General features: G+C 69.9%; 450 protein-coding genes, 1 tRNA gene, 7 pseudogenes and 3 riboswitches (2 of these 461 cut by a window edge). Of the genes and pseudogenes, 223 read left to right on the plus strand and 235 right to left on the minus strand.

What is annotated here, in order from left to right; all coding sequences use genetic code 11:
• A protein-coding gene (locus tag J4H86_RS02000; RefSeq protein ID WP_236541486.1) for a ThuA domain-containing protein crosses the window boundary here: on the minus strand, positions 1-327 show its 5' portion. 333 nt of this gene lie to the left of the window's left edge; the window shows 327 of its 660 coding nt (coding positions 1-327); the start codon lies at positions 325-327; the stop codon falls past the left edge of the window.
• A gap of 35 nt (positions 328-362) precedes the next feature.
• Positions 363-1,082: a phytanoyl-CoA dioxygenase family protein gene (locus J4H86_RS02005; protein WP_236541487.1), complete on the minus strand. Its 720-nt coding sequence runs from the start codon at positions 1,080-1,082 to the stop codon at positions 363-365.
• Between the two features lie 124 nt (positions 1,083-1,206).
• Between J4H86_RS02005 and J4H86_RS02010 the strand changes: the two genes are divergently transcribed.
• Positions 1,207-1,824: a Uma2 family endonuclease gene (locus J4H86_RS02010; RefSeq protein WP_236541489.1), complete on the plus strand. Its 618-nt coding sequence runs from the start codon at positions 1,207-1,209 to the stop codon at positions 1,822-1,824.
• A gap of 14 nt (positions 1,825-1,838) precedes the next feature.
• On the opposite strand, the gene J4H86_RS02015 is transcribed toward J4H86_RS02010, so the two are convergent.
• Both J4H86_RS02015 and J4H86_RS02020 read right to left on the minus strand, forming a co-directional pair.
• Entirely contained in the window at positions 1,839-2,171 is a 333-nt protein-coding gene (locus J4H86_RS02015) for a hypothetical protein (protein WP_236541490.1), read from the minus strand.
• A gap of 184 nt (positions 2,172-2,355) precedes the next feature.
• A complete protein-coding gene (locus tag J4H86_RS02020) occupies positions 2,356-3,144 on the minus strand; it encodes an IclR family transcriptional regulator (protein WP_236541492.1) in 789 nt (262 codons plus the stop codon).
• Between the two features lie 162 nt (positions 3,145-3,306).
• On the opposite strand from J4H86_RS02020, the gene J4H86_RS02025 reads away from it, so the two are divergent.
• The 9 genes from J4H86_RS02025 to J4H86_RS02055 all read left to right on the plus strand — a co-directional run bounded on the left by J4H86_RS02025 (position 3,307) and on the right by J4H86_RS02055 (position 10,436).
• A complete protein-coding gene (locus J4H86_RS02025; protein ID WP_236541494.1) occupies positions 3,307-4,530 on the plus strand; it encodes a CaiB/BaiF CoA transferase family protein in 1,224 nt (407 codons plus the stop codon).
• Positions 4,523-5,299: an enoyl-CoA hydratase-related protein gene (locus J4H86_RS02030; protein WP_236541495.1), complete on the plus strand. Its 777-nt coding sequence runs from the start codon at positions 4,523-4,525 to the stop codon at positions 5,297-5,299. The genes J4H86_RS02025 and J4H86_RS02030 overlap by 8 nt, the downstream gene beginning before the upstream one ends.
• A gap of 200 nt (positions 5,300-5,499) precedes the next feature.
• A complete protein-coding gene (locus J4H86_RS02035; protein WP_236541496.1) occupies positions 5,500-6,483 on the plus strand; it encodes a Bug family tripartite tricarboxylate transporter substrate binding protein in 984 nt (327 codons plus the stop codon).
• The gene (locus J4H86_RS02040) at positions 6,480-7,040 is read left to right on the plus strand and encodes a tripartite tricarboxylate transporter TctB family protein (RefSeq protein WP_236541497.1); all 561 of its coding nucleotides are present in this window, start codon (positions 6,480-6,482) and stop codon (positions 7,038-7,040) included. Before J4H86_RS02035 ends, J4H86_RS02040 begins: the two co-directional genes overlap by 4 nt.
• Before the next feature lie 177 nt (positions 7,041-7,217).
• On the plus strand, positions 7,218-8,735 hold the full coding sequence (locus J4H86_RS02045) for a tripartite tricarboxylate transporter permease (protein WP_236541499.1): 1,518 nt from the start codon (positions 7,218-7,220) through the stop codon (positions 8,733-8,735).
• A gap of 33 nt (positions 8,736-8,768) precedes the next feature.
• Positions 8,769-9,119, plus strand: a complete 351-nt coding sequence (locus J4H86_RS27345) for an FAD-dependent oxidoreductase (RefSeq protein ID WP_330932475.1) — start codon at positions 8,769-8,771, stop codon at positions 9,117-9,119.
• Entirely contained in the window at positions 9,019-9,375 is a 357-nt protein-coding gene (locus tag J4H86_RS27350) for an FAD-dependent oxidoreductase (RefSeq protein ID WP_330932476.1), read from the plus strand. The genes J4H86_RS27345 and J4H86_RS27350 overlap by 101 nt, the downstream gene beginning before the upstream one ends.
• Positions 9,332-9,718 carry an FAD dependent oxidoreductase family protein gene (locus J4H86_RS27355; RefSeq protein WP_330932477.1) on the plus strand — a complete coding sequence of 129 codons (387 nt, stop codon included), beginning with the start codon at positions 9,332-9,334 and terminating at the stop codon, positions 9,716-9,718. The genes J4H86_RS27350 and J4H86_RS27355 overlap by 44 nt, the downstream gene beginning before the upstream one ends.
• A 13-nt stretch (positions 9,719-9,731) precedes the next feature.
• Entirely contained in the window at positions 9,732-10,436 is a 705-nt protein-coding gene (locus tag J4H86_RS02055; RefSeq protein WP_236541501.1) for an endonuclease V, read from the plus strand.
• A 116-nt stretch (positions 10,437-10,552) separates the two neighbouring features.
• Here J4H86_RS02055 and J4H86_RS02060 read toward each other — a convergent pair whose 3' ends face one another.
• Positions 10,553-10,837, minus strand: coding sequence for a hypothetical protein (locus J4H86_RS02060; RefSeq protein ID WP_236541503.1), 285 nt, complete (start codon positions 10,835-10,837; stop codon positions 10,553-10,555).
• Positions 10,838-10,962: 125 nt separating this feature from the next.
• A complete protein-coding gene (locus J4H86_RS02065; RefSeq protein WP_236541504.1) occupies positions 10,963-11,637 on the minus strand; it encodes a GntR family transcriptional regulator in 675 nt (224 codons plus the stop codon).
• A gap of 119 nt (positions 11,638-11,756) precedes the next feature.
• On the opposite strand from J4H86_RS02065, the gene J4H86_RS02070 reads away from it, so the two are divergent.
• On the plus strand, positions 11,757-13,502 hold the full coding sequence (locus J4H86_RS02070) for a dihydroxy-acid dehydratase (protein ID WP_236541506.1): 1,746 nt from the start codon (positions 11,757-11,759) through the stop codon (positions 13,500-13,502).
• A gap of 1,174 nt (positions 13,503-14,676) precedes the next feature.
• Here J4H86_RS02070 and larC read toward each other — a convergent pair.
• From larC to J4H86_RS02120, 10 genes are all read right to left on the minus strand, one after another.
• Positions 14,677-15,858 carry a nickel pincer cofactor biosynthesis protein LarC gene (gene larC, locus J4H86_RS02075; RefSeq protein WP_236541507.1) on the minus strand — a complete coding sequence of 394 codons (1,182 nt, stop codon included), beginning with the start codon at positions 15,856-15,858 and terminating at the stop codon, positions 14,677-14,679.
• Positions 15,855-16,571, minus strand: coding sequence for a nickel pincer cofactor biosynthesis protein LarB (gene larB, locus J4H86_RS02080; protein ID WP_236541509.1), 717 nt, complete (start codon positions 16,569-16,571; stop codon positions 15,855-15,857). Before larB ends, larC begins: the two co-directional genes overlap by 4 nt.
• Positions 16,568-17,398: an ATP-dependent sacrificial sulfur transferase LarE gene (gene larE, locus J4H86_RS02085; protein ID WP_236541510.1), complete on the minus strand. Its 831-nt coding sequence runs from the start codon at positions 17,396-17,398 to the stop codon at positions 16,568-16,570. The genes larB and larE overlap by 4 nt, the downstream gene beginning before the upstream one ends.
• Before the next feature lie 23 nt (positions 17,399-17,421).
• Positions 17,422-18,492, minus strand: a complete 1,071-nt coding sequence (locus J4H86_RS02090; RefSeq protein ID WP_236541512.1) for an Ldh family oxidoreductase — start codon at positions 18,490-18,492, stop codon at positions 17,422-17,424.
• On the minus strand, positions 18,485-19,162 hold the full coding sequence (locus J4H86_RS02095; protein WP_236541513.1) for an RraA family protein: 678 nt from the start codon (positions 19,160-19,162) through the stop codon (positions 18,485-18,487). The genes J4H86_RS02090 and J4H86_RS02095 overlap by 8 nt, the downstream gene beginning before the upstream one ends.
• Positions 19,162-20,448 carry a DUF362 domain-containing protein gene (locus J4H86_RS02100; protein WP_236541515.1) on the minus strand — a complete coding sequence of 429 codons (1,287 nt, stop codon included), beginning with the start codon at positions 20,446-20,448 and terminating at the stop codon, positions 19,162-19,164. The genes J4H86_RS02095 and J4H86_RS02100 overlap by 1 nt, the downstream gene beginning before the upstream one ends.
• Positions 20,445-21,986, minus strand: coding sequence for a tripartite tricarboxylate transporter permease (locus tag J4H86_RS02105; protein ID WP_236541517.1), 1,542 nt, complete (start codon positions 21,984-21,986; stop codon positions 20,445-20,447). The genes J4H86_RS02100 and J4H86_RS02105 overlap by 4 nt, the downstream gene beginning before the upstream one ends.
• Positions 21,987-21,995: 9 nt before the next feature.
• Positions 21,996-22,493, minus strand: coding sequence for a tripartite tricarboxylate transporter TctB family protein (locus J4H86_RS02110; protein WP_269134519.1), 498 nt, complete (start codon positions 22,491-22,493; stop codon positions 21,996-21,998).
• 73 nt (positions 22,494-22,566) lie between these two features.
• Positions 22,567-23,613 carry a tripartite tricarboxylate transporter substrate binding protein gene (locus J4H86_RS02115; RefSeq protein WP_236541520.1) on the minus strand — a complete coding sequence of 349 codons (1,047 nt, stop codon included), beginning with the start codon at positions 23,611-23,613 and terminating at the stop codon, positions 22,567-22,569.
• Between the two features lie 88 nt (positions 23,614-23,701).
• Positions 23,702-24,355 carry a GntR family transcriptional regulator gene (locus tag J4H86_RS02120; protein ID WP_236541522.1) on the minus strand — a complete coding sequence of 218 codons (654 nt, stop codon included), beginning with the start codon at positions 24,353-24,355 and terminating at the stop codon, positions 23,702-23,704.
• 488 nt (positions 24,356-24,843) lie between these two features.
• On the opposite strand from J4H86_RS02120, the gene J4H86_RS02125 reads away from it, so the two are divergent.
• From J4H86_RS02125 to J4H86_RS02135, 3 genes are all read left to right on the plus strand, one after another.
• Entirely contained in the window at positions 24,844-25,698 is an 855-nt protein-coding gene (locus J4H86_RS02125; protein WP_236541523.1) for a fumarylacetoacetate hydrolase family protein, read from the plus strand.
• 204 nt (positions 25,699-25,902) lie between these two features.
• Positions 25,903-26,763: a CPBP family intramembrane glutamic endopeptidase gene (locus J4H86_RS02130; RefSeq protein WP_236541525.1), complete on the plus strand. Its 861-nt coding sequence runs from the start codon at positions 25,903-25,905 to the stop codon at positions 26,761-26,763.
• A 50-nt stretch (positions 26,764-26,813) separates the two neighbouring features.
• Complete coding sequence (locus J4H86_RS02135; protein ID WP_330932478.1) at positions 26,814-27,410, plus strand: GNAT family N-acetyltransferase; 597 nt, start codon at positions 26,814-26,816, stop codon at positions 27,408-27,410.
• A gap of 14 nt (positions 27,411-27,424) precedes the next feature.
• Here the strand turns inward: J4H86_RS02135 and J4H86_RS02140 are convergent, their stop codons facing one another.
• Complete coding sequence (locus tag J4H86_RS02140; protein WP_236541526.1) at positions 27,425-28,123, minus strand: TetR/AcrR family transcriptional regulator; 699 nt, start codon at positions 28,121-28,123, stop codon at positions 27,425-27,427.
• Between the two features lie 72 nt (positions 28,124-28,195).
• Between J4H86_RS02140 and J4H86_RS02145 the strand changes: the two genes are divergently transcribed.
• Positions 28,196-29,692 (plus strand): MFS transporter, encoded by a 1,497-nt coding sequence (locus J4H86_RS02145; protein WP_236541528.1) that lies wholly within the window; start codon positions 28,196-28,198, stop codon positions 29,690-29,692.
• 196 nt (positions 29,693-29,888) lie between these two features.
• Positions 29,889-31,394 carry an alkaline phosphatase gene (locus J4H86_RS02150; protein ID WP_236541530.1) on the plus strand — a complete coding sequence of 502 codons (1,506 nt, stop codon included), beginning with the start codon at positions 29,889-29,891 and terminating at the stop codon, positions 31,392-31,394.
• A gap of 211 nt (positions 31,395-31,605) precedes the next feature.
• Here the strand turns inward: J4H86_RS02150 and J4H86_RS02155 are convergent.
• The 5 genes from J4H86_RS02155 to J4H86_RS02175 form a co-directional block, all read right to left on the minus strand.
• Positions 31,606-31,679: transfer RNA gene (locus J4H86_RS02155), tRNA-Met, on the minus strand.
• Between the two features lie 53 nt (positions 31,680-31,732).
• Positions 31,733-32,980 (minus strand): formamidase, encoded by a 1,248-nt coding sequence (fmdA, locus tag J4H86_RS02160; protein WP_236541531.1) that lies wholly within the window; start codon positions 32,978-32,980, stop codon positions 31,733-31,735.
• Between the two features lie 19 nt (positions 32,981-32,999).
• Positions 33,000-33,608, minus strand: coding sequence for an AmiS/UreI family transporter (locus J4H86_RS02165; RefSeq protein ID WP_236541533.1), 609 nt, complete (start codon positions 33,606-33,608; stop codon positions 33,000-33,002).
• Positions 33,609-33,617: 9 nt separating this feature from the next.
• Positions 33,618-33,893, minus strand: coding sequence for an FmdB family zinc ribbon protein (locus tag J4H86_RS02170; RefSeq protein ID WP_236541534.1), 276 nt, complete (start codon positions 33,891-33,893; stop codon positions 33,618-33,620).
• 77 nt (positions 33,894-33,970) lie between these two features.
• Complete coding sequence (locus J4H86_RS02175) at positions 33,971-35,056, minus strand: substrate-binding domain-containing protein (RefSeq protein WP_236541535.1); 1,086 nt, start codon at positions 35,054-35,056, stop codon at positions 33,971-33,973.
• 136 nt (positions 35,057-35,192) lie between these two features.
• Between J4H86_RS02175 and J4H86_RS02180 the strand changes: the two genes are divergently transcribed.
• Positions 35,193-35,666: a MarR family transcriptional regulator gene (locus tag J4H86_RS02180; RefSeq protein WP_236541536.1), complete on the plus strand. Its 474-nt coding sequence runs from the start codon at positions 35,193-35,195 to the stop codon at positions 35,664-35,666.
• Here J4H86_RS02180 and J4H86_RS02185 read toward each other — a convergent pair.
• A complete protein-coding gene (locus J4H86_RS02185; RefSeq protein ID WP_236541538.1) occupies positions 35,622-36,905 on the minus strand; it encodes a multidrug effflux MFS transporter in 1,284 nt (427 codons plus the stop codon). The two genes, J4H86_RS02180 and J4H86_RS02185, sit on opposite strands and share 45 nt — an antisense overlap.
• Positions 36,906-37,298: 393 nt before the next feature.
• On the opposite strand from J4H86_RS02185, the pseudogene J4H86_RS27560 reads away from it, so the two are divergent.
• Both J4H86_RS27560 and J4H86_RS02190 read left to right on the plus strand, forming a co-directional pair.
• Positions 37,299-37,454, plus strand: a pseudogene (locus J4H86_RS27560) (NADPH:quinone reductase); the annotation flags it as partial.
• Positions 37,455-37,519: 65 nt separating this feature from the next.
• The gene (locus J4H86_RS02190) at positions 37,520-38,155 is read left to right on the plus strand and encodes a zinc-binding dehydrogenase (protein WP_330932479.1); all 636 of its coding nucleotides are present in this window, start codon (positions 37,520-37,522) and stop codon (positions 38,153-38,155) included.
• An 8-nt stretch (positions 38,156-38,163) separates the two neighbouring features.
• Here the strand turns inward: J4H86_RS02190 and J4H86_RS02195 are convergent, their stop codons facing one another.
• From J4H86_RS02195 to J4H86_RS02210, 4 genes are all read right to left on the minus strand, one after another.
• Positions 38,164-38,769, minus strand: a complete 606-nt coding sequence (locus J4H86_RS02195) for a Uma2 family endonuclease (protein ID WP_236541540.1) — start codon at positions 38,767-38,769, stop codon at positions 38,164-38,166.
• 103 nt (positions 38,770-38,872) lie between these two features.
• The gene (gene tenA / locus J4H86_RS02200; protein ID WP_236541542.1) at positions 38,873-39,523 is read right to left on the minus strand and encodes a thiaminase II; all 651 of its coding nucleotides are present in this window, start codon (positions 39,521-39,523) and stop codon (positions 38,873-38,875) included.
• A riboswitch (TPP riboswitch) is annotated at positions 39,514-39,628 on the minus strand. Its footprint overlaps the gene before it by 10 nt.
• Positions 39,629-39,658: 30 nt before the next feature.
• A complete protein-coding gene (sigJ, locus tag J4H86_RS02205; protein ID WP_236541544.1) occupies positions 39,659-40,642 on the minus strand; it encodes an RNA polymerase sigma factor SigJ in 984 nt (327 codons plus the stop codon).
• A 62-nt stretch (positions 40,643-40,704) separates the two neighbouring features.
• On the minus strand, positions 40,705-41,625 hold the full coding sequence (locus tag J4H86_RS02210) for a TIGR03621 family F420-dependent LLM class oxidoreductase (protein WP_236541545.1): 921 nt from the start codon (positions 41,623-41,625) through the stop codon (positions 40,705-40,707).
• A gap of 108 nt (positions 41,626-41,733) precedes the next feature.
• On the opposite strand from J4H86_RS02210, the gene J4H86_RS02215 reads away from it, so the two are divergent.
• Together J4H86_RS02215 and J4H86_RS02220 are read left to right on the plus strand one after the other, a co-directional pair.
• Positions 41,734-42,471, plus strand: coding sequence for a 5-formyltetrahydrofolate cyclo-ligase (locus J4H86_RS02215; RefSeq protein WP_236541547.1), 738 nt, complete (start codon positions 41,734-41,736; stop codon positions 42,469-42,471).
• Positions 42,472-42,522: 51 nt separating this feature from the next.
• Entirely contained in the window at positions 42,523-43,278 is a 756-nt protein-coding gene (locus tag J4H86_RS02220; RefSeq protein WP_236541548.1) for a class I SAM-dependent methyltransferase, read from the plus strand.
• A gap of 67 nt (positions 43,279-43,345) precedes the next feature.
• On the opposite strand, the gene J4H86_RS02225 is transcribed toward J4H86_RS02220, so the two are convergent.
• Together J4H86_RS02225 and J4H86_RS02230 are read right to left on the minus strand one after the other, a co-directional pair.
• Positions 43,346-43,984, minus strand: coding sequence for a response regulator (locus J4H86_RS02225; RefSeq protein ID WP_269134520.1), 639 nt, complete (start codon positions 43,982-43,984; stop codon positions 43,346-43,348).
• The gene (locus J4H86_RS02230; RefSeq protein ID WP_236541550.1) at positions 43,981-45,198 is read right to left on the minus strand and encodes a sensor histidine kinase; all 1,218 of its coding nucleotides are present in this window, start codon (positions 45,196-45,198) and stop codon (positions 43,981-43,983) included. Before J4H86_RS02230 ends, J4H86_RS02225 begins: the two co-directional genes overlap by 4 nt.
• Positions 45,199-45,378: 180 nt before the next feature.
• Here J4H86_RS02230 and J4H86_RS02235 point away from each other — a divergent pair, with 180 nt between their 5' ends.
• From J4H86_RS02235 to J4H86_RS02245, 4 genes and pseudogenes are all read left to right on the plus strand, one after another.
• Positions 45,379-46,467 (plus strand): FtsX-like permease family protein, encoded by a 1,089-nt coding sequence (locus J4H86_RS02235; RefSeq protein WP_236541551.1) that lies wholly within the window; start codon positions 45,379-45,381, stop codon positions 46,465-46,467.
• On the plus strand, positions 46,464-47,156 hold the full coding sequence (locus J4H86_RS02240; protein WP_236541552.1) for an ABC transporter ATP-binding protein: 693 nt from the start codon (positions 46,464-46,466) through the stop codon (positions 47,154-47,156). Before J4H86_RS02235 ends, J4H86_RS02240 begins: the two co-directional genes overlap by 4 nt.
• A 130-nt stretch (positions 47,157-47,286) precedes the next feature.
• Positions 47,287-47,412: pseudogene (locus J4H86_RS27565) on the plus strand (SRPBCC domain-containing protein); the annotation flags it as partial.
• A 130-nt stretch (positions 47,413-47,542) separates the two neighbouring features.
• Positions 47,543-47,683, plus strand: a complete 141-nt coding sequence (locus tag J4H86_RS02245; RefSeq protein ID WP_236541554.1) for a hypothetical protein — start codon at positions 47,543-47,545, stop codon at positions 47,681-47,683.
• Between the two features lie 7 nt (positions 47,684-47,690).
• On the opposite strand, the gene J4H86_RS02250 is transcribed toward J4H86_RS02245, so the two are convergent.
• From J4H86_RS02250 to J4H86_RS02270, 5 genes are all read right to left on the minus strand, one after another.
• The gene (locus J4H86_RS02250) at positions 47,691-48,314 is read right to left on the minus strand and encodes an FMN-binding negative transcriptional regulator (RefSeq protein ID WP_236541555.1); all 624 of its coding nucleotides are present in this window, start codon (positions 48,312-48,314) and stop codon (positions 47,691-47,693) included.
• Between the two features lie 58 nt (positions 48,315-48,372).
• Entirely contained in the window at positions 48,373-49,311 is a 939-nt protein-coding gene (locus J4H86_RS02255; protein ID WP_236541557.1) for a ribonuclease Z, read from the minus strand.
• A 47-nt stretch (positions 49,312-49,358) separates the two neighbouring features.
• Complete coding sequence (locus J4H86_RS02260) at positions 49,359-50,063, minus strand: multicopper oxidase domain-containing protein (RefSeq protein WP_236541559.1); 705 nt, start codon at positions 50,061-50,063, stop codon at positions 49,359-49,361.
• 197 nt (positions 50,064-50,260) lie between these two features.
• Entirely contained in the window at positions 50,261-50,680 is a 420-nt protein-coding gene (locus J4H86_RS02265) for an ATP-binding protein (RefSeq protein WP_236541560.1), read from the minus strand.
• Entirely contained in the window at positions 50,677-50,889 is a 213-nt protein-coding gene (locus J4H86_RS02270) for a hypothetical protein (protein ID WP_236541561.1), read from the minus strand. The genes J4H86_RS02265 and J4H86_RS02270 overlap by 4 nt, the downstream gene beginning before the upstream one ends.
• 181 nt (positions 50,890-51,070) lie before the next feature.
• Here J4H86_RS02270 and J4H86_RS02275 point away from each other — a divergent pair, with 181 nt between their 5' ends.
• The 4 genes from J4H86_RS02275 (at position 51,071) to J4H86_RS02290 (ending at position 54,419) form a co-directional block, all read left to right on the plus strand.
• Positions 51,071-51,856 (plus strand): helix-turn-helix domain-containing protein, encoded by a 786-nt coding sequence (locus tag J4H86_RS02275; RefSeq protein WP_236541563.1) that lies wholly within the window; start codon positions 51,071-51,073, stop codon positions 51,854-51,856.
• A 1-nt stretch (position 51,857) separates the two neighbouring features.
• Positions 51,858-52,037 carry a DUF397 domain-containing protein gene (locus J4H86_RS02280; protein ID WP_236541564.1) on the plus strand — a complete coding sequence of 60 codons (180 nt, stop codon included), beginning with the start codon at positions 51,858-51,860 and terminating at the stop codon, positions 52,035-52,037.
• A 115-nt stretch (positions 52,038-52,152) separates the two neighbouring features.
• Entirely contained in the window at positions 52,153-52,761 is a 609-nt protein-coding gene (locus J4H86_RS02285) for a TetR/AcrR family transcriptional regulator (RefSeq protein ID WP_236541566.1), read from the plus strand.
• A 188-nt stretch (positions 52,762-52,949) separates the two neighbouring features.
• Positions 52,950-54,419, plus strand: a complete 1,470-nt coding sequence (locus tag J4H86_RS02290; RefSeq protein ID WP_236541568.1) for a sodium/glutamate symporter — start codon at positions 52,950-52,952, stop codon at positions 54,417-54,419.
• Here the strand turns inward: J4H86_RS02290 and J4H86_RS02295 are convergent.
• Both J4H86_RS02295 and J4H86_RS02300 read right to left on the minus strand, forming a co-directional pair.
• Positions 54,385-55,410, minus strand: a complete 1,026-nt coding sequence (locus J4H86_RS02295) for a hypothetical protein (RefSeq protein ID WP_236541569.1) — start codon at positions 55,408-55,410, stop codon at positions 54,385-54,387. The two genes, J4H86_RS02290 and J4H86_RS02295, sit on opposite strands and share 35 nt — an antisense overlap.
• 123 nt (positions 55,411-55,533) lie before the next feature.
• Complete coding sequence (locus J4H86_RS02300) at positions 55,534-56,358, minus strand: alpha/beta fold hydrolase (RefSeq protein WP_236541571.1); 825 nt, start codon at positions 56,356-56,358, stop codon at positions 55,534-55,536.
• Positions 56,359-56,444: 86 nt separating this feature from the next.
• Between J4H86_RS02300 and J4H86_RS02305 the strand changes: the two genes are divergently transcribed.
• Positions 56,445-56,981, plus strand: a complete 537-nt coding sequence (locus tag J4H86_RS02305; protein ID WP_236541572.1) for a CGNR zinc finger domain-containing protein — start codon at positions 56,445-56,447, stop codon at positions 56,979-56,981.
• Positions 56,982-56,991: 10 nt separating this feature from the next.
• Here J4H86_RS02305 and J4H86_RS02310 read toward each other — a convergent pair whose 3' ends face one another.
• Positions 56,992-57,387, minus strand: coding sequence for a hypothetical protein (locus tag J4H86_RS02310; RefSeq protein WP_236541574.1), 396 nt, complete (start codon positions 57,385-57,387; stop codon positions 56,992-56,994).
• A 357-nt stretch (positions 57,388-57,744) separates the two neighbouring features.
• Here J4H86_RS02310 and J4H86_RS02315 point away from each other — a divergent pair, with 357 nt between their 5' ends.
• Complete coding sequence (locus J4H86_RS02315; protein WP_236541575.1) at positions 57,745-58,125, plus strand: RNHCP domain-containing protein; 381 nt, start codon at positions 57,745-57,747, stop codon at positions 58,123-58,125.
• A 79-nt stretch (positions 58,126-58,204) separates the two neighbouring features.
• Here J4H86_RS02315 and J4H86_RS02320 read toward each other — a convergent pair whose 3' ends face one another.
• Entirely contained in the window at positions 58,205-58,621 is a 417-nt protein-coding gene (locus tag J4H86_RS02320; RefSeq protein ID WP_236541577.1) for a hypothetical protein, read from the minus strand.
• Positions 58,622-58,692: 71 nt separating this feature from the next.
• Positions 58,693-58,875: riboswitch (cobalamin riboswitch) on the plus strand.
• 64 nt (positions 58,876-58,939) lie between these two features.
• Here J4H86_RS02320 and J4H86_RS02325 point away from each other — a divergent pair.
• From J4H86_RS02325 to J4H86_RS02335, 3 genes are read left to right on the plus strand one after another with little or no spacing between them, the layout of a single operon-like run.
• Complete coding sequence (locus J4H86_RS02325; RefSeq protein WP_236541579.1) at positions 58,940-59,965, plus strand: ABC transporter substrate-binding protein; 1,026 nt, start codon at positions 58,940-58,942, stop codon at positions 59,963-59,965.
• Between the two features lie 45 nt (positions 59,966-60,010).
• Positions 60,011-61,081 carry a FecCD family ABC transporter permease gene (locus J4H86_RS02330; RefSeq protein ID WP_236541581.1) on the plus strand — a complete coding sequence of 357 codons (1,071 nt, stop codon included), beginning with the start codon at positions 60,011-60,013 and terminating at the stop codon, positions 61,079-61,081.
• Positions 61,081-61,878 carry an ABC transporter ATP-binding protein gene (locus J4H86_RS02335; RefSeq protein WP_236541583.1) on the plus strand — a complete coding sequence of 266 codons (798 nt, stop codon included), beginning with the start codon at positions 61,081-61,083 and terminating at the stop codon, positions 61,876-61,878. The genes J4H86_RS02330 and J4H86_RS02335 overlap by 1 nt, the downstream gene beginning before the upstream one ends.
• A 144-nt stretch (positions 61,879-62,022) precedes the next feature.
• Here the strand turns inward: J4H86_RS02335 and fabG are convergent, their stop codons facing one another.
• The 4 genes from fabG to J4H86_RS02355 form a co-directional block, all read right to left on the minus strand.
• Positions 62,023-62,775 carry a 3-oxoacyl-ACP reductase FabG gene (gene fabG, locus J4H86_RS02340; protein ID WP_236541584.1) on the minus strand — a complete coding sequence of 251 codons (753 nt, stop codon included), beginning with the start codon at positions 62,773-62,775 and terminating at the stop codon, positions 62,023-62,025.
• 195 nt (positions 62,776-62,970) lie between these two features.
• On the minus strand, positions 62,971-63,561 hold the full coding sequence (locus tag J4H86_RS02345) for a DUF1062 domain-containing protein (RefSeq protein ID WP_236541586.1): 591 nt from the start codon (positions 63,559-63,561) through the stop codon (positions 62,971-62,973).
• Positions 63,562-63,826: 265 nt separating this feature from the next.
• On the minus strand, positions 63,827-64,117 hold the full coding sequence (locus J4H86_RS02350) for a YdeI/OmpD-associated family protein (RefSeq protein WP_236541588.1): 291 nt from the start codon (positions 64,115-64,117) through the stop codon (positions 63,827-63,829).
• A gap of 48 nt (positions 64,118-64,165) precedes the next feature.
• Positions 64,166-65,353 carry an MFS transporter gene (locus J4H86_RS02355; RefSeq protein ID WP_236543874.1) on the minus strand — a complete coding sequence of 396 codons (1,188 nt, stop codon included), beginning with the start codon at positions 65,351-65,353 and terminating at the stop codon, positions 64,166-64,168.
• A 105-nt stretch (positions 65,354-65,458) separates the two neighbouring features.
• Here J4H86_RS02355 and J4H86_RS02360 point away from each other — a divergent pair, with 105 nt between their 5' ends.
• The gene (locus J4H86_RS02360; RefSeq protein ID WP_236541589.1) at positions 65,459-66,247 is read left to right on the plus strand and encodes an AraC family transcriptional regulator; all 789 of its coding nucleotides are present in this window, start codon (positions 65,459-65,461) and stop codon (positions 66,245-66,247) included.
• A gap of 61 nt (positions 66,248-66,308) precedes the next feature.
• On the opposite strand, the gene J4H86_RS02365 is transcribed toward J4H86_RS02360, so the two are convergent.
• Both J4H86_RS02365 and J4H86_RS02370 read right to left on the minus strand, forming a co-directional pair.
• Positions 66,309-67,682 (minus strand): hypothetical protein, encoded by a 1,374-nt coding sequence (locus J4H86_RS02365; protein ID WP_236541591.1) that lies wholly within the window; start codon positions 67,680-67,682, stop codon positions 66,309-66,311.
• A gap of 118 nt (positions 67,683-67,800) precedes the next feature.
• Positions 67,801-68,295, minus strand: coding sequence for a MarR family winged helix-turn-helix transcriptional regulator (locus J4H86_RS02370; protein WP_236541592.1), 495 nt, complete (start codon positions 68,293-68,295; stop codon positions 67,801-67,803).
• 112 nt (positions 68,296-68,407) lie between these two features.
• On the opposite strand from J4H86_RS02370, the gene J4H86_RS02375 reads away from it, so the two are divergent.
• Together J4H86_RS02375 and J4H86_RS02380 are read left to right on the plus strand one after the other, a co-directional pair.
• The gene (locus tag J4H86_RS02375; protein ID WP_236541594.1) at positions 68,408-69,589 is read left to right on the plus strand and encodes an FAD-dependent oxidoreductase; all 1,182 of its coding nucleotides are present in this window, start codon (positions 68,408-68,410) and stop codon (positions 69,587-69,589) included.
• Positions 69,590-69,607: 18 nt separating this feature from the next.
• Positions 69,608-70,105: a PPOX class F420-dependent oxidoreductase gene (locus J4H86_RS02380; RefSeq protein ID WP_236541596.1), complete on the plus strand. Its 498-nt coding sequence runs from the start codon at positions 69,608-69,610 to the stop codon at positions 70,103-70,105.
• Here J4H86_RS02380 and J4H86_RS02385 read toward each other — a convergent pair.
• Positions 70,102-70,668: a GNAT family N-acetyltransferase gene (locus tag J4H86_RS02385; RefSeq protein ID WP_236541597.1), complete on the minus strand. Its 567-nt coding sequence runs from the start codon at positions 70,666-70,668 to the stop codon at positions 70,102-70,104. The two genes, J4H86_RS02380 and J4H86_RS02385, sit on opposite strands and share 4 nt — an antisense overlap.
• Positions 70,669-70,818: 150 nt before the next feature.
• Here J4H86_RS02385 and J4H86_RS02390 point away from each other — a divergent pair, with 150 nt between their 5' ends.
• Positions 70,819-71,676 carry an aldo/keto reductase gene (locus tag J4H86_RS02390; protein WP_236541599.1) on the plus strand — a complete coding sequence of 286 codons (858 nt, stop codon included), beginning with the start codon at positions 70,819-70,821 and terminating at the stop codon, positions 71,674-71,676.
• Positions 71,677-71,735: 59 nt separating this feature from the next.
• Here J4H86_RS02390 and J4H86_RS02395 read toward each other — a convergent pair whose 3' ends face one another.
• Positions 71,736-72,185: a VOC family protein gene (locus J4H86_RS02395; RefSeq protein ID WP_236541600.1), complete on the minus strand. Its 450-nt coding sequence runs from the start codon at positions 72,183-72,185 to the stop codon at positions 71,736-71,738.
• 65 nt (positions 72,186-72,250) lie between these two features.
• Here J4H86_RS02395 and J4H86_RS02400 point away from each other — a divergent pair, with 65 nt between their 5' ends.
• From J4H86_RS02400 to J4H86_RS02410, 3 genes are read left to right on the plus strand one after another with little or no spacing between them, the layout of a single operon-like run.
• Complete coding sequence (locus J4H86_RS02400) at positions 72,251-72,853, plus strand: CGNR zinc finger domain-containing protein (RefSeq protein ID WP_236541602.1); 603 nt, start codon at positions 72,251-72,253, stop codon at positions 72,851-72,853.
• The gene (locus tag J4H86_RS02405; RefSeq protein ID WP_236543875.1) at positions 72,853-73,272 is read left to right on the plus strand and encodes an SRPBCC family protein; all 420 of its coding nucleotides are present in this window, start codon (positions 72,853-72,855) and stop codon (positions 73,270-73,272) included. Before J4H86_RS02400 ends, J4H86_RS02405 begins: the two co-directional genes overlap by 1 nt.
• Before the next feature lie 43 nt (positions 73,273-73,315).
• On the plus strand, positions 73,316-73,834 hold the full coding sequence (locus tag J4H86_RS02410) for a tetratricopeptide repeat protein (protein WP_236541603.1): 519 nt from the start codon (positions 73,316-73,318) through the stop codon (positions 73,832-73,834).
• Between the two features lie 6 nt (positions 73,835-73,840).
• Here J4H86_RS02410 and J4H86_RS02415 read toward each other — a convergent pair whose 3' ends face one another.
• Positions 73,841-74,476, minus strand: a complete 636-nt coding sequence (locus J4H86_RS02415) for a LysE family translocator (RefSeq protein ID WP_236541605.1) — start codon at positions 74,474-74,476, stop codon at positions 73,841-73,843.
• A 62-nt stretch (positions 74,477-74,538) separates the two neighbouring features.
• Here J4H86_RS02415 and J4H86_RS02420 point away from each other — a divergent pair, with 62 nt between their 5' ends.
• Complete coding sequence (locus J4H86_RS02420) at positions 74,539-74,961, plus strand: GNAT family N-acetyltransferase (RefSeq protein ID WP_236541606.1); 423 nt, start codon at positions 74,539-74,541, stop codon at positions 74,959-74,961.
• A 129-nt stretch (positions 74,962-75,090) separates the two neighbouring features.
• Here the strand turns inward: J4H86_RS02420 and J4H86_RS02425 are convergent, their stop codons facing one another.
• The 3 genes from J4H86_RS02425 to J4H86_RS02435 form a co-directional block, all read right to left on the minus strand.
• Positions 75,091-75,933: an endo alpha-1,4 polygalactosaminidase gene (locus tag J4H86_RS02425; protein WP_236541608.1), complete on the minus strand. Its 843-nt coding sequence runs from the start codon at positions 75,931-75,933 to the stop codon at positions 75,091-75,093.
• Positions 75,934-76,060: 127 nt separating this feature from the next.
• A complete protein-coding gene (locus J4H86_RS02430) occupies positions 76,061-77,191 on the minus strand; it encodes a styrene monooxygenase/indole monooxygenase family protein (protein WP_236541609.1) in 1,131 nt (376 codons plus the stop codon).
• A gap of 265 nt (positions 77,192-77,456) precedes the next feature.
• A complete protein-coding gene (locus tag J4H86_RS02435) occupies positions 77,457-77,900 on the minus strand; it encodes a GNAT family N-acetyltransferase (RefSeq protein ID WP_236541611.1) in 444 nt (147 codons plus the stop codon).
• 75 nt (positions 77,901-77,975) lie between these two features.
• On the opposite strand from J4H86_RS02435, the gene J4H86_RS02440 reads away from it, so the two are divergent.
• Positions 77,976-78,452 (plus strand): VOC family protein, encoded by a 477-nt coding sequence (locus tag J4H86_RS02440; RefSeq protein WP_236541612.1) that lies wholly within the window; start codon positions 77,976-77,978, stop codon positions 78,450-78,452.
• A gap of 23 nt (positions 78,453-78,475) precedes the next feature.
• On the opposite strand, the gene J4H86_RS02445 is transcribed toward J4H86_RS02440, so the two are convergent.
• From J4H86_RS02445 to J4H86_RS02455, 3 genes are all read right to left on the minus strand, one after another.
• Entirely contained in the window at positions 78,476-79,780 is a 1,305-nt protein-coding gene (locus J4H86_RS02445) for a purple acid phosphatase family protein (RefSeq protein WP_236541614.1), read from the minus strand.
• A 65-nt stretch (positions 79,781-79,845) separates the two neighbouring features.
• A complete protein-coding gene (locus J4H86_RS02450; protein ID WP_236541616.1) occupies positions 79,846-81,165 on the minus strand; it encodes a purple acid phosphatase family protein in 1,320 nt (439 codons plus the stop codon).
• A gap of 215 nt (positions 81,166-81,380) precedes the next feature.
• Entirely contained in the window at positions 81,381-82,580 is a 1,200-nt protein-coding gene (locus tag J4H86_RS02455; protein ID WP_236541618.1) for a helix-turn-helix domain-containing protein, read from the minus strand.
• Between the two features lie 234 nt (positions 82,581-82,814).
• Between J4H86_RS02455 and J4H86_RS02460 the strand changes: the two genes are divergently transcribed.
• The 3 genes from J4H86_RS02460 (at position 82,815) to J4H86_RS02470 (ending at position 85,304) form a co-directional block, all read left to right on the plus strand.
• Positions 82,815-83,927: an NAD(P)/FAD-dependent oxidoreductase gene (locus J4H86_RS02460; protein WP_236541619.1), complete on the plus strand. Its 1,113-nt coding sequence runs from the start codon at positions 82,815-82,817 to the stop codon at positions 83,925-83,927.
• Positions 83,928-83,999: 72 nt separating this feature from the next.
• A complete protein-coding gene (locus J4H86_RS02465) occupies positions 84,000-84,410 on the plus strand; it encodes a VOC family protein (protein WP_236541621.1) in 411 nt (136 codons plus the stop codon).
• Positions 84,411-84,509: 99 nt separating this feature from the next.
• Positions 84,510-85,304, plus strand: coding sequence for a VOC family protein (locus tag J4H86_RS02470; RefSeq protein ID WP_236541623.1), 795 nt, complete (start codon positions 84,510-84,512; stop codon positions 85,302-85,304).
• A 127-nt stretch (positions 85,305-85,431) separates the two neighbouring features.
• Here the strand turns inward: J4H86_RS02470 and J4H86_RS02475 are convergent, their stop codons facing one another.
• From J4H86_RS02475 to J4H86_RS02485, 3 genes are read right to left on the minus strand one after another with little or no spacing between them, the layout of a single operon-like run.
• The gene (locus tag J4H86_RS02475) at positions 85,432-85,689 is read right to left on the minus strand and encodes a hypothetical protein (RefSeq protein ID WP_236541625.1); all 258 of its coding nucleotides are present in this window, start codon (positions 85,687-85,689) and stop codon (positions 85,432-85,434) included.
• Positions 85,686-85,925, minus strand: coding sequence for a hypothetical protein (locus J4H86_RS02480; RefSeq protein ID WP_236541626.1), 240 nt, complete (start codon positions 85,923-85,925; stop codon positions 85,686-85,688). The genes J4H86_RS02475 and J4H86_RS02480 overlap by 4 nt, the downstream gene beginning before the upstream one ends.
• On the minus strand, positions 85,922-86,164 hold the full coding sequence (locus J4H86_RS02485; RefSeq protein WP_236541627.1) for a hypothetical protein: 243 nt from the start codon (positions 86,162-86,164) through the stop codon (positions 85,922-85,924). Before J4H86_RS02485 ends, J4H86_RS02480 begins: the two co-directional genes overlap by 4 nt.
• A gap of 218 nt (positions 86,165-86,382) precedes the next feature.
• On the opposite strand from J4H86_RS02485, the gene J4H86_RS02490 reads away from it, so the two are divergent.
• From J4H86_RS02490 to J4H86_RS02520, 7 genes are all read left to right on the plus strand, one after another.
• Positions 86,383-87,159 (plus strand): helix-turn-helix domain-containing protein, encoded by a 777-nt coding sequence (locus J4H86_RS02490; protein WP_236541629.1) that lies wholly within the window; start codon positions 86,383-86,385, stop codon positions 87,157-87,159.
• Positions 87,156-87,341, plus strand: coding sequence for a DUF397 domain-containing protein (locus tag J4H86_RS02495; protein ID WP_236541646.1), 186 nt, complete (start codon positions 87,156-87,158; stop codon positions 87,339-87,341). Before J4H86_RS02490 ends, J4H86_RS02495 begins: the two co-directional genes overlap by 4 nt.
• A gap of 156 nt (positions 87,342-87,497) precedes the next feature.
• A complete protein-coding gene (locus J4H86_RS02500; RefSeq protein ID WP_236541649.1) occupies positions 87,498-87,671 on the plus strand; it encodes a DUF397 domain-containing protein in 174 nt (57 codons plus the stop codon).
• Positions 87,672-88,000: 329 nt separating this feature from the next.
• Positions 88,001-88,180: a DUF397 domain-containing protein gene (locus J4H86_RS02505; protein WP_236541651.1), complete on the plus strand. Its 180-nt coding sequence runs from the start codon at positions 88,001-88,003 to the stop codon at positions 88,178-88,180.
• A gap of 56 nt (positions 88,181-88,236) precedes the next feature.
• Positions 88,237-88,404, plus strand: a complete 168-nt coding sequence (locus J4H86_RS02510) for a DUF397 domain-containing protein (protein WP_236541652.1) — start codon at positions 88,237-88,239, stop codon at positions 88,402-88,404.
• A gap of 111 nt (positions 88,405-88,515) precedes the next feature.
• Positions 88,516-89,106, plus strand: a complete 591-nt coding sequence (locus J4H86_RS02515) for a TetR/AcrR family transcriptional regulator (protein WP_236541654.1) — start codon at positions 88,516-88,518, stop codon at positions 89,104-89,106.
• A 42-nt stretch (positions 89,107-89,148) separates the two neighbouring features.
• Positions 89,149-90,339: an MFS transporter gene (locus tag J4H86_RS02520; protein ID WP_236541656.1), complete on the plus strand. Its 1,191-nt coding sequence runs from the start codon at positions 89,149-89,151 to the stop codon at positions 90,337-90,339.
• Positions 90,340-90,378: 39 nt separating this feature from the next.
• On the opposite strand, the gene J4H86_RS02525 is transcribed toward J4H86_RS02520, so the two are convergent.
• A complete protein-coding gene (locus J4H86_RS02525; protein ID WP_236541658.1) occupies positions 90,379-91,593 on the minus strand; it encodes a CapA family protein in 1,215 nt (404 codons plus the stop codon).
• A gap of 303 nt (positions 91,594-91,896) precedes the next feature.
• Here J4H86_RS02525 and J4H86_RS02530 point away from each other — a divergent pair, with 303 nt between their 5' ends.
• Positions 91,897-93,111 carry a PKD domain-containing protein gene (locus J4H86_RS02530; RefSeq protein ID WP_236541660.1) on the plus strand — a complete coding sequence of 405 codons (1,215 nt, stop codon included), beginning with the start codon at positions 91,897-91,899 and terminating at the stop codon, positions 93,109-93,111.
• A 17-nt stretch (positions 93,112-93,128) separates the two neighbouring features.
• A complete protein-coding gene (locus J4H86_RS02535; RefSeq protein ID WP_236541662.1) occupies positions 93,129-93,536 on the plus strand; it encodes a hypothetical protein in 408 nt (135 codons plus the stop codon).
• A 112-nt stretch (positions 93,537-93,648) separates the two neighbouring features.
• Here the strand turns inward: J4H86_RS02535 and J4H86_RS02540 are convergent, their stop codons facing one another.
• Positions 93,649-94,584, minus strand: a complete 936-nt coding sequence (locus tag J4H86_RS02540; protein WP_236541663.1) for a saccharopine dehydrogenase family protein — start codon at positions 94,582-94,584, stop codon at positions 93,649-93,651.
• 131 nt (positions 94,585-94,715) lie between these two features.
• Here J4H86_RS02540 and J4H86_RS02545 point away from each other — a divergent pair, with 131 nt between their 5' ends.
• The 6 genes from J4H86_RS02545 (at position 94,716) to J4H86_RS02570 (ending at position 99,495) form a co-directional block, all read left to right on the plus strand.
• Complete coding sequence (locus tag J4H86_RS02545; RefSeq protein ID WP_236541665.1) at positions 94,716-95,414, plus strand: TetR/AcrR family transcriptional regulator; 699 nt, start codon at positions 94,716-94,718, stop codon at positions 95,412-95,414.
• A 176-nt stretch (positions 95,415-95,590) separates the two neighbouring features.
• Positions 95,591-96,013: a hypothetical protein gene (locus J4H86_RS02550; protein ID WP_236541667.1), complete on the plus strand. Its 423-nt coding sequence runs from the start codon at positions 95,591-95,593 to the stop codon at positions 96,011-96,013.
• Between the two features lie 64 nt (positions 96,014-96,077).
• Entirely contained in the window at positions 96,078-96,866 is a 789-nt protein-coding gene (locus J4H86_RS02555) for a helix-turn-helix domain-containing protein (protein WP_236541669.1), read from the plus strand.
• An 80-nt stretch (positions 96,867-96,946) separates the two neighbouring features.
• Positions 96,947-97,783, plus strand: a complete 837-nt coding sequence (locus J4H86_RS02560; RefSeq protein WP_236541671.1) for a siderophore-interacting protein — start codon at positions 96,947-96,949, stop codon at positions 97,781-97,783.
• A 74-nt stretch (positions 97,784-97,857) separates the two neighbouring features.
• Positions 97,858-98,493, plus strand: a complete 636-nt coding sequence (locus J4H86_RS02565) for an SRPBCC family protein (protein ID WP_236541672.1) — start codon at positions 97,858-97,860, stop codon at positions 98,491-98,493.
• Between the two features lie 216 nt (positions 98,494-98,709).
• Positions 98,710-99,495, plus strand: a complete 786-nt coding sequence (locus J4H86_RS02570) for a putative protein N(5)-glutamine methyltransferase (protein WP_236541674.1) — start codon at positions 98,710-98,712, stop codon at positions 99,493-99,495.
• Positions 99,496-99,584: 89 nt separating this feature from the next.
• Here the strand turns inward: J4H86_RS02570 and J4H86_RS02575 are convergent, their stop codons facing one another.
• From J4H86_RS02575 to J4H86_RS02585, 3 genes are all read right to left on the minus strand, one after another.
• The gene (locus J4H86_RS02575) at positions 99,585-100,547 is read right to left on the minus strand and encodes a DUF2207 domain-containing protein (RefSeq protein ID WP_236541675.1); all 963 of its coding nucleotides are present in this window, start codon (positions 100,545-100,547) and stop codon (positions 99,585-99,587) included.
• A gap of 157 nt (positions 100,548-100,704) precedes the next feature.
• Positions 100,705-101,712: a DUF2207 domain-containing protein gene (locus J4H86_RS02580; RefSeq protein ID WP_236541677.1), complete on the minus strand. Its 1,008-nt coding sequence runs from the start codon at positions 101,710-101,712 to the stop codon at positions 100,705-100,707.
• Between the two features lie 148 nt (positions 101,713-101,860).
• On the minus strand, positions 101,861-102,283 hold the full coding sequence (locus tag J4H86_RS02585; RefSeq protein ID WP_236541679.1) for a DoxX family protein: 423 nt from the start codon (positions 102,281-102,283) through the stop codon (positions 101,861-101,863).
• Between the two features lie 209 nt (positions 102,284-102,492).
• Between J4H86_RS02585 and J4H86_RS02590 the strand changes: the two genes are divergently transcribed.
• Entirely contained in the window at positions 102,493-103,068 is a 576-nt protein-coding gene (locus J4H86_RS02590) for a class I SAM-dependent methyltransferase (RefSeq protein ID WP_236541681.1), read from the plus strand.
• A gap of 20 nt (positions 103,069-103,088) precedes the next feature.
• On the opposite strand, the gene J4H86_RS02595 is transcribed toward J4H86_RS02590, so the two are convergent.
• Positions 103,089-103,937 (minus strand): phosphotransferase enzyme family protein, encoded by an 849-nt coding sequence (locus J4H86_RS02595; protein ID WP_236541683.1) that lies wholly within the window; start codon positions 103,935-103,937, stop codon positions 103,089-103,091.
• A gap of 71 nt (positions 103,938-104,008) precedes the next feature.
• On the minus strand, positions 104,009-105,748 hold the full coding sequence (locus J4H86_RS02600; RefSeq protein ID WP_236541685.1) for a DEAD/DEAH box helicase: 1,740 nt from the start codon (positions 105,746-105,748) through the stop codon (positions 104,009-104,011).
• A gap of 1,065 nt (positions 105,749-106,813) precedes the next feature.
• Between J4H86_RS02600 and gdhA the strand changes: the two genes are divergently transcribed.
• Positions 106,814-108,145 (plus strand): NADP-specific glutamate dehydrogenase, encoded by a 1,332-nt coding sequence (gene gdhA, locus J4H86_RS02605; RefSeq protein ID WP_236541686.1) that lies wholly within the window; start codon positions 106,814-106,816, stop codon positions 108,143-108,145.
• A gap of 77 nt (positions 108,146-108,222) precedes the next feature.
• On the opposite strand, the gene J4H86_RS02610 is transcribed toward gdhA, so the two are convergent.
• Together J4H86_RS02610 and J4H86_RS02615 are read right to left on the minus strand one after the other, a co-directional pair.
• Positions 108,223-108,630 (minus strand): PPOX class F420-dependent oxidoreductase, encoded by a 408-nt coding sequence (locus tag J4H86_RS02610; protein ID WP_236541688.1) that lies wholly within the window; start codon positions 108,628-108,630, stop codon positions 108,223-108,225.
• Positions 108,631-108,671: 41 nt separating this feature from the next.
• Positions 108,672-108,833: a hypothetical protein gene (locus J4H86_RS02615; protein WP_236541690.1), complete on the minus strand. Its 162-nt coding sequence runs from the start codon at positions 108,831-108,833 to the stop codon at positions 108,672-108,674.
• A gap of 164 nt (positions 108,834-108,997) precedes the next feature.
• Between J4H86_RS02615 and J4H86_RS02620 the strand changes: the two genes are divergently transcribed.
• Positions 108,998-109,612 carry a TetR/AcrR family transcriptional regulator gene (locus J4H86_RS02620; protein ID WP_236541692.1) on the plus strand — a complete coding sequence of 205 codons (615 nt, stop codon included), beginning with the start codon at positions 108,998-109,000 and terminating at the stop codon, positions 109,610-109,612.
• Between the two features lie 19 nt (positions 109,613-109,631).
• Here J4H86_RS02620 and J4H86_RS02625 read toward each other — a convergent pair whose 3' ends face one another.
• Positions 109,632-110,174: a TetR/AcrR family transcriptional regulator gene (locus tag J4H86_RS02625; protein ID WP_236541693.1), complete on the minus strand. Its 543-nt coding sequence runs from the start codon at positions 110,172-110,174 to the stop codon at positions 109,632-109,634.
• Between the two features lie 90 nt (positions 110,175-110,264).
• Here J4H86_RS02625 and J4H86_RS02630 point away from each other — a divergent pair, with 90 nt between their 5' ends.
• Positions 110,265-111,488, plus strand: coding sequence for an FAD-dependent monooxygenase (locus tag J4H86_RS02630; protein ID WP_236541694.1), 1,224 nt, complete (start codon positions 110,265-110,267; stop codon positions 111,486-111,488).
• A gap of 170 nt (positions 111,489-111,658) precedes the next feature.
• On the opposite strand, the gene J4H86_RS02635 is transcribed toward J4H86_RS02630, so the two are convergent.
• The 4 genes from J4H86_RS02635 to J4H86_RS02650 all read right to left on the minus strand — a co-directional run bounded on the left by J4H86_RS02635 (position 111,659) and on the right by J4H86_RS02650 (position 114,968).
• Positions 111,659-112,033 (minus strand): VOC family protein, encoded by a 375-nt coding sequence (locus J4H86_RS02635; protein WP_236541696.1) that lies wholly within the window; start codon positions 112,031-112,033, stop codon positions 111,659-111,661.
• A 132-nt stretch (positions 112,034-112,165) separates the two neighbouring features.
• Entirely contained in the window at positions 112,166-113,371 is a 1,206-nt protein-coding gene (locus J4H86_RS02640; RefSeq protein WP_236541697.1) for a glycosyltransferase family 4 protein, read from the minus strand.
• Positions 113,355-114,305, minus strand: a complete 951-nt coding sequence (locus tag J4H86_RS02645; protein WP_236541699.1) for a DMT family transporter — start codon at positions 114,303-114,305, stop codon at positions 113,355-113,357. The genes J4H86_RS02640 and J4H86_RS02645 overlap by 17 nt, the downstream gene beginning before the upstream one ends.
• A gap of 171 nt (positions 114,306-114,476) precedes the next feature.
• On the minus strand, positions 114,477-114,968 hold the full coding sequence (locus tag J4H86_RS02650; RefSeq protein ID WP_236541701.1) for a VOC family protein: 492 nt from the start codon (positions 114,966-114,968) through the stop codon (positions 114,477-114,479).
• A 568-nt stretch (positions 114,969-115,536) separates the two neighbouring features.
• On the opposite strand from J4H86_RS02650, the gene J4H86_RS02655 reads away from it, so the two are divergent.
• Entirely contained in the window at positions 115,537-116,319 is a 783-nt protein-coding gene (locus J4H86_RS02655; protein ID WP_236541702.1) for an SDR family NAD(P)-dependent oxidoreductase, read from the plus strand.
• Between the two features lie 79 nt (positions 116,320-116,398).
• On the opposite strand, the gene J4H86_RS02660 is transcribed toward J4H86_RS02655, so the two are convergent.
• Both J4H86_RS02660 and J4H86_RS02665 read right to left on the minus strand, forming a co-directional pair.
• On the minus strand, positions 116,399-117,232 hold the full coding sequence (locus tag J4H86_RS02660) for an NAD(P)H-binding protein (protein ID WP_236541704.1): 834 nt from the start codon (positions 117,230-117,232) through the stop codon (positions 116,399-116,401).
• A 47-nt stretch (positions 117,233-117,279) separates the two neighbouring features.
• Positions 117,280-118,185 (minus strand): NAD(P)H-binding protein, encoded by a 906-nt coding sequence (locus J4H86_RS02665; protein ID WP_236541706.1) that lies wholly within the window; start codon positions 118,183-118,185, stop codon positions 117,280-117,282.
• Positions 118,186-118,566: 381 nt separating this feature from the next.
• On the opposite strand from J4H86_RS02665, the gene J4H86_RS02670 reads away from it, so the two are divergent.
• Positions 118,567-119,076 carry a GNAT family N-acetyltransferase gene (locus tag J4H86_RS02670; protein WP_236541708.1) on the plus strand — a complete coding sequence of 170 codons (510 nt, stop codon included), beginning with the start codon at positions 118,567-118,569 and terminating at the stop codon, positions 119,074-119,076.
• A 146-nt stretch (positions 119,077-119,222) separates the two neighbouring features.
• Positions 119,223-119,951 (plus strand): alpha/beta fold hydrolase, encoded by a 729-nt coding sequence (locus J4H86_RS02675; protein WP_236541710.1) that lies wholly within the window; start codon positions 119,223-119,225, stop codon positions 119,949-119,951.
• Between the two features lie 34 nt (positions 119,952-119,985).
• On the opposite strand, the gene J4H86_RS02680 is transcribed toward J4H86_RS02675, so the two are convergent.
• The 3 genes from J4H86_RS02680 to sigJ (J4H86_RS02690) form a co-directional block, all read right to left on the minus strand.
• Positions 119,986-121,125 (minus strand): undecaprenyl-diphosphate phosphatase, encoded by a 1,140-nt coding sequence (locus tag J4H86_RS02680; RefSeq protein WP_236541712.1) that lies wholly within the window; start codon positions 121,123-121,125, stop codon positions 119,986-119,988.
• 225 nt (positions 121,126-121,350) lie between these two features.
• Positions 121,351-121,956 carry a DinB family protein gene (locus J4H86_RS02685; protein WP_236541713.1) on the minus strand — a complete coding sequence of 202 codons (606 nt, stop codon included), beginning with the start codon at positions 121,954-121,956 and terminating at the stop codon, positions 121,351-121,353.
• An 82-nt stretch (positions 121,957-122,038) separates the two neighbouring features.
• Positions 122,039-122,920, minus strand: coding sequence for an RNA polymerase sigma factor SigJ (gene sigJ / locus J4H86_RS02690; protein WP_236541715.1), 882 nt, complete (start codon positions 122,918-122,920; stop codon positions 122,039-122,041).
• A gap of 115 nt (positions 122,921-123,035) precedes the next feature.
• On the opposite strand from sigJ (J4H86_RS02690), the gene J4H86_RS02695 reads away from it, so the two are divergent.
• Positions 123,036-123,806, plus strand: coding sequence for an SDR family oxidoreductase (locus J4H86_RS02695; RefSeq protein WP_236541716.1), 771 nt, complete (start codon positions 123,036-123,038; stop codon positions 123,804-123,806).
• A gap of 98 nt (positions 123,807-123,904) precedes the next feature.
• Here the strand turns inward: J4H86_RS02695 and J4H86_RS02700 are convergent.
• Together J4H86_RS02700 and J4H86_RS02705 are read right to left on the minus strand one after the other, a co-directional pair.
• Positions 123,905-124,525 (minus strand): annotated as a pseudogene (locus J4H86_RS02700) (class I SAM-dependent methyltransferase); the annotation flags it as partial.
• A 40-nt stretch (positions 124,526-124,565) separates the two neighbouring features.
• Positions 124,566-125,120 carry a MarR family winged helix-turn-helix transcriptional regulator gene (locus J4H86_RS02705; RefSeq protein ID WP_236541718.1) on the minus strand — a complete coding sequence of 185 codons (555 nt, stop codon included), beginning with the start codon at positions 125,118-125,120 and terminating at the stop codon, positions 124,566-124,568.
• A 339-nt stretch (positions 125,121-125,459) separates the two neighbouring features.
• Between J4H86_RS02705 and J4H86_RS02710 the strand changes: the two genes are divergently transcribed.
• Positions 125,460-126,107, plus strand: coding sequence for a YoaK family protein (locus tag J4H86_RS02710; protein WP_236541720.1), 648 nt, complete (start codon positions 125,460-125,462; stop codon positions 126,105-126,107).
• A gap of 120 nt (positions 126,108-126,227) precedes the next feature.
• On the opposite strand, the gene J4H86_RS02715 is transcribed toward J4H86_RS02710, so the two are convergent.
• On the minus strand, positions 126,228-126,587 hold the full coding sequence (locus tag J4H86_RS02715; protein ID WP_236541723.1) for a cupin domain-containing protein: 360 nt from the start codon (positions 126,585-126,587) through the stop codon (positions 126,228-126,230).
• Positions 126,588-126,773: 186 nt separating this feature from the next.
• On the opposite strand from J4H86_RS02715, the gene J4H86_RS02720 reads away from it, so the two are divergent.
• On the plus strand, positions 126,774-127,202 hold the full coding sequence (locus tag J4H86_RS02720) for a DNA-binding protein (protein WP_236541726.1): 429 nt from the start codon (positions 126,774-126,776) through the stop codon (positions 127,200-127,202).
• A gap of 31 nt (positions 127,203-127,233) precedes the next feature.
• Here J4H86_RS02720 and J4H86_RS02725 read toward each other — a convergent pair whose 3' ends face one another.
• From J4H86_RS02725 to J4H86_RS02765, 9 genes are all read right to left on the minus strand, one after another.
• On the minus strand, positions 127,234-127,941 hold the full coding sequence (locus J4H86_RS02725; protein WP_236541728.1) for an ABC transporter ATP-binding protein: 708 nt from the start codon (positions 127,939-127,941) through the stop codon (positions 127,234-127,236).
• The gene (locus J4H86_RS02730) at positions 127,938-128,927 is read right to left on the minus strand and encodes an ABC transporter substrate-binding protein (RefSeq protein WP_236541729.1); all 990 of its coding nucleotides are present in this window, start codon (positions 128,925-128,927) and stop codon (positions 127,938-127,940) included. Before J4H86_RS02730 ends, J4H86_RS02725 begins: the two co-directional genes overlap by 4 nt.
• Positions 128,924-130,039 carry an LLM class flavin-dependent oxidoreductase gene (locus J4H86_RS02735; RefSeq protein ID WP_236541732.1) on the minus strand — a complete coding sequence of 372 codons (1,116 nt, stop codon included), beginning with the start codon at positions 130,037-130,039 and terminating at the stop codon, positions 128,924-128,926. Before J4H86_RS02735 ends, J4H86_RS02730 begins: the two co-directional genes overlap by 4 nt.
• Before the next feature lie 35 nt (positions 130,040-130,074).
• Positions 130,075-130,959, minus strand: coding sequence for an ABC transporter substrate-binding protein (locus J4H86_RS02740; RefSeq protein WP_236541734.1), 885 nt, complete (start codon positions 130,957-130,959; stop codon positions 130,075-130,077).
• Positions 130,960-130,972: 13 nt separating this feature from the next.
• The gene (locus J4H86_RS02745) at positions 130,973-131,833 is read right to left on the minus strand and encodes an ABC transporter permease (protein ID WP_236541736.1); all 861 of its coding nucleotides are present in this window, start codon (positions 131,831-131,833) and stop codon (positions 130,973-130,975) included.
• Between the two features lie 89 nt (positions 131,834-131,922).
• Positions 131,923-132,324 (minus strand): Rrf2 family transcriptional regulator, encoded by a 402-nt coding sequence (locus J4H86_RS02750; protein ID WP_236541738.1) that lies wholly within the window; start codon positions 132,322-132,324, stop codon positions 131,923-131,925.
• Between the two features lie 28 nt (positions 132,325-132,352).
• A complete protein-coding gene (locus J4H86_RS02755; RefSeq protein ID WP_236541740.1) occupies positions 132,353-133,258 on the minus strand; it encodes an ABC transporter substrate-binding protein in 906 nt (301 codons plus the stop codon).
• A 171-nt stretch (positions 133,259-133,429) separates the two neighbouring features.
• Entirely contained in the window at positions 133,430-134,221 is a 792-nt protein-coding gene (locus J4H86_RS02760; protein WP_236541743.1) for an ACT domain-containing protein, read from the minus strand.
• Between the two features lie 95 nt (positions 134,222-134,316).
• Complete coding sequence (locus J4H86_RS02765; protein ID WP_236541744.1) at positions 134,317-134,724, minus strand: VOC family protein; 408 nt, start codon at positions 134,722-134,724, stop codon at positions 134,317-134,319.
• A 153-nt stretch (positions 134,725-134,877) separates the two neighbouring features.
• Here J4H86_RS02765 and J4H86_RS02770 point away from each other — a divergent pair, with 153 nt between their 5' ends.
• A complete protein-coding gene (locus tag J4H86_RS02770) occupies positions 134,878-135,858 on the plus strand; it encodes a lactate/malate family dehydrogenase (protein WP_236541745.1) in 981 nt (326 codons plus the stop codon).
• Here J4H86_RS02770 and J4H86_RS02775 read toward each other — a convergent pair.
• The 4 genes from J4H86_RS02775 to J4H86_RS02790 all read right to left on the minus strand — a co-directional run bounded on the left by J4H86_RS02775 (position 135,843) and on the right by J4H86_RS02790 (position 141,597).
• A complete protein-coding gene (locus J4H86_RS02775; protein WP_236541747.1) occupies positions 135,843-136,943 on the minus strand; it encodes an ADP-ribosylglycohydrolase family protein in 1,101 nt (366 codons plus the stop codon). The two genes, J4H86_RS02770 and J4H86_RS02775, sit on opposite strands and share 16 nt — an antisense overlap.
• Positions 136,944-137,022: 79 nt before the next feature.
• Positions 137,023-139,212: an RNA polymerase recycling motor ATPase HelR gene (gene helR / locus J4H86_RS02780; RefSeq protein ID WP_269134570.1), complete on the minus strand. Its 2,190-nt coding sequence runs from the start codon at positions 139,210-139,212 to the stop codon at positions 137,023-137,025.
• Between the two features lie 541 nt (positions 139,213-139,753).
• On the minus strand, positions 139,754-140,806 hold the full coding sequence (locus J4H86_RS02785; protein ID WP_236541751.1) for a serine hydrolase domain-containing protein: 1,053 nt from the start codon (positions 140,804-140,806) through the stop codon (positions 139,754-139,756).
• Complete coding sequence (locus J4H86_RS02790; protein ID WP_236541752.1) at positions 140,803-141,597, minus strand: IclR family transcriptional regulator; 795 nt, start codon at positions 141,595-141,597, stop codon at positions 140,803-140,805. Before J4H86_RS02790 ends, J4H86_RS02785 begins: the two co-directional genes overlap by 4 nt.
• Positions 141,598-141,696: 99 nt before the next feature.
• Here J4H86_RS02790 and J4H86_RS02795 point away from each other — a divergent pair, with 99 nt between their 5' ends.
• Genes J4H86_RS02795 through J4H86_RS02810 form a run of 4 tightly spaced genes read left to right on the plus strand, consistent with a single transcriptional unit; the run spans position 141,697 to position 146,772 of the window.
• The gene (locus tag J4H86_RS02795) at positions 141,697-143,256 is read left to right on the plus strand and encodes an ABC transporter substrate-binding protein (RefSeq protein WP_236541754.1); all 1,560 of its coding nucleotides are present in this window, start codon (positions 141,697-141,699) and stop codon (positions 143,254-143,256) included.
• Positions 143,253-144,197, plus strand: a complete 945-nt coding sequence (locus J4H86_RS02800; protein WP_236541755.1) for an ABC transporter permease — start codon at positions 143,253-143,255, stop codon at positions 144,195-144,197. The genes J4H86_RS02795 and J4H86_RS02800 overlap by 4 nt, the downstream gene beginning before the upstream one ends.
• Positions 144,194-145,093, plus strand: a complete 900-nt coding sequence (locus tag J4H86_RS02805; protein WP_269134521.1) for an ABC transporter permease — start codon at positions 144,194-144,196, stop codon at positions 145,091-145,093. The genes J4H86_RS02800 and J4H86_RS02805 overlap by 4 nt, the downstream gene beginning before the upstream one ends.
• The gene (locus tag J4H86_RS02810) at positions 145,090-146,772 is read left to right on the plus strand and encodes an ABC transporter ATP-binding protein (protein WP_236541759.1); all 1,683 of its coding nucleotides are present in this window, start codon (positions 145,090-145,092) and stop codon (positions 146,770-146,772) included. The genes J4H86_RS02805 and J4H86_RS02810 overlap by 4 nt, the downstream gene beginning before the upstream one ends.
• A gap of 5 nt (positions 146,773-146,777) precedes the next feature.
• Here the strand turns inward: J4H86_RS02810 and J4H86_RS02815 are convergent, their stop codons facing one another.
• Positions 146,778-147,689 (minus strand): ROK family protein, encoded by a 912-nt coding sequence (locus tag J4H86_RS02815; RefSeq protein ID WP_236541761.1) that lies wholly within the window; start codon positions 147,687-147,689, stop codon positions 146,778-146,780.
• A gap of 65 nt (positions 147,690-147,754) precedes the next feature.
• On the opposite strand from J4H86_RS02815, the gene J4H86_RS02820 reads away from it, so the two are divergent.
• A complete protein-coding gene (locus J4H86_RS02820; RefSeq protein WP_236541763.1) occupies positions 147,755-148,588 on the plus strand; it encodes a creatininase family protein in 834 nt (277 codons plus the stop codon).
• Entirely contained in the window at positions 148,585-149,712 is a 1,128-nt protein-coding gene (locus J4H86_RS02825; RefSeq protein ID WP_236541764.1) for a mandelate racemase/muconate lactonizing enzyme family protein, read from the plus strand. Before J4H86_RS02820 ends, J4H86_RS02825 begins: the two co-directional genes overlap by 4 nt.
• A 117-nt stretch (positions 149,713-149,829) precedes the next feature.
• Here the strand turns inward: J4H86_RS02825 and J4H86_RS02830 are convergent, their stop codons facing one another.
• Positions 149,830-150,483: a class I SAM-dependent methyltransferase gene (locus tag J4H86_RS02830; protein WP_236541765.1), complete on the minus strand. Its 654-nt coding sequence runs from the start codon at positions 150,481-150,483 to the stop codon at positions 149,830-149,832.
• Between the two features lie 172 nt (positions 150,484-150,655).
• Here J4H86_RS02830 and J4H86_RS02835 point away from each other — a divergent pair, with 172 nt between their 5' ends.
• The 3 genes from J4H86_RS02835 to J4H86_RS02845 are packed head-to-tail and all read left to right on the plus strand — an operon-like array spanning position 150,656 to position 153,326.
• Positions 150,656-151,279, plus strand: coding sequence for a TetR/AcrR family transcriptional regulator (locus tag J4H86_RS02835; protein WP_236541767.1), 624 nt, complete (start codon positions 150,656-150,658; stop codon positions 151,277-151,279).
• 13 nt (positions 151,280-151,292) lie between these two features.
• Complete coding sequence (locus tag J4H86_RS02840; protein WP_236541769.1) at positions 151,293-152,666, plus strand: cytochrome P450 family protein; 1,374 nt, start codon at positions 151,293-151,295, stop codon at positions 152,664-152,666.
• 30 nt (positions 152,667-152,696) lie between these two features.
• Positions 152,697-153,326 (plus strand): nuclear transport factor 2 family protein, encoded by a 630-nt coding sequence (locus tag J4H86_RS02845; protein ID WP_236541771.1) that lies wholly within the window; start codon positions 152,697-152,699, stop codon positions 153,324-153,326.
• Positions 153,327-153,425: 99 nt separating this feature from the next.
• Here the strand turns inward: J4H86_RS02845 and J4H86_RS02850 are convergent, their stop codons facing one another.
• A complete protein-coding gene (locus tag J4H86_RS02850) occupies positions 153,426-154,115 on the minus strand; it encodes an alpha/beta fold hydrolase (protein ID WP_269134522.1) in 690 nt (229 codons plus the stop codon).
• Between the two features lie 305 nt (positions 154,116-154,420).
• On the opposite strand from J4H86_RS02850, the gene rph reads away from it, so the two are divergent.
• The gene (gene rph, locus J4H86_RS02855) at positions 154,421-157,045 is read left to right on the plus strand and encodes a rifamycin-inactivating phosphotransferase (protein WP_236541774.1); all 2,625 of its coding nucleotides are present in this window, start codon (positions 154,421-154,423) and stop codon (positions 157,043-157,045) included.
• 109 nt (positions 157,046-157,154) lie between these two features.
• On the opposite strand, the gene J4H86_RS02860 is transcribed toward rph, so the two are convergent.
• Together J4H86_RS02860 and J4H86_RS02865 are read right to left on the minus strand one after the other, a co-directional pair.
• A complete protein-coding gene (locus tag J4H86_RS02860) occupies positions 157,155-157,769 on the minus strand; it encodes a dihydrofolate reductase family protein (protein WP_236541776.1) in 615 nt (204 codons plus the stop codon).
• A 124-nt stretch (positions 157,770-157,893) separates the two neighbouring features.
• On the minus strand, positions 157,894-158,877 hold the full coding sequence (locus J4H86_RS02865; protein ID WP_236541778.1) for an MBL fold metallo-hydrolase: 984 nt from the start codon (positions 158,875-158,877) through the stop codon (positions 157,894-157,896).
• Between the two features lie 197 nt (positions 158,878-159,074).
• Between J4H86_RS02865 and J4H86_RS02870 the strand changes: the two genes are divergently transcribed.
• Complete coding sequence (locus tag J4H86_RS02870) at positions 159,075-160,214, plus strand: alpha/beta hydrolase (RefSeq protein ID WP_236541781.1); 1,140 nt, start codon at positions 159,075-159,077, stop codon at positions 160,212-160,214.
• A 233-nt stretch (positions 160,215-160,447) separates the two neighbouring features.
• Here J4H86_RS02870 and J4H86_RS02875 read toward each other — a convergent pair whose 3' ends face one another.
• Together J4H86_RS02875 and abc-f are read right to left on the minus strand one after the other, a co-directional pair.
• On the minus strand, positions 160,448-161,329 hold the full coding sequence (locus J4H86_RS02875; protein WP_236541782.1) for a Vgb family protein: 882 nt from the start codon (positions 161,327-161,329) through the stop codon (positions 160,448-160,450).
• Between the two features lie 36 nt (positions 161,330-161,365).
• Positions 161,366-162,976 carry a ribosomal protection-like ABC-F family protein gene (gene abc-f, locus J4H86_RS02880; RefSeq protein ID WP_330932480.1) on the minus strand — a complete coding sequence of 537 codons (1,611 nt, stop codon included), beginning with the start codon at positions 162,974-162,976 and terminating at the stop codon, positions 161,366-161,368.
• 351 nt (positions 162,977-163,327) lie between these two features.
• Here abc-f and J4H86_RS02885 point away from each other — a divergent pair, with 351 nt between their 5' ends.
• From J4H86_RS02885 to J4H86_RS02895, 3 genes are all read left to right on the plus strand, one after another.
• A complete protein-coding gene (locus J4H86_RS02885) occupies positions 163,328-164,230 on the plus strand; it encodes an alpha/beta hydrolase (protein WP_236541786.1) in 903 nt (300 codons plus the stop codon).
• 83 nt (positions 164,231-164,313) lie between these two features.
• Complete coding sequence (locus J4H86_RS02890; protein ID WP_236541788.1) at positions 164,314-164,742, plus strand: MerR family transcriptional regulator; 429 nt, start codon at positions 164,314-164,316, stop codon at positions 164,740-164,742.
• A gap of 36 nt (positions 164,743-164,778) precedes the next feature.
• Positions 164,779-166,011, plus strand: coding sequence for an MFS transporter (locus J4H86_RS02895; protein ID WP_236541790.1), 1,233 nt, complete (start codon positions 164,779-164,781; stop codon positions 166,009-166,011).
• 39 nt (positions 166,012-166,050) lie between these two features.
• Here the strand turns inward: J4H86_RS02895 and J4H86_RS02900 are convergent, their stop codons facing one another.
• The 7 genes from J4H86_RS02900 to J4H86_RS02930 all read right to left on the minus strand — a co-directional run bounded on the left by J4H86_RS02900 (position 166,051) and on the right by J4H86_RS02930 (position 174,796).
• A complete protein-coding gene (locus tag J4H86_RS02900) occupies positions 166,051-166,701 on the minus strand; it encodes a GNAT family N-acetyltransferase (protein ID WP_236541792.1) in 651 nt (216 codons plus the stop codon).
• Positions 166,698-167,378, minus strand: a complete 681-nt coding sequence (locus J4H86_RS02905; protein ID WP_236541793.1) for a TetR/AcrR family transcriptional regulator — start codon at positions 167,376-167,378, stop codon at positions 166,698-166,700. The genes J4H86_RS02900 and J4H86_RS02905 overlap by 4 nt, the downstream gene beginning before the upstream one ends.
• A gap of 129 nt (positions 167,379-167,507) precedes the next feature.
• Positions 167,508-168,683: a hypothetical protein gene (locus J4H86_RS02910; RefSeq protein WP_236541795.1), complete on the minus strand. Its 1,176-nt coding sequence runs from the start codon at positions 168,681-168,683 to the stop codon at positions 167,508-167,510.
• Positions 168,680-170,671, minus strand: a complete 1,992-nt coding sequence (locus tag J4H86_RS02915; protein ID WP_236541797.1) for a hypothetical protein — start codon at positions 170,669-170,671, stop codon at positions 168,680-168,682. Before J4H86_RS02915 ends, J4H86_RS02910 begins: the two co-directional genes overlap by 4 nt.
• A complete protein-coding gene (locus J4H86_RS02920; RefSeq protein WP_236541799.1) occupies positions 170,668-171,666 on the minus strand; it encodes a hypothetical protein in 999 nt (332 codons plus the stop codon). Before J4H86_RS02920 ends, J4H86_RS02915 begins: the two co-directional genes overlap by 4 nt.
• A gap of 108 nt (positions 171,667-171,774) precedes the next feature.
• Positions 171,775-172,464 (minus strand): Crp/Fnr family transcriptional regulator, encoded by a 690-nt coding sequence (locus J4H86_RS02925; protein WP_236541801.1) that lies wholly within the window; start codon positions 172,462-172,464, stop codon positions 171,775-171,777.
• Positions 172,465-172,615: 151 nt separating this feature from the next.
• On the minus strand, positions 172,616-174,796 hold the full coding sequence (locus J4H86_RS02930) for an MMPL family transporter (RefSeq protein WP_236541803.1): 2,181 nt from the start codon (positions 174,794-174,796) through the stop codon (positions 172,616-172,618).
• A gap of 141 nt (positions 174,797-174,937) precedes the next feature.
• Between J4H86_RS02930 and J4H86_RS02935 the strand changes: the two genes are divergently transcribed.
• From J4H86_RS02935 to J4H86_RS02945, 3 genes are all read left to right on the plus strand, one after another.
• Entirely contained in the window at positions 174,938-175,579 is a 642-nt protein-coding gene (locus J4H86_RS02935) for a TetR/AcrR family transcriptional regulator (RefSeq protein WP_236541805.1), read from the plus strand.
• A 61-nt stretch (positions 175,580-175,640) separates the two neighbouring features.
• Positions 175,641-176,351, plus strand: a complete 711-nt coding sequence (locus J4H86_RS02940; RefSeq protein WP_236541807.1) for a class I SAM-dependent methyltransferase — start codon at positions 175,641-175,643, stop codon at positions 176,349-176,351.
• Between the two features lie 125 nt (positions 176,352-176,476).
• On the plus strand, positions 176,477-177,130 hold the full coding sequence (locus J4H86_RS02945; RefSeq protein ID WP_236541809.1) for a GNAT family N-acetyltransferase: 654 nt from the start codon (positions 176,477-176,479) through the stop codon (positions 177,128-177,130).
• Between the two features lie 39 nt (positions 177,131-177,169).
• On the opposite strand, the gene J4H86_RS02950 is transcribed toward J4H86_RS02945, so the two are convergent.
• Complete coding sequence (locus J4H86_RS02950) at positions 177,170-177,481, minus strand: hypothetical protein (RefSeq protein ID WP_236541811.1); 312 nt, start codon at positions 177,479-177,481, stop codon at positions 177,170-177,172.
• Between the two features lie 138 nt (positions 177,482-177,619).
• On the opposite strand from J4H86_RS02950, the gene J4H86_RS02955 reads away from it, so the two are divergent.
• From J4H86_RS02955 to J4H86_RS02965, 3 genes are all read left to right on the plus strand, one after another.
• Positions 177,620-178,495 carry a helix-turn-helix domain-containing protein gene (locus tag J4H86_RS02955; protein ID WP_236541812.1) on the plus strand — a complete coding sequence of 292 codons (876 nt, stop codon included), beginning with the start codon at positions 177,620-177,622 and terminating at the stop codon, positions 178,493-178,495.
• 8 nt (positions 178,496-178,503) lie between these two features.
• Positions 178,504-178,749 carry a DUF397 domain-containing protein gene (locus J4H86_RS02960; RefSeq protein ID WP_236541814.1) on the plus strand — a complete coding sequence of 82 codons (246 nt, stop codon included), beginning with the start codon at positions 178,504-178,506 and terminating at the stop codon, positions 178,747-178,749.
• Positions 178,750-178,858: 109 nt separating this feature from the next.
• Complete coding sequence (locus J4H86_RS02965; protein ID WP_236541815.1) at positions 178,859-179,170, plus strand: DUF397 domain-containing protein; 312 nt, start codon at positions 178,859-178,861, stop codon at positions 179,168-179,170.
• 21 nt (positions 179,171-179,191) lie between these two features.
• On the opposite strand, the gene J4H86_RS02970 is transcribed toward J4H86_RS02965, so the two are convergent.
• From J4H86_RS02970 to J4H86_RS02980, 3 genes are all read right to left on the minus strand, one after another.
• A complete protein-coding gene (locus J4H86_RS02970) occupies positions 179,192-180,031 on the minus strand; it encodes a mycofactocin-coupled SDR family oxidoreductase (RefSeq protein WP_236541817.1) in 840 nt (279 codons plus the stop codon).
• A 286-nt stretch (positions 180,032-180,317) separates the two neighbouring features.
• Positions 180,318-181,166, minus strand: a complete 849-nt coding sequence (locus J4H86_RS02975; protein WP_236541819.1) for an NmrA family NAD(P)-binding protein — start codon at positions 181,164-181,166, stop codon at positions 180,318-180,320.
• Positions 181,163-181,588, minus strand: a complete 426-nt coding sequence (locus tag J4H86_RS02980) for a nuclear transport factor 2 family protein (protein WP_236541820.1) — start codon at positions 181,586-181,588, stop codon at positions 181,163-181,165. Before J4H86_RS02980 ends, J4H86_RS02975 begins: the two co-directional genes overlap by 4 nt.
• A gap of 87 nt (positions 181,589-181,675) precedes the next feature.
• Here J4H86_RS02980 and J4H86_RS02985 point away from each other — a divergent pair, with 87 nt between their 5' ends.
• Positions 181,676-182,287 carry a TetR/AcrR family transcriptional regulator gene (locus J4H86_RS02985; protein WP_236541821.1) on the plus strand — a complete coding sequence of 204 codons (612 nt, stop codon included), beginning with the start codon at positions 181,676-181,678 and terminating at the stop codon, positions 182,285-182,287.
• A 301-nt stretch (positions 182,288-182,588) separates the two neighbouring features.
• Here J4H86_RS02985 and J4H86_RS02990 read toward each other — a convergent pair whose 3' ends face one another.
• Genes J4H86_RS02990 through J4H86_RS03005 form a run of 4 tightly spaced genes read right to left on the minus strand, consistent with a single transcriptional unit; the run spans position 182,589 to position 184,924 of the window.
• Positions 182,589-182,903, minus strand: coding sequence for a molecular chaperone GrpE (locus J4H86_RS02990; protein ID WP_236541823.1), 315 nt, complete (start codon positions 182,901-182,903; stop codon positions 182,589-182,591).
• A gap of 58 nt (positions 182,904-182,961) precedes the next feature.
• Entirely contained in the window at positions 182,962-183,516 is a 555-nt protein-coding gene (locus J4H86_RS02995) for a dihydrofolate reductase family protein (protein ID WP_236541825.1), read from the minus strand.
• A gap of 33 nt (positions 183,517-183,549) precedes the next feature.
• The gene (locus tag J4H86_RS03000; protein WP_236541826.1) at positions 183,550-183,966 is read right to left on the minus strand and encodes a VOC family protein; all 417 of its coding nucleotides are present in this window, start codon (positions 183,964-183,966) and stop codon (positions 183,550-183,552) included.
• A gap of 58 nt (positions 183,967-184,024) precedes the next feature.
• Entirely contained in the window at positions 184,025-184,924 is a 900-nt protein-coding gene (locus J4H86_RS03005) for a transposase (protein ID WP_236541828.1), read from the minus strand.
• Positions 184,925-185,098: 174 nt separating this feature from the next.
• Between J4H86_RS03005 and J4H86_RS03010 the strand changes: the two genes are divergently transcribed.
• The 5 genes from J4H86_RS03010 (at position 185,099) to J4H86_RS03030 (ending at position 195,312) form a co-directional block, all read left to right on the plus strand.
• Positions 185,099-186,091, plus strand: coding sequence for an IS481 family transposase (locus J4H86_RS03010; protein ID WP_236541830.1), 993 nt, complete (start codon positions 185,099-185,101; stop codon positions 186,089-186,091).
• Positions 186,092-186,425: 334 nt separating this feature from the next.
• Positions 186,426-191,903, plus strand: coding sequence for an ATP-binding protein (locus J4H86_RS03015; RefSeq protein WP_236541832.1), 5,478 nt, complete (start codon positions 186,426-186,428; stop codon positions 191,901-191,903).
• A 272-nt stretch (positions 191,904-192,175) separates the two neighbouring features.
• On the plus strand, positions 192,176-193,063 hold the full coding sequence (locus J4H86_RS03020) for a helix-turn-helix transcriptional regulator (protein ID WP_236541834.1): 888 nt from the start codon (positions 192,176-192,178) through the stop codon (positions 193,061-193,063).
• Positions 193,060-193,665 carry a short chain dehydrogenase gene (locus J4H86_RS03025; protein ID WP_236541836.1) on the plus strand — a complete coding sequence of 202 codons (606 nt, stop codon included), beginning with the start codon at positions 193,060-193,062 and terminating at the stop codon, positions 193,663-193,665. The genes J4H86_RS03020 and J4H86_RS03025 overlap by 4 nt, the downstream gene beginning before the upstream one ends.
• A gap of 417 nt (positions 193,666-194,082) precedes the next feature.
• Positions 194,083-195,312, plus strand: a complete 1,230-nt coding sequence (locus J4H86_RS03030; RefSeq protein ID WP_236541837.1) for an MFS transporter — start codon at positions 194,083-194,085, stop codon at positions 195,310-195,312.
• Between the two features lie 26 nt (positions 195,313-195,338).
• Here J4H86_RS03030 and J4H86_RS03035 read toward each other — a convergent pair whose 3' ends face one another.
• From J4H86_RS03035 to J4H86_RS03050, 4 genes are all read right to left on the minus strand, one after another.
• A complete protein-coding gene (locus J4H86_RS03035) occupies positions 195,339-196,097 on the minus strand; it encodes a MerR family transcriptional regulator (protein WP_236541839.1) in 759 nt (252 codons plus the stop codon).
• Positions 196,098-196,150: 53 nt separating this feature from the next.
• The gene (locus J4H86_RS03040; RefSeq protein ID WP_236541841.1) at positions 196,151-197,038 is read right to left on the minus strand and encodes a DUF2268 domain-containing protein; all 888 of its coding nucleotides are present in this window, start codon (positions 197,036-197,038) and stop codon (positions 196,151-196,153) included.
• Between the two features lie 58 nt (positions 197,039-197,096).
• Positions 197,097-197,486 (minus strand): DUF3817 domain-containing protein, encoded by a 390-nt coding sequence (locus tag J4H86_RS03045; protein WP_236541843.1) that lies wholly within the window; start codon positions 197,484-197,486, stop codon positions 197,097-197,099.
• 196 nt (positions 197,487-197,682) lie between these two features.
• Entirely contained in the window at positions 197,683-199,401 is a 1,719-nt protein-coding gene (locus J4H86_RS03050; protein WP_236541845.1) for a right-handed parallel beta-helix repeat-containing protein, read from the minus strand.
• 51 nt (positions 199,402-199,452) lie between these two features.
• On the opposite strand from J4H86_RS03050, the gene J4H86_RS03055 reads away from it, so the two are divergent.
• Positions 199,453-200,298 carry a TetR/AcrR family transcriptional regulator gene (locus J4H86_RS03055; protein ID WP_236541847.1) on the plus strand — a complete coding sequence of 282 codons (846 nt, stop codon included), beginning with the start codon at positions 199,453-199,455 and terminating at the stop codon, positions 200,296-200,298.
• Positions 200,299-200,346: 48 nt separating this feature from the next.
• Here the strand turns inward: J4H86_RS03055 and J4H86_RS03060 are convergent, their stop codons facing one another.
• From J4H86_RS03060 to J4H86_RS03070, 3 genes are read right to left on the minus strand one after another with little or no spacing between them, the layout of a single operon-like run.
• Positions 200,347-202,062 (minus strand): ABC transporter ATP-binding protein, encoded by a 1,716-nt coding sequence (locus J4H86_RS03060; RefSeq protein WP_236541849.1) that lies wholly within the window; start codon positions 202,060-202,062, stop codon positions 200,347-200,349.
• Positions 202,059-203,942: an ABC transporter ATP-binding protein gene (locus J4H86_RS03065; protein WP_236541851.1), complete on the minus strand. Its 1,884-nt coding sequence runs from the start codon at positions 203,940-203,942 to the stop codon at positions 202,059-202,061. The genes J4H86_RS03060 and J4H86_RS03065 overlap by 4 nt, the downstream gene beginning before the upstream one ends.
• Positions 203,926-204,822, minus strand: a complete 897-nt coding sequence (locus tag J4H86_RS03070) for an alpha/beta hydrolase (protein WP_236541852.1) — start codon at positions 204,820-204,822, stop codon at positions 203,926-203,928. Before J4H86_RS03070 ends, J4H86_RS03065 begins: the two co-directional genes overlap by 17 nt.
• A 96-nt stretch (positions 204,823-204,918) precedes the next feature.
• On the opposite strand from J4H86_RS03070, the gene J4H86_RS03075 reads away from it, so the two are divergent.
• Complete coding sequence (locus J4H86_RS03075) at positions 204,919-205,953, plus strand: PucR family transcriptional regulator (protein ID WP_236541854.1); 1,035 nt, start codon at positions 204,919-204,921, stop codon at positions 205,951-205,953.
• A gap of 86 nt (positions 205,954-206,039) precedes the next feature.
• A complete protein-coding gene (locus J4H86_RS03080) occupies positions 206,040-207,068 on the plus strand; it encodes an RNA ligase family protein (protein ID WP_236541855.1) in 1,029 nt (342 codons plus the stop codon).
• Positions 207,069-207,341: 273 nt separating this feature from the next.
• Here J4H86_RS03080 and J4H86_RS03085 read toward each other — a convergent pair whose 3' ends face one another.
• Positions 207,342-208,601 (minus strand): MFS transporter, encoded by a 1,260-nt coding sequence (locus tag J4H86_RS03085; protein WP_236541857.1) that lies wholly within the window; start codon positions 208,599-208,601, stop codon positions 207,342-207,344.
• Positions 208,602-208,681: 80 nt separating this feature from the next.
• Between J4H86_RS03085 and J4H86_RS03090 the strand changes: the two genes are divergently transcribed.
• Positions 208,682-209,041: an ArsR/SmtB family transcription factor gene (locus J4H86_RS03090; protein ID WP_236541859.1), complete on the plus strand. Its 360-nt coding sequence runs from the start codon at positions 208,682-208,684 to the stop codon at positions 209,039-209,041.
• A 169-nt stretch (positions 209,042-209,210) separates the two neighbouring features.
• On the opposite strand, the gene sigJ (J4H86_RS03095) is transcribed toward J4H86_RS03090, so the two are convergent.
• Positions 209,211-210,113, minus strand: coding sequence for an RNA polymerase sigma factor SigJ (sigJ, locus tag J4H86_RS03095; RefSeq protein ID WP_236541861.1), 903 nt, complete (start codon positions 210,111-210,113; stop codon positions 209,211-209,213).
• 183 nt (positions 210,114-210,296) lie between these two features.
• Here sigJ (J4H86_RS03095) and J4H86_RS03100 point away from each other — a divergent pair, with 183 nt between their 5' ends.
• Positions 210,297-211,064 carry an SDR family oxidoreductase gene (locus J4H86_RS03100; RefSeq protein WP_236541862.1) on the plus strand — a complete coding sequence of 256 codons (768 nt, stop codon included), beginning with the start codon at positions 210,297-210,299 and terminating at the stop codon, positions 211,062-211,064.
• Positions 211,061-211,510: a hypothetical protein gene (locus J4H86_RS03105; RefSeq protein ID WP_236541864.1), complete on the plus strand. Its 450-nt coding sequence runs from the start codon at positions 211,061-211,063 to the stop codon at positions 211,508-211,510. Before J4H86_RS03100 ends, J4H86_RS03105 begins: the two co-directional genes overlap by 4 nt.
• A gap of 56 nt (positions 211,511-211,566) precedes the next feature.
• Here J4H86_RS03105 and J4H86_RS03110 read toward each other — a convergent pair whose 3' ends face one another.
• On the minus strand, positions 211,567-212,802 hold the full coding sequence (locus tag J4H86_RS03110; protein ID WP_236541866.1) for an MFS transporter: 1,236 nt from the start codon (positions 212,800-212,802) through the stop codon (positions 211,567-211,569).
• Positions 212,803-212,847: 45 nt separating this feature from the next.
• On the opposite strand from J4H86_RS03110, the gene J4H86_RS03115 reads away from it, so the two are divergent.
• Complete coding sequence (locus J4H86_RS03115; protein WP_236541867.1) at positions 212,848-213,318, plus strand: TIGR03618 family F420-dependent PPOX class oxidoreductase; 471 nt, start codon at positions 212,848-212,850, stop codon at positions 213,316-213,318.
• Here J4H86_RS03115 and J4H86_RS03120 read toward each other — a convergent pair.
• Genes J4H86_RS03120 through J4H86_RS03130 form a run of 3 tightly spaced genes read right to left on the minus strand, consistent with a single transcriptional unit; the run spans position 213,308 to position 215,503 of the window.
• Positions 213,308-214,117, minus strand: coding sequence for an alpha/beta fold hydrolase (locus J4H86_RS03120; RefSeq protein WP_236541869.1), 810 nt, complete (start codon positions 214,115-214,117; stop codon positions 213,308-213,310). The genes J4H86_RS03115 and J4H86_RS03120 overlap by 11 nt on opposite strands.
• Positions 214,118-214,138: 21 nt before the next feature.
• The gene (locus tag J4H86_RS03125; RefSeq protein ID WP_236541871.1) at positions 214,139-214,771 is read right to left on the minus strand and encodes a mycothiol-dependent nitroreductase Rv2466c family protein; all 633 of its coding nucleotides are present in this window, start codon (positions 214,769-214,771) and stop codon (positions 214,139-214,141) included.
• Positions 214,772-214,780: 9 nt separating this feature from the next.
• A complete protein-coding gene (locus tag J4H86_RS03130) occupies positions 214,781-215,503 on the minus strand; it encodes a TetR/AcrR family transcriptional regulator (RefSeq protein ID WP_236541873.1) in 723 nt (240 codons plus the stop codon).
• Positions 215,504-215,597: 94 nt separating this feature from the next.
• Between J4H86_RS03130 and J4H86_RS03135 the strand changes: the two genes are divergently transcribed.
• Together J4H86_RS03135 and J4H86_RS03140 are read left to right on the plus strand one after the other, a co-directional pair.
• A complete protein-coding gene (locus tag J4H86_RS03135; RefSeq protein ID WP_236541874.1) occupies positions 215,598-216,389 on the plus strand; it encodes a siderophore-interacting protein in 792 nt (263 codons plus the stop codon).
• 208 nt (positions 216,390-216,597) lie between these two features.
• Entirely contained in the window at positions 216,598-217,827 is a 1,230-nt protein-coding gene (locus J4H86_RS03140) for an MFS transporter (protein WP_236541876.1), read from the plus strand.
• On the opposite strand, the gene J4H86_RS03145 is transcribed toward J4H86_RS03140, so the two are convergent.
• On the minus strand, positions 217,775-219,031 hold the full coding sequence (locus tag J4H86_RS03145) for an MFS transporter (RefSeq protein ID WP_236541878.1): 1,257 nt from the start codon (positions 219,029-219,031) through the stop codon (positions 217,775-217,777). The two genes, J4H86_RS03140 and J4H86_RS03145, sit on opposite strands and share 53 nt — an antisense overlap.
• A gap of 137 nt (positions 219,032-219,168) precedes the next feature.
• Here J4H86_RS03145 and J4H86_RS03150 point away from each other — a divergent pair, with 137 nt between their 5' ends.
• Positions 219,169-219,933, plus strand: coding sequence for a metallophosphoesterase family protein (locus tag J4H86_RS03150; RefSeq protein ID WP_236541880.1), 765 nt, complete (start codon positions 219,169-219,171; stop codon positions 219,931-219,933).
• On the opposite strand, the gene J4H86_RS03155 is transcribed toward J4H86_RS03150, so the two are convergent.
• Positions 219,930-220,193: a helix-turn-helix domain-containing protein gene (locus tag J4H86_RS03155; RefSeq protein ID WP_236541882.1), complete on the minus strand. Its 264-nt coding sequence runs from the start codon at positions 220,191-220,193 to the stop codon at positions 219,930-219,932. The two genes, J4H86_RS03150 and J4H86_RS03155, sit on opposite strands and share 4 nt — an antisense overlap.
• Positions 220,194-220,282: 89 nt before the next feature.
• On the opposite strand from J4H86_RS03155, the gene map reads away from it, so the two are divergent.
• Positions 220,283-221,047 carry a type I methionyl aminopeptidase gene (gene map / locus J4H86_RS03160; protein ID WP_236541884.1) on the plus strand — a complete coding sequence of 255 codons (765 nt, stop codon included), beginning with the start codon at positions 220,283-220,285 and terminating at the stop codon, positions 221,045-221,047.
• A 65-nt stretch (positions 221,048-221,112) separates the two neighbouring features.
• On the opposite strand, the gene J4H86_RS03165 is transcribed toward map, so the two are convergent.
• The gene (locus tag J4H86_RS03165) at positions 221,113-221,805 is read right to left on the minus strand and encodes a TetR/AcrR family transcriptional regulator (RefSeq protein ID WP_236541886.1); all 693 of its coding nucleotides are present in this window, start codon (positions 221,803-221,805) and stop codon (positions 221,113-221,115) included.
• 124 nt (positions 221,806-221,929) lie between these two features.
• Here J4H86_RS03165 and J4H86_RS03170 point away from each other — a divergent pair, with 124 nt between their 5' ends.
• Positions 221,930-222,763 carry an NmrA/HSCARG family protein gene (locus J4H86_RS03170; RefSeq protein ID WP_236541888.1) on the plus strand — a complete coding sequence of 278 codons (834 nt, stop codon included), beginning with the start codon at positions 221,930-221,932 and terminating at the stop codon, positions 222,761-222,763.
• 133 nt (positions 222,764-222,896) lie between these two features.
• Here J4H86_RS03170 and J4H86_RS03175 read toward each other — a convergent pair whose 3' ends face one another.
• The 6 genes from J4H86_RS03175 to J4H86_RS03200 all read right to left on the minus strand — a co-directional run bounded on the left by J4H86_RS03175 (position 222,897) and on the right by J4H86_RS03200 (position 228,895).
• Complete coding sequence (locus J4H86_RS03175) at positions 222,897-223,658, minus strand: aminoglycoside 3'-phosphotransferase (RefSeq protein WP_236541890.1); 762 nt, start codon at positions 223,656-223,658, stop codon at positions 222,897-222,899.
• 4 nt (positions 223,659-223,662) lie between these two features.
• Complete coding sequence (locus tag J4H86_RS03180) at positions 223,663-224,925, minus strand: FAD-dependent monooxygenase (RefSeq protein ID WP_236541892.1); 1,263 nt, start codon at positions 224,923-224,925, stop codon at positions 223,663-223,665.
• A 111-nt stretch (positions 224,926-225,036) separates the two neighbouring features.
• The gene (locus J4H86_RS03185) at positions 225,037-226,281 is read right to left on the minus strand and encodes an FAD-dependent monooxygenase (protein WP_236541894.1); all 1,245 of its coding nucleotides are present in this window, start codon (positions 226,279-226,281) and stop codon (positions 225,037-225,039) included.
• A gap of 409 nt (positions 226,282-226,690) precedes the next feature.
• Complete coding sequence (locus J4H86_RS03190; protein ID WP_330932481.1) at positions 226,691-227,650, minus strand: aldo/keto reductase; 960 nt, start codon at positions 227,648-227,650, stop codon at positions 226,691-226,693.
• A gap of 18 nt (positions 227,651-227,668) precedes the next feature.
• The gene (locus J4H86_RS03195; protein ID WP_236541895.1) at positions 227,669-228,196 is read right to left on the minus strand and encodes a Rossmann-fold NAD(P)-binding domain-containing protein; all 528 of its coding nucleotides are present in this window, start codon (positions 228,194-228,196) and stop codon (positions 227,669-227,671) included.
• 120 nt (positions 228,197-228,316) lie between these two features.
• Positions 228,317-228,895, minus strand: coding sequence for a Uma2 family endonuclease (locus tag J4H86_RS03200; protein WP_236543877.1), 579 nt, complete (start codon positions 228,893-228,895; stop codon positions 228,317-228,319).
• Positions 228,896-229,208: 313 nt separating this feature from the next.
• On the opposite strand from J4H86_RS03200, the gene J4H86_RS03205 reads away from it, so the two are divergent.
• Complete coding sequence (locus tag J4H86_RS03205; RefSeq protein WP_236541897.1) at positions 229,209-229,787, plus strand: restriction endonuclease; 579 nt, start codon at positions 229,209-229,211, stop codon at positions 229,785-229,787.
• A gap of 110 nt (positions 229,788-229,897) precedes the next feature.
• Positions 229,898-230,488 (plus strand): AAA family ATPase, encoded by a 591-nt coding sequence (locus tag J4H86_RS03210; protein WP_236541899.1) that lies wholly within the window; start codon positions 229,898-229,900, stop codon positions 230,486-230,488.
• Here the strand turns inward: J4H86_RS03210 and J4H86_RS03215 are convergent.
• A complete protein-coding gene (locus tag J4H86_RS03215; RefSeq protein WP_236541901.1) occupies positions 230,463-231,077 on the minus strand; it encodes a Uma2 family endonuclease in 615 nt (204 codons plus the stop codon). The genes J4H86_RS03210 and J4H86_RS03215 overlap by 26 nt on opposite strands.
• A 121-nt stretch (positions 231,078-231,198) precedes the next feature.
• Here J4H86_RS03215 and J4H86_RS03220 point away from each other — a divergent pair, with 121 nt between their 5' ends.
• Together J4H86_RS03220 and J4H86_RS03225 are read left to right on the plus strand one after the other, a co-directional pair.
• Entirely contained in the window at positions 231,199-231,567 is a 369-nt protein-coding gene (locus tag J4H86_RS03220; RefSeq protein ID WP_236541903.1) for a VOC family protein, read from the plus strand.
• A gap of 317 nt (positions 231,568-231,884) precedes the next feature.
• Positions 231,885-232,499, plus strand: a complete 615-nt coding sequence (locus J4H86_RS03225) for a GNAT family N-acetyltransferase (protein ID WP_236541905.1) — start codon at positions 231,885-231,887, stop codon at positions 232,497-232,499.
• Positions 232,500-232,547: 48 nt separating this feature from the next.
• On the opposite strand, the gene J4H86_RS03230 is transcribed toward J4H86_RS03225, so the two are convergent.
• Positions 232,548-232,976 carry a cupin domain-containing protein gene (locus J4H86_RS03230; RefSeq protein ID WP_236541907.1) on the minus strand — a complete coding sequence of 143 codons (429 nt, stop codon included), beginning with the start codon at positions 232,974-232,976 and terminating at the stop codon, positions 232,548-232,550.
• A gap of 33 nt (positions 232,977-233,009) precedes the next feature.
• Positions 233,010-233,783: a class I SAM-dependent methyltransferase gene (locus tag J4H86_RS03235; RefSeq protein ID WP_236541908.1), complete on the minus strand. Its 774-nt coding sequence runs from the start codon at positions 233,781-233,783 to the stop codon at positions 233,010-233,012.
• A gap of 102 nt (positions 233,784-233,885) precedes the next feature.
• Between J4H86_RS03235 and idi the strand changes: the two genes are divergently transcribed.
• Positions 233,886-234,410: an isopentenyl-diphosphate Delta-isomerase gene (gene idi, locus J4H86_RS03240; RefSeq protein WP_236541911.1), complete on the plus strand. Its 525-nt coding sequence runs from the start codon at positions 233,886-233,888 to the stop codon at positions 234,408-234,410.
• A 13-nt stretch (positions 234,411-234,423) separates the two neighbouring features.
• Here idi and J4H86_RS03245 read toward each other — a convergent pair whose 3' ends face one another.
• From J4H86_RS03245 to J4H86_RS03260, 4 genes are read right to left on the minus strand one after another with little or no spacing between them, the layout of a single operon-like run.
• A complete protein-coding gene (locus J4H86_RS03245) occupies positions 234,424-234,885 on the minus strand; it encodes a MaoC family dehydratase (RefSeq protein WP_236541912.1) in 462 nt (153 codons plus the stop codon).
• A complete protein-coding gene (locus J4H86_RS03250) occupies positions 234,882-235,814 on the minus strand; it encodes an amidohydrolase family protein (RefSeq protein ID WP_330932482.1) in 933 nt (310 codons plus the stop codon). The genes J4H86_RS03245 and J4H86_RS03250 overlap by 4 nt, the downstream gene beginning before the upstream one ends.
• Positions 235,811-236,725 carry an SDR family NAD(P)-dependent oxidoreductase gene (locus J4H86_RS03255; RefSeq protein WP_236541914.1) on the minus strand — a complete coding sequence of 305 codons (915 nt, stop codon included), beginning with the start codon at positions 236,723-236,725 and terminating at the stop codon, positions 235,811-235,813. The genes J4H86_RS03250 and J4H86_RS03255 overlap by 4 nt, the downstream gene beginning before the upstream one ends.
• Before the next feature lie 49 nt (positions 236,726-236,774).
• Positions 236,775-237,647, minus strand: a complete 873-nt coding sequence (locus J4H86_RS03260) for a PaaX family transcriptional regulator (protein WP_236541916.1) — start codon at positions 237,645-237,647, stop codon at positions 236,775-236,777.
• 213 nt (positions 237,648-237,860) lie between these two features.
• Between J4H86_RS03260 and J4H86_RS03265 the strand changes: the two genes are divergently transcribed.
• From J4H86_RS03265 to menE, 6 genes are read left to right on the plus strand one after another with little or no spacing between them, the layout of a single operon-like run.
• Positions 237,861-239,048 (plus strand): ABC transporter substrate-binding protein, encoded by a 1,188-nt coding sequence (locus J4H86_RS03265; RefSeq protein ID WP_236541918.1) that lies wholly within the window; start codon positions 237,861-237,863, stop codon positions 239,046-239,048.
• 3 nt (positions 239,049-239,051) lie between these two features.
• A complete protein-coding gene (locus J4H86_RS03270; RefSeq protein ID WP_236541920.1) occupies positions 239,052-239,819 on the plus strand; it encodes an ABC transporter ATP-binding protein in 768 nt (255 codons plus the stop codon).
• The gene (locus tag J4H86_RS03275; RefSeq protein ID WP_236541923.1) at positions 239,816-240,484 is read left to right on the plus strand and encodes an ABC transporter ATP-binding protein; all 669 of its coding nucleotides are present in this window, start codon (positions 239,816-239,818) and stop codon (positions 240,482-240,484) included. Before J4H86_RS03270 ends, J4H86_RS03275 begins: the two co-directional genes overlap by 4 nt.
• The gene (locus J4H86_RS03280; RefSeq protein ID WP_236541926.1) at positions 240,481-241,341 is read left to right on the plus strand and encodes a branched-chain amino acid ABC transporter permease; all 861 of its coding nucleotides are present in this window, start codon (positions 240,481-240,483) and stop codon (positions 241,339-241,341) included. Before J4H86_RS03275 ends, J4H86_RS03280 begins: the two co-directional genes overlap by 4 nt.
• A complete protein-coding gene (locus J4H86_RS03285) occupies positions 241,338-242,378 on the plus strand; it encodes a branched-chain amino acid ABC transporter permease (RefSeq protein ID WP_236541927.1) in 1,041 nt (346 codons plus the stop codon). Before J4H86_RS03280 ends, J4H86_RS03285 begins: the two co-directional genes overlap by 4 nt.
• The gene (gene menE, locus J4H86_RS03290; RefSeq protein WP_236541929.1) at positions 242,371-243,879 is read left to right on the plus strand and encodes an o-succinylbenzoate--CoA ligase; all 1,509 of its coding nucleotides are present in this window, start codon (positions 242,371-242,373) and stop codon (positions 243,877-243,879) included. The genes J4H86_RS03285 and menE overlap by 8 nt, the downstream gene beginning before the upstream one ends.
• A gap of 38 nt (positions 243,880-243,917) precedes the next feature.
• Here the strand turns inward: menE and J4H86_RS03295 are convergent, their stop codons facing one another.
• Positions 243,918-244,496 carry an HhH-GPD-type base excision DNA repair protein gene (locus J4H86_RS03295; RefSeq protein WP_236541932.1) on the minus strand — a complete coding sequence of 193 codons (579 nt, stop codon included), beginning with the start codon at positions 244,494-244,496 and terminating at the stop codon, positions 243,918-243,920.
• 145 nt (positions 244,497-244,641) lie between these two features.
• Between J4H86_RS03295 and J4H86_RS03300 the strand changes: the two genes are divergently transcribed.
• Entirely contained in the window at positions 244,642-245,514 is an 873-nt protein-coding gene (locus J4H86_RS03300; protein WP_236541934.1) for a helix-turn-helix domain-containing GNAT family N-acetyltransferase, read from the plus strand.
• A gap of 19 nt (positions 245,515-245,533) precedes the next feature.
• Here J4H86_RS03300 and J4H86_RS03305 read toward each other — a convergent pair whose 3' ends face one another.
• From J4H86_RS03305 to J4H86_RS03320, 4 genes are all read right to left on the minus strand, one after another.
• Entirely contained in the window at positions 245,534-245,815 is a 282-nt protein-coding gene (locus J4H86_RS03305) for a hypothetical protein (RefSeq protein ID WP_236541935.1), read from the minus strand.
• Positions 245,816-245,919: 104 nt separating this feature from the next.
• Complete coding sequence (locus J4H86_RS03310) at positions 245,920-246,114, minus strand: hypothetical protein (protein WP_236541937.1); 195 nt, start codon at positions 246,112-246,114, stop codon at positions 245,920-245,922.
• Between the two features lie 377 nt (positions 246,115-246,491).
• Positions 246,492-248,027: a sodium/proline symporter PutP gene (gene putP / locus J4H86_RS03315; protein ID WP_236541939.1), complete on the minus strand. Its 1,536-nt coding sequence runs from the start codon at positions 248,025-248,027 to the stop codon at positions 246,492-246,494.
• 93 nt (positions 248,028-248,120) lie between these two features.
• Positions 248,121-251,582 carry a bifunctional proline dehydrogenase/L-glutamate gamma-semialdehyde dehydrogenase gene (locus tag J4H86_RS03320; RefSeq protein WP_236541941.1) on the minus strand — a complete coding sequence of 1,154 codons (3,462 nt, stop codon included), beginning with the start codon at positions 251,580-251,582 and terminating at the stop codon, positions 248,121-248,123.
• 136 nt (positions 251,583-251,718) lie between these two features.
• Between J4H86_RS03320 and J4H86_RS03325 the strand changes: the two genes are divergently transcribed.
• On the plus strand, positions 251,719-252,621 hold the full coding sequence (locus J4H86_RS03325; protein WP_269134523.1) for a LysR family transcriptional regulator: 903 nt from the start codon (positions 251,719-251,721) through the stop codon (positions 252,619-252,621).
• 51 nt (positions 252,622-252,672) lie between these two features.
• On the opposite strand, the gene J4H86_RS03330 is transcribed toward J4H86_RS03325, so the two are convergent.
• Entirely contained in the window at positions 252,673-253,491 is an 819-nt protein-coding gene (locus J4H86_RS03330; protein WP_236541944.1) for an APH(3'') family aminoglycoside O-phosphotransferase, read from the minus strand.
• Positions 253,492-253,572: 81 nt separating this feature from the next.
• On the opposite strand from J4H86_RS03330, the gene J4H86_RS03335 reads away from it, so the two are divergent.
• Positions 253,573-254,049: an NUDIX domain-containing protein gene (locus J4H86_RS03335; protein WP_236541945.1), complete on the plus strand. Its 477-nt coding sequence runs from the start codon at positions 253,573-253,575 to the stop codon at positions 254,047-254,049.
• Here the strand turns inward: J4H86_RS03335 and J4H86_RS03340 are convergent.
• Positions 254,028-255,620, minus strand: a complete 1,593-nt coding sequence (locus tag J4H86_RS03340) for a PucR family transcriptional regulator (RefSeq protein WP_236541947.1) — start codon at positions 255,618-255,620, stop codon at positions 254,028-254,030. The genes J4H86_RS03335 and J4H86_RS03340 overlap by 22 nt on opposite strands.
• 153 nt (positions 255,621-255,773) lie before the next feature.
• Here J4H86_RS03340 and J4H86_RS03345 point away from each other — a divergent pair, with 153 nt between their 5' ends.
• The 5 genes from J4H86_RS03345 (at position 255,774) to J4H86_RS03365 (ending at position 261,530) form a co-directional block, all read left to right on the plus strand.
• Positions 255,774-256,640: an FAD binding domain-containing protein gene (locus J4H86_RS03345; RefSeq protein ID WP_236541949.1), complete on the plus strand. Its 867-nt coding sequence runs from the start codon at positions 255,774-255,776 to the stop codon at positions 256,638-256,640.
• On the plus strand, positions 256,631-257,158 hold the full coding sequence (locus J4H86_RS03350) for a (2Fe-2S)-binding protein (RefSeq protein WP_236541952.1): 528 nt from the start codon (positions 256,631-256,633) through the stop codon (positions 257,156-257,158). The genes J4H86_RS03345 and J4H86_RS03350 overlap by 10 nt, the downstream gene beginning before the upstream one ends.
• Positions 257,155-258,525 carry an 8-oxoguanine deaminase gene (locus tag J4H86_RS03355; protein ID WP_236541953.1) on the plus strand — a complete coding sequence of 457 codons (1,371 nt, stop codon included), beginning with the start codon at positions 257,155-257,157 and terminating at the stop codon, positions 258,523-258,525. The genes J4H86_RS03350 and J4H86_RS03355 overlap by 4 nt, the downstream gene beginning before the upstream one ends.
• On the plus strand, positions 258,522-260,900 hold the full coding sequence (pucD, locus tag J4H86_RS03360) for a xanthine dehydrogenase subunit D (RefSeq protein WP_236541955.1): 2,379 nt from the start codon (positions 258,522-258,524) through the stop codon (positions 260,898-260,900). Before J4H86_RS03355 ends, pucD begins: the two co-directional genes overlap by 4 nt.
• A 192-nt stretch (positions 260,901-261,092) precedes the next feature.
• A complete protein-coding gene (locus J4H86_RS03365) occupies positions 261,093-261,530 on the plus strand; it encodes a hypothetical protein (protein ID WP_236541957.1) in 438 nt (145 codons plus the stop codon).
• 34 nt (positions 261,531-261,564) lie between these two features.
• Here J4H86_RS03365 and J4H86_RS03370 read toward each other — a convergent pair whose 3' ends face one another.
• The 5 genes from J4H86_RS03370 to J4H86_RS03390 all read right to left on the minus strand — a co-directional run bounded on the left by J4H86_RS03370 (position 261,565) and on the right by J4H86_RS03390 (position 266,688).
• Entirely contained in the window at positions 261,565-262,518 is a 954-nt protein-coding gene (locus J4H86_RS03370; RefSeq protein ID WP_236541958.1) for a D-alanine--D-alanine ligase family protein, read from the minus strand.
• Positions 262,519-262,609: 91 nt separating this feature from the next.
• Positions 262,610-263,842 (minus strand): aminotransferase-like domain-containing protein, encoded by a 1,233-nt coding sequence (locus J4H86_RS03375; protein WP_236543879.1) that lies wholly within the window; start codon positions 263,840-263,842, stop codon positions 262,610-262,612.
• Positions 263,843-264,255: 413 nt separating this feature from the next.
• Positions 264,256-264,894, minus strand: a complete 639-nt coding sequence (gene def, locus J4H86_RS03380; RefSeq protein WP_236541960.1) for a peptide deformylase — start codon at positions 264,892-264,894, stop codon at positions 264,256-264,258.
• A gap of 326 nt (positions 264,895-265,220) precedes the next feature.
• Positions 265,221-265,655 (minus strand): SMI1/KNR4 family protein, encoded by a 435-nt coding sequence (locus tag J4H86_RS03385; RefSeq protein WP_236541962.1) that lies wholly within the window; start codon positions 265,653-265,655, stop codon positions 265,221-265,223.
• Between the two features lie 313 nt (positions 265,656-265,968).
• A complete protein-coding gene (locus J4H86_RS03390; RefSeq protein ID WP_236541964.1) occupies positions 265,969-266,688 on the minus strand; it encodes a dienelactone hydrolase family protein in 720 nt (239 codons plus the stop codon).
• Positions 266,689-267,185: 497 nt separating this feature from the next.
• Here J4H86_RS03390 and mgtE point away from each other — a divergent pair, with 497 nt between their 5' ends.
• The gene (gene mgtE, locus J4H86_RS03395; RefSeq protein WP_236541966.1) at positions 267,186-268,514 is read left to right on the plus strand and encodes a magnesium transporter; all 1,329 of its coding nucleotides are present in this window, start codon (positions 267,186-267,188) and stop codon (positions 268,512-268,514) included.
• Positions 268,515-268,740: 226 nt separating this feature from the next.
• Here mgtE and J4H86_RS03400 read toward each other — a convergent pair whose 3' ends face one another.
• On the minus strand, positions 268,741-270,234 hold the full coding sequence (locus J4H86_RS03400) for a M48 family metallopeptidase (protein WP_236541968.1): 1,494 nt from the start codon (positions 270,232-270,234) through the stop codon (positions 268,741-268,743).
• Positions 270,235-270,477: 243 nt separating this feature from the next.
• Between J4H86_RS03400 and J4H86_RS03405 the strand changes: the two genes are divergently transcribed.
• Complete coding sequence (locus J4H86_RS03405; protein WP_236541970.1) at positions 270,478-271,461, plus strand: hypothetical protein; 984 nt, start codon at positions 270,478-270,480, stop codon at positions 271,459-271,461.
• Between the two features lie 89 nt (positions 271,462-271,550).
• Here the strand turns inward: J4H86_RS03405 and J4H86_RS03410 are convergent, their stop codons facing one another.
• From J4H86_RS03410 to J4H86_RS03425, 3 genes are read right to left on the minus strand one after another with little or no spacing between them, the layout of a single operon-like run.
• Positions 271,551-272,408, minus strand: coding sequence for a sugar ABC transporter permease (locus J4H86_RS03410; protein WP_236541972.1), 858 nt, complete (start codon positions 272,406-272,408; stop codon positions 271,551-271,553).
• A complete protein-coding gene (locus J4H86_RS03415) occupies positions 272,402-273,400 on the minus strand; it encodes a carbohydrate ABC transporter permease (RefSeq protein WP_394356437.1) in 999 nt (332 codons plus the stop codon). Before J4H86_RS03415 ends, J4H86_RS03410 begins: the two co-directional genes overlap by 7 nt.
• Positions 273,397-274,644, minus strand: coding sequence for an extracellular solute-binding protein (locus tag J4H86_RS03425; RefSeq protein ID WP_269134524.1), 1,248 nt, complete (start codon positions 274,642-274,644; stop codon positions 273,397-273,399). The genes J4H86_RS03415 and J4H86_RS03425 overlap by 4 nt, the downstream gene beginning before the upstream one ends.
• A 262-nt stretch (positions 274,645-274,906) precedes the next feature.
• On the opposite strand from J4H86_RS03425, the gene J4H86_RS03430 reads away from it, so the two are divergent.
• Positions 274,907-275,701: a tyrosine-protein phosphatase gene (locus J4H86_RS03430; protein WP_236541976.1), complete on the plus strand. Its 795-nt coding sequence runs from the start codon at positions 274,907-274,909 to the stop codon at positions 275,699-275,701.
• A 20-nt stretch (positions 275,702-275,721) separates the two neighbouring features.
• Here the strand turns inward: J4H86_RS03430 and J4H86_RS03435 are convergent, their stop codons facing one another.
• From J4H86_RS03435 to J4H86_RS03445, 3 genes are all read right to left on the minus strand, one after another.
• A complete protein-coding gene (locus tag J4H86_RS03435; protein WP_236541977.1) occupies positions 275,722-275,922 on the minus strand; it encodes a hypothetical protein in 201 nt (66 codons plus the stop codon).
• A gap of 82 nt (positions 275,923-276,004) precedes the next feature.
• Positions 276,005-277,012, minus strand: coding sequence for a LacI family DNA-binding transcriptional regulator (locus tag J4H86_RS03440; protein WP_236541979.1), 1,008 nt, complete (start codon positions 277,010-277,012; stop codon positions 276,005-276,007).
• Between the two features lie 4 nt (positions 277,013-277,016).
• Positions 277,017-278,708: a glycoside hydrolase family 13 protein gene (locus tag J4H86_RS03445; protein ID WP_236541981.1), complete on the minus strand. Its 1,692-nt coding sequence runs from the start codon at positions 278,706-278,708 to the stop codon at positions 277,017-277,019.
• A gap of 100 nt (positions 278,709-278,808) precedes the next feature.
• Between J4H86_RS03445 and J4H86_RS27570 the strand changes: the two are divergent.
• Positions 278,809-279,066, plus strand: a pseudogene (locus J4H86_RS27570) (transketolase); the annotation flags it as partial.
• Between the two features lie 161 nt (positions 279,067-279,227).
• On the opposite strand, the gene lysX reads toward J4H86_RS27570, so the two are convergent.
• Positions 279,228-280,718, minus strand: a complete 1,491-nt coding sequence (lysX, locus tag J4H86_RS03455) for a bifunctional lysylphosphatidylglycerol synthetase/lysine--tRNA ligase LysX (RefSeq protein ID WP_236541984.1) — start codon at positions 280,716-280,718, stop codon at positions 279,228-279,230.
• Between the two features lie 431 nt (positions 280,719-281,149).
• Between lysX and erm the strand changes: the two genes are divergently transcribed.
• The 6 genes from erm (at position 281,150) to J4H86_RS03485 (ending at position 286,115) form a co-directional block, all read left to right on the plus strand.
• Complete coding sequence (gene erm / locus J4H86_RS03460) at positions 281,150-282,004, plus strand: 23S ribosomal RNA methyltransferase Erm (protein ID WP_236541985.1); 855 nt, start codon at positions 281,150-281,152, stop codon at positions 282,002-282,004.
• A gap of 85 nt (positions 282,005-282,089) precedes the next feature.
• On the plus strand, positions 282,090-282,812 hold the full coding sequence (locus J4H86_RS03465) for a tyrosine-protein phosphatase (protein ID WP_236541987.1): 723 nt from the start codon (positions 282,090-282,092) through the stop codon (positions 282,810-282,812).
• A 517-nt stretch (positions 282,813-283,329) separates the two neighbouring features.
• Positions 283,330-284,172 carry a formate dehydrogenase accessory sulfurtransferase FdhD gene (gene fdhD, locus J4H86_RS03470; RefSeq protein WP_236541989.1) on the plus strand — a complete coding sequence of 281 codons (843 nt, stop codon included), beginning with the start codon at positions 283,330-283,332 and terminating at the stop codon, positions 284,170-284,172.
• A 103-nt stretch (positions 284,173-284,275) separates the two neighbouring features.
• Positions 284,276-284,971 (plus strand): HAD family hydrolase, encoded by a 696-nt coding sequence (locus tag J4H86_RS03475; protein WP_236541990.1) that lies wholly within the window; start codon positions 284,276-284,278, stop codon positions 284,969-284,971.
• Positions 284,972-285,014: 43 nt separating this feature from the next.
• Positions 285,015-285,578 carry a carboxymuconolactone decarboxylase family protein gene (locus J4H86_RS03480; protein ID WP_236541992.1) on the plus strand — a complete coding sequence of 188 codons (564 nt, stop codon included), beginning with the start codon at positions 285,015-285,017 and terminating at the stop codon, positions 285,576-285,578.
• A 129-nt stretch (positions 285,579-285,707) separates the two neighbouring features.
• Entirely contained in the window at positions 285,708-286,115 is a 408-nt protein-coding gene (locus tag J4H86_RS03485; RefSeq protein WP_236541994.1) for a VOC family protein, read from the plus strand.
• 21 nt (positions 286,116-286,136) lie between these two features.
• Here the strand turns inward: J4H86_RS03485 and J4H86_RS03490 are convergent, their stop codons facing one another.
• Positions 286,137-287,075 (minus strand): phosphotransferase, encoded by a 939-nt coding sequence (locus J4H86_RS03490; protein WP_236541996.1) that lies wholly within the window; start codon positions 287,073-287,075, stop codon positions 286,137-286,139.
• Between the two features lie 472 nt (positions 287,076-287,547).
• Here J4H86_RS03490 and J4H86_RS03495 point away from each other — a divergent pair, with 472 nt between their 5' ends.
• The 4 genes from J4H86_RS03495 to J4H86_RS03510 all read left to right on the plus strand — a co-directional run bounded on the left by J4H86_RS03495 (position 287,548) and on the right by J4H86_RS03510 (position 290,732).
• Positions 287,548-288,015, plus strand: coding sequence for a Rossmann-fold NAD(P)-binding domain-containing protein (locus J4H86_RS03495; RefSeq protein WP_236541998.1), 468 nt, complete (start codon positions 287,548-287,550; stop codon positions 288,013-288,015).
• A 20-nt stretch (positions 288,016-288,035) separates the two neighbouring features.
• Positions 288,036-288,749: a Rossmann-fold NAD(P)-binding domain-containing protein gene (locus J4H86_RS03500; RefSeq protein ID WP_236542000.1), complete on the plus strand. Its 714-nt coding sequence runs from the start codon at positions 288,036-288,038 to the stop codon at positions 288,747-288,749.
• Positions 288,746-289,090: an NAD(P) transhydrogenase subunit alpha gene (locus J4H86_RS03505; RefSeq protein WP_236542002.1), complete on the plus strand. Its 345-nt coding sequence runs from the start codon at positions 288,746-288,748 to the stop codon at positions 289,088-289,090. The genes J4H86_RS03500 and J4H86_RS03505 overlap by 4 nt, the downstream gene beginning before the upstream one ends.
• A 232-nt stretch (positions 289,091-289,322) precedes the next feature.
• Positions 289,323-290,732 carry an NAD(P)(+) transhydrogenase (Re/Si-specific) subunit beta gene (locus J4H86_RS03510; RefSeq protein ID WP_236542004.1) on the plus strand — a complete coding sequence of 470 codons (1,410 nt, stop codon included), beginning with the start codon at positions 289,323-289,325 and terminating at the stop codon, positions 290,730-290,732.
• Here J4H86_RS03510 and J4H86_RS03515 read toward each other — a convergent pair.
• Positions 290,713-291,630: a LysR family transcriptional regulator gene (locus J4H86_RS03515; protein ID WP_236542006.1), complete on the minus strand. Its 918-nt coding sequence runs from the start codon at positions 291,628-291,630 to the stop codon at positions 290,713-290,715. The two genes, J4H86_RS03510 and J4H86_RS03515, sit on opposite strands and share 20 nt — an antisense overlap.
• Before the next feature lie 166 nt (positions 291,631-291,796).
• Between J4H86_RS03515 and J4H86_RS03520 the strand changes: the two genes are divergently transcribed.
• Positions 291,797-292,744 (plus strand): serine/threonine dehydratase, encoded by a 948-nt coding sequence (locus tag J4H86_RS03520; protein ID WP_236542007.1) that lies wholly within the window; start codon positions 291,797-291,799, stop codon positions 292,742-292,744.
• A gap of 336 nt (positions 292,745-293,080) precedes the next feature.
• Here J4H86_RS03520 and J4H86_RS03525 read toward each other — a convergent pair whose 3' ends face one another.
• The 3 genes from J4H86_RS03525 to J4H86_RS03535 form a co-directional block, all read right to left on the minus strand.
• Positions 293,081-293,806, minus strand: a complete 726-nt coding sequence (locus tag J4H86_RS03525) for an ABC transporter ATP-binding protein (RefSeq protein WP_236542009.1) — start codon at positions 293,804-293,806, stop codon at positions 293,081-293,083.
• On the minus strand, positions 293,779-294,735 hold the full coding sequence (locus J4H86_RS03530; RefSeq protein ID WP_236542012.1) for an ABC transporter permease: 957 nt from the start codon (positions 294,733-294,735) through the stop codon (positions 293,779-293,781). Before J4H86_RS03530 ends, J4H86_RS03525 begins: the two co-directional genes overlap by 28 nt.
• 195 nt (positions 294,736-294,930) lie before the next feature.
• The gene (locus J4H86_RS03535) at positions 294,931-295,929 is read right to left on the minus strand and encodes an ABC transporter substrate-binding protein (RefSeq protein WP_236542013.1); all 999 of its coding nucleotides are present in this window, start codon (positions 295,927-295,929) and stop codon (positions 294,931-294,933) included.
• A 175-nt stretch (positions 295,930-296,104) separates the two neighbouring features.
• Between J4H86_RS03535 and J4H86_RS03540 the strand changes: the two genes are divergently transcribed.
• On the plus strand, positions 296,105-296,878 hold the full coding sequence (locus J4H86_RS03540; RefSeq protein ID WP_236542015.1) for an IclR family transcriptional regulator: 774 nt from the start codon (positions 296,105-296,107) through the stop codon (positions 296,876-296,878).
• 18 nt (positions 296,879-296,896) lie between these two features.
• Here J4H86_RS03540 and J4H86_RS03545 read toward each other — a convergent pair whose 3' ends face one another.
• A complete protein-coding gene (locus J4H86_RS03545) occupies positions 296,897-297,985 on the minus strand; it encodes an LLM class flavin-dependent oxidoreductase (RefSeq protein WP_236542017.1) in 1,089 nt (362 codons plus the stop codon).
• Between the two features lie 90 nt (positions 297,986-298,075).
• On the opposite strand from J4H86_RS03545, the gene J4H86_RS03550 reads away from it, so the two are divergent.
• The gene (locus J4H86_RS03550; protein WP_236542019.1) at positions 298,076-298,555 is read left to right on the plus strand and encodes a cupin domain-containing protein; all 480 of its coding nucleotides are present in this window, start codon (positions 298,076-298,078) and stop codon (positions 298,553-298,555) included.
• Positions 298,552-299,502 carry a DsbA family protein gene (locus J4H86_RS03555; protein WP_236542022.1) on the plus strand — a complete coding sequence of 317 codons (951 nt, stop codon included), beginning with the start codon at positions 298,552-298,554 and terminating at the stop codon, positions 299,500-299,502. Before J4H86_RS03550 ends, J4H86_RS03555 begins: the two co-directional genes overlap by 4 nt.
• A gap of 262 nt (positions 299,503-299,764) precedes the next feature.
• Here J4H86_RS03555 and J4H86_RS03560 read toward each other — a convergent pair whose 3' ends face one another.
• The 4 genes from J4H86_RS03560 to J4H86_RS03575 are packed head-to-tail and all read right to left on the minus strand — an operon-like array spanning position 299,765 to position 304,622.
• A complete protein-coding gene (locus tag J4H86_RS03560) occupies positions 299,765-300,736 on the minus strand; it encodes an ABC transporter substrate-binding protein (protein WP_236542024.1) in 972 nt (323 codons plus the stop codon).
• Positions 300,737-302,488 (minus strand): ABC transporter ATP-binding protein, encoded by a 1,752-nt coding sequence (locus tag J4H86_RS03565; RefSeq protein ID WP_236542026.1) that lies wholly within the window; start codon positions 302,486-302,488, stop codon positions 300,737-300,739.
• Positions 302,485-302,817 carry a hypothetical protein gene (locus tag J4H86_RS03570; RefSeq protein WP_236542028.1) on the minus strand — a complete coding sequence of 111 codons (333 nt, stop codon included), beginning with the start codon at positions 302,815-302,817 and terminating at the stop codon, positions 302,485-302,487. The genes J4H86_RS03565 and J4H86_RS03570 overlap by 4 nt, the downstream gene beginning before the upstream one ends.
• Positions 302,814-304,622, minus strand: a complete 1,809-nt coding sequence (locus J4H86_RS03575) for an ABC transporter ATP-binding protein (protein WP_236542030.1) — start codon at positions 304,620-304,622, stop codon at positions 302,814-302,816. The genes J4H86_RS03570 and J4H86_RS03575 overlap by 4 nt, the downstream gene beginning before the upstream one ends.
• A gap of 157 nt (positions 304,623-304,779) precedes the next feature.
• Between J4H86_RS03575 and J4H86_RS03580 the strand changes: the two genes are divergently transcribed.
• On the plus strand, positions 304,780-305,349 hold the full coding sequence (locus J4H86_RS03580; protein ID WP_236542032.1) for a TetR/AcrR family transcriptional regulator: 570 nt from the start codon (positions 304,780-304,782) through the stop codon (positions 305,347-305,349).
• 75 nt (positions 305,350-305,424) lie between these two features.
• Here J4H86_RS03580 and J4H86_RS03585 read toward each other — a convergent pair whose 3' ends face one another.
• Together J4H86_RS03585 and J4H86_RS03590 are read right to left on the minus strand one after the other, a co-directional pair.
• Entirely contained in the window at positions 305,425-306,240 is an 816-nt protein-coding gene (locus J4H86_RS03585; protein WP_236542034.1) for a class I SAM-dependent methyltransferase, read from the minus strand.
• Between the two features lie 1,253 nt (positions 306,241-307,493).
• On the minus strand, positions 307,494-308,999 hold the full coding sequence (locus tag J4H86_RS03590) for an FAD-dependent oxidoreductase (RefSeq protein WP_236542036.1): 1,506 nt from the start codon (positions 308,997-308,999) through the stop codon (positions 307,494-307,496).
• Between the two features lie 103 nt (positions 309,000-309,102).
• Here J4H86_RS03590 and J4H86_RS03595 point away from each other — a divergent pair, with 103 nt between their 5' ends.
• Positions 309,103-309,717, plus strand: a complete 615-nt coding sequence (locus J4H86_RS03595) for a TetR/AcrR family transcriptional regulator (RefSeq protein ID WP_236542038.1) — start codon at positions 309,103-309,105, stop codon at positions 309,715-309,717.
• Positions 309,718-309,760: 43 nt separating this feature from the next.
• Here J4H86_RS03595 and J4H86_RS03600 read toward each other — a convergent pair whose 3' ends face one another.
• Complete coding sequence (locus J4H86_RS03600; protein ID WP_236542040.1) at positions 309,761-311,239, minus strand: aminopeptidase P family protein; 1,479 nt, start codon at positions 311,237-311,239, stop codon at positions 309,761-309,763.
• A 249-nt stretch (positions 311,240-311,488) separates the two neighbouring features.
• Between J4H86_RS03600 and J4H86_RS03605 the strand changes: the two genes are divergently transcribed.
• Together J4H86_RS03605 and J4H86_RS03610 are read left to right on the plus strand one after the other, a co-directional pair.
• On the plus strand, positions 311,489-312,586 hold the full coding sequence (locus J4H86_RS03605; RefSeq protein ID WP_236542042.1) for a pyridoxal-phosphate-dependent aminotransferase family protein: 1,098 nt from the start codon (positions 311,489-311,491) through the stop codon (positions 312,584-312,586).
• A gap of 132 nt (positions 312,587-312,718) precedes the next feature.
• A complete protein-coding gene (locus J4H86_RS03610; RefSeq protein ID WP_236542044.1) occupies positions 312,719-314,281 on the plus strand; it encodes an AMP-binding protein in 1,563 nt (520 codons plus the stop codon).
• A gap of 720 nt (positions 314,282-315,001) precedes the next feature.
• Here the strand turns inward: J4H86_RS03610 and J4H86_RS03615 are convergent.
• Positions 315,002-315,763 carry a hypothetical protein gene (locus J4H86_RS03615; RefSeq protein WP_236542046.1) on the minus strand — a complete coding sequence of 254 codons (762 nt, stop codon included), beginning with the start codon at positions 315,761-315,763 and terminating at the stop codon, positions 315,002-315,004.
• Positions 315,764-315,893: 130 nt separating this feature from the next.
• Between J4H86_RS03615 and J4H86_RS03620 the strand changes: the two genes are divergently transcribed.
• Genes J4H86_RS03620 through J4H86_RS03635 form a run of 4 tightly spaced genes read left to right on the plus strand, consistent with a single transcriptional unit; the run spans position 315,894 to position 319,648 of the window.
• Positions 315,894-316,946, plus strand: a complete 1,053-nt coding sequence (locus J4H86_RS03620) for an AAA family ATPase (protein WP_236542048.1) — start codon at positions 315,894-315,896, stop codon at positions 316,944-316,946.
• Positions 316,943-317,929 (plus strand): DUF58 domain-containing protein, encoded by a 987-nt coding sequence (locus J4H86_RS03625; RefSeq protein ID WP_236542050.1) that lies wholly within the window; start codon positions 316,943-316,945, stop codon positions 317,927-317,929. The genes J4H86_RS03620 and J4H86_RS03625 overlap by 4 nt, the downstream gene beginning before the upstream one ends.
• The gene (locus J4H86_RS03630) at positions 317,926-318,873 is read left to right on the plus strand and encodes a VWA domain-containing protein (RefSeq protein ID WP_236542052.1); all 948 of its coding nucleotides are present in this window, start codon (positions 317,926-317,928) and stop codon (positions 318,871-318,873) included. The genes J4H86_RS03625 and J4H86_RS03630 overlap by 4 nt, the downstream gene beginning before the upstream one ends.
• Before the next feature lie 7 nt (positions 318,874-318,880).
• Positions 318,881-319,648, plus strand: coding sequence for an NUDIX hydrolase (locus J4H86_RS03635; protein WP_236542054.1), 768 nt, complete (start codon positions 318,881-318,883; stop codon positions 319,646-319,648).
• Between the two features lie 18 nt (positions 319,649-319,666).
• Here the strand turns inward: J4H86_RS03635 and J4H86_RS03640 are convergent, their stop codons facing one another.
• The 4 genes from J4H86_RS03640 to J4H86_RS03655 all read right to left on the minus strand — a co-directional run bounded on the left by J4H86_RS03640 (position 319,667) and on the right by J4H86_RS03655 (position 321,705).
• The gene (locus tag J4H86_RS03640; RefSeq protein ID WP_236542056.1) at positions 319,667-319,822 is read right to left on the minus strand and encodes a hypothetical protein; all 156 of its coding nucleotides are present in this window, start codon (positions 319,820-319,822) and stop codon (positions 319,667-319,669) included.
• A gap of 620 nt (positions 319,823-320,442) precedes the next feature.
• Positions 320,443-320,859 (minus strand): VOC family protein, encoded by a 417-nt coding sequence (locus J4H86_RS03645; protein ID WP_236542058.1) that lies wholly within the window; start codon positions 320,857-320,859, stop codon positions 320,443-320,445.
• A gap of 9 nt (positions 320,860-320,868) precedes the next feature.
• Complete coding sequence (locus tag J4H86_RS03650; protein WP_236542060.1) at positions 320,869-321,306, minus strand: helix-turn-helix transcriptional regulator; 438 nt, start codon at positions 321,304-321,306, stop codon at positions 320,869-320,871.
• Between the two features lie 117 nt (positions 321,307-321,423).
• On the minus strand, positions 321,424-321,705 hold the full coding sequence (locus J4H86_RS03655; RefSeq protein ID WP_236542062.1) for a DUF1876 domain-containing protein: 282 nt from the start codon (positions 321,703-321,705) through the stop codon (positions 321,424-321,426).
• 116 nt (positions 321,706-321,821) lie between these two features.
• Here J4H86_RS03655 and J4H86_RS03660 point away from each other — a divergent pair, with 116 nt between their 5' ends.
• The 4 genes from J4H86_RS03660 to J4H86_RS03675 all read left to right on the plus strand — a co-directional run bounded on the left by J4H86_RS03660 (position 321,822) and on the right by J4H86_RS03675 (position 325,802).
• On the plus strand, positions 321,822-322,463 hold the full coding sequence (locus J4H86_RS03660) for a class I SAM-dependent methyltransferase (protein ID WP_236542063.1): 642 nt from the start codon (positions 321,822-321,824) through the stop codon (positions 322,461-322,463).
• 113 nt (positions 322,464-322,576) lie between these two features.
• Positions 322,577-323,119, plus strand: coding sequence for a TrmH family RNA methyltransferase (locus J4H86_RS03665; RefSeq protein WP_236542065.1), 543 nt, complete (start codon positions 322,577-322,579; stop codon positions 323,117-323,119).
• Between the two features lie 296 nt (positions 323,120-323,415).
• Positions 323,416-324,801 (plus strand): hemolysin family protein, encoded by a 1,386-nt coding sequence (locus J4H86_RS03670; protein ID WP_236542067.1) that lies wholly within the window; start codon positions 323,416-323,418, stop codon positions 324,799-324,801.
• Positions 324,798-325,802, plus strand: a complete 1,005-nt coding sequence (locus J4H86_RS03675) for a hemolysin family protein (RefSeq protein WP_236542069.1) — start codon at positions 324,798-324,800, stop codon at positions 325,800-325,802. The genes J4H86_RS03670 and J4H86_RS03675 overlap by 4 nt, the downstream gene beginning before the upstream one ends.
• A 34-nt stretch (positions 325,803-325,836) precedes the next feature.
• Here J4H86_RS03675 and J4H86_RS03680 read toward each other — a convergent pair whose 3' ends face one another.
• Complete coding sequence (locus J4H86_RS03680) at positions 325,837-327,642, minus strand: NPP1 family protein (protein WP_236542071.1); 1,806 nt, start codon at positions 327,640-327,642, stop codon at positions 325,837-325,839.
• Between the two features lie 296 nt (positions 327,643-327,938).
• Between J4H86_RS03680 and J4H86_RS03685 the strand changes: the two genes are divergently transcribed.
• From J4H86_RS03685 to J4H86_RS03695, 3 genes are all read left to right on the plus strand, one after another.
• The gene (locus tag J4H86_RS03685) at positions 327,939-328,499 is read left to right on the plus strand and encodes a GNAT family N-acetyltransferase (RefSeq protein ID WP_394356438.1); all 561 of its coding nucleotides are present in this window, start codon (positions 327,939-327,941) and stop codon (positions 328,497-328,499) included.
• Between the two features lie 85 nt (positions 328,500-328,584).
• Positions 328,585-329,772, plus strand: coding sequence for a coiled-coil domain-containing protein (locus tag J4H86_RS03690; RefSeq protein WP_236542074.1), 1,188 nt, complete (start codon positions 328,585-328,587; stop codon positions 329,770-329,772).
• Positions 329,773-329,848: 76 nt separating this feature from the next.
• Entirely contained in the window at positions 329,849-330,223 is a 375-nt protein-coding gene (locus J4H86_RS03695) for an MmcQ/YjbR family DNA-binding protein (RefSeq protein WP_236542076.1), read from the plus strand.
• Positions 330,224-330,242: 19 nt separating this feature from the next.
• Here J4H86_RS03695 and J4H86_RS03700 read toward each other — a convergent pair whose 3' ends face one another.
• The 5 genes from J4H86_RS03700 to J4H86_RS03720 all read right to left on the minus strand — a co-directional run bounded on the left by J4H86_RS03700 (position 330,243) and on the right by J4H86_RS03720 (position 335,130).
• Complete coding sequence (locus tag J4H86_RS03700) at positions 330,243-331,721, minus strand: DHA2 family efflux MFS transporter permease subunit (RefSeq protein WP_236542077.1); 1,479 nt, start codon at positions 331,719-331,721, stop codon at positions 330,243-330,245.
• Between the two features lie 269 nt (positions 331,722-331,990).
• Positions 331,991-332,695, minus strand: coding sequence for a helix-turn-helix transcriptional regulator (locus J4H86_RS03705; RefSeq protein WP_236542079.1), 705 nt, complete (start codon positions 332,693-332,695; stop codon positions 331,991-331,993).
• Between the two features lie 59 nt (positions 332,696-332,754).
• Positions 332,755-334,104, minus strand: a complete 1,350-nt coding sequence (locus tag J4H86_RS03710; protein WP_269134525.1) for an amidase — start codon at positions 334,102-334,104, stop codon at positions 332,755-332,757.
• A gap of 286 nt (positions 334,105-334,390) precedes the next feature.
• A complete protein-coding gene (locus J4H86_RS03715) occupies positions 334,391-334,714 on the minus strand; it encodes a hypothetical protein (RefSeq protein WP_236542083.1) in 324 nt (107 codons plus the stop codon).
• On the minus strand, positions 334,711-335,130 hold the full coding sequence (locus J4H86_RS03720) for an ATP-binding protein (RefSeq protein WP_236542085.1): 420 nt from the start codon (positions 335,128-335,130) through the stop codon (positions 334,711-334,713). The genes J4H86_RS03715 and J4H86_RS03720 overlap by 4 nt, the downstream gene beginning before the upstream one ends.
• Before the next feature lie 376 nt (positions 335,131-335,506).
• Here J4H86_RS03720 and J4H86_RS03725 point away from each other — a divergent pair, with 376 nt between their 5' ends.
• The 7 genes from J4H86_RS03725 (at position 335,507) to J4H86_RS03755 (ending at position 338,915) form a co-directional block, all read left to right on the plus strand.
• The gene (locus J4H86_RS03725; RefSeq protein ID WP_236542087.1) at positions 335,507-336,319 is read left to right on the plus strand and encodes a helix-turn-helix domain-containing protein; all 813 of its coding nucleotides are present in this window, start codon (positions 335,507-335,509) and stop codon (positions 336,317-336,319) included.
• Positions 336,316-336,504, plus strand: coding sequence for a DUF397 domain-containing protein (locus J4H86_RS03730; RefSeq protein WP_236542089.1), 189 nt, complete (start codon positions 336,316-336,318; stop codon positions 336,502-336,504). The genes J4H86_RS03725 and J4H86_RS03730 overlap by 4 nt, the downstream gene beginning before the upstream one ends.
• A 161-nt stretch (positions 336,505-336,665) precedes the next feature.
• Positions 336,666-336,854: a DUF397 domain-containing protein gene (locus J4H86_RS03735; protein WP_236542091.1), complete on the plus strand. Its 189-nt coding sequence runs from the start codon at positions 336,666-336,668 to the stop codon at positions 336,852-336,854.
• A 50-nt stretch (positions 336,855-336,904) separates the two neighbouring features.
• Entirely contained in the window at positions 336,905-337,087 is a 183-nt protein-coding gene (locus J4H86_RS03740) for a DUF397 domain-containing protein (RefSeq protein ID WP_236542093.1), read from the plus strand.
• Between the two features lie 75 nt (positions 337,088-337,162).
• Positions 337,163-337,351: a DUF397 domain-containing protein gene (locus tag J4H86_RS03745; protein WP_236542095.1), complete on the plus strand. Its 189-nt coding sequence runs from the start codon at positions 337,163-337,165 to the stop codon at positions 337,349-337,351.
• 581 nt (positions 337,352-337,932) lie between these two features.
• Positions 337,933-338,319, plus strand: a complete 387-nt coding sequence (locus J4H86_RS03750; RefSeq protein ID WP_236542097.1) for a hypothetical protein — start codon at positions 337,933-337,935, stop codon at positions 338,317-338,319.
• Between the two features lie 95 nt (positions 338,320-338,414).
• Positions 338,415-338,915, plus strand: a complete 501-nt coding sequence (locus J4H86_RS03755; protein ID WP_236542099.1) for a hypothetical protein — start codon at positions 338,415-338,417, stop codon at positions 338,913-338,915.
• Between the two features lie 537 nt (positions 338,916-339,452).
• Here J4H86_RS03755 and J4H86_RS03760 read toward each other — a convergent pair.
• A complete protein-coding gene (locus tag J4H86_RS03760) occupies positions 339,453-339,992 on the minus strand; it encodes a CGNR zinc finger domain-containing protein (protein ID WP_236542101.1) in 540 nt (179 codons plus the stop codon).
• Positions 339,993-340,110: 118 nt separating this feature from the next.
• Between J4H86_RS03760 and J4H86_RS03765 the strand changes: the two genes are divergently transcribed.
• Entirely contained in the window at positions 340,111-341,283 is a 1,173-nt protein-coding gene (locus tag J4H86_RS03765; RefSeq protein WP_236542103.1) for an epoxide hydrolase family protein, read from the plus strand.
• Positions 341,284-341,338: 55 nt separating this feature from the next.
• On the opposite strand, the gene J4H86_RS03770 is transcribed toward J4H86_RS03765, so the two are convergent.
• Complete coding sequence (locus tag J4H86_RS03770) at positions 341,339-342,301, minus strand: GntR family transcriptional regulator (RefSeq protein ID WP_236542105.1); 963 nt, start codon at positions 342,299-342,301, stop codon at positions 341,339-341,341.
• Between the two features lie 214 nt (positions 342,302-342,515).
• On the opposite strand from J4H86_RS03770, the gene J4H86_RS03775 reads away from it, so the two are divergent.
• From J4H86_RS03775 to J4H86_RS03800, 6 genes are all read left to right on the plus strand, one after another.
• Entirely contained in the window at positions 342,516-343,694 is a 1,179-nt protein-coding gene (locus J4H86_RS03775; RefSeq protein ID WP_394356439.1) for a DUF418 domain-containing protein, read from the plus strand.
• A 146-nt stretch (positions 343,695-343,840) separates the two neighbouring features.
• The gene (locus tag J4H86_RS03780; protein WP_236542108.1) at positions 343,841-344,197 is read left to right on the plus strand and encodes a hypothetical protein; all 357 of its coding nucleotides are present in this window, start codon (positions 343,841-343,843) and stop codon (positions 344,195-344,197) included.
• Between the two features lie 92 nt (positions 344,198-344,289).
• On the plus strand, positions 344,290-346,389 hold the full coding sequence (locus tag J4H86_RS03785; protein WP_394356440.1) for an FUSC family protein: 2,100 nt from the start codon (positions 344,290-344,292) through the stop codon (positions 346,387-346,389).
• Positions 346,390-346,476: 87 nt separating this feature from the next.
• Positions 346,477-347,145 carry a lysophospholipid acyltransferase family protein gene (locus tag J4H86_RS03790; RefSeq protein ID WP_236543880.1) on the plus strand — a complete coding sequence of 223 codons (669 nt, stop codon included), beginning with the start codon at positions 346,477-346,479 and terminating at the stop codon, positions 347,143-347,145.
• Between the two features lie 138 nt (positions 347,146-347,283).
• The gene (locus J4H86_RS03795) at positions 347,284-347,787 is read left to right on the plus strand and encodes a hypothetical protein (RefSeq protein ID WP_236542112.1); all 504 of its coding nucleotides are present in this window, start codon (positions 347,284-347,286) and stop codon (positions 347,785-347,787) included.
• 280 nt (positions 347,788-348,067) lie between these two features.
• The gene (locus tag J4H86_RS03800; RefSeq protein WP_236542115.1) at positions 348,068-349,819 is read left to right on the plus strand and encodes a penicillin-binding transpeptidase domain-containing protein; all 1,752 of its coding nucleotides are present in this window, start codon (positions 348,068-348,070) and stop codon (positions 349,817-349,819) included.
• A 597-nt stretch (positions 349,820-350,416) separates the two neighbouring features.
• On the opposite strand, the gene J4H86_RS03805 is transcribed toward J4H86_RS03800, so the two are convergent.
• A complete protein-coding gene (locus J4H86_RS03805) occupies positions 350,417-350,701 on the minus strand; it encodes a DUF3040 domain-containing protein (RefSeq protein ID WP_236542117.1) in 285 nt (94 codons plus the stop codon).
• Positions 350,702-350,760: 59 nt separating this feature from the next.
• The gene (locus J4H86_RS03810; RefSeq protein WP_236542118.1) at positions 350,761-352,338 is read right to left on the minus strand and encodes a glycoside hydrolase family 10 protein; all 1,578 of its coding nucleotides are present in this window, start codon (positions 352,336-352,338) and stop codon (positions 350,761-350,763) included.
• 260 nt (positions 352,339-352,598) lie between these two features.
• Between J4H86_RS03810 and J4H86_RS27200 the strand changes: the two genes are divergently transcribed.
• The 7 genes from J4H86_RS27200 (at position 352,599) to J4H86_RS03840 (ending at position 357,480) form a co-directional block, all read left to right on the plus strand.
• Positions 352,599-352,724 carry a hypothetical protein gene (locus J4H86_RS27200; RefSeq protein ID WP_269134526.1) on the plus strand — a complete coding sequence of 42 codons (126 nt, stop codon included), beginning with the start codon at positions 352,599-352,601 and terminating at the stop codon, positions 352,722-352,724.
• 11 nt (positions 352,725-352,735) lie between these two features.
• Positions 352,736-354,052, plus strand: a complete 1,317-nt coding sequence (locus J4H86_RS03815) for an isochorismate synthase (RefSeq protein WP_236542121.1) — start codon at positions 352,736-352,738, stop codon at positions 354,050-354,052.
• 77 nt (positions 354,053-354,129) lie between these two features.
• Positions 354,130-354,930: a class I SAM-dependent methyltransferase gene (locus J4H86_RS03820; RefSeq protein WP_236542123.1), complete on the plus strand. Its 801-nt coding sequence runs from the start codon at positions 354,130-354,132 to the stop codon at positions 354,928-354,930.
• A 253-nt stretch (positions 354,931-355,183) separates the two neighbouring features.
• Entirely contained in the window at positions 355,184-355,789 is a 606-nt protein-coding gene (locus J4H86_RS03825) for a hypothetical protein (RefSeq protein ID WP_236542125.1), read from the plus strand.
• A gap of 51 nt (positions 355,790-355,840) precedes the next feature.
• Entirely contained in the window at positions 355,841-356,170 is a 330-nt protein-coding gene (locus tag J4H86_RS03830) for a hypothetical protein (protein ID WP_236542127.1), read from the plus strand.
• Positions 356,161-356,931, plus strand: a complete 771-nt coding sequence (locus J4H86_RS03835; protein WP_236542129.1) for a hypothetical protein — start codon at positions 356,161-356,163, stop codon at positions 356,929-356,931. Before J4H86_RS03830 ends, J4H86_RS03835 begins: the two co-directional genes overlap by 10 nt.
• Positions 356,932-356,967: 36 nt before the next feature.
• Positions 356,968-357,480, plus strand: coding sequence for a hypothetical protein (locus tag J4H86_RS03840; protein WP_236542131.1), 513 nt, complete (start codon positions 356,968-356,970; stop codon positions 357,478-357,480).
• A 48-nt stretch (positions 357,481-357,528) separates the two neighbouring features.
• Here the strand turns inward: J4H86_RS03840 and J4H86_RS03845 are convergent, their stop codons facing one another.
• The 5 genes from J4H86_RS03845 to menB form a co-directional block, all read right to left on the minus strand.
• Complete coding sequence (locus J4H86_RS03845) at positions 357,529-358,056, minus strand: GNAT family N-acetyltransferase (RefSeq protein WP_236542133.1); 528 nt, start codon at positions 358,054-358,056, stop codon at positions 357,529-357,531.
• 35 nt (positions 358,057-358,091) lie between these two features.
• On the minus strand, positions 358,092-358,889 hold the full coding sequence (locus J4H86_RS03850) for a cupin domain-containing protein (protein ID WP_236542135.1): 798 nt from the start codon (positions 358,887-358,889) through the stop codon (positions 358,092-358,094).
• Between the two features lie 23 nt (positions 358,890-358,912).
• Positions 358,913-360,574 carry a 2-succinyl-5-enolpyruvyl-6-hydroxy-3-cyclohexene-1-carboxylic-acid synthase gene (menD, locus tag J4H86_RS03855; RefSeq protein ID WP_236543881.1) on the minus strand — a complete coding sequence of 554 codons (1,662 nt, stop codon included), beginning with the start codon at positions 360,572-360,574 and terminating at the stop codon, positions 358,913-358,915.
• Between the two features lie 690 nt (positions 360,575-361,264).
• Positions 361,265-362,233: an o-succinylbenzoate synthase gene (locus J4H86_RS03860; protein ID WP_236542136.1), complete on the minus strand. Its 969-nt coding sequence runs from the start codon at positions 362,231-362,233 to the stop codon at positions 361,265-361,267.
• Between the two features lie 3 nt (positions 362,234-362,236).
• The gene (menB, locus tag J4H86_RS03865) at positions 362,237-363,064 is read right to left on the minus strand and encodes a 1,4-dihydroxy-2-naphthoyl-CoA synthase (protein WP_236543882.1); all 828 of its coding nucleotides are present in this window, start codon (positions 363,062-363,064) and stop codon (positions 362,237-362,239) included.
• 88 nt (positions 363,065-363,152) lie between these two features.
• On the opposite strand from menB, the gene J4H86_RS03870 reads away from it, so the two are divergent.
• From J4H86_RS03870 to J4H86_RS03885, 4 genes are all read left to right on the plus strand, one after another.
• Entirely contained in the window at positions 363,153-364,382 is a 1,230-nt protein-coding gene (locus J4H86_RS03870) for an AMP-binding protein (RefSeq protein ID WP_236542137.1), read from the plus strand.
• Between the two features lie 175 nt (positions 364,383-364,557).
• On the plus strand, positions 364,558-365,853 hold the full coding sequence (locus J4H86_RS03875; RefSeq protein WP_236542138.1) for an RNA polymerase sigma factor: 1,296 nt from the start codon (positions 364,558-364,560) through the stop codon (positions 365,851-365,853).
• 142 nt (positions 365,854-365,995) lie between these two features.
• Entirely contained in the window at positions 365,996-366,379 is a 384-nt protein-coding gene (locus tag J4H86_RS03880; RefSeq protein ID WP_236542139.1) for a hypothetical protein, read from the plus strand.
• Between the two features lie 805 nt (positions 366,380-367,184).
• Complete coding sequence (locus J4H86_RS03885) at positions 367,185-367,538, plus strand: hypothetical protein (protein WP_236542140.1); 354 nt, start codon at positions 367,185-367,187, stop codon at positions 367,536-367,538.
• 9 nt (positions 367,539-367,547) lie between these two features.
• Here the strand turns inward: J4H86_RS03885 and J4H86_RS03890 are convergent, their stop codons facing one another.
• The 4 genes from J4H86_RS03890 to J4H86_RS03905 all read right to left on the minus strand — a co-directional run bounded on the left by J4H86_RS03890 (position 367,548) and on the right by J4H86_RS03905 (position 369,419).
• Complete coding sequence (locus J4H86_RS03890) at positions 367,548-368,006, minus strand: hypothetical protein (RefSeq protein WP_236542141.1); 459 nt, start codon at positions 368,004-368,006, stop codon at positions 367,548-367,550.
• Positions 368,007-368,070: 64 nt separating this feature from the next.
• Positions 368,071-368,361, minus strand: coding sequence for a hypothetical protein (locus J4H86_RS03895; RefSeq protein ID WP_236542142.1), 291 nt, complete (start codon positions 368,359-368,361; stop codon positions 368,071-368,073).
• Between the two features lie 309 nt (positions 368,362-368,670).
• Complete coding sequence (locus tag J4H86_RS03900) at positions 368,671-369,042, minus strand: GntR family transcriptional regulator (RefSeq protein WP_394356441.1); 372 nt, start codon at positions 369,040-369,042, stop codon at positions 368,671-368,673.
• 2 nt (positions 369,043-369,044) lie between these two features.
• On the minus strand, positions 369,045-369,419 hold the full coding sequence (locus tag J4H86_RS03905; RefSeq protein ID WP_236542143.1) for a hypothetical protein: 375 nt from the start codon (positions 369,417-369,419) through the stop codon (positions 369,045-369,047).
• Positions 369,420-369,622: 203 nt separating this feature from the next.
• Here J4H86_RS03905 and J4H86_RS03910 point away from each other — a divergent pair, with 203 nt between their 5' ends.
• Both J4H86_RS03910 and J4H86_RS03915 read left to right on the plus strand, forming a co-directional pair.
• Entirely contained in the window at positions 369,623-370,951 is a 1,329-nt protein-coding gene (locus tag J4H86_RS03910; RefSeq protein ID WP_236542144.1) for a protoporphyrinogen/coproporphyrinogen oxidase, read from the plus strand.
• Positions 370,952-371,586: 635 nt separating this feature from the next.
• On the plus strand, positions 371,587-372,261 hold the full coding sequence (locus tag J4H86_RS03915; protein WP_236542145.1) for a TetR/AcrR family transcriptional regulator: 675 nt from the start codon (positions 371,587-371,589) through the stop codon (positions 372,259-372,261).
• A gap of 5 nt (positions 372,262-372,266) precedes the next feature.
• Here J4H86_RS03915 and J4H86_RS03920 read toward each other — a convergent pair whose 3' ends face one another.
• Complete coding sequence (locus J4H86_RS03920) at positions 372,267-372,881, minus strand: alpha/beta hydrolase family protein (protein WP_236542146.1); 615 nt, start codon at positions 372,879-372,881, stop codon at positions 372,267-372,269.
• A gap of 232 nt (positions 372,882-373,113) precedes the next feature.
• Here J4H86_RS03920 and J4H86_RS03925 point away from each other — a divergent pair, with 232 nt between their 5' ends.
• Positions 373,114-373,299 carry a DUF5999 family protein gene (locus tag J4H86_RS03925; protein ID WP_236542147.1) on the plus strand — a complete coding sequence of 62 codons (186 nt, stop codon included), beginning with the start codon at positions 373,114-373,116 and terminating at the stop codon, positions 373,297-373,299.
• A 171-nt stretch (positions 373,300-373,470) separates the two neighbouring features.
• Here J4H86_RS03925 and J4H86_RS03930 read toward each other — a convergent pair whose 3' ends face one another.
• From J4H86_RS03930 to J4H86_RS03975, 10 genes are all read right to left on the minus strand, one after another.
• Entirely contained in the window at positions 373,471-374,685 is a 1,215-nt protein-coding gene (locus J4H86_RS03930; RefSeq protein ID WP_236542148.1) for a tetratricopeptide repeat protein, read from the minus strand.
• Between the two features lie 61 nt (positions 374,686-374,746).
• On the minus strand, positions 374,747-377,614 hold the full coding sequence (gcvP, locus tag J4H86_RS03935; RefSeq protein ID WP_269134527.1) for an aminomethyl-transferring glycine dehydrogenase: 2,868 nt from the start codon (positions 377,612-377,614) through the stop codon (positions 374,747-374,749).
• Between the two features lie 74 nt (positions 377,615-377,688).
• Positions 377,689-377,777, minus strand: a riboswitch (glycine riboswitch).
• A 235-nt stretch (positions 377,778-378,012) separates the two neighbouring features.
• Positions 378,013-378,612 (minus strand): MerR family transcriptional regulator, encoded by a 600-nt coding sequence (locus J4H86_RS03940; RefSeq protein WP_236542149.1) that lies wholly within the window; start codon positions 378,610-378,612, stop codon positions 378,013-378,015.
• Between the two features lie 143 nt (positions 378,613-378,755).
• Entirely contained in the window at positions 378,756-379,226 is a 471-nt protein-coding gene (locus J4H86_RS03945) for a bifunctional nuclease family protein (protein WP_236542150.1), read from the minus strand.
• 217 nt (positions 379,227-379,443) lie between these two features.
• Complete coding sequence (locus J4H86_RS03950; protein ID WP_236542151.1) at positions 379,444-379,992, minus strand: FHA domain-containing protein; 549 nt, start codon at positions 379,990-379,992, stop codon at positions 379,444-379,446.
• Positions 379,993-380,274: 282 nt separating this feature from the next.
• Positions 380,275-382,773 (minus strand): mannose-1-phosphate guanyltransferase, encoded by a 2,499-nt coding sequence (locus J4H86_RS03955; protein WP_236542152.1) that lies wholly within the window; start codon positions 382,771-382,773, stop codon positions 380,275-380,277.
• A 55-nt stretch (positions 382,774-382,828) separates the two neighbouring features.
• A complete protein-coding gene (locus tag J4H86_RS03960; RefSeq protein WP_236542153.1) occupies positions 382,829-383,455 on the minus strand; it encodes a CDP-alcohol phosphatidyltransferase family protein in 627 nt (208 codons plus the stop codon).
• Positions 383,456-383,688: 233 nt separating this feature from the next.
• Entirely contained in the window at positions 383,689-384,642 is a 954-nt protein-coding gene (locus tag J4H86_RS03965) for an ArsA family ATPase (RefSeq protein ID WP_394356442.1), read from the minus strand.
• Positions 384,633-384,875 carry a cory-CC-star protein gene (locus J4H86_RS03970; RefSeq protein WP_394356498.1) on the minus strand — a complete coding sequence of 81 codons (243 nt, stop codon included), beginning with the start codon at positions 384,873-384,875 and terminating at the stop codon, positions 384,633-384,635. Before J4H86_RS03970 ends, J4H86_RS03965 begins: the two co-directional genes overlap by 10 nt.
• 38 nt (positions 384,876-384,913) lie before the next feature.
• Positions 384,914-386,689, minus strand: a complete 1,776-nt coding sequence (locus J4H86_RS03975; protein ID WP_236542154.1) for a carbon starvation CstA family protein — start codon at positions 386,687-386,689, stop codon at positions 384,914-384,916.
• A 357-nt stretch (positions 386,690-387,046) separates the two neighbouring features.
• On the opposite strand from J4H86_RS03975, the gene J4H86_RS03980 reads away from it, so the two are divergent.
• Positions 387,047-387,619 (plus strand): hypothetical protein, encoded by a 573-nt coding sequence (locus J4H86_RS03980; RefSeq protein ID WP_330932484.1) that lies wholly within the window; start codon positions 387,047-387,049, stop codon positions 387,617-387,619.
• Positions 387,620-387,853: 234 nt separating this feature from the next.
• The gene (locus J4H86_RS03985) at positions 387,854-388,510 is read left to right on the plus strand and encodes a PadR family transcriptional regulator (RefSeq protein ID WP_236542156.1); all 657 of its coding nucleotides are present in this window, start codon (positions 387,854-387,856) and stop codon (positions 388,508-388,510) included.
• A 137-nt stretch (positions 388,511-388,647) separates the two neighbouring features.
• On the opposite strand, the gene thyX is transcribed toward J4H86_RS03985, so the two are convergent.
• Both thyX and J4H86_RS03995 read right to left on the minus strand, forming a co-directional pair.
• The gene (gene thyX, locus J4H86_RS03990; protein ID WP_236542157.1) at positions 388,648-389,445 is read right to left on the minus strand and encodes an FAD-dependent thymidylate synthase; all 798 of its coding nucleotides are present in this window, start codon (positions 389,443-389,445) and stop codon (positions 388,648-388,650) included.
• Between the two features lie 45 nt (positions 389,446-389,490).
• Positions 389,491-391,698: an anthranilate synthase component I gene (locus tag J4H86_RS03995; protein ID WP_236542158.1), complete on the minus strand. Its 2,208-nt coding sequence runs from the start codon at positions 391,696-391,698 to the stop codon at positions 389,491-389,493.
• Positions 391,699-392,008: 310 nt separating this feature from the next.
• Here J4H86_RS03995 and J4H86_RS04000 point away from each other — a divergent pair, with 310 nt between their 5' ends.
• A complete protein-coding gene (locus J4H86_RS04000) occupies positions 392,009-394,243 on the plus strand; it encodes a HelD family protein (protein WP_330932485.1) in 2,235 nt (744 codons plus the stop codon).
• Between the two features lie 111 nt (positions 394,244-394,354).
• Positions 394,355-394,615, plus strand: coding sequence for a type II toxin-antitoxin system VapB family antitoxin (locus J4H86_RS04005; protein ID WP_236542159.1), 261 nt, complete (start codon positions 394,355-394,357; stop codon positions 394,613-394,615).
• Positions 394,616-395,004: 389 nt separating this feature from the next.
• Here the strand turns inward: J4H86_RS04005 and J4H86_RS27205 are convergent, their stop codons facing one another.
• On the minus strand, positions 395,005-395,136 hold the full coding sequence (locus J4H86_RS27205) for a hypothetical protein (protein ID WP_269134528.1): 132 nt from the start codon (positions 395,134-395,136) through the stop codon (positions 395,005-395,007).
• 146 nt (positions 395,137-395,282) lie between these two features.
• Between J4H86_RS27205 and J4H86_RS04010 the strand changes: the two genes are divergently transcribed.
• Positions 395,283-396,491 carry an MFS transporter gene (locus J4H86_RS04010; protein WP_236542160.1) on the plus strand — a complete coding sequence of 403 codons (1,209 nt, stop codon included), beginning with the start codon at positions 395,283-395,285 and terminating at the stop codon, positions 396,489-396,491.
• Between the two features lie 13 nt (positions 396,492-396,504).
• On the opposite strand, the gene J4H86_RS04015 is transcribed toward J4H86_RS04010, so the two are convergent.
• Positions 396,505-397,545: a LacI family DNA-binding transcriptional regulator gene (locus J4H86_RS04015; protein WP_236542161.1), complete on the minus strand. Its 1,041-nt coding sequence runs from the start codon at positions 397,543-397,545 to the stop codon at positions 396,505-396,507.
• A gap of 86 nt (positions 397,546-397,631) precedes the next feature.
• On the opposite strand from J4H86_RS04015, the gene J4H86_RS04020 reads away from it, so the two are divergent.
• Both J4H86_RS04020 and J4H86_RS04025 read left to right on the plus strand, forming a co-directional pair.
• Entirely contained in the window at positions 397,632-398,588 is a 957-nt protein-coding gene (locus J4H86_RS04020; RefSeq protein ID WP_236542162.1) for a type 2 periplasmic-binding domain-containing protein, read from the plus strand.
• 110 nt (positions 398,589-398,698) lie between these two features.
• Positions 398,699-398,899: a hypothetical protein gene (locus J4H86_RS04025; protein ID WP_236542163.1), complete on the plus strand. Its 201-nt coding sequence runs from the start codon at positions 398,699-398,701 to the stop codon at positions 398,897-398,899.
• A gap of 83 nt (positions 398,900-398,982) precedes the next feature.
• Here the strand turns inward: J4H86_RS04025 and J4H86_RS04030 are convergent, their stop codons facing one another.
• From J4H86_RS04030 to J4H86_RS04040, 3 genes are read right to left on the minus strand one after another with little or no spacing between them, the layout of a single operon-like run.
• The gene (locus J4H86_RS04030) at positions 398,983-399,522 is read right to left on the minus strand and encodes a ribosomal protein L7/L12 (RefSeq protein ID WP_236542164.1); all 540 of its coding nucleotides are present in this window, start codon (positions 399,520-399,522) and stop codon (positions 398,983-398,985) included.
• A 55-nt stretch (positions 399,523-399,577) separates the two neighbouring features.
• Entirely contained in the window at positions 399,578-399,979 is a 402-nt protein-coding gene (locus J4H86_RS04035) for a PPOX class F420-dependent oxidoreductase (protein ID WP_236542165.1), read from the minus strand.
• 32 nt (positions 399,980-400,011) lie between these two features.
• Positions 400,012-400,806 carry a TetR/AcrR family transcriptional regulator gene (locus J4H86_RS04040; RefSeq protein WP_236542166.1) on the minus strand — a complete coding sequence of 265 codons (795 nt, stop codon included), beginning with the start codon at positions 400,804-400,806 and terminating at the stop codon, positions 400,012-400,014.
• Between the two features lie 104 nt (positions 400,807-400,910).
• Here J4H86_RS04040 and J4H86_RS04045 point away from each other — a divergent pair, with 104 nt between their 5' ends.
• Positions 400,911-402,179, plus strand: a complete 1,269-nt coding sequence (locus J4H86_RS04045; protein ID WP_236542167.1) for a DUF418 domain-containing protein — start codon at positions 400,911-400,913, stop codon at positions 402,177-402,179.
• Between the two features lie 34 nt (positions 402,180-402,213).
• Positions 402,214-402,891 (plus strand): DUF998 domain-containing protein, encoded by a 678-nt coding sequence (locus J4H86_RS04050; protein ID WP_236542168.1) that lies wholly within the window; start codon positions 402,214-402,216, stop codon positions 402,889-402,891.
• 238 nt (positions 402,892-403,129) lie between these two features.
• Here the strand turns inward: J4H86_RS04050 and J4H86_RS04055 are convergent, their stop codons facing one another.
• The 3 genes from J4H86_RS04055 to J4H86_RS04065 all read right to left on the minus strand — a co-directional run bounded on the left by J4H86_RS04055 (position 403,130) and on the right by J4H86_RS04065 (position 406,579).
• Positions 403,130-404,704, minus strand: a complete 1,575-nt coding sequence (locus J4H86_RS04055) for a succinic semialdehyde dehydrogenase (RefSeq protein WP_236542169.1) — start codon at positions 404,702-404,704, stop codon at positions 403,130-403,132.
• A gap of 170 nt (positions 404,705-404,874) precedes the next feature.
• Positions 404,875-405,588: an ABC transporter permease gene (locus J4H86_RS04060; RefSeq protein WP_236542170.1), complete on the minus strand. Its 714-nt coding sequence runs from the start codon at positions 405,586-405,588 to the stop codon at positions 404,875-404,877.
• A 10-nt stretch (positions 405,589-405,598) separates the two neighbouring features.
• Complete coding sequence (locus J4H86_RS04065) at positions 405,599-406,579, minus strand: ABC transporter ATP-binding protein (RefSeq protein ID WP_236542171.1); 981 nt, start codon at positions 406,577-406,579, stop codon at positions 405,599-405,601.
• A 91-nt stretch (positions 406,580-406,670) separates the two neighbouring features.
• Between J4H86_RS04065 and J4H86_RS04070 the strand changes: the two genes are divergently transcribed.
• Positions 406,671-407,357 (plus strand): TetR/AcrR family transcriptional regulator, encoded by a 687-nt coding sequence (locus J4H86_RS04070; RefSeq protein WP_236542172.1) that lies wholly within the window; start codon positions 406,671-406,673, stop codon positions 407,355-407,357.
• An 828-nt stretch (positions 407,358-408,185) separates the two neighbouring features.
• Here the strand turns inward: J4H86_RS04070 and J4H86_RS04075 are convergent.
• The gene (locus tag J4H86_RS04075) at positions 408,186-408,923 is read right to left on the minus strand and encodes a maleylpyruvate isomerase family mycothiol-dependent enzyme (RefSeq protein WP_236542173.1); all 738 of its coding nucleotides are present in this window, start codon (positions 408,921-408,923) and stop codon (positions 408,186-408,188) included.
• Between the two features lie 42 nt (positions 408,924-408,965).
• On the minus strand, positions 408,966-409,595 hold the full coding sequence (locus J4H86_RS04080) for a TetR family transcriptional regulator (protein WP_236542174.1): 630 nt from the start codon (positions 409,593-409,595) through the stop codon (positions 408,966-408,968).
• 381 nt (positions 409,596-409,976) lie between these two features.
• On the opposite strand from J4H86_RS04080, the pseudogene J4H86_RS04085 reads away from it, so the two are divergent.
• Positions 409,977-410,960 (plus strand): annotated as a pseudogene (locus J4H86_RS04085) (IS481 family transposase); the annotation flags it as partial.
• Between the two features lie 70 nt (positions 410,961-411,030).
• Positions 411,031-411,467, plus strand: a pseudogene (locus tag J4H86_RS27720) (IS982 family transposase); the annotation flags it as partial.
• Positions 411,468-411,494: 27 nt separating this feature from the next.
• On the opposite strand, the gene J4H86_RS04090 reads toward J4H86_RS27720, so the two are convergent.
• Together J4H86_RS04090 and J4H86_RS04095 are read right to left on the minus strand one after the other, a co-directional pair.
• Entirely contained in the window at positions 411,495-412,721 is a 1,227-nt protein-coding gene (locus J4H86_RS04090; RefSeq protein ID WP_236542175.1) for an acyl-CoA dehydrogenase family protein, read from the minus strand.
• Between the two features lie 123 nt (positions 412,722-412,844).
• Entirely contained in the window at positions 412,845-414,314 is a 1,470-nt protein-coding gene (locus tag J4H86_RS04095) for a helix-turn-helix domain-containing protein (protein ID WP_394356443.1), read from the minus strand.
• A gap of 155 nt (positions 414,315-414,469) precedes the next feature.
• Between J4H86_RS04095 and aceA the strand changes: the two genes are divergently transcribed.
• Complete coding sequence (gene aceA / locus J4H86_RS04100; RefSeq protein ID WP_236542176.1) at positions 414,470-415,765, plus strand: isocitrate lyase; 1,296 nt, start codon at positions 414,470-414,472, stop codon at positions 415,763-415,765.
• A gap of 214 nt (positions 415,766-415,979) precedes the next feature.
• Positions 415,980-416,828, plus strand: a complete 849-nt coding sequence (locus tag J4H86_RS04105) for a CPBP family intramembrane glutamic endopeptidase (protein ID WP_236542177.1) — start codon at positions 415,980-415,982, stop codon at positions 416,826-416,828.
• Here the strand turns inward: J4H86_RS04105 and J4H86_RS04110 are convergent, their stop codons facing one another.
• The gene (locus tag J4H86_RS04110) at positions 416,829-418,064 is read right to left on the minus strand and encodes a CynX/NimT family MFS transporter (protein WP_236543889.1); all 1,236 of its coding nucleotides are present in this window, start codon (positions 418,062-418,064) and stop codon (positions 416,829-416,831) included.
• A 148-nt stretch (positions 418,065-418,212) separates the two neighbouring features.
• Between J4H86_RS04110 and J4H86_RS04115 the strand changes: the two genes are divergently transcribed.
• On the plus strand, positions 418,213-418,890 hold the full coding sequence (locus tag J4H86_RS04115) for a FadR/GntR family transcriptional regulator (protein WP_236543890.1): 678 nt from the start codon (positions 418,213-418,215) through the stop codon (positions 418,888-418,890).
• Positions 418,891-418,898: 8 nt separating this feature from the next.
• Here J4H86_RS04115 and J4H86_RS04120 read toward each other — a convergent pair whose 3' ends face one another.
• The 5 genes from J4H86_RS04120 to J4H86_RS04140 all read right to left on the minus strand — a co-directional run bounded on the left by J4H86_RS04120 (position 418,899) and on the right by J4H86_RS04140 (position 423,505).
• A complete protein-coding gene (locus tag J4H86_RS04120) occupies positions 418,899-419,354 on the minus strand; it encodes a hypothetical protein (protein ID WP_236542178.1) in 456 nt (151 codons plus the stop codon).
• 1 nt (position 419,355) lies between these two features.
• Positions 419,356-419,703: a hypothetical protein gene (locus tag J4H86_RS04125; RefSeq protein WP_236542179.1), complete on the minus strand. Its 348-nt coding sequence runs from the start codon at positions 419,701-419,703 to the stop codon at positions 419,356-419,358.
• 1,176 nt (positions 419,704-420,879) lie between these two features.
• Entirely contained in the window at positions 420,880-421,542 is a 663-nt protein-coding gene (locus J4H86_RS04130) for an RraA family protein (protein WP_236542180.1), read from the minus strand.
• Between the two features lie 237 nt (positions 421,543-421,779).
• Positions 421,780-422,559, minus strand: a complete 780-nt coding sequence (folP, locus tag J4H86_RS04135; RefSeq protein ID WP_236542181.1) for a dihydropteroate synthase — start codon at positions 422,557-422,559, stop codon at positions 421,780-421,782.
• Positions 422,546-423,505 (minus strand): Lrp/AsnC family transcriptional regulator, encoded by a 960-nt coding sequence (locus J4H86_RS04140; RefSeq protein ID WP_236543891.1) that lies wholly within the window; start codon positions 423,503-423,505, stop codon positions 422,546-422,548. The genes folP and J4H86_RS04140 overlap by 14 nt, the downstream gene beginning before the upstream one ends.
• A 263-nt stretch (positions 423,506-423,768) precedes the next feature.
• Here J4H86_RS04140 and J4H86_RS04145 point away from each other — a divergent pair, with 263 nt between their 5' ends.
• The 6 genes from J4H86_RS04145 (at position 423,769) to pstS (ending at position 430,884) form a co-directional block, all read left to right on the plus strand.
• Positions 423,769-425,301 (plus strand): LCP family protein, encoded by a 1,533-nt coding sequence (locus J4H86_RS04145; RefSeq protein ID WP_236542182.1) that lies wholly within the window; start codon positions 423,769-423,771, stop codon positions 425,299-425,301.
• 146 nt (positions 425,302-425,447) lie between these two features.
• The gene (locus J4H86_RS04150) at positions 425,448-426,182 is read left to right on the plus strand and encodes a hypothetical protein (protein WP_236542183.1); all 735 of its coding nucleotides are present in this window, start codon (positions 425,448-425,450) and stop codon (positions 426,180-426,182) included.
• 103 nt (positions 426,183-426,285) lie between these two features.
• Positions 426,286-427,773, plus strand: a complete 1,488-nt coding sequence (locus tag J4H86_RS04155) for a TldD/PmbA family protein (RefSeq protein ID WP_236542184.1) — start codon at positions 426,286-426,288, stop codon at positions 427,771-427,773.
• 77 nt (positions 427,774-427,850) lie between these two features.
• Entirely contained in the window at positions 427,851-429,179 is a 1,329-nt protein-coding gene (locus tag J4H86_RS04160; RefSeq protein ID WP_394356499.1) for a metallopeptidase TldD-related protein, read from the plus strand.
• A 214-nt stretch (positions 429,180-429,393) separates the two neighbouring features.
• Positions 429,394-429,618: a hypothetical protein gene (locus tag J4H86_RS04165; protein ID WP_236542186.1), complete on the plus strand. Its 225-nt coding sequence runs from the start codon at positions 429,394-429,396 to the stop codon at positions 429,616-429,618.
• Between the two features lie 153 nt (positions 429,619-429,771).
• Complete coding sequence (gene pstS, locus J4H86_RS04170; RefSeq protein WP_236542187.1) at positions 429,772-430,884, plus strand: phosphate ABC transporter substrate-binding protein PstS; 1,113 nt, start codon at positions 429,772-429,774, stop codon at positions 430,882-430,884.
• 72 nt (positions 430,885-430,956) lie between these two features.
• Here pstS and J4H86_RS04175 read toward each other — a convergent pair whose 3' ends face one another.
• On the minus strand, positions 430,957-431,631 hold the full coding sequence (locus J4H86_RS04175; protein WP_236542188.1) for a hypothetical protein: 675 nt from the start codon (positions 431,629-431,631) through the stop codon (positions 430,957-430,959).
• A 253-nt stretch (positions 431,632-431,884) separates the two neighbouring features.
• On the opposite strand from J4H86_RS04175, the gene J4H86_RS04180 reads away from it, so the two are divergent.
• The 5 genes from J4H86_RS04180 to J4H86_RS04200 all read left to right on the plus strand — a co-directional run bounded on the left by J4H86_RS04180 (position 431,885) and on the right by J4H86_RS04200 (position 437,378).
• Positions 431,885-433,069: an RtcB family protein gene (locus J4H86_RS04180; protein WP_236542189.1), complete on the plus strand. Its 1,185-nt coding sequence runs from the start codon at positions 431,885-431,887 to the stop codon at positions 433,067-433,069.
• 162 nt (positions 433,070-433,231) lie between these two features.
• A complete protein-coding gene (locus J4H86_RS04185; RefSeq protein WP_236542190.1) occupies positions 433,232-433,831 on the plus strand; it encodes a hypothetical protein in 600 nt (199 codons plus the stop codon).
• A gap of 17 nt (positions 433,832-433,848) precedes the next feature.
• Positions 433,849-434,331 carry a hypothetical protein gene (locus J4H86_RS04190; RefSeq protein ID WP_236542191.1) on the plus strand — a complete coding sequence of 161 codons (483 nt, stop codon included), beginning with the start codon at positions 433,849-433,851 and terminating at the stop codon, positions 434,329-434,331.
• Positions 434,332-435,167: 836 nt separating this feature from the next.
• Positions 435,168-436,045 (plus strand): IS5 family transposase gene (locus J4H86_RS04195; protein ID WP_394356445.1). Its coding sequence is split into 2 segments (ribosomal slippage): positions 435,168-435,536 and positions 435,539-436,045, totalling 876 coding nucleotides; the frame shifts between segments, so codons are not numbered across the junction.
• A 445-nt stretch (positions 436,046-436,490) separates the two neighbouring features.
• Positions 436,491-437,378, plus strand: coding sequence for an alpha/beta fold hydrolase (locus J4H86_RS04200; RefSeq protein WP_236542192.1), 888 nt, complete (start codon positions 436,491-436,493; stop codon positions 437,376-437,378).
• Positions 437,379-437,416: 38 nt separating this feature from the next.
• On the opposite strand, the gene J4H86_RS04205 is transcribed toward J4H86_RS04200, so the two are convergent.
• Positions 437,417-437,947 (minus strand): GNAT family N-acetyltransferase, encoded by a 531-nt coding sequence (locus J4H86_RS04205; protein ID WP_236542193.1) that lies wholly within the window; start codon positions 437,945-437,947, stop codon positions 437,417-437,419.
• A 40-nt stretch (positions 437,948-437,987) separates the two neighbouring features.
• Between J4H86_RS04205 and mobA the strand changes: the two genes are divergently transcribed.
• Positions 437,988-438,545: a molybdenum cofactor guanylyltransferase gene (mobA, locus tag J4H86_RS04210; protein WP_236542194.1), complete on the plus strand. Its 558-nt coding sequence runs from the start codon at positions 437,988-437,990 to the stop codon at positions 438,543-438,545.
• A gap of 10 nt (positions 438,546-438,555) precedes the next feature.
• Here mobA and ybaK read toward each other — a convergent pair whose 3' ends face one another.
• Positions 438,556-439,065 carry a Cys-tRNA(Pro) deacylase gene (ybaK, locus tag J4H86_RS04215; protein WP_236542195.1) on the minus strand — a complete coding sequence of 170 codons (510 nt, stop codon included), beginning with the start codon at positions 439,063-439,065 and terminating at the stop codon, positions 438,556-438,558.
• A gap of 429 nt (positions 439,066-439,494) precedes the next feature.
• Here ybaK and J4H86_RS04220 point away from each other — a divergent pair, with 429 nt between their 5' ends.
• From J4H86_RS04220 to J4H86_RS04230, 3 genes are read left to right on the plus strand one after another with little or no spacing between them, the layout of a single operon-like run.
• Positions 439,495-440,295, plus strand: a complete 801-nt coding sequence (locus J4H86_RS04220) for an alpha/beta hydrolase (protein ID WP_236542196.1) — start codon at positions 439,495-439,497, stop codon at positions 440,293-440,295.
• Positions 440,295-441,275, plus strand: a complete 981-nt coding sequence (locus J4H86_RS04225) for an ATP-binding cassette domain-containing protein (protein WP_236543892.1) — start codon at positions 440,295-440,297, stop codon at positions 441,273-441,275. Before J4H86_RS04220 ends, J4H86_RS04225 begins: the two co-directional genes overlap by 1 nt.
• Positions 441,272-442,123, plus strand: a complete 852-nt coding sequence (locus J4H86_RS04230; protein ID WP_236542197.1) for an ABC transporter permease — start codon at positions 441,272-441,274, stop codon at positions 442,121-442,123. The genes J4H86_RS04225 and J4H86_RS04230 overlap by 4 nt, the downstream gene beginning before the upstream one ends.
• 97 nt (positions 442,124-442,220) lie before the next feature.
• Here the strand turns inward: J4H86_RS04230 and J4H86_RS04235 are convergent, their stop codons facing one another.
• A complete protein-coding gene (locus tag J4H86_RS04235; protein WP_236542198.1) occupies positions 442,221-442,781 on the minus strand; it encodes a Uma2 family endonuclease in 561 nt (186 codons plus the stop codon).
• A gap of 128 nt (positions 442,782-442,909) precedes the next feature.
• The gene (moaA, locus tag J4H86_RS04240; protein ID WP_236542199.1) at positions 442,910-443,899 is read right to left on the minus strand and encodes a GTP 3',8-cyclase MoaA; all 990 of its coding nucleotides are present in this window, start codon (positions 443,897-443,899) and stop codon (positions 442,910-442,912) included.
• 458 nt (positions 443,900-444,357) lie between these two features.
• Here moaA and J4H86_RS04245 point away from each other — a divergent pair, with 458 nt between their 5' ends.
• From J4H86_RS04245 to J4H86_RS04255, 3 genes and pseudogenes are all read left to right on the plus strand, one after another.
• On the plus strand, positions 444,358-446,154 hold the full coding sequence (locus J4H86_RS04245; protein WP_269134571.1) for a glycoside hydrolase family 15 protein: 1,797 nt from the start codon (positions 444,358-444,360) through the stop codon (positions 446,152-446,154).
• 411 nt (positions 446,155-446,565) lie between these two features.
• Positions 446,566-447,493: pseudogene (locus J4H86_RS04250) on the plus strand (FecCD family ABC transporter permease).
• Positions 447,494-447,523: 30 nt separating this feature from the next.
• Positions 447,524-448,017 carry the 5' portion of an ABC transporter substrate-binding protein gene (locus J4H86_RS04255; protein WP_236542200.1) on the plus strand. The gene runs 487 nt beyond the window's last position, so 494 of the gene's 981 nt are visible here — the first part of the coding sequence; it begins with the start codon at positions 447,524-447,526; the stop codon falls past the right edge of the window.

Genomic DNA, 448,017 nt, shown 5'->3' on the forward strand with positions numbered 1-448,017 from the left:
TCGGGCACCGATCAGGTGACCGAAGAACGGCCAGTCCTCCTCGGTGTCCGCGGCCGCGTGCACGCCGACGAACCCGCCGCCCGCGGTGACGAAGCGTTCCATCGCGGCCCGTTGGGGCGCGTTGAACACGGTTCCGGAGGTGTTGAGGAACACGACGGCGGCGTAGCGTTCCAGCTCGCGGGGCGTGAACGTGGTCGGGTCCTCCGTGGCGTCGACGGTGACGCCGTGCGTGGCGCCGAGTTCCCGAACGGCCGCGATCCCGTCGGGGATCGACGGATGCCGGAATCCGGTCGTGCGGGTGAGGACGAGCAGTCGCGGCGACGCCATCGTGAATCCTCCCGTTGTGGTGGCCGAGGAACCGGTCACCAGACGCTGCGGGCCATCACCGACGACCCTGCGGGGGTGAGCGGCTCATGGAGAAGGATCGGGGTCTGTGCCATGAAGCGCGGCTCGGCCCCGTGGTGCTCCTGCGCGGCGTGGGCGAGGAACGGATGGCACAGGTACATGTCGCCGGGGCGTCCGGTCGCGGTGACGACGGGGCGGTGGGTGGAGGCGGGTGCGAGGCGGCGTGACGCGGTCGCGGAGTCCAGCGGTTCCGCGTCGAGGACGCGCGCCGTGTCGCGGTGGGATCCCACGCGGATTCGGGTGGGCGCGTCGTCCTCCCCCACCGTGGACAGCAACACGAGGAGAAGCACCGTCCACGGGCGGCCGCTCGTCGCCGGTTGCCCGTCCGGGCCCAGGGTGTTCTGGTCGATGTGCCACCCTCGGTCGTCGTCGGCAGGGAACACCGGGAACCGCACGGGGATAGTGCCGACGTCCCGGCGTGGCTGCCAGGTGTCGACCCCGAGCAGTGTGTCCAGCGCGGCGCGTAGGGAACGGCTGGACATGATCGTCGCCCCGGGGCCGTCCTCCAGGTCGGTCGCCCACACCACCGGCCGGGTCCACCCCGCGGGGTCGTGTGGGGACAGCCCCATCGCGGACCACAGCCGAGAACGGAGGTCGTCGGCCACGTCCTCCGACGCGGCCGCGGGCAGATGGACGTACCCACGTTCGGCGAATTTATGGTGATCGACCGAGCGCATAGGGCGACGGTACTCCTCGTCCTGCGCTTGGACCAGCCAATTCTCCGGTGTCTGTTCCGTCCGCCACCCTGGCCCCGTGAATGGCGCTGGTCTCGCCACGGAGGCCGGATCGCGGAGGTAACACGTGTCAACCGTTGGGGCGGAGCCGAGGCACCATCCCGTCTCGTGGGAGGAGTTCCTCGACCTGGATTCCGATCTTCGGCGGGACCTGGAGATCGTCGAGGGTTATGTGTTCCCCCGTGGACGACGCGCGCGGGAACACCAGAAGGTCGCGAGGCGGCTGTCCGCGGCCTTGGAGGCCGCCGCGGTCGAACGCATGCGCGACAGCGGTCGTGCCGAGTGCTACGAGACCAACACCGAAGTGGACGTCCTCCTGTGGGAACACCCCGCGACCGCTCGGAAACCCGACGCGGTGCTGCACCGCTGTCTGCCCGACTTCGAACAGCTCGCGGCGGAGCATGTCGTGGTCGCTGTCGAGGTGCTGTCCACCTGGTCCCAACGACGGGACCGACTGCACAAGATGGCGGAGTACGCGGCGGCGGGAATCCCGCACTATTGGCTGGTGGAGGTCGACACACTGGGTGCGGTCAGTGTCGAGCGCTACGCGCTGTTCGGGGGCATCGCACCGTACCGGCACATCGACACGACCCACCGGGATATGGGTGGCCCCGCGATTCACGCGACCGACCCGTTCCCGATCGAGGCGCTGTGGCGAAGCCTGGAGGTCGCGCCGCCGGAGTGAGGCGCGGACCGGGCTCAGGGCAGGGAGCGGTGGATCTCCAGGAGGGAGTCGCGGGCGGCGTTCCCGGCCTCGGGGTCGTCGACGACGGCGCGCAGGCGCGTGACGATGTCGTCGGTGTCCAGGCCGCGGTGCATCCGCACGAGGTGCCCCAGGCCGATGGCCGCACATCGGCGGATGTCGCCGGATGGGTGGTCCAGCAGGTCAAGACAGATCGAGCGGACCCAGTGGGGGTCGGGGTCGTGGACCACGACCCCGACCAGTGCGGTGACGATCCGTCCCACGTCACCCGCTGACAGGGCGGCGTTGAGGCCGTCGCGGTCGACCCTGGGCGGTTGTTCGTAGCGCACCAGGGTCCCCCTCTCGTCGGTCTCAGACGCCGCTGGCGCCGCCACGAGTCTGAAGGCTCCCGGCGGCCTCGCGCATCCATCGAATGGTGACGTCCGCATCCACCTTTTGGCAGAGTCCCACGTCAACCAGGGTGGGGCCGGGCGGGCTGCGACGCCTCGAGGAAGGCCCGGGTCGGTGCGCGCCTCACGGCCGGCTGGCGCGCTCCACGCAGCGCCGCGCTCCCTCCTCGGTCGCCCCGAGCACCTCCGAGATCTGCCACGCGGCGGCCGAGACGTCGACCGCCAACGTGTCCATCCGGGAGCGCGGCATCCGCACCTCGGGGCCGCTGACGCTGAGGCATCCCACGACGCGGGACGCGTTGTCGAAGATCGGCACCGCCACGGTGTGGATACCGGGTGTGCGCTCCGCGAAGGACAGTGCCCGCCCGGTCTCCCGGATCTCCGCCAGTTGCCGCCGCAGGGCGTCGGGGTCGGTGATCGTGGCCGGGGTGGCGCGATCGATTGGGTCCCGCAGCACCTGTTCCCGCAGGTCGTAGCGAAGGTAGGCGAGGAGTGCCTTCCCCGGGGCGCCCTGGGGCAGCGGTAGGGGAATCCCGATCTCGGTATAGGTGCGTCGTAACGGCTGGTGGCTCTCCGCCTGGTCGACGACCGCGCGTTTCATCGACGGCAATAGTTCGTGCAGGCCCACCGTCTCGTCGACCTGGTCGCGCAGCCGGCGCATCGTCTCCATCGCGGCGTCACGGAGCGAGGTGGGAAACGCGCCGCTGCGGGCGAGCTGCACCAGGAGGGGCCCCAGGGCGTAGCGCCGCTCGGTGGTCTGGCGAACCAGGCCGTTGACCTGCATGGCTGCCAGGAGGCGATGCGTGGTGCTCGTGGACAGGCCGGTGGCGCGGGCGATGTCGCTGGTGCCGAGCTCGGGTGTGCGCGGACTGAAGCAGCGCAGAATCGTGACGGCTCGGTCGATGGACTGCACTCCCGAGCCGCGCTCTGGTCCCCCTTTCCGTGGATCCGGGGGGCCACCCCCGTCGTCTTCATGATCCAAAGTTCGCTCACCCCATTGACGAGTGTCCAGATCAGTACGTACATTCCTGCTATACGAGAAGCTGTCCCATCATACGGGAAGATTGTGGTGTCTATGAAACCACTCGATGGATTCCGTGTCCTGGACCTCACCCGGTTCCTCTCCGGTCCCTACTGCACGATGGTGCTGGCCGAGCTCGGCGCCGACGTCATCAAGGTTGAGCCCCCCTCCACCGGGGACGACTCCCGTCGGCTCGCCCCCAAGGTGAACGGCGAGAGCTACCCCTTCGCGATGCCGAACCGCAGTAAGCGAAGTGTCGCGCTCAACCTGAAGGACGACGCGGGCCTGGACGCCTTCCTGCGGATGGTCGACCAGGCCGACCTGGTGATCGAGAACTTCCGGCCCGGCGTCGTCGACCGGCTGGGGATCTCCTACGAGGACCTCCGCAAGCGCCGGCCGGACCTGCTGTACTGCTCGATCAGCGGCTTCGGACAGAGCGGTCCCTACCGCGACCGGCCCGGGTTCGACATCATGGCGCAGGGGGCGGGGGGATTCCTGCGGATGACCGGACATCCCGACGGGCGTCCCGCCAAGATCGGGATCGCGATCAACGACATCGCGGCCGGCGCCACGGCCCTGTACTCCATCCTCGCCGCGGAGATGGTGCGGCGCACCACCGGTCGAGGAGAGTACATCGACGTCTCCCTCCTCGAGGCGGGACTCGCCTGGACCGTCTGGGAGTCCGGCGCCTACTTCGGCTCCGGGGAGATCCCCGCCGCGACCGGGACGCGGCACCGTCGCAGCACCCCCTACCAGGCCTACGCCACCTCGGACGGGTTCGTCACCATCGGAGCGAACAACGACCGGCTCTGGACCCGCCTGGTGCGCGACGTGCTCGATCGCCCGGAGTGGTTGGACGACGAGCGCTTCCACTCCCTGCCGGCGCGGATGGAGCACATCGACGAACTCCAGGAGGAGATCGAGGCACTCACCACCACCCGCACCACGGCGGAGTGGATCGAGGCGTTGGACAAGGGCGGTATCCCCGGCGGACCCGTCCTGACCTACGACCAGGCCCTCAGCGACCCCCACGTCCAGGCGCGGGGCATGGTCGCCGAGCTCGACCACCCCATCATCGGCCCGATGCGCACCATCGCCCCACCCACCAAGTTCCGCAACCTCGACTTCTCCATCGGCGGCCCCGCGCCCTGGCTGGGCCAGCACACGCGGACCGTCCTGGCCGAGGCCGGGTTCACCGCCGAGGAGATCGACAGCTTGTGCGCGTCCGGCGCGGCACATGACGAACACCCGGACCTGCAGGGAGACCCCAATGTCTGAGGACATCCTCGTCGAGCGCGACGGCGCCGTCACCACGATCACACTCAACCGCCCCCAGAGCCGCAACGCCATCAACCTGGGCATGTACAAGGAGATCCCCAAGATCGCGGCGTCGGTGGACGCCGATCCCGCGGTCAAGGTCGTGGTGCTGCGCGGCGCCGGGACCAAGGCCTTCGCGGCCGGTGCCGACATCCACGAGTTCGAGGAGGTGCGCGGCGACGCGGAGAGCGCCCGCTCCTACAACGAGTACGTGGCGGCCGCGGAGCACGCGCTGGAGGGCATCGCCAAGCCCACCATCGCCATGGTGCACGGGTTCTGTATCGGTGGCGGCTGTGGCCTGGCACTCACCTGCGACTTCCGGTTCGGCGACACCAACGCCCGGTTCGGCATCACCCCGGCCAAGCTCGGACTCGTCTACAGCCTGGAGTCCACCAAACGCCTGGTCGACCTCGTCGGTCCGGCCCAGGCCAAGTGGATCCTGTTCTCCGGTCTCCACATCGACGCCGACCGTGCCCTGCGCGTCGGCCTCGTGGAGGCGGTGCACGACCCCGACACCCTGGAGTCGGCGACCACGGAGTTCGCGGCCACCCTCGTCTCCCGCGCCCAGTTCAGCGTCCGATCCACCAAGGAGATCATCCGGCGGATCACCGCGGGTCAGGCGGAGGAAGACGACCACACACGCCACCTGCGCAACTCCTCCTTCGACACCGCCGACTACGCCGAAGGCGTGCGCGCCTTCATGGAGAAACGAGCGCCGCGCTTCGCCTGACCGGCGCACGACCCCTCATCGGCGCGGGGGGATGACCAGACCAACCAGGGTGGTCGGATCCACGGTCACCCGCCCCGCACCGGCGCTCTCCACGCACCGCACGGTCTCCCGCCGCGCGGTCCCACCGCCCCTGTCCCCCACCCAGCTTGAACCGTCCCGGGGGTCCGCCCCGGGGCCAGTCCAGTGAGGAGAGTTCACCCATGTCGAGGTTCTCTTCAGTTTTCGCGGTGATGACCACGTTGGCCGTCGCCACCAGCGCGTGTGGAGCCGGAAGCTACGCCGAGGAGGAGGCGGACGACTACCCCAGTCAGGAGCTCGACTGGACGATCGCCTTCGGCCCTGGTGGCGGCAACGACATCATGGCGCGGGAGATCGTGAGCATCCTGGAGGCCGAGGAGCTGTACCCGGAGAACATCGTGGTGGAGAACCGGGAGGGGGGAAGCGGCGCGACCGGTTGGGGACACCTCCTCGGTCAGTCCGGAAACCCCTACGCGATCTCCACCACCTCCGGCTCCTTCCTCACCACTCCCTTGCAGGCCGACACCGGATGGACCTACGAGGACTTCACCGCCGTCGGCCTCTTCGCCACCGACGACACCTTGTTCGTCGTTCCCTCCGGCCACGACGCCCAGTCCTGGGAGGACTGGGTCGACTACGCCCAGGAGAACGCGCCCGTCGCCGTCGGGGGCATTGGAACGGTCAACGTCGACTTCATCATCCAGGCCGAACTCGCCGAACAGGCCGGATACGAGATCGACTACGTGCCGTTCAACGACGAAGGACAGATGCAGGCCGCACTGCTCTCGGGGACGCTCGACGCCATCGTGTCCAACCCCGGCTCGGTGATGGGTCAGGTCGAGGCCGAGGAGGTCACCCCGCTCCTGTTCACCGGCGAGGAACCACTGGAGGCGTTGCCCGACGTTCCCATCGGAGAGGAGGAAGGGTTGGAGAACCTGGTGTCCATGCCGCGCGGACTGATCCTCCCACCCGACGTTCCCGACTACGCGACGGAATGGTGGATCGGCGCGATGGAGAGCGTGGTCGAAACCCAGGAGTGGCAGGACTACATCGACGCCAACTTCCTCAGCGAGGACGTTCGGTGGGGTGAGGAATTCGCGGCCTACCTCGAGGAGAACGCCACCGAGTTCGAGGAGACCCTCCGGGAGCACGGTGCGATCGAATGAGTGAGCCAACCACCCCGCTACGATCGGCTCCCGCGGCCGAGACGGACGAACACGGGGCCGGAACCATGCCGGCGGTCCTCCGCCGGATCGACGGCACCTCGCTGTTCTACCTGGTGCTGACCGTCGTCCTCGCCGGCTACACCCTGCTCGCGTTCGACATGGAGTGGGACACGCAGGCCGGACGCATCGGCCCCGGATTCTTCCCCCGTATCATCGGCGTCGCCGGAGTCGCGCTGGCGGTGATCGGGCTGGTCAACGCGATACGTCAGGCACGGAGCAGGTCGTTGGACGCGGTCCCGGCGGAGCCCGAGGACCTCCGCTACCCCGGGATCATCGCCGTCATCGCCCTGGGGCTGGGTGCGTTCGTCACCGTGCTCATTCCCCTGGGGGCGCCCCTCACCGGGGCGGCGTTCCTGGTGCTGATGTATCTCATGATCGACCGGAAGCGAATCCTGCGGCGCGCCGTATTGAGTGTCGTGTTCCCGCTCGCGCTCTACATCGTCTTCGACGTTCTGCTCGGCGCGGCCCTCCCCGGGGGAATCACCGACTTCCTCTGATATTCGCGCCTTTCCCGCCCGACGTCCGTTTCCGATTCGGCCGCCAAATCGGACCCGCCCGCCGCTGACGACTCTCCACTAATTCGGCGCCATGTAGGGCTTGATACCGATTTCCCCCCATCACTCTCGGAGTCCATTATGGACCTGTTTGCGAATTTACTGAATGGCATATCCAATGTGCTGTCGCCCACAACGCTGATGTTCCTCGTCATGGGCGTTCTCGTGGGAATGCTCGTCGGGGTGATCCCCGGGCTCGGGCCGTCGGCGGGGTTGGCGATCCTGCTGCCGTTGACGTTCGGCCTCGACCCGATGCACGCGATCATCCTGCTGGCCGCGGTGTACTACGGCGCCTTCTACGGCAGCACCATCACCTCCGTCCTGATCAACACCCCGGGTGACGCGGCCAGTGTCCCGGCGGCGTTGGAGGGATATCCGATGGCGCGGCGGGGAAGGGCCGCGCCGGCGCTCATCATCGCGACGATCGCGTCGTTCGTCGCCGGAACCGTCGCGGCCATCCTGCTGACCCTGGCGGCACCCGCGGCGGCGGCCGTCACGTCCAGCTTCGGGCCGCCAGAGCTGTTCCTGCTGGTCATCCTCGGCCTGTTGACACTCATCGTGTTGGTGGGAAAGAACTGGGTGCGGGGCGCGCTGTCCGTCATCCTGGGCTTCGCGATCGGCACGGTCGGTATCGACATCGGGGGCGGCGCGCAGCGCTACACCTTCGGCTCGACGGAGCTCATCAACGGGATTCCGTTCATCCCCGTCGCCATCGGCCTGTTCGGACTCGGTGAGATCCTGTGGAGCCTCTACAACGGCGTCCACCGAAAGAAGCAGGAGCGAGTCGAGTTCAACCTGCGATCCAACTTCTGGCCCAACCGTAAGGAGTGGCGTGAGGCGCGTGGGCCCATTGGCCGGGGGTCCCCGATGGGCTTCCTGCTAGGCGTGGTTCCGGGCGCGGGGGCGACAGTCGCCTCGCTCATCTCCTACAGCGTGGAGAAGAGCCTGTCCAAGACGCCCGAGAAGTTCAACAAGGAGGGTGCGGTCGCGGGCATCGCCGGTCCGGAGTCGGCGAACAACGCCGCCGCCACCGGAGCCATGGTTCCACTGCTCACGATGGGAATCCCGGGTTCGGCCTCGACCGCGGTGCTACTGGGCGGGTTCTTGATGTGGGGGCTCCAGCCGGGGCCCTTGCTGATGGAGCAGAACCCGGACTTCGCGTGGGGTCTGATCGCGAGCATGTACCTGGGCAACGTGGTGCTGCTGGCGGTCAACATCTTCTGTATCCCGATGTTCGCCTCGGTCACCCGGATCTCGCTGCCGACCCTCGCGCCGCTGATCGTCGTTCTTTGTGCCTTCGGGGCGTTCACCGTCAACGGGAGCGTCATCGAGGTCGGCATCATGTTCGCCTGCGGTTTCGTCGGGTTCTTCATGCGGATGTACGGGCTCTCACCCGCGGCCCTGGTGATCGCGTTGGTGCTGGGGCCGCTCGCGGAGGAGACCTTGCGCCAGACGATGATCATCTCCGGTGGCAATTTCGACATCTTCCTGGTTCGCACGCCGTCGCTCATCCTGCTAGCGGTGGGGGTCGGCCTGTGTCTGCTTCCGGTCGCCACGCCCTGGGTCAAACGGGTCGCCGCCCGTGCGCTCGAGCGGAAGAATCGGGGGGAGGAGTCGACGCCGAGCGCCCAGTCGTGACCAGCCGATCCCCGCGAGTGGAGGAGCCCATCGATGCGCCAGCAGCGTTACGCCGTGGTCGGTGGCGGCATCCTCGGTACGGCAGTCGCCCGACGGCTCCTCGAGGAACGCCCCGCGATCCGGCTGAGTCTTCTCGAGAAGGAGGACGACGTCGGGACGCACCAGACGGGGCACAACAGTGGCGTGGTTCACGCCGGTCTGTACTACCAGCCCGGATCGTTGAAGGCGCGGTTGTGCCGACGGGGTGTGGGTCTGCTGCGGGCGTTCTGCCGGGTGCGAGGTGATGGGGATCCAGCGGCGGGACGGGGAGGTCGTCCTCGACGCCGCGGATGGCCTCACCGAGGCCTTCGACCGGGTGATCGTGTGTGGCGGGCTGCACAGTGACCGGCTGGCGCGGCTGGCCGGCGCCGCGGAGGATCCCGTCATCGTCCCGTTCCGCGGTGAGTTCTACGCGCTGCGTGAGCAGCGCCGGTCCCTGGTCAACGGCCTGGTCTATCCAGTCCCCGACCCCCGGTACCCGTTCCTGGGCATCCACCTCACGCCACGCGTCGACGGCGAGGTACTCGTCGGACCGAACGCGGTCCTGGCCGGGGCGCGTGAGGGGTACCGCCGGAGACCTCAACGGACGGGACCTGCGTGAGGTCCTCGCGTCCTCCGGATTCCGGGCGTTGGCACGCCAGCACTGGCGGACCGGCGCCGCCGAGATGTTGGGTTCGTTCAGCCGGCGGGTGTTCGTGTCCCGCGCGCGTCGCTACCTGCCGGGGTTGCGCGGCATGGACGTGGTCCCGGCTCCCAGCGGTGTGCGGGCCCAGGCCCTGAACGGCGACGGGACGTTGCTGGACGACTTCCGGATCGACCGCCGTGGCGCTGTGGTCGCGATCCGCAACGCGCCCTCCCCCGCCGCCACCTCGGCGTTGGCGATCGCCGAGCACATCGTCGACGGTGTCCTCAACAAGGAGCCGCCAGCGGAGGGATCTCGATAGGCTCGCGGCCACCATGAACCATCCGCATGCCACCGACCGGCCCGCCACGGAGGCGGAGGCCCTCGCCCAGCAACGGCGTCTGGCTCCCCTGGTGCGGGAGGAGGCGCTGTCCACGGCGGAAGTGACGCTCGTGGCCGGGGTCGACGTCACCTACGCCGACGCGGTCGACCGGCTCGTCGCCGCCGCCGTCGTGCTCCGACTCCCCGGACTGGACGTCGTGGAACGGTCCTGGGTCTCGGCGCGGCCGTGTTTTCCCTACGTCCCGGGACTCTTCGCGTTTCGCGAGGCCCCTCCCCTCCTCGACGTCCTCGCCACCCTGGAGACGGTTCCCGACGTGGTGGTGTGCGACGGCTACGGCAGGGCACACCCACGCCGGTTCGGCCTGGCCTCCCACCTCGGTGTGCTCCTTGACCGTCCGGTGGTGGGCGTCGCGAAGTCACCCTTCGTGGGAGAGGCCGTACCGCCCACGTCGGAGCGTGGTTCCTGGAGCGACCTGACCATCGACGGAGAGGTCGTCGGTCGGGCCCTGCGCACGCGGGACGGAGTCAAACCCGTCTACGTGTCGGTGGGGCACCGGGTCGACCTGCCCAGCGGCACCGACCTGGTGCTCCGGCTGTCGCCGCGCTACCGGGTCCCCGAGCCGATCCGGCACGCGGACCGACTGTCCCGGGCGGTGCTCCGCGACGGCCACCTTTCGACGGTGTACGGGTCGGGTTAGGGGGTTCCCGGGGCTTCGACCTTGTCTCGGGGCGGTGCTCGGCGGCTGCTGCGCGGCGGTGTACGGGTGAGGTTAGGGGGTTCCCGGAGCTCCGATGGCTTGGCCGGCGGTACCGGCTACCGGACGAAGCCCGCCACGCGGGGGTGCGGGGTGATCGGTATGTCCGTCCCGCCCGTGGAGTCGGCCAGCGCGTCGAGGATCCCCTGGTCTGGCTCGCCGTAGAGCTGGAAACTGTGGGCGAGCATCTGGTCGGCGGCGAAGAAGACGTCCACCATCAGTTGCGGGCCGTGCCCCCTGGTGAAGTCGACGGCCCGCGTGATGGCCGCGTTGAACTCCCCGACGTGCCCGTCGTGGACGCGCATGGTGTTGCGGAACAGGATGGTGCACGGTGGGTTGCTCATGGGGGCGACACTCGCACCTCCAGCACGCTTGAACGAGAATCGCCGTTCGGTGGACGTGGCCCGGGACGCCCGACGTCGACGGTGGCGCGGTCCACGCGCGGGAGCCGCTCCCGCCGGCGCACACCTCAGGCCGTGCGGACGCGGCGCAGATAGGCGTCGCGGGAGGGACGCAGGTGGTCGCGGCAGATGTCGGCGAGGAGATCGGTGTCGCCGGCGCGCAGAGCGTCCACCATGGTCCAGTGCTCCTCCTGGGCCCGGCGCAGGGACTCGGGGTCGGTGATGGTGATGGACCGGATCACGTGGGTCATGCGTGCGTAGCGGTCGATCGCCTCCACCAGTGCGTCGTTGTCGGCCAGAGAGAACAGGTGCCGGTGGAAGGCGAGGTTCGCCTGGAGGACACCCCGCGCGTCGCCACCGCCGACCGCGGCGTCGTGGCGGTGCTGGATCTCGACGAGTTCGGCGAGCCGCGCGCGCGGAACCGGCAGGGAGACGCGACGCGCGCAACTCACCTCCAGCACCTCCCGGAGGTCGTAGAGGTCGCGCACCTCCTTCTCGCCGTACGCGGCGACGTACGCGCCGGCGTGGGGTTTACGGCGCACGAGCCCCCGGTTGTGCAGCTCCTGGAGCGCCGCGCGTACCACGTGCCGTTTGACGTCGAACTGTTCCATCAGCTCGTCCTCCACCAGTCGCTCCCGGGGGAAGCGGCGGCCGAGCACGATGTCCTCCTCGAGGAGGTCGGCGAGTGGCGCTCCGCCGGAAACGGACGCGGTGGTGTGGGCCGGGGAGGTTGGTTCGGGCACAGCGGCTTGTCTCCGATCGCCGTCCGTTGACGTGGTGCGACACCCACGGTACTTGCGGCCCCGTGGGCCGTTGTGATTCCCTCGCGATGAAATCGATGAAATTATCAATAATGAGGTCGATGATGGGTGATCGGGCACGCCCGCTGGGTCTGCGGGGAAACCTCACCAACTACGGAGATTCCGAGTTCGCGCTGTTCCTGCGTACGGCCTTCATCAAGGGCGCGGGTTACACCGACGACGCGCTCGACCGCACCGTGGTGGGCATCGTCAACACCGGCAGCGGGTTCAACCCCTGCCACGGCACCATGCCGCAACTCGTGGACGCGGTGAAACGCGGCGTCATGCTGGCCGGAGGCCTTCCGGTGGAGTTCCCCACCATCTCACTGCACGAGAGCTTCGCCCAGCCCACCAGCATGTACCTGCGCAACCTGATGTCGATGGACACCGAGGAGATGATCCGGGCCCTCCCGGTCGACGCGGTGGTGCTCATCGGAGGTTGTGACAAGACGGTTCCCGCCCAGCTCATGGGTGCCGCGTCCGCGGGTGTTCCCGCGGTCCAGCTCGTCACCGGATCCATGCTCACCGGGTCGTACCGAGGGCGTCAGGTGGGTGCCTGCACCGACTGTCGGGCCTACTGGGGCCGGTACCGCGGTGGCGAGATCGACGACGCCGAGATCGCCGAGGTCAACCAGCAGCTCGTCAGCAGCATGGGAACGTGTTCGGTCGCCGGTACGGCGAGCACCATGGCCTGCGTCGCCGAGGCCCTGGGAGTCGCCCTCCCCGGCAGCGCGACCCCACCCGCTGTCACCGCCGACCGTACCCGGGTGGCCGAACGCACCGGACGCCGCGCGACGGAACTCGCCCGCGAGGGGTTGGCCATCGGCGACGTCCTCACCGAAGCGGCGTTCGAGAACGCCCTTACGGTGCTGCTCGCCCTCGGCGGTTCGACCAACGGGATCGTCCACCTGGCCGCGGTCGCCGGGCGGCTCGGCTACACCCTCGACCTGGACCGGTTCGACGCGATGAGCGAACGAACCCCCGTCCTGGTCGACCTCAAGCCCGCCGGCGACCACTACATGGAGGACCTCCACCGCGCGGGCGGCGTCCCCCGACTGCTCCACGAACTCCGGGACCTGCTCGACCTCGACGCCCTCACCGTTACCGGCCGCACGCTCGGGGAGGAACTCGACGACGCGCCACCCCCCTTTGACCAGGACGTCATCCGCCCTCGCGCCAATCCCGTCTATCCGGCCGGAAGCATCGCCGTGCTGCACGGCAACCTCGCGCCCAACGGCGCCATCATCAAACGGGCGGCGGCCTCCCAGGAGCTCCTGGAACACCGGGGGCGTGCCGTGGTGTTCCGCGACGCGGCCGACCTGGCCGCGCGGATCGACGACGACGCGCTGGACGTCTCCTCCGACGACGTTCTGGTCCTGCAACGGATCGGCCCGTTGGGCGGTCCCGGCATGCCCGAGGCGGGGTATCTCCCGATCCCGTCCCGACTCGCGCGACAGGGAGTCCGCGACATGGTGCGTGTCTCCGACGGACGCATGTCGGGAACCGCGTCGGGAACCATCGTGCTGCACGTCTCCCCCGAGGCCGCCGCGGGCGGCGCGCTCGCGCAGGTACGCACCGGCGACATGATCCGGCTCAGCGTCGCCGAACGGCGGATCGACGTGGAGGTCTCCACCGACGAACTCGAACGACGGGCCGCCGAGGCGGACACGGCGGACGCGGAGGCCGTGTCCCGACCGGGGCGGGGCTATGGACGACTCTTCGCCGAACAGGTCACCCAGGCCGAGGACGGTGTGGACTTCGCGTTCCTCCGCGCCGAGGACTACCGGGGGGTGATCCCCCGAGCCTGAGAGGCATCCAGAGCCGTCGTGGAAAGGCCACACCAAGGAGCCGATGAATAAGTGACCGGCCGGGAGTCCCGTGACGGACGACCCTTCCCCCGCCCCACCACCGGTCTATATGTAGGCGTCCACCGAGGACAGTCGGGGTGCCCCGAGGGCGACACGCCCGGTGTGATGTGGTGCGGCCAACGGGCAGCCCTGCGGTCGGTGCTGATCGTTTCTGGCCATGGCAGTGGGTCGGTCGTGGATCGACCCGCGCGGGTCGGAGCTCGGGCACGGCTGGGGTCGGCACGCGGGAACGAGCCCACGTCGTCGCGGTCTGCGCGGCGGTAACCGTTGGTGTGGGTGTCGGTCACCCGGCCATCCCTTGGGTCCGGTCCGGGTGTTTCGGAGGGACGGCCGATGACAGGAACCCGAAGCCGGGGCGCGGCGCACACATCCAGGTTCGACTGCCGGCAGTGTCGGAGGCACCATGTTGGCACGTGTGGGGGTGTGATGACTACCTATTCATGGGGGTTTGTGGTCGGTGATGTGCTGGGGCACCATCGCTGGGTGCATGGCCTTCCGCCACATGGGGCGGATCGGGATTTGGTGTTCGTGTCGGAGCGGTTGGTTTCGGCCGCTGTACGGTGCGCCGATGGGCCTGCGTTCGGTGAGGTGAAAGTGCGGATCGTTGTGGCGGGTTCGGACGCGCGCGGGTCGTGCGGTGGTCCCGGACATCGGAGCTCGGACATCTCACCGTGATCGGCGTTGGTCTACCGGGCTGTATGGCGCTCGAAGCGGCCCTGTGACATCGCCCTTTTGGAGGTGACAGGGGCAGCTCGCGCGGTCATCGCGTGGGTGTCGGTCACCCAGCCACCTCCCCGGACCGATCTGGGCGTTCCGCAAGGCTGGTCGGTGTCGGGTATCCGACGCCGGGGGGGGCACATGCGCATATCCCGCGTTCGCCTGTCGGCCAATGTCGGGAGCGCCGTGTGTGGGTGACAGAGCCAGCCGGCGTGGTCGTCGTGTGCGCGTCGGGCCCCCGGCCACCTCCAGGATCGGGCCGGGTGGGCCCGCCGGTGGAATCGCCGCACGGGCCATGGGCGGTCCGCGCATCGGGTCGGCACCAGGCCGCACCGTGGCGATCCCACCGACGCTCGGCACCCGCCTTCCGGTGCGTCCGCTCGCGCCGTGTGCCCGATCAGTCGGGTTCGGGTGGGGCGGTGCCGGGCCTTCCGGCCAGGTGTCGGCGGACCCGCGACGCCACGGTCAGCGGAGGGACACCGAGGGCGTCGGCGGCCGCGACCACGTCGTCGTGCTCGGGTTTCGCGTGCCAGGGGCCGTGCTTGACCCGCACGGGGTGGCCGCCGACGTCGACCGTCGTCACCCGGCGCGGCACGGCTCTGCGGAGCGTGGGCGAGCGCCGGATACCCAGACTGCCGGTGTGGCGCAGGACCAGCTCCTCCAGCATCGCCGCCTCCGTCTCCCGGCACAGGACGTGCACGACGTGCGCGGGCCGGTTCTTCTTCATGACCGCCGGGGTGATCCACGCGTCGGCGGCCCCGGCGTCCATCGCGGCCCCGACGAGGTGTCCCAGCACCTCCCCGGTGGCGTCGTCCACGTTGGTCTCCAGCACCACGAGTTCCTCAGCCGGGGGAATCCGGTCCGTGGCGGTCTCGAGGAGTGTCGCCTGCAGGACGTTGGGGCGGTCGGGGAGGTCCCGCGTGCCCGCGCCGTAGCCCGTCTCCCCCACGACCCCGGCCGGGAACGGCCCGTAGGTGGTGTCGATCGCGGTCAGCAGCGCCGCCCCCGTCGGGGTGACCGTCTCGGCCGGGACGTCGATTCCGACCACGCTCGCTCCGCGGAGCAGCGCCATCGTGGCGGGCGCGGGCGCCGGCAGCCAGCCGTGCTGGGTGGACACCCGGCCCTGCCCGAGACCCACCGGTGCCGAGACGACGCGCTCGACCCCCAACAGGTGCATCGCCGCGGCGGAACCGACGATGTCCACGATCGTGTCCAGTCCGCCGAGCTCGTGGAGATGGACGTGGTCGGGATCGGTCCCGTGGAGGCGGGCTTCCACCTCGGCGACGGCTCGCAGCGCGCGTTGGGCGGTCAGGGCGACGGAATCGACGTCGACCCGTGCCGCGTGGGCGATGAGCTCCGCGGCCGTGCGTGACGTGGCGGTGTCGTCCTCGACCTCGACGCGGGCGGCGGTGGCCATGATTCCGTGCTTGGCGACGCGGTCCTGGGTCAGCCGCCAGCCCCGGACGCCGGTGCTCGCGAGGATCCGCCGTACGTCGTCCAGTGGCGCCCCCAGGTCCAGCAGGGCTCCGAGCAGCATGTCGCCGGAGACGCCGGCGCTGGGATTGAGATGGAGGATCACCGGCGGGCCTCTCCGCTTCCGTGGCGGGCGGTGCTGGACTCCACGGTGGTCGCGAGTCGGTGGGCCGCCATCGCGGCACCGAAGCCGGAGTCGATGTTGACCACGGTCAGCCCCGCGGCGCAGGTGCTCATCATGGCCAGCAACGCGGTCACCCCCTCCAGGGCGGCACCGTAGCCGGAGGACACGGGCACGGCGATCACCGGGACGGCGACCAGGCCCGCGATGACGCTGGCCAGCCCGCCCTCCATTCCGGCCACCACGACCACGGCGTCGTATGTCGCGATCTCCGCGGCGCAGTCCAGTGTTCGGTGTATACCGGCCACACCGACGTCGTGGAACGTCGCCACCGTCAGGCCGACCGCGCGGGCGACGCCGGCGGCCTCGGCGGCGACCCGCGTGTCGGCCGTGCCCGCGCTGACCACCGCGAGACGGAACGACCGTGGCGAGGCGTCTCTCCAGCGCAACAGCCGGGCCTCTGGGTCGTGGGTGGCTCCAGGGAGTGCCCGGGCGACGGTGTCCGCGTCTGGGGTCGGGATCCTGGTGACCAGAACCGGGCCGCGGGACTGGCGTAGCAGTTCCGCCACGATGGCGATGATCTGGTCGGTTTCCTTGCCGGGCGCGTAGACACACTCGGCGACACCCTGGCGCTCCTCGCGGGCGGTGTCGACCCGGGCGAACCCGAGGTTGGTGTACCCCTCGCCGCCGCTCGTCACTGGGTTCCTCCGGTGGTGACCTCGACGAGTGGCAGGACGGCGTTCATCCGGCCGCTGGACAGTCCGCCCAGGTCGAGGGAACAGAAGGTGAACCCGCTGGCCCGGACCCGCGCGTCGAGTTCCCCGCGCAGGGTGGCGGCGCGTTCGACCTGGTGCGCGGGCACCTCGATCCGGGCGACGGTGCCCTGGGAGTGGGCTCGGACGCGTAGGTCGGAGAAGCCCAGGGCACGAACGGCCTCCTCCGCGGCCTCGATCCGGGCGAGAACGTCGGGGGTGACGGTCTCTCCGTAGGCGACACGGGAGGCGAGGCAGGGCGCGGCCGGTTTCGTCGCGGTGCGCAGCCCCAGCTCGTGGCTGACGTTCCGCACCGTGGCCTTGTCGAAGCCGGCGTCCACGAGGGGACTCAGCACACCACGCTCTCCGGCGGCGCGTTGCCCCGGACGGTGGTCCCCCAGATCGTCGAGATTGGTCCCCAACGCCACCGACGCGCCCGAGAGGCGGGCGATGGGTGCCAGGGCGTCGAACAGGGCACTCTTGCAGTGGTAGCAGCGGTCACCGGCGTTGGCCCGGTACTCGGGGCGGTTGGCCTCGTCCGTGCGGACCTCCACGTGCGCGATGGCGTGCTCGGTGGTGAAAGTACGCGCGTCACCTCGCTCCCGCGCAGCCAGGCTCGGCGACACGGCGGTCACGGCGAGTGCCCCGTCACCGAGCTCCCGTGCCGCCACGAAGGCGAGCAGGGCTGAGTCCACTCCGCCCGAGTAGGCGACGATGAGGCGCCTCTCCGCGGCGAGCCGGGCGCGGAGACGTTCCAGTGGTGTCGTCGGCATGGGTCCCTCCCCTTCGTGCGTGGTCAGACCAGGTATGCGAGGTCCGGGATGCTGACATCCAGCGCGTCCGCCGTCGCCGCGATCTCGGCGCGAACCTCCGGAGCCAGGTCGAGACCCGCCTCGAGGTTCTCCGCCGCGCGAACGGCCTCGGGTTCTCCCGGGAGGTAGACGCGGGAGTGGTCCGTGGCCGGCCGGAGAGCCGTCACCTCCTCGGCGACGCCCGCCATGCGGTCGGCGAACTCCCCCGGTGCGGTGAACAGGTCGGGGTTCATCGCGAGGAAGAAGTGGCCCACGTCCTGCTCGGTGTGGGGGTTGTCGTACAGCGGCGGGATGTGAGGGCCGTAGTTGGCCCCCGACAGCACACCCGAGAGGATGTCGACCAGCAGGGCCAGGCCCGAGCCTTTGGCGCCGCCGAGCGGGAGCATGGTCCCCTGGACACCCGCTGCGGGGTCCTGGGTAGGGGATCCGGAAGCGTCCAGGGCCCACCCGATGGGGATCGGTTCCCCCTTCTTGTCCGCGAGGATGATCTTGCCGCGGGCCACCGTGCTGGTCGCCATGTCGAACACGATGTTGGGCCGCTCACCGGCGACGGGAACGGCGTAGGACAGCGGGTTGGTGCCGAAGAACGGGGCGGCGGCGCCCCACGGCGCCATCGTGGGGGGCGCGCTGGTCGTGGCGAGAGCGATGAGGCCCCGGTCCGCCGCGGCACTGGTGTAGTAGGCGAGCATGCCGCAGTGGTTGGATCGGTGAACCGCGACGGCTCCCATCCCACTGGCCTTCGCCTTGTCGATGGCGGTTTCCATGGCGGCGCGGGCGACGACGATCCCGGGGCCGTTGCCCCCGTCGAGCCGAGCGCTCACGGGCGTCTCCGCCTCGGTGCGCATGGTGGGGCGGGGGTCGACGAGGCCGGAGCGGACGCGTTCGACGTAGACGGCCGTGCGGCTGACCCCGTGGGAGGACACCCCGCGGAGCTCGGCCTGGACGAGGTGGTCCGCCGTCGTCGCGGCTCCCTCTTCGGACAGCCCGGCGGCGGTGAAGATCCGTGTCACCACGTTGCGCAGGGGGTTGACGGCGACACGGGAGTTGTCAGACATGCTCACATCCGTTCTCGGTGAGTTTCTCGGTGATCCAGGCGCGGTCCCACCGGTCGCCGGTGATCGCCTCGGGCACGGTGTCCTCGTGTCGGCGCAGCGCGTCCGCGTCCCGCTCGACGCTTTCGGCGTCGCCCTGGGGGACCACGACGACTCCGTCCGCGTCGCCGAGGATCAGGTCGCCGGGGAGGACGGCCTCCCCACCGCAACCGATCGGTGTGTTGATCTCTCCGGGGCCGTCCTTGTAGGGGCCGTTGGGGTTGAGCCCACGGGCGAACACGGGCAGGCCGAGGGCGTTCAGGTCCTCGACGTCGCGCACGGCGCCGTCGACGACGATTCCGGCGATGCCCCGATGGGACGCGTAGCGTGCCATCAGTCCACCGATGATGGCGTGGGCGCTCCCGCCGCAGGCGTCGACGACGAGCACGTCCCCCGGCTCCGCGAGGTCCAGCGCGCGGTGCACCATCAGATTGTCCGAAGGGCGGGTGCGGACGGTGATCGCGATGCCGGCCAGGTAGCGGCCGCTGATGCGGTGGAGCCCGCGGAGCGTTCCGAACCGTGCCATCACGTCGACGACGTTGGGGGTGGGGGTCTGCGCGTCCCGGAAGCGACGGATCACGTCCGGGGGGACCGTGGACTTCGGCCGGGCGAGGACACGGTTGCCGACGCCCATCACGCCGCCACCGCTCCGGCCGCGTCGAAGCGGAGGCCGGGCGTGGACTCCAGGATCGTGATCTCCTCCCGGTCCCGGATCTCGGGCAGTAGGGCCGTGGAGATCCATAGCGTTTCCAGGTGCAGCGTGTTGTCGATCATCGCCATTCGGATCGTGTTCTCCTCACCGGGTTGGGGTTTGAGCATCCGGGCCATGGCGGCCACGAGGGCGGAGTCGGAGGGGAACGTCATGGGCACCGCCGCGCGTTGTGGTCCGCCGCTGGTCAGACAGTTCAGGTAGGTGCTCTCGCGGTCGAGTTTGGCGACGAGCCGTTCTGTGGTGAAGTCGGCGAGGCCGACCCCGGTGGCGTTGCCGTGCGAGCCGGCGTCCAGGTCGAGGACCCCGAGGGCGCGGATGGCGGGGACCGCCGGTTCGTCCATGCCCTCCAACCGGAGACGTCCGATGACGTTGGTGTCCATCCCGGATCCGCTGTATGCCTTGCCCATCGATCGGACGATGAGGGCGTCGAGACGGTCCACGGGCAGCCGCGGGAGGAGCCGCCGGGCGCGGTCCAGCAGGCGCTCCTCGTGGTGGCGCAGCTCGGCGGCCGGGATCGCCTCGATCACCGCCGGGTGCTCGTGGGCGTCCTGCACGATGGCGATGCCGCCGACCACCGGGAGGCGGTCCAGGACCGTTGTGGCGATGGAGTCGATCGCCTCGACCATGTGGTGCCACCCCAGCCGGTGCACCATGGACGCGCCGTGCGCCCTTCCCGCCCCGACGGTCAGCATCTTCAACAGCCCGCTCTCGTGCGGGCCGTGGAACGAGGTGTGGGGTTTGATCCGGTTGACCGGGATGATCATGTCCGCCTCGGCGGCTTCTCGGGCGAACCGGACCGGCAGGCCGGCACGGGGGCCGGTGGTCTCCCCGAGGTGCGCGACCTCGTCGGAGCAGCTAATGGGTGCTCCCGTGGCTTCCTCCGTGATGCCCAGGGAGGTGAGGATGTCGCGCTGTCCCTGTGCGGTGCCACCGCCGTGGCTGCCCATGGCGGAGAACAGGAAGGGCGATCCGCCGGCGTCACGGACCGCGCGCACCACTCCGCGGAGGAGCTGTGGGATGCCGTGTATGCCGCGGCTTCCCGCCGTGATCGCGACCCGCGCGCCGGCCAGCGCACCGTGTTCGTCGAGGAGACAGCGGGTCTGGCGAAACGTGGTCTCCTCGGGGTCCTCGAGTGCGAACGACGGCAGGGTGCGGCGAATCCTGTGCATCGGGACGTGGTGCAGAACGGAGCTGGTCCTGGTTGTCATGGGGTCACCTCTGGGCGTGGTCCCGATTCGGAGTCCTCCGTGGGGAGCCGACGGCGCATCCACCGCGCGAGTAGCGGCGCCGTCAGCGACAGGAGGATGAGGAGCATCAAGACGATGGTCAGTGGGCGGGAGAAGTAGTAGCCGAGCAGGTCGCCCTGGGCCATCACCGCCGACTGCCGGAGCCCCTTCTCGGCGATGCTGCCCAGGATGAGCCCGAGCACGATGGGCGCCGGAGGCATACCGACCTTGCGCAGGACGTATCCGATCACGCCGAACACCAGCATCACCCATACGTCGGCGATGCTGTTGTTCACCGCGTAGGTTCCGACGACGCACAGCGCGACGATGACGGGCACGAGGACACGGATCGGTGCCCGGGTGGCGAGCACGAAGTAGCGTGCGCCGGCCAGGGCGAACGCGCCGATCAGGATGTTGGCCAGCAGGAAGCCGAACATGATGGCGTAGGTGATGTCACCCTGTTCGGTGAACAGGGCCCCGCCGGGCTGCAGGCCGTGGATGAGGAGGCCGCCGAAGATGACGGCGGTCGCGGAGCTGCCGGGAATCCCCAGTGTCAGCATGGGGACCATCGACCCACCGGTGACGCCGCTGTTGCAGGTCTCGGCGCCCGCCACACCCTTGAGTGACCCCTTGCCGAACTCCTCTCGGTCCTTGCCGCGGGAGAAGCGTTTGGCCTCGTTGTAGCCGATCCAGCTCCCGATGTCGCCGCCGGCGCCCGGAAGCAGTCCGACGAACACGCCGATCCCGGAGGAGCGGCCGATCGTGCCACCCAGGCGGCGCAGTTCCCGCAGCGTCGGCATCGCTCGTCCCGTGACACTGCTCCGGGTCGGCGCGGTCGACGTCGATCTTCCCTCGGCGAGGATGAGGACCTGGGACAGCGAGAAGAGGCCGATCAACGCGGGTACGAGCGCGATGCCTGACTGCAGTGCGGTCGTGCCGAAGGTGAAGCGTGGATACCCGGTCAGGATATCGATCCCGACCGTGGCGACCAGCAGGCCGATCGCGCCGGCCGCGAATCCCTTGAGCAACGACCCGGCGGAGAGGCTCCCGATGATCAGCAGTCCGAAGATCGCGATCAGGAAGTACTCCGAGGCGGCGAAGGCGAGGGAGACCTGGGCGAGTGGCGGTGCGATCAGCAGTAGGGCGAAGGCGCTCACCAGGCCGCCGCTCATCGACGCGATCGCGGAGACGGCCAGCGCCTTGGCCCCCTTACCCCGCAAGGTGAGTTGGTAGCCGTCCAGAGCGGTGGCCGCGGCGGCGGGGGTGCCGGGGGTGTTGATCAGGATCGCCGAGATGGATCCGCCGTAGGTCGCGGCGGCGTAGATCGCGACGAGCATGGAGATGCCGGCGACCGGGTCCATCCCGAAGGTCACCGGGACCAGCAGTGCGATGCCCATCGTCCCACTGAGGCCGGGCAGCGCGCCGATGATGATGCCGCCGACGACACCGGCGGTGATCGCGAGCAGGACCTCCCACGTGAACAGGTTGTCCAGGGCGCCGTAGAGAATCTCGGTGTTCACGGTCACCCCCTAACCGAACAACAGCCCGGTGGGCAACGGGACGCTGAGCTGGGCCACGAACAGCAGGTAGACCAGCCCGGACAGTACGACGGTGACGCCGGTGAAGACGCGCCAGTCGCGCACGCCGCCGAACCACAGGTGTGCGACGAGGTAGAGCGCGGTCGCGGGGAAGAAGCCGACGAGACTCAGCAGCCCGACGTAGGCCGTCACGATCACGATGGTCCACGCGGGACGGGACAGGGTCGCACGGCTCCACTCCGTAGAGGACTCCGGTGCCTCCGAGGAGTCCGCTCTGGCGCGCGCCGCGCGTAGCCCGCGCACGGCGATGGCGACGCCGAGCCCCAGCAACAGCGCGAGGACGGCCCACGGCCAGGCGGCGGCCTCCGCGGACAGGGGGATCGTGTACAGGAGGAACACGGTGGCGAGGGCGACGAGTGAGAGGCCGAGAACGGCGTCGGGAGATCGGAGGGACGATAAGCGCCTTTTCGGTCCTGACTGGAGGGACATGCGTCGACCTACCCCCTTGGGAGTGCGTGGCGGACGGGCCGGGCGTGCTGATGTCGGAGTATGGGCCGGTGGCTCATGGGGCGCCGCCCCAGATGTAGGTCTCGCCGAGGCGGCGGGCCGTGCGGTCGTCTCTGGTGACCATGTCGGCGTACTCGTCCGGCGGGAGGTAGTCGACTTCCAGACCCTGCGTGGCGAGCTGCTCGATGTGATCCGGATGTTCCACGGCCGCCCGGCACGCGTCCACCAACGTGGCCGTGACCTCCGGGTCCAGGCCGGCGGGGGCGGCGATGCCACGGGAAGACCAGGAGGCCACGTCGGTGAAGCCGGCCTCGGTGAGCGTGGGAACGTCTTCCAGGTACGGTGACCGTTCCGCGTCGTCCTTCATGACCGCGATCACCCGGATCTCCCCGGCGTCGTGTTGGGCCTTGACCTCGCCGACGTTGGCGAAGACGGCGTCGACGTTGCCGCCGAGGAGGTCGGAGATGCTGTCGGCGGCCCCCTCGTTGTGGAGAACCGTGAATCGTGTGTCGAATCTGTCGCTGAGTTGGAGCGAGGCGAAGTGGTCGTCGCTGCCCACGCCGGTGGACGTCACGATCAGTTCGTGTTCCATGGCGTGTTCCATGAAGCCGGTGATGTCGTCGAACCGGTCGTCGGAGGGACTGACCGCGATCGCGCCGTAGTCGGTGACCTGGTTCCCGATCAGGGTGAACGACTCCGGCCCGACGTCGGTGCGTCCCAGGCGCGGGTCCAGGTAGCCGGTCATGAAGTTGGGCGTGTTGATGAACCCGATCGTGTAGCCGTCGGGATCCGCGTTTACGAGATCGTTCCACCCCACCCACCCGCCTCCCCCGGGGAGGTTGATGATCTGGACTTCTCCGTCAAGCGCCTCCTCCAGGAAGGGCTGGAGGACGCGTGCGCCGACATCGGTTCCGCCCCCCGGCTCGTAGGCGACGATCATCTGGATGGGGCGGGTGGGGAACGCTCCGGTTCCCCCGCCCAGGCCACAGGCCGAGAGGGTCGGAGCGCCGGCCGCCGCCAGGCCGAGCGCGGAGAGCCGAAGAAACGCGCGACGCCCGATTGGTCGGTTACCGCCATGGGGAATTTCCGTTGTTTTTGGCATGAAAGAATACCGCCTCCCCGAGGCTCGACATTCTTCGAACGGGTGAGTGCTGAATGTATGGGGTTGTTGGCGCGCGGGGCCCGGGGGGTTACCTTCCTGGGGCGTCGGCTTCCTGTCGCTGCGCGAGGAACTTGCGCATGGTTTCCTCACCTGCTCTGAGGTGCGCGAGCAACGCTTCGCGGGCGACCGGAAGGTCGTGCGCCTCGATCGCGACGCAAATATCCTGGTGTTCGTTGACTACTTCTCGCATTCGACCTTCGTATCCCGGGGCGAGGAAGTGTCGAATTCGGTTGATATGTTTCTCGGTCTGTTCGTAGAAGCGGATGAGTCGCGAGTTGTCGCTCAGTGCGACAATGCGTTTGTGGAATGCGTGGTCCCGCGCGAGGTACTCCTCGTACGGTCCGGGTGGGCCGGGGGTGGGGGCACGGTCGAAGAAGGTGGACAGCTCCTCGACGACCTCTTCCTCCCACGTCTCGGCCAGACGATCCAGGCCGAGGGGCTCCACCAGGCGACGCACCTCGAACAGTTCGGCGACGTCCCCGAGGGCGAAGCCGGCCACCGCATAGCGTCCCCGCCGGCGGTCCACCAGACCCGCCGCCTCCAGGCTCTGCATCGCGTCACGGATGGGGGTCCTGCTGACGCCCAACGCCTCGGAGAGGTGTCGGTCAACGAGTGGGGTCCCTGGGGGAAGGTCCCCATGGATGATCGCGCTCTCGATGGCCTCGTACGCGGACTCACTCATCCGGAGGTTCCGCAGGGGTCCGTGGGCCCGCATGGGGGCTAGCGCATCCATGTGACGCACGGTACATTGCCTCCGAAAAGTCAACAAGGGTATTTGGTATACCAAATACCGGAAGATGTCCCTCGAGAAGACGAACCCGCCGCACCGGCAGGGTGACCCCGCCTCCACCGCCCACGGCCCCGTGGGTCGGTCAGCCCAGACGCCAGCCCACTCCCCCAGTCGTCCAGCGATGGCTTCACAGTCGTCCGCTGGCCCGGGTTTCCTCCAGGGAGGACGATGCGCATGGACGATCCGCCCTCCCCTCGCGCGACGGATCCGGGTGCTGGTCGGACGACTCCGCCCCCGACGAGCACGCTCACACCCCGTTCGACCTCAGGGCCGTGGCCGTGGACGACCGGGGCACGGTGGGAGCCGGGTGAGCCCGAGCCATGTTCCGTGAGAATCGCTCTTCGCGAGAAGAGAGAACGTACGAGAAAGGTACGCACCGCATGCGCCTTGCCACTATCCGCACCGAGTCCGGCGAGCGTCGGCCCGTCGTGGTCGACCCGAAACGCGGAACCGTCGCAGTGTCCGATCTCATCGACGCCGCCCCGAGCGACACCATGGCGTTGCTCGCCCCCGAGGCGTGGCGGGAACTGGAGGACCGGCTCGCCCGAGCGCCGGAGTCGGTGCCGGACCTCGGCCCCGACGCGCACTTCGTCGCGCCCTACACCCGTCCCCGCAAGCTGTGGGGCATCGGACTCAACTACGTGGACCACGCGGCCGACCTGTCCGAGGTGGTTCCCGACGAGCCCGCGTCGTTCGTCAAGGGGGACCACACCATCATCGGGCCCGGAGAGCCCATCCCACTACCCGCCCAGAGCCAGCGGGTCACCGCTGAGGGCGAACTGGGGTTGGTGATCGGTCGCTACTGCCGTGACGTCTCCGAGGACGACGCGTTGGACTACGTCGCCGGCGTCACCACGGTGTTGGACCAGACCGCCGAGGACATCCTGGAGCGTAACCCGCGTTTCCTCACGCGTTCCAAGAACTTCCCCGGGTTCTTCTCCTTCGGTCCGCACATCGTGCCGCTGTCGGAGGTGATCGCCGCGAACGGGTCGCTGTCCGAGGTCGAGGTGCAGACCGTCATCGACGGCGAGGTCCACCGCGCCAACACGGTGTCGCGGATGCGCTACTCGCCCGAGCACCTGATCAGCTTCCACAGTGCGGTGATGCCGCTCTACCCCGGGGACATCATCTCCACCGGAACCCCGGGTGCGGCACCGTTGGCGCCGGGCATGGTCGCGGAGTGCCGCGTCAGCGGAGTGGGCACGCTCCGCAATCCGGTGGTCGCCGCTCCCTGACGACGAGGTGGTACGGGGGCGGACTCTCCGATTCCCTCGTGGTTTTCTGTGGCGGCGCGAGAATCTGCCTCAGGGGGGTGGTGATCCGAAGCTGGGCGTTGTAAGTATCTCTCAGGATGTCGTGGGCACGTCCTGGGGAACTGTGGGCCGCATCGTTTCTGACCGGGCCGGTCGCGTGCGCACCCCGACACGGAGGGGATGTTCATGGGGCAGGACCGGTTCGGTGCCGGTGCGGCGGGAGGCGACGCCCACGCGCTGAGCCGACCCACACGACGGGTCGCCGTGTGGGTCGCCCTGCTCGCCGCGCTCACCGCGCTGGGGGTCGTCCTCAGCCACGCCGCCGGGGTGGGGCCGGACGAGGACTATCCACCAGCTGTGCTGCTGGTCGCGCTCGCGCCGGTGGTCGCGGCGGTCGTCGTCGCCGGGGCGTCGTCCCGGATGCGTGGCCTCGGATCCATCGTCCGCGGCGTCGGGCACTGGCGGATCGCGCCGTCGTGGTACCTGCTGGTCGTCGCGGGACCCGTCGTCCTCGTTCTCCTGACCAGTCTGATCTCCGGGGCGCTGGGTGGTCCGGTGCCCGACGAGTGGGTCCTGGCCCCCAGCGGGTTCCTCGCCGTGGGGCTCGCCGTCCCGTGGATCGTGGGGATGCTGGAGGAGATCGCCTGGCGCGGGTTCGCCCAGCCACTCCTCCAGGTGCGATTCGGCGCGCTGGGCGCGGCGGTGGTGATCGGGGCCGTGTGGGCCAGTTGGTACCAGTGGCCTCTGTTGGCTCCTGGCGGCGTCGACGGCGGGGCGCTCGCCCTCACGCTGCAGCTCTACGTTCGCCTGATCGCGACCGCGGTGATCTACGCGTGGCTGCTCAACACCACCGGCAGCCTCCTCCTGGTGATGGTCGCCCATCTCTCCCACCACGTCGCGCTCGACCTGCTGCCGGTCCCCGACGCGGTGGGCGCCGGATGGGGCGCGATCCTCGCCGCCCTCTACGCGGCGCTGGCGGCGGTCGTGGTGGGCATGACCAGCCCCCACACCCTGACGAGGGGCGGTTCACCGCCCCGACGCCCGTGAGGTGGCGTGGTCTTCGTTGCCCGTCCCCGGCCCTCCCTCACGCACCCGTCTTGCGTCGCGCCCACGCCCAGTGGTTGGCTCGGGGAATGGTGCCACCCGACGCCTTCCGTGATCAACCCACCCTGCACACGGCGCGGATCCGGCTGGAACCCCTCACGGCCGAGCACTTCGACGGGATCTGGGCGATGGTGCGGGAGCCCGAGGTGGCGCGCCTGACCGGTGCCCACCAGCCGTTCACCGAGGCCGGCATCCGGGGCTGGCTCACCACCCGCGCGGACCACCACGACCGAGCCGACTGGGCCGTCGTCCGCGTGAACGACGGCGTGGTGATCGGGGACGTCGCCTTCAACGGCTTCGACCCCGACAACGCCTCCACCGGATTCCGGATCGCCCTGGCCGGGCCGCATGTGTTCGGACACGGCTACGGGACCGAGGCGACCCGCCTCGCCGTCGACTACGCGCTGGACACCGTGGGTCTGCACCGCGTGGAGCTGGAGGTGTTCTCGTTCAACCCGCGGGCGCGGCGCGTGTACGAGAAGTGCGGCTTCGTGCGCGAAGGAGTCCGGCGCGATGCCCTGTACTGGGCGGGTGCGCGCTACGACGCCATCGTGATGGCCGTCCTGTCCACCGATCCCCGACCCCGGTGACGGCGCCACACGTCTCACGTTGACGCGGGGGCCAGCCCGTCGATCAGTGCGCGCAGGCCCCGGGCGAAGGTGGCGTCCCAGTCCGTCGCGGCCATCCTCCGGTGGGCCGCCAACGTGGGGTAACGGTCGCGTTGAGTCTGGACGTGTTCGTCGGCCGCCTTCCGAGCGTCTTTGGGCTGGGTCTGCCAGGACGCCTGCATCAGTGTGGAACCGATGACGTAGTTGGAGACGGCGTACGCGGCGTCGCTCACGCCGGTCACGGGAAGGCCGGCACGCGCGAGGACTGAGTACAGGAACTCCTCCCTCGCGAGCATGTTGGGTCCCAGCATCGGGCGGCCGAGGAGGCCCGCGGACCAGGGGTGACGAAGCAGCGCGGCGCGCCAGTCGGTCATGAATCCGCGGAGGTCCTCCGCCCAGTCCGGCCCAGGCTCGCCGGGGAGGTCGACCTCGGCGTAGACGGCGTCGAGGGCGAGGTCGAGCACGTCGTCCTTGGTGGCGACGTGGCCGTACAGAGTCGTCGACCCGGTGTCGAGGCGCTCGGCGAGACGACGCATCGTCAGCCGTTCCGCGCCCTCCTCGTCGAGCAGCGCCAGTGCCGTCTCCACGATGCGTTCCCTGGTGACCCGCTGTTTGCGTGGGCGCTCGGATCGGAGCCACACCTGCCCCGGGGACGGGGGTGGAGACGTGGCCGCGCGGTGGTCCTGTTCGGTCATGCCCGCCACTATAGTACGTTGATCGGCGACCCGATCATTGGTCGGGTTTCAGATCAATGGTCTGGAGGCTGTATGAATCATGACGCGGACCGGGGCGGGGCACGGACACCCCAACCGTCCCCGACCGACGGCTCCGACACCCCCACCGTCCCCCCGGACCCCCGGCGCTGGTGGGCCCTCGCGGTGATCGGGTTGGTGCAGCTCATGGTGGTTCTGGACGCGACCATCGTGAACATCGCGCTGCCCTCCGCGCAGGCCGACCTCGCGATCAGCGACGGCGACCGGCACTGGGTGATCACCGCGTACGTGTTGGCCCTGGGGAGTCTCCTGCTCCTCGGCGGACGCGTCGCCGACCAGATCGGTGTGCGGCGCGCCCTGCTGATCGGCCTGGTCGGGTTCGCCGCGGCGTCGATCCTCGGCGGTGCCGCCCCCACCGGGGGAATCCTCTTCGCCGCACGCGCGGGCCAGGGCGTCTCCGCGGCGCTCGTCGCTCCCGCGGCGCTCTCCCTCCTCAGCGTCCTGTTCACCGACCCTCGTGAGCGGGGGACGGCGTTCGGAATCTACGGTGCCCTCTCGGGTGGCGGAGCGGCGGTGGGTCTGCTCGCTGGAGGGCTGCTCACGGAGTACCTCGACTGGCGATGGTGCCTGTATGTGAACGTCCCGATCGCCGTGCTCGCCGCCGCGGGGGCGGTGGCCTTCGTCCGCGCCGGGACGCAGGGGCCGCGGGGGCGGGTGGACCTTCCCGGCGCGGTCCTCAGTTGTGTGGGGCTGGCGTCGATCGTGTTGGGGATCGCCCAGGCGGAGGAGCGGGGCTGGACCTCGTCCACCGTGATCGCGCTCATCGGGGTGGGGGTGATCGTGCTCCTGCTGCTCGTCGTCGTGGAGACCAGGACCGTGCGGCCGCTCGTGCCCCTTCGGGTGCTCACCCATCGAGCCCGGGGAGGGTCGTTCCTCGCCGTCGCGCTGTCCCAGGTCGCCCTGTTCGGGTTCTTCCTGTTCATGACCTACTACATGCAGGGCGTGCTGGGATACACGCCGATCCAGGCGGGGTTGGCCTTCCTGCCGTTGACGGCGGCCACGGCGGTGGGGGCGAGCGTCGTCGCGGCGCGACTGCTGCACCGGACCGGCCCGAGGGTGTTGGTCGTCTCGGGATTGCTGCTGACCGCCGGGGGGATGGGGGCGCTGACCCGGTTGAGTGCCGACGCGGACATGGTGTACCTGACGTTGCTGCTCCCCACACAGCTCGCGATCGGGCTCGGGATGGGGTTGGTGATGATGCCGGCGATGAGCACCGCCACCGCGTCGGTGGCTCCCGCGGACGCGGGCGTCGCCGCCGCCCTCGTCAACACCTCGCAGCATGTCGGTGGCGCTCTGGGTGCGGCGCTGCTCAACACCGTCGCCGCCAGCGCGACGGCCTCACTCGCCGTCGGGGGGCGCGGCACAGGGGTCGAGGCCGTGGTGCACGGCTACACCACGGGGATCGCGACGGCGGTGGCCGTTCTCCTGGCCACCGCCGTCGTCGCCTTCGTGCTGCTGCCTCGACGGCCCGGAGCGGCCCAGGGCCGGTGACCCCCGAACGCCCCCGCGGGTCGGTGACGGTCCCGTGCGGAGCCCGTGACGGGGTGTTTGGTTGTGTTTTTCCAGGATGTCCTCTGCCGGTCACGTCGTGCCCTCAGGGTGGCCGTGGCGCTGTGACAGACAACGAAACCCGCGTGTTCCCCCTCATCGCCAGTGAACACGCGGGCCTCTTCCCGCAAGGAGAACTGTGGTGCAGAACTTCCGGGGATGGTCCCGGCCGCCGGCCGGCGGGCTGGTGACGTCGGGGCTCATGCTGAGCATGCTCGCCGCGACAGCGGCCCCCGCCGCCGCCGACACCGAAGGTCCCGAGATCATGGGCTTCGGACCCGACAACGTCATCGTGCTGATCGGTGACGGCATGGGCTACAACCACGTCGACGCCGCCAGCCTCTACGAGAACGGCACGTCCTACAGCCAGGTCTCGGTGGGGGTGGACCCCGAGGACGACTCCGACGGCTCCACCATGCCCAGCCCTCCGTCGCGTGAGGGGTCACGGCCGTTCGCGGCTGGGGACGTCGAGCGTGAGCCCTCCGAGCCCAACAACGTCTACGAAGAGTTCCCCGTGCAGTTGGGCATGGCCACCTACAACGTCGATGGCGGCTACTCCTCGGATGACGCGTGGGGGGACTTCGACTGGGTCAAGGATGGTGCGACCGACTCCGCCGCGGCGGGTACGGCCCTGGCGACGGGGGTGCACACCAACAACGGCGCCATCGGCCTCGACCCGGAGGGCGACCCGGTGCGCAACCTCACCGAGCGTGCCCAGGAGACGGACCGGGCCAGTGGAGTCGTGACGAGCGTCCAGTTCAGCCACGCCACCCCCGCCTCGTTCGTGGCGCACAACGCGAGTCGGAACAACTACCACTCCATCGCGCGCGAAATGCTCACCGAGCACGAGATCGACGTCGTGATGGGGGCGGGGCACCCCTACTTCGACGACGACGGCGAAGCGGTGGAGGAACCGGCGTTCGACTACATCGACGAGCGGACGTATGAGTCGGTGACGTCCGGAGACTTGGGTTTCGAGACGGTCGAGGAGGCGGACGACTTCGCCGACCTCGCCCAGGCGCAGAACCCGCCCGAGCGGGTGTTCGGCCTGGCCCAGGCCGCCACGACGCTCCAGTACGACCGCAGCGGACCGGACCGTGACTCGGAAGGCAACCCCATCGACGGGGCCGAGCCGTACACGGCGCCGGACAACGAGAACGTGCCCAGCCTGTCGGACATGACGGCCGGGGCGCTCAACGTCCTCGACAACGCCTCCGACGAGGGAATGTTCCTCATGGTCGAGGGTGGGGCCATCGACTGGGCGGGCCACGGGAACGAGATGGGCCGCCTCATCGAGGAACAGATCGCCTTCAATGAGGCGGTGGACACCGTGGTCGACTGGGTCGAGCAGGAGAGCAGTTGGCAGGAGACCCTGGTCGTGGTCACGGCGGACCACGAGACGGGGTATCTCGCCGGCCCCGGAGCCGGAGACGCCTGGACCCCCATGACCGGCGAGTCCGGTTCACTGCCGGAGCACTCCTGGCACAGCGGGGACCACACCAACTCCCTCGTCCCGCTCTACGCCTCCGGCCCCGGAGCCTCACGCATCGAGCACTACTCCACCCACGACGACGCCGTGCGCGGCGCCTACCTGGAGCACACCGACGTCGCCAACGCGATCTTCGACTTCTGGGGCTACGAGTAGATTCCCAACAAACGTGTGGGCCTGGTCAGACCAGGCCCACACTCGTTTTCATCGCGGGGTCAGGACTCGAGCCCGTGACGACCCCACGCGGCCAGAATTGAACATCCACGACCGCCAGATGACGCCCGGTCTTGCCGTCAAACTGCTGTCACACGCACGAGGCCCGGTTCACGAACTTCCGTGAACCGGGCCTCGACCTGCACTTATCTCGTAGCGGGGGCAGGATTTGAACCTGCGACCTTTGGGTTATGAGCCCAACGAGCTACCGAACTGCTCCACCCCGCGTCGGTGTGTTGTCTTAACTCTAACGCACGTGCGGGGTGGTCGTGACATGGAAGCTAGGAGGTGACGCAGACCTGGCCGCGGTCCTTCTTCACGGGGTTGCCGTGGCCGGGGCGGATGTCGTCCTCGAAGATCTCGGTGGGCAGGTAAAGGGAGCAGCAGGCGTTCGGGATGTCCACAACACCGCTGACGCGGCCTTCTATGGGTGCGGTGCCGAGGATCAGGTAGGCCTGCTCGCCGGTGTAGCCCCACTTCTTGAGGTACTCGATGGCGTTGAGGCAGGCGTTGCGGTAGGCCTCGGTGGCGTCCATGTAGAGGTTGGTGTTGTCCCGGTGGTCGACGGAGATCCCGATGAAGGACAGGAACTCGGAGTAGCGGGGTTCCACGCGGCCGGGGAAGAAGACGGGGTTGCGGTGCACGCCGTAGGTGTCCATGCCGTTCTTGATGACCTCGACGCGCAGGTCGATGAAGCCGCCCATCTCGATCGCGCCGCAGAAGTTGATCTCGCCGTCGCCCTGGCTGAAGTGCAGGTCGCCCATTGACAGCAACGCGCCGGGGACGTGGACGGGATAGAAGACGCGGGCGCCGCGGGTGAGGTTCTTGATGTCGTGGTTGCCGCCGTTCTCGCGTGGCGGCACGGTGCGGGCGCCGTCGGCGGCGACGCGCTGGGCGGCGTCCCCCACGGCGCGCCCCGGGAGGGTTCCGTTCTCCAGGGGCGGCAGAGCCAGCGGTGGCACCCGTGTGGGGTTGGTGGCGATCAGGTCCCGCTCGCGGCCGTTCCAGGAGGCGAGCAGCTCGGCCGAGGGGGCCACGCCCATCAGGCCCGGGTGGGTGATGCCGGTGAACCGAACACCGGGCACGTGTCGGGAGGTCGTCTCCTGTCCGTGGAAGTCCCAGATCGCCTTGTAGGCCTCGGGATAGTAGTCGGTGAGGAAACCGCCGCCGTTGACCTTGGAGAAGATCCCGCTGTATCCCCAACCCTGGCCGCAGACGGGCCCCTCCTGTTGGGGGATGGGACCCAGGTCCAGGATGTCGACGACGAGCAGGTCACCGGGCTCGGCACCCTCCACAGCGATCGGTCCGCTGAGCATGTGGCACCGGTCGAGGTCCACGTCGCGGACGTCGTTGGCGGAGTCGTTGTTGCCGATCTGACCGTCGGTCCACTCCCGACACTCCACCCGGAACTCCTGTCCGGAGCGGGCGGTGGCGGCGGGCGGGATCTCCGGGTGCCACCGGTTGTGGCCCGCGACGCGTTGCTGGGCCATGGTGGTCGACGGGTCGTGACTGAACAGGACCTCGGGCATGGGTGTTCTCGCTTCCGCGTTAGGACGGTTCTCGGTTCATTTCTGGGTTTCGCACTGGGGAGAACCACAGTGCGCCGACGGCGGCCACTCCGAGCAGAAGCAGCACGAGGGCCGTCGCGGGCGTGTCCGGCCACAGGCCGACGACGAGGAGCGCGCCGGGGAAGGCCGCGGTGACGGTGCCGGTGACGATGGCGAACCAGCCCGTGAAGGGGGCGAGGCCGCTGTTGCCGCGCCCCAGGACGAGGAAGAAGAGGAACCACAGGACGGCCCAGTACAGCCAGATCACGGTGAAGGGCCAGTCGCCGGCCAGTACCGCGGACTGCAGCGACATGGCGATCGCGCTGAGCGCCACGAACAGCGAGAACCATCCCAGCCCGCGCGGGTCCCAGTCGGTGATCGCGTTGATCCCGACCCAGAGGTAGGTGAACCCGAAGAGGTACAGCGGGGCGGCCTCCAGAACCGACGCGGTGTCGCCGTTCTGGATGAGGAGGACCGTGGGGCCGACGACCTGGAGGGTTCCGACGAAGAGGTTGAGGGGGGCGGCGGCGCGGGGGCTGATGGTGCCCAGCAGCATCAGCCCGTTGACCACGAGAACGGCGCCGACGTAGAAGAGGCCGGTGGCGACCATGGCCGCCGCCTAGGGGCGAGGGAGCATCGCGTGGCGGGGGTCTGTTGGCGCGGCTGGGGCGCTCACGGTGGGTGCGGACCGGACGACGGCGGGGTTCTCCGCGCTCGCCTGCGCCCGTTCGATCGCGCCGTGGCTGGCGCGACGCGCCCCGCCCAGCATCGGGGCGGTGAACGCCCGCCGCGCGTCCTGGCCGCAGTGGCAGGACGCGCGCGGCGCGGCGTCACCCATCGCCGCGGCGTGTGTGGTTTCGTGCCCCTCGGGACACCGGTAGAGGTAATCGACCATGACCATCTCCTTTCAGTTGAAAATGAATCAAATGAAAGGAAAAGTCAAGCAGGTTCGGTGATCTTCTCCGGGGTGTGTCAGAGTCGGGTGATGATGTCGAAGGACGTGCCCTCGGCGTTGGCCAGGTAGACGGGCTGGCGTACGTGGGCGCGGGATATCTGCATGGTCCCGCGCGGGCCGTCGTAGCCGACCTGATCGCCCACCGCGGCCAGCCGTTCGGCCTGGATGGTGCCCGCGCGGCGCGCCAGTGCGCTGAGGGCCATGATCCCCTCGAAGCAGGACTCCGCCATGTTGTTGAGGGCGGGCGCGGTGGGGCCGTGCATCCGCGCGTAGGCGGAGGTGAGGTCCATGGCCGAGGCCGTCGCCAGGGACCGGAAGTAGGCGGCGGCCACGAACAACCCGCTGGTCGACTCCGGGCCGCTGCCGAGGAGCATGTTCTCCTCCATCAGCGGACTGAGGCGGCGGATGGAGTCGTGCAGCCCCCACGCGGCGAACTCGCGGTTGAAGTGCACGGCGTCCTGACCCACGAGGAGCATCAGGACCGTGTCGGGGCGGCTGCGGGAGATCCGTGTGAGCACCGACCGGAAGTCGTGGGTGCCCAGGGGGACGAAGCTCTCCCCCACCAGCCGAACCCCCAGCCGCTGGGCGTAGGAGCGAACGGCCCGCGCGGTTCCCCTCGGCCAGACGTAGTCGTCGCCGACGAGGAAGATCCGGCGCATACCGAGTTCCGCCCGCATCCACCGCAGCGCCGGCGCGATCTGGTCGGGAGGGGTCTCCCCGGAGCAGAAGACGCCGTTGGCGCTCTCCCCTCCCTCGTACAGGGAGGTGTAGACGTAGGGGACGTGCCCGGTCACGACCGGAACCAGGTGTTGGCGCACCTGGGAGATGTGCCAACCCGTGACGGCGTGGATCGCGCCCGACCGGACCAGGGAGCTCACCGTGGCGGCCACCTCGGACGGAGGGGCACCGCCGTCGATGACGACGGGACGGACCGCGCGACCCAGGACCCCACCGTCGGCGTTGACCTCCGCGACCGCGACCTCGGTCACCGCCTCACAGGAGGGGCCGAAGATCCCCGCGGGGCCGCGCAGTGGGATCACCACGCCGACGGGAAAGTCGGCGTCGGTGCGGGACGGTTCGTGCGTGGGGCAGCGACAGTCCACGTCCGCTTCCTTCCGTTCGCGACCACCAAGATGGCGACCCGCGTGTCCCGGGCGCGCGCCGGGATGCTAGGTTCTCGCCGGTTGGAATCTTCTCGGACGGAAATACTGTGATCAAGAGCGAGTGCAGAGGGGGACGATGAGCCAGCAGACCGTGACGTCCCCGGTCGATCCCCTCGTCCTGCGACACGTCGCCGCCGAGCTGGATCGGCGGGCGGAGCGCGTGGTGCGGGAGTTCGGCCTGACCGTCGACCAGTGGCGCATGCTGGAGATGCTGAGCACTCGGGACGCTCCGACGATGTCCGCCCTGGCGACGGTTCTCGGTCTCACCGGTGCGACGACCACGCGGATCGCGGACCGGCTCGCCACCCAGGCCCTCGCCTACCGTGACGCCGACGCCGGAGACCGCCGCAGGGTCGTGCTCCGACCCTCCCGCCGCGGCCTCGCCCTGTACGAGCGGCTCGCCGCCGAGGTGCACACCGCCCAGGACGACGTGCTGGCGCCGTTGGACGAGGCGGAGCGGCGCACCCTGACCCGTCTGTTGCGTCGGGTCGCCAGTGGCCCCACCTCAGGCGTGGGCGAGACGGCGGGCCCGGAGGAGGCCGTGTCCTAGGAGCCCGGTCGCGGCGACGATGGTCCCGAACATCACGACCGTCATGCTCCCCAGGGACGCCTCTCCGTGGGCGGTCATCCCGGCGAGCGCCGACAGCCCGCCGCCCAGGGCGAACTGGACCGACCCCAACAGCGCGGACGCGCTACCGGCGCGGGACTGCGGCTGACTCGACAGGGCGATGGTCGTCGCGTTCGGCGAGATGAAGCCCGTACTGAACATCATGGCGAGCAGCGCCACGGAGACACTCAGCAGCCCTCCCCCGCTCACCGTGATGGCGGCGAGCGCCACGACGCTGACGAGCGCGCCGACCAGGCCGCCCAACAGGAGCCGCGACATGGGGATCCGGTTGATCAACGCCGCGTTGACCTGGGTTCCCAGCACCATGGCGATCGTGTTCACCGCGAAGATCAGGCTGTACTGCTGCGGCGTCGCTCCGAGCTCCGTCTGGGAGACGAAGGAGAACGACGCGACGTAGGTGAAGGTCATCGAGAAGCTGAGCGCCAGCGTGAGTGCCGGGACCACGAACCGCGCGTCGCGCAGGAGGTCCAGGAACACGCGGCTGGCCGCACCGAGCCGCAGGGGTTGCCGCTGGGCTCTGGGCAGGGACTCCGGCAAAACGAACGCGACCAGTCCGGCCGAGACCAGCCCCGCGACACCCAACACCACGAAGGAGAGCTGCCACGGGCCGACCAGCAGGAGCTGGGCCCCGAGGATCGGTCCCAGCATGGGGGCGAGCCCCACGAGGAGGATCAGACGGGAGAAGAACCGCGCGGCCCGCTCCCCGGTGAAGAGGTCCCGCACGATGGCCCGCGACACCACGGCACCGGCCGCGCCGGAGAGGCCCTGCAGGAAGCGGAGCAGGATCAGGGTGTCGGCGTCGGTGGCGACGACCGACAGGAACGAGGTGAGCGCAAAGATCGAGCTGCCGACGAGGAGCGGCATGCGTCGCCCCACCGCGTCGCTCATCGGCCCGATCACCAGTTGGCCGAGCGCGATGCCGACCATGATCGCGGTCAGGGTGAGTTGGATCTGGGACTGCGGCGCCCCGAGGTCGGTGGCGATCTCGGGGAACGCGGGAAGGTAGAGGTCGGTCGCCAACGGACCCACCGCCGTCAACATGCCCAGCACGAACACGAGGAAGGCCACCGAGCGCCGCTTGGGCGCGGGTGTCTCCTCGGACCGCTGGTGCTGGTGCTGGCGTTGCCGAGGCGGTGCGGGTCGGGTGAGGACGTGCGTCATCAACGCTCCGAATCCGGGGTGCGTGGAAGTGGAAGAGATACGGACGCGCGCTTGGGGCTCCGCATACTCGACGTGCAACACCACGACCCGGGCAGACAGTCCGAACATTCCCGTTATCTCGCCGTGATCTGAATTACGTCGAGGGACGCGGCTGACCAGGGCGGTCGAGCGTGACGCGGGTCATTGACCTCCCTCCCCCACGCGCTTGACCTCAACCGGACTTGATGTTGAAGGCTCAAGGCACGACACGGAGTGGGAACGAAGGCGGTGGAGTCGATGCGCGCGATTCGCGTGAGGGAGTTCGGCTGGCCGGGAAACCTGGTCAGCGAGCTGGTGAGCGATCCGGTGCCCGGGCCCGACCAGGCGCTCATCGACGTGTCCTTCGCCAACGTGATGTACGTGGACACACTCCTGCGGGCCGGACGGTGCGACGACCTCCTCGACGTCCGCCCGCCCTACGTACCGGGCAGCGGCGTCGCGGGAACGGTGCGCCGAATCGGCGCCCACGTCGCGCCGGAATGGCTGGGTCGGGACGTCATCGCCGACATCGGGATCGGTGGCTACGCCGAGCGCGCCGTCGCCCCGGAGAGCTCACTGATCGAGATCCCACCGGGATGCCGCACGAGTCGGCCCTCGCGGTCCTCTCCGACGGCGCCACGGCGTGCTGGGCCAGCGACACCGCGGCGTTCCGCGCCGGCGAGTGGGTCCTCGTCACGGCGGCCTGCGGCGGCGCGGGCAGTCTGGTGGTCCAGTTGGCCCGTGCCGCCGGCACCCGTGTGGTGGGCGCCGCGTCGGGACGGCTGAAGCTGGACCGGGTCCGCGCGCTGGGCGCGGAGGCCGTCGTCGACTACTCCCAAGCGGGCTGGGCCGACCGGGTTCGAGACGTCACCGACGGCGCGGGAGCCTCGGTCGTCGTCGACGGAACCGGCGGTCGGCTGGCCGAGATCGCCTACTCGACCCTCGCCGACGGCGGGACCTTCGTGTCCTACGGAGTCTGCGACGGACCGGCCGTCGACGTCGACGAGCGGGAGGCGGCGGCGCGCGGGATCGGCATGCGTCGACTCGTCGGGTGCGCGGCGCCGCGCGACGACGAACAACGCCTGACCCGCCGCGCCCTGGACCTCGTGCGACGCGGGGAGCTCACGCCGCTGATCGCGCTCACCATTCCGCTGGACCGCGCCGTCGACGCGCACATCCTCCTCGAGCAGCGCGCCGCCGCGGGAAAGGTGCTGTTGGTGGTCGGCGGGTGAGGGGCCCTTCAGTACAGGGCGCGCACGTCGATGTCCACGGCGAAGGGGACGGAGAGGCGGAGCCGGCCGCGTTCGATGCCAGTGGCGACGTACTGGCCGGTGGTGTCGTCGAGCTCGTAGACGTGCACCACCGGCCTCGCGTTCTCCTCTTCGACCCGCCAGAAGTGCCGGATCCCCGCCTTGGCGTACTTCAGTGGTTTGGTCTCGCGGTCACGTTCCTCCGACTCCGGGGAGACGATCTCCACGACCAGCAGGACGTCCTCGGGCAGGAGATAGGTCCGGCTCGCGTCCCGCACCGGCTCGTGGAACACCACAACGTCCGGCTCCGGGCGTTGCCGATGGCCCAGCTTGATCGTCATCTCCGGCTCGACACGCACGCCGGGAGGGGCCGCCGCATCGAGCGCGGCCCCCAAGCGCATCATCACCCGGGCGTGGAAGGACCGCTGGACCCACCGCACCACGAGCACCCCGTCGAGGAGTTCGACATGGCGGGGAGCCGCCCCGGGGAGGTGGTCGAGGTCGTCGGCCGTCCATCCTCCGGGTGGTGCGGCGAGCCAGTTCGGCAGCGACGCCGCCGGTTCGGGGGCTGGTCCTGTGGAACTGGACAACGCCATGGGCCTCCGGACAGCTCGGACGACGCGGGTACCGCGACCCTAACTCACGTCGCCCGAGCGCCGTCGCGCCTTCGTTGGGCCTGGAGGCCGGTCCGATCGACCGTCAGATCGGCCAGGTCTCCTCGCGCCAGGCGGCGTCCCAGAACATCCACTCGTAGGTGGTGGCCCGCAGGAACGCCTCGCGCATGCGGGAGACGGTGAAGTCGTCGGCGCGGTCGGCCAGCCGGTCGGCGATCGTCTTGACCTGTTCGGTGGCCTTGGCGAAGTCCTCGTCGGCGTAGGTGGCGATCCAGTCCGCGTAGGGATGGCCGGTGAGGTCACCGGCCTTGGCCATGAGGCGGTCGCCGACGTCGCAGTACACCCAGAAGCACGGCAGCACGCCCGCCACGAGTTCGGCGTAGCCCTGGGTCTGGGCCAGGGACAGAACGTAGGACGTGTAGGCGTTGCAGGTCGGTGAGGGCTGGAGGTCCTCGGCGACCGCGCCGACGTTGCCCTCGTGCAGGGAGCTCTCCACGACGATGGCGTCGTGGGCGGCCTTGGCGAAGAACGCGATCTCGTCGGAGTGGTCGGCCTTCGAGGCCGCGGCGGCCAGCGCGCGGCCGAATCCCCGGAGGTAGAGGGCGTCCTGCGTCATGTAGTACTCGAACTTCCGCCGTGGCAGGGTCCCGTCCCCCAGCCCCTTGACGAACGGCAGGTCGTCCATCGCGTCCCGTGTGGCCTTCGTGGCGTGCCACACCTCAGCGCAAAACCCCATTGCGGCGGTCCCTTCGCTAGCGTGATCTAGATCAGGTTCGACGGGTGTTCTCTCAGCGCCAACCGCGGTCGAGTGGTCGCGATCGGCGCACCCCGCGCCCGTTTTGTCCGACCCTATCGGCCGGACCGGTCCCGATCAGGAGGGGGTCAGCTCGCGGAGCTGGCGCGAGACGTAGGCGAGTTTCTCGGGGTTGGCCACGTTGAGGACGTGGGTCACCTCGCCGTCGAGGAACGTGAACTGCTGCACCAACAGGGCGGCGCCGTCGGCGAGGGTGAGGAGTCCGTGGGCTCCGTTGATCTCGGCGGCGGTGGCCACGGCGACGGACCGTCCCTCGGGCGAGAAGGTCAGAGCCAGAGCGTCCGCGAAGGGAGCCGTCGTGACCGCGTAGCCGCGGGTCTCGGCGAGACGGATGAAGCCGGCGAGGAACCGGGTGACACGATCCGCGCCGACCACCGGGCGCCGTCCGGCCGTGACCTGCCCACCGCCGTCGGAGGTGGCGACCACGTCGTCGGCGAGCCGCTTCTCGAACGCCGACAGGCTTCCGCCGTTGGCCGCGTCCAGGAAGAGCGCCACGATGTCCCGGGAGTCCTGGTCCGAGGGGGCGAACCGGCGCCGGTCCCCCGCCAGTCGCTCCCTGGCCCGACGCAGGAGCTGCCGGGAACTCGCCTCCGTACCGCCCAGGATCGACGCGATCTCCTGGTGCGTGTGTCCGAAGGCCTCCCGGAGCACGAACACGGCGCGTTCGCTCGGGGTGAGCCGTTCCAGGAGGGCGAGAAAGCCCAGTGAGACCGATTCTCGTCGCTCCGCGGTCTCCTGCGGATCCAGCACGCCCGACACGACGGGCCCGGTGAGCACGGGCTCGGGCAGCCAGGGCCCCACGTAGACCTCGCGGCGGGCACGGGCCGAGGTCAGTCGGGTACGACACGCGTTCATCAGCACCGTCGTCAACCACGCCGCCGGATTGTCGACGGCCTCCTTCTCAGCCGCGTGCCAGCGAAGGTAGGTGTCCTGCACCACGTCCTCGGCCTCCACCGCCGAGCCGAGCATTCGGTAGGCGAGGGAGAGGAGTCGGGCACGGTGCGACTCGAACTCGTGGACGGACGGGTGCTCGGCGGCCATGACATCAGCATCGCACGACCCTGGGTGGTGGCCGAAGCGGTGTCGGCCACCACCCACACGACCTAGGTGGTCGGTACCGCGGCCTCCGCCTCCAGCCGACGGACGTGCGGAATCACCTCCGCCAGCGCGTCCCGGAACGGCCCGTGGGTACTGAAGTAACCGAACCCGAACGTGTCCCGCAGATCCAGCAGCTTCCGGGCGTTCTCCTCGGGGGAGCCGACCAGAACGTAGGGGTTCTCCAACACTTTCTCCGCGGTGTCCAGCCCGGTCGCACCGAAGCGATCCGCCAGGTCCGCGGCTGAGGCCTCGGCGTCGTCCGTGGTGAACACTGCCTGCAGCAGCACGTTGTACTCCAGCGACTCCGCCCGCGTGCCGGACCGCTGCCGGACGTACTCCACTCGTTGCCGCGTCTGCTCGTAGGAGGCGAGCAGGAACGTGCCCGGCGGCTTGCCCGGGGCGTGGATCGCTCCGCTGAAGCCGATGATGTTGGCGTGCCGCGCCGCCACGTCCAGCGCCCGGTTGCCGTGACCGCCGATCAGCAACGGTGGGTGGGGTACCTGGCGTGGCAGCGGTGACTGTCCGTCCTGCGCGAAGAGCCGATCCAGCTCCGCGATCGTGTGCTCGAGGTGGTCCATGCGCTCGGCGTGCGACGGCCACGGAATCCCCGCGGCGTCGAACTCCGACTTCATGTGCCCCGCGCCCAACCCCAGTTCGAGTCGTCCCCCCGACAACCGGTCCACGGTCGCCGCCTCGCGGGCGAGCATCGCCGGGTTCCAGAACGCCGTGTTCACCACGAGCGTTCCCAGCCGCACCGTGTTCGTGACCTCCGCGGCTGTGGCCAGCATGGCGAACGGTGACCCGACGCCAAGGTGGTCCGCGGTGTGCACGACGTCGAATCCCAGACGCTCACTGTCCCGGCAGAAAGTCCGCCAGTCCTCAACGTCGACTCCTCCGAAGTTGACTCCAAACCGCAGCTTCGTCATGACCCCGATTCAACCCGGGAGGGGAACGGCGCGCTACCCGTCTCGCTGGTTTCGGTCCCTGGTTCTCCTCTGAGCTAACACCCATGGCACGCCCTCCATACTTGCGGTATGGAGGAATTGCGGACGGAGGCCAAGACAGCGGTGCGGCTCGAGACCTGGGACGCGCTGCGCGACGCGGGCGCCGCGCGCTTTCCTGGGGTGAAGGGGCGTATCCCGAACTTCGTGGGCGCCGAGCGAGCCGCCGAACGGCTCGCCACGTTACCGGAGTGGGCGGCCGCGCGGGTCGTGAAAGCCAATCCCGACTCCCCACAGTGGCCGGTGCGTACACGGGGCGTCGCCGAGGGAAAGCGTCTGTTCATGGCGGTCCCCCGTCTCGCCGGCGACGCGCCGTTCCTGCTGTTGGAGGAGGATCGGCTACACGTCGCACCCCGCACGGCCACGTCGATCAAGGGCTCCGCCGTGCACGCCACCCCGACGCCCCTGGACACGGTGGACCGGATCGACCTCATCGTCTGCGGCACCGTCGCGGTCGACCCCGACGGTCGACGCGTCGGTAAGGGCGGCGGGTTCTCCGACCTGGAGTTCGGCCTGCTCACCGAGGTGGGGTTGGTCGACGAGCACACCGTCATCGCCACCACGGTGCACCCGACGCAGGTGCTGGAGGGACCGCTGCCCGAGACCGAGCACGATTTCCGGGTCGACCTGATCGTCACGCCCGAGGAGGTGATTCGTACGCCCGCGCCCAAGCGGCCCGCGGGGATCCTCCGCAACCACCTCACGTTGGAGAAGATCGAGGAGATTCCCCCGCTGCGGCGGCTCCTGGCGGAACGGGACGCCACGGCGTGAAGCCCCAAAAACCGGTCGCTCGTGGGAAGGGGACGATGCGACGCTCGGGACATGGGCGAATCTCTCTTTGGCGATCCCATGGCGGCGATACTCTACGACAGGCTCTACCCCTGGGGTGGCCGGTCCGGGGACGAGTTCTACCTCGAGATCATCATGGCGACGGGCTCGGTGCTTGACGTGGGCTGCGGCACGGGCACCCTGCTCCGGCACGCGAGGGACCAGGGCCACACGGGCCGTCTGGTCGGGCTCGACCCCGCGGAGGCGATGTTGGAGGTCGCCCGCGCCCGGGAGACGACCGCGGGAGGAAGCGGGATCGAGTGGGTCGTGGGCGACGCGGCCTCCGTTTCCTGGGCGGCGGAGTTCGACCTGGTCATCATGACGGGGCACGCGTTCCAGGAACTGGTCAGCGACCAAGAGGTACGGCACTCCCTGTCCGCGATGCGCGGAGCACTGAGGCGCGAGGGTCGGCTGGTGTTCGAGACACGGAACCCGGCCGTGCGCGCATGGGAGCGGTGGACACCGGACCACCCCGTGACCAACTCCCACCCCATGATCGGCCGGGTGCGCTACACCCCCGAGCTCCGCAAAGTCGACGGTGACACGGTGACGTTCACCGGCACCTACGCCGCGAACGGACTGAAGGAGCCCATCAGTGGAGAGAGCACACTCCGTTTCCTCGACGTCGACAGCCTCGACGGGTTCCTCGCCGACAGCGGACTCGCCGTGGTGGAGCGCTACGGAAGCTGGAACCGCGACCCGTTGACGGCGACGAGCCCGGAGATCATCACGGTCGCACGACGTGTGTGAGGCGCGGGTGCGTCACCAGGTCCCATGCCACTCCTACACGGCCTCACAGCGCCGTGTACACACGGTGTCACTCCATCCGAATGACGCCGCGGTCCACGGCGGCGTGGACCGCGGCGGTGCGGCTGTCGACATCCAGCTTGTCGAAGATGTGCACCAGGTGGGTCTTGACCGTGGATTCGCTGATGAACAGTTCACGGGAGATCGCCCGGTTGGACATGCCGCGGGACAGCAGGCCGAGGATCTCCACCTCGCGGGCGCTGAGCGCGGGTCGCGTGTCGCGTAGACGGTGCATGAGCCGCCGTGCCACGGACGGGGCGAGCGCCGTCTGTCCCTGCGCGGCGGTGCGTACCGCCTGGCACAGCTCCTCGGGGGGAGCGTCCTTCAGGATGTAGCCGGTCGCGCCGGCCTCGACGGCGGAGAGGATGTCGGCGTCGGTGTCGTATGTCGTGAGCACCAACACCGGGGGCGCCTCGGGGCGTTCGGTGATCCGGCGGGTGGCGGTCACACCGTCCATCGCCGCGCCGAGTCGCAGGTCCATGAGCACCACGTCGATCCCACCGCGACGTACCGCCGCCAGTGCCTCCTCACCTCCGGACACCTCGGCGACGACCGTCATGTCCGAGCGGTCGTCGAACATGGCGCGCAGGCCGCGCCGGACGACCGGGTGGTCGTCCACGAGCAGCAGCCGCAGGGGATCGTCCGTCACGTCGCCTCGCCTTCGTCGGACAGTGGCAGCCGTACCGCGATGGCGGTGCCGAGGCCCGGCGAGGTCTCGACGTCGACCGTGCCGCCGAACGCGGTGATCCGGTCGCGCAGCGCGATCAGTCCGAAACCTGTCCCACCCTCGTAGGTGTCGAGGGCGGCGGGGTCGAAACCGACGCCGTCGTCGAAGATGTCCAGCGTGACCTCGTTGCCGAGAAACCCCAGGGTGACGACCGTTGTGGTGGCCCGCGCGTGCGCCACCACGTTGGCGAGACTCGCCTGGGCGGACCGCAGCAGCGCGACCTCCACGGCAGCGGGGAGAGGCGTGGGCGGCCCGTCGATCCGGGACTGGCAGTCGATCCCACTCTCCCGCCCCACCCGCTGGCACAGACGGCGAAGGGCCTCGGCCAGGCTCTGCGTCGCGAGGGAGGGAGGAGTGAGGTCGCGGACGAACCGGCGCGCTTCCTCGAGGTTGGTGACCGCGCTCGCACGTGCGTCACGGACGTGGTCGCGTCCGCGTCCCGCCGGAAGCTCGTTCTCCGCCGCCCGGAGGAGGAGAACGATGCTGGACAGCCCCTGGGCGAGCGTGTCGTGGATCTCCCGTGCCAGCCGCTCCCGTTCGGCGAGGACTCCCGCCCGGTGCTGGCTGGACGACAGCTCGTCCCGGGCACGGGTGAGCTCCTCGATGAGCCGCAGGCGCTGCTGACTCTCCCGATACAGCGTGCTGTAGCCAACCGAGATCACCACGGCCGACACCGCGCCCAGCGCCGGCCCGAGCACCATAGCGGCGTCCAGTCCGCCCGAGTGCAGCCCCTGCGTGGCCACCACCGCGGCGGTGATGACGGCGATCGCCCCCACGGCGTGACGTCCCCCCAAGAGGTGGAGGTGCCAGAAGAACAGCGGGAACGCGACCCAGGAAAAGTGCGGGCTGGCAACGAGGAGTCCGCCCCATAGTGCCGTGACCACGGCGAGCCACAGGAGTTGAGTCCACCGGCGCGCGTCACGCCGTGCCGCGCGCCCACCGGTCGCGTACACCACGGCCAGCAGCGCGGCTCCCCCGGCCGCGACCCAGCGGTACGGCGCGTCGTCCGCGACTCCCTGCACCGCGGCGATCGTGAGCAGGAGCAGGAAGCTGGCGTGAAGCACCCACCGGAGCCCGCGCAACACGGTGATGCCCGGCGGTAGCCACGATGCCGTGGACCGCGCCCCAACTGCCATTCCCCGACTCACCCCCGACCCGGTCCACACCCTAGGCACCTCTGGTGTCCGCACGCATCAATCATTCGATTGATCCCCTGGTCGGGCATTCGGACACCAGAGATCCACCTTCTCCGCGATGGCACGAACGCCGGCGCGTCCCACCCTGGATGGTGATGTCGACGTCGAGAGAGGAAAACCGTGTTCATCGCCGTTCGCGACATACGGTTCGCGTGGGGGCGTTTCGCGCTCATGGGTTCGGTGGTCGCACTCATCACCATGCTGATCGTGCTGCTGTCGGGACTGACAGCGGGGCTCGCCAGCCAGTCCACCTCCGCGGTGCGTGATCTGCCCACGGACCGGATCGTGTTCGGGTCCTCCGGTGAGGCCGATCCGGAGGAGTCGTTCGAGGACAGCGTGGTTGACGCCCCGCAGCGGGACGAATGGGCCGCGGCCCCGGGCGTGGCCGCCGCGCATCTGGTGGGTGTCACCCAGGCCAGGGCGGACATCGCCGTGGGCACCACGGGCGTCACCGTGTTCGGGGCCCCACCGGACAGCGGCCTCGCCCCGGAACGCGTGGCGGACGGAGAGGTCGTGGTCCCCGAAGGGTTCGCCGAGGAGGAGGGGATCGTCCCGGGCGACACGATGACGGTGTCCGGGCGGGAGCTGACCGTGTCGGCGGTGGCCGGAGACGCCTACTACAGCCACATGCCGGCCCTGTGGACCACCCTGGACACCTGGCGCGGCCTCGACCCCGGCCACACACCGGACGCGGAGCCCGGGGACGAGGCGACGGTTCTGGCGGTGGAGGTCGACGGGGACCTGGACGTCGCAGCGGCCGACCTGGCCGCAGACACCCTCTCGGTCGACGTCGCCGACAGCCTGAGCGCCATCGGCGCCTTCTCGTCGGAGAACGGCTCACTGCGGATGATGCTGGGTTTCCTCTACGCGATCTCGGCCCTGGTCACCGGGGCGTTCCTCACGGTCTGGACGATTCAGCGCTCCGGGGACATCGCCATCCTGAAGGCGCTCGGGGCGTCGACCCGCTACCTGCTGCGCGACGCGCTCACCCAGGCGTTCCTCGTTCTGACCGGAGGCGCCGTACTCGGCGGCGCGTTGGGAGTCGCGGTCGGAGCCGCCGCCGCGACGATGGTGCCGTTCGAGTCCACGCTGGCGACCACGCTGTTCCCGGTCGCCGGCATGGTCGCGCTCGGTATGGCGGGCGCGGCGCTCGCGGTCCGGCGCGTGACCTCGGTTGATCCCCTGACGGCACTGGGAGGTGTCCGATGAGTCTCACGCTGCACGACGTGTCCCTCACCTACCCCGACGGGGAGGACCAGGTCACCGCTCTCGCCGGCGTGTCGCTGCACGTCGCGCCAGGTGAGGTGGCGGCCGTGGTCGGCCCCTCCGGCTCCGGCAAGTCGAGCCTGCTCGCGGTGGCCGCGACGCTGATGCGCCCCGCGTCCGGAACCGTCCGAATCGACGACGTCGACGTGACCCACCTGTCGCCGGCGCGGCGCACGCATCTACGCGCGTCCAGGATCGGGATCGTGTTCCAACAACCCAACCTGGTCGGTTCGCTCACCGCCGAGGAGAACCTTCTGGTCACCGAGCACCTTCGGGGCGGTTCCGTGGCGGCGGCCCGATCCGCGGCCGAGGAGCTCCTGCGCACGGTGGGTCTGGAGAACAAACGCCATCGCCGCCCGCACCAGCTCTCGGGAGGTGAACGTCAGCGCGTGAACATCGCCCGCGCCCCCATGGGACAACCGAGTGTGCTGTTGGTGGACGAACCCACCGCGGCCCTGGACCATGCTAGGGGCCGTGGGATCACGGACCTGGTCGCGACGGTCACCCGACGGTTCGCGATCGCCACCGTGCTGGTCACCCACGACACCGAGTACCTGGACGCCGCCGACACGGTGGCACACATGCGCGACGGCCACCTCACCGGCGAGGCCGAACCCGCGGGTCATCGGTGACCCCGCCTCGGCGCGTGTGGCCGAGGCGGAGCGGGCCGCCGCACTAGGGTGGACGTGGGCGAGGCGAGGAGGCGGCGTGAACAGTGATCGGATCGAGTGCGTCGCGCGTGTGGGCGCTCCGGTGGAACGAGTGTGGCCCCTGATCGCGGACGGTGCGGGCATCCGGCGGTGGTTCGCGTTCGACGGCGCCGAGCTCGACGCCGTTCCCGGTGGGGCCGCGGTCTTCGAGTGGGCCGAGCACGGACGGTTCCTCGGCGTGGTGGAGGACGTCCGTCCGGAACGCCTGCTCACCGTACGGTGGGCACTGGTCCCCGACGTCGCGCCGGACCCCGGCAACGCCACGCTCGTGGAGTTCCCTGGAACCGGATGGCGATCAGCGTTCCCGGGTGAGGATCGTGGAGTCGGGTTTCGCCGCGCTGCACGGAAGCGACGAGGAGCGGCGGCGCTACGCCGAGGAGAACACCCAGGGGTGGCAGGCGGGGCTGTCCTTACTGACGGAGTTGGCCGAGGGCCGCTCCGGCGAGTGACGCCCACTCAACCGGAGCGCGCGTCCCGGACCGCGTTGGCGCTGGCGTGGTCCCCCCGAGCGTGAAGTCCCTCGATGACGCCGTCCTGGTCGGCGGCCGACCGGTTCTGGCTGAGTTTCGCGCGCGCCTCGATCCGGGAGATGCGTAGCTCGACGCCGACGATGGCGCGCAGTTGCCCGGCGATGAAGCGTTCGGGGGCGTCATCGGTCGACCACGGTCGTGCCTCGGTGGCCTCATGGAGGTCGGTCAGGCGGCGAACGTGGCCGTCGAGCCACGCGGGGTCGTCATGGAGGCGCAGCTCACCGAACACGTGGGCGGTCAGGTAGTTCCACGTTGGCACGACGCGGCCGTGTTCCCGCTTCGTTTCGTACCAGCCAGGGCTGACGTAGGCGTCGGGGCCGCGGAGGATGACCAGTGACTCACCGGTCGGGGGTGACTGCCAGTGGGGGTTGTTGCGTGCGAAGTGGCCGAGGAGCGCTCCGTGGTCGCCGAGGTCGGGGTCGTAGACCAGCGGGAGCATCGTCGCCCGCAGCCCGTCGGCGGTGGGGGTGACGAGGTCGCCGGCGCCGTGGTGGACCAGCAGGTGCCGCAGTTGCTCGTCGGAGACGGCGTTGTAGGAGGGAACGTACATCGTGGCCCCTTTCTGTCGCTCGTCGCACACCAGGGCGATCCAGGATCCAGCGTATTGTTCAGCGCCCGCCGAGCCCGGGACGGGGCCGGGTGGGAAGCGGCACACGATGGAGGTCCTGGGCCAGGACCACGCTTCCGGGGAACTCCGACGCCGCCTCGGCCACGAACCGGGGGTCGTCGCCGAGGCCGTACCGTTCGGACAGGTGGGTGAGAACGAGCTGACGCGCGCCCGCCTCCCTGGCGACGCGCCCGGCCTGCCGGGCCGTGAGATGGCCGGTCTCCTGCGCCAGTTCCGCCTCGCAGTCCAGGAACGTCGATTCGATGACGAGGAGGTCGACCTGGTCGGCGAGGCGTAGAGCGTTGTCGCACCAGCGTGTGTCCATGACGAACGCCATCGACTGCCCCTTCCGTGGCGCGGCGCACTCGGCGAGCGTCACCCGGTCGCCCGCGGCGGTCCGGATCTCTCCCTGCTCACGGAGACGGCCGATGTCGGGTCCCCGCACGCCCCGCGCGGCGAGACGGTCCGGGAGCATCGTCCACCCGTCCGGTTCCTGGATGCGATAGCCGAAGGTGGGAATCCGGTGCGAGAGCGGCAGCGCCGTGACGCGTGGGCCGGGGCCGAGCGGACAACCGCCCTCGCCGCCGACGGGGCGCGGGTTCACGGTCGCGGTGTCGTCGAACACCGTGGCCTCACGCAGCCGCTTCCAGTACTCCTCCCCCGCCGCTGGATAGGCGACCCGCACCGGGTGGGCGACCCGTGTCCGCGCGATTCCCTGCAGTACGCCGGGGAGTCCGAGACAGTGGTCGCCGTGGAAGTGGGTCACACAGACCTGTGTCACGTCCGACGGGGCGAGACCGGCGAACCGCATCTGCCGCTGGGTCCCCTCCCCGGGGTCGAACAGGATGCCCTCCTGGTCCCAGCGCAGGAAGTACCCGTTGTGGTTGCGCCGCTTCGTGGGGACGGCGCTGGCGGTACCCAGGATGACCAGTTCTCGCATGGCCTCATCCTGGCAGTCACGGGCCCCGGGATCGGACCACGCGGGGGTCAGTGCCCCTGGTGGTGTTCCTCGTCGAAGGGAGAGGAGATACCGGTGTAGTCGAGGCGCAGCATCATGCCGTCATGGGCGTGGCGTAGGTCGTGGCAGTGGTTCATCCACAATCCCGGGTTCGAGGCTTGGAACCCCACCACCCACGTCTCTCCCGGGAGCACGTCGAAGGTGTCGTGCGGAATGGGGCTGCCCGAGGGGACCTGACCGTTGCGTTCCAGGACATAGACGGTGTGGCCGTGCAGGTGCCAGGGATGGGGTTCGAAGCTGCGGTTCACCAGGGTGAGCAGTACGAGATCCCCCGCGTCGACCAACTGGGTGGGGATCGTCGGGAACGCGTAGCCGTTCACGGTCTGCGCGTAGGCCGGAACTCCGCCGACGCGGGCCAGGCCGCGATCCAGCACCATGTCGAACTCGCGGTCGAAGGGCCCGTCGCGATCGAAGGGAAGTTCCGCCGGCTCCCCGTAGTCGAAGAAGTCGAGGTCCGGCCACGCTCTGGTGTCCCCGACCCCGTCGGGCATCTCCTCGCTCGCCGCGTCCTCCGGGCGTACGCGCAGCCCACCGTCGGGGTCGTGGTCGATGAGGAGGGCCACCGGTCCCTCCGGCATGGTGAAGGTGACGTCGTAGCGGCCGCCGGCCGGAAGCCGAAGCCCCTGCTCTTCGATGTCGTCGGGTTCGTTGAGGTCACGCCCGTCGACCGCCACGACGCGGAAGGGCGTGCCGAGCAGACTGAACCAGTGCGGGTCGCTGTCGGTGTTGATCAGGCGGAGGGACGGGAGAGTGCCCCGTCCGCGTCCCGGAGGGGTGGGGACGCGGACGGGGGGCTTGGTGGACGGTGGCTCGCCGCCGGCGCGTGGCTCGGGCCGGTGGTGCTCTTCCGGTCGTGGGTGCGGGCGCGGGTTTAGGTGAGTGCCAGTTCGGCGGTGACGGTGCGGCCGTTCATGTCGCCGTGGATCCACCATCGATCCGAGCAGCGGTCGACGAGGGCGAGGCCACGGCCTGACTCGGCGAGTGGATCGTCGAGTACAGCGGTGCCCGGTGGCCGGAACATGCGGGGTCCGCCGGCGTCGCTGACCGAGACGAGCAGTGCGTCGGTGACGTCGAGTAGGTGGACGTGGTATCGACCGGTGGGTCCGGCGCTGCGGCTGTGCTTCACGGCGTTGCTGGCGAGCTCGCTGAGGACGAAGGCGGCGGTCTCGACGGTTTCGTCTTTGACGTCGAGGGCTCGCAGCCAGGCTTCGAGCCACGCGCGGGCGCGGGCGACACTCGCGGGAGTGCCGGGCAGACAACATTCAGCGGTATCCGCGAGAACGGTGCTCATAGCCAGCTCACCCCCGGATGGACCGTCACGACCGGGATCTCCTCGGTGGGGGCGGCACCCAACGCCATCCGACGCAGCAACGGTGTGGTCGAAGGAACCAGCGAAGGGAGGGCTGGGTTCTCTGGCTCGATGTCCACCGCCACTGTCTGTGTCAGATAGGGACGGATACGCCGGGCTCGACGCCGGGCATAGAGGTTAGGCTGGGTCACTGTCATCGACTCCTACTCAGTCGTTGGCCATGCCTCCGGACCGGTGTCAGCGGTCGCGGGGGCGCCTTGCTTGTGGGACCAGACTCGCGGTCAGCGTGGGCGTTCGCCAGGGGCTTCGCAGTTGTGCACAGATTTGTGAGATCAGTAGCGATCCGTAGAGGCTCTGCACAAGACTGCGAATATGGGTGATGACAAGTGGACGCAATGGGGTGCGGAGCTACGGTTCCACCGCACCGCAGCGGGCTTGGCCCAGGACAAGCTCGCCCGGGAAATGCACCTGGGTGCCTCGACCATCAGCTCTTTCGAGGGGGGAACGCGACGCCCCAGCCGAGATCACGCCATCGCCGCGGATAACGCGCTGGCCACGGGCGGGGCACTCGTGCAGAAGTGGGACGAGGTGCAGGACGAGCGCGAGATTCCCGAGGACTGGCGCGACTACGCGAAGGTCGAACGTAAGTCAACGGAGATCCGGGAGTATCAGCCCACCCTCTTGCCCGGGCTGTTGCAGACCGCAGAATATGCGGAAGTGCTACTGCGCAGTACTGGTACCTGGGATAGCGCTCAGGTCGAACGGCTCGCGGCCGCCCGTGTCGCCCGAATGGAGGCCATCGGAAGCACCGCCCTGACTTTTGTCGTTGACGAGGCGGTGGTGCGGCGCATCATCGGATCGTATGAGATCGCCCGGCGCCAGCTCGATGCGGTGCTGGGGCAGATTGAGGAGCGGCGCATCAAGGTGCTCGTCATCCCGGAACTCACCCCCTACCACCCAGGTCTCTTCGGATCGTTTCGCATAATGACCTTGGACGACGGGCGGATGATCGCGCACGAGGAATACCGTACGGGCGTCAATGTGGTGTATGGGCCTAAAGTGAACTACTTCCTCGCTCTGTTCGACAACCTGTTGGCTGAGGCTTTGACTGTTAAGGCATCTGCCGAGTTCATCTCGGCGGTCAGAAAGGATCTGTGACGTGGATCAGTGGGTCACAAGTAGCTATACAGGTGGCGACCATCCCAACTGCGTTGAGTGCCGCACAGACCAGGAGCGCGTCCTGATCCGGGATACGCAGAACCGTGGCCAGGGGCACCTGTCCGTTCCGGTCGCCGAGTGGCGCGCGCTGCTAGGCGCGGTCCGGCGCGGTGAAATGTAGCTGCGCCACGTATGGAGCGTCGCTCTGTGTGCTCCGCGTAGCGTGGAGCGTGCCAGGAGGGTCGATACGCTGTGCGGTCCGGATGTTCATGGACGTGACCGATGGAAGAGTTCCTGTGTCCGCGCCCCGCAAGCGGCCCCGACAGCAACGCTCCCGGGAGACCGTGGAGTGGATCCTGGAAGCCGCGGAGCAACTGTTCGTCCGTGACGGTTACCTCGGGGTCACCACGAACCGCGTCGCCGAGCGGGCGGGGGTGTCGATCGGTTCGCTGTACCAGTACTTCCCGAACAAGGACGCCCTGCTGCTGGAACTCGCCGACCGCCACGCGACGGCGATGGTCACCGCACTGCGGGAGACGATCCGTGCGGCCGGTGCGCGCCACGGCGAAGTGGAGGGGGTGGTGCGCGACGTCGTGGGAACCGTCGCGGAGTGGCACGCCAAGGAGCCGGACCTCCACCGGCTGTTCGTCGCTCAGGCGGAGCGGACACCGGCGCTCCTGGCCAGGGTGCGGGAGGTGGAGCACGAGGTGGCCGCCGTGCTCGCCGAGGAGCTCGGGCGCGTCCGGGAACGCCCTGTGGACGTGTTGGACGTGCTGCTCGTCGTCCAGGGCGTCGACGCGCAGGTACACGGGACGCTCCTGGACCCGCCGTCCGGGCACACCGCCCAGGAGGTGACGGACCGGATCGTCGACCAGTGGTGTCGGGTGCTCGCGGAGGTGGCGTAACCCCCCATCCGGGTTTTCCGTCGGGTGGGCTGACAGCCGGAGATCCTTCCCTCCCCCACACCGCCGAGCGGCCGGCGGTGTCCACGGAGCGACCACGTCGACGCGAGGATCGAATACGATGCTCCGGGTGGTCGTATGGTCACTCTTGGTTCTCGGAGGGGTGTCGACGTGATCGCAGAAGGTGTCACATGACCGCTGAAGCCATTGGACTCGCAGTTCTGCTGCTGGGCATGTTGCTTCTCCTCGCGAAGCTGATCCGGATTCGGTGGCGGCTGTCGCAGCGGCTCTTCATCCCGAGTTCCCTGATCGCTGGCGGGCTCGCGCTTCTGCTGGGGCCTGAGGTCCTAGGCCGGGTCATGTCGTGGTTCGGAGTCGAGTGGTTCGCCGACGGGGGCGTGTTCACCGCGAACATCATCGATGTGTGGTCGGCGATCCCGGGGCTGCTGATCTCGGTGGTCTTCGCGGCGCTGTTCCTCGGCTTCCGCCTGCCGAAACTCAGCGAGGCCGGCCGCTTGGCGGGACCCCAGGTCGCGTTCGGGATCACGCTAGGAAGCGGCCAGTACGTGATCGGGCTTCTCCTCGCCCTGCTCGTGTTGACACCCGTCTTCGGGCTACCGCCCATGTCCGGCGCCCTGATCGAGATCGGATTCGAAGGTGGACACGGCACCGCGGCAGGCATGGGAGGCACGTTCGAGGAGCTCGGATTCGCCGAGGGTCAGGACCTTGCCTTGGGGCTGGCCACGGTGGGGCTGCTGAGCGGGATCATTCTCGGGATCATCCTGGTGAACTGGGGAGTGCGGCGCGGGCACACGGCCGCCCTCAGCCTCGACTCGGGTCCGTCCGTCAGCGAGCAGCGTGGAATCGTTGAGCGGCAGCAGCGAAGCGCGGCGGCGATCCTGACCGTTCGGCCGTCCTCGGTCGAGCCCCTGGCCCTGCACTTCGGGCTGATCGCCCTCGCCGTCGGCATCGGGCAGCTCATGCTGTGGGGACTGCAGTCCCTGGAGCGGCTCCTGTGGGCGGACCGGGTGGAGATCTTCGCCTTCGTTCCGCTCTTTCCCTTGGCCATGCTCGGCGGTGTGGTGGTCCAGTTCGCCATCGAACGTTTCGACCGGGCCGAGGTCGTCGATCGCCTGATGGTCGAGCGTATCCAGGGCTTCGCGCTCGACGCGCTGATCATCGCGGCGCTGGGAAGTCTGTCGCTGACCGCGATCGCGGACAATCTCGGGCCGTTCGTCATTCTCGCGCTCGCGGGCATCCTGTGGTGTGTCGGTGCCTTTCTGTTCCTGGCGCCGCGCATGTTGCCGGACTACTGGTTCGAGCGCGGGATCGCGGACACGGGGCAGTCGATGGGTGTCACCGCGACCGGCCTGATCCTGCTGCGGATCGCCGACCCCGAGCTGAAAACCCCCGCATACCAGGCGTTCGGCTACAAACAGCTCATCCTGGAGCCGTTCTTCGGTGGGGGCCTCATCACGGCGGCGTCGCTCCCGTTGATCGCCGGTTTCGGGCCGGCTCCCTTCTTGATCGGTATGAGTGTCCTCCTCGTGGTGAGTCTCCTCGTCGGGCTGCTGTACCTCGGGCGGATGCGGGCCCCGGCAACGGCGACAGCCGTGGCGGCCGAGTTCAGTCCACCGAACCGGGGCGACGACCTGACCTGAACGGGCTGAGGGAGCGATGGATCGCGACAGCGGTGAGCGTCAGCACCAGTGCCAGCAGCACCGTGTTGTGTGAGTACTTGGCGACCGCCGACACGGCGCCGATCGGCTGGGCGAGGAACCCCAGTACCGCGCGACCGGTGAGCGCTCCGGCCGCGAGTGCGACGCCGTGCGCGGGCGTCCATTGGGAGGAGCGGCTGAGGGCGGTGATCACGACGACGGTGAGGATCAGGGCGGCGCCACCCCCGGCCACGCCGGTCCACGTCGAGGGCTGGAGGTCGAAGACCAACGCGACGATCGCCGCTCCCAGCGCGAGCAGCCATGGTGCGGGAACCTGGCGCTGGGTCGGTGTGGTGGGGCGGCGACGTCCCAGGAGCGACGCGAGCACACCCAGGGCGAGGACGATCAGCGCCGATGCGAGGAGTTGGCCGAGCGACGCGTGGTCGGACTCGGTGCGGAGGTGGTCCGTCAGGATGGCCGTGGCGGCCACCAGGTAGGCGACGGTGACCAGGATGATCCCCGGGGCCCGTAGCCACGGCTGGTCTCGCTCGCCCGGCCACACGCCTTCCATCACCGCGATCGGAGCGCAGTAGCTCCACACGGCGTGGCCCACGAGGAACGCCATCACACCGAAGGCGCTTGTTCCCAGCGGCTCGACGAACGTGGGACCGACCAGGTCCGACCAGTACTCGATGTCCCGATAGGACGTGCTGAACAGCGACTGGTCGATCATCCCGGCCTGGACCAGCCCGAACGCCAGGCCCAGAACGAGGATCGAAGGCCATCCTAGTCCGCGCCGCCGCGCGAACTCCCTGATGAGAACCGCTGGTCCGCCGTACAGAGGTCCCAGGAAGAGGAGTCCGTACAGCAGTGCCAGCGGGTCACCCGTGGTGTCGTCGTAGCCGCTCAGGTACTCGGCGCTGATCGGGGCCAGCGCCAGAAGACCCAGGACGAGTGGCAGGCGGCCCCGGAGGGGCGTCGGTGTGCTGGACATGACGGGGACGCTACGCGGGGGCGGCGCTCACCTGGATCGGTCCACAGTCCCCCGCCTCCCGACTTTCGTCCCGGACGCGACCGGCCCAGGGCGCCGAAAGTGTCCGCCGTGGGGGTCTTCTGTTCAGGTCCCGAGGAAGGAGCGTAGGAGAGCGCTGACGCGAGCCGGTGCGTCCTCCTGGACCAGGTGGCCACTGTCGCGGAGGATGTGGAGTTCGGCGTTGGGGATCGTCCGGGCCAGCCGCTCGGCGCGTTCGGGTGGGATCCAGGCGTCCTCGGCGCCCCAGATCACGGTGACCGGCATGGCCAGAGTGTCGAGGCGGGCTTCGGCCGCGTCGGTGTCGCGGAGGTCGGCCTGGGTGATCTGCCGGTAGAACGCGGGCTGGCCCCGCTCGCCCAACCATGGCTCCACGAGGGTCTCCCGAACCTCTGTGCGGAGCTCTCGGTGGGTCGCGCCGGAGATGTAGCTGCGCACGACGGCCTCGTGCATCTGGGGTGGCAGTGCCGCCAGTACGTCGGAACCCTCGTTCACCAGCCGGTAGAACGGACTTCCCCAGGGCTGCACCGCCACCGCGTCGACCAGGGCCAGCCGGTCGAACGGGACGCCGCCGAGCAGGGTGGTGCGCAGGGCGATGGCGCCGCCGATGTCGTGCGCCACGACCGCCGGCGACTCCAGTCCCCAGTGGTCGAGGAGCTCGGTGAACACCCGTTGCTGTCCCGGGAGGGAGACATCCTGCCCGTCGAACTTCTGTGACTGGCCGAAACCCGGCATGTCCCACACGTAGACGGTGTGGTCCTGACCGAGCGCCTCGGCGACCTCACGCCACACGTAGGAGGAGAAGGGCGTGCCGTGCAGCAGGACGACAGGCGGGCCCGAGCCGAGCCGGTCCCAGGCGATCTGTCCGTTGGACGAGTCGAACGTCTGACCGAGGGTCCAGGGCGATTCCACAACCACACCTCCGTTACTGACTATTGCACTTAGATGGTAACACAGGAAGTTACCGTCATAAACCCGATGGCGGTAAACTGTGCTTCATGTCCTACCAGCGACCACCAGCTCCGGCGGAACTGCTCCTGATCGAGTCCTTCTGTGACTCGGCGGCGTTCCTGCACGGTTGGGATGCCTTCGCCGACCAAGAGTCGGCGCGCGCGTGGCTGAGCGAACATGGCCGTTCGGAGGCCGCGACCCAGATCGACGCAGGAGGAGTGGCGCGGCTGGTCGACGTGCGGGAGACCGTTCGTGGGCACCTCGACGGTGACCCCGCGGCGCGCGCCCGACTGAACGTACTCGCGGAGGAGTTGCTCGGTGTTCCGCGGTGGGACGCGGACGGCATGACGGTGCCTGTGGCGACGCCGGATCCGGTGTTGGCGGTGGCGGCCGACGTTCTCGCGGCGCTGGCCTCGGCCGAGATGTCCGGGCGGCGTGGGCGACTCAAGGTGTGTCGGGCACGAGAGTGCCGGTGGGTCTACTACGACCGCTCCCCCGCGAACAACAGCACCTGGTGCAGTATGGACATCTGCGGGGCGCGCCACAAGATGCGCGCCTACCGTTCCCGCCGGGACGCCGACTAGCGGCCGTGGTCTAGCGACGCGCGAGGATCCGGCGCACGCGGGCACGCGTCCGGTGCCAGAGTCCCCGTGGTCGGGTGCGGGGTGTGACCCGCAGTGGACGTGGTCCGGCGAAGGGGGCGCGCATGCGCAGCCCCTCGGTGGTCGCGTCGACGCGAAGGCGGTCCCAGCGCACGGCGTGGTCCACGGGAACCGTGGTCACCAGCGCACCGTCGGCCGTGGACACCACGAGTAGGGCGTCGCCGTCGCGGACCACCGCGACCTCGCCCCGGTGCGGACGTGGGGTCATCGAAACCGTGACGACGAGATCGTGGCCCTCCCGGCCGTAGTCGACCCGTGTGACCTCGGGGGGTGGTGTGGCCGTGTCGACGTGTTCCCTGAGAACTCCTGATGTGGCTGCGTTTCTCATGGAGTTGAGTATAGGGCACTCAACTTAATTGATGAAGATGGTGAGGTGTCAGTGTGACGGGCTTCTCGCTCCCCATACGCGACCAGGAAGAAAATCGATTGCCCGAATCGTCCGTGGAGGGTGAGATGGGGGTGGCGCGGAGCCAAGCTCGGCGTGTTCGTCGTGATTCCGATTCGCTGAGTGGAAAGAGTGTGTTGTCGCATGTGTAGATCGAGGTGCACGGGGGTCATCCGGGTGCGGAGCGCTGTCGTCAACGTGTGGAGGACACCGACCGCCTGACCCGGAACCGGTGTTCCCCCTCGTGACGCGGCGCGTTCGTGTGTACCCGCCGATCCAGTCATGAGGAGTCACCTCACAGTGTCCAAGCGACGCGACACCATCCGCACGCGCCGACACCGGGAGCCGGAGAGCTTCCGTTGCGTGCACTGCCGACTCGACGTCCCCACCCGGGCGTCAGGCACTCGGCACCGCAACCACTGCCCGAACTGCCTGTACAGCAAGCACGTGGACGCCCACACCTCGGGCGACCGCGCGGCCGACTGCGGCGCGGGCATGGAACCCATCGCCATCGCGGTACGTGGCGACGGGGAGTGGGTCATCATCCACCGCTGCGCCGGTTGCGACGCGCTCGTGGCCAACCGGAGCGCCGGCGACGACAACCCACTCATGTTGATGCGCACCGCCACCCGCCCACTCGCCCAGCCGCCGTTCCCGATGGAACGGCTGACACAGCTCTGAGGGGACGGGTGATCGGCTGGGGCGGTCACTCGACGTGGCCGCCCCAGCCAGGGCGGGGTGCGCCGCCGAGCGGCGAGCGTCAGTCCCAGTAGTTGAACAGGGCCTCGCCGAGATCGCGGGGCCGCCAGTACGTGACGTCCTGTGGGTCGATATCGGGCCAGGCCGTGGCGTCGAAGGGGCCTTTGAGTTCGGACGGCAGCAACACCCGGAAACCGGGCATTTCCGCCAGGACGGTGGCCAGCGTGGGAGTTTCGAGGAACGCCAGCGGGCCCGACTCCCTGACGCCGCCGGCGAGATCAATCGGTCGCGGCTCCGCGACCGCCAGCGTGGGCGAGTCGCGCCGACAGACGACGGCGACCGTGGACTCCCGGTAGGCAATGACACCCTGGTGGAAGTTGGGCGTCACACCGAGGGACAGACGGAACTCGTCCACCCTGCCCCCTGTGCGGCGGGCCGCCGTGTGGCAGGCACGCCGGAACGCACGCACGTCCGTCATCCGGCGATGCTATCCACGGCGCCGCGTCGACCGGGCGCACCCCGGCCGACGGGGTGGGCACGCCCCCTCGGTAGGCTCGTCCGCGCCGTGGTGTTCGGGAAACCGGTGAAGAACCGGTGCGGCCCTCGCCACTGTGATCGGGAAGGGCACGTGCTCCCCGCGAGGGGGTCACTGGACCACGGTGTGGTCCGGGAAGACGCCGCGTGACCGCTTGACCCGTCAGCCAGGAGACCGGCCACGGCATGTCCGGTCCATCCACGAGGCGTGGAAAGGCGGTCCCTGGCCGTGTGTGCGCGTATTTCTGTCCAACCTCCCGTTGTGCGAGGCCCCCGTTCTCGGCGTCCCTGGCGGGTGCCCGCGACGGTGGTGGCCCTGGCGGTCCTGCTCTCGGGATGCGGCGACGGTTCCGATCAGGCCGCCGAGAACGACGACGGTGCTTCCGGAGTTGGCACCACGGTCGACAACTGCGGCCTCGAGGTGGGGTTCGACGATCCGCCCGAGCGGGTCTTCGCCATGAACACCGGCGCGATCGAGAACCTGATCGAGCTGGGTGCCGAGGACCGCGTCGTTGGCGCGGTCGGCGATCTTGACCGGATGGACGAGGAGCTCCGGGAGACGGCCGAGGAGCTCAACATCATCCATCCCGGCGGAGAGGACTATCCAAGCCCCGAGACGATCCTCGACACCGAGCCGGATTTCGTCTACGCGGTGTACCCGAGCGCGTTCCGGGAGGACGGTGGCGTCGCCACGCGGGAGGAACTGCGTGACCTCGGTGTGCAGTCCTACCTCGCTCCCGGCCGCTGCCCCGACCGTGACGACGAGCGGCCGCTGGAGTTCGACGAGATCTGGACCGAGCTGCGCGAGGTGGGCGCCCTGCTCGGTGCCGAGGACCGCGCGGAGGAGGTCGTGGCCGAACAGGAGGACATCCTCGCCGAGGTACGCGCCAACCTCCCGGACGATGTTGGGGACCTGGACGTCTTCTGGTGGGACATGGGCACCGACGACGGCCCGACCGCCGGCGGATGCTGCGGAGCTCCCGGCATGATCCTCCGTGAACTGGGCGTCAACAACGCCTTCGACGACCTTCCCGGGCACTGGGCCGGTACGAACTGGGAGCAGGTCGTCGAGCGGGACCCCGACCTGGTCGTCGTGGCCGACTTCGGTGGGGGCGACGCCGACGACATGCTCGAGTTCGTCGAGGACGACCCGACGCTGCGGGAGTTGCGCGCGTTTCAGGAGGACGCGGTCATCGTCCTTCCGTTCTCCCAGACCACCCCGGGGCTGCGGAACGCTACCGCCATCGAGACGATCAGCGCGCGCCTCACTGACGAGACCGGCCAGTGAGCCTGTCGACCGCGCGATCCGCCCAGCGCGGTACCAAACCCACTCATGGCCATGACGCGCTGGCGGGGAGAGGCCGATCGCTGGGCATCGTGCTTCCCGTCGCCCTCGTCTTGCTGGGGGGGGTCGGTCGTCGTCTCGGTCGCCATTGGGCAGAGCGACCTGTCCGTCCGTGAGGTGTGGACCGTCCTGACCGACCGGCTCGGCCTCTCCTGGGTGCGAAGCGACGCCCTGGGGCTCTACGGCGTCGACGGCATCACCGACCTGCGCGCCAACCTCGTGTGGGAGATGCGGCTGCCGCGCGTGCTCGCGGCGGCGTTGGTCGGTGCCGGGCTCGCGGTCGTCGGTGCCGTCATGCAGACCCTCACCCGCAACCCGATGGCCGACCCCTACCTCCTCGGCATCTCTTCGGGTGCGTCTCTCGGGGCGGTCGCGGTGATCGTCGCCGGCCTCAGTGTCGGCGGACTCGGCGTGGCCGGCGGCGCGTTCGTCGGCGCCTTGATTGCGTTCGTGCTCGTTCTCGCCCTCGGTCAACGCGCGGGCCGGCTCACCCCGACGCGCATGATCCTCGCCGGGGTCGCGGTCGGTGCCTTCTCCTCCGCCCTGACCTCCTTCCTGATCGTGTGGGTCGCCGACCCGCACGCCACCCAGGAGGCGCAGTTCTGGCTGTCGGGTTCGCTGGCGGCGGCGCGGCTGCCCAGCGTGTACACCATGGCTGCGGCCGTGCTGGTCGGGCTGCTCGTCTGCGGTGTCGTCGCCCGGCCGCTCAACGCCTTCGCGTTCGGCGAGGACACCGCCACCAGCCTCGGGATCGGTGTCCACCGCGTCCGGTGGGTGCTGCTGGTGGTGTGCGCGCTCGTGACCGGTGTCCTGGTCGCCGGATCGGGAGCCATCGGCTTCGTGGGCCTGCTCATCCCACACGGCGTGCGCGCGTTGGTCGGCCCCGACCACCGGCGCGTTCTGCCGCTGTCGGCCTTGGTCGGTGCGACGTTCCTCATCTGGGTCGACGTCGTCGCGCGTGTGGCGTTCGCGCCGCGAGAGATGCCCGTGGGCATCATGACGGCGATGTTGGGCGTGCCGGTCTTCCTGTGGATTCTGAAACGTAAGGTCGATCGCTGATGACACACCTCGCCCACGGCGAACCACTCACGGCCGTCGACGTCTCCTGGTCCGTGGACGGCCGGCACATCCTCGACGGTGTCGGTGTCGAGGTCCCCGTCGGTAGCTTCACCGGCCTGCTCGGCCCGAACGGGTCGGGAAAGTCGACGCTCCTGCGTGGACTCGCCCGCCTGGGCGACCTGGACGAGGGCGTCGTACACATCGGCCCCGACAACGTCCACGAGCTGCCGCGCCGAGCCCTCGCCCGTCGGCTGGCGTTCCTCGAGCAGCGATCCGACACCGACGTCGACCTCAGTGTGCTCGACGTGGTGCTTCTCGGCCGGACGCCCTATCGGACCGCACTGCGCGGGGACTCCCCCACCGACGTCGCCATCGCGACGCACCAGCTCGAACAGGTCGACCTCGCGGACCTCGCCCACCGCCGCTGGCACACCCTCTCCGGTGGCGAACAACAACGCGTCCACCTCGCCCGGGCCCTGACCCAGGAACCCTCCCTGCTGGTCCTCGACGAACCCACCAACCACCTCGACGTGGGTCACGCCCTGCAACTCCTGGCGATGGTCGAACACTCCGGCCTCACCGTCCTGGCGGCCCTGCACGACCTCAATCTCGCGGCAGCGTTCTGCGACCACCTGGTGGTGCTGCATGAGGGCCGCGTCGTCGCCGCAGGCACCCCCGAGGAGGTACTCACCCCTGCGCTTCTCGCCGAGGTCTACGGAGTGGAGGCGGACGTCACCACCCATCCCACAACCGGGAGACTGCACCTCTGGTTCCACCCACCGAGCGTTCCGCACTGAGGCGGGCAGGTGGTACCCCCAGCGCGGTCTCCCCTCCCGGATTCCTCCGTCATCGATCGTGTCGTTGTCGCAGAGGGAGGGTGCTGAGGTTATCGCTCACGACAAGATCAACGGCTGTGAGGAGGCGTTGGGCTGTGGAGGCCCTCACCCCTCGGCTCCGCCTGAGGCGTAGATGACCTGTCCGGTGACGTATCCGGCGTCGGGGGAGGCGAAGAAGGCCACCACGTGTGCGATGTCTTCGGGTTGGCCGACTCGGCCGACGGGGATGGATTCGACGGCGATGCGTTGGTGTTCGGCGAAGTCGCGGCCGAGGCGGCGGGCGGTTCCTTCGGTCATCCCGGTGACCACGAAGCCCGGGGCGACGGCGTTGGCCGTGATTCCGAGGGGGGCGAGCTCCGCGGCGAGGGAGCGGGTCAGTCCCAGGATGCCGGCCTTCGCGGCGGAGTAGTTGACTCGGCCTGGGTGCCCCAGCGCGGAGATGCTGGAGATGTTGACGATCCGTCCCCAACCGTCGGCGACCATGTGCGGGCGCGCGGCTCGGCAGGTGAAGAACGCCGCGTCCAGGTGTACGCCCATCACTTCTCGCCACTGCTGGGTGGTCATCGCCCCGAGGTTTGCGTCGCGGGAGAAACCGGCGTTGTTGACCACGATCGTCGGTGGCCCGAGCTCGCGGGCCGTGCGTTCCACGGCCGCGGTGACCTGGTCCTCCTCGGCCACGTCCGCGCCGATGGCGACGGCGCGGCCTCCGGCCTGACGGATTGCCTCCACCGTTGTCGCGCAGCGGGCCTCGTCCAGGTCGACGACCGCGACCGCGCAGCCCTCCCGGGCCAGGCGTAGCGCGGACGCCGCGCCGATACCCTGAGCCGCTCCCGTGACGATCGCGGTACGTGCGCCCATGGATCCACCCTCCGTCGTGGCGGTGTTCGGGATCCTCACGTGCGGCGGCCCAGACCGAGGAGTGTCCCGAAGCAGTCGCCCAGCTTCACAAAATACGGTCAGGATAGCGACCACGTTCGTGGCGGGATCGCCCACACCCCGGTGATCCCCATCGTTCGCGGATCACCGGGGTGTTCCCGCCTCGAGGCGTATCCCTCAGCCGGGAATCTCGCTCGTTGTACTCCGTGAGTCCCCGGGCAGCACGGTGAAGGTGAACCCGGAGCTCGTCGGACGGCGCAGCGGGATTTCGGACTTGACGCGGCGTAGCACCGCGTTCCTGCTGAGCCCGAGTCCCCGCGCGACGAGCCGCTCGGGACGTAGTGGCACAGGATCCTCGAAGTGGACCACCACCTGAACGGGCCATGGCTCGTCGACCCACACCGACGGGGTGTCCAGACGCCAGCACCCCTCCCAGTTCAGGGCGAAGTGGTGGCGTCGGGCGAGTCGCGGATCCAGGAGCGTGGACGCCACCAGGTCCGGGTCACTGGAGTGGTAGCCGTCGAGTTGGGTCGGATCGAAGGATTTGACCGGTGCTCGCTCGTGCACGGTGAGTTTGTGCGTCCGGCCGCAGGACACGCAGCGGACCAGCAGCCACACGTCCAGCAGTTTTCCGTTGGCGTTGACGCGGAACCTGCCCTGGCCCGTTGTGGCCGTCTCCGAGCGGCAGTCCACGCACCGCAGCGAGAGCAGGGGAAGCCTGGTGCGGCGAACGTAGCAGGGCAGCACAGTATTGAGGAGTGAAGACATGATCCCTTTGGACCTGACACGAGGCCGATTGCGCGCGGCCTCCAACGCTGCGTCACCGGGCGCACTCGGGCAGCCCGGGAAGGCCGACCTACCTGAGGTCGGCTTACAGGTGAGCGAAAAGAAGTGTCAGGTCACGCTGCGGGCGGGGTCATGCGTTGAGTCCTCTAACTTCCCGAAGACAGGCCGTGGGCACTCTAGTTGACGGTCGGAGATCGACTCAACCGGCTTTGCCGGTGATCGCGGCCCATTCCGGAGGAGATTCCGGCTAACCTCCGGTCCGCTCCCGGTGCTTGCAGCCCGGCCAGCAGCAGGGGCGGCGTTGGCCCTCCTCCAGCTCTTCCTGGGTGCGACGAATGCGGCGTTCGCGGGTCTGCTGCTGTTTGGCGTCCTCGACCCAGCAGACGAACTCGTTACGGGCCAGCGGTGTGATGTCGTTCCAGGCCGCCAGTGCGACGGAATTCGCGGCCAGCGCGGCTCCGAGGTCCGCGGGGAGTTCGTGTACCACGCCGCCGGGGACCTCGGTGGGTGGATGGGGTTCCGTCTGGGGCGTGTCCATGCTGGTCAGGATATCCGCTGCTCGACGGATGGGCTTCTCCGATCCTGATCAGTGTCGCTGGCGCGGATTCTCGGGCAGGGTCAGGGCGATGAGCAGTGCGAGCAGTGGGAACACGACGATAAGAGCCTGGGCCCACTGGACGCCGTAGGTGTCGGAGACCCAGCCGAGGCCCGGTGCGACGATGCCGCCGACGGACATCGCGACACCGAGGGCCACCCCGGACGCGGTGCCGATTCGGTTGGGGAGGTAGCCCTGCGCCAGGGTGGTCTGTACGGCGAAGGACAGGAACAGCCCCACAGCCAGGAGCGCGGTGGCCGCGATCGCCAGCCACACCGTGGGCGCCACGACGAGCGACGCGGCAGCGACGATGGCGATGGCGTAGCTGACGCGGGACACCCCGACCTTGCTCCACCGGTCGGCGGCCCAGCCTCCGGTGATGGTCGCGCAGGCGCCGACGGTGAAGAAGCCGGTCAACAGCAGGCTCGCGTGGCTGGTGTCCATGGAGAATCGGTCGATCATGGACAGACCGAGCAGGGACGTGGTGCCGAGCGTCGCGATCGACCGCATGATCACCATCAGGGTGAGGCGAAGGAAGGAGCTCCAGTCGTCCGGCTCGGCGTTGTCGGCGATCTTGCGTCCGCCCTTGGGAGCGGGCGGGCGTGGGTCCAGGGTGCGTCGGAGCAGGGCCATCGCCAGTGCCGTGATGATCGCGGGGATCGCCAGGATCGGGGTGCCGACCAGGCCGAAGGAGAGCACGACCGGGGCGACGGCGAGGGGGCCGACGGCCTGTCCGATGTTGCCGCCGACCGAGAACCAGCTCATTCCCTGGGCGGAGGAGCCGGCGAGGGCCCGCACCGCGCTCGCGGCGACCGGATGGTAGGCGGCGACGCCCAGGCCGGACAGGGCGATGGCGGCCCACGTCCAGGCGTAGGAGTCCACGATCCCGCTCAGGCCGATACCGAGACCCGCCACGAGCAGCCCCACCGGAGAGAGCCACCGCAGCCTCCATCGGTCCGCGGCCAGTCCGAACAGCGGCTGGGCCACGGACGAGAGCACGGTGGCGGCGAGGGTGATCCCCGTCGCCGCGGTGTAGCCCCACCCCTGGTACAGCACGAAGAACGGCAGGAGCGCCGGAACCGCGCCCTGGTACATGTCGTCCACGACGTGGCTGAACGACATCATTCCCAGAGCGGAACGACGCTTGCGCGTCGTTGACGTGGGCTCCGTCGTGGACATGGCGGTCAAGGCGTGTTCCTCCCCCGTGCGGTGGCCCGCGGATCGAGACCGCAGTCGACTCTGCCGCACCAGGGGGTCTGCGGAAATCCCGTTTATGCTTCAGGTATGCCGGTTTCCCGCCACATCTATCGTCACGTCGCCGGCCAGGTCGCCACGACGGCGCGTGATCTCCTCGACGGTGCGCAGGTGGACCGGCACCGCCACGACCAACCCCAGGTGGTGTTCCCGGTCTCGGGCGTGCTGGCGGTGACCACCGAGGCGGGATCCTGGGTGCTTCCCGGCATCACCCAGGCGATCCTCATTCCCCCACGCGTGACCCACGCGCATACGGCGCACGGCAGAACCCGGATCCAGACCGTGCTGCTGCCGCAACAGCTCCTCGCCAGTACCGTCTTCGACACCGGAGCACCGCGCGCCGTCGCCATGAGCCCGCTCGCGCGGGAGGTCATCAACACGATCACGGAGGAGGAGCACGCCGACGAGGTACGCGCCGAACGCCTCGCCGCCGTCCTGGCCGACGAACTGTCCCGGGGGTGCGACGCTGAGGGTCCCGCGCCACTGCTGGTGCCCCGCCCCCGCGACCCTCGGCTGGTCCAAGTGGTGGAGTCCTTGCTGGTCGAGCCGGAGAACGGTCACATGGCCGACCTGGCGCGCGCCGTCCTGGTGAGCGAACGGACCCTCTCCCGTCTGTGCCGCGAGGACACCGGCCTCACGTTCCCGCGACTCCGTACCCGGGTCCGCCTCCTGTGCGCGCTTGTCCGCCTGGCCGACGGAGAAACAGTGACCACCGTCGCGCACCGGTGCGGCTGGTCCAAACCCCACACCTTCATCGACGCCTTCCGCGAAATGTTCGGCACGACCCCCGCCCACTACCAACGAACCCAGGCACCCTGACGGCCCGGGCACCCGGTGGTTCTCGTCCACGGGTTCACTGTCGGTTCTTCCCGGGACCCCCTCAGGCGCGGTGCCACAGGTCGGGCCGTGCGGCGGCGAGTACGTCCGACACGTGAGTGGGTGGCGGCGAGTGGGGTTCCCGTCCTGAGAGTGGTGCCATGGATAGGGGTTTCGTCGCCTTCGCGGGTGGGACGGGTCTGTGGGGCAGACGTACTCGCAGTGCTGGGAAGGTGACGTGCTCTGGGGTCGGGGAACCGTCCGGCTTGGTGAGGAGGACGACCGCTGCCTCCAGTCCGACCCCTGGTTTGTGGAACGTGGAGTCGGGGTGGAGATAGAGGTCGGCCGCGGGGCGGGTGACGCCGTGGCGGGAGGTGGCGTCGCGCCCGACGACGGCCTGGACGTCGCTCCACGGAATGCGGCCGCGCACGAGACGGAGACCCAGTCGGCGCTTCTCGACCAGTTCCACCCCCTCGGCGTCGATCAGGATGCCGCTGCGCGCCAACGCCCGAGGGAGGAACGCCAACAGGACCGGGATCGCGACCACACCGAGCACGAGCGGAATCGCGAGCACGATGATCAGGACGGAGCCCAGTACCCCCCAGCCCGCGTGATCCACGGCGTAGATGGCGCCGTAGCACCCCGCCGTGAGGAGGAGGACGCCGGCGAGTGTCGCGGCGGCCTGCCACCACGAGTGCCGAAGGTCCAGCCACACCGACGTCGGGAGGGCGAACAGCGCGGGATCCGCGGTCGGCCTGGGGTCGGGCCGGGAGTCGTCCCGTCGCACGAGGTCGGGGCGGCGTTCCTCCAGCGCGGAGACCAGTGCCGACAGACTCTCGGGCATGTCCCGCTGGGATCCGGTGAGGCGAACGCGGGTCACGTCGCGGGTCACACCGGGGAGGGGCGTCCGCGTTGCCCGCTCAGAGCGAGCGAAGTCCGGCACGCCCGCCACCTCGTCGACGAAGAAGTCCACCGCGGCGCGCGGAACGGGACGCGCACGCCGCAGGATCCCCCGGTCGGGGAACTCACGGCTGGCCACGATCGCCTGGATGTCCTCCCAGGCGAGGAGAACACCGCCTCCCCGATGCCACCATCGCGCGTGGGTGCGCAGTTCCACGCCGTCACTGGTGATGCGAACCTCGCGGCGTGTGTGCGTCCGCGGATAACCGACCACGAGGTCGATGAGTGTCGCGACGATCACGACGCAGAGCACCAGGGCGAGCAGGAGGAGTTGGAGTGGGTCGTCGATCGATACCAGCGCGAGGAGCAGCGCCATGCCGACCGTCGTACCATCCTGGAGGTTCGCCGACGTCTCCGACCACAGGCCGAAGACGATCGGTGCGGCCATGGCCGTGGCGACGGCGAAGACGACCCACAACAGAGCGCGGCGTCGTCCACCAACGGCGGGGATCGGTACCGACACCTGACCCATTCGCATCCCGCTGTCCGCTGTGTTCGTCCTTGACAGGGGGACACTCTACGTAATTCGGGACCCGCCGGTGTCCGCTGCGTCCGGGGTGGCCGCGACCGGCCGGGACCGGGACGCGGACCCGGACCTACCTCTCGTCCCGGATCTCCGCGGTCGCGCGCTTGAACCCCCCGGTGGTGAAGGCGAGCATGTCGAACAGCAGGGCGATCTGTTCCGGGGAGTAGCGGGTGGCGAGTCCGGCCAGGTGTCGACGGGTCGGGGCGAACGCCTCGTCCACCGCCCGGGTTCGTTCGGGGTCCACGTCGACCCTCACCCGCCGGCGGTCGGTGTCCCCGCGCACGCGACGTGCGTACCCCGCGTCCTCCAGCCGGTCGACGACACGGGTCGTGGTGGCCGCCGGGGTACCCAGCCTGGTGCCGAGCTCTCCCACCGTCATGGGGCCGGCGTCGGCCAGGAGGTTCACCGCCTGGAGGTCCATGAGTCGAAGTCCCAGTCGTTCGGCGGCGGCGTGCGCGTTGAGCACGGTGGCACTGAGGAACTCGCGGAACACCGACTCGCCGCCGGCGTTCTCCGCCGCCGTGCGTACCTCGGCCGAGGTCCAGCCCGCCGGGGTGTCCGCCATCATCCCCTCCACCGCTGATATGTTTCCGACGTGGAACTATTCCGATCCGGAATGAATCCTACGTGGCATGTCATCGTCCCGTGGCGCCGGATCACCCGTATCAGGAGGCGTTGTGCGGATCGTCGTTGTGGGGGCCGGGGTCGGGGGGCTCGCCGTCGCCCGTGGGCTCCACTCCTTCGGACACGAGATCGAGGTGCTGGAGAGAGGCCGGGAGCTTCGGACCGGCGGAGCCGGTCTCGGGATCTACAGCAACGGCCACGCGGCCCTCGCCGAGCTCGGCGCCCCCATCGGGGACCTGGGGCGCGCCATTGACCGGCTGGAGATGTGTGACGACGACGGCCGCCTGCGCAACGCGGTCGACACCAGGAGCGTGGGCCTTCACCTCGGCCGCGACTGCCGAACCGTCCCCCGTCGGGATCTCCTACGCCGGATCGCGGACAACCTGCCCAAAGGCGTCCTGCGGTTCGACTCGCCCGTGCGAGGGATGGATCCGGCCGCGGAGGGCGCCTCCACCTCGGCTGTCACGGTGCGGCTCGACGACGACAGCTCCGTCACCGCTGACGTCGTGGTGGGTGCGGACGGGATCCACTCGGTGGTGCGGTCCGCGCTGACCGACCTCCCCCCGGCCCGGCCGATGGGATGGGCCAGTTGGCAGGCGCTCACACCCGTACCGATCCCCTCCGCCGAGGGAACGGTCGCACGCGTCGTTCAGGGCGCCGAGGGAATGTGCGGCATCATGCCGGCGGGCGGCGGACTCGTGCAGTGGTGGTTCGACGCGCCCTGGTCGCCGGACGACGTCGTCGACTCCCCCGCCGCGATGCTCCGGGACCGGTTCGGGGAGTGGACGGACCCGGAGGTGAAGGTCCTCCTCGAACGGCTCCCCGGCACGGACCTCGGGTTGTACCCCCACTACCGCCACCAGGTTCCCCGCAGGTGGGGCCAGGGCGCGGTCACCCTGCTCGGCGACGCCGCGCACGCCTTCCCTCCCTCGACCGCGCAGGGCGCCAACCAGGCACTGGAGGACGCCCTGGCTCTGACGGCCTGCCTCGGCCCGGTCGACGACCCGTCGGGCGCGCCCGACGCGCTGCGCCGCTACGAGAAGCTGCGTCGCCGACCGGCGGCGTTGGCCTCCAAGGCGTCCAGCAGTCAGTTCGTCCTGCGCAACCTGCCTCCCGGTCCGATCGCCCGTACGATCCCCGAACGCGTCTGGACACGCCAGTTCGAGACCTACCTGGCGGCAGTGAGCACGGTACTGCGCGGTTCCCGCCGTCGAGAGATTCCGACCAAGGCCTGATCAGCGCCTGTGGTGGGCATGAACAGTGTGCGCACCTTGGTCGGGACAAGGGCCCGGCGCCCCAACGGATCGGACCGCACCATGGCCTTCACCGAGGAAGAGATCGCCTACCTCCAATCCAGCGGTCTCGGCCGGCTGGCGACCGTGGACGGCGACGGCCAACCGGACGTCGTGCCCGTCGCCGTGGAGTTCGACGGCCTGCACTTCTGGGTCGGTGGTGCCGGCCAGTCGGTGACCGACACCCGCAAGTTCCGCAACGTCGCCAGCGGCCAGCGGCAGGTGGCGCTGGTGATCGACGACATCGTCTCCTACGACCCGTTCGTCGCGCGGGGCGTGCGCGTGTACGGGATCGCGGAGCAACCCTTCGAACGGACCGGGATGATCGGGCCCGGCACGTTCATGCGGATCACCCCGCGGGTGTCCTGGAGCTGGAACCTGGCCGGTGAACCCGCGGCCGACACGTGGTACGAGACCCGGAGGACCGTCCATTCGCACGCCCGGGGCGACGCTCCCTAGCGTGGTGGCCGCGCGACCCAGTCCGCGCGGTCCAGGACGTACTCGACCTCTCCGAACTCGGCGCCGGGGATGCCGTCCGGTGAGTGCTCGAAGTAGCCGCGCAGGTAGATGAGTCCCGCCTTCTCCATCACCCGACGCGACGCGGCGTTGACGGCCATGGTGTTGGCGGTGACCCGCTGGACGTCCAGTTCCCGGAACCCCCAGTGGATCAACGCTCGCGCGCCCTCGGTGGCGAGGCCACGGCCCCACGCGGCGCGGCGCAAGCGATACCCCAGCTCCACCACCTCGGCGCTGTCAACGTCGAGTGGTCGGTACTCGAACCAGCCGAGGAACTCCCCGTCCTCTCGGGTTTCGGCGGCCCAGTATCCAAAGGTCCCGATCCCCGGATAGTGCCGCGTAAGCCGCGGGAGGTTCCGATCCACGACCGTCTCGCGCGGCGTCGCCTCGCCGCCGGAGAGGTAACGCATCACCTCGGGGTCGCTGTCCAACTCGACCAGGTTGTCCACGTCGTCGGTGGTGATGGGCCGCAGGCGCATGCGCTCGGTCGATGGGTGCTCAGCCATGACCTGTGTCTAGCAGCGGGGTGACGTCAGGACAACGGAATAAGAGCGGCGTGGTCTTCCCTCGGCGGATCCCGCGGGTCGCTCGTCGTGGCCGTGGGCGGTACCGGGAGGATGGAGGTTCCAGGCGAACGAGCGACGAGGGAGCGCGACGTGGCATCCGGCAGAACCATCACCATTGGCGGGGACATCACCGTACCCGTGGTCGGGCAAGGAACCTGGAGGATGGGCGAGGACGCGGACGACGTCCCCGCCGAGGTGCGGGCGCTGCGCGCCGGCCTGGACCTCGGACTCACCTTGATCGACACCGCCGAGATGTACGGCGAGGGCGGAGCGGAGCGTGTCGTCGGCGAGGCGGTCGCGGGGCGTCGGGACGACGCGGTGATCGTGTCCAAGGTCTACCCCCACAACGCCGGCCAGCGCTCGGCGCGGCGATCCTGTGAGAACAGCCTGCGCCGGCTCGGCACCGACCACCTGGACCTCTATCTGCTGCACTGGCGCGGCAACATCCCCCTGGCCGAGACCGTGGAGGTGATGGAGGACCTCCTCGCCGAGGGCAAGATCCGCAACTGGGGCGTCTCCAACCTCGACGTCGACGACATGGACGAGCTCTGGTCCCTCCCGGACGGGACGCGGTGTGCCACCGACCAGGTGCTGTACCACGCCGCGTCCCGGGGCGCCGAACTCCGGCTGTTGCCATGGTGCCGTGCCCACGACGTCCCCGTGATGGCCTACAGCCCGATCGCGCAGGCCGGACGCCTTCGGGGCGATCTGCTCGCCAGTCCGGTGATCAACGAAATCGCCTCGGGCCGGGGGCTCACCCCCGCGCAGGTCGCTCTGGCGTGGGTGATCCGCGACAGCGGCGTCCTGGCCATCCCCAAGGCGGTCCAGCCGGAGCACGTCCAGCAGAACGCGGCCACGCTCGACGTCCGACTCAGCGACGCCGAGATCGCCGCGATCGACGACGCCTTCCCGCCGCCGAACCCGGACGAACCACTGGACATCGTCTGATCACCATGGCCGGGGGTCCACACGGGTGAACGTCGTGACGCTGGGCGCGGATCGTTCACCTACTGGACGTCGAACTCGTTGCCCTCCGGGTCGCGCATGGAGACGAAGCGGCTGCCGTGTTCCTCGACGGTCCGTACCTCCGTCGCCCCGAGGGCGACCAGACGCGCGACCTCTTCCGAGCGACGCTCTGGTCCCACCCGCATATCGAGGTGCATCCGGTTCTTGACCGTCTTGGACTCGGGGACGTGCTGGAACAGGATCCGTCGCCCCAGTCCCGCGCCCGTGCTCGGCTCCACGGGGTCGTCGGGATGGCGGATCGCGGACAGCAGCCTCCAGGCCTTGCGGCCGTCCACGACCGTGTAGTCGTCCTCCCCCGCCGCCCCGATGTCGAGCATCCGCTGCACGAGGTCGCTGTTGTCCTCCATCACGTACCCCAGCGTCGACGCCCAGAAGCGCGCGAGCGCGATGGGCTCCCCACTGTCGACCACGATCTGGAACTCGTGTGCCACGCGAATCTCCCCCTCGATATCGGACCGGTTGGACCCGATCACGTGATTCCAGTTATAGTGGTTACATGATCGACGACGCAACCGGCATCGTGATGCGGCCACCCGACGGAGCCGTGTACCGGTTCGATCCAGGGGCGCTGAGTCTCGAACTGCTCACCACGGGAGGGCCGGACGAGCTCTCGGTGTTCGAGACCCTGCACGCCCCGGAGGACTGGCTGCGCTGGCTGTCGGTCTGTCGGCTCCGGCTCCGTGACGACGAGGTGGACATCAGCGCCACCGACATCTCCGCGATTCGCGGTGTTCGTGACGCCGTGCTGCGGCTGGCGCGCGCCTCGACGCGCGGAGCCGCGCTTTCCGAGCCCGACCTCGACACCCTGAACCTGGCGGCCGCTCACTCTCCGATGATTCCCACCCTCGCCCGTGACGGCACACAGCGATGGCGCACACCGGTGTCGAGCGCCCAGGCACTGTCCACCGTCGCGCGGGACGCCGTGACGCTGATGAGCGGGCCTTACGCGGAACGCATCCGCGAGTGCGCCGCCACGGACTGCGCCCTGGTCTTCGTCGACACCTCACGCCCGGGCAAACGCCGGTGGTGCTCGATGGAACGGTGCGGAAACCGCAGCAAGATCCGCGCGCTACGCGCCCGACGAACGGAGACACCGTGATGAACACACCAGTGGGGCTTACCCACGGAGCCGGGTTCGAGATCGGCGTGTCGCGGACATTCACGCTGCCCGCGGATGTCGTGTGGCGGTTCGTCACGAGCTCGGAAGGGCTCGCCCTGTGGCTCGGTGACGTACGTGAGATCGAGCCACGACGGGGCGCCCCCTACCGGACGGCCCAGGGGGTCACCGGGGAGCTCCGGGGATACGAGGAGGGTCGCCGCGTCCGGTTGACCCACCACCCCGAGGACGGCCGGGAGACCACCGTGCAGCTCACCGTCACCGAGCGGAACGGTCGGGCCGTGCTCGGGTTCCACCAGGAACGGTTGGGCTCGGCCGAGGAGCGCGCGCACCAACGGGACCACTGGCGGTCGGTCATGGCGGACATCGTCGCCGCGCTGGAGCCGAGGGCCTCCGCCTGAGCGCCGGGTTGCCTTCCTCGACTCCTGCTGTCACGGTTGGGTCATGACACCGTCACCGCCCGCTGGCGCGAGCCCGGAGTGGGAAACGCGCGTCGCGGCCGTCTGGGCGAGCGCGGACGACACCGACGCCGCGACGCTGCGGGAGCGGATCCAGGGTCTCGCCGCCGAGCTTCCCGAGGGCTCGGCGATCGCCGACTTCGAGCGCGGCAGTGTCGCCGACACCACGGGCGACCCGGAGCGGGCGGCACGCTTCTACCGGCAGGCACTCGCCGCGGGGCTCACCGGGGTCCGTCGGCGCCGTGCCACGATCCAGCTCACCAGCACGCTGCGCAACCTGGGACGCTACACGGAAGCCCTCGAACTCCTTGAGGGCGAACAGGGGCGTGAGAGCGACGAGCTGGACGACGCGGTGGCGGCGTTTCTCGCGCTCGTCCTCGTCGACCTCGGCCGCGAGGGTGAGGCCACGGGGATCGCGCTCACCGCTCTCGCTCGGCACCTTCCCCGCTACACGCGTTCGGTCACGGCATACGCCACCGCGCTCCGACCCGCCGACATCTCCTGACCGCCGTCAGGCCGCTGTCGTGACCACCCGCACGCCCAGGCCGATGAGGACGGTGCCGGAGACCGCCTCCATCCACCGCCGTACGGCCGCGCGGGCCATCCACTCTCGGATCCGCGCCACCAGCCACACCACGGCGAGGAACCACACGAGGTCCACCACGGTCCAGATGACGGCCAACAGCAGCAGCATCGGCAGGGCGGGGGCGTCGGCGGGGACGAACTGGGGCAGGAACGAGACCGCGAATACCGCCGCCTTGGGATTGGCGATGATGGCGGCGAGGCCGATCCGGTAGGAGGACCACCACGAGGCGGTCGCCGCGGTGTCCTCGGGCTCGTGCGCCCGTCCCGAGCGGCGACTGCGCCACGCGGCGCGCAGCGACTGCAGGCCCAGGCCGATCAGCACCGTGGCGCCGACGTAGCGCATCACCTCGTAGGCGACGGGCGACGCGGCCACCAGCGCCGACAGACCGAGCGCCGCGCCCACCCCCCAGAACAGGACGCCCGTCTCGTTTCCGAGCACGGTCGCGATCGCGGACCGGCGACCGGCCCGGATCGTCTGGCGCAGGATCACCGCCGCGCTGGGGCCCGGACTGATGGCCAGAAGCGCGCACGCGGCCGCGAACGAGGCGAGGAGCGGGAGCATGGATCCCATGGTGCGCCCCCGGGCCGTACGCGGCAATCGGATGTGATGGGACACTCACTTCCGTGGACTTCGAGATCAGTACCGACGGCGCGCGCGTCGACCGTGACTGGCTGTGGGAGACGTTGGTGGCCAACGCCTACTGGAGCAAGTGGCGCACCCGGAGCATGTTCGACGACCAACTCGACCGGGCCTGGCGAGTCGTCGGCGCCTACGACGCCTCCGGGCGGATGGTGGGGTTCGCGCGCGCCGAGTCCGACGGTGTGTCCCAGGCCTATCTCGCCGACGTCTACGTGGACGCCGCCGCGCGGGGCAACGGACTCGGCCGGCAGCTGGTGCGCGTCATGATCGACGACGGGCCGGGGCGGGACTTTCGCTGGATGCTCCACACCGACGACGCCCACGGACTCTACGCCGAGTTCGGTTTCGCTCCCCCGGGCCCCGACTACTTGGAACGCCCTACGCGGCTCCCGAGGCAGCGTGACTGACGACGTGGCTCCCACGTCGCACTGGTTCGTGTCTTTGTGAACCACTGCGCCCACAACCCGCGCAGCGGCCCCGGTAGCGGCGACGGCCGCTCCACCACCCCCACGCGGCCCCAACCCAGGCTCAACCACCTAGTCCGGGCACTGTTCCCAGGTGTACTCCTCGTCGTCGGGGGCGGTCAGGCCTCGGTCGCGAAGGATGGTGAGAGGCGCGCGTGTCGTCGAGGAGCAGACCTGAGGGAACGGTTCGGGCAGGTCGTCGGTGTACTCCACCTGCAACACGTGGTCCCCGTACACCTCGGTGAACCGGTCGCACTCGTCGTGGGCCGCGCACTCCTCGACCACCGCGAACGTGAACCCGATCTCGTCGCGGCCGGCGTCCCCGAGCTCGACGGTGTTCTTCTGCCCCACGGCGAGTCCGTGCTCGTTGGCCAGCTCCACGTAGGAGGTGGCCAGGTCCACGGCGCCTCGGGGGTCGACGCGCCCACGGGTGGTGTCGGTGAACCGGACGTAGGTGTCGAGGTTGTCGATCTCCACCGCGTCGAACCCGTCCTCGGCGCACCCGGTGATCACGGGGCCGACGACCTCGAGGATGCCCTCGCGCCGCGACGGGGTGGAGGGGTCGAGGACGTACTCCCCGGGCCAGTCCGGGTCGACGACGGGATCGCCGTCGGAGTCGCGCAGCAGCAGCTCCGGACGGTCCAGCCAGCGCTCGGAGTCCTCGGGTTGTGTCTGGAAGCCGTTGACGTAACAGACGGTGTAGGCGCCGTCCAACGGCGGTGCGGTGGAATCGCGCACCACGACGCTCACGGGCGTCGCGGGTTGATAGGCCGCGCCGAGCTGGTAGTCGAACCCACCGGAGGTCGGGGGCGGCGCCACCTCCCGGCTCGAGGACGCACCGGACCCGAGGGGCGGTGCCTGGCACCCGGCCACGACGGCCAGGCTGATCACACACAGCCACGGAGACGCTCGCACAAGAAGGTGCCTACCCAGGTGGGTCGCCCACGCCCGCGTCGGGCATCGTCCCGCGCCGAGCGGCCGGAGGAACGGCCGTCCCCAGCCTCCCGGAGAGACTGGGGACGGGCCGCTGCCTCGTTCGGGCCTACCTCTGGTGCCGCTCGATCAACGAACGGGTCCTCGTCTCCTCGGTGAACCACGGCGCCAGGGCGGGGGGATCGCCCATGCCGTTGACGAGGTAGTCGGCGAGTTCCTGACTGTGGGTGGCGGCCACGAACAGCTCGATGACGTAGGGCGGGGGGTAGTGCATTCGTTGGGCGACGAGCCCGGTGAAGTGCTGCGCGTAGTCCATGAACCGTTCGAAGGTGCGCGTCATGAACTCGGCGTCGAACGGGGCGTCCTCGTGGTCAAGGATGGCCCGCAGGTAGATCTCGGCCGCCATGCTGGCGTTGTTGGCGTCCTGCTGCAGCGCGGGAGAGGTCACCGCGACCGTGTCGCCCATGCCCATGACGAGTCCCCCGCTGGGCATGTGCGCGATGGGTTCCCGCACCAGCGGGTTCGCCCGGTCCATCGCCACGGCGCCGTCATCGGCGAGCGTGGTCTTGCTGAAGGCGGTGTACTGGTGCGGGATGAACTCACGCATCACCTCGAGCATGAGCGCGTAGTGCTGGTCGGGGGTTGTCCGCCTGGGCCAGCGGGCGAGCGGACCGTCGGCGGGACCGGTGATATGGACCAGGCGGCAGGGTCCGTTGACCGACAGCGCGGGCCAGGAGATCAGGTGTCCCAAGCCCGGGACCAGGTCGATTCCGACCCCGTCACTGTCGGGGTGGCCGTCGATCTCCTCGACGTAGGCGATCGCGGTGGCGACCGGCGGCATTCTCGCCAGGCCACGTCCGGTGTCGATGGAGAAGATGTCCGCGAGACCACTGTGGCCGCTGGCGATGATGGTCAGGTCGAACATCTGGGAGAGCGAGTCGAGGTCCGACCCCGTCACGCCGTGGATGAGGACCTTGCCGCCCTTGTGTTCCAGCAGGTCGAGCCAGGCGGACATCTTCACGCGTTCGTCTATCGACTGGGCCGGGCGCGTGAGCTTTCCGGTCCAGTCAAAGTGCGGCATCTCCCCACTGGAGGTGAACCGATAGTCGACGATCGGCTTGGCCTCGTCGTCCCAGAGATTGAGCCCGTACTCCCCCTCCGCGTGGCGCCGCTGATCGAAGAGAATCTGCGCCGAAACAGCCCCACCGTCATACAGTTCGTCGGGATCTCGCGCCGTCATGAGCGTCACATCGTAGTCATGTGCGACAAGGGACAGGGCGAGCTGTAAGCCGGACTGGCCGCCCCCAACGATCAAGATTCGTCGCATTTTCCCCTTATTCGTTGACGCATCGGTCGGATTGTCTTACCGGTAAGTCATACCGTAGATCAGTTCCCCTTTCGAGTCCTCGATCCGACCGAGGGGGCGGATCCACGCCTGGGCTTCGGGCACTCGGATGGCCCAGGAATGGGCGAGCCGCATCCATGGCGCTCGGCCTGAACGACGGTCAGGAGTCCAGGTCCTGAATGAAGTGGAACGCGCGAATGGCCATCCCGTGGGAGAGGTAGAAGCGGTGCGCGCCGTGGCGCTGCGTTCCCGAGTCGAGGTGGAACTGGGTACACCCGACGGCACGCGCCTCGGCGCGGAGCCAGTCCAACAAGGCGCGTCCTTGTCCGGTCCCGCGGACGTCGGGATGGGTGACGAGGTCGTCCACGTACATGAAGCGGCCCCAGAGACTGTGGATGATCCGGAACCCCGCCACGGCCACCGCGTCGTCCGAGACGCGCTCGTCGAAGGAACCCACCAGGTGGTAGCCGCCGGGACGGAGCTTCTCGTCGACCAACGTGACGAACGCGTCCACGTCGGTCAGTTCTGGCCGGAGTTCACGAATGGCGCGATGTGCCCGGTGGGTCTCGCCGACAGGGATCTCGGAGATTCTCGAATCAGCCATGTGGGGAGCCTACGGTGGCGGGGAGTTCGATCCCCGGAGGGCGGGGTGGGGTCCGCCGAGCTCTATGGTGATGCCATGACACCGCACGAGCCCCCCACCAATCCGGTCGCACAACTTCGCCTCGTGGTGGAGACCGAGGATTTCGACGCCGCTCTGGCGTTCTACCGTGACGCCCTCGGTCTCGCGGAGAAGGCCGCGTTCCAGAACGAGGGGGACGCCCGGGTCAGCATTCTGGACGCCGGACACGCCACGCTGGAGCTCGTCAACCCGGCGCAACGGGCGTTCATCGACCAGGTGGAGGTGGGGCGCCCGGCCAGCCCGACGATTCGGGTCGCGTTCCAGGTCCCGGACGCGGAAACCGCGACACGTACGCTGGTCGAGGCCGGCGCCGATCTGGTCGCGCCGCCCACCGTCACGCCGTGGCGGTCGCGTAACGCCCGCCTGAACGCCCCGGCCGGACTTCAGCTCACCCTGTTCGAGGAGCTGGAGACCGAGGAGGAGCGGATCCAACGCATGGGGTTCGGGACGACGGAGGACCGAACGAACGGGTGACCCCGACGTGGCGCGCCGTCGCGTCACCCTTCGTCGACGACGCGTTTCGTCTCCCCCTGCTTGCTGATCGTGAACGTGTCAACCGGGTCGCCGGCGCCGGTCGTGGCCGTGAACTCCAGCTCGTCGCCGTCGACGGCGACCGCCTGGAACGTCTGCGCGTCGGTCCGCTGGCCGCGGACCTCGGCGGCGTTGGCCTCCCACAGGTCCGGGCCCGCCTCGTACATCTTGGGTCCGGTGACGGCGACCACGTAGACGGGGCCGGTCTGGGTGTCGTCCTCGTCGGTTCGGTGGTCGGTGAGGTTGCCCCGGCCGTAGGAGTGGTCGTGGCCCTGCAGGACCAGGTCCACGTCGTTGTCCTCCAGCGTGTCCAACCACGCGGACCGCAGGGCCTCGTTGTCCCGGTCGGGCCGGTTGGGGAACAGGGGGTGGTGGAAGGTCACCACCGCCCAGTCGTGGGGATTGTCCTCCAGGACGGAGTCCAACCAGAGTGCCTGGGTGTCCAGCCACTCTTCGGTCTCGTCGTCTGCGGGGGCCTCCCGGTAGTTGGAGTTGAGCGTAACGAACCGGACTCCCTGGTAGTCGGTGTAGGACACCGTCTCGGCCAGGTCAGCGCCCGCGTCGGGGCCGTTGCCCGCGGCGGGGAACTGGGCGGGCCAGAACTCGCTCAGGCCGTCGTCGTACTCGTGGTTGCCCACCGCGGGTAGCTGGTTGCGTCCCGCCAGGACGTCCGCCCCGTAGGCGTCGTACCACTCCTGCCACTGGCGGGCGTCGCGTGCCTCGTCGATCAGGTCACCACTGTGGACGATGAGGTCGGCGTCGGGGTGGGCCTCGAGTCCGGCCTGGATGACGGGTGCCGCCCCGTCGGGGATGTCGGTCTGCACGTCGCCGAAGTACAGGAAGGTGAATGGTTCCGGGGCGCTGGCGGCCGTGGTGAAGGACCGCCATTCGTCGAATCCGTCCTCCCCGGACTCGACACGGTACCTGTACTGGGTGTCGGCCTCGAGGTCGGTGACGGTCGCCCGCACCCGCTCCGGACCTTCGCTCTCTTCCTTGGCGCTCGTCCCCTCCACACGGGTCACCTGGTCCGGGGCGTCGCGAGGGGTGATCTCCAGCGTCGCGGCGGACGACGCGGTGGTCCCCCAGCTCACGGTCTGTGATGTCGCGGGGTCGGCGGTGGGCGTCAGGATGACGTCCGGCCCTGACGACTCCGGGCCCCTGGGACCACACGCGGTGGAGCAGACGAGGGCCAGCGCCACGAGGAGGTGTCCCCTCCTCGTCCGCGCCCCGCCCACCCGAACCGCGCCGGGGGCTGTGCTGTGCCGAACCATCGGTGCTCGCCTCCAACGACGTGAGCGAGATCCCGGCCGGACGCTCCCGCCGGGGTGACTCCCTTCTAGGACTCCGCGCTTCCCGCCACCCGGTTGTCCAGGACGCGTTTGTCGGTGGCGTCCTTGACGATGGAGAACTCGTCGAGGACGTGGCCCTGTGCTGTCACGGACTCGTACTCCAGTGTGTTCCCGTCGACCTCGATCACCTGGTAGGCGGGACGGGCGACGTCCTGCACGCGTGGCACCGCGTCATACACCCGCCAGTTCTCCGTGCTCGAGGGATAGGTCTTGGGACTCGAGTTCGCGATCACGTACACGGGTCCGGTGTGGACTCCCTCGTCGTCCGTCTGGTTCGCCTCGAGGTTCCCCCGGGAGTAGGAGTGGTCGTGGCCCTGCAGCACCAGGTCGACGTCGTGTTCCTCCAGAATGTCCCCCCACGCCTGCCGGATGTCGACGTTGTTGCGTGCCGGTCGACCGGAGTACAGCGGGTGATGGAACATGACGGCCGTCCACGTTTGGGTGTTCGTGGTGAGCACTTCGTCCAGCCACCGGGCCTGCGTCTGCAGCCACTCCTCCCGCTCCTCCTCGGGAACGGTCCGGTAGTTGGAGTTCAGCGCGATGAAACGCACGCCTTGGTAGTCGGAGTAGTAGACCGTCTCGCGGAGCTGGTCGTCCTCGGCGGGCCCGTTGCCGGTCTCGGGGAACTGTAGGCCCCACAGGGGGCTGAAGTCGTCATCGTCGTACTCGTGGTTCCCGACCGCGGCGAAATGGCGCATCCCCCGGGTGCGGGACTCGGCGAAGGCGTCGTACCAGTCCTGCCACTGGGCGTCGTCGTGTCCGTCGTCCACCAGGTCCCCGACGGAGACCGCCATGTCGGCGTCGGGGACCGCCGTCAGCCCCGCCGCGACGGATGGGTCGATGCCTTCCCCGCCGTGCTGGGTGTCGCCGAAGTACAGGAACCGGAACGGATCGGCGCCCGTGGAGGCGGTGGTGAACGTATCCCACCGTGAGGAGGTGATTCCCCCGCCGCCCACCCGGTAGCGATAGGCCGTCTGTGGCGCGAGCTCCGTGGCGGTCGCGCGAAAGTAGGTGTACCCGCCCTCGTCCCTGCTCTGCGCGGGGAACGTGGTCACGTCGTTGGGTGCGTTGATCGGCGCGACCTCGAGTTCGCCGTCGAAGGGCACCTCGGAGCGCCAGGTGACGGCCTGGGAGGTCGCGGGATCCTCCGTCGCGTACAGCAGCAGCCGGTCGGGGCGCACCGCGTCCACGCCGGTCGCCGCGGCGGACGGGACGACGAACATGACGACGACCGTCAGTACTGCCAGGAGGAACCGCAAGGGAGAACGCCACCGTCGCGGAACGCGCACCGCCTCCTCGCTTTCCATCGGGGGTTCTGCGGATGGATCCAAGAGACAATTCCCGCATTTGGGGCGTTCACGCATCACGCGTCTCGTTATTCGCCTCCGCCCCCGGCGTCTCGGTCGGTGACCCCCCGTGACCACCAACCGGACCCAACGGCGTCCGCTCAGGGTTTTCTCAGACAGGGTAGTGAATTCGCCGCGGTGTTCCGAGATTTGTGCGCAATGGATTCGGCGTGGCGCTATCGGCGGACCGTGACCTCGTCATTCGCCGCAAAACGATAGGGACGATGTTCGAGAAGATCACCAACACGGCGCCGCAACCGGGACAATTCCGCGCGGACCGTGATCGTGCGGCCGCGGTCGTGGAACAGGCCCTCGGCGAGGTCGGCGGCGCTCAGCCCGGCTCGATGGTGAGCGAGAAGCTCCAACAGGGTGGAGTGACGGGGAGTGAGCTGGTGGGTCCAACTCGCGACCCCCCGGTGGACCGTCAGGACGGGGCGGTGCGGGTCGCTGAGGTCGAGCTGTACCCGCGCCGGCTCCCGTGGCTCGTCCGTGTCGCGGCGCCGCACCAGGAGACCGCCGGGAACGGGCTCGATGGAGCAGGTCCCGAGTGTGGGGACCCACGCGTGGTCCGCCGGGTGGTCGGGTAGCCGAAGCCGCGGCGTCGGCGGCATCCCGATCGACGCCGCGACCCACCCGTGGGGATCGGTCACGACCGCGACCTCGTTCAGGCGGCTCAACAGGGGGGTGGCGGTGCTGCGCAGCTGTTCCAGGGCATCGCGATGTCGGTCCCGAAGTTTGGCCTCGGCCAGCCGGGCGACGGTCGTGACCAAGGCCAGCATGGAGGGATGTACCGACATCGCCGGGCCGCTGAGGTCGGTGACTCCCAGGAGGCTTCCGTCCCGCGGGTCGTGGATGGGCGCGGCGGCGCAGGTCCAGGCGTGGTGGGTGCGCACGAAGTGTTCGGCGGAGTGCACCTGGACTGGGCGCCCCCGCGCCAGGGCCGTTCCGATCGCGTTGGTTCCCACCCGTTCCTCGGTCCAGCACGCCCCGGCGATCAACCCGAGGGCGTCGGCGCGACGCTGCGCGGTGGTGCCGCCCTCCCGCCAGAGAACGCGGCCCTCCCCGTCCACGATCGCGTGGACGTAGCCGGCGTCCTGGGCGAGAGAGAGGAGCCCATCGCTCAGGACCTCCCGTACGGTGCCCGACAGTGGGCTGGCGCGGCGCCGTGCCTCGACTACGTCGGCGGGCCAGGGGTCGGGGTCGGCGCCCCGTTCCGGATCGAGTCCCGCACGCCGGAGCCGGGTCCAGGACTCGGCGATGACCCGGCGGGGCGCCACGGGCGGCGTACGGCCGGACATCGTCGCGTCGTGCGTACGTGCGAGCACACGCATCCGGTGGATGAGGTCGGCGGTTCGGGATTCCGGATCGTGTGGCATGGCTGCCCGCCCCCTGGTGGTCACGTCACCGCCCGCCGCCGCCAACGCCGGCGCCGTGGGCGCGTTGTGGCGCCCCGGTGAAACGCCCCCGCGGCACCACCATAAGTGGCGTGCTTGAACCGTCAAGGACCTGGAGCGCCCATGCTCGTGGGGTGCGACACGCCGCCGCCACGGCCGTCTGTCACGTTTCGCGTCGGTGTCTGGTCGAGGGGGGTGAACGAAGGGAGTAGGCAGATGAAGACCAAGATCGTTGTGGTGGGAGCGGGGTACGCCGGCCTGGTCGCGGCGAAGCTGATCGCGGCGCGGACCCCATCGACGGTGACCCTGGTGAACGCGACGGACCGTTTCGTGGAGCGGGTGCGCCTGCACCAGTTGGCCGCGGGACAGACCCTACGGGACCGCCCCTTGCGGGCGCTCCTTCGTGGCACGGGGGTGCGACTCGTGGTCGACCGGGCCGAGAAGGTGGACGCCGCGACGCGCGTCGTCCACCTCGCCCAAGGGGAGCCGCTGAACTACGACATCCTCGTCTACGCGCTGGGCAGTCACGTCGACACCGAGACCGTTCCGGGGGTGGCCGAGCACGCCCACACGGTGGGATCCGCGCCCCAGGCCGAGCGCCTGAACGACCACCTCGCGCGCGGCGCGGGCACCGTCACCGTGGTGGGCGGCGGGCTGACCGGGCTCGAGGCCGCCACCGAGATCGCGGAGTCCCATCCCCGACGAGACGTACGCCTGGTCTCGACTGACTCTCTGGGCGCGGAGCTCTCACAACGCGGAGCGCGTCACGTGCGGGCCCGGTTCGAGCGACTCCGCATCGACACGCGCGAACACGCCCGCGTCACCGAGGTGCGTTCCACGGGGCTCCTCCTGGACGACGGCTCGTTCCTGACCAGCGACACGGTGGTGTGGACCGCCGGGTTCCGCGTACCCGACCTCGCGCGGCAGGCGGGTGTGGAGACGACGCCGCACGGCCAGGTCGTGGTGGACGAAACGCTGCGTTCGGTGTCACACCCGGAGATCTACGCCGTCGGGGACGCCGCCGCGCTGGTGAACCAGGTGGGAGTGCGACTGCGTATGGCGTGCGCGACGGGAATGCCCTCCGGACAACACCTGGCCCGCGTCATCGCCGCACGGACAGCCGGCCTCGAGGCTCCCCTGTTCGGCTTCCGGTACGTCGTCCGCTGCGTGAGCCTGGGGCGCCGCGACGCGCTCATCCAGTTCGTGCGTGAGGACGACACCCCGCGGGAACGGGTCCTCACCGGACGCGCCGCGGTCCTCACCAAGGAGGCGATCGTCCGTAACGCGGCCGGTGTCATGCGGTACCCCTGGCTGCCCGCGTCCCTGTGATCGGGCCGCGGCGGGGAAACCGATCAGGAATCGAGAAGCGCAGGCCACAGCCTCATGGCTAGCGTGAGTGCCATGGACATCAGCATTCATGCGAGCTTCCTTCCGCACGACGACCCCGACGCGGCCCTGTCGTTCTATCGCGACGTTCTGGGCTTCGAGGTTCGCAACGACGTCGGCTACGACGGGATGCGCTGGATCACGGTCGGGCCGAAGGGGCAGCCCTCGACCTCCATCGTGCTGCAGCCGCCGGCCGCCGATCCCGGTATCACCGACGCGGAGCGCCGGACCATCGCGGAGATGATGGCCAAGGGGACCTACGCGGGTGTGCTCCTGGCGACCACCGACCTGGACGGGGTCTTCGAACGGCTCGAGGCAAGCGACGCGGAGATCATCCAGGAGCCGATCGACCAGCCCTACGGCCTCCGCGACTGCGCGGTGCGGGATCCCGCCGGCAACATGATCCGGATCCAGCAGGTGGGTTGATCCAGGGCCTCCACGATCGTGGAGGCCCCACCCACCGCCCCAGCACCGACCAACCCAGCCAACGCATGTCCGCACCTGGGTCACGGAGGAGTCCCGCACATGCTCTCGCTCGACGCGATCGAACTCGGCGTGCCCGAGGTGCCAACCGCGCGCGAATTCTACGTCTCCGCGCTCTTGAGTCCTGCCACGGAAGACGACCAGACGGTGCGTCTCGACCTGTACGGCACCGGTCAGGTCGGACTGCGTGACGTCAAGGAACTCGCCGACGACCTGGAGGCGGGACCCGACACCTCCGGATTCCGGGGCTACGTGATGAGCTACATCGTGCGTCAACCGCGTGAGGTCCAGGTCCTGGTGGACGCCGCTGTCGCCCAGGGAGCGACGGTGCTCAGGCCCCCCAAGAAGGGATTCTTCGGCGGCTTCTCCGCCGTCTACCGGGCGCCGGACGGTGCCGTCTGGAAGCTCGCGGCCCCCACCAAGAAGGACACGGCGCCGGCGGCCGACCCGCCGACCCCCACCGAGACAGGAGTACTGCTCGGTGTCGCTGACCCCACCGTGTCCAAGGTCTTCTACACCGCGCTGGGTATGACCGTGGACCGGGACTACGGCACCAAGTTCATCGACTTCGTCCCGGCCAAGGGATCGTGCCGGTTCGGCCTGATGACCCGCGCCGCCCTCGCCAAGGACGCGGGGGTCGCCGCGGCGGGGACCGGGTTCCCGGCAGCGGTGCTCACCTCACGGCGGGCTTCGCGGGACGAGGTCGACGCGGTTCTGTCGGTCGCCGCCACGGCCGGAGCCGACGGCGTGTCCACGGCGGCGGAGGACGGCTCGGGCGGCTACGCCGGGCGGTTCACCGATCCCGACGGCTTCACCTGGACGATATCCAGTCCGTGAGAGGCCACGGCGTTCTCCCTCAGTGAAGGGGCCGGGCTCCCCGGCGCGCTGGGAGCCCGACTGACCTCTTTCGCGCGGTGGCGTTGTCTCACCCGGGGGGTGGATGCTCTTCCGCTGGGTTGTGGCCCTACTGGCTGTGGTGGCTGTGGGTTCGGTTGTGGTGCCACCAGTGGCGGAGGAGGGTGGACAGGACGGGTTTGGTGAGCCCGGTGAGTGAGTGCGTGATGTGTTCGCGGGGTGCTTGGGCGATGACGAGGTGTCCCCAGTCGATGGCGACGGCCTGCCAGAGGGTGTCGTCGTCGGGGGCGGGGCGGATCTGGACGAACACGCCGTGCACGTCGGCGATCCAGAGGGTGTCGTCGACTTCCAGGACGGTGAGTGTCATCGGGGTGCCCCCGTCCCTGGGCCGACGCGGCGGGCGATCTCGGCGACGGTGATCGTGTCGAGAGCTGTGGCCAGGGCGTCGAGGTCGTAGCCGATGGCGAGTTGGATCTGGCCGTGGTAGCGGGTGCGGGCGCGCCATCGGCCGCTGTAGGGGTCCCGCCGGACGTCGACGAGGACGCCGTGGACGTCGCACACGTGGTGGTAGTCATGCCATCCCGGGGCGAGTGTCACGGTCACGCGCTCACCCCGGCACACTCCGGGCGGCGAGCGAGAGCCTGACGCACCAACGGCGCCAACTCCCGACGCAGCTCCTCGCGGAACACATCGTCAGCGCTCGGAGCCACGACCGGGCGCGACAACGTCAACAGCGCCGCCAACCCCGCCCACTGAGTGCTCGGGTCCGGGCCGCGATGCCGTCCACACCACCAGGACCAATCCGAACGATCCGCTCCCGCCCATACGATTGCTTCCGTCATCAGTCCTCCCAAGACTGGTGGCCGTGCCCCGGGAGCGACGATCCACATACGCTCGCCGGGGCTCTTCTGTTCACCACCGTCCTAGCTCTGGCTGATTCCCGCTACAGATACCGCTCATCAGAAGAAATCTTCACTTCCATGGATTGCCGAGAGGCATTCGGGTGGTAGATAGTGATGGAATGGCGATAACCCCCGAACACGCGCGGAGGCGCTTCGGCGTGGAGCTGCGCAAGTGGCGTGAGCACGCGGGAATGTCTCAGCCCGAGCTCGCACGAGCGATACCCATATCGCAGTCCCAGATCAGCGCTATAGAGACCGGCGGTAAAGGCACCACTCGGGAACAAATACGACGATTCGATCAGGTGCTTACCACCGAAGGTGCTCTGCTCCGTCGCTGGGAAGATCTACACCAGGAGGGACGCGGTTTTCCGTCCTGGTTTGCTGGCGTGGTTTCCGTGGAACAGCAGGCGTCAGAGATCAGGGAGTATGCGCCGCTTCTGGTGCCAGGATTGCTCCAGACTGGGGATTACGCGCGCACCAGCCTGCGGCAAGGAAAGCCGACCATGAGTGAGGACACTCTGGAAGAACGTGTTCGTGCTCGTATGGAGCGGCAGGTCATCCTCAGCTCGGAGGAACCACCCCTCGTGCGAGCCGTGATTGAGGAACACGTCTTGCGACGTCCGATAGGGGGACGTGAGACCCTGAAGGCACAGTTGGACCACTTGCTTGATGTCGGTTCACGCCCCCACGTCGCCATCTCCGTCGTCCCGATGACAACAGAGATCCATCCGGGGCAGGACGGGCCATTTCTCCTGTTCACAATCCCGGGACAGGGCGTGCTCGCGTACACGGAGACGAGGATCAGTGGCACCCCCACGGATGAACCGGAAGCGGTGGGTGATTACCTGAGTGTATTCGGGGAGTTGTGCCTGACGGCCCTACCTCCGGATGCGTCGAGGCACCTCATCGATCAGATCAGGAGAGACATCGGATGATCACTGACCATTGGCACAAGAGCAGCTACAGCCAAGGTGGCGCCACCAACTGTGTGGAGTGCCGCACCGCTGACTCGCGGGTGCTGGTGCGCGATACGCAGAACCGCTCAGCCGGACACCTGTCCTTCTCCTCGCGGGAATGGGCCGCGTTCTTGGGTGCTGCGGCGGAGGGGGAGCTGTAACTCCCGTCCGACGTCCGCCCTCGGGTCCCGTCCCGGGGGCAGTTTTTGTGTCGGGGGTGTTTTGGTGTTCGGCGGTGCCTCGATTCACGCTATGCGAGAGAACTGGCTAGGTATAGGTTGTTGAACAACTCCACTGAGAGTGCCGAAGGAGTTGAAATGAATGACTGGCACACGAGCTCGTACTCGGCGAATGGTTCCCAGTGCGTTGAGATCGCGAAGGGCCCTGTTGCCGCTATTCGAGACACAAAACATAGAGAGCAAGGACACCTGGAGTTCCCCGCGCGAGAGTTCGTCGCACTGATCGCGGCCGCGCGCGGCGATGAGCTGTAGTCGGCCAGGACGCCTGGCCATACCCGTTTAATCCGGGTAGCCGAAGCTCCCAGTGCTGTGCTAGGCCCTCGGCCTCCTCGCGGAGATGGGGCTCTTTACAGTCGACTGAGGCGACAGGGAGAGCGATAAGGAGCTACCCCTGCTTGTTCTTCGGGTGTCTCTTGAGGCAGATCTTTGTGTCTGCGGTGGGTGGTGTTTTGTGGCGCCCCCGGTCCACGCTATGTCGCCGAACTGGCGACGTATAGATTAGTGAGTGCGAGCAGCCAGGGTGGCCTCTAATCCGTTCAAGTCGCCGAATTCCCTTCTATCGGCGTGGAGGCAGATCGACGATGAAGACAACGTGGTACACGAGTAGCTACAGCGGCGGTACGAATCACTGTGTGGCGTGCCGAATCGCCAATTCTCGCGTGCAGGTCCGCGATAGCAAATCCTCGTGGGCCGGTCATCTGACGTTTGACGCGCTTGAGTGGTCAGCGTTTGTGGCTGCTGCGACGGAAGGTGAGCTGTAGGAATCGCTCTCGCCTGAGGGCGGTGAGGCGTATCGCGCGAATCTTGGAGACACAACATGTGGAAGACCAGTAGCTTCAGTCACGGCAACGGTGACTGCGTCGAGGTCCGCATAGCGGACGCCGCTGATGTCCGGGATAGCAAGCACACAGACAGCGGGTATCTCTCCTTCCCTCGCCTCGAGTGGTCGGCCTTCTTGGCTGCTGCGGTGGAAGGGGAGCTCTAGGGTCTCCCCGCTACTGCTCTCGGGGCACGTCCCCGGGGGCAGTTTTTTGCGTTCGGGGCGTGCAGTGCTCGGCGAAGCACCGCACTATCACGCCTGTGATAATGTCCTCTGATGACGGATCAGGACGCGCGGTCCGCGCGGGAACGCATTGTCGACGCGGTGTTTCGACTGGTGGAACGGGGAGGTGTCGCCGAGGCGTCGCTGCGTAAGGTGGCGACGGAGTCCGGGATCAACATCGGCTCGGTGCGGCACTACTTCGGCAGTCACGAGGCGCTCTTGGTCGCCGCCGCCGAGGAGGTGGGGGCGCGGATGGAGCGCCGGCTGCTCGCCGGGGCCGCCGGTGGGGACACGAAATCGATGGCCGAGCGCCGGGCCCTGCTGGAACACGTCGCGGGCGCCCTGCTTCCCACCGGCCCGGAGGACCGTGGCGAGCTCATCGTGCTCGGGGAGTTCGTCACCGCGGCCCGGATCCACCCGGAGTTCCGCGCGCTCGCCGCGCGGATGGGGCGGGACATGCGGGACGTCGTGCGCGACGCCCTGGACCGGGCCCAAGTGCCAGACCTCGACCTGGAGACCGAACGCCTCGTCGCGTTGATCGACGGCCTCACGTTCGAGCTCGTCAACCCGCACGGGGCGAGGGAGTCCAGTGCGGATCCCGGATCCGTCATCCGACACCACGTCTCGACACTGCTCCCGGGCTGACCCCACGAGGAACCGGGGCCGAGCAAGAAAGAGGTGGCCCCTGTGCCCGGATGGCTGTTCGCGCTCGCCGCGGCGGCGCTCGTCTTCTACACCGATGACTACGTCATCGCCGGTGTTCTGCCCGAGGTCGCCGCCGACCTCGGCGTGAGCGAGGCCGCGGCAGGACAGCTGGTGACCGCCTTCTCGGTCACCGTCGCGATTGCCGCCCCCGTCGCCGCCGTGACATTGGCGCGCGTCGGCCGCCGCGGGCTGCTCACGGGCGCCGCGTTGGTGTTCGTCGTCGCCAACGCGCTCGCCGCCGCCACGCCGAACTACGAGATCCTGCTGGGGCTGCGGATCCTGGCCGCGTTGGCCGCTGCCGCCGCCACACCCACGCTGTTCGCCACGGCCGCGCAACTCTCCCCGCCGGAACGGATCGGACGGTCGGTGGCGACCGTGGCCTTCGGGGTGACGGGAGCGGTCGCCGTCGGAGTCCCCGTCGGGACCTGGATCGGCGCCGGACTCGGCTGGCGGGCGACGTTCGGTTTCATGGCCCTGGCCGGGATCGCGGTCGCGGTGGGCTTTCTTCGCCTGCTGCCGCGCACCTCGGGGACGGTGGACGTGCCGCCCTTGGGAGAACAGTTCGCGATCCTGGTGCGTCCCGCGATCTCCCTCGGCCTGACCGCGAACCTGGTCCTGATGTTCGGCTCGATGATGATGTTGACCTACCTGGCACCCCTGGTCACCGACCTCGCGGCCGTAGGGCCCGAACTGCGGGGCGGGCTGTTCGCCCTCTCCGGGGTCGCCGGAATGGTGGGGATCTGGGCCAGCGGACGGGTCGTGGACCGCTGGGGAGCCGACCGCACACTGCTCATCGGCGTGGGCGCGTTCGTGGCGAGCATGGCGACCATCGCGGCACTGTGGCCCCTGCGCCCGATCCCCGTCCTCGTGCTGGTCCTCGTCTCACTGGTGTGGTCGGGTTCGGCGTTCTGGAACTCACCCGCCGTTCAGGCCCGGCTGCACCTGCTGGCGGGACCGGTGTCGGCGCAGGCGTTGGCGTTGAACACCTCCGGCACCTACCTCGGGGTCGCGGTTGGGGGTGCTGTAGGCGGCGTCGTCCTGACGGTGACGGGCCCCGGAGGCCTGCCGATCGTCGCCGGCGCCGCGGGAGTCCTGGCCGCCGGCCTGTTCGCACTCGCGGCGGCCGTGGCACCGGCCCGCGTCGAGAACGCGGCGGCGCCCGAGACTGGTTGACGGTTGTCCCGCCCGACGCCAGCACCCCGTCGCTCGGCGTCAGTCGGAGGCGATCTCCATCCCGTCCTGGCGCGCGTCGCGGGCATCCAGGTGCTGGGTGATGCGTTCGTGAGCGGCGCTGTAGGCCTCCTCCTGCTCGGGGGTCAGGTCGGATCCCGACAACGCCGACGCGAGGTCGACGACACGCACCTCCGGCTCGATGTCCACCCACGTGGGCACCATGGTCAATCCCTCGGTGCTCCACTCCCCCGCGTCGTCCTCCACGAAGGTCACCTCGGTCATGGCGCCCTCACGTTTGGGGGCGTCCGGCTCGGAGTGGCGGGCGAGCTGGTTGCCCATCCCGTAGACGACCCACTCGTCGTCGAACCGTTCGACCGGCTGCACGACGTGGGCGTGGTGGCCGAGAACGACGTCGACGTCGGGTGAGGAGATCAGCGGTTCGGCGAGCCCCTCCTGGTAGGAGTCAACGTCGTGGGAGTACTCGGTCCCCCAGTGCATGGACAGCACGACGATGTCGGCGCCCTCCTCCCGCGCGGTGCTGGCCTCGGCGAGGATCGCCTCCTGGTCGATCAGGTTGGCCATCCAGTCCTTGCCCGGAGGTGTGCTGATGCCGTTGAAGCTGTAGCTGTAGGACAGGTGCGCCACCGACACGGGATCACCCTCGTCGAGCTCCACCTCGTAGGTGGTGGGGGTCGTGGCCTCCTCCTCGGTCCGCGCGCTGCCCGCGGCGCCCAGCCCCTGCTCCTCCAGGGCGTCCAGGGTGCGAACCACACCGTCCTCCCCCTTGTCGAGCGTGTGGTTGGAGGCGGTCGAGCACCCGTCGTACCCCGCGCTCGCGGCCCCGGCCACGACCTGGGGCGGGCCCTCGAACACCGGGTAGCCGGCGAAGGGGCCCTCCGGTTCGGCCAGCGGGGTCTCCAGATGGCACAGCGCGAGGTCGGCCGCTGACACCCGCGGGGCGATCCCCGCGAAGATCTCCGAGAAGTCGAGGTCGTCGTCGCCGTCCTCCTCGGCCTGCTCCCACACCGGGGGGTGGATGAGCAGGTCGCCACCACCGACCAGGGTCAGCGTCCGGGGTTCGTCCGGGCTCGACTGGGATTCCTCCTCCTGGTCGGCGGGAGGCTCGGCGGAGTCGCTGGCGGGTGAGTCGTCGAGGACCACCAGGTACGTCGCTCCGGCGGCGAGCACCACCGCGCCGCCGACGGCGACGAGTCGGGGCCAGGTGAACCGGGTGCGGGGATGAGTGTCAGACACGGGGCCAGGCTAGCGAGACGCGGGCACCCCGCGCCCACTTTTCGCGGACCCGCGCCATTGTGTCGCCACTCCCCCAATCGAACAACGCGTTATACCCAGCGGTCGGCCAATTCCCGGTTAGAATTGGCGCCCGGTTGTTGGCCCACCGCGCCCCTCCCGAATCATTCCACCAATTCGGACACGTCGACCGTGGCCGGAATGTGGCGACAACGCGAATTTTCCGGGGAAACGGATCGCCGTCTTGCCGTACCGATGTGTCCCGATTCATGCTTGAAGTCCCGCACCGAAGAACCGAGGAGTCCTATGCTGCGAAAGGCGTCCATCCCGGCCGGAACGATCGCGCTCAGCGGTGTTCTCGTCAGCTCCTTCGCATCCCCCGCCTTCGCCGATTCCCCCGCGGACCAGGGCACCGAGCAACTCACGCGCTGGGTCGCCATGGGCGACTCGTTCCAGTCCGGAGTCGGCGCGGGTGAGTACGACGAGGAAAGCGGCGACTGTCAACGATCCCCGCTGTCACACGTTCGGCTGCTGAACAGCGACGGCACAATTCCGGGGGAACTCGACTTCGTCGCGTGCAGCGGAGCCCGAATCGACGATTTGTACGCCGGCCGCCATGGGGAGGCTCCGCAACTGGACGCCCTCGACGGCGACGGAGCGAACGTCTCCCACGTGTCGGTGGGGATCGGGGGCAACGATCTCGATTTCGCCGACAACCTCCGTGACTGCATCGTCTACGGATGGCCGTGGGCGTCCTGTGAGTCGCGGTTCGACGAGAACGTGGACGCGGCGTTCCAGGAACTCCTCGACCAGGACGCCAACGGCCTCAACTCCTTCCAGCGGCTCTACACCGACATCCGCACGGCGACCGGCGAGGGCGACACCCAGCTCCTCGCCGTCACCTACCCCAAGTTCTTCCCCGTGGACGGCGGCTCGGACTGGACCAGCATCCCGACACAGTCGCGCTGTCAGGGAATCCGTGTGAGCGACCAGCTATGGATCAACAACTGGGTCAACCGGTTGAACACGGCGGTGAGCGAGTCCGCCGAGAGCGTCGGAGCGGTGCCGCTGGACCTGTACCAGGCGTCCGACGGGCACGAACTGTGCAATTCCGACGGCAACGACCCCTACCTCAACGGGATCCAACTCAACTCCGACGCCTTCCACCCCACCGAGTTCGGGTACGCCCGGAACGCCGAGGCGATCAGTGCCCAACTGGCTTCGGTGACCCCACAGCCGGTGCCGCTGCGCGCGGCGCCCGTCGCCGCACTGCCGGAGCCGCCCACCGCGGCCGTGGACCACACGCAGGACGGCGCCCAGGTCACCTTCGACGGGTCGGGGTCAGTACCTGGTGACGGCGACATCGTCTCCTACTTGTGGGAGTTCGACGACGGACAGCTCGTGGAGGGTGCCGAGGTCGAGCACACCTACGAGCCCGGAACGTACTACGTCACCCTGACCGTGATCGACAGCTTCGAGGAGATGGGCTTCTCGGAGCCGGTCAAGGTCGTCGTCGAGTAGGGAGGGCACCCGCGACCATGGTGAATCCGCGCCACCGTGTCGACGGCGTCGCCGCCGGTGTGCTCGCCGTCGTGGGGGCCGCGAGCTACCTCCAGGCGACCACGTTGGCGCGGAGTATCGCCCTCTGGGACGTCGGACTGGAACACCAGCGCCTCGAGAGCGCCACGATGCCGCTCCTGGGGACCGGTGCGGCGTTCCTCGCCGCCGCGATGGTGCTGCTCTGGCGCCGTAAACCCCGGGCCGCCGGCTGCGTGGCCCCGGCGGCGCTGCTTCCGCCCGCCCTCGCCCTGGCCCAGGTGAGCGCGGGCGCCACCTTCCTGGTCAGTCTGGCGACGGTGTCACTGGCGGTCGGCGGCGCCGCTGGAGCGGTCCTCGCTCCGGGACGCCCGGCCCGACGGACCTCCCGTGAGGAGGAGAGGTCGTGATCTACCTGATCCCCTTGATGGTCGTGATCGCGGTCGCCGCGTTCCTCTGGACCGTGCGCGAGGGACGCTCCAGCGTGTGGCGTGACCGGGACTAGATCGGCCTCTCTCTCGGTCAGGGGCCGAACCCGAAGGCCTGCTCCTCCTGGAAGTCCGACAGCTCCATCACCTGGTGCACATGGTGCACGCCCGGAGCGAGGTCCGTCGCCCGCTCCACCGCCTCCACCGTGACGATGCCCGTGGCCCGCGACTGATCCCTCCCCCACGCCCAGCGGGCGGACCCGTCGTCGGCTCGCGCCATGACGACCCAACGATCCGACCCGGGAGGGTGGACGCCGTCCGGAATCCGCAGGCGGGACGCGCCGGGGATCCGGGTCAGCACGCGCAGGGCGGCCGTCGCCACGCGGGAGTCCAGTCCGAAGTAGGTGCGAACGGGGAGCCCCAGGTCACGGGTGAGCGCGTGTTGGTCGGAGAAGTCCGTCCGCACCAGTTGGCGGCGGCCCAGCGACGGGATGTCGAAGCGGGTCCCGTGGGTGAAGTTGCGCACGTGGGCCCCACTGGCCGGATCGGCGAAGCTGGCTCCCAGGAGACCGAGTGACCACGCGGTGGCCGCCCGCCCGTGTTCGTCCCCCGCGCCGAGGACGATGGCGATGTCGATGCTTCGACGGTCCGACCCGCCGGCAGCCAGGTCCGTGGCGAGCAGGTTGGTCAGCCCGGGGGCGAGGCCCACGCTGACGAGGACCGGAGCGTGGTGCGAGACGCGCTCGACGGCCGCGACGTAGTCCGAGGTCGCGGTGGCGTCGACGAAGGCGACTCCCTGGTCCGTCGCCGTGACCGCGAGAGCCGGATTCTCCATACCCGAGGCGTTGGCCACGAGGTCGAAGTCGCGGATCACGTCGCGATACGTAGTACGTGGTCCGCGTAGGTCGAGTTCGATGTCGGCGCGGCTCGCGTCGCGGCCGGCGCTGGACACGTCGTGGCCACGCGCGCGCAGTCCTTCGACGACGTGCGCGCCGACGGCGCCGTACCCCCCGAGAACGAGGACTTTCACCGTCGGGTCCCCTCACGTGTGGCGGCGGTCCGCACGTGTTCGGGTGACCCGGGGAGCCGCCGTCGAGCCGCCGCGCATCTATTTGTAGTCATACTCCAAAAATGTATTGGGAGTGGCGCTATAGTCAAGTCATGAGCGCAGGAGAACCGAGCGAAGGGAACGGCTCCAGGCAACGCGAAGACGGCCGAACCGCCCGCTCCCGGGCCACCCGGACGCGGATCGCACGGGCCGCCGGCGCGCTGTTCGTGACGTCCGGCTACGCCGAGACCAGCGTCCAGACCGTCGCCGAGCACGCGGGTGTCGGAACGCAGACGGTGTACTACACGTTCGGAACCAAGGCGGCCGTACTCACGGCGGCCCTGGACCTGGCCGTGGCCGGGGACGACGAACCCGTGCCGACACTGGACCGTGCCTGGGTGGTCGAGGCGTTGTCGGTGCCGGACGCCGGGGAACAGATCAGGCGTCAGGCCGCGGGGACCGCGGACGTGTTCGCGCGCGTCGCTCCCTTGCTCAGCGTGGTGCGAGGTGCGGCCCACGACGACGCCGAGATCGCCGGAGTGTGGCGAACCAACGTGCACCAGCGCCTCACGGTGCAACGCGCCTTCGCCGACGCGCTCGACGCCAAGGGAGCACTACGCCCGGGAATGAGCGTCGACACCGCCGCCGAGACATCCCTCGCCCTGCTCGGACCGGAGATCTACACACTGTTCACCGGGGAACTCGGTTGGTCGCCGCAGCGGTGGGTCGAGTGGGCGACCGACGGGTTGCGCCGTCACCTGACGACGCTGGAGTCGGAGCCGTCGGCGCTGCACGACGCCGGTGGCCGGTGAGTCGCGAACCGGACACGCTCGGAGTCCACGGTCGGGGCTCACGCCGGCACGGGGCGGGGCGGAGGCCGCCGGCATTGACGCGTCGCCGGGGCTATTACCTCACGGGTAATCGACGAGGTGACCATCGGTGCGGGACGCTCGGGCGCACATGACGTCCTGAGTGAGAGGAGGCCGCGATGGCCTCGAGTACTTCCCCGTCCACGACCGACCGCACCCGGCCGCTGCGCGTGTGGCTGGGGGTGGACGCCACGACCTGCGCCGTCCCTGGAATCCTGGTCGTGGCGGGAGCGCCCCTGGTCGCACCCGTGTTGGGGTACCCAGCGGCGTTCCTGGTCCCGGTGGGGTGCGTCCTGATCGCCTGCGGAGTCCTCTTCGGGCTGCTCGCCTCGGGGCGCGGCCTCACCACGAAAGCGGTGCGTGGTGTGATCGGCTTCAACGCCCTGTGGGTGGTGGCGAGCGTCGCCCTCGTGGTCTCAGGGGCGTTCGGGCCCACCACGGTCGGTGTGGTGGTCATGATCGCCCAGGCGGTCGGAGTCGCCGGCATCGCCGCCTGCCAGGCGATGACGCTGCGCACCGCCACCCCCAGTCTGGCGTCCTGATTCCCCCGGGGCCGTGGGGTGCCGCGGCCGCACGCTCCCGGACCCATAGCGAGAGGATGGCCACGTGACGCTCACCTTGGGCCGCGACACAGCGGGCGAACTGCTGCGGCTGTGGCGCACCCGCCGCAGACTCAGCCAACTCGAGCTCTCCCTGCGGGCCGACACCTCCACCCGGCACCTGAGCTTCGTGGAGACGGGCCGCTCCCAGCCCAGTCGGGAGATGGTGTTGCGGCTCTGCGACGTCCTCGACGTCCCGCTTCGGGAACGCAACCACGTCCTTCTCGCGGGCGGATACGCGCCCGTCTTCGCCGAACGCTCCCTGGGCGAGACCTCCATGGGGCCGGCCCGGGACGCGGTCCGACGAATCCTGACCGGACACGACCCCTATCCGGCCATCGTCGTCGACCGCAACTGGACGCTCCTCGACGCCAACGCGAGCGCGTCCGTATTGCTCCAAGGGGTCGACGCGGACCTGCTCGAGGGTGAGGTCAACGTGTTGCGGGTCAGCCTGCACCCCCGAGGCCTGGCACCCAACATCGTCAACCTCCCCGAATGGCGGTCCCACCTGCTGCATCGCCTACGCCACCAAGCGGACTGGAGCGGCGACCCCCAGACAGTCGCCCTCCACGCCGAGCTCCTCGACTATCCCGGAGGCGAGGCCCTCCCCACCTCCGGGGACGCCCCCTGGATCGCCGTCCCTCTGCGGCTACGGTTCGGCGACACCGAACTCTCCTTCATCACCACAGTGGCGACATTCGGTACGCCGCTGGACGTCACGATCTCCGAGCTCGCGATCGAGTCCTTCTTCCCCGCGGACGACGCGACCGCGCGACTCCTCCCCCAACTGGTGTGAGATCGGGGGTCCTCCCTGGTGGGTACTACCGTGGGGGATGATCGGTACGAATCGATCCCGGATGTGGCATGGAGGACCGAATGGCCCAGCGAGGTGCACGCACGTCGCGATCGACCTGTTCCGGACTGGTCGTGCACACCGAACGACTCACACCGCACATGCACCGCGTGGTCCTCGGCGGTCCGGGACTCGACGACTTCACCGCCGGTGAGTACACCGACCACTACGTCAAGCTGCTATTCCCCCACCCCGATGTCACCTATCCCGAGCCGTTCGACATGGCGGGGATCCGCCAGACGTTCCCCCGCGACCAGTGGCCGGTGACGCGGACCTACACGGTCCGCGCCTGGGATCCCGTCGCGCGGGAGTTGACCATCGACTTCGTGATCCACGGGGACCGCGGGATCGCTGGGCCGTGGGCCGTCAACGCCCGCGTCGGCGACGAGATCCACCTGTTGGGGCCTGGCGGCGCCTACACACCGGACCCGGAGGCGGACCGTCACCTGCTCGCCGGCGACGAGAGTGCCCTCCCGGCGATCGCCGCGGCGGTGGAGCGGATGCCCGCCGGCGCGGAGTTCCACGCGCTGGTCGAGGTGCCCTCTCCCGAGGAGGAACAGAAGGTGGCCTCGCCGGACGGACGTGGCGTGGTGTGGCTCCACCGTGGCGACCGCCGTGTCGGGGAACTGCTCGTCGACGCCGTGCGTGGGCTCGCCCTGCCCAACGACGACATCCACGCCTTCGTCCACGGCGAGGCCGGCTTCGTCAAGGAGCTGCGCCGCCACCTGCGCATCGAACGGGAGATCCCCCGCGAACGCCTGTCCGTCTCCGGCTACTGGCGGTTGGGACACGACGAGGACGCGTGGCAGTCGTCGAAGACGGAGTGGAACGCGGCGGTCGAGGCCGAGCAGGAGGCCTGAGAGTACCGTCCCGGAGTTGACGCCCACGAGCCGACGGCGCCGCCGGAGGCCACGACACGACTGAGGTGACCGTGATGGGACAACGGGAGAACCAGATCGACCGCGTGCACCGCGTGGTGGGACGCGCCACCGTCGACGGTGGGCCAGGCTACGTCGTCACGCTCGACCAGACGTACGAAACCGACGTCGCGGACCTGTGGGACGCCTGCACCACGGCCGAACGGCTCTCCCGCTGGCTCGGACCAGTGACCGGAGAGCTCACGCTCGGGCGGCGGTACCAGATCCAGGACAACGCCGGGGGAACGATCCAACGCTGCGAGCGTCCGAGAGAACTCGCGCTCACCTGGGAGTTCGACGGTGAGGCCACCCTCCTCGAGGTCCGGCTGACGCCGGAGGGCACGGATCTGGCGCGGTTGGAGCTGCGACACCACGCACCCGACAACGAGTTCTGGCGTCGCTACGGTCCCGGGGCCACCGGTACGGGGTGGGAGTACGCCTTGTTCGTGCTCGCGGGGTACATCGAAGGATGGGGCGACGACATGGCGGCGGAGGAGGCCTGGTTCTCATCGCCGGAAGGGCAGCGTTTCACCGCCGATTCCAGCCAGCGGTGGGCGGACGCGGCGACCACCGCCGGCGAGGACCCGGCTCTCGCCACGCTTCGTGCCCGGCGCGTCACCGCGTTCTTCACCGGCCAGCCGGAACCGGAGTAGGCCCGGAACCCAGGTGATAGGGCCCGGTGGTGGGCCGCTGGCTGTTCGCGGCCGGCGACGGCGTCCTCAGGCGTAGACTGTCGTCCTGATCACGAGTTGAGGGAGGTGAGTCCGATTTCGTCAGCAGGAGGTCGAGGGCACTCACCACACCCGAACGTGGCTGTCGCGGCGTAGCGGGACGCCGCCGAGTGCCCTCCACGCTGGAAGGCATTCACCATGATCCCACTCAACGTCTCCCAGACCGAGGTCATCGACCGGCTACGCGGAGCCGGATGCGTCTTCGCCGAGGACGAGACGTCGATCCTCGTCTCCTCCGCTCGCGACGCCGCCGAGCTCCTTGAGATGGTGCGGCTGCGGGAACGCGGGCGCCCCCTGGAACACGTGGTGGGGTGGGCCGAGTTCCACGGGATCCGCGTGCTCGTCGACCCGGGGGTCTTCGTGCCCCGCCGCCGCACCGAGTTCCTCGTCGATCGAGCTGTCGCGCTCACGGGCGACGACGCCGTCGTCGTGGACCTCTGCTGTGGATCCGGGGCAATCGGCCTCGCGGTCGCGGCGCTCCGTCACGGCGTCGACCTGCACCTCAGTGACGTGGAACCGGCCGCGGTGCGCTGTGCCCAGCGCAACGCCACTCCGGCCGGCGCAGCGGTCCACCAGGGGGACCTCTTCGAGGCTCTGCCGTCGGACCTGCGAGGAGGAGTCGACGTCCTGTTGGCCAACGTGCCCTACGTGCCGTCGGCGGAGATCGAGTTCCTGCCGCGGGAGGCACGCGGGCACGAACCCGTCCTCACCCTGGACGGCGGGGGCCACGGCCTCGACGTCCTGCGCCGTGTCGCCGCCACGGCACTCGAGTGGCTCGCCCCGCATGGACACCTCTTCGTGGAGGTCAGTGAGAACCAGGCCAGGCCAGCAAGGGCGATCGCCCACGCGGAGGGCATGCGCGCGTGGACGGTGACGTGCCAGGAGCTGGGGGCCACCGTGCTCATCGCCACCCCGCCGGCCTGACCGGCGAGCAGCCTGTTGCCGTCGGCTGACGGGAACGGGTGACCTCCTCGGGACACCGATCGCGACGTTGGGGGTGGGCGCCGCGAGGGTTAGCGTCCTCCGCCCCCGCCACCACCACCGCCGGCGCCGCCACCTCCCCCACCGCTGAACCCGCCACCTCCACCGCCGCTGAATCCTCCTCCGTGGTAGCCATGGTGACTGGACCCACGGTTGATGCCGGTGGACCCACCTCGCCTCCTGCGATTGCGGACGAGCCCAAGGCCGACCATGACGAAGACCGCGACCACGAACCACGTCTGGGAATCGCGGTACCAGGGTCTGTCCTGCCCGTCCGCGTACGCCGTGCCGCCGGTCTGGGACTCCGGATGCTCGGACGACACGGCCGGCGGTTCGTCCAGCTCCAGGTCCTCGGCGGGAAACGTGAGATCGACGCTCATCGCGTCTCCCGGAACGATGGTGTCGTGCGTGGCGGTGACGGTCCCACCGTCGGAGGACACGCGATCGCAGGGCGTTGTCACTCCCCGTTCGCCCGCGTAGCAGTTCGTGGCGTTCGGAGCGTGAGGCAGCGTCACCGTAGTATTCACGTCGCGCACGGGGATCGCCCAGCCGCCGCCGACAACGTCGAGGAACAGACGGGCGTCGCCGTTCGGGGTGGCGACGAGCAGCGAACGGTACTCATAGGTGATCTCGTACGTCGGTGTCCCCGCCATCCCCTCCTCGCCGATCTCGATCTCGGTCTCGGAGGGCCCCGTGTCAATTTCGGATCTCTCACCTGCCGCGTCCGTCACCTGAACGTTCGCCAGTCCGAGGTCCCGCTCGGCGGAGCCGGCGATGCTCGCGTGGTGCGGAAGGGAACGGAGGACCGACGCGTGATCGTCACCGAACGCGTAGGTGAGTCGCTCGGTGACTCGCACCGTGCCCTCCTCGTCAACCGCGACGTCGACCTCGAACGCCGTCACCGCCCGTTCCCCCTCAGCGTCCGCCAGAGCGGGCGTTGGGAGGAGGAGCGCGGTGGCGAAGCCGCCAGCGAGAGCCATCAATAGGCGACGCACGCGCCAGAGACCGTTGGTGCTACCACCGCGCGGGAGATCCATGGCCGTTGGACGGCCGACTCCGCGAATTGGTTCCCGATCCCGCTGGCGACGGGCGTGCGCGTGGTTCGCCCGCCGCCAGCGGGATGTGAACGCCCCTTGGGGTGAAGCTGTCACGTCAGCGACCTCGCCCGCCTCCGCCGCCGCGTCCCGCTCCGCCTCGCCCGCCTCCCCCGCTCGATCGTCCGCCGCCGGAACGTCCTCCGCCGCCACGGCTGGAGCCCCCGCCCCCTCTGGAGCTTCTCCCGCCACCGAAGGATCGCCCGGAGTTCCAGGTCGGGTTGTACCCACTGCCGCCGCCGGAGTCCTCGTCGTCGCGGTCACTGTTGCGAACGCTCACGGCGATCAGCACGATGAAGACGGCGACGACGAGGAGCATTACGAACCCGGGGTCGCTGAACAACGAAGAGGATCCATCGTCATCGTCGTCGTCTTCAGCGCTTGAGGTCGTGGGGAGTTGGGTCGGCACGGAGGGCGTGTGGCGACCGGCTGGGTCGGAGCGCGTCGAGGAGGCCAACTCGATGTCCCCCTTGGGGAACACCACGTCGATGCTCATCGCCTGGTGGGGGGCGACGGTCCCCTCCGCGGCGGTCGTCGTCTCGCCGTCGGAGGAGACGTCGTCGCAGGGGTTGGTGGATCCCACCCTTCCGGCGTAACAGTCCTCGGACCGCGGTTCATCGGGAAGCGTCACCGAGACGTCGACATCGTGAACGGGGATCTCCATCCCCTCCCCGACGATGTCGAGGAAGAGGCGGGCGTCGTTCGATCCGTCGGCGACGAGCAGCGACCCGTACTCGTAGGAGATCTCGAACGTGGGTGTCCCCGTCATTCCCTCCTCACCGATCTCGATCTCGGTCTCGTTGGCCAGACGGTCGACTTCGTACTCCTCGCCCGCGGCGTCGGTCACCTCGACGTCGGACAACTCCAAATCCTGGGTGGCGCCACCGTCGATGCTCGATCGGTGTGGGAGTACGCGCAGGACCGACGCGTCGTCGTCCCCGAAGGTGTAGCTGAGTCTCTCGGTGACGCGCACCGTGCCGTCGTCGTCGACGTCCACGTCCACTTCGAACGCGGTTATCGCTCGTTCCTCGTCGGCGTGGGCGGGTGCCATCGGGAGAAGGGCCATCAGGGGGAGGGCGGCGAGAGGCAGCGATCGCGGCCAGCGCCGGAGGGGATGAAGTCGGATCATGCCCGGAGGGACGGGTCGTCCCCGAGGGAGGTTGCGCCCAGGACCGTGGTGGGCCGGATCCGGTCAGATGTGCCGTGCCCTCTTCTCAGACCAGTCCGACTCTGCGCATGAGGAGGACGGTTTTGTAGCGGCGTCCCCACGCGACGAACACGAACAGGGCGAAGAGTATGACGGGCGTGTACCAGAACCCCGACTGGATCACGGTGACCTCGTAGATGAACGCGCCCACCATCAGGCCGGCGAGGGCGAGCGCCGCGACCCCGCTCAGGATCGGGATCACCAGTGCGATGGCACCGGCCAGCTCGAGCACGCCGATCAGGTACATGAACCAGTCGCCGTAGCCGATCGCGTCGAAGGTGACGCGGGCGGACTCGTGGCCGGTCAGCTTCGGGAACGCGCTCGCCACCGCGAAGAACACCGCGAGCAGAATCTGCAGGATCCACAGGATGACGTTCAGGGCCCGCCCCGGCCCTTGGGGCATGTAGTCGGACGCGTTACGAGCAGGCATGTGCCCTCCCTGAGCAGGGATGATCCTGTTGGCAGTCGTGACCACCAATGAGCCGTCCTACGCACCGGTGTCGGGAAAGAACGTTCGATGATTTCGGAGCGTGCGCCCCGTCGATCCACTTGACTTCAAGTCCGCATGAGGTCGTAGCGTCGATCGCGTCGTGCGGCGAACGTAGGTCGCCTCTGCCGGGTACGGGGAAGGACACCAGCGTGGACATCGAGCTGTTCAACGACGCCTATCGAGGTCGGCCGCCTTGGCAGACCGGGAAGCCACAGCCGGAGATCGTGCGCCTGGCCGAGCGAGGGGGATTCTCGGGCCGGGTGCTGGACGTCGGGTGCGGGAGTGGGGAGAACAGTCTGTACCTGTCCTCGCTCGGCTACCCCGTCGTGGGTGTCGACGGGTCGGAGAACGCGATCGAGCAGGCGCGCGCGTCCGCCGAGAGCGCCGGCGCACCGGTGGAGTTCCTGGTGGCCGACGCGCATGACCTGGCGTCGCTGGGGCGCACCTTCGACACCGTCCTCGATTCGGCGTTCCTGCACATCTTCGGTGATCCGGCGGAGAGGCGACGTGCCTACACCGACCAGGTCGCCGCGATCCTCGCGCCTGGTGGGTGGATGCGCCTACTCGAGATCAGCGAGCGGATCGAGGAGCATCCGACCATGACCCGTCCGGACATCGCCGCGTCCTTCGGCTACGAGTGGACAACGATCACGATCGAGGAGGCCACCTACGCGGTGACCTCCGGCGACGTTCCCGCGTGGCTCGCCGGCGCCAAGCGACGTTGACGCCGACGTGCGCCAATGCCTCAAGACCCTGATGGGGGACGCTCCACGGCCGCCGACAGGCGGGGCGCCTCGCTGTCCACCCAGGCCTCGGCGCGGGGCATCCGCACGTTGACGCCCTCGTCCCAGAGACGACGAAACACCGGGTCCACCTCGGCCGCGGCGCGGGCGGTGCGATGGAAGCGCGCCACCATCCGACGCACGAGGGGGATGAGCCGCGACCGTTGGTCCCCGGTCATCCCGTAGGCGTCGGCGAACACCGCCACGCGCTCCACCGCGTCCAAGTCCCGAAACCCCGCCGGACGGTCGCGGGGATCCCACAGCGGCACCCACCAGTACATCGCGTTGGCGATGTCGTACAGACGGGTCGTGGGCGCCGCCAGATCGAAGTCGATCAGCGCGGTGGGGACTCCGTCGCGGAACACCACGTTGCCCGGGCAGTAGTCGCGGTGGGTGACGAGCTCGGGCGGGCCGTCGATGGGCGGTTGGGGCGCCCCGCTCCTCCCCGGCATCGAAAACCAGACGGCGTCGGCGGGAGGAGACCATCCCCACGACGCGTCGTGCAGCCGCCGGATGAGGTGGGCGAGTGCGACGAGGACCTCCGGTCCGCGGACCGCGGCGGGGAGGGGCTCGCGTGGCACCTCGCCGGGGACGAACGAAAGAACCTCCCGGTCGTGGTCGTCGAACCCCAGGGGCGTGGGAGCGTCGGTGAACCCCGACGCCTGTAGGTGGGCGAGGTAGGACTGGACGGTCGCCGTGAACGGTCGACGGGGACGACGCACCGTGTCACCGACGCGCACTATCCCCGGGGTCACCCCGTCACCGACGAGTGGTTCCCCCTCGGCGCTGTTCTCGGTGGACTCGCGGCGCATACGTCTCCCCCACGTAGACGAAAGGGCGCTGACACCAGTGTGCGGTGTCAGCGCCCGATCCGCGGTCTCGGTTACCGGCGTTCGCGTCGGCCTCCGCCGCCCGACGCGCGCGAGTCACGACGCACGGTCGGCTTGCGACCCTTGATCGTCGTGCCCTGGAGCGAGCTGATCACGTGGTCGGCGGCCCCACTGGGCACCTCGACCAGGGAGAACCGGTCAGCGATGTCGATCGCACCGATGTCGCGACCGTTGAGGCCGGCCTCACCGGCGATGGCGCCCACGAGGTCCTGCGGACGGATCCGGGAGGAACGGCCGACACCGATGAACAACCGGGTCTGTCCCGCGGCCGGGGCGCCCGACGAGCGGCGCTCCCCACGTGGCCCGCCGCCGCGCTCGCCGCGTTCGCCACGCTCCCCGCGACGTCCACGGGTGTCCTTCGGCGGCTTCAGCGACGCCTCAGGAATCTCCTCGTCCGGCGCGCCACCCGTCGCGGCCTCCTGGGCCATCCGCAGGGCGGTCGCGGCCACGTCGACGAGGTCGTGTTCCTCGCCCAGGGCGCGGGCGACCTCGCGCAGGTCCTCGGGCGTGTCCACGGTCGAGGACATCCGCTGTGCGAGGGCGTCACGAAGACGGGCCGCGCGCAGGGCCTGGAGTTCGCTGACACTGGGGACCTGCTCCACCGGGATCGCGAACCCGGTGACGTGGCGGACCGTCTTCAGCAGCCGGTGTTCGCGCGGCTCCATCAGCGAGATGGCCACGCCCTCACGCCCCGCACGCCCCACTCGCCCGATGCGGTGGACGTAGGACTCCGGGGCACGCGGAACGCTGTAGTTGATCACGTGGGTCAGGTGGTCGATGTCCAGCCCGCGCGCCGCCACGTCGGTGGCGACCAGCAACCGCGCGGCGCCCGAACGCAACCGGTCCATGACCCGGTCCCGCTGCTCCTGGCTCATCCCGCCGTGCAGTTGCTCGGCGCGGTGGCCACGGGCCGTGGCGACCTCGGTCAGCCGGTCCACCTCTTCGCGGGTGCGGCAGAACACGATGGCGGCGGCGGGCGCCTCGACGTCGAGCAGCCGGCCCAGAACGGCCGGCTTGTAGCCCCGAGGAACCACGTAGGCGGTCTGGCGCACCCGGGGAGCTTCCCCCGGGTCGCGCTTCTCCGGCTCGATCATGATCCGCTGCGGGTTGGTCAGGTGCCGGTTGGCGATGTCCTCGATCCGCGCCGGCATGGTCGCGGAGAACAGGACGGTCTGCACGCCGTCCGGTGTCTCCTCGAGAATCGCCTCGATGTCCTCGGTGAAGCCCATGTCGAGCATCTCGTCGGCCTCGTCGAGCACCGTGATCTGCAGCGAGTTGAGGTGGAGGCTGCCGCGACGCAGGTGGTCCAGCGCGCGACCGGGGGTGGCGACGACGACGTCGACCCCACGCTCCAGGCTGCGTAGCTGACGGCCGATCGGGGTGCCCCCGTAGACCGGCAGTACGCGTACGCCGAGGGACTTGCCGTAGTCGTCGACGGCCTGGGAGACCTGGACCGCGAGTTCCCGGGTGGGCACGAGGATCAGGGCTATTGGCGCGCGGTCCGTCTGGTCGGTGCGAACCCGCTCCAGGACGGGCAGTGCGAACGCCGCGGTCTTGCCGGTGCCGGTCGCGGCCTGACCGAGAAGGTCGTGGCCGTCGACGAGCGGGGGAATCGCGGCGCGTTGGATCGGGGTGGGCTCGTCGTAGCCGAGCTCGGCCACGGCGTCGAGAAGTTCTGGGCGTAGGGGAAGGGCGTCGAAGCCGTTACGGGCTTCGGCGGTGGCCAGTGACATCCTGGTTTTCACTCTCCGTGCGGTGGTTGGTCGATCCCGATCGCGCGATCGGGAGACGCGGGCGGAGCCCGATCAACCTCCTGCTCACACGGCGCAAAGAAGAGGCCTGGCGGGTCCCGGTACACATGCCGGTCGCGCATCGCGGGGCGGGCGTCGTAGTGAGGGATACACCCCGACACACAGCCGGGACGACCCGTGCCGTCGTCCGCCCGCGCCGTGCGAGCGGTCCGCCGTAGAGCAATCCACCGTGACCGGCTTGGGGGACGTCATGTCCCCACGTGGTACAAGCGTAGGCGATTCCCGATTGTTCCGCGTGCGGGAGGTCGATTCCCACGGTCCCCGAATCGGTGTGGGCCACGGAGAATGGTCGGTATCGCCCCGCCGGGACGTCGCCGGAAGGCCAGGCGCACCCGGTCCTTCCCACGGCGCACCGCACTCACTCCCCAGGGTTCTTGACCAGGGAATACGGCGGTCCCACGAGGGTCGGGCCCGTGGAGGCCCCGCGCCGTGGGAGCCGCGCGGAGACGAGGAGCGAGCGTGTTTCGCGGGCGAGGTGAATCACGTCGGACCGGGACCGCGATCCGTGACTCCGCCCGGCGCGGCGCCGGACGGAACGGTGATTCCCGCCACTCCGGACGGACGAGCGAGCCAGGAACGCCTCCAGGTCAGGGCCTCCACCGCGCCCCGGTCGCCGTCAGTGACCGCGGAGCGGTTATCGTCGAAGGAGGCCACACCGGTCGTGGCCACACCAGCCCAGGATCCGCGAGGTCGCGAGCGCGTCAAGGACGCCGCGCTCATCGTCCGACCTCGCGTGCCCAGGGCAGCTCGACGTGCTGATCAACGCGTTCGAGTCCCCGTGTGACCAGTAATTGACGTCTCCAACGGCGGCGGCGCGACCAGTGACGAGAGATCCCCAACCGCTCGGAGGCAACCATGGCGAAACGCGGCACGCGTTTCGCGCGCGGTGGGTTGATCGACCTCGACACGGTGACACTCATCCCCTAGAGGACGGAGCCTGCCCCTATGGCCCAGCGGACATCCGCGCCTTCACCTCAGCTCACGAGCATGATGGACTCCGTTTATGCCGACGTCGTGCGGCGAAACCCCGGCGAACCAGAATTCCACCAGGCCGTGCACGAGGTCGTCGAGACGCTCGCGCCGGTTTTCGAGCACCGCCAGGACCTGCTGGACGCCAAGATGCTGGAGCGGGTGTGCGAGCCCGAGCGCCAGATCATCTTCCGGGTTCCGTGGCAGGACGACAACGGCACGGTGCACGTCAACCGCGGTTTCCGCGTGGAGTTCAACAGCGCGCTGGGTCCGTACAAGGGAGGTCTGCGGTTCCACCCCACCGTGAACCTCGGCATCGTCAAGTTCCTCGGTTTCGAGCAGATCTTCAAGAACGCGTTGACCGGCGTCAACATCGGTGGAGGCAAGGGCGGCAGCGACTTCGACCCCAAGGGTCGCAGCGACGCGGAGGTCATGCGGTTCTGTCAGTCGTTCATGACGGAGCTCTACCGTCACCTCGGCGAGCACACCGACGTCCCGGCCGGTGACATCGGCGTGGGCGGACGGGAGGTGGGCTACCTCTTCGGTCAATACCGCCGGATCACCAACCGGTGGGAAGCCGGCACGATCACCGGCAAGGGGCTCGCGTGGGGTGGGTCCAACGTCCGTACCGAGGCGACCGGCTACGGGACGGTCACCTTCACCGCCGAGATGCTCAAGACCGCCGGCGAGGACCTCGACGGCCAGCAGGTCGTCGTGTCCGGGTCGGGCAACGTCGCCCTGTTCGCCATCGAGAAGGCGCACCAGCTCGGGGCGAACGTCCTCACCTGTTCGGACTCCACTGGCTACGTCGTGGACGACAAGGGCATCGACCTGGACCTGCTCAGTCAGATCAAGCTCCAGGAACGTGGCCGGGTCGCCACCTACGCCGAACGTCGTGGCGGGTCGGCGCGTTTCGTCGAGGGCGGCTCGGTGTGGGACGTCCCCTGTGACATCGCTCTGCCGTGCGCGACCGAGAACGAGCTGAACGAGGACGCGGCCAAGACCCTGGTCGGCAACGGCGTCAAGGCCGTGGCCGAAGGCGCGAACATGCCCTGCACTCCCGAAGCGGTGCAGGTCCTGCGCCAGGCCGGCGTCCGGTTCGGTCCGGGCAAGGCCGCCAACGCCGGCGGCGTCGCGGCCAGTGGCCTGGAGATGCGTCAGAACGCCGTACGCGACTCCTGGTCGTTCACGACCGCGGAGGGCCAGCTCGAAGAGATCATGCGGTCGATCCACACCATCTGCTACGAGACCTCGGCGCGCTACGGCGCCCCCGGGGACTACGTCCTGGGCGCCAACATCGCCGGTTTCGAGCGCGTCGCGGACGCGATGCTCGCGCAGGGCCTCATCTAGGGGATCTGGCGACGCGTCGCGGATCAGTAGTGCCACTCGGGGGATCGCAGAGAGTTCGATCCCCCGAGTGAGTCCGCCTACGCGGCGGCGGGAGTATCGAGGGTGATCTCCAGTCCCACCGCTGGGCCTCCTCGCCGGCGGAACCACCCAAGGGCGGTGACGAGCACGAACACGCGGAACTTGTTGCCATGCTTGGCCGTCATCGCCCGCTTGGCTCGACGTAGCTCCCGCGTGGGCAGTATCCGCGCCGTACCCTCACGCCAGTCGCCATGCGGCTCCCCCTCGAAGGAGGAAGGAGCCACGGCGATTCGAGGGTTTCGGCGTATTCGCAGGACCTTCCAGGAGCGCCCGGGAGTATAGCCGTACCAGCGGCCCCCGGCGGGTGCGAGCCAGATCGGCGTGGACACCGCAGTGCCGTCGCGCCGATACGTTCGCAGTGCGAAGAACTGGTCACCATCGGTGTTGTCCCGAAACTGAACCCGCATGGATGTGCCGTGCCTTTCAGTCCGAGGGGTCGGACGACTGTTCAGCGCCGGGAGCTGAACAGCTTGGACACGGCGACCACGCCGAGGAGGATCACGCCGGCGACCAGTGCCAGCTTCAACAGCCCCACCACGAGCCCGGCGAGCCAGCCGACGAGGGAGAGGGCGACGATGACGGCGAGTGCGATCAGAAGAATACGTCCCATACCGTCACCATAGGAGCTCCTCGCCCCACGTACCCAGTCGATCGGGGTGGATCAGGGGACATCTCGGGGAAAACTCAGGGGTCTCGCCGTCCTGAACCGTCTCGCCCCTCCCGGACTCACGCGAGGAATGAGTATATGGTTCTGTATACTTAGCGGCTCGAGCGGTGAGTGACGACCTTGGGGGGCCGGTGGCCGAGGGCGGTGGCAAAGGGGGCGCGCCCCGGAGGTTGGGTCGGGTCGAGCGACGGGAGCAGATCCTGGACTCGGCCGTGCGCGCCCTCGTTCGCCGCGGAGGATTCGCGGCCACCAACATCGACGACGTCGCCGCGGAGTCCGGGGTGACGCGCATGATCCTCTACCGGCACTTCGACTCCAAAGAGGACCTGTTTCGCGCCGTACTCGAGCGGGCCGGCGAGCGCCTCCACGCGGCGACGACCCTGGACGGGGGGATCGGGGAACACAGCGTCCCGGGAATGCTGTCCTGGGCCGCCGCGGATCCGGACGGTTTCCGGTTGTTGTTCCACCACGCCGCGCGGGACCCCGACTATCGCGGTGAGATCGACGAGCTCCGGGCCGCGTTGACGGGGACCCTCTCCACCCATCTCGGCGATGCCGCCGTGGGGCCGGCGTGGTCCGACTGGGCGGCGTCGTTGGCCACGACCATGACGATCGAGGCCATCATGGCCTGGCTGGACGCGGGCCAGCCCGATCCGGAGCTCGCCGCCGAGCGCGTGATGGGCGTGATCGACGGCGTATTTCGTTCCGTGGGAGCCGCCTGACTCCGTGCCGAGCGGCGGGTCAGGGGACTCCCAGCGTGACGCAGGCGGTCTCCACCGCGATCGGTCGTACACGTTCCACCGGCACCTTCAGGAACGCGACGGTGCAGTCGGCCAGTCCACCCAGGGCCATGGTCGCCCGCACCTCGTGCTCGAGTGTGGCGTCGGGGCCGATCAGCAGCGCGTTCAACCGTCGCCGCCACTCCAGGACGCGGTTGCCGACCTCCAGGTGGGCCAACGTGCTCAGGTCACGCACCAGGAGCAGGCTCGCCTCACGGTTGCGGGACATCAGGTCGAAGTAGTCCTCGAACAGTGTCCGGGGGTCCAGTGGCCCGCCCCGTTCCCGCGCGCCCAGGAAGTCCTCGGTTTCGTCGATCAGCGGCTGGATGATGCTGTTGACGAGGTCGTCGCGTGAGGAGAAGTGGTAGTACAGCGCCGCCTGGGTGATGCCGAGTTCCTTGGCGATCTCCCGCAGTGGGGTGTGTTGCACGCCTTGGCGGGCGAAGAGGTCACGCGCGACCTGCTGAATACGCGCCTTGGTGTCGGAGGTTCCTGAGCGGGCCATTCCCCCACCCTAGCGTTTACTTATAGACAAGTAAGGACGCATGGCCTAGAGTTTTACTTGTTTATAAGTAAGCGGCAGAAGGGTCGCGTCATGCGCGTGTTGATCTCCGGGGCCAGCGTCGCCGGTCCGGTCCTGGCGTACTGGCTCCATCGCTACGGTTTCGAGTGCACGGTCCTCGAGCGCGCGCCCGCGCTCCGCAAGACCGGAGGACACGCCGTCGACCTGCTCCACCCGGCGATGGACATCATCGAACGCATGGGACTGCGGGAGGAGGTCCTGGCCAAGACCACCGGAACGGAGTCCCTGACCCTGGAGCGCGAGGGATCAACCCCGATCGACATCGACATCAGTCGCATCCTGGGCCCCGCGTCCGAGAACCACGCGGAGGTGATGCGGGACGACCTCGGCGAGATCTTCTACGACGCGACCCGGGCACACGTCGAGTACGTCTTCGGCGACTCCATCGCCACGCTCGAGCAGCACCCGACGCACGTCCACGTCACGTTCGACCACGGGGACCCACGCGACTTCGATCTGGTCATCGGCGCGGATGGGCTCCACTCGAACACCCGCCGGATCGTGTTCGGTGACGAGAGCCAGTTCGCGCACTTCATCGGCGGATACCTGTCCGTGCTGACCGTGCCCAACCACCTCGACCTGTCCAAGCGCATGGTGTCACTGGCGGCTCCCGGGCGGACCGTGGGCCTCTACAGCGCGGACCGCGCCGACGACGCCCGCGCCATCTTCCTGTTCCGCAGCGAGAACCGGCTCGACTACCACCACCGAGACACCGACCGGCAGAAGGAACTCCTGCGCGCCGCGTTCGCCGACATCGGCTGGGAGGTCCCGCGACTCCTCGCCGAGTTGGACCACACGCCCGCCTTCTACTTCGACGAGATCACTCAACTGCGCATGGACCACTGGTCGCGGGGACGGGTCGGCCTCGTGGGAGACGCCGCCTACTCCCCCGGCCCCGCGATCGGCGGCAGCACCAGCCTCGCGGTGGTCGGTGCCTACGTTCTCGCGGGGGAGCTCGCCACCGCGTGGCCCGACCACGAACGGGGCTTCACCGCCTACGAACGCGAGCTCGCGGACTACGTCGAACGCAGTCGAACCTTCGCACGGCGCATGGCCAAGCAGCTCATCCCCGACACCGCCGGGAAGGTGTGGCTCCTCGCCCAGGTCACCCGCCTGGTCGGCTCCCTGCCGGCGGGAGTTGCCCGCGTGCTCTCGCGCCTCGACACCGGCGGACTCCGCGTCCACGACGAGGTGCGGCTCAAGGACTATCCCGCGCTCATCGGACCTCGGGGCTGACACCCCTGGCCGCCCCAGCCCGCAACACCAGCCTGGGAGCACCCGAGGAGGACCGCCGCCACCCTCGTCCTGCCGCCGTCGGACGACGCGGCGGCGGACAACAGCCCGATGACCAGTGCGGACTGTGGGCCCCGCCCTTCGGGCTGACCACCAAGAACAGCAGGGGGTCGCTAGCTCGGTCGGGGCGCGAAGATCCGGAAGGTGTTGCCCTCCGGATCACGGAACTCCGACCACCGCACCCCGTCCTCCTCGTTGTCACTGACGCGCGTCGCCCCGAGCGCTTCCACCCGGTCCGCCTCCTCCGCCCATGCCTCTCCCCCAGCCAGGTCCAACAACAGTCGGTTGTCCCCCGGCGGAAGCGCGCCCTCGGGCTGGTGGAACATCCACGTCGGCCCCGTGCCGTCGAATCCGATGGTCGCGAACGCGGGTGTCGCCCCGTGATCGACCGGACGGTCGATCACGGCGGACCAGAATCCAGCCAGCGCGGCCGCGTCCGCACAGTCGAACGCGTACATACCGACCTCGAGGCGGTTCGTGCGGTTCATGGTGCTCCTTCTGTGGGCGGTCCTTGGTCAGACCGTCCACGAGCCCCAGAGTCATCGCCGGATCGATCGGGCGTGGACGTGACGTCGGTCGCGAGGCCCGCTCCTCCCAGGAGACCGGGGAGACGTCCGGCATCACCGCTGGACGGGAACCAGGGCACCGTCGGGCGTTGGAAGCGAATCGGATCGGGCGATAGTGGTGAGGTAGAGGTCGATGAGCTGTTCGTTCACGGCGGACCACGTGCGGTCGTGGACCGAGGGGCGAGCGTTGTGGGCGAGGGCCTGGCGCCGGGTGGGGTCACGCACCAGGCGTCGGACCGCGGACTGGAACGAGCGCACGCTGTCCGGCGCGTAGAGCAGGCCGTTGACCTCTGGTTGGACCAGGTCCAATGGCCCGCCCGCCGCGGGCGCCACCACCGGCACTCCGGAGGCGAGGGCCTCCTGCACGGATTGGCAGAACGTCTCCTCGGGCCCGGTGTGCACGAACACGTCGAAGCTCGCGTGGAGCCGGGAAAGCAGCGCCCCGGTCTGTTGTCCGGTGAAGACCGCGTCGGGCAGTGCCCGACGCAGGCGGCCGTACTGGGGGCCGTCCCCCACGATGACCAGCCGCGCGTCGCGGGATCGGGCGACGTGCGCGAGCCACGTGACGCGTTTCTCTCGGGCGAGGCGCCCCACGTATCCGATGATGGGACGGCCGTCCGGGGACAGTTCGCGACGGAGCGCGGCGTCACGGTGCGCCGGAGAGAACCGTTCGATGTCCACGCCGCGGGGCCAGAGCTCGAGTCGGGGGAACCCCTGCGCGCGGAGCTCCGCCATCGTCGCCGATGAGGGAACCAGCGTGCGGTCCACCGCGGAATGGACGCGACGCAGCACCGGCCACAGCAGATGCGCCGCCGGGACACCGTAGTGGCGCGCCATTCCGACCAGGTCCGTCTGGAACACGGCGACGGTGGGCAGCGCCCAGTCCCGGGCGACGTCCACGGCGGCGGCGCTGAGCAGGGCCGGCGAGGCGAGGTGCACGACGTCGGGGCGGAACGACCGCAGCGCTGCCGTGAGCAGTCGTCGGGTCGGCAGGCCGACCGCGAAGGATCGGTAGATCGGCATCGGCACGGACGGCACGCGGACCACCGGTGCTCCCGCGTAGTACGCCGGCCCCGTCCCGGGGGCGATGATGAGGACCTCGTGACCGCCCGCGCGCAGGTGCTCGGCGATACGACGGACCGAGTTCGTCACCCCGTTCACCTGGGGGAGGAACGACTCGGCCACGATCGCGACCCGCAGAGTGGGACGCGAGCCAGGGTCGGGCCCGGAACGGGCGGTGACCTCACTCGCGGGCGTCATCGGGGATGGGTGTGTACGCACCACTGTCGTTGCCCCTTTCCGGGATTGGTGTCTCGTGGTCCCTCGCCACGGTGGGAGGACCCGTGGACTCCGCGTCGTGGCGGACGGCGGCGAGCGCGACGGTGCCGGCGATCGCGCACACGGCGGCCGCCGCCGCGCCCACCTGGCCCAGGAGTCCCGAAGGAAGGGGCTCGCCCAGGAGCAGCGCGCCGACGGCGACCCCCGTGGCGGCGTCGCACAGCAGGAACGCGGCGTAGGCGGCGGCGAAGCGACCGGTGCGAAACGCGTTCTGTAGCAGCAGACCGCAGAGGAGCAGCGATCCCAGCGCGACCACCGGGAGCCAGCCCAGGAGCGCCGACGGGCCGGACGCGAGGTCGTGGCCGACGAGGCGCACGAACCCGGCCGCGACACCCAACGCCATGCCCGCTGGGCCGGCGAGGATCAGGACCCTGACCTTCGGCGGGGTTCGCGGGGCCAGACCGAAGGCGGTGAGGCCGACGACGACGAGTCCCGCGACCACTCCCACCGCGGCCGAAGGGTTGAGCGTGGGTGCCACCGGTTCGTCAACGAGCACCAAGACGAAGGAGACGAGCCCGACCAGCACCGTCGCCGAGGCGGCGAGCTCGCGTCCGGACACCCGGCGGCGGTTGAACAACGCGGCGAAGACGACGGCGAAGACGACCCCGGACACGCCGATCGGCTGGATCACGGCGAGTGGGGCGCCCCCGAGGGCCAGGAGGTGGAGCGCCATGCCCGCACCAGCGACCGCGATCCCGGCGAGCCAGCGTGGACGGCGCGCGAGGTGAAGGAGGAGACCGAGGCGGGCGACGGTGCCTCCGGGCGCGCGGACGGCGTCGCGTTCCTGCAGCGCGGCGCCGAGGGCGCGACAGATGGCGCCGATGAACGCGAGCCCGACGAACCACCAGGTGACCACCGTCCCGCCCCTTCCCTGGGCCTGCTGTCAAGGAAAGACGCTACGGATTGCCCCTGGTCAAACACGAGAATGCCAGCGCTACAACTGCGGGTAGTGCCTGCACCTGGTGCGTCGGGAGTGGAGCCCCTCCCCCGCGGTGCCGATCGTCACGTCGTCGGCGTTGGGGGCCGCTCAGTTGGCGAAACCGCCTTCGGGACGGATGATCTCCAGGTTGGTTCCGTCGGGGTCGTTGAAATAGGCGACCTGTGTACCGAGCGCGTCGTCGGGAGTGACCTCGCCGGCGACGAAGGTGTAGTCGTCGCCGAGGAACTCGTATCCGGCCTCTCCCATGCGCTGATACATGCCGTCGAAGTCGTCCACTTGGAGACACAGGTGCATGGAGCCGGGACGGTTCGCGGCTCCGTTGGTCGGCTGGCCGACGGGTTCCTGGAACTGGATGAGGTCGATGCCGACGTTGTCGAGGTTGATCGTGGCGTAGCGGAGCTTCGCGGTGGACAGGCCCTGTGATCGGCCGAACGGGACGCTGCGCATGGTCTCGTTCGCGACGACGGGGTCCCGCCCGGTGAGCGCGGAGTAGAACGCGATCGCCACGTCGAGGTCGGAGACCGAGATCCCGACGTGGGCGGCCCGTGTGAGGCCCATCGGTGTGTTGGAGACGGTCATGACCACTCCTCTCGTCCTGTCGCCCGGATCGAGGTTGGGCACGTCCCGAGCGGTCGGAGAGGCGCGCCCATGTGTCACGTCTCGAAGGAACCGGCCCTGACCTGCCTCTCCGTTCATTTCCTGTGAGGGGTTGGGGCGAAACTCCGTCGGTCCGGCCGCCGCGACCCGGGCACGCCCCTTGGGGGTAGTCCGCGTTACTTCCTCGTTATCTGAGTTTCGTTGGCGGGATCCCCTGCCCCGCCGGGGATCCCGACGGACCCCCGCTGATCCTGACTTCCGGTAAGCCCCACTTATCGGAAGTCAGGATCAGCGGTCTTTCTGGGAAGGCGTTCCGTTTGTGTTTCGTGTTTACGTTTTCATCAAACGTTTCAACGTAACGTTATTCGTGAGGGGGGCGCGAAGAGACTCCCCCGGACCTCCCCCCGGGTGGGGAGAACGAGGCGGTGGACATGGCGCGGTCCCGGGCCACGGGTGGCAGAGGAAGGAGGGAAATCGTTTGTGGCACGTCGTGATCCGCAGGACCATGTGGTGCGCGACGGCCAAACCGACGTTCACCAAGGAGACACCCATGGTCAGAACCCGCCTCGAGGGGCAGACCGTCCTCGTCACCGGCGGTGCCGGCAACATCGGCGCGGCGATCAGCCGCGCCTTCGCCGCGGAAGGGGCACGCGTCGCGGTTCACTACCTGGCGCAGGACGCTCCCCCGCCCGCGGACACAGAATGGGGGCACATCACACCGGCCGCGAGCGCGGCGGACGCGCTGGCGGAGGAACTCGGCCACGGGGCCTTCGCGGTCAGCGCCGACCTCTCCGCACCAGAGGCACCGGCGCGCCTCGTGCGTGACGTCGTCGGGGTGGCCGGCCCGATCAACGTGGTCGTGAACAACGCGGCCCACTGTGAGTCCCCGGACACCGTCGACACCCTCACCCCCGGATCGCTGGAGCGCCACTACCGCGTCAACGCCATCGCCCCCGCGCTACTCACCGCGGAGGTCGCCCGCGCGCGCCGAGGCGAGGAGCCACTGTCGGTCGTGAACATCTCCACCGACGCCGCGCGGGCGTTCCCCGGCCAGACTGGGTACGGCACGTCCAAAGCCGCGCTCGAGGCGCTCACCCGGTCCATGGCGCTGGACCTGGCCGGGCGTGGGGTGCGGGTGAACGCCGTCGCTCCCGGCCCCGTCCAGACCGGCTGGATCGGCGAGGATCTCATCGAGCAAGCCAAGGCCATCGTCCCCATGGGGCGGGTGGGTGACCCCGAGGACATCGCGGACGCCGTCGTGTTCCTGGCCTCCCACCAGGCCCGCTGGATCACCGGCCAGGTCCTCCAGGTCGCCGGCGGACACGCCCTGTGACCCAGGCCGGGCGGGGACCGGTGTGACGCAGCGGGTCCTCCGCTCGTCGTGGCGAGCGGAGGACCGATGGGGGGTTGGGCTAGCGGAAATCGTCGGCGTGGTCGTGAATCCACGCGGCGAACGGGCGGCCCGGACGTCCGACGAGGCGTTCGAAGTGGTCGGTGTGCGGGATTCCGTCGCCGTTGAGGGATGAACCGTACAGGTCGAGCAGCCAGTCGATGACGTCGTGGTCCACTCCGTTGTCCGGGTCGTGCCACTCTTCGTGGGTCTGCTCGGGCGTCAGCTCGACGAACGTGACGGGCTGGCCGATCGCCTCACCGATGGTCCGTGCCTGCTCCGCCACGGTCAGCTCGTCGGGACCGGTGAAGGTGTAGGTCTGACCGGTGTGCCCGTCGGTGAGGAGAGCGGCGACGGCCGCGTCCGCTATGTCGGCCTCATGGGTCGGCCGGGTCACGGCCTTCCCGAAGGGACGCCGAACCTCGCGTCGATCACGCACCTCGGAGGCGTAGTCGAGCCAGTTGGTGGCGAACTCGCCGGGCCGAAGCACGGTCCATTCCATCCCGGAGGCCTGGACCGCGCGTTCCACCGGGAGGTACCCCTCGTCGCTGTCGTCTTGGTCGGCCAGGGCTCCCGACAGCACCACGACGCGTTCGACGCCCGCTTCCTCCGCCATGGCGACGACCGTCGACGCCGTCTGGGGGACCGGGAACAGGTACAGCCGCTTCGCGCCTCGCAGCGCCGGCGCAAGGGAGGCCGGGTCTTCCAGGTCTCCCCGCACGACCTTCGCACCGTCCGGCAGTTTGGCGCCTTCGGGGTTTCGTGTCAGGGCGCGGACTCGTGCTCCCGCTCGCAGCAGCTCGGTGACGACCCCACGTCCCACCTGTCCGGTCGCCCCGGTCACCAGTACCGTCATCACTGTCTCCCCCCGCGGGTCTCCGTTGGTGCCGTCCACGGCCGGGCTCACCGGAAGTCTTCGGCGTGGTCGCGTGCCCACTGGGTGAAGGAGCGCGGCGGCCGGCCGGTGAGACGCTCGAAGGTGTCGGTGGGCGGAACCGGTCCGGGGTAACGCACGGAAGCCTCGAGCTGCTCCAGGATCCAGTCGATGATCTCGTGGTCCATTCCCTCGGCGGGGTCGTGCCACTCCGTCCGCGCCTCCTCGGGGGTGAGCTCCACGAGCGTGACCTCCTTCCCGATCGCCTCGCTGATCGCGCGGACCTGGTCCTCCTGGGTGACCATCTCTGGTCCGGTGAGTGTGTAGGCGGCTCCCAGATGCTCGTCGGTCAGGAGCGCGGCCACGGCGATCTCGGCCACGTCGGCCTCGTGCACGAGGCTGCTTCCCGACCGGGGAAAGGGAGCGCGAACGGTGCCGGTCGTGCGGACCGCCTCCGCCCAGTCTGACCCGGCGGCGAGGAGCCCCATGCGGATGTGGGTCCACTGGGCACCACTGGCCTCCACCGCCCGTTCGATCCCGCGGTGGAACTCGCGCTCCTCCGCCAGGTGCCGGCGGAACGCCGACAGAGTAGTGTCCTCGGGATCCCCCTGGTACTCGAAGCCCGCGGCCGCTGCGGAGTGCACCACGAAACGACACACACTCGCCTCCACCGCCGTTTCGATGAACCCGGGTCCGGAACTGGGTGCGGGATCCACGTAGGAGAAGAGGTACACACGCTCGACCCCGTTGAGCGCATCGGCCCAGGTCTCGGGACGCTCGAAGTCGCCGTGGATGACCTCCACCCCCGCCGGGAGTTTCGCGGTTGCGGCCACCGGATCGCGCGTCATGGCCCGCACTCGCTGTCCGGCACCCACCAGACCAGCGACAACTCTTTTTCCTATGTTTCCGGTCGATCCAGTTACCAATATGGTCACGTAGACTCCCTGCGGTTACCTGTTGGTGACGAGGAACCGCCGTGCCCGTGCCCGCGTTCACGGCGGTTCCGCCTTCCCCGGGAGGCTAGACCGGATCCCGATTCTTCGCACATGGGATCGTGTTTCCCCTGGTCAGCAGCGGTTATTTCGTGGCTTGCCGATGGGGTTTTCCGTGCGCGCTTCTGTGCCCTATGATGGGCGTCGTTCGTGGAGGACCGGAGAACAGGGAGGTGAGGTTGATGACCGCGCTCGAGGCCACCGCTGCCAGCGCCCGCGTCTCCCTCGCGTCCCGGGCCGTGGCCTGATCCGTCCAACCGCACCCGTGGGAACGCGAGCCCGCGGGGTCCACACACGAACACCAACGAACGGACGACATCCGTAATGTCTCGCTCATGGAGCACGCGCGCTGAGTCCAGCGCCGACATCGACGCTATTCGCACCATCAATCTCGCGGCGTTCGACACCAGCACCGAGGCCGACCTCGTCGAGGCGCTGCGCGAGGATCCCGCCTGGATCGACGGCCTGTCCCTGGTCTCGTTCGACGAGAACGACACCCCGGTGGGCTATGCGCTCCTGACGCGGTGCCACATCGGCGCCGTGCCGGCGCTGTGCCTCGGCCCGTGTGCCGTGTTGCCGGAGTACCAGCGTGGCGGCGCGGGCTCGGCGGCCATCCGGGCGGCCCTGGCCGCCGCGCGGAACGCCGGGGAACGCTTCGTCACCGTCCTGGGGCACCCGACCTACTACCCCAGGTTCGGCTTCGGCCGGGCGTCGGAGCACGGCATCGGCCTGGACATCGACGTCCCCGACGAGGCGCTGATGGCGCTCTCGCTGGATCCGGCCGAGCCACTGCCCGCGGGCACCATCCGCTACGCGCCGCCGTTCGGGATCTGACCCCGTAACGCCGGCTCGGATCAAGGCCGGGCGCCCCTGTCCCCTCCACGGGGACGGCGGCGCCCGGCGCCGAAGATGAGGACGTGGTGGCGGGGCGAGATGGGCCCCGCCACCCGACCGAGAGGCCGGACGATAGGGTCGGTCGCATGCCTGTGGCGACCGAATCCCATGTGGTGCTCGTTCCCGGCAACTTCGTGGGGCCCGGCATCTGGCGTGAGGTGGTGGACCGGCTCGGGGTACACGGCGTCTCCGTGACGGTGGTCCGGCTGCCCAGCTCCACTGTTGTCGACGGCGCCCCGGGCGGCGACCTCCACGACGACGCCGCGCGCGTACGGGCGATCCTCGACGAGATGGATGGCCGCGTCGTGCTCTGTGGCCATTCCTACGGTGGCGCGGTGATCACCGAGGCCGCGGCTGGGCCGCATCCCGCGGTCGAGCACCTCGTGTACGTCACCGGCGCCATGCCCGACGTGGGCGAGAGCCTCGCCGCCCTCGCCCCGGCCGCCCCCGCGGACGACACGGCCGGGGAGTCCGTGCGGTTCCGCGCCGACGGGATGATCGAGCTCCTCCCCGACTCCGCGCGGGAGGCACTGTTCCACGACTGCGACCCGCGTCGGCGTGAGGAGGCCGTCGCCCAACTGGTCCCCTCCAACCCGGTGGTGGGAGGCCAGGCCGTACGGGGTGCGGCGTGGCGCGAGATCCCCACCACGTTCGTCCGAGGGGAGGTCGACCGGATGCCGGAACTCGTGTCGGCGTCAGTTCACCGTCCGTCGTTGGTCGAGGTCCATATTGACGCGGGGCACTGCCCCAACTGGACCCGGGCGGAGCAGGTCACCGACGTCGTGCTGGGTCGAACACCTCCACACGGCCCGTGACCGCCGAAGCGGGTGCGCGGAGCTGGCGGCGTCCTCAGTCCTGCGGTTGGTAAGGCTCGGGTTCGTAGCTCTCCCCCGTGACCGGGTTCGTCGCCAGGCCGGTGGACTCGTCGTAGTCCACGTCCATGCCGAGGTTCGGGTCGTGATAGAGGCCGGTGTCGGGGTTGCGGGGCAGTCCCACCTCGGGATCGATCTCCCAGCCGGTGACCGGGTCGACGCTCGGACTGGGATCCGCGGACGGGGTGGGCGTGGGCTCCGGGGAGCTCTCGGCGCTGGACTCGGGGGTCGGCTCCTCGTCGGGCTCCTCCTGCGCCGTGGCGACGTCGCTGCGGGACTGCTGGGACTCCGCACCCCCCTGCGGGTCCAGGGCGCCCCAGCTCACCAACGCCAGGATGAGAATGCCGAGGCCCACCCGGTAGTACACGAACGGCATGAAGCTGTGGGTGGAGATGAACCGCATCAGCCACGCGATGACGACGAAACCGACCACCCCGGCGATCAGTGTCCCGACGATGGTGGCGGCCCAGCCGGCGTACTCGTTCTCCCCGATGTCGGTGAGCTTGTACAGGCCCGACCCGAACACCGCGGGGATCGCGAGCAGGAACGCGTACTCGGCGGCGTCCTTGCGCTTGAAGCCGAGGAACATCCCGCCAGTGATGGTTCCGCCTGATCGCGACACCCCGGGGATGAGCGCGAGCGCCTGGAAGAGCCCGAAGCTGAGACCGCGCGGGACGTTCAGGTCCTCCAGCTCGCGGTGCTTGCGGGCGAAACGGTCCGCGATGCCGAGGATGACACCGAAGATGATGAGGTTGAGCGCGACCAGGCGCAGGTCCCGGAAGACGCTGTCGATCTGGTCCTCGAGCAACAGTCCCAGGACCACGATGGGGATGGTGCCGATGATGACGTACCACCCCATGCGGGCGTTGATGTCGCCACGCAGGTCCCGATTGACCAGGGACCGGGTCCACGTGGAGATGATGGCCCAGATCCGCTGTCGGAAGTAGATCACGACGGCGAGTTCGGTGCCGATCTGGCTGACGGCGGTGAACGCCGCGCCGGGATCCGGCCAGCCGAACAGCGCCGAGACCACACGCAGGTGCCCGCTGGAGGAGATGGGAAGGAACTCGGTCAGCCCCTGCACCAAGCCGAGGATGACCGCTTCGAATAAGGACATGGTTGAGGAGCCGCTCCAGGGTGATCGTCCTTGACGACCGGTTTAGGGCATACGTCGTCAAGCACTGTGGCGGCGCGGTGCCACCCGACAGGCCGCCACCTCCGCCTAGCAAAACCCACGCCGGGTACGGCCAGATTAACGGACGGTGGACGCCGCGCGTTCACCGTGCCAACACACCGGTCGCCGGTCGAGCCCCACCGTGTCTCTCCTGGGCACGGCCGCCTGCTACTCGGTTCGCCGCTCCGCCGCGCGGGCCGCCCGCTCCACCGCGTCGTAGTGTTCCCGCCACTGCTCACCCTCCAGCGGCGGGATGTTGTCGTTGTCCGGGCGGAGCCCGACCGAACCGTCCAGCATTTCCCTGAGGATGTCGGCGTGCCCCGCGTGGCGATGGAACTCCGCGATCAGGTGCGTCAGGATCGTGTGCAGCGTGACCTGCCGTCGTTCGGCGGGCCACCACGTCACCTCGCCGGGTGTTTCGAGGTCAAGCGCGTCGATGGTGGCGTCGCCGTGGGCGTGCACGTCGGCGGAGAACTCGAGCACCCACGCCCGGGACTCCTCCGCCGGGACCCACATGTCGACGTTGGGGTCGGTGGCGCTCTGGGGATCCAGTACCCAGGACGGGCCCTTGGTGTAAGGGCGGCCGAACACCTCGCCGAGGTACCCCGCCTCCACGCCGGCGAGGTGTTTCACCAGGCCGAGGAGGTTGGTGCCGCTCGGGGTGAGGGGGCGGCGGACGTCGTACTCCGACAGGTCGGCGACCTTCCACGCCATGGTGTCGCGCGCGGTCTGGAGGTACTTGTGCAACACGGCCTTGGCGCCTGGTTCGCTCATGGCCCACAGACTCCCACTCGGAGGTGGGCGACGCCAGTGGATTCTCACGGCGGGACGCGGCCGCACCCGGACGCCATCGGGGTCATTTGTCCAGCATGGTCACGTCCAGGTCCTTGAGTCGGTCCGGATCGTAGAGGATGTCCAGGGCGGCGATCCTGCCCTCGACGACGGTGAACCCGAGGACCGACAAGACGGTGCCGCCGGGGATGGCCACGACGCCGGCCGTGCCGTTGACGAGAGCGGGACGCGCGAACGGAGCGAGGCGTCGCGCCAGCGCCGCGCGTCGCGCGACCTCGTGAGCACCGCGCACCGTCATCGTGGCACGGCTGCGCCGCGCGCCGCCGTCGGCGCGGAGCACGACGTCCGGGTGCAGCACGGCGACCAAGGCGTCGAAGTCACCGTTCCTGGAGGCCGCCAGGAACGCGTCCACCACCTCGCGTTGCTGCGCGAGGTCGGGGTCCGGAGCCGGAGCCTCCCCCCGCACCCGGCGCCGCGCGCGACTGGCGAGTTGCCGGGCCGCGGCCGGGGACCGTTCGATCATCGGGGCGATTTCGTCGAAGGGTACGGCGAACACGTCATGCAGCACGAACGCCAACCGTTCCGCGGGCGTGAGCGAGTCCAGCACGACCAACAGGGCGAGGCCGACCGAGTCGGCGACGATCGCCTCGTCCTCCGGACCGCTCCCCTCCGGGGTGATGATCGGGTCGGGAAGACGCGGATCGAGCGGCTGCTCACGGCGGCGGTTCCGGGAACGCAGCATGTTGAGGCTTACCCGCGCCACCACCGTCGTCAGCCAGGCGCCCACGTTCTCCACGTCGGCGGCCCCGGCGCGGCTGACCCGCAGCCAGGCTTCCTGCACCGCGTCCTCCGACTCGCTCACGGATCCGAGCATTTGGTAGGCAACGCCGCGCAACCGGGAACGATGGTCTTGGAAGCGTTCGGACAACCAGTCACGCTCGTCCATCTGTCACGTTCCTTCCGCGCGGGGTGTCACCCATGACGACACCACGGATTCGCGGAACGTGACACGGTCGGCCGCACCAGGTGTGGCACCAGCTCCATGGAGGAGGTCAGAATCCATGTCATCCACCATTCTGGTCACCGGTGGCACCGGCGTGTTGGGGAGCCACGTCGTGCCGCTGCTGCGCGGGGAGGGGCGGCCGGTCCGTGTGCTGAGCCGACGCCAGCACCCCGGGGAGGACGGCGTCGAGTACGTGACCGGCGACTTGCTCAACGACGAGGGAACGACCGCCGCCGTCTCGGGGGTCGAGACCATCCTGCACCTGGCGGGCGGCCCCAAGGGCGACGACGTGGCCACGCGGAACCTCGTGCGGGCGGCGGAGAAGGAGGGGGTCGCTCATCTGGTGTACATATCGGTGATCGCGGTGGATCGGATACCCCTCGGGTACTACCGGTCCAAGCTGGCGTCGGAACGCGTCATCGTTGAGTCGCGGGTGCCGTGGACAACGCTGCGGGCGGCGCAGTTCCACGACCTCGTCCTAAAGGTGCTGGACGCGGCGGCGAAGCTGCCCCTGATCCCGGCGCCCGCGGGGATCAGGCTGCAGCCCGTCGACTCCGGCGAGGTCGCGGCTCGCCTCGTGGCGCTCGCGGCGGCGGGTCCGGCGGGGCTGGCGACGGATCTCGCTGGGCCGAGCGTTCGCGGCCTCCCCGAACTGATTCGCTCCTACCTCGAGGCGAAGGATCAGCGCCGCCGCACCATGCCGCTGCCGATCCCCGGGCGGTTGGGGCGCCTGTACCGCGAAGGAGAGAACCTGTCGCTCCAGGACGTCGACACGGGCGAGCGCACGTGGGAGAGCTTCCTCGGCCAGCGGGTCACCGCCCTTCGGTGAGGGGTTCGCTCCTGGGGCGGTCGGAGTACGGATTTCACGCGCGCGGTCAGCAGTTGACCACCGCCGTCGTTGGTGACCCACGGATCGGTGAGTCCCGCCTCGCGGGCGAGGTCGAGGAGTTGGTCGTCGTGGTAGAAGTGCCCCTGGCTGGCGACGGGCTCCGGCGCGGCGGGCGTGCCTCGTAGCTCGGGTGCCGTGGTGTAGACGGCGATCCGGCCGCCCGCGGCGAGGACCCGTCGTGCCTCGCGCAGCGCGGCCACGGGCGTTTCGAGGAAGAAGAGCACCACGGACATCGTCACCGCGGTGAACGTCCCGTCGGGGAACGGCAGCCGCTCCGCGCTCGCGAGCCACACCGTGCTGCCCGGCGCTCGGTCCCGCGCGAGCCGCACCATGGCGTCGCTGTGGTCCACGCCGGTCGCCTCGGCCCCGAGCGCGAGGACGTCCCGCAGCAACAGTCCGCCGCCGCAGCCAACGTCGAGAACGCGATCGTGGGCGCCCAGTCCGAGCGCGTCCACGATCGCGCGACGGGCGAAGTCGTGGACGTCGTCGGCCCCGTAGACGGCACGTGCCCGGTCGCCGGACGGCCGGCGGGCGACCCGGTCGGTCACCCATCCCTCGAACGCGTCGTCGGGTAGACCACTGGCCTCCCAGGCGGCGCGATCCTGGGCCTCGAGGCCCAGGTCATTGAGGATCCACTCTCGTTCCCTCGAACTACCCATGGTTTCACGTGTATCACAGGTAGTGATCTCACGATCGTGGTCAGGAGTCCTTCATGCCAACGTGCGACGGGCGACGTTCGCCGAGTTCGTCGTGCAGTGAGGACACGACGGATCGCAGCAGGTCGTTCAACGCGTCCTGTCGTTCGGCTCCCAGGGCTCCCACGAGCTCGGACTCCCGTCCCAGGACCAGGTCCACGAGTCGTTCCACCTCGGCGTGTCCCTCCGCGGTGAGTTCGACGTCGACCGCACGCGCCTGGGTGGCGCTGTCGTGGCGACGCACCAGTCCGGCGTCCTCGGCGCGGGCGACGCGTTGCGAGATCGCTCCCGGTGTCACGAGGGTCCGTGTGGCGAGTTCCCGGGTCGTGAGGCGGTAGGGCGGACCGCTGCGCCGCAGCACGCCCAGCAGGTCCAGGGTCGCGGTGTCGGCGCCGGCCGCCGCGAGGACGCGGCGCCGCTCGTCGCCGAGGAGTTTCGCCGCGTGCCACAACCGGGTGACGATCCCGATGCCGCTGACGGGAGTCCCCGGGCGCTCCCGAAGCCACGCCAGGCTGATGGCGTCGATCGGGTCCGCTGGGTCGAGATCCGGGCGTTCCACCACACCTCCGTTGGGAGTCAGCCGACACGCGGGGTCGCGGTCTGAACCGTAGCCGACCGGGCGCGGCGGCGTCCCGGGAGGTGGGGGCGAAGGGGGTGCACGCGCGCGACTTGACCGAAAGGCGATGCCGATCGACTACTTCTTGTATCATGTCGATCGCATAGCGTGTCTTCGAGGTGGGAACCTGTGGAGGTAACGGTGATTGTCGTGACGGTGACAACGACGACCATCGACCCGTGGCCCTCCCTCGCGACACTCAACGGCTCGCTGACCCTCGGGGCCCATCCGCCCGTCGTGGCACGTGACGTCACCTGACCGGCCCGCCGCGGACCCGCCCCGATGCACCGACGAACCCGACTCGTCCTGGCGCTTCTCAGTGCGTGCGCGGGAGGCATGGACATCCTGGCCCTCGTCGCGCTGGGCGGGGTGTTCACGGGCAGTGCCACCGGCGACATCATCCGCATCGGCCACGGCGTGGGGACCTGCGCCTGGCGGGTGATGGCGACCGCCGGCGTCGCACTGACCGGGTTCGCCCTGGGCGTGTGGATCTGGGCCCGGTTCCTCGGCACACCTGAGGCCGTCTCGCCCCGCGCCCTGCTCTTGGGCACGGTCGCCGAACTCCTGCTGCTGATCACCTTCGCCGTGGGGTGGGTGCTCACCGAGGGGCAGCCCAGCACCCACGGCGTCGCACCCGCGCTGCTCTTCGTGGGCGCGTTGGCGATGGGGGCGCAGAGCTCGGTGTCGATGACGCTCGGTGGGTCGACGACGTTCATGACGGGGGTCCTCGCCAACGCGATCGCCGGCCTCGCGACCAAGGCGCCGCCCCGCCGCACCCTGAGTCCGTTGATTCAGCCGGCGGCGCTGCTGGTGGGCGTCATCCTGACCACCCTCGCCTTCACCCGACGTCCCGAACTCGCGGCGCTGCTCCCACTGGGATTCGCTACGTTGGCCGTCCTGGCCGGCAGCGTCGGTCGGCGTCGGCGCTAGCCAGAGAGGCCCCCAGCAGCATTTCTCCACCCCCATCGGGATTACGCCACATCCAACCGGTGGGGGTGGACTTCGGCCCGCTACACAGGGGTCGACAACGCCCACCCGCACCGCGGGGCCTCATGCGCTCCCGTAGGGCGGGTGGGAGGTGGCGACGTACTCCGTCGGTTCGGTCGCGGCGTAGATCGCGGCGGTGCCCCGGGGCAGGAAGATCACCTCGCCCGGGCCCGCGCTCGCGCTGGTGTCGCCGACACGGACGGTGAGCCGGCCGCTCAGCACCACGAAGACCTCGTCGTAAGGAATCGGGGAGTCGCGTTCGTCGAGTTCGCCGGGCTGGAGTCGGGCGAAGCCGACACCCAGTGTGGATCCGTGGCTCGCGTCGACGACCAACCCGATCGACGCCGCACCGCCCCCGACCTCCATCCACGTCTCGGGGTCGGCGCTCGTGAACGCTCGTGGGATTCGGGCTGTGTCGGTCATCGTGCTCCTCGACTCGTTGATGCACCGTCGCAGATCAGGACTCTATGAGTTCAAGTTGACTTGATGTCAATCAGGTTCATGGGCGGTGAGCTCGCGACGCATGGCGACGCCTTCAACGTGTCGAATTCAACGCATTGAAATCAACAATCTGTTGACATCAATGCGTTCGCATGTCAGCCTGACGGCATGACGGACGGATCAGAGGAGTTCACGGTCCCCGACGCCCACCAGGCCCGGGTGCGTCGCGAGTACTCGGCGATCACGCGGATCGGCGAGCGACACGGTGCCACCGAGGCGATGCGGCACCGGGGCGACAACCCCGACATGCTCGCGCCCTACGAGGCGGTGCGACTGGTCAGCGACATCGCCAGCGGTTCGCTGACGCTCGAGGCCGAGGAGGCGGAGGTCGACGTCACCGACGTCGCCGCCGCGTTGACACTGCTTCCCAGGATGCGGGCCGACATGGACGCGATCGAGGAATCCCTTCTGCTGATCGCGCGCGGTCACGGCATGACGTGGCGCGACATCGCCCACGGCCTCGGCCTGGGCAGCGCCCAGGCCGCGCGGCAACGTTACGAACGCGTCAGTGGCCGGTCGGCGCAGCAGACAGGTTGAGCGCGGCCAACGCCCCGGCCGCGCCGGCCCCCTAAGTTGTCGGCGTGACGCCGCGCAGCTCGTCCAGGACCCGGTGGCGTACGTCGGTGAGGTCCCGCTCGCCGGGGTCTCGGGGACGAGCACCCTCCAGGTGCTCCTGGTGGGCGATGCGTCCCTGGTCGAGGACCACGATTCGGTCGGCGAGGCGCGTCGCCTCGTCGATGTCGTGGGTGACGAGCAGGATCGACGGCTGATGCTCCCGCCACAGCGACAACACCAGTTCGTGGAGAGAGATCCTGGTTAGGGCGTCGACCGCGGCGAACGGTTCGTCCAACAGCAGCAGGTCGGGCTCGTGCGTCAACGCGCGGGCCAGGGACGCGCGCTGGGCCTCGCCGCCCGACAGGGTGAGGGGCCAGGCGTCGGCCCGGCCCTCCAGCCCCACCTCCGCCAACGCGCGTTCCGCGGTGTCACGGGTGGCGCCGGTTCGCAGGCCCAGGAGAACGTTGCGCCAGACCCGTTGCCAGGGCAACAGGCGCGGCTCCTGGAAGGCGACCGCGACCGACGCGGGAACGTGGGCCTCCTGCGCCGTCGCCCCGGAGTCGAGGCCGGCCAGGTACCGCAGCAGCGTGGACTTTCCCGAACCGCTGCGCCCCACCATCGCCACGAACTCGCCGGGGGCGATGGTCAGGTCCAGACGGTCCAGGACGGTTCGGGTGTCGAACCGGCGGGTGAGGCCACGCAGGTGGACGCCGGAGGTCATGACTGGCTCACGTCCACGGCGTTGTCCTCGACGTTCAGTTCGGTGTCGATGAGCCCGTGGTCGGCGTAGACGTCGGCCGCTCGCTGGAGGTCCGCCACGAAGTCCGCGTCGGCCGGGGCGATGGTCGGTGGCGCGAAGCCACGGATCACCTCCACGGCGTCCTCCGGGAGACCGGCCGCGGTGTAGGCCTCGGGAATGACGTCGGGATCATCGTTGACCCGTTCCCCCTCGGCGACGAGCGCGTCGTAGACCGCGCGGAGTTCCTCGGGGTGGTTCTCGGCGAACTCCCGGGTGGTGACGTGGATCGTGGGGTTGACCGCCCCGATCTCGTTGGCCACGGCCACGAGCTCCGCCCCGTCGGTGCTGACGGCCGAGGCCAGGTAGGCGTCCCATGTGGCCCACGCGTCCACCTGGCCGGTGGAGAAGGCGCTCGCGGAGTCCTCCGGGTCGAGGTACACGCGATCCACCTCGGACGGGTCGATACCCGCGTCGTCCAGCGCCGACAGCAGGATGTACTCGCCCGTGCCGCCCTGGTTGACCGCGACCCGCTGACCGACGAGGTCCTCCACCGCGTCGATGTCGGAGTCGGGGGCGGCCACGATGCCCTGGGTGTCGTTGTTGTTGACCTCGACGGCGAACGCGACGAGTTCCGGCGTCGCGTCCACGGCGCCCACTAGGGAGGTCACACTCCCGGAGGTGATGTCGATCTGGCCGGCGGCCAGGGCCTGGGCCCCGGGGGCGAACGCGGTGAACGGCGCGGCGACGTCGACGGTGGCGTCGTCGCCGACGGAGTCCTCCAGCCCTCCGCTCTCCTCGCTGAGGGTGAGCAGGTTCTGGGTGCTCAACGGCCCCACGCGGACCTCGGTCAGGTCACCGTCGGCGGAGGTCTCGGAGGCGTCCGGTGCGGGTGAGCAGGCCGTCGCCGTCAGGACTCCGACGACGAGCAGCCCCAGTCCGATCGTCAGTGGGCGTGGTGTGGTGGTCATTTCTTCCATCCCTCGTTCCAGGTGTTCCAGGTGCCCCGGACGTCCTCGCCGCGGGTTCGGTCCACGGGCAGGCGCGGTAGGACGAGTTCGCCGAACCGGTAGGCCTCCTCGAGTAGCGGCATGCCCGACACGATGAAGGTGTCGACGCCGGCGTCGGCGTACTCCCGCAGTCGGGCCTCGACTTGGTCGGGGTCGCCGACGATCGCGGTGCCGGGGCCGTTGCGGACGAGTCCGAGTCCGGACCACAGGTTGGGGTGGATCTCCAGTTCGCGTGGGTCGGCGGGCCGGCTCCCGCCGTGGAGCGCCGTCATGCGTCGCTGCCCGACGGAGTCACTGCCGGCACGTCCGGCCTGGGTCCGGGCGATGGACTCCTCGTCCATGTGCTCGTAGAGGTCCGCCACCGCGTCCCACGCCTTCTGCTCCGTCTCACGGACGACGACGTAGAGGCGTACGCCGAATCGCAGGTCGGTGCGTCCGTGCTCCGCGGCTCGTTTGCGCAGGTCGGTGATCTTGGCTTCGGCGGCGGCCGGGGTCTCGCCCCAGGTGAGATAGGTGTCGATGTGCTTGGCGGCCACGTCCAGCGCGGCGTCGGAGGAGCCCCCGAACCACAACGGCGGGTGTGGACGTTGGTGCGGCGGAAGCTGCAGCGAACCGCCCTGGACGTTCAGGTGTGTGCCCGCGTGGTCCACCGTCTCGCCGGACATCAGACGCTTGAAGACGTCGAGGTACTCGTCGGTGTAGGCGTAGCGGGCGTCGTGGTCGAGGTGGACGCCGTAAGCCGCGAGCTGCTTGGCGTCGCCGTTGACGATGTTCAGCCGCAGGCGACCCTCGGAGAACTGGTCGAACGTGGCGGCCATCTTCGCCAACAGGGTGGGTGAGACGAGCGGCGGGTGGACCGCGACGAGGAACTGGAAGTCACGGGTGTAGGGGATCAGCGACGACCCCAACACCCACGCGTCGTGGATCCCGGTCGCGAGCAACGCCCCGGTGTAGCCGAGGTGGTCAACCGCGCGGGCGATCTGCTGGAAGTAGGCGTAGTTGAGCGGACGCGCGCCGTCCTCACGCCAGGGATAGCGCCCGTCGGGGCCGGTCAGGTACCAGAGGACGTCCATGTGGGGACACCTTTCAGGAGTGGTGGTCGCGGTGGTCAGACGGTCGCCGTGGGAGCGACGTCGGGCAGGAGCGGGCGGGTGGGCAGGCTGGCGCCGACATCCACGGGACGGTGGAGCACGCCGTTGGCGCTGAGCAGGTCGGCGTCGCGCTGCTGCTCGTCGACGAACTCGTGGTCCGGCGGGAGCAGTCCCCACCGCCGGGAGCGCACGAGACGCTCCCAGGTCGCGGTGTCGTGGCCAGGGCCGTGCTCGGCGAGAACCCGGGCCGCCTCGGCCGGGTCGTCGGCGGCGCGGCGGTCCGAGGCGTCGATCCGGGCCAGCGTGTCGGCGAGGCTCTCCGCGCGTTCGGCCAGGACGCCGTGTCTGGTCCACAGCACCGACCGGTTGGCGAAGTGGTCCGTCACGGGCGCGAGGATCCGCACGTCACACGCGGACTGGAGCCGTTCCAGGTCGGGGCCGGTGGCGACCCACGCGTCGAGTCGCCCGGCGACCAGCGCGTCGTGCGCGGTCGGGGTGGCGAGTTCCACGACCGTCACGGAGTCCCACCGCAGCCCCGCTCCGGTGAGGACACGCGCCAGATACTGGGGGTGCCAGGAGAGGGGCATCGTGGCGATGCCCCGTCCCGCGAGGTCGGCGAGTGTTCGGATCGGGCCGTCGGCACGGACGGCGATGCCGCCGTGGTCACCGCGCGGCGCGGTCGTCGCGACGACGGCGACGTCCATCCCGGCGGCCTGGGCGTGCAGCGGTGGGGTCGACCCCGTTCCGCCCAGGTGGATGGCGCCCACGCGCAGCAGGGGAATGGTCTGGGTCCCGCTTCCGTAGGAGAACACGTCGATGTCGCCGTTGTCGCCGCTCCCCTGGCGGGCCGCGAACAGGGTGAGGGAGAGGTTGTTGGGATGCGCGCCGATACGCAGCGTCACGTGGTCCCGCCTTTCAGAGTCCGGTGAAACTGTTGCGCCAGGCCAGGAGCACGCGCTCCAGGGAACGGACCATGCGGTCGGTGATGAGGCCGAGGACCGCGTAGAGCGTGACGCAGAACATGACGACGTCGGTCTGGATGTACTGCTGGGCGTTGATGAGCAGGAACCCGATCCCGGCGTCGGAGTTCACGGTCTCGGCGATGATGACGGCGACCCAGGCGAGGCCGAGGGCGTAGCGCAGGCCGACGAGCAGCGACGGGAGCGCCCCGGGGAGAAGCACCTGGGTCGCGATCTGGAGTGGGGTCAGGCGGTACACCTTCGCGGCCTCGACCAGCTTGCGGTCCACGTCGCGGACGCCGCCGAAGGTGTTGATGTATAGCGGCAGGGCGACACCGACCGCGACGAGAAGGACCTTGGGCAACTCCCCCAACCCGAACCAGAGGATGAACAGCGGGACGAGCGCGGTGAAGGGAATGGTGCGCGCCATCTGGAAGGGTTTGTCGATCAGGGCCTCTCCCACACGGGAGAACCCGGTGATCAGGCCGCAACCCACACCGACGACGATGCCCAGCGCCGCCCCGAGCAGCACGCGGCCGAGGCTCACCCCGAGGGCGGGCAACAGGAGCCCCTGCTGCAGGAGACCCCATCCGGAGGAGAGGACCCGGTCGGGGCCGGGGAGCACGTTCGGCGACAGCACGCCGGTGACCGCACCGAGGTACCAGGTGAGGAGGAGCGCGATCACACTGGCCCACGGCAGGAGCCCGTGGAGCAGGCGGCGCCCCAGCGGCCGCGGGGCCGTGACCGGCGCGGACGCCGACGCGTCGTGGGCGCCGGAGTCGGTGGCGTCGGCCGCGACGGGGGTGACTGCGGACATGCTGTGCCCTTCGAGAAGCCAATAATGCCGACAATGCTGACTGGATAACTAGGAAATTCGGGTGGACGAAGCCGGGCCGAATCGCGTTCCTAGGACCGCGCGGAGGCGAGGCTCCGGCTGGCCAGGTCCCACACCGAGACCGCCTCGAGTGTTCGCCGCACCTGCGCGTCGAGCTCGCCCCAGACGGGACAGGCCGATTCGGGCGCGTGCGCTACGGACGTTCCCTGCAGTGTGACCAGCGGGCCGGAGACGGCCGACACGACCGCGGCGACCGACACGTCCGACGGGGACATCGCCAACCAGTAGCCCCCGTTGGCCCCGCGCTTGCTGCGCACCAGGCCGACGCGGCGTAGGTCGCTGAAGATCTGGACCAGGAACTTGACCGGGATTCCCTGGGTGGCCGCGATGTCGCGGCACTTGACCGGGTCCTCGCTGCGCGCGAGTTCGACGACCGCCCGCACCGCGTAGTCGGCCTTGATGGGGATGTCCATGGCTGGTGCCGTTCGTGGTGGCGGGGCATCAGGGGGTGGTTCCCCACAGCGCGGGGACCGGGTCGACCAGAGCGCCGGAGACCGTGACCGGCCCGTCGATGATGCCGAGACGGGCGAACAGGTCGGCCGAGCGTTGCTGTTCCCGCGCGGGCTCCCCGGCGACGGGATGGTTGCCCCAGGCGCGGCGGCGCAGGGTGCGCTCCCAGGCCTCGAGCGAGGGAGACTCCGGCAGGGCGTCGGTGAAGAGCGCGGCGGCGTCCCGGGGGTGACGCTGGATCCACTCCTCCGCCCGCCCCAGCGCGACGACGATCGCGTTGAGGACGTCCCGCGAGGTCTCCGCGAAGGACCGGCGGGCCCACCAGTAGGACCGGTTGGCGATGTGGTCCGCGGTTCCGGTCAGCGCACGCACCGGAACCGATCCGCGCTGGAGTTCGGCGAGATAGGGATCGCCCGCGATCCAGGCGTCGGCCCGGCCGGCGAGGAAGTCCGCACGGTTCTCGTGCGCCAGACCGTCGACGGGGGTCACCGCGTCGTAGGTCAGTCCGGCGGTGTCCAGCGCGTAGGCGAGGAGTTCGGTGTGGTAGGAGCCCTCCATCAGCGCGACGCGGGCCCCCGCGACGTCGGCGACGGAGTGGAGCGGCCCGTCGGCGTGTACGAGGAGTGCCCCTTGGGTGGGGCGGGGTGGAGAGGTCGCGACGTAGACGATCGGGAGGCCGTCACTCTGCGCCTCGATGGGCGGCACGGACCCGGTTCCCCCGAAGTCGATCTCCTCCTCCGCGAAGAGGTCGATGGTGCACCGGCCGTCGTCGTAGTCCACCCACTCCACGGTGGCGGAGACGGAGCCGAGCTCCTCCTCCAGCAGGGACAGGCGACGCAGCACGAACAACGTGTGGTTGTTCGGGTGCACCCCGATCGTCACGGTTCGCTCACGCATCACGTCGCCTCCTCTCACCCCGATTCTCTTCTTTGTCTACTGGATTAGTCAACAATAGAGATGGAGACGCGGCTCACGTCCCCGCCACGGGCGCGGCACGACGAGACGAACAGGAGCGTCCGACCGACGAGGAGCCGGCCGGACGCCCAGCGTGCGGGAGTCTGCGTCATCTCACTCCACGGCGGCGAGGACACTCGAGGTCGCCGAGACGAGGGCACGGGCACGGGCGAACTCCACGGGTGTGAACCCCACCCCGTGACGACGCGCGTGGACGAACCCGCCGTGCGGGTCGGACAGGACCAGGTCCGACCCGCACGTCCCCTCCTCGCCGGGGATGTCCGGTGCGTCGGTGGCGCGCACGACGTGCGGGACGCCGAGCAGGCGCGCCAGGGCCTCCTCGACGGTGAGGGCCCCGTCGGCGACGGACGCGACGAGCGTCAACGCGTAGCTGGTGGTGTCCGCGAGCTCGTGGGCGTCGGCCGGTCTGATCGCGGGGTCGCCCTCGACCCCGGCTCGTCGTGTCGCCGCGTCGAGATCGTCCCGGTCGATTCCCTCGGGGCTGGTGACCAGGAACTCGTCGGTCGTGCTCGTCTCGCCGGGATGGACCTGCACGAGCTGGATGTTCACCCCGATTCGGGACAGCTCCGTGGCGAGCGCCGCGAGCGCGCCGGGGGTGTCCCGGACGGCTGCGCGGATCCGCCACAACCGTTCCGTGGTGGTCGTGTTCGCCGCCGTCCGGCGGCGCGTGGACGGAGCCATGGTGCGCCAGCAACGCAGCGCGATGACCGCGACGAGCACCGCGAGGCCCACGACCATGAGCGCCATCGGAGCGCTGTGCCCGACGACGAGCACGACGGTGTGGGCCGCCGCCCCGGCGATGACCACCGCCGCCAGTTCCCGCAGGTCGGCCGCGACGAGATGCCGATGTCCACTGTGTTCGTCCCTGCCAGTTCGTCCCACCATGCCGACATCGTGCCCGCGGAACATTGACCGGAAGTTACCCACTGTAACCAGCGTGTATTTGTCTGGTGAACAGTCGAACCCTCCGGGCCTGTGCGTCACTGCAGGTCGAGCTGCCAGGAGACGCCGAATCGGTCGTTCAGCCACCCGAACCGTGTACTGAACCCGTAGGAGCCAAGTGGCATGAGCTCCTGCCCGCCGGGCGAGAGTCGGGAGTGCAGGAACTCGATCTCCTCCTCGTTCGCGCACCGCACGTACAGCGAAACCGACGGCGTGAAGGTGAACGCGTGTGAGACCGCGCTGTCGATGCACATGAACTCCTGGCCGGCGAGGCGGAACACGGCGTGACGCACCGTCCCCTCGGTCCCCTCCTCACCGACTCCGTAGCGGGAGACGGCGACGACCTCCCCGTCGTCGAACAGGGAGGTGTAGAACTCCATCGCCTCTCCGGCCGATCCCTCGAACATTAGGAAGGTCGTGATCTTCTGGTGCCCCGCGGTCGCCATGTCGCTCGCGCCTCCTGCATAGATCCGGGTCAACCACGACCCAGGGGCAATCCGCAATCGCCCCAAATCGGATGTATGTCCTCCGGCCGCTTGGGTATGCCCAACGGAAGCTTTGTGTAGTCATCCTGTCGCGGAACGCACATCGGGAGTGTCATGAAAATCGGGGTGATCGGAGGCGGGGCGGTGGGTGCGGCGGTGACCAGCGCCCTGGTCCACCGGGGATTCGCCGGCGAGATCGTGCTCGTCGACGCCGACGACAAGCGTGCCGAGGGCGTCACCCTCGACCTGGGGGCCGCCGTGCCGCTGTGCCCACCCGTGGTCCTGCGTTCCGGCGGGATGGCCGACCTGACGGCGGCCGACGTCGTCGTCATCACCGCCGGCGTCAACGAACGGGGAGAGGGCGCCACGGACCGTACCGATCCCGACGGGCGGCTGCGCCTTCTGGAACGCAACGCCGAGATCTACCGCTCACTGATCCCGAGCCTACAGATGGCCGCCCCCGACGCCACGGTGCTCGTGGTGACCGACCCTCCCGACCCACTCGCCGAACTCACCCGCGCGTTGCTCGGGCACGGGCGTGTCGTCTCCAGCGGGACCATCATCGACAGCCTTCGCTTCCGCGTGCGCCTCGCCCAGGCGTTCGGCGTGGCCGCGCGGGACGTGCAGGCCACCGTGGTCGGGGAACATGGCGTCAGCGAGGTGCTCCTGTGGTCCTCGGCCACCATCGCCGGTACTCCCGTCGAACACGGCGGACAACAGATCGGACTGGACCTTCCACGACTCCGGGAGGAGGTGGAGCAGGCGGTTCGCTACGCCAACATCGACATCATCGCCGGGATCGGCGCGAGCCAGTACGGCATCGGCGCGGCGACCGCCGCGCTGACCCAGTGCGTCGCACGCGACGAACGGCGCGTCCTGCCGGTCGCGGCACACTCCGAACGCTGGGCGACGACCCTCTCCCTGCCCTCGGTGCTGGGTGCGCGCGGCGTGGTGCGGACGTGTGAGCCGTCGATGACCGCGGAGGAACACGACGCGCTGGCTCGCAGCGCCGAGACCCTGCGCGAGGCCGCGGCCACCGTGCTGCCCACGTTTCCTCCAGGGGGCCAGGGGCACCGTCCTCACGCGTTGCGGTAGCGGCGATCCCACCCGTCAGGGGCTTGGGCGTCCGCGGGGCGGTTGAATCGCCAGACGAAGTCATCGGCCAGGAGCAGCGCGGTGTCGCGGCCCTCGACCGCCGCCGCGAGTTCGGCCGGAACCGCGGCCTCACCGTGCAGGGCGCCCAGGATGTTGCCGCAGACGGCGCCGGTGGAGTCGGAGTCCCCGGTGTGGGTGACCGCCAGCGCCAGCGCGTCCAGCATCTCGTGCGGTCCCGGGTGGACCAGGGCGCAGTAGACGGCGATGGCTAGGGCCTGCTCGGCGATCCAGCCACCACCCAGCCGCTCCACCGTCTCGGGTTCGACGGGTTCCCGCGCCGCGGCCTCCCGCGCCTCGGCGAGCGCGTCCGAGGTCTCCTCGTGTCCGGGGTACTGGGCGAGACGTGTGTGCACCGTGTCCAGCGCTGGATGGAGGCCGTCCCCGGCCAGCAGGCGATGGACCAGCAGGGCTAGCGCGGCCGAGGCCAACTTTCCGGTCACGTGGCCGTGCGTGAGCCCCGCGGCGTGGGCCGCCATGCTGAAGACCTCGGCCCCGTCCCAGCCCGCGTGCGGCGGCAGTAGTCCGAACGGGGCGCTGCGCATCACCCCACCACAGCCCTTGGACTTGTTCCGGGCTTGGACACCGCGGTTTCCCGGCGTGCGCGCCGCGTCCATCAGGGCGGTCAGACACGTGTTGCCCGGGGCGCGGCGGTCGTACAGCCACTGTTCCCCGACCAACCACCCAGGCCCCTCCCCTGCCGGTGTCGCCCGGTTCTGCGTCGCGAGCCAGGACTGGTAACTGTCGTGCAGCGCGTCAACGGCGTCGAAGGGGCCGTGCGCGCCTCGGGCGATGTCCGCCCGGATCAGTCCCTCCATCGTGAACAGCGTCATCTGGGTGTCGTCGGTGACGCGACCACGGTGTGGTCGCCCGTCCACGTACTCCACGACGAACTCCCGCACGCCGGCGCGTCCGTGTTCCGCCCGGATCCCCGGCAACGAACTGAACTCCACGGGAGCGCCCAACGCGTCACCCACCGCACCACCCAGCACACACCCACGGACCCGGTCCCGGTAGTCGCGCGTCACGGCGCCTCCTCGCGTCTCGACTCCCCCTGATGCTCCAGGTCCGTGACGCGCGCCGCAACCGGGACCGGGTCCGGTTCTCCTACGGCACCGAACCGTCGCTGGTCAGGATGACCAGCCGCTGGGTTGCCCGAGTCATCGCGACGTAGTGGTCGACCGCTCCTTCGATGCCGTGGCCGAACTCCTCCGGGTCGATCAGCACGACCAGGTCGAACTCCAGCCCCTTGGACAGTTCCGGCGTGAGCGTCCGCACGCGCGGCGACCCGGCGACCCGGCTCAGCGCGGCGTGGTCGGTGGCGATGACACAGGCGACACCTTCCTCGTTCTCGGCCTGCCACCCGTCGAGGACGGCCTCCAGCTCGGTGACGGACCCACGGTGGACGGGCACTCCTCCCTCCCGGATGGAAGTCGGGACGTTGGCGTCCGGGAGGACCGTGCGGATGACGGGCTCGGCCTCGGCCATTACCTCCGCCGGGGTCCGGTAGTTGATCCGCAGGGACGTGAGGGTGACCTGGTCGAATCCGACCCGTTCCAGGCGCTCGGCCCACGACTCGGTGAAGCCGTGTCTCGCCTGCGCCCGGTCCCCCACGATGGTGAAGCTCCGCGACGGACAGCGCTGCAGCAGCATCTGCCATTCGGCGTCGGTCAGCTCCTGGGCCTCGTCCACGACGATGTGCGCGAACGGTCCCGTGAGCTGATCGGGGTCGGCGGTGGGGAGCTCCGCGTCGTCCACCAGGGCGTCACGCATGTCGTCGACGCGCAGCATCGACATCACGGCCATCTCGGAGTCGTCGGACTCGATCAGGTGGTCGACGACGTGGGACATGGCCTCCTGACGTTGCGCGACGGCGGCCTGCTGGCGCTGGCGCCGTTGGGAGGCCTGCGCGTCGCCGAGGCGCTGGCGCGCGGCGTCCAGCAGCGGGAGGTCGGACACCGTCCACGCCTGGGCGTCGGTGCGTTGGAGCCGGCGGACCTGTTCCGGTTCCAGCCAGGGCGCGCACAGGCGCAGGTAGGCCGGCACCGACCAGAGGTCCCCGACGAGGTCGGTGGCCTCGATCATCGGCCACGCGCGGTTCAGGGTCCCCACGAGCTCGGCGTTCCGCCGCAGCGAACGACCTAGGAGGTCGGGTGAGACCTCGTCGTTGTCCAGCTTGTCGTTGAGGATGGCGACGAGCTCCGCCCAGATCTGGTCCCGCGCCTCGTTGTGGGGAGTCCCCGGTCCCGGCGCGGCGAACGCCTCCGCCCAGTCCGCCGGGCTGATCCAGACGTCGCCCCAGGGGGTCTCCACCGACATCCCCTCCTTGGGTGGCTTCTCGTAGAACCGGACCGCCGGTTCGATCCCTCGCACCAGATCCGCCGACTCCTTGAGTTCCGCGACCGTTGGGTCGGCCTCGGCCTGCGCCCCGCCGCCCTCCGGCACGAGGTCGCGCAGGGTGCAGGTCCGCACCCCCTCCTCCCCCAGGCTGGGCAGCACGTCGGACACGTAGGCGAGGTAGGGCTGGTGCGGGCCGACGAACAGCACGCCGCCCCGGCGGTGGCCCAGCCGTGGATCGGAGTAGAGAAGGTGCGCGGTGCGGTGCAGGGCGACGACGGTCTTCCCGGTCCCCGGTCCTCCGTCCACGACGAGACCGCCGCTGGAGCCGGCGCGAATGATGGCGTCCTGGTCGGCCTGGATCGTGCCCAACACGTCGCGCATGCGCGACGACCGGTTGGCCCCCAGACTGGCGATGAACGCGGACTGGTCGTCGAGCGCGGCGTGCGCCGCCTGCTCCCCGTCGTCTCCCTCCCAGACGAAGACCTCGTCCCAGTAGTCGCGGATCCGGCCGTTCGTCCAGCGGTACCGGCGCCGGCTCGCCAGGCCCATCGGGTTGGCGTGGGTCGCGGCGAAGAACGGTTCCGCGGCCGGGGAGCGCCAGTCGATGAGGAGGCGCCGGCCGTCGCCGTCGGAGAGTCCGAGTCGGCCGATGTAGACGGGCTCCGCGTCGTCGGCGCCAACGATGCGGCCGAGGCAGAGGTCGAGTCCGAAACGGCGCAGGGTGCGCAACCGGGCGGTCAGTCGGCGGATCTCCTGGTCCCGCTCGACGGCGTGCTGCCCGGAACCACCGGGAACCTTGCGCAGCGCGTCGAGACGGTCGGACACGTCGGCGATCGTCTGTTGGAGGCTGGCGGCCATCTCCTCGAAGTGGCGTTCGTCGTCACCGACGAGCGCCGGATCGGCCTTCGCCTCAAGGCGTTCGGGAAGGTCGAAGACATCACTGGTCGTGCGTTTCACAGCCGGTCCCCCGTCGTTGGTGCTGATCACGCGGACGATTGTGAAGCACGACGGGGGTCTTGCCGCAAGCCCCGGGGTGCGCTATACATTAAGAGTGGCGGGGAATTCCGCGCATCATTCATCGATATCCATCGATCAAAGAGTGTGCCGCCGCAGCGCCGCCAGCGCACCCTTCCGGCGATATCGCCTTGCCGGCCCCTGGTCGAGGTGTGAACCTTGACGTCGCGCTCATCCCCCTCGCCGCCCGCGTTTCCACGGGTGCGTACCGTTCCGAGGGCACCCTCGACGCCTCTCACACCGGGGCGCCACCTGCCCGTCGTGGTCGGCTCCGACGATCCGGGTCTCTTCGGAACCACTCTGGCGGACGAACTCGACTGGGTGTGCGCGCATACCGGTGGAGGTGAGGAGCTGCGCCCTCACCTGCTGGACACGGCCTGGGCGAGTCGGGCGGAGGCACTGAACGGGCGGTGCTCTGAACGCGTGTCCACGGTTGCCGTCGCGCCCGGCTCCACAGCGGCGCCGTAAGCGGGGTGCCGTTCCCTCAGCCGACGGCGGCCATGTTGTGGAACGCGCGCCTGATTCGCCGAATGCCGTCGCCCTCGCGGCTCGGGTGGACCCGGTTGGTCAACAGCACGTAGTACCGCTGGTGGTCGGGGTCGACGTACAGGCTCGTCCCGGTGAACCCAGTGTGGCCGAACGTTCGCCGGCTGACCAGGTCGCCGGCGGGAGAGCCCGGTGTGTCGGCGGTCTGCCAGGTGAGGCCCCGCCCCTCGGCCATGCCCGCCGTCCGGTTCTCGATCATGGCCGCCAGTGTGATCGGGTGCAGCAAGAGAGGCTCGGTCAGGTTGCGGACCAGTGCCGCGCCCAGCGTCGCCAGGTCGTCCACGGTGCTGAACAGTCCCGCGTGGCCGGCCACGCCCCCCAGGACGACGGCGTTCTCGTCGTGGACCTCGCCGGCGACCACGGTTCCGCGCCACGCGCAGTCCTCGGTCGCCACGGCGCGCGCACGGTCGTGGGGCGCGGGTGTGAACAGGGTGGAGGTCAGCCCCGTCGGCCGCGTCAGGAACTCCTCGACAAGCGTGTCCAACGGGGCGCCCGACGCGGCCTCGGCCATCATGCCCACGAGCATGAGGCCTGGGGAGGAGTACTGGACGGCGTCTCCCGGCCGGGCGGGCGGCGGGAGCGCGCGCAGGCCCTCCACCATCGCGTCCCGGGTGGGGTACGTGCGGTACATCGGCACCCGGCCCGGCAGGCCGGAGGTGTGCAGCATCAGATCGCGCAGGGTCAACTCCCCGGTGGCGCGCGCTTGGAAGTCGGGGAGCAGCTCGGCGACGGTACTGTCCAGAGCGAGCGCGCCCCTCTCGAGGAGCGCCATCACCACGACGCCGACCAGGGGCTTGGTCACCGAGGCGAGATCGAAGAGATCGGTGCGCGTCACCGGCTCCCCGCCCCACGACCGGGTACCCACGACTCCCCCGGACGTCTCGCCCGTGGCCGTGCCGACCGACCACGCGGCGGCGGAATAGACACCCTCGGCGCGCCCCCACTCCAGGAGGTCTTCCACGCTGACGTGGGCGTGGCCGCTGTGCGTCACGCGGTGTCCTCCTCGATATCAGAGACAGCGGGGATCGTCGCGCGAACCGTCGCGGCCAGGGCGTTCGCCTGCTCCGCCACCAGTGGCCCGATCACCCGAACCGAGTCCGGACTCATGCCGAAGCTGAGGCCCGTGACCATGAGCGCACCCGCGAGCGGACCGCCGATCCGCACGGGGGCGGCCACCGCGCAGACCCCGGCCTGGGAGGTGTCGACCGCGTAGCCGTCACCTCGGGCCGCGTCCACGGCCGCGAGGGACGCAGGCGGGATCTCGTCGTCGCGGTCCCCGGGGGCCGCCGTGGCCAGGATCGCCAGACCCGCCGCGCTGTCCGTCAGGGGGGTGCGCACGCCGAGCCGTGGGGACACCCGATAGGCCTGGTCGGGCTCGACGTTGTCGATCACGACGACGGAGTCACCCCAGCGCATGGCGTAGGAGGCCGTCAGGCCCGTGCGTTCGTGGAGTTGGGTCAGGGTCCGGTGGACGAGCGGACGCTCCTTCAGCCCGCCCAGGGTCGCCGCCGCGACGCTGATCAGTCCGGGACCCACCGCGTACTGGCCGGATCCGACCGGGCGGACGTAGCCGATGGCGTAGAGGGCACGCAGAAGTCGGTGCGTGGTCGGCTTCGTCATCCCGGTCGCGCGGGCGAGCTCGTGCAGTCGGACCGGGGCAGGCGCGGTCACCAGTTCCTCGATCAGGGCGAACGCCTTGCGCACGGAACTCGGCACCGCGTCGCGGCTCTCGGCGACCGATCCCTCGCCACTGGGACCACGACCATCCTTGGGCACATTCATGTCCACCATCATACCGTGCGTTCCAAAATACGAAATCCTTTACTTCACATACGGAACGCCTCTAGTATTTCGCAGAACTCCGCACGGTAGAGGAGCACCATGGACGCCTCGCTGGCGACCCCCGCCTGGTCCCGTCGGTCCGTGCTGCGAATCGCGGGCCTGTCCGTACCGACCGTCGTCCTCACCGGCCTTCTCGGGTCCTGTGCCAGCGACGGCGCCGTCGACGCAGTCCGGCGCGTCCTGCGCGTCTCGCAGTCCGAGGACCCCCGAACACTCGACCCGCAGAAGCAGGGCGACACGACCTCGATGAACGTGCTGATCAACATCTTCGACACGCTGACCGGCCGGGACGAGGAGAACGAGCTCGTCCCCCGACTGGCGCTGAACTGGGAGGCGATCGACGACCTGACCTGGCGGTTCGAACTCCGCCCCAACGTCGAGTTCCACAACGGGGAGCCGTTCGACGCCCACGCCGTCAAGTTCAGCATCGAACGCCTCCTCGACCCCGCCACGGCGTCGCCGATCGTCGAGCTGCGCTACGTCGAGTCCGTGACGGTGGTCGACGACCTGACCGTCGAGATCAACACTGATCAGCCCGACCCGATCATCCCGGCGAAGCTCTCCCTCTTCGGCGGGGTCGTCGTGCCACCGGGCTATCTCGCCGAGGTCGGGGACGACGGATTCGCGGAGGCCCCGGTCGGTACCGGCCCCTTCCGTTTCTCCGATTTCCAGCGCGCCGTGCAGGTCACGTTGGAGGCCAACCCCGACTACTGGGACGGACCACCGGAGATCGACACCCTGATCATCCGCCCGGTCCCCAACCCGGCCTCCGCGCTGGCCGCCCTACAGAGCGACGAGGTCGACCTCGTCACCGGCCTCGTCCCCGACGCGGCGCTGCAACTGGAGGGCTACCAGGGGGTCGAGATCACCAGTTTCCCGGGGATCCGGACCAGCTACCTCTCCCTGGACACCGAAGACCCGGTCCTCAGCGACGTCCGCGTCCGTCAGGCGCTCAACCACGCGGTGGACGTGCCACAACTGATCGAGGCCGTGCTCAACGGGCAGGCCCGGGAGGTGCCCACGATGCTCCCCCGCGAGGCCTTCGGGTTCGACGACAGCATCCAGCCCTACGAGCGGGACCTGGACCGCGCGCGGGACCTCCTGGCCGAGGCCGGATACCCGGACGGGTTCACCACCGTGCTGACCGCCTCAAACGTCGACGCCTTCGTGGCCGAGGCGATCTCGGGTCTGCTCGCCCGCGTCGGTGTGCGCGCGGAGGTGGAGCTCCTCGACCCGGCCGTCTACACCTCCCGCCTCACCTCGGACAACCGGAGGGCCCTGGGACCGATCTACCTGGCCGCCAGCACGGGGTGGACGCTCGACGGGTCGAGCATGGTGCAGTCCAACGTGCGCAGGGACCGGCGGCAGAGCCGCTGGACATCCGACGAGGCCGACGACCTCATCGACCGGGAGGAGCTCACGGTCGACCCCGACGAACGGCTCGAGGCCTTCACCGAACTCCAGGAGCTCCTGCGCGAGGAGGCACCGTTCGTCTTCCTCTACCAGATCGACAACATCCTGGTCCACACGTCCGGCGTGCACTGGCAGCCCAACGTCGTCGGCACGCTGGCCATGCGCGGTGCGGAGGTCAGGCGATGATCGACCGAGCCCGGGCGATCCTGCTCACCGCGGGGTCCCGCCTCCTCTCCGCCCTGGTCGTCATGTTCCTCGCGGCGACCGTGACCTTTCTGCTGGTCCGGATCTCCGGCGACCCATTGGCGCTGCTGCTTCCCCCCGACGCGACACAGGAACAGGCCGACGAGCTCGCCGCCACCCTCGGACTCGACCAACCCCTCGCCGTGCAGTACGTCGAGTACCTCGCTGGCCTGGCCCGGTTCGACCTGGGCGACTCGCTCTTCTACAACCAGCCCGTCCTCACGGTCATCGCGGAGCGGCTCCCGGCGACGGCGCTGCTGGCGACCTCCGCGCTCGCCATCGCGTTGCTCCTCGCCGTCCCGACCGGGATCATGGCCGCGATGCGGCGCGGTACCGCCGGCGACAAGGGGGTCATGGCGGTCATCCTGGTAGGGCAGTCGACGCCGCCGTTCTGGATCGGCATCGTCCTGGTCTTGGTGTTCGCGGTCCAGCTTCAGGTCCTCCCGGCGGCGGGCTACGGATCAGCCGCGAACCTGCTGCTGCCCGCCGTGACCCTGGCCATCTACTCGGTCGCCGTCATCGCCCGGTTGCTGCGTTCGTCGCTGATCGACGTGCTTTCCGCGGACTACATGCGTACCGCGACCGCGAAGGGATACGGACCGACCCACGGGGTTCTCGCCCACGGACTGCGCAACGCCTCGCTGCCCGTCGTCACCGTCGTCGGCCTGGAGACGGGCACCCTGCTCAGCGGCGCGATCCTCACCGAGCAGGTATTCGGCTGGCCGGGGCTCGGCAGCCTGACCGTCGAGGCGATCTCCAACCGTGACCTCCCCCTGGTCCAGGGCACCGTACTGCTCTTCGCCCTGATCTTCGTGGTCATCAACATCCTCGTCGACCTGTCCTACAGCATCCTCGACCCGCGCGTCCGGACGGAGAAGCGATGACACCCACCCAGACCACCGGCGTCCCCTCCCCGACGCGAGAAAGTGGGCACAGCACCTGGCGGGCCCTGAGAAGGAACCGGTGGGGAATGGCCGCGCTCGTCCTCCTCGGCGTCGTCGTCCTCGCCGCGGTCCTCGCCCCGCTGATAGCGCCCGCCGACCCACAGGCGCAGAACCTGCTGAGCCGCCTGGTCCCCCCGGCGTGGGGGGAGGGCGGGAGCACGGCCCACCTGTTGGGAACCGACCAACTGGGCCGCGACGTGCTCAGCAGGCTCATCTACGGCAGCCGCGTGTCCCTCCTCGTGGGCATCAGCGCCGCCGCCCTCTCCGGCGTCATCGGGGCGATCGCCGGTCTGGCCGCCGGCTACTACGGAGGGTGGACCGACCGGATCCTGATGCGCCTGGCCGACGTCCAACTGGCGTTCCCCGCCATCCTGCTCGCCCTCGCCGTCGTCGCATTCCTGGGCAGCAGCCTGTGGATCGTCATCATCGTGCTGGGGATCGCGGGCTGGGTGTCCTACGCCCGCGTCGTCCGGTCCGAGGTGCTCAGCCTCAAGACCCGGGAGTTCGTCACCGAGGCGCGAGCCATCGGGGTCGGAGACCTCACCATCATCCGACGCCACCTGCTCCGCAACGTGCTGGCCCCGCTGGCGACGATCGCGACCCTCAACGTGGCCTCGGTGATCGTCGCCGAGAGCGCGCTCAGCTTCCTCGGCCTCGGCGTCCCCACGACCATCCCCACATGGGGCAACATGCTCGCCGACGGCCAGCTCTATCTCGGGACATCCTGGTGGATCGCCGTCTTCCCCGGGATCGCGCTGATGCTCACGTCCCTGTCGATCAACATCACCGGCGACGCGATTCGTGACGCCACCGATCCGAAGGCGTACCGCGGATGAGACCTCTCCTGAGCATCGACGACCTGGCCATCGACTTCGAACTCGGCCACGAGACCGTACACGCGGTCAAGGGCGCCTCCATCGACGTCGCGGAAGGGGAGATCGTCGCACTCGTGGGTGAGTCCGGGAGCGGGAAGACCGCGACCGCGCTGTCCATCCCGCGGCTCAACCCCGTCCCCCCGTGCGTCTACCGCTCCGGAACGGTCACCTTCGACGGCCGCGACACGTTGCGGCTGGACGCCGCCGAGCTGCGGAACCTGCGCGGCAACGACATCGCCATGATCTTCCAGGACCCCATGACCAGCCTGAACCCGGTCAAGAAGGTGGGCACCCAGATCGGTGAGGTCGTCACCCTGCACCGTGGCCTGCGCGGAGAGAAGCGGAGGGCGGCGGTCGTCGACGCCCTCGCCGAGGCGGGCGTCCCCCGCCCGACGGAACGCGCGGCACTGTACCCCCACGAGCTCTCCGGCGGCCTACGGCAACGGGCGATGATCGCCATGGCGTTGATCGCGCGACCGCGTCTCCTCATCGCCGACGAGCCCACCACCGCGCTCGACGTCACCGTGCAGGCCCAGATCCTGGAGCTCCTGGCCGAGCTGCGCGAGCGCCACCACATGGGAGTCCTGCTGATCACGCACGATCTCGGCGTGGTGGCGGATATCGCCGACCGGGTCACCGTCATGCGCGACGGTGAGGTCGTCGAGGCGAGTCCCGTCCAGTCCGTCTTCGACCGTCCCCAACACGAGTACACGCGCGGCCTCCTGGCCGCGACGCCCCGACTCACCTCCGACGACGACCACCCGCAGCGGGGCGGCGACGCGGCGCCTCTCATCGAGCTCGACGGTGTACGCAAGGTGTTCACGGCCAGGGGCCGCCGTGCCGGGACAGTCGCGGTGGACAACGTGTCGCTGCGAACCCATGAGCGGGAGACGATGGCCGTCGTGGGCGAGTCGGGTTCGGGCAAGACCACGCTGACCCGCCTCCTCCTCGGCCTCACGGAGCCCACCGCCGGGCGGGTGCGCGTGGAGGGGACTGACCTGGGGCAGGCGTCACGCAAGCGCCTGAAGGAGATCCGTCGCCGGATGCAGGTCGTCTTCCAGGACCCCTACTCGAGCATGAACCCTCGTCTGCGGGTTTCCGACATCGTCGCCGAGCCGCTCGTCACCCATCGGCCGACGACGCGCGGCAGACGCGGGCGCGAGGAGCGTGAGGACACGGTCGCCGCTTCCCTGCGCGCGGTCGGGTTGGACGAGGACGCCGCCCGGCGGTTCCCCCACGAGTTCTCCGGCGGGCAGCGGCAACGCGTCTCGATCGCCAGAGCCCTCGTGCTGCGCCCGGCGATCGTCATCCTCGACGAGCCGACCAGCGCGCTCGACGTGTCGGTGCAGGCCCAGGTCCTCGACCTCCTGGCCTCGCTCAAGGAGGAGTTCGGGCTGACCTACGTCTTCGTCTCGCACAACCTGGCGGTCGTGAACCGGGTCGCCGACCGGGTCGCCGTCATGAAGGACGGCGCCGTGGTGGAACTCGGGGAGGCCCGTCAGGTCCTCTCGCGGCCCGAACACCCCTACACCCAGCGCCTCGTCGCGGCCGTTCCCGAACCCGACCCGTCACGATCGCGGCTGCGCGCCCGCGAGCGGGACGGGTCGCCGGGTTCCCCCGGTGGGGAGGTCGCGCGGTGAGTGCGTCAGCTCGCCTGGGAGAGGACGAGACCGGCCGCGCCCAAGAGTGTGGAGTCGTCCTCGTCGACGTCGGCGACGAGGACGTGGGGCGGCTCGGCCTCGGCGTTCCAGGCGGTCACCGCGCGCAGGCGTCGTTCGATCCGGTCCAGGAACGCCGGACCCGCCCACCGTGCCTCTCCGTGCAGGATGAAGCGGCCGGGTGCGAACAACTGTTGGATGTTGGCGAGTCCCAGCGCGAGGTTGTCGGCGTAGTCGTCGAGCAGGTGGGCGGCCCGCGACTCCCCCGCCTCCGCCATCTCGGTCAGGGTGGGCAGGTCACCGGCCGCGTATCCGGATCGGGCGGCGGCGTCCCGCAGCCACCGGCTGGTGGCGACCGTCCGCCAGCACCCGGTCGCTCCGCAGGTGCACACCTCGCCGTCCGCGGCGACGACCATGTGCGCGCCGCTGCGGCCACCGGGCGGCGCGATGATCCGGCCCTCGTAGAGCAGGCCGACGCCCAACGTCTCGCCGGTGCTCACCGACGCGAACTCACGTCGGCCCCGTCCATGTCCGAACCAACGGTCCCCGAGGACCTGGAGCCGGGCCCGGTGCTCCACGTAGGCGGGGGCGCGTCCGCTCGCCGACACCACCGAGGTGAGGGGGAAGTCGTTCAGCTCCGGCAGGTCGTAGCACGACACGACGGTTCCCGCGACGGTGTCGACCAGCCCCGGGCAGGCCACGCCGATTCCGGTGACCCGGTGGAAGGTGAAGCACCGTTGGACGACGTCGGTGAGGGTGTCCCGGACCGCTCCGGGGACCGAGGGGTCGAACGTCGCCTCGACCAGATGGCGGACGCCTCCGTCGCGCTCCAGCACCGCCGCACGCACCGAACCGGGCAGCAGCTCGACCGAGCCGAGCGCGTTGTCCGTCGTCGACATCCGGAAACCTTCCGTCCAGGCGGGCCGGCCCACGATCACGGGTCGACCGCGATGAGGAGTAAGGCATGACTGTACGACACCTGACCGAGCTGACGGCGGCCGAGCTCCGGGAGGCCGCACCGAGCTCGATCGCGGTGCTGCCCATCGGGTCGCAGGAACAGCACGGTGGACACCTGCCGATGGGCACCGACCTGATGATGGCGGAGACCGTCGTCGACCGTTCCTTGGCCCGGTTGGAGGACCAGGAGCCCGATCTCGTCCGTCTACCCGCCCTGCCCTACGGGTACAGCCCGCACCATGCGTTCGCGGCCGCCGTCACTCTGACCTCGGCGACGCTGGTGAGTCTGCTCGGGGAGGTCATCGAGAGCCTCGTCGACATCGGATTCCGTCGGGTGATCGTGGTCAACGGGCACGGTGGCAACGACGAGGCGATGCGGGTCGCGGTGAAGGGGGCCGCGCTACGCCGCGACATCGCGGTCGCCGCCTGCAACTACTGGGACATCCGCGCCGACGCCGGGCAGGACACGCCCGACGGGGCCGAGGAGAGCAGGACGCCCGGGCACGCGGGCTGGTTCGAGACCTCGCTGATGCTCGCCGCGACCCCGGAGCGGGTCGGCCCTCCACGCTGGTCGCCGCCGGAAGGACCGCCACCACTGTTCGACCGGCCGCCCTACCCGGGGCTGGCGGTGGAACGCCACGGCGAGTGGGAACGGGTCGGCGGCGTGACCGACGACCCCGCGACGGCCAGTGCCGACGTCGGGCACCGGCTGCTCACCCAACGAGTCGACGGGCTGGTGGGGGCGATCGTCGCGTTCGACCGCGCCACCCGGGCCAGCCACGGGGTCGGTGACGTCGCGACCGGACCCTCCGACGCGCGGGGACGGAAGGGCACACCATGAGGATCGAGACCGTCGACGTGTGGGTGGTCAACCTTCCGCTCACCAATCCATTCACCAGCTCGTTCGAGACCAAGACGGGAGAGACTCGCACGGTGGTCCGGATCCGGCTGGACAACGGGGCTGAGGGGTGGGGCGAGACCATGTGGGGTCGGCCGGTGGCCGCCCTGGTGGAGCGGCTGGGGGCGGAACTGGTCGGGCGCAGCCCCTTCGACGTGGAGTCCCTGCGGACGAGGAACCGCATGGTGCCGTTCTTCCACGGCTACCTGGGGTACGCGGCGCTGGCCGCGTTGGACGTGGCGTGCTGGGACGTGATCGGCACACTGTCCGGTCAGCCGCTGGCCAACCTGCTCGGCGGCCGGGTGCGGGAGGAGGTGCCGATCACCGCGCTGATCACCCGAGCCGACGCACCGGGCGTCGCGTCCTCCGATCTCCCTCGCGCGCTCGCCGACCACACGGCCGAGGTCGTGGCGCGCGGCGGGTTCACCGCGGTGAAGCTCAAGGGCACCACCGACGTGTCCGGTGACGTGGCGATCCTGCGCGCGATCCGGGACCGCCTGCCCGACGTCGAGCTGCGCGTCGACCCCAACGCGGCCTGGTCGGTGCCGGACTCGATCCGAGCCGGCATCCAACTCGAGGAGCTCGACCTGGAGTACCTCGAGGATCCGTGTGTCGGCATCGACGGGATGGCGGAGGTCCGGCGACGGGTCCGGATCCCGCTGTGCACCAACATGTGCGTCGTCCGGTTCGAGGACTTCGCCCCGGCGGTGAGACTCGGCGCCGTGGACGTCGTGCACGGCGACGTCTACAAGTGGGGCGGGGTCCTGGCCACGAAGAACCTCGCTGCTCACTGCGAGACCTTCGGCCTGGGCATGAACCTGCACAGCGGAGGGGAACTGGGCATCGCCACCGCGGCCCACCTGGCCGTCGTCGCCAGCACGCCGGTCCTGGACCGCGCCATCGACAGCATGTACTACCTCCACGCCGACGACATCGTCGAACCACTCACCCTGGTGAACGGATCGCTCAGTGTTCCGACCGGACCCGGTCTCGGGGTCGAGGTCGACGAGGACAAACTCGCCCAATACGCCGCCCGCAACCAGGCCGAGGGAGATCTCACCGGGTAGCCAGCACCGCCCCACCCAGCCCTGCCCCACTTCCCCGCCAGGATTTCTCCACCCCCATCGGGATGTGCGCGCATCGATCGGGTGGGGGCGCGCATCGACCCGCCATAGCGGGGCCAGTCACACACGCGGCCGGTTCGCGGTCACGATGAGGGTGCCGAGCAGCTCCGGGTCGGGGGCTGGCTGCACCCAGGCGTTGATCGAGGTGAACCCGTGCGCCGCCAGGAGGTCTGCCCATCCTTGGGGTTCGTGGGCCCAGCGTCGTACCCACACGCGCCGGCCGTGGAACCCGGCCGCGTACATGCCCTGCGCCCCGTAACACCCGGGGATGGGCGGGGCGTGGGAGAAGACCAGGTGCCCACCGGGTTCCAGATGGTCGCGAACGAGGGGCAGCAGGAGAGCGGGGTCGGTGAACCAGAGAGCGCCCCAGATGGAGTAGATCGCGTCCCACCGGCGTGTGCTCGCGCGGAGGTAGTCCAGGACGTCGGTGTGGACGAACTCCACGTTCGGCTGGTCGGCCCAATGCCGGGCGGCCTGGTCGCACTGGAAGGGCGAGACGTCGATCCCGGTGACGCGGACGCCCCGTTCGGCCAGGGCACCGGCGGCATCCCCCGCGCCCGACCCCAGTTCCAGCGCCGAGTCGGGATCGCCCAGCAGCTCGACCCCAGGACCGTGGCCCTCGTACTGGGTCCAGCGGAACTCGCGAACACCTGAGTTTCGCGAGGCGCGGTCCGCGCCCCACTCGTCCCAGAAACCCGCCTCGGACGTGGTCACGACCGTGATTGTCGCGCCCCTGGCGGTGATCGCGCAAAGGACGTGGCCACTCGCCGGTCGGCGACCAAAACACCCAACGCTCATCCGGTCCCGACCTCGACGACCACGCACGATCAATTGCCGTTCATGCAATACACCTTGCATGTGCCGTCGAGATCGGTAGGGTTCCGCCATGGCCGAAGACTCCAGCCGCACCAGGTTGCTGCGCGCGGCCGAAGAACTCCTCAGGTCGGCGCCACTCGGCGCGGAACTGTCCCATCGGCGGTTGGCGGAACGAGCACAGGTGGATCCCTCCACGCTGTGGCGCGTCTTCGGCCGCGGCGACGAGGGCGTCATCCGTGCCCTCGCGGCGGAACGTAGCGCCGAGATGTGGCGGCGCACCGCACCCCGCGTCGGGGAGAGCGCCGCCGGCCACCTCAGCCGTGGCATGCGGGAGGTGATGGAGATGTGGCGCGAGCACGGACCCCTCTGGGCCGCGGTGATGAGGCTGACCGTCAGCAGTCAGAGCTTCGCGATGTGGTGGCACGAGGACGTGATGGGGCGCTGGGCTCCCCTGCTCGCGGAGGCCTTCGCCCAACCCGGCACGCCCCTCGCCGACACCGAACGCCAGGTCTCCCTCTACCTCGACGCCGCCTGGCTGGCCTTCTACCGCACCGCTCGACGCGCCTGCGACCTGCGCGGCGAACACCGGGCCGACCTCGCGCACGCCCTCGAGGAGCAGACGTTGGGAGACGTCGTCCGGTTCGGCCACCGCGCGTTCGGCCTGGTACCGGAAAATCCCCCCGACACCCCTTGAGCTGAGGCCCCCAATGTTTCCCGAACGACCGAACGGTGTCGACTACGCGGCACTGCCCCCCGTCGACGAACGCGGACAGGACCTGCGCCAGCAACGGCGCGCACTGCAGGAAGGACTGCGCGCCGCGCATGGCCCGGTGGCCCCGGTACGACTGGCCGGTCAGTGGGTGTGGCTCGTCCTGGACTACGACGCGGCGCTGACAGCCCTGCGCCACCGGGAGTTCTCGTCCAACCCGTCCAACTGGTCCGGATCCGCGCGTATCTCCGATCCAGCGCTGCTGGCGGCGGTCATGCCCCGGCCCAACGCGATGACCTCCGACGGTGCTGTGCATCAGCGTCGGCGTCGCGCTGTCACCGACGCGCTCGCCAGGCTGGACGAGACGCGCATCGGCGTTGACACCCGGGAGCTGTCGAACCAGCTCGTCGACCGCTTCGTTGCCCGCGGTCGGGCGGACCTCATCGGTGAGTACGCCGCTCCCCTGCCCATCCTGGTGCTCAACCGTGCGCTGGGAGTCGAGGACGGGGCGGGGTGGGCCCTGGCCAGCGCGGTACGGCGCGTCTGGGGCACCGACCACACCGACGCCGCGGCGGCCAACCGCGAGCTCGTCGCCTTCTTCTCCCAACTCGTCCAACGCAAGCGGGCCAACCCCGGTCCGGACGTGGCCAGTTGGGTCGCCGGGGCGCCCGAACTGGACGAGGAGGAGCGCGTCGCGGGGCTGATGCAGTTGATCGGAGCCGGACACGACCCCACCACCCACCTGATGGCCAACGCCATGCACGCGATGCTGAGTGTCCCCCGGTTCATGCCCTCGGCCGGGCTTCCACTGGAGCAGGTCCTCACGTCCATGTGCTGGGAGCATCCCCCCGTCGACTCCCTGCTGTGCCGCTTCGCGACCCGTGACTTCTCCCCGGGCGAGCTGCCCGGGTTCGGTGCGGTCACCGTCCGGGCGGGCGACGGACTCCTCGTCTGCTTCACCGCGGCGCACCGCTCCTTGGGGGTGTTCGACGACTCCTCGATCGACCGGCCCACCGGAGCGGCCAACAACGCACACCTCATGTGGGGGGCCGGCGCGCACGCCTGTCCCCATGGTGCGCGCACCATGGGCTGGACCATCGCCCGCGTCGGCCTCGAAAGCGTGCTGTCCCGCCTGGACCGGTTGGCCTTGGACGTGGCCTCCGAGTCGGTCTTCCGCCCGGGGCCGTTCCTGTCCGCGCGTACGGCGCTCCCCGTGCTCTTCTCTCCCAAGCCGGCGCCACCGCGAACACCGGTGCCCCCGCCGGCCCCGGCGACACAGTCCTCCCCGTCGTCACCAACACCACAGGTGCCGTGGTGGCGACGGATCCTCGGACTGGGCCCCAGCGGCCCTGGTTCACCCCCTCCCCGGTAACCCCGGCGGAACCTGACGGAAGGAAACATCATGACCGACGTCGAAGCCCGACTCGAGCGACTCGAGAACGAACTGTCCGTTCTCCGTGACCGTGAAGCGATCCGTGACGTGCTGTACCGGTACTGCCGGGCCGTGGACCGCGCCGACACGGCCCTGCTGAAGGACTGCTACTGGCCCGACGGGTTCGATGACCACGGCTTCTTCGGCGGCAACGCCATGGAGTTCTGTGACTACATCACCCCCCTCCTGCGTGAGACCACCGCGACCACCCACGCGATGAGCAACCCGATCATCGATCTGGACGGCGACACCGCACGCGTCGAATCCCAGGTCGACGTGCTGCACCGTTTGCAGAGCGAGAGCGGCGACCTGATCTACGAGTGGATTCAGTGCCGCTACCTCGACGAGTTCGCGAAGCGCGAGGGCGAGTGGAGGATCCTCAGCCGCGCCGTGGTCACCGATGGCATCTTCTGGTCGAAGATGGCCGCCGTGATCACCGCCGATCGGGGCCTGCCGCTGGGCGACCCCACGCTACTGCGAGGAGACCGACACCCCAACGACCCGGTCTACCGACACGTCGCGGGCGAGACCGTCACGCGGGAGCGTGAGGCGCTCTCCGACTTCTGGTCCGGGCTGGACGCGGTCGGCAAGAGGCTCTAGGACTTCGCGCCTGCCCGTGGGGGACGTGCGAAGCCACCGCACGTCGTCCCCCACGGGCGACATGGCGCCCTCTGGCGCCGTGCCGCCCGCGTCGTGGTGTCAGGCGTGCTCGTCGGGCTCGGAGGTGGCGTCGTCGGCCCCGTCATCGCGGAATCGCGCGTGGAAGGCGTTGAGTTCGGCGGAGAAGCGCTCCGGCGTCTCCACGTTCAGCTCATGGCCCGCGCGGGGGATCACTCGTATCTCGGCGTCGGGGATGGTGGCGGCGAGCGCTCGCGCGGCTGGGAGGTTGGCGAAGTCCCTCGCGCCGCACAGTACGAGCGTGGGCGCGGTGATGGTGGCGAGCTCGGAACGGAAGTCCACCGCGGCGACGGCGCGCAGGACCGTCATCAGGGTGGACTTGGTCATGCCCGGCGCCACGATCCGCTGTGGCAGGAGGCGCATGACCGCGGCCTGCACCCGCATCAGGGTGGGGTTGGGCCGGACCTGACCCCCGGACAGGACCAGCGAGGCCACACGATCCGGGTGGTCGATGGCGAACCGGGTGGCGACCATGGCCCCCAGGGAGAGGCCGCACAGGTGGGCGCGCTCGACGCCGTGCTCGTCCAGGATGTCCCGCACTCCCGCGGCGGACGCGGCCACGGAGAACGGCGGGTCCGACGCGCCGAGTCCGGGCACCTGGGGGGTGAGTCCGGTGAATCCGGTGGACAGGTGGTCGACCTGGTGGCTCCAGGATTGGGGCGAGGCGCCCATTCCGTGGAGGAATACAACAACGTGCGGACCCGTACTCATGGGCTCATGCTAAAGCGCGCCGGGCGCGGGAGCCGGGTGTTGGGGGTGCGGGCCGGTCGAGGACGCGCCGGGGTGCCCACTCACGTATTCGGTACTCGTGTCACCCCAGGGTGCGTGGGCGCTGCGCCGAAGGAGAATCCGCAGGTCACCCGGGGTGGCCCCGGTAAACTCGAGCGCGAGACGGGCGCTAGACACAGGTTCTCTCCTGCCATTATCAGTTTATATCATATTGGCGCAACTCATGAGGCGCCGAAATTTGTTCCATACTTGCGAGCTCATCCAGCGATTCACCGAACGATGGGGCAATGGATTTGCGCTACGTAATGGACTTCGGCCAGGTCAACGCGACGAATATCGCAGACGTCGGTGGTAAGGGGGCGATGCTGGGAGAGCTCTCCCACATCGACGGTGTCCGTGTGCCGGACGGCTTCTGTGTCACGACGGACGCGTTCCAACAGGTCGTCGCCGAGGCGCCGTCCATCGACACACAGTTGGACAAGCTGTCGGCGGTCCGGCCGGACGACCACGCGGCCATCCGCGCGCTGAGCGCCGACGTGCGTCGCGGCATCGAGACAGCGCGGGTGCCCGAGAGCGTCGCGGCGGCGATCGTCGAGGAGCTCATCCGGATCGGGGAGGACGCCGCGTACGCGGTGCGATCCAGCGCGACCGCCGAGGACCTGCCGACGGCCTCGTTCGCCGGGCAACAGGACTCCTATCTGAACGTCATCGGAGCGGACGCCGTCCTGCTGCACGTGCGGCGGTGTTGGGCCTCGCTGTTCACCGATCGGGCGGTCACCTACCGGCTGCACAACGGCTTCGACCACCGCAAGGTCGACATGGCCGTCGTGGTGCAGCGGATGGTGTTCCCGGACGCGGCCGGGACCATGTTCACCGCGGACCCGGTCACGTCGAACCGCAGGGTCGCCACGGTGGAGGCCAGTTGGGGGTTCGGTGAGGCGCTCGTCTCCGGTCTGGTCTCCGGCGACGTCTTCACCGTGCGCGACGACCGGGTCCTCTCCGCCGAGATCGCCACCAAGACCCAGTTCGCCCAGTCCTCACCGGGGGGCGGGACCCACGAGGCGGAACTGGAACCGCAGTGGCGGACCGAGCCGACGCTGAGCGAGGCACAGGTCCTGGACCTGGTGCGGCTCGGGCGTCGGATCGAGGCCTACTTCGGCCGGCCCCAGGACATCGAGTGGTGTCGCGTGGGCGACGACTTCTTCGTCGTACAGAGCCGGGCGATCACCACTCTGTTCCCGGTCCCCACGACCGACGACGAGGAGAACCATGTCTACCTCTCCGTCGGTCACCAGCAGATGATGACCGACGCGATGACACCACTGGGGCTCTCGTTCTGGCAGATGACGACTCCGCGCCCCATGCACGAGGCGGGTGGTCGGCTTTTCGTGGACATCGCCCCCACGCTGGCGGCTCCCTCGGGCCGCACGAGCTTCCTGGAGATGTTGGGCGAATCCGACCCGCTGATGCGGGACGCGGTGCGGACCGTCCTGGACCGTGGCGACTTCGTCCGGGAGGCTCCCGATGAGGAGTCCGAGACCGAGCCCGCCGCCGCGCTCTACGGCGCCGCTCCGGACACGGTCGTCGCGGACCCGGACCTCGTCACCGAGCGGATCCGGGTCAGTGAGGCCTCCGTGGCGACCCTGCGGGACCAGATCCGCGACCTGTCCGGGCCGGCGTTGCTCGACTTCATCCGCTCCGACATCCCGGAGCTGAAGAGTCTCCTCTTCGACGAACAGAGCCTTCGGATGATCATGGCGGCGATGAACGCGAGCGCATGGCTCAACGCGCGCATGGAGGAATGGCTGGGCGAGAAGAACGCGGCCGACGTACTCACCCAGTCCGTCCCCCACAACGTCACCTCGGAGATGGGCCTGGCACTGCTCGACGTCGCGGACGCCGTCCGGCCGCACGAGGAGGTGGTGGCGTTCCTGCACCGCGTCACGGCCGAGGGACGGACCGGTGACGGCTTCCTGGACGAGATGGCGGACCTGCCCGGCGGGTCGGCGGCGCGCGACGCCATCCGGGGGTACCTCGACGCCTACGGCATGCGCTGCGTCGGGGAGATCGACATCACCAGGCCGCGCTGGAGCGAGCAGCCCGCCGCGCTCGTGCCCGCGATCCTCGGCAACATCCGGAACTTCGAGCCGGGTGAGGCGGAGCGACAGTTCGAACGCGGGCTGCGCGAGTCCCAGCGCAAGGAGAAAGAGCTGCTGGCCAGTGTGCGCGGACTGTCCGCCGGCGAGGAGAAGGCGGCGGAGACCAAGCGGATGATCGACCTCGTTCGCACCTTCACCGGGTACCGCGAGTATCCGAAGTACGGCATGGTCAACCGCTACTTCCTCTACAAGCGGGCGCTGCTGCGGGAGGCCCACGACCTCGTGGAAGCCGGAGTCCTGCGCGAACCGGAGGACCTCTACTTCCTCCGCTTCGAGGAGCTGGAGGACGTGGTGCGAACCCGAACGGTCGACGCCAGGCTCGTCCAGGAGCGGCGCGAGGCGTTCCGGACCTACGAGACGCTCACCCCGCCCCGTGTTCTCACCTCCGACGGTGAGGCCATCTCCGGTCAGTACGGCCGCGACGACGCCCCGGCCGGAGCGCTGCTCGGCCTCCCCGTCTCGGCGGGTGCCGTGGAGGGGCGCGCCCGCGTCGTCACCGACATGGCGCGTGCCGACCTGGAGACGGGCGACATCCTCATCACCGCGTACACCGACCCCAGTTGGACGCCGCTGTTCGTCACCATCGCCGGACTGGTGACCGAGGTCGGCGGTCTGATGACGCACGGAGCGGTGGTCGCCCGCGAGTACGGCCTGCCGGCCGTCGTCGGAGTCGACCAGGCCACCCGGAGAATCCAGGACGGGCAACGCATCCGGGTCCACGGAACCGACGGGTACGTCGAGTTCCTCGACTGAACCGGCGAACCGGCCGCGCGCTGGCCGGTCACGGTACGGCACCGGCGTGGTGAGGGCTGGGCCCGGTCGCTCGTCGACCAGGCTCAGCCCTCCGCTGCGGCGCGGGAGGTCAGCCGGCCTCCATGGTTCCGTACTCCGGGCGGCCGGTGGGGCGGTAGGAGTGGATGGCGATCCCCGAGCCCGTGGTGCGCGAGTCGACCAGGGAGAGGTTGGTGGGCAGCCCGTGGTCGGCGAACAGGCGACGGCCGTCGCCCACGATCACCGGGAACACCGCGATCCGGTACTCGTCCACCAGGTCGTGCTCGTGCAGCGTCCGGACGAGTTGGCCGCTGCCGTGCACCTGGAGCTCCCGCCCCGGCCGGCGCTTCAGCTCCGCCACCTCCTCGGGCACGTCGCGCGACAGTACGGTGGTCGGGCCCCAGGGTGGAGTGGTCAGCGTGGTCGAGGCGACGTACTTGGGCAGGGTGTTGAGGCGGCTGGCCACCGGGTCGTCGGGGTCGGTCACCTTGGGCCAGGAGCCGGCGAAGATGTCGTAGGTGTGCCGGCCCAGGAGGAACGCGTCGACCTGGTCGAACACCTCGGCTACGTAGCGGCCCATGTCCTCGTCGAAGTGCGGGACCAGCCATCCGCCCCGGGCGAACCCACCACCGCGGTCCTCGTCCGGACCCCCGGGTGCCTGCATCACGCCGTCGACGGACACGAAGGTGAGTACTGTCAGTTTCATCCTGCACCTCTCCATGCGGTCATTTGTTCGATTAGACCGCCGAGGCCACGAAAAATCATCGGTTACACGCGTGTTCGTCCATGGATTCGCCGTCGGGCAAGGAGGCGCCCACGCGGGACGCCCGTCATACTCCGGTCTGGTGCTGCTCGGGCAGCAGGCTGGTGCCGTGCGCCCACGGCACGACGTTGCGCAGCGGGGCGCCGTCCGCGCTCCTGGCCTCGCGGGCGAAGAAGTCGACGATCTCCCGGTCGGAGTGCCGCAGGCTGAAGTGCGTCAACACGAACACCGTGTCCGGGTGGGCCTCGATGACGGGTTTGAGGTCGCTCCACACGGTGTGCCCGACCCGATCCGCGCGTTCCTTCTCGGTGTCGTACAGGAACGTGCACTCGGTGATGACGACCGGATACGTCAACAGCCACGGTTCACGGGCGAACACGTTGGCGTGAGTATCGCCCAGGAAGGCGAAGAGCGGACGACGCGTCTCCTCGTCGACCGGGGTGCCCTCCCTGCGGTGCTGGCCGATGACCCGACCGAACTCCCGGCCGCGGCCCTCGGCGTCCATGGTGCGGCGCAGCTCCGCGAACTCCGGACGTAGCGCCTTGCTGACCTCGGAGACCGCGTAGCCCACGCAGGGCACCTTGTGCACGCACTCGACGACCCGTACGTGGTGTCCGCCGCGTCGGCCGAAGGTGAACTCCGTGTCCGGGTCGACCCCGTGTAGGTGGTGCCCACCCCCGAGCTCGGGGTCGTAGCCAGCTCCGTGGTTCAGTCGCGCGGAGGCCTCGATGTAGGAATCGGCGAACGGTGCCACGGCCGAGGGAAGGTAGATGTCGGTTCCCGGCCGGCTGGCGAGGAAGTCGAGGTCCTTCACGTGGTCCTGGTGGGCGTGGGTGAGCAGGACGGTGTCGACCTGGCGGCCCTCGCACTGTCCGGCGTCCAGCGCTAACCGCAGTTCGGGCACGTGGAAGAAGGTCTTGTCGTTGGCGCGTGAGTAGCCGGTGAGGGTGAGATCGGTCCCTGGGATGGTCCAGGTCTTCCACTGTCGGAACGGGTGCCGGTGTTCGAGCGGCTCTGGAGCCGGGTGTTGGGTTTCGGTCGTCTCGTTCATCGGAACACACCTGTCATCTGGGAGGGCGCACCGGTGTGTGGCCCGCTGGTCACCGGCGGATGAGACTAGCGGTCGCCACCGACATCCGCGGCCGAATATCCGGGCCGGGCATGTGGGGCGCGAACTCGGCGACGCGTCGTGCGACCCCGCAACGCCTGCCAGAATCGGACCAACGACGTGACCAAAAGGAGAGGTACGTGCACCGAGACAGGCGGGACGCGGGCACCGAACTCGCACGGGTTGCCGAGGGACACCGTTGGGGGCGGCGGGCCGCACGGTGGGGAGCGGTCGGCGCCGCCGCGCTCCTCGCCGCGGGATTCGGTGCCTACGTGCGCCACAACCTGACGGGCCTGCGCAAGGGCATGGAGGCGGTCGCCGCCGCCGGCTTCGTGGAGCGGAAGGTCAACGTCGGCGGCCATGACGTCAACTTCGCGGAGGGTCCGCGGAACGGCCCCCCGCTGCTGCTCATCCACGGGCAGTGCAGCCAGTGGCAGGACCACATGCTGGTCCTCCCCCAGCTCGCCGCGCAGCATCACGTGTTCGTCGTCGACGTCCCCGGCCACGGTGGGTCCGACCGGTTGCCTCCCACGTCCTACACCTGTGTCGACGTCGCTCGGGTGCTCGCCGGGTTCATGGAGGCCACCATCGGTGGGCCGGCGATCGTCTCGGGCCACTCCTCGGGTGGTCTGCTCGCCCTGTGGCTCGCGGCCGAACGTGGAGACCTCGTGAGCGGCCTCGTCCTGGAGGACCCGCCGCTCTTCTCCTCCACGATGCCGCGCCTGGTGGACAGCACGGGTGGTGACGGCCTGGCCGTCGCCCACCGTTACCTGGCCGAGGGCGGGCCCGGCGACTACCAGGCCTACTTCGTCGAGCACAGCCAGTACTTCTCGTTCTTCGGCCGCCTCGCCGACCCGATCCGCGACTACGCCCTCGGCCGGGCCCGTGGCCGGCCGGGCGAACCGGTCACGATCTGGTTCCTCCCGCCAACCGTCACGGTCTTCTTCCAGGGACTCGTCAACTACGACCCCGCCTTCGGCGCCGCGTGGATCGACGACATCTGGTACCGGGACTTCGACACCGACACCGCCCTGGCCGCCGTCGACGTTCCCACCACGCTCATTCACACCAACTTCTTCGAGAACCGGGAAGGGACCGCGTACACCGACAGCGGGTTCCTCCGCGCCGCGATGGACCGCGACGACGTCGCGCGGGCCCTGAAGCACCTACCGAAGGAGACGCCACTCATCCAGATCCAGTCCGGCCACCTGGTCCACTTCGAACGGCCCGCACCATACCTGGAGGCGGTGCGCGGCCTCACCGAACGGGTCCACGGCTGATCGGGCGCTCACTGGCTCGGCCGCCACCAATCCGGGCGGGACGAACGGGGCCTACCACTCACCGTCGAACTCGAGCACATGCTGTTCGTCCGCCCCGACATGGCCGCCGTCACGTTGCGCCAGATCTATCGGACCCGGAGGGCCCGGACCTCGGAACCCCGCTGTGGATCATGGCGAAGGCGGAGGGTCGCTGACTCCTCCGCCTGAGTCGGTGATTCCGGCTCCGTTTTGGGTCACTGGACACGGTGAACGCGGGCGAGTGTTCCTGACTCCATCGCGACGTACACGCCCCCGTCGGGCTCCAGCGTCAGCCCGTGTGGCTCACTTCCCGCGGCCGCGAGGTCGTGGTGGGAGAACTGGCCGGCCGGGCCGATCCAGCCCAGGCGGTTCGCCGCCCACTCGGTGAACCAGCACCCACCGGTGGGGTCGGCGACGATCGCGTGCGGGCGTGCCTCCCTGTCTGGCAGGGGGAACTCCTCGATCGATCCGTCAGGGTCGACCCGGCCGATCTGACCGGCGAGGATCTCGACGAACCACACGGACTCGCCGTCGTGGGTGAGTCCCACGGGGCCGGCGTCGGGAGTCGGCAGCGGAAGGATGTCCACGGCGCCGTCCAGGTCGACGCGGCCGATGGCGTTGCCCTGGTTCAGCGTGAACCACAGGGCGTCGGTGGCGGCCACGATCGCCGAGGGGAACCCCCCGGCCACGGGCAGCGGATACTCCCGCGTCTCCCCCGCCGTCGTGATCCGGCCGATGGAGTGTCGGTTCATCATGGTGAACCACAGGGCACCGTCCGGCCCGGTGGCGATTCCGTAGGGGCCGCTCTGGAGGTGGGGCGGATCGTAGGCCACCACGGATCCGTCAGTCATGACGCGACCGATCCGATGGTCGCGGTACCGCGTGAACCACAGCCCGCCGTCGGGGCCGGGCGTGATGACGGTCGGGCCGGACTCCGGTGCGCCGAGCGGATAGGTCCGCACGTCGCCGTCGGGGGTGGCCCGGGCGATCGCGCCCGCGTGGACGAGGGTGACCCACAGCGCGCCGTCCGGTCCGGAAACGACGTCGTAGGGGCCACCGTGGTCGGAGATCGAAACGCTGGACAGCCGATCAGTCATGGTGTGTCCTTCACTGGTGGGTGCGGATCGTGGTGCTTAGGCCTCGGACGGCGCCGGCTCCACCCTTAGTTCGGTGCCGGTCCAGCGTTCGCGGAGCCGCCGGTCGTGGCTGACGACGACCAGGGCGCCGGTGAACGCGAGCAACGCGGCCTCCAGTTCCTCGACGAGGGTCGGTGAGAGGTGATTGGTCGGCTCGTCGAGGAGCAGGACATCGACGGGTTCGCTGAGGACGCACGCGAGCATGAGGCGTTGCCGCTGGCCCACCGACAGCTTCTCCACCGGGATCCGCAGCCGTTCCCGGTCGAACAGACCGAAGGACAGCAACTGGGCGTGGTGGGCGTCCGGCGGCCCGGGCCTACCCCGTGCGAAGGCCTCGGACAGGGTGTCGCCGGGTGCGCCGACGTCGGGGTCCTGGGGCAGGTAGCCGATCCGGCCGCGCCGCGTCACGGTGCCGGTATGGGGTTGGAGGTCCCCGGCCAGCAGCCGCATGAGGGTGCTCTTGCCGGCGCCGTTGCCGCCCGTGACCAGCAGACGCTGCCCCGGTTCCACGGCGAGGCTGGTCTCGGTGAGGCGCCCCTCGACCGACACCGCGTCGGCGGTGATGACGGCGTGGGCGGCACTGGCGTCGGTGAAGGTGGGGGTGAAGCGGAGCGGCTCGGGCGGTTGGGGCACGGGCCGATCGAGGAGCCGCCGGAGCCGCTCCTCAGCGGCACGGATCCGGGCGGAGAGCGACTTCTCCACCCAGTCGCCGCGCATGCCGTAGGCCATCTTGTTGCGGTCCTTCATGGCGCGGCCCGGGGCGACGCGACGTGCCGTGGTGGCCGTAGCCTCCCGCGCCGCCGCGACCTTCGTCTCCCACTCGGCGTGGTCCTGCGCCCACCGTCGGCGCGCGGCCTCCTTCTCGGCGAGGTAGGTCGTGTACCCACCGCCGTAGCGGGTCACGACGCGGCGGTCCCCGTCCACCTCGAACAAGGTGGTCACGGCGCGGTCGAGGAAGGTGCGGTCGTGGGTGACGGTGACCGTGGTGCCGCGTCGGGCGCGCAGATGATCCTCGAGCCAGACCAGCGCGTCGTCGTCGAGGTGGTTGGTCGGCTCGTCGAGGAGCAGCACCTCGGGCGCGGCGGCCAGCAGCGTGGCCAGGCGCAGCCGGGCCTGCTCTCCGCCGGACAGTTCGCCGACCGTGCGCTCACGCGGTAGCGCGCGTAGACCGAGCCCGCTGAGGGCCCGTTCCACGCGGGCGTCGGCGTCGTAGCCGCCGCGCAGCTCGTAGACGGTCTGGAGGTCGGAGTACTCGTCGAAGACCCCGGTGTCGCCGGCCGCCATGGCCGACTCCAGGTGCCGCAGGCGTGTGGCGATGGCGCGGAGGTCGGAGAGCGCGGCGTCGATGACCTTCTGGACGGTCAGGTAACCCGCGAGCCGTGCGTCCTGGGCGAGGTAGCCGACGCCCCCGGCGGCCAGGACGGTGACCTGGCCGGCGTCGGGGGTCTCCTCACCGGCGAGCAGCCTGAGGAGGGTGGACTTGCCCGAGCCGTTCTCCCCGACGATCGCGCTGTGTGCCCCTACGGGGAAGGCGCAGGTGACGTCGGCGAGGACGGTGTTGTCATTGAAGGACTTGCTGAGGTCGCGAACGGTGAGTTGGGTGGTCACAGTGGTGCTCCGAAGCATTCGAGGGTGTGGCCCCCAGGGGCCAGGTCAGGTGAATGCCTCGGATGAGCATCAATGGACTCCCACGGTCGACGACAGGTCCGTTCGCACGATGCCTCATCGTTCCCCACCAGCGCAAGCGCATTTTGTATCTGGCTGCGGTGCGCGTCCTCGTGCTCTCGAAAGCTCTCTTACTACCATTCGCGGGGATGTTCCCTGCCCGAATGTGAGCCACCGCGAGGCGGCGGGTGGCTCGGAACCTCGACAGGGCTGGTGACGAGGCCAGTGCCGACGGCCGGAGCGATGAAAGGAACGCGAGTTGTCGACGCTGGTCACAGCGTCGAGGATCGAGTCATGAGCAACCCTTACCTGACACACATGCCTGCCGGTCTACGCGTCGAACCTGAGCCGCCTCGTGAGTCCGTCTGGCAACAACACGGCGACATCACCGTGCACGTAGAGCGGATCGGCGACCCCGACGCGCCGCGCCGTGTCGTCTTCCTGCACGGCGCGGGTGGACACGCGGGAATGCTTCGGCCGTTCGCATCCGCCGTCGCCGCGCGCGGTGTGTACGTCATCGTTCCCGACTTCCCCGGCTATGGCCGGACACAGGTTCCCGATCGCGGAGCCATCCGATATCCGGACTGGATTCGTGTCGGTTGTGAGCTTGTCCGTGCCGAACGCGACGCTCACGCAGGCACCCTTGATCTTTTCGGTGCCAGCATTGGTGGTCTACTCGCCTATGACATCGCGACGCGGACCAAAGCGGTCGACACGGTGTTCGCCACCTGCTTTCTGGACCCGCGGCGCCTGGACGCTCGGCGTCGTATTTCTCGCTACCCGTGGTTCGGAGATGTTGGACCTACCCTCATGCGGGTGATAGCTGGGCCGATGGCGAGCGCTGAAGTCCCGATGCGGTGGATAGCGAACATGACGGCGATGAGCAACGATCCCGCGGTGAACCAGGCTGTTCTCCGGGATCCGTACGGCGGGGGGAACAGCATGCCGTTGGGCTTCACGCGGAGCTTCATGGAGATGGCGCCTGCGATGGAACCAGAGGATGCCGTCGACCTGCCCGTAGTGTTGACCCATCCGGGGGCCGACCAGTGGACGCCGCTGGAGATGAGTCTGCCGTTCTACGAGCGGCTGGCGGGGCCCAAGCGGCTGGTCGTACTGGAGAACGCCGGACACCTTCCCGTCGAGGAACCCGGGGTGACCCAACTGATCGACGCGATCGCCGATCCGCCGGTTCTCTGAGGTGTCGTAGACCGCAAGGGAGGCTGCGTCGGCCTCCACTGTCGATTGCCTTGACACCAGTGTCAACCCCCTAGGTTGGCATCATGGGCTCTACTGAGTTATCGCAGATCGGGGCGGCGGCGGAACGGTCGGGGGCAAGCCCGCGTTCCCTGCGTTATTACGAGCAGCAGGGGCTGCTGTCGCCGGGGCGGGACGCCAACGGTTACCGCGTGTACGACGAGACCTCCATCGTGCGGGCGCGCAACATCAAGGATCTCCTGGACATCGGGCTCACTGTGGACGACCTGCGTGGGCCGGTGATGGACACGTGTCTGGACCGACCGCTGGCGGACACCCCCATGTGTGCGAACAAGCTGGAGACCGCGCGGCGTCGGCTCGCCGGACTGGACGAACGCATCGAGCGGCTGCGGCGCCTTCGGGAACGGCTCGCCCGCTACAACGCGGAGCTGGAGGCCACGGCGGCCCTCGGCGCCGAGGACCCCAATCCGGCGGGTTCTCCCACGCCCGCTTGACCTTGACACCCGTGTCAGGGTCCTACCGTCCTGGCCATGACAGCACAACCAGGTCGGACGCCGTCCGGCACCGGGGCCGGGTGGCTTGCCTGCCTGGTCCTCGCCACCTTCGTCATCGGCACCGACGATTTCATCATCGCCGGGGTGCTTCCGGTTCTCGCGGCGGATCTCGGGGTCGGTGAGGCGACGGCCGGCCAACTCGTCACCGGGTTCTCCCTGACCTACGCGGTCGCGGCCCTGCCGCTCGCGGTCGCCACCGCGCGGTTGCCGCGCAAGGCCCTGGTGGTGGGCGGGCTTACCGTGTTCGCGGTCCTCAATCTGTTGGCCGCCGCCGCACCCGGGTTCGTCGCGCTGATGACCCTGCGGATCGTCACCGCCGCCGTGGCCGCGTCGATCACGCCCGCGGTGTTCGCGATGGCGGCGAGCATGGCCGCCCCGGGGCGCTCGGGACGCGCCATCGGGGCGGTGGCGTCCGGACTGACCGTCTCCCTGCTCGTCGGCGTGCCGCTGGGCACCCTGATCAGTGACGCCTTCGGGTGGCGGGCGACGTTCGTCGCGGTGGCCCTGTTCGCCGGCGCCGTGGTGGTGGCGAGTCTGCGGCTCCTGCCGCGCGTCCCCGGGGCGCCGGAGCTCACCGTCGGCGAACAACTGCGGACCCTGCGGCGGCCCGCCGTCCTGCTCTGCGTCGCCGGAACGACGGTCGGCGCGAGCTGCGGGCTCATGATCTACACCTACATCGCTCCCCTGACCCAGGACCTCACCGGTGCCGGCGGGGCGGCGCTCGCCTTCTTCATCGCGGTGGCGGGAGCGGCGGGTGCCGTGGGCGCGTACCTCGGCGGTCAACTCAACGACCGGTGGGGGACCGACCGGGCCCTCGTCGCCACGTGCGCGGCGATGGTCTCCTCGGCCGCGATCCTCACCGCGATCGGTGCCCTCGGTGGCGGCGCCGCACCGGTCTGGCTGGTGGTGGCGACGCTCGTGCTGTGGGGCCTCGGCGGATGGGGATTCAACCCGCCGATGAACGCCCGCATCCTCAGACTGGCCGGCGACGCCGGTACCCAAGCCGTCGCGCTCAACACCAGTGCCCTCTACGTGGGCACCGCTCTCGCCGGGGCGATCGGCGGCGCAGCACTCGCCCACAACGGCGGACCCGGGGTCGCGCTCGCGGCGACGGCCATGGGCGTCGCCGGCCTCGTCGTGATGGTGGTATCGGTGCGGTTGTTCCCGCTGCCGAGAGCCGAGGCCTCGGCCGTGGGCAAGGGCGGCTGACTCCTCGCGTCCCGGCAGCCCGCGACCTCGGGGACGCGGCTACCCGGACGCTTCGGGGACCCTTCCCGCGTAGAGGAAGACCCCGAGGTCCTCGACGTCGCCGTCGAGACGGAGCCGCATGTCCTCCGACGCGGTACGGGTCATTCCCCTTTTCTCATAGAAGCCGTAGGAGCAGAGCGAGTCGGTGTAGAGGTAGAAGTCCGTCCGGTCGTGGTGACGCAGGTGCCGCATGTAGTCCTGGTACAGCGTCGTTCCGACGCCGGAGCCCCGGGTGGAGGCGTCGACCGCGAAGAGCGTGAGCTCGTCGGTCAGCGGCGCGGAGGTGGCGCGGCGCAGCCTGCGGTAGATCGCGTCGAAGGTGAAGAACTGCGCGAGCGAGCGCAGGTCGAAGAACCCGGTGACAACGATCCTGGCCAGGTGGAACCAGGTGAGAAGCCGGTTCCGGGTCACGTGCGGGAGTCGCGGGGTGCCGGGAACGCGGCCCATGACGACTCCGACCACCCGCCCATCCATGAGCGCGACCCGCGCGTAGGTGCTGGCCAGGAGGCGATCGCGGAGGTAGAACTCCAAGGCGCTGTCGAGCGGACGGTTCGTGCGCATGTATCGGTGGATGTGGAACGCCTCGTTGATCATGGACTTGACGTCGGTGGCGTCGCGTTCCTGGTAGGGGCGGTAGGTGATGTCGGTCATGGTCGTCCCTTGTCCTCTGTGGGGGTTCGATCCGGTTGGGCGGGGCCGCCGGGATCTCGCTTCCGGGTGAACTCGGCGACGAGTTCGGCGAACCGGGCGAGGCTCTCCCGGGCGGCCTCGTCGTCGCGGTGGGCGAGCCACGACCACACGACACCGTTGAGGGTGGCGGCCACCAGCTCGGCGAGTGTTCCCTCCCCGCGCGTGAAGGTCAGGTCAGCCTCGACTCCGAGGCGTGCGACGTATCCGGCGATCTTCTCCAGTGACGCCCGGTGCCCCCAGTGGGGCAGCTCGCGAAGCTCCGGGTCACGGAGCACGAAGCTGCCGAGATCGAAGAGCACCAGTTGTGCCTCGGGGTCGGCCTCGACCTGGGACCAGTAGGCGAACAGGAGCCGTTGGATGTTCTCCCCCGCGCTTACCTCAGGCGAGATCTCCGGCCACGTGGCCTCCAGGTCGAACTCGATGTCGCTGGCGAGCAGGGCCGCGTAGAGCTCCCTCTTGCCGCGGAAGCAGTAGTGGAAGGCCCCGTGCGGCATGCCCGCCTCCGCGCAGATGGCTCGGGTGGTCGCCGCGGCGATCCCCTCACGTTTCATCACCCGCAGCGACGCCGCGAGGAGCCGTCGCCGGCGCTCGTCGGCGGTGATCCGCGTGCGCGCCACCTGGGTCGTCTGGTCGCTCATGCCCCCACCATAGGTGTTGGCCGCCCGACTTGGCCAATTGACCAAGTCAGATGGCCAAGAAGGGTTTGCGACTGGGGTGACCCCCACGAACCCTTGGCGACCACGCTCCGTCTCTTCTCGGGGCTGGCCTCACGACCGGTTGTCGTCCTTCTCCCCGCCGTCGACGTCGGGCGTCGGGGTCGGAGCCGCGCCGTTCGAGGGCTGGACGGTGTCGGGCACGTCGGCGAGGGACCACTCGTCGGGGTGCGGCGCGAGTGGCTCGTCGCTCAACGGCTCAGGGGTCGGTGGGTCGTCGAGGCCGGGAACATCGAAGGCCGCGCGCAGGTGGTCGGCGTACTCGCGGTTCCCGTGCGTGCTCAGAACCTCGGTCAGGCGGTCGACGAAGGTCTCTCGGGCGAACCCGTCCATGTCCTTGGCCGCGTCGGCGACCACGGTGACCCACAGGTCCCGCGGGTCCGGCGCCGCGGGGTCGGACGGCCGCTCGGCGGCGGGTGGGTGAGTCGGGTTCGGGGGCGGGGATTCGGGTCCGGAGCCCGACAGGTCCCGGTACAACTGCGGCACGGGGGCGCCGGTCGCGGCGGCGGACAGGGTCGAGAGCGTCCCGATGCGCTCGACGGTGTCCTCGACGCGGTCGGGGTTGCGGGCCAGCCACCACACCAGGGCCCGTCCCGGGTCGGCGAGCGCGTCCTCTCCGAGGTATTGGCGTTCCAGGCGTTCCAGTGCGCGTTCCTCCTCGCGGGCGGCCTGCTTCTTGCGGACCTCCCGCAGTTGAGTCAGTCGTTCCCGGTCGGAGTCGGCGAGCTCCAGTTGGACGTCCTCGGCCCACACGTAGCTCACTCCCGGGTGAGGGCAGGGCCCGCCGCTGAGCACGAACGCGAGCTGGTGTCGCACGGCCTCGAACTCGTCGGGGTCCTCCGAGCGGAGATGGTGCCCCGCACGCTCCCGGATGTTGAGGATCGCCGCGGCCTCGGCCTTGTGGTCGCTGAGGTCGGGGCCGCGCCAGCAGACCACGGCGCTGAGGAGGAACCGGTAGTCCTCGCGCGCACTGGCGAAGGACTCGCGCACCAGGTGCTTGCGTCGGGAGGACGGCTCGTCCGGCGGCTCCGGGGCAGGTGTCGCGGGGAACGTGGTCCGCTCCTGCGGGGCGGTCGGCCGTGCGCCGCCGCGGGTGAGGAACAGCGCTCCGGCCGCCACGAGCAGTGCCACGCCCGGGATAAGGACCCACCAGCCGAGGAGCGGCGCGGTGAGGGCGAGGGCGACGCTCGTGACGCACAGGATCATCAGGAGACGGGACGTGGAGTTCACCGTGGACCCTCCCTACACAGGTCATGGCGGTTGATGCGGTGGATGACCGCGCACGCGACGTCGCGGCGCCGCTGGTATTCGTGCGGGGTCCGGCGTTCGTCGAGGGCCCAGCGGCGCGCCGTCGTGTAGAGCACGTGGCCGTGGCCGGTGGCGAGCGCCGCGTCGATGACGAGCGTGAGGGTGCGCCAGTGGTCGCCGGTGACGCAGGCCCGCAGCCAGCGCACCCCGTGGCGGTGGGCCTCGTCAGGGGCGGCGGCGATCGCCTTCTCGAGGCACGTGCGGAAGGCCTGCCCCTCGCGGTGGCCGGCGGGAAAGGTCGCGATCCCCGACGACCCGTCCGCGTGGGTGAGGTGGAACAGCAGTTCGTGGTCGGTGGGGTTCATGTCCCGGGCCGCGAGCACCTGGAGGGCTGTCCTGCGGAACCGGGGGTCTTCATCGGCCGCACGCAGGATCTCGTTCTGGACGTGGTCGCGGACCAGAGGGTCGGCGTTGCGGGTGAGTCGTCGCAGTCGCACGAACGCCTGGTTCGGGTGGCTCTCCCGCAACGTGGTGACGCAGATCTGGGTGATGACCTGGGCGCGGATCAGCGGTGTCTCGCGCTGCTCCGCCCAGGCGTAGAGGCGTCGCCGGACCGTCTGCGCCGCGTCCGGGTCGGCCAGGGCATCGGTCAGGATCTGGGTGGCTTCCAGGGGCCGCACCGTCTCCGACGGCGTGGTCCAGGAGTGAGCGATACGCAGCAGGGCGTCGAGCCGTCGCACTCGCAGGCACTGCTCCGTGAGACGGCGTGCCAGCCGTAGACCCTCGTCGCCGGTGAGCCGGAGGGTCTCCACGCACTCCTTGATCCAGCGTTCGAAGGCCGGGTGCAGCGGTTGTCGGTCGTCCCAGAACCTGTCCCGGATGGCGTTGGCGTAGGTGACGCGGGCGAAACGCACCTGACGCTCCGGACCGATGGTGAACCCGAGTTTGCCCAGGCGGGCGGTGAAGCCCAGACGTTCCAACTCTGGAGTCTCCTCCATGGGGGCGTCGGTGTGTCGAAGGAGGATCATGGTCGCCGCGTGGACCTTCTCGAGCGCGAGGCCCTCCAGTACGGCCCCCGCGAGCAGGGTGGCGCGGTCCGCGCTGGCGACGTGGGTCTCCACCAGGCCCGTGATGTCGGCGTCGAGGTCCTTCATCGACGCCACGGCGGTGGCGAACCAGTCGGTGAACCCCGCCGTGGGGTTCGTGTTCCTCGCCCGGTTGGTGAAGTGGGCGAGGTCGGCGATGCTCTCGGTGTGGAGCCGCTCCACCCAGTGCCGGGTCTCGGCGTCGACCTTGCCGGTGGCCCTGGGGAGTTCCTGGTAGCGGAGGTGTCGGTCCAGGACCGCGAACGGTTCGGGGGGACGGATGTGGGCGACGCCGTCGCGGACGCTGAGTTCGAGCTGACGCTCCTGCTCTGACGTGACGATCACCGCGAGCCACGCCTCGGCCCTGGAGACGAAGCCCTCGTACTCGGGCAGGGCATGGAGCAGCGCGGTGAAGTCGTCCGCGGCGATGTCGGTGGTGTCGAGGAGTAGGAACTCGCCGCTCTCGATCGCCGTCCCGTGCAGGGGTGGCTCGCCGTCGTCGGTGGCGCCGTCGGGCAGGCGGCGCACCGGGCGGACGGCGTCCGCGCTGCGGGACAGCCACGCCACGGCGGCCGTGCGCTTACCGACACCCGCGGCCCCGGTGAAGTAGCCGACCCTGGTGCCATCGGTGGGAGGGAACCCCTCGGGTTGGACGAAGCACTTCGTGATGCGCCGCACCTCCTCGACGGAGATGACGCCTCTCCCCCGACGTACGGAGCCGCTTGTTGGGGGCAGCACCTGGATCTGCCGGAGGTAGTCGACGGCGGCGTCTCGGTCGAGCAGGTAGGTGTTGAACTGGTTCCCGGACCCGCTGTTCACCGTGTGGGCACTACCGAAGGCGGTGTCGACGTTACCGGTGATGCCACCAACCCCGGAAGTGGTCATGACGCGGTGTCCTCGTCGTCACGTCGGCGGTGCTTGGGGTGGTTGACCTGGTCGCCGGAACCGGTGTTGACCGGTCCATGCACCGAGCCGAACGCGGTTTCCACGTTGCCGTTGATGCCGCCGATACCGCCGTGGTGGTGGGTCTCGGTTCGGTCGCCGAGAGTGACGTCCTTGAGGTCGCGGCCTTGAACGAGGTTCCCGACCGTCCCACTGTTGTTGTTGGTGGATCCGTCGCTGCCGGACGACGCTTCCTTGCTGGTGTCCTCCTGGACTGGTTCCGGCTGGTCGGCGCCGGACTCCGTCGGCGGCGCGTCGGGCGTCGCGAGGGTTCCGGTGACGGTGGTCCCGGGGCTGGGCCGGGGGACGTACACGTACACGGGCGCGGAGAACCCCTTGTTGGGGAGGTCGGCGGAGGCCTTGGTGAAGAGCCGTGCTCGCACTCCGGAACAGCCGCTGAGGACCGCGTCCTCGAAGACCCGTTGGGTCAGGCCGACGGCGACCAGCGTGGTTTCGGGGTCGCTGGTGTTCATGGCCTCGTACAGCGCGGGAGAGTTCAGGATGCGATGGGTTTCGTTCATCGCCGCCCCGATGCCGTCGTCGTTCCGGGCGCCGCCGCTGTTGGGAAGCGGTCCCACCCCGATCGCGGCACGCAGTCGCAGCCGCATCGATCGGTTCGCGTAGGCCAGACTCGGCTGCATCTCGTCCAGCACCGACTGCAGCTTGTCCATGAGGGGGTGGATCAGGAAGGGGAGGTAGGCCGGCTCCACCCCGACGATGTAGCCGTCTCCGGTGCTCTGGGGAAAGGACGCGTTCTCCCACAGCCGCGTCAGGTCGGCGTCCTCGAACGCCATGCGCAGGGCGTCGCGCAGCATGTTGTGCAGCGTGCCCTGGTCCTGGGACGGGTTGTGACTGAACTTCTCCGCGTCCACGACGAGCACGGCGTGGTACGGGGGCAACGGGACGCTGGTACGGGGAGTGCGCTGGGGGACGACCATCAGGCTTCCTCTCGCGACGCGGGCCGGTCCGTCTCCGGCCGCCTCTGACGAGAGTCGCGTGCCGTGATCCGCCGCAGTGTCCAGAATTGGACACTGCGGCGAACTATGTCAGCGGTCACCCCGCGCGAGGTCCCGGAGCTGGGCCACATCGACGACGGTGATCTGGTGTCGCTGTGTTTCCACCAGGCCGTCGCGGCGCAGGCGCTGGAACTCTCCGGCGACCGACGACCTCGACAGGCCGATCCAGTCACCCAACTCCTGCTGGGACAGCCCCAGGCGCAGGACCGCTCCCCTGGTCTCACTTCCGGACGGTTGGACGGGGACCCCGAGCAGCGCGGTCAGGCGGAGTAACGCGGCGGCGAGCCGTTGCCCGGCGGGGAGCGCGATGATGTCCGTACGCAGCGCCTCACTCTCCTGGTGGCGCCGAACCACGTGTCCCCAGACGGCGGTCTCCATCCGCAGCCGCCGCACGAGGAGGTTGAAGTGCGGACCGATCAGCGCTCGGGTCACGCACGGACCGCCGCAGGCGGTGACCGTGGCGGTGCGCGCCAGACCCGAGAGGGCCGAGAACTCCCCGAGCGCCTCTCCCGGTCCCCGCAGCGCCAGGAGGCTCGCTCCTCCCTCAACCCGGTCGGAGGTCACCTTCACGATTCCCTCGGCCAGGAGGAACACGGTGGAGTCGAGCTCCCCCTGCCGGATGATCACCTCGCCGTCGTCGAAGCGGCGGTGTGCTCCTCGGGCGAGGAGCCGCGTCCATGTGTCGTCGCTCAGCAGCGCACCGAACCCCTGTCTGACCACTCACGACTCTCCTACCGATTCTGGGGGATTTCGCGGAGTTGTTCCCCGCGAAGCCCGTGATCGCCCCCGGTAGTGGCCGATTTCCTCGGTTCGGCGGGCGGGGATTTGTCGTCCGTGGGGGCGATCGTCGGCGTCTCGGCTGGCGGGGGGCTCAGTGCGTGAGGCCGATCCGGTCGTGCAGCCTGCGCAGGGGACGTGGGGCCCACCAGTTGGCGGAGCCGGCCAAGCGCATGAAGGCGGGGAGGAGGACGGCGCGGATGAGGGTGGCGTCGACGAGGATCGCCACCGCGAGGCCGATCCCCAACATCTGCAGCCACGTGACCCCGGAGGTGGCGTAGGCGGCGAAGGAGGCCGCGAGGATCACACCGGCCGCCGTGATGAGGGGTCCGCTGCGTTGGAGCCCGACGGCGGTGGCGTGTGTGGTGTCGCCGGTGCGGTCGTACTCCTCCTTGATGCGGGCCAGCATGAACACCTCGTAGTCCATGGACAGCCCGTAGGCGATACAGAACATGAGGATCGGGAAGCTGAGCTCCAGGGCTCCCGGTGGGGTGAAGCCCAACAGTCCCGCGAGGTTGCCCTCCTGGAAGCCCCACACCAACACCCCGAACATCACGCTCAGACTGAGCAGGTTCAGCACGGTGGCCTTCGCCGGGATCAGCAGGCTGCCGGTGAGGAGGAACAGGATCACGAAGGTGACGCCGAGGACGAGAACTAGCAGCAGCGGGAGCCGGTCGAGCAGGGAGTCGCGATAGTCCACCAGGTCTGCGGGGTATCCGCCCACCTCCACGGGGTAGCCGGCGTCGTGGGTCCGTACCTCCTCGACCAGTCCGAAGGGGTCGGTGTCCAGTCGTTCGATCGTGGGGACCACCGAGAGCCACACGCCGGTGTCGGCGGTGAACCGGTCGGCGTAGCTCGCCGGCCCCTCGACCCGCTGGCCGTCGGTGAAGGCCCCGGTCGGACCGTCCACGCGTTCCACACCCTCGATGTCGGAGAGCGCGGCGGCGTGGGCGTCGAGTTCGGTGTCGCCGAGCCGGTCTCCCCTAACCAGGACGTGGAGGGCGTCCATCTCCTCGGCGGTGAAGTTAGCGCTGACCTGTTCCTGGGCCTGTCGTGACGGGGCGTGTTCGGGCAGGGTGGACTCGTCGGGAAGACCGAAACGGACGTTGAGCGCGGGCGCGGCCAACGTCAACAGCACGAGGATCACGGCGAGCGCGCTCACCACCGGACGGCGCATCACCCAGTGGGCGGTCCGGCTCCAGAACCCGGTGTCGGCCTCGGTGTCCTGGCGCCCCCACAGGCGTCGTGCCGCGCGGTGTCCCAGCAGTGCGAGCACGGCGGGCAGGAAGACCACCGAGCCCACGACCCCGGCGACGACCACGGCGATCCCCGCGTAGGCGAAGGAGCGAAGGAAGTCGAAGGGGAGCGCCACCAGCATCGCCATGGACACCGCGACCGTGACACCGCTGAAGATGACGGTCCGGCCCGCGAAGGCGACACACCGCTCCACGGCGTCGGCGACGGAGCGCCCGGATCGCAGCTCCTCCCGGAAGCGTTGGATCAGGAACAGGCAGTAGTCGACGCCGAGCGCGAGTCCCATCACCAGGGTGATGTTGAGCGCGAAGGTGGACAGTTCCGCGAACCAGGTGACGGGGCGAAGCAGGGCCAGCGTGCCGAGCATGGTGAAGACGCCGACGCCAACCGGAGCGATCGCCATCCACACGTTGCGCAGCACCAGCAGCAACAGGAGGAAGACCGTGGGAAAGATGATGAGTTCGGCGCGCACGAAGTCCGCGGTGGCCTCGCTACTGGCGTCGAGGAAGACGGCTTCCCCGCCACCGATCTGGATGCGGTAGGTGTCGGTGTCCCGGGTGAACTCCTCCAGGAAGTCCGGCAGTACGTCGCGGCGGACCTCGTCGGCGTCTCCGGGTACGCGCGCCAGGATCAACGCCTGGGTGCCGTCCTCGGCCCGCATCGTGGGGGTGTGGTCGTGCGTCCAGTACGAGTAGGCCTCCGCCACGCCGTCGAAGGCGGCGATCTCCTCGGTGAGGCGTCGTCCCTCCTCAGCGAAGGACGCGTCGTCCACATCGCCCTCATATGCGGTGACCACGACCGTGATGTTGGTGCGGCCCGCCCCGAAGTCCTCCTGCAGGGTCGTGGCGACCCGGTCGGACTCCGAACCCGCGGCCTCGAATCGGGACAGGACGAGGGACGCCGCGGTGGGAACCCCGACGAGTCCGCTCATCACGAGGCTGAGCAGGCCAGCGAGCAGCACGGTGCGGGGCCGACGTGCCGTCAGCCGTCCCCATCGGGCCAGGAGGCCGGAGGGAGCCACCGAGGGGTCCTGGTGGGAAGGGGCGGGGTGAGTGCGATGTGACAGGAACACGACACCTCGAATCACGAATACGATAGAATGCTCGCGTTTTCAGGGGCAGAGAATACGAGCGATCGCTCGTGTTTGTCAACGAGGAGGCCCATGTCTGCCAATCCGCGCTCATCGGCTCAGGTCCGGCGGCAGGAGCGGGGGCTCCGCCGGATGGAGCAGATCCTGGACGCGGCGGAGGAGCTCATCGGCGAGGTCGGTTTCGAGGAGACCACGACCAACACCGTCGCCGCGCGCGCCGGCGTCTCGCCCGGATCGCTCTACCAGTTCTTCGCGAACAAGGACGCACTGCTCGACGGCGTGGCCGAGCGCTACACCGTGGCCTCCCAGGACTTCTGGGACCAGCACCTCGGTGAGCATGTCGCGCGCCTGGAACTGTCGGCCCTGATCGACCAGGTTCTCGACTCGCTCACCGAGTTCAAGACGCGCCGCCCCGCGTTCTGGGTCCTGTTCCACGGATCTGGCGCGTCACCCCGTCTGGCCGAGGTCGCCGACCGCATCCGTGGTGAGATCAGCAGCCGACTCCGCGCGGTGTTCCGCTTCCGCGCCCCGCACGAGAGTGAGGAACGGCTGGAGGTCATGGCCAACGTGTCCGTCGCCACGGTCAGAGGGCTCTTCCCGCTGGTCATCGCCGCCGAGTCGACGAAGCGTCCAGCGGTGTTGGCCGAGCTCAAGGCCGTACTCCACGGCTATCTGGCGTCGACCATCGGCGCCGGGAGCGCTCCTCCCCCGTGACTCCCCGGCTGACGGTCCCTAGGCTCGGAACTGATTCGGCGCTGGCGCTGGGAGGAACTCCGTGACCGAACCCTCGGGGGCATCGGGATCAAGTTGGGGCAGCGGCCCTGGAGTGATCACGCGCGACGGGTGCGCGGTGGACCTGTACGCGCGGCTGCCCGTCGGGCGGGACGCGGAGGTCATCGCGTCGGCACTGCGCGACGGAGCGGAGATCCTGGACCTCGGTGCCGGCGCCGGGCGGTTGACGCACGCCCTTACCGCCCGAGGGCACAGCGTGGTGGCCGTCGACGAGTCAGCCGAGATGCTGGCCCACATCCGAGGCGCCGAGACGGTGCATGGCTCCATCGCCGCGCTCGAACTGGGGCGGCGGTTCGACGCGGTGGTGTTGGCGTCGCATCTGGTCAACACCCCGTCCCCCGAGGAGCGCCATCGCCTGCTACGCGCCTGCCGACGGCACTGCCGACCGGACGGGAACGTCGTCCTCCAGCGACACACACGGGAGTGGGCGGAGTCGGTCCGACCCGGCCGGCAGGAGAAGGACGGGATCGCGGTCGAGTTGCGGGACCCCGTGCACGGACCCGGCGGAGCGGTGACGGCCACGGTCCGATACTCCATCGGTGCGAGCGAGTGGATCCACCACTTCACCGCCGTCGGCTTGGACGACGTGGCTCTCACCGACGCCCTGGACCACACCGGACTTCGCCTGGACCGGTGGCTCACCGAGGACGGAACATGGGTCAGCGCGGTTCCGGTGCCTCCACGCCCCCGATAGGAGCGGCGTTTGTCCCACAGTGCTCGGCGTAGTACCGCACCATCTGGTGCCAATACACCATGGTCAGACTCAGCCTGCCGAAAAACCGCGAGACGTCGGAGGGCACGGGGTGCCACGATTCCTCTATGCTCGTCGACCATTTTCCGCTCTACGGCCTTCGGCTTCGCACGCCGCGGCTAGAGCTGCGACTCGCTGACCTCGAGGAACTCGGTGCCCTGGGTGACGTTGCCGCCGCTGGGATCCATGATGGCGACGAGATGCCGTTCGCGACCCCGTGGACCGACGCGCCGCCGGAGGAGCGGGCGCGGGGAACGATCCAGCATTTCTGGAGCATGCTCGCCGGGATCAGACCCGCGCAGTGGGCGCTACCAATGGTGGTGTTCAGTGCCGGTGCGCCGATCGGAATGCAGGAAATCCACGCCGAGGACTTCTCCGTTCTTCGCTCCGTCGGCAGCGGATCCTGGCTTGGGCAGGCGCACCAAGGTCAAGGGATAGGGACAGAAATGCGGGCCGCCGTACTGCACCTGGCCTTCGCCGGACTCGGCGCCGAGTACGCCCAGTCCGAGGCGTTCGACGACAACCCCGCCTCCCTCCGAGTGAGTGTCAAGCTCGGCTACGAACCCGACGGACAGGAGTTGCGCGTCGTGCGGGGCGTGAAACGGAAGGGGCAACGCTTCCGGCTCACCCGCGCCGCGTGGGAGAGGCACCGCGGTATCGAGGTCGAGATGACGGGCGTGGAGCCGTGCCTCCCCCTCCTGGGAGCGCGGCCGGAGGGATAGCCGCGCCTCCACAGTCCGCGACGAACATCCGGCTCCGACTCACTCGACGCAGAGGCTCACCCGCCGCGTCGCGATGAGCGTCGCCCCCTCGGGCAACGGCAGGTCGCAGTCCTCACCGATGACCCGCAACCAGATGTCGCTGTCCAGCGCGTAGGGGTTCAACCGGTCCAGGAACTCCCACAGGCTGTGCGGGAACGGCACACAGGCACACGCGCAGGTGTGGGAGTTGAAGGAGCGAGTCAGCGGAGAGATCCGACCAGCGAGTGAGAACCCGTCGTCGTCCGGCTCCCCGCCCCGAAACACCTGAACTACCTCGGTGTACAGGTCGCTGGGCATACTCGTTGACGCCATGGAGTCAGCTCCTAACCAAGTGAAGTGGCAACAGGCACAAGGGGTGTGCACTGACTCCAGTATGACCTTTGTCGAAAAGAATCACAATGAGTTTTATTTGTTGGAAAGAATTTTTCTAAGCGCTAGCATCATGAGGCGATGACGAAGAGAGGTGGGAGCGCGGTGACAGCGAACCGGTCGCCGGGTGTGCATCGGCGGCGCTTGGCCGCCGCCATCCGAAGGTTGCGCGCCGAGTCCGGACTGACGGCCGGCGAGGTTGCGAAGCGCATGGGGTGGTCGGCTGGCCCTCGACTCACCCGCATGGAGCGCAACGAGTGGAAGTTCCCGAAGCGCGACGAGATCGCCAGGCTCCTCGACATCTATGACGTACCGGATGAGCAGAGGGAACATCTACTCAGTCTGGCCGAGGAGTCTCGTGGTCGCAGCGACTGGCACCAATACGCCGATCTCTTCCCTGGATCGCTGCCCGACCTCGAAGCCGAGGCAACTCGGATCCGCTCGTACGAGGCTTTGGCGATCCCGGGATTGTTGCAGACTCCGAGTTATTCGAAAGCGATCTTCGAATCCGGCGGGATCGTGCCCGCGGAGGACACTCAGCGCAAGGTGGAGTCCCGAATGGCCCGCCGCAGTGTGCTCGACGCTCCGAGCGGCCCACAGTTAATCTGTGTGATCGATGAGGCTGCGCTCCGCCGGGTTGTCGGGTCCGCTGAGGTCATGGCCGAGCAGCTTCGTTTTCTACAAGGCATGGCGGCTCACTACAAGGTGACCCTGCTTGTGGTGCCGTTCGACGCCGGGGCGCATACGGCCATGGACGGAGCTTTCTCGCTGATCGACTTTCCGAGTCCAGAGCCGGGAATCGTCAGCATCTCCACCGGCGTGGAATCCCTATACGTGGAGGATGAAGCCTATGTCGATCGCCATACGCTGATCTTTGACGCCGTGCACAACCTGGCATTGGCTCCGAGGCAATCTCTTGACTACATCGGATCCATCGCCGCTGAATACGACAAGTGAGCCTGATCATGCACCTGACATTCCGCAAGTCTTCCTACTCGACGTCCCAAGAAAACTGCGTGGAGGTCGCCCCGGTCACCCCGGCCTTCCGTAAGTCTTCCTACTCCGCCACCGCGAACACCTGCGTGGAGGTCGCCGAGCTTCCGACCGGCGCTGCTGTCCGCGACTCCAAGCACCCCGACGCCGGACACCTGGCTTTCACCGCCCGCGAGTGGGGCGCCTTCCTCACCGACCTCCGGGCTGGGGAGCTGTAACCCTGCGGGGAGTTAGCCCTACCGCCTCGCCCGGGCAGGGCTTGAGGGGACCCGCGCGAACATGCGCCGGGTCCCCTTGTTCGTCGCTCACGACAGGAGGCGCCGCCCCATGTGCCTGACGTTCCGCACGTCCTCCTACTCCTCCGCACAGGAGAACTGTGTGGAGGTCGCGCCCGCCCTCCCGGCGTTCCGCAAGTCCTCGTACTCCACCGCCCAGGACAACTGCGTGGAAGTCGCCCCGGTGACCACGGCCTTCCGCACGTCCACCTATTCCACGGGTGGTGAAAACTGCGTTGAGGTGGCCGACCTTCCGACCGGCGCCGCGATCCGTGACTCCAAGCACCCCGACGCCGGGGATCTGGCCTTCACTGCCCGGGAGTGGGGCGCCTTCCTCACCGACCTCCGGAGCCGGGAACTCTGAGGGAGGCCGGCGAGGCGGGGGCTACTGGACGGCGGCGGCCGCGTCGACGGGGAGCTGGGCGCCTGACACGTAGCGTGCTTCGTCGGAGGCCAGGAAGAGTACGGCGTTGGAGACGTCGACGGGGTCGATGAAGCCGATCCCGAAGGGGTTGAGGCCGGCGAACGAGGGCTCGGCGTCCTCCAGGGTGGGCTTCTCCAGGTCGGGGCGGAAGAGCTTGTAGGTCGCCTCGTTCTTCACCATGTCGGTGTCGATGGCGTTGGGGTGGATGTTGTTCACGCGGATGCCGTGCGCGCCGAGCTCGTTGGCCAGCACCTTCATCAGGCCGACGATGCCGTGCTTGGTGGTGGTGTAGGCGGCGACGTTGGCGAGTCCCTTGAAGCCGGCCAGGGAACTGATGAGGATCACGGATCCGCCGGCGCCGGTGGCGCGCAGGTGGGGGGTCGCCACCTTGGTCGTGTGCCAGACACCGGTGATGTTGATGTCCATCAGGTCCTGCCAGGACTGTTCGTCCACCTTGTGTGTCTCGGTGCCGAAGGTGAAGATGCCGGCGTTGGCGACGACGATGTCGAGGCGCCCGAGCTCGGCGACCCCGTCGTCGACCGCCTGTTGCAGCGCGTCGATGTCGCGGACGTCGGCCTTCGCCGTGAACACCCGGCGGCCCAGGGCCTCGACCTGCCGTTTGGTCTCGGCGAGATCCTCCTCCGTGGCGCCGGCGTAGAAGGGCGTGACGCTGGCGACGTCGGCGCAGTTGTCGACGGCGATGATGTCAGCACCCTCCTGCGCGAGCCGCACCGCGTGACTCCGGCCCTGCCCTCGGGCCGCTCCGGTGATGAAGGCGACCTTGCGCTCGACTCTTCCCATGGCTACCTCCTCGAGTGATCCAGGTCACTGAGGCCGATAATAATGACACGAAGTGCCAAAAAGGAAGATGTGTGGCGTTCGTGATCAATGGGGCATCGGGCCAGGGGGTCGCCACCGGAGGGAGGCGCGCTCCCGAGCAGTCGAAGGTGTCCGGTCCGGAGCCACCCCCCTGTGGCTCCGGACCGGACTGGGAGTCAGCGACGACGATTGGACCGACATCCGAGCCGCCGTCGCTGACGAGACCGGGGTCGCGCAGGTCACCGAGCCAGAACCGTGTCCCGGAGTATCAGTGACCGCGCCGCGTCTCCCCCTCGAGGAGGGCCTTGAAGGCGCGCGGGGGCCGACCGGTGAGACGCTGGACGGTGTCGGTGACGCGGTCCTCCACACCTTCGGCGATAGCACGGTCCAGACCGGCCAGCATCGCGGCGAACTCCACCGGCACCTGCGCCGCGAGGCGATCGCGCATCCCCTCTAAGGACAGGCGGCGATGGACCACGGTCCGGCCAATGATCTCGGTGATCAGCGCCGCGATGTCATCGTGGCTGAGCGCCTCGGGTCCGGTGAGGACGAGATCGGTGTTAGGGGCCCGTTCGTCGATCAGCGCGCGGACGGCGACGGCCGCGATGTCCTCGGCGTCGACGAAGCCCACCCGGCCATCGTCAGTGGCGGTCCAGATGATGCCCTCGTCGCGGATGCTCTGGGCGTGCGCGTGCGTGCCGGTGAAGTTCTGCATGAACCACGAGGGCCGCAGGACCGCCCACTGTTCGAACAGGTCGGGCAGAGCCTGGTGCACCTTTCCCACCGCCGGGCCACCCTCGGGGATGGCCGAGGAGCTCAGCAGCACCGCGCGCCGCACGCCGGCCGAGCGGGCCTGGTGAAGGAACGGCAGCATGGTCACCGTGGGGTCGGAGTCGCCGACCGGCGGGATGAGGTAGGCGCGGTCGACTCCGTCGAGGGCGGCCGGGTGGGTGGCGGGGTCGTACCAGTCGAAGGGGGCCGGCTCGGCGCCGTCGATCGGGGTGGCCCGGCGGCTGGCGGCTTTCACGCGGTGACCCATGGCTGTCAACTGTGCGGCGGTGCGGCGTCCGGTGGTGCCGGTGGCGCCGATGACGAGCGTGGTGCCGGTGTGGGTCATCGGCTGCTCCCGGTGAAGTCGACTCCGGGCTCCTGGACGGCGAGGGGGTTCCAGTAGTCGCGGTAGGAGGTGAGGCGACCGTCTCGAACGGTCACGACGGCGATGTAGGTCATGTCGAGGGGCGCGTTCGTCTCCACCAGGCGGCCGACGCCGCACATCTCGACCACGATGGTTTGCGCATCGGTGGTCTGGTGGATCCGCAGGTCGGGGAAGTCGTGCAGGTCGATGTGGTCGGGGTAGTGGCGCATGTAGGCGGCGATGTCCGTCTTGCCCTCCAGGCGCCGGGGCCAGCCGTCGGGTGCGAAGGGGAACTCCATGAGGCCGTCCTCGGCCCACAGGGCGACCCACGCGGGAATGTCCTTGTCGAGCAGCAGTCGCAAGCTGTGGCGGAACAGATCCGCTGGGGAAGTTGGTGCGGACATGGGTATCCTCCAGATCAAAGAATGCGGACCTTGGGTCCGCTTCAACGATATGGACCACGGGTCCGTTTTGCAACTGGAAGGAACGGCATGCCCGAACGCCAGTCGTCCCGCAAGGACGCCATCCGCAACCGGGAGGCCGTGCTCGTGGCCGCCGACGCGCTCTTCTCGCGGCGCGAGAGTCCCGAGGACGTCACCATGGCCGACGTCGCGGCGGCCGCCGGCGTCGGTAAGGGAACACTGTTCCGCGCCTTCGGGGATCGCGCCGGGCTGCTCAGTGCCCTGTACGAGTCACGGCTCGAACCGATCAAGCAGGCTGTCGAGGCCGGCCCCCCACCTCTGGGGCCCGAGACACCACCGCGGGATCGCGTACCCGCCCTGCTCGACGCCGTCCTGTGCTTCAAATTCGACAACCGGCGCCTCGCGCTGGCTCTGGAGGAAGGCGGGAGCAGCAGCCCCTACGTGGCGGAACACTACGAGCGGTGGCACGGCCTGCTCCGAGCCGTACTGGAGCAGATCCCTGGCCTGACCGACAGCGGCTTCACCGCCCACGCCCTGCTCGCGGCCACCCGAGCCGACCTCGTCGAGCACTTGGCCGGAGATCAGCGCATTCCGCGGGAAGAATTGCGGGCGCAGTTGGCGAACTTCGTCACCAGAGTCCTGGACTCCGGCCCACCGCGAGGGTTGACAACCGAGGAGTGATGAATCCCAGCGCCAGAGCGGCCTTGAGCGACCGAGGTCATCGTCGCCAGACTCTACGCCCCGGCATCCTCGACTGGGTCCTCAGCGTAGAGCGTGATCCCATCACACAGCACCAACCCGCGAGCGGATCGGCCGGACCGAGCGGGACCAGCGTGAGCCGCGGCTCCTTCTTCGTGGAAGTCAGCACCACCCGACAATCGCCCGGCGGGCCCCTGCCTGGTGGACGGCCACCAGCCGGGGGCCCGCGCCCGAATCCGACGTCAGCCCAGGACAGACGCCCCCGCACCGGGGTGGAGCCGGCTCACGCGGCTTCCCCGCGCGATACGCGGCCACGCATGGCGGCGCGGGCGGCGTGGTCCTCCTCGGTGCGTTCGGCGGCCATAGCGGTGTAGGCGTCGGCGAGCACCTGGTGGGCGGTGGCTCGGTGGCCCGCCTCGACCAGGGCGGCCAGCGTCGCCGACAGCGTCAGGGTCCCTTCGGCGGGGGTGCCGGAGATCTCGACCAGGGCGGCGCGCTCCGCTGTACCGGGGAGGTGCGCTGCCTCTGCAAAACGTTCGGTCTCGCGCTCCACTGAGACAGGGAACCGCTTCTTCCTCGGGGTGGTTCGCCGCGTCATCGCCATGAGCGTCAGCGTGGCACACATCCCGTCATCGCGGCGCCCGTTCTTGAGGACCTCAGTCCACCGTGTAGCGCGAGTAGGTGATGCCGGTGGAGAACGCCATGGCTTCCCGCAAGGTCAAGTGAGGCAGTTTGAATCCATCGGGGAACAGGCGACGGCCCCGTCCTTGAACAGCGGGGTACACGAAGAGGCGGTACTCGTCCACGACTCCCCCCGCGATGAGGGAGTGGCACAGGGTGATGCTGCCGGTGACCACGATGTCGAGTCCCGGCTGTCGTTTGAGTTCGCGGACCGCCTCCACCGGGTCGCCGCGCAGGATGGTGGTGTTCTGCCACCCTGGCTCCTCCAGGGTGGCCGAGACGACGTACTTGTTCACCTGGTTGAGGTAGGCGGTGATGCCCGTCGGGTCCTCGGTCTGTAGGGGCCAGTAGCTACGGAAGTCCTCGAAGGTGCGCCGCCCGGTCAGCAGGGCGTCGGAGTTCGCCGACTGCCGGTTCTGCTCCGCCAGGAGATCGGCGACATCGCCGGATCCCTGGGGATCGAACCAGTCGTCGAGCATCTCGGCCGCCCCGTCGAGAGTGATGTTCTGCGTGATCGCGAGCGTGCGCACCTTGAGTACTCCGTCTCGTTCTGATCTGTCGTTCTAGGACTTGGTGGGGCTGGCCAGTGACCACACGTGCCCGAACGGGTCGACGAGTTGTCCGTAGCGTTCGCCCCAGAACTGGTCTTCCAGCGGCATGGTCACCTTGGCGCCCGCGTCGAGCGCGCGTTGCCAGGCGGCGTCCACGTCGGGAACCTCCAGGTGCAGCAATACGGGCGTCCCGCCAATCGCCTGGGGGTCGTTCCGTTGGCCGTCGCGCGCCTCGGGGAAGTCATCCATGAGCATGACCGTGTCCCCGTTGATGGTGATCGCGGCGTGCATCAGCCGACCGTCCTCTGTGGGGACCCGCTGCACTTCCTCGGCCCCGAACGCTCTGACGTAGAAGTCGATCGCCCCGGACGCGCCGTTCACCACCAGATGTGGCGTGACGGCCCCCATCGCTGTGTCCTGCTCTGCCACGATTCCCCCTTGATCGTGTGGATTGTTCTCCCCTAGATCGTTGATGGGGTTTGTGTGGTTAGTGGTCGTAGGCGATCAGTGATCGTTTGACGGGGGCGTCGATGAGCCAGTTGTGCCAGATTGCGGCGTTGAGCGCGAGGATGCGTTGGCATACGCGGGCCCATAGTCCTTCGGTGGTGCGGGCGGCGTGGCGTTCCAGGCCGAGTTGGTTTTTCAGTGTCCAGATGATCGCTTCGATTCGTTGGCGTAGCCAGGAGGGGAACACCTTCACCCCAGGTTCGGGCTCGTCGCCGCGTGTTGGGCGGATGAGCTGGTGCCCCAGGGCCGCCATGGCGGCCTCGATTCCGGCCCCGGCGAAACCCTTGTCGCACACGATCGGACGCGGCCCGGGCGCGAGGGTCTGGACGTGGGTCAGGTGCAGGGCCTGTTTGCGCTCGTCCAGCTCCTTGGGGTGGGCCAGGGAGAACGCGCACACCGCTCCCTCGGCGGTGGTGACGAGCAGGAGCTTGGCACCCCAGTAGAAGGCGTGGTGGGAGGCGTCGCGCCCGTAGCCGGCGACCTCGCCCAGCCCGGACCGGTTCACCGTGGTCCGGGAGGCGCCGCAGCGCACCGGGGTTCCGTCCATCAGGCGCAGCCGCTCGTGCCAGGTGGGAAGGGCCCGGACCAGGTACATCGCCGCGGCCTGCAGGGCCGGGGCGGCATCGCGCAGGTGGCGGTTGTACTCGGACTGGCCGGGCAGGCGAGGGAACAGGTGCCCGATCCGTGCGGGGGCCAGACGCAGCCACCGGCGTTCGGAGTCGTACCCGAGCAGGACCTGGGCGATCGCGACACATGCGAGTTCGGCGTCGGTGAGCAGACGACGCCGTCCGGGCCGTGGCCGTTGCTGGGCCAAAGGTAGGACATGGTCATCGAGATGAACATAGAGTGCGGTCAGAAGGGCGTCCAGGTTTGAAGTCACACACTTACCATGGGCGCCCTTCGCCACGTCCACAGCCAATTCAGCGATTTCCCATCAACGATCTAGGTGTACTGACCATGGAGGTTGGTAACACCCACCCCGCGTGATGCATACGAAGAGGGCCTCCGGTATCGATGGGGATTGCGACATCATCACCGGACCGGAAGGCCCTCGATGCCTCACGCTACCCATCCCAACGCCAAGCTCGCACCGGCTGGCCGCCTGGCATTGGCCCGCTGCATTGTCGAGGACGGATGGCCGCTGCGCCGGGCCGCTGAACGCTTCCAGGTCTCGGCCACCACCGCCCAGCGCTGGGCCGCGCGCTACCGCACCGGCGGCCCAGCCGCCATGACCGATGCCTCCAGCCGTCCCGCCCGCTCGCCCCGGCGCACCTCCATCCGCCGTCAGCGCCGCGTCATCAAACTCCGCCACCTCAACCAGTGGGGACCGGCCCGTATCGCCGGGCACCTGCACATGCCCGCCTCTACCGTCCACCGCATCCTCACACGCCACGGCTGCGCTCGCCTGGCCCACCTGGACCGCGCCACCGGCCGCACCGTGCGCCGCTACGAACGCGCCCGCCCCGGCGAACTGGTCCATGTCGACGTCAAAAAACTCGGCTCCATCCCCGACGGCGGCGGCCACCGCGCAGTGGGCCGCCACGCGGGAGTACGCAACAAGCAGGCAGCCACCACCGCCCGACGCAACGGGTCCCCGGTGATCGGCCACAGCTACCTGCACACCGCCCTGGACGACCACTCCCGCCTGGCCTACACCGAAATCCTGGCCGACGAACGCAAAGAGACCGCCACCGCCTTCTGGCAGCGCGCAGCGGCCTACTTCGCCTCGGTGGGCATCACCGTGGAGCGGGTCCTGACCGACAACGGGTCCTGCTACAGATCCGGTCTGTGGCGCGAAACGCTGACCCAGACCCAGATCGCACACAAGCGCACCCGCCCCTACCGGCCCCAAACCAACGGCAAGGTCGAACGCTTCCACCGCACCCCGACCGACGAATGGGCCTACGCCCGCCCCTACACCTCAGAGACCCAACGCCGCCACGCATTCACCGGATGGCTGCACCACTACAATCACCACCGCTTCCACACCGCCATCAACGGCCCACCCACCACCCGCGTCACCAACCTCACAGGACAGAACACCTAGGTATCGACCCCACCCAGGAGGGGCAATCATCACCGCGGGTCACGTTCGTTTCTGGAAAAGGTCGACACTGGGGAAGGTGCCAGGCCACCCCTCGAGCCTCCGCGACGAGTCCCCAGGACACCGGAGCGTGGCCGTGTGACGCCCGCCATGTCCATGTGTGACGTGGCTTCCGTACCGCCTTTGTGGGTTCCCGACAAGGTTGCGGCCCCGGCATATGCCGCGCCGAACAGTGGTGCGCCCGCAGGTTTTCCAGCAAGCTGGTAGGAGGTACAGGCGACGCTCCGAGCCCTCGGACGTCGCCTGCTGTTCTCGGGTTACGTGGGAGGCTCAGTCGGTGTTCAGTCGTGTCGCCATCGTCAATCGTGGAGAGGCCGCCATGCGGCTCATCCACGCCGTCCGGGATCTCTCGGCCGAAACCGGGACGCGGATCGAGACGGTCGCCCTCTACACCGACGCCGACCGTAGCGCCACCTTCGTGCGGGAAGCCGACGTCACCTACGACCTGGGCCCCGCGTCCGCCCGCCCCTACCTGGACCTCGCGGTCCTGGAGCGCGCCCTCACCGAGACCGGCGCCGACGCGGCGTGGGTCGGGTGGGGATTCGTCGCCGAGGACCCGGCCTTCGCCGAGCTGTGCGACCGGATCGGCGTGACGTTCGTCGGACCGTCCGCCACCGCGATGCGCAAACTCGGCGACAAGATCGGGGCGAAGCTCATCGCCGAGGAGGTCGGGGTTCCGGTCGCGCCGTGGAGCCGGGGCGAGGTCGCCACGCTCGAGGACGCGCTGCGCGCGGGCGAGGAGATCGGCTACCCGCTGATGCTGAAGGCGACCGCCGGCGGCGGCGGTCGCGGGATCCGCGTGGTCAACTCCCACGAGCACCTCGCTGAGGCCTACGAGCGCACCAGCCAGGAGGCGTTGCGCGCCTTCGGGTCCGGGGTGGTGTTCCTGGAGCGTCTGGTCACCGGGGCCCGCCACGTCGAGGTCCAAGTCATCTCCGACGGAGAGACCGCGTGGGCGCTGGGCGTTCGGGACTGCTCTGTCCAGCGACGCAACCAGAAGATCATCGAGGAGTCCGCCTCCCCGGTCCTCGAACCGGACCAGACCCGTGACCTCAAGGCCTCGGCGGAACGACTCGCCGTCGCCGTGGGATACCGCGGTGCCTGCACCGTTGAGTTCCTGTACCGCCCCGACGAGCGGCTCTTCGCCTTTCTGGAGGTGAACACCCGGCTCCAGGTGGAGCACCCGATCACCGAGATCACCACCGGCACCGACCTCGTCCGGCTGCAGCTGCACGTGGCTAGTGGCGGCACGCTGGAGGACACCCCACCGGACGAGGTCGGCCACGCGGTCGAGGCCCGGCTCAACGCAGAGGACCCCGACCGCGACTTCGCGCCCGCTCCCGGCCGCATCGTCCGTCTGGCGCTCCCCTCGGGGCCCGGCATCCGGGTCGACACGGGCGTCCGCGAGGGGGACCGGATCCCCGCCGACTTCGACTCGATGATCGCGAAGGTCATCGCCTCCGGCCGGGACCGTGAGCACGCTCTGGGACGCCTACGGCGCGCGATGGCCGAGACCACGGTGATCATCGAGGGGGGTGCGACCAACAAGAGCTTCGTGTTGGACCTCCTCGACCAGCCCGAGGTGATCGACGCCAGCGCCGACACCGGCTGGATCGACCGGGTGCGCGCCGAGGGACGTCTGGTGAGCCACCGCCACTCCGCGGTCGCCCTGGCCGCGGCGGCGATCGAGGCCTACCAGGACGAGGAGGAGGTCAGCCGCCGGCGCCTGTTGTCCACCGCGCACGGCGGCCGGCCCCAGGTGCAGCACGACGCCGGTCGTCCGCTGGACCTGAAGCTGCGCGGCGTGGGGTACCGGGTGAGTGTGGCCCGGGTGGGGAGCCAACGCTTCCGGGTCGGTGTGTCCGGCGGTGGTGAGGTCCACCCGGCGGACGTCGAGGTGGAACGCTACGACGCCCACAGCGGCCAGATCACCGTCAACGGCCACCGCTTTCGGGTCGTCTCGGCGACGCACGGCCCCATTCACCTGGTCGAGGTCGACGGGGTCACCCACCGGGTCAGCCGTGACGAGGGCGGCGTGGTCCGCTCGCCGGCCCCGGCGCTGGTGGTCGCCACACCGTTGAAGGTCGGCGACGAGGTCGAGGCGGACGCGCCGATCCTCGTGCTGGAGAGCATGAAGATGGAGACGGTGCTGCGCGCACCGTTCCGCGCCCGGGTTAAGGAATGCCCGGTCGCCGTGGGCAGCCAGATCGAGACCGGCGCGCCGTTGATGCGGCTGGAGCCCCTGAGCGACGAGGCGGACGAGGCCGAGCGGGCGAGCGACGAGGTCGCGATCGACCTGCCCAGCGAGCCCTCCCCCGCCTCGCCGGAGCGACGCGTCGAACGAGGGCTGCAGGACCTGCGCAATCTCCTCCTCGGCTTCGACTCCGACCCCACCGACCGCGCCCGCGTCCTCGCGGACTACCTCGCGGCGCGGGAGGAGCTGGCGGCCCAGCCCCTGGACGGCGAGCTGACACTACTCACCGTCTTCGCGGATCTGGCCGAGCTCAGCCGTAACAAGCCCAGCGGCCGGCCCGACGCCCAACCCCACGGCTCCGCGCACAGCCCACGGGAGTTCTTCCACAGCTACCTGCAGAGCCTCGACGTGGAACGCGCCGGGGTCACCGACGCCTTCCAGGCCAAACTGTCGACCCTGCTCTCCCACTACGGCATCGACTCCCTGGACCGGACGCCTGAGCTGGAGTCCGCCGTGTTCCGCGTGTTCCTCGCCCAACAGCAGATGGGTGTCGGGGTCACCGTCGTCTCGGAGCTGCTGCGCCAGTGGCTGGCGGACGCACCGCCACTGGAGTCCCTCAGCGAACGCGCCGGCCTCGCCCTGGAGCACGTCATCGAGGCCACCCAGGTGCGGTTCCCGGCCGTGTCCGACCTCGCGCGTGGGGTGGTGTTCCGCTGGTTCACCCAGCCACTGCTGCGCCGCAACCGCGCCAAGGTCTACGCCGCCGTACGTGACGACCTGCGGTACCTCGACCGCGCCCCGGACGCGCCCGACCGCGCCGAACGGATCCAGGCGATGGTGGGCAGCTCCGAGCCGCTCGTCCGCCTGATCGGTCAGCGCATCGGGCGTCCCGGACGTGACCACGCTCCCCTACTGGAGGTCCTGACCCGCCGCTACTACGGCAACCGTGGCCTCTCGAACGTCACGGTGCGCGAGGTGGCGAACTGCCCGTTCGTCACCGCCGAGCACACCGACTCCAACGGGGCGACGCGCGTGGTGACCACCGCCGTCGACATCGACGCCCTGCCCGCCGCCGTCGGCGCCCTGGACACCTTCACCACCGAGGACACCGAGCACGCGGTCGTCGCCGACCTCTACGTCACGTGGGAGGACCAGCCCGACGCCGAGGCGATCGCCGACCACCTGGCGGGGCTTCTCGCCGCGAACCCGCGGCTCACCGGCATGCGGCGGATCACCGCCACCGTGGCCGGCACCAGCGGCGCCGTCATGCACCACCACTTCACGTTCCGCCCCGCCGACGGCGAGTTCCGCGAGGACCGGCTGATCCGGGGACTGCACCCACAGATCGCGCGCCGCCTGCAACTACACCGGCTGCGGGAGTTCGACCTCACGCGGCTGCCCTCCGCCGACGAGGAGGTCTACCTGTTCAAGGCCGCGGCGCGCAGCAACCCGGCCGACGAACGCCTGATCGCGTTGGGTCAGGTCCGCGACCTGACCCCGCTGCGCGACGCCGACGGTCGACTCGTCGCGCTGCCCGCCGTGGAGGACACGATCGCCGGCTGCCTGGACGCGATCCGCAACATCCAGGCGCAGCGTCCCGAACGCAAGCGGTTCGACACCAACCGGATCATGATGTACGTCTGGCCGTCGACCGAGCTGTCCACCGAGGAGCTCAACGCCCTGGTGCAGCGCATCCTGCCGACCACCGCCGGCGCCGGGCTGGAGGAGGTCCAGTTCATCGCCCGCCAGCGCAACGCCTCGGGAGAGCTGACCGAGGCCGCCGTGCGCATCACCCTGGACGCCAGCCACGGCGCCCAGCTCGACGTCGGCAAGCCGTCCACGGAGCCGGTGCGACCGTTGGACGACTACCGGCAGAAGGTGCTGCGCGCCGCGCGTCGCGGCAACGTCTACCCCTACGAGCTGACCGACCTGCTCGCGGGCACCGGTGGCCAGTTCACCGAGTACGACCTTGACGACCAGGGCCGACTCTCGCCCGTGGACCGGCCCAAGGGGGGCAACTCCGCGGCCATCGTGGCCGGGGTGGCCACGACCCCCACCGAGCGGCACCCCGAGGGCGTCACCCGCGTCGTCCTGCTCGGCGACCCGACGAAGGCCCTGGGCGCGCTCTCGGAACCCGAGTGCTCCCGAGTGATCGCCGCCCTGGACCTCGCCGAACGCATGCGGGTGCCCGTGGAGTGGTTCGCGTTGTCGGCGGGCGCCCGCATCTCCATGGACTCCGGAACCGAGAACATGGACTGGGTCGCCGCCGCGCTGAAGCGCATCGTGCACTTCACCCAGGACGGCGGCGAGATCAACATCGTCGTCGCCGGCATCACCGTCGGCGCCCAGCCCTACTGGAACGCCGAAGCCACCATGCTCATGCACACCAAGGGCATCCTGGTGATGACGCCCGACTCGGCGATGGTGCTCACCGGCAAGCAGTCACTCGACTTCTCCGGAGGGGTGTCCGCCGAGGACAACTTCGGGATCGGCGGCTACGACCGGGTCATGGGCCCCAACGGCCAGGCCCAGTACTGGGCGCCCGACCTGCCCGCCGCCCGCGACGTCCTGATGGCGCACTACGAGCACACCTACGTCGCTCCGCAGGAGTCGGCGCCACGCCCCGCCGTCACCTCCGACCCGGCCGACCGCGACATCTCCTCCTTCCCGCACGCCGTGGACGGCAGTGACTTCGCGAACGTCGGGGAGATCTTCTCCGCCGAGCACAACCCGGACCGCAAGAAGCCCTTCGACATCCGCACGGTGATGCGGGCGCTGTCCGACCAGGACCACCCAGTGCTGGAACGCTGGGCGGGAATGGCCGACGCGGAGACCTCCGCCGTGCAGGACGTGCACATCGGCGGCCAGCCGGTCTGCCTGATCGGTATCGAGTCGCGGGCGATCCCCCGGCGCGGCTTCCCGCCCACCGACGGCCCCGACACCTACACCGCCGGCACGCTGTTCCCGCGCTCGTCGAAGAAGACCGCCCGGGCCATCAACGCGGCGTCGGGCAACCGGCCCGTGGTGGTGCTGGCGAACCTGTCGGGCTTCGACGGATCCCCGGAGTCGCTGCGCAAGCTGCAACTGGAGTACGGCGCGGAGATCGGCCGTGCGATCGTCAACTTCGAGGGCCCGATCGTGTTCTGCGTGATCTCGCGGTACCACGGTGGGGCGTTCGTGGTGTTCTCCAAGGCGCTCAACCCCAACATGACGGTCCTCGCCCTGGAGGGGTCCTTCGCCTCGGTCCTCGGCGGCGCCCCGGCGGCGGCCGTGGTGTTCGCCGGTGAGGTGAACACCCGTACCGCCACCGACCCGCGCATCACCAAGCTGCAGGAACAGATCTCCGAGACCAGCGGCGCGGAGCGCGCCACGCTCAACTCCCAGCTCGCCGAGGTCCGCACCACGGTCCGCGCGGAGAAACTGGGCGAGGTCGCCACCGAATTCGACCAGGTGCACAGCATCCAACGCGCCGTGGAGGTCGGCTCCGTGGACGCCATCGTGAGCACGGCTGAGCTGCGCCCCCGCATCATCGAGGCCATCGGGCGGGGCCTGGCGAAGTAGCCGGTGGTGGGTGCTCGGATGGGAGTGGCCGAGCACCCAACGCCACCAGGTGTCGACCAGCCAGTCCCCAATGGTTCGGGTTCAATGACTGCCTCCGCCGGAGCGCCGAACCAGTGACGCCTAGCCCGTGGCAGTTCACCTGTCGGATCCTCCACGCCCAACCCTGTCGCCCGAGCGATCTTCGGAGATGCCTCAGCGTCAATGACCGAAGGCCACGAAGGTATCCCTACTGGGGGCAGGCGGCGGCGGTGGGATGGCGCGACGATGGGTTGATGAACGATGGAGCGAACGACCTCGGCGGCTTTCTGCGGAGCCGGCGTGAGCGCCTGACGCCACGCGCGGCGGGCATCGAGTCCGGCGTCACCCACCGGCGAGTCCCTGGACTGCGCAGGGAGGAGTTGGCCGAACTCGCCGGAGTCAGTGTCGGCTACTACACGCGACTCGAGCAGGGGGCGAGCGGCAGCGCTTCCGACGCCGTCATCGACGCGTTGGCCACCGCGTTGCAGCTCGACCGGGCCGAGCATGAGCACCTGCGGACCCTCGCCACACCACGACGGCAGAGGCGCCCCCGTGTGTACAAGAGCACGCTGAGGCCCTCCGTACGTGAACTACTCGCCGTGATCCCCACCACCCCGGCGATCGTGATCGATCACCGTACCGACGTCCTCGCGTGGAACCGTCTGGGTCACGCTCTGCTGGCCAGTCACCTCGACGTCCACGCACCCGACGCACGCACGCGGCCAAACGTCGCCCGCATGCTGTTCCTCGACCCCCACCATCGCGCGTTGTACCGTGACTGGCGCGCCAAGGCGCAGGTCACGGTCGCAGCCCTGCATCAGGCGGTTGCGAGGTATCCGGCTGACACGAAACTGGAACAACTCGTCGGCCACCTCGCCGTCGAAAGCGCGGACTTCGCGCGAATTTGGGCGCGACGCCCGGTTCGAACCTGCTCGTATTACCTTCGAGAGCTCGACCACCCTGTCGTCGGACGAGTCACCCTCGCCAACGAGACGGTCAGTCTGTCCGACGATGACCAACAGATCGGGCTGTTCTATGCGCGTCCCGGCACATCTGACGCCGACGCGCTCACTCTGCTGGGACAGAGCCTCGAACGAGACTCGTTCCCAGCGCCCCCATCGGAGAAGGAGAACGCGCGATGAGGCTCTTGATCGTCGGCGGGGCCGGAACGATCGGACAGCGACTGGTGCCAGCGATGCGATCCCGCGGCCACGACGTCATCATCGCCGGACGCACGTCGGGCGACATCCACGTCGACCTGACCTCGCACGCAACGATCGAGGCCATGTACCGGGAGGCGGGGAAGGTCGAGGGCGTGGTGAGTATCGCTGCCCACGGTCCTCTCGATGACTTCCCGACGTTGACGGTGGACACTCTGCACGAGAACATGCGTGCCAAGTTCTATGGCCAAGCAGACCTGGTTCTCACCGGCCAGCACCACTGCGCCGACGGGGCCTCGTTCACCCTGACCTCGGGCATCTTCGCCGATCACGCGTGGCCCCACGTCACCGGCGGTGGCGTCATCAGCGGTGCCCTGCACAGCTTCGCCCTGTCGGCAGCGATCGAGCTGCCGCGGCGCATGCGAATCAACGTGGTCAGCCCCACGATGATCGGCGACTCCGTCGACGCCTTCGCCGAACACTTCCCCGGCATGCGCCCGGTGTCGATGGACGAGCTCGTCGATCACTACCTGCGTTGTGTCGAAGGTGACGGCACCGGCCGTGTCATCCGGGCATACGGGTAGCCGGGCGTCCGGTCACTGTCGAGCGACTTTCAAAACAGATGGAATCGTAGGACGAGGGCGGGCCGTCCTGGCTCGCCCAGCGAGCCGGACAGGTCCGAGCGCACAGACTCGGAACGCGTCGTTGCCGGACCGAGGGAAGGGACGTTCTCTCCCCAGCGGGCCGGTAACGCGTGCCAATACTGTGCCCCCTGACAGCGGTGCCTTCCACACCTACCCGCGCAGCACAGCCCGGTCGAGACTCCCTCATTCGTACCGCCAACAACCGCGCCTCCCGCAGAGCCGGACTTCGCGCACGTCGGGGACCCGGTGCGGGCCTTGTGGGGCGTGGTGTGAGACGGTCGCTCAGGATGCGGGAGGGCGGATCGCGTCGGGAGCTGGGGGGCTTCGGCGCGGGGCGTGGGAGCGGATGAGGAGCCGGTGACATCGGAGCTGGGCCCCGGGGGGCACGAGGCGGGCGGTCGCGGATATCGCCGGGTCGTCACGGCGATGACGGCGGCGGGGATCGCGACCTTCGCGCAGTTGTACGCGGTGCAGGCGGTGCTGCCCGGGCTGGCGGAGGGGTTCGACGCTTCAGCCTCCACGGTGGCGCTGACGGTGTCCTTCGCCACCGGTGGGCTCGCGATGTTCGTGCTGGTGTGGAGCGGGGCCGCGGACCGGTTCGGTCGGGTTCCCGTGATGACGACCGCGCTCGTCGTCTCCACCGTGCTCGGCCTGGTGGCGCCGATCGCGCCGGACATCACCACGCTCATGGTGATCCGCGCGTTGCAGGGCGCGGCCCTGGGCGGAGTGCCCGCCGTCGCCATGGCCTATCTCGCCGAGGAGATCCACCCGGCCCACCTGGCACGTGTCGCCGGCCTCTACATCGCGGGCAACACGGTGGGTGGTATGAGCGGCCGGTTGGTCGCGGGAGCGGTCTCCGACGTGGGCGGATGGCGGTGGGGCATCGCGGCCGACTCCCTGCTGGCTCTGGTGGCGCTCATCGTCTATCTGGTGGCGGTTCCGCCGGCGGCGGGGTTCACCCCCCGGCAGAACCGACGCACCGACCGATCGGCGGGACGCGAGGGGCCCTCCACCCTGACCCGGTTGGTCGGCGCGTTCCGCGACCCCGGGATGATCGCGCTCTATCTGCAGGGGTTGCTCCTGATGGGCGCGTTCGTGACGATCTACAACTACCTCGGCTTCCACATGATGGCGCCGCCGTTCCTCCTCTCCCCCACCCTCGTGGCGTTCCTGTTCGTCGCCTACCTCGCGGGGACGGTGAGCTCCGCCGTGGTGGGGCGGGCGATCGAACGTCTGGGGCGCCATCGGGTGCTCGTCGGGTCGCTGGCGTTCATGCTCTGTGGGGTGCTGCTGCTCGTCATGCCCGCGTTCGCCGCGATCGCGGTGGGGCTGCTGGTGCTCACGTTCTTCTTCTTCGCCGTGCACACCACGGCCTCGGCCTGGGTGGGGCACCGGGCCGCGCCGGGGTCGCGTGCGCAGGCCGCCGGCCTGTACACCCTCGCCTACTACACCGGGTCCAGCGTCCTGGGGTGGGTCGGCGGCCTGTTCTACGAGCACAGTGGCTGGACCGCTGTGGTCGGCTACGTGGTCGCGCTGTGCGTGGGGGCAGGGGTCGCCACCGTCGCGCTGCGTCCCCGACGGGGCTGACGTCCCGGCGGGCGTCGCGGAGGGCGTCAGGGGTGGGGGCGGGTGTGCGCGTAGAGCGCGTCGCGGACGAAGACCGCCCCCTCGCGGCTGTGGTAGGTGGCCCCGAACCGTGGGTCGTCGACGTAGGTGTCGCCCAGGCCGCGCAGCATCTGTGCCCAGCGTTCGTGGTCGTCCTCGGCGGTGGGGGTTCCGGGGATGCCGCGCAGCCACTCGACGTGTCGGGCGGCCATCTCCTGGGCGTCGTCCGACGTTGGGGACACTCCCGAGCGCCACACCGTGACCCAGTCGGCGACGAGGTCGTCGCGTTCGCGTTTCCACGCGACCTGTTCCGCGAGGGTCTTGGCGTGCCACCAGTCGTTGCTCACCCGGTACACGTCCTCGCCCCACCGCGCGATGACGTCGTCCTTGTAGGGGTCGTTGAACCCTTCGAGCAGCACGTCCATCCCGGGCTCGGTTCCCGCGAGGAGACAGTCCAGAGTGTGGCGCACGGTGCGCAGTTGTTCGTTGATCCGGTCGCGTTGGGCCTCGAGCGCGGAGATGTGGGCCCGCAGGCCGTCGCGCTCATCGACCTCTTCGGCGAGCACGTCGGCGATGGTGGCCAGCGGCATCCCCATCTGGCGCATCACCAGGACGCGCTGGAGCCGCGCGACGGCGGGGGCACCGTAGAAGCGGTACCCGTTGGCGCCCACGCGCGTGGGCGCGAGCAGCCCGATCCGGTCGTAGTAGCGCAGGGTGCGGGTGGTGATCCCCGCCCGGGTCGCCAACTCCTGGATCGTCCACTCCATCGGGTGCTCCTTCCTGGTGCCCCGCCGTCAGCGCCTCACCCGGGGCCGTGGATTCATCGCAGGACCTCGAGCGCGGTGGCGATGACTGTCGCGCTGTCGGCGTGCAGGGCCTCGGCCGCAGACTGTCCGGTCTGCTTGAGGTAGGCGTCGACCAGCCGGTTGCCGACGGCGTAGCCGGCCCCGGTCGGCACTCCCACCGGGGTGACACCGAGACGTTCGGCGCTCGCGTCGCCGTGGACCCAGGCGGTGAAGTTCTCCATCCCGGTCACGCCCAGCCCCTCGATGACCCGAGCGAGGACCGCATCGTCCTCCAGGTGCGGCACCCCGATCGGGGTATAGCCCAGAGCGTCCCCGTAGAGCTGCCGGGCGAACGCGTCGGCCAACCCTTCACCCACGACCTGCTCCCCCACGGTGACCACCGACGGGTCCCACACCACGCCGCCTGGACTGTACCGGAGGTTGTGGTGGAGTTCGTGCACGGCGTTGGGTTCGATCCGGTCCAGGTTGACCTCGTGGGGCCACAGGGTGATGTAAATGTACCCCGAGATCCCGCCGAACCCGACGAGGCCGCGAACGGTGTCCATGAAGTGGGTGTTCGCGGGGTCGCCGAGCGCGAGGAGCACCGTGATGTCGGGGGCGTCGAGGGCGGGGTTGGCCTCCGACAGCACGGCCAGGGCGTGGTCCATCGCGTGTTGGGTCCGGTCCCAGGCCTTCGCCTGCGCCAACTGGTCGAGGGCCTCCAGGCAGCGGTCCTCGTCCCGGTCGATCGGGAAGCCGAAGGTCTGGTGGTGCACGGCCACGAGGTCGACGTCGCCGGGCGCGTAGCGGTACATCCCGGCGATGGGTTCGAGCATGGTGCGCAGCTCGGCCGCACGGTCGGCGGTCGGGGCGCTCAGGACGCGCGTCATCGCGGTGTGGGTGTCGAGAACGTTGATCGTCATGTCGCCACACTGTAGGGATTGACGTGGCGTCAAGGTCAAACGGTAAACCAGCGGCAACTCACCGCTGCCCGCTGGGTGCCCCCGCTTCGACCTCGGGGTCGCCTGCCGTCCGGTCGGCGGATCCCCGGTCGGCGAGGAGGCCGCGCCGGCGGACCCACATCTCGATGAGCACTGTCACCAGCGGTGGGATCGACGCCAGGAGCGCGAGGCCGGTGACGAGGAGGGGCCAGCGCAGCTTCAGGGCGGCGATGAGGGTGATCGCCACATACAGCATGAACGCGGCGCCGTGCAGCCATCCGAAGATCGTGACCCCGAGTTCGGTGGTCTCGGTGACGTTCTTGAGGAACATCCCGGCCAGGAGTCCCGCCCAGGTCGCCGCCTCCACGAAGGCGATGACGGCGAAGGCCCGTCCCACGGGGCTGAGGGGCTGCGACTGCGGAGTGGACATGTGGTGCGGAATCCTTCGAGTGGTGGTGGGAGAGGGCGGTGCGCGCCGTGTCCGGTCGGTGGACACGGGTTCACCACGACCAGGGTATTCACCGATTTCCCACCCCTCCGTCCGCCCCGCCAAAGCGGGAGTGCCGGGGGCGACGTTGGCTCGTCGCCCCCGGTCGTCCCTCAGCCATACCGGTCTGTCACGTCTGTCAGATCGGTGTGGTCTCGGCGAGTCCTCGGGGGTGTCGGGGCCCGGCGGCGGCCGTGATCTCGGCGAACCGGCGCGGGGGCTCCTGGTCGTCGTCGACGGTGGTGTTGTCCGCGAAGGTGACCCCCTCGGGGACCGCGTCGCTGCCCACGGGGTCGGCGTCCCAGAGGTTTCCTCGGTAGCTGACGTGGTCCAGGGGCGGGCTGACGTGGAGGACGGCGGTGTTGTCGGCGCGCAGGACGACGTTGTCCCGGAGGGTCACCCAGGCGGCGCCGTAGTCGGTGTAGAGCCCGAAGTTGTAGGGGGTGCGGGTGTCGGTGATGACGTTGCCCTCGATCACGGCGCCGGTGTCCCAGGAGTCTCCCTGTGGGCCGGAGAGGTAGACCCCGCCGCCGTCGGCGAGCACCCCCATGGAGCGGGTGACGTGGTTGTGGGTGATGCGGGTGCCGCGGGCCGGTCCGGCGACGATGCCGCAGTGGGGGACGTCGTCGACGTCGTTGTGGGCGATGACGGCGTCGGTGGTGCCGGTGACGCCCAGCGCGGGCGATCCCGGGTAGTCGCGCCCGATCCGGGTGACGCGGTTGTCCTCGACCACTGGGGCGCGCCCGCCCGTGATCCTGATGGCGGAGGCGGAGAGGGTGTCGAAGTCACAGCCACGGACGAGGAGTCCGGCGCCCCCGGTGACGCCCAGGGCGGTGGCGCCGATGCGGGTGAAGTGGCAGTCCTCGAACCGGACGTCTTCGCTGTCGTCCACGGTGACGCACGCGGGGACGTCGCGGGCCCGGGAGGGGTAGGTCACCCAGGCCACGTCCTCCTCGATCACCGCGGTCTCGATGTCTCCCTCGCCGTCGTAGTAGCCGGTGCCGTGGTAGTGCAGGAACGACCTCTGGCGTGGCCAGGTGGCCTCGGCGAGCACGAGGCCAGTGAGGGTGATGGCGCTCGCGCCGGAGATTCGCACCAGCGTGTCCAGGGACGGCGCCACGACGCGGGTGCGTCGGGGGTCCTCTCCCGGGTGGGGGCGGTAGTGCAGGAGGTGCTGGCCGGAGTGGGAACGGTCCAGAGCGAAGGTGCCGGGTTCGGTGAGGAAGGCGGGGTCGTTCTCGATCCGGGTCGGCAGGTCGAGTCCAGAGCCCTGGTATCCGTCCCAGGCGAAGTTGTAGAGCTCCTTCGCCCGGTCGAACTCCGGTTGCTCCATGGTGATGGTGGTGGTGTCGCCCTCCCGCGTGACGGAGGCGACCCGGGACCGCGCCTCGGTCCACGGGTAGACGCCACGGTGGACGAACTCCACCGAGCTCGGATCGTGCCACGACAGCGGGGCCGCGCTGTCGGTGACATAGCCCCGCTCCGTGCGGCGCGCGTCGCCGGGGAGGGCGTCGATCGTGGCGCGTTCGGCCCGGCGGCCGTCGACGTAGAGCTCGCGACAGTCCAGGTCACCGACCTCCGCCTCCCAGACCCCGTCGAGCTCCCGCCACCCGGTGACCTCCCGGCCCCCGCTGAGCACCGCCGGCCCGTCCTCCGCGCGGAAGGAGAGGCCAGAGTCGGCCTCCGTGACGACGAGGGGTTCGGTGAGCGGGTAGGTTCCGGGCGCCAGCGTGACGACGGCGGGTCGGGTCGGGTCCCGCGCCGCGCGTTGGGCGCGCTCCGGGGTGGCGAACGGCTGGTCATGACTTCCCGGCCCGGTGTCGTCCCCGCCCGGCGCGACATGGAATTCGTTCGGCATACTTGTCCCCTGCTTCTCATCAACGATTCGAAACTGGTATACATCATAAACATGAAAGACGAGCGCCACGATCCGGATCTCGACGTCGAGCTGCTGTGGCGGCCCCGCCGGGGACTGGACCTGGAACGAATCGTCCACGCTGCGGTCGAGGTGGCCGACGAGGACGGCCTCGAGGGCATGTCGATGCGGAAGGTGGCCGAGCGTCTGGGGTTCACCCCCATGTCGCTCTACCGCCACGTCCCAGGGCGTGACCAGCTCATCGACCTGATGCTGGACGGGGCGATGGCGCGCCTGCCCGACCCCCCGACCGAGGGTGACTGGCGTTCCCGGCTCGAGACGTGCCTCACCCAGGGCTGGGAGCTCACCCGCCGTCATCCCTGGCTGGCCGAGGCGCGCGGCACGCGCCGCCTGCCGGGACCCAACACCGTCGCGCGCTACGAGCGCATGCTGGCCATCCTGGCCGACACCAGCCTTCCCCCCGCCGAGGTCATCGCGGCGCTCAACGTGGTGAGCCGCTTCGTGGACGCCGAGGCCACGGCGCTGCTGGAAGCGGCGCGGGCCGAGCGGGACGGCGGGGGCACCGACGAGGAATGGTGGGACGCGCGCCGCTCACTGTTCGACCAGCTCGACGCCCACCCCACCATCACCGCCCTGTGGGAGGCCGGCGGCTGGGACGATCCGGTGGACACCTTCACCTTCGGCCTCGCCCGACTCCTCGACGGCCTCGAGGCCCGCATCAAGACCCACGAACAACTCCGTGACGAAATGCGTGATGAAAACTGTCGGGTGTGTGGCACACCCATCGACCAACCGGACTCCGGACGCCGTCGCCGCTACTGCTCCCGCGCGTGCCAACAGCGGGCCTACCGCCAGGGGCGTTCCGATCGGGAGCAGTGAGGACGGGCGGGGCCGCGCCGAGAACACGGCTCGTGCGCGGCCCGCCGCTCACTCGGCGGTGGTGGAGGCCAGGGCGGAGGTCCAGAGCTCGGCGTAGCGACCGTCGCGGGACAGGAGTTCGTCGTGCGAGCCGACCTCGGCGACCCGGCCGCCGTCCAGGAACAGGATCTGGTCGGCCGACCGGACGGTGCGCAGCCGGTGGGCCACCACGACCACGGTGCGGCCGGCGCTCAACCGCTCGATCCCCGCGTGCACCGCCGCCTCGTTCACGGGATCCAGCGCCGAGGTCACCTCGTCCAGCAGCACGATCGGCGCGTCCTTCACCATCGCTCGCGCGATCGACACGCGTTGGCGCTCCCCTCCCGACAGCTTCGCGCCGCCCTCGCCGACGTTCGTGTCCCACCCCTCGGGCAGACGCTCGACCACTTCGTCGAGCCGTGCCGCCGCGGCGGCGGCGCGCACCTCGGCGTCACTCGCGTCCGGTCGGCCCAGGCGCACGTTCTCCTCGATCGTGCCGTCGAACAAGTAGACGTCCTGGAACACGATGGCGATCCGACCCACCAAGTCCTCGGTGGCGAGGGAGCGAACGTCAACGCCGCCCACCCGCACCGCGCCCGCGTCCACGTCGTGGAACCGCGCGAGCACCTGCAGCAGGGTGCTCTTCCCCGACCCGGACGGCCCGACCACCGCGAGGCGGTGCCCCTGGGGAACCGTCAGCGACACCGAGTCGAGCACGGTTCGGCCCCCGTGGGCGAAGGTGACGCCGTCGAACTCCACGTCGTGGCCGTCCGGGCGCGCCGGGTCGAGGGGTTCGGGCAGTGGGGGCACGGCCAACAGCGCGTCTAGGCGGACGAGTTCCGCCCGTGCCGCGCGCGTCTGCGCGCCGATGTCGGTGAGCGAGAGCAGGGGGTCGGCGCAGCGCGCCGCCAGGACCAGGATCGTCAGGAGTTCCGCCGCGCCGATGTTCCCGCCGAGCGCGAGGGACGCGCCGAGGACCAGCAGCGCGGTGAACACCGCCTGCACGGTGAGCGTGAGCCCCACCGCGCCGCGCACCGTACCCAGAACCTGGCGGCGGGAGGCGTGTTCGGCGTCGCGGAGCGCGTCGTCGAGCAGGCGGAACCGTTCGGTGGTGCGGCCGCCGGCCCGCAGCGCCGCCTGGGCACGCAGGAACTCCACGACACGATCGGTGGTCTCCTTGTCCCGTGCGTGGCGTTCGGCGTCGGCGGCGGCCGTGGTTCGCCCCGTCCACACCTGGATCGCCACGACGACGGGCGACGCGACCAGCGCCGCCACACCGAGCCGCCAGTCGTAGGCCAGCATCACCACGACGATCGTCAACGGTGTCACCCAGGCGGTGATGGCAGGGACGAGGAGGTGAGCGATCACGCTCATCGCTTGCAGGACGCCCTGGCTGGCCATGGTCGACACCTCGCCGACTCGGCCGGCGCCGTACCAGCCGATCGGAAGCCGGGCCAGATGGTCCCCGAGCCGGTGGTACACGCCGCGCAGCAGCGTGGTTCCGACGCGGAATCCGGAGAAGTCGCTGAGGTAGCGCAGGGCTGCGTACAGCGTGACCATGACGGCGAACGCGGCCAGCCAGGGTCCGGCGTCGCTGGGGGTGTCGCCCAACAGCGCGCGCAGCACGGGAACCAGCAGCGCGTAGGACGCGCCTTCGACGACCGCGGTGAGGGTCATCAGGGCGACGGTTCGGCGCACCGGCCGGGCGTAGTCCCGCCCCAGGACGCGCAACAGCAGGGGGATCATGGGGACTCGTCTCCTCGTGGTGTGTCGACGACGTCGGGCGCGGCGGCGAGCGCGGACTCCTGGGTGCGCCAGAACGCGGCGAAGGTCCCGTCGCGGCGACGCAGGTCGGTGGGTGAGCCGCGTTCCACGATGGCTCCCTCCTCCAGCACGACGACGGTGTCGGCGTCAGCGATGGTGTCCAGGCGGTGCGCGATGACGAGCATCGTGCGGTGGCCGCGCAGTGACGCGAAGGTGTGGCGGACGGCCTGTTCGGTGTGGGGATCGGCGAAGGCGGTGGCCTCGTCCAGCACGAGGATCGGTGTGTCGGCCAGCAGGGCGCGGGCGATCGCGACGCGCTGTGTCTCACCGCCGGACAGCGTCGCGTCGTCGGGCAGGACCGTGTCGTAGCCGTGGGGCAGGGCGAGGATCCGGTCGTGGATGTTGGCGAGCCGCGCCGCACGCTCCACCGCGTCCCGGTCGGCGTGGGGGACGGCCAGGGCGATGTTGTCGGCGACCGACGCGCGCACCAACACGGTGTCCTGGAAGACGAAGGAGACGCGGCGGTGGAGGTCCGGGCTGGCGATCTCGCGCAGGTCGACACCACCCAGGGTGACCGACCCGTGGTCGGGGTCGAAGAAGCGGGGCAGGAGCTGGGCCAGCGTCGACTTCCCGCTCCCCGAGGGGCCGACGAGCGCGGTCATCGTCCCGGGCTCCAGCGTCAGGTCCACGCCGCGCAGGACCGGGTGCTCGGGGTCGTAGCCGAAGCGGACGTCGCGCACCTCCACGCGGTGGTCCCGTGGCGTCGTGGGGTGTGCTGCTTCGGGCAGCGGCGGGGTGGCGAGCACCTCGCGGATGCGGCCGACGGCGCGCCCAGCGGCCTGGGTCTCGTCGAGGCCGTGGCTGAGCGCCGCGACGGGAGCGGTGAGACCCAACCCCAGGAGCAGGAAGGGCAGGAGGTCGACCGGGGCGAGTCCGCCGTGGCTGATGAGCACGGTGCCGCCGGCGAGGATGACCAGGAGCACGAAGGGTGGCGACAGAGCGGTCTGCATGCCCGCGCCGATCCACGACAGGCCGCGCACCATCGAGGAGAACACGTCGGCGAAGTCGTCGGTCGCCGCGCGGAACCGGTGGTGGGAGCGTTCCCCACCCCCGAACGCCTTCACCACGGCGATGCCCTGGACGAACTCCACGGACTCGTTGGAGATCCGCGCCATGGCCTCGTCGAACGCCGCCTGCTCGCGCTGGCGGGCGGGGGTCGCCATCAGCGGGACCAGGGCCACGGCGAGCACCACCGGGATCATGGTGATCAGGGTGAGGCGCCAGTCGACGGTGAACAGGTAGATCAGCGACACCAGCGGCACCACGAACGCCGAGACGAGTTCGCCGGGTGAGTGGGCGACGAACGGGTGCAGGGCCTGGACGTCGTCGCCCACCACCTTCGCCAGTTCACCGGTTCGGCGGCGCGAGAGCCAGCCGATCGGCACCCGGCCCAGGCGGGCCGCCAGCGCGCGGCGGAACGACAGTTGCACCCGGCCGTCGATGAGGTGTCCCAGCCCCGACGCGGCGGCGGTGAACACCAGGCGCACGAGGAGACCGCCCGCCCCGACGGCCACGACGAGCCAGACACGGTCGGCGTCGACCGACCCGGGCGCCAGGAGGGTGCGCCCCAGTTCCACCACCGCCAACAGTGGCGCCAGCCCGGCGACCGCGCCGATGACCTGGAGGGTCACCACGGTGGCGAAGCCGGTGAGGTGGGGCCGCAGGAGCCCCACTGCCCCAGGAGCCTCCTCCTGGGGCGGGGGTGCTGGCCGGGCGTCCGGCATGGGGGTTTCGCGGGTCGTCATCGTGTTCCCGTCCGGGGTGGCCACCGCCGGGTCGGGGGCGTCAGTCGGCGAGGGCACGGCGCAACGCTCCGGCGAGTTCGGCGATCTGACGCTGGGACACGTCGGCGGAAAGGATGGCCTGTGACCCATGGAAGGTGCCCGGCCACTGGTGCAGCTCGACGGAGACACCCGCCTGCAACAGGCGCAGCGCGTAGGTGATGTTCTCATCGCGGTTGGGACAGAGTTCGGCGCTGGCGATGTGGGCCGGTGGTAGGCCGGACAGGTCGGTCGCCCGCGCGGGCGCCGCGTAGGGCGTCGCGGGCGCGCCACCGAGGTAGTGCCGCCACGCGGCGGTGCACTTGTCGCGGGTCATCCATGGCGTGTCGGTGAAGTTCCGCGCGGACCAGGTGTCCTGCCGGTCGTCGAGGCCCGGCTGGTTCAACAGTTGGAAGCGGATCCGCGGCCCGCGCTCGTCCCGAGCGCGCAGCGCCAGACCCGCGGCGATTCCCCCTCCCGCGCTGTGCCCGCCGACGGCGATCCGGTCGGGATCGACGCCGAGCTCCTCGGCGTGGTCGGCCACCCACTGAAGTGCGGCGTAGGCGTCGTCCAGCGCCGCCGGGAACGGGTTCTCGGGGGCGAGTCGGTAGCCCACGGAGACCACGACGACTCCGGCGTGCCGGGCGATGGCGGCGGCCCAGGGGTGTTCGGTGTCGACGTCGCCCATGACCCAGCCACCACCGTGCAGCCAGATGACGGCGCCGCGTGACTTGTGCGGGTCGTAGACGCGGATGGGCACGTCGGGGTCGGCGGGCACCGTGCGGTCCTCGACGAGGATGCCGGAGGTGTCGGGCTCACCGACCGAGGAGGACAGGGCGGCGAGGTCCTTGCGCGCCGACACCGGGTCGCTGAGGTCGGCCGCGGGGAACAACGGGATGAACGCTTCGAGTTCGGGATCCATGGGAGTCATCATCCCGACCGACGTGGTCGCCGGTCATCCGCCACGTGGCGCGCGTTCGGGCCGGTTCACGCACCGATCGTCGCCTATCCTCCACCTATGGAGGTTCTGGCTGAACGCCTGTCGCACCTGGACCCGGAAGCGGGCGGCGCGGTCCGTGTCGTGATGTTCTTCGACACGTTGATGCGTCGACGCGTGGACCTCGCGGCGCTCACCCGGGCGTCGGCGACGCTCGCCGAGTGCGTGACGGGGGTACGGCTACACGGCACCGGCCACGTGATCCGCGCCGCGCCCAACGGCCTCGACGCCCCGGAAACGGAGGGGGCGGCGTCCACCACCCTGCCGATCGTCCTGGACGACGAGCCGATCGGTGCCGTGTGGCTGGAACGCTCCGGCCCGCCCCTTTCCCTGGACGACCTGGTGCTCGACCGGCTCGCCCTCGCCGCCGCCGGCGTCGTGGAACGGTACGGTCCCGCGCGCACCACGATGGCCGACCCGGCCCTGGTCGAGCTCGTGATCAGCGCTGACACCGACGAGGCGGCGCGGGCGCGGGCGCTGCGCCTCCTGGGGTTCGGCCTCGACGCCCCGATCCGGGTCGCCGCCGTGCGTTCCCGGCGACCGCTCGACCAGGTCGGCGGCTTCCTCTCCCCCAACCGCTTGGTGAAGGCGGCGCCCCTGACCGACGTGGGCGTCGTCCTGGCCACCACCCTGGACGTGACCCGCCTTCCCCCGGACGTCCGCGCGGGTGTCGGCTCCGCCGCGAACCCGGACGAGTCCTGGCGGGAAGCCCGCACGGCCCTGCGATTCACCACCGCCCGCGAGCCGGTCCTGCGCCACGACGACCTCGGGGCGCTGGCGCTGCTCGCCCAGGTCCCGCCGGACGTCGCCCGCGCCAACGTCGACGTCGCCGCGATCGCCGCGCTGACCGACAACGCCGAGGATCTGGACACCCTGGACGCCTACTGCGCCACCGGTTCCCAACGCCGCGCCGCCGAGCTCCTCCACCTGCACCACAGCAGCATCGCCCGCCGTCTGGACCAGATCGGCGCGTCGCTCGGCATCGATCTCAGCCACCCCACTGGCCTCACCCGGGCCCGCCTCGCCCTCACCACCTGGCGCCTCCTGGAGGACTGACCCACATCCGCCGTCAGCCCCGCACAGCGGTCGGCGCGTCGGAAAATCGCGTTGCCGCCGGGCGGAGAGCCGACGAGAATCCCCGGATGGACGACGCCCCTTCCCCCTCTGCCTTCCGGCCCTATCCCAAGGTCGCGAATCGCGCCGAAGGACACGCCCGTGACACGCGTGCGTGGGTCGCGACCGAGAAGGTCCACGGCGCACACTTCGCGGTGGTGTGCGACCACGTGGGCGCCCGGCCAGCGAAGCGGCGGGCACTGTTGGACGACGACGCGCTGGACGGATTCTTCGGCGTCAGTGCGGTGTGGCCCGTGCTGTCGGTGGCCGCGTCACGGTTCGCGGCGGAACTGCGCCGGGTGTGGGACGAGGCGGTCGAGGTCACCATCTACGGCGAGCTGACCGGAGGCGCCTACCCACACCCCGACGTGCCCAATGCGAGCGGGCAGCAGCCGGTGCAGACCGGCGTCTTCTACTCCCCGGACCTGCGGTGGGTTCTCTTCGACGCCGCCGTCCGGACTTCCACGGAGTGGTGGTGGATCGGCGATCGGTCGTTGCGCGAGGCCGCGACGTCGGCCGGACTGGACTGCGTTCCAGAGCTCGCCCGTGGCCCTCTGGGGCGGCTGCTCGACCTTCCCCCAGTGTTCCCGAGCGAGGTCCCCGCTCTCCTCGGGCTCCCGGCCCTCTCCGACAACCTCGCCGAGGGCTACGTGGTCAAACCCGCCGGCGCGTGGCCGGAGAGCGATCCCGCGTTCGGGCCTCGCCCACTCGCGAAGGTGAAACAGCCGTCCTTCAGCGAGGATGCCCGTTTCGACGGGGCACGCCCCCACCTGCCGCCGCCGGAGGGAACGACCGGAGTCCCGGCGTGGCTACTCGCCCACGCCTCGACACTCCTCGTCCCGGCCCGCGCGGCAGCCGCCGTAAGCAAGTTGGGCCCACGCACACCGGTGGAGGACGTGGCCGAGGAGATCGCCCGTGACGCCGTGGACGAGCTCTGCGCGGACATCGGCGGACTGGACGACGCGCAGACGTGTGGCCTGGAGCGGGCGCTGCGTCCGGGGGCGTTGGCGCTCGCGCGGTTCGACGCCGCCGACCGGCGGGACTCCGTCAGTACCTGACCAGCGGGCTCGTGTCCCCTCAGGGGTCACGGGAGGCTCGGCCGTCTCGGCAGGCGGTTCCCGCCTCCCGGTCGTGCGCGTGTAATCGATGTGACGGCCGATGGGGAGAGCGAGCCGGGTGGCGGCCGAACCGAAATGGCGGATCACCGAACCAGCCCCGAGGCCTTGGAAGTCGTGGTGTCCGCCGCCGCTGTCGCCTCGCGGGGATCCTGCGAGCGAGACTGCCTTTCAACGTGGCTGTATTGCCCGCGCGGGTGAGCACTGGGGGGAAGGTCAGCGGTTGGGGCTGGTGATGGGCTGGTCCGCGATCACCGAACCGGAGCGCCACAACCCCATGGCCGCGAGGGAACAGATGCCGGTGAGCAGTGCGCTCCCGCCCAACAGCAGGATCGGGGACAGGGTGCCGGCCCACCCGGCAAGCGGGTAGGTGATCAGGAAACAGGCGTGGGAGAGCGAGAACTGGGCCGCGAACACCCCTGCCAGACCTCCCTGGGGCGCTGCCTCGCGTAGCAGTCTCCCGGTGGGTGTGGATATCAGCGCGCATCCGACGCCCAGTACTGCCCATCCCGCGCCGAGCACTACCGGGCCAGGAGCCAGACTCCAGCCGAGCGCGAAGGCCGCCGCCCCTGCCGTGAGTACACCGGGGCCGGTGAGCATCAGTCGGCGAGTGCCGAATCGTTCCACCAGGGGTCCCAGAGCCAGCGCCACCGCCGTGGAACCCGACCCGAAACATCCCAGCGCCAGTGCCACACCGGTATCGCCCCCGCCCAGGTGAGAGCGCACGAGGACGACGGTGTCCACCAGAACCAGCGCGGTGAGCACGGCCACGGCCATATTCAACGCCATCAGCGCGAGGAGTCGGCGATCGGTGGCGAAGACCCGCCAGCTCGCTGCGACCCGGCGCGGATCACGCGAGGCGGAGGGAGAGGTGGGCAGGGTGGTGGTGGCCACCAACAGAGCGGAGGCGACGAAACCGAGAGCGGTCAGCGCGAACAGTCCGCCGAAGGGCATCACCAGCAGCAGGAGCGCGGCCAGCAACGGCGAGGCCATCGCTTCGAGATCATAGGCCAGGCGCGACAGGGCCAGCGCCGAAGTATAGCCACGATCATCGACCAGTTCGGGGATGATCGCCTGGAAGGTGGGGGTGAAGGCCGCGGAGGCGCACTGGAGTACCGCGATGAGGACGTACACCTGCCAGATCTGGTCGACGAAGGGTAGACAGGCCACCGCCAGGGCGCGCACCCCGTTAGCGCTGACCAGTACCGCTCTGCGAGGGGTGCGTGCCAGGACCGCGGTCAGCAACGGTCCTGCGCCCACATAGGCGAGCATCTTGATCGTCAGCGCGGTGGCCACCACCTGCCCTGCCTCCTGCGGGGCAAGGTCGTAGGCCAGCAGCGCCAGGGCGACCGTGGCCAGTCCCGCGCCCGCCAACGCCACGACTTGGGCGTAGAACAACCTGCGGTAAGAGGCGAACTCCACCAGCAGCCGCCACACCATGATCACCACCGTGAAGAGAGGGACACCAACAGGCACATCGTCATGTGCGCATATACGCACATTATGACATGAACAGTGCTGCCGCTCCCCGGGCCTCCTCGCCATAGACTGCGCACATGCGCACCAGCGACGAACAGGCCAACCCCAGCCTCGTGCACTCGGTTCCACCTGAAACCGAGCAGCTCACTGTGGCCGCCGGCGTGTTCGCGCTGTTGTCCGATCCCACCCGACTGCACCTGCTGTGGACGCTGGCCGGGGGCGAGGCGGACGTGGGGCAACTGACCGACGCGTGCGGGGCTTCGCGCACCGCGGTGTCTCAGCACCTGGCCAAGCTGCGCCTGGCTGGGTTGGTCGAGGCACGCAAGGAGTCGCGACACTCCATCTACCGGCTCAGCGACGGCCACTTGCGCCGGCTGGTGGTGGAGGCGCTGAACCACGCCGACCACGTGGTGACCGGCGAGCCCTTCCACGACTGACCAATCCGGTGTTCGTAGGACGTCCCGCGCCACACAACCCCGCTCCAGCGGCACGGACCGGCGTTGTTCTCGGGGTCACACCAGGACCATCCCCCATAGCGGCGTGGGCGCGCCGAAGATGCCCATCCCTTCGGAGAGGGAGACAGCCAACGCACGAAAACGGCGCGGCTCAGCTGCCGGGGCGGATCCGTGACTGGGTGGCGGCGTAGCCAAGCTTGGCCTCGTTGGTCAGCATGCGCACAGTGTCGATCCGGTCCCCGGTGACCTCGACGGCGACGACGGCGGTGAGAGTCCCGCCGTCCCACACCAGCAGGGCTGGCTCGCCGTTGACGTGGGCGATCTCGTTGGAGGTCCTCCGTACCTCGGGGCGTCCGCCGATGCCCAGGACGTAGCGCAGTACCCGGTCCCGACCGCGGATCGGCCGCCGGGCCGCTGTGCGTCCGCCACCGTCGGTCCAGACCACGACGTCGTCGCTCAGCAGTTCCCGCAGTCGCTCCATGTCACCGGATCGCGCCGCGGCGATGAAGGCCTCGACGATGCGTCGGTGCGTGGCCTCGTCGGTGGGGAAGCGCCCCCTCTTCGCGTCGACGTGCTGGCGCGCCCGCCGCAGGAGCTGCCGTGAGTGGGCCTCCTCGACGTGGAGGATTTCGGCGATCTCGCGGTGGGGGTAGCCGAACGCCTCACAGAGCACGAAGACGGCCCGCTCGGCTGGGCTGAGCCGTTCCAGCAGGATGAGCACGCCCAGCGCGACCGACTCCCGCTGTTCGACGGCGTCGAGCGGTCCGAGTGCTCCGTCATCGGTCAGGACCGGTTCGGGGAGCCACGGTCCGGGGTAGCTCTCGCGTTGGGCCCGCGCCGAGGTGAGCCGGTTCAGGCACAGGTTGGTGACCACTGTGGTGAGCCAGGCAAGTGGAACCTCGATCGCGTGTGCCTGGGTCCACCTCAGGTACGCGTCCTGCACGACGTCCTCGGCGTCGGCGGCCGAGGACAGCATGCGGTAGGCGAGCCCGAACAGCCGCCGCCGATGCCGTTCGAACTCCTCGTCCGACGGTCGGGCATCGGGTGGGTTCACAGCGCGACGCTAACACGCGCCGCGCGGCGGGGCCGGGGCGCGACCGCACCCAGGACCAGCCCCGTGTGTCGTGGGCCACGCTTCCTCCGGAGTGTCACGTCCGGGAGCCCTGGCCGGTCTTCCAGGATGTACGCGACGGACGACGGCCGCTCGACCGGGTGGTCGCACATGAACGGATGAGACATGGAGTCAGTCCTGGTGACCGGTGGAACCGGAACGCTCGGCAGAGAGGTGGTGCGGCGACTCGCCGAGGGGCCGCACGAGGTCCGGGTGCTCACCCGGCGGGCCGAACCAGGCGGACGCGAGCCGTTCCGCCGAATGGTGGGTGACCTGTCGAGCGGCACCGGTCTCACGGCCGCGGTCGACGGCGCGCACACGATCGTGCACTGCGCCACCACGAACGGTCGTGGCGACGTCGCGGCGACCCGACGGCTCGTCGACGAGGCCGGACGCGACGGTGCGCGCCCGCACGTGGTCTATGTTTCGATCGTCGGCGTCGACCGCATCCGACTCCCCTACTACCAGGCCAAGCTCGCGGCCGAACGTGTCATCGTCGAATCCGGGGTTCCGTGGACGATCCTGCGAGCCACCCAGTTCCACGACCTGCTGGCCTCCATCTTCGCCTGGCAACGCCTTTCGCCCGTCACCGTGAGCGTACGGAACTTCCGGTTCCAGCCGATCGACAACCGAGACGTCGCGGCCCGCCTGGCGGAGCTGGTCGCGGCGGGACCGGCGGGCCGCGCCCCCGACATCGGCGGACCCAAGGTCGTCGGCATGGACGAACTGGCGCGGACGTACAACGCGGCTCGGGGTCGGCGTCGGCCCGTGGTTCCGCTGCCGTTGTTCGGCACGGTCGCAGCGCAGTTCGCGGCCGGCCACAACCTCGCTCCGGGGAACGCGTTCGGCACGGTCACCTTCCAACGTTTCCTCGCCGAAGGCGGTGCCCGATGAACGGAACCAGGGCGATAGTCGTGCGGGGCGGTCTGGTGTTCCTCACCGCGATCTCGGCCCTCCTGGGCGTCGTCATCTTCGTGTGGCCCGCCGAGTTCTTCGGCCTGAGCTGGGTGAACATGGGCATGGCCTACAACCCGCATCTGTTGCTGGACTACGGTGCCAAGAACCTCGCGGTGGCGGTGTTCCTCGGCGGCGCGGCGGTGTCGATGCACCGTGTCCTCGTCCGCACCGCGCTGGCCGGGTACGCGGTGTGGGCGGTGGCGCACTTCCTGATCCACCTGCGCTACCGGGCGCACTTCGCGGCACACGCTTCGGCGGCCGAGGCCAACCTGCTGGTGGCGATCCTGGGCGTCGGCGCGTTGATCCCTCTGGTGCTCCTCGTCCTCACCTACGGGCGACGGGAAGCACGCAAACAGAACGCGGTGGCCGACCCGCCGACCTGAGCCGGACGAATCCCCCACCCGGCCACGACGACCGGGTGGGAACGAGTGATCCGCGGTTACCGGTGGTCGGCCCCCTCCACCGGCGGCTTCGTCGTCGCCTCCGGCGGCGTGGCCGGAACACGGCCTCTCCGGTAGGCGGCGACCAGACTCCCGGTGAGCAACACCAGGATCATGAGCGCCATGACGCCCCCCATGGTGGCGTAGGCGCCGGGAATACCCATCCCGGCGGCGATGAAGCCGATCACGACCGCGCCCAGACCGGTCCCGGAGTCGAACCCGACGTTCCACACCGTGCTGGCCGACCCGTTGCCGCGCGGGCCGGCGCGGCGCAGCATGGTCATGATGGTGTCGTTCTGCACCGCGCCGAAGCCGAGGCCGTAGAGGACACCGGCCGTGATCGCGGTGGCGGCGGCTCCGGCGTCCCAGACCGCGGCGAGGGCGAACCCACCCATGCCCAGGGCGCTGATCGTGAGCGCGGGCAGCGCGAGCTGTGTGCCGCTGCCACGGTCGGCCCAGACTCCGTGCCCCCACCGCCCCACGATGACGCCGGCCGCCACGGCGAACAGCGCGATCGGGGCGACGTTGCCCTCCCCCAGGGCCAGCGCCAGGAACGCGGTGATCCCGCCCATCGCACAGGCGGTGACGAGCAGAACCAGGGTCGGGGTCACGTACTGGCGCAGCGGCCACGGGTCGGTTGAGGGTTCGTCGTCGCTGGGCGTGGGCGTGGCGGGGCCCGAGACGGCGGCCATCACGGGGGCGGCCAGCAGCGCCACGACGGCGGAGGTGATGAACACCGCGGCGTATCCAAAGGTCTGGGCGTACCAGACCCCGAGCGGAAGCAGCAGGAGGTGGGGAATCCCGACGGCGCTGCCGTACAGCCCCAGGGCGCGTCCGCGTTGGTCGTTGGGGACGAGTTGTGAGGCGAGCGCGGTCCCGGCCACCACGAACAGGCCGAATCCGATGCCCCGCACGGCGGAGATGCTCAGCACCCACGACAGGTCGGTGGTGACCGGATACAGGAACGTGGGCAGGCCCATGAACACGGCGCCGACGGCGAAGAGGATCCGCAGTCCGACGCGGCGCAGCAGCCAGGGGATCGCCAGTTGACCGGCGACGGTGGCCGCCATCATCACGCCGGTGACGGAGCCCACGCCTCCGTGCCCGGTCCCGCCGCTCGCGGCCCACAGGGGCAGCACGCTGAGCAGGGGCCAGAAGTTGGAGGCGGTCAACATGGTGGCGATGAGAAGCAGGCGGAAGTCGCGGCCACGAAGCCCGGAGGGGGTGGAGGACACAGGCAGGCTCCTGAACACATGGATTCATCGGATGGTCGGGTCCATTTGAGCAAAACATCCCGGATCGCCGCCGGATTCCCCGCCCCCGCCGTCACACTGGGGAACATGGACATTCCCACGGCCCAGGCCTTCCTCAACGACCACTCCCACGCGGTGCTGGGGACCTACCGATCCGACGGCCGGATCCAGATGTCACCCGTGCTGGTGGGGGTCGACGCCGAGGGGCGGGCGATCGTCAGCACGCGACACACCGCGATGAAGACCCACAACCTGCGTCGGGATCCGCGCGCCGTGCTGTGCGTCCTGAGTGACGGGTTCTTCGGCGACTGGGTCCAGGTGGAGGGCGAGGCGGAGGTGGTGGACCTGCCGGAGGCGCTGCCCCTCCTGGTCGACTATTACCGGCGGGTCTCCGGCGAACACGACGACTGGGCGGAGTACGAGGAGTCGATGCGGCGGGAGCGGCGGGTGCTCGTCCGCGTCACTATCACCGCGGCGGGTCCCTCCGTCAGCGGCTGAGACCCGCCAGGAACTCCGTCACGGTCGCGGCGAAGGCGTCCGGCGCGTCGTCGTGGATCCAGTGGCCGGCGTCAGGGAAGTCGACGAGCTTCGTGTTGGGCCGCCGGCGCACCATGTCCGCCGCCATGTCCGCGCTCAGTAGCGTGCTGTGGCCGCCCCGCATCAGCAGCGCCGGGCAGGTGGAGGCCAGCCAGTCGTCCCAGTGGTCGCCCATCGCCTGCTTCTGGGAGCGCATCATGTCCGCGGGGTCGAACAACAGCCGCCAGGTCGCGCTGTCGGGGTCGTGCTCGACGCTGTGCAGGAAGTAGGTGGCGTCGGGGATGCCGCGCTCCTCGATGGCGGCCCGCATGGCGTCGGGGCTCGGGGCGGTGGTGGGCCAGTCGGTGACGTCGAGGACGGGGTGGGCGACGGCGGTGTCGTCGGTGACCGCGCCGATGTCCTCGACGATCAGCCCGCGCACCAGATCCGGTCGTCGGGCCGCGAGCCGGTAGGCGACGACGCCGCCCATCGAGTGCCCGAGCAGCACCACGGGCCCGAGGGCCAGGGCGGTGAGGAGCGCCTCTAGGTCGGCCACATAGGCGTCGGGGTGGAAGTCGCCCCCGTTGTCACTGCGTCCGTGTCCCCGCTGGTCCGGGGCGACGATCCGGTAGCTGGTACTGACGTGCTCGGCGAGCGGCGCGAAGATCCGCCCCCGCCCGAAGTGTCCGTGCAGCGCCACCACCACGGGCGCCGTCGGTGGGCCGTAGTCCTCGTAGGCGAGGCGTCGGTCGTTGAGGGTGAGGAGGGTGGTGGAGGGCATGGCGGCAGTCTAGGTGGGTGGTCACGCCGCACCGGGTGCGTGGCCCTTGAGGGTGTGGAAGCCGGGGGTGGCGGCGACGAGGAGGGTGGCGTCCCAGAGTCGGCCGGCGGCCTCTCCTCGGGGGACCTGGGAGATGACGGGCCCGAAGAACGCGACCTGGGTGTCGGGGGTGGTGGGGTGGGGTGTGGCGATGATCGGGGTGCCCACGTGCGGGCCGAGGAGGGTGACGCCCTCGGTGTGGGAGCGGCGTAGCTCGTCGTCGTAGTCGGTGCCCAGGCCGACCTCGGCGAGGTCGGTGGGAAGCCCGGCGACGCGTAGGGCGTCACGGAGTCCTGCCAGCCAGTCGACGTCGCCGGTGTCGGTATCGACCATCGTGGTGGCGGCGTCGTTGTGGGGCCACAACGCGGCGTAGAAGCGTCCCAAGGCGTCGTGCCCGTGGTGGCATTGCACCGCGGCGCAGATCCGGGCCGCGATCCACAGATAGCCGTCCGGGTCCCCCTCCGGATCGTCGTCCCGGTGCTCGTTGAGGACGGACAGGCTCATCGCCCGCCAACGCACCCGGACGGGCCGAACCGCCTCGACCTCCGTCATCCACTGGGCGGTGAGTTGGGTGTAGGGGCAGGAGGGGTCGAACCAGAAGTCGGCGATGGCCATGGCCTCAGCCTATTCGGCGTCCGGAGGCTCGTAGGGGTGGCCGAGGGTGGCGCAGAGGTCGTGGAGCGTCTGTTCGAAGACGGGTGTCATGTTCCAGTAGGCGAAGTCCAACTGGTGCAACATCTCCATGCACAGCGTGCCGTAGATCCGCGTCCAACAGGTGAGGAACACATGGACGGCCGCCGGTGGGAGGCGGTCTCCGTGACGCGCCGCGTAGGCGACGTGCTGGGCGTGCAGGGCCGGATCCACACAGTCGGGACTGGGGGCGGGGAAGGGACGCGCACGCCACAGTTCGACGAATTGGTCGAGGAAGATCCGTTCGAATCGGTTCCCGGCCTGGGAGCGTTCGCTGTCATGGCCGTGGTTGGCGGCCCCGAAGGGGCTCGCGAAGATCCATCCGAACTCCGCGGTGTGGGTTGTGGCCCATCCCCGCAAGGCCCGACAGGTGGCCAGGAGTCGGCGCATGGGTTCCTCGGCGGGCACCGCGTCGCGCGCGCCCTCCAGAGTCTCGGCGAGTTCGCGATAGAAATCCGTGGTCACAGCGCTGATCAGTGCGTCGTGATTCGCGAAGTAGTGATAGAGCGCCGGGCCGCTCATACCGACTTCCCGGGCGACGGCGTTGATCGTCACCGCGGCCGACCCCTTGGTGACGAGGAGGTCGCGTGCCGCCGCACGGATCTCCTCCACGGTTGCCGCTCGTAGCCGCTGCCGCCTGCTCGTCTGTGCTGCCATGCCCGTCCGTTCTGGTGGTTGCCTGGATTGACACTCTAGACCATCTATGTTTACTTAATGGCTCTAAATAAATCTTCGGTGCCTAAGGACCGTGATGGACAACAACCCCCGGGACGGTCGGCCGTCCTCCACCGTCAGCCCCCGACGTCGCAATCCCCTCTCCCGGTCATTAGAGAAGTACGTGGTGACGGGCTCGGTGACACAGGTCCGCGCCGTCACGGCCTCGATGCTCGCCATTCGGATGGTCGCCGACGAGCCGATCACGTTCCCGTACCAACCCGGCCAGCACATCCGTGTCCAGATCAACGATCCGCTGTCGCTGTACGGAATCGTGCGTCCGTCCCAGACCCTGCGTACCTACACGATCGTGAATTTCTCCCGCCCCGATCGCGAGGTGGAGATCTGGGCGCATCTGCATGAGAACGACGGGATCGGCGCGACCTGGGCGCGCACCGTGCAGCGCGGCGACCTCGTCACCTACTGGTGGCCCCAATGCGAGTTCCACCCCGTCCAGGGTGAACACCACCTGTTCGTGGGTGAAGAGAGCGCCGCCGCGGCTTTCGTATCGATGGTGGCCGCCATCGAACCCGACCAGCCGGTGAGGGCCGTTCTCGAAAGCGCGGGGCCCGACCACGACGTACCTCTGGCGGAGGGAGCCGATGTCCGGCGCGTGCATCGCGGTTCGGCGTCCGCGGCGTCGTCCCTAGCGCTCCAGACCGCTGTGGCCGAACTGGCGCTACCCGAGAGCCCCGGGGTCGCCTACGTCGCCGGTGAGGCCCGCACCTGCCAGGCGGTGCGTAATCACCTCGTCCAAGAACGTGGTTGGCCCCGCAAATCCATCAAGGTCAAGCCGTTCTGGACTCCGGGGAAGTACGGACTGCACTGAACCTGACAACCGGGTCAGATTCGGTAGGCGTCTCTGCGGTGTTTGATCGTCTGAATCGTGGCTCTCCGGCGAGCTTCGCCGATCCGGTCAATGACCCGACAGGTTCCACGTCGGGCAACATGTGATCCCTGATCGAGCTCCTGCGAAGGCGCGCCCAGGCTTGATCACTCGCCTTCCTGTCGATCTCTCGCGGTGCGAGACTGGCCGGATGTCGCGGGGACTGGGGTCTCGGTTCTGGTGGTTGTGGTGTGGTTCGACGTTGGCGAACCTCGCTGATGGGGTGTACAAGGTCGCGCTGCCGTTGCTGGCGGTGCAGTACACCCGGTCCCCGTTGTTGATCGCGCTGGTGAGCGCGGTCGCGTTCCTGCCGTGGCTGTTGCTGGCGCTGCACGTGGGGGCGTTGCTGGACCGGTGGGACCGGCGTCGGATCATGGTGAACGCCAACGTGGTGCGGTTCCTCGCCACGCTGGCGTTCGTGGTCCTGGTGGTGACCGGGCGCGACAGTCTCCTCGCGTTGCTGATCGTCGTCGCGGTCGTCGGTGTCGCGGAGGTGTTCTTCGACAGCGGCGCGCAGTCGACGCTTCCGGACCTGGTGGACCGCGACGACCTGGGGCGCGCGAACGGGCGGTTGTTCGGGGCGCGTGAGGTCGCGGAGAGCTTCGCGGGGCGGGCCGTGGGTGGGGTGCTCGTCGCGGTGTCGGTCGCGCTCGCGTTCGCGACCCCGGCGGTGCTCTACGCGGGCGCCGCCGGAGTCCTGCTGGCGCTGCGTGGGAGGTTCCGGGCGGAGCGCCCGTCGAACGGTTCGATGACGAGGGACATCGCCGACGGTGTGCGCTACCTGTGGCGCCATCGGCTATTGCGGACGCTGGCTCTCGCCACGGGCGTGATGAACCTGTCGCAGTCCGCGGTGATGTCGGTGTTCGTACTGTTCGCGGTGGGGCCGGACTCGGCGATGGGGTTGCCCGAGTACGCCTACGGGTGGTTGCTCACCGCGACGGCGGCGGGCAGTGCCCTGGCCTCGCTGCTGGTCGATCCGTTGCAGCGGTTGGTGGGGCGGGTGCGGCTCCTCGTGGTGACCGTCGCGCTCTCGGGGGGCTTTGGCTGGGTGCTGGTGGCCACGGCCAGCGTGTGGATCGTCGCCCCGGCGTTCGTCCTGCTGGGGATCGGGATCATGCTGTGGAACGTCGTGGTGGTGACGCTGCGGCAACGCGTCATCCCCGACCATCTGTTGGGCCGCGTCAACTCCTGCTACCGGATGCTCGCCTGGGGGCTGATGCCGGTCGGGGCCCTGTTGGGGGGTGTGGTCGCCGAGGTGGCGGGCCTGCGCGGGCTGTTCGCGTTGTGTGGGGCGCTCTCGCTGTCGCTGCTGATGTGTTTCCGCGTGGTCACCGAGCGGGAGATCGCCCGGGCGGAGGATGTGGGGCCCGCCAGTCCCTGACGAGGCCCGGGACCAGGGCGGCGACGAGGTACACCCCGCCGAACAGGAGCAGGGTTCCCGACAGGCCCATGGCGGCGATCGCCCCACCGGCGGCCAGCCCGCCGAAGGGCATACCCGCCCACGCCACGGCGGTGAGCACTCCCCGGATGCGGCCCAGCATTCCCTGGGGTGAGCGTTCGAACACGACGGCTCCGGCGACGGGGTTCACGAACCCCGATCCGAACCCGACCACGGCGTGGACGGCGAGGACGACCCAAAGCGGCGCGCCGACCGCGAGCACGAGGAAACGGGGAACACCGCCCACGACCATGCCGATCACGTAGGCGGCGCGGCGCGGAATCCGGTGTCCGGCTCCCGCGGCGACGAGGCTGGCCCCGATCGACGTCGCCGACATGACGGCCATCACGAGCCCGTAGACCGACGCGTCGTGTCCGTGGGTGTGAACCCACACCGGCAGCAGCACGGAGGCGATCGCGATGTCGAGCAGGTTGGTCACGGTGATGGTCAGGGTGAGCGTGCGCAGGAGCCGGTCGCGGAACAGTCCGTGGACGCCGGCCCGGAGCTGTCCGACGTAGGTGTCCGTGCTCCGCTCAGGTACGTGGGTGGGGCGGAACACGGCGATGATCACGGCACCGAGCGAGAAGAACGCCGCCGTGATGGCCAGGGCGTAGATACCGCCGACGGCGGCCACGGTGACCCCCGCGAGGGCGGGGCCGACAGTGGAGGCCGTTCGCTCCAGCGCGCTGGACAGTCCGGTCCCCCGCTCGAGGGGGACGTTGGCCACCCGGGTGGCGGCGGGGATGAACACGGTCTTGGCGATGTTGGCTGGCCCGTCGGCGGCGCCGACCACCGCGACCAGCGCCATCAGCCCCCACAGCGGGAGCGCGTCCGCCACGTACAGCACCGGGATCGTGATCATCGCGGCGGTGGCGACGAGGTCGCCGAGGATGGAGACGGGTCGGGCTCCGAGCCGGTCGATGAGTGGGCTGGTGAGGACCTGGGCGACGACGTGCGGCGCCATCTGGGCGAACACCACGGCGCCGGTCTGGGTCGCGCTTCCGGTGGTGGTGACGACGAACCAGGGCAACGCGATCGCGGAGAGGCGCGTTCCGCTCCAGGCGACGGCCTGTGCCGCGAGCACGGCGGACAGGGGACGCAACGTTCGCGGCGGTGCGTCGTCCTGGGGGTGGGGGGAGGTGTCCAAGGCGGCGTCCGTGGGTTGGGGTCCGGGCCAAGGGTCGCAGCGCGGTCCGCGAATGGGAAGGGAATTTCCCACGGGGACTACGTGGTGGGTGGAGTGGGCCCTGGACATCGTCCGGTGGAGGTTCCACACTCGGCACCATGATGGAGCGCGTGGCGGTGCTCTCCGATGTCCACGCCGTGGCACCGGCCCTGGAGGCGGTGCTGAACGAACCCGACGTGGTGGCCGCGGACCGTGTGGTGTTCACCGGCGATCTGCTGCCGGGCCCGTTGCCGCGCCGGACCCTGGACCTGGTGGCGGAGCTGGGCGACCGCGCGGTGTGGCTGCGGGGCAACGGGGAGCGGGACACACTGCGGCTGCGCGGCCCCGAACCGCCGCAGGCGAAGACGCCCCTGATCCAGTGGTGCGCCGACCAGGTCACCGAGGCGGACCTCGCCGTGTTGGCCGCCCTCCCGCCAGTGGTGACGTTGGAGGTCACGGGGCTGGGGGCCGTACTGTTCTGCCACGCCACCCCGCGCGACGACGAGGAGCTGGTGCTGGTGGACTCCGACGACGACCGGTGGCGCGAGGTCCTCGCCGGTGTCGCCCCCGCGGAGTCGGTCGTGGTGTGCGGGCACACGCACATGCCGTTCCTCCGCCTGGTGGATGGACGTGTGGTGCTCAATCCCGGCAGTGTGGGCATGCCGTTCGGCCCGTCCGGCGCGCACTGGGCGCTGTTGGGGCCGGGAGTGCAGCTACGGCGAACCCTGGTGGACGCCCACGCGGCGCAGGGTGCGGTGGAGCGGGGTTCGGACTTTCCGGGGATCGGCGCGTGGATCGAGCCGTATCTCACCGGTGGCATCTCCGACGCGGGGGCGAAGCGGCGGATGCGATCCCGGCAGGACGACCGAGCGAGGGGATGTTAGGGCGCTGGGAGGGACACCGTGTCGCGCCAGGCGTCGGCCAGTTCGGCCAGGGGCAGGTTCAACGCGTCGGACAGGCCGACCACGGTGCCGAACGCCGGGCTCGGCAGCCGCCCGGTCTCGATCTTGCGCAGGGTCTCGGGCGAGATCCCCGCGGCGCGGGCGACGTGGACGAGGTCGCGGTCACCACGAGCGCGGCGCAGGAGCGCGCCGAGGCGACGTCCCGCGTCGATCTGCTCTGGGGTGAGTGGGTGACGAACCATGGCCACAGCATAGCCGTGGTATTTTCATACCGCCCATATTTAAATACCAGATTCTGGTGCCGGTCCGATCCGAGGTAAGGGGACGCGTGATGGTGGAGTTGAAGTCACCCGCGGAGATCGAGGCGATGCGGACCACCGGACGGTTCGTCGCGGAGGTCCTCCAGGAGCTCTCGACCCGGGCCGGCGTCGGTGTCAACCTGCTCGACCTCGAACACCACGCCCGCGCCATGCTCGAGGAGCGCGGCGCCCAGTCCTGCTACTGGGATTACGCTCCCTCCTTCGGACGCGGCCCCTTCCGTAACGTGACCTGCCTGTCGGTGAACGACGCCGTGCTGCACGGCCTGCCCCACGACTACGTACTCGCCGACGGCGACGTGGTGAAGATGGACCTCGCGGTGGAGATCGGGGGGTGGGTGGCCGACGCCGCGCGCACGGTCATCGTCGGCACCCCCGCCCCGGAGGACGTGCACATGCGCGACGTCGCCGAGGAGGCGTTGCGCGCCGCGATCGCCGCCGCTCAGCCCGACGGGCACCTGGGGGACATCTCCGCCGCGATCCAGGGTGTCATCCAGGGCCACGGGTACCCCGTGAACAACGAGTTCGGCGGGCACGGACTCGGACGCACCATGCACGAGGATCCCCACGTCGCCAACAGTGGCCGCCCGGGACGCGGTCCGCGCCTCCGCCCCGGCCTCACCCTCGCCCTGGAGCCGTGGTTCTCCCGGACCAGCGAGCACCTCGTCTACGACCCCGACGGCTGGACCCTGCGCTCGGCCGACGGGTCACGCACCGTGCACGTGGAACACACCATCGCCGTCACCGAGGACGGGCCACGGATCCTGACCCTGCCGTGACACCCTCGGGGAGGAGGTTTCCCGCCGCGTCGGCATACCGGTCCCACCCCCAAGAAACGCATGGCCTAGCCGCAGGCGCCGTGCGTGCTCCCGCCGGCTTCGGGGGCGACGCAGTGGTTGTTCCACGCGGACTGGAAGTCGCCGGGTTCCGGTGGGGCTCCGGGCAGCGTCGCATTGATGCCTGAGCCGGCCGGGGCGCGTAGGCCGTCCAGGGCGATGGCGAGGAGGCGGCGCTGGGCCAGATGAGGGTCGGCGACACCCTCCGGCGGGCAGCGGAAGTGGCTGATCAACAGCGTGAGGTCGAAGGCGCTCACGTCCGCGCGGAGCACCCCGGCCGTCTGTGCACGCGACACCAACGCCTCGGTGGCCTGCCGTGCGCGTTCGCTGGCCCGCCGCATCTCCTCGGTCGCCTCGACCGTGCTCGCCAGGGGCGCCAGCACGCCGAGGCCACGCTCCACACACCGCCACACGTAGTCGGCGACCGCCTGCCAGGGATCGGCGACGGCCATCGCCTCCTCGGCGGCGCCGGCGACGCTCTCCATGGAGTCCACGCCCAACCGTTGGAGGAGCTCCTCCTTGGTGCGGTAGCGCCGGTACAGGCTCCCCATGCCCACACCGGCCCGCTCCGCGACCGCCGAAACCGGCGCGTCGACGCCCTGGGTCAGGAAGACGTGGTGCGCGGCCTCGAGAACGGCGCGGTCGTTGCGCGCCGCCCGTGCCTGCGGCCCGCGTCGACGTGGTGCGGTGGGATCACACATGAACTCAGCATAGGTCGCGCTTCTCCGGGACGCCCGGAGCGTGGGCCCGCCCCCTCCATTTGCGGAGTACTCCGCTCCGAGTTACATTATTCGGAGCAATCCACTCCGAATAGGGGGTCCCCTCATGATCGATGCCTTGACCGTCCTCGTCGTCGGCGCCACCGGGAACCAGGGGGGAGCCACGGCCCGCCACCTGCTGGCCGGAGGCCACCAGGTGCGCGCGCTCGTGCGCGACCCCTCCTCCCCCGCCGCGGTCGCGTTGGCGGAGCTCGGGGCGACCCTGGTCCAGGGGGACATGGAGGACCCGTCGTCCCTGCGCCGCGCGATGCGCGGCGTCGACGGCGTGTTCAGCGTGCAGGGCCTGGCCGACACCCCGGAGACACTCGCCGCCGAGGTCCGGCAAGGGATCAACGTGGCCGACGCCGCCCAGGCCACGGAGGTCCGCCACCTCGTCTACAGCTCGGTGGGAGGAGCCGAACGGGAGACCGGGATCGACCACTTCGAGAGCAAGGCGGAGGTCGAACGGCACATCCTCGCCCAGGGGATCCCCGCCACGATCCTCCGCCCGGTGTTCTTCATGGAAAACCTCTTGATGTTCGCCGAGGCCGAGGAGGAACGGGTGGTGGCGTTGCCGGTCAAGCCGGACCGGCCGATGCAGCTCATCGCCGTCGACGACATCGGCGCCTTCGCCGCCGACGCGTTCGGCTCCCCCGAGACCTTCCTGCACCGCCAGATCGAACTCGCGGGCGACGAGCTGACCTTCCCGGAGATCGCGGAGGTCTTCACCGAGGTCACGGGCACCCCCACGCGTTTCGAGGGGTTGGCGATCGAGGGACGCATGCTGGAATGGTTCGCCGAGAGCGGCTACCAGGCCGACATCCCAGCCCTGCGCCAGCTACGACCGCACCTGATGACCTTCCGGGACTTCCTGTCCGCACAGTTCCACACCGAGAACTGACGACGACGTCCCCAGATCCGGGGTTGGTCGTCCACGCACCCGACCCGACCGGGTTCGCACCGACGAAACCTGGGCCCCTGCGGGGGCGACGGCCGCTCCCCCATCCGAAAGCCCTCAATACACAGGGCCCTAGTCAGGTCACGTCCCACACCTGACGGTAGTAGGCGATGCGGTCGGGGTCGGGGGCGATCCCGTAGGCATCGAGGAGGGTGTCCTCCCAGCCGGGGCCGTAGTTCCACTGGGTGCTCCAGGTCGCCACCGCGAGGTCGGCCCACCGGTCGGCGACGCCGAGGGCACCGAGGTCCACGTGGCCCGACCACTGGCCCGCGTCGTCGATGAGGGTGTTGGGGGCGCAGGGGTCGCCGTGACAGACCACGAGGGTGTCCACGGGTGGGGCACGGTCCAGCATCGCCCGCGCCTGCGCGGGGGTGACCCGCCCGGCGGTGGGGGCGGCGGCCAACCGGCTGGCGACCGACCAGGAGAACGGGCAGTCCCGCACGGGCAGTGCGTCGTGGAGCGCGCGCAGCCCGCGCCCGATCGCGGTGACCGCGGAGCGCGGATCGGCGACCCAGCGGGGGCTGACCGCGCTCTCACCGGCGAGACCCGCGGTGCGCAGCCACGCACCGTGCCGTTCCACGCCGTATCCCAGTGCGCGCGGGACCGGGGTGTAGGCGCGTGCCCACTCCAGGCGCCGCGCCTCGGCGGCGAACTCGGAGCCGTCGTGGCCCGGCAGCCACTTGATGAACTCCCGGCCCGCGCCCGCGCCCACCTGGAAGGTGAGCCCGTCGACCTCGTTGAGCCAGACCGCGCGCACGGCCCGCCCCGCCGCCTCCCGCAGTACGGGTGCCGGTACCTCGACGTCGGCCTCTGGAATCCCTGAGAACGCTCCACCCATGCTGTCAATGATCGCGCATCGCGGTGACGCTTTCACCGGGAACGGTCCCTGTGGTGGGAGAGGGGTAGGCGGGCAGCCTCACCGCGTCGGTACCGGAACCACTCGGGGACACGCGGATCCCGACCGCCGCGCCGAGGCGCATCGCGCGGATGGCGGCGCGGGTGAACCGTTCACGCACCCGGGCACCCATTGGCCCGCCTCGAGGCGCGAAGTAGGCGGTACCGAACTCGGCGGCCTCCTGGCCGGCGGTGACGAACGCGCGCATCCGGTCCTCATACCGAGGGAGCGCACGCACCGGATCGACGCCCTCACGGCAGAGCTCGCCCGCGAGAACGTAGGCGCCGACCAGGGACAGTGTCGCGCCCTGGCCACTCATGGGGTCGGGGCAGTAGCCGGCGTCCCCGACCAACGCGACCCGGCCCGCGGTCCACATCGGCATCGTGATCTGCGTACTGGAGGCGAGCCGCAGGCCCCCGACGTCGCGGACTTCCCGCAGAAGACGGGGTGTCTCCCAGCCGAGGCCGTCGAACGCACGCTCGACGAGCCGTGTGTCGTCCAGACGGCCGCGCACCGTGTCGGGTCGTCGCCGCGCGCGGATCACGAACATGACCTCCAGCTCCATATTGCCCGGGAGCGTGGATATCACGCAGCCGCGCTGTGGCCAGACGCGCATCAGCACGCGGTCGCGCAGGTCCAGATAGTTGCGCACGGTGGAGAAGGCGATGTGCGTTCCCAGGTCGCGGGCGAAGCGCTCGCGTGGGCCGAACACGATGGATCGGACGTTGGAGTTGATGCCGTCCGCCCCGACGACGAGGTCGTACTCGGCACGGTCGCCAGTCTCGAACTGGACCCGTACGCCCGACTCGCTGTGCTGGATCGCCGTGATGGAGTCGTTCATCCGATACTCCACGGTGTCCCGGACGAGGTCGTTGACCGCGACGGCGAGGTCCCCTCGGCGGACGACGCGAGCGTCGAGGGACCGCGACGGTGACGGGAGATCCTCGTGACGCTCGCCTCGGCCCAGAACGACGGTGACCGACGGGGCGGGAGCCAACGCCGTACTCAGGCGCCGCTCCAGCCCCATTCGCCGCAACAGGGCGATGGCGTGGCGGCCCATCTCGATGCGGTGCCCCCCGGTGCGCAGGTCCGGAGCGCGTTCCACGATCGTTGGGGAGAATCCACCTTGGGTCAGCCAGTGGGCGAGCGCGGGCCCAGCGATGCCCGCCCCTGAGATGAGTACACTTCCCCGCCGCGCTGTCACCGTCATCCGCCTCCCTCAAGCGGGTTCCCCCGAATTCCGCCACTGAACCCGGTCACGGCCGGACAGGCCGAGGTGCGTCGCGCGGGGCGACTGTCGTCCGGGGCCGATCGACGTGTTTCATCCTCGCTCACCTCGTGCCGATCGCAGGGGGGAACGGGAGAAGTCGTAGGTGGGGATCGCCAGACCCACCTTGTTGGTGCCGGCGAGGCTCAGACCCAGGCGGGCGCCGAGGCGGATGATCGGCACCGCGGCCCGCATCGCCTGGTCACGCAGCCAGAGCCCGCCCGGCCCGGTGCGGGGCGCGAGCATGGAGGTCCCCGCCTCGGCGACCCCCTGACCCGCCTTGACCACCTCGCGCATCACCTTCTCGTAGGCGGGGAACGCCGCCGCGGGGTTTCCGCGAGCGGCGGCGAGCTCGCCGGCGAGGACGTAGGCGCCGGCGAGGGCCAGGGTGGTGCCCTCACCGCTCATCGGGTCGGGGCAGTAGGCGGCGTCCCCGACGAGCGCGACGCGGCCGGCCGTCCACGTGGGCATCTTGATCTGCACACTGGGCGCGGCGTGGAAGTCGGGCCGGGGGCGGATCCGGTCCAGCGCGTTGTGCACCTCCCACCGGTGGTACTTGAACCGCCGCTCGACGTAGGCGAAGACACTCTCGGGGCTGCGGCCTCGGGGGTCGAGGGGCTCCTCGTCGCGGATCAGGAACGTGGTCTCGAGTGCCGTGTTGCCCGGGAACGTGGTGATCGCGAGCCCACAGTGCGGCCAGGTGTGGGCCAGCATCTGGTCGCGCAGCCCGAGGTAGTTCTCCACCTCGGTGATCGCCAGGTTGGTGCCGAGAAAGTGGGCGTAGCGCTCCCGAGGGCCGTAGGCGATGGACCGGACGTTGGAGTTGATGCCGTCCGCGCCGACGACGAGGTCGAAGTCGCGGCTGGGGCCGCGTTCGAAGGAGACGCGAGTGGATTCGGCGCTTTGCTCGATGGCGGTGATGGAGTCGTCGAAGATGAACTCCACGTCGTCGGCCACGAGACTGTTCACCGTGGAGACGACGTCGCCGCGCCGCAACGCGATGGACGTCCCGACCGAGTTGGGTTGCACCGGGATGGTGATCTCGTGGTCGTTGTCACCGAGGTAGAGAGTGGGGTTGGGGATGGGTGCGCCGAGGCCGCGAATCCTCTCCCCCACGCCCATGCGGGTGAGCATCTCGATCCCGGTGGCGCCGAGGTCGATGCGGTGGCCTCCGCTGCGGATCGTTCCGGCTCGCTCGACGACGGTGGGCGTGAAACCCGCGCGCCGCAGCCAGTACGCCAACGCGGGGCCGGCGATTCCGCCGCCGGAGATGAGAACGGTGCCGTGTGTTGGGTTCATGCTCCACACGGTGACTCCCCGTACTGACCGGTCACGCACGCGGCGCTGACGTCCCCGCTGACGACGGGAGCGTCGGGTCAGCGACCGCTTCGGTGCCCGGCGTGGCCATCCGCTGCTGGTGGTCCCACCGGACCCAGTTCCAGACGGTACGCGGCGGCGGAACGCGCGGCGGGCGCGCTCACGCCGGCCGGTCGTCCGCTCGCGGTTCTCCTGGATCACCGAGGCCCTGACGGCCACCGAGCCCAATCTCCACTCTCTCGACGGCCGAGCGCCCTCTACTGGGCAGAGGACGACGCTCGGCGTCCGCTCCCCGACGAACTCGTGTGCCCGCGCCCCGAAATTCACCCGTGGGCGGTGCCTTCGCCGCCGCACGGGGCTCGGCCGTTCGGCGGTAGCGATCGGGGCGGTCTTAGACGCCGACCGCGTCGGAGACGCGGGTGAGGTCGGCCATCTCCTCCTCGGCCAGGGTGAGGTCGGCGGCGGCGAGCAGGGCGGGGAGTTGGTCGGTGGTGCGGGCACTGGCGATCGGCGCGGTCACACCGGGGCGCTGTCGCAGCCAGGCGAGGGCGACGGTGGCGGGCTCCACCCCGTGTCGGGAGCCGATCCGGGTGAGTGCGTCGACGACGGCGAGGCCCGGCTCACTGAAGTAGCGGTCCAGCATCTGCTCCCTGGCCCGTCCCCGCAGGTCCTCGTGGGTGCGGTACTTCCCGGTCAGGAACCCGGCGGCCAGTCCCCAGTAGGGCAGCACCCCCAGTCCGGCCGCCACCGCGATGTCGCGCAGCCCCGGCTCGTAGGTCCGGCGGTGGACGAGGCTGTAGTGCGGTTGCAGCGCGACTGGCGGCGCCGCGCCCAACGTCGCGGCGACGTTCAACCACCCGGTGAGCCGCTCCGGGCTGTAGTTGGAGACGCCCACGAAACGCACCTTGCCGTCGGAGACCAACCGGTCGAACGCGGCGACGGTCTCGTCCAGGGGCACGTCGGGGTCGTCGAAGTGCGCGTAGTAGAGATCGATGTGGTCCACGCCCAGGCGGCGCAGCGACGCCTCGGCCGCTGCGGCGACGGTGTCTCCCGCGAGGCCGCGGAACTCCGGGTGGCGACTGACCTTCGTGGCGATCACGACGTCGTCGCGTCGGCCCCGCGCCGCGAGCCAAGAACCGATGATGGACTCCGAGGCTCCGGCCCCGTAGGAGTCGGAGGTGTCGACCAGGGTTCCGCCGCCGGCGACGAAGGCGTCCAGCACCGCGTGGGACTGGGCCTCGTCGCTGGTCCAGCCGAAGGAGTTCGCGCCCAGGGCGAGGGGAAAGACGTCCAGTGATGACCTGCCGAGCATGACCACGGTGGGATCTCCCAGGGTTGGCGGCGTCGACACCCGTCGACGTTCTGGTGTCTATTGGGGCGGCCACGGCCGTACGGTCCCCACCTCGTGAACCCCCGGAGGGCTGCCGGAGAAGGCTCGTTCCGTCGCCGAGGCCACACCATCAGCGATCTCGGCGTCGGTCAACCACCGCGGCCCCGACGCCGCACGCGCGTACCCCAGGACGACCTGGTGGGTGGGGTGTGCCGGCAGCGTCGGCTCGGGCAGGGTGGCGAGCGGGTCGGCTCCCGCGCTGCCCCACACCTCCACCACCGGGGCCGAGCGCGCCAACAGCGCAGTGAACGCCCTCAGCACGGGGCCGCGGTGCGGGGTGTGCACCCACGCCACCAGGAGTTCCACCGGCCCGGGAATCACCGCGCGCACCGATGACGCCAACGCCTCGGCGTCACTCCACTCCCCGCGCACCCACCGCACTCCGTGGGGAGGCGCGCCGCGCCAACCGCGCCGGCTGGGAACCACGACCGACCAGCCGCGTCCCGCCAGCGACTCAACGACGCCGGCCAACATCCCGGTCCCACCCACGACCACCGCTGTGGACATCGGACGTCCTCCTCAGACGTACTTCTCGCGTGTCACGTCGATACTGCGAGATGAAGCACGGTTGAGGTCAACCCGCGCGGGCAGGGCGAGCACGGCCGCCATCACCGCCCCACCGGCCTCCTACATGGTGTCGATCTCGGTGAGGTCGATGTCGATGGTGAAGGGGTGGGCGACGGACAACTTGTCGCGGTGGATGCCGGTTGCCACGTATTCGCCTGTCGCCGGGTCGCGTTCGTAGGTGTAGACGACGGGACGGCCCTGGTCGGGCTCAACGCGCCAGAGGTTGGGAATCCCGGCCTGAGCGTACAGTTGCGGTTTGCGCTCGCGATCACGAATGACGGATTCCGGGGAGACAACCTCGATCACCAGCAGCGCGGCCTCGGCGGGAAAACTACTCTGGTCGGCCCCTGCCACCGCCCCGGCGTCGACCACCATCAGGTCGGGTTCCAGCCGCTGGCGTTCGGCCAACGTCATTGTCATCTCACGGCGGACCCTCATATCTTCGGGGACGCTTCGCCGTAGCCCGGCCTCGATCAGGTACAGCATCAGGGTGTGAAATGCCTTTTGGGGGCTCACGAGGACCAGGCTCCCGTCAATGAGCTCGGTGTGTGGGGGAAGGTCAGGGAGGTCATCCAGGTCATCGGCAGTGAAGCCCTCGGCGGGTGGCAGCAGCCATTCGGGTACGGGCTGGGCGCACATCACGGAATCCCTCCTGCTGGTCTCCCCTACGGTGTCCAGACTAGAAGGTTCGCGACGACCGTGTCGGGTGGCACGGCCACACGGTGGCGGGTTGGCACGGTCCGAGACCGCGAGAGCCGACATGAGGGTCTCCTCCCTTCGGGTTCGGCGCACCAGAATAGGGCGACAGACCCGACCGTGTAGGGGTTTTGGGGAATCGGCACGCGTGTTCGGATATACGGTGGAGACAGGGGAATCCGGCAGCGGACATCGACAACTTCACACGGAGACGAGGCGGCGGGTGGCGACGGCGCGAGGACGACGGTCGGCTTCGGTGAATCGCGGCTACGGGCCCTGGGTCGCGGCGGCTGTCGTGGTTGTCGGTGTGGGGGTGTGGAACTGGGCGGGTGAGTTGGCGCCGGCCGTGGCCACGGGCCTGGTCCTCGCCGCGGTCACGGTGGGGGCCGCGACGTTGTGGGCGCGGCACCGTCTGACGCGGTGGCGTTCCCAGCGCGCCGTGGAGCGCACCGACTTCCGTCGGATCGACGCGATGACCGGGGTGGAGTTCGAGCACTTCGTCGCCGACCTGATGCGGCGGGACGGCTTCAGTGGGGTGGTGGTGGTGGGCCGCGCCGGGGACGGCGGGGTCGACATTCGGGCGCGCACCCCCGGGGGTCGGCGGTGCGCGGTACAGTGCAAGCGTCTCAAGCGCGCGGCCCAACCCAAGGACGTCCGGGAGTTCATCGGTGTCCTGGCCACGACCCACCGCGACTACGCGGGGATGATGGTGTCGGCCAACGGGTTCACCTCCCGCGCCGCCGAGGAGGCGGCCGGCTACCTCACGCTGGTGGGCCGGGCGGAGCTCGCCGAGTGGAAGACCGACCACCGCGTTCCCGTGCTCCCGCCTCGTTGAACCTCTCCTCCCCCGACTCCCCCCACGTTGGTCTTTCGCGGCGCCCTGCAGGGGGCGCCGCTCGTCCACCGGTCGTCCCGGTGATCGGTCGTGCGGAATTGGGGTGTGGTGTGTCCACGAGGACTGGTGTGGCGCGGGGGCGTCGGATCGTGGTGAGTGGTGGGCCGGGTTCGGGCAAGACGACGCTGCTGGAGGCGTTGGCGGGTGCCGGGGCGCGGGTGATGCCGGAGGCGGGCCGGGCGATCATCCGCCAGCAGCGGGCCGTCGACGGTCCGGCGCTGCCGTGGCGGGACGTGGAGCGCTTCGCCGAGGCCATGCTGCACTGGGAGCTGCGCTCCCACGAGGAGGCGGCGAGCGCCCCCGGGGATGTGGTGTTCGATCGGGGTGTGCCCGACGTGGTGGGCTACCTGCGCCTGGAGGGCCGTTGGGTGCCGGCGCACGTGGACGCCGCCGCGCGTCGGATGCGCTACCACCCGGTGGTGTTCCTGGCTCCCCCGTGGCGGGAGATCTACCGCGCCGACGCCGAGCGGCACCAGTCGTTCGCGGTGGCCGAGCGCACCTTCGAGGCCATGGCCCGGGCGTATCCCGACTACGGCTACGAGGTGGTGGAACTGCCGCGCGTGGGTGTCGCCGAGCGGGTGGGGTTCGTGGCGCAGACGCTGGGGGGTCTGCGGATCAGCGCGTCCCCCGACGCGCGGTGAGGCCGCTCAGCTCCAGCTCGATGGCGAACGGACGGTCCAGGCGCAGCGTGTCCCGGTACACCCCCGTGGGGGCGTAGCCTCCCGTGGTGGTGTCGCGTTCGTAGACGTGCGCCACGGGACTCCCGTCCTCCTCCTCGACCCGCCAGAAGTGGGGGATCCCGGCGGCGGCGTACTTCGCGGGTTTGACATGGCGGTCGCGGTGCGCCGACTCGGGCGAGACGACCTCGACCGCCAGGTGGACCTGGTCGGCCGGAAACGAGGTGATGGTGAAATCGTCGTCATGGGTGGCGACGAGCACGTCGGGTTCGGGCCGATTGCGGGGGTCCAGCACCACCGTCATCCGCTGCTCGGCCACGAGGCCGTCGGGAGCGCACCGGTGCAGGGCGTTCGTCAGGCGCCGCGTCACGCGGGCGTGCCACAACCGTTGTGGTGACCGGGGCCAGACGAGGTGTCCGTCGAGGAGTTCGGTGTGTGGTGGGGAGTCGGGGAGGTGGTCGAGGTCCTCGGCGAACCATCCTTCCGCCCGTGGGGGCACCATCCAGTCCGGCGGCCCGGCCGGGGGGCGCGTGTCCCTGGAGTGGGCGTCCATGCGTGCACGATAGCGTGCGGAGCTCGTCCGCGCCGGGCTTCGCGCGGACCCGTGCGCCGGCGCAGAACACGCTCACCGACAGCCCGCGCGTTCGGGGCTCGGGCCGACCCCGAGCGCCTCTATGCGTACAATAGTTCGCATCGATATCCGCTGGGAGGCCCTCACCGTCGACGCGTCGGACCCGTTGGAGCTGGCGCGGTGGTGGGCGCGCACCCTCGGCTGGGAAGTCGTGGATCCGTTCCCGGCCGGCGTCGAGGTGCGGCCCAGCGACGGACGCGCGCCGTCGCTGTTCTTCGTCGAGGTAGACGACGCGCGGCACGGCAAGAACCGACTGCACCTGGACCTGTACGCCGAGGACCAGCCGGCGGCGGTCAGTGAACTCCTGGCCCGGGGCGCCACCCGTGCCGACGTGGGCCAGCCCGCGGACGCCGCCTGTGTGGTGATGCGGGACCCGGAGGGCAACGGGTTCTGCCTCCTCGATCCACGCTGAAGCCACACGCCAACAGGTGCCCGCGCCGCTCTCGGTGATGACTACCCTTCCGTCCGGATTTCTCCACCCCACCGGGATCACGCCACATCCACCCCATGGGCACGCACGTCGACCCGCTCTATCGGGGTCGACACCACCCACCACCGCTGCGCGGCCCCCCTGGCTCAACCGCGAACCACGAATACACCACCGTGGCCTCCGGGCGGGGGTCCGAACCCCGGATCGGAGGCCGACGACGACGCGGGCCTGACGGGCACGGGGGTTCGGGGTGCGTGGACCGTGCGTGGCTCGTACGTGGGGCACCCGAACGTGGGTCCATGACCAACCACACGTACTCGATCCGCGCCGCCACCACGGACGACGCCGACGCGATCCGTGAGATCGCGTGTCTGGCCGAACCGGAGGACGCGGCGACCGCCACCGAGTTGACGGCCGCGCTGAACTGCGCGGTTTTCGTTGACCCCTACCTCACCCTCGACCCGGACCTGGTGTTCGTCGCCGATGACGGGACCCGTCCCGTGGGATACGTCCTGGGCACCGGCGACACCCCGACCTTCGTGGGACGCTACCGCGCGGAGTACCTGCCCGAGGTGGCGCCGCGGTTGCCGCTGGGTGAGGGCGAGCCGATCACGTGGGACGAGAAGTTCGCGTGGCTGCTGCACAACCCCGAGTACATGCTGCTGGAGGATGTGTCGGCCTACCCCGCGCACCTGCACGTCAACCTGCTGCCCGGCCACACCCGCGCCGGACTGGGCCGGGAGCTCGTGGCACGGTTCGTGGACGCGCTGCGGGAGCGCCGCGTGGGCGGTGTGCACCTGGCCACGGCGCTCGACAACATCGGCGGGCAGGCGTTCTTCCACGCGTTGGGCTTCCAGCACGTGGAGGCGGACTTGCCCGCGTCGTTCTTCGTGCGCGACACCGCCCCGATCTGACACCCCGCCCGGGGTGGCGCTCCCCGGCGCGGCGTCACCCCGGGACCCCTAGGATTCGCGGAGGGGCACCGCGTAGCCCGGGACGGAGGGCCAGCGCACGGTCAACAGCACCGAGTGCTCCTCCGCGATCCAGGAGTGGTCCACCCCCCGGCCCCACACCACGTAGTCACCCTGACGCTCCAACACCACGCTGCGCCCCGGCAGCTCCACCCGGAACCGGCCGCTGATCAGCACCAGCAGCGCGGTGCGTTCCTCCCCACGCACCCACCGGGCACGGGTGTCCCCCGGGGGATGCACCCCCCACTTGATCTCCACGTCCTCGCTGTGGCGGGGGTCGCCCGGGTCCTTGAAGTGGCCCAGGATCCATCCACGGTCCAGGGCCGCGTCGTGCCCGGCGTTGCCCACGTACACGGTGTCGCCGTAGGCCGCGCCCGCGTCGGATCCGGGCCCGTCGAGGGTGTCACTGCTGTGCTCCATGACGCCGGACGCTAGCAGCCCCTCGGGGGTGGTTCAGGCGCGCAGCGCCTCGAAGGTCCAGATGTCGGCCTGGGGTCCGGGTGGGCTGGTGTCGTAGTCGCCGTACACCGTCACCGACGTGAACCCGGCGTCGGTGAGCATCCCGGTGAACTCGGCGAGCCCGAACCACAACAGGGAGAAGACCTGCAGTTCACCGCGCCGCAGCACCCCTTCCTCCCACAGCTCGTAGCGCAGCCACTCCGTGGTGCGCTGGGTCCGTGGGTCGAACTCGGTGTGCATGCTGGACATCGTGATCAGCTCCTCGCCGTCCCACCACTGTCGCGGGCTCGTGGCGATGTCCACACCCACCGGCGGGGGCTCCAGGTCACACACGAACCGGCCCCCGGCGACGAGACTGTCCCGGATCGCCGCCAACGCGGCGACCGCGGCTTCGGGGCTGGGCAGCAGCGAGAACGACCCCGCCGGAACGACGACCGCCTCGTAGCGCCCGGGGGCGCGATACGTGGCCAGGTCGTCGACGAAGACGTCGCCGGCCAGCCCCTCCCGCGCGCAGTGCGCGCGACACAGCTCGACCATGTGGGGGGAGGTGTCATAGCCCCGCACCCGCAACCCCTCGCGCAGCAGCGGGACGAGCATTCGCCCGTTGCCCACGGCGGGCTCCAGGATCTCCCCCTGAGTCCCGGCGAGGAGACGGGAGTAGAACTCCACGTCCCCGAACGAGAACCCCACTGGTTTGTCCAGGTCGTAGCCGCGGCTGCTCAACGCGCCGTACCGCCAGCACGCCCGGAGACCATCGTCAGTACCCACCCGCCCTTCCTACTGCACCCCACCACCAGCGACGGACACGGGGCACCCCCAACCACCACGACGGGCGGCTATGGTGGGTCCTGCCGACGTGAGGATCCCGCCATGCCCAACACCCCGGAACTCGTCATCCTCCTCGACGACGACCGCAACCACATCGGAACGATGGACAAGTCCGTCGTACACACCGACGACACGCCGCTCCACCTGGCGTTCTCCTGCTACATCACCGACGACCACGACCGTGTCCTGCTCACCCGCCGCGCCCTGGGCAAGCGCACCTGGCCGGGGGTGTGGACCAACAGTTGCTGCGGACACCCAGCGCCGGGCGAGGAGATCGCCGACGCGGTGCGACGCCGCGCCCACCAGGAACTGGGGATGACGATCGACGCCCCCCGCGTGGTGCTGCCGGAGTTCCGCTACCGGGCCCGCTCCGCGGAGGGCGTCGTGGAGAACGAGGTGTGCCCGGTGTTCGTCGCCGCGGCCCGCACCACCCCCGATCCCGACCCGGCGGAGGTCGCGGACTTCGCGTGGGCGCCGTGGGAGACCCTGCACACCCTGGCCCAGGACACCCCGTGGCTGATCAGCCCCTGGGCCGCCGCCCAGATCCCCCAGCTCGCCCGCGCCTGAACCGCCCGCGGCCTCACACGTACTGACGCAGCACCACCGTGGCCACGCAGGCGGGTTTGCGCCCGCCCTCGACCTCGAAGGTCACCGTCACCGTGATCTGCACCCCGCCCGCGATCTCGCGCGCGTCATCCACCAGCGCCCCGGCCCGCAACCGTGCCCCCACCGGGACCGGCGCGGGGAACCGCACCCGCTCACAGCCGTAGTTCACCCCCATGGAGAAGCCACGCAACTCCCACAACCGGGGCAACACCACGACGACCTGGCTAAGGGTGAGAAAACCGTGCGCGATCGGCCCCCCGAAGGGCGACTCCCGCTCCGCCCGCTCGACATCGGTGTGAATCCACTGGTCGTCGCCGGTGGCCCGCGCGAACAACGCCACCTGCTCCTGGGTCACCTCCTCATACTCGGTGAACCCCAGGTGGGTCCCCACCCGCTCCAACACACCCGCGACACCCTCGACAGGACTCGGACTCATCCCTGCGTCTCCTCTCCCCGCGCGGAGTCACCAACCAAGCCACCATGGGTGAGCCCGAGAATCCGCGCCGCGTTCTCCTTGAGGATGAGCGGACGGACGTGGTCCCGGAACTCCACCGACGCGAAGTCCCGCATCCACCGATCCGGCGTGATCACCGGATAGTCCGACCCGTACAGCACCTTGTGCTTCAACAACGTGTTCGCGTACTGCACCAACTGCGGCGGAAAGTACTTCGGTGACCACCCGGACAGGTCGATGTGGACGTTGGGCTTGTGCAACGCCACCGACAACGCCTCGTCCTGCCAGGGAAACGACGGATGCGCCAGGATGATCGTCATGTCGGGAAAGTCGACCGCCACGTCGTCGACGGCCATGGGGTTGGAGTACTTCAACCGCACCCCGCCCCCACCCCGGGTCCCGGCGCCGATCCCGGTGTGCCCGGAGTGGAACACCGCGATCCCCGACTCCTCGGCGATCACCTCGTACAACGGGTAGACCGCCGGGTCGTTGGGATGGAACCCCTGGATGTTGGGATGGAACTTGAACCCCCGCACCCCGTGGTCACGCAGCAACCGCCGCGCCCACCGCACCCCCTCCGGGCCCCGCGCCGGATCCACACTCGCGAAGGGAACCAACACGTCGGGGTACAGCGCCGCCTGCTCGGCGATCTCCTCGTTGCTGGGCGCCCCATCCTCGTCACTGCGCCCCACCTGGTCGACGCCGAACACGACCGCGGCCATGTTGCGGCCACGGTAGTAGGCCGCGATCTCCGGCACCGTGGAGGCGGTGACCGTGGACCGGAAGTAGCGCGACATGTCCCGCAGGTCCTCCGCGTCCACCGCGCTCCCCCGAACGGAGGCGTGCACATGGACGTGGACGTCGATCGCGTCGAGGCTCGCGACGTCGATCCCCGCCGGCCAGCCGCTCACGCGCGGCCCCCCGTCGGGGGAACCGGGAACGCCTCGGGCTTGTAGGACTGTAACCGCGCCTCGACAAGGCCCGGGAACTCCGCCGCGACCCTCTCCACGTCCCACCCACCGTCCCGATAGGCGGCTGCGACCTCCTGCGGGTGGGACCACAGGGCGATCTTGTCGCCCCCGGCGGAGACACACTGACCAGTGACACCGGCCGCCGCGTCACCCGCCAAATACACCACCACCGCCGCGGCGTCATCCGGGGTGCCCAGCCCGGCACGGCGCAGCCCGGGGTCGATGGGGCGGCCCGCCTCCGCGTCGGCGACGGCCTCACCCAACCCCGGGATCGTGGCCACCATCCGGGTCAGCGCGGTGGGCACGACGGCGTTGACGGTCACCCCAGCGCGTTCGCACTCCCACGCCCAGGTGCGCACCAGTCCCACGATCGCGGCCTTGGCGGCGGAGTAACTGGTCTGGCCGAAGCTCGCCCGCTGTCCGGCGGGCGAGCCGACGAGGATGAGCCGTCCGGGGGAGTCCTGGGCGCGGAACCGGTTCACCGCGGCGCGGGCACAGGTGAAGGTGCCGCGTAGGTGGGTGCGCAGCACGGTGTCGAAGTCGTCGTCGGTGGTCTTGCGCAGGGTACGGTCCCGCAGCACTCCGGCGTTGGTGACCATGACGTCGAGCTGGCCGAACTCCCGGACCGCGCGGTCGACGAGCCGGTCCGCGGCCTCGCTGGTTCCGACCTCGACGATCTCGGCGACGGCGCGGCCTCCGGCGTCGTCGATGGCGCGGACGGTGTCCTCGGCGGCGTCGGCGTCAACGTCGTTGACGACGACCGAGGCTCCGGCCCGCGCCATCGCCTCGGCGTAGGCGCGGCCCAGCCCGCGTCCCGATCCGGTCACGACCGCGACCTTGCCCTTGAGCATGCGATCTCCCGTGGATTGTGGAGGGACTCACGCCGCAAAACTAGGCAACTCAACGACCGTCGTCAATACCTTGCCGAACAATGGGTTCGGTGGAGATGGTGTCCAACACCGCCGCCGCCTCCTCGGCCGCCCCCGCCTGCCACCGGGCGTGCAACGAGCGGAACACCCCCTGGGCCGCGTCCGCGGGCCAGTCCGCCGGCAGCAGACGCAGCGGCAGCCGCGGGTCCTCCCTGATAGTGCTCAACCAGTCGGCGGTCAACCACAGGTGCCACACCAGCGGGTCGCGCGCCCCGCCCGGGGCGACCCCGGACCACCGGTCCAGGAAACCCCGGTAACGCTCCGCGATCGCCCCCAGGTCATAGGCCTCCCGCACCAACTCACCGATGTCGGTGGGAGGAACCGGTCGCGCGGCGAACACCTTCACCTCGTCGTTGAGCCCCAACTCCGCCAGGATGTCCTCCACCCCCACGCGGCTGGGCCCCAGCCACAACCCCCCGTGCAGCATCCCGAACCCGGCCCAGGTCAGCCGGGTCCGCAACGCGTGGCGCTGCCGCCGCTGGTCCTCCGACAGGGAGAACCCGATCAACGTCCACTCCGTCTCGGCGGACTCGTTCGTCACCCCCAGCTCCCACACCCGCCGTCCCCCGTCGCGCAGCAGTCCCTCGCAGCGGTCGGTCAGCCCGAAGTACATGCGCCGCCCCACCCGCCTGCGACGCAGCAGGTCACGGCGCACCATCCGGCCGAGCGTCGACCGTGTCGCCTGCTCGGAGATCCCCGCCCGCGCGAACACCCGAATGAAACTCCCCGAGAACACCGACGTCGAGGTGTCCAGCACGTACTCGCCCAACAACGCCAACATCAGCGACTGCGGCCGAAGCTCCCCCCGCCGACCCGACACCGACTCCTCAACCGTTGCCTCCACCGGGGTCCCCCGTCCTGCTCCGACGACACGCGCACGACCCGACACAGGCCACGCGCAAGAAGAACAACACACCCCACAATATTCGGCAACATATTGACGGCCGACCGCAGTATGCATAGATTCGCGGTGCCGCGACTTTGTGGCGCACGCCATACGCCGACAGATTCGGCCCCCCGGTCACCCCTGCCCAACCCCCGTGACTCAGGAGACCCCGTGCGCAGAACCCCAGCACTCCTCGCCAGCCTCGCGCTGACCGTCCCGCTCGCGTCCTGCGCCACCATCAGCGACGCCACCGACGACGACCCCATCACCATCGGCTACATCACCCCACTCACCGGCGACTTCTCACCCCTGGGAACCGACAACGAGAAAGCCGTCGAACTCGCCGTCCAACGGATCAACGACGACGGCGGCGTCCTGGGCCGCCCCCTGGAACTCACCACCCACGACGACCAAAGCAACCCCGACCAGGCGATCCTCGCGTTCAACGACATCATGAACGACGAACCCGCCGCCATCATCGGATCCGCGTTCTCCAACAGCGCCATGGCCCTGCTCGAACAGATCGAACGCGAACAGATCCCCTACATCTCCCCCACCCCCGCCGACGAACAGGTCAACCCCATCCGCGACCACGTCTTCGTGGTCCCCGCACTCGCCGGCGCCTACGCCGAACGCGCCCTGCAGTACTTCGACTCCGAAGGAATCGACCAGGTCGCCCTCGCCTACTCCGAAACCGCCTACGGAATCGCCGGCCACCAAGCCATGGTCGACGCCAGCGACGACTACGACATCGAACTCACCCTCACCGAAGAGTTCGAGCAGGAAACCACCGACTTCAGCCACATCATCGCCGCCGTCGAGGACTCCGACGCCGACGTCACCATGCTCTGGGCCACCGGACCACCCGGCGTGATCTTCACCGAACAGTACGCCGGCGCCGACGCCGACCCCGCGCTCGTGGTCACCGGCTCCCAGGCGAGCCACCTGTGGACCGAACCCGCCGGAGCGGCCGCCGAGGACGTCACCGTGCTGAGCTCACTCGGCGTCGTCGGCGAGCACATCCCCGCCGGCGAACAACACGACGTCATCGCCGAAATGACCGACGCCTTCGAAGCCGAACACGACTACCCCCCACCCCAGTTCGCCCAGGACGGCTACACCGCCGTCATGCTCCTCGCCGCCGCGATCGACGACGCCGACAGCACCGAACACGCCGACATCCGCGACGCGCTGGAGAACCTCACCCTCACCACCCCCAACGGCACCTTCACCTACTCCCCCACCGACCACTCCGGCCTGGACGCCGACGCCATCGCCGTCAGCACCGTCCAGGACGGCGACTTCGTCCCCACCCAATGGACCCTCGACCAGTTCGACCACCAATTCGGCGACGAGTGACCCATGCTGCACGTTGACGGACTCTCCAAGTCCTTCGGCGGTGTCCCCGCCGTCCGCGACGTCACCCTCACCATCACCCACGGCGAGACACGCGCCATCATCGGCCCCAACGGCGCCGGCAAGTCCACCCTCTTCAACCTCATCACCGGGCACCTGCCCCCCGACGCCGGCACCGTCACCCTGGACACCACCCGCCTCGACCGGCTCCCACCCCACCGCCGCGCCGCCCGCGGCATCGCCATCGTGTTCCAGGCCGCGCGCATCTTCCGCCACATGACCGTCCGCGAGAACGTCATGGTCGGAGCCCACCTCCGCACCCGCGCCGGGTTCCTGCCCGCGGCCCTGCGCCTGCCCGCGCACTTCCGAGCCGAACGCGACATCCGCGCCCACGCCGAGGAGGCACTCGACCGCGTCGGCCTCACCCCCTGGGCCGACGCCGACGCCGCGTCACTGCCCCTGGGACAGCAGCGCGCCATGCAGGTCGCCCGCGCCGTCTGCGCCCAGCCCCGACTCCTCCTCCTGGACGAACCCGCGTCCGGCCTACGCGCCCCCGAACGCGACCACCTGGCCCGCGTCATCGAGGACCTCAAGGACACCGGAGTGACCACCATGCTCGTCGAGCACGACGTCGCCTTCGTGTCCCGCCTCGCCGACCAGGTCACCGTCATCGACCTCGGCCAGGTCATCGCCCAGGGAACACCCCGCGAGATCCGCGCCGACCCCAAGGTCGTCAACGCCTACCTCGGCGCCGAGGGGAGCCCCACCCCATGATCCAGGTCAGCGACCTCGTCGTACGCCACGGGCAGTCCACCGCGCTGGACCACGTGACCCTCACCGTCGGCCACGGCGAGATGGTCGCGCTCGTCGGCCCCAACGGCGCCGGGAAAACCACCCTCGTCGACACCCTCTCCGGCATCCTGCGCCCCACCTCCGGAACGGTCCGCGTCGAGGGCCGACTCGCGCACGTCCCCGAGGGCCGACAACTCTTCGCGCAACTGTCCGTCGAGGACAACCTCGCCCTCGGCGCCTGGGGCCTCCCCCACCGCGACCCCGGCCCGGTCTACGAGGTCCTCCCCGAGCTGCGCCGCATCGCCGCACAACGCGCCGGCTCCCTCTCCGGCGGACAACAACAGATGGTCGCCATCGGCCGCGCCCTGATGGCCAGACCGGACGTCATCGCCGTCGACGAACTCTCCCTGGGCCTCGCACCCAAGATCGTCACCGACCTCGCCGCGCACCTCCGCGAACTCAACCGGAGCCACGGCACCGCCGTCCTACTGATCGAACAGAACGCCCGACTCGCGTTCACCCTCTGCACTCGCGCCTACGTCCTGGAGGCCGGACGCGTCGCCGCGCACGGCCCCTGCGACGAACTCGCCGAGAGCTCCGCCGTGGCCCGCGCCTACCTCGGCGGCGACACCGGGGAGCGACCGTGACCAACTTCCTGATGTTCCTCATCAACGGCATCGCCGTCGGCTGCGGCTTCGCCCTCGTCGGAAGCGGCCTCGTCGCCGTCTACCGCATCACCGGCGTCGTCAACTTCGCCCAGGGCATGTTCGCCGTCGTCGCGGCCCTCACCGCCACCTCGCTCCTCGGCCTCGGGATCTGGCACGGGCCAGCGGAGATCCTCGCCATCACCGTGGCCGGATGCGTCGGACTGCTCACCGGCCTCGTCGCCCTCGGCAAACCCGGCACCCCCGCCCTCACCGCACTACTGGTCACCCTCGCCGTGGGGTTCCTGGCCTACGCCGTCGAAGTCCTCATCTGGGGCGACCACCCGCGCAGCATGCCCGGCCTCGAGGGACGCACCGTCCTCCTCGGCGTCCCCCTCCAACGCCAGTACCTGCTCGTCATCGCGATCACCCTCATCGTGTTCGTCGTCCTGAGCCTGCTCTTCTCCCGCACCTACACCGGGAAAGCCCTCACCGCCTGCGCCGACAACCCCTACGCCGCCCGCGTCATCGGAATCAACGTGCGCCGCATGGGCTTCCTCGCCTTCGCCCTCGGCGGCACCCTCGGCGGAGTCGCCGGAGTCCTCATCGCCCCACTACGCCCCATCTCCTTCGACTCCGACATCGCCCTCATCGTCGGAGGCTTCGCCGCCGCCATCTTCGGCGGCCTCACCCGACCCAGCCTCGCGCTCCTCGGCGGCGTCCTCCTCGGCATCACCGAGGTCATGATCCGCGCCTACGGCAACGCCTCCTACGCCACCCTGGGATCCCTCGTCTTCCTCATCACCATCATGATCTGGCAGGCCGCCCGCCGCCCCACCATGCACAAGGAGGCGGCGTGACCAAGACACCCCTCCCACTCATCCGCCTCACCACCACCGCCCTGGCCCTGACCACACTCCTGCTCCCCCTCGTCCTCAACCGCGGCTCCCTCGCCCTGTACATCGACATCGCGCTCAGCGCCTGCGTCGTCGTCGGAATCACTTTGCTCATGGGATTCGCGGGACAGGTCTCCCTCGGCCAGACCGTGTTCTACGCCATGGGCGGATACACCGCGGCGCTCCTCGTGCTCAACGGAGCACCACCCCTTCTCGGCATGGTCGCCGGAACCCTCACCGCGGCGCTCCTCGCCCTCGTCCTGGGAGTGCCGCTCCTACGGCTCCACGGCCATCACCTGGCGTTCGCCACCATCGCCATGCACCTGATCTTCCTCGTGGTGGTCCGCCAAATCGACGCTCTGGGCGGCAGCGTCGGCCTCATGGGCATCCCCGGATTCAGCGTCGCCGGCATCACCCTCGCCGACCACCAATCCATCGCGTTCGTGTCCTGGGGCCTCCTCGCCCTCGTCGTCCTCACCGCCCACAACGTGATCCACTCACGCGTCGGCCGCGCACTCCGCGCCCTGGCGACCAGCGAAACCGCGGCCGAATCAGCCGGAATCCCCGTGGGCCGCTACAAACTGACCGTATTCGCCCTCTCCGCCGCGTTCGCCGGCCTCGCCGGAACCCTGTGGGCCTACTACGTCGGCTACCTCGCACCAGAGATGTTCCCGGTGTCGATGTCCATCACCTTCGTCGTCATGGCCGCCGTAGGAGGTCTCGGCTCCATCTGGGGCGCACTCCTCGGAACGGCCACCATCAAGATCATCGTCTTCTGGCTCGGCACCGCCGCGACCACCGACGCCATGCCCGACTACGCACCCGCCGTCCTCAACTACGCCATCTACGGGCTCCTCCTCATCACCGTCCTCCTCTTCCTCCCCCACGGCGTCTTCCCCACCCTGCGGCGCAGGATCCAGACCCGCCTCACCCCCGCACCCGACAAGCCCACCCACTCCGACCCCGAACCCACAGCCCAAGGCGGTGACCTCCGTGCGTAACGACGGACTCGGATCCTGGCCCCACCGACGCTCCCGCCTCACACCCCACGCCACCGCCATCCGCTACCAAGACACCGCCCTCACCTACTCAGACCTCGACCAACGCACGACCGCCCTCGCCCACGCCCTCCAACGCCACGGCCTGGGCACCGGAGACCGCGTCGCCTACCTCGGCCCCAACCACCCCGCACTCCTCGAAACCCTCTTCGCCGCCGGCCAACTCGGCGCCATCCTCGTCCCCCTCAACACCCGCCTCAGCCCCACCGAAATCGCCCACATCCTCAACCACTCCGGCACCCGAGCCCTCATCTACGCACCCGAGACCACCGACACCGCCCGCACCGCCCTCCAGGCCACACCCTCGATCACCACCACCATCGCCCTCACCGATCCCCACCCCGGAGAGCTCGACTACGACGCCCTCATCACCACGCCCCACACCGGCCGACTCGACACACCCGTCACCCACGATGACGTCTGCATGATCATGTACACCTCCGGCACCACCGGCCACCCCAAAGGCGCCATGATCACCCACGGCAACGTCACCTGGAACTGCCTCAACGTCCTCATCGAAGTCGACGTCCACTCCGACGACACCACCCTCATCAGCGCCCCGCTCTTCCACGCCGCCGCCCTCAACATGACGTGCCTGCCCACCCTCCTCAAAGGCGGAACGGCCGTCATCATGCCCCGCTTCACCCCCGAAGCCGCCTTCACCGCCATCCACGAACACCGCGTGACCTGGATGTTCGGCGTCCCCGCCATGTTCGCCGCCATGGCCAACCACCCACAGTGGCCCCACGCCGACCTCACCAGCGTCCGCACCCTCGAATGCGGCGGCGCACCCGTCCCCGAACACCTCATCACCACATACGCCGACCGCGGACTCACCTTCCTCCAGGGCTACGGCATGACCGAAACCTCCCCCGGAGCACTGTTCCTCGGCGCCGACGCCGCACAACGAACCGGATCCGCCGGGAAGCCCTCCTTCTTCACCGACGTCCAACTCCGCCGTCCCGACGGCTCACCCCCCGCCACCGGAGAACCCGGAGAAGTGGTCGTCCAAGGCCCCAACGTGATGAAGGGCTACTGGGCCGACCCCGAAGCGACCCGCGCCCACGTCCGCGACGGCTGGTTCCACTCCGGAGACGTCGCCCGCGTCGACTCCGACGGCTTCCACTACATCGTCGACCGGTACAAGGACATGTACATCTCCGGCGGAGAGAACGTCTACCCCGCCGAGATCGAACGCGTCCTCACAGCACACCCCGACGTCGCCGACTGCGCCGTCCTCGGCGTCCCCGACCCCGCATGGGGGGAGGTCGGCAAGGCCTACGTCGTCGCCCACCGCGACAGCGACCCCACCCCCGACGACCTCACCGCGTTCCTCACCCAGCGACTGGCCCGCTACAAAGTCCCCCGGCACTACACCCGGATCGACGAAATCCCCCGCAACGCCGCCGGCAAGGCCCAGAAACACCGACTACCCAACCACTGACGGTCACCGCCCTGGGCCCAGCCCAACCAGGCGGCGACTCACCCCTTGTTCTTCGCCGCGGCCTTCAACCGCTTCTTCTCCGCACGCACCTCGTGCAGGGTGTTCTCATCCACCACGTCCGCGATCGAACGGCGGGAGCCCTCCCGGCCATAGTCCCCGGCGGCCTCACGCCACCCCGGAATATCGGCGCCCCACTGCTTGCCCAACAACGCCAGGAAGATCTGCGCCTTCTGCGCACCGAACCCTGGCAGTGCCCGCAGCCGCCGCAACACCTCGGGACCGTCCGGGGACCCGGACGTCCACAACACCTCCGGGTCGCCCCCATACTCCTCGAGCAACGCCTGACACAACGCCTGGATCCGCTTGGCCATCGACCCCGGGAACCGATGCACCGCCGGAGGCTCGGCACACAGGTCCGCGAACCGCTCCGGGTCCATCGCCGCGATGTCCTCCGCGCGCAACGAACCCAACCGATCCAGGATCTTCTTCGGGCCAGCGAACGCGGACTCCATCGTGACCTGCTGATCCAACAGCATGCCGATCATCAAGGCCAATGGGTCCTGGGACAACAGCCGATCGGCCTCGGCGTCCCCGGTGAGATGCAACGCTCGACTCATGCTCCCCATCCTCCCAGCTCACGCCGGCGACCCCGCGACATAGCGCCACGTCGCCCCTGCCCCTTCTCCTACCCGCCAGGATCGCGCCACGAGACAACCATCGCCGCACGTCGATCGAACCGGCCGCGTCGGCGATAATGACACCATGGCAGTCGACCCCACCAACCCGACCGCTCCGTCGCTCCCCACGGACACCGCCGAGAAGTACGCCGCGTGGTTCGCCTGCCTCGCCGACCCCACGCGCCTGCGACTTCTCCACCTCCTGGCCACGGGGACCCCCGCTCCCACCGTCGGCGAGCTGGCCTCCCGCCTCGCCATCGGGCAACCGACGGTCTCCCACCACCTGCGCAAGCTGTCCACCGCCGAGTGCGTCACCCTCACCAAGGACGGCACCGCGACCCGCGTGTCCATCAACGCCGACTGCGCGGCGGAACTCCCCCACGTGATCGACGTGCTCACCGGCCTGTTGGCCACCACTCCGTGCTGCCCCACCGACCTTCCGGCCGACGTCACGATCCGCCCGATGATCTCAGCTGACTTCGACACGGTGCGCGCCATCTACGCCGAGGGAATCGCCACGGGGAACGCCACCTTCGAAACGGAACCCCCCGACGTCGCCACGCTCGAGCGGAAGTGGCTCCCCGACCATCGGTGGGTCGCCGAGATCGCCGACGTCGTGGTGGGGTGGGCCGCCGCCACACCGACATCGTCCCGGGCCTGCTACGCGGGAGTCGCCGAGACCTCGATCTACATCGCGGGCGACGTCCAAGGCCGAGGAGTGGGAAAAGCACTGATCCACCAGCAGGTCACCGCGGCGGACAAAGGGGGTCTCTGGACGCTCCAGACGTCGATCTTCCCCGAGAACAAGGCCAGTCTCGCACTGCACCGCTCGGCGGGGTTCCGCACCGTCGGAGTGAGAGAACGCATCGCGCGTCACCACGGCCGCTGGCGGGACACCATCGTGATGGAACGCCGTTCCACGATCACTGACGAGGCGATCGACCCGTCCGCCGACTGACGCCTCGCCCGACGCAGGGTCAGGGGCGCCGGGTGAAGTGCATCGCGTCCTGCTCCGCCGAACCGGGCGACGGGATCAACTCGTCCCGCTCACCCTTGCGGGTCTCCCAGGTCAGTTCCTGGGTAATGCCGACCTCACCCTGTGACTCGGCCACATCGGCGTCCGCGAAGTCGGGAGGATCCTCCGGCGGATCCTCGATGTAGGTCTCCCAGAGGTCAACCTCGGTCGCCTGTTCGTCGTCGTCGAGGTCGGTCTCCAACCGACCGTCGCCAGGACCAAGGCCCCAGTCCTGCACCGACATCGCTCCCCCGTTCCCCGCGTACCTTCCGATACCTCAGGTGTTCCCGAACGGGGGCCGACCATGCCACCCCATCGACCACGGTCGTTGGCGCGAGAGCGAAGAGCTCAGCCGCGCAGTTGACCCCGTCGCCCCGCTTGACGCAACCTGCGCCGCTGCGAGGGATCCAACATGGCGTAACCGACCACCGGCACCGCCAACACGCCCAGCACCACCAGCACCGTGACCCACGTCGGAATCAACCAGAGCGCTATCAGCCCCGCGCCGACTCCACCAACGATCCACCATCCGGTTCGAGACATCCCGCCTCCCCTGTACGCGGCTCTCGTCCTGCCTCCAGTGTCGGTCCTCACGTCCACGTATGCACGAACCCAAGGCAAAATCAGGGACAACTCAGGGGTCGAGGGGGCCGGAGGCCTTAGTGATGAGTGCGGCGTAGCCGCGCCATATAAGTATTTCGTTGGGTGGTTTCAAAAATCGCCACCTTTACAACGTAGATTTATAAAGGAACAGGGAGCCGAGTCGAGACCCGGTCGAGCCATCCACCGCGCCATCGGCGTTTCCCCACGGACGCGCGACTCCTCGCACTGGCCTCCCCACACAACACTCGCGGCGCTCCCCTTCCGAGGAGCGCCGCGAGGTCGTCGTCGAGAGTGACCGACGTGGAGGGGGCGGAAGCTCAGGACTCGACCTGCATGTCCCCCGTCGCCGGTCCGTGCGCCTTGGCGTTCGCCATCTCCACGGCGTCGTCGAACTCGCGGTCCCGCTGCGCGTTGGGCTGGTGAGTCAGCATGCTGACCACCACGGCGACCACGACGTTGGCGATGAAGCCCGGGATGATCTCGTACAGGCTCGCCCCGAGAATCTGGGGGTCCAGCGCGGACCAGACGAAGACGACCACCGTGCCCACGACCATTCCGGCGAGCGCGCCCCAGTTGGTGAGCTTGCGCCAGAACAGCGACAACAGGATGGCGGGACCGAACGAGGCCCCGAACCCGGCCCATGCGAAGGCCACCAGCTCGAGGATGGTGCCGCTGGGGTTGATCGCGAGCGCCATGGCGATGACGGCGACGATCAGGACACAGATCCGGCCCAGGTTCAGCAGGGTGCGCTCCGAGGCGCCGCGACCGAACACCTTGTACAGGTCCTCCACGAACGCCGAGGAGCTGACGATGAGCTGGCTGGAGACCGTGCTCATGATCGCCGCGAGCACGGCCGCGAAAACGAAACCGACCAGCAGCGGGTGCAGCAGCACCTGCGACAGCGCCAACACGACGAGTTCGGGGTTGTCGAGGGAGCCACCGGAGCGGTGGAAGTAGGCGATGCCGAGGAGACCGCTGGCGACGGCGCCCGTGAGGGACAGGACCATCCAGCCGATGCCGATGCGCCGGGCGGACTTCGCCGAGGCCGCGTCGCGCATGGCCATGAAGCGCACGATGATGTGCGGCTGTCCGAAGTAGCCGAGGCCCCACGCGAGCGCGGAGATGACGCCCACCGCCGTAGCGGCGGTCAGCCCGGCTCCACCGAAGAACGACAGACGGGAGGGGTCGACCTCGCGGATGGCAGCGGCGGTGTCGCCCAGCCCACCCACGGCGAAGACGACGATCACCGGGACGACGAGCAGGAGGAGCAGCATCAGAGTTCCCTGGACCACGTCGGTCAGGGAGGCACCGAGGAATCCACCGATCAACGTGTAGACCAAGGTCACGGCCGCCACGATCAACATGCCGGTGATGTAGTTGGTGCCGAAGGCGAGCTGGAAGAACTCACCGCCGGCGACCATCATTGAGGACACGTAGAACGTGAAGAAGACCAGCACGATCGCACCGGAGGCGACCCGCAGGGCCCGGGACCGGTCATGCAGTCGGTTCTCGAAGAACGACGGGATCGTGATCGAGTTCTTGGCGATCTCCGTGTAGGACCTCAGCCGCGGTGCGACGAAGCGCCAGTTCAGATAGGCGCCGATCGTCAGACCGATGGCGATCCACGCCTCGATCAGACCAGCCGCGTAGATCGCCCCGGGCAGGCCCATCATGAGCCAGCCCGACATGTCCGAGGCGCCGGCACTCAGGGCGGCCGTCCACGGGGGCAGCTTGCGACCCGCGAGCATATAGCCCTCGTGGTCAGTGGTCTGGCGATAGGCGTAATACCCGATCGCGATCATCACGCCGAAATACACAAGAAGCGCGATGACCTGGTAGGTCTGGTCGGACATCGTGGTCCCCTTCAATGGGTGGTGAAACGATGGAAGATCCCCCGAGGCCAGTGCTTCTGTGCGGCGAGGCGTTCCTTGGCGATGATGAGTTGCCTAGACATGCTGCGGAAGTACAGGGGGGATGTCGTAGCGCTGTGGCGTGCCGAAACGATGCGCGGTGATCGAGACGGCCTGCTCGCGCAGGAAGGGTAGGAGCTCGACAGTACCGGCCGAGACGACCTCGCCACCATAGACGGCGAGCGCCGGTGACCCGTCGGTCGCGGTGACGACCTCGTCGGCGTCGGCACCGACCAAGCGTACGCGGCCGCCGCTCTGGGCGAGCGCCACGCAGCGCGCGTGCCACCGCTCGCCCTCCTCGACCCGCGCCTCGGCACCGACTCCGGCCAGGTAGGCGGCCAGTTCCTTCGGTAGCCGTTCGCTGGTGCTGACGGTGAACGGGCCACCGACGCGGGCCGCGGCCGCGACGACACGCAGCAGCTCGACGACACGCGCGCCTTCGGCGCGGATGGTGACGGGCACCGGGTGGTAGCGCAGGGCGTTGTGTTCGTGGATCAGGCCGGTGGCGTCACTGACGACGCCGAACTCCGTGGCTCGGGCCTCGGCGTCGCAGGACAGGGCCCCGGCCAACCACGCCCGGTCCGCGTCCTCGACACCGAGGGATTCGGCGACATCCAGGATGTCGCGGCTCAGCGCGTCATCGGTGGGGGTGGCGTCGACCGGTTCATCGCTCCAGGTTCCGAAGGCCTTGAGGTAGTTGGGGCCACCGGCCTTCGTCCCCGGTCCGACCGCGGACTTCTTCCACCCGCCGAAAGGCTGGCGCTGCACGATGGCGCCGGTGATGCCCCGGTTGACGTAGACGTTCCCGGCCTCCACGGAGCCCAGCCACCGCTGGATCTCGGTCTCGTCCAGGGCGTGCAGACCCGAGGTCAGACCGTACTCGATCTGGTTGACCCAACCGATCGCCTCGTCGAGGGTCTCGGCGGTCATGATCCCGAGGACGGGTCCGAAGTACTCCGTGAGGTGGTACTCCGACCCCGGCCGCACCCCCTCACGGATGCCGGGACGCCACAACATCCCGCTGTCGTCCAGCCGTTCCGGCTCCAGGACCCACGACTCCCCCGGTCCCAAGGTCGTCAGGGCGGAGAGGAGCTTGCCCGAGGCGGGTTCGACGATCGGCCCGACCTGCGACCGCTCGTCCCACGGCGGCCCCACGTGCAGGGACCGCACTGCGTCGAGGAGCTGGCGTCGGAAGCGTTCGGACGTGGCGACGGATCCGACGAGGATGACCAGGGACGCCGCGGAGCACTTCTGGCCCGCGTGGCCGAACGCCGAGGTGGCGACGTCGCGGGCCGCGAGGTCGAGGTCGGCGCTGGGCGTGACGATGATGGCGTTCTTGCCGCTGGTCTCCGCGAGGAGCGGCAGGTCGCGGCGCATCGACCGGAACAGCTCGGCGGTCTCGTAGGCCCCGGTCAGGATCACCCGCTCCACGGAGGGGTGGGCGATGAGGTCGGAGCCGAGGTCGTGCTCGCTGAGCCGGACGTAACGCAGCACGTCGCGGGGAACTCCGGCCTCCCACAGGGCCTCGACGATGACGGCCGCGCAGCGGTGGGCCTGCTCCGCCGGTTTGATGATCACCGCCGCCCCGGCGGCCAGGGCGGCGAGGGTGGATCCCGTCGGGATGGCCACGGGGAAGTTCCACGGCGGGGTGACCACGGTCAACCGGTTGGGCTCGAAACGGGCCCCCCGCGTCTCGTTCAGCGCCCGGCCGAGCTCGGCGTAGTAGTGGGCGAAGTCGATGGCCTCACTGACCTCCGGGTCGCTCTGCTCCAGTACCTTCCCGCACTCCGAACCCATGACCTCCAGCAGGTCGGCGCGTCGGCGCTGCAGCATCTCACCGGCCCGGTGCAGGATCCGGGCACGCTCCTCGGGTCCCAGCTCACGCCAGGAGTCGCCCGCCGCGACGGTTCCCGAGACCAACGCGTCGAGCTCCTCGCGGGTCTCGACCCAGCCCTGGGCCGCGGTGGTCAGGCCACGGTCGCTGTCGCGCATGCGGGCACGGATCCCGGCTCCCCACGCGCGGTTGGCACCGAGGGCGGTGTCGGTGTCCGGGGTGTTGACGAACCGGTCGACGGGATGCGCCGGCTGCTCGACGGTACGGTCCTGCACCCGGTGCGGCTCGGGGGTGCTGGCGGGCATGGCCGCGACCGAGGCGGCGAACCGGTCCCGTTCCCGCTCGAACAGCGACGTGTCGTGGTCGAGCTCGAAGACCGCCGACATGAAGTTCTCCGACGAGGCACCCTCCTCGAGGCGACGCACCAGGTAGGCGATGGCGACGTCGAACTCGCGGGGGTGCACCACGGGGGTGTAGAGCAGGAGACCACCGATGTCGCGTCGCACGACCGCCGCCTGGGCGGTGGCCATGCCGAGCAGCATCTCGATGTCGACGCCGTCGCGACACCCGCGACGGCCGGCCAGCAGCCACGCCAGGGCCAGGTCGAACAGGTTGTGCCCCGCCACCCCGATGCGCACGGCTCGGGTGTGCTCAGGCCGTAGGGCGTAGTCGAGCACGGCCTTGTAGGAGGCGTCGGACTCCTCCTTGCTCCCCCAGGTGGCCAGCGGCCACCCGTGGACCTCGGCGTCGACCCGCTCCATTGGCAGGTTGGCGCCCTTGACCACACGGACCTTGACGGGCGCTCCCCCGGCGTCCACGCGCCTGGTCGCCCACTCCTGGAGGCGTTCCATGGCGGCGAGCGCGTCGGGCAGGTACGCCTGCAGGACGATTCCGGCCTCGAAGTCGGTGAACTCCTCGCGGTCCAGGAGGGAGGTGAAGACCGCGAGGGTGAGGTCGAGGTCCTTGTACTCCTCCATGTCGAGGTTGATGAACTTCGGACCCCCCGGCGCGGTCTTGGCCTGCCGGTACAGCGGCGCCAACGCGTCGACCGCCTCGGCGACGGCGGTGTCGAAGGCCCACGGGCTGTGCGGCGCGACCGTCGAGGACACCTTGATCGAGACGTAGTCGACGTCCTCCCGCGCGAGAAGGCTCCGGGTGCCCTCCACGCGTCGTTCCGCCTCCTCCTGGCCGAGGATCGCCTCGCCCAACAGGTTCACGTTCAGCCGCACACCGGGCTGGCTCGCGCGGATCCGCTCGATCGCCGGACCGAGCTTCGTGTCCGAGGCGTCGATGATCAGGTGGCGGACCATGCGGCGCAGCGTGGCCCGGGCGACCGGGACGACGACGCCGGGCAGTACCCGGCCGATCTGGGCCCCGACCCGGATGGCCGCGCGCATCGCCCACGGCAGGAAGCGCGGCGTGAGCGGCACCAGTGTCCGCAGGTGCGCGGCGGCGGCCCGGTGGTCCTCAGGGCGGACCACCCCGTCGACGAAACCCACGGTGAACGCCAGCCCGTTCGGATCCTGGAGGACGCCCGCCAGACGTTTGGCGGCGGCGTCCACCGGTTCGCCGCGGCTCTCGTCGATCCAGCGACGGACGAGTGTGACGGCTTCGTCGACGAGTTCGTCGTCGATGGTGGGCTGCTGGGTCTTTTCGGTGCTCATGGCCGTACGTCCTTTCCTCGGGTATGCCGGTGTGCGCCTCGACACATCCGATGGAAGGAGTCTGACATCGACAACCGTTCGTGAAAAGCGATAGTTTTCGAAGATCACGATTCGGGTTTAACGAACGGTTACGTCAATGTGGGACCTGCACCGCCTTCGTCTTCTCCACGAACTCCACCGTCACGGGACTGTGACCGAGGTCGCCGACCTGCTGAAGTTCAGTCCGTCGACCGTCTCCGCGCAGCTCGCGAAGCTCGAGGGCGAGATCGGCGTGCCTCTCTTCGAGCCGGAGGGGCGGCGCCTGCGTCTGACTCCCCACGGGGTTCGGATCGCGCGGCACGCCGCGGAGGTGATCGACCTCGAGGAGCAGGTGAAGAGCGAGTTGGCCTCCGCGCGCCCCGTCCCCGAGACGGTGCGGATCGCGACTTTGGAGACCGCCGGTCGTGCCCTTCTTCCGCGTGCGTTGACCACTCTGGCCAGCACCCACCCGCTCCTGCGTCTGGAGGCCGCGGTCGTCCCCCCGGAGGCGGGTCTCAGCGAGCTGGAGTCACGTGGCTACGACCTCGTGATCGCCGAACAGTACTCCGACTACACCCGCGCGCACCGGCCCCCGCTCGATCGGGTCACGCTGGGCGCCGACACCCTGCGGCTCGTGGTTCCCGCGGGGTCGGGCATCACCACCCTGTCCCAGGCGCGCGAATGGCCCTGGGTGATGGAACCGGGGGGAACGGCGGCGCGCGCCTGGGCGATCCAACGGTGCCGGTCGGCCGGGTTCGAGCCGGACATCCGCTTCGACTCCGCCGACCTGGAGATCCACATCCACCTCGTCCAGGCGGGCCACGCCGTGAGTGTCCTGCCCGACCTGGTGTGGTCCCACCAGACGCAGGGGGTCGACCTGGTGGATCTCGACGGGCCCGCGCAACGCGTCCTGTTCACCTCGGCCCGGCGCACCACCACCGACCGTCCGTCGATCCAGGCGGTACGCGCGGCGCTGCTCTCGGCCTTCGGCGACGTCAAGGCGACCCGTGGTCAGGAGTGACCTGACGCCCCACCGGGTGGTGGTTCCCCGTGGGTTCGGGATGGGTGGGGGTCACCCCCAGGTCAGCGGGTCCAGCGCGAGGTAGAACCCGAGGCGCTCGTGGTCGAGGTCGATGCCGTAGCCACGGGCGAAGGCCCGGTCGGCGGACTGGGCGTCGCGCTCGTCGGGCCATGTCTCCCGTGCGTTGGTGAGGAGGAGCGCGAGGTCGGCGTAGGGGTCGGCGCGCCCGAGCCGGCCGAGGTCGACGAACCCGGTCACCCGGTGGGTCTCCGGGTCGACGAGGATGTTCGGCAGACAGAGGTCGCCGTGGCAGACGACCGCCTCCGCCACTTCCTGACGGGCGCGCTCACCACGCTGTGGCGTCAGGCGGGCGAGCAGCTCCCCCGGCGGCGTGGCGCGGTCTTCCTCGGGCAGGAAGTCCGGGTTCACCGCTCCGCGCGCGACGACGTCGTGCGCGGCGGCGAACATCGAGGCGAGGTCGCGGGACAAGGGACAGTCTCCGAGCGGAACGGAGTGCAGGTGGACCACGGCCTCGGTGATCGACGACCAGGCGGAACTCAGGCGAGAGGCGGTCAGGCCACTCGCCGGGACACCGGGGACGGCGCCGAGCACCAGACACGCCGTGTCGGAGTCCGCCCACCAGTCCAGTACCCGGGGGGCGGGGATCCCCTGCCGGTGGAGCCATTCGGTGCGGTCGCGTTCCTCGGCCAGGGACGCGGACCGCGCTGCGGGGACGCATTTGGCGAACGCCTGGCCGTCGGTGGACCGCACCACGGACGCCCCGGACTCGCCGTGGTCCACCGGTTCCCACGACCGATCCGGGAAGTGGTGTCTCACCGCCGTGAGGACGTCCGGTTGGGGGTGGCTCATGGGCCCACCGTAGCCGCCGGGACGGACGAACCTTTCGTGGTGCGCGCCATCGTGTGCCCCAGGTGAACTAGCCTGCGAGGCATGACTGCGCCGCTGCCCCCCGAGGAATGGTTCGCTCAGCTTCCCACGGCCTACCTCGCCGCCTCCGCCCTGATCACCGACCCACAGGATCGGGTGCTGATCGTCGATCCCAACTACCGGGAGCACTGGACCCTGCCCGGGGGTGTCGTCGAGGAGAACGAGCCGCCGCACCTCGCCTGCGAACGCGAGGTGGCCGAGGAGGTGGGGTTGCGACTCACCGCCGGGCCGATCCTCGCCTGCCACTGGAACGGACCGTCGGGGGTACGGCCGCGCGCGTTCGTGTCGTTCGTCTTCGACTGCGGCACGGTCCCGGCCGACACGACCATCACGCTGCAGTACGAGGAGCTCGACGACTTCGCGTTCGTGTCCTCGGAGCGGGCCATGGCCATGCTGCACCCCTCGATCGCGCCCCGCCTGGAGGCGGCCATCCAGGCGCGCAAGACCGGCCAGGCGAGCTACGTGGCGTCACCGCGCTGACCGGGAGCCCCGGTGGCGGGGCGCCGCGCCGCCGTGTCCTCGCGCCGCAGACGCAGCGCGAGGAAGAGATCCACCCGGTGCTCCAACGAGCGCAGGTCCCGCCCAGTGAGTTCCTCGATCCGGCCCACCCGGTAGCGCAGGGTGTTGACGTGGACGTGCATCGCGGCCGCGCAGCGTTGCCAGGAGCCCGAGTGTTCGAGGAAGCGTTCCAGAGTGGTCACCAGCTCCGAACGGTGCTCGGCGTCGTAGGACACGACCGGTCCCAGCAGCCGCTCGGTGTAGGAGGACCGAACCTCCACCGGGACCGCCGCCAACAACAGCTCGTGGGAGTCGATCTCGGCTCCGGCCACGACCTCGATCCGTCCGGTCCTGGACTCGGCCAGTTGGCGGGCGTGTCGTGACTCCACCAGTCCGCGTCGAAGGGACGCGGGCTCGCCCACGGTGCGGCTCACTCCCAGCGCGAGACGGTGGCGCGTGAGTCCCTCCGTGAGGGGGCGCGCGGCCTCGCGCAGCGACGCGGCCAGCTCCTCGGCGGCGTCGTCGGCACGGTCGAGCGCGACCACGGCGACGGCCTCGGCTCCCCCACACACCACGCGGGAGGACCCGGGCGGCAACATCTCGGCCAGCAACTGGCGGGGGAGCTCGGTGGGTCGCGCCGCACCGAGCATGCGCGCGCTGACGACGGCGTGCGCCGAGCTCCGCGCCACCCCGGCGGCGTCGAGGATCTCCATGGAGTCGTCGACCTGTTGGGCATCGACGAGGCGGGGAAGGCTGCCCGCGTGTCTGGCCTCCGCCCGCGCGGCGTCCTCCAGCCGGCTGCGGGCGAGGACGGCGGCCGACAACAGGTCCTCCACCGTCGCCGCCGCGGCCGGGGTCCAGTCACGGGATGTCCCCCGCACCGCGAGGAACCACGACGTCAGGGTGTGTGTCGTCCGCGTGCGGACCGGGAGCAGCGTGACGTCCTCGCCGGAGTCGGGGAGCTGGGCGCGCAGGGTGCGCCCGCCGTCCCGTACGTAGCGGCCCGCCAGCCGGCCCGCGTCCCGTGGCGCGAGCTCCTCCCCCGTGTGGGCGATGGTCCTCGCGGTACTGGAGATCACCCACGCCGCGAGCCCCGCCTCGCGTGCCGCCGTGCCGAACACGGTCGCGAAGTCCGCGCCGGCCGCCAGTTCGGCGATGACGCCACGGCCGCGGTCGCGCGCGGGTCCGGTACGCAGGAGGTGCTGCGCCTCCTCGGTCACCCGGGTGAAGGACACCTCCTCCGGGACCTCGACCAGGACGAGACCGTGCCGTTCGCACGCCGCCACCAGGTCGGCCGGGACCGCGCCGATCGCCGTCCCCGCGCCCAGCGCGGCCGCGCCCGCGGCGATCAGCGTCCGTACGTAGGGGTCGGAGTCGGCCGCCGTGGAACGCCACATCATCCCGGTCAGGACGAACTCGCCGCCGCGCAGGAACCGGCCGGGTTCGGGAAGGTCGGTGATGTAGACCGACCGCACCGTTCGGCGGGTGTCGCGCATGCCCACCAGGACACGCAGACCGAGCTGTGGGAGGGCGATCAGCTCGCTCAGCAGCATGCGTGGTCGCCCTTTCGCCGTGAACGTCGACGCCCCCAAACGCTAGCGCCCCACGGTGTTTGGAGGAAAGTACCAATCGCACGGATTCGACGCGCCCCGGCTTCATGTGTTCGGTAGCTAGCGTCACGCCGCGTGTGGTGTTGTACTTCACAAATGGACTTCCTTAGACCTCATAGCTGGTCAGAGGCACTGACGATGCGGCGTGAGCGCCCCGACGCCGTACCGGTCCTCGGCGGCACCGACGTCATGGTGGAAATCAACTTCGACCGGATCCGCCCGGGTGCGCTCCTCGACCTGACCCGGGTTCCCGAGCTCGCCGAGTGGGACACCGACGGAGACCGCGTCCGGGTCGGCGCCGGCGTCACCTACACCACCCTCGTCGAACGGCTCGGTGACGCCGTTCCGGCGCTGTCCCAGGCGGCGCGGACCGTCGCCTCGCCGCAGATCCGCAACCGGGGGTCGGTCGGCGGGAACCTCGGGGCCGGCTCCCCCGCGGGTGACTCCCACCCGCCGCTGCTCGCCCTCGACGCCGACATCGAACTGGAGTCGCCGCGCGGCACCCGCGTCGTCCCCGCGCGCGACTTCTACCTCGGGCCGAAACGCGTGGACGTCGCCGCCGACGAGCTCATCCGCTCCGTGACGCTGCCCCTGCGCTCCGGACCGCAGAACTTCGCGAAGATCGGCACCCGCAACGCCATGGTGATCGCCGTGTGCGCGTTCGCGCTCGCGCTTCGCCCGGAGGACCACACCGTGGGTGTGGGGATCGGGTCGGCCGGCCCCACTCCCCTACGTGCCCCCGAGGCGCAGGCGTTCCTCGCGGCCGAGTTCGACTGGCGCGGGGCCCGTTCCCTGTCGCCGGGGACACTGGAGGAGTTCGGCCGGCTGGTGGCCGACGCCTCCTCCCCCATCGACGACGTGCGCGGAACCGCCGCCTACCGCCGCCACTGTCTCGCCGTCCTGGCGCGCCGCAGCGCCGTGTGGGCGACCACCACCTATCGTGAGGAGCTCGCATGCGCCTGACACTCACCGTCAACGGGGAACGGCACACCGCCGACGACGTCTGGCCCGGGGAGAGCCTGCTGTACGTGTTGCGGGAACGCCTGGGACTGCCTGGGACGAAGAACGCGTGCGAACAGGGCGAGTGTGGCTCCTGCACCGTCTACCTCGACGGAGTGACGGCCTGCTCCTGCCTCATCGCCGCGGGCCAGGCGGAGGGACGGGAGATCGGCACGGTGGAGGGACTGGCCGGTGCCGACGACTCGGGAGCGGACGACGGTGAGGTCTCCGTCCTGCAGAACGCGTTCCTGGAGACCGGTGCCGTGCAGTGCGGATTCTGCACACCCGGACTACTGGTGCAGGCCGACGACCTCCTGCGGCGTACCACCGCCCGAACCGGGGCCATCCCCTCCGACGGGGAGATCCGCGAGGCGCTGGCCGGAAACCTGTGCCGCTGCACCGGGTACGACGCCATCATGAACGCCGTACGCCTCGCCGCCGAACGCACCGCGACGCCGTCCGCCAACGGAGAGCCGCGATGAGCACCCTCGTCGTCGACGGAGCCCATATCGCGCCGGTGCGGGGCCAGGAGCACGTGTCGGGTCACATCGTGGTGGTCGACGGCCGCATCACCACCGTCGCGGCCGGACCCGCCCCACCACTCCCCCACGCCGAGTACGTCGACGGCTCCGGATGCCTGGCCACCCCGGGGCTCGTCAACACCCACCACCACCTCTTCCAGTGGGCGACGCAGGGACTCGCCACCGACGGGACACTGTTCGAGTGGTTGACCACGCTGTATCCCGTGTGGGCACGGCTGGACCCCACGATCGTGCACCAAACCACCACCGCCGGTCTGACGTGGCTCGCCCTGTCCGGCTGCACCACGGCCTCCGACCACCACTACCTCTACCCCGGCGGCCGACGCACCGCGGCGGAGATCACGGCCGCCCAGGTGGACGCGGCCCGCGCCGTGGGGGTCCGCGTCGACCTGGCACGCGGATCCATGGACCGTGGAGAGACGGACGGGGGACTCCCGCCCGACGACGTCGTGGAGACGCTGAGCGAGGCGCTGGAGGCCACCACGGAGGCCATCGACCTCCACCACGACCCGGCGGCCGACGCCATGGTCCGGGTCAGTGTGGCGCCCTGCTCCCCCTTCACCGTCAGCCGCGACCTCATGACCCAGACCGCGGCCCTCGCCCGCGACCGTGGGGTGCGGATGCACACCCATCTGGCGGAGACCGAGGACGAGGAACAGCAGTGCCTGCGTGAGTTCGGGGTCACCCCCGTGAGCTACGCGGAGAAACTCGGCTGGGTCGGCGAGGACGTGTGGCTGGCCCACGCCGTCCACCTCGCTGACGACGCCGTCGCGGTGCTGGGAGCCACCGGGACCGCGGTGGCCCACTGCCCCACGTCCAACGGGCGTCTGGGTGTGGGGATCTGCCGCGTCCCCGAACTCCTGGACGCTGGTGTCCCCGTCGGGCTGGGGGTGGACGGTCCGGCGTCCAGTGAGCTCACCGGGCTGGCCGGCGAGATGCACCAGGCGGTCCTGATGGCGCGCGCCCGCCGCGGCCCACAGGCGCTCACCGCACGCCAGGCGCTGGAACTGGCCACGCTGGGCGGCGCGCGGTGCCTCGGCCGGGGCACGGACCTCGGCTCCCTGGAACCCGGCAAACTCGCCGACATCGCCCTGTGGCGCGTCGACGGCTTCGGCCACGACAGCGTCGCCGACCCGGTTACCGCGCTGGTGTTCGGCCCGCCACCCCCACTGGAGCGGCTCCTCGTGGGTGGGCGCACCGTCGTCTCCGCCGGAGAACCGGTGACCGTCTCCTCCGCCGCCGCGGCCCGCGCCGGACGCGCCGCGCACGATGCCATGAACGAACCGACCACCAGGAAGACGCCATGACCACCACGAGCGTCGCCAGCGGACCCACCACCGCCAACGGCGTGGGCGCCGACGCGCCACGCCCCGACGGCACACCGAAGGTGACCGGAGAGTTCGCCTACTCCTCCGATCTCTGGCACGACGACATGCTGTGGGGCGCCACGTTGCGCAGCCCGCACCCCCACGCGGTCATCACCGGAATCGACATCACCGACGCGGTGCGCGTGCCCGGCGTGTACGCCGTCCTCACTCATGAGGACGTGCCGGGCGCGAAACGCTACGGCCTGGAACGACAGGACCAACCCGTCCTCGCCGAGGATCGGGTCCGCTACCGTGGCGAACCCGTCGCCGTCGTGGCCGCCGACCACCCCGAGACCGCGCGCAGGGCCGTGGAACGCATCCAGGTCGACTACGAGGTGCTGCCCCCGGTCACCGACCCGCGGACCGCCGCGTTCGACCCGACCGCCCCGACCGTGCACCGCCCGGGAACGGTCGACGCCGAACCGGCGCACCGTTCGGAGGGGAACCGGGTGCGCTACCAGCCCATCCGCACCGGCGCGTTCCTGGACGGCGACCCGATCGAGGATCTCCGCACGGCCGCCGACGTGGTCGTGACCGGCGAGTACGAGGTCGGCATGCAGGACCAGGCCTTCCTCGGGCCGGAGTCCGGGATGGCGGTCCCCGCCGCCGACGGCGGGGTCGACCTCTACGTCGCCACCCAGTGGCTGCACGTCGACCAACGCCAGATCGCACCGTGCCTCGCACTCACCGAGGACAAAGTCCGCATCACCCTGGCCGGTGTGGGGGGCGCGTTCGGTGCCCGCGAGGACCTCTCCATGCAGATCCACGCCTGCATGCTCGCGCTGCGCACCAACCGACCGGTCAAGTTCGTCTACAACCGGGAGGAGTCCTTCTTCGGCCACGTCCACCGACACCCGGCCACCATGCGCTACGAACACGGCGCGCTGAACGACGGCACACTCCTCTACGCCACCTGCGAGATCATCGTCGACGGAGGCGCCTACGCCTCCGCGACGCCCGCGGTGGTGGGCGTGGCCTCCAGCCTCGGGCTCGGCCCCTACGAGATCCCCAACGCGCGAATGGACGCCTACGGCGTCTACACCAACAACCCGCCGTGTGGAGCGATGCGCGGCTTCGGCGCGGTCCAGGCGTGTTTCGGCTACGAGTCGCAGATGGACCGCCTCGCCGAGGCCCTGGGACTGGATCCCGTGGAGGTCCGGGTGCGCAACGCCATGTCCCAGGGCTCACAGGTGATCACCGGACAGAAGATCGAGGCGCCACTGCCCATGGCGGAGATGCTGCGACGCTGCGCCGCGCTCCCTATGCCACCCGCCGAGACCGAGACCGGCCCGCTGGCTCTTCCCGGCGGCGTGGGGGGAACCACGCGTGGCGAGGGCGTCGTGCGCGGTGTGGGCTACGGGGTCGGCCTGAAGAACCTGTGCTTCTCGGAGGGGTTCGACGACTACTCCACCGCCCGCGTCCGGCTCGAGGTGGTGGCGGGGCGTCCCGTCGCCTTCGTACACACCGCCGCGGTGGAGGTCGGTCAGGGACTCGTCACGATCCAGGCGCAGATCGCCAGGACCGAGCTCGGCGTCGAGGAGGTGACCGTTCTCCCGGCCGACACCAGCGTCGGCTCGGCGGGTTCGTCATCGGCCTCCCGCCAGTCCTACGTGACCGGCGGCGCCGTGCGCGCCGCCTGCTCAGCGGTCCGCGAACGTCTCGCCGATCTCGCGCGGGCCAAGGGCCACCTTCCGCTCGCCACGCCCACCGGCGGCGTACGACTCGGTGGCGATCGGATGTACGGCCCGGACGGGTCGGCGCCGGTGGACATCGCCACGGTGCTGGACGGCGAGGTCGTGGAGGAGACCCGGGAGTTCCGGCATCGCCCCACCTCCGCCCTGGACCCCACCACTGGCCAGGGGGACTCCCACACGCAGTTCGGTATGTGCGTCCACCGGGCCGTCGTGGACGTCGACACCGAGCTGGGCCTGGTCAAGGTCGTGGCGTTGGACGCGGTGCAGGACGTGGGGCGGGTGCTCAACCCCCGCCAGCTCCTCGGCCAGATCCAGGGCGGTTCCACCCAGGGGCTGGGCCTGGCACTCATGGAGGAGATCCAGGTCAGTTCGGGCAAGATCCAGAACCCGTCCTTCACGGACTACCTGATCCCCACCATCCTGGACACCCCACCCATGCGCGTGGAGGTACTCGAACACCCCGACCCCAACGCTCCCTACGGCCTACGCGGGGCGGGCGAGCCGCCCACCCTGTCCTCCACCCCCGCGGTGGTCGCCGCGGTGCGCGCCGCCACCGGCCGGGCCCTGACCCGCGCCCCGGTGCGCCCGGAGGACATCACAGGCGTGCCCGAACCGGAGTGACCGGGGCGGTTTCCGTGCGCTCCCCGCGTGACCAGCCCGATGATCGGCGCTCACGCGGGGAGCACTAGGCGAGGAAGGGATCCTCGACGGTCGGCCCGTCAACCTCGGCACTGTGCACAAGGTCCTCAGTGAGGATTCAGTGAGGATAAGGTCACCACCTCGTCATACAGCGACGACCACGCAAGCGTCCCCGTGGGCGCGCTGCCGCCGTTGTCCGAGACGAATGCGGCCTCGACACGGGCGATGTCCACGAACACACAGCCGAAAAAGGGCGTCTCCCTGACGACCGAGGCGGCCTCATCCGGCGCCGCTCAAGGCATCAGCCTCGTCGACGGCGAAGCCGTCGACGCCGTGTCAACCAGAGCGTGGCCAAACGTACAGGCCGTCTCGCGTCCACGTACGACCCTCGGGACCACTCGACGCGTGACCGCGTTCCGCGACCGCCAGGATTTCCGCGACCGCCTGCTCTCCCGTGGCGACGCGTGCCGCACGCCGATCACCCAGAAGCGTGTTCACCGTGGCGTGCTGGTCGAGCGCGCGAACACGCGCGGCACACAGGATCTCGTCATCCGCCAAACCAGTGTGGCACTGATTCACGCCCTGCGACGGGCGACCGGTCAGGTTCCCTGACGGTAGGGGCTCGCGGCGAGCCCCTACCGCCCGCTCAGCGTCCCCGTTGGGCGGCGGCGTGGGCGAGGTCGCGGCACAGGACGGCGAAGTCCATGCCGGCCGCCGCGGCCGCCTGGGGCAGCGTGGAGGTCTCGGTGAGGCCCGGAGCCACGTTGACCTCGAGGAACCGTGGGGTTCCATCGGCCTCGACGATGATGTCGGTGCGGGAGATGTCGCGCAGCCCCAGGGTCCGGTGCGCGGTGACGGCCACCTCGGCGGCGGCCCGGGCGACCGAGTCCTCCAGCCGGGCGGGGCAGAAGAACTCCGTGCGTCCCGCCGTGTAGCGGGCCGCGTAGTCATACACCCCGCCGTCGGGAACGATCTCGACCGCGGGCAGGGCCTGGGGGCCGTCACCGAGGTCCACCACACCCACCGCGATCTCCGTGCCACGCACCCGCTGTTCGATCACCGCGGTGTCGGCGTGGGAGAAGCAGCCGACCAACGCCGAGGACAGTCCCTGGGCGTCGACCGCCTCCGCCGCCCCGAACGCAGAACCGCCCTGGTCCGGCTTCACGAACAACGGCAAGCCCAGTTTGTCGATGATGCGTTCCATCACCGCGTTCGCCCCGAGGTCGTGGAAGACCTGCTTGGGCAGTGCGATGCCCCGCGGGACCGCGACGCCGCTGGCCGCGACCAGGGCCGAGGCGGTCGGCTTGTCGAACGCCACCCGGCACGCTCCGGGCGCGGCACCCACGTAGGGGACGTCCGCCAGGTCCAGGATCTCCCGGATGGCGCCGTCCTCGCCGGCCGTCCCGTGGAGCACGGGGAAGACGACCGGCGGGGGATCGCCGAGCAGTTGGGGAAGCAACGACACGTCGGTGTCGGCGACCTGGACCTCCAGACCCATGCGCCGCAGCGCGTCGGCGACACGTTGCCCGGAGCTGACGCTCACCTCGTGCTCGGGCGACATGCCACCCGCGAGGACCAAGACACGGTCCAGATCGGCCATTGGGTTGTCCTTTCTCTGCCCTGCGCGTTGTGCCGTGCTCGACTCCGCACGCCGCGCCGCCGCGTCCCCACCCTCCATCGTGGTGTTCTCCTCAGGGAACGTCGGGGCTCGGGGCGTCGGTACCGTCGGTGGGTCGTGTCGTGACGTCACCGAAGGTGTCGCGCAGCGCGATCTCCCGTTCGATGACGCCGGACAACCGCCGCACGCCCTCGCGGATCTGCTCGGGCGTGGGGTAGCAGAAGGACAACCGCATGTTGCGGCGCCCCTCCTCGTTGGCGTAGAAGCCGGTTCCGGGAACGTAGGCGACCCGCTCGTTCACGGCCAGTGGAAGCATCGCCTTGGAGTCGAGCCCCTCCGGCAGCGTCAACCAGACGAAGAATCCGCCGGCGGGTTTCGTCCACGAACAGCCCTCGGGCATGAGCCCGTCCAGGGCGCCCAGCATCGCCTCACACCGGCCCCGGTACATGGCACCGAAGGTCTTGATCTGTTCCCGCCACGGGTGTGTGGACAGGTACTGACCGACGACGAGCTGGTTGAACGTCGAGTGGCTCAACATCGCCGACTCCGCGGCGAGCACCAGTTTCGCCCGCACGGCCGAGGGGGCCAGCGCCCACCCCATCCGGAAACCAGGCGAGAGGATCTTGGAGAAGGAGCCCAGGTAGATCACGCGGTCCGGGGCGTCGGCGCGCAGCGCGCGCATCGGCTCGCCGTCGAACCCCAGCAGACCGTAGGGGTTGTCCTCCAGGATCAGCACCCCGAAGCGTTCGCAGATCTCCAGCACCCGGCGTCGCCGCTCCGGGGTCAACGTCACACCCGCGGGGTTCTGGAACGTCGGCACCGTGTAGAAGAACTTGACGCGACGTCCCTCGGCGCGCAGCCGGCCCAGCGTCTCCTCCAGCGCCTCGGGGATGACGCCTTCGTCGTCCATGGTGACGTGGGCGACCTCGGCCTGGAAGGCGGCGAAGGTGTTCAGCGCGGTCACGTACGTCGGGGCCTCCGCGACCACGACGTCGCCGGGGTCGACGAACACGCGGGTGATGAGGTCCAGGGCCTGCTGCGAGCCGACCGTCACGATGACGTCGTCGGCGGAGGCGTCGATCCCCTCGAGGCTCATCACGTCACAGATGTGCTCCCGCAGGGCGGGGTCACCCTGGGCCGAGCCGTACTGCAGCGCGGTCGCGCCCTGCTCGGTCACGACCCGGGAGACGAGGTCGCCCAGTTCCTCCAGCGGCAGGGCCGAGACGTTGGGCATGCCTCCGGCGAGAGAGACGACCTCGGGCCGGGACGCGACCGCGAAGAGTGCCCGTACCTCCGAGGCCACCATTCCCCGAGCTCGTGCCGCGTAGGCGTCGAGGTTGGGGTCGATACGCGAGCCCTGGGTGGCGGGCTGCTGGTGGGACTCGGGATCAACGGGCACGATCCACCTCCGCATGAGTTCCTGACCGCGGGCGTCCCGCGAGGAATTCGGGGACTGCCCTGGCGTTTCGTCGCAGTCTATGCGTTTGTGGGGTTGGTGTGGCGTCCCTGGCTCGTGATTTGGCTTCCTCCCTCCGTCGCGAGGGGGCGAGCGAGCCACACGCCGTGGGGCGGCATGCCGTTGCCGTGGCCGCCCACGGCGGGGAGATCCCTTCGCCTACCGACACCAGTTCGAAGGTCGGTGCGCGCTCCGGGAGCGGGGAGGAATCGCTGTCCGGCGCCGCGCCGTCCATCCGGTGGAGCGGGGGGGACGCCGGGCAATCAGCCCTCGAACTCCTCGGCGCGCTCGGCGCGGCGGGCCAGGACGTCCTCCTGCATGCGTTCCATCTCCCGCAGGGCCTTCTTCCGGTCCCGCTTGGACAGGCGGTCGATGTACAGCCAGCCGTTGAGGTGGTCGGTCTCGTGTCGCAGGCATCGGGCGAAGTAGCCGGAGGCCTCCAACGTGACCTCCGCGCCGTCCTTGTCGACGCCGCGCAGTCGCGTCGTCTCGGGGCGGGCGAGCTCCATGTGCGGGCCCGGCACCGACAGGCAGCCCTCGTTGTCGATGATGAGGGTGCGATCGTTCTCGGGCAGTGGCTCCACGACGGGGTTGAGTACGTGACCGACGTGTCGCACGTCGTCGTCATCGGGGCAGTCGTAGACGAACAGCCGCAGGTCCACGCCGATCTGGTTGGCGGCGAGCCCCACGCCCTCGGCCAGGTACATGGTCGTGAACATGTCGTCGATGAGCTGGGTGAGCTCCGCGGTACCGAACTCGGTGGCCGGTTGGCAGGGGCGGTGCAGCACCTCCTCGCCCACCACCGTGATCCGACGAACCGTGCCCCGACGCGCCTCCGGGGCGAACTCCGGGAAGGAGTCCACCGGCTCGCCCTGCACGAAGACGCTCGCGCCGTCAGGCATGCAACCCACTCTCCACCTTGACTTCCTCGTCTCCCTCAAGAGAGCCGAGTCCACCCCTCGCGGGATGGGTTTCCCGTTTCGTCGCCGATCGGGTGAGGAAAGATCCTCGCCGTCCGACAACCAGCTCCGCAGGCGTCACCCGAATGCTCTCAGGCTACGACTCGACCAGCCGCAAGAATATTCTCTACCGCGCCCACGTCACCAATTCCGTCGAGCGCCGCGGACTGGACACCACGATTCATCGAACCCGGCCCAGAGGGTGTGGGTCTCGCCCGCGTCGGCGGCCCATGACGGCTCGGGAAACCACCGCTCACGGTTAGCGTTCCTCAGCGGCGACACCATTGGCCGCCGTAACGGAAGCATCGGACGAGGTAGTCGCTGAGCTGCGCCGCGACGAGGCGGCGTCGGTCGGTGTGGTGGTCCCAGTAGACGATGCCCGGCCCGTAGTCGGTGTGCACGTAGGCGAACTGGGTGCCCAGGTCGGTGTCACCGAAGAAGAGCAGCAGGTCCAACGGCGCGTACAACACGGAGTAGTCCGGGTCGGCCCGCGCTTGGAGGTTGTCGTGGATGATGCGCGCGGCGGGCCATACGATGTCGTCGCCGTAGGAGTTGCGGACGCCGTCCACCTCGCGAAGTAGGGACGCGAGTTCCCATGGCAAAGGAAGCCCGAGATCGGTCTCGATCCGGGCCAGCTCACCCTCCTCCGCGGGTTCGGCGAGCTCCGCGTCGGGATAGAGCTCGTCAATCAGTTCTCGCCACACACTTATGCATCATCACATACGCCGACCCCCGCGGGTGCCGCGCCCCGGACCAGGCCCGCTGCCCCTCACCCGTGGGAACAGCGCCGTTGGGGCGCGCCGCGACCACCGGTCGGTTCCCGGGTCCACGTTGGGGACCGGCCACCGCTCCCCGCCCAGAGTGGCCGAAAACCGTGCTAGCCCAGCGTCGCGGAACCACTCCGCTCGGTTGTACCCCCCCATCGGAATTTCTCCACCCCCACCGGGACTACGCCCCATCCAACCGATGGGGCGCAGCTCGACCCGCTTTACCGAGGTCGACACCACCCACCACGACCTAGCCCAGGGTCGCCGTGGCGAAGGCGAGTGTCTCCGCCCACGACTGGGTGGTGGCCGCCCGGTTGGCCGGCCGCTCCCGGCGCCGCTCCTCCATGAATCCGTGTTCGGCTCCGGGGTAGTAGCCGACGCTGGTCGCGGCCTCCGGGCGCCCTTGCAGTGCGCGCTGGAGGTCGTCGAACACGGTCCGTGGCACGATATGGTCGTCGCCCGGATAGACCAGCTTCACCGGTGCGGCGATCTGGCCGGCGGCGGCGACGGCGTCCTCGGTCTGGTTCGGGCGTGTTTCGGGGAGCACGGTCGGGTGGTAGGCGACGCAGGTGGCCACGCGGGCGTCGCGGGCGGCGAGGAGTAGCGCGAACCGTCCCCCCAGACACCACCCCATGACGCCGACGCGGCACAGTCCCAGACCATCGTGCGTATCGTGCATGTGGTCGAGCAGTCGGCGCTGTTCGTCCAGGCAGCCGGTGTCGGTCAGCCCGCTCATCATGACCCGGAGCTCGTCCACCGGGGTGTCGTCGGAGCTCGGCCCGTGCCACGGGTCCCACACCACCGCGACGTGCCCCCGCTCGGCCACGTCGGCCGCGTACGCGCGGACCTGGGCACCGATCCCGGTGACCATGGGCAGCAGGAGCATGCCCGTCTCGGTGTCGGTCGGGGGACGGGCCACGTGCGCGGTGAGGTCGTCGACCCTGATCTCGGAGGTCGTGACGGTGGTCAAGGGCGCTCCCCCTCGGTAGTCGCTCGCGGCGGGCGGACGGTGGTGTGGATTCTCGCAGAAGTCGGCCGTGGCGCCGCAGTGCCGGTCGCGTGGTGATTGGACACTCCACTCACGGTTCAATACGCTGTGTCCAGACATTCGCCCACGCCCGTCTGGGGCTGACTCCCGCGCGGAGACGGCATTCCGCGGTCGCCACGGACGGGGACGGATGTCGGAAAGCGTCCGCCCGCCCGTGGGGATCACCCGGTGGTCGGGTCGCCGTATGCTCCGTCGTTCCACTGGCCGCCACGAGGCCTTTTCTTTTGCTGGTGCGGATCCGAGTCGAGGAGGTGAGGGCAATGCCAAGTCGATCATGCAGGGTCGCGGAATCCGAATCCGAGCCCAGTCATAGTCGCTGGCTTCGCCGCGACGACGGCCACCTCACTCCTCACCCGCAGCCGCGCGTGCGATAGACCCGCACGGCCCCTGGGTGGGGTTCTCGTGACGGGAGTCTTGAGATGAACACCACCCTGCTGGAGCACCTGCGTGACCGGGAGCTGCGCGAGGCCAAGTCGGACCTGCGCGCGCTGGATCCCGAGGAGACGGTCACGGCCCTGCGCGAGCTGCCCGCCACCGAAGGGGTTCTCGCCTTCCGCCTCCTGGACAAGCAGTACGCCGTGGAGGTCTTCGAGCTGTTGAGTGACGACGAGCGGGTACGGCTGCTGGAAGCCATGACCAGCTCCGAGGCCGCCGACGTACTTGGCGGACTCGACGTCGACGACCAGGCGCGACTCATCGACGAGGCGCCCGCCGCGGTCGCCAAACGCCTCCTGAGCGCACTGCCGGCCGTCGACCGGGCGCGGGTGGGGATACTGCTGTCCTACCCCGACGACAGCGCGGGGCGGATCGCCAACCCGAACTACCTCGCGGTGCGGCCCCACGTCTCGGCCGCGCGCGCACTGGAGGCGGTGCGCCGGTGTCCGCTGGGGCCCGACGAGGTCACCACCGTCTTCGTGATCGACGTCGCCCGCCGCTACCTCGGTCTCGTCAACGTCGTGGAACTGGTGAAGGCGGCGCCGGACCGTGCCGTGGGCGACCTCGCCCGGCTGCCCGACATCGCGGTCACCACCACGTCCCCCGCCGAGGACGCCGCGCGCCTGCCCCAACACCACGACCTCGGCGCCATTCCCGTGGTGGACTCCGAGCGGCGCCTCGTCGGCATCATCGCGGTGGACGACGCGATGCGGGTGCTGGAGGAGGAGGCCAGTGAGGACCTGGCCCGCAGCGGGGGCTCGGAGCCCCTGACCCGCCCCTACCTCGTGGCCACCTCGTTCTACCTCGCTCGGCGGCGCGCCGGGTGGCTGTTGCTGCTCGGTGTGGCCGCGGTGCTGACGGTGAACGTCCTCGCGGCCTTCGAGTCCGCGCTGGAGAGCGTGGTGGCCCTCTCCCTGTTCATCCCGCTGCTGATGGGCGCCGGGGGCAACAGCGGAGCACAGGCCGCGACCGTGGTGGTCCGCTCCATGGCCATGGGCGAGGTCCGGTTCCGGGACCTGCCCGCGGTCATCGCGCGTGAGGCGCGGGTGGGTCTCATGCTCGGGCTGATGCTGGCGGCGGTGGCGTTCCCCGTGGTGTGGTTTTTCTTCGGGGTGACCTTCGCCGTGGTGATCTCCTCCACGCTGGCGATCATCTGTGTGTGGGCGTCGACGGCCGGCGGCATGCTGCCGGTGTTGGCCAAGCGGCTGGGAATCGACCCGGCGGTGATCTCGGCTCCGCTGATCGCCACCCTGATCGACGCCACCGGACTGCTGATCTACTTCTCGATCGCCGTCGCGCTGCTGGGCATCTAGGTCGCGTTTTCGCACCGCTGTGCCATTTTTTGGGGGGCGCTGTTGGGGGGGCACTGTTGGGGGGTGCTGGGGGCTCGTGACCGCCAGGACGACGTTCGCCGGATCGCCGTGCGAGCCGAAGCCCGGGCCCCCGCTGGGACACCATCCGCGAAGCGGACCCAGTAGGGGCGACGGCCGCTCCCTGATCCGAATGCCCGCAAATACACTCCCTGGCCGGGAAGCGGGGTCAGCCGCTGAGTTCCCGCACGGCGCGGGGCTGGTGGTCACGTGGGACGCCGTTGTGCGCCAGCCACTCCCGGACGCGCGGCACGCTCGCCACCGGATCGGTGATGAGTGCCTCCGCCGTGTGGGTGAGGTCGAGCTCGTTCGACTCCCGGTCCCGCAGCCGCGCTTCCTCCGACCAGGACAGCGTCCAGGCGGCGACGCCGTGTTCGATCAGCGCCGCCTCCAAGGCGCGGCGGACCACCACCGGTAGGACGCGCGGGTCGTCGTCCCAGCCCAGGGCGACGAGCGCGGCGTGTAGCTGGTGTCCCTGGCCCCGTCCGAGGACCTCCAACGCCGCGTCGAGGAACGGGTGCTGGATGTGGAGGACCTGCTGGGCGGCCACGGCGAGGTCACGCGAGGCCTCCATGTTGGCCGCGACGAACATGCCGCGCGCCACGAGCTGCTCCCAGGGAAGGGAGGGCAGCGCGCGGGCCTGCTCGGTCCACAGGCTCTCCTGCGTGGCGCGGGCGGCCGTGGCCGGATCGGCCAGGAGCGCGGCGGCGGGCGCCGCGTCGACGGCGCCTCCCGGCTCGGGCAGGTGGGCGATCGCCGCCACCCGCTCGCTCAGCGGCGGATGGGAGTCGTAGGGGGTCGGCTGCTCCGGGGCGGAGGCGAACTCGGCGATCTGCCGCTGGCGTTCCGGGTCGTTGATCATGGCGTGGAACCCGCCGAAGAGGTCCGCCGGCCGCGCCTGGGCGGGGCCGGCCAACCCGGCGTAGGACTCCATGAACACCTCCCACGCCGGCGCGTAGGCGTGCACCTTGCGCAGCGCGCCGGCCATCGCCGAACGGCCCGCGATGCGCACCGCCAACGCGTCGGCCTCGAGTTCCTGGCGGCGGGAGACGGCCTGGGAGACCCGCAGGTACAGCTTGGCGTAGGCGCGGAACAGGGACTGGGTGAACCGGTGGCCCTCCAGGCCCCGCACCGCGGCGATGAGGGCGATGCGCCCCCGGTAGACCGGGGCGCCGAGGCGGGTGTGGGCACCGCTGTAGTGCCCCAGTTCGTGGCCGAGCACGGCCCGCATCTCCCCGCGGGTCAGCGTCATCAACAGCGGGACCCCGATCAGCATGCGACGCCGGGTGGCGCGCAGGCCCAGCATCGTGGTGTCCTCGCTGACCGCCGCGTTGACGTCGGGCACGAGACGGATCTCGTCGGGCGCCCGGGTGCTCGCCTGGTCGGCGAGCGCGCGGACGGTCCGCCACAGTTCCGGCTCGTCGCGGTCACTCACCGCGATTCCGGGCTGCTCGTGGTCGTTGCGTCGGGGGATCATCACCAGACCGCGGACCAGGGCGATGGCGACGAGCGTGACGGCGACCGCGACCTGGACTCCCTGCCCGTTGCCGCGCAGGAAGACCGCGACGTCGATGACGACCGCGAGGCCGATCACGACGGCGACCAGCACGTAGAAGCCCAGCAGCAGCGATACGGCGACGACGGCACGCAGGGTGGTGACCATGGAGGCTCCTGACCGAGGGGGCGCCACGACGCGGGTGTCGGGCGGAGTGGGGCTTTGAGCGGGCGCCACGTTGCGAGGAACGTAGTCGATTCTCCAGTGCCGAGCCGCGTCCCCTACACCGGCCCGGCGAATACGCCGGATTTGTCATGACACACCAGGTCACGAGGGATTCGCGGTGGTTGCTTCGATCGGCGCCCCGGGTGAGAGTGAACCCACACTTCCACTACTCACAGCGAGGGATTGATGACATTGAGTCGCACGCGGCGGGTGGGGGCAACGCGTCTGTTGCTCCTCGCCACGGCGGTCGCCACCGCCTTCGGATCACTCACGACCTCGGCCGGCGCCAGCTCCGGTGAGGCGCCCGAGCCCACCGTCAGCCGCTACGTTCCGCTGGAGGGGACTGCGGGGGACCTGGACCGTGCCCAGGAGTGGGGGTGCGCCGAAGGGGAGACGGGTCGGTCGGGCCTGAGGGTCCTGTTCTTCGGCACGCAGGAGAGCGGCGGTGAGCTCCGTCAGCCGGGTACGAGCACCGCGACGCGGAGCGCGCGCGTCTCCGCCGACCGCGCGGTCGAGGTGGCCGCACGATGGGCCGAGGGATTCACCTCGTGTCGGAAGGGCGACGCGGAGGCGATCCTCTCCCTGGGGGTCAACAACAAGGACGACGGCGGGGTGAGCGGTTCCGACGCCGGCCGCGCGTGGGCCGAGGTGGTGGACTCCGGCAGCGGTTCGATCGGTTCCGAGGCGGTGTCGGTCGTCGGGGGCGTGGACGCCGAGCCCAGTTGGTCCACGCCCCAGTGGGCCCGGGACTGGGTGGACGCCTACCTCCAGACCACCGAGCTTCCGCTCTACGCCGCGAACTCCGCCGACGGCTGCCCCGCCCAGGGGTCGGGCGGCGGTTCCTGCTCCAACGGATGGTCGGTCTCCGACGTCCACTACGTCGCGGGCGGTGCGGGCAGTGGTGTCTCCGCCGTCCCACAGATCTATCGCACCGACGGGATCCAGGCACGCCAGTGGGCCTCGATCAGCGCGTGGGGAGCGGCCAACGGCGAGGGCGCGTTGCGTTTCGCCGGGGCGATGGCGCAGCAGAAGGCCTGCGAGCAGCGTTCCTGCGACGGGACCGACAACTCACCCGAGGACGCGTGGTCGCAGCTCTGGGAAGCGATCGACGCCGAGAGCGGCACCCGGCAGGACACCCTGCCCCACGCGACCGACATCCGCTGGCCGTGACCAGCCGAGGGGTGGACGGCGTCAGCGGTCCACCCCTCCCCCAGGGGTCCCGGTCACCCTTGGCGCCGGCCTCGAAGCCAACTTCGACGTCAGGTCTTGGTCGCCCCCGCGGTCAGTCCCCCTTCCAGGTGACGTTGGGCGCCGAGGAACACCAGGAGCGCCGGGACGGCGATCATGACGGCCGCCGCGCTCAAATAGCCCCACTCCGCGCGGCGTTCCGCCACGAACTGGGTGCGCAGCCCCACCGCCAGGGTGAAGTTGTCGGCGTCGATCATGAACGCGGACGCGAACGCCACCTCCCCCCACGCGGTGATGAAGGCGAAGAAGCCGACCACGGCGAGACCGGGTTTGGCCAACGGCAACACGAGCCGCCAGAAGGTGCCGAACGGTGTGAGACCGTCCATCCGGCCCGCCTCATCGATCTCCGTCGGGATGGTGTCGAAGTAGCCCCGCAACATCCAGGCGCAGAACGGCACCGCGATGGTGAGGTAGGTGAGCGTGAGGCCGAGATGGTGGTTGATGAGCCCGAGTCGGACCAACACCGTGTAGAGGGGCACGATCAGGATCGCGACCGGGAACATCTGGGTGATGAGCAGCGACCACATCAGTGGCCGCATCCCCGGGAACCGGAACCGGCTGACCGCGTATCCGGTCGTCGCGGCGAGGAAGAGCGCCACGACCGTCGTGAGGCCCGCGACGACGAGGGTGTTGGCGAACCAGCGCAGGAACGGTGTCTCGGTGAGGACGTGCAGGTAGTTCGCGAACGTCGGGTCCCGCACCACCTCGACCGACGTGCTCTGCCACACGTGGCGTGGCTGGATCGAGGTGAGGACGATCCACACCACGGGCAACAGCGCGATGAGGCTCGCCGTCACCAGTCCGAGATGGAGGCCGACGGAGGCGAGGACGCCGCGTTCCCGCCCCCCGCGAGCCGATGCGGTCACCATGCCTGCCCCTCTCGTCGCAGCGCACGTTGGTAGATGACGCCCAGCACCAGCAGGAGCCCCAGGATCACCATTCCGTAGGCGGAGGCGACCCCGTAGGTGCCGTCCCCGAACAGGCGGAAGGCGTAGGTGACGAGCAGGTCGGTGCTGCGCGCCGGCCCGCCACCGGTCACCAGGAAGATCACCGGGAACTGGTTGAACGTCCAGATGGTGCCGATCAGCACGACCGGGGCGGCCACCGGACGCAGACTGGGCAGGGTGATGTGGCGGAACTGTTGCCAGGGACTGGCCCCGTCCACCCGCGCCGCCTCGTAGAGCTGCCCCGGGATGGACTGCAGGCCGCCCAGCAGCGCGACCATCATGAAGGGGACCCCCAGCCACACGTTGATCGTGATGACCACGACCTTCGCCCAGAACGGGTCACCGAGCCACTCGACACCGGGGAACCCCATCCCGCGCAGGGCGGCGTTGAACAGCCCGTACTCGCCCTGGTAGAGGTAGCGCCAGATGAAGGCGCTGACGAAGGGTGGCACGGCCCAGGGCAGGATCATGACGGCCCGGTAGACACCGCGCAGCGCGACCCGACGGTTGAGCATCACCGCGAGCCCGAGTCCGAGACCGAAGTGGCAGGCGACGCACGCCAGCGTCCACACCACGGTCCAGGTGAGTCGCGCCCAGAAGTCGCCGACGTCGCCGGTCAGGATCGCGACGTAGTTGTCGACCCCGACGAACTCGTAGGTCGCGGGGGTGACGTTCTCGCCGATCCGGGTGGACACGTTGCGTCTGTCGGCGTCGGTGAACGACAGCCACAGGCCGCGCGCGAAGGGGAACGCGATGACGACCGACATCACGATGACGACCGGTGCCGTCAGCGCCCAGGCGTACCAGTGGGTGCGCAGGAACCGCCGAAGGGGGCCCGGCTCCGCGGCGCGGGGGCGAGGAGGCCGCGCGGGCGTGGCCCGGCGGCGTTGGACTGTGGTGGCCACGTTTGTCATTCCCAGTCGGGCAGGAGCGCCTGGTACTCGTCGGCCAGGCCGTCCAGGGCCTCCTGGGGGCTGACGTCTCCCAGGACGGCCGCCTCATAGGCGTCGTCGAAGGGCACGAACATCTGGCCCGCCTCCGGGATCCACGCGCCCGGCTGGCTGGCCTCCATGACCGGGGCGTAGGCGGACACGATCGGGTGGTCCTCCACCGCCGGGGCGGCGTAGGCCGACTCCCGGGTCGGAAGGGTTCCGAGCTCCTCGGCGATCCGGCTCTGCGTCTCGGTCGACGCCATGTACTCCACGAAGGCGTAGGCCGTCTCGAGGTTCTCCGAGCCCGCGTAGACGGAGTAGTTGTGACCTCCGGTCGGCCCGCCGGCCTCCAGCGACTGGACCCCCAGGTTCTCCGCGTCCTCGAACGCGGGGCCACCCAGGGCGTCGCCCATCGACCACGGCCCGTTGATGATCATCGCGACGTCGCCCTCGCGGAACGCCGCCATCATCACGTCGTAGCTCTCGCCGAGGTCGGGGCTGAGCGCGGCGTCGGAGTTCATGAGGTCGAGCGCGTTCTCCAGCCCGGCGACCGCCTCAGGGTCGTTGATGGTGATCCGCTCGTCGGCGTCGTCCACCCACTGACCGCCCTCGGCGAAGATGAACGGCAGCAGGAAGTACCCCTCGACGTGGAGATAGATGCCGTCGGCGTCGGTCTCCTCACTCACGTCCCCGGCCACCGTGGCCAGGTCGTCCATGGTCGTGGGGGGTTCGTCGTGCCCGGCCTCGGCGAGCAGGTCGGCGTTGTAGAGCAGGGCGAGGGAGTCGGTGACCTGGGGGACGGCGTAGGTCGTGCCCTCGTACTGGGCGCTGCTCCACGGCCCGTCCAGGAAGTCGTCGACGTCGTCAAGCGCCGGGGTGTCGTCGAGGGGCTGGAGATAGCCGAGGCTCGCGAAGTCCGCCGTCCAGCCCACCTCCGTGCGCAATACGTCGGGGGCTCCGTCACCCGAGGCGGCGGCACGGTCGAATCGGTCCCGGGCGTCGTCGAAGTCCTCGAACTGGTGGTTCACGGTGACGCCGTGCTCCTCCTCGAAGTCGGCGATCACCGCCTCGTAGGCCGGTCCCTCGTTCTCGGCGTCGGAGGTGTCCCAGTAGGTGATGGTCCCACCCACCTCGCCGTCACCCTCCGCCGCTCCCCCGCCGCCCGAACAGGCCGTCACCGCGAGCGCCAGTCCCGCCCCGGCACCAACGACACGTATCAGCCGCATGTTTCGCTCCTCCGGTTGGTTGCGCGTGACCCATCACACAGGAAGGGATGCGCCGAATCTAGCAAAACATTTCAGTTCATGAAATGCCTTTGCGTTCGTTCCCGTTCGTCCCAGCCAAAGCGAGGCGGAGAGCAAAGCCATGAACAGCGAAAACCAACGGAGCGGTGCAACACTTCGGGCCCGCAAACCGCGTCAGACGGCGTGCGGACCCGCGTGGTAGCGTTTCAGGCGGAACAACACGAGCTCAGGGAGTTGACAAACGGTGACGGCCCTCTTCCGGTCTCCTGATTCCGCCCCGGACGAGACGAGTACAGCGCGGTTGAGCACCCCGGAGAACTTCCGCGACCTCGGTGGTCTGCGCTCCCCCCTGGGATCGGTGCGCCGCGGCCTCGTCTTCCGCAGTGACGACCTGGCCACCGCGCCCGCGGAGTTCACCGAGTCGATGGTGAGTGAGCACCGGATCGCGCACGTGATCGACCTGCGGGGCGCCGAAGAACTGTCCTTCACCGGCCGTGGACCGTTGGCGACGGCGTCGGTGACCTACCACCACATCCCCGTGGCCGACGACCTCGCGCCGTCCAACCGCGGCCCCGCCCGGTCCACCGAGGAGATGGGCGCCTCCTACGCGCGGTTCACCGAGCTCGCCGCCCCACGGTGGGCGATGGCGCTGTCCCTCGTGGCGAGCGCCGAGGGCGGGGTCGTGTTCCACTGCGCGGCGGGCAAGGACCGCACGGGAATCCTCGCCGCGCTGATCCTGAGCGCGTTGGACGTCCCCGTCGCCGACATCTCGGCCGACTACGCGCGCACCGACCAGGTGCTGACCGCGGTCAACGCGCGGATCGTCGAACTCGTCCAGGCCGTGCACGCTCCCCGGTACGCCGGCCAGCCGCCGCTACCCCCGGACAGCCCCGTGGTTCGTCCGTTCGCGGCGACGATGACCGCCTACCAGCGCATTCTGACCGAGCGCCACGGGCACGTCCTGGGACCGGTGCGCGCGGCCGGCCTCTCCCCCGCCGTCGAACAGCGACTACGGGACCGGTTGATCGACGGCGCGTAGCGGGACCGCCCACCCCGCCGTCAGGGGCCGGTCGTGTTCTCCTCGTCCTCGATCGGTGTGGCGTCCGGGGTGGCGGGGATCCCCTCGTCGGTGACGATCGGCTCGACCTCCCGCTCCTCCTGTGCCCGAGGGCTCCGCGCGGCTCGCCGCAGCGCCTCGGTCTCGTGCTCCAACTCGTCGTCCACCCGGGGGGAGTGTTTGTCGCTTCCACGGGTCGGCATACGGCCTCCCAACACTCCGCCGGCGGGCCTGACCACCGGCTCTCGGGCAGGTATACCCAGCCTCACACCGGTCACGCGGTGTTCATCCGACCGGTCCGGTACTGGAGCGGACGACGAGCTCGGGACGGAACCGCAGCTCACCGCGTTCGCTCTCCGCTCCGTCGATGAGGTCCAGCAACTGCGCGACCGCGGCCTGACTCATCTCCTTCAGCGGTTGGCGGATGGTGGTGAGCGGCGGGTCGATGTAGGGCATCAGCGGGGAGTCGTCGTAGCCGACCACCGACACGTCCTCGGGAACCCGCAGTCCCCGCTCCCGCGCGGCCCGGATCGCACCGACGGCCATGGTGTCGTTGGCACAGCAGATCGCGGTGCATCCGCCGTCCAGGAGCTTCGTGGCCGCGGCGTGTCCACCCTCGAGGGTGTGCAGGGTGTGGTGGACCAGGGACTCGGGGTCCTGCTGCAGGCCCAGGGCCCGCATGGTGCGCAGGAAACCGTCCCGTTTGCGGATCACCGGTGAGAACCGCTCCTGGCCCAGGGCGATCCCGATCCGACGGTGCCCCAGGGAGGCGAGGTGGCGCACCGCGAGTTCCATCGACAGTTCCTCGTCGGCCGACACGAAGGGCGCCTCGACGCCCGGGACCATCGGGCTGACCAGCACGATGGGCAGTCCCTGGTCGATGAGACGCTGGTAGCGCGCGGTGTCGGCGCGCGTGTCGGCGTGCATCCCGTAGACGAAGAGGATCCCCGAGACCCCGCGGTCCAGCAGGAGCTCGGTGTAGTCGTCCTCCGGAACCCCACCCGCCTCGTGCGTGCACAACACGCACGCGTAGCCCCGCGGCATCAGCGCGGACTCGATGTACTGCGCGAAGTAGGGGAACACCGGATTGCTGAGCTCGGGAAGGATCAGGCCGATGAGACCGGCCTTGCTCGCACGCAGGGTCTGCGGGCGTTCGTAGCCCAACACGTCGAGCGCGGTGAGGACCGCCTGGCGTTTCGCCGTGGACACACCCGACTTGTCGTTGAGGACCCGGCTGACCGTCGCGATACTCACCCCGGCGTGCGTCGCGATCTCGGCGAGTTTGATGCTCATCCGCCTATTGTCCAGCGCCCGCGGGGTCGGTCGTGGTCGCAGCACGCCACCAGACGGCGGTGTTGGGGGGAAGCGTGGTGGTCGTGACGCCCACGGAGACCTCCCGGCTGGCGAGGAGGAACAGGCCCGGTGTGGGGATCTCGGCGGGGTCGTCGCCCATGTTGGCCGTACACACCAAGCCACCGTTCGTAGTGAAGGCGAGGACGCCCTGGGGTGCGTCCAACCAGCTCAGGGTGTCCCCGGGTGCGAACTGGCGACGCAGGCGCAGCGCGTCGCGGTACAGGCGCAGGGTGGAGTCGGTGTCGGTCCGCTGCCGGGCGACGGTGTGGTCGGCCCAGTGGCGCGGCATCGGCAGCCACGGCTCCCCCTCCCCGAACCCGAAGGGGGCCGCGCCCCCGGACCAGGGCATCGGGACACGGCATCCGTCGCGGCCCCGTTCGGTGTACCCGGAGCGGTGCCAGCGGGGGTCGCGCAGCGCCTCCTCGGGCAGGTCGGTCACCTCCTCCAAACCGAGCTCCTCCCCCTGATAGAGGTAGGCGGCCCCAGGGAGCGCCAGCATGACGAGGGTCGCCACCCGCGCTCGCGCGCGACCGAGTACCCCGCCGCCGTAGCGGGTGACGTGCCGAACGACGTCGTGGTTGGACAACACCCACGCGGGCGGAGCCCCGACCTCTCCGAAGGTGGTGAGGGTCGCGTCGATGACACGCTGGAACGCCGCCGCACAGTAGTCGGTGACCAGGAACTCGAAGTTGAACGACTGGTGGAGTTCGCCGGGCCGGACGTAGCGCACGGCCCGGTCGAGACTCGGCACCCACGCCTCCACGACACCGATGCGCTCGCCGCGGGCGTCGTCACCGTAGGAGTCCAGGATCTCGCGCCACTCCCGGTACACCTCGTGGACCTCGTCCTGGTCCCAGTAGGGCTGCGCGGCGCTGTCGAGCATCCCCGAACGGGTGCGACCGGTGTCGGGCAGCCCCTCGGCCTTGAAGAGCCCATGAGCGACGTCCACCCGGATGCCGTCGACCCCGCGCCGAAGCCAGAAGTGCAGGACGTCGGCGAACTCCGCGCGGACCTCGGGGTTGCGCCAGTTGAGGTCGGGCTGCTCGGGGGCGAACAGGTGCAGGTACCACTCCTCCGGTTCGCCGTCCGCGTCGGTCACGCGGGACCACGCCGGACCGCCGAACACCGACTCCCAGTTGTTGGGGGGCTCCTCGCCGTTCGCACCGCGTCCCGGTCGGAAGACGTAACGCTCGCGCGCGGGGTCCCCGGGCGCCGCGGCCCGTGCGTCTCGGAACCACGGGTGCTGGTCGGAGGTGTGGTTGGGCACGATGTCGATGATCACCCGCAGGCCGTGCGCGTGGGCGTCGGCCAGCAGGGCGTCGAACTCGGCCAGGTCGCCGAACTCCGGCGCGATGTCACGGTAGTCGGCCACGTCGTAGCCGCCGTCGGCGAGGGGCGAGGGGTAGAAGGGGGTGATCCACAACGCGTCCACCCCTAGGTCGGCGAGGTGGCCCAGCCGCGACCGGACGCCCGCGAGATCGCCGGTTCCGTCTCCGTTGCCGTCGGCGAAGGAGCGGATGTACACCTCGTAGATGACGGCGGTACGCCACCATCCCTCCGTGTGGGGCCACTCCCCCCGGTGAGGCGAAGAGTCGGGTCGATTGGCGACGACGCTGGTCAGGTCGCTGGTGTTCATGGCCCCCCAGACATGGTTGTTTCCGAGCCTGCGCCGACGATAGCAAAAATTCTCAAGACATGAAATCCAGTTTCAGCTAGGGGTGTGGGCCTTGTCGTGAGGTGCGGAACGGGTCTACGTCCGGTTGTCCTCGCGGGGCGACGCCGTGTCCCACTCCTGGGGGCCGAACCTGGTCACGGTGCGGGAGGGTTCGGCGCACAGCGCGGGTGTGGTGGTGGCGGTGGGGCCGATGCTCGACCGGGTCCTCACCGCGACGCGGGAGTTGGACGTGACGGTCCTGTACACCTCAACCGTGCGCCCCTTCGACCGCGCCGGCACCTCCGCCCACGAGATCACCGCGACGCTGGGACCCACGAGATCCGAGGGGGTCGCCACGGCCGCGAGGGCGGACTTCTGCAACGGGGCGGCGGGAACGCGCGGGAGCTGGCCGTCGTGGCTTCACCGTGGGGCTGGGCACACGAAGACGCCCCGGTCACGCCCACCGGTGGTGGGTGCGGCCGGGGCGTCGAACGGTTGGGCTCAGGTGGGCTTGACGAGTGGGAAGAGGATGGTCTCCCGGATGTTCTTGCCGGTGAAGGCCATGAGGAGGCGGTCGATTCCGACACCGACGCCGCCGGTCGGGGGCATCGCGTACTCCAAGGCGGTCAGGAAGTCCTCGTCCAACTGCATGGCCTCCTGGTCCCCACCGGCGGCCAGCAGGGACTGCTCGGTGAGGCGACGGCGCTGCTCCACCGGATCGGTCAGCTCGGAGTAGCCGGTGCCCAGCTCCATTCCGAAGCCGATGAGGTCCCACTTCTCCGTCAGCAGGGGGTCGTGGCGGTGCTGGCGGGTGAGCGGGCTGGTCTCGACCGGGAAGTCACGGACGAAGGTGGGCTGCACCAGGTGGTGCTCGACCAGCTCCTCGAAGAGGTGTTCCACGACCTTGCCGGGCCCCCACGCCGGATCGACCGCGATGTCGCGGCCCTCGGCGTACTTGCGGAGCTGCTCCACGCTGGTGCGGGGGGTGACGTCCTCGCCGAGCGCGTCGGAGACCGACCCGTAGAGAGTCACCGACGGCCAGTCGCCCTCCAGGTCGATCTCGGAGTCCCCGTAAGGGACCACCGCCCGGCCGAACAGGGCGCGCGCGGCGTCCTGGATCAGCGTCTGGGTCAGTTCGGCGACGTCGTCGTAGTCGCTGTAGGCCTCGTAGAACTCCAGCATCGTGAACTCGGGATTGTGGGTCGAGTCCGCGCCCTCGTTGCGGAAGTTGCGGTTGATCTCGAAGACCTTCTCCACGCCTCCGACGACGAGCCGCTTGAGGTACAGCTCGGGCGCGATCCGCAGGAACAGGTCCAGGTCGTAGGCGTTGATGTGGGTGGTGAACGGCCGGGCGGTGGCGCCGCCGTGCACCTGGTGCAGCATCGGCGTCTCCACCTCCACGAAGCCCCGCCCCTGCAGGGTGTCCCGCACGGAACGCACCACGTCCGCCCGTCGATACACCATGTCCCGCGCGTCAGTGTTGGAGATGAGGTCGACGTAGCGGTGCCGTACCCGGGCCTCGGGGTCGGTCAGGCCCTTGTGCTTCTCCGGCAGCGGCCGCAGACTCTTCGCCGCCAGGGTCCAGGAGTCGGCCAGAATGCTCAGCTCGCCACGGCGGGAGGTGATCACCTCGCCGCGCACGGCGACCTGGTCCCCGAGGTCCACGTCGGACTTCCACGCCGCCAGCGACTCCTCGCCCAGGCGGTCCAGGCTCATCATGACCTGGATCTGCCCCGAGGCGTCCCGGATGGTGGCGAAGCACAGCTTGCCGCCGGTGCGGTAGAGCACGACCCGCCCGGCCAGCGAGACCCGCTCACCGGTGGCGTGATCCGCCGGGAGATCGGGGAAGCGCTCACGCACGTCTTTGACGGGTGCCGACCGCTCGACACTGACCGGGTAGGGGTCGACGCCCTCCCCACGCATCCGGTCCAGTTTCTCCCGGCGGACGCGCATTTGTTCGGGCAGCTCGGCATAGGTATCGCGGTCGGACATGGCAATGAGTGTAACGAGACGCGCACCCCGTGGGCGCCACGGCGACGGTCACCGCCCCCTGGTGCGGACCACGCCCGAGAACCGGTATGATCGCCCCCATGGGTATCCAGGCAATCGTGAGCGGCGCCGTCGCCGCCACGTCGTGCGTCTCCTTCATGGGGCGCAGGCTCCGTGCGCGGCGCGTGGCCCTGGTACGCCAGGATGCCGCCGGCGCCTGATCCCCATCACGAACGCGCGGTCTCGCGCGTGAGCGGACTCTGATCGCGCCCCGCCGCGTCCTTTCTTCGCCTCCAGGGCCACCGAGGTTCTTCCCGTCACCTCGGACAGGCCCGCAACTCCCGTGTCTCGTGCTCGACGCACCGTGGCCAGATGTCGGCCTGTCCTGACCGCCCTGTCGTGGATGGAACCCACGCAGGGGCGAAAGGACCGTCATGGCTCGACGTTCGACGCCGCGTGCCCGTCACACCGCCGCTCACCGCTCCGCCACCCCACCGCGCACTCCGTCGCCACGCCTCCCGGGTGTGCGTCCCGACCCGCGCCTGGGGCAGAACTTCCTCGTCGACCCCGCGGCCCGCCGGATGGTGCTGCGCGCCGTGGGTGACCCGCCGGACCTCGTCGTGGAGGTGGGCGCGGGCCACGGGGCGTTGACCCGGTCCCTCGCGCGCGCCACCCGCGAGCTGGTGGCCTACGAGATCGACCCACGGCTCATCGCCCCGCTGCGGGAGTCGGTGCGTGGACTCGACAACGTCACGTGTGTTCGCGGCGACTTCCTCCACTCGCGCGCGCCCAGCACACCGTTCGCGGTCGTGGGCAACATCCCCTACAACCGATCCACCGACATCGTCCGGTGGTGCCTCCGCGCCCGGCACCTGACCGCCGCCACGCTGCTCACCCAACGTGAGTTCACCCAGAAACACACTGGTGCCTACGGACGGTGGACCCAACTCAGTGTCCTGGCCTGGCCGAGGTTCGAACTGGCCGCGACGGGACGAGTCGCCCCTCGGGCGTTCCGTCCCGCCCCTCGGGTCGACTCCGCGGTCCTGCTCATCCGGCGGCGGGAGCAACCGCTGGTGGCCGCCGAGCACGCCCGCGACTACGAGGCGCTGGTACGGCTCGGCTTCACCGGCGCCGGTGGCTCCCTGGAGGCGAGCCTCTCCCGCGACCACTCCACCCGTGCCGTGCGTCGCGCGCTCACGACGGCGGGCGTGGCGCGAGGAACCGCCGTGGGGTTCGTCTCCCCCACCCAGTGGGTCACGCTGTTCACCAGCTTGCGCGCCCACGGCTGAGGAGGGAGGGCCGGCTCGGAACGCTCCCAGGGTCTCGGGTAGGTCTGGCTGCGCAATTCGCTGTCCTCGACGAACTGGAGCAGCCATGCGTACCCAGACCCACCTGAGCCGGCCCGTCAACCTCCGCGACCTCGGCGGGCACCGCACCCCGTTCGGGGTCGTGAACCCCGGGCTCGTGTACCGCACCGACGACCTGTCGGTCGCCACCCCCGACTTCGTCGACGAACTGGCCTCGCGCGACGTCACCCACGTCATCGACCTGCGTTCGGCCGAGGAGTCGGCCCACACCGGCCGCGGTCCGTTGGCCCGCCGTCGCATCGCCTACCACCACCTGCCGTTGACCGCCGGCCCCACTCCCCCGCCGCCCCCGGGCCCTCGGCAGCCGGAGGAGATGTCAGCGGACTACCAGCGGATGCTCAACCACGCCGCGGTCGAGGTGGCGACGGCCCTCAGTGTCATCGCCACGGCGCGCGGCGCGGTGGCCTTTCACTGCTCGGCCGGCAAGGACCGTACCGGCATCGTCGCCGCGATGGTGCTGTCGGCGCTGGCCGTCAGCCGCGCGGCGATCATCGCCGACTACGCGCGGACGGAGGCCGCGATGCCGGGAGTCGACCGCAGGATGGCACCGGTCCACGCCGCGGCCGGACGCGAGCCAGCCGTGGCGCACGGGCTACGCGCCCCGGCGGAGACCATGGCCCTGTTCCTCACGGCCGTGACCGGGGCACCGGGGGCGATGCCCAAGGCCCTGCAGCGGGCGGGGCTGGAGCCGGCGACGCTGCGCCGACTGCGAAGCCGACTGTTGTCCTAGTCCCGAGGCCCCCAGGCCGCGGGTCTCCCCTGCGGCCAGGGCCACCCCCGCTCCCCGCCACGCGACCCGTTGCCCGGCCCGGACCCGACGGGGACGGTCACTTCCACCCCTCCGACACGCCTCGGTCGGGGCGACCACGCCCCCACTTTTCCGGCGACCGGAGTGACCCCGCGGAGGCCCCGACCGGAGCGACGTACAGGCTGGGCGCCCCGGGCTGCGCTCCGTCCCTCACGTGGGGTCATTGGACCTTGATCTATCGGGACACCTTTACGTCGTAGATTTTCTCGTTCGAGCGGGCCGCGCAGTCTACTCACGACGTCTTTCGACACGTACTGTGGAACGGGACGTACGGCACGTCCGCCGTGCGGGAGCGACACGATCACCACGGCCACCACTCCACCGGGCGACCAGCGGCGTATGGCAACCTCGGCGGGAGAGGACGCTCGGCGTCGACCACCCCGACACCGAGGTGGGCACGCGCGGAACGTCCGGAGAGGCACCGAGTTTAGGAGACGTCATGGGAAGGGTCACCACACGCGGCAAGGTGCTGCGGATCAGGGACGGGGTTCCCGACACCCGCGTCGACACGCTGGTGGTGGAGGAGCCGCTGGAGATCCGCCTCAACGGGCGGGCGCTCACCGTGACCATGCGCACGCCCGGCAACGACTTCGACCTCGCCGTGGGCTTCCTGGTGAGCGAGGGCGTGGTGTCCCGCGAGTCCGACATCGCGGCCATCCGCTACTGCGCCGGCGCGACCGAGGACGGATACAACACCTACAACGTCCTGGACGTGGCGCTGGCCCCCGGCGTCCCCGAACCCGAGGCGACCCTGGAACGCAACTTCTACACGACGTCCTCCTGCGGACTGTGTGGGAAGGCGAGCCTGGACGCGGTGCGCACCATCGCGCCGTGGTCGGTCGCCGAGGACCCGGCACGGTTCACCCCGGAGACGCTCAGTGCGCTGCCCGACGCACTGCGGGCCGCGCAGCGGGTGTTCGACCGCACGGGAGCGCTGCACGGCGCGGGGTTGTTCACCAGCGACGGAGAACTCCTGGTCACCCGGGAGGACGTGGGTCGGCACAACGCCGTCGACAAACTCGTCGGGTGGGCGGCGCGCGAGGGGCGGCTGCCGTTGCGGGAGACGGCGCTCATGGTGTCGGGCCGTGCCTCCTTCGAACTGGTACAGAAGGCGGTGATGGCGGGGATTCCGGCCCTGACCGCGGTGTCGGCGCCCTCGTCGCTGGCTGTCGACCTCGCCCAGGAAACCGGACTGACCCTCGTCGGATTCCTGCGGGGGGCGTCGATGAACGTGTACGCGGGAGCCGAGCGGGTCGCGTTGGAGACGGCTCCCGTCGGCTGACCACCAGTCCGGACGGGCCCACGGTGCGTGCGGGAAAACCCGCGTGCACCACGGAAGTATTACGTAGTACGTTCATGAGCGCCACCAACGACGGGAGATTCTCATGACCGTGGAAGCCGTGCTGTTCGACTGGGGCGGCACACTCACCCCGTGGCTCACCGTGGACACCAGGAGGATCTGGGTCGAGGCCGCGCGCCGCGTCGACCCCGACCGGGCCGAGGAACTGGGCGGGCGACTCGCCACGGCGGACGGCGCACTGTGGCAGCGGTCCAAGGCGGAGTTCCACGCCTTCACCCAGGAGGACGTCTTCCGGGAGGCGGGGATTCCCCTCAGTACCGCCGCCCTGGACACGCTGCGCGAGGAGTGGGAACACGCGACCTTCACCGACCCGCAGGTCCCAGGGATGCTCGCCGCCCTGCGTGAACGAGGCCTGTCCGTGGGGATCCTGTCCAACACGCCCTGGCCCCGAGAGTGGCACGAGGGGTGGCTGCGCCGCGACGGCGTCCTGGACTCGTTCGACGGCTCGGTGTTCACCAGTGAGATCCCGTGGAACAAGCCACACGCGGAGGCGTTCCGGGCCGGCATGGCCGCGATCGGAGTGACACGGCCACAGTCCTGCGTCTACGTGGGGGACCGTCTCTTCGAGGATGTGTGGGGACCCCAGCAACTCGGCATGCGGGCGGTCCACATCCCGCACAGTGTGATCCCCCCGGAGCAGGGCGGGCACACCCAGGGCGTCCCGGACGCGACCATCCAGGAGCTGGCCGAACTCGCCGCTGTCCTAGACTCCTGGGCCTGAGACACTCTCGCAGCACCGCTCCTCACCCCCGAAAGGACACCCGTTGTCCCGCATTCCCAAACTGCGCCCCGAGGAACTCGACGCGCCCCAACGCGAGGTGTACGAGGAGATCGCGGGTGGGCCCCGCGCGCGGGGCCCCCGGCTGTTCGCGCTCACCGACGCCGAGGGTGGCTTGGAGGGCCCGTTCAACGCGATGCTGCTCAACCCGGCGCTCGGCGGCCCGCTGCAGCGCCTGGGCGGCGCGCTCCGGTTCTCGGGGAAGCTCAGTGACCGGAGCCGGGAACTGGTGATCCTCCTGGTGGCCGCCGCGTGGGACAGCTCATTCGAACGGACCGCGCACGAGGCGGTGGGAGCGCACGTCGGGTTGACCGCCGAGGAGATGACCACCGTCGCCGCCGGCGGGACGCCCACGTCCCTCACCGACCCCGAGGAGGTCGAGGCGCTGCGCGCCACCCGCCTCATGCTGGACAAGCGGACCCTCGACGACGAGGAGTACGCCGAACTCGTCGCGTCGCTCGGCAGGGAGCGCCTGTTCGAGGTCACCACACTCGTGGGCTACTACGGCACCCTGGCACTACAGATGCACGTGTTCGGCGTGGAGGGGTAGCCCGCGGAGGACTTTCGTGGGCCGACGAAACTCGTGCCACGAAAGCCGAACTTTTGTCCTAATCGCGATGATTTTCGTGCCCCAACGTGGTCTGATTGGTCGCACATGGACCAACGCACTGGAGGTGCTGTGAACTGGAGCCTGGAAGTCGTCGTCGTCCCCGTCTCCGACGTCGACGCCGCGAAGGACTTCTACGCCGACCGGGTGGGGTTCTCCGTCGACCACGACACCGTGATCGACGAGAACACCCGCGTGTGCCAACTGACCCCACCGGGATCGGGCTGCTCGATCGTGATCGGCCGCGGCGCCGTACCGGACATGCCACCCGGTTCACTCAAGGGGCTGCAGTTGGTCGTGTCCGACGTCCGCGCGGCGCGGGCCGAGCTGTCGGGGCGCGGCGTCGACGTCAGTGAGGTACAGGTCCTCGGAGAGAACCCGGTCCCGGGAGGCGACCCCCTGGACAACGTCGGGTTCTGCTACTTCCAGGACCCCGACGGCAACGCCTGGGCCGTCCAGCAGATCAGCGGACGCGGCTGACGGTGCGGTGCCGGGCCGGAGCTAGACGCCGGCCCGGCGCAGTCGTTCCTCGGCCTGCTCGCGCACGGCGGTAGCGCAGATCGGGCTGGCGCCGTGCAGGGCCTCCCAGCGAGCGTTGTGGGCCGCCGGCCACAGGCTCGCCGCCCACGCGACCCGCGACTCCTCGGTGTCGAAGGCACGCCCGCGCCGCTCCTGGTAGACCCGCAGGAACTCCTCCGACGCGTCGACGGAGGCCAACGTCGGCGGCGAGGCGCTGGTGAACGTTCCGCTCGCCGCACCCACCAGAGCGGCCTCGGGCTGCCAGGCCAGACTGTCCCAGTCGTGCACCACCAAGGCGTCATCGCCGTGCCAGCGAAGATTCTGCGCCTCGAAGTCGGCGTGCCCCAGGACTCGGGGAAGGTCACTGGCCAACAACCGCGCGCGTGCGCGTTCGGCCGCGTGGGTGACGTGCCCGGGAACCCGCGTTTGGTCACGGGCGTCGAGCTCCTCCACCGCCGGCCACAGACCCGGGCCGGAGTGGTCCCAACGCACCCAACGCGGGTTCGGCAGTGGGAGCACGTCCGCCTCCCCTCGCTCGTCCCCCGTCCGCGCCAGTTCGGCCATCAGCCAGGCGAAGACACCGGCGTAGCGGCCGACGACATCCGGGGAGTCACCGGACAGCAGCTCGCCACCGGGGTGTGACTCCTCGGCATGTACGGTCAGGGACCCGACGCGGAGCGCCGGCGTCAGGGGCCGGGGACAGGGGAACCCGTTCCGCGCCAGTCGGTCCTGCGCGGCGACGCACGACACCACCCGTCCGCCGTCCTCGCGCGCCTTGACCACGACCTCGCGCCCGTCGGCCAAGCGCAGGCCCCACACCGTCGACATTCGGCGCGGCTCGAACAGGACACGTGCCGGCTTCACGCCAACATTTCGCACACACCACTCGGTGAGCCAGGTGGGCAGCGTTCCGGTCGCCACACCGCGAATTGTGCCACGCGCCGTTCCGAACGGAAACGACCCAAAGAGACCCGAGAGCGTTTGTCCGGTGGGGCGATCATTTCCCTGAGATCCACGGAAGGCGGCGTAGCGAAGGCGCGAATTCCCGGAATGAATCACGCTCCGCGTGGCCCTCCACGTGGCCGCTTCGGTTGGGCCTCTGCGGCGCTGGACCTCATAGGTCGCAGGGCAGGGGCCTGTTCTTGGAGTTGGATGGAGTAAGGGCGCTGGCGGCACACTCAAGCGGTCGTCCGGTCGTTTCGAGCCCACTTGCGCCGAATAGGCCGTCATCGCCGCGACCATGCCCGCAAACACGTAAGAAATCAGGGACCGTTTCCCGCCGGTCGTCGCGTGGGCCCATTGCCATTCCGTGGTGCGCTGAGCGACAATCGGGGCCGCCCGCGGGGTAGGAAGCCCAGCGAGAGGCGCGCGCCACGGCAAAGGAGTGTCGGGTATGGCGGAAGGTGAACTGACCGTCGGCGTCATCAAGGAGCACCGGCCCGGCGAGCAGCGGGTTTCCTTGGTTCCCGAGACCATCGAGACGCTGCGCGCCACGGGTGCGCGCGTGGCGGTGGAGACCGGTGCGGGTGTGGGCGCCCGCTACTCCGATCACGACTACACCAAGGCCGGCGCCGCCGTGGTTCCCGGCGACGAACTCGCTGCGAGCTGCGACGTCCTGCTCTGCGTGTACCGACCGGAGGCGGAGTTCCTCCGCAAGCTGTCCGCCGGCACGACGGTGATCGCACTACATGGGATGCGGGCCGACCCCGACCTCCTGACCGACGTCGCGGCCAACCGGACCACGATGATCAGCCTTGAGCGGCTTCCCCGTCAGCTCAGTCGTGCCCAGGCGATGGACGCCCTGAGCTCCCAGGCGAATGTCGCCGGCTACAAGGCCGCCCTCGTCGCGGCCAACGCCTAGACCGGTACTTCCCACTGTTGATGACCGCGGCCGGCGTCGCCCGTCCCGCGCAGATGCTGGTCCTGGGCGCTGGGGTGGCCGGCCTGCAGGCCATCGCGACGGCGCGGCGGCTCGGCGCGCAGCTCACCGCCTACGACGTGCGCCCCGCGGCGCGGGAGGAGATCGCGTCGTTGGGAGCGTCGGTGTTGAAGCTGCCCGGGGTGGACTCCGCCGTCGGCGCCGGTGGCTACGCGCGGGCCCTCACCGACGACGAACGCCAGGCACAGCAGGACGCCCTGGTCGAGTCGGTGGCCCGGTTCGACGTGGTGGTCACGGCCGCCCAGACCCCGGGGACGCGGCCTCCGGTGTTGCTTCCCCGCTCCGCGGTCGAGCGGCTGCGGCCCGGTGCCGTGGTGGTCGACGCGGCCGCGGGACCGCTCGGCGGAAACGTCGAGGGACTCGTGGTCGGCGGCGAGGCGATGACCACGACCACGACCGACGAAGGGGTGACCGTGATCGCCGCGCCGAACCTGCCGGCCACAGTGCCCCGAGCTTCCTCCGACGCCTACGCCCGCAACATGAGCGCACTACTAGGACATCTCGTGCGGGACGGAACGCTCACGGTGGACCTCAGCGACGAGATCACCGGCGCGATCACCCTCACGCACGACGGGGAGGTACGGGATCCCACCGGTTCACCGCCCGCGCCGCCTCCCGACGCGACGCCGGACGACGAGACACGGGAGGTGTCGTGACCACTCAGCTCCTCACCGACCTGACGATCTTCGTGCTGGCGCTCCTCGTCGGATTCGAGGTCATCAGCAAGGTGCCGGCCACCCTGCACACCCCTCTGATGTCGGCGGCCAACGCGATCCACGGCGTCATCCTCGTCGGGGCGATGATCATCGCTCTCACCGCTGACACCGTCGTCGGCTACGTGCTGTTGTTCCTCGCGGCGGTGTTCGCCTCCGCCAACGTCGTGGGCGGCTACGCCGTGACCGGGCGCATGCTCGCCATGTTCCGCAGGCCCCAGGTCCGCGCGGTGCCCGACAGCGCGGCCGACCAGGCCGACCACGTCGAGGAGGGCCGCTCGTGACGCCCGGCTCCGGCCCGGCCCCACCGGTCGGGGCCACGGGCGTTCGGCACGGCGTTGACGCGGCGCCGCGTCACCAGGCGGGGTGTCGCGTCGCCGTCCGGGACGGTCAGTGCGTCCGGCGGAACGAAACCTCCCACCAGCGCGGCGGGCGCGTCCCCGCCACCGGTCCCGCCGCGCGGGACGTTCGTTACCCTCCCCGCCGCAGGGCGGGGACTTCCGCGGAGGTGTCGCGATGACCGTCGCCGAGGTCGTGATCCGGTTGGTCTATCTGGCCGCGGCCACCAGTTTCGTCATGGGACTGCACCTGATGAACTCCCCGGCCAGCGCGAAACGCGGCAACGCGTTCGCCGCCGCGGGGATGACGGCCGCGGTCGCGGCCACGCTCATCCTGCTGGTCGCCGAGGGGACGGTGACCATCACCGGGTGGATCGTCCTCGCCGTGGGTGCGGCGACGGGGAGTCTCGCCGGACTCTACTGGGCGCGCTCGGTCCCGATGACGGCGATGCCGCAGCTCGTCAGCCTGTTCAACGCCGTTGGTGGCGGTGCCGCCGCGGTGGTGGGCATCGACCACTTCCTCCACCTCACCGGGGACGAGGCCGGTTACGCCGCGACCGCCGTGGCGGTGTTCCTGGACGTACTGATCGGCGCGGTCGCGTTCTCGGGGTCGCTGGTGGCGGCCGGCAAGCTGCAGGGCTGGATCTCCGGCTCGCCCATCGCGTTCCCGGGCCACACGTGGGTGAACGCGGCGCTCGCCATCGGGATACTCGTGGCCGGTGGGTTCCTCGTCGCGGGCGCCCCCAGCCCCGGAGTGCTGTTCCTGATCACCGTGGCGGCGCTGGTGTTGGGCGTGCTGTTCGTGCTGCCCATCGGCGGGGCGGACATGCCGGTCGTGGTGTCCCTGCTCAACGCCGCTACGGGACTCGCCGTCGCCATGGCGGGCTTCGTCCTGGCCAACGAGATGCTCATCATCGCCGGAGCCCTCGTGGGAGCCTCGGGCAGCATCCTCACCAAGCTGATGGCCGACGCGATGAACCGTCCCCTCACCGCTATCGTCGCCGGCGGATTCGGTACCGGCGATACCCAGGCACTGCCCACCGGTGACGCCGGCCAGGTGCAGACGATCGCGGCGGACGACGCCGCGATCCGCCTCGCCTACGCCAACCGCGTCATCATCGTCCCGGGCTACGGTCTCGCCGCGGCCCAGGCCCAGCACGAACTCCGGGAGCTCGCGGGACTCCTGGAGGAGGGCGGGGTGCACGTCACCTACGCCATCCATCCGGTCGCCGGCCGCATGCCCGGGCACATGAACGTGCTCCTGGCGGAGGCGAAGGTGCCCTACGAGCAGATGAAGGAGATGGACGAGGTCAACCCGGAGTTCCCTCGCGCCGACGTCGCGCTGGTGGTGGGCGCCAACGACGTCACCAACCCCGCGGCGCGCAACCCGGGGAGCCCGATCTCCGGGATGCCGATCCTCGACGTGGACCAGGCCGAGACGGTGATCGTCATCAAGCGTTCGCTGGGGTCGGGCTACGCCGGGATCGACAACGAGCTGTACACGAACCCACGTACGCACATGTTCCTCGCCGACGCCGCGACGGCCCTGTCGCAGTTGGGCGCGGCGGTCAAGACGTTCGTGCGGTGAGTTCGGCCCGCCGGGCCGAACGGCGCAGGATCGCGACCATCTCCAGGACCTGCTGGGGTGGGCGTGGTCGACGCACCGCGTAGATCTCGCGTTCCAGGCCCGGCCCCTCGAGGGGCCGGGCGACCCAGCCGACGGACGGTGACTCGCGCAGCACCGTCTCGGGGATGAGGCTCACCCCCAAGCCGGCGCGGACCAGGGCGAGGGTGACCTCGTAGTCGGCCGTCTCGAACGCGACGCTGAGGCGCACGCCGGCCGCGTCGGCGGCGTCCTCCAGGGTGACCCGGTTGAAGACCCCCGGTGCGCCGCAGATCCATTCGTCCTCGGCCAGGTCAGCGAGGGACACCTGATTGGTGTCGGCCGCGGGGTGGTCCTCGGGCAGGACCACCAGCAGTGGGTCGACCAGGAGGGGCTCGCGCCGGAGTCCCGACGCCGCGGGCAGGGGGGTGCCCGGGTAGCGGTGGGTGATGAGGAGGTCGAGGTCGGCGGACGTCACCAGGTCGTAGCCCTGAGGTGGTTCGATGTCCTGCAGCGCGAGGCGGACCTGGGGGTGCGCGGCGGTGAAGGTGGCGAGCGCGGCGGGAACGAGGGTCTTGGCGGCGCTCGCGAACGCGCCCATCGCCAGCCGGCGGGTCGCGGCCCCGGCCTCCTCTCGCACCGCCGACCGCGCGTCGCGCAGTTCGCCCAACACCCGTTCGGCGCGCTCGAGCAGGACTTGGCCGGCCGACGTCAGGCGGAACACGCCCCGGCCGCGTTCCACGAGGACACACCCCGCTTCCTGCTCCAGCTTGGCCAACTGCTGGGACACTGCGGGCGGGGTGAAGGACAGCCGCCGCGCGGCGGCCGTCACCGAGCCCGCTCGGGCGATCTCCACGAACACCCGCAACCGGTTCGCGTCCACGGCCCCTCCCCTCTCGCCCGCTCTCGGGCAGCGTTGGGCACCTCACCGATGGGGGTGGTCGACGACGTCAGCGTGAAGACAGCCCTGAGAAAGCTGTTAAGAGACACTTCACGTGGCTTAGCAATCGCAACTTCAGCTTAACGCCGAGGTGCGGCAGAGTGGGCCTATGACCGTCAACGCGCCCGACCTGGCCCACATCGACGTCCCCGCGGCCCAGCACCGCGTCTCCGAGCACATCCGCCGCACCCCCGTGTTGCGTGCGCGACTGGAGGGCCGGGACGTTCTGTTCAAGCTGGAGCACCTGCAGCTCACCGGGGCGTTCAAGATCCGAGGGGCGCTCAACGCGCTGTTGGCCATGCGGGACCGGCGCGGTCTGCCGGACCTGGTCGTCACGGCATCCGGTGGGAACCACGGTCTCGCCGTGGCCACGGCCGCCGCGCTGCTGGGGATCCGCGCCGAGGTGTACGTGCCGGAGTCGGTGCCGGAGGCCAAGGCGGCCCGGCTGGAATCCAGTGGGGCGGCGCTGGTGCGCGTGGGTGATCACTACGCGCAGGCCGCCGCCGCGGCTCGGGACCGCGCCGTCGCCGTGGACGCGCCCTACGTTCACGCCTACGACGACCCGGACGTCGTCTCCGGTCAGGGCACGGTGGCCGCCGAGATCGTCCAGGACGTCCCGGAGTGTGACGGGATCGCCGCCGCGGTCGGCGGGGCGGGGCTCATCGCCGGCATCACCGCGGGGGCGCCGCACCTCACGATCACCGGGGTCGAACCCGAGGGCTGCCAGAGCCTGCACGCCGCGCTGGCCGCCGGGCACCCGGTCGACAGCCCGGTCGACTCGGTCGCCTCCTCCGCTCTGGGCGCGACCCGCGTCGGGGAGACCCCCTTCGCGGTCCTGCGCTCACGCCCGCCGCGTTCGGTACTGGTGGCCGACTCCGAGATCATCTCCGCCCGCAACCGCCTGTGGGAGGAGTTCCGGATCGCCGTCGAACCCGCGGCCGCCGCGCCCTTCGCCGCCTGGCTCGCCGGAACCGTCCCCGGGGACCTCCCTTGCCTGGTGATGTGCGGCGCCAACAGCACCTGGACTCCCACCGACCCGGCCTCGGGCACGAAGTAGGGGCCGCGGGTGCGCTGAGGAGGTCCGCGGCACGCGAGGGCGCGACGCCGCGGGCCCTCCTTCTGTCAGTTCGCCCCCCGACGCCGAGCCGCCCCACTCCCACCCGTCGGTGCGAATCGGGCGGCCATGGGGCCCGCACTTCGGTGTCGGAACCGACCTCCCCACGGTGCGCCCCCTGTTCCGTCGCCGGTCCGTCACCTTGGGGCCTGCCCTTTCGTCCGGCCGCATCCGGGGAGCAGCCGGTTCAACAGGTGTCCGCAGCCTCCTCTTGTCTGCACGCGTGTCGAATCCATCTCTAACCCGTGCGTGGCCACGTCACTGCCAGCCGGTGCGGTGCTAGTGGGTGTCCACCCCCAGCAGGGAGAGGAGTCGGGCGCGCAGGGCGACGAAGTCGGGGGTGGCTCGGTCCCTGGGGCGGTCGAGGGGGACGGGGACGTCGTCGCCGATGGTGCCGTCGCGCATGACGAGGACACGGTCGGCGAGGAGCACGGCCTCCTCCACGTCGTGGGTGACCAGTACGACGGCGCATCCGTGGCGTTGCCAGAGTTCGGCGACCAGGTCCTGGGCGGTGATGCGGGTCAGGGCGTCCAGGGCGGAGAACGGTTCGTCGAGGAGCAGGAGGTCGGGGTCACGCACGAGGGCGCGGGCGAGGGCGGCGCGCTGGGCCTCTCCGCCCGAGAGCACCTTGGGCCACACGTCGGTTCGGTGCCCCAGGCCGACCTCCGCCAGGGCACGCTCGGCGCGGGCGCGATCCGGCCGGCCTGGCAGGCCCAGGACGACGTTGCGCCACACGCGCTTCCACGGCACGAGGCGTGGGTTCTGGAATCCGACGGCGCGCCGGCGGGCGACGGTGACGTCCCCCTCGATGTCGCGGTCCAGGTCGGCGAGGACTCGGAGCAGTGTGGACTTGCCGCAGCCGCTGGCGCCGAGCAGGGCGACGAACTCTCCGGCCTCGACGGTCAGGTCGAGGCGGTCGATGACGGCGCGTTGGTCGAAGGCGCGGGTGAGGCCCCGTACGTCGATCACCGGGTAGGTCAGTTTCCGCTGAATGCCGGACGCCATGCGAGCAGCACCCTCTCCAGGAGTCGGACGATGTGGTCGGCCAACAGGCCGAGCAGGGCGTACAGGGTGAGGCAGACGACGATGACGTCGGTCTGGAAGAACTCCCTGGCGTTGTTCATCAGGTATCCGATGCCGGAGGTGGCGTTGATGGTCTCGCCGAAGACCAGCGCCAACCAGGCCGAGCCGAGGGAGAACCGGAGCCCGACCAGCGCGCTGGGCATCGCGCCGGGCAGGACGATGTGGCGCACGGTGCCGAACCAGCCCAGTCCCAGGGTGCGTCCCGCCTCGATGAGGCTGGCGTCGACGTTGCGGATCCCGCCGTAGATGTTCATGTACAGCGGGAAGGTGACGGTGAGCGCGATGAGCGCGATCTTGGGCTCCTCACCGATTCCGAACCAGATGATGAGCAGCGGGATCAGGCCGATGGTGGGAACGGTGCGCAGCATCTGCACGGGCGCGTCGATGAGATCCTCGCCGAGGCGGAACAACCCGGCGAGGGTGGCGAGCACGACGGCGGTGAGCGCGCCCAGGGCGAGGCCGGCGAGGACCCGCAGCAGGGAGGTGACCACCGCGTCCTGGAGTTCGCCCGTCGCGGCCAGGTCCCTCGCCGTGGTCGCGATGACGGTGGGCCCGGCGAGCACGTCGGCGGGCAACCAACCCACGACGCTGGCGAGCTGCCACAGGAGGAGGAGTCCCAACGGGCTGAGCGTCTTGACCAGCCATCGGGGGACACGACGGCGTGTCTCGGCCACGCTGCGCAGCTGCTCGACGGCCGGAGCGTCGGTCTCCGGAGTCTGGGGCGGGCCCGGTTCGTGGGCGGGTGATTCGTGCTGGTCGCCTGACCTCGTGTCGGTGGCGGCTGTCCCGGACGCGCGGTCGTGCGGGACGGAGGTCGGGTCGGTTTCCTTGGACAGGGATTTCCGGTTCACCGGGCTCCCCCGGCGGGAGTCCCGGCCGTCCGGTCGGGACGGAACCCGATCGGTGGCGTACGCATCGTGTGCTTCCTCGCGGTCGCTTCGTGGCCGCGCCTGGGCGGGCGGCCCTCAGAGGCGCGTCGGGTGGTGTCGTTGGGGTCGAGCGGGCTCAGGAGGTGCGGCGCCCGGCGCCGCGTGGGCCCGAGCGGGTCAGTCGGCCGCGCCGTCGTCCGCCGCCGGCGCCTCCTCCGCGACGTACTCGGCGAGGTCCAGGTCGCGGTCGGGCAGGACGTCCCCGTCGACCCAGGTGGCGTAGGTGTCCTCGAGGGACTCGGCGAGGTCGGTGTCGACCCCGATGCGGTGGTAGTCGGTGTTGGAGTCCGCGACGCGCTCGGCGACGTCGACGCTCTGGCCGGCGAAGTCGGCGTAGAACTCGACGAACTCCTCGGGGTTGTCCCGGCCCCAGGCGTATCCGGCGTCGACGCGTGCGGAGTAGTCGGCCATCGCCTCAACCAGCAGTGGGTCGTCCAACGCGTCGTCGGTGGCGCTGAGGAGGTAGAGGCCGGGCAGCAGGTCCTCGCCGTCGACCAGGACCCGTGCTCCCTGTTCGCCCTGCGCGCGGGCGAGGTAAACGTTCCAGGTGGCCCAGGCGTCGAGCTCGCCGGCGGAGAACGCCGCGCCCGCGTCGACCGGGGCGAGGAACGTCGGCTCGACGGAGTCCGGTTCGAGGCCCTCCTCGTCGACGGCCCGTAGGAGCAGGAAGTGGGCGATGCTGCCGCGGGTGGAGGGGGAGACCTCTCCCCCGGCGAGGTCGGCAAGGGACTCCGCGGAACTGTCCTCGGGCACGACGAGCGCGGTGCCCTTGCCGTTGTTCGACCAGGCCGCGAAGACCTGGATCCAGGAGCCGCCGGCGATCGCGCTCACCGTCGGGGCGTCGGCCGCGCCGCCGATGTCGATCGCGCCGGCCATGAGCGCCTCGTGCAGGTTGACGGCCGCGGCGTACTCCGACCACTCGATCTCGTAGGGAACGTCGTCGAGGAGACCAGCCTCCTCCAGGAGTGCCTGGGTGTTTCCCGTCTGGTCGCCCACGCGCAGGGACACCTGGGAGAGGTCGTCGGCCACGGACTCGGCGGGCCCGCCACAGGCGGAGGCCGCGATCAATACGGCGATGGCGGACGCCACGATCTTGGGCCTGGTGTGGAGGGGCATCGTTTCGCTCCTGGCGAGTGTGGTCGGGAGGACACGGGACATGCAGTGCATCCCACACTGCAAGCGACTAATCCCGCAATATAGTAATCCCTACTAAACCGGTCAATATTGTGGATGAATGAGTGAGCGGCGACACGCTGGCGCACGAGGTCGCCGACCGCGCGAGACTGGGGAGATGACCATCGACGACTCACAACCGGTGGCCCGCCACCGCTCGGGAACACAGTCGGTGGATCGCGCCATCGCGATCCTGCGCTGCTTCGAGCACGAGCCGACGCTCACCGCCACCCAGGTGGCCCAGCGACTCGATCTCACGGTCAGTACCGCGCACCGGCTCATGCGCGCCCTCCAGGAGACCGGACTCCTGGGCCGGGACGCGACCACCGAGAGCTACCACCTCGGCGTCACGGTGGCTGTCCTGGGCCGGATCGCGCTGGAGCGGCTCGGCACGACCGTGATGCAGCCCGCCCTGGAGCGGCTGCGCGACACCACCGGGGAGTCGGTGACCCTGGGCGTGCGGTCCGGGGACGAAATCGCCATCCTGGTCCAGCTCCCCTCCCCCGAGCCGCTGCGTTACGACCAGCGGCCCGGATCGCGCAACCCGATCCACGTGTGCTCGATGGGCAAGGCCCTGCTGGCGTTCGGCGACCCGGCCCTCGCCGGCACGGAGCCCTACACCCGCTACACCGACACCACCATCACCTCCCGCGCGGGACTCGACGCGGAGCTGGCCCGGGTACGCGCACGGGGGTACGCGACCAGCGATCAGGAGCGCGTCCTGGGCGTGCGGGCGATCGCCGCACCCGTCCGCGACCACAACGGCGACGCGTTCGCGGCGGTCGCGCTGCAGGTCCCCACGGTTCGGTTCGCCGACGACCGGCTGGAGGAGCTCGCGGAGGCGGTCACCTCGACGGCGCGTGAGCTGTCCACGTTGGCCACCGGCGGCTGACCCACCCGGGCCTCCCGGTCACACCCCCACGGCGCGCCGCCGGGCCACCTCCGCGCGTACCCGTGGCAGCAGCTCCTCGCCGTAGACCTCCACGTCCTCCAGTGGTTCGTAGCCACGGATGAGGATGGTGGTGACCCCGATGTCCACGTAGTCGGCGAGCGCGGCGGCCACCGTCTCCGGACTGCCCACCAGCGCCGTGGAGTTGCCGGCCGCGCCGGTCGCACGCGCCGTCGCGGTCCACAGGGCCCGGTCGTGCACCTCACCCCGGTCGGCCGCCTCCAACTGGCGCCGGGATCCAACGCTGGTCCCGCCGACGTAGGGCACGCCGTTGGGGACGGGCGCCTGTCCCGCCTCGATGGTGGCCAGGATCGACCGCGCTCGATCCCACGCCTCCTCGTCGGTCGGGGCGAGGATCGGACGGAACGACACCGAGATCCCGATCGAGTCCGGATCGCGGCCGGCCTCGACCCCCGCGGCCCGCACGGCGGCGATCTGCTCCGCCGTCTCCTTGAGCGGCTCGCCCCACAGGGCGTAGACGTCGGCGTGGCGCCCGCCCACCCGATAGGCGTCGGCGGAGGAGCCGCCGAAGTAGATGGGGACGCGTGGCTGGGTATGGGGCAGCACGTGGGAGAGCGCGCCCCGGATGGAGTAGAACTCGCCGTCGTGGTCGAAGGGCTCGCGGGCCGTCCAGGTCCGCTTGACGACGTCGAGGTACTCGTCGGTGCGACGGTAGCGGGTGACCTTGTCGGTGTGGTCGCCGTCGCGGCGCTGCTCCGCGTCGCTGGCGCCGCTGATGATGTGGACGGCGATCCGCCCCGCGGTGAACTGGTCGAGGGTGGCGATCTTGCGCGCCCACACGGTGGGCGCGACGAAGCCGGGCCGGTGGGCGATGAGGTAGCCCAGGCGTTCGGTGTGCGCGGCCGCGTCCGCGGCGACGGCGAAGCCGTCGGCGTCCCAGGAGTGGTAACCGATGAGCACCCGGTCGAAGCCGGCCCGCTCGTGCGCCTGGGCGAAGCGGCGGGTGTAGTCACGATCGACCAGGGGACCGCGACGCTCCCGGATCTCGGACTGGTCGGCCGTGCGGATCATGCCGATGAACTCAACCATACGAACCTCATCCCATATTGCGCTGACTCAAGCCCACAATGTAATAATCCCTACTAACATGGTCAACATAGTCGATTTAAGGAGTTGGGTGTGACCTCACCGACGCACGGAGACCACGTGTGGCACTCGCGACTCGAACACGTCCCGGCCAACGCCGTCACCGGCGACACCGGGCAGACGTCGGGGATGAGCCGCTTCGAGGCCATCTCGGGCAAGACCGTGGGGTCCCGCAAGATCTGGATGGGGCAGACCCACGTCGGGCCGGAGACCAACTCCGGGGACCACCACCACGGCGAGGCGGAGACCGCGATCTACGTCGTCTCCGGGCATCCTTCGTTCGTCTTCGCCGACGGCGACGAGGAGATCCGCATCGACGCCGGGCCCGGCGACTACATCTTCGTCCCGCCCTACGTCCCCCATCGGGAGGAGAACCCCTCCCCCGACGAGGAGGCGGTCGTCGTGATCGGGCGCAGCACCCAGGAGGGGATCGTGGTCAACCTGCCCGACCTGTGGTCAACCGAGGGCATTCCCGCCGACGCGGGCTCCTGCGACGGCCAGGAGGGGCAGTGAGCCTGGCCCCACCCCACCGGAGCGGAGCTGCGCTCACCGTCACCGAGTACACCGACCCGGGCTGCGTGGTGTCGTGGGCGAGCGAGCCGCGGTTGCGCTACCTCCGGCTGCGCTACAGCGCCCTGGTCCACTGGCGGCAGGTCATCGGCCTGCAGATCGCCGACGCGACCCGCACCGATCCCGGGTTCACCCCCGAGGGTGCCGCGCCGGGATACCTGCGCCGGTGGCGGGAGGTGGCGGATCGCACGGGGACTCCCATCACCGAACGTCTGCGGTGGATGCACCACTCCACGGCTCCCGCCGGCCGGGCCGCGATCGCCGCACGCGCCCAGGGACCCGGCGTCGCCGCGCGTGTCCTGCGGCGCCTCCGGGAGTTGGTGTTCCTCCACGGGACACCGGTGGACTCCGTCGAGCGGGCGCGGAATTCTCTGGGCGTGGTCCCCGGCCTCGACCTCCCCCGGCTTCTCCGCGACATGGAGTCCGAACGGGTCCACGAGACACTACGGGCGGAGGCGGCGGAGACCCGCCGGGTCCACCCCGACACCGAGATCGCGGCGCGAACCGGCGAGCCGACGCCCCACCCCGGCACCCCCGTCCCCGACGGCGGGACGCACCGCTACGGATTCCCGACCCTGGTCTTCCAGGACCACGAACACACACTCGTGGTGCCGGGGTTCCGCCAGGTCCGCGAGTACGAGGCGGCCCTGGAACACCTCCTCCCCGGCGTCACCGCGCGGGCGGCACCGCTTCCGTCGGTGACGGCCCTCCTCGCCGAGACGGGAACCCTCACCGCCCCGGAGGTCTCCCTCCTCGCCGGCGGGGAACTCCCACCGCAGGCACAACGCCTGGACGGAACCACGGGAGAGGTGTGGGTGCGGGTCGCGCCGTCCCAGCACGGCCCCCCTGCGGACGCAGACTCCCGCCGGGGAACCGCACCCACCGCCTGACCCCTCGCGCCTAGGGAGTGTTTTTTGAAGGCTTTCGGATGAGGGAGCGGCCGTCCAGGGCGGCGGCTCGCAAGGCGATCCGTGATGGGCATCCTGGTTGGCTGTTCGAAAGGATCGACGCAGCGAACGTCGTCCTGGCGGTCGCGAGCCCGAAATGGTTCAAAAAACACGACCTAGACGGACGCTCGAGACGCTGTGTCCCGGGGGCGCCCAACTCCCCCGGGACGACGATGGTCCCACCGTTCCGGGGGCGCACTCCACGTCACTCCGCGCCGCGCACCACCCGCCACAGGCGCGCCGCGTCGGCGACGTCGGTGGTCACGCCATCACCGAACAGGACGCTGTCCAGGTCCCTGAGCATCCACGTCAGATGCAGCGGCCCTGAGCCGTACCAGGCGCCGAAGTCCACGTCGGCGGTGACGGAGTCGGTGGTGTCCAACAGGACGTGGTCGGTCACGGACGTGGCGCCGATCGATCCGACCAGGGACAGCACCACGTCCGCCGAGTGGTCGGGCAGGGCCTCCGCCGAGACCTGGGTGAACCCCCAGGTGTTGCCCACCGACTCCTGAGCCTCGGGTCGAGACAGTCCGAGCTGGTCGAGCAGGCTGCCGGCCGCACGGGCTCCGCCGTACACACACACCTGATCGCCGCAGGTGGACAGCAACGACACCGAAGTCCCCGCGTGGCTGGAGGCCGCGATTCGGTCGGAGAGGGCGTCCACCTCTCTCTCGATGCGCTCGGTCACCGTGTTCGCCTCGTCCTCGTGACCGGTGACGCTTCCCAGCACGGCCAGTTGTTCGTCCCAGGCGTCGTTGTCCTCGACGAGCAACACGGGTGCGATCCGCTCCAGGTGGGGCAGCAGCTCCTGGTGTTCGGGATGGTTGACTCCGATGATGAGCGACGGTTCGACTTCGGCGACCAGCTCCGGCCGGGAGGGATCCACCATCTCCACACCACCGTCCTCCAGGATCTCGACTCCCGCCTCGGAGACTGCGTCACCGAGGTCGATGGGCAGGGCCGACCGCGTCGGGGTGACGTCCAAGGAGAGCAGGTGCAGCCCGGTGATCTCGTCAAGTGCCCAGATGCCGGTGTCCGTGCGGGGGACCGTGACCGCCCCCGACGCGCCCTCCACGGTGACGGACTCCTCGTGCTCGTGCTCGCGGTCGGGGGAGGCCGGGGAGCAGGACATGAGCCCGAGGACCATAAGGACGAGTCCGCCGTCGCGCGCACGCACTCATGCCCTCCTCTGCCCGTCGGTGGTGATCTGCCACTGGTTCGCCCGCTCGTACTGGGAGTGCAGTCGAGCGAAGAGGCCGTCTCCCGTTCGCAGCTCCCGCGCGGGTCCCGACTCGACGACCGCACCCTCGTCAAGCGCGACGACCCGGTCCGCGGCGCGAAGGGTGGCGGGACGGTGCGCGATCACGACGACGGTGCGTCGGTCGTCGGTGGCGAGCGCGGCGATCGCGTCGCTGATCGCGCGTTCGTTCTCCGGGTCGAGCGCCGAGGCGCCCTCGTCGACCAGCACCACGCGGGCGTCCTTCAGGAAGGCACGGGCCAGCGCGACCCGTTGGCGTTCTCCGCCGGACAGACGCGATCCGCCCTCCCCGGCCCGGGTTCGCCAGCCCTCGGGCAGGTGGGCGATCACCGAGTCCAACCGCGCCTTGTGTGCCGCGTCCTCCAGTTCCGCCCATGTCGCCCGCGGCCGTGCGATACGAAGGTTCTCCTCGATGGTGTCGTCCAGGAGGTAGACGTCCTGGAACACGATCGCGATCTCCCCGAGCAGGACTTCCTGGTCGATGTGCCGAAGATCCGTACCCCCCATACGTACGACGCCGCTGTCGGGGTCGAAGAAGCGGGCGGCTAGGCGCGCGATCGTGGACTTGCCGGATCCGGAGGGTCCCACCAGCGCGGTGGTGCTGCCCGGTTCGACACGGAAGGAGACCGATCGGAGTGCGGGCGGGCCCTCGTCGTAGGTGAAGGTGACGTCGTCGAACTCGAGGCTGGCCTCCCCTATCCGCTCGGTGCCGGGCGTCAGTATGGGGAGCCCAGGGGTCGCGAGAATGGCCCGCACGCGGTTCACGGAGTTGTCCATGGCGTGGAGCGCGCCCACGAGTTCGATCAGGTTGCTGAGCGGTTCGGTGAAACGCGCGACGAGCACCAGGAGCGCGATCGCGTCAACGACACCGATCGATCCCCCGACGAGGAGGAAACCGCACACGGCGAGGGTGGCGACGAACCCCGCGGTGACCACGGCGGTGAACATGAGGTCGGGCAGGGCGCTGCGACGCAGCCCACGGCGGTAGACCTCACGGTGGTCGTCCAGTGCCTGGCGCGTTCTGGGGGTACCGCGGGTACCGAGTCCGGCGGCTCGCAGTACGGGTTGGGCCTGGCCCACCTCTACGGCGCGGCTCGCCACCTCCGACGCGGCGAGGTCCAACTCGAGCTCGGCCTGGGAGGAGATCCGTCCCGCGCGGCGCAGCACCAGGAGGGAGACGATGAGGATGACGGCCAGGAGGAGCGCCACGCGCCACTCCACGGCCATGGTCACCGCGATGATCGTGAGCGGGGTCAACGTGCCCGTGATCGCCGGGCCTCCCGTTGTCACGGCGAGGTGGCCGATATTGCCGGCGTCGGTGGTCGTCGCGCGGGCCAGCCGCGTCTTGTTCTCCGCGGTGAACCATCCGAGTGGCAGGGTCGTCGCGTGGGTCATCAACTGGTGGCGAAGTCGCGCGGCGAGATCCCCGCTGGCGGCGAATCCGATTGGACTCGCGATCACGGTCAACACGCCGTAGATGACGATGCCGGTTCCCGCTATCCCCAGCCACGGAGCCGCGGCGGCGAAGTCTGGCGTCGGCAGTAGCGCGCGCAGGAGGGGGATGAGACAGCCCAAGAGCAGGCCCTGGAGCACCGCGAGGACAGCGTTGAGGGCGCCCAACCGCAGGATCATCCGTGGGAGCGGGATCAGGCGGTAGAGATTCGTGATCATGCCGCTTCTCCTGTCGGCGTCGATGGGCCCGCCTGCCACGCGTGGTCGAGTCGCGCGAAGTCCGCTCCCCGCCGGATGAGATCCGTTCGAGAGCCGCACTCCCTGACCTGGCCGTCGCGCAGGAGGGCGATCCGCTGTCGGTGGCGACCGCCGTGCGTGGAGCCGGGGTCGGCCACGACCACCGTGAGCCCGACACGGAGTTGACGGCACAGACACGCGGGCTCAGCGATCGTCGCCAAGTCGCCGTACTCCGCGACCCCGGGCGGCAGGGCCACGATGGCCGCGTTGGGGAACCGCGGAAGGATGAGGAAGGGTCGGTGCGTGGTCACGGCTCCTCCACCCCCTGAGCGGCCCACATGCGCGCGTAGACACCGCGTGCGCGCAGGAGTTCGGCGTGTGTCCCGCGTTCGACCAGGCCTCCGGACTCCAGCACCAGGATCTGGTCGACGGCCGCGATGGTGTGCAGACGGTGGGCGACGACGAGCACCGTGCGTCCCACGATCAACCGGTTCAGGGCATTCTGCACCGCGGCCTCGCTGTCGGCGTCGAGGGAGGCCGTCGCTTCGTCGAGGATGACGATCGGCGCGTCGGAGAGGATCGCCCGGGCGATGGTGAGACGCTGCCGTTCGCCTCCAGAGAGTCCGCCCGTTCCGTCCAGGACGGTGGAGTATCCGTCGGGCAGGCGCTCGATCACCTCGTGGACGTGGGCCGCCTTGGCGGCGGCGACCACATCCGCGTCGCTCGCCTCCGGGCGGGTGACCCGGATGTTCGCGGCGACGGTGTCCCGCAGCAGCATGACGTCCTGGAACACCAGCGCCATCGAACCCAGGAGTGTGGCCGCGTCCATGTCCCGGACGTCCACGCCCCCGATCCGCACCGCGCCCCCTGTCACGTCGTAGAAGCGGGGGACGAGGCTGGCGAGGGTCGACTTGCCCGCCCCCGAGGGGCCCACGACAGCCGTGACGGTACCGGGCCGACACACCGCCGAGACCTGGTCGAGGGCTGGCGTCCGCCCGTCGTAGGAGAAGGTGACGTGGTCGAACTCGACCTCGGAGCCCCGAGGGTGTTGGGGCTGGGAGGGGGTCGCGAGGGGATCCAGAGTCAGCAGGTCCTCGACTCGCTGCGCCGCGACGCGCCCCTTCCGCAGTCCCTGCGCCCCTTGGACCGCGGGATTGATGGACGTGGGCAGGCCGACCCCGATCACCCAGAACGGAAGCAGCTCCGCCATGGACAGCGACCCGTTGTGTACGAGCGTGAGACCCACGACCGCGAGGATCGCCAGGAGGGACATCTCCGCGCCGAGGAGGCGGGTGACGGCGGAGCTGTAGCGAACCTCCGAGGTCCACCGGGCGAAGGCCGTCCTGTACTCCTCGACCGCGTCGACGAATCGGCGCAGCACGCGTCCGTCGGTACCGAAGGTCTTGACGACCGCGACCCCGTCGCCGTACTCGACGCTGGCGGCACTGATGCGCTCCTCCGCGCGGACCAGGCCGTCGAGGTGGTGGCTCATGGAACGCATCGAGATCTGGAACCACACGGCGATCGCCGCGAGCGCTCCGGCGGTCACGGCGGTCATGGTGAGGTCGACGCTCGCCAGATAGGTCAGGCCGACGACGATCGCGACGGCCGCACCGATGACCTCGCCGAGCGAGTGCGCGATGAGTAGGTGCATGTCCTCCAGGTCGTTGGTCATCCGACGCTTGACCACCCCCGATCCGTGCTCTCTGAACCAGCCGAGCGGCACGACTCCGAGTCGTCGCACCATGCGCTCGCGCAGGTCGTGCAGGAGCCGGGCGTCGGCGTAGTGGCCCAGGCGGGACGAGGCGAACACGAGGACGAGTCGAAGTCCGGCGCCCGCGGCCCCGAACGCGACCCACCCCCATACGGCGGGCGTGGCGACGGGACCCGCGTCGGCCACGAGCAGGTGTGCGATCTGCGCGACGGCCACGTACGGCGCGAAGCCGGCGGCGGCCGCCACGCCCGCCAACAGGCCGCACCCGATCAGGTGCGGTCGCACCGGACGGAGGAGGCTCCCCAGCGCGTCGCCTCCGGCGAGTCGGTCGGACGGAGGAGGATCGACGGGATCTGGCGGTTTCTCATGCGGGGATGCTTCGGTCGCCGTCGTAGTACTCATCGCGCTCCTCCGTAAACTGACTGACGGTCAGTCAGTGTAGGCCGCTAGTCTCACCCAAGCAACAGACGTGCGTCGCGGTTCCCGCTCTGCCCTACCGACCGAAACGGACGTGGGCGGCGATCGCCGCGATAGCCTGACCTAGGGCGAAGGGAACGTGGTGCGAACCAAACCAGCGGAACAGCGGCGCGGCGAGTTGCTCGACGCGACCGAGCGACTCGTCACCGAACGTGACACCGACGCCTTCACCATCGAGGACGTCACGACCCGGGCCGGAGTGGCCAAGGGCACCTTCTACCTGCACTTCGCCAACAAGTCCGAGCTCCTTCGCGCGCTGCGCGAACGGTATGTCGGACGGTTCGTCGAACGCCAACGTGTCGCGGCGGGGGAAGCGACAGGCGTGGAGAGCGTCGAGCGGTGGCTACGAACCGGCGTCGCGGAGTATCTCCGCGACCTACGTCTCCACGACGTGCTCTTCCACCCGCTCGAACGTGCGGGTGCGGAGGAACCGAACGCGGCCGTGACCGCCCTCACGGCGTTGTTGGCGGAGCTGCGGTTCCCCGTTCAGGACCCGGAGGCGACCGCCGTCATCCTCTACTCGGCGATGCACGGCGCGGCCGACCACATCGTCCACAACCCCGACGACGAGCGACGGATCCTCGACGCGCTGACACGGATGTGCCACACGCTCGTCCCGACCCCCGGGGTGGGATCCGACGCCCACGGCTGAGCGCGGCAGTCCCGGTGTCCACTTCGGGAGCCGGGATGACCGTTACGGCAACGGAAACCGACGACACCGAGAGAGTCAGACAGTCGCGGTGACGAGCCACCCGTGGGCCGGGAGGGTGATGCCCTCCGCGTCGGTGTGGGGGATCAGAAGCGTGTCGAGTGCCGCGCTGACGTCGCGGCGGGCCTCGGGGTCGAGGCCGGCGGTGAGCATGCGCAGGTGAACGTTGAGGACGAAGTCCACGGTCTCCTCGCGCTCGTCACCCCAGTGGCATTCGTACTCGATCGCGCTGGCCCGAGCCGAGGAGAAGCCGGCGGCGTCGCACAGACGGATCAGGTCGGCGTCGTCGGTGAAGTCCACGGGGGGCGGGGTGGCGTCGGTCGGGGGCTCCAGGTGCTGGGACAACACGGCCATGAGGTCCTGGGCGACGCCGGGGGCGTCGCGGTGGCACAGGAAGACGAATCGTCCACCGGGTCGCAGCGCCGAACGGACGTTGCCGAACGCCGCCACGGGGTCGTCGAAGAACATGACGCCCGCACGGCTGATCGCCACGTCGTAGGCAGCCGCGTCGAACGCGTGGGTCTGCGCGTCCGCTTCCAGGAACGTGACGTTGTCGATCCCCTCACGCTCCGCGTCGGTGCGGGCGACGCGGAGCATCGCCTGGGAGATGTCGATTCCGTGCACGTGGCCACGTGACGCCCGGAGGGCCGCCGCGCGTGTGCTGTGGCCGCTGCCGCACCCGATGTCCAGAACTTGGTCGCTCGGGCCGATCGCCGCCTCGTCGAAGAAGGGCTTCGTCGCCCCCGCGGACAGGGCTTCCAGACGGTCGCGGTGCGTCGCCCAGTTCTCGCCGTCCGGCCCGTTCCAGGTGGCGTGTGCCGCCTCGTTGCTCATCGTGTGGTCTCCCCTACCGGTGGCTGGTTCCGAGGCCGATGCTGCCGCGCGCGGGAGGCTCACGTCGTCCCACGCGGAGCGTCACCGGGGCCTACCGCGGAGGCGGTAGGCCTGTACTCCCCGGGTCCGGCCAGCATCGGGACGAGAAGCCCGTACGCCCCCCGTCCGGCGTGGTCCGTAGGCCCGCCGCGGTCAAACCCACGACCACGAACACGGCGGCGATGGGGGGCGGCGGGCCCGACCCCCTCCCGGTCCGGGCCACTCAGCGGTAATCAGGTGGGCCGCACGGCGAGGATGGGGTGGAACATGTCCCCCATGGGACCGCACGGACAGGGCCTCGAGGGTCCGATCGCCCACGACGGCCGCGCGGCCCGGGCCGCCGGGGCGATCACACGCGGTCTGCCAGTCCCACGGCGAGCTGAACGCTGGTCTGGTCGTCGCCGCCGACGGCATCGGCCGTACGATACGACGGCTGCACTGGCCAGACGCGCCGCCACCGCCGACCAACCGGGCATCCGGTACGAGAGCGAGAAGTTCGCGGCGACCCGCCATACCCAAGGCCGGGAACGACCCGATTCCGGCACTGATCGAGGCCACATACGACGAAGCGGTGATCCACATCGACACCCGCGACCTCGACCCGCGTCCGTCCTACGTCCGCAGCCGGGTCGCGCCGCTCGGCCGTGGACGCCCCCGCGATGAGCCTGACGGTGGCCAAGGCACCGGCCGGGGCCCCGAGGATGACTCCGAACGCCGTCCCCGTACCCAGGCCATCGCCGGCGCCCGCTCCGACGGCCGCCAGACCACCTCGCGCACTGCCCACAGTGCGCTGACCACCATGATTCGGTTGACGCCCGCGCACTTGTGGCGCCGAAGTATCACACCAGACGGCGATCCCGCCTGGCGCTGGCGGCCGCCCGTCCTCTCCGTCCCCCACGAGCCGCGACCACCGAGTACCAGGGGTCGGGGAGTGTTTTGCGGGCTTTCGGGTGGGAGAGCGGTCGTCGCCCTCCTGGGGTCGCCTCGTGGATGGTGCCGCGGCGGGTCCCGGGATTCGGCTCGCGCGGCGATCCGTGACGGGCACCCCTGGTTGGCTGTTGGAAAGGACCGACACGGCGAACGTCGTGGCGGCCACGAAGCCCCAGCCCCCAAGGGGCACACCGGCTCAGAAAACACGACATAGGTCCAGCGTCACTGCTTGGCCGACCTCCCTGGCTCCCGGTGCCCGCGGGGTGGGAGGCCGGGGAGGGTGATCACGTGGGGCGCACCGCCAGGGCGTGGTGGAACACGTTCGTGGGGTCCCAGTCGCGCTTGACGTGCTGGAGTCGGGAGTAGTTGTCCTTGAAGTACAGGGTGGACCAGGGGACGCCCGAGGTGTTCCATCGGGGGTCGGCGAGGTCGCGGTCGCAGTGGTTGACGTAGGCGCCGTCCGTGGCGTCGCCCGGGACGGGGACACCGCCGGTGTCGGCGAAGACGTCGTGGTAGACCTCGCGCAGCCAGCCGAGGTGCTCCTCCTCACCCTCGCCCTCCAGGCCCCATGTCGCGATCGGCACCAGCTTGAGGACGGAGTCGCGCTGCGCGGTGGCGGTGGCGTCGGTGTCACGGGCGTTGACGGCGCCCCCGTAGGTGTGCAGACTCACCGCGCCTCCGTAGACGGGCACGTCGTCACGGGTCAGGTGACGGTAGATGGTCGCGATCTGCTCCTCGGTCAGCGGACGGCGGAGATAGGCGTCCTTCACCTTCATCCGGGCCGTCCGCGAGTCATGTCCGCCGGGCAGTTCCCCGGTCACCGAGAGCCAGGACACGCGTCGTGACTCCAGGGAGTGTGGGGCGGCCACGTCGGCCGTCAGGTCGGCCAGGTGTTCCCGCAGCAGATCCTCGGCCCCCTCCCCGACCATCACGCCGTCCAGGCTGATGGTGCCCATGACCGACCGCCAGAGGTAGAACTCGCTGTGCATTCCCAAAAACCGTGAGTCCGGGCCGCTCTCCCGCGCACACCAGTGTCCGTGGTTCGCCACCAACCGCGTGAAGGAGCGCTCGTCCATCGCGTCCCAGCTCCACTCGACACTGAAGCGAAGGACGTCGCCGGGGCTCGCCGGCAGGAGCTGGGCGGGGTCTGTTCCCCGGGCGTCGGGCGAGCGCATCCAGTACTTGGTCACGATCCCGAAGGTTCCACCGCCACCTCCGGTGTGCGCCCACCAGAGCTCACGGTGCGGGTCGTCGTCCTCGCGGGTGGCCACGACGGCGCGCGCCACACCGTCGCCGTCGACGACCACCACCTCGACGGCGTGGAGGTGGTCGGCGGCGAGGCCGTGCGAGCGGGAGAGGTAACCGTAGCCGCCGCCCGCGACGTGCCCACCGACACCGACGCCGGGGTAGAGGCCGGCCGGGATCGTCACCCCCCAACCGCGGTCCAGTGCTCGGTAGACGCCCGCCAACGAACCTCCCGGCTCGACGACGAAGGCCCCGCGCGCGTCGTCGAAGTCCACACGGTTCATGAGGGAGAGGTCGATCACGGTGTGCACGTCGGGGTGGTCGGTGAAGTCCTCCATGCAGTGGCCCCCGCTGCGCGCGACGACTCGGTGCCCGTTGTCCACGGCGTACTGCACGGCGGCGACGACCTCCTCGGTCGAGGTCACGACGCGGAACGCCGCGGGGCGGCCGACGAAACGCGTGTTCCCCCGTCGCGTGAGATCGTCGTACCGGGGATCGCCCGGGGTCACGGCCGCTGTCGTGCTTGTCTCGCTGGTTCGGGTCATGGTGCGCTCCCTGTGCTCGCGGCCCCCACACGAGGCCATTAGATACGCAAGCGTATCCAATGCGAGCATCTTTAGCAACGCAGCCGTTTCTTAAGGTGGATGTGTGGTGGAAGAGAACCAGTCGGGCGGGGGACGGTCACGGCGGCGGGGCGCCGCACTGATCGAGGCGATCCACGCCGCGGTCATCGAGGAGGCGGTGGAGCTCGGGGTCGCCGGGATGACCATGGAGGGAGTCGCGCGACGGGCGAGCACCGCGAAGACCTCGCTGTACCGACGATGGCCCACGGTCCACGACATCCTGCTGGACGCCCTCCACGACACCTTTCCCGCCGAACGGGTCGATCCCGAGGCGGCGGACCTACGCGGTGACCTGGTTCGGGCGCTGGGTCAACTCAGCGACTGGATGCAGACCCCGATGGGCATGGTGTCCGGCCGCATCATGGTGACGAGCGACCAGTACCCCGAACTCGCCGAGGCCATGCACCGCCGCGTGTTCGAACCACGCGGCGGCACCGTGACGCTCACCGTGTTGCGTCACTACGCCAGCCACGGACGCGTCGACGCACACCGCATCACCCCGGTCGTCACGGACGTCGGCGAGGCCCTCGTGATCAAGATGGTGCTGGACCGTCAGCGCGCGCTCAACGACGACGAGCTGGCGGCCATCGTCGACCAGGTCATCCTCCCCGCCGTGACCTGGTCCCCACCCGACACCTGACCGCCCGCGCGGCGGGCGGCGCGGGAGCGGACGCACCCCGAGCTCAGGGCAGGAGTTCGGCCATCCAGCGCTCGACGTCGTCGGCGGTGCGGGGAAGGTCGGCCGACAGGACGATGTTGCCCTCGGGGGTGACCACGACGTCGTCCTCGATGCGCACCCCGATGCCGCGCAGTTCCTCGGGGACCGTGAGGTCGTCCGGCTGGAAGTACAGGCCCGGTTCCACGGTCAACGCCATGCCGGCGGCCAGGTAGCCGTCCCGGTAGTTGTCCGTCCGCGCCTCGGCGCAGTCGTGCACGTCGAGGCCGAGCATGTGCCCTGTGCCGTGCAAGGTGTAGCGGCGCTGGAGCCCCAGCTCCAGGACCCGCTCGACCGGCCCCTCCAACAGGCCCCACTCCACGAGCCCCTCCGCCAGCACCCGCTGGGAGGCCTCGTGGTAGGCCCGCACGGGGTTGCCCGGGGCCACCGCCGCGATTCCCGCCTCCTGGGCGGCGTACACCAGTTCGTAGACCCGGCGCTGGTCGGCCGTGAACCGCCCACTGATCGGCAGGGTGCGGGTCACGTCCGCGGTGTAGAGCGTCGAGGTCTCCACACCGGCGTCCAGGAGCAGCAGCTCGCCGGGGCGGATCGGCCCATCGTTGCGTTGCCAGTGCAGCGTGGTGGCGTTGGGACCGGCGGCCGCGATCGTCCCGTAGCCCACGTCGTTGCCGTCCACCCGGGCGCGACGGAAGAAGGTCCCCTCCACGTAGCGCTCGGAGGTGGCGACCGCCTCCGGCAGGGCGCGCACGACGTCGTGGAACCCACGCACCGTCGCGGCGACCGCCTCACGGAGCTGCCCGATCTCCCACTCGTCCTTGATCAGGCGCTGGTCGTGGAGGGTGACGGCGAGTTGGGCGTCGGCCTGGGCAGCGGTCTCGGCGTCCTCACGCAGCTCGGCGAGCACCGCCTCCACGCCGGCGTCGTGCCCCCGAACCACCCGGGTGGGGATGCGCGGTGCCTGCCGCAGCCAGTCGGAGAGCTCCCGCACGTCGCGCGTGTGCACCGACAGTAGCTGCGCCGCCTCCTCGAGGCTGTCGCGTCGACCACTCCACAGCTCGCCGTGGCCGCTCAACCAGAACTCACCGTTGGACCGGCTGGACCGAGGGGTCAGGTAGGCGAGGGCCTCGTGCCCGTGTCCCGCGCGCGGCTCCAGGACGAGCACGCCGCCCTCGGAGGTGTCCCCGGTCAGATAGACGTAGTCGCAGGCGGCGCGGAAGGGGTACTCGGTGTCGTTGGAGCGTGTCTTCAGCCGGCCCGAGGGAATGATCAGGCGCTCGCCGGGGAACCGTGCCGACAGCACCGCGCGGCGCTTGGCGGCGTAGGGCGCCTGCTCACACGGGTCCAGGTCACGGCGTTCGGTGTCGGCCCACCCGGTGCGCATCCACGCGGACAGCTCCTCCGACACCGACTGGTAGGCGCCGTTCTTCCGGGGGTGAAACTCCGGCCGCGCGGCGGATCGCGCGTCACCGGACTGTTGCTCAGACACCGTCGTCCTCCTCTGTTCGGTCCCTTGTCCCCATCCTAGGGACCCGATGCCGCAGGGGCACGAGGCGGACGTCAGCGTCCCCGCCGGGGCCCTCCCCGTGGGTGTGTGGCGTGCGTACACGTCGCCGCGCCGCATCCCTGAGCCGACGCCGCCCGCCGAAGTCGCCCTCCCCCGCGAGGACCGTCCGGAGAGGAAGTCAGTCTCCCCCGCTGTGGCCACCCACCGCGCTCACCACCTACTATGGCGGCCATGCCTGTGACCGAACGCACCTTGCTGGGCCCTGGCCCGTCGAATCCGTACCCCGAGGCCACCGCCGGCCTCTCCGCGCCGCTGCTCGGCCACCTGGACCCGGAGTTCATTCGCGTCCTGGACGAGACGAGCGAACGCCTGCGCACCGTGTGGCGCACCCGCAACCCGATGACGATGCCGCTGTCGGGGACGGGCTCCATCGGCATGGAGGCCGCCTTCAGCAACACGGTGCGCCCGGGTGACGTCGTGGTCGTCGCGGTGAACGGCCTGTTCGGCGTGCGGATGTGCGAGGTCGCCGCGCGGTACGGCGCGGAGGTGGTGCGCGTCGACCACGAGTGGGGTCAGCCCGTCGACGTCGACCGTGTCCTCGCCGCCCACCCGAGTCCCGCCATCGTCGCGGCCGTGCACGCCGAGACCTCGACCGGCGTCCGCAGCGACATCGGGGCCCTGGGCGCGGCCCTGCGCGGCCACTCCCCCGACACCCTCCTGGTCGCCGACTGCGTGACCTCGCTGGGCGGAATCCCGACCGAGCTCGACGCCTGGAACGTCGACATCGCCTACTCCGGAACCCAGAAGTGTCTGGGGGTCGCTCCGGGACTGGCTCCCTTCTCCCTGTCCGAGCGCGCATGGGAGCGCCGCGTCGAGACCCCACCCGTGTGGTACCTCGACCTCGGTCTCCTCGGCGACTACGTGCGCGGCGGTGCCTCGGGACGGGCCTACCACCACACGGCTCCGGTCGCGATGGTGGCGTCGCTGCACGCCGCCCTGGGCCGGCTCCTGGCGGAGGGTGTGCCCGAGGTCGAGGAGCGGCACGCCGCGGCCGGTGCCCGGCTGCGCGACGGACTCACCGAACTGGGCCTGGAGCTCTTCGCGGCCGAGGGATTCCGCCTCCCGCAGCTCACCACGGTGCGCGTCCCCGAGGACGTGGACTCCGTCAAGGTACGCGCCCAGCTTCTGGAGGATTACGACATCGAGATCGGTGCGGGCGTGGGCCAGTACGCGGGTTCCGTGTGGCGCATCGGGCTGATGGGGCACAACGCGCGGCTGGACCGGGTGGAGCTCGTGCTGGCGGCGCTGCGCCGCGTCCTGGGCCGGTGAGCGCACCCCGCGGATAGCCCCTCCCGGTTTCCGCGGCCCTTACCCTGTGTTCGCTCTCACCCAATAGGGTGAGAGCGACGTCATGTGGGCAAACCGGGCGTAGGGGGGCATGCCATGGAGGAAGCGGGCCGCGTGATCCGTGAATGGGTACACGTCTACGGCGCTGCCGACGCCAACGTCGCCCTCCTCTTGAACGACCGCCACCCCGCCGCCGACACCGCCGTCACCGAGGTCACCGCCGACCTGGAGGTCCGTGACCTCAGCTTCGCGGACCTCCGGGAACGCAGTGAACGCCGGGCGGCCACACTGCGCGCGCTGGGCGTGCGGGCCGGGGACCGCGTGGGAACCTTCATGGAGAAGGGCCACGAACAGGCCGTCACCGCGTTGGCGATCTGGCGGCTGGGCGCGGTACAGATGCCGCTGTTCACGGCGTTGGCCCCCAGCGCCGTCGCACAACGAGCGCACGACGCGGCGGCCACCGCCATCATCTGCGACCCGGCGCACGCCGAGCCCCTGCGCCAGGACCTCAACGCGGCCCCCTGGGACGTCCACACCACCGACGAGCTCGACGCCGCCGCGCCGGCGGACCCCGTCCCGTCGGTCGCCGTGGGCGGCGACGCCCCGTTCCTCCTCGTCTACACCTCCAGTCCCACCGGCCCTCCGCGTGGCGTCCCCGTCCCGGTGCGAGCCCTGGCCGCGTTCCACAGCTACTTCCACTTCGGGCTCGACGTCACGCCCTCCGACGTCTACTGGAACGCCACCGACCCCGGGTGGGGCTACGGCCTCTACTACGGCCTCGTCGCCCCTCTGCTGGCCGGCCACGCCACGGTGCAGCTCCGGGCCGGGTTCGACCCCGAGCTCACACTCGACGTCCTGTCCACCCTCGGCGTCACCAACTTCACCGCGACCCCCGCCGTCTACCGCGCGTTGCGTGCGACGGTGAAGACCCTCCCGCCGGAGATCATGCCGCGCCGCCTCTCCAGCGCGGGGGAACCCCTGGGCAGCGAACTCGCCGGATGGGCCTTCGACCTGTTCGGCACCCCGCTCTACGAGCACTACGACAAGACCGAGTTGGGCGTCGTGGCCGGCTACGCCCACCATGCCGACGCCCACGTTCCCGTCCGTGGGGGGTCCGCCGGACGGGCCATGCCGGGATGGACGCTCTCCGTCCTCGACGCGGTCGACGACAACGAGGCCAAGCCGGGTGATCCGGGCCGGCTCGCCGTCGCCACCGCGCCCGACGCCAGCCCCCTGATGTGGTTCACCGGCTACCACAACAACCCGGCGGCGTCGGCGAACCGGTTCAGCCCCGACGGGGACTGGTACGTCACCGGGGACGCCGGCACCCAGGACGAGGACGGCTACCTCTTCTTCTCCTCACGCGACCACGACGCGATCGTCACCTACGGCTACCGGGTCAGCCCCATGGACGTGGAGAACGCGCTCCTGGGCCACCCCGCGGTGGCCGAGGCGGCGGTGTTCGGCGTCCCCGACGAGATCGCCGGCCAGTTGGTCGCCGCCGACGTGGTCCTCACCCCCGGCCAGACCGGTGACGACGCGATGGCCCAGGTCCTACAGGACTACGTCCGCGAACGCTTCGCCAGCCACGCCTTCCCCCGCCGAGTCAGTTTCGTGTCCCGCCTGCCCCGCACCGCCAGCGGAAAGATGCGCCGCGGCCGCGTCCCCCGCGCCTGACCGGGCGCCCCGGGGGCCCACGACGCGCTGCCCCAGCGCACGTGTCGGTCGCCTCGGTCGTGGTCACCACCTCACCGGACCGGCGAAGGCACGACGACGCCGGGCGGTACGCGTGAAGGCGACGGACGACGCCCGGGCGCGGCGCGGAACCAAGGAAAGTCGTCCCGACGACTATTTCCCCGGGCTGTGACCTCCCCGGTGTTGTTTCGCGTGTGGATGATGGCGTGGATGTCGGGTGGTTCTCTCGGTCGATGGCCGGGAGGCCCGCCAGCCACAAGCGTTAGGGGCGACAGTGCCGACTTCCAGAGGCCGGATGGCGGCGAAGTCAATGGGGAGACCCCGGCACGGGTTCCGAACATGGTCGCGTTGAGGACCCCGTGGTGGCCGGCCCACCGCTCGCCCGATGGGCGGTCGACGGCATGAGCGCAGTGAACAGGGCCACATGATCGGAGAGGTCACGACGTCGGGCCACGCAAACCAAGAGCTCCAGTCCCCGGGCCCACTTCACAGACCGGCCAAGAAACAGGGCCCTCGACCCGTTCGTGGGTCACGTGGTCGCGCCGTCGGTGGGACCGGTGGCAGGGAGCGTCAGCGAGCCGACGGGCGTGGTCCGCCCAGGGCTCCCTTTCCGAGCGGCGCTCCGCCCGCCTCAAGCGCGATCCGGAGGGAATCACCCACCACCTCGGCCACGGGGCCGGGCCTCCGGGGTCGGCGTCGCCACTACCCCATGTCGGTGGGGTCGGAGGTGCCCTCCTCGCCCTGGAACTCCTCGAGTTCCTCGGGGTCGACCTCGACCTCGGGGATGCTCTCGGGCTGTGACTCAGACTCGCCGGAGGGATCAGGGTCGGAGGACGGCTCCTCCTCGGGGGACGGTGTGGGGGTGGGTTCGGACTCCTCGGTGGTGGAGGCGGCCTCCTCGCGGACGTCGACGAGGAGGGGGTAGAGGGAGACCAGCAGCACGATGATCGCGACGATGAGGGCGAGAAGCAGGAGCAGCAGCGCGAGGACGCGGCGGTCCATCTGGGCCGTGCCGGCGCGACCGCGCCAGGGTCCGGCCCAGCTCGCCCACGCCCCGCTGAGCACGCCGACGGCGGGGCCGCGATCCCAGTGCGGACGGTACACCGGCCCCTTCGTCGAGGCCGCGCGTCCCGTCTCCGAGGGCAGAGCGCGCAGGAACACGACGGCCGCGTCGGGAGAGCCGGCTCCGTCGCAGGCGACCCACACCGTCGGCGGGCCGGACAGGCGGGAGGCGAGAACCTCCGGCGCGTTCTCGACGCCGGAACCGTCGCGCACGGCCGCCACGAACGTCTCCCGAGCCAGGGGGTCGGCCGCGGCCCGCGCGCTCAACAACGCGACGCTGACGTCGTCGCCGTCGGGGCCACGCCCGAGGTACACCACGCCAGCGGACTCGACCCGCGCGCGCTCGACCAGACGGTAGACGCCGAGCTGGCGCGGATCGCTATCCTGAAGCGGCCAAGCCAAGTGGCGCCCTCCCGGAGGGGTTGTGCGGCGGTTGTTCCCATACAGCAGTGGGTAGTCTCGCGAATACCTGCCCATCAACCTACCCAGAACGGGCGAAGCACCACCAACCCGCCGACCGAGGAGCAGCGCTATGTCGGATTCCGCCGCGCGCGGAGAGACCGAACCGCCGTCCAACGCCGAGGCCACCGCACTGGCCCGGGCGGCGTTGCGCGAAGTCGGCCGGGTCATCGTCGGTCAGGACCACATGGTGGAACGCACCCTCGTCGCGCTCGTCGCCAAGGGCCACTGTCTGCTGGAGGGGGTGCCCGGGGTCGCCAAGACCCTCGCCGTGTCCACGTTGGCGACCGTCACCGGCGGCACCTTCAACCGGATCCAGTTCACCCCCGACCTGGTGCCCTCCGACATCGTGGGTACGCGCATCTTCCATCCCTCCAGTGAACGCTTCGACACCGAGCTCGGCCCCGTCTTCGCCAACTTCGTCCTCGCCGACGAGATCAACCGCGCCCCCGCCAAGGTCCAGTCGTCGCTGCTCGAGGTCATGGCCGAGAAGCAGGTGTCCCTGGGCGGACACACTCACGCGCTGCCCGAGCCGTTCATCGTCATCGCCACCCAGAACCCCATCGAGTCCGAGGGCGTCTACCCGCTCCCGGAGGCCCAGCGCGACCGGTTCCTGATGAAGGTGACGGTGCCCCATCCACGCGGCCACGAGGAGATGGAGATCCTCCGCCGGATGAGCACCGACCCGCCCCGGGCCGAACGCGTCCTCGATCCGGTCACCCTCAGCGAGCTCCAGGCCCACGCCGAACAGGTCCAACTGCACCAGCTCGTGGCCGACTACATCGTGCGGCTGGTCATGGCGACCCGGGAACCCGAGGCGTACGGTCTCGGTGACCTGCGCCGCGTCATCGAGATCGGGGCCAGTCCCCGTGCGACCCTCGGCCTCGCGGCCAGCGCGCGGGCGCTCGCGGTGATCCGTGGCCGCGACTACGTCCTGCCCGACGACATCCGCTACCTGGCCCGCGACGTCATGGCGCACCGCCTGGTGCTGACCTTCGACGCCCTCGCCGACGGGTTCACCACCGGCCACGTCATCGACCGGGTCCTGGGCGCCGTCGCCCCGCCGCACGTGATCTGGGAGGACCCGCCCGCCGGGGACTCCGACACCCTGGTGCCGCAACGGTGACGACCCAGGAGGACCCAGAGCGGGACACCGGGCCGCTCACCAGCCCACACGCCCTGCGCAACCTCGAACTGCGCGTCCTGCGTCGACTCGACGGGTTGCTGCACGGCGAACACCTCGGGCTGCGCTCCGGCCCCGGCAGCGAACCCGGCGAGGCCCGTCTCTACCAGCCCGGCGAGGACGACGTGCGCCGCATGGACTGGAGCGTCACCGCCCGCACGACCGTCCCCCACGTACGTGACACCGTCGCCGACCGCGAGCTGGAGACCTGGACCCTCCTCGACCTCTCCCCCAGCATGGAGTTCGGCACCACCAACACCCGCAAACGCGACCTCGCCATCGGGGCGCTCGCCGCCATGCACGCGTTGACCCAGCGGGTCGGCGACCGTTTCGGCGCCCACTTCCTACACCGGGGACAGATCCGCCGCTGGCCCGCGAAGTCCGGGAAGGCGCCCCTGTTCGCGATGCTGGCCACCGCGACGCGCGCACCAGGCGGCGCCGACGATGCCGGATCCGGCCAGGACCTCGCCGCCGCGCTCGACGATCTCGCTCGGGTCCGCAAACGGCGCGGGCTGCGCATCGTCCTGTCGGACTTCCTCGATCCCGCAGGTGGGGCCACCACGGCGGAGACCGTCCACGGTTGGGAGCGCCCACTCCGGTCGCTGTCCTCCCGTCACCAGGTGCTCGCCATCGAGATCCTCGATCCGCGCGAACTCCACCTGCCCGCCCTAGGATGGGTGACGATGCGTGATCCGGAGACCGGGCGTACCCGGGAGGTCCACCTCTCCGCGGACGTCCAACGCCGCTACGCGGCGGCGGCCGCGGCCCAACGCGAAGCCATCCACGCCGGCATGCGCCGCTGCGGTGTCCCCCACCTGGTGCTGCGCACCGACCGGGACTGGGTGCGCGACATCGCCCGGTTCGTCCTGCACCAGCGACGCACGGCCGGACAGCTCTCCCAGCACACCCCGGTGGTCCCCCGATGACCTTCCTCTCACCACACTGGCTGTGGCTGTTCCTCGGGCTGGCCGCCCTGATCGCGGCCTACGTCTGGAGCCAGGGACGGCGCCGCCACTACGCGCTGCAGTTCACCAACCTGGGGCTGCTGGACCAGGTCGCCCCCGCCCGCCCCGCCTGGCGCCGCCACGTCGCGGCGGCGCTGTTCCTGGTGGTGTGCGCGACCCTGATCGTCGGCATGGGCCGGCCCGCGATGGAGGTGGAGGTGCCACGGGAGCGGGCGACCATCATCGTCGCCATCGACGTCTCCCCCTCGATGGCCGCCACCGACGTCACCCCCGACCGGATCACCGCCGCGAAGGAGTCCGCGCAGAGCTTCGTGGAGTCCCTGCCGGACCGGTTCAACGTGGGACTGGTGGCGTTCTCGGCGAACGCGACGGTGGTTTCCTCCCCCACCCAGGACCACCAGGCGATCGTGGACTCCATCGAACACCTCCAGATGGCGCCGGGCACCGCCATCGGTGAGGCGGTGTTCACCTCGCTGCAGAGCATCCAGTCCTTCGACGACGACGCCGACGAGGACCCCCCACCCTCGGCCGTGGTTCTGCTCAGTGACGGTGAGAACACCAGCGGACGCCCGGTTCCGCTGGCGAGCGAGGCCGCCCACAGCGCCCAGGTCCCCATCTCCACCATCGCCTTCGGCTCCGGGGTCGCGATGATCGAGATCGAGGGGCAGATCATCCCGGCCGACATCGACAAGGAGGCCCTGGAGCTCCTCGCGACCGAGACCGAGGGCCACTTCTATGAGGCCGAGTCCGAGGCGGAGCTGGACTCCGTCTACGACGACATCGGCAGCTCGCTGGGCGCCGAGACCGTACACGAGGAGATCGGCCCCTGGGTGATGGCGTTCGCCCTCGTCGCCGCGTTCGCCACCGCTGGGGCCTCCTTGGTCTGGTTCTCCCGACTCCCCTGAGGAAGCGATGATCCCCGCCACTGGGCAGTACCCGCGTCGGGTCACCGTGCACGTCCTCTCCGCGGACGGCCGGCCCCCCGTCGGTCGACGCGTCGAGTTCACCGACGACCTGGTGGCCGTCGCCCGGGAGCTCGCACCGGGGGTGGGCTTGCGTCCCCACGCGGTGCGCACCGAGCTCGCCGTGCTGCACGGCGGGGACGTCCGCATGCACATCGACCGCGTGATCTTCGCACCCGCCACGTCGTCCGGCGCGGACGACGTGGCGTCCTCGCTGGCGTCGGACGCGTTCCTTCCCGCGGCCGCCGACCTGGAAGAGGACGACGTGGTGCCGACCGGGCACGTCCTGCGTCGCTTCGCCGCCTACGGTCTCGTCACCGACCCCGCCGGTCGTGTCCTCCTGAGCAGGATCGCACCGGGGTTCCCCGGGGCCGGCACCTGGCACCTGCCCGGCGGAGGCACCGACCACGGCGAGGCACCCCAGGACGCGCTCCACCGGGAGATACGCGAGGAGACGGGGCAGGACGCCGTCGTCACCTCCGTGCTCAGCGTGCGGCACCACCACGCGGTCGGCCAGATCGGACCCGAAGGGGTCGACACAGAGATCTCCGCGGTGTGGGTCGTTCTTCGCGCCCACGTGGCGCGGCCGACGACCGCACGGGTGCTGGAGGTGAACGGCTCCACTGAGCGCTCCGCCTGGTTCACCGCCGAGGAGATCCCCACCCTGGAGCTGTCGCTCACGGCCACGACCGTGCTGGGCGACGTCCCGGAAACCTGAGGGCCTCCCTCCCGGGCGTCACCGCGACGGTGGCAGGCGGCGCGCGACGGCGAGAAGTTCGGCGTGGTCCACTCGCTGGGCCCAGAAGCCCTCCAACGCCGCCTTGAGTTCCCGGTCGGGTCCCACACGGGGATATCCGAGGACGGTGGGGCCGATGCGCTGTGGTGCGTTCAACTGCTCTCTCCTCGCGAGCTCGTCCGACGGGAAACGGCCGAGGGGGCGCTGCGGACCCGTGTGTTCGGTCGTGCCCACCCGCGAGGCTCGGACTCAAGCGGGCACCGGGTGGTGACCGCTTGCCACGGGCAGGTCTTCGGACTCGTGGGCGGGGGCGTGACGCCCGTTCCTACCGGCTGCCGCTTCCCAGGCCCAAAGACCCAGTGCCATACGGCCGCCTAAAACGTGTTGTTTGCAGGCTTTCGGGTGAGGGAGCGGTCGTCGCCCCTACGGGGGCGGCTGCGCGATGATGCCCTGAGTGGAGCCCGGGCTTCGGCTCGCACGACGATCCGTGACGGGCATCCTGGTTGGCCGTCCGAAAGGATCGCCGCGGCCAACGCCGTCCTGGCGGTCACGAATCCCCAGCACCCCCAACAGCGCATCAACAAGGCACAGCGGTTCAAAGAACACGACCTGGTGAGGTGACGGCCTTCGTTCCCACTTTCCGCTGCGGGGCGGTCCCGGACTCACACGGACCGTCTCCGCGGACGTCGGGGTCGCCCTCCGCACCGGGCGGCCGGCGGGCGCGACGTTCCCGACGAGGCCCGACGTCCACCGGACCGCGCACGTGGGTGCGCGCCTCATCCCGCGAGCGGCTGGTGGAACTGCACCATGTTGCCGGCCGGATCCCGGAAGGCGCACTCGCGCACCCCGTAGGGTCGGTCCACCGGCTCCTGCAGCACCTCGCCGCCGCCGGCACGGACCTGGTCGAAGACGGCGTCACAGTCGTCGGTACCGAAGATCGCGCCACGCAGCAGGCCGCGTGCCATCAGGTCCCTCACCGTCCGCCGGTCCGCCTCGGCGGCGTTGGGGTCCGCCAGTGGGGACTCCAGGACGATGGTGACGTCGGGCTGTTCCGGCGCACCGACCGAGACCCATCGGAACTCGCCGAAACCGACGTCGTTGCGGACCTCCAGGCCCACGGCGTCCCGGTAGAAGGTGAGCGCGCCGTCGTGGTCGTCGACCGTGATGAAGGTTTGGGACAGTGAAATACTCATGCCCCAACGCTAGGCACCAGCGGGGCGAATGGCTTCTCTGTTTCGGACGGGTCGGGTATGGATTCGGGCAACACACGCCGGGACGCCCGCGCCCTCGTCGTGTCGCCGCCCGCGATAGGCGCTCGGGGTCTCCCCCACGAGTTCGGTGAATCGTGAGCTGAACGATCCCAGCGAGGAGCATCCCACGGCGAAGCACACGTCGGTCACCGTCAGGTCCCCCCGGCGGAGGAGGGCCTTGGCGCGCTCCATCCTGCGGGTCATCAGGTAGCTGTAGGGCGTCTCGCCGAAGGCCGCGCGGAAGCTGCGCGAGAAGTGGCCCGGCGACATGAGCGCGACGCGCGCCAGCGCGGGGACGTCGAGTGGCTGGGCGTAGTGGCGGTCCATCACGTCACGTGAGCGGCGCAGCCGCCGGAGGTCCTCCAGGTCGACCAACACCAACACCCCCATCAGCGGTGACTCCCCGCCTCGCCGAGCCGGGGGTAATGATGGTACCCAGGAGGGTCGACCGTGGGCACCAGTCGTCCCGCGCGGGACGACGGCCACCGGGGACGCCCCTCGGTCGACTCACCGCTGCATGGGCACGCGCATCCCGGTCGACTCGCCGATGTCCTGCCACGCCGTCTGGCGCAGTTGGCGTGCCAGGTCGGCCAGCGCGCGCGATACCGCGAGTTCCTCCCCGATCTCCGGGATGTCCATGTCCTCGGGGTGCTTGCGTGCCATGCCGCGCCCGCGCAACTCCGGCAGGTCCGGCGACACCAATCCCACTTCGGCCCACGTGTTGGCGTGGTCGCCCTCGGCCTCCTCGGAGACGAGGATGTCCACGTTCCATCGCTTCTTCGTCTGCACCGCCCTCACCCACTTCTTCCCTCACTGGAGATATTGACTGGTCGCAGGGCCGCCAAACGCCACATATCCCCCGTGACGAGGTCCGCGACACCAGGCGACCCTGCTAACGTCACACCGTGTCCTCGCACTACTTCGACGCCGACCCACACAGCACGAGCCGCCCCGCGGAGGTCAGCCTGCTGCTGGCGGACCGCCGACTCGTGCTCGCGACCGACCGTGGGATGTTCTCTCCCGACCGGGTCGACCCCGGCACCCGCGTCCTGTTGGACAGCGTGCCGCCGCCACCCGCCGAGGGGACCCTGCTGGACCTGGGATGTGGATACGGTCCCATCGCCCTGACCATGGCCGCCCGGGCACCGGGGGCGCGCGTGCTGGGCGTGGACGTCAACGGGCGTGCGGTTGCGCGAGCGCGGGAGAACGCCACGAGGAACCACCTCGACAACGTCGATTTCGTTCAGGTGGACGAGACCGCCGCCCCCGTCGACCCCCAGGCGGCGCCGGGGGTCGACGGCCCGTTCGCCGCACTGTGGTCCAACCCGCCCATCCGGATCGGCAAGGACGCCCTGCGGGCGCTGCTCGCGCTGTGGCTGGACCGGCTCGCCCCCGAGGCCCACGCCCACCTCGTCGCCCACAAGCACCTGGGGGCGGACTCCCTGCAACGGTGGCTGGACGAACGGGGCAACGCCTGCGAACGCCTCACCTCACGCAGCGGGTACCGCGTACTGCGTGTGGCGGCGACGCGGACCCAGCGCGCCTGAGCCCGTGGCGTCTCCCGAGCCCCACGGATTGCCCGCGCTCCGCACCGCACGCGCGCACCGCATGGCCTAGGCTGTAGGCTCCTGACCACGCTGACTCGAAGCTTGAGGACTGGTTGAACAGACGCCAACTGCGCCCCACTGACGTCAAGCGACTGAACCGGGAGTGGCGCAGACGCACCGAGGGCCGGCTGAGCCTGATCGTGGAATCGGTCACCCAGCCCTTCAACCTGGGGTCCATCCTGCGCACCGCCGCGGTCTTCGGCGTGGAATCCCTGTGGCTCACCGGGAACTCCGCCGACCCCGCCCACCCGCAGGTGGGCAAGGTCGCCCTGGGAACCGAACGCAAGATCGCCGTGCGGCGCACCACGAGCGCCGACGCCGTCGCCGAGGCCCGGGACGCCGGCTACGGAGTGGTCGCGGTGGAACTCACCGAGGACGCGACCCCCCTGCACGAGGCCCACCTCGACGGCGACGTCTGTCTCGCCGTCGGCGGCGAGGACCACGGCTGTTCCCCCGCGCTGCTGGGCGCGGTCGACGCCGTCGCGTTCATCCCCCAGATCGGGCGCGTGGGCTCGCTCAACGTGGCCGTCGCCGCGGCGATCGCGATGGCCGAGACCCGCAACCGCGAGTGGCAGCGCGAACCGGCCCAGCGGTGAACCCTTCGGCGACCCACGAGGTGCCCGCGCGGCGGGGCCTCGGCACCCCACCGTCGCCGCTTGGGCGAAGCTTTGACTCCCCGGCCGAATTTCTCCCCCTCCCGCCGGGAACAACTCCGCATCCTCGCTCGTCGTATCTGATGCCCAACCTGTGAGAGGAAGATGGACCCGTCCCGAAGAACCAGCGGCGTCCAGGGGGGACGCCGTGATCCTGACCCTCCTTTACCCCCTCGGGGCCCCGAACCGTTCACCCGGTTCGCCCCCCGGACACGTCGGCCTGAGTCGGTGCGACGCCCATGATCGCAACGCTGGCCATCATGCTCGTCGGCATCATCGTGATCCTGTTGATGATCGCCGCCAACGGCTACTTCGTCGCGCAGGAGTTCGGCTACATGGCCGTGGACCGCTCCCGCCTCAGCGCGCGGGCCGCGGCGGGCCACACCGACGCGCGACGAGCCCTCGACGTCACCCGACGCACCTCGTTCATGCTCTCCGGCGCCCAACTCGGCATCACCGTCACTGGCCTGCTCGTCGGTAATGTCGCCGAGCCACTGGTCGGAGGCGGAATCGGTGAACTTCTCGGACTCGCGGGACTGAACCCCGCGATCGGGATCGCCATCGGAACCGTCGGAACACTGCTCATCGCCACAGCGGTGCAGATGGTGTTCGGGGAGCTCCTTCCGAAGAACCTCGCCATCGCGCGCCCCGAGGCGTTCGCACGACGACTCGCCCTGTCGACCATGATCTACCTGCGCCTGTTCGGGTGGATCATCCGACTGTTCGACGTCGCCGCGGCGGCCTTGTTGCGCATGGTGGGGATCAAGCCACTGGACGACGTGCAGCACGCCGCCACCGCGCGGGACCTGGAGCACATCGTGGCCGAGTCCCGTGCGAGTGGGGACCTTCCGGCCGAGCTGTCCGCGCTGTTGGACCGCACGTTGGAGTTCCACGACCGCACGGCGGCCCACGCCATGGTCCCGCGACCACAGGTGACGACGGTGCAGGCCACCGAACCCGTCAGCCGCGTCGTGGAACTGATGGCGTTGGGGCACTCGCGTTTCCCGGTCCTCGGTGACGACGTGGACGACGTCGTCGGCGTCATCTGTCTGCGCGACATCCTGGAGCTGGGACAGGCGGAACTCGGCAACGTGCGGGTGGGGCAGTTGGCCCGCCGGCCCCTGCTGGTCCCCGACACCCTGCCGCTTCCGGGCGTGCTGGAACAGTTGCGCGACTCCAAGGAGGAGTTCGCGTGTGTCGTCGACGAGTACGGCGGTCTCGCCGGTGTGATCACCACCGAGGACATCGCCGAGGAGCTCGTGGGCGAGATCGCCGACGAACACGACCCCGTCGACGAGGGAACGGTGCGTCAGACGGAGAAGGGAACCTGGTTGTTTCCGGGATCCACCCACATCGACGAGGTGGAGCGGGTCATCGGGCGGGACCTGCCGCCCGGCGACTATGAGACGCTCGGCGGGCTCATCATCAACGAGATGCGGCGCCTGCCCGAACCCGCCGACGAGGTCACCATCGCGCTCCCGGCTGTCGGGGCGGAGGAGGAGGTCAGCTACTCGGCGCTGCTCACGGTTGACTCCGTGGACCGCCACGTTCCGGAGTGGGTTCGCCTCACCCTCACCCAGTCCAGCGGTGACCCCGCCCAGGACGACCAGGAGGTGCGGGCATGAGTGACCTTCATCCGCTGACCGCGCTGGGCCTGTCGGTGCTGTTCATCGTGTTGAGCGCGTTCTTCGTCGCGATCGAGTTCGCGCTCGTCGCGGCGCGGCGCTACCGGCTGGAGGACGCGGCGCACACCAGCAGCGCGGCCCGGGCCGCGCTGCGCAGTTCCCGGGACATCTCCATGCTGCTCGCGGGGTCCCAGCTCGGGATCACGCTGTGCACGCTGGCCCTGGGCGCGATCACCAAGCCGGCGGTCCACCGCCTGTTGGAGCCGTTGTTCACGTGGCTCCCCTCGGCCGTCAGCTACACGGTGTCGTTCGTGCTCTCGTTGATCGTGGTCACGTTCCTGCACCTGGTGGTCGGTGAGATGGCGCCGAAGTCCTGGGCCATCTCGCATCCGGAACGCTCGGCGATCATGCTGGCACTGCCGATGCGGGCGTTCATGTGGTTCACCCGGCCCGCTCTGGCCACGTTGAACGGGATGGCCAACGCGCTGGTGCGTCGGTTCGGGGTCACCCCCGTCGACGAGGTCGGCCAGGGACGCAATCCGGAGGACCTGCGTCAGCTCGTGGATCACTCCGCGAGCGCCGGCACCCTCGACGAGGAGCGTCGGGACCAGTTGGCCACCGCGTTGGAGGTCAACTCCCGTCCGCTGCGGGAGGTGGTGACCCCCAAGGAGGAGCTCGCGGCGGTGGCACCGGACGCGAGCGTGCCGACCATGGTGGACGTGGCGCGCACGACCGGTCACCTGCGGCTCGTGGTGCGGGACGCGGAGACACCCGTGGGCGTCCTGCACGTTCGCGACGCCTTGGGCAGTGACCCGCGGACGACCGCCGCGGAGTTGATGCGCCCGGCGCTCACCCTGGACGCCGCGACCCCGATCTACACCGCGCTGAGCCTGATGCGGGAGAGCCGGGGGCACCTGGCGCTCGTGGAGTCACACGGTGAGCTCGTGGGGCTGGTGACCCTGCAGGACCTCATCGAGGAACTGCTGGTGGCGGCGGACTAACCCGCCGCCACTCCGACCTGCTGTTCCGGTGTCCTCATCGGCGCAGCAGGTCACGCACGTTCACGATCAGCAGCACCGCGGCGGTGATCCCGACGGGGACGAGGATGGCGATCTGCGGGTTGATGATGAACGCCGCCACGATCGCGGAGATCACCCCCACCACCGCCACCACGACCATCAGCCCGACCATGAAGGACCGGAACCGGCCCCGGGCGATCGCGTCGACGGCCGCGAACAGCAGGACGACGCCCGCCGCCGCCAGTAGCCGTTGCGACCACGGCATCGAGAAGACGAACACCGACGCCAGGGCGACCAGCAGCAGTGTCGTGCTCAACGCCGCCCACACGTGCAGGAACCGGGTCGGCCGCTGCTCGCCGGTGGCGTAGGGGCGGTGCGGGGACCGCAGGTGTTGCCGCAGGTCCTCGGCGAGGCTGTCGCCGCGCTCCAGGGCGGCGCGCAGGCTGCTGGCCTCCTGGCTCGCGAGCCCCCGCTCGCGGTAGGCGCGGGCGAGCTCCGACTCGTCGGCGTCGATCCGCTCGTCGTGGCTCTTGGCACGCAGCCGGGTGTGGGCGTTGCGGCGCAGGACGGTCGCGGCGACCGAGAGGCGCCGGACCTCCTCCCTCTTGGCGTCGATCTCCTGGTCGAGTTCCCCGATCCGCCCGTCCAGGTCGCTGAGGTGTGCTTCCAGGTATCCGCGCGCCGCGTCGGAGCCCGGGGGAACCTTGTGCAGCCCGACCCAGGACAGCGGGTCGATCCAGGAACGCCGCACCGTGCCGTCGCGCTCGTAGCGGGGCCCGCTGGGCGCACGCTCCCCTTCGAACCAGTCCCGGGTGTCCCGCCCCCACAGACCGCGGTAACCGACGACCCAACTGAGCTGGTCGTCGATGACGACGCGCTCCCACTCCTGCCCCGTACCGGGGCCGATGCGCACGCCGTCGCCCCGCGCGTAGTCCACGAACGGGATCCCGATCCCGTGCAGGACCGAGGCGCTGGACGTGGGCAGCATCCGCTCGACCATCCGCCGCCAGGCACGGACCACGCCGCTGAGGAAGGCGGGGTCGACCTGGATGAGGTAGTCGCCGGGCTCGAGCTGGTTGGAGTGGGACCCGGCTCCGGGGTAGAGGACGGGGTGGTCGCCTTCGCGGCGCAGGTCCGGGTCGTTCCAGCTTCGGCGCAGGTCATCGCCGGTGTACTCGTGGGAGGAGGCGCCGACCCAGACGGGTTCGGCCGGGCCGTCGCCGTGGTCCAGGAGATAGACCACGACCTTCTCCCAGTCCGCCTCGTGGTCGTTGACCCCGCCGAAGGTGGAGCGCCAGTCGTTCATGACGTAGAAGAACCAGTACTGCAGCGCGATGTAGCCGCCGTCCCGGGTGACCCGCCCGTAGTAGGTGGAGCGCTCGGTCGCCAGGCGTTCCCGGTAGCGGGTGGCGGCGGCCGCGGCGACTCCGCCGGGGACGGCGCCGCGAATGAGCAGCGAGAGGCGCATCAGTACGTCGACGATGCGGCCGAGGACACCGACCGCGGCCAGTCGTCCACTGCGGGGAATGACCGGGCGGGAGGTCTTGCGGAACCGTCGTGCCTCCTCGGCGAGGGAGTCCTCCTGCACGAAACGCAGGTGGAGGTCGTGGCCGGGCCACTCCCGTTCCGCGGCGGCGAGCCGCTCCACGGTGAGTTCGCCGGCCGGCACTACTTCCTCCTCCGGGGTGCCCGGCTTACTCTTCCACAGGCTGCACGCCGCGACGTAGGAGTCGATGTCGGTGGGGAAGAACAGCTCGCCCTTGGTGTAGGAGAGGACGGGTTCGTAGGCGCGGAGGAGTTCGAGGTCGGTTCGTGTATCCATGACTCCTTCCGACACTAGTTGATGGACGTCGGGAGCTCCGACACGCGCGGCGTTGCGGGCCTCCGACCGTCCGGTGGCCTCCCCCACACTCCGGGTGGGTCGATCCCCAGGCGTGCCCCGCCTCGAGTCGGGGCGCTGGTTCCCCGTGCTGCGACGCTCCACGCGCGAAGAAGTGCAGAAATTTTCTTGAGCGCAGGATGCTGTTTCTTTCCCCCTGCGAGCCCACCAGCATGGGCACCGTGGGCACCATAGGTTGTAGTGGCAAGGGGCGAGCGCGTCGACCGGGAGGAAAGATTATGCAAAATTCGTCGACTATCAAGATTGAGCCGCACACGCACGATGTGCCACGCTTCCGGTACCTCCGCGCGGCCGAGATCGACGAGCTGGAGGAGCTGTGGCGCGCCCTGCACCGCCACCACGTGAGCGTGACCACGCATTTGGAGAACATGATCGCCCCCGTGGACGAGATGGAGTCCTGGCGCCGGCGCCGCGCCCGCTACGTGGAGTGGTTGTCCGCCCCCGGCACGATGGCGATCCTCGCGGAGCGCGACGGTGAGGGCGTTGGCTACGCGATGGTGACCATCCGCCCGGAGGCCAACGGTTCGTGGCGTCGTGGCGAACGGGTGGCCGTGGTGCAGACCCTCTCCGTGGCACCCGAACACCAGAACACGGGAGTCGGCTCAGCACTGTTGGAGGAGGTCCGGCGGCAGCTCGCCGACGAGGGCATCACCGACGTGGAGCTGGCCGCGGTCCTGGGCAACAGTGACGCGATGCGCTTCTACGAACAGCACGGGTTCCAGCCGCTCAGCACCACCATGGTGTCGCGACTGAGCGCGATGGCCGGGCCGGGCGACTGATCCGGCGACGTTCCTCCGATGACGCGGGGCGACCCGCCGACGAACGGGGACGTCCGGTCGCGCGTTGACCGCTAGGCTCGCCTGCATGGCCGGTTCGGACGTGAGTAGCTGCAACTTCCCCGGGTGTGACCGCCCCGTGCCACGGGCCAGCACCCCGGGTCGCCCCCCGGAGTACTGCGACCTACCGGACCACACGCGGTGGCGCGCGTGGAAGGAACGACAGCGTGCCGCGGCCACGGTCGAGACCGCGGCACAGGAGAGCGCTGTGGCCTCGGGCACCGAGGACGCCGCCGCGCCTGCCGTGCCTCCCAACAGCGCTCCGGTCACGGCGGCCCGGTTGCGCGCGGAGGACCTCCTCGCCCGGTTCGCCACCCACGGCGAGCAGCTCACCGAGACGCTCGCCGAGGCGACGCGGGCGTTCCGGGACATGACCGATCCCGGCGCGGTGGAGGCCCAGGTGGAGTCCGCACGGATCGCCGCCGCACGGGCGACGGCGGAGGCCGAGCAGCGTCGCCTGGAGGCGGAACAGCGCACCCGGACCGCCGAGGCACGAGCCCGGGACGCCGAGGAGGCGTCCGCCCAGGCCGTGGCCGCCGCGGGGGCCGCGGAGCGGATGGCGGACCAGGCGTTCCTGGCCCGGGACGAGGCGCTGCGCGAGGCGACGGAGGCCGCCGCTCTCGCCGACGAGGCGCGGCAGCGGGCCACGGAGGCCGAACGGGAACGGGACCTGGCCGTCGAGGAGCACCGCCGCGCGGAGACCGAACGCGACGCCGCCGTACAACAGGGGCGTCGCGACGTCGAGGCGGCGCACCGGCGCGGCCAGGAGGAACTGACGGCGCAGCGGGAACGCCATCGGGCCGAGCTGGACCAGGTCCGCACCGAGCACACGTCGGCTCTGGAGGCCGAACGCGCCACCACCGTGGCGGCCGGCGAGGAGCGCGACCGGGAGGCGGGGCTGCGCCACCAGGCCGAACAGGCGGCGGAGGCCGCACGGGAGCTGACCCAGCAGGTGCGGGCCGAACGCGACCGGTTGGCCGAACAGTTGGAGCGGGAGCGCGGCGCGGCCGAGGCCGAACGCCAGCGTCTGACCGAGCAGCTCGAGAGCCAACGCCGCGACCACGCCGAGGCCCGGGAGAACGCCCAGGAACGGATCGCCGCCCTGGACCAACTCAAGGACCAGGCCCTCGAACGCGCGGCCCGGGCGGAAGCCCAACTGGACGCCGCACTCGCCTCGGCGACCACTCCCCCGGCCTCCGCCGAGTCACCGCGCTGAGCCAGAGGCCCACGGCCCTCCACCGGCCAGCGGCGACTCGTCCCGTTCTGTCCGCGGCGCGTGGTTCCATGGAGCTATGACCGTCGGTGTGGATGACCTGCTTCGCCTCGTGGACGCCCTGCCGTCCGTCCGGCGTGCCGAGGCGCGGGACTGGACCTCCTTCAAGGTGGAGGGCAAGGGCTTCGGGTACCTCTGGGAGCGGACCCGGACCGTGGGGCTCAAGCAGACGATCGCCGAGCAGCAGGCCCTCGTGGCCGAGCGGCCGGAGGTGTTCGAGGTGCAGTTCACCGCCGGAGGCTTCGGCTGGGTCGTGGTCCAGTTGGACCTGATCGACACCGAGGAGCTGGCCGAGCTTCTCACCGAGGCCTGGCTCCTCTCGGCTCCCCAGGAGCTGCGCGAAACCCACGAGTCCGAGCTACTCGCGCCCGGAGGTCTGCTGAACAGGACGTGAGCGTGGGCCGTGCGAACGGTCAGTGGCCTCCGCCGACCCGCACGGTCGCGTCGCTCTGTGTCGCGGTCTCCGTCTCCGTCGCCGCACCCCGGCGCGGTACGTTGAGCGCGGCGACCACGGCGAGCAGGCCCACCACTCCGGCGGCCACGAAGGCGGCGCGCAGTCCCTCGGCGTCCGGGGTTCCGGCGTAGGAGTCGGTGGCCAGGGCCGCGACGGAGACCAGGAGGGCGATGCCCAGGGCTCCGGCGACCTGTTGCAGGGTGGCCAGGATGGCGCTGCCGTGTGAGTAGAGGTGGTTGGGCAGCGCGCTGAGTGAGTCGGTCATCAGCGGCGACATCATCAGCCCGAGGCCGGCCGAGAGCAGCAGGTGGATGGCGACCACCGCGCCGAGCGATGAATCCTGTCCCAGAAGGGCGAAGAGCCACATGGCCACCGCCATGGCCACGGCGCCCGGAATCACCAGGGGGCGGGCGCCCAGGCGGTCGTACAGTGCGCCGACCGGTCGGCCCAACAGTCCCAGGAGCAATCCACCGGGCAACACGGCGAGCCCGGTGACGAGGCTGCTCTCCTCGAGCACGATCCGCAGGTACAGCGGGAGGAGGATCGCGGCGGCGCCCAACAGGCACATGAACATCAGGGCGACCAGCACGACACCGATCGTGAAGCGGCGCCGCAGCAGGGGCCGCAGGTCGAGCAGCGCGCGGTCCTCTCGCTGGAGGCGCAACTGCCGCCACACGAACAGCACCACCGCGACGGTTCCGGCCGCCAGGGGCAGCCAGGGGGACACGGCGGTCTCTCCACCCTCCTCGCCGAAGGCGGAGAGACCGTAGAGCAACCCACCGAACCCCACCGCCGACAGCAGCACCGAGACCACGTCCAGCGGAACCGAGCGCGTCTCACTGTCCAGGCGCAGCCACACCGCTCCGATGACCAGTGCAGCCAACGCCAGGGGCAGGACGGAGAAGAACATCCATCGCCACCCCAGGGTGGACAGCAGGGCACCGCCGACGGTCGGCCCGATCGCCGGGGCGACGGCGATGACGATCGTGATCGTCCCCATCGTCGCTCCGCGCCGCGCGACCGGCACCAATCGCATCACCGAGGTCATCAGCAGGGGGATCATCACGGCGGTGCCGCAGGCCTGGATCACCCGCCCGAGGAGCAGCGCCGCGAATCCGGGCGCGAGGCCACAGATCAGTGTGCCCAGGGAGAACAGGGTCAAGGAGGCCAGGAAGATCTGGAGCGGGGAGTACCGCTCCAGCAAGAACCCCGTGGTCGGGATGACCACGGCCATGGTCAGGAGGAATCCACTGGTCAGCCATTGCACGGTGTTGGTCGAGACCTGGAGTTCGATGCTGAGGTCGCGCAGTCCGACGCTGAGGATCGTCTCGTTCAGGATCATCACGAAGGCCGAGATGACGAGGACCCCGATCAGCAGGCCCACCCGAGGTGGAACGGATCGATCCTGTTCCACGGAGCCGGGCTGGGTTTCGGACATAGGTGATACCTCACGCGTTGGCTGGTTGGAGAAGAGTGTGGGCGACCGGGAGGGTCGCCCCGATCAGCCTACTGAGGCGCGTGGCGCACATCAGGTGGTTTTCTCGGCCGCCCAGGGCTCTCGACGCTCGGCACGGTTTCGCGGTCGTGCGCTGTTTTCCCATGTCAGTTCATGTTCTCGCGCCAGCGTGGTCTGACCTGAGGCGGCGAGGGCGTTCCCGGGTGTGTCCGAGCCCACCACGCGCGGGTGGCGGTCGGACACAGGGACGGTCACGACACCTGACCGGGTGTGGGAACCAGACCCATGTAGGCGCCGACGACCGCGGCCCGGGTGCGCGACGACGTGCCGAGCTTCCGGTAGACACTCTCCAGGTGGGTGGCGACCGTCCGTACGGCGATGCCGAGATGTGCGGCGATCTCGCGGTTGGACCGTCCGCTCATCACGGCGGCCAGCACCTCGGTCTCCCGCGCGGTGAGTTGCCCCGCGCGTTCTCCGTCCCAGAAGAGCGCGTCCCACGGCACGAGGCTTTCCAGGAGCTGGCCGACGACCCGGATGATGTGCCGGACCGTCTGCTTGTGTGGGTCGGTGGCGAAGCTGAGGTGCAGCACCCCGCGCGGGGCTCCGCGGGGATCTCCCAGGCCGACGCTCGTTCCGTCCCGGTAGCCGTTGCGGACCAGGACGCGGCCGAACAGGGTGCGCGGCATGCCGGGGAAGTCCTCCCAGAACCGCGCCCGGTTCGTGGGCCGGCCCAGGACGCTGCTGGTGAGGGGAAAAGTGCGGACGAAGTCGGCGCTGAGGTCGTCGAGGACCTCCCTCGGGTAGCCGGAGCTGGAGAGCACCCGGTGCCGGGCCTCCGCGGCGTGGGCGTAGGTGATCGCGACCGCGGAGGCGGAGAGTTCCGTACGGCAGGTGCGCACGATGGGGTCGATGGTCGCCCGCGTGACCGTCACCGGAAACCCGTCGCCAGCGCCCATCGACACCGTGTCACGTGTGTGCCCGGCGCGGTGAGGGTCTGGTCCTCACCCACGTGTCGTCAGGGTGACGGGGGCAGGTCGGGGCGATGGTGGGCCCAGGGTCGCGCCTCCTCGACGGCGGCCGCCGCGCGCAGGACCGCAGCGTCCTCCCAGTGCTTGGCAGCGATCTGGAATCCAACTGGACGACCATCCTCGGTGAATCCCGCCGGTACTGAGATGGCTGGATTATTGAGCATGTTGAACGGATAGGTCAACAGCCAGTCGAGGATCTGCTCGCGGACGCTGGTGCCCTCCAACCAGTCCGGGGCGAACCGCTCCAGTGGGAATGTCGCGCTCGCCAGGGTGGGTGAGACCAGAAGGTCGACATCGGCCATGAACCGGTTCCACTCGCTCCACATGGCCGCGCGCACGGTGTAGGCCCGGCCGACGTCCGCGATCCGGAGCTGGTCGCCTTCCTCGACGACCGCCACCAGGTTGTCGTCGAGGTGCTCCCGGTTGTTCGCGATGTCCAGGGTGGACCGTTGCGCGCTGTACATGGGGACCCAGATGTTGTGCCACATCGCGACGGAGGTGCCGCTCCACCGGGGTGAGGCCTCGACGACGTGGGCGCCCTGGCTTTCCAGCGCCTCGAGGACCTCGTGGCAGACCTGGAGTACGTCCGGGGCGACGTGACACCCCAGGCCCATGTCCGGCGACCAGGCGATCCGCAGGCCCTCGATCCCCCCACGCATCGCCTCGCGGTAGGAGTCGACAATGCGGGGCGCGGAGGGAGTGGTGGCCGGGCTGTGGCCCGCCACCACGTCGAGCATGAGGGCGTTGTCGGCCACGGTGCGGGTGATGGGTCCGTGGTAGGCCCAGTCGAGGAACGGCACGGGGTGCGGGATGACGCCGGTGGTGGGCTTGAGTCCCACCACCCCGCACATCGCGGCGGGGATCCGGACCGAACCGGCCCCGTCGCTGCCCTCGGCCAGCGGGCCGAGCCCGGAGGCGACGGCCGCCGCCGCCCCACCACTGGAGCCGCCGGCGGTGTGGCCGTGCTTCCACGGGTTGTGGGTGGGGCCGAACAGGTGGTTGTCGGTGCCGCCGTAGTACCCGAATTCTGGTGTGTTGGTCTTCCCGAGGAAGAGCCCGCCGGCTTCCCGCAGCCGGCGGACGATCACCGCGTCGTTCTCCGCCAAGGCGTCGCGTTGGGAGCGAAGCCCGTTGGTGGTGGGCAGGCCGGCGACGTTCGTCATGTCCTTGATCGTGAACGGGACTCCGTGTAGGGGGCGCGCCGCGGCGTTTCCCGGGGGGGTATTGGTCCATGCCCTCGGCGTCGCGGAGGACCTGTTCCGGATCGAAGTGGACAATGGCGTTGAGGTGGGGGTTGACGCGTTCGATCCGGTCCACGAAGGCCGTGGCGACGTCACGGACGCTCAGTTCTCCCGAGGCGACGTCGGTGGCGATGTCAGAGGCCGACTTCCAGGCGAGTTCGTCGTTGGACTGGGGGGCCGCCATACGAAGACTCCTTTACTCAGGCCGTTCACCAGCGGTGATCGTGCCGGGAGCCTAAGCCGGGGTTCGCGGACGAACCATCGGTCATTCGACCGATGTGCGCGCGGGAGCTGGGTTGTGACGCTGCGTCCAGCGTTGGTGAGGCCCGGCGGGGGTGGGGAGGGGGCTTGGGGGTGCCCGTTGGTCCCCCGCCGGGGGTCTTTAGTGGGTGGTGGTGAGGAGGGTGTGGAGGTGGCGTTGGAGGGGGACGGTGGCGTCGAGCGGGAGGTGGAGGGTGGGGTGGTTGGGGGTGGGTTTCCAACCGTGGGGTGTGGCGGTGAGGAGGATGGTGGTGTCGCCTCGGGTGACGAGGACGCTCCCGGCGTCCTCACGGAGTTCGGTGGTGATGCCGTCGCGGTGCAGGAGTGGTGAGTGGAGGGCGAGGTTGCGGCAGGCGCGCACGGTGGCGGTGGCGGGTGGGGGTGTGGGGCGGAGGTAGCGTTCGCGTTCTTCCGGGGTCAGGGGTGGTACTGGGCGGAAGTTCATGGTGTGGCCTCGGCGAGGGTGCGGGTGGTGGGGATGTCGGCGGTGACGGTGCATTCGTCGCGGGTGAGGGTGGCCCACCAGTCGCTGGCGTGGTGGTCGACGAGGAGGAGCCCGCGCCCGTTCTCCGCCAGCGGGGTGTCACAGGGCTTCTTCACGGCCGGGTTTCGGCGGCGGCTTCCGTTGTCGGTGACGGTGAGGCGCACGCGGCGCGCGGAGCAGTGCGCACTCACGGTGTAGGTGCCGCCGGGCAGACCGCTACGGGAGTGAACCACCGCGTTGGACGCCAGCTCACTCAGCACGAGGGCGGCGTCGGCGATCGCCTCTCGATCAACACCGTGCTCGCCAAGGGTGCCGCGCAACCAGGCGCGAGCCTCGCCCACGCTCTCCGGCGTGCCGACCAAAGTGGTGCAGTTCATCGCCCACCACCGCCAACCACGACACGGAGGGGCTCGGTCGTCGCACCCAGCGGGCACGGATGCCCGACCGAACGCACCGCCACGAACGCACACGCACGTTGTGGGCACTCCCAGAACCGCCGCACCACATACGGCCGAACCCGCGCCGGGCCACCACGACGACACCACCCCACACCACGCGCGTTAAGGTCAAACCTGTCCATCTGGGATCCTTCCAGTTGGGCCACGCCCCCGGACCGCATTTCTCGGTCGCGGGGGTCTTGATTGCGCATACGGTGCCATCGATTTATCGGAACGCGCTACCGATCGATCCATACTGTGGAAAACTCCGGTAGTCAGTGGTCGCTTCCGATAGCGCATAGGTAGGAATCGATTCATGGACGCAAACGCAGATATGGCCCCATCCAAATTCGGCGCTGATGTCCGTCGACTCCGCGAACAAGCAGGTATTTCGCAGAACACCCTCGCCGCCCGCGTACCGGTCTCACAAAGCACCATCAGCGATCTCGAACGAGGACGGATTCGCGTCAAAAAGGACATCGCGTCCCGTATTGACCAGCTACTTATCGGTGACGGCCGACTGGTCGCCGCTTGGGAAGCGCAGTACGAGACATACGCACCACCTGAGTGGTACCGCAAGCTTCCGATGGTGGAACGCGAGGCCACGGAGATTCAGGAGTACCAGCCGCTCCTCGTGCCTGGCTTGCTACAGACACGGGAGTACGCCACTGCCGCCATCCGCGCGGGTCAACGGCTGGCTACTGACGACGAGGTCGGCCTGAAGGTCGAAGAACGCCTCGAGCGGCAATCCATCCTGCAGGCCGACTCGCCTCCCCTGTTTCTCGCCGTAGTGGACGAGACAGCACTACGCAGGAGGCTCGGCTCTGCGGGCGTTATGGTGGGGCAGCTTGACCGGCTTCTGGAAGCTTCATGTCACAGTAGGGTGGAATTGCTGGTCATTCCCGGAAGCACCCAAGATCATCCAGGGCTCGATGGAGGATTCAAGCTATTGAGGGTCCCCAAGACAGGAACCGTTGTCTACTATGAGGCCCGCGCCGGTGGGGGTGTCGTGATGGATCCCGAGATCATCGATCAACACGTGTCTCTGATGGGGGTACTCCGGGGGGTCGCCCTACCCCCAGAACAATCACGCGAGCTGATCAGTCGGATCCAAGGAGAGAACCAGTGACGAATCCGAATCTATGGCACAAGTCCAGCTACAGTGTGGGCGACACGAACTGCGTGGAGTGCCGTTCCGACTTTGCCCTGGTCAACATCCGTGACACTCAGCACCGCCACCTCGGCCACCTCACGATCCCAGCGACGGAGTGGCGAGCCTTCCTCCACGCCGTGCGCGAGGACGAGCTGGACTGAAAAAAACCCACCTCGGACGCGGGGTTCCCCCCTTCAGCACAGCGTAGCTTCCGCGAGCCGAATCGGCCCGCAGCCGTCCACAAGCCGAAACGCGCGCGGTTTCCCCGCGCGCCCACCGGGCACCGTGCATACAAAACCCGCCGCCACCCTGGGGAGACCCCATGCACGAACCTCACTGGTATAAGTCCAGCCACAGTCAGGGGGGTAACTCAAACTGCGTCGAGTGCCGTCCCAGCGATGGCCAGGTCAGCATCCGCGACACCCAGCACCGCCACCTGGGCCACCTCACAGTCCCAGCCACCGAGTGGCGGGCCTTCCTCCAGGCCTTGGTGAACAACGACCTGCACTGAAGAGGTTTCCTCTCAGGCAGCGACGTCCGCACTCAACAACGGGAGCCGAGATGAACTGGCGAACGACTAGCTACACGCACAATGGTGGAAACTGCGTCGAGGTCTCCGAGTCCCATCAACAGCGAATTCACCGTATCCGTGACACGAAGAATCGCACCCACGGGTACCTAGAGTTCCACCGCCATGAATGGCAGTCCTTCCTCCACGCTCTGCGTAACAACGAGCTGGACTAACAGCCCTCAGCGCGCGGGTTTCCCCGCCCGCCCACCGGGCACCGTGCACACAAACCCGCCCCCAGGGGAGGCCCCATGCACGAATCCCGCTGGCACAAGTCGAACTTCAGCTCCCGGGGCATGGACAACTGCGTCGAGTGCCTTCCCGACCTTGGCCAGGTCAGCATCCGCGACACCCAGCACCGCCACCTCGGCCACCTCACAGTCCCAGCGACCGAGTGGCGGGCGTTCCTGCATGCCGTGCGCGAGGACGAGCTGGACTGAGAAGACCCCCGAACGCGGGGTTCTCCCCTTCGGCGCCTGGTCGAGCTGGGTGGCGTGGAACTCGGTCATCTGGCGGGTCGCGGCCAAGACCGTTCACGATCCATGGTCCGCACGCCGACTCAAGGAACTCTGTGACCTCCTCGACCCGACGGCCCAATGACCTGGCGGACCAGTGGCAACTCGCCGCGAAGCGCCTCAGCGCAGCGGTCTCCCCCCATGCGTCCCTTCAATCGGGGATCGGGGGAAGGTCCCTGAGCGGTCCGGTGACTTCCAATGGGGAAAGTGCATGGCTTCGGGTCGTGGTGTCGGCGAAACCCGCGGGAAAGACCTGGGACGGTCCTGCGCTCGCTGAGACGGCGTTCGGTGATGACGTTCCCCGCCCACGGTTGCTCGACGAATACGCGTGGTCGGACGACGCCAAGTTCTACCAGGCCCATCTATGGCAGCGAGCCGAAGGACGGACTGTTTCCTCGACACCCGTCCTCACGACGCCCCCGCATCTGTCGAATGACTGGTGGGAGCACCTCACCCGTGCGGTAAGAGCTGTGGCTCGCACTCCGCCGCCGCAGAACCGCTCCGTAATGACGCAGGAATTCATCAACCGCATCCCCCGGTTCATCCCTGTGTTGGAAAGCGCGGACCTCACGGTCACGGAGTGGCGGACCGCGCACGGAGACCTTCACTGGGCGAACGTGACGCAAGAACCGTTGCAGATCCTCGACTGGGAAGGATGGGGATCTGCCCCCGCCGGTTACGACGCTGCGGTCCTCCTCGCCTACAGCTTGCCTGTCCCCGACATCGTCACACAGATCCGAGAGGACTTCGGTGACGTGCTAGACACCCCAAACGGACGCCTCGCACAGTTGGTGATCTGCGCAGAGATCATCCAGGCCAGCGAACGAGACGACCTCCACGCAAATCTTCGCCCCTACGCTGGAGAACTGGCTAGCGTGGTCGCCCAGAGCTGAACCGTGTTTCGTAGAGTCCGGTAGCTAGCTGCGTGTGCGCGGTCTGGATGGCTACTGTGGCCCCAGTTGTCCCCGCGATCGTGAGGAGCCACCCGGTGGGCGACCAGACACTGTTCGACCGGCCCACGCCCGCCCCAGTCCCCCTGGTCATGTGCCTGGACGCTCAGTGGTACGAGCTCATGTGGCACGGGGCAAAGACGCATGAGTTCCGTCGCCGCTTCCTCACCGGCGTACCCGTACGCTGGTTCGTCTACCTGACCGCGCCGACGTCGCGGCTGTGCGCGGTGATCGACTTGGATCCGGCAATCGAGGGGACACCGACCCAGATCGCCGAAATCGCCGAACGCATGCGGCCGGGTAATGGCCAAACCGTGGAGCCCTACCTGGCCAAGGGTGACCGTGAGGTGGGGTATGCGATGCCGATCCGCCGGGTACGAGAGTTCTCAGGATTCGCCGCCGCAGAGTTGGCGCAGCTACTCGACGGGTTCCACCCGCCCCAGGGGTACGTTCTCCTCGACAACAGCCCTGCATGGCGAGCGGTATGCGACAGGATGATCTCCACCCCCGTGATCCGCGAAACAACTATCACCGCGTAACCGCTTGAAGATGTGGTGTGTTGAGGCCCTCCACGTCACCCACTAGCCCGCTGCGCCAGGCCCGGCTCGACCGTGGCGCCACCCTCGACGACTTCGTGGCCACTGTGGGTGGCGCGCGCCACTGTCCGTCATCCGAATGGGTTCGCGCACCAACCCACGTTGAGACCCACACGCACTGGCCCGCCTACGCCTTGGCCGACGAAGACCCACTGCGCTCGGCCCTGACCTCCGCGGCGCACACCCACGGGATCCCGCTCCATGCAAAGGTCGCCGGCCCGTCCAACATCGGCAACTCCTCGCCGGACTGGGAATCCCCGCCACCGCCGGGTTCGGCGCCGCATACGTAGGGCTCCACGCCACCAACGAACGCGTCCGAGTGGACACCATCCCTCTCGTCCAAGCGGTCTACGAGGACGCGGTACGCACCCTTATGCGCTGACCACGAGCGTTGGATCCACAAGTGGAACGGTTCGCAGGCCGCAAGCCCCCAGAGGTGTAGGTCGTTTCGGAGCCCTCTGGACTCCACCGGGGCAACAATTATCCCGATGAGCTGGGGTTCTTGCCGCGATTGGCGTTGAAGCGCGCTTTCTTCTGGCGGTTTCCGCACGTGTTCATGTCACACCATCTGCGGGTGCGGCTCTGGCTGGTGTCGAAGAAGGCGGCTTGGCAGGTGGGTGACGCGCACAGGGCCAGTCTTCCGTCGCGTTCGCCCGCGATGATGCTGATCGCGTCGGCGGCGATCACGCTGAGGGCGTCCTCCACACCGGAAGCCGAGCCGAGCTCCCACCGCCTCTCCCCCTCGGGCGTCAGGATGGCCGCTGCCCGGCCCTGAACACTGCGGTCGTTGATGACCCGCACCGCCGCCGCGGGAAGGGCGTCGTGGGTCGCGGCCGCGGTCGCGGCGGCGTGGATCGCCTCCCGCAGTTCCCGCGCCAGGTCGAGCTGGGCCGTGGTGCAGGAGTCGACGGCGAGGCCGTTCAGCGCCAGCCAGTCGACGAGGCGCTGCGGTGTGGGAACGCGCTCCACGGCGTCGCCGCGCCGCTCCGTCAGTGTCGCCGTGAAGCTGGTCGCAAGCACGGAACCGAGGCGAAATTCAGGGAACCCAGCACGCATGGAACCACCTTAGCCGGTTACCCCCGAAAGCCGGGACATGTTAGAACCATCTAAGCCGGTTCATTCATGGTCAGGAGGACCCATGCCCCGCCCCACCAACGACGTGCACGCGTTCGAAACCCACGCGCCTGATGCCGATCTCGACGATCTGCGCGCCCGCCTGGCGGCGGCGCGACTGCCGGAGGCGGAGACGGTCCACCGCGCAGCGCCCGATCCCCGACGCTGGGACCAGGGCGTTCCCCTCGCCGACCTTGTCGACCTCGTGAACTACTGGCGCACCGGCTACGACTGGCGGCCCTTCGAAGCGCGCCTCAACCGGATCGGCCAGTTCCGCACGACCATCGATGGCCTGGGAATCCACTTCCTGCACCGTCGATCCCCGCGCGTGGACGCCACTCCCCTGGTCCTGACGCACGGCTGGCCGGGCAGTGTCGCGGAGTTCGTCGACGTGGTGGACGAGCTGGCGGATCCGAACGACGCGGACGCGCCGGCGTTCCATGTCGTTGTTCCGTCCCTGCCGGGCTTCGGCTACAGCGACAAACCGGCCACGACAGGGTGGGGCACCGAGAAGATCGCGGCCGCGTGGGTGGAGCTGATGGGCAGGCTCGGCTACGGCAGGTTCGTGGCCCAGGGCGGTGACTGGGGAGGCAACATCACCACGGTTCTCGCGGGGAGGTTCCCGGCGAACGTCCTGGGCATCCACACGACGTTCGCGCAGGGACCGCCCGGGTTGACCACGGACGGACTGACGGCGCTCGAACGCAGGTGGGCCGAGGAGACCCACGACTTCTGGCACCACCGCGCGGCGTACGCGAAGCAGCAGGCGACCCGGCCGCAGACCATCGGCTACTCGCTCGTCGACTCACCGGTCGGGCTTCTCGCCTGGATCCTCGACAAGTTCGCCGAGTGGTCGGACACCGAGGACAGCCCGTTCGAGACCATCTCCCGAGACAGGATTCTCGACAACGTCACCCTGTACTGGCTGACGCGCACCGGCGCGTCCGCGGCCCGCATCTACTACGAGAGCCACAATTCACTCGACCCCGAGCTCCGCGTCGATGTCCCGGCGGCCATCAGCATGTATCCCCGCGACATCGAGAAGTGCCCACGCCCGTGGGCGCAGGAACGCTACCGACACATCGTCCACTGGACGTCTCCCGAAGCCGGCGGACACTTCCCATCACTGGAGGTTCCCGAGTTCTTCGTCCAGGACGTACGACAGGGCCTCGCCGCGGTACTGGCCACCAGTCGGTGAACGGGGAACGTGGCTCGCGTGATGTTTGGGAGGCGACCGCTTGGGCGTGACCGCGTCACTCTCCGGCCGCTCCCTCGATCATCGGTGCGAGGCTGTCGAGGAGTCGCGACAGGCCGATGGCGAAGATCTTGTCGATGTCGGGTGGTCGGGAGACGCGGGACACGGTCGGGAATTCGTCCCGGCCCGCTGGGCCGGACAGGTCGGGGGCGCGTTCGTGCCACCAGTGGCTCGGGTCCGGCTCGCGTGTCGCCGGCTGCTCGACGACGAGCCCTTGGGCCGCCATCCCGTCGGTGAAGCCGAGCAGGATGGTGACCACTTCCAATGCCGTATCTGGTGAGGCTCCTTCGGCGGTGATCACGCGCATCATCCGTTCCGTCGGCCCCATGGTGGCGGGCGTGATGTAGGGCTTGGCCGTGACGGAGAGCTGCACCAGCCAGGGATGCCTGCGAAAGACACCCCACTCCCACCGCACCGCCTTCTCCAGGGCCTCGCGCCAGTCCGCCTCCCCTAGCTCGGGGAACTCGGCCTCCCGGTAGGTCGTCTCGATCATCGCCGAGACCAGGTCGGTTCTGTGGGCGACGTGCCGGTACAGCGCCATGGTGCTGACGTTCATCTCGGTCGCGACCCGGCGCATCGAGAAGTCGTCGATGCCCTCCGCGTCCACGACGGCGATCGCGGCGCGGACGATGGCCTGGCGCGACAACGCCACGTCGGACCGACCTTGGCGGTCCTCGTGTGCCGAGGAGGTCCCTCGCCGCGCCTTCCCCGGCACGTTCGACGGCGACGCGGAGCCCCGGACCACCGTGCCCACCCCGGGCACCACCTCCACCGCGCCCTCCTGGCGCAGCGTGGAGATGACCTTGGTCGCGGTGGCCATCGCCACCCCCCACTCCCGAGTGATCTGGCGGGTCGACGGCACCCGGTCCCCCGGACCGAGCTCCCCGGAGCGGATCCGCGCGTGGATGGAGTCGACGATCCGCGCGTACGGCGGTCGCGCGCGCTCCGACGGTTCGGACATGACTGGCCTCCTTGCTCGAACCGAACCGTATCAGTGCCCTAGTTCACCTGACACCCACTGCACTAGTGCGCTCAATGGCTGCATTCACGCATAGCTTCGAGGTTACCCCCAATATATGCCACAGCAAGGGGTTGGCAGGAGCCATGGTTTACTTGTGTACGCACGTATGCTTAGTCTGTACGCAGAGCCTCGCCCGATTCCCCTGGAGTCCTCCGTGTCACGTCACGTCGGTCCAGTACCGCTCTCGTCCCCTCCGACCAGCGCGGGACCGGTGCCCGCCTCCCGTCGCCATCTCGCCCCCGACCTGGCCCGCGGCGTCATGCTCCTGGTCATCGCCCTCGCACACGCCCACTTCTTCGCCACGGTCACCGGCGGGGCCGATCACGTCGACTCCGTGCTCGACCGTGTCGTCACCGCGGGAAAGACGATGCTCGTCGAACAGCGGGGATACCCCATGTTCGCCGCGCTCTTCGGCTACGGCGTCGCACAGATCTACCTCCGCCGCACAGGGGACGGAGGGCAGTGGTCGGGGGTCCGGTCCCTGCTGCGCCGGCGGGCCCGCTGGCTCGTCGTGTTCGGCCTGGTGCACGTGATCGTGCTCTTTCCCGGGGACATCCTCGCCGTCTACGGCGTGCTGAGTCTCGTACTCGTCGGCGCGGTGCGTTTCCGGGCCCGGACATTGGTGATCATGGCCGTCGCGTGGGTTCCGGTGGGGATGCTGCTGCACGCCCTGGTGGTCGCGGACGGAGCCGGTTCCGGGTCCGACGGACTGCCCCCGATCCCACGGTCCGAGGGGTTCGTCGCCGAGATCCTGTGGCGCGTGGGCATGTTCGGCATCCTGGGCGTCCTGATGCTCCTCTGCACCGTGGTCCCGTTCCTCGTCGGGATTCTCGCGGCCCGCCACCGCGTCCTGGAGGAACCGGAGCGACACCTTCTCCTGCTGCGGTGGGTCGCGGCCGGGGGATTCCTCCTCGGGGTGCTCGGCGGCCTGCCCCTGGCCCTCATCCAGGGCGGGGTGTGGACCGAGCCCTCACCGCTGGGCGCGTTCGTCGCCGGCGGGCTGCACCAGGTCACCGGGTACGCCGGTGGACTGGGATACGCCGCCCTGATCGCCCTCGCGGCGCACCACCTCACCGGCTGGGAGGGCCCGGTCACCAACGCGCTGGCCGCGCTCGGGCAACGATCGATGACCTTCTACCTCGCGCAGTCCGTAGCGTGGGCCGTACTGTTCGCCTCCTACACCCTCAACTGGCAGATGACCTCACCGGCCACGGCGGTCGTCGTCGGGGTGGCGGTGTGGCTGGTCACCCTCCTGGGCGCGGACCAGATGGCCCGCCGCGACATCCGAGGCCCGGCCGAGACGGCGCTCCGGCGCCTCACCTACGCGCGATAGCGACCACGAAGCGAGAACGCGCCGCCGGCACGAGCGCCCCTGACCGGAGCCACGGGCGAGGCCGCGCGCGTCTCAACGTGAGCGGCAGGGTCGTCCCCGCGTCACAATGGGGCGCGACCGCCGACGTGGTGAGTGGAGGTGGCCCCGTGGGCCGACGAGGGCGTACACGCCGGCTGCGCGTGGGTTCGGACCTCTACCTCTGGTCGGTACGACACGTGCACGCGCCGGACGAGGAGCCTGGCTGTCGGGAGGTCCTGACCATCCGTCGCGGACGCGCGGGGGTGCGGATCCTGTTCCCCGCCGGGCCGGGGCGCTTCGTCGGGGACGGTCTCGTCCCGACCGGCACTGTCATGGCTGCCGGTGGGCCGACGGTCAACCTGCACGAACCGCGCCACGTCCGGACACTCCTGGACGGCGCCCGCGCGGCGGGATGGGACCCGGACACGGCGTGGATCACCGACCTGGACGGGTGGTCGCTCCTCGAGCGCCACGCCTCGACGTGACACCCCCGACCGTGGCGTCCATCACCGAAAACGCGACGATCCGCTCGTCAGCGGGAGGTCGTGAGGGAAGCCACAGAACCTCCCGGCCTACTATGGCAGGCGTGTCAGGGGACGGGGCGGAGAAGCCTTCAGAATCAGGTCGGACGCGAAGACGGCGTGTGGCGGTGGCCGAGCGGCCGCGGCCTCGGCTGGACCTCGCCGCCGTGTTCGGGCTCGGCGTCGGCGGGTGGAACTGGAGCATCGCGGTCACGGCGGCCCTGGCCATGGCCGTCACCTTCGGGCTCGGCACCTACCTGTTCTCCCCCGCGTCCGGCGTCGTCGCCGCCCTGGGATCGTTCACCGTCCTCTACGAACGCACCACCCCCTACATGCACCGGGCCCGCGCGCTCGCCATGATCGGCCTGGGCTTCGTGGGCTCCATCGTGTTGGGCTCCCTCACCGGCGCGATCAACCTGTGGCTCGCCGCCGTGACCGTCGGGGTCGTCGCCGCCGTCGCCACCTGGGTATGCCAGTCACTGCGGATCGCCAAGCCGGCCGCGTTCATGTTCATCCTGGTGTGCGCCATCGCCACCGTCATCCCCGGCGGGCCGCAGACCGCCCTGATCCACGCCGGCCTGGCCGCCGGAGGAGCCACTGTGGGTTGGCTGGGTGGCATGGCGGGCGCCGTACTGCGCCGGCGCGGCCCCGAGGAACGCGCGGTCAGCGCCGCCTTCCGCGAACTGTCCGAACTCCTGGCCGCTGTAGGGACGCGGGGCCAGGACCATGCCCAGCACGAGGCCTCGGTCGCCGTGGCCGAGGCATGGCGTCTGGTCCTCCTCGCGCAGGTTCGCGGCTATCGGGACACGCCGCACGCCGCACGGCTGCGGGCGCTGCTGCGGTGGGTGTCCGACATCCAGCTCACCGCGACCGACGTCGCTCTCGCCCGCCACGAGGAGCTCGACCCACGGGTGCCCGCCTTCGCCGCCCGCCTCGCCGACGCGGTTGCCCGCCCCGATCTGGCCCCCGACCCCGCCGACCTCGACGAGCTGCGCAAGGGGCACCGCCCACGCTCCCTCATGGGCCGGCTGTACAACGGGCTGGCTCGGGCCGCCCAGACCGAGCGGCGCCCCGAACACGACCCGGAGCAGGGGCCCGGTACCCCATTGGAGGACCAGCGCCGCCCCGGCCTCCTGGAGTCCCTGCGCTCCGGACTGCGCGGCGACTCCCTCATCCGCGCCACGGCGCTGCGGATGGGCATCACGGTCGCCGCCGCCGGCCTGCTCGGTCTCGCCCTGGACGTGGACCGGTTCTACTGGATCTCGATCACCGCGGCCTCGGTCCTGCAGGGCGGCAACGTCGTCGTCACCATGAACCGGGCCGTCCAGCGCGGCGTCGGCACCCTGGTCGGCGTCGTCCTCGCCGTCGCGATCCTCTCCCAGCACCTGCCGCTCGTGGCGTTGATCCCCCTCGCCGCCGCCCTGCAGGGAACCGCGCAGCTCCTGATCTCCCGCAACTTCCTGTACGCCAGCGTCATCCTCACCCCGATGGCGCTGATCCTCGCCCACACCGCGAACCCGACGCCGATCGAGCAGCTCGCCCAGACCCGCGTCGAGGACTCCATCCTCGGCGCCCTCGTGGGACTCCTCGGCGCGCTGCTGCTGTGGCGCCGAGCCTCGGCCATGCAGCTTCCCCAGGCCATCACCGAGACCCTCGAGCGCTCCCGCACCGCGATCGGCGCGGTCCTGGACCCCGACGTCCGCATCACGCCCGAGCGCCGCTACCGGCTACGGCGCGACCTGCGGGCGACGCTGCTCAGCCTGCGCGGCATCTACGAGAGCGCCATCGGCGACGTACCCCGCGCCAAGCACACGCGCCCCCTGTGGCCGGTCGTGGTCGCCACACAACGGGTCGGGTTCCAGGCGCTGGCCGCGCTGGCACGGGACCAGGCCCCGCCGGCGTCCCACATCACCGGACAGCGCATCAACATCGCCTTCTCCGAACTGGTCTCGGCCTTCCGGGAACGGCGGGTGCCGCGCCTGGGCGCCCTCCCGTCCCTGCCGGAGTACCCCCGGCTTCCCCTGGAGGTGCGGGCACTCTCGGCGGCGATGCGGACCGCGGTCGCCGAGGACGCGCGCGCCGCGACCGCCGAACGCCAGGAACGGGAACGACGCGAGCAGCTACGCGCACAGCGGGAGACCGACGCCGACCTGTGACGCGTCGCCGCGCCCACCGTGACTCGGCACGCCGCTTTCGTGCGTAGAGTCAATCTGTCCTCGCCCAGCCACGAATCGGAGGTTCTGGTGGATCTGTACATGGCCGCGCGCGGCGTGATCGCGCCGACGGCTCGGACCCTGTGGCCGTTGCGCGTCGAAGGGCTCCACCACGTACCGAGGACCGGCCCCGTCATCCTCGCCAGCAACCACCTGGCCCTGATCGACCCCCTGTTCATCGGGGTGGTCGTCCCGCGCCAAATCATCTTCGTCGCCAAGAAGGAACTCTTCTCCGAACGCACCCTGCCACAGCGCGCCTTCACCCGCGCCCTCCGGGCGATCGGGCAGGTCCCGGTGGACCGCTCGGCCGGGTACCGCCAGGACGCGATGCAGGCGAGCCTCGACTTCCTGAACTCCGGAGCGGCGTTCGGCATCTTCCCCGAGGGGACCCGTTCCCCCGACGGTCGTCTCTACCGCGGGCGCACCGGGCTGGCCTGGCTGGCGCTGACGTCCCAGGCGCCGGTCATCCCGATCGCCCTGTCGGGGACACCGCACATCCTGCCGCCGGGGCGCCGGATCCCGCGCTTCAACCGGATCGGGATGCGGTTCGGCCCGCCGGTGGACCTCTCGGCGTGGGAGGGTCAGGGAGAGCGGGCCCGCGCACGGCGTGCGGCCACCAACGAGATCATGTCGTCGATCCAACGACTCTCCGGCCAAACGATGGTCGATCGTTACGCGTCCGATGTGAAAAAGGCATAATCGGGCGGGGGAATTCAAGGATTCGACCATCCTCTTGGCGCTGATCCGGTTAGAGTTCCCCCCAGACGGGCCCTCCTCCTGTCACCCGGGCCGATCGGCCGTGGGTCATCGTGCCTGTTCGTTGGGAGGTCGGGCGTCGTGGTGCGACTGCGACGAATCCCACTCACCGTGGTGCCGGAGCACGGCCTGTTGCGCCTGCGTGGCCCGCTCGCCCCTGGCGGCGGAGTGGTCAACGGGTCGGGTGGGGACGTTCTGCTCGAGTGCGGCGCCGACCACGTGTCGATGCGCACACTCCAGGGACGCATCGAGGTCGGGGTCGTCGTGGAGGAATGGGATGTCCCTCCTCCGGACTCCTCACCAGGTGAGGAGTCCGAGGACGCGACGGCGGACGTGCTGCTGCCCGGCCACGCGGTGCTTGACACTGGTTTCGCCCGCCGCCTCTGGGCCGGGCCCCTGCTCGGCGGCGCCGGAACCTACCGAATCCACGTCCGCGCTGATGGCCGGCACTCCGTCGCGGCGGGCTACGACCGGTTGCTGCGCGACGCCGGCGAACACTCCGAGGCGTTACGACGGGCGCACGAGCACCTGCGTGGCCGGGAACGATTCCTGATTCGCATCTGGCGGATCCCCTCCACAGGGTAGTGTGAACGACATCACTTGCCGCCGTTGGGAACAATCGCCGCTCGCGATGGGTTAGAGTCGCACGTGGCCGGTGTGGTAGCAAGTGTCCCCCGGGCCTCACCTATAGCCTTCGCGGAATACCGCGTCCGGTTCCCTCACGGGTTCACGGACGGTCTTCGGAGCCGCGTTGTGCCGCGCGCCGAGAGGCGACCGCCACACCGGCCACTGTCGACCTAACGCCCCGCCTCCGAGACTCGGAGGCGGGGCGCACTAGCGTCTGAGTCAATCCGAGGGAGCCCCGGTGCAGCCCACCCCCTTTGAAGGTCCCCCCGTCGTTGGCGAGCCCCCGCCGCCGCGACGCCCCCGGCGCTTCCTGCGCTACGGACTGCCAGCGATCGTTCTGGTCCTCGTGCTCGTGGGTGCCGGAGTGTCGTGGTTCTACTTCTTCCGTGCCAGCCCCGAGGACACCGCGGACGACTTCGTCGCCGCCTGGCAGGAGGGCGACTACGCCGCGATGGCGGCGCTCGCCAGTGACGGCGCCGGGCTGCAGGACCTCTACGCGGACGTCAGCGACCAACTGGGGCTGGAATCCGTCGCCGTCACCCTGGAGGATGTCGTCCAGGACGGTGGCGCCGCGACGGCGGACTTCACCGCCACCATGGAGCTCGGCGACGCCGGCGAGTGGTCCTACGACGGCCAGCTCGCGCTGCTGCGGCAGGAGGGCGACTGGTTCGTCGACTACTCCCCCGCCACCCTGCACCCCGAGTTGGAGGAGGGGCAGAGCCTCACCCGCACCAACGACTGGGAGGAACGCGGCGAGATCCTGGCCGCGGACGGCACCCGGCTGGACACCGACGACGCCTCCGGTTCGGTGCAGATGATGGTCGGCCAGCTCGCCGAGGCGTCCGAGGAGGACCTGGAGGATCTCGGCGCCGGCTACCAGGAGGGTGACCTCGTCGGCGTCTCCGGAATCCAGGGCGCACAGGAGGCGCGCTTGGCCGGAACCCCGAGCGTGTCCATCCGGGTCACCGATGAGGACGCGGAGGACGAAGAGGACGAAGAGGACGAAGACGCCGCCGACGAGGAGGAGGACGCCGAGGAGGACGTCACCGAGGTGGGCCGGATCGAGGGCGAGCCCGGCGAGGACGTGACCACGTCGCTCGACCCCGCCGTCCAGGCCGCCGCCGGCGGCGCGATCGCCGCCCAGGACGACCCCACGGCGATGGTCGTGATCCGCCCCTCCACCGGTGAGGTGCTCGCCTCGGCCAACGTCCCCGGCGGTTTCGACCGCGCCTTCGAGGGCCAGTACCCCGCCGGCTCGGCATTCAAGATCATCACCTACGAGGCGTTGCTGAACGCCGGCATGGGCATGGACGCCGAGATGGACTGCCCGAAGACCGTGGAGGTCGGCGGACTGGACTTCCGCAACGCCGGTGACGCCGAGTACGGCGAGCAGACCGTGACCGAGGCGTTCGCCACGTCCTGCAACACCGCCCTGGTGACCGAGGTCGCCGACCGGCTGGACTCAGCGACGATGACCGAGGCGGCGGAGGAGTTCGGCTTCAACTCCGAGCTCTCCATCGGCATACCGGTGTTCTCGCCCCAGTACCCGAGCCCCGACGGGCTGTCCCTGCTGGCCCAGGCCAGCATCGGGCAGGGGCAGATGCTGACCTCGCCTCTGCACATGGCGACGGTGCCCGCGGCGGTCGCCGCCGGAGAGTGGCACTCGCCGCGGCTCGTCACCGACCCCGCGCCCGAGGACCTGCCCGAGCCCCGACCCGTTCAGCACGCCGACGAACTGCGCACGATGATGCGCGAGGTCGTCACCGACGGGACCGCCGAGAGCGCCGGCTTCACCGGCAACGCCCACGGCAAGACCGGCACCGCGGAGTTCGGCGAGGCCGAGGGCGATGACGACGAGTTGGAGTCCCACGCCTGGTTCGTCGGCTTCGACCCCGACAAGGACGTCGCCTTCGCCGTCGTCGTGGACGGAGGCGGCGCCGGCAGCACCGAGGCCGCCCCGCTGGGCGCCGACTTCCTGAACGCGCTGTAGCGAGGCAGAGGTGGTGGGGGAACGCCGCGAACAAGCCCTCACCACCTCGTCCTGGGCCTCACCGCTCCGGGTGGTCAGGGCAAGGATCTCAGTGCCTGAGGAGTGAGGCCAGCCCCGGCATTGAGCGGCAGCGGGGGTTCCCCGCCGCGGTTCCTCACGTCACCGCACGATGACCGTGCGGTCATCCTCCACGCGGCGGAGTTAGGCGTGATCCCCGCGAGTGGAGACGTGAACGACGCCCGTCTTCTCCAACGCGCGGACGACCCCAAGACCAGGTAACTGGGATCCGCGAGGGACTCACGCGGACAGACGTACATCCACCGGGGCGACGAAGGACGGAACCTCGACAGGCACGGTGCCATCCTCAAAGTACAGTCCCAGAGCCTCGCGTAGGTTCTCGAGGGCTTCCTCCACCGTCTCCCCTTGCGAAGCGACCTCGACCTCGACCGCTCGGGCGACGTACCCGCCCAGCTCAGCATCAGGCGTGAGCGGTGTACTCGACCGTGCTGGGGCGGGTGGATGTGCACCCCCACATGGTCGATGCGGCGAAACTTCGATGGGGGGTGGCGAAATCCTGGTGGGGGGAGTTGAAGTGGTCTACTCCGCCGCGCCGCTGGCGACGGCGGGGAGTGCCTCGATCGGGGCGCCGCTGGTGGTGCCGGCGGCGCTGGACATGGAGATCCCGACCAGGAAGCCGATCAGGCCGAGGATGACGGTGACGACGACCCCCACCAGCAGCCACGGTTTCCAGGCCGTGGGTCCGACGCGTGGTTTCTCGCCGGACTCGAACGAGGTCATCCTCGCGGCGAGACGCGGGTCGTCGCGCGAGAGCTGTTCCTCGATCTCGCCCAGGATCCGCCTTTCGTTGTCCCACGTCGACATGCTGAGACCTCCTCCAGCCGGGGGAGTTCCACGGATCTCCTTCGAGGTTACCGGGGACGCTATCCGATGTCAGCGCCCGACCCGGGCCCACTTTCCCGCCGGTAGTCGTCGAGGACGGTCACGTGGTAGCGGTCACCCGGTTCGGCGTCGGGATCGTGGAAGGTCTGGGTCTCCCCCTCGTCCGGCGCCCCGATCACGTCGATCAGCGCCGAACCGTCGTCGATCGCGCACAGGTTCTCCGGATCGTCCCGGAGCCGGTAGACGGCGAAGAACCGGGCGTCCTCCGGCGTGCTCCACTCCAGTTCCGCCCCGTCGTCGCTGTCGGCGGTGGACAGGTCGGCGACCGCGGACGGTGGCTCGCCCGATCCCACCTCGGGAGGGAGCGCCGGGCGACTGTAGTGCCCGGCACCGAGTTCGTCCGCCGCCGCGGAGGCGTCGCCGAGCAGGGAACTCAGGGCGTAGTAGACGTCGCCCTCGACCAGCGGATAGTCCTGGTTGAAGTCGAGCTGCCGGGCCAGGGAGTCGTCGCCCCAACCGTCCTCACCCACGCGGTAGGCGGCCTGACCGATGTAGAGGTCGACGTCCGAGCCCTCCACGAGGTCCGACCACCACGGCACCAGTTCCTCGTAGTCGGCGGCGTCGAACCCGCGTTCCCAGTAGAGCTGAGGGGTGACGTAGTCGACCCACCCGTTGTCGACCCACGCCCTGGTGTCGGCGTAGATGTCGTCGTAGGACTGCAGCGCGCGGGTGTCGGAACCATCGGAGTCGTTGCTGTCGTTGCGCCACACCCCGAACGGGCTCACCCCGAACTGGACCCACGGTTTGGTGTCGTCGATACGGGTGTGGATGTCGGCGAGGAGCTGGTTGACGTTGTCGCGTCGCCACGCGCCACGGCTGTCGAAGTCGTCGCCGTGGGCCTCCCAGCTGGCGTCGTCGTCAAACGCGCCGCCCTCTCCGGGATAGGGGTAGAAGTAGTCGTCGAAGTGCACCCCGTCGATGTCGTAGCGGTCCACCACGTCCAGCACGACGTCGCTGACCCAGCCGCGGACCTCCGGGTTGCCGGGGTCGAGGTACCCCTCGTCGTTGCGGGTGATCATCCAGTCCTCGTTGCGCACGGCGGGATGGTCGTCGACCAGGTGGTCCAGGTCGCTGTCCTTCCAGCCGACCCGGTAGGGGTTGAACCAGGCGTGCAGCTCCAGACCGCGGGCGTGCGCCTCCTCCACCGCGAACTCCAGCGGGTCGTAGCCCGGATCGCCGCCCTGGGTACCCGTCAGGTAGCGGGCCCAGGGCTCCAGGTCCGAGGCGTACAGCGCGTCGGCGGTGGGACGCACCTGGAGGAAGACGGCGTTGAGGCCCATGTCGTCCGTGGCGTCCAGGAGGTCGCGGAGCTCGGCCTGTTGTTCCTCGGCGCTCAGGTCGTCGCTGCTGGGCCAGTCCAGGTTGCGCACGGACGGGGCCCACGCACCGCGGAGCTGTCGTTTGGGGTGGTCGGCGTCGGCGGCGCAGTCGTCTGGCATCGGCGGCAGGGCGTCGGCTGGTGACTCGTTGGGGTCGCTCACCGCTGGCACACAGGACACCGCCAGCGTCGCGAGACACAGCCCGCCCAGCACCGAACGTGATCCGGCTGGTCGTGGCATCTCGCACAGCGTACTGGCCGTCGTCACCCCGGCGACCGGTGTCAGCAGGGGTCACGGCGAACTCCCAGGGACCGTGCACGCCGGTCAGTCCGGGCGTGTCCGGCCGCGCGGAGTGCTCGAGTCGGGACGCAGGGTGTGGGTGACCTCACCTCCTCGTCGGAGTGACCGCCGGTGGTGGTCATCGTTCCGGCCCGCCCACCACGACGATGCCACGGCGGGAACGATGACGGTCCTCCCGGCTCGGAGCCCCGTCCGACAACGTGTCCAGCGACGCGAGCCCCGCGGCCGACGCCCCGCCCCGCACGGTCGCGGCATCCCAGCGGCGCACGGTCGGGTTCGTGCGGTTCGCGCCTCCTCCGGCCAGCATCTTCGTCGCCTATGCGTAGACTCGGGGGTTGTGGACCACGTGGCCGAATCCCCCGAACACCTGAGCGTACGCACCGTGGAGCTTCCCGACGAGGCCGCGGCGCGGGCGCTCGTGGACCTCCTGCCCGAGGACGAGCCCATGGCGTGGCTGCGCAACGGCGAGGGCATCGTCGGCTGGGGTGTGGCCGCGCGACTGGTACTCCCCGACGAACCCACGCTCGGTGGTCGGCGCTTCGCCGAGGCCCGCCGCTGGTTCTCCGACCTCACCGAGCGCGCCGACGTCGTCGACACGGTGGGACTCGCGGGGTGCGGCCTCACCGCGTTCACCAGTTTCACCTTCGACCGGTACTCACGGGGTTCCCTGGTCGTCGTTCCCCGGGTGCTCGTCGGGCGGCGCGACGGCCGGTCGTGGATCACCACCGTGGGAACCCGTGAGGAGCCTCCGCCCTCCCCGGACATCGCCGCACCGGACGACGCGCGGCCGATCGGCGACCTGCGGTGGACGCAGGGGACGCTGGGGCCGCGGCGGTGGGCCGCGGCGGTCGCCGGGGCCGTGCAACGCATCCGCGACGGCGCGCTCGACAAGGTCGTACTCGCCCGCGACACCGTGGCACGCGCGTCGGGCCGGATCGACGTACGGACCCTGCTGCGCCGCCTCACCCGCGACTACGCGGACTGCTACACCTACAGCGTCGGTGGGCTCGTGGGTTCCACCCCAGAACTGCTCCTACGGCGCGGGCTGGACCCCGCCGACCAGGGCCTGGTCGAGTCGCTCGTCCTGGCGGGGACCAGGCCACGCGGCACCACGCCCGAGGACGACGAGAAGCTCGCCGACGAGCTCGCCACCTCGGTGAAGGACTCCGAGGAACACCGCTACGCCATCGACTCCCTGAACGAGACGTTGGCGGGATTCTGCTCCTCGCTCGACCTGCCCGCGCATCCGGAGCTGTTGGCCGTGAACAACGTGTGGCATCTGGCCTCGCCCGTGCGCGCGTCGCTGCGTTCGGGGGTCTCGACGCTGGACGTGGTGGAGCGGATGCATCCCACGGCCGCCGTGGGGGGAACCCCGACCGCGGGCGCGGTGGACCTGATCCGGGACCTGGAGGAGATGGACCGCGGTCGCTACGCCGGCCCGGTGGGCTGGATGGACGCCGAAGGCCGCGGTGAATGGGGCATCGCCCTTCGCTGCGCCCAGGTGGAGGGCTCGCGGGCGCGACTGTTCGCCGGGTGCGGGATCGTCGCGGGTTCCGATCCGGTGGCCGAGCTCGCCGAGGCCGACACCAAGTTCCGGGTCATGCGCGAGGCACTCATCGACCCACGCGAGAACACGCCCCAATTGTCCACATAGCGAGCCGAATTTCCCGCTATGTGGGTGATTGGCTAGAGTGTGGCCGTCAGTCCCCCTTCACTCTGGGAGGCGTCGTGATGCCTCAGCGACACTACGTTCACGGACATCACGCGTCGGTGCTGCGCTCCCATCAGTGGCGCACCGCGGAGAACTCCGCCCAGTACCTGCTCCCCCACCTACGCCCCGGGATGGACCTGCTCGACCTCGGGTGTGGGCCGGGCACCATCACCGCGGACCTCGCCCGGCTCGTCGCTCCGGGACGTGTGGTCGCGGTGGACTCCGCCCCCGACGTCCTCACCAAGGCGGAACGCGCCTGCGCCGAGCGCGGCGTGTCGAACGTGGAGTTCGTGGTCTCCGACGCGGCCGCGTTGAGTCTGGAGTCGGATGGCTTCGACGTCGTGCACGCCCACCAGGTCCTCCAGCACGTGTCCGACCCCGTCGGCGTGCTGGGCGAGATGCGGCGCGTGTGCCGCCCCGGAGGATTGGTCGCGGCCCGCGACTCCGACTACGGCGCCATGACGTGGTTCCCCGAGGTCCCCGCGCTCGGCGAGTGGATGGCGCTCTATCAGGACATGGCCCGGCAGGCCGGCGGTGAGCCCAACGCGGGACGACGACTGAAGGCCTGGGCCCGGGCGGCCTGCTTCACCGACATCACCGCGAGCGCCGCCGTGTGGTGCTACTCCTCGGAGGAGGAGCGCGCCTGGTGGGGAGGCCTGTGGTCGGAGCGCATCCGCTCCTCGGCGATCGCCCGGCAGGCCCTGAACAGCGGGCGCGCCACCGCGGACGACCTCGAGCTGATCAGCGAAGGCTGGAATCGGTGGGCGGATTCCCCCGACGCGTGGTTCCTGGTCCCCCACGGCGAAATCCTGTGCCGCTAGCGGATCGGTCGGTCACTCCCCAGTTTTCCGTGTGACCGGACACGAGCATGCGTTCCGTTAATCATTGAGCGAACAACTAATTAACAAGAGGCGACGACGGGAGACGGAAGCAAGAACACATCGAAGCGCCTTGACGCCCCACACAGCCACCACTACTGTAACTGTCGCAAATCCGCTGGATTCCTGGGTTTCATCGGTGACAATGAGCGCATACCCCAGAGATCCCAACCTCTTTCGCTAGATTGGTGTCCCCATGGGGGCAATCGCAGATCTCGTCAGACCAGAACTGGCGATCGCCATCGTCTCGGCATACCTGTTCCTCCGCGTCGCCCCCCAGGCGGCGAGAATGTTCTCAGGTCGCAAAACCCTGGAAATCGAGAGACGCAACGAGACCACCACCACAGACGCACTGGGTGAACTCAATGAGAGTCGATTGAGATTCAATGCACAAGCTCAGATATATCTAGACCTTGAGACGGATCTATCAAAGAAGCAGTTATCAAACGGAAAACTAGAGAACAAGAAAGGACCACTGGAGGAGGGAGTGAAGACCGCAGAGGATGCGATCACCACACTGGACTCTATAATCGACCACGTGGATCCGAAGTCGTCCGCCGCTTTCTCCCCCGATGGAACCGCGAGAATAAAGATCGAGGTTCCCGAACAAGCCAAGTCCGCACCGGACGCAGCGCCGGAATCGGAACACACGATAGGAACCGCCACCCGCCGACATCTCGGCTTGCCGCCAACCACGGCGGATAAGCTACTGACGTCAGAGCCGACACCGCCAAGGAACGACCCGCCGGCCCGACAGCAATCCGGACCAAAAGAAGGAAAAGACAACGGGCGAGCAAGGTGAATCCTTGCCGATTCGGAACTCCGCACCCCGATAGATACAGATAGTGAACCTATGGCTATCCCAATAACACTCGTGGCGGTCACCGTCGCCTTGGTGATTTTGGTATCAGTGGTTGGCCGCGCCAGGAGCCTCGTCCCCCCTGTAACCAGCACCCGTACGATCGATCAGGATCTCACCACAACCGTAGACGCGTTGAGCGACGTGTACGCGCTGAACGAATTGCTGTCGCTGAAACGAAAAGCGCTCGAAGCGACAGACATCCCCCCTCATCGGATGGCGAGTCTGATGCGTGACGTCCAGAACAAGATCGACGCGCTGGAACATTCCGGTTCCGAGACACACGACGGCGACGACCCACGGGATGGGTCCATATGGAAATAGCCGCTAACATCTTGGCCGGCCTCATGATCGGCGCGGCTGGCTACGTCCTGAGGGCAGCGGTACTCCTGATCCTGGCACAGAAGTCACGAATCGCCCGTAATCTCCTGAAGTCCGGAGACAACCTCGACAAGCTCAACCAGCAGAACAAGGACAAACTCCGCGAGATAGCGCAATTAGTCAACGAGAAAATCCCCAATATCACGGAAGAAATCGCCGAAGAGTCGCGAACGGAGAAGAACCATAAACGAGGCATCGCGGATGCCGAGAACTCCCTGGATCGACTGGCAGACGCCTGGGACACCCGAATCACGGCCCTGGAAGAGGCGGGAATTCTAGCCGGGCCGTATATCCTACGACCTGAGGCACTCAAGCTCAAACATGTCGAGTTTCTCGTGGCACATGGTGGATACGACACACTGAACGCCGGAGACCTTCCTCTCTCGCCTCACGCGGACCCACAGCGCCCCCCGAACCCAGTGCGCGAACTCCAGACCAGAATCACAGAAGAGGAAAAGAGTAAGAACAGAGCAGAGAAACGACTGCGAAATAAAGCAAACAAGGAAATCAGGAACGTGGTCGTCCCGGAGCCAACCCGTTGGCACCTTGAAGCACAGAATCAGGGGAGACGGGGGTGGTTGCGCGGAATCGTCGGTAGAGCCGCGCGAGGTGACCAAGGCTCCCCGAAGGAAGACAGTCCCGCTGGCAGCCCTCAGCACATACCACCCTCCGATAAGCGAAGCACACGGAAAGGCACCACCTGATGGGAGACGCGATGAGCGCGGGGAGGCGAAGAGCACATGGATAGCACGCTGCCGACGCTCCTGCTGACCGCGGCGGGTCTGCTCGCGGTCTACGTCTGTATCCGTGTGGCCCTACGGATCTTTCCGCACGCGTTGAAGCGGGACATGCAGCGTCTCCAGGACGCGACAGAGGACGAGGCCGAACGGCGCAAGCTCCCCCATACCCAGCAGCAGCTCACGGACATGAGCCGATCGGTGGCGACCAAGAAGCAACTTATCGATCAGTTGCACGCACGCTGGCGCGCCGTCACCGATGGCGCCGCCGAGGTCCCCGAGCATGTCACCGATCCCGAGTGGGTCGAGATCACCAACCGGCTCGACGCGATCGACCAGGAGCTCGAACAACAGGAGAAACTGGCCCAGCAGCGCAATCGGAAGGAGACCGAGGAGGTGGTCGCCGAGTTCGACCGGTCGGTCCGGCGTCTGTGGTGGCTCAACATCGCCGACATCGCCCTGTTCCTCGCCTCCGGTGCCGTCGTCATCTGGGTGATGACCGCGCTCTTCGGATAGTGGCGGCCCCGCGGAGCAGAAACACCGCCGCGCCGTGGGAGCGGCCGACTAGCCGGTACGGTCGGCCGCGAGCATCGCGAAGATCAACGTGTCGTTCCACTCGCCCTTGCTCCACCACGCCTGACGAAGGTGGGCTTCCTGGCTCATTCCCACACGTCGGGCCAGCCGCGCCGACGGGGTGTTCCGTGCGTCCATCATCGCGACGACGCGGTGGAGCTGAGCGTGTTCGAACGCGAGGGCGAGAACCGCTCCGACCGCCTCGGTGGCGAGACCGCGCCCACCGTGGGCCGGGTCCAGGACCCAGCCGATCTCCGCGACGCGCCGCGCACGGTCGGTGAACCACAGTTGGACGTCCCCGACCGGCGTCCGCTCGTACTCGACGACGAGCGCGAGCGCGCCCTCCTCACCGTCGAGGTCCGTCCTGGACAGGCGTTCGGCGAGACGCCGCGCCGTGAGTTCGGCGGTCCACGGCTCGTCGAGCAGGTACCGGGCCACCTCGGGGTTCGAGTAGAGGCGATACAACCATCCCGCGTCGCCGGGTTGGTGCGGCCGAAGGTGAAGGCGCTCGGTGTCCACGGGCGTCACGTTTTCGTCGAGGGGCGTTGAAGCGGCTAGTCCGGTTCCACCGCGAAGTCGGCGAAGTCGAATCCTGGAGAGACCACGCAGGTCACCAGGACCTCCTGGTCGCCGGCGGGGCGGGCGGCCTGCCACTGGCCGGCGGGGACCAGGTGCTGCGGGTGGTGGCCGGCCTCGAGGTCGGTGCCCAGACGCACGGTGGTGGGTGTGGTCGGTTCGGGGCCGGTCCCCCCGAGGAGGAGCTCCAGTTCCCCGCCACGGTTGAACACCCACAGCTCGTCGGAGCGGACCGTGTGCCATCGGGATTCCTCCCCCACCGGCAGGAGGAAGAGGATGCCGGTGGCGGTGGCGCGGGCTCCGGGGTACCCGTCCGGGGTCACCGTGGTGCCGGTGCGCCACGTCTGTCGGAACCATCCGCCTTCGGGATGGGGGGCGAGGTCCAGGAGTTCGGCGGTCGCGGGACGCCGCTCGACCGCGGTGTATCCACCGTCGTGCGGGGAGGGACGCAGGAAGCGCCGTCCCGTGACCGCGGTGGCGGGGATCGGGCCGTAGATGTGGGGGAACCGGACGTCCGGCCCGACTCCGGCGGGCGGGGCGGGGTGGGGATCCTCCCAGCGCACCTCGGCGCCGAGACGGTCGGGGTCGATCTCGAGCGCGACCAGGGGTCCGGGGACGTCGCGGTAGAGAGTGTTGGCGACCGCGAGGAGCGTGGCGTCGTCACCGCTGGCGTGGACGAACCCCTCACTTTCAAGGGAGGCGGGCGTGAGCCGGCCGTCGGGCCAGTGGGTGGGGTCGGCGTGGTCGGCGGTGGTGAGGTGCAGCAGCGGTGGCACGGGTTCTCCTGTCGGGCGCGTGGTCAGGCGAGGGCCGCGCACACGGCGCGTTGGGTCCGGCGTCGCAGTGCCGCGGATTCCTCACGGTCGGTCCGAACCTCGACGAGGCGCAGTCCTGGGCCGTCGAGTGCTTTGGTCAGGTCGTCGGCCCACTGGACCACCATGTGTTCCACACCCGCCATCGCGGCGACCCGTTCGGGGCTGACCCCGTGGGGTGTGCCGAAGAGGCGCTCGAAGCCTGGGTGGCCCGCCTGTTCCAGACCGGAGAAGATCCCTCCGCCGTCGTTGTTGACGGCCACGACGGTGAGGTCGGGTGTGGGCTCCTCGGGGCCCAGGACGAGGCCGTTCTGGTCGTGGAGCAGGGCCAGGTCGCCCAGCAGCGCGAAGGACGGCCCCCCGCCGGCGCCCTGGTGGGCCAGCGCGGCGCCGACCGCGGTGGACACGGTGCCGTCGATGCCGCTCGCGCCCCGGTTGCCCACCACGCGGACGCCACGGCGTGCGGTCATGGTGGCGTCCAGGTCGCGGATCGGCATGCTCGAACCGGCGAACAGCAACGCCCCGTGCGGCAGGGCGGCGACGAGATCCCGGGCCAGCCGTGGCTCGCTCAGGGCGGCCTCCGCGTCCAGGATGTCGTCGAGCGCGGCCCGGCCGGCGACCTCGGCTTGGTGCCAGGACCGGGCCCAGGCGGTGACGGGGCTGGCACCGGCCGGCGGCGCGACCGCGGTGACCCGGTCGGTGGCGGTGCGCGCCGGGTCGGCGAACCCGTTCGGTGGTCCCACCACGACGTGCCGGGACGCCGAACGCAGGTAGGAGATGAGTTGGCGGGACAGGCCGGGGCGCCCCACGCTGACGACGAGCTCGGGCCGGTGCTCGGCCACGAAGTCCCCACACGCCAGCAACTGCCGGTAGGCGGAGGACGCGAGGGCGGGATCGCGCCGCGCGTTTGAGGTGGGTTCGGCCAGCAGCGGCCACCCGGTCGCGGCGGCCAGCTCCAGGAACGGCGCTGGGTCGTAGTCGCCGTCCCCGCAGACGATGACGCCGCGCTCCACCGCGGGCAGCTCGACCGGCCGGTCCGCCCGCTCGGCGAGGTCGCCGCGGATCCACGGTTCCCGCCCGGTCCGCCCGTCCAGTGGTTCGGGCCACGTCTCGCCGCCGGAGGGGACGAGGGGGTCGCGGAACGCGACGTTGAGGTGGACCGGTCCCGAGGGTGTGGTGGCGGCGCCCCAGGCGCGGCAGACGAGGGACCGCCAGTAGGCGTTCATTCCAGGGACGGGCTCGGCGACGCCGACCTCGGTGAACATTCGCACGGCGGAGCCGTACAGCCCGATCTGGTCGACCGTCTGGTTCGCACCCGTCCCCCGCAGTTCCGGGGGCCGGTCAGCGGTGAGCACGAGCAGCGGTACACCCGCTTCGTCGGCCTCCATCACGGCGGGTAAGAAGTTGGCGGCCGCCGTGCCCGACGTGCACACGACCGCGGCCGGTCGGTTCGACGCCCGACCCAACCCCAGGGCGAGGAAACCGGCGGACCGTTCGTCGATCCGCACGTGGACCTGGACCCGCGGCTCGTCGAGGAACGCGAGCGCCAGCGGCGTGGAGCGCGAGCCGGGCGCCACCACGGCGTCGGTCAGTCCGCAGCGCACGAGCTCGTCCACCATGACGCGCGCGAGGGCGGTCGAGGGGTTCAACGAGCTTGTGTCCATACCTTCCCCATCCCAGGCTTCTCCGTTGCCAGTCCGTGTCGCACCCGTCTCACACCTGTCTCCACGCGCTACCCGAGTCCCCCAGCCGCGCTCGCCCCCGTGGCCTCCGGTCCGGCCACGGTATGCGTCCCCGCTGGGGAGCATCCCCGCTTCGGCCGGTCACCACCGCCGACCTCACTGACGCGTCTCTCACACGTGACGGATGGGGCGCGTCGATCTCGGCGACCGACGTCATCGCGGTGGCGCCCACCGCGACCACACCGCACGCTCCACGCCTCTCGGTCGTGTACGGCTCCGAGGTGACCGCCCCACCCCCGGAGCGCCGCCGCGCGAGCACGACGCGGCCTCCTGCCGAGTTGACTACCGCCACGCCGAGGAACGATCGCCGCCGCTTGAAGACGCCCCGCCCTCGCACGGGTAGTCCCCCACCCGTGACGCGGAGGGTTGACCACCTGTGGTGGCCCCGTCCGCCCACAGCGGCTACGGCCACAGCCCCAAGAACCGGCGATCGGCTCGCGGTCGCCGGCACTACCCGGCGTCGGGACGCCGGCGGCGCGGAGTGGTCGTTCCTGGGAGCACACGGGTGTGCGCTCCCGCCACCCGGGGCGAGGGCTCCGCGGGGCCCGTCGGGCTCGGAGTGTGGGGGCGCGGATGGCGTGTTGGGGTCCGGACTCGTCACTGGTACCGGTGTTCCCACGCGGCGTGGGCGCGGGCTCGCCACGCCTCGGGGTCGACGGTGACGGCGGCGAGGCGTTCCGCGTCGACGTCGGGGCGACGCACCGGGAGGGCGCCCTCGGTCGGGATGAGGGGCTCGTCGCAGACGTCGGCCGTGAGCAGGGACATCGTGGCCAGCCCGCAGGCGTGGTTCAGTTCCGGGAGGGCCGCGGCGAGCGCGACTCCCGCCGCCAGGCCAACCGAGGTCTCCACGGCGCTGGAGATCACCACGGGCAGGCCGCACGCCTCGGCGATCTCCAACGCGTTGCGCACCCCGCCCAACGGCTGTGCCTTGAGCACGACGATGTCCGCGGCTTCGGCGGCCCGGACCCGTAGGGGGTCCTCGGCGCGACGGATGGACTCGTCGGCCGCGATCGGTACGTCCACCGCTCGGCGCAGGCACGCCAGGTCGGTGAGTGTCGGGCAGGGTTGTTCGGCGTACTCCAGGCCGAACCGGTCCAGTTCCCGGATCGCGTGGGTCGCGGTGTCCACGTCCCACGCGCCGTTGGCGTCCACCCGCAGGTGTCCCGCCGGGCCGAGGGCGTCGCGGACCGCCTCGACCCGGGCGATGTCCTCGCTGAGGCTCTGTCCCCGCTCGGCGACCTTCACCTTTGCGGTGTGGCAGCCGGACTCGGTGACGACGCGGTGGGCGTCCTCGGGGCCGACGGCCGGAACGGTGGCGTTGACGGGGATCCATTCCCGGAGTGGCCGTGGCCACCCTTCCACCGCCGCCTCGTGGCACGCCGCCCACCACCGGGAGCACTCCGCGGGCCCGTACTCGGCGAACGGGGAGAACTCGCCCCAGCCCGCCGGGCCGTGGACGAGGAACCCCTCACGGACGGTCACCCCGCGGAACCGCGTGCGCATCGGGATCGCGTAGGCGGTTCCCCGGGCCTGGAGCGTGTCCGGGTCGGTGTCGGCGTCGGCCATGGGTCAGGGCCTGCGCGGGAACTGGTCGAAGTGCGGGGCGCGCTTCTCCTTGAAGGACTCCCGGCCTTCCTGCGCCTCCTCGCTCATGTAGTAGAGCATGGTGGCGTCCCCGGCGAACTGCTGCATTCCCGCGGCGCCGTCACTGACGGCGTTCAGCGCGCCCTTGAGCATGCGTAGCGCCAGCGGGGACTTGTCCAGCATCTCCCGTGCCCAGGCGACGGTCTCCTCCTCGAGTCGGGACAGTTCCACGACCGTGTTGACCATGCCCATGTCGAGGGCTTCCTGCGCGTTGTACTGGCGGCACAGGTACCAGATCTCGCGTGCCTTCTTCAGGCCCACGGTCTCGGCGAGCAACCAGGAACCGTAGCCGCCGTCGAACGATCCGACCTTGGGTCCGGTCTGGCCGAACCGGGCGTTGTCGGCGGCGATCGTGAGGTCGCAGCAGACCTGCAGCACGTTGCCGCCGCCGATGGAGTAGCCGGCGACCATGGCGATCACCGGTTTGGGGGTGCGGCGGATCTGCACCTGGAGGTCGAGGACGTTCAGGCGACCGATGCCGCGCTGGGCGACCTCGTCGTCGCCGATGTAGCCGTCGTCGCCTCGGATCTTCTGGTCCCCGCCGGAGCAGAAGGCCTCGTCCCCGGCGCCGGTGAGAATGATCACGCCGACCTGTGTGTCGTCGCGTGCCACGTTGAAGGCGTGTGACAACTCGAACAGTGTCTGGGGACGGAACGCGTTTCGTCGTTCGGGGCGATTGATCGTGATCTTGGCGATACCATCGGCGGTCTCGTAGATGATGTCGCTGTAATCGCCCGACTGCTCCCAGTCGATCCCGCCCACGTGCGCTCCTTCTGTCGGATGTCCCTGCTGCTCCGCCCGCCTGGAATACGCGGCGGAGAACGCCTTAACCTTATTGGTCGTGCTGCACCGACCACTCCAGGCCCTCCTGGGCATCGACGGCGCCCCCCTCCTGGCGGCGTTGGACGACGCGCTGCGCGGGCACGGACCCGCCCTTCTTCCCATCGCCGCCGACACCCCGCCCGCGGTCGTCGATCGGATGGTGCGGGCCTTGCGACCCGCGACGATCCGTGACCCCGACGGCGTCCGGGACGTCGATCCCGAGGCCCCCGGAGTCGGCGAGGACGTCGCGCTCGTGGTGGGAACCTCCGGGTCGACGGGAACCCCCAAGGGGGTGGAGCTCCCCGGAGCGGCCGTCCTGGCGTCGGCGCGGGCGTCGCTGCGCCGCATCGGTGACACCGGCGGCGACTGGCTGTGTGTCCTGCCCACCACCCACATCGCGGGCATCCAGGTGATGGCCCGCACCCTGGTCGGCGGTGGAGAACTCCTGCGCGTCCCGTTCTCGCCCGACACGATCGTCGCCGCGACGGCCGGACGCCGCCCCCACGTCTCGCTCGTGCCCACCCAGCTTCGCCGGGTCATGGACGCGGGCGTGGACCTCTCGGTGTTCGCCACGATCGCGCTGGGTGGGGCCCCGGCGCGGCCCGAACTCCTGGCGGAGGCTCGGGCCGCGGGCGGACGGATCGTGACCACATACGGAATGACCGAGACCGCGGGCGGGTGTGTCTATGACGGGACACCGCTATCCGGGGTGCGGGTCGACCTCGACTCGGCCGGACGGATCCACCTCGGGGGTGAGGTGGTGGCCTCCGGGTATCGACTGCGCCCCGACCTCACCCGCGACCACATGCTCGAGCGCGACGGGACCCGTTGGTTCGCCACGAGCGACCTCGGGGCGTGGGACGAGTCGGGACGGCTCGTGGTGCGGGGACGCGCGGACGACGTGATCATCACTGGTGGTCACAACGTCCAGGCGCAGGCCGTGGCCTCGAGCCTGCAGGACCATCCGCGGGTCGCCGACGCCGTGGTGGTGGGGCGCCCCGACCCCGAGTGGGGGGAGAGCGTGGTCGCCGTCGTGGTGCCCAGGGACGGCCACGCTGCGCCGGGCCTCTCGGAGCTGCGAGACTGGACCCGGCGCGGGCTCCCCCACTACGCCGCGCCGCGAGAACTACAGCTCCGCAGTGAGCTGCCGATGTTGGCAAGTGGAAAACCCGACCTGGCAAGGTTGCGTGCCGAGGTCACCCAAAGCTTGGACGTAGGAACTTCACACGTTCCGGGTACGTCACACTAGGGAGGGTTATCCACCGAGAGGTCGGTCCGGCTGCGGAGACGTGATATAGACCACTAGAGTCGAGACCTAATCGCAACTGGGAACATTTGACTCTCTCGAACGTTGGACATAGTGCGTGCCCTGGCGGGTTGTGTCATGGCACGACCGATGTCTTGGAAGGGAGGGAGGTGCCCTCATGTCGCGCACTGCCCTAGCTACCTCTGCTCAGGTCGACGAGACGAGCGAGAGCACAGCGACGGCGGCTCTCGATGAGCTGCTCGCGCGGGGGCGCTCCCAGGGGCACCTGTCCCTCGCGGAGCTCCGAGCCGCTTTCACCGCAGCCGAGGTGAGCCCGGCCGACGCCCGGTCGATCCTGCGGGAACTCACCGACTCCGGGGTACAGCTCGCCAACGGTGGCGATGTCGAGAGTGTCGAGAACCTCCCCGAGGACGAGGTTCTGCAGGCGGTCGACATCCGCCCCGAGAGCACACCGGCCAAGGCCGACGGTTCGACCACCTCGACCGAGGTGGAGGCGCCCGAGGCCGATCTCGACGACCAGTCGCCGGCGATGGGCGACTCCGTCCACACCTATCTCAAGGCCATCGGTCGACGTCAGTTGCTGACCGCCGCCGACGAGGTGGAGCTCGCCAAGCGCATCGAGGCGGGCCTCTACGCCGAGTACCGTCTGGGGCTGGTCGAAGGACCGTCCGCCCCACCGGCGCTCAGCGACACCGAACGCGAGGAGCTGTCCTCGATCGCCCAGGACGGGCGGGACGCCAAGGCCCACATGCTGGAGGCCAACCTGCGTCTGGTGGTCTCGGTCGCCAAGAAGTACAGCGACCGCGGCATGTCCCTGCTCGACGTGGTGCAGGAGGGCAACCTCGGACTCATCCGCGCCGTGGAGAAGTTCGACTACGCCAAGGGCTACAAGTTCTCCACCTACGCCATGTGGTGGATCCGCCAGGCGATCCAGCGCGGATTCGCCGACTCCGCCCGCACCATCCGCCTGCCGGTGCACGTACTGGAGCTGCTGAGCAAGGTCAGCCGGCTCGAGCGCGACATGCACCAGCAACTGGGGCGGGAGCCAACGCCCGAGGAGCTCGCCCACGAGCTCGACCGCACCCCGGCCCAGATCGAGGAGCTGCTGCGCATCACCCGGCAGCCGATCAGCCTCGACTCCACCATCGGTGAGGACGGCGAGACCCGCATCGGTGACCTGATCGAGGACATCGACGCCTCGGAGGCCTCGGAGGTGGTCGACCGCCAGATCATGGCCGACCAGCTCCGGCACGCCCTGGACGATCTCGAGCCGCGCGAGGCGACCATCATGTCGCTGCGGTTCGGACTCATGGACGGCCGTCCCCGTACGCTCGACGAGATCGGCAAGCACCTGGGTCTGACCCGGGAACGCATCCGCCAGTTGGAGAAGCAGTCCCTGTCGAAGCTGCGGCACCCCAGCCGTGCCCAGCACCTGCTGGACTTCGCCAGCTAGCGTCACCTGATGTGTGGCCCGAGGAACCTCTGGGTTCCCCGGGCCACACCGCTTTTCGGCGCCCACACGGTCGACCCTGAACTAACCCTGAGTTCCCACCGTCAGGGTGGGACGCACCGAAACCGCCGTGCATACTTGACACATGGGTACTGCGGAGAAACTCTCCCGCGGCGATGTCGCCGCCGCCGTCGCCACCAGCCGGGAGCTCGGCACGGAATACGACGACGCGGTGGCCGAAGCCCTCGCCGGGCGTCTGGAGCAGGTGATCGACGCCCGGGTGGCCAAACGCCTCGCCGAGGTCAAGCAGGCACCCAAGGGCAAGAGACCGTCGACGGGGCTCGACAAGCACCAGGCCGGGATGCGGCTCGCCCTGATGCTCGTCTCCATCGTCGCGGCCGTGCCGCTGACACTGGTCCCCGTGGTAATCGCCCCCGAGCAGGGCTCCGCCACGGTGGCGGCGGTGTGGCTGGGCATCATCGTGCTCAACGTCGTCTTCATCGTCTCCACCCGCACCCGACGCGGCTGACCCGGCTCCGCGCGACGCCCTCGGGGTGGGGGTTCCTCACGTCGAACCTCCGTGCTCACCGGCCAGTGAGGTCCCGAACGCCGTCGCCATGGCGGTGGCGACGCCGGCCGCCGCCCGCCGTGCTGCTCATCGCCGCCACGGACAGGTGTGGATGAGCGACGCCGCTTTCCGCTCCCGCCAGGAACAGTACCGGAACCACGCCAGCACCGACCATCCCGCCGGGCTCTCCGTTTGCATGACCCCGTACAGCAGCAGGCCGGGGACCAGCTGAACGGGTTTCAAGACCCACAGCCGGGGCACTGTGCGACGCCGACGCGTCGGGAGCTGGCGATCTGGGTCAGCGACCACGCGAGGGACAACGCCGCGGCGAGCAAGCGAGCGACGAGCGGTGGCAGACCGCCACCAGGTCGATGTTGGTCGCTCCCAGGAGGACACCCGCTGAGGGGACCGTCGAGGCCCCCGATGTCCCGGTCCCAACGGTTCCCGCCAGCGGGGCGGTGACGGGGAATCATCCTCGTCGTGGTTCATGACGTCGGGGTGTCGTTGAAGCCACCCCGGAGACTCTTCCGCACTCCAGGCGAGGTGAGCAGCGAAAACGTGCGGCCCTCCTCCAAATCACGATCGAGCCGTCCACGTGGAGCGGGGAACGTCTCGTTCGTGACATCCGCTCCGAGGCACGGTCACGAGGGCCTACGGCGTCCCGCCCAGCGGTGTCGAACGCGCCTCTTCCGCCCCACCTGTCCCATCCGTCAATCGTGTCCCGGTGACACTGGCCAGGGAGGCGCTGGGCGCGCATAGTGGAGGTATGGGACAGCCTCGCCTTCCCCGGGACGAGGTCACCGCCTCACTGGCGGCAGGACGTGACCTCGGTCCCGAGTACGACGACCAGGTAGCCGCGGCCCTGTCCGAACGGCTCGACCGCATAGTTGAGGAACGCGTGCGAACGGAGGTCGAGGACCGGGCGGAGGCGCACGCCCGAGGATCCGAGGCACGGGTGGAGGCCCGCACGTCGGTGGCGATCGCGTCACTCATCTTCGCCGTGCCACTCAGCGCCATCGCCGCGGGCACCGCCGGCGGCCTCGGACTGTTGTTCACGTGGCTGGGAATCGTGATCGTGAACGTCGCCCTGGTGTGGGAGCCGCGACTCCACCGATCCTGAGGGGCTTCCTCAGGGCAACACCACGACCAGGAGCGTCAGCAGGGCGCCGACGACACCAACCAGAACCAGCACCAGGACGAGCGGGCGCGAACCCCACCCCAGGTGGGATCGGGGACCGTAGTGGTCGGGACCGTAGTCGTCATGGCCACGAACCGGACCGGAGCGGCGTCGCGCCCGTGGGTCCCGCTGTGACCGATCGGCCCGCCGGCGCGCGGACACCCGTCGATACAGGCCACGCGCCGATCCACGCAGCCCGCCGCCACGGCTCCCCGACGCCTTGCGGGGGCCTCCGCCTCCCGACGCCTTCGCGCCACCGCTACGGCTCTTGGCCGAGGATCCACGCCCACCGATGCCTCGCAGGCCGCCGCCGCGGCGCAGGCCGCCGCCAGAGCGACCCTTACCGCGCGACCCGCTGGCACGTCCCCGGGAACGCCCGCCTCGGGATCCCCCACCGCCACGCTTGCCCACAGTTCCCTCGCCACTCCGTAACGATCCGCCTCAACCAGCGGCCTCGGGCACACCCGTGGCGGAACTAGAGCAGGAACATGAAGAGGGCCATGAACAGGACGACCACCACACCGACCAGGCCGCAGCCGAGAAGGACCAGTGGGGACGATCGGCGGGGACGGTACCCGTATCCGTAGCCATGGCCGTAGGGGTCGTGCCCGTACCCGTGGTGGTGTCCGTATCCGTCGTAGCCGTAGCCGTAACCAGAGCCGTAGTGGCGACGCCGGAACGGCGACCTCGGGCGGTAGGAACGCGGCCCGGACGAGCCACCGCCCCACGACGCCTTGCCGATGCCACCGCTGCCACTGCTCGACACCTTCCGGCCGCCGCCACCCGTGCGCTTGCCCCCGAACCCACGGGAGCCACTTCCACGAATGCCGCGGCCGCCACCACGGCTACCAAAACTGCCGCCGGAACGGCCTCCCCGTGACCCGCTGGAGCGCCCACGGGAGCCTCCGCCCCGGGACCCACCTCCGCGTTTCCCCACGGTTCCTCCTGCGATCGAAATCAAAGATCGCCAGTCAGAGTAACCCAGGCAGGTTCCCAGCAGGAGTGCGGGGTAGTGTCCACACCTGGACATTTGCCCCGATCACCCTGTTCACGCCGGCGCGCCGCCGGGCGGGCCTCACGCCCGCAGCGCCGCGCGCACGATCTCCAACGCCTCGCCCTCGGCCAATCCGAGCCCGGAGATCACCTCGGCGTAGCGCTGGGCGGCGGCCCGTGCCTCGGCACGCTGCTGGTCACCGGCGGCGGCGATGAACGTTCCGAAGCGGCCCCGTGTCTCCACGACTCCGGCCTGTTCCAGCTCGCGGTAGGCGCGAGCCACCGTGTTCGCCGCGATCGACAGATCCTGGGCCAGTCCCCGCACGGTGGGAAGCTTCGACCCGACCGCGAGCCGCCCGTCGGCCGCGGCGGCGGCCACGGCCGATCGGACCTGCTCATAGGGCGGAACCTTGGAGGTCGCGTCGATGGCGACGACACCCGCCAGCTCGGCCATGTCTACTCTGCTCCCTGACCCGCCATCTGGCGGGGAACACGGGCGATCCCGTGCAACCGGTGTGCCTCCCGGACGGTCAGCAGACGTTCGGCTGTCTGCGTCAGCTCCTTCACGTCCGGCTTCGCCAGGTGCCGACGACGGTAGATACGGTCCTCGTAGCCACGGGGACCCACCGCGACACGTTCGGCCGCGTAGGCCGCACGCATCGCCTCGGTCAGCGCGGTGTCGAGCTCCTGACCCCGGCGCCGCTCCTCGACCAGGTCGACATCACCGTCACGGGCGTCGCGCTCCGCCGTCCTGGCCCGATCCAACAGCTCCGGCAGTCGTGCCGCCAGTTCCTTGTCCTGGCTGTAGAGCCGTCGAGTGTCGGCACTCACCTTGCCGCGTCCCAGCACTCTGACCCCTCTCGGTTCAAACGAGTATGTCCCTCCATCCTAGAACCCCTGCCACGGGGGCGTTCGCCGGTGTGCGCGAGCGGTGCCACCCGGCCAGGGCACGGACAGGCCGGATCCCCTCCGCGCCCGCCCCCGGGTGGACCTCCGGGTCGACGCCATCCCCCGCACGAGGCAGGATGGGCTCCATGGGCCGCCGCGACGCAGACCTCGTCATCGTGGTGGGCGCCGGCATCGCGGGCCTGTCCGCCGCGCACCGGCTCACCGCGGCCGGAGTCCCTACGCGCGTCCTGGAGGCCGAGATGGCGCCCGGCGGCAGGATCGCGACCCGCCCACTCGGGGACGGCCTGATGGAGCTGGGAGCCCAGTTCCTCTCCACCGGATACGAGATCCTCCCCGGGCTCCTGTCCGACATCGGACTCACCGGCCAGACGTCACCGGTGTCGGGACGGTCCCTGATCCTCTCCCGGCGACACGCCTGGGCGTTCGACCTGAACCGCCCGACATCCCTGCTGTCGAGCGGACTGCTGCGGATGCGCGACCTTCCGCCCGCCGCCCGCGGATGGCACACCGCGCGCTCTCTCGCCACCCGACCGACCCATGACGCGGGCGCGTGGGCGGACCTTGGCAGCCACAGCGCCCGATCCTGGGCCGAGGCCGCGTTCGGTCCCGGGCTCAGTGGTCGGCTGCTCTCCCCCACGGTGCACGGTCTGTACTTCCAGTCCCTGGCGGAGAACAGCGCAGCGCTCCTGGGACCCCTCGCGGCGTTCTCGGCGCGCGGCGCCTCGCCCCACACGCTGCGCGGCGGTCTTGGACAACTCCCCCGGGCCCTCGCCGCACCACTCACGGTCGAGTACGACGTCCGAGTCCACGACGTCCGACGGCCCGACCTCCCCGGCCGCCCGGTCACACTGTCCACCAACCGGGGAGAACGCACGGCCCGCACCGTCGTGCTGGCCACTCCCGGCCCGGCCACCCGACGGATGCTCCACCGTCCCACGCCCCCGGAGGCCGCCGTCCTGGCCGTCCCCTACAGCCCCGGCCTCCTCGTGGGTCTGGCCCTCGCCTCTCCCCTGGCCGAGGACGAACTGGGGGGCGCCTACGGGGTCCTCGTGAACCCGCCGGCGCCCACACCGCTCGCGGCCGTCGCCGTCCACTCCCGGGCCGACGTCTCCACCCGAGGCGAGGTCCTCACGGCCATGTTCCGCCCGGGGGCCGCCCGGCGTCTCGCGACGGCGTCCGACACCGACATCCACGCCGCGGCCGTCGACGCCCTGGCTCCGCTGCTGCCGGAGGTGCGCTCCCGCGTACGCGACGGCCGCGTGGTCCGCTGGGACGCCGCCATGCCCACCGTCCCGGTGGGACATCCCTCCGCCGTGCGCCAGTACCGCCGGTCCCTCCCCGTGGCACCCTCGGTGCTATTGGCCGGCGACCATCTCGGGTTTCCGTGGACCGACGCCGCGGCGTACAACGGTCGCTGGGCAGCGGAACGCGTCATCGAAGCGGAATGCTGTTGACCTGATACTGGGACGTGCGGTCGCCACGACCCCGGCGGTCCCCGAACAACGGTGGCCGAGCGGCGACATCGCCCCACCCCCGTTGGCAGCGAGGACGACGGACGCCCCGGACCGGGAACGGACGGTTCGGGTGCGCCATGCCCGAGGGCGAAAGGGTCCCCCGCGCGACGACGCGAGAGAGAGTCGGCCCCTGCCGGCTCCACGCTCGGCTCGGCAGCGGCGGTAGGGACAGGGGTTCCTCGGCCGCTCCCCGGGCGGACACACGGTCTCGGTCACGCTCGTCCATCCCGACCTGGCGGACGACCCGGCCCTCCACCGCCCAGGTTGTCGCCGCCGGCGCCGAGATCCCGACGCCGGCGTTGGTGGCCACCGCCCACGTCCCGGGCCCGACGCTCTACGAGGACGAGGAGCGCGACCGGCTGGCCCTCGAGGCGGTCGCGGTTCTGGGCGCGGGGTCGGCTGAGCGGCTGGCCGCGATCCCTTTCGTCGGCGCGGCGGTCTTGGTGAGGTCCCCGGGGCAACGGCGCGGTGGCGGGAAATCGAGGAATCCGCCGCGCCCGGACGTTGGCGTGAATTCCAGGGTGCCGGCATTTCGATAACCACTACCTTTACAAAGTAAGAATAGACTGTGACCCATGAGCAGAAACAGCGCGGGCCTCAGCAGACAACGAATCGTCGAGGAGGCACTGCGCATCATCGACGGGCAGGGGCTGCGACGCCTGACCATGCGGCGTCTCGGGGACGCACTCGAGGTCGAGGCCATGGCGGTCTACCACCACTTCCCCCTGGGCAAGGAACAGCTTTTCGACGCCATCGTCGAGTACGTCACCGACGCCACTCCCCGCCGGCCGGCGGAGGTCGACGACGACGAAGAGGAGTTGGTGGAGGAGCCGGCGGAGGAGCCGCCACCGCCCTGGGACGCTCGGATCGGGCGCTGGGCCCACGAGTACCGAGCGCGACTCCTGCGCCACGCCGGGGCGCTACCGCTGTTGATCCATCGACGTCCCGATACGCCCGCGGCTCTGCGTTCCAGGGAGGACCACGTCGCGGCCTTCCGTGAGGCCGGGCTGAGTGGACCGGCCGTCGCCGACGCGGCCGCGGCGTTGGAGTCCTACGTGTTCGGCGCCGCCCTGACCCAGGTGCGTTCGGAGTCACCGCACGGGGCCGCCGAACCGGAGACCCTGGAGCGCCTGTTCCAGCGCGCGGGCGACGCCGCCACCGATTTCGACAGCCGGTTCCTGGCCGGCCTCGACGCGCTGATTCTCGGCCACACGGGCGTACGCCCGGCGCACACCGCCGCCCCCGCCTGACCCCGTCAGCCCAGTGACAGCCGTTCCTTCACCCAGTGCACGGCGATCGCGGCGATCCCCGCCGGGTCCTTCGCCAGATCGTGCCGCTCCCCCGGGCGAACGATGAGGGTATCGGCGTCCGCGGCGTCCGGCACCCCGAAGGGGTCGCGGTCACCGTTGACGACCAGCACCGGAACCGGGCAGCCACGGAGCTCCGCGGCGCGGGACCGTTCGGGCTTGCCCGGTGGGTGCAGGGGGAAGGCGAGTGCCACCACCGCGCGGGCGTTGAGCTCCCGGGCGGTGCGGCAGGCGACCCGGGCCCCGTTGCTGCGCCCCGCGAGCAGCAACGGCTGGGCCGGGTATCGGTCCGCCAGTTGCCGCACCGTCTGCAGCCACAGCGCGTCCTGACGCGCGGTAGCACCACCCGGGGTGCGACGGCCCGCGACCCGGTAGACCTGTTCCACGGCCGCGACCACGCCGCCGGCGGCCACGGCCGCGTCCCGCAGGCTCGTCAGGTCCGGCGAGTCCACTCCCCCGGCCGCGCCGTGCGTCGTCACCAGCAGGAACCGTGGCGCTCCGTCCGGTTCGCCGATCCACGCGCGCGCCGGACCACCGTCGGTCTCCAGTTCCACCTTCTGCATGGCCCCAATCTAGCGACGCGGGACACCTCTGCGGTGGCAACGCGCACCGGGGGGCCGCGCACCGTCCGAACGGGCCATCGCTGGGCCACTTCCATGGCCCGCCCTGATGGTTTTTCGGGTGTTTGGGCGAGCCCATATGCGGAATCCCGGTGTTTGGCGACACACAGCGCTACCGTGTTGTTGCGATACACAATGCACCGGGAATCGCGGTGCGTACCAGAAAGGCACACCAATGTGCGGGCACATCCCACTTTGCCCGACCGCGCAGGACCCTGACCGTGAAGCGGCCCGCGTGATCGCAGAGCACCCGGAGCAAGGATGGAGTCTGCTCTGTAACGGTGTTCTCCTGTTCGACGACACCGGCGAACTCCTCCCGGACGGCGAGATCATCGCCCCGCACCGTCCGGTTCCTGTCTAGGACCGGCACCGCCCAACGGTTCGCGAACTCCTCCCGACCCGACCAGCTCGCCACTCGGGGGCGATGAGCTGGTCGCCCCGTCCCCGCGCCCACGTCCGTGGTGTGAACACCGGACGCACGCACACCCGGACCGCGCGGGATCGGTGCCGGGCGGGTCGTGGCGCCACGGCGTCACGGCTCGTCCGGCCAGTTCTCCGGGAGGACGGCATGGCCGCCGGAGGCCTGACTCAGCCGGTCGGCGAAGTCCGCGTGCAACGAGGCGCCCCAGGCGTAGTCGCTGGGGACCCGTAGGCCCGACAGGACCGCGGCCCACAGCGCGTCCACCGGCGTGGCACTGCCCGCGGCGTGTACCGAGCCCAGGTGGGCGTGCATCTGCGTCAGCGCGAGGAACAGTTCCCCGGTGAGCAGGGGCAGGCTGTCGTCGGCCACCGCGGCGGCCACGTACCCGTCCCACCAGGGCTCCGCGGCCGCGTCCGGCTCCGTCCCGTCGTCGGGTGCGGCCAGCTCCGGGGTGAGGAACCCGCGCCGCAGCCGATCCTGGACTCCGGCGGCCAGCTCCACGTCACGGTGTTCGACGCCGCGGGTCCACACCTCACGGGCGGCGCCGGGGTCGCCGCGCAGCGCGAGTAGTCGGGCCAGGAGCTCCACGATGGCGGCGCGATCCTCGGGGGCCTGCAGGCGGGTCGCCTCGGGGTCGCGCTCCTCGTCGTCGAGCACGCCGCCGAGCTCGACGATGGCACGTTCGAGGTGCACCGCGGCGCTCACCAGTCCCAGGGAGGCGTCTCGCCCCTGCGTCTCCTGGGCCCGTCCCCGTTTCACCTGGCGGGCCGCGCCCTCGGTGTCGCCTCGGGCCAACAGGCGGCGCCCGTGGTCGGCCGCCGCGGTGACGGCGGTGTCGGGGTCGGCGTCGGCGTGGCGTTCGACCCCCTCCCAGTGGCGGGCGGCCTCGGCGAGGTCACCCTCGGACTCCGCCAATCGGGCGAGGCCGTGGTGCGCCGCCGCCAGGTAACGCTCGTTGCCGAGCTCCAGCACGGTGCGCCAGGCGACCCGGGCCCCCTCGGGGTCCTCCGTCTCCTCACGGCACAGCGCCAGGTGATGGGCGGCCCGGGGGGCGTACTCCCGGTGTCCGGTCTCGATCGCCCGCGTGTCCGCCTCGCGCGCCCCCTCGACGTCGCCGAGGTCGAAGCGGACGACCGCCAGCCCGAACAGCGCGCGGGCCTGGCCGGCGCCCCCGTCGTGGCGCGCGGCCTTCTCGTACAGTCGCGCGGCACGCTTGAGGTGTCCGCCGTTGGCCAGGTCCCGCGCCTGGTCACACAGGTCCCCCGCGGTCTCGCCGCCGGGTTCCTCTCCCGCACCGTGTGCGGGACCTCCTACCGTTGCCGTCATGTCTGGGCACTTCCCGGGGGGTGGGGTTCGATTTGGCCCAGACTAACGGTTCCCGGCTCGATCAGTCCGCGAATGCCTCCGGCGGAGGGCACGCGCAGACGAGGTTGCGGTCGCCGTAGGCCTGGTCGATCCGACTCACCGGCGACCAGTACTTGTCCCGGCGCAGCGACGCGAGCGGGTAGGCCGCCTCGGCACGGGTGTAGGCGTGCTTCCACTCGTCGTCGACGACGATCTCGGCGGTGTGGGGCGCGTTCTTCAGCGGGTTGTCGTGCGCGTCGAACTCACCCGCGGCCACCCGCTCGATCTCGGCCCGGATGGAGATCATGGCGTCGCAGAACCGGTCGAGTTCGGCCAGGTCCTCGCTCTCGGTGGGCTCCACCATCAACGTGCCGGCCACGGGGAACGACATCGTCGGCGCGTGGAACCCGTAGTCGATGAGCCGCTTGGCGATGTCCTCCCCGGTGATCCCGGTGCTCTTGGTGAGGGGGCGCACGTCGATGATGCACTCGTGGGCGACCAGCCCCTCGGCTCCGGTGTAGAGCACCGGGTAGTGCGGAGCGAGGCGGCTGGCGACGTAGTTGGCCGAGAGCACCGCGCCCTGCGTGGCGGCGCGCAGACCGTCCGCGCCCATCATTCGGACGTAGGCCCAGGAGATCGGGAGGATCCCCGCGGAGCCGAACGGCGCCGCGGACACCGGACCGACGCCGGTGACCGGCCCCGCGTCGGGCTGTCCCGGATGGTTGGGCAGGAAGTCCGCCAGGTGGGACCGTACGGCGACCGGGCCCACCCCCGGACCGCCGCCTCCGTGCGGGATGCAGAACGTCTTGTGCAGGTTCAGATGGCTCACGTCGGCACCGAACTCGCCGGGCTTGGCGTATCCCAGCAGGGCGTTGAGGTTCGCGCCGTCCACGTAGACCTGGCCGCCCGCGTCGTGCACCAGCGAGCACACCTCCGCGATCGACTCCTCGTACACGCCGTGCGTGGACGGGTAGGTCACCATGATCGCGGCGACGCTGTCCCGGTTGGCGTCCAGTTCCGCCCGCAGCGCCTCGACATCGACGTTGCCGTTGTCGTCACAGGCGACCACCTTGACCCGCATGCCGGCCATGATGGCGCTCGCGGCGTTGGTGCCGTGCGCGGAGGAGGGGATCAGACACAGGTCCCGCTGGTGATCCCCACGCGAGTGGTGCCAGGCGCGGATGGCCAGCAGACCCGCCAACTCCCCCTGGGACCCCGCGTTGGGCTGCAGTGACACCGCCGCGTAGCCGGTGACGTCAGCGAGCCAGCGCTCCAGGTCCCGAATCACCCGCAGCATCCCCTCGGCCTGGTCCAGCGGGGCCAGGGGGTGCAGGCCGGCGAACTCGGGCCAGGTGATGGCCTCCATCTCGGCGGCGGCGTTCAGCTTCATGGTGCACGACCCCAGCGGGATCATCGTGCGGTCCAGGGCCAGGTCACGGTCGGCCAGCCGGCGCAGGTAGCGCACCAGCGACGTCTCGCTGTGGTGGCTGTTGAACACGGGGTGGGTGAGGTAGTCGATACCCCGACGCAGACCGGTGGGAATCGACGCACCCTCCGGGACGACGTCGTGGGCACCCGCACCACCGAACGCACGCACCACCGTGTCGAGGTGCTCGCCGGTCGTGGCCTCGTCACAGGACACCCCGACGGTGTCGGCGTCCACCCGCAGCAGGTTGACGCCCGCGGCGCGCGCCTCGGCGACGACCACGTCGGCGCGCCCGGGAACCCGCGCCTGCACCGTGTCGAAGTGGTGCGGATGCGGCACCTCGACACCGATGCCGCGCAGCGCCGCCGCGAGCTGTTCGGCGTGCGCGTGCACCCGCTCGGCGATCGCCCGCAGCCCGCGCGGCCCGTGGTACACCGCGTAGGTTCCGGCCATCACCGCGAGCAGGACCTGAGCGGTGCAGATGTTGCTGGTCGCCTTCTCCCGGCGGATGTGCTGTTCGCGCGTCTGCAGCGCGAGCCGGTAGGCGGGAAGCCCGGCGGCGTCCACCGAGACACCCACCAGGCGCCCGGGAAGCTGACGCTGGAGTCCCTCGCGGACCGCCATGTAGCCGGCGTGGGGACCGCCGAAGCTCATGGGGACCCCGAAACGCTGCATCGACCCGACGGCGATGTCGGCTCCGAGCTCCCCCGGGGCGCGCAGCACGGTCAGCGCGAGCGGGTCGGCGACCACGACGGCCTGGGCCCCGCGTTCGTGCGCCGCCTCGATGACGGGGCGGGGGTCGCGGACCGCACCCGAGGCGGCCGGGTACTGCACCAGCACACCGAAGGGTTCACCCTCGGGCAGGCCCTGCGAGAGGTCCGCGGTGACCAGGCTGATGCCCAGAGGCTCCGCGCGGGTCCGCAGCACGGCCAGGGTCTGGGGGAAGACGTCGGCGTCCACGACGAAGGTGTCGCGGTCGCCCTTGGTGGCGCGACGCGCCAACGTCATCGCCTCGGCGGCGGCCGTCGCCTCGTCCAGCAGGGACGCGCCGGCGATGGGCAACCCCGTGAGGTCACTGACCAGTGTCTGGAAGTTGAGCAGGGCCTCCAGACGGCCCTGGGAGATCTCGGGCTGGTAGGGGGTGTAGGCGGTGTACCACGACGGGTTCTCCAGGATGTTTCTCCGGATGGCCGGCGGGGTGAGGGTGTCGTAGTACCCACGGCCGATCATCGACGTGAGGACCTGGTTGCGGGCGGCGAGGGAGCGCAGCTCGGCGAGCGCCTCGGCCTCGGTCGCCGGCGCGGGGAGGACGCCGCTGGCGTGGGTGTCGGTGCGGATCGTGTGCGGCACGGCCGCGTCCATCAGTTCCTCGACGCCCGACCGGTCGATGGCGGCCAGCATCGTGTCCCACTCCTGGGGGGTGGTCCCGATGTGGCGGTCGGCGAATCGGGGGTTCGCGGTCTGCTTGTTCTCGTTGTCGGCCACGGAGACCTCCTGTCGCGGTGGTTGTCAGCCCCGTTGCAGGGTCCCCCTCTGTCGCCGGGTGGCTTCAGAGTGGCCTCCACCACGCGGTCCGGTGGCCTGAGAGGTTCCGGGGATGTTGCCCCTTCGGCGCCCCCTTGTGTGGGGACTCTCCCGCGCGGTATCAGCGGCACATTGTGGTGTCACCCCAATAGCGACACCGGTTAACTTGTGATCCCATCATAACTCGTGCCGGGTGCGGCGACCCAACCACCAACCCCCTCACGGGTCGGGACAACGCCTCTCACGCGGAACACGAAACACTCCTACGACCCAGAGCGATCATTCACACGCGGTGCGTCACCGCGACAGGACGGGTGCGAGTCCGTGGGATTCGGAGCGTGGGCGGTGAGGGAGGGATCTCAACCGGTCTTGCGACGGCGGCGAAGCGCGAGTTCGTCGGCGGGGAACCCGGCGGGGTCAGGCGCGTCGAGGGTTTCACCCGGCATGGCCTCGACGCTGCCGGCGAGTTCCCGCCACACCTTGCCCAACGCGATCCCGAACACGCCCTGCCCGTGTTGCAGCAGGTCGGCGACCTCCTCGGCGGTGGAGCACTCGTAGATGCTCACGCCGTCGCTCATGAGGGTGATCTGGGCGAGGTCACTGGTTCCCCGATTGCGGAGATGGTGGACCGCGGCGCGGATCTGCTGCAGCGAGATGCCCGTGTCGAGCAGTCGTTTGACGACCTTGAGGATCAGGATGTCGCGGAGGCTGTAGAGGCGCAGCCCGTCGCCGCCGGTGCCCGAGCGCAGACTCGGTTCGACCAGACGGGTCCTCGCCCAGTAGTCGAGCTGACGGAAGGTGATCTCCGCCGCAGCGCAGGCGGCTGGCCCTCGGTAGCCCATGTCCGTGGACAGTGCCGACACGTCCTCTTCGTCACACAACGGCTCCGGTTCCCCGGATCGTCGGAACGTTGATGGCCTGTGCTCGGCGGCTTGCCGCTTGCCTCTGGTTACCGCCACGCCGAACCTCCGGCTCCTCGACCCGCGGCATCCGATAGGGGAGAAACGATGCAACGCCGCAGGTTGCTCCTTGATGAAGGTAGGCCGGTCGGCCGTAAAGCGTCAACGACACGCGCGGCGCGTCGCGAGATCCGCGAACGGGTTTAGGTCGTACGCCCGAAATCGTCCGGACTGATCTGGTCGAGGAACTCCTTGAATCGAGCGACCTCGTCCTCCTGCTCGTCGGGAATCGGAACCCCCGCCTCGTCGATCACGTCCTCACGAGCGTAGATCGCCGCCCCCATCCGCAACGCGAGGGCGATGGAGTCCGAGGGCCGCGCGCTGACCTCGACCCCGTTGGAGAACACGAGCTCAGCGTAGTAGATGCCGTCCTGCAACCCGGTGATGTTGACCGTGTTCAGCGTGGCGTCCAACGCCTCGAGAACGTCGCGAAACAGGTCGTGTGTCAGTGGCCGCGCCGGAACCACGCCCTGCTGAGCCAGCGCGATCGCCGTGGCCTCCACAGCGCCGATCCAGATCGGTAGGTACCGCTCGCCATCGGACTCTTTGAGCAGGACGATGGGCTGATTCGACGGCATCTCCACCCGGACGCCGACAACCTCCATGTGCTTCACTGCGGCTCCGTCCCACGACTCGTCGCGTTCGGGAGGGCACCCGGATGCGTGGTCATCTCACCCTCACGTTTCCCGCCGCTCACCGCGCACGGAGACCGCGAAGTTCGCCCGAGTAGGCCGGCCGCGTCCGCTTGTGTCCTCTTCGTACAAGCTGTCCGGTCCGCCCCCCGTCCAAACCTTACCTGGTGACGCCACGAAGCCTTCCGGGTGCCGCCCGTCAGCCCTGGCGTGGGTTGGTGAGGAGCACCAGTCGGAACTTGCCGATCTGGACCTCGTCCCCGCCGCCCAGCTCCGCGTCGTCGATGCGCTCCCGGTTGACGTAGGTGCCGTTCAGGCTGCCCACGTCGCGTACGCCGAAGGAACCGCCGCGTCGGTAGAACTCGACGTGGCGCCGTGAGACGGTGACGTCGTCGAGGAAGATGTCGCTGTTGGGATGACGGCCCGCCGTGGTCACGTCGCTGTCCAGCAGGAACCGACTGCCCGCGTTGGGGCCGCGCTTCACCACCAGCAGCGCCGTCCCCGCGGGGAGTGCGTCCACCGAGCCGAGGTCGGGCTCGGCGTCCTCGGCCCCCGACTCTCCCTCGGTGTCCAAGGCCTGGATCCCGGCGATGGAGATCGTCGACGTGGTCTCGCCGGCACGCTCGTTACGCGGCGCCGGCTTTCCCTGTTGGCCGGCGGGCGCAGCGATTCGGGAACCACAGTTGGAGCAGAAGCGCGCGTCATCAGGGACCGCGTGACCGCACTGCGTGCAGTGAACGCCTGGCATCTTCTCGGCTCGTCCTCCTCCCGCACGCGGCGGTGCTCGATCAATGGGCTAGCGTACGCGAACGCGCGGACGCGTCCGGAGGAGTGATGGGCCCGGCGACAGGCTGTGACTCGCTCGCCCTCACGTTACCCGCGGTGCCGCCTTCGGTCCACGCCGGGACCAAAGACCGTGGGTGTCGCTACGGTGCGTCGTCGGTCCCTTCCCCTCTACCGTGCTGGAACCGTTTGGAACACCCGACTCTAAACCATCACGGGCCGTGCTTTGCACCTTCGGGGCACCGCGTCACCCCTCGGCACCCTCGACGACGTTCACCCAGTGTTCCAACTGTCGCTGCGCTGCGTCACGATCCGGTCCCTCGGCCCACACGTGGGTGACGGGCTCGGCGGTGTCGGGCAGTACGAGGGCCCAGCTTCCGTCGGGTTCGACGACCCGCACTCCGTCGGTCGTGTCCACCTCGCGGTCGCCGGCGGCCTCCACGACCGCACGCATGACGCTTCCCTTGACCGCCCACGGTGTGGGCACCGAGCGGCGCAGGAGGTGCTCCCTGGGGATCCGAGCGTCGATCTCGCTGAGGGACAGCCGGGCACGCGCCACGAGGCCCAGCAGGCGCACGAAGGCGGCGATCCCGTCAGGGGTACGGGTGAACTCGGGGAAGACGAATCCTCCGCGTCCGTCGGCGGCGAAGATAATCTCCTCGTCCATCGCCGCCTTGGTCAATTCCGCGGTGGCGGTCGGGGTCCAGCGCACGGTGACACCGTGGGCGGCGCACACCCGTTCGGCCAGTCGCGTGGTCGTCACGGGCAACGCCACGCTGCCGCGGCCCACCTCGGCGGCCACGAGGTCGAGCACCACGAGCAGGGCCCGCTCGTCGCCCACCAGGCCACCGTGCTCGTCCACGATGGACAGCCGCTCCCCCACCGGGTCGAACCTGATGCCGAGGTCGGCTCGGGCGGAGGAGACCAGCTCGCCGAGCCGCTCCATGTCGCGCATCCGTTTGGCCACGGTGTCGGTGGGTGAGGCCTCGTCGAGTCGGTTGTTCACGGTCAGGACCTCGGCGTCGATCCGGCCCAGCAGACCGGGAAGCAGCAGCGACGCCGTTCCCCCGGCGCAGTCGACGACGACCTTCAGCTCGGCCTCGGCGATGCCGCTGGTGTCCAGACACCGCAGCAGCTCGTGCGCGTAGCTCTCGGGAGCGCGGGTGGGGAACGAGAGCTCGGCGATCTCCCCGGGGAAGGCGCGCCGGTACTCCTTGCGGGTGAAGACCCGCTCCAGCTTGCGCTGCGCCGCGGGAGAGAGGTCGGCGCCCCGCTCGTCCAGGAACACGATGTCGACCGACTGGGGGTCCCCGGGCGTGGTGCGCAGGACGATCCCGCCGGCGACCCCACTGCGACCGGTGTGGAAGCGGGCGACCGGCAGCGGGACCACCTCGAGGTCCTGCACGTCGATGGCGCCGGCGGTGAGCGCGCTGATGACGGCGCGCTTGAGCGTACGCGCGGCCCGGGACGCGTCACGGGAGGTGGAGACGATGGACCCCTTCTTCAGGGTCGTGGCATAGGCGCTGGCGAGCTGCACCGCGAGCTCCGGCGTGATCTCCACGTTGATCAGACCCGACACCCCGCGCGGCCCGAACAGGGACCGCTGGCCCCGCGACTCCCACACGACGTTGGTGTTGACGACGGCGCCGGCCTCGATCGTCTTGAACGGGTAGACCTTCACGTCGTCGGAGAGGTAGGCCTCGGACTCGATGACGCACTCCTCACCGACGATGGCCCCCTCCTCGACCCGGGTACTGGCCATGATGTCGGTGTTGCGCCCGATGACGCAGCCACGCAGGTTGGTGTTGGCGCCGACGTAGACGTTGTTGTGGACGACCGCCCGGTGCAGGAACGCGTCCTGGCGTACCACCACGTTGCTGCCCAGGACGGTGTACTCGCGCAGTTCCGCGCCGGCCTCGACCTTGGTGTAGTCACCGACGCACAACGGGCCCTTGAGGACGGCGTCGGGGTGGACCTCGGCCCCCTCGCCCACCCACACCCCGGGGGAGAGCTCGAAGCCGTCGATGTCCAGGCGCACCCGGCCGGAGAGCGCGTCGGCCTGGGCACGCAGGTAGCTCTCGTGGGTACCGACGTCCTCCCAGTAGCCGTCGGCGACGTAGCCGTAGAGGGGGGCTCCCTGCTCGAGGAGGCGGGGGAAGACGTCGGCCGACCAGTCGACGACCTCACCGGCGGCGACGTGGTCCAGCACCTCCGGTTCCATGATGTAGATGCCGGTGTTGACGGTGTCGGAGAACACCTGGCCCCAGGTGGGTTTCTCCAGGAAGCGTTGGACCCGTCCGTCGTCGTCGACGATGATGATGCCGAACTCCAGCGGGTTGGGCACGCGGGTCAATCCGATGGTGACCATGGCGCCGTTCTCCCGGTGGAACCGGGCCATGTCGCCGAGGTCGATGTCGGTGAGCGCGTCACCGGAGATCACGATGAAGGGGGCGTCGCGCAGGTACTCCTCGCCGTTCTTCACGCTCCCGGCGGTGCCCAGCGGCACTTCCTCGGCCACGTACCGCAGCCGCATGCCGAGGTCCTCACCGTCCCCGAAGTAGTTGCGCACGAGGGTGGCGAGGAACTGGACGGTGACGACGGTGTCGTCGAAGCCGTGGCGGCGCAACAGCCGCAGCACGTGCTCCATGATGGGGCGGTTGACGACGGGCAGCAGGGGTTTGGGCTGGTTGGCGGTCATGGGACGCAGACGCGTCCCCTCGCCCCCGGCCATGACGACGGCTCTCATCGCTGTTCCCGCTCCTTCCGCGCGCCGGACAACGCGGCCCAGCGCGTTCAGGGTGTCATGAGTCGGGCGACCCGTTCGCGGTGTCCCGTGACACCGCGCCCCCGCCGCCCGTGGATGGGTCCTGGCGTGTGATCAACTGCCACGTCTGGATCGCGTACAGGCCTCCGGCCCACCAGTACAGTCCGGTCCCCCAGATCGCGAACGCCCATCCCGTGACCTGCGCGGCGATGGAGAGGGGGCCGGCGTAGTCCGCGACGAACAGCAGCGGGAAGGAGTAGAGGAGACACAGGGTCGCCGCCTTGCCCGCGAAGTTCACCGGGAGCTGCCCGTAGCCGTGGTGGCGGAGAAGGGGCAGCGCGGCCACGATGAACACGTCGCGCACCACGAGCACGACGAGCAACCACACCGGAACCACGTCGCGGACCACGAGGCCGAGGACCGCGGCGAAGATGTACAGCCGGTCCGCCATCGGGTCGAGAATGACGCCGAGCCGGCTGATCTGGTTCCAGGCCCGGGCGATCTTGCCGTCGAGCCAGTCGGTGACGCCCGCCAGCGCCAGGACGAGGAGTGCCCAGAGGTCGGCCTGTGGGACGAGGACGAGCCAGAGGAACACGGGCACGCCCAGCAGGCGCGCGATGCTGAGGACGTTTGGAACCGTCCAGACGCGCGCGCTGGGGGCCACAGCCCGACTCGTATGGATCGCCACCCCAACCTCCTGGCTTTCGCTGATGAGCCTACCCAAACCGTGGCCCGGGGTACCTCCACCGAAAGACAGACGCACTCGTGTCCAGCGCGCCCCGTGCGCACCTCCCGGGGGCTGTCGGCCCACGACCAGCGCAACCACGAATCCACTACGTAGAACAGTGAGATGTTTTCCGCAACCCCGACCGGTCCGTGGGTCCGTGGGTCCGTGGGTCAGGAAAGCAGTCCGCGCAGGGCGTCCACTCCCGTGGGTTCCGGATGGCGCAGCGCGACCTCGGTCATCGGGAGGTCGGGGAACGCCGCGCGCACCGCCGCGAGGACGGCGGGGTCGGCGTCCGGGGGAACCTGGTTGAGGACCAGACCGGCCAGGGGGAACCCTGATTCGCGCAGGTGGTCAGCGGCCCGAACCGTCTCGGCGAGGACCACGCGTCGGGGCAGGAGGACGAGGCGGACCGCGGCGTCGCTACGCAGTCGCCGCGCCGCACGTTCCATCCGGTCCCGCCGCGCACGCAGGCGGTCCAGCAACGGGTCGTCTCCGTGGTCCGACGTCGCGCCCTCGGTGTCGCCGGGGTCGGATGTCTGGGTGGCCAGGGCGCGTTCGCGTTGCTCCGTCAGCCCGTGGACCCACGGCGCCATGAGTGTGGGCAGCTCGATCATGCGCAGGAGATGGCCGGTGGGGGCGCTGTCGACCACCAGACGGTCCCACCGGTCGGGGACGTCCTCCATCGCGGAGACGAGCAGGTCGGTCAACGCGGACTCCGCCATTCCCGGAGCGGCCTCGGCGTGCTTGAGGTGCCGCTCGACCGCGGGCATGATCTCCCGCGGCAGCGCGGCGTAGGCGTCGTCGACGATGCGGCGGATCCGGCGTCGCACGGCGGTCGGGCCGTCGGGTTCGCACACCCACAGGTCGGGGGCGACCCGCACGGGACGATCCCCCAGTCGCACGCCGAGGGCGTCACCGAGGGAGTGGGCGGGGTCGGTGGACATCAACAGCGTCCGCATCCCCGCGTCGGCACAGTTCAGGGCGTGTGCCGCGGCGAGGGTGGTCTTGCCGACGCCGCCCTTGCCGCCGAAGAGCACTATCGAGGGGGCGCCGTGGGGTTCCCACTCGGTGCCGCGCGCGGATGCGCGACCGCGCCACCTCCACCAGCCGCGTCTCAACAGCACCCCCCGGGCACCCCGAACTGGTCCCGCCCCAGGCGCAAGTGCCACTCGTGCAGGTCCGCGACCAGGTAGGGGAGCAGGTCGAGGGTCTCGTAGGCGACGGGACCCTCCACCCCCAGGGACTCCAGGAGCAGCAGGGCCCGCAGCGTGTCCTGGCGCTGGCGCGCCTCGCGTCGAGCCTGGGTACGGGCGGGCGAGACGAACAGCGCCTGGTGCGTGTGGCCGAACCACGCCACCAACGACCGTAGCGGCACGGACACGCGCGGGCCCCCCGTCACGACTCGCCTGGCTCCGCCGCCTTGTCCACGGGCCTGGCGTCCTCTGTGGCGGTGGGGGCGGCGTCGCGTGTCGACCACGCCCGTACCAGTGCGATGGCGGCCTCCACCATGAGCCAGATCGCGAGCCCCAGGATGATCAGGTCGAGCGGGCCGAGAACGAAGGCGTCGATGGGCTCCGGTGAGGTCAGGAACTCGATGGCCTGGGTCACCAGTGCCCACGTCGTCATGATCACGAGGAACACCAGCGGGATGATCACCATGATCGGGTTACGCCGGTTCTTGGTGACCCACACCGCGATGACGGCGAGGGCGAGCCCTGCGGTGAGCTGGTTCGTGGTGCCGAACAGGCGCCACAACGTTCCGAGCGCGAAGTCTCCCGGCGCCATGGCGAGGGCGAAGGGAAGCGCGATCGCGATCAGGGTGGCCAGCGTGATGTTCCGGGCGATGAGCTTCCACCGCAGGATGTCAGCGATCTCCTGGATGACGTAGCGGTGCAGACGCACCGAGGTGTCCAGGGTGGTGATGGCGAAGCTGATGACCACCACGGCTCCGAAGACCGTGCCGATCGCCATCCCGGTGTCGCGTTCGAGGAAGGGGAGCAGCGCCGCGGTGAAGTTGCCGACGCCCTCGGCGAAACGACCCGGGGCGTCGGTCCCGGCGGTGGTCCAGTCGGGGTAGCGCGCGTGCCACTCCGCGGTCGGGTTGCTGGCGAAGAGCGTCAGTCCGACCGTGACCGCCATGATGGAGCACAGGGCGAGGGTGCCCTCGCCCAACACCCCCATGTAGCCGACGTAGCGGGCGTCGGTCTCCTTGTCGAGCTGCTTGGAGGTCGTGCCGGAGGCGACGAGACTGTGGAATCCGGAGACCGCGCCGCAGGCGACGGTGATGAAGAGGATCGGGAAGATGGGCGGCGTGCCCGCCGGAACGTCGTTGATGGCGGGGGCGGCGATGTTCTGCCAGGTGACGAAAACCGCGAGGATGATGATGCCAAGACCCAGGAGCATCTGCTGCTGGTTGATGTAGTCGCGGGGCTGCAGCAGCATCCACACCGGGAGCCTCGAGGCGAAGAAGGCGTAGACGAACAGCAACAGGATCCACACCGTCGCCGGTTCGAGTCCGACCGCGTTCGCGATCGGGTCGACGGTGATCGGGAACTGGAGACCCAGCGGGATACAGACGTAGACCAGCACCAGCGCGATGATCGAGGGAACGATCGCCGCGGTGCCCCGTCGGTAGATGAGCTGGCCCACCCCGATGGCGAGGGGAATGGTCACCAGCATTGGTAGGACCGAACCCGGTTGGGCGATGAAGAGACCGGCGATGATGATCGCGAAGACCGCGTTCACCATGGTGACCAGGAAGAAGATGATCAGCAGGAACAGAACGCGGGCGCGTTTGTTGACCACGTCGCTGGCGAGGGTGCCGATGCTGCGGGCCTTGTGGCGAACCGAGACGACGATCGCTCCGAAGTCGTGCGCTCCCGCGGCGAAGATCGTGCCCACCACGATCCAGATCAGCGCGGGGACCCACCCCCACAGGACGGCGATCGCCGGGCCGACGATCGGGGCGGCGCCCGCGACGGAGATGAAGTGGTGCGCGAAAACGATGTGCCTGTTCGTCGGAACGAAATCGATTCCGTCCCGATAACTGTGCGCGGGCGTGGTGTAGGCGGCGTCAAGGGCGTAGACCTTGGTCGCCAGGTACCGCGAGTAATAGATGTATCCCACCGCGAACAGCGCCAGCACGGTGATCACGACGACGGGCGCGGGCATTGTGTCGCCTCCATCGATCCACGCCGGGTTGGGGATGTGCCCGGCTCTTGGTGTGCGGGGAGTTCAGCCCAACCTCACGATCGGCTAAGTTCACAAGAAATTAACATCAGTCGGTCCACACACCTAGGGGATTAGGTGCAAGAACTTGTCACGGTTTGGCGGCGATCGACCGTCGGCGAACTCTCGTGGGTCGCCGCGACCGGCCCGGTGGGTATTCCGGTCGTCCCGCTGGATTGGGACGGACAACCATGCGTCGCGTTACCGTTCGCGCACGCCGATGCGCTCGACAGCCTACGGTCCGGCGTCGCGACCTTCAGCGTTTCCGACGGATCGACGCTGAGGGAGGAGACCCCCGCGATGACGTTGACCGGGCGCGTCGACATCACACGTGACACCGACGGCGACCGGTTCGTGGAGAACCTCCTCGAGCAGGAGGTCGTCAAGCACCCACCCACCCGTCTGCGTGCCGACAGCCTGATGGCGCGCAGGGAGAACTGGTGGTGGATCGGCCGGGTCATCGTGCGGCTGACCGACGTCACGGACGAGCGGGAGCTGCCCAAGCGGGACCGTCCCACCGACGCCGTGCTGGTGCGGGGCACCGAGGACGCGCCACGCGTTGACGTCGTCACCGCCTCGGACTGGGACCGCTCCGAGATCACCCTGTGGGCGCGGGACGGCCACACGTTGGCCGGCGGCACCGAGCGCGCGTTCGCCTTCGCCCACGCCCACAGCCCCGACTTCGAACGCTGGGAGCGTTGGTGTCGTGGAGGCCGGCTCAGGGAGGACACACTCACCGCGTCCGTGGCCGAAGGTGGACCGACGGGACCACTCGAACCGTTCGGTGTCCTGGCCCGACTGCGCAACCACCGGTCCGTCCAGCGTGCCTGCGCGGCCGGGATTCGCGCCGCCGAGCGCAACGGCGGCGGCTGACCTCCGGATTCGCGTCGCCCTCCGTCGGCTGTGACGACGCGCCGAGGCCGTACCACGACCCGAACGTCGAACGCCCCGCCGCTCCTCAGCTCCGAGCCCGCCGGGACGTGTTCGATCTTCCCCTCAATTGTCTGGAAGACTTGGCGACCGCAACGGGGGCCTTTCCGACGACACACACAATTCGTCGGAGTTTCGCGGTGCTCCGAAGGCCGACCGCAAGTACGAAGGAGAGTAATGGCAGCGACGTCGTCCGACGCCTCGCATTCGACGCAGGACCAAATCCGCACAGTGGTCCTGACTCTGTTGACGGAGGAGCCGTACAACGGTTTGGAGATCATCAAGGAGGTCGGGGAGCGAACCGGGAACAACTGGCGGCTGGCGGACGCCGATCTGTACCCACTCCTGGAGCAGTTGAGCACCGAGGGCCTGATCCGACTGGCCATGAGCGGTGGTGGCTTCAGTCGACAGCGACCCTACGAGCTCACCGAGCAGGGCCGGGAGTACGTCACCCAGCACGCGGAGTCGCTGGTCCCGCTGTGGAGTGTGTGGGCGCAGGAGGCCCCGGCGGCCCCGACCCATACCGCCCCGCCCGCGCCTCCCGCTCCCACGGCGGAGGAGGAAACGCACACGATGCGGCTCCCGGCCGAGGGCGCCCCTGCGTCCGCGCCGGCAGCGGAGCCGGAGACGGAGCCCGTGGAGCCGGTGTCGACCGCGGCGGAGCGGTTCCGTGACGCGGCCGACCGGTTCTCCGTCGCCGTGGACCAGGTACTGGACGTGGGCACGGACCTGCAGTTGGAGCGCGCCCGGCAGTTGGTCGCGGAGAGCAAGCGCGGTCTGTACCAGATCCTCGCCACGGAGGAAGAGGACGACGCCGACCGGACCACGGACTGACGGCCGAGCGGCGCCGGCGGGGGAATCGGACGACATCGGATGTCGGCTCGGGTGAACGCCGAGGGGGCCGCCCACACGGGCGGCCCCCTCGTTCCCACCGTCCGGCGGGTGCGACCCGCACGGCTCGTTCAGATCGTTCAGACCTTGCGCCACTTGGGCGTCCACGCCCCGTCGATCACCTCGAAGTCACCGAACAGCGCCGGCGTCTCACGGGCCATGATCTCGCCGATCTTGGCGAAGACCAGGCGGATCTCCTCCTCCGCGCCGGGCGCGGTGCGCGCCTCGATGGTGTGGCGCAGTGTCCGCACGTTCGCCGACCACACCAAACCGGTGGCGACCCCCTCGGGTGCGAAGCGACGCATGAAGGATGTCTTGTGCTTCTTCTCCTTGAAGGGGACCCCTTCCTCGTCCAGCCCGAAGTGCTCGGCCATCCACCCCTGGAACTGCTCCATCTGCTCCAGCAGGGCCTCGGCCCGCCGCACCAGTTCCGGGTCCTCGCGGGCCCAGTCGGGGAACCAGAACGGCAGGTCGCTCAAGCGGACGAAGCGCAGTGACTCCTGGGAGATGGCGACGCCCGGCCGGTGCCGTGCCAGTTCGTGCGTGAACACGCGGCTCACGTTGTGCAGGACGAAGCTGAAGTTCAGGTGCTCCAGCACTGATCCGTGCAGGCTGGCGAGGATGTTGGAGAGGTAATCTCCCTGGTCGGTGCGGATCCGGGTCACGTTGGGGTTGAGGCCCGGCTCCCAGGAGCGGTAGCACAGACGTCCCGCGAACTCGGCCAGGTTCTGTGGGTCGTTGAGATGCGCGTCCATCTCGCCGTTGTCGAATCGGCGCATCCAGTTCTCACCGCCGACCTCGCGCAGGTACGCCGCGACCTCCGCGTAGTCGAGCTGAGGCTTGGCGACCAGGTGAACCTCAGGTTCAACGTACTCCACGGTACTTCTCTCCCCCGTTTGTTGCCCGCTGTGGCCTCCCTGACCTTATCGCTGGCGGCGAGCGGTGTGACCGCGGGCCAGGGTGAGCGCCCGGGCCACGATGCGCTCGCCCGCGGCCGCCGTCAGGATGGACTCCGGGTGGAACTGGACTCCCCACAGGCCACGGTCCGGGTCCTCCAGGGCCATCACGACGTCCTCGGTGTGTCCGTCGTCGAACCGGTCCCGCGTGACGGCGGTCACGGTGAAACCGTTCACGCGTTCGGGGGTGGTGAAGGTGGAGTGGTAGCGGGCGGCGGTGATCTCCTCCCCGAGATCCGACAGCAACTCTCCGCCGAGGACCCGCACCTGCCCCGGCTTGCCGTGTCGTGGCTCGGGCAGCGTGAGCAGCTCGCCACCGCCGTACTCCACCATCGCCTGCATGCCCAGGCACACGCCGAAGACCGGCAGTCCGCGGGCGAGGAGTTCCTTGAGGAGCTGGTCGGTCGCGAAGTCCCGCGGAAGGCCGGGGCCCGGGGAGAGCACCACGAGGTCCGGCACGAGGTCGTCCAGAACCGACGGTGGGAACCCGTGCCGCAGGGTCGTCACCTCGGCCCCTTGGCGCCGCACGTAGTCGGCGAGGGTGTTGACGAAGGAGTCCTCACAGTCCACCAGGAGCACGCGCATGCCCTCGCCCGGCCGCGCGCGGTCGGTTTCCGCTGCGTCGGGACGCGCGGGCGGCGTGGACTCGTCGGCCAGCGTCTCCAGCAGAGCCCGCGCCTTGAGGAAGGTCTCGCGTTCCTCGGCGTCGGGGTCGGAGTCGTAGAGGAGGGTCGCCCCGGCGCGCACCGACGCCACCCGGTCCACGATGTGCGCGGTCCGCAGGGTCAGTCCCGTGTTCATGGAGCCGTCGAACCCGATCACCCCGACCGCTCCCCCGTACCAGCGGCGTGGCGTGGACTCGTTGGCCTCGATGAACCGCATCGCCCAGGTCTTCGGCGCCCCGGTGACGGTGACGGCCCACATGTGGCTGAGGAAGGCGTCCAGGGCGTCGAACTCGGGCCGCAGCGTGCCCTCGATGTGGTCCACCGTGTGGATGAGTCGGCTGTACATCTCGATCTGGCGTCGGCCGATGACGCGTACGGTGCCGGGCTCGCAGATCCGTGACTTGTCGTTGCGGTCCACGTCGGTGCACATGGTCAGCTCCGACTCCTCCTTGGGGGAGGTGAGAAGCTGCCGGATGTTGTCGGCGTCCTCCAGCGGGTCCGCCCCCCGCCGGACGGTGCCGGAGATGGGGCAGGTCTCCACGCGTTGGCCCTCACCTGGGGTTCCGCTCACCCGCACGTACATCTCGGGCGAGGCCCCGACGAGGTACTCGCCCTCGCCGAGGTTGAAGAAGAACTCGTAGGGGGCGGGGTTGCGGTCGCGCAGCCGCTCGTAGAACCGCGCCGGGGAATCGCACCGTGCGTGCATCCGGTGGCCGGGGACGACCTCGAACAGGTCGCCCCGCGCGAACTTCTCCTTGGCCTTCGCGACCACGGCGGCGTAGGACCCGGGCTCGGGAGGCGGCGGCACCGTCGCCTCCCTGGCGAGGGGGGTGGGCTCGGTGGCGCGGTCCAGACCGTCGGTGGAGCGTTCGCGCTCGGCGTCGGTGACGGTGAACTCGTAGGTGTAGCGGCGGCAGGTCTCCCGTTTACGGTCCCGTACCACGATGGCGTCGGGAACGTGCAGCACGAGGTCACGGTCGGTGGCGTCCCGTGGGATGACGGGGTCGACGGGCTCGAACTGGAACGCGAGGTCGTAGCCGAACGCGCCGTAGAGCCCGAGGTGCGGGTCGGTGTCACTCGCGAACAGGGCGACGATGTCGCGCAGCGGCGAGAAGACGGTGGGGCGGCGACTGCGCTGCTCCTCGGTGAACACGACGGTCGGGTCGGGCGGCGGGACGTGGACCGTCACACCGTCGCCCGAGGGCGTGGCCTCGGTGGGTCCGTGCCTGCCCAGGACGGTGGCGAAGGACGGCAGGAGCACGTGTCCCCTGCCGTTGAGCGCCGTCACGGTGACCCGCCGGCCGCGCGCCACCACCTCCAGGCACGGATCGACGTAGGCGAGGTGCCAGCGGCTGTAGCGACCCGGGTACTCCATCCCGGAGGACAGCACGCCGCCGCGGCGGTACTCCACCTGCGCGACGAGGTCGGTGAGGTCTTCGGGCGCGCAGGTCTCGGCGTGCCGACGTACGTCGATCCCGCCCGCGGTGCGGTAGTTGATGCTCTCGTCCAAGGCCGGTCCCCAATACTCGGGTCACTCTGGGTCACTGTGGAGTGGCTCGGCCCGGACCAGGGTCGACACACGCGAAGACCGCCGGTTCGGGCGGTCGCTGTGGTCGGAAATGCGCGAAACCGTACGCCGCCTAGGAGCGGCGCCACCACTGACTGGGTGGGAGGTGATGTGTGCGCATGGAGGACAGTGTAGCGGATCGGGGGTCGCGCGGGGGACAGACCTGCGCCGTCACGCCCACTGATACGATTGAACCAGGACATCAACACAAAGGCCCTGTTTAGATTGTCCCCCACATGAGAGGCGTTGTCAAGTGGACGAATCACTCCGGACGGAACAGGGCTACGTCTCGATGGTGTACGCGCGACTGGACCACGAGCGCGCGTTGGCCAAGGACGAACTGGACAATGCCTTCGCGCGCGGCGGGAACGACGGCTACTCCGCGTTGATGGACCGTGAGGCCCGGGCCGACGAGCTCGCGCGCCGTGTGGCCCGCCTCTCCGCGGTCGAACGGGGCCTGTGTTTCGGACGGATCGACGACCAGGAGGGGGAGCGCCTCTACATCGGACGCATGGGTCTGCGCGATGAGTGGAAGTCCACGGTGTTGGTGGACTGGCGCGCCCCGGCCGCTCGGCACTTCTACACCGCGACCCCCGCCACCCCCGGTCCGGTGACCCGCCGTCGCCACATCCACACCGATGGCCGGACCGTCGTCGGGGTCTATGACGAGGCGTTCGACCTCGAGCGGCTCAGTGACGACGAGCGGTCGGCCCTCGTGGGTGAGGCCGCGCTGCTGGCGTCGCTGGGCCGTGGACGCACCGGACGCATGGGGGAGGTCGTGGCCACGATCCAGGCGGAGCAGGACGAGATCATCCGTGCCCCGCTCTCCGGAGCGCTCGTGGTGCAGGGCGGCCCGGGAACCGGGAAGACCGTCGCCGCGCTGCACCGCGCGGCCTACCTGCTCTACACCCACCGGGAGATCCTCGAACGGCGTGGGATCCTCGTCGTCGGCCCCAACGCCGTGTTCCTGCGCTACATCGGCGACGTCCTCCCTGCGCTCGGTGAGACCGACGTGGTCTTCACGACCGTGGGAACTCTCTACCCCGGTGTGGAGGCCCAGTCGTCCGACCGGCCGGCCACTGCCGCCGTCAAGGGCGACCTCCGCATGGTCGACGTGCTGGCCAACGCCGTCGCCCAGCACCAGCGAGCCCCGAAGACCCGGCTGCGCGTCGAGGTACACGACATGGAGCTGTCGGTGAACGCGTCGGTGTGTCGCGAGATCAGGGACCGGGGCAGGGACCTACGGCTCCCACACAACGTGGCACGCAAACTCGTGGTCACCGAACTCCTCGACGCGCTCGCCCAGGACCAGGCCCGGCAACTGGACCAACCCGTCGACGCCGTCGATCTGCGCCTGTCGGCCGCGGCGCTGTGGGCCGAGGAGCCGGTGCGTTCGGCGATCGACGCGCTGTGGCCACCCCTGTCCCCCACCGGGTTCCTCCGGTATCTCCTCACCTCCCCAGAGGTGCTCGACCGCGCGGCGCCGGAGCTCACCCCCGCGGAACGCGACGCGCTGCGGGCCGATCCGGCCGCCGCGTGGAGCGTTGAGGACATCCCCCTCATCGACGAGTTGGCGGAACTGCTCGGCGAGGACAACTCCGCGCGGCTCGCCGCCGAGCGTCGTGCGGGTGAGCGACGGGAGGACGACCTTCGCTACGCCCAGGGGGTCCTTGAGTACACCGGACTGGCGGAGGACAAGCTCATGACCGCCGAGGACCTGGCCGAACGGGCCGATGCCCCGAAAGCGCAGGAGACCACCGCGCAACGCGCGGGACGGGACCGGACCTGGGCCTATGGTCACGTCATCGTGGACGAGGCCCAAGAACTCTCCGCCATGGCGTGGCGCACGGTGCTGCGTCGCGTCCCGACTCGGTCGTTGACCATCGTGGGAGACACGGCACAGACCAGCAACGCCGGCGGCGCGCGGTCCTGGAGCACGGCCCTCGGCCCGCATCTGGGGTCCCGATGGAGCGAGCGTCGGCTGACGGTCAACTACCGCACCCCGGCGCCGATCATGGACGTCGCGTCCGAGGTCCTGCGCTGCTTCGCGCCCGAGTCCGCGTCGGTGACGTCGGCGCGGACCGACGGCGAGGCACCCAGGTCGGTACGCGCCGGGGGCGCCCAGCTGTCCCGCGTGTTGCCCGGACTGGTGGAGCGGGAGCTCGCCGGGGTGCGGGAACCCGATGATCCGGGAACGGGACGACTCGCGGTCCTGGTGCCCGACGCCCGTCACGCGGAGGTGGCCGCGATCCTCCCCGACGCCGAGCGGGCCGGGACATCCGCCCTGGACGCCCCCGCGTCGGTCCTGTCTGTCGCGCAGGCGAAGGGGCTGGAGTTCGACGTGGTCGTCATCGTCGATCCGGCGGAAATCCTCGCCCAGTCGCCGATGGGAGCCCGGGACCTCTACGTCGCGATCACCCGGGCGACCCGCGTGCTCACCGTCGTGTACGAGGACAATCTTCCCGAGGTGCTGCAGGGGGTGGAGTAGAGGCGGTGGGACCGCCGCCGGGGATTCATGGCGTCGCCCACTCAAAGCACCAACGCATTGAAGGAGGACATGGTCGAATGACCGTAAAGAAGGTGTAGATAGGAACCGTTCATGAGTCTCAATATCAAGAACGACGAGGCCGACAGACTCGCCACGGAAGTCAGCAGACTCTCCGGCGAGACGAAGACCACCGCGGTCATCCTCGCCTTACGTGAACGACGCGAGCGACTCATGGCGGAAGAGCGAGACGAGGTGGATGCCACGCTCGCGGAGGACCTGCTCGCGTTGGCCGCCCGGCTCCGCTCCCGAACAGGAGCCGCGACCCTGTCCACTGATCATCTGTACGACCCGGAAACAGGGCTTCCGACGTGACCCTCGACACGAGTGCGATTGTCGCGATCCTTCACGGCGAATCAGAAGGGATTGACTTCGCCCACGCCGTTCAATCCGCACGGCGCCGTCTCATGTCGGCGGCAACGTACTCGCGGCGGTCATGGAACTCACCCGTGACCCGGTCTCGTCGCGCCCGCTCGATGATCTCCTCGTTCGGACGGGGGTGGAGATCGTACCGGTCACCGCCGAACACGCGAGCGCCAAGAGAACGTACTGAGACTACGGGAAGGGAAGCGGACACAAGGCCAAACTCGAATTTGGCGCCTGCTGCCCCTACGCGTTGGCCAGGGAGTCCGGCGAACCCTAGTTGTTCATAGGAGACGCCTTCACACACCGACAGCGCCGCCGCGATCTAACCCTGGCCGTGATCATCCCTCCCACGCGTCGCCGAGCCCATCCGCCGATGCCCGTTCCCAGGCCGCTTCGTCCTCGTTGCCGTCCCACTCCTCCCAGGCGAGCATGTACTCGTCCACCTCTGGATCGCTCGTACCGTGCGTCAACCCTGCACGCTCCCCCTCCGTCCTCCAGGCGACCGAAGCGCCAGTCCCTCGCGGAGGGATCACAGTACGCCAGTGGTTGCGGTCGTATCCCATGTTTGGGAACCTGAACTCCGGTCGTACTACGTAGTACCTACGATGGGAACCTCGTGTTTCGGCACTACCTCCTCCTGCTCGCGCGGCCCGGCGTACGGTCGGCGCTCATCCTCAACATCGTGGGCCGACTCCCCAACGGGATGGCGATCCTCGCCCTGGCGTTGCTGTTCCGGCACTCCGGCATGGACTTCACCCTCGCGGGCGGGTTGGTCGCGCTGTACGGCGTGGGCACGGCGACGGGCGGGCCGGTGCTGGGGCGCCTCGTCGACTACTACGGCCAGCCGCTGGTGCTGGTGGGCAGCGGGCTGGCATCGGCGGCCGCGTTCGTGTGGATCGCGCTCGACCCGACCGGCCCACTGGCGGTAGTCGCCGTTCTGACCTTCTTCTCCGGCGCGCTCACCCCACCGCTGGAGGCCGGACTGCGCTCGCTGTGGCCCGACCTGGTCCCCGACGAGGCACAGCGGGAGACGGCCTACTCGCTGGACGCGACGTTGCAGGAGCTCATCTTCGTCACCGCTCCACTCCTGGTCGCCTTGGTGGCGGCGATCTACTACCCGATGCACGCGGTACTGGCGACCGCGGCGATCACCCTGCTGGGTGCCATCGCGTTCGCGTCACTCGGTCCGGTGCGGCGGTGGCGCACGGTACCGCGCACCACGAACTGGCTCGGTCCGTTGATGGAACCGCGCGTCCGCCAGGTGGTGGCGTGTTTCCTGTTCGTGGGCGCGGCGCTTGGCGTGCTGGCGATCGCCGCGATCGCCTACGCCGAGGAGGCGGGAAACCCCGATCTCTCCGGCCTGCTGCTCGCGGCCAACGGCGGTGGCGCCATGGTCGGAGGCCTCAGCTACGGCCTGCTCACTCCCCCACGGAGGCCGGTCCGACGGTTCCGGGTGCTGCTCGCCGGTCTGGCCCTGTGCTACGTGCCGCTGCTCCTCGCGCCCCCACCGGTCCTCATGGCCGGACTGTTCTTCACGGCGGGCGTGTTCCTCGCCCCTGTGCTCGCCTGCACGTTTGGGCTGCTGCATCGGATCGCGCCCTCAGGGACGAGCACGGAGGCCTTCGCCTGGCTGGTGTCGATGTTCACGTTGGGGAGTGCGGGAGGGACGAGTCTCGCGGGCTTCGGCGCCGAGGTCATCGGAGCGCGGGGCGCGCTGGGAGTCGCGGTGATCGCCGTCGCCGCGGCGTGCCTGTTGTCGCTGCGCGTGCGGACCGTCGTGGTCGAACCGCGGCCCGAGGCCGCCCCCACCTCCGATCGGACGTGAGGGGCCGGCGCCCTCAGCGCGGTGCCGACCCCACGGATCCGCGCCGGACGAGCCGCCCGGAGAGTCGGAGGACATCGGGTGCCAGAGGGCGGCTCCCGTCCAGTACCGCGATGAGGCGTCTCATGCCCTGCTCCCCCAGGGCCTCGGCCGGTAGCGCGATGGTGGTCAGTTCCGGGGTGAGCGCACTGGCGAGGTCGACGTCATCGATGCCGGCGACGGAGATGTCCTCGGGGACCCGCAGCCCGGTCGCGTACGCCGCCTTGTAGACGCCGGCCGCCATCTGGTCGTCGTCACACACGACGGCGGTGGGGCGGGGCGTGCCCTCGAGCAGGGACAGGGCCGCGTCGCGCGCGCCTGAGCGTTCGATGGGGGCGGTACGGGAGAGGAGTCGTATGCCCAGGCGCGCACACACCGCGCGCCAGGTCTCGGCGCGTTCGCGGAACGACTCGGTGGGGACGTCGGCCGCGAGGTGGGCGATGGTGCGGTGCCCCAGGGTGTGGAGCTCGGTGGCCAGCTCGGTCAGCAGCGGGGGGACGTCGAAGCGCACCGAGGGGAAGCCGGGTGGCGGTTCGGCGTCGAGCACCACCAAAGGAACGGCCGCGTCCGGGGGTTGTCCGCCGTCCCCGAGGGCGCAGGCCAGTACCGCGTCCACGCCCTGGCCGACCACGTCCTCGGCGACGGAGTCGAGGTCGGGGTGCATGGACAGTACGACACGGCACCCCGCGGCGAGCGCGGCGCCGCGGGCACCGGTGAAGACCTGCGCGAAGAACGGTTGGGTGATCTCCGGGACGCCGATCAGCACGGTGGGGGGTGCGCCCTGGCGGAGTCGGCGCGCGTTGATGTTGGGGCGGAACCCCAGCTCGCGGGCCGCGGCGTGGACCGCCTCCTGGGTCGCCGCCGACACCCGCCCCCGCGCGGCACCACGGAACACCAGCGACACGGTGGACTGCGAGACTCCAGCCCGCCGCGCGACGTCGTGGCTCGTCGCGGACCTGCCCCGCTCGGGGCCCTCCGCCTCTCGCACCGGATTCTCGGTGGCACCACCCTCGACCATCCCCCAAGAGTAATGAGATGCGCACACGTCGCGGAAACCGCGATGCGATACTGACAGTCGACACCCGCGTCCCCAAGGGAATCGCCATGGTTGACCCCTCCGCGCCGTCCCCACCCCGGGCTCCCTCTCCCCCGGCCCGCTCCCACCTCGCCACCCTCATCGGCGGCGCCGCGGCCCTGACCGTGGTCACCGCACTCAGCATCGGCTCTGTGTCGAAGGAGGAGCCGGGGAGCGCCGACGTCGACAACGACGATCGGGACGTGGAGGCGTCCGACGCCGACGAGGGCTCCGCCGCCGAGGAGGACACCGATCTCGTGCTCATCTATCCCCGTGGTGAGCTCACGTCGAGCCAGGAGCACCTGCTGGCCGTGGCGCGGGAGGCGTCGGCGAAGCTGGGGCGCCCCCTGGTGGAGACGGAGGTCTCCAGTGCCGGATACAACAGCGGGGTCAAACGCCAGCTCCAGGACGGGGTGGCGGACGTGGCAATCACTTACGGCCCGTTCACCAGCGAGGCGTGTCGAGGCTTCGACGGCGCCGCGACCTCCGCTCCGGTGGCCCGCCTGCTGGACGCGCTGCTGGTGCCGCCTGGCAATCCGGACTCCTTGAGTGGGTTGGAGGACGTCGTCGACGAGGACCTCGTCCTTGGCGTCTCCGCGAACGGCCCGCACCGGGAGCGCGCGGAGGCGGCGGGGGTGTCGTCCGGGAACCTCGTGGAGTCCGAGCTGGAGTTCCGTGAGGTCGAGGACGGCGAGGTGGACGCGTTCCTCGGTGACTCCCAGGAACTCGCCTGGCAGGCGCGGGACCGGCAGAGCGACCTGGAGGTCACCGAGCCGTTGGTCCCCGTGGTCGACGGCGAGGAGGTCGAGGAGTACACCGGTTTCTACGTCTCCGATCCCGACTTCGCCGAGGAACTCGACGAGGTTCTGGCGACATTGCACGACGACGGTTGGGTGCTGGAGTCCGGCGAGGCGTGGGGCATGACCGAGGACCACCGCCCACCGGAGTCGGTGCACCGCTACGACGCGTGCACCCAAGGACCGTAGCCGGGTTCCTCAGTGACTCAGCACCTCAGTCGTTCAGCGATTCTGCCCTGACTGGCGCGGGGAAACTCTGGGATCCTGGGGTTCGGGTGCCCCGCCGTTTGGAGTTCCTCGTGTCCAAACCCTCCTCGACTTCCGACCCGACCTTCACCTCGTCCTCCGCGTCCGAAGTCACCGGTGCCGACATCGTCGCGCTCATCGCCGTCGCGGTGGTGGTGGTCGTCATCTCCGTGTTCGCGATGACGGCCTGGACCAATATCGGTGCGGTGCCGGCCGACAGTCTCCGGGACACGCCCGCACAAGGATCGGGGTAGCGGCGTGAACGCTGATGATGCGTCCGCCTGAGGTCAGCGTCCGCACGGCCGCGGCATCCGGGCTGAGGCGTGCCGGGCCGGGATCAGAGAACGTCAACGAACCGGGTCGCCTCGTCTGTCGTCATTCCGGTTTCCCGTGTGACGAGCGCGATGGCCTCGTCCCGCCCGACCTCAGCGAGCATCGCTCGTGCCCGCGACGCCACACTCTCCTCCACGAATCCGTGCACGTACTCGCCGGGCTGCAGGCGGTCGATGGTGGATTTGGCGTCTTTGAGACTCCAACCGGTCGCCTCCCTCAGCACCTTGATGGCCTGGATCTTCTTCCCAGCGAACATCAGTTCCCGGATCTCACGGGACACCTCGGGAGGAACATCAGTCACGGTTCCGGGTGGTGGTGTCGACGCGCCGACGGAGATCGCGTGCAGTTCGGGTACGGCCTCGCCCCGACCGACGCGGTCCACCACGTCTTTGGCCTCTCTCAGCCCCCACCCGGTCGCCCCGCGCAGGACCTTGATCGCCTGGATCTTCCTGTCACGGGACACGAGGGCGTAGACCTCCGCCACGGGGTCGTCGGGCGTACCGGTCGATGCCTCGCGTCCGCGTCCGAAAAATGAGAAGACCATGCCGGGATCATAGGTCGCGCCGCGGACGTTTTTCTCCCCAATTACCTCCTTGCGGTCAGGAGGGAAGGTCTCTGGCGTTGTAGCGTCCGTCGCCGCTGGGGTCGAGTCCCTCGGCGACGACACGTCGTGGGTGGATCCGGATGACTTCGTCGCCCCAGGGGGACACTCCGGGCCCGGTCAGTGTCTCCGCTCGTCCCCGGATCTCGACACTGCGCGGACGCCAGGGGTTCGTGGAGGCGAGGTCGTCCACGATGAAAGCGACTTCGGGGTTCCTGCTCGCGTTGCGGAACTTCTGGCTCTTGGCCAGTCCCCACCCCACCACGTCGATGGTCCGGGTCTCGGGGTTGTAGTGCACCCCCACGGCCCGGATCTGGGGGCGTCCCTGGGCGTCGATTGTCGTGAGACGGCCCAGCAACTGGGAGTCGAGGTACGCGATCTCGGCGTCGGTGAATGTCATGACCCCAGTCATGTCCTATCGCACGGCTGGGGTCAAGTCCCACGCGTGTCCAGCGTTTCCCCGGCGGCGGCACGCTCCCCGATCCGGCGCCTCATCCGTGCCTCGATGCCGTCCAGCAGGCTCTCCAGGCCGAACTCGAAGCTCGCTTCGGCGTCCGCGTCACCGGTGGTCTCAACGATGCGCAACATGGACGGGTACTGGTTCCAGTCGACGTGTGTGCGCAGGAACTCCTCCTCCACCTCCTGCCACGACCGGCCTTCTCCGCCCTCGGACCCGTCCCGCATCTCGTCACGCTCCATCGCGACCTGGATGGCCTCGCGGGCCTGTCCCCGAACGAAGGCGTCCACGCTGTTGACGGCGGCGAGCATCTCCCCCTCGGTGAGACCGGTGTCCTCGAGCACCGACAGGGCGGAGTTCATCCAGGCGAGGGTGCCCGGGCCGGCCAGGTGTCGCGCCGAGGTGAGTTGGATGACCCACGGGTGGGCGCGGTAGTCCTGCCAGTCCTCCCGCGCCCAGGCGGTGACCTTCTCCCGCCAGCCGCCGGGGTGCTCGTGCGGCAGACGCGACATCGCGATCATGCCGTCGACCATGAGAGCGAAGAGTTCGTCCTTTCCCGGCACGTAGGTGTACAGCGACGCGGTTCCCACGCCGAGGTCCTCGGCGACGCGACGCATCGACATCGCCTCCAAACCCTCGGTGTCCGCGATGTTCACCGCCGCCTTGACGATCCGATCCCGACTCAGCGTGGGCCGGGGTCCTCGCCTTCCTGGCTGCTGGTGCCCCCAGAGCAGTTCGAGAACCCGCCGCGCGCCCGCGTTGGATGGCACATTGCCTCCCAGCAAAACTCCGTATATTGTTCGGTATTAACGAATGGTGTTCGAAGTTGTCAAGGGGCCCCCTCCCCTCTCCGAGCACCCCCTGAGGAACGATCGTGCCCGACCCCACGCGGAGCCCGGCCGGGGCTCCACCCTCCGCCGCTCGCCACTCCCTCCACCGGGCCGGTGTGCGTTCGGGCGAACGCGCACTCGCTCCCGATCTCGCTCGCGGCGTCATGCTCCTGCTGATCGTCCTGTCCAACACCGTGTTCTACCTGTACGCCGCGGACCACGGGCCCTCGGGCTGGCACCCCGTCGACGGCTCCGTCCTGGACTCCGTCGTCCAGTTCGCCATGGTCGTCGGCCTGGATCTTCGCACGTTCCCCATGTTCGCGTTCCTCTTCGGCTACGGCATGATGCGGCTCTACCAGCGCCAGACCGAGGCAGGAACCGCCCCCAAGGCCGCGGTCGCCCTCCTGCGTCGGCGCAGCCTGTGGCTGTTCGTCTTCGGCGCCGCCCACGCCGCGCTGCTGATGGCCGGCGACATCCTGGGCGTCTACGCACTGATCAGCGTCGTACTGGGGTGGCTGGTCCTACGCCGCACTCCCCGCACCATGCTCGTCGTCGCCGGGGTGCTCTATTTCCTGCTGGTCGCGCTCACCGCCCTGACCTACCTCGAGTTCGTCGGTGGCGGCGACGCGTCTGCCGACGTTCCCAGCGCCGTCGCCTACGCCGCACACGAGACGAACTATTTCGCCTCCGTCGGCACCCGCCTGGAGACCTGGCTGCTGGGGAGCACCCTCCTCGGCTCCCTCTTCAGCTTCTCCTTCCACGCCGCCATGGTGCTCGGATTCTGGGCCGCCAGACGCCGTGTCCTGGAGGAACCCCGAAGGAACCTGCGCCTGCTCACCACGACCGCGATCCTCGGTGTCTCCGTCGGCTGGTTGGGCGGACTGCCGATCGCGCTGGACCACGTGGGCCTGCTCTCCATCCCCGCCGCGGCACACGGCCCCAACGGCCCGGTCTTCATGTGGCAGGTCATGACCGGACTGCCGGGCGGTCTGGGCTACGCCGCACTCTTCGGACTCCTCGCCATGTGGCTGTCGGAACGCGCGCGACGTGGCGTGGTCGTGAACGCCGTCGCGGCCCTGGGCAAACGCTCCCTGTCCGGTTACCTCGCCCACTCGGTCGTGTTCTCCCCCGTGCTCGCGGCGTGGGGGCTCGGCCTCGGCGCACACCTGGGCAGCGCGAGCGTCGCCGCTTTCGCGGTTCTCACCTGGTTGGTGACCGTCGCCGGTGCCTACGCCCTGGAACTGTCGGATCGACGTGGACCGGCGGAGGCGCTGCTGCGTCGGCTCATGTACCGCGACGCGGCGTCACGCTGACACGGACAGCCCCTCCCGGAAAGAGGTCCCCACGATGCTCCCGAACCGCCTCCTCCTACGTTGCGGTCTCGCCGCGGGGCCGCTCTTCGTCACCGTGTTCACGGTCGCCGGGGCGCTGCGTCCGGACTACTCCCCCGTCCGGCACCCGGTCAGCTCGCTGGCGCTCACCGGGTGGGGCTGGGTCCAGGTGGCGAACTTCCTCCTGGCCGGGGCGTTGCTGCTCGCCCTCGCGGTGGGTATGCGCCGTGTGGGCCCGAGACCGGTCCGGGGGGCGACGCCCTGGCTGCTGGGCCTCGGCGGTGTCGGGCTCATGGGCGCCGGCGTGTTTCCCGGTGACCCCGTGAGCGGGTACCCACCGGGAACCCCGGACACGCTGGTCTACACGCCGCCGGGCGTGGCACACGACGCCTTCTCGGTACTGTTCTTCCTCTGCGTCGCGGCCGCCGGCGGCGCGCTTTCCGTGCGCTGTGCGCGGGAACGACGGTGGGGGCTCGCGGTGTACTCCCTCCTCAGCGCGATCCTCTTCCTCGTGCTGCTGGTGGTCGCGAGCAGCGGGTTCGAGCAGGACCCGGCGCTCGTGGACTACGGCGGGCTGATCCAACGCGCCTCGTTGGTGGTGGGTTTCGCCTGGACCACCGTGGTGGCGGCCGCGCTGCTGCGCGGCGCCGAACGGGACCGCTCCGATTCCGGGGCCCCGACGGCGGCGCGCTGACACGGTGCGGCAGCGACCTGGGTCGTGTGTGTTGAGGGCTTCTCGGGTGATGGAGCGGCCGTCGCCGCTACTGGGGTCGCTTCGCGGATTGTGCCCCGGCGGGCGCCCGCGCTTCGGCTCCCAGGACGATCCGTGCTGGGCATCCTGGTCGGCTCCTCGACAGGATCCACGCAGCGAACGCCGTCCCGACGGTCACGAGCCCCAGCGCCCCCGCGAAACACAGCGCTGAAATAACGACCTAGAGGCGCAGGCGTCGCATCCAGTGGCCCGCCCGCGTCATCACCTTCGTCCACGTCTCGGGGTCGAAGACGGGCGTCCCGTCGAGGGCGAGAAGCCGCTGTGTCGCGACCGTCTGCGGCTCGGTGAAGCGCAGCAGGCCCTCGGGGCCGTGCCGCCGCCCCAGTCCCGAGCGCTTCATGCCCCCCATGGGTCCGCCATAGCTGGCGAAGGCGGCCCCGTAGCCGTCGTTGACGTTGACGGTTCCGGCCTGGATCCGTGCGGCGAGCAGGCGTCCCCGGGTCTCGTCCCGTGTCCACACGCTCGCGTTCAGCCCGAGGTCGGAGTCGTTGGCCATCGCCACGGCCTCCTCGTCGTCGGCGAACGGGGCGACGGCGAGGAGCGGACCGAACGTCTCCGCCCGGCATGACGCCATCTCGGGCCCCACCCCGGCGAGCACCGTGGGCGCGTAGAACAACGGGCCGAGGTCCGGGCGGGCGTGTCCCCCGGCCAGGACCTCCGCCCCCCGCGCGACCGCGTCGCGCACGTGTTCGTCGGTGCGGTCGAGCTGACGGGCGTAGGTGAGGGAGCCCATGTCCGCGCTGAAGTCGAACCTGGAGTTGAGCTCCATGCCCGCGACGGCGCTCGCGAGCCGGTCGACGAACCGGTCGTGGATGGACTCGTGCACGTAGAGACGTTCCGCCGCGATGCACAACTGCCCGGCGTTGGAGAACGCCGCCCGTAGCGTGCCGCGGACCGTCCGCTCGACGTCGGCGTCCGCGCGAACCACCATCGGGTTCTTGCCCCCGAGTTCGGCGGAGCACCCGATGAGGCGGGCGCCGCAGCGTTCCGCGATCGTGGCGCCGGCCGTGGTGGAACCGGTGAACGCCACGTGGTCGGCGCTGTCGACCAGCGCCTCGCCGATGTCGGCGGGTTCCCCCACCACCGGGATCCACAGGTTCTGCGGCAGGCCGCACTCCTCCAGCAGGTCCATCGCCCACAGCGCGCTCAGCGCGGTCTGGGTGTCGGGCTTGGCGATCACCGCGTTCCCGGCGAGGAGCGCGGGCACGGCGTCGGCCAGCGGGAGGGTCAGTGGATAGTTCCAGGGGGTGATCACGCTGACCACTCCCTTGGGATGGTGGTTGACCTCGGCCCGGGTCGCCACCGGCATCGCGCCGGTGACACGGCGGGGCCGCAGCATCGCCGGCGCACGGCGGGCGTAGTACAAGGTCGCGGCCGCCGCGTCGTAGACCTCCTCGAACGCGTGCCGACGGGCCTTGCCGGTCTCCCATTGCAGGATGTCCAGGATCTCCCGCTGTCGGCGGAGCACGAGGTCACTGAAACGCAGGAACGGCTTCACCCGTAGCGCCGGGGCGACCCGGGCCCACGCGGCCTGGGCTTCGCGGGCCCGGGCGAACGCCGCCTCGATGTCCTCGCCGGAGGACTGTGGGAGCTCCGCGAGCGGTGCGCCGGTGAAGGGCGCCGTGACCGTGGTCGGACGACGGGTGGTCGCGGCGACGCGACGGGTGAGCCGGGTGGCCAGGCCCTCGGGCAGTCCGGCGCGTGGGTCCGGGGGCGTTGCGGCGGAGGCGGTCATGTGCGCACCATATCCGGCTCGGCCACGTCCGCACTACTGCCGAGTAACGACGCCCCGGGCGTGCCACCGAGCCTGACCAGTCCTGGTCACCGCCCCCTCGGTGGCACGTGACGGGAGCTCGTCGTCGGGAGGACCGGCCCGCCCCACACCCCGGCCACGCGCCACGCACCTCACCCGCGTCGACTCATCACCCACTGACACACCAGCAGGCCGATCAGGCACCACGCCGAGAGGACCGCGAAGGGCAACGGCGACACCCCGCCCTCGGGTACCGCGACGGTCTCCCGGATCGCCTGGGCCATGTAGGTGAGTGGGAGGAAGTCGTGGAAGGTGGCGAGCCAGGCGGGCAGCCGCTCGGCGGGGAAGTTGATCGGGGAGAACATGAGAGCGAAGAAGAGCACCACGTTGGTCGCCATCTGGGCGGCCATCGGTGGGACGACGTAGGCGATGGTGTAGCCGATGGCGACACAGGTGAGCGACACGAGCAGCACGGCGGGCAGCACCAGCGGGCTGATCCGCAGCTCCAGGTCGAACCGGAGCGTGGCGGCGACCAGCCCGGCCGCCAACCCGGGCAGGGCGATGAGCACCCACGTCGTGACGTCGGCGACGAGGGTCGCGCTGCGGGGGACGGGAAGCGCGCGTTGGAAGTCGAAGATTCCCTGCATCTTCTGCTGGGCGACCATGCTCGGCGCGAACGCCATGCACACGGCGATGAGGGAGATGGCCATGGCCCCGGTGGCGAGGTACTGGGCCGCCACGGGGTCCTGGTCCACGCCCGGGATGAGGAACGCGAACCCGATTACGATGCCGACGGACAGGATGATCTGGATGAGGATCATGAGCGGGGCGACGAACCGCACCCGCAGTATTCCCCAGCGGAACATCAGGGCATAGCTACGAAGCCACCACGTGACTCCCCCGGTCGGCTCCGTCGTCCGTGCGGGCGGCGCCGGTGGCGTTTGCGTTCTCGGTTCCGACGAGACCGACATAGACGTCCTCCAAGCTGGTGGGGGTGATCGAGAACTCTTCGATGTCTCCGGACCGTCGCAGGGCCTGTGCCCACGCGAGCGCGTCCGGAGCGTGTTCGGTGGCGATGGGCATGAGATGGCGGCGTCCCGTCCGCCGGGCCGGGCCCGCCGTGGCGATCGCCGGTTCGATGGGCGCGGCGTCCGAGGAGAGCAGTTCCAGGCGCAGCTCTCCCGCGGCACTCTCGCGGAGCTCGGCGGGGGTTCCCTCCGCGACGACCCGGCCACCGTCCAGGACGGCGAGGCGGTCGACGCTGCGCTCCGCCTCGGCCACGTTGTGGGTCACCAGGAGTACGGCGTGGCCCTCGTCGGCCAGGGCGCGCACCTGCTCCCAGAGGAGGCGTCGTCGGACGGGGTCGACGTCGTTGGTCGGTTCGTCCAACATCACGACCCGTCCCGGCGCGACACCAGCCATCGCGAACGCGGCCAGCCGGCGCACGCCGCCGGACAACCGCTCCCCGATGGTGTCGGCCCATGGGTCGATCTCCAACGCGGTGATAAGCGCGGCGGCACGGGCGCGGGCCTCGTCCCGACCGGCGCCCCGGATCCGCCCGATCATCTCCACGGCCTGGCGTGGGGTGACCCCTTCCAGTGGAGCGTGCGCCTGCGGCATCAGCGCGCACATTCCGCGCGCGTAGGCGGGATCGGCGACGAGATCGCGCCCGCCCAGCGTGATCTGTCCGGCGGTGGGCCGGAGCAGTCCCACCACCTGGTTGATCAGGGTCGTCTTCCCGGCTCCGTTGTGTCCCAGCAGGCCGAACACCTCCCCCGGCGACACCTCGAGCGAGATCCCGTCGTTCGCGGGTTCGCCCGGTCTGTACTCCTTGCGGAGCTGGTGGATCCGCAGCACGAAGAGCCCTCCAAATACTGGGTGGTATGCGAATACCACTCAGTATTCAGATACCATTGGGGATGTCAAGCTGGGTTCGAAGGAGGTCGGGATGGCGGAACGACTCACCCGAGAGGAACAGCGCGTACGCAACCGAAAGGAACTCCTGGCCGCGGCGGTGAGGGTATTCGCCGAGCGGGGGATCGCCGGCGCGTCGCTCGACGAGGTGGCGGCCGAGGCGGGCCTGACCAAGGGGGCGGTCTACTCCAACTTCGCCAACAAGGAGGAGCTCGTCATCCAGGTGCTGTGGCAGCAGATCGCCACCCCGGAGAACATCGAGGCCGAGCGCCTGTTCGCCTCCTCCGCGTCCACCGAGGAGCTGATCAACGCCTACGGGGACCTGTGGGTCGCCACGACGCGCGGCGGAACGCGTGACGCCTACAGCAGGGTGGCGTTGGAGTTCATGGCCCACGCGCTGCGCGACCCGGTCCTACGCGAGGAGTACCGCGACTTCGTCTTTCCCCCCGTGGAGATGGCGCGACACCACCCCTTCGCCCCCGAGGGAAGCGAACTGGCCAAGCTCCCGCCCGGCCTGGTCCTCAACCTGGTGACGGCGCTCAGCATCGGACTCGGCTCCCTGAGCCTGATCAGCGCCGAGCACTGCCCGCCCGAGCTGTTCCGCGTCGCCCTGCGCCTCCTGGCCGGCCTCCCCATCGACGTGGACGCCATCCCCGCGCCACCTCCGCCGACCTCCGGCCAGCACCAAGGAGAGGCGAGCCACTCCATTCCCGAAGAGTGACCTTTACGTCGTAGATTCACATAGACGCGTAATGACGGCGGCGTGCTCGGCACCGAATTCCGGCCCCGGACGGGCGACTCCGCGCTCGCGCCGCACCACTCCCGTCCTGAGGCGAAGGAACGCTCCGGGCCAGGCCGGATCGCCCCGTTCGCGCCCCGTGGGCTCCGGGTAACCCTCGGCATCGCGTGGTGCGGCCCCCGCGCACGGGGCGACGGTACGTGCCCGCGCCGCGCGGCCGGGGGGTGGTGCCCTCGTCCGCCGCCCAGCCGGCGCACCGTGTCCAGAACCCAACGCTCAGGCGGAGACCGACGCCGCCGCCTGGTTCCTCCTCGTCCATCACACAGGCCGTCGCGCGGGGTGCGGGTGGACCTCGCCCGCGTACGAGCGGGACGGCGTGCGCGGATCCCGGGGCACCGCGCCGCAGGGGGCCGGACGGCTCCGCCGGCGCGAAGCGATCTCCTTGGGCCACGAAGTACCCGTGCCCGTCATGCCCAATCTCCGCGCCCCGTGTCCCGACACGTGGCGCGGCGGGGGACGCAGCACCAGGGGTTTGGAACGGTCCGGGGTGCGCTCGCGTAGGCGTCGGGGTGGTGGAGTCAATCAGCCCGGCAACGGGTTGGGCCGTCGCCGGCGCGGTCGAGGTCTCCGGTGTTCCCACCGCCCGCGCACCGGAGCCCCGGGGGTTCGGTCCCTCGCCGCCTCGACCGCCCGCGGGGTCGTGTGACCACGGCGGTGCCACCGATCCCGCCGCAGCGCGTGAATGCCCCCCCGGGGGGAGAGCGACGGGGGGCATGGCGGCGGAGACAACCCGGCGGGATATGTGCGGGACTAGCGCGGGGCGGTGCGGCCGGGCCAGGGGGCGAGGGTCGGGAGTGCGGAGACGTCGGGGGCGAGGACACCGTCGGGGGTGCGGCCGGCGATCCAGGCGGTGAGGTCGCGCAGGTCGCCGCGGATCGTGACGGGGTCGCCGGATCCGAGGGTCCGGGTCTCGTCGGTGTCGGTGGCGATGAGGTCCAGGCGGGTGCCCCTTGGCACGCGAAGTTCCAGGAAATCCAACAGGTGGTGGGCGAACTCGGCCGTCCAGTCGCGGGGCCGGTATGTAAGGGCGAGGTCGACGGCGTGAATCTCGGCCTCGCGCCAGCGGGCGAACACCGTGTCGGTCACCGTGCCATCGCGGTAGGCGACGCCGAGGTCCCAGTCACCGTCGGAGAGGTCGCTCCACTGCGTCTCCAGCTCCGACTGGGCGTCGCGCAGTCGCGCGAGGAGCTCGTCCCGCGGCCGCGTGGCGCCCTCCTCGATCTCACGGTCCCGACCCTCCTGGCCACCGTCGTAGATGTCCACGCGCTCACCCGCCCGCGCGAAGCGCACCTGACGCTCCAGCGCCCAGGCGTTGTTGGCGAGGTGCGACACGACGTGGGCGCGGGTCCAACCAGGGAGTCCGGACGGGGCGCGCAGCGTGGCCTCATCGGTGTGGGCGAGCAGGTCGAGGACCCGGGCGTGGGCGGAGGCGACAAGGGTGACCACCACGCGGGGGGACGACTCGGGAACGGGCGTGACGTTGTCCATCCCCCTATAGTGCCTGGCGCCCCGTGGGACGCGCCAGGCGCGTCACTGTTGGGCGGAGACCGCGCCGACGGCACCCACGACCGCCGCCGCGAGGTCGGCGACCACCTGGTCCAGCGAAACGTCGGGGTGGTCCAACCACCACTCCCCCGTTTCGCGCACCATGCCGATGACCGCGTGCGCCACGACCCGTGCGCGCGGCGCGGCGTCGATCCACCCCTCGGCCACGAAGACGGCACCCATCTCCTCACCCAGGCGGCGCACCATCATCCCGACGTTGCCGCGCGTCGCCGGATCCTCCGCGGTGGCCCGGTGCATCAGGAACCGGTAGAGGTTCAGGTTGGCCCCGATGACGCCGAGGTACACACCGATCGTGGCGTGCGCCCGCTCCCGCAGGTCCGAACCGAGGGTCAGCTCCTCGCGGATCCGTGCGACGAGGGGCTCCACGTGCCGGACGGCGAGGGCCCGGTAGAGGCCGTTCTTGTCGCCGAAGTGCCGGTAGAGGATGGGCTTGCTGATGCCGGCCTCGGCGGCGATGGCGGCCATCGTGGCGTCGGGGCCGTCCCGCTGGATCACGGTGTCGGCGGCGTCCAGGATGGCGCGTCGGCGTTCCGGGTCCCGACCACGAGTCCCATCCGCCCCCTCCGGGGCCAGTCCGGAGGGGGGCGCGCTCACCGGTCTCCCCCGAAAATGGCCCTGGCCCTCGGGTCCGGGAGATATCGGGTCGGTGGCTCGCACATGTCTCGCATTCCTCGCGGTTCTCGCACTCGGGTGTGGATCGTTGGGACGCGGACGTGGTCGCCGCGATCGTGCCCCGAACGCGGCGAAACACATTCTCGCTGCCGGTCGCGTCGCGGCCCGAACGCGCGTTGGGGGATGCCCCAGGCCGGTGTCAGGCGGCGCGGTCCCCTTCCCTCTTCCCTGGGGAGGGGGAGATTCACACCCTAGATGTACTGACCATGGAGGTTGGTAACACCCACCCCGCGTGATGCATACGAAGAGGGCCTCCGGTATCGATGGGGATTGCGACATCATCACCGGACCGGAAGGCCCTCGATGCCTCACGCTACCCATCCCAACGCCAAGCTCGCACCGGCTGGCCGCCTGGCATTGGCCCGCTGCATTGTCGAGGACGGATGGCCGCTGCGCCGGGCCGCTGAACGCTTCCAGGTCTCGGCCACCACCGCCCAGCGCTGGGCCGCGCGCTACCGCACCGGCGGCCCAGCCGCCATGACCGATGCCTCCAGCCGTCCCGCCCGCTCGCCCCGGCGCACCTCCATCCGCCGTCAGCGCCGCGTCATCAAACTCCGCCACCTCAACCAGTGGGGACCGGCCCGTATCGCCGGGCACCTGCACATGCCCGCCTCTACCGTCCACCGCATCCTCACACGCCACGGCTGCGCTCGCCTGGCCCACCTGGACCGCGCCACCGGCCGCACCGTGCGCCGCTACGAACGCGCCCGCCCCGGCGAACTGGTCCATGTCGACGTCAAAAAACTCGGCTCCATCCCCGACGGCGGCGGCCACCGCGCAGTGGGCCGCCACGCGGGAGTACGCAACAAGCAGGCAGCCACCACCGCCCGACGCAACGGGTCCCCGGTGATCGGCCACAGCTACCTGCACACCGCCCTGGACGACCACTCCCGCCTGGCCTACACCGAAATCCTGGCCGACGAACGCAAAGAGACCGCCACCGCCTTCTGGCAGCGCGCAGCGGCCTACTTCGCCTCGGTGGGCATCACCGTGGAGCGGGTCCTGACCGACAACGGGTCCTGCTACAGATCCGGTCTGTGGCGCGAAACGCTGACCCAGACCCAGATCGCACACAAGCGCACCCGCCCCTACCGGCCCCAAACCAACGGCAAGGTCGAACGCTTCCACCGCACCCTGACCGACGAATGGGCCTACGCCCGCCCCTACACCTCAGAGACCCAACGCCGCCACGCATTCACCGGATGGCTGCACCACTACAATCACCACCGCTTCCACACCGCCATCAACGGCCCACCCACCACCCGCGTCACCAACCTCACAGGACAGAACACCAGATCGTTGATGGGGGTGTCTTGGACCTCCTGCGGGCGCGACGAAGGGTGCCAATGCTCTGGGCGTGAACACCAACCTGGACGCCCTTCTGATCGCACGCTCTGTCTCTCTGGGCGGCCACGTCGTGGGTTGGTCGCCGAAACCCGGAAGACGCGACCCGGCGCGGCTGTTGACCGACGCTGAACTGGTCTGCGTCGCTGTCGCCCAGGGCCTGCTGGGATGTGACTCCGAGCGCCGGTGGCCGAACACCGCGCCAGCCCGGATCGGCCACCTGTTCCCGCGCCTGCCTCACGCGTCGCGGTCGAACGCTCCGACGTGGGCGAGATCACCGGCTACCGCCACGACACCTCCCACCACGCCCTCTGGGGCGCCACGGCGCGGCATCCGCTCACCCACCCCCAAGAACTCGACGAACGCGAACCAGCCCCCCACCTCCTCCATCCCCAGCGGACCGCCCCCGTCACAGGGCCGATCGTGTGCGACGAGGGCTTCACCGGCGCCCTTCGCCCCCTCGTGGTACGGGCCACGTCATCGGACGGGCTGTCCGGTGACGGCCCGTCCGATGATGAGTCGTTGGATCTCGCTCGCGCCCTCGAAGATGGTGAAGATCGTGGCGTCGCGGTGCCAGCGTTCCACCGGAAACTCCGTGGTGTAGCCGTTCCCGCCCAACAGGCGGATGGCGTTCTGGGTCACCCAGGTCGCCGTCTCGCTGGCGAAGAGTTTGCTCATCGAGCCCTCGGCCTGGGCGAAGTCACGGTCGTTGCGGCCCATCCACGCCGCGCGCCACACCAGCAGGCGGGCCGCGTCGATCCGCGTCGCCATGTCGGCCAGGGTGAACGCGACGGACTGTGTGTTCGCCAGCGGGGCGCCGAACTGCTCCCGCTCCACCGTGTAGTCCCGGGCGCACTCGTAGGCCGCGCGGGCACAGCCCACGGCCATGGCCCCGACCGTGGGTCGGGAGGTCTCGAACGTCTTCATCGCGGCCTGGCCGCCGGACCGCTTGCCCTCCCTCGCGCGGGCCAGGCGCGCGTCCAGCTTCTCCTTCCCGCCGAGCAGACAGCGGCCGGGGACACGGACGTCGTCCAGCACGACCTCGGCCGTGTGCGACGCCCGGATCCCGTGCTTGGAGAACTTCTGGCCCTGCCCCAGCCCCTTGGTTCCCGGAGGGACGACGAAGGTCGCCTGTCCCCGCGCGCCGAGCTCCGGGTCCACGGAGGCCACCACCACGTGGACGTCCGCGATGCCCCCGTTGGTCACCCAGGTCTTGGTTCCGTTGATCACCCATTCGTCGCGCGCCTGGTCGTAGCGCGCACGGGTCCGGATGGCCCCGACGTCGCTGCCCGCGTCGGGCTCGGAGGAGCAGAACGCGCCGAGGCGGACGTCGTCGGCGTCGCCGAACATCGGGGGAACCCACTCGCCCTGTTGTTCCGGCGTCCCCGTGGCGGCGACCGACACCGCGGCCAGGGTGGTCCCGGTCAGCGCCAGCCCGATGCCGGGGTCACCCCAGTACAGCTCCTCGTAGGTGACGGGGATGCCGAGCCCACTGGGCTCGAACCACTGGGTGGCGAAGAAGTCCAGGGAGTAGAGTCCGATCTTGGCGGCTTCCTGCAGGATCGGCCACGGGGTCTCCTCCCGCCGATCCCACTCCGCCGCGGCCGGCCGGATGACGTCGCGGGCGAATCCGTGCACCCACTCCCGCACCTCCCGAACGTCGTCACTGGGTTCCGGATGGAACACGGGGTGGCCTTCGCTCATGGTGGTCCCTGTTCTTTGGTGTCCCGGGCGTGCCGAATCTGGAGTTACCAACGGTAACAGCACCGGGGTCGGAACTGAACCTCCCGTCCGCGACCGGATCCGGTCGCGGACGGGGGACGACGGTCACTCCACCGCGTATCGCTCCAGGAACCGGTAGACGTCGGTGTCGTCCACGCCCGGAAAACTGCCCGGGGGCAACGCGGCGAGCACGTGGGAGTGGGCGCGCGCCGAGGGCCACACCTGCCCCTCCCACCGCGCGGCGAGGTCGGCGGGCGGGCGCAGACAGCACTCTCCCGTCGGACAGCCCGAACGCCGCCGGTTGGTCGTCTCGCGTCCACGGAACCAGCGCGACTCCTTGTAGGGAACACCCAGGGTGATGGCGAAGTTGCGCTCCCGCCCCGGGTCCACGTAGGCCACACACCAGTGCGTGCCGTTGGGCTTGTCGGTGTACTGGTAGTGGACGGAGTAACGGTCCGCGAGGGTGAAGACCTGCCGGCCGGCCCAGTACCGACACATCCGTTGTCCCTCGATCGCGCCGGCGTCGTCGGTGGGAAACACCAGGCCGTCGTTCTCGTAGGCCTTGTAGATGATGCCCGACTCGTCGTTGCGGATGAAGTGGCCCATCAGGTCCAGGTGTCGCGTGGAGAGGTTGGTGAACCGGTGCGCCGCCATCTCGTAGGACACCGAGTACACGTCACGCAGATCCTCGACCGAGATGTCGCGGGCGGCCTTCGCCTCCTGGAGGTAGGGGGCGGCGGTCTCCTCCGGGATGAGGACCGCGGCAGCGAAGTAGTTGGCCTCGACCCGCTGCCGTAGGAAGTCGGCGAAGTCGCGTGGCCGCGCGTGATCCAGGACGAAGTGGCCGAGTGTCTGCAGCAGCACCGTGCGGGGTGTGTGCATACCGAGGCTCTCCCGGCGCAGGAAGATGCGCCGGTTGCGCATGTCGGTGACCGAACGGACCGACCGTGGCAGGTCCTGGACGTAGCGCAGGGAGAACCCGCAGTGGGTGGCGATCGCGAGGATCATGCCCTGTGACAGGGCGCCCCCCTGGTAGTCGACCGCGTGCAGGACCTCTTGGGCCGCCCGCTCGACGTGTTCGAAGTAGTTTCCCCGCTCACGCATCTGGCGCCGGAGGTCGGCGTTGGCCCGGCGCGCCTCCTCGGGGGTGGCCGTCGGTTTGACGTCGCGCCGACGAAGCTCCTCGTACAGGCCCACGAGGTGCTCCAATACGTCGTTGGGGACCCGTTTCCCGACGCGCAGGTGCGGGAGGTTCAGTTCCCGGTAGAGGGGATCCCGCTGCGCCTCCTCCACCGCGATCTCCAACTGGGCGCGGCGGCTGGGCGGCTGACGGGACAGCAGCTCCTCCACGGGGACGTCCAGCGCCTTGGCCAGGGACCCCAGCAGCGACAGCTTGGGCTCCCGCTTCCCGTTCTCCAACAGCGAGAGCTGGGACGGGGCCCGGTCGACACGCTCGCCCAGTTGCGCCAGGGTGAGCCCCCGGCTGCGGCGAAGGTGCCGAAGTCGCTGCCCAAAGGTCACAAGATCCACACCTTCAGGCAAAGACAGGATTTCTTTGGTTCCGAACTGCGGCATAGCTTGATGCTATAGAAAGATTCGCGAATCTTCACATCGAATTCTCGTGCACACTTCTTCCCATGGGCCAAGAATCGGAAGTGCCGGCGGGGAACTCCCGATACGCGGTGTCTCCAGCCGGCAGCATCACGACTGGACCTAAGGGGCGGTACACGATGACCAGCACCACAACACGCCAGGACAGCGCCGGGCTTCAACACGAGTGGGAGACCGACCCGCGCTGGAAGGGAATCGAACGGACCTACTCGGCCGAGGACGTCGTGCGGCTGCGGGGCTCCGTCACCGAGGAGCACACGCTCGCGCGCCTGGGCGCCGAACGGCTCTGGGAACTCCTCCACCGTCGGGACTACGTGCACAGTCTGGGGGCCCTCACCGGCAACCAGGCGGTGCAGCAGGTCCGCGCCGGGCTGGAGGCCATCTACCTCTCCGGATGGCAGGTCGCCGCGGACGCCAACCTCGCGGGCCAGACCTACCCCGACCAGAGCCTCTACCCCGTGAACTCGGTCCCCACCGTCGTGCGGCGGATCAACAACGCGCTCCTGCGCGCCGACCAGATCACGTGGTCGGAGGGGGACGAGGACGCGCCCCACTGGCTCGCGCCGATCGTCGCGGACGCCGAGGCGGGATTCGGCGGCGTGCTCAACGCCTACGAGCTGATGACCTCGATGATCGCCGCGGGCGCCGCGGGCGTGCACTGGGAGGATCAGCTCGCCTCGGAGAAGAAGTGCGGGCATCTGGGGGGCAAGGTCCTCATCCCCACCTCCCAGCACGTGAGGACCCTGAACGCCGCGCGGCTGGCCGCCGACGTGGCGGGGGTGCCCAGCCTCGTGGTGGCCCGCACCGACGCGCAGGCCGCCACGTTGGTCACCAGCGACGTCGACGAACGCGACCGGAGGTTCCTCACCGGTGAGCGCACCGCCGAGGGCTTCCACCGGGTGCGCAATGGCCTGGAGGCGTGTGTCTCACGCGGCCTGGCCTACGCGCCCTACGCCGACCTGCTGTGGATGGAGACCTCGACCCCGGACCTCGACCTCGCGCGACAGTTCGCCGAGGCGATCAAGGAGGAGTACCCCGACCAGTTGCTCGCCTACAACTGCTCGCCGTCCTTCAACTGGAAGCGCCACCTGGACGACTCCACCATCGACAAGTTCCAGCGGGAGCTCGGCCACATGGGATACAAGTTCCAGTTCATCACCCTCGCGGGCTTCCACAGTCTGAACCACTCCATGTTCGACCTGGCCCGTGGCTACGCCGAGAACGGGATGACGGCCTACGTCGACCTGCAGGAGCGCGAGTTCGCCGCCGAGGCCCAGGGGTACACCGCCACGCGCCACCAGAGGGAGGTGGGCACGGGCTACTACGACCTGATCGCCAGCGCGATCACGCCGGACGCCGCGACCACCGCACTCACCGGATCCACCGAGGAGGACCAGTTCGCTGCGGCTCACTGAGGAGCTGGTCCGGTAGGGGCGGTCCCCTCTCCGCTTTCGTGGCTGGAGTCGGAGGGAGGGGCCGCCCTCGTTCGTTCGCCCCGTTCGGCCGACGCCGGACGGGGGCCGCGCCGCCCCGACGCGCCCCCGAGACCTCGGCGGTCGCTGTCGGGGCCGGATCCGAGCGACGGACGCGACGGCCCGGTGCGCTGGGGCAGGACCTAAGCTTTTGCGCATGACCACCGCGAAGGCCGAACCGCGGGACGACAGTGTCCCTTCCTCTCCCGGGTCCCCCGCCGTCGCCGCGTTGACGCCGCGGCTGTTGGGCTGGGAGATCGCCGTGGTGTTGGCGGCATCCGTCGCCGCCTACGCGGTCGAGTCCACGATCTCCTTCGTCGGGGTCCTGACGTCGCCGGAGAGCCTGTCGGCGCAGCAGGCCAACCTGGTGGTCCCCGGCGCGCAGTCCGAACGGCCGTGGCTGGACCTCGCCGTCCAGGTGTTCCGGATCGTCAACGCGCTCGTCCCGGTCGTTCTCGTCGTCTACCTGCTGCACCGCACCCGGGAGTCCGCCGCGCGCATCGGGTTCGACGTACGACGCCCGGGCTTCGACCTCGGCTACGGCGCCCTGCTCGCCGGCCTGATCGGCGCGGGGGGCCTGGTGGTCTACCTGGTCTCGGTCAATCTCGGACTCACGCGCCCCATCGCGCCGAGCACCCTGCACCCCCACTGGTGGCAGATCCCGGTCCTCGTTCTCCAGGCGGTGAAGAACGGAGTCCTGGAAGAGGTGATCGTCGTCGGTTACCTCATGCACCGCTTCGGGCAGCTCGGCCGGATGTGGGGCTGGTCCCCGCGCCGCTCGGCGATCGTCGCGACGGCGACCAGCTCGGGACTGCGCGCCTTCTACCACCTCTACCAGGGGGTGGGAATGTTCTTCGGGAACCTGGTGATGGGGGTCGTCTTCTGCTGGTTCTACCATCGCTTCGGTCGGGTGATGCCGCTGGTGGTGGCGCACGCGGTCATCGACATCGTGGCGTTCGTCGGAGCGGTGTACCTGATCGGCGCGCTGGACTGGTTGCCGGTCTAGTCAGCGCCGAGGGCGCTGGGCGTCCAGGGAGTCCTCCAGGTAGCGCGGACGTGCGATGAGGAGTCCGGCGGTGGCGTTGGCGACGACGGCGCACAACGCGATGACGACCGACAGGCCCCAGCCACCGGTGGCCCCGTAGGCCAGGCCGAACAGCAGGGGTCCGGCCCCACCGATGAGGTAGCCGACGCTCTGGGACGTCGCGGACAGCGTCGCCGTCCCCGCGGCGGTCCGGGTTCGGATGGCGAAGAGGGTGAGGGCCAACGGGAAACTGGACATGGCGACACCGAGGAGGGTGGACCACACCCAGGGCGCCGCGACCGGCGCGATCCCCAGGCCGACGAGGCCGACCACGTAGCAGCTACTACACGCGACCACGATCCATCGCTGGTCGCGGATCCGGACGGCGAGCCCCGGGAGCAGCAGTGACGTGGGGATCGCCAGCGCGGACAGGTAGGAGAGCTGCACTCCGGCCTCGGCGGCGCCCAGGCCACTGGTCCGCAGGAGCTGGGAGTACCAGCCGAACAGGATGTAGGCCAGCGCGGACTGGGTGCCGAAGTAGGTGATGCTCTGCCATCCCATCGCGCTGCCCAGGACGCGGCGCACGCTCAGCGTGGAGCTGCCGGCGGCCGAGGAGGTACCTCCCAACAGGACGATGACCCACGGAACCGCGGCGATCACTGCGAAGGCAGCGTACCCGGTCAGGACGATCCGCCAGTCGCCGCTGACGGCGTGCATCGCGGGTACGGTCAGCGCCGCGGCGAGCGCGCTGCCGACTGCCATGGCGGTGGTGTACAGCGTCGTCAGCGCGCCCACGCGGTCGGGAAAGAGTCGCTTGATCAGGCCGGGGAGCAGGACGTTGCCCACGGCTCCGCCCGACAGGGCGACGGCGCTGCAGACCATGAACAGCCACGTGGGCTCGGCGAACCCACGTGCTCCGGAGCCGAGCGCGATCGCGCACAGGGCCACCAGCAGGAGGCGCTGTTCCCCGATCAGGCGGGCGAGCACGGGGGTGAAACCACCGAAGAGGGCGAAGCAGACGACGGGAAGCGTCGTCAGCAGGCCAGCGCCGAGCGCGCTGAGGCCCAGTCCGTTGGTGAGCTCCTCCAGGATCGGCCCAACGCTGGTCACGGCGATGCGAAGGTTGAGGCCGGCCAGGCCGATGCCGAGGACGAGAAGTATCGCGACGGTCCAGGAGCGGCGCGCCGGGAGCCGAACCTCGCTCTCACGTTGTGTCATCTCCACCCGAGCAATCATAGGATGACCCCATAACTGGATTCGACTCGCCCCCGGAACCGGTACCATGCCTGAACCTGGCCCAAGCTCCTGCGCAGGCGCGGAACCCCGTCCGAAACGAGACCGACCAATGGCCGATCAGGAGGAAGGCGTGCCCCTCGCCTCGACACGACGAACGGGACTCGTCGAACAGGTCATCACCCAGATCCGCACCCAGATTGACTCAGGCGAGTGGCGGGTCGGCGACCGGATACCGACCGAGACGGAACTGTCGGACCAACTGGAGGTGGGGAGGAACACGGTGCGCGAGGCCGTGCGCGCCCTCGCCCACACGGGTCTGTTGGAGATCCGCCAGGGCGCCGGCACGTTCGTGCGGGCGTCCAGCGAACTCGCGGGGGCGCTACGTCGCCGCGTGGAACGCGGAAAGCTACGCGAGACCCTGGAGGTGCGCCGCGCCTTGGAGGTGGAGGCGGCCCGGCTGGCGGCGACCCGTCGCACCGACACCGACCTCGAGGAACTCAACACCCAGTTGCGCCGGCGCAAAGCGGCCCACGACGTGGGGGACCCGGCCGCGTTCGTCGACTCCGACGTCGCCCTGCACCGCGCCGTCGTCCGCGCCTCCCACAGCCCGCTGCTGATCGAGCTGTACAGCAACCTGACCCCCGGAATCACCGAGGGTATCGCCAGCATGGTCCTCGAGGACGGGACCGAGACGGTGCCCATCGACCACACACCACTGGTCGCCGCCATCCGCGACCGGGACCCCGACGCCGCGGCCCAGGAGACCACGCGGTTCATCGACGAACTCCTGGAGGAGAACCAGGACTAGCACCCGCTTTACGGGGGTGGGATCTGGCCCCGCCATGGCTGGTGCGGCGGCGTGTGCCCCGTCGGCGTGTGGTTCCATTCACCGCTCGGCGGGGGGTGGACCGGCCCGGGACCGCCCTGGTGGTGGTGCCAGGCGGGGCCGACCGGCGACGCGGTCGCGGAGGTGTCACGACGGGCCGCGGTGAGCACGAGCGCGAGGGCGGCGCCCCCCAGCAGCAGCGCTCCGACGATGGTGCGCACCGTCATCAGCACCGGGTGAACGCTGGAGCCGATCTCGACCATCTGGTACAGGATCAGGAGATTCCAGCCGTAGGCGATGGGAAAGTAGGCGACGAGCAACGCGGCCGCACAGAGCCCCCCGCCTCGTCGCCGCCGGTCGCCGAGCACGGCGAAGACCCCCACTCCCACTCCGAGGAGGAGGAAGGGCACCTGGTAGGCGAGCCCCTGCAGGGCCGGAGGTAGCACGTCAGACTCCGTTCCGGAACCGCGGAGCGGCCTGGTGGGTCCCCGTCGCGGGGCGAGCTCCCGTGGTCGGTGGGTCCCGGCGCAGCGCGGCAACGGCCAACAACAGCAGCGCGAGCACCAGAACGGCGGTGTGCACGATGTCGTACGCGGTCCACAGCCACGGGTCGACCGCCCCGGCGACGACGGTGACCAACCACGGGGAACTGGCCGCGTACACGATCATGAGGATGGAGCCGACGATCGTGAACACACGCCGATGGGGCGCGCACCTGTCGGCGACGACCAACCCCACGACGCCGGCCGCGGCGAACAACGCGCTCGACGTGAGGGGGACCAGTATCTCGATCATGACCTGCCCGACCGATCCGTGAGTGTGTCGCGCCTCACCCTACCGATCAGCACCCCACACGTACCCGCCTCGGCCGCTTCCGGCCCCGCCTTCGGGGGACCGCCGTGGCCATGCGGTGACCGACGGGAGACGCGTCCCTACCGCACACACCGTCGCTGGTCGACGGGACGAGCCGGCGCGCAGTGGACCCCGCGACCGTGCGCGAAAAAGGCGGCGGCGCGTGCCCGCGGCTGGTGGCGGTCTCTTCCCTGTTATCGGTCAGGATCTCGGTGGAGGCCAGCCGGAAGTGGTCATCTCTGGCGGTGTGCGGATAGCCAAAGCCGATCACGGGTTGGCGCCTTCGCGGGCGGAGGCGCTCGTGCGCCTGTTCGCCCTGCCTTGGGCTCGACCGTGGACACGGTGGCCCCGCCGGCAGGGATGACGCCCGAGTTTCTCTCCGCCGACGTGGACCAGCTCGCCGGGGTGCTGGCGTTCGTCGGGGCGCATCACGCGTGTTGTGGCCCGGTCCAGGTGGTACGGGAGGGCGCAGCGGTAGCCGGCCAGGAGCCGACGCACGGTCGAGGCGCGCATGCCAGGTGTCCGGCGGTACGGGCAGGTCCCCACCCGTGGAGGTGGCGGAGTTCGATGACGGCACGCTCGGGTCGGGTGTGGGCGCGGCGTCGGTCTGGATGGCGTGGGGCCTCGAGGGCCTTCCCGCTGGTGGACGTGAGACATCCACACCAGGACCGAAGGCCCTCCTATGTCGTTTCAGCAGGGGGCAGGGCCACCAACCAACAGGGTCTGGACATCCAGCCCACCGGCGTACAGGATCGTGTTCCCGTCTTCGCCATACCGCCGCTGGCGGAGACCGGTCACGTGCCCCGCCGTGCGTCGTCGATCCCGTCGCCACCCTGGCCGTGTGGTGGTCCCGGTGAGGGGGCCCGTCCTCGCCAACATGCCGTCGCCGGTGGGCGAGGACGATCGCCGTGGCTCCCGAGTCCACGCACGACCCCGCGCTCCCCGTTCCGTGTCCGCCGCGACGCCTCACCGAGGATCACGTAAACCCCGAATCGCCACCTCCGGCGCCGAGCCTCGGGATCCACGGGCGGGCGGGGCGGGGCGACGAGGACGACTCCCCCACCGGGGCGTCGGTCTGCTTCGCGGTCGGGTCCCGAAATCGCCGTGGCCGTCGCGGCCTCAGGGGCGTCCCACCGCTCGGGCGGCGACGGGGGCTCCGGACCAGCCGGTGACGCGTGAGGGGTCCAGATTGAGGACGTCCAGCGTGCTGCGTCCGTTGGACAGCGCGTCCAGGACGGTGCGCTCGTGTTCGGAGGCGGCGATGGTGGCGGCGACGATCCGCGCGGTGTCGGCGCGGGCGAGGACGACCGCTCCGTCCTCGTCGGCGGCGACCCAGTCGCCGCGCCGCACCGGCTGGGCTCCCCCGGCCAGATGGACCGTCTCACCGACGCTTCCGCCACGTTCGGAGGTGGGTTCACGTACCGAGACACCGGTGCCGACGACCGGAAGTCCACAGCGGGTGATGCCCACGACGTCACGCACGCTCCCCTCGACCATGATCCCCGCGAGGTCGCGAATCTGGGCGGCCACCGCCAGGATCTCGCCGACGTAGCCGTAGTCCGGATCCGCGGCGGTGTCCACGACGAGGACGGTACGCGGCGTCGCCTGCGCGACCGCGACGTGGATGGCGAGGTTGTCACCGGGCAGGCACGCCACGGGCAGCGCCGCTCCCGCCAGGGCCGCTCCGGGCCATACCGGGAACAGGTGAGATCCCAGCGACTGGGCCCCGTTCTTGGCGAGTGCCGTCGTTCCCAACGCGGTCAGGGTGTCCGCGAGCGCCACGTCAACCTCCATCACCGGCCAGGACAGGGCACGTGCGCCACGGGAGGTCCGGAGGGACGGCCGGCCACGCGCGCCTTGCGCTGAGCCTCCGCTCATGCACAAATACTCACGGGTAACTTCGGGGTCGCGCAAGGTGTCGGGGCGAGAAAAACCGCGAAAGGTGCCGGGAGGGGTTCGTCCGGACGACGGCCCTGACTCCCCCGGTGGCGGAACGGTGGGGCGCGGTCGCCGGCCCCGTCATCGTCCCGCGAGGACACCCACCCGATCCAGGGCGTCACGCGCGGCCGCGGCGTCGTGGACCCGGAAGACGCGCGCCCCCTGCCACGCCGAGACCGCGAGAACGGCCAGTGTGCCGGCCAGCCGCTCACCCACCGGCGCGTCCAGCGTCTCGCCGATGAAGTCCTTGTTGGACACCGCGACCAGCACCGGCCACCCGGTGTCGGTGAGCTCCCGCAGGCGGCGGGTGAGCTCCAGGGAGTGGTAGGTGTTCTTGCCGAAGTCGTGGGTGGGGTCCACGAGGATCCGTTCGGGGGCGACGCCGAGGTCCACCGCACGCTCGGCGAGTCGGCACACGGTGTCGACGACGTCGGCGACGACGTCGGTGTACTCCGGGCGGTGGGGGTCGGTGCGGGGCGCCAGTCCCCCGGTGTGGCTGCACACCAGCCCGGCGCCGTGGTCGGCGGCGACCCGGGCGAGGTCGGGGTCCGCGCCGGCCCACGTGTCGTTGATGAGGTCGGCTCCGGCCCGCGCGCACAGGTCGGCGACCTCGGCGCGCCAGGTGTCGACCGAGACCACGACGGTCGGGTGGCGGCGGCGGACCTCTTCGATGAGTCCCACCGTCCGGCGCGCCTCCTCGACGGCGTCCACGGCCGGACCGTAGCCGGCCCGGACACCACCGATGTCCACGATGTCGGCTCCGCGACTGACCGCGGTGTCGACGGCGCGGACCGCGGCGTCGAAGCCGAAGGTCGAGCCTCGGTCGTAGAAGGAGTCCGGTGTCCGGTTAACCACCGCCATCACGGCGTGGCTTCCGACGGGGAAGGAACGCTCCCCCAGGCACAGTTCGCCCACCCTGACCTCCGTCGCGCGCGACCCGGTGTCGTTCCTTGACCACGCCGAGGTGGGCCCAGGTCTCCACCTCGGTGATGTCGGCGAGAGAGCGGACCGCCCCCAGTGTCTCCACGACCCCGGCCCGGTCGGCGCCGGCGACCACGCCGATGACGTCGAAGCGACCAAAACCACTGATCGCGAAGTTCACTCCGGGAACCCTACCAAGGTGAGCGGCCGCCGCCGCGGCGTCGCCGCGACAGTGGGCGCCGAATCCCACGCACTCGTTGACCCCCATGGTGGCCGGCTCCAGCAGCGCGGTGACGTGCACCATCCCGATGCCGATCAGGCGCACGACGCGCGAACGGGTCGCGGCCTGGGAGAGCCCCACGTGTCGGGCCAGCTCGGCGTAGGACGCGCGGCCATCCTCCTGGAGGAGGCGGATGAGCCGCCAGTCCAGCCCGTCGACGGCGGCGCGAGGGTCCGAGGCGCCGACTGGTTCGCGTGGTCCCACGGCCGCGCGGAACACGTCGGTGCGCGCGACGCCCGTGACGCGCCGCAGGGTGGCGAGCTCCGTGGCGAGCTGGTTGTCGTTGGCCGTACGCAGGTAGGCGACGACGGGGACCCGCCCCGCGGTGTGCGCGGCGAAGATGACGGAGTCGCGATGCTGGAGTTCGGTCACCAGATGTTCACTCGCGCCGTGCACGGTGAACTCCACCAGCGCGAACACCTGCATCCCGGTCAGTCCCGCGTGGGGGATCCCCACGACGCGGATCGCTCCGGTGGTGAGCATGCGGCGTACCCGCGCCCGCACGGCCGTCCGGGACAGTCCCACGCCCTCCGCCAGGGTCTGGTAGGTCGCTCGTCCATCGGTCTGGAGCGCTTTGATCAGCGCAGCGTCGATGGCGTCGAGCACGGCGCGGCCTTCCTGTCGAATGGTGTCACCCAGCGGGCCCTGGGGCCAGATCATGACACTCGTGCCAGGATCTGGTGGCGAATCCGCACAAATTCCCGCACCGAATAGCGGATGGGGGCCATTCGGTGCTCGGTACCCCACTCCGGGAGCGGGCGCCGGGCCGGAACCGGGTGCGGTGGACGCGCGCCGACCTGGCCCCTCGCCACCGAGTGGGCGCCAGCCTGTGATACCCATAAGTCCGACTCTTGACAGAAAGGAGGACGATGCCCGAGTCGTCGCCCCCAGTGTCCCGTCCGGGGACCGCGCGTGCCCTCCTGTGGACCGCTCTCTCCGTCATCCTTCCGGGTTCCGCGCATCTGCGGGCCGGGAAGCGCCGCGCCGGTACCGCGCTGATCGTCGGGTACGTCGTCCTTCTCGTCGCCGCCGGAGTCGCCGCCTACCTCATGGGCGACGCCACACGCGCCGCTCGGTTGGCCCTGCGCCCGAACGTCCTGCTCGCCCTGGGCGGGTCGGCCGTGGTGCTGGCCCTGCTGTGGTGCACGGTCGTCGTCCACTCCTACGTCCTGCTGCGGCCCGAACGCAGTGGCGTTCTCGCCCGCCTCACCTCGGTGGTCGTCGTCGCCGCGCTGTGCCTCACCGTCGCCGCGCCGGCCGCGGCGACCCTGCGCGGCACCTACATCGCGCACGATCGCCTCACCTCGATCTTCGGGGCGGACGCGCCCGACCATCCGTCGTCCTCCGAGGATCCGACCGCGGTGTGGGGCGACCGGGACCGGGTCTCCATGCTGCTGATCGGCAGCGACGGTGGGGACAACCGCTACGGGGTGCGCACCGACAGCATGATGGTCGCCAACATCGACGTCGAGCACGGCGACGTGGTGCTGATCGGTCTGCCGCGAAACCTGCAGAACGTGCCGTTCCCGGAGGACTCCGAACTCGCCGAGCTCTACCCCGAGCCCACCGGCTTCGACCAACTGCTGCAGGACGTGTACCAGGTCGTCGAGGAGGATCCCGAGCTCGCGGTGACCCCGGGAGTGCCCAACCCCGCGGCCGACACCCTCAAGGACACGATCGGCTACGCGATCGGTCTGGACGTCGACTACTACGCCATGGTCGACATGCAGGGGTTCGAGGACCTGATCGACGCGATCGGCGGGGTGCGGATCCGGATCGAGGACGAGATTCCCTGGGGCCATCGGGGTGACGTCCTGGAGCCGGGTGTCCAACAGCTCACCGGCCAGCAGTCCCTGTGGTACGTGCGCTCCCGTATCGGCAGCGACGACTACACGCGGATGGGACGGCAGGGGTGCCTGATCCAGGCGGTCGCCGAGCAGGTCGACCCCTGGACCGTCGTCACGAGCTTCCAGGACCTCGCGGACGCGGCCGAGGCGACCCTGGAGACCGACGTCCCCCTGGCCTTGGTGAGCAACTTCGTCGACCTGGCGGAACTCGTCCCGCAGGGGTCCATGCGCACGCTGCAGCTATCGCCACCGCAGGTGTCGACGGCCTACCCGGACTGGGAGGAGGTCCGGGAGATGGTGGCCGAGGCGGTACAGGAGCAGGAAGACGCCCAGGCCGCGGCCGAAGAGGACGCCACCTCGACCCCTGACGCCACCGAGACCGGCGCGGCCGACGACGACGCCCCCGACGAGGACGCGGACACCTCCGAGGAGGGCGCCGAGGACGAGGAGTCCACGGAGTGGCAGGACTGGAGCGGCTCTCCCAGTGCCTCCCCCACCACACCGGGCCGTCAGGTGGGCGACGAACCGGCGTCCCTGGACGAGATCTGCCCGTAGGTCCGGCCCCGTCGGGTGCGGGGGCGGACCCACATCGAACGGAAAAGCCACGTGCGGTCGAATCGGTCAGAGGCCGCGGACCGGTCAGACCGCCTTCGCCGCGAAGGTAACGTTCGCCGTGTGGGACACAACCGGGGGGACGCGACGTGACACGGATCGTGGTGACACTCCTGTGTCTGGGGGCCGTCGTCGCCGCCGTCGTGCTGTGGGCCGCTCCCCTGCTGGAGCGGGTGGGCGTCAGCGGCGCCGTGCTCCCCTGGACCGAAGCGTGCTCGGTGGGTGAGGGCGACGCCTCGTTCGCGCTCTCCCTCGACCAGGCCCAGCGCGCCACGACCGCAGTCGCCCTGGAGTCCCGGGACGACGTGGAGGACGTCGAGGTGGACGTCCAGGACGTCGAGTCCGACGCCCTGGACCTGCTGCGCGACGGTCCCGCCGACGGCCCCGGCCCCGTGTTGACCTGCTCGGTGTCGGGATCGGACGATCTGGTCGAGGAGGACCTCAACGACTCCGGACTCACCCCACGCGCCGAGAACGTGCTGGAGGAGATGCGGGACGTCTTCGGCGAGCTCAGCGTCGGCGGGTTCGAACCCGGCGGAGTCGACGAGGGGCACGGAGAGAACTCCGCCCACTACCAGGGACGCGCCGTCGACGTGTTCTTCCGCCCCGTGAGTGAGGAGAACCGTCGCGCCGGGTGGGTCCTCACCAACTGGTTGGTCGCCCACGCCGGTGACCTCGACGTCGACGTGATCATCTTCGATGACCGGATCTTCTCCTCCCGGCTGCCCCAGTGGCGCGACTACAACTCCCCCGATCCCGACAACGAGATCCTGCGCCACCTGGACCACGTCCACGTCGACGTACGACGCGGCTCGGGCGACTGACCACGTCGTCCCACGGACCATCCGCGCCGCGGCGCCGTCTCGGTCCCGAAACGGGCGGGGCGGCCCTGGAACCCGCGCCGGGCGACACGTTACGGTGCTCTACGTGCCTGCAATAGACGCGGAATTCCTCGCCCTTCCCGCCCGAGAACTGGCCGACGCCGCCCTGCAACGAGCCCGGGACCTCGGCGCGGAGCACGCCGACGTACGGCTGCAGCGCATGGTCGGTCAACTGGTCGTACTCGCGGACGGTGGTGTGGAGTCCGCCGCCGACACCGACACCCTCGGGTTCGCCGTCCGGGTCATCAAGGACGGCACCTGGGGGTTCGCCGCGACGAGCCTGCTGGGCGTCGACGCCGCGGTGGCGACCGCCACGCGTGCGGTGGAGTCGGCCGTGATGTCGGCGGCGGTGAACTCCGAGCGGATCGAGCTCGCACCGGAACCGGTCCACACCGACGCCACCTGGGTGTCGGCGTACGAGGTGGACCCGTTCTCCGTTCCCACCAGTGACAAGACCGACGTGCTCGCCGGGTGGAGCCGAGGCCTGCTCGCCGACCCACGTGTCGATCACGTCGACGCCCACCTGTGGCAGGTCAAGGAACAGAAGTTCTACGCCGACTCCGCCGGAACCACGACCACGCAGCAACGTGTGCGCATGGCTCCCGTTCTGGAGGTCATCTCGACCGCGACGGGGACGTTGGAAAGCATGCGGACGATCACCCCGCCCGCGGGCCGTGGCTACGAGTACCTCACGGCGATGGAACCGGAGCTGGCCGAACTGCCCGAGCTGCTCGCGGAGAAGCTCGCCGCGCCGAGCGTGGAGCCGGGGGACTACGCGCTACTCATCCACCCGTCCAATCTGTGGCTCACGATTCACGAGTCGATCGGACACGCCACCGAACTGGACCGGGCGCTCGGGTACGAGGCGGCCTACGCGGGAACGTCGTTCGCCACCCCGGACAAGCTGGGATCCCTCCGCTACGGCTCGGAGATCATGAACGTCACCGGGGATCGCACGGTGCCCCACGGGCTGGCCACCGTGGGCTACGACGACGAGGGCGTCGCGGCCGGCTCCTTCGAACTGGTCCGCGACGGCGTGCTCGTCGGGCACCAGCGTGACCGTCGGATCTCGGCGCTGCACGGCCACGACCGGTCCAACGGATGCGCCTACGCCGACTCCGCGGAGTCCGTTCCGATCCAGCGGATGGCGAACGTGTCCCTGCGGGCGGCGCCGGACGGCCCTTCGACCGAGGAGATGATCTCCGGTGTCGACAACGGCATCTACGTGGTCGGAGACCGCAGTTGGTCGATCGACATGCAGCGCTACAACTTCCAGTTCACCGGACAGCGCTTCTACCGGATCTCCGGCGGCCGGCTGGCGGGACAGCTTCGCGACGTCGCCTACCAGGCCACCACGACCGACTTCTGGGGGTCGATGGCGGCGGTCGGCGGACCCCAGACCTACGTGCTCGGCGGGTCCTTCATGTGCGGGAAGGGGCAGCCGGGGCAGGTCGCGGCCGTGAGTCACGGCTGTCCGACCGCCCTGTTCGAAGGAGTCCGGGTTCTCAACACCGTTCAGGAGGGTGGCCAGTGAGCCGTCCAGCAGCCGTGCGACGATCCGCCCAGGACACGGTCGAGCGCGCGCTCCACCTCAGTCGGGCCGACGAGACGATGGTGCTGGTCTCCGAGACCAGCAGCGCGAACCTGCGGTGGGCCAACAACACGCTGACGACCAACGGCGTGACACGGGGACGCACGGTCACCGTGATCGCGCTGACCCACGGCCCCCAGGGCACCGCCGCCGGGGTGGTGAGCCGCACCGGAGCACCGGACGACGCCCTGGCCGAGCTGGTCGCCTCGGCGGAGGCGGTGAGCCGCGAGGCCGCCCCGGCGGAGGAGGCCCGTCCCCTCCTCACGCCCGAGGACGCCGCGTCGGGCGACTTCACCTCCGAGGCTCCGGTCACCGACATGTCGGTGCTGCGCGACGTCGCCGACGGACTCGGGGAGGCCTTCGGCCGCGCGCGGTCGACGGGGCAACTGCTGTACGGCTACGCCGAACACGACCTCACCACCACCTATCTCGGCACCTCCACCGGGGTGCGTCTGTGCCACAGTCAACCGACCGGGACGATCGAGCTCAACGCCAAGAAACCGGAGTTCGCGAGCTCGACGTGGGTCGGGCAGTCGACCCGCGACTTCGGTGACGTGGACGTCCTCGCACTCGCCGCGGAGACCGATCGCCGGACCCAGTGGGCGAGCCGCACGATGGACCTGCCGGCCGGGCGCTACGAGACCCTGATGCCCCCGTCGACGGTCGGCGACATGATGATCGACCTCTACCAGGCGATGGGCGCGCGCGACGCCGAGGAAGGGCGGACCGTCTTCTCGCGGCCGAACGGGGCCACCAGTGTCGGTGAACGGCTGGCCCACCTCCCCGTGACCCTGCGCAGTGACCCGGCCGAACCGGGCCTGGAGTGCGCCCCCTTCCTGGCCACCGAGCGGACCGGCCGGACGGTGACGGCGTTCGACAACGGCCTCCCGCTGCGGCCGACCCGGTGGATCGACCAGGGCACGGTCGGCGCGCTCGGTCAGACCCGTCACTCCGCCGACCTCACCGGTCAGCCGGTGACGGGCTTCGTGGACAACCTCGTGCTGGAACACCACGGCGCGACCCGCACCCTGGACGACATGATCGCCGACACCCGGCGCGGTCTGCTGCTCACCTGCCTGTGGTACATCCGCGTGGTCGACCCACAGACGCTCCTGCTCACCGGACTGACCCGCGACGGGGTCTACCTGGTGGAGGACGGGGAGATCGTGGGCGCGGTCAACAACTTCCGGTTCAACGAGTCGCCGGCGAGCCTGCTGGAGCGCGCCACCGAGGCCGGGGTCACCGTCCCGGCGCTCTCCCGCGAGACGGGCGACTACTTCTCCCGGACGGCCATGCCCGCGCTGCGCGTTCCCGACTTCAACATGTCCTCGGTGAGCCAGGCCTCGTGACACACGGGACGTTCCCGAGACAACGTCGTAATCGAGTCTTGATGTACTGAGCGGGCTGTCCGTGTACATTGGGCAACAACGTTCCGATCCCCCGTCGGAACGTGATTGCGGTGTTCCGAGCCCCCGTCGGGCACCGTGGCGCGACGTCGGGTGGTTTGCCCCCGTAGCCACCCGGCGTCGCCGTTTCCCCTCACCCGGTGGTAGAGCTGTCGGCATGAACGCACCCAGCGAGACCGACGACCCCACCCCCCGGTGCTCCCGCAAGGACTGCCACGCGAACGCGCGGTGGGTACTGGTGTGGAACAACCCGCGGATCCACACCCCCGACCGGCGCAAGACCTGGCTCGCCTGTGACGAACACCGCGAGTACCTGGGCGAGTTCCTCGGCCGCCGTGGCTTCCTGCGGGAGACGGTCCCCTTCGACTCCTTCACCGAGTGAGTCCGGCGCCGACGCCGACCCCGGCGGTGTGTGCCCGCACCTGGACCTCGATCGATCCGGACACTGCCTGACCGGCCAGGGGGCGTGGTCACGCGCTGTTCACCGGCTGCTAGGTTCGTCTCTGCAAGCTGGTCATCCGTTGGAGAGGAACTCGTGCGGCCACGATTCGGGCGATCCCGCGCATTGGGCGGGGCCGCGCTCACCAGCGTCCTGCTCGCCGGCTGCGGAGGCGACGCGGCGGTACCGCCAGAGGACGCGCCCCCCGTCCCCGACGAGCTGGCCTGCTCCGAGGGCACGATCAGCGGAGCGGGTTCCAGCGCGCAGGAGCTCGCGATGCAGGTGTGGATCGCGGGGTACCAGCAGGAGTGCGACGACGCGACCATCAACTACGACCCGATCGGTTCGGGCGGCGGACGCAGCCAATTCATCGACGGCGCCGTCACGTTCGCCGGCACCGACGCCGCGCTGCACGGTGAGGAGACCGAGGAAGCGCGCGACCGCTGCGCGGGCGCCACTCCCGTCAACCTCCCCGCCTTCGCCGTTCCCATCGCGGTCGTCTATCACGTGGACGGCATCGACACGGGGCTGAACCTCTCGCCCGAGACCATCGCCGGGATGTTCAACCAGGACATCACCGCCTGGGACGATCCCGCCATCGCCGCGGACAACCCCGACCTCGACCTCCCCGACACCGCCATCCAGCCGGTGAGCCGCTCCGACGAGTCGGGAACCACCGAGAACTTCACCGAGTACCTCCACGCGGCCGCCGGCGAGGCCTGGCCGCACGACGCCAGCGGCCAGTGGCCGATCGAGCCCGTGGAGGCGGGGCAGGGCAACTCCGGTGTCGCCTCCGCCGTGGAGGGCGGCGACGGCATGATCGGCTACGTGGAGGTCTCCCACGCCGGTGAGCTCGACGCCGCGAACGTCGGTGTGGGTGACGCGTTCGTCGCTCCGTCCCCGGAAGCGGCCGGCCGGGTCGTGGCCGAGGCCACCCCACGTGAGGGCAACGAGGAACACGACCTCGCGCTCGACCTGGACTACGGCACCACCGCCGCGGACACCTACCCCGTCGTGCTCATCGCCTACGAGGTCGCCTGCCTCGCCTACGACGACGCCGAGGAGGTCGACCTGCTCACCGGCTTCCTGTCCTACGTCGTGAGCGAGGAGGGCCAACGCGCCGCCTCGGCCGAGACGGGGTCGGCGATCCTGCCGGAGAGCGTCCGCGCGGACGTGCGGGCGGTCGTCGACGTCATCACCGTCGACTGATTCCACCGCCGAGCCCTCCCTCCGACGGCTCACCGCTCGGTATTCGACGGAACGCCGCCGGGTCAGGTGTGCTCAGGTACTCGGCGTCGCCCGCGCGCCGTCCACCTCGGCGGCGGATTGGGCGCTGTTCGCGATGGCGCGGCGATGGACCAGGGCCGCACCGAGGGCCAGGGCGCCCAACGCGACGGGAGCGATCGGGGCGTCGTGCACGAAGAACGGCGCCCCGGCGAGCATGAGGATGAACGCGCCGGTCGAGGCGTGTCCTCCGCGTCGCAGCGCGACAGCGGCCAACACCACCGCCAGGCCCCAGCTCACGCCACCCGCCATCGTGATCAGCGTGACGGGCCCTCCGGCACCGTCCAGGGGTGCGGTGAAGTCGGTCGTGAACGCGTTCACCTGCTCGGCCACGAGGCGTTGTTCGTTCGGGGCGAGGTCCTGGGCGCGCACGGCGAGAACCCCGCTGGCGACACCGGCGACCGCGTCCATGGCGGTGTAGGACACGACGAAGATCCCGGCGAAGGCACGGCTCGCCACAGCGGCGGCGCCGGCCAGTCCGCGGGTGAGCGCCATGACGGACAGCGTCAACAATCCGAACAGTGGCAACAGGGCAACGTGCAGCCCCAGCCAGAGGAGAGGGTTGTCCATCATCGTGTGGTGGTGGCTCTCCCCTCGGGGGTGGGCGACCAGTACGATCGCCAACACCAGCGGCGCGGCGACGGTCACGAAGCGTCGGAAGCGTTCGTTCACGGCGTGTCCTCTCCCTGTGCTGTCCTCGCTCGCGCCGCCTCACCGCCGCGCGGCTCCTGATGTCTCGGCGGGAACGCTACGCGGGAGGACCGGGGTCGGGCGTCCCCCGAGGGTCTGATTCCTGGCGTGGTCCCAGCGGGCGCCTCGGGCCGGTACGGGTCCGAGGCACCGAGGCACGCGGAAATCCGATTGCGCGTCCTCAGCCCGCTCTGGCTCCATTGGGGTATCCGATGATGGAAATGAGGAGAGAGTCATGTTCTCCGAGGTGTCCGGAGCGCGAACCCCGATCCGGATGTGGGCCGACCCGGCCACGGTGGATCCCGGCGCGATGCGGCAACTGCGCAACGTGTCCGCGGTGCCATGGATCCACGGGCTCGCCGTGATGCCGGACGTCCACTACGGCAAGGGCGCCACCGTCGGTTCGGTGATCGCCATGCGCGACGCCGTGTCCCCCGCCGCCGTGGGTGTGGACATCGGCTGCGGGATGACCGCGGTCCGGACCTCCCTCACCGCCGAGGACCTGCCGGAGGACATGCGGTCCCTTCGCTCCGCGCTGGAGAAGGCGGTCCCGGTCGGGTTCAACGCCCACGACACACCGGTCGACCCGCGACGGATCCACGGCCTCAGGACCGCCGGGTGGACCGAGTTCTGGGACCGGTTCGACACGCTCGCGCCCACGGTGCTGCGGCGACGGGACCGGGCGGAGAAGCAGATCGGGACGCTGGGTGGTGGGAACCACTTCCTCGAGGTCTGCCTGGACGACGACGGTCGCGTCTGGGTGGTCCTGCACTCGGGGTCGCGCAACATCGGCAAGGAGCTCGCCGAGTACCACATCAGCCAGGCCCGCGACCTGCCGCACAACCAGGATCTGCCCGACCGTGACCTCGCGGTGTTCGTCGCCGGGACCCCGGAGATGGACGCCTACCGGCGTGACCTCTACTGGGCACAGGAGTACGCGCGCCGGAACCGCGACGTGATGATGGGGCTGGCGTGCACCGTGCTTCGGGACGGCTTCCCGGGCGTCACCTTCCCGGAGTGGATCACCTGCCACCACAACTACGTGGCGGAGGAGACCTACGACGGAGTGGACGTTCTGGTCACCCGAAAAGGGGCGATTCGTGCGGGATCCGGTGATCTCGGGATCATTCCGGGCTCGATGGCGACCGGCACCTACATCGTCCGGGGACTCGGCAACCCGCGGTCGTTCAACTCGGCATCGCACGGGGCGGGGCGAGTGATGAGCCGGTCCCGAGCCAAGAAGACCTTCACCCAGGACGACCTGATCAGTCAGACCAGCGGGGTGGAGTGTCGAAAGGACGTCGGCGTCCTCGACGAGATCCCCGGCGCGTACAAGGACATCTCCGCGGTGATCGACGCACAGCGTGACCTCGTGGAGGTCGTCGCGCACCTACGCCAGGTGATCTGCGTCAAGGGCTGAACCGGTGGTCCGTCGTCGACGGGCCACCGCCACACCGCCAGCGTCGTGGGTGTCGGGGTTTCGTCGCCGCGCCAGAGGGCAATCTCTGGGACGCGACGTCTGATACGCGGGGCCCCACCGCGCACTCCCCCGCGTCGGGAGCCCGAAAGGCCGTTGATGGGCATGGGTCTGTGGAACGCCGTCCTCCTCAGTGTCCTCGTGCTGCTCGTCGTGGCCGGCGTCACGGCTGGCGTCGCCTGGAGACGGCACGGTCGTCGACTGCGCGAACGGTTCGGACCCGAGTACCTACGGCTGCTGATGGAGAGCGGGGACCGCCGCAGCACCGAACGGGAACTCGCCCAGCGCCTACGCCGCCACCGTCGCCTGACCCTCCGACCACTCACGCCGGCCCAGCGGGCGGAGTTCACGCGGGAGTGGGCACAGGTGCAGGAGGAGTTCGTGGACGGGCCGGAGATCGCGGTCCAGCGGGCCGAGAACCTGGTGGCGCGGATCGCGTCGGCCCTGGGCTACCCGTGCGAGACCGTGGAGCAGCGACTGGACTACCTGTCGGTGGAGTTCCCCGGGAGTGTCGGACACTACCGCGGAGCCCAGGAGCTCCGCGGCGGCGGAGGTCAGGGCCCACCCAGCACGGAGGACCACCGTCAGGCCCTGATCCGGTATCGCGACTTCCTCACCCAGCTCCTGGAGAGCCCGGCACAGTCCGGCGACCGACCCAGCGATCCCCCGAACCAGCCACCGCTGGCCAATGCGGACACCCCCTGACCCGAAGGAGGACCCCCATGGCCCCCGACCCCGCGACCCCCTCCCCCCGTGACGCCGACGGCGACGCGCCCCGCACCCTCGCCGGGAGCGGACGACGTCCCAGAACCATCGTTCCGCGCTCCGCGCCCAGCGGCTCCGATCAGGCCCCGCCATCCCCCGACTCCGGCTCCACGGCGGACGCCGCCAGTGCCACCCCCGCCGCGCCCGCCGCGCCGGCCTCCGATGAGCCCTGGTCCGGCTTCTCCGCCCAGGAGCGCGAGGGACTGCGCGGCCGATGGCGCCAACTACAGGGCGACTTCGTCGACGACCCCAACGCCGCGGTCCGCGACGCCGACGCCCTCGTCGCCGAGACGCTACGCACCCTCCAGCAGCGCCTCAGCGACCACCACGCGTCACTCGAGGCCCGGTGGACGACCAACGACGCCGACACCGAACAGCTCCGGCACACCATCCGCCGCTACCGCGCGTTCCTCAACACCATGCTCGCCGCCGGTGACTGACCGGCGGCGCCGACCTGAGCCCGGAGTGACCCGCAGGGCCGACAGGGGGTTCAGGGGTCGAACCCCTGGACCGCGTGGGGCAGCTCCCCGCCTCCGACGGCGGTCCGGCCCGGTGAGTGCGCCCCGCCAGGCTCGACGCGGCGACTGCCACAGGCCGACCCCTCGGACACCGCGGCCGGCGTGGGGACGGGCTGCCTCGGGCCAACAGCTCCTGCCGACCAGTGGCCGAGCCCACCACGCAAAGCCCCCCGTGACACGAGCGAGCCCCCGCCCCTAGCGAAGCGGCGGGAACAGACTCGTCGTCCCCGACGTCTCCACACTCCCGAGCCTCGCCCCCTGGCCAGGCCGCACCGCCGCGCGATAGCCCGCATCACACCAACGTCCCCCACCCCCATCCCCCCATCAGGGATTTCTCTACCCCGATCAAGGTTTCCGCACATCCAGCAAGTGGATGTACACGTTCACCTGCTATAGCGGGGTCGGACCTGCCACGGGACGTGGTTTGACGTCATGAGATAACGATGTGGCCTGGGAGCATGTCGCGCCACTTCCTCCCCTCAACCACGGGCGCGGTGGGCGATGGTGTGATCACCGCAGCATGCTCGATGGAACGCTGTAGAAGCTCCCGACGGGCTGCGCCTGGCGTGACCTCACCAAACGCTGCGACCCTTGGCATTGTGTCCAAAGCCGCCACCGCCACTGGGCTCATGAGGGCGCCTTCGGCCGCGTACCGCACCACCTGCGGGCCCACGACGACGCTGTGGTCACGTCTGCGTCTAGGCCGTGTTTTGTGGAGGGTCTGCGGGGTGGGCGGGGTCTTTGGAACTCTTGGTCTCATGGTTCGACGCCATGAACTCACCGACGAGGAATGGGCTTTGCTCGCCCCGCTCATGCCCGCCCACCCCCACAAAGGAAAGCGGTGGGCCGACCACCGCAAGGTCATCAACGCGATCCTGTTCAGAACCCGCACCGGGATCCCCTGGCGGGATCTGCCCGAGCGGTACGGGCCCTGGGAGACCGCCGCCGGGCGGCACCGCCGCTGGTCACTGGACGGGACCTGGGACAGGATCGCCGAACGGCTGCGTATCGACGCCGCCACCGGCGAGGCCCTCGAGGTCGGCATCGACTCCACCACCGTGCGCGCCCACCACCACGCCGCCGGCGCCACAAAAAAGGGGAAACGGCCCGGAACGAACCGGACGGATCCGAAGCACTGGGACGCTCCCGGGGAGGACTGACCACCAAAATTCACCTGATCGCCGACAACCGTCGCCGCCCCTTGGCCATCGCCACCAGCCCCGGCCAACGCGGGGACACCCGCATGTTCGAGCCGCTAATGGCCGCGCTACGGCTACCGCGCAGCGCCGGCCGCTCACGGACTCGCCCAGACCGTCTACTGGCAGACAAGGCCTACTCCTCATCAGCGATCCGGGCCCACCTGCGCAGACGAGGCATCCGGGCGACCATCGCCCAACCCCACGACCAAAGCGCCAACCGCAAACGCAAAGGAGCCAAAGGCGGCAGACCCCCGACCTTCGACCGGGACACCTACCGAAACCGCAACACCGTCGAACGATCCATCAACCTACCCAAACAAAACCGAGCAGTCGCGACCAGATACGACAAACGCGCCGCGATCTACGACGGAACCACGCAAATCGCCTCCATCCGGATCTGGCTCCGCGACCTCACCCGTTCAAAAAACACGACCTAGGGTCCTCCGTTACGGTTGGGGACATCCCCGGCAGTGGCCTGTGCGTGTTCTGGCCGACAAGACCTACTCCACTCAGACCATCCGGTCCTGGCCGCGTTCACGCCACATCGGCCGCAGCATCCTGAGTGCAGGGACCACAGTGGGCCAACCGACAAACTCGTGGCCCTACACCCTGAGGGCCTCCCACACCCAACCGTGCAGCTCCCAAGCGCCGCGTTCTGGCAGAACGCCGTATCGGTTAACTCAAGCACCACCGGACACACCACGACCCACCGAACACTCCCCAGTGGACTCGGACCTCAGCACCGACCATACGACGAGCCCTTCGCGTGGTCGGTGAACACTCGGTGGCCGCTAACCGAGCACCGGCCGCCGGCATCATGCTTCGCCCGGAACCGGGAATTCGATGGCCGGTGGCGATCAATGCCTGCCACACTCCTCCGACATGAACACATACGGTGAGCCCCCGACCCGAGTGGGGCAGACGACCCTGGACGACGGCAGAGTGCTCGGGTGGGCCGAGTGGGGGCCACGCGACGGGGTTCCCGTCGTCCTGTGTCCCGGTGCTGGCACGAGCCGGTCGCTCGGGCTCGCCTGTGGGGTTCCTGACGCCGTGGGTGCGCGGCTGATCTCGGTGGACCGCCCCGGGTTGGGTGTCTCCAGCCCCGACCCCGGACGGACTCTGCGCGACTTCGCCACGGATCTGGAGAACCTGACGAGTCTCAGGGACATCGGGCACCCCGCCGTGGTCGGAAACTCCCAGGGAGCTCCGTTCGCGCTCGCCTGCGCGGCGATGGGGACCGCGTCGGCGGTCGCGGTGGTGGCCGGCGCCGACGAGGTGGCAGCGCCGGAGTTCGCCGCCGACCTGCCGCCCGAGCTGCACGCGCTGGTCGAGGCCATCGACGACGACCCGGCGGGGGTCGAGGCGGACTTCCTGACCTTCACCGCCGACCGGATACGGAACATGGTGCTGTCCAGGAGCCCCACCCGTGACCTCGCGGTGTACAAGGATCCCGGGTTCGACGCGGCGTACCGGCGCGCGCTCGCGGAGGGGTTCGCCCAGGGAGCGGTGGGCTACGCACGAGACACGGTTCTCGCGATGGACCAGTGGGATCTCCCGCTGTCCGCCATCACCGTTCCCGTCGACATCTGGTACGGAACCGAGGACACGACGCACTCCCCCGACCGGGGCCGGTTCCTGGCGACACGGATCGCGGGAGCCGAACGCCATCTGGTTCCCGACGCCGGGGGTTCCCTGCTGTGGACCCACGGGGAGCGCGTCCTCGGCACACTGCTGGCGCGGACCCCCACGGGTCGTGGGGATCCGAGGTGAGCCCCCGACTCGGCCGCCGGAACGGCCGCGCCGCGTCGCTATGCCTCCGCGCCGGTCCGGGCGTCGGCGTGTGGGGACGACGCCAAGGACAGGGAGTAGGCGAGCAGGGTGAAGTCGACGCCGTCCGGGGTCCAGTCGAGGGAGGGGCGGCGGTGGAAGCCCAAGGCGTCGTAGAGGCGCTGGGCTCGGCGCATCGTGGGTTGGGTGCACAACAGGAGCGTGTGGGCCCCCGACCGCCGCGCCCGGGTCACGGTGGCGCCCACCAGGGCCCGGGCGACACCACGCCCCTGGGCGTCGGGGGCCACCGCCAGGGCGCGGATCTCCGCCTCCTCGTCGCTGGTCACGAGTTCGCTCTGGTCGCCCCGCCACATCAGGGTGACCGTTCCCACCAGGCGGTCCTCCTCGACGGCGACCAGCACCTCATCCCTGGTGTCGGCCCCCATTCCGAGCCGCCGTAGTTCCGCGGCGTAGGAGTCGTCCTCCCGGAGGAACCCTCGCTGGACGTAGGCGGTGACGCGCAGGTCACCGATGGTGGGGAACTCCTCGGGGGACGCGGGGCGTACTAGCATGAACTCCACCAGACCGATCGGGACACGTGAGGCACGGACAATGATCGTACACCCGTACGATGCGGTGATCCTCGCCGGAGGTCGCGCCCGCCGTATGGACCACGCCGACAAGCCGGGGGCCCGCGTGGGCGACCGGAGCCTGTTGGAGCGAGTCGCCGACGCGGTTTCCGACGCCGAGCACCTGGTCGTGGTGGGCCCACCCCGCCCGTCGCCGGCGGCGCGCTACGTCCGCGAGGACCCGCCGGGGTCCGGCCCGGTCTCCGCCCTGCGCGTGGGACTCGCCGAGGTACGGGCGCCGGCGGTCGCGTTGCTCGCGGCCGACATGCCCTTCCTCGCCCAGACGCACCTACGCCCGTTGTGGGACGCGCTGGCCTCGCGGGACGGCGCCGTGCTCGGTGACGCGTCGGCACACCCCCAGTGGCTGGCGGGCGTGTGGCGTACGGACAGTCTCCGCTCGGCGCTCCGGCACTACACGGGCGGTTCCTTGCGTGGAGTGCTGTCCGGCCTGGACTTCGCGCTCGTCACCGACGGTGGACACGCGGCCTTCGACTGCGACACCCCCGAGGACCTCGCCGAGGCCCGGCGCCGGCTGCGGTAGGCCGCGCCGGTCAGCCGCGCGAGGCGGCGATCGACGCCGTGGCGCCCGCGCAGAGCGCCAGGAGGTCGTCCGGACTCAGCTCCAACTGCGCTCCGCGCCGTCCGGCGGAGACGTAGACGGTGTCGTGGTCGGTGACGGTGCGATCCACGAGGGTCGGCAGGCGTTTGCGCTGACCGAGCGGAGATATTCCCCCAGTGACGTACCCCGTGGCGCGCTCAGCCGCGAGCGGGTCAGCCATGACCGCGCGTTTGCCACCCACGGCGCGGGCGAGGGCCTTGAGGTCCAGCGAACCGGAGACCGGGACGACCGCGACGGTCAGGACGCCGTCGACCTCGGCCACGAGCGTCTTGAAGACGCGCTCCGGCGCGACACCCAACTCGGCGGCCGCCCGTTCCCCATAGCTCGCGGCCCCCTCGGTCTCGGCCTCGTACCCGTGCAGCACGAAGTCGATCCCGGCCCGCGTCACCACCGTCACCGCAGGAGTCGACCCGGCCCCCCGCCCCTTCGCCGTCCTGGCCATCCCGCCCTCCTCGACGTTCTCACCCTGCCGCCCATTCTGCCTCTGGGGGACACACCCCACTGCCAAGACCCCACACCGGCCCGAAGGCGCGGCTCCACGTGCCGGGAAGCCACCGTGCCCGCCCGGTCACCATCACTGACCATCGGGGGTTTCCACCCCCGATGGGCGACTCCCACCCGGTCGAACGGCAGACGCGGAATACGCCTCGCGACTGAGGCGCCGCGGCTGCGTCGGTCCCTACTGTGAGCGGGAATCGGGCGGGTGGTGGTGCTAGCCCTACCCCTTCGGTAGCCGTGGCGCGAGCAGGAGGTCGGGGGGATACGTCATCGTGGCGCACACGCCCCGACACGTACCGTCAGACACGTTCCTAGAAAACCGGCACAGAAGCGAGGAGAGACGATGGTCGCCGTGCCGCACACTCCAGTTCACTTGGGCCAGCCCCTTGAGTACGTCCCGCGCGACGTCGGCGGTGATCAGATCCTCGCTCGCGACGCCGGAGGGACCGGGCGCATCGTGGAGGCCATCGGCGACCTGGCCACCGCCGACCACATCGCGGTCATCGTTCCCGGAAACGGGCACCACCAGGGCAACTACTACACCAACGAGGAGGCCGTGGCGCCCCGGGCGCGCGGGTGGACACTCCTGCGGGAGATGCGGGCGACCGCGCCGGAGGTTCGCTCGGCGGTGGTGGTGTGGGTCGGGTACCACGCGCCCAGCGGCTTCGTCTCGGCCGCGTCCAACCGTCCCGCGCACCACGGCGCCCACGACCTCGCCCGGTTGACCCACGGCCTGCCCCGCGCCAGCCACATCACACTGGTGGGACACAGCTACGGCACCACGGTGTGCGGTCTGGCCCTCTCCTCCGCGCGGGTCCAGGACTGCGTCGCGTTGGGAAGCCCCGGCATGGGGGTGCGCTCGCACACCGAGCTCGACTACGCGGGACGGCTGTGGGCGGCACGGGCCGAGGGCGACTGGATCCGCTTCTTCCCCCAGGCGCGCGTGGGCAGCCTCGGGTTGGGCCGCGACCCGCTCCACCCGCGACTGGGCGCGACCCGGATCGCGACCGGCGCCATCACCGGTCACTGCGCCTACTACACGGCGGGCAGTGAGTCCCTGCGCAACGTGGCCCGGATCGCCACCGGTCGCTACCAGGACGTCACCCTGGCCACGGAGACACACACCGTCGCCACCGTCGAGACCGTCGACTCACGCGTCATGGAGGTCGTGTGATGGACGCCAACGATCCGGTCATTCACGCGGTCGACGTCGTCAAGACCTACGGCGCACGCGACGGGCGACGTGCCCTCGACCAGTTCTCCCTCTCGGTCACGCCGGGGACCGTGCACGCACTGCTCGGCCCGAACGGCGCCGGGAAGACCACCGCGGTACGGGTCCTCACGACGCTGCTGCGCTTCGACACCGGTCGGGTGACGGTCGCGGGCTGCGACGCCGCCTCCGCTCCCGAGCGGGTGCGTTCGCGAATCGGTCTGGCGGGACAGCACGCCGCCGTCGACGACGTCATCACCGGTCGGCAGAACCTGGAGATGTTCGCGCGGCTCTACCACATGCGCCGTCGGCAGGCCCGTGCCCGCACCGACGAGCTCCTGGAGCGTTTCGGTCTGGAGGACGCGGCCGACCGGCCCGTACGCCACTACTCCGGAGGGATGCGGCGGCGGCTCGACCTGGCGGTCAGCCTGATCCGTAGCCCCCGGGTGTTGTTCCTGGACGAGCCCACGACCGGGCTGGACCCACGCAGCCGCGCCGACGTGTGGCAGGCCGTGCGGGAACTGCTGGACAACGGCACCACGGTCCTGCTCACCACCCAGTACCTGGAGGAGGCCGACCAGCTCGCGGCGATGATCTCGGTGGTGCAGGCCGGTCGGGTCATCGCCGAGGGGAGCCCGACCGAGCTGAAGCGCCGCGTGGGCGCGGGCCGTGTGCACGTCGAGGCCGCGGACCGGGCCGACCTGCCGGCGATCGCCGGCGCGGTTCGCCACGCGACGGGTGAGGACCCCGACGTCAACCTCGAACAGATGCGGGTCGCGGTCCGCGCGCGGGAGGGGACGCGGACGCTGCGGGCCGCCGTGCGGGCGCTGGACGACGCCAACGTCGACGTCGCCGACATCGCGTTGCACCGACCCAGCCTGGACGACGTCTTCCTGAGTCTGACCGGCCAGGAGGAACGGCGCACGCTCGGAGGTGTGGCATGACGGTCCTGACGCACCCGCGCGAGGACACGGGCGAGGCGGAGCCGTGGTTCACCCGTCTGGCCTGGGGGGCGACCGACACCTGGGTGGTCACCCGACGTCATCTGCTGCACCTCGCGCGCAAGCCCGACGAGGTGGCGGGGACGTTGATGATCCCCGTGCTCGCGGTCCTGTTGTTCGGCTTCGTCTTCGGTGAGGCGATGGGCGCCGCGTTGACCCTCCCCGACGGGGACTACCGCGAGTTCCTGATGCCGGGACTGTTCGCGTTGACCATGGCGTTCGGGATCGGCAACACGACGATCGCGGTGGTGTCCGACACCCAGCGCGGCGTGGTGGACCGGTTCCGGTCCCTGCCGATGTCCTCCTCGGCGGTGCTCGCCGGCCGCGGGCTGGCCGACGTCATGATGGCCGTGGTCGACCTCGCGATCCTCGTCGGTATGGGCATACTCGTGGGGTGGCAGGTGCGCGGTGACCCGCTGTCGGCGCTCGCCGCGTTGGGCCTGCTGTTGCTGCTCCGGTTGGCGTTCAGTTGGATCGGCATCTACCTGGGGTTGTTGCTGGCCAGTCCCGAGGCCGCCATGAAGTACTTCTCGCTCGTCTTCCCGCTGGCGATGGTCGCCGACACCTTCGTCCCCACCGACATGATGCCGAGCTGGCTGGCCCCGCTGGCGGAGTGGAACCCGCTGAGCGCGACGGTGATCGCGACCCGGGAGCTGTTCGGGAACCCCTCGATCACCGGGGACTCCTTCGTCGCGCAGAACGCGCTGCTGCTGGCCGTGGTGTGGCCCCTGGTGCTGATGGCGGTGTTCGTGCCCCTCGCGGCGCGCCGCTTCCGCCGGCTGAGTGGGTGAGCCGAGGCGGGATGGAACGACGGTCGTGACTCTCCGCGGGGGCGGGCGTCACGACCGTCACTGGTGGCCGCGGCGGCGGGCGTGGCCACTCCCGGGCTCAGGCTTGCGGGTCGGTGGGGTGCGTGCCGGTGTCGACGGTGAGTTCCCCCAGGGTGCTGGACAGACGCGCCACCGCGCCGTAGGTTCGCCGCTGTCGATCCTGGTACTCCCCCGCCTGCGGTGTCCACAGCCAGGTGCAGGCGGCGCGATAGGGGTCGAAGAGCACGTACAGCGGGATCCCGGCCGTGGCGTGGAAGCCCGCCTTGTCCTCGTAGTCGTGGCGAACGCTGCTGGGCGAGACGACCTCGATCGCGATCTCGATCAGATCCGGTGGGTACTCCGCGAGGTTCTTGGCCTCCTCCGCCGCGGGAATCAACGCCAGGTCGGGGCAGAGTTCGCTGTCGAGCTCGACGGAGGGAACCCGGACGTCGCTCACGAACTCCCATCCCGCGTCCAACTGGCCCGCCAACGCGTTCCACACCAGCCGCAGTGTCTTGTTGTGCACCGGCCGGACCGGCTTCATCATGATGCCGCCCCGCAGGATCTCGACCTTGTAGCCGCCGATCTCCTCGCCGAGGTTCCGCACCGTCGACCGCGCACCGTCGAGTGCCGAGGACATGGCACCACCTCCGGTTCTCACGCCGGGTCCGGACGGGCGTCGCGGCCGGTCGATCCGCCGATCCCGCACGGGACCGGCGGTGCGTGGACGGCGGGGCTCCTCAGGGAGAAGGGACGCGTCGGCTCCCGTCACCCACCGATCGCGGACATCGGGCGGGCCGGCTGCAGGAAGCTGGGGTCGTTGATGCCGTGTCCGGGGAGTTTGGTGGCCACGGCGGCGCGCCACCGTTCGGCGAGTTCCTCGTCGGAGGCTCCGTCGCGCATCGGACCGCGCAGGTCGGACTCGTCGCGGGCGAACAGGCAGTTGCGGACCTGACCGTCGGCGGTGAGCCGAACCCGGTCGCACGCACCGCAGAAGGGGCGGGTCACCGACCCGATCACCCCCACGCGGTGCGGCCCGCCGTCCACGAGGAACGTCTCCGCGGGGGCGCTGCCGCGCTCCTCGTCGTCCGCCGGCCGCAGGTCGAACGCCGCCCCGAGCCGGTCCAGGATCTCGTCGGCGGTCACCATGGTGTCGCGCCGCCAGCCGTGCTGGGCGTCCAACGGCATCTGTTCGATGAACCGGAGTTCGTAGCCCCGGTCCAGGCAGTAGCGCAGCAGGTCCACGGCTTCGTCGTCGTTGACGTCGCGCATCAGTACCGCGTTGACCTTGACGGGCGTGAGTCCCGCGTCGGCGGCGCCGGCCAGACCGTCCAGGACGTCGCTGAGACGGTCCCTGCGGGCCAGGTCCTTGAAGACGTCCGGCTTGAGAGTGTCCAGGGAGACGTTCACCCGGTCCAGGCCCGCCTCCGCCAGCGCCGGGGCGAAGCGGGCGAGGCCGATCCCGTTGGTGGTGAGCGCGGTCTTGGGCCGGGGCTCCAGCGCGCTGGCCGCGGCGATGATCCCGGGCAGGCCCTTGCGCAGCAACGGTTCGCCGCCGGTGAAGCGCACCTCGGTGATCCCGAGCATCGTGACCCCGACGCGCAGCAACCGGCCCAGTTCGTCGTCGGTCAACAGCTCCGGCTTGGGCAGCCACTCCAGGCCCTCGGCGGGCATGCAGTAGGTACACCGGAGGTTGCACCGATCGGTGAGTGAGACCCGCAGGTCGGTGGCGACTCTTCCATAGGAGTCGGCGAGCACTGACCCCACCTCCCTCACGACATGGTCCAGCTGACCGGAATTCTCCAGTCCCCCAACCCTAAAAGATCGTGGGAGCCCTGCGCCACCAGGCGGTACCGTCCGGCCTGGGCGGACGCTCTCGGCGTCGTCCGCGTGAGTCTGCGCACCCGCATTAGTGGAGTTGCTCCCAGCGCGTCACGCCTTATGATCGTCGGAGCCGTTCCGGTGGTCCTCTCCAACCCCGAAAGACGTCTCTATTGTGATGTCCAGAGACCGCCATGCCTCCGCACAATCCCGGTAGCGTTAGGGAAACCGGCACGACACGCGTCGGTAACTCTGGGTAAACAGACGACTTCTGCGCAGTCCAGGACTAACGTAACCGGAAATCGCGGACATGCATCGGGGGGTGCGGAGTCCGGATCCGGCGCTCAGACTCCGGATGGGGAATTTCCGTACGAAGGTGTAAGGGGGTGAGCCGCGTGCCTGGGCGGATCGAGGACTACGCGCTCATTGGCGACATGCAGACCGCCGCGCTCGTGAGCCGGGACGGTTCCGTGGATTGGCTGTGTCTGCCGTACTTCGACTCCCCGGCGTGTTTCACCGCCCTGCTGGGGGACGAACAGAACGGAAACTGGTGGATCCGACCGGCCGCGGCCGAGCCGCACGCCACGCGCCGCCGTTACCGGCAGGACACACTGATCCTGGAGACCGAGTGGGAGGTACCCGAGGGAGCGGTCCGGGTCATCGACTTCATGCCACCCCGCACCGACTCACCGCACCTGGTGCGGATCGTCGAGGGGCTGCGCGGAACCGTGCGGATGAACACGGCGCTGCGGCTGCGGTTCGACTACGGCAGTGTGGTGCCGTGGATCCACCGGGACGGCAATGAGGTCGTCGCGGTCGCGGGACCGGACTCGGTCTGGGTCAGCTCACCGGTACCGATGGAGGGGCACAACTTCTCCCACGACGCCACCTTCACCGTGAGCGCCGGCCAGCGGGTTCCCTTCGTGCTCACCTGGCATCCGTCGCACGAGACGGAGTCGGCGCACCTCGACGCCGAGAAGTCCCTGAGTCGCACCGAGCGGTTCTGGCGTAACTGGGTGGAGACCTGCACCTACGACGACCAGTACCGCGAGCCCGTCATCCGGTCCCTCATCACCTTGAAGGCGTTGACGTTCAGCCCCACCGGCGGCATCGTGGCCGCGCCCACCGCCTCCCTGCCCGAGGAGATCGGCGGGGTGCGCAACTGGGACTACCGCTACTGCTGGCTGCGGGACGCGACCATCACCCTCGAGGCGTTGATGCGCAGCGGCTACACCGCCGAGGCGCGGGAGTGGCGCGAGTGGCTGGTACGCGCCGTGGCGGGCGAACCACAGCACATGCAGATCATGTACGGCATCCGCGGCGAACGTCGACTGTCGGAGTGGACGGCCGACTGGCTCCCCGGATACGAGAACTCCCGCCCCGTCCGCATCGGCAACGCCGCCGTGGGCCAGCACCAGCTCGACGTGTACGGCGAGGTGATGGACTCCCTGCACCTGGCCCGGCGATCGGGCCTGCAGGGCGAGGAGCACATCTGGGGCGTCCAACGGTCCCTGGTGAACTACCTGGAATGGTGCTGGGACGAGCCGGACGAGGGCCTGTGGGAGGTGCGGGGTCCGCGCCAGCAGTTCGTCCACTCCAAGGTGATGGCGTGGGTCGCCGCGGACCGCGCGGTGCGGATGATCGAGGAGTTCGGCAAGGAGGGACCCGTCGAACGGTGGCGCGCGCTCCGCGACACCATTCATGCCGAGGTCTGTGAGTACGGCTTCGACCAGCAACGCAACACCTTCACGCAGTACTACGGAAGCAAGGAACTCGACGCCTCGCTCCTGCTCATTCCGGAGGTCGGGTTCCTTCCCTACGACGACCCCCGGGTGGTCGGCACGATCGAGGCGATCCAGCGGGACCTCATGGACGACGGGTTCGTGTTGCGCTACCACACGGCCGGGGACGACTCCGTCGACGGGCTTCCCGGGCAGGAGGGCGCGTTCCTCGCGTGCAGCTTCTGGCTCGCCAACGCGCTGTTGTCCATCGGTCGGGTGGGCGAGGCGCGGGAGCTGTTCCACCGACTGCTGTCCCTGCGCAACGACGTCGGGCTCCTCGCGGAGGAGTACGACCCGCACGGCAAGCGGCAGGTCGGCAACTTCCCCCAGGCGTTCAGCCACGTCCCTCTGGTGACCACCGCGCTCAACCTCTCGCGTCACGACGGCATGCGGCGCGGCGAGACCGACTAGCCGGTCGTTCCCGACAGCGGCGGTCCCCTCCCGGGGGCCGCCGCTGTTTCGGTGTGCCCGCCCCGTCCGTGGACGAGGCGCGGACCGCGGGCCCCAGCGGTCCCGGACCCGGATCCCGGTCTGTGGAGACAATCCGCACCACGTCGCCGGTTGACTCCCACCCGCCACAGGTGCAAATTAATCGCAGATGCGAATTATTTGCAGGAACGGACCTCGGGAAGGGTGACGACGCTGGCGACCACCGTGAACAGGAGTACCGGCGACCAAGAGTCGACCGAGCCCCGGGACGACCTCGGGTACTCCGCACAACGCCGCCGCACCGCCCTGTGGGTGACCTGCCTGACGCTCGTGCTTGGCCTCAGCGTCGTCCTCGCCGTCGGCATCGGCCCCGTACGAGTGGCGCCGGGGACGGTGGCCCGCATCATCGGGCACAACGTCATCGGATGGCCCGGCGACGTCACCTGGACCGCGTCCGAGGCGTCGATCGCCTGGGACGTGCGGCTCCCCCGTGTGCTCCTCGGGGCGGCCGTCGGTTCCGGCCTCGCCGTCAGCGGTCTGGCGCTGCAGGCGATGGTGCGCAACATGCTGGCGGACCCCTACATCCTCGGCGTCACCTCCGGCGCCTCGACCGGCGCCGCCGGTGCGATCCTGTTCGGGTTCGGCGCCGGGTTCGGGGAAAACGCCCTGTCGGCCAGCGCGTTCCTCGGCGCGTTGGGCGCCTCGGTGCTCGTGTTCTTCGTAGCCCGCGCCGGAGGGCGGATCACCTCACTACGGTTGCTGATGGCGGGCGTCGCGGTCGGCTACGCCCTATACGCCGCCACCAGTTTCCTGATCTTCGCCGCCGACTCGGCCGAGGGAGCACGCTCGGTGCTCTTCTGGCTCCTCGGCTCGCTGGGGCTGGCACGGTGGTCGGGCCCACTGGCCGTCGTCCTCGTGGTCGTGTGCGTGACCGTGCTGGCGATGATGCTGTGGAGCCGCCAGTTGGACGCGTTGGCCATCGGTGACGAGACCGCACGCGTTGGGCGTCCGACCCACCCGCTTTCGGGTCGGCATGCTCGCCCTGGTCTCGCTGTGCGTCGGCTCGGTCGTGGCCGCCGCCGGCGGCATCGGCTTCGTCGGTCTCGTGATTCCCCACCTCGCCCGCCGCCTCGTCGGCGCGGCACACACCCGGGTCGTCCCGGTCGCCGCCCTGGTCGGCGCGATCTTCCTGGTGTGGGCCGACGTCGTGGCGCGGGTCGCCCTCATCCCGCGGGAGCTGCCGATCGGGATCATCACGGCGCTCGTCGGCGCCCCCTTCCTGCTCCTGCTGGTCCGCCGATTCCACTCCGCGACCCATTGACAGCCCCCCACGACCCGAAAAAGGACGGGAATGCCCCGCTCACTGAGACTTCCGCTGTGTGTGGCGACGCTGACCCTGGCGGCGAGCGCCTGCGGCGGCGGCACCACCTCCACCGACGCGGCCGCGGGGGATCCGGTGACCGTCGACAACTGCGGCACCGAACTCAGCTTCGGGACCCCTCCCGAGCGGGTCATCCTGTTGGAGAGCGCTCCGGTGTCCGCGCTGTCGGCACTCGGAGTACTCGACTCGGTGGTGCTCCGCGCGGGCGCCTACCCCGAGGAGTACTACGACGACGCGACCAACCAGACGATCCAGGACACCGCCTCCCTGGGCGACGACCTGGACGAGAGCGGGCACCTGGAGATCTCCCAGGAGGTGATCATCGCGGAGGACCCCGATCTGGTGATGGGGCTTCCCGACGGGATCACCCGTGAGTCGCTGGACTCGGTGGGCATCCCCGCCCTCGTCCATCCGGTCTACTGCCCCGAGGGGGTGGAACCGGCGCGGTTCGACGACGTGTACGA

The sequence above is a fragment of the Spiractinospora alimapuensis genome, from assembly GCF_018437505.1.
Lineage (GTDB): Bacteria > Actinomycetota > Actinomycetes > Streptosporangiales > Streptosporangiaceae > Spiractinospora > Spiractinospora alimapuensis.

What these genes read in the sequence shown, in the direction of transcription:
- J4H86_RS03325 (WP_269134523.1), top strand. Translation starts at nt 251,719, where the DNA reads ATGTGGGACCTGCACCGCCTTCGTCTTCTCCACGAACTCCACCGTCAC.
- J4H86_RS03130 (WP_236541873.1), bottom strand. Translation starts at nt 215,503, where the DNA reads ATGGCAGCACAGACGAGCAGGCGGCAGCGGCTACGAGCGGCAACCGTG.
- J4H86_RS03740 (WP_236542093.1), top strand. Translation starts at nt 336,905, where the DNA reads ATGAACTGGCGAACGACTAGCTACACGCACAATGGTGGAAACTGCGTC.
- J4H86_RS02530 (WP_236541660.1), top strand. Translation starts at nt 91,897, where the DNA reads ATGCTGCGAAAGGCGTCCATCCCGGCCGGAACGATCGCGCTCAGCGGT.
- J4H86_RS03475 (WP_236541990.1), top strand. Translation starts at nt 284,276, where the DNA reads ATGACCGTGGAAGCCGTGCTGTTCGACTGGGGCGGCACACTCACCCCG.
- J4H86_RS03510 (WP_236542004.1), top strand. Translation starts at nt 289,323, where the DNA reads ATGACCGTCGCCGAGGTCGTGATCCGGTTGGTCTATCTGGCCGCGGCC.
- J4H86_RS02510 (WP_236541652.1), top strand. Translation starts at nt 88,237, where the DNA reads ATGTGGAAGACCAGTAGCTTCAGTCACGGCAACGGTGACTGCGTCGAG.
- J4H86_RS02755 (WP_236541740.1), bottom strand. Translation starts at nt 133,258, where the DNA reads ATGCGTGAGCGAACCGTGACGATCGGGGTGCACCCGAACAACCACACG.
- J4H86_RS02805 (WP_269134521.1), top strand. Translation starts at nt 144,194, where the DNA reads ATGACACCCACCCAGACCACCGGCGTCCCCTCCCCGACGCGAGAAAGT.
- J4H86_RS02095 (WP_236541513.1), bottom strand. Translation starts at nt 19,162, where the DNA reads ATGGGCGTCGGCAACCGTGTCCTCGCCCGGCCGAAGTCCACGGTCCCC.
- J4H86_RS02215 (WP_236541547.1), top strand. Translation starts at nt 41,734, where the DNA reads ATGGAGGAATTGCGGACGGAGGCCAAGACAGCGGTGCGGCTCGAGACC.
- J4H86_RS03825 (WP_236542125.1), top strand. Translation starts at nt 355,184, where the DNA reads ATGGGGGCAATCGCAGATCTCGTCAGACCAGAACTGGCGATCGCCATC.
- J4H86_RS03680 (WP_236542071.1), bottom strand. Translation starts at nt 327,642, where the DNA reads ATGGATACACGAACCGACCTCGAACTCCTCCGCGCCTACGAACCCGTC.
- J4H86_RS02975 (WP_236541819.1), bottom strand. Translation starts at nt 181,166, where the DNA reads ATGACCCACACCGGCACCACGCTCGTCATCGGCGCCACCGGCACCACC.
- J4H86_RS02920 (WP_236541799.1), bottom strand. Translation starts at nt 171,666, where the DNA reads ATGGTCGTCCCCCAGCGCACTCCCCGTACCAGCGTCCCGTTGCCCCCG.
- J4H86_RS04090 (WP_236542175.1), bottom strand. Translation starts at nt 412,721, where the DNA reads ATGAGCGAAGGCCACCCCGTGTTCCATCCGGAACCCAGTGACGACGTT.
- J4H86_RS03335 (WP_236541945.1), top strand. Translation starts at nt 253,573, where the DNA reads ATGACTGCGCCGCTGCCCCCCGAGGAATGGTTCGCTCAGCTTCCCACG.
- J4H86_RS02450 (WP_236541616.1), bottom strand. Translation starts at nt 81,165, where the DNA reads ATGGAAAGCGAGGAGGCGGTGCGCGTTCCGCGACGGTGGCGTTCTCCC.
- J4H86_RS03025 (WP_236541836.1), top strand. Translation starts at nt 193,060, where the DNA reads ATGAGGCTCTTGATCGTCGGCGGGGCCGGAACGATCGGACAGCGACTG.
- J4H86_RS02595 (WP_236541683.1), bottom strand. Translation starts at nt 103,937, where the DNA reads ATGCGCCGCGAGTCCACCGAGAACAGCGCCGAGGGGGAACCACTCGTC.
- J4H86_RS03255 (WP_236541914.1), bottom strand. Translation starts at nt 236,725, where the DNA reads ATGCTCAAGGGCAAGGTCGCGGTCGTGACCGGATCGGGACGCGGGCTG.
- J4H86_RS02585 (WP_236541679.1), bottom strand. Translation starts at nt 102,283, where the DNA reads ATGCCTGCTCGTAACGCGTCCGACTACATGCCCCAAGGGCCGGGGCGG.
- J4H86_RS03955 (WP_236542152.1), bottom strand. Translation starts at nt 382,773, where the DNA reads ATGAGAGCCGTCGTCATGGCCGGGGGCGAGGGGACGCGTCTGCGTCCC.
- J4H86_RS03435 (WP_236541977.1), bottom strand. Translation starts at nt 275,922, where the DNA reads ATGCCGACCCGTGGAAGCGACAAACACTCCCCCCGGGTGGACGACGAG.
- J4H86_RS02515 (WP_236541654.1), top strand. Translation starts at nt 88,516, where the DNA reads ATGACGGATCAGGACGCGCGGTCCGCGCGGGAACGCATTGTCGACGCG.
- J4H86_RS02890 (WP_236541788.1), top strand. Translation starts at nt 164,314, where the DNA reads ATGGGCTCTACTGAGTTATCGCAGATCGGGGCGGCGGCGGAACGGTCG.
- J4H86_RS02875 (WP_236541782.1), bottom strand. Translation starts at nt 161,329, where the DNA reads ATGACTGATCGGCTGTCCAGCGTTTCGATCTCCGACCACGGTGGCCCC.
- J4H86_RS02675 (WP_236541710.1), top strand. Translation starts at nt 119,223, where the DNA reads ATGCCTGTGGCGACCGAATCCCATGTGGTGCTCGTTCCCGGCAACTTC.
- J4H86_RS03920 (WP_236542146.1), bottom strand. Translation starts at nt 372,881, where the DNA reads ATGCAGAAGGTGGAACTGGAGACCGACGGTGGTCCGGCGCGCGCGTGG.
- J4H86_RS02125 (WP_236541523.1), top strand. Translation starts at nt 24,844, where the DNA reads ATGCGCCTTGCCACTATCCGCACCGAGTCCGGCGAGCGTCGGCCCGTC.
- fdhD (WP_236541989.1), top strand. Translation starts at nt 283,330, where the DNA reads ATGGGAAGGGTCACCACACGCGGCAAGGTGCTGCGGATCAGGGACGGG.
- J4H86_RS04180 (WP_236542189.1), top strand. Translation starts at nt 431,885, where the DNA reads ATGTTCTCCGAGGTGTCCGGAGCGCGAACCCCGATCCGGATGTGGGCC.
- J4H86_RS03320 (WP_236541941.1), bottom strand. Translation starts at nt 251,582, where the DNA reads ATGAGCACCGAAAAGACCCAGCAGCCCACCATCGACGACGAACTCGTC.
- J4H86_RS02570 (WP_236541674.1), top strand. Translation starts at nt 98,710, where the DNA reads ATGATCCCACTCAACGTCTCCCAGACCGAGGTCATCGACCGGCTACGC.
- J4H86_RS03885 (WP_236542140.1), top strand. Translation starts at nt 367,185, where the DNA reads ATGGGACAGCCTCGCCTTCCCCGGGACGAGGTCACCGCCTCACTGGCG.
- J4H86_RS03785 (WP_394356440.1), top strand. Translation starts at nt 344,290, where the DNA reads ATGGCAGGCGTGTCAGGGGACGGGGCGGAGAAGCCTTCAGAATCAGGT.
- J4H86_RS03400 (WP_236541968.1), bottom strand. Translation starts at nt 270,234, where the DNA reads ATGGTCACCACCCTGCGTGCCGTCGTCGCCGTATCGCTGCTGCTGGGC.
- J4H86_RS02825 (WP_236541764.1), top strand. Translation starts at nt 148,585, where the DNA reads ATGAGGATCGAGACCGTCGACGTGTGGGTGGTCAACCTTCCGCTCACC.
- J4H86_RS02060 (WP_236541503.1), bottom strand. Translation starts at nt 10,837, where the DNA reads ATGAGCAACCCACCGTGCACCATCCTGTTCCGCAACACCATGCGCGTC.
- J4H86_RS03055 (WP_236541847.1), top strand. Translation starts at nt 199,453, where the DNA reads ATGAAAGACGAGCGCCACGATCCGGATCTCGACGTCGAGCTGCTGTGG.
- J4H86_RS02745 (WP_236541736.1), bottom strand. Translation starts at nt 131,833, where the DNA reads ATGTCCGCAGTCACCCCCGTCGCGGCCGACGCCACCGACTCCGGCGCC.
- J4H86_RS02735 (WP_236541732.1), bottom strand. Translation starts at nt 130,039, where the DNA reads ATGGACGTCCTCTGGTACCTGACCGGCCCCGACGGGCGCTATCCCTGG.
- J4H86_RS03310 (WP_236541937.1), bottom strand. Translation starts at nt 246,114, where the DNA reads ATGTCTCGAACCGGATGGTGGATCGTTGGTGGAGTCGGCGCGGGGCTG.
- J4H86_RS02980 (WP_236541820.1), bottom strand. Translation starts at nt 181,588, where the DNA reads ATGTCCGCACCAACTTCCCCAGCGGATCTGTTCCGCCACAGCTTGCGA.
- J4H86_RS03040 (WP_236541841.1), bottom strand. Translation starts at nt 197,038, where the DNA reads ATGACGATCAACGTTCTCGACACCCACACCGCGATGACGCGCGTCCTG.
- J4H86_RS02100 (WP_236541515.1), bottom strand. Translation starts at nt 20,448, where the DNA reads ATGACAACCAGGACCAGCTCCGTTCTGCACCACGTCCCGATGCACAGG.
- J4H86_RS02835 (WP_236541767.1), top strand. Translation starts at nt 150,656, where the DNA reads ATGGCCGAAGACTCCAGCCGCACCAGGTTGCTGCGCGCGGCCGAAGAA.
- J4H86_RS02210 (WP_236541545.1), bottom strand. Translation starts at nt 41,625, where the DNA reads ATGACGAAGCTGCGGTTTGGAGTCAACTTCGGAGGAGTCGACGTTGAG.
- J4H86_RS03415 (WP_394356437.1), bottom strand. Translation starts at nt 273,400, where the DNA reads ATGACAAACGTGGCCACCACAGTCCAACGCCGCCGGGCCACGCCCGCG.
- J4H86_RS02625 (WP_236541693.1), bottom strand. Translation starts at nt 110,174, where the DNA reads ATGGCCCGCTCAGGAACCTCCGACACCAAGGCGCGTATTCAGCAGGTC.
- J4H86_RS02630 (WP_236541694.1), top strand. Translation starts at nt 110,265, where the DNA reads ATGCGCGTGTTGATCTCCGGGGCCAGCGTCGCCGGTCCGGTCCTGGCG.
- map (WP_236541884.1), top strand. Translation starts at nt 220,283, where the DNA reads ATGGTGGAGTTGAAGTCACCCGCGGAGATCGAGGCGATGCGGACCACC.
- J4H86_RS02090 (WP_236541512.1), bottom strand. Translation starts at nt 18,492, where the DNA reads ATGTCTGACAACTCCCGTGTCGCCGTCAACCCCCTGCGCAACGTGGTG.
- J4H86_RS02670 (WP_236541708.1), top strand. Translation starts at nt 118,567, where the DNA reads ATGTCTCGCTCATGGAGCACGCGCGCTGAGTCCAGCGCCGACATCGAC.
- J4H86_RS04160 (WP_394356499.1), top strand. Translation starts at nt 427,851, where the DNA reads ATGGTGCTGGTCTCCGAGACCAGCAGCGCGAACCTGCGGTGGGCCAAC.
- J4H86_RS02885 (WP_236541786.1), top strand. Translation starts at nt 163,328, where the DNA reads ATGAGCAACCCTTACCTGACACACATGCCTGCCGGTCTACGCGTCGAA.
- J4H86_RS03035 (WP_236541839.1), bottom strand. Translation starts at nt 196,097, where the DNA reads ATGGAGTGGACGATCCAGGAGTTGGCGACCCGGGCGGGGATCACCACC.
- sigJ (WP_236541544.1), bottom strand. Translation starts at nt 40,642, where the DNA reads ATGGCCGCCGAGCACCCGTCCGTCCACGAGTTCGAGTCGCACCGTGCC.
- J4H86_RS02185 (WP_236541538.1), bottom strand. Translation starts at nt 36,905, where the DNA reads ATGACGCACGTCCTCACCCGACCCGCACCGCCTCGGCAACGCCAGCAC.
- J4H86_RS02695 (WP_236541716.1), top strand. Translation starts at nt 123,036, where the DNA reads ATGTCATCCACCATTCTGGTCACCGGTGGCACCGGCGTGTTGGGGAGC.
- J4H86_RS03200 (WP_236543877.1), bottom strand. Translation starts at nt 228,895, where the DNA reads ATGTGCGCCCAGCCCGTACCCGAATGGCTGCTGCCACCCGCCGAGGGC.
- J4H86_RS02290 (WP_236541568.1), top strand. Translation starts at nt 52,950, where the DNA reads ATGACCGCTGAAGCCATTGGACTCGCAGTTCTGCTGCTGGGCATGTTG.
- J4H86_RS02370 (WP_236541592.1), bottom strand. Translation starts at nt 68,295, where the DNA reads ATGGCGGACACCCCGGCGGGCTGGACCTCGGCCGAGGTACGCACGGCG.
- J4H86_RS02720 (WP_236541726.1), top strand. Translation starts at nt 126,774, where the DNA reads ATGACGGACGGATCAGAGGAGTTCACGGTCCCCGACGCCCACCAGGCC.
- J4H86_RS03195 (WP_236541895.1), bottom strand. Translation starts at nt 228,196, where the DNA reads ATGTCCACAGCGGTGGTCGTGGGTGGGACCGGGATGTTGGCCGGCGTC.
- J4H86_RS04020 (WP_236542162.1), top strand. Translation starts at nt 397,632, where the DNA reads ATGGTTGACCCCTCCGCGCCGTCCCCACCCCGGGCTCCCTCTCCCCCG.
- J4H86_RS04105 (WP_236542177.1), top strand. Translation starts at nt 415,980, where the DNA reads ATGACCACCGCGAAGGCCGAACCGCGGGACGACAGTGTCCCTTCCTCT.
- lysX (WP_236541984.1), bottom strand. Translation starts at nt 280,718, where the DNA reads ATGTCCGACCGCGATACCTATGCCGAGCTGCCCGAACAAATGCGCGTC.
- J4H86_RS03305 (WP_236541935.1), bottom strand. Translation starts at nt 245,815, where the DNA reads ATGTCGGTGCAGGACTGGGGCCTTGGTCCTGGCGACGGTCGGTTGGAG.
- J4H86_RS02240 (WP_236541552.1), top strand. Translation starts at nt 46,464, where the DNA reads ATGAGTCTCACGCTGCACGACGTGTCCCTCACCTACCCCGACGGGGAG.
- idi (WP_236541911.1), top strand. Translation starts at nt 233,886, where the DNA reads ATGCCCAACACCCCGGAACTCGTCATCCTCCTCGACGACGACCGCAAC.
- J4H86_RS03120 (WP_236541869.1), bottom strand. Translation starts at nt 214,117, where the DNA reads ATGCCCTCCACCACCCTCCTCACCCTCAACGACCGACGCCTCGCCTAC.
- pucD (WP_236541955.1), top strand. Translation starts at nt 258,522, where the DNA reads ATGACCACCACGAGCGTCGCCAGCGGACCCACCACCGCCAACGGCGTG.
- J4H86_RS02470 (WP_236541623.1), top strand. Translation starts at nt 84,510, where the DNA reads ATGCTCTCGCTCGACGCGATCGAACTCGGCGTGCCCGAGGTGCCAACC.
- J4H86_RS03405 (WP_236541970.1), top strand. Translation starts at nt 270,478, where the DNA reads ATGACATTGAGTCGCACGCGGCGGGTGGGGGCAACGCGTCTGTTGCTC.
- J4H86_RS03355 (WP_236541953.1), top strand. Translation starts at nt 257,155, where the DNA reads ATGAGCACCCTCGTCGTCGACGGAGCCCATATCGCGCCGGTGCGGGGC.
- J4H86_RS02680 (WP_236541712.1), bottom strand. Translation starts at nt 121,125, where the DNA reads ATGTCCTTATTCGAAGCGGTCATCCTCGGCTTGGTGCAGGGGCTGACC.
- J4H86_RS02485 (WP_236541627.1), bottom strand. Translation starts at nt 86,164, where the DNA reads ATGACGGAAGCAATCGTATGGGCGGGAGCGGATCGTTCGGATTGGTCC.
- J4H86_RS02990 (WP_236541823.1), bottom strand. Translation starts at nt 182,903, where the DNA reads ATGACGCGGCGAACCACCCCGAGGAAGAAGCGGTTCCCTGTCTCAGTG.
- J4H86_RS03545 (WP_236542017.1), bottom strand. Translation starts at nt 297,985, where the DNA reads ATGGTTGAGTTCATCGGCATGATCCGCACGGCCGACCAGTCCGAGATC.
- J4H86_RS04200 (WP_236542192.1), top strand. Translation starts at nt 436,491, where the DNA reads ATGAACACATACGGTGAGCCCCCGACCCGAGTGGGGCAGACGACCCTG.
- J4H86_RS02915 (WP_236541797.1), bottom strand. Translation starts at nt 170,671, where the DNA reads ATGACCACTTCCGGGGTTGGTGGCATCACCGGTAACGTCGACACCGCC.
- J4H86_RS02265 (WP_236541560.1), bottom strand. Translation starts at nt 50,680, where the DNA reads ATGAGCACCGTTCTCGCGGATACCGCTGAATGTTGTCTGCCCGGCACT.
- J4H86_RS03630 (WP_236542052.1), top strand. Translation starts at nt 317,926, where the DNA reads ATGACCTTCCTCTCACCACACTGGCTGTGGCTGTTCCTCGGGCTGGCC.
- J4H86_RS04230 (WP_236542197.1), top strand. Translation starts at nt 441,272, where the DNA reads ATGACGGTCCTGACGCACCCGCGCGAGGACACGGGCGAGGCGGAGCCG.
- fabG (WP_236541584.1), bottom strand. Translation starts at nt 62,775, where the DNA reads ATGGGCGCACGTACCGCGATCGTCACGGGAGCGGCTCAGGGTATCGGC.
- J4H86_RS03805 (WP_236542117.1), bottom strand. Translation starts at nt 350,701, where the DNA reads ATGTCGACGTGGGACAACGAAAGGCGGATCCTGGGCGAGATCGAGGAA.
- J4H86_RS03140 (WP_236541876.1), top strand. Translation starts at nt 216,598, where the DNA reads ATGTCGCGGGGACTGGGGTCTCGGTTCTGGTGGTTGTGGTGTGGTTCG.
- larE (WP_236541510.1), bottom strand. Translation starts at nt 17,398, where the DNA reads ATGCCGACGACACCACTGGAACGTCTCCGCGCCCGGCTCGCCGCGGAG.
- J4H86_RS03445 (WP_236541981.1), bottom strand. Translation starts at nt 278,708, where the DNA reads ATGAACACCAGCGACCTGACCAGCGTCGTCGCCAATCGACCCGACTCT.
- J4H86_RS02640 (WP_236541697.1), bottom strand. Translation starts at nt 113,371, where the DNA reads ATGACGCCCGCGAGTGAGGTCACCGCCCGTTCCGGGCCCGACCCTGGC.
- J4H86_RS04060 (WP_236542170.1), bottom strand. Translation starts at nt 405,588, where the DNA reads ATGTTCCGCTGGGGAATACTGCGGGTGCGGTTCGTCGCCCCGCTCATG.
- aceA (WP_236542176.1), top strand. Translation starts at nt 414,470, where the DNA reads ATGACCAGCACCACAACACGCCAGGACAGCGCCGGGCTTCAACACGAG.
- J4H86_RS02220 (WP_236541548.1), top strand. Translation starts at nt 42,523, where the DNA reads ATGGGCGAATCTCTCTTTGGCGATCCCATGGCGGCGATACTCTACGAC.
- J4H86_RS02120 (WP_236541522.1), bottom strand. Translation starts at nt 24,355, where the DNA reads ATGAGTGAGTCCGCGTACGAGGCCATCGAGAGCGCGATCATCCATGGG.
- J4H86_RS04225 (WP_236543892.1), top strand. Translation starts at nt 440,295, where the DNA reads ATGGACGCCAACGATCCGGTCATTCACGCGGTCGACGTCGTCAAGACC.
- J4H86_RS02660 (WP_236541704.1), bottom strand. Translation starts at nt 117,232, where the DNA reads ATGACGGTACTGGTGACCGGGGCGACCGGACAGGTGGGACGTGGGGTC.
- J4H86_RS02850 (WP_269134522.1), bottom strand. Translation starts at nt 154,115, where the DNA reads ATGAGTACGGGTCCGCACGTTGTTGTATTCCTCCACGGAATGGGCGCC.
- J4H86_RS02650 (WP_236541701.1), bottom strand. Translation starts at nt 114,968, where the DNA reads ATGACCGTCTCCAACACACCGATGGGCCTCACACGGGCCGCCCACGTC.
- J4H86_RS03735 (WP_236542091.1), top strand. Translation starts at nt 336,666, where the DNA reads ATGCACGAACCTCACTGGTATAAGTCCAGCCACAGTCAGGGGGGTAAC.
- J4H86_RS02950 (WP_236541811.1), bottom strand. Translation starts at nt 177,481, where the DNA reads ATGGCGTCAACGAGTATGCCCAGCGACCTGTACACCGAGGTAGTTCAG.
- J4H86_RS02865 (WP_236541778.1), bottom strand. Translation starts at nt 158,877, where the DNA reads ATGAACGAGACGACCGAAACCCAACACCCGGCTCCAGAGCCGCTCGAA.
- J4H86_RS02070 (WP_236541506.1), top strand. Translation starts at nt 11,757, where the DNA reads ATGATGGGTGATCGGGCACGCCCGCTGGGTCTGCGGGGAAACCTCACC.
- J4H86_RS02035 (WP_236541496.1), top strand. Translation starts at nt 5,500, where the DNA reads ATGTCGAGGTTCTCTTCAGTTTTCGCGGTGATGACCACGTTGGCCGTC.
- J4H86_RS02970 (WP_236541817.1), bottom strand. Translation starts at nt 180,031, where the DNA reads ATGGGAAGAGTCGAGCGCAAGGTCGCCTTCATCACCGGAGCGGCCCGA.
- J4H86_RS03080 (WP_236541855.1), top strand. Translation starts at nt 206,040, where the DNA reads ATGGACGACGCCCCTTCCCCCTCTGCCTTCCGGCCCTATCCCAAGGTC.
- J4H86_RS03245 (WP_236541912.1), bottom strand. Translation starts at nt 234,885, where the DNA reads ATGAGTCCGAGTCCTGTCGAGGGTGTCGCGGGTGTGTTGGAGCGGGTG.
- J4H86_RS03725 (WP_236542087.1), top strand. Translation starts at nt 335,507, where the DNA reads ATGGACGCAAACGCAGATATGGCCCCATCCAAATTCGGCGCTGATGTC.
- J4H86_RS03980 (WP_330932484.1), top strand. Translation starts at nt 387,047, where the DNA reads ATGACGTTGACCGGGCGCGTCGACATCACACGTGACACCGACGGCGAC.
- J4H86_RS04015 (WP_236542161.1), bottom strand. Translation starts at nt 397,545, where the DNA reads ATGGTCGAGGGTGGTGCCACCGAGAATCCGGTGCGAGAGGCGGAGGGC.
- J4H86_RS03105 (WP_236541864.1), top strand. Translation starts at nt 211,061, where the DNA reads ATGAACGGAACCAGGGCGATAGTCGTGCGGGGCGGTCTGGTGTTCCTC.
- J4H86_RS02600 (WP_236541685.1), bottom strand. Translation starts at nt 105,748, where the DNA reads ATGTCACTGGCCACCGCCGAAGCCCGTAACGGCTTCGACGCCCTTCCC.
- J4H86_RS02115 (WP_236541520.1), bottom strand. Translation starts at nt 23,613, where the DNA reads ATGCCAAAAACAACGGAAATTCCCCATGGCGGTAACCGACCAATCGGG.
- J4H86_RS02345 (WP_236541586.1), bottom strand. Translation starts at nt 63,561, where the DNA reads ATGTCTTCACTCCTCAATACTGTGCTGCCCTGCTACGTTCGCCGCACC.
- J4H86_RS02330 (WP_236541581.1), top strand. Translation starts at nt 60,011, where the DNA reads ATGGCCATGACGCGCTGGCGGGGAGAGGCCGATCGCTGGGCATCGTGC.
- J4H86_RS03150 (WP_236541880.1), top strand. Translation starts at nt 219,169, where the DNA reads ATGATGGAGCGCGTGGCGGTGCTCTCCGATGTCCACGCCGTGGCACCG.
- putP (WP_236541939.1), bottom strand. Translation starts at nt 248,027, where the DNA reads ATGTCCGACCAGACCTACCAGGTCATCGCGCTTCTTGTGTATTTCGGC.
- J4H86_RS02360 (WP_236541589.1), top strand. Translation starts at nt 65,459, where the DNA reads ATGCCGGTTTCCCGCCACATCTATCGTCACGTCGCCGGCCAGGTCGCC.
- J4H86_RS02935 (WP_236541805.1), top strand. Translation starts at nt 174,938, where the DNA reads ATGTCTGCCAATCCGCGCTCATCGGCTCAGGTCCGGCGGCAGGAGCGG.
- J4H86_RS03340 (WP_236541947.1), bottom strand. Translation starts at nt 255,620, where the DNA reads ATGCTGCTGAGCGAGCTGATCGCCCTCCCACAGCTCGGTCTGCGTGTC.
- sigJ (WP_236541715.1), bottom strand. Translation starts at nt 122,920, where the DNA reads ATGGACGAGCGTGACTGGTTGTCCGAACGCTTCCAAGACCATCGTTCC.
- J4H86_RS03330 (WP_236541944.1), bottom strand. Translation starts at nt 253,491, where the DNA reads ATGAGCCACCCCCAACCGGACGTCCTCACGGCGGTGAGACACCACTTC.
- J4H86_RS02610 (WP_236541688.1), bottom strand. Translation starts at nt 108,630, where the DNA reads ATGCGGGTTCAGTTTCGGGACAACACCGATGGTGACCAGTTCTTCGCA.
- folP (WP_236542181.1), bottom strand. Translation starts at nt 422,559, where the DNA reads ATGGCGGTGGTTAACCGGACACCGGACTCCTTCTACGACCGAGGCTCG.
- J4H86_RS03820 (WP_236542123.1), top strand. Translation starts at nt 354,130, where the DNA reads ATGCCTCAGCGACACTACGTTCACGGACATCACGCGTCGGTGCTGCGC.
- J4H86_RS03835 (WP_236542129.1), top strand. Translation starts at nt 356,161, where the DNA reads ATGGAAATAGCCGCTAACATCTTGGCCGGCCTCATGATCGGCGCGGCT.
- J4H86_RS02545 (WP_236541665.1), top strand. Translation starts at nt 94,716, where the DNA reads ATGAGCGCAGGAGAACCGAGCGAAGGGAACGGCTCCAGGCAACGCGAA.
- J4H86_RS02730 (WP_236541729.1), bottom strand. Translation starts at nt 128,927, where the DNA reads ATGACCACCACACCACGCCCACTGACGATCGGACTGGGGCTGCTCGTC.
- J4H86_RS03375 (WP_236543879.1), bottom strand. Translation starts at nt 263,842, where the DNA reads ATGGTGGCCTCGGAGGTACGGGCACTCTTCGCGGTCGCGTCCCGGCCC.
- J4H86_RS03910 (WP_236542144.1), top strand. Translation starts at nt 369,623, where the DNA reads ATGGGCCGCCGCGACGCAGACCTCGTCATCGTGGTGGGCGCCGGCATC.
- J4H86_RS03500 (WP_236542000.1), top strand. Translation starts at nt 288,036, where the DNA reads ATGACCGCGGCCGGCGTCGCCCGTCCCGCGCAGATGCTGGTCCTGGGC.
- J4H86_RS03565 (WP_236542026.1), bottom strand. Translation starts at nt 302,488, where the DNA reads ATGATCACGAATCTCTACCGCCTGATCCCGCTCCCACGGATGATCCTG.
- J4H86_RS03425 (WP_269134524.1), bottom strand. Translation starts at nt 274,644, where the DNA reads ATGCGGCTGATACGTGTCGTTGGTGCCGGGGCGGGACTGGCGCTCGCG.
- J4H86_RS02800 (WP_236541755.1), top strand. Translation starts at nt 143,253, where the DNA reads ATGATCGACCGAGCCCGGGCGATCCTGCTCACCGCGGGGTCCCGCCTC.
- J4H86_RS02405 (WP_236543875.1), top strand. Translation starts at nt 72,853, where the DNA reads ATGAACACACCAGTGGGGCTTACCCACGGAGCCGGGTTCGAGATCGGC.
- J4H86_RS03830 (WP_236542127.1), top strand. Translation starts at nt 355,841, where the DNA reads ATGGCTATCCCAATAACACTCGTGGCGGTCACCGTCGCCTTGGTGATT.
- J4H86_RS02895 (WP_236541790.1), top strand. Translation starts at nt 164,779, where the DNA reads ATGACAGCACAACCAGGTCGGACGCCGTCCGGCACCGGGGCCGGGTGG.
- J4H86_RS03410 (WP_236541972.1), bottom strand. Translation starts at nt 272,408, where the DNA reads ATGGTGACCGCATCGGCTCGCGGGGGGCGGGAACGCGGCGTCCTCGCC.
- J4H86_RS02030 (WP_236541495.1), top strand. Translation starts at nt 4,523, where the DNA reads ATGTCTGAGGACATCCTCGTCGAGCGCGACGGCGCCGTCACCACGATC.
- mgtE (WP_236541966.1), top strand. Translation starts at nt 267,186, where the DNA reads ATGAACACCACCCTGCTGGAGCACCTGCGTGACCGGGAGCTGCGCGAG.
- J4H86_RS03525 (WP_236542009.1), bottom strand. Translation starts at nt 293,806, where the DNA reads ATGGCGTCCGGCATTCAGCGGAAACTGACCTACCCGGTGATCGACGTA.
- J4H86_RS03185 (WP_236541894.1), bottom strand. Translation starts at nt 226,281, where the DNA reads ATGAACCCAACACACGGCACCGTTCTCATCTCCGGCGGCGGAATCGCC.
- J4H86_RS02310 (WP_236541574.1), bottom strand. Translation starts at nt 57,387, where the DNA reads ATGAGAAACGCAGCCACATCAGGAGTTCTCAGGGAACACGTCGACACG.
- J4H86_RS03540 (WP_236542015.1), top strand. Translation starts at nt 296,105, where the DNA reads ATGACCATCGACGACTCACAACCGGTGGCCCGCCACCGCTCGGGAACA.
- J4H86_RS02055 (WP_236541501.1), top strand. Translation starts at nt 9,732, where the DNA reads ATGAACCATCCGCATGCCACCGACCGGCCCGCCACGGAGGCGGAGGCC.
- J4H86_RS02685 (WP_236541713.1), bottom strand. Translation starts at nt 121,956, where the DNA reads ATGAGCGAACCAGGCGCCAAGGCCGTGTTGCACAAGTACCTCCAGACC.
- J4H86_RS03695 (WP_236542076.1), top strand. Translation starts at nt 329,849, where the DNA reads ATGACCGTCGGTGTGGATGACCTGCTTCGCCTCGTGGACGCCCTGCCG.
- J4H86_RS03135 (WP_236541874.1), top strand. Translation starts at nt 215,598, where the DNA reads ATGGACAACAACCCCCGGGACGGTCGGCCGTCCTCCACCGTCAGCCCC.
- J4H86_RS02170 (WP_236541534.1), bottom strand. Translation starts at nt 33,893, where the DNA reads ATGGTCGATTACCTCTACCGGTGTCCCGAGGGGCACGAAACCACACAC.
- J4H86_RS02905 (WP_236541793.1), bottom strand. Translation starts at nt 167,378, where the DNA reads ATGAGCGACCAGACGACCCAGGTGGCGCGCACGCGGATCACCGCCGAC.
- J4H86_RS02435 (WP_236541611.1), bottom strand. Translation starts at nt 77,900, where the DNA reads ATGGCTGATTCGAGAATCTCCGAGATCCCTGTCGGCGAGACCCACCGG.
- J4H86_RS02750 (WP_236541738.1), bottom strand. Translation starts at nt 132,324, where the DNA reads ATGGACATCCCCATCAAGGCCGACTACGCGGTGCGGGCGGTCGTCGAA.
- J4H86_RS02765 (WP_236541744.1), bottom strand. Translation starts at nt 134,724, where the DNA reads ATGGCGACCGCGGGGCACCAGAAGATCACGACCTTCCTAATGTTCGAG.
- J4H86_RS02250 (WP_236541555.1), bottom strand. Translation starts at nt 48,314, where the DNA reads ATGTACGTTCCCTCCTACAACGCCGTCTCCGACGAGCAACTGCGGCAC.
- J4H86_RS03670 (WP_236542067.1), top strand. Translation starts at nt 323,416, where the DNA reads ATGATCGCAACGCTGGCCATCATGCTCGTCGGCATCATCGTGATCCTG.
- J4H86_RS03645 (WP_236542058.1), bottom strand. Translation starts at nt 320,859, where the DNA reads ATGAGTATTTCACTGTCCCAAACCTTCATCACGGTCGACGACCACGAC.
- J4H86_RS02305 (WP_236541572.1), top strand. Translation starts at nt 56,445, where the DNA reads ATGTCCTACCAGCGACCACCAGCTCCGGCGGAACTGCTCCTGATCGAG.
- J4H86_RS03685 (WP_394356438.1), top strand. Translation starts at nt 327,939, where the DNA reads ATGCAAAATTCGTCGACTATCAAGATTGAGCCGCACACGCACGATGTG.
- J4H86_RS03770 (WP_236542105.1), bottom strand. Translation starts at nt 342,301, where the DNA reads ATGTCCGAACCGTCGGAGCGCGCGCGACCGCCGTACGCGCGGATCGTC.
- J4H86_RS03750 (WP_236542097.1), top strand. Translation starts at nt 337,933, where the DNA reads ATGACGCAGGAATTCATCAACCGCATCCCCCGGTTCATCCCTGTGTTG.
- J4H86_RS02795 (WP_236541754.1), top strand. Translation starts at nt 141,697, where the DNA reads ATGGACGCCTCGCTGGCGACCCCCGCCTGGTCCCGTCGGTCCGTGCTG.
- J4H86_RS03370 (WP_236541958.1), bottom strand. Translation starts at nt 262,518, where the DNA reads ATGGCCGATCTGGACCGTGTCTTGGTCCTCGCGGGTGGCATGTCGCCC.
- J4H86_RS02860 (WP_236541776.1), bottom strand. Translation starts at nt 157,769, where the DNA reads ATGAAACTGACAGTACTCACCTTCGTGTCCGTCGACGGCGTGATGCAG.
- J4H86_RS02005 (WP_236541487.1), bottom strand. Translation starts at nt 1,082, where the DNA reads ATGCGCTCGGTCGATCACCATAAATTCGCCGAACGTGGGTACGTCCAT.
- J4H86_RS03100 (WP_236541862.1), top strand. Translation starts at nt 210,297, where the DNA reads ATGGAGTCAGTCCTGGTGACCGGTGGAACCGGAACGCTCGGCAGAGAG.
- J4H86_RS02255 (WP_236541557.1), bottom strand. Translation starts at nt 49,311, where the DNA reads ATGCGAGAACTGGTCATCCTGGGTACCGCCAGCGCCGTCCCCACGAAG.
- J4H86_RS04070 (WP_236542172.1), top strand. Translation starts at nt 406,671, where the DNA reads ATGGCGGAACGACTCACCCGAGAGGAACAGCGCGTACGCAACCGAAAG.
- J4H86_RS02130 (WP_236541525.1), top strand. Translation starts at nt 25,903, where the DNA reads ATGGGGCAGGACCGGTTCGGTGCCGGTGCGGCGGGAGGCGACGCCCAC.
- J4H86_RS02460 (WP_236541619.1), top strand. Translation starts at nt 82,815, where the DNA reads ATGAAGACCAAGATCGTTGTGGTGGGAGCGGGGTACGCCGGCCTGGTC.
- J4H86_RS03900 (WP_394356441.1), bottom strand. Translation starts at nt 369,042, where the DNA reads ATGGCCGAGCTGGCGGGTGTCGTCGCCATCGACGCGACCTCCAAGGTT.
- tenA (WP_236541542.1), bottom strand. Translation starts at nt 39,523, where the DNA reads ATGGGGTTTTGCGCTGAGGTGTGGCACGCCACGAAGGCCACACGGGAC.
- J4H86_RS03345 (WP_236541949.1), top strand. Translation starts at nt 255,774, where the DNA reads ATGGACTTCCTTAGACCTCATAGCTGGTCAGAGGCACTGACGATGCGG.
- J4H86_RS03840 (WP_236542131.1), top strand. Translation starts at nt 356,968, where the DNA reads ATGGATAGCACGCTGCCGACGCTCCTGCTGACCGCGGCGGGTCTGCTC.
- J4H86_RS02845 (WP_236541771.1), top strand. Translation starts at nt 152,697, where the DNA reads ATGACCGACGTCGAAGCCCGACTCGAGCGACTCGAGAACGAACTGTCC.
- J4H86_RS04035 (WP_236542165.1), bottom strand. Translation starts at nt 399,979, where the DNA reads ATGACATTCACCGACGCCGAGATCGCGTACCTCGACTCCCAGTTGCTG.
- J4H86_RS02535 (WP_236541662.1), top strand. Translation starts at nt 93,129, where the DNA reads ATGGTGAATCCGCGCCACCGTGTCGACGGCGTCGCCGCCGGTGTGCTC.
- ybaK (WP_236542195.1), bottom strand. Translation starts at nt 439,065, where the DNA reads ATGGCCAGGACGGCGAAGGGGCGGGGGGCCGGGTCGACTCCTGCGGTG.
- J4H86_RS02430 (WP_236541609.1), bottom strand. Translation starts at nt 77,191, where the DNA reads ATGACGGCGCGAGATCCCGACGAACTGTATGACGGTGGGGCTGTTTCG.
- J4H86_RS03230 (WP_236541907.1), bottom strand. Translation starts at nt 232,976, where the DNA reads ATGGAGCACAGCAGTGACACCCTCGACGGGCCCGGATCCGACGCGGGC.
- mobA (WP_236542194.1), top strand. Translation starts at nt 437,988, where the DNA reads ATGATCGTACACCCGTACGATGCGGTGATCCTCGCCGGAGGTCGCGCC.
- J4H86_RS02710 (WP_236541720.1), top strand. Translation starts at nt 125,460, where the DNA reads ATGCACCGACGAACCCGACTCGTCCTGGCGCTTCTCAGTGCGTGCGCG.
- J4H86_RS03650 (WP_236542060.1), bottom strand. Translation starts at nt 321,306, where the DNA reads ATGGGGGTGTTGGTGTTGGTCGACCTGGAGGACCTCCGGCGGCTGCGC.
- J4H86_RS02275 (WP_236541563.1), top strand. Translation starts at nt 51,071, where the DNA reads ATGGGTGATGACAAGTGGACGCAATGGGGTGCGGAGCTACGGTTCCAC.
- J4H86_RS03350 (WP_236541952.1), top strand. Translation starts at nt 256,631, where the DNA reads ATGCGCCTGACACTCACCGTCAACGGGGAACGGCACACCGCCGACGAC.
- J4H86_RS03050 (WP_236541845.1), bottom strand. Translation starts at nt 199,401, where the DNA reads ATGCCGAACGAATTCCATGTCGCGCCGGGCGGGGACGACACCGGGCCG.
- J4H86_RS02500 (WP_236541649.1), top strand. Translation starts at nt 87,498, where the DNA reads ATGAATGACTGGCACACGAGCTCGTACTCGGCGAATGGTTCCCAGTGC.
- J4H86_RS02985 (WP_236541821.1), top strand. Translation starts at nt 181,676, where the DNA reads ATGCCCGAACGCCAGTCGTCCCGCAAGGACGCCATCCGCAACCGGGAG.
- J4H86_RS02140 (WP_236541526.1), bottom strand. Translation starts at nt 28,123, where the DNA reads ATGACCGAACAGGACCACCGCGCGGCCACGTCTCCACCCCCGTCCCCG.
- J4H86_RS03060 (WP_236541849.1), bottom strand. Translation starts at nt 202,062, where the DNA reads ATGATCCCCCTGCTGTTGCGCGTCCTGGGGCGGGACTACGCCCGGCCG.
- J4H86_RS03915 (WP_236542145.1), top strand. Translation starts at nt 371,587, where the DNA reads ATGAGCAGAAACAGCGCGGGCCTCAGCAGACAACGAATCGTCGAGGAG.
- J4H86_RS03520 (WP_236542007.1), top strand. Translation starts at nt 291,797, where the DNA reads ATGACCGTCAACGCGCCCGACCTGGCCCACATCGACGTCCCCGCGGCC.
- J4H86_RS02445 (WP_236541614.1), bottom strand. Translation starts at nt 79,780, where the DNA reads ATGGTTCGGCACAGCACAGCCCCCGGCGCGGTTCGGGTGGGCGGGGCG.
- J4H86_RS04110 (WP_236543889.1), bottom strand. Translation starts at nt 418,064, where the DNA reads ATGACACAACGTGAGAGCGAGGTTCGGCTCCCGGCGCGCCGCTCCTGG.
- J4H86_RS02815 (WP_236541761.1), bottom strand. Translation starts at nt 147,689, where the DNA reads ATGTCGACGACGGACAACGCGCTCGGCTCGGTCGAGCTGCTGCCCGGT.
- J4H86_RS02475 (WP_236541625.1), bottom strand. Translation starts at nt 85,689, where the DNA reads ATGACACTCACCGTCCTGGAAGTCGACGACACCCTCTGGATCGCCGAC.
- J4H86_RS02495 (WP_236541646.1), top strand. Translation starts at nt 87,156, where the DNA reads ATGATCACTGACCATTGGCACAAGAGCAGCTACAGCCAAGGTGGCGCC.
- J4H86_RS02770 (WP_236541745.1), top strand. Translation starts at nt 134,878, where the DNA reads ATGAAAATCGGGGTGATCGGAGGCGGGGCGGTGGGTGCGGCGGTGACC.
- J4H86_RS04050 (WP_236542168.1), top strand. Translation starts at nt 402,214, where the DNA reads ATGCTCCCGAACCGCCTCCTCCTACGTTGCGGTCTCGCCGCGGGGCCG.
- J4H86_RS03875 (WP_236542138.1), top strand. Translation starts at nt 364,558, where the DNA reads ATGTCGCGCACTGCCCTAGCTACCTCTGCTCAGGTCGACGAGACGAGC.
- J4H86_RS03020 (WP_236541834.1), top strand. Translation starts at nt 192,176, where the DNA reads ATGAACGATGGAGCGAACGACCTCGGCGGCTTTCTGCGGAGCCGGCGT.
- J4H86_RS02505 (WP_236541651.1), top strand. Translation starts at nt 88,001, where the DNA reads ATGAAGACAACGTGGTACACGAGTAGCTACAGCGGCGGTACGAATCAC.
- J4H86_RS03930 (WP_236542148.1), bottom strand. Translation starts at nt 374,685, where the DNA reads ATGACGGCAACGGTAGGAGGTCCCGCACACGGTGCGGGAGAGGAACCC.
- J4H86_RS04235 (WP_236542198.1), bottom strand. Translation starts at nt 442,781, where the DNA reads ATGTCCTCGGCACTCGACGGTGCGCGGTCGACGGTGCGGAACCTCGGC.
- J4H86_RS02320 (WP_236541577.1), bottom strand. Translation starts at nt 58,621, where the DNA reads ATGACGGACGTGCGTGCGTTCCGGCGTGCCTGCCACACGGCGGCCCGC.
- J4H86_RS03165 (WP_236541886.1), bottom strand. Translation starts at nt 221,805, where the DNA reads ATGTGTGATCCCACCGCACCACGTCGACGCGGGCCGCAGGCACGGGCG.
- J4H86_RS02145 (WP_236541528.1), top strand. Translation starts at nt 28,196, where the DNA reads ATGAATCATGACGCGGACCGGGGCGGGGCACGGACACCCCAACCGTCC.
- J4H86_RS03465 (WP_236541987.1), top strand. Translation starts at nt 282,090, where the DNA reads ATGCGTACCCAGACCCACCTGAGCCGGCCCGTCAACCTCCGCGACCTC.
- J4H86_RS02040 (WP_236541497.1), top strand. Translation starts at nt 6,480, where the DNA reads ATGAGTGAGCCAACCACCCCGCTACGATCGGCTCCCGCGGCCGAGACG.
- J4H86_RS03925 (WP_236542147.1), top strand. Translation starts at nt 373,114, where the DNA reads ATGTGCGGGCACATCCCACTTTGCCCGACCGCGCAGGACCCTGACCGT.
- J4H86_RS02565 (WP_236541672.1), top strand. Translation starts at nt 97,858, where the DNA reads ATGGGACAACGGGAGAACCAGATCGACCGCGTGCACCGCGTGGTGGGA.
- fmdA (WP_236541531.1), bottom strand. Translation starts at nt 32,980, where the DNA reads ATGCCCGAGGTCCTGTTCAGTCACGACCCGTCGACCACCATGGCCCAG.
- J4H86_RS03705 (WP_236542079.1), bottom strand. Translation starts at nt 332,695, where the DNA reads ATGGGCGCTGGCGACGGGTTTCCGGTGACGGTCACGCGGGCGACCATC.
- J4H86_RS03635 (WP_236542054.1), top strand. Translation starts at nt 318,881, where the DNA reads ATGATCCCCGCCACTGGGCAGTACCCGCGTCGGGTCACCGTGCACGTC.
- J4H86_RS03070 (WP_236541852.1), bottom strand. Translation starts at nt 204,822, where the DNA reads ATGGATCCCGAACTCGAAGCGTTCATCCCGTTGTTCCCCGCGGCCGAC.
- J4H86_RS02635 (WP_236541696.1), bottom strand. Translation starts at nt 112,033, where the DNA reads ATGAACCGCACGAACCGCCTCGAGGTCGGTATGTACGCGTTCGACTGT.
- J4H86_RS03045 (WP_236541843.1), bottom strand. Translation starts at nt 197,486, where the DNA reads ATGTCCACTCCGCAGTCGCAGCCCCTCAGCCCCGTGGGACGGGCCTTC.
- J4H86_RS02900 (WP_236541792.1), bottom strand. Translation starts at nt 166,701, where the DNA reads ATGACCGACATCACCTACCGCCCCTACCAGGAACGCGACGCCACCGAC.
- def (WP_236541960.1), bottom strand. Translation starts at nt 264,894, where the DNA reads ATGCCTGACGGCGCGAGCGTCTTCGTGCAGGGCGAGCCGGTGGACTCC.
- J4H86_RS02400 (WP_236541602.1), top strand. Translation starts at nt 72,251, where the DNA reads ATGATCGACGACGCAACCGGCATCGTGATGCGGCCACCCGACGGAGCC.
- J4H86_RS03675 (WP_236542069.1), top strand. Translation starts at nt 324,798, where the DNA reads ATGAGTGACCTTCATCCGCTGACCGCGCTGGGCCTGTCGGTGCTGTTC.
- J4H86_RS03295 (WP_236541932.1), bottom strand. Translation starts at nt 244,496, where the DNA reads ATGAGTCGAGCGTTGCATCTCACCGGGGACGCCGAGGCCGATCGGCTG.
- J4H86_RS02960 (WP_236541814.1), top strand. Translation starts at nt 178,504, where the DNA reads ATGCACCTGACATTCCGCAAGTCTTCCTACTCGACGTCCCAAGAAAAC.
- J4H86_RS02365 (WP_236541591.1), bottom strand. Translation starts at nt 67,682, where the DNA reads ATGCGAATGGGTCAGGTGTCGGTACCGATCCCCGCCGTTGGTGGACGA.
- J4H86_RS03700 (WP_236542077.1), bottom strand. Translation starts at nt 331,721, where the DNA reads ATGTCCGAAACCCAGCCCGGCTCCGTGGAACAGGATCGATCCGTTCCA.
- J4H86_RS02715 (WP_236541723.1), bottom strand. Translation starts at nt 126,587, where the DNA reads ATGACCGACACAGCCCGAATCCCACGAGCGTTCACGAGCGCCGACCCC.
- J4H86_RS04145 (WP_236542182.1), top strand. Translation starts at nt 423,769, where the DNA reads ATGCCCGAGTCGTCGCCCCCAGTGTCCCGTCCGGGGACCGCGCGTGCC.
- J4H86_RS03495 (WP_236541998.1), top strand. Translation starts at nt 287,548, where the DNA reads ATGGCGGAAGGTGAACTGACCGTCGGCGTCATCAAGGAGCACCGGCCC.
- J4H86_RS03880 (WP_236542139.1), top strand. Translation starts at nt 365,996, where the DNA reads ATGGGTACTGCGGAGAAACTCTCCCGCGGCGATGTCGCCGCCGCCGTC.
- J4H86_RS03585 (WP_236542034.1), bottom strand. Translation starts at nt 306,240, where the DNA reads ATGAGCAACGAGGCGGCACACGCCACCTGGAACGGGCCGGACGGCGAG.
- J4H86_RS02655 (WP_236541702.1), top strand. Translation starts at nt 115,537, where the DNA reads ATGGTCAGAACCCGCCTCGAGGGGCAGACCGTCCTCGTCACCGGCGGT.
- J4H86_RS03215 (WP_236541901.1), bottom strand. Translation starts at nt 231,077, where the DNA reads ATGGACGCCCACTCCAGGGACACGCGCCCCCCGGCCGGGCCGCCGGAC.
- J4H86_RS03220 (WP_236541903.1), top strand. Translation starts at nt 231,199, where the DNA reads ATGCGTACAATAGTTCGCATCGATATCCGCTGGGAGGCCCTCACCGTC.
- J4H86_RS02025 (WP_236541494.1), top strand. Translation starts at nt 3,307, where the DNA reads ATGAAACCACTCGATGGATTCCGTGTCCTGGACCTCACCCGGTTCCTC.
- J4H86_RS02440 (WP_236541612.1), top strand. Translation starts at nt 77,976, where the DNA reads ATGACACCGCACGAGCCCCCCACCAATCCGGTCGCACAACTTCGCCTC.
- J4H86_RS04055 (WP_236542169.1), bottom strand. Translation starts at nt 404,704, where the DNA reads ATGACCGCCTCCGCCGCAACGCCCCCGGACCCACGCGCCGGACTGCCC.
- J4H86_RS04005 (WP_236542159.1), top strand. Translation starts at nt 394,355, where the DNA reads ATGAGTCTCAATATCAAGAACGACGAGGCCGACAGACTCGCCACGGAA.
- J4H86_RS02410 (WP_236541603.1), top strand. Translation starts at nt 73,316, where the DNA reads ATGACACCGTCACCGCCCGCTGGCGCGAGCCCGGAGTGGGAAACGCGC.
- J4H86_RS27345 (WP_330932475.1), top strand. Translation starts at nt 8,769, where the DNA reads ATGCGCCAGCAGCGTTACGCCGTGGTCGGTGGCGGCATCCTCGGTACG.
- J4H86_RS03270 (WP_236541920.1), top strand. Translation starts at nt 239,052, where the DNA reads ATGCTGCACGTTGACGGACTCTCCAAGTCCTTCGGCGGTGTCCCCGCC.
- J4H86_RS02350 (WP_236541588.1), bottom strand. Translation starts at nt 64,117, where the DNA reads ATGGACACGCCCCAGACGGAACCCCATCCACCCACCGAGGTCCCCGGC.
- J4H86_RS02560 (WP_236541671.1), top strand. Translation starts at nt 96,947, where the DNA reads ATGGCCCAGCGAGGTGCACGCACGTCGCGATCGACCTGTTCCGGACTG.
- J4H86_RS02840 (WP_236541769.1), top strand. Translation starts at nt 151,293, where the DNA reads ATGTTTCCCGAACGACCGAACGGTGTCGACTACGCGGCACTGCCCCCC.
- erm (WP_236541985.1), top strand. Translation starts at nt 281,150, where the DNA reads ATGGCTCGACGTTCGACGCCGCGTGCCCGTCACACCGCCGCTCACCGC.
- J4H86_RS02380 (WP_236541596.1), top strand. Translation starts at nt 69,608, where the DNA reads ATGAACAGTGTGCGCACCTTGGTCGGGACAAGGGCCCGGCGCCCCAAC.
- J4H86_RS27350 (WP_330932476.1), top strand. Translation starts at nt 9,019, where the DNA reads ATGGGGATCCAGCGGCGGGACGGGGAGGTCGTCCTCGACGCCGCGGAT.
- J4H86_RS03950 (WP_236542151.1), bottom strand. Translation starts at nt 379,992, where the DNA reads ATGCCAGGCGTTCACTGCACGCAGTGCGGTCACGCGGTCCCTGATGAC.
- J4H86_RS03605 (WP_236542042.1), top strand. Translation starts at nt 311,489, where the DNA reads ATGCCTGTGACCGAACGCACCTTGCTGGGCCCTGGCCCGTCGAATCCG.
- J4H86_RS03155 (WP_236541882.1), bottom strand. Translation starts at nt 220,193, where the DNA reads ATGGTTCGTCACCCACTCACCCCAGAGCAGATCGACGCGGGACGTCGC.
- J4H86_RS02385 (WP_236541597.1), bottom strand. Translation starts at nt 70,668, where the DNA reads ATGGCTGAGCACCCATCGACCGAGCGCATGCGCCTGCGGCCCATCACC.
- J4H86_RS03300 (WP_236541934.1), top strand. Translation starts at nt 244,642, where the DNA reads ATGGCAGTCGACCCCACCAACCCGACCGCTCCGTCGCTCCCCACGGAC.
- J4H86_RS04185 (WP_236542190.1), top strand. Translation starts at nt 433,232, where the DNA reads ATGGGTCTGTGGAACGCCGTCCTCCTCAGTGTCCTCGTGCTGCTCGTC.
- rph (WP_236541774.1), top strand. Translation starts at nt 154,421, where the DNA reads ATGGATTTGCGCTACGTAATGGACTTCGGCCAGGTCAACGCGACGAAT.
- J4H86_RS03440 (WP_236541979.1), bottom strand. Translation starts at nt 277,012, where the DNA reads ATGAGCATCAAACTCGCCGAGATCGCGACGCACGCCGGGGTGAGTATC.
- J4H86_RS02335 (WP_236541583.1), top strand. Translation starts at nt 61,081, where the DNA reads ATGACACACCTCGCCCACGGCGAACCACTCACGGCCGTCGACGTCTCC.
- J4H86_RS03590 (WP_236542036.1), bottom strand. Translation starts at nt 308,999, where the DNA reads ATGACCCGAACCAGCGAGACAAGCACGACAGCGGCCGTGACCCCGGGC.
- J4H86_RS02195 (WP_236541540.1), bottom strand. Translation starts at nt 38,769, where the DNA reads ATGGCGTTGTCCAGTTCCACAGGACCAGCCCCCGAACCGGCGGCGTCG.
- J4H86_RS02415 (WP_236541605.1), bottom strand. Translation starts at nt 74,476, where the DNA reads ATGCTCCCGCTCCTCGCCTCGTTCGCGGCCGCGTGCGCGCTTCTGGCC.
- J4H86_RS03275 (WP_236541923.1), top strand. Translation starts at nt 239,816, where the DNA reads ATGATCCAGGTCAGCGACCTCGTCGTACGCCACGGGCAGTCCACCGCG.
- J4H86_RS03720 (WP_236542085.1), bottom strand. Translation starts at nt 335,130, where the DNA reads ATGAACTGCACCACTTTGGTCGGCACGCCGGAGAGCGTGGGCGAGGCT.
- J4H86_RS02355 (WP_236543874.1), bottom strand. Translation starts at nt 65,353, where the DNA reads ATGTCCACGACGGAGCCCACGTCAACGACGCGCAAGCGTCGTTCCGCT.
- J4H86_RS03975 (WP_236542154.1), bottom strand. Translation starts at nt 386,689, where the DNA reads ATGCCCGCGCCCGTCGTCGTGATCACCGTGCTGGCGCTGTTCGCGGTG.
- J4H86_RS03715 (WP_236542083.1), bottom strand. Translation starts at nt 334,714, where the DNA reads ATGAACTTCCGCCCAGTACCACCCCTGACCCCGGAAGAACGCGAACGC.
- J4H86_RS03810 (WP_236542118.1), bottom strand. Translation starts at nt 352,338, where the DNA reads ATGCCACGACCAGCCGGATCACGTTCGGTGCTGGGCGGGCTGTGTCTC.
- J4H86_RS04165 (WP_236542186.1), top strand. Translation starts at nt 429,394, where the DNA reads ATGAACGCACCCAGCGAGACCGACGACCCCACCCCCCGGTGCTCCCGC.
- J4H86_RS03180 (WP_236541892.1), bottom strand. Translation starts at nt 224,925, where the DNA reads ATGACGGTGACAGCGCGGCGGGGAAGTGTACTCATCTCAGGGGCGGGC.
- J4H86_RS02955 (WP_236541812.1), top strand. Translation starts at nt 177,620, where the DNA reads ATGACGAAGAGAGGTGGGAGCGCGGTGACAGCGAACCGGTCGCCGGGT.
- J4H86_RS02190 (WP_330932479.1), top strand. Translation starts at nt 37,520, where the DNA reads ATGCCGCACGAGTCGGCCCTCGCGGTCCTCTCCGACGGCGCCACGGCG.
- J4H86_RS03225 (WP_236541905.1), top strand. Translation starts at nt 231,885, where the DNA reads ATGACCAACCACACGTACTCGATCCGCGCCGCCACCACGGACGACGCC.
- J4H86_RS02945 (WP_236541809.1), top strand. Translation starts at nt 176,477, where the DNA reads ATGCTCGTCGACCATTTTCCGCTCTACGGCCTTCGGCTTCGCACGCCG.
- gdhA (WP_236541686.1), top strand. Translation starts at nt 106,814, where the DNA reads ATGATGGACTCCGTTTATGCCGACGTCGTGCGGCGAAACCCCGGCGAA.
- J4H86_RS03745 (WP_236542095.1), top strand. Translation starts at nt 337,163, where the DNA reads ATGCACGAATCCCGCTGGCACAAGTCGAACTTCAGCTCCCGGGGCATG.
- J4H86_RS03620 (WP_236542048.1), top strand. Translation starts at nt 315,894, where the DNA reads ATGTCGGATTCCGCCGCGCGCGGAGAGACCGAACCGCCGTCCAACGCC.
- J4H86_RS02580 (WP_236541677.1), bottom strand. Translation starts at nt 101,712, where the DNA reads ATGGCCCTTCTCCCGATGGCACCCGCCCACGCCGACGAGGAACGAGCG.
- J4H86_RS04205 (WP_236542193.1), bottom strand. Translation starts at nt 437,947, where the DNA reads ATGCTAGTACGCCCCGCGTCCCCCGAGGAGTTCCCCACCATCGGTGAC.
- J4H86_RS02760 (WP_236541743.1), bottom strand. Translation starts at nt 134,221, where the DNA reads ATGGTGGGACGAACTGGCAGGGACGAACACAGTGGACATCGGCATCTC.
- J4H86_RS03090 (WP_236541859.1), top strand. Translation starts at nt 208,682, where the DNA reads ATGCGCACCAGCGACGAACAGGCCAACCCCAGCCTCGTGCACTCGGTT.
- J4H86_RS02110 (WP_269134519.1), bottom strand. Translation starts at nt 22,493, where the DNA reads ATGTCCCTCCAGTCAGGACCGAAAAGGCGCTTATCGTCCCTCCGATCT.
- J4H86_RS02790 (WP_236541752.1), bottom strand. Translation starts at nt 141,597, where the DNA reads ATGAATGTGCCCAAGGATGGTCGTGGTCCCAGTGGCGAGGGATCGGTC.
- J4H86_RS02820 (WP_236541763.1), top strand. Translation starts at nt 147,755, where the DNA reads ATGACTGTACGACACCTGACCGAGCTGACGGCGGCCGAGCTCCGGGAG.
- J4H86_RS03175 (WP_236541890.1), bottom strand. Translation starts at nt 223,658, where the DNA reads ATGGGTGGAGCGTTCTCAGGGATTCCAGAGGCCGACGTCGAGGTACCG.
- J4H86_RS04190 (WP_236542191.1), top strand. Translation starts at nt 433,849, where the DNA reads ATGGCCCCCGACCCCGCGACCCCCTCCCCCCGTGACGCCGACGGCGAC.
- J4H86_RS03860 (WP_236542136.1), bottom strand. Translation starts at nt 362,233, where the DNA reads ATGGCCGACGCCGACACCGACCCGGACACGCTCCAGGCCCGGGGAACC.
- J4H86_RS03170 (WP_236541888.1), top strand. Translation starts at nt 221,930, where the DNA reads ATGATCGATGCCTTGACCGTCCTCGTCGTCGGCGCCACCGGGAACCAG.
- J4H86_RS03575 (WP_236542030.1), bottom strand. Translation starts at nt 304,622, where the DNA reads ATGAGTACTACGACGGCGACCGAAGCATCCCCGCATGAGAAACCGCCA.
- J4H86_RS02455 (WP_236541618.1), bottom strand. Translation starts at nt 82,580, where the DNA reads ATGCCACACGATCCGGAATCCCGAACCGCCGACCTCATCCACCGGATG.
- J4H86_RS03690 (WP_236542074.1), top strand. Translation starts at nt 328,585, where the DNA reads ATGGCCGGTTCGGACGTGAGTAGCTGCAACTTCCCCGGGTGTGACCGC.
- J4H86_RS02615 (WP_236541690.1), bottom strand. Translation starts at nt 108,833, where the DNA reads ATGGGACGTATTCTTCTGATCGCACTCGCCGTCATCGTCGCCCTCTCC.
- J4H86_RS04125 (WP_236542179.1), bottom strand. Translation starts at nt 419,703, where the DNA reads ATGATCGAGATACTGGTCCCCCTCACGTCGAGCGCGTTGTTCGCCGCG.
- J4H86_RS03010 (WP_236541830.1), top strand. Translation starts at nt 185,099, where the DNA reads ATGCCTCACGCTACCCATCCCAACGCCAAGCTCGCACCGGCTGGCCGC.
- J4H86_RS04095 (WP_394356443.1), bottom strand. Translation starts at nt 414,314, where the DNA reads ATGCCGCAGTTCGGAACCAAAGAAATCCTGTCTTTGCCTGAAGGTGTG.
- J4H86_RS02810 (WP_236541759.1), top strand. Translation starts at nt 145,090, where the DNA reads ATGAGACCTCTCCTGAGCATCGACGACCTGGCCATCGACTTCGAACTC.
- J4H86_RS04075 (WP_236542173.1), bottom strand. Translation starts at nt 408,923, where the DNA reads ATGGACAACGTCACGCCCGTTCCCGAGTCGTCCCCCCGCGTGGTGGTC.
- J4H86_RS02465 (WP_236541621.1), top strand. Translation starts at nt 84,000, where the DNA reads ATGGACATCAGCATTCATGCGAGCTTCCTTCCGCACGACGACCCCGAC.
- J4H86_RS03985 (WP_236542156.1), top strand. Translation starts at nt 387,854, where the DNA reads ATGGCAGCGACGTCGTCCGACGCCTCGCATTCGACGCAGGACCAAATC.
- J4H86_RS03535 (WP_236542013.1), bottom strand. Translation starts at nt 295,929, where the DNA reads ATGCCCCTCCACACCAGGCCCAAGATCGTGGCGTCCGCCATCGCCGTA.
- J4H86_RS02295 (WP_236541569.1), bottom strand. Translation starts at nt 55,410, where the DNA reads ATGTCCAGCACACCGACGCCCCTCCGGGGCCGCCTGCCACTCGTCCTG.
- J4H86_RS03075 (WP_236541854.1), top strand. Translation starts at nt 204,919, where the DNA reads ATGGAGGTTCTGGCTGAACGCCTGTCGCACCTGGACCCGGAAGCGGGC.
- J4H86_RS02165 (WP_236541533.1), bottom strand. Translation starts at nt 33,608, where the DNA reads ATGGTCGCCACCGGCCTCTTCTACGTCGGCGCCGTTCTCGTGGTCAAC.
- J4H86_RS04030 (WP_236542164.1), bottom strand. Translation starts at nt 399,522, where the DNA reads ATGGTCTTCTCATTTTTCGGACGCGGACGCGAGGCATCGACCGGTACG.
- J4H86_RS02550 (WP_236541667.1), top strand. Translation starts at nt 95,591, where the DNA reads ATGGCCTCGAGTACTTCCCCGTCCACGACCGACCGCACCCGGCCGCTG.
- J4H86_RS03765 (WP_236542103.1), top strand. Translation starts at nt 340,111, where the DNA reads ATGCCCCGCCCCACCAACGACGTGCACGCGTTCGAAACCCACGCGCCT.
- J4H86_RS02965 (WP_236541815.1), top strand. Translation starts at nt 178,859, where the DNA reads ATGTGCCTGACGTTCCGCACGTCCTCCTACTCCTCCGCACAGGAGAAC.
- J4H86_RS02230 (WP_236541550.1), bottom strand. Translation starts at nt 45,198, where the DNA reads ATGGCAGTTGGGGCGCGGTCCACGGCATCGTGGCTACCGCCGGGCATC.
- J4H86_RS02725 (WP_236541728.1), bottom strand. Translation starts at nt 127,941, where the DNA reads ATGACCTCCGGCGTCCACCTGCGTGGCCTCACCCGCCGGTTCGACACC.
- J4H86_RS02180 (WP_236541536.1), top strand. Translation starts at nt 35,193, where the DNA reads ATGAGCCAGCAGACCGTGACGTCCCCGGTCGATCCCCTCGTCCTGCGA.
- J4H86_RS03125 (WP_236541871.1), bottom strand. Translation starts at nt 214,771, where the DNA reads ATGGCCATCGCCGACTTCTGGTTCGACCCCTCCTGCCCCTACACCCAA.